The sequence below is a fragment of the Pantoea agglomerans genome (assembly GCF_020149765.1).
Classification (GTDB): domain Bacteria; phylum Pseudomonadota; class Gammaproteobacteria; order Enterobacterales; family Enterobacteriaceae; genus Pantoea; species Pantoea alvi.
In genome coordinates this window covers 2,838,626-3,299,998 of record NZ_CP083809.1, presented here as the reverse complement: position 1 = coordinate 3,299,998, position 461,373 = coordinate 2,838,626, and the positions used below count along the sequence as shown (strand labels likewise).

Annotated in this window: 414 protein-coding genes, 16 tRNA genes, 3 rRNA genes, 1 other RNA gene, 3 pseudogenes and 1 other annotated feature (2 of these 438 only partly in view); of the genes and pseudogenes, 265 read left to right on the top strand and 172 right to left on the bottom strand. The window is 59.6% G+C overall.

The window, feature by feature from the left end:
* The 6 genes and pseudogenes from hrpB to fhuB all read left to right on the top strand — a co-directional run.
* On the top strand, nt 1–2,204 hold the 3' portion of the coding sequence (gene hrpB, locus LB453_RS18520) for an ATP-dependent helicase HrpB (protein ID WP_103793984.1). Its footprint begins 280 nt before the window's first position; 2,204 of the gene's 2,484 nt are visible here — the last part of the coding sequence; the start codon falls outside the window, past its left edge; it ends in the stop codon at nt 2,202–2,204.
* A 97-nt stretch (nt 2,205–2,301) separates the two neighbouring features.
* Nucleotides 2,302–4,877 (top strand): annotated as a pseudogene (gene mrcB, locus LB453_RS18515) (bifunctional glycosyl transferase/transpeptidase).
* A gap of 193 nt (nt 4,878–5,070) precedes the next feature.
* Nucleotides 5,071–7,278 carry a ferrichrome porin FhuA gene (gene fhuA / locus LB453_RS18510; RefSeq protein ID WP_103793986.1) on the top strand — a complete coding sequence of 736 codons (2,208 nt, stop codon included), beginning with the start codon at nt 5,071–5,073 and terminating at the stop codon, nt 7,276–7,278.
* 35 nt (nt 7,279–7,313) lie between these two features.
* Nucleotides 7,314–8,111 carry a Fe3+-hydroxamate ABC transporter ATP-binding protein FhuC gene (fhuC, locus tag LB453_RS18505; RefSeq protein WP_199187275.1) on the top strand — a complete coding sequence of 266 codons (798 nt, stop codon included), beginning with the start codon at nt 7,314–7,316 and terminating at the stop codon, nt 8,109–8,111.
* Nucleotides 8,112–8,121: 10 nt separating this feature from the next.
* Nucleotides 8,122–8,997: a Fe(3+)-hydroxamate ABC transporter substrate-binding protein FhuD gene (fhuD, locus tag LB453_RS18500; RefSeq protein WP_103793987.1), complete on the top strand. Its 876-nt coding sequence runs from the start codon at nt 8,122–8,124 to the stop codon at nt 8,995–8,997.
* Nucleotides 8,997–10,976, top strand: a complete 1,980-nt coding sequence (gene fhuB / locus LB453_RS18495) for a Fe(3+)-hydroxamate ABC transporter permease FhuB (RefSeq protein ID WP_103793988.1) — start codon at nt 8,997–8,999, stop codon at nt 10,974–10,976. The genes fhuD and fhuB overlap by 1 nt, the downstream gene beginning before the upstream one ends.
* 246 nt (nt 10,977–11,222) lie before the next feature.
* Here the strand turns inward: fhuB and hemL are convergent, their stop codons facing one another.
* A complete protein-coding gene (hemL, locus tag LB453_RS18490; protein WP_103793989.1) occupies nt 11,223–12,503 on the bottom strand; it encodes a glutamate-1-semialdehyde 2,1-aminomutase in 1,281 nt (426 codons plus the stop codon).
* 211 nt (nt 12,504–12,714) lie between these two features.
* Between hemL and erpA the strand changes: the two genes are divergently transcribed.
* A complete protein-coding gene (erpA, locus tag LB453_RS18485; protein ID WP_033749565.1) occupies nt 12,715–13,062 on the top strand; it encodes an iron-sulfur cluster insertion protein ErpA in 348 nt (115 codons plus the stop codon).
* Nucleotides 13,063–13,094: 32 nt separating this feature from the next.
* Here the strand turns inward: erpA and LB453_RS18480 are convergent, their stop codons facing one another.
* From LB453_RS18480 to mtnN, 3 genes are all read right to left on the bottom strand, one after another.
* Entirely contained in the window at nt 13,095–13,346 is a 252-nt protein-coding gene (locus tag LB453_RS18480; protein ID WP_103793990.1) for a hypothetical protein, read from the bottom strand.
* A gap of 123 nt (nt 13,347–13,469) precedes the next feature.
* Nucleotides 13,470–14,264 (bottom strand): vitamin B12 ABC transporter substrate-binding protein BtuF, encoded by a 795-nt coding sequence (gene btuF / locus LB453_RS18475; RefSeq protein ID WP_103793991.1) that lies wholly within the window; start codon nt 14,262–14,264, stop codon nt 13,470–13,472.
* Complete coding sequence (mtnN, locus tag LB453_RS18470) at nt 14,257–14,955, bottom strand: 5'-methylthioadenosine/S-adenosylhomocysteine nucleosidase (protein WP_103793992.1); 699 nt, start codon at nt 14,953–14,955, stop codon at nt 14,257–14,259. The genes btuF and mtnN overlap by 8 nt, the downstream gene beginning before the upstream one ends.
* 99 nt (nt 14,956–15,054) lie before the next feature.
* Between mtnN and dgt the strand changes: the two genes are divergently transcribed.
* From dgt to LB453_RS18455, 3 genes are all read left to right on the top strand, one after another.
* Nucleotides 15,055–16,545 carry a dGTPase gene (gene dgt, locus LB453_RS18465; protein WP_103793993.1) on the top strand — a complete coding sequence of 497 codons (1,491 nt, stop codon included), beginning with the start codon at nt 15,055–15,057 and terminating at the stop codon, nt 16,543–16,545.
* Nucleotides 16,546–16,680: 135 nt separating this feature from the next.
* Nucleotides 16,681–18,102, top strand: coding sequence for a serine endoprotease DegP (degP, locus tag LB453_RS18460; RefSeq protein WP_103793994.1), 1,422 nt, complete (start codon nt 16,681–16,683; stop codon nt 18,100–18,102).
* Nucleotides 18,103–18,274: 172 nt separating this feature from the next.
* The gene (locus LB453_RS18455; RefSeq protein WP_103793995.1) at nt 18,275–19,432 is read left to right on the top strand and encodes a CdaR family transcriptional regulator; all 1,158 of its coding nucleotides are present in this window, start codon (nt 18,275–18,277) and stop codon (nt 19,430–19,432) included.
* Between the two features lie 137 nt (nt 19,433–19,569).
* Here the strand turns inward: LB453_RS18455 and LB453_RS18450 are convergent, their stop codons facing one another.
* The 4 genes from LB453_RS18450 to map all read right to left on the bottom strand — a co-directional run bounded on the left by LB453_RS18450 (nt 19,570) and on the right by map (nt 24,602).
* Nucleotides 19,570–19,962 (bottom strand): DUF3461 family protein, encoded by a 393-nt coding sequence (locus LB453_RS18450; RefSeq protein WP_103793996.1) that lies wholly within the window; start codon nt 19,960–19,962, stop codon nt 19,570–19,572.
* A gap of 224 nt (nt 19,963–20,186) precedes the next feature.
* Entirely contained in the window at nt 20,187–21,011 is an 825-nt protein-coding gene (gene dapD, locus LB453_RS18445) for a 2,3,4,5-tetrahydropyridine-2,6-dicarboxylate N-succinyltransferase (protein WP_103793997.1), read from the bottom strand.
* 74 nt (nt 21,012–21,085) lie between these two features.
* Complete coding sequence (gene glnD, locus LB453_RS18440; protein WP_103793998.1) at nt 21,086–23,740, bottom strand: bifunctional uridylyltransferase/uridylyl-removing protein GlnD; 2,655 nt, start codon at nt 23,738–23,740, stop codon at nt 21,086–21,088.
* A 67-nt stretch (nt 23,741–23,807) separates the two neighbouring features.
* Complete coding sequence (map, locus tag LB453_RS18435; protein WP_103793999.1) at nt 23,808–24,602, bottom strand: type I methionyl aminopeptidase; 795 nt, start codon at nt 24,600–24,602, stop codon at nt 23,808–23,810.
* A 316-nt stretch (nt 24,603–24,918) separates the two neighbouring features.
* Between map and rpsB the strand changes: the two genes are divergently transcribed.
* The 21 genes from rpsB (at nt 24,919) to LB453_RS18330 (ending at nt 48,954) form a co-directional block, all read left to right on the top strand.
* Nucleotides 24,919–25,644, top strand: coding sequence for a 30S ribosomal protein S2 (rpsB, locus tag LB453_RS18430; protein WP_048781339.1), 726 nt, complete (start codon nt 24,919–24,921; stop codon nt 25,642–25,644).
* 180 nt (nt 25,645–25,824) lie between these two features.
* On the top strand, nt 25,825–26,676 hold the full coding sequence (gene tsf / locus LB453_RS18425; protein WP_103794000.1) for a translation elongation factor Ts: 852 nt from the start codon (nt 25,825–25,827) through the stop codon (nt 26,674–26,676).
* Nucleotides 26,677–26,830: 154 nt separating this feature from the next.
* Nucleotides 26,831–27,556, top strand: coding sequence for a UMP kinase (gene pyrH / locus LB453_RS18420; RefSeq protein WP_033793563.1), 726 nt, complete (start codon nt 26,831–26,833; stop codon nt 27,554–27,556).
* Nucleotides 27,557–27,697: 141 nt separating this feature from the next.
* Nucleotides 27,698–28,255, top strand: coding sequence for a ribosome recycling factor (frr, locus tag LB453_RS18415; RefSeq protein ID WP_081138425.1), 558 nt, complete (start codon nt 27,698–27,700; stop codon nt 28,253–28,255).
* Between the two features lie 144 nt (nt 28,256–28,399).
* Nucleotides 28,400–29,602 carry a 1-deoxy-D-xylulose-5-phosphate reductoisomerase gene (gene ispC, locus LB453_RS18410; RefSeq protein WP_103794001.1) on the top strand — a complete coding sequence of 401 codons (1,203 nt, stop codon included), beginning with the start codon at nt 28,400–28,402 and terminating at the stop codon, nt 29,600–29,602.
* A gap of 168 nt (nt 29,603–29,770) precedes the next feature.
* A complete protein-coding gene (ispU, locus tag LB453_RS18405) occupies nt 29,771–30,523 on the top strand; it encodes a (2E,6E)-farnesyl-diphosphate-specific ditrans,polycis-undecaprenyl-diphosphate synthase (protein WP_033793566.1) in 753 nt (250 codons plus the stop codon).
* Between the two features lie 18 nt (nt 30,524–30,541).
* A complete protein-coding gene (gene cdsA / locus LB453_RS18400; protein WP_103794002.1) occupies nt 30,542–31,399 on the top strand; it encodes a phosphatidate cytidylyltransferase in 858 nt (285 codons plus the stop codon).
* Between the two features lie 12 nt (nt 31,400–31,411).
* Nucleotides 31,412–32,761, top strand: a complete 1,350-nt coding sequence (gene rseP, locus LB453_RS18395; RefSeq protein ID WP_224481545.1) for a sigma E protease regulator RseP — start codon at nt 31,412–31,414, stop codon at nt 32,759–32,761.
* Between the two features lie 51 nt (nt 32,762–32,812).
* A complete protein-coding gene (bamA, locus tag LB453_RS18390) occupies nt 32,813–35,224 on the top strand; it encodes an outer membrane protein assembly factor BamA (protein ID WP_103794004.1) in 2,412 nt (803 codons plus the stop codon).
* Nucleotides 35,225–35,337: 113 nt separating this feature from the next.
* Nucleotides 35,338–35,835, top strand: a complete 498-nt coding sequence (skp, locus tag LB453_RS18385) for a molecular chaperone Skp (RefSeq protein WP_103794005.1) — start codon at nt 35,338–35,340, stop codon at nt 35,833–35,835.
* A 3-nt stretch (nt 35,836–35,838) separates the two neighbouring features.
* Nucleotides 35,839–36,864: a UDP-3-O-(3-hydroxymyristoyl)glucosamine N-acyltransferase gene (lpxD, locus tag LB453_RS18380; protein WP_103794006.1), complete on the top strand. Its 1,026-nt coding sequence runs from the start codon at nt 35,839–35,841 to the stop codon at nt 36,862–36,864.
* A 151-nt stretch (nt 36,865–37,015) separates the two neighbouring features.
* On the top strand, nt 37,016–37,471 hold the full coding sequence (gene fabZ, locus LB453_RS18375) for a 3-hydroxyacyl-ACP dehydratase FabZ (RefSeq protein ID WP_013507953.1): 456 nt from the start codon (nt 37,016–37,018) through the stop codon (nt 37,469–37,471).
* 3 nt (nt 37,472–37,474) lie between these two features.
* Nucleotides 37,475–38,263, top strand: coding sequence for an acyl-ACP--UDP-N-acetylglucosamine O-acyltransferase (lpxA, locus tag LB453_RS18370; RefSeq protein WP_084885441.1), 789 nt, complete (start codon nt 37,475–37,477; stop codon nt 38,261–38,263).
* A 3-nt stretch (nt 38,264–38,266) separates the two neighbouring features.
* On the top strand, nt 38,267–39,415 hold the full coding sequence (lpxB, locus tag LB453_RS18365) for a lipid-A-disaccharide synthase (RefSeq protein ID WP_103794007.1): 1,149 nt from the start codon (nt 38,267–38,269) through the stop codon (nt 39,413–39,415).
* Nucleotides 39,408–40,034: a ribonuclease HII gene (gene rnhB, locus LB453_RS18360; RefSeq protein ID WP_103794008.1), complete on the top strand. Its 627-nt coding sequence runs from the start codon at nt 39,408–39,410 to the stop codon at nt 40,032–40,034. Before lpxB ends, rnhB begins: the two co-directional genes overlap by 8 nt.
* A 31-nt stretch (nt 40,035–40,065) precedes the next feature.
* Complete coding sequence (gene dnaE, locus LB453_RS18355; RefSeq protein ID WP_103794009.1) at nt 40,066–43,548, top strand: DNA polymerase III subunit alpha; 3,483 nt, start codon at nt 40,066–40,068, stop codon at nt 43,546–43,548.
* 12 nt (nt 43,549–43,560) lie between these two features.
* A complete protein-coding gene (gene accA, locus LB453_RS18350) occupies nt 43,561–44,517 on the top strand; it encodes an acetyl-CoA carboxylase carboxyl transferase subunit alpha (protein ID WP_033793575.1) in 957 nt (318 codons plus the stop codon).
* A gap of 145 nt (nt 44,518–44,662) precedes the next feature.
* Entirely contained in the window at nt 44,663–46,801 is a 2,139-nt protein-coding gene (locus LB453_RS18345; protein ID WP_103794010.1) for a lysine decarboxylase LdcC, read from the top strand.
* Nucleotides 46,802–46,889: 88 nt separating this feature from the next.
* The gene (locus LB453_RS18340) at nt 46,890–47,279 is read left to right on the top strand and encodes a VOC family protein (RefSeq protein ID WP_033749603.1); all 390 of its coding nucleotides are present in this window, start codon (nt 46,890–46,892) and stop codon (nt 47,277–47,279) included.
* A gap of 50 nt (nt 47,280–47,329) precedes the next feature.
* Nucleotides 47,330–48,649, top strand: a complete 1,320-nt coding sequence (tilS, locus tag LB453_RS18335; RefSeq protein ID WP_103794011.1) for a tRNA lysidine(34) synthetase TilS — start codon at nt 47,330–47,332, stop codon at nt 48,647–48,649.
* Nucleotides 48,646–48,954 (top strand): c-type cytochrome, encoded by a 309-nt coding sequence (locus LB453_RS18330; RefSeq protein WP_103794012.1) that lies wholly within the window; start codon nt 48,646–48,648, stop codon nt 48,952–48,954. The genes tilS and LB453_RS18330 overlap by 4 nt, the downstream gene beginning before the upstream one ends.
* Before the next feature lie 37 nt (nt 48,955–48,991).
* Here LB453_RS18330 and rof read toward each other — a convergent pair whose 3' ends face one another.
* Both rof and LB453_RS18320 read right to left on the bottom strand, forming a co-directional pair.
* Entirely contained in the window at nt 48,992–49,252 is a 261-nt protein-coding gene (gene rof, locus LB453_RS18325) for a Rho-binding antiterminator (protein ID WP_033749607.1), read from the bottom strand.
* A complete protein-coding gene (locus tag LB453_RS18320) occupies nt 49,239–49,439 on the bottom strand; it encodes a YaeP family protein (RefSeq protein ID WP_033749608.1) in 201 nt (66 codons plus the stop codon). Before LB453_RS18320 ends, rof begins: the two co-directional genes overlap by 14 nt.
* Before the next feature lie 208 nt (nt 49,440–49,647).
* Between LB453_RS18320 and arfB the strand changes: the two genes are divergently transcribed.
* Nucleotides 49,648–50,058, top strand: coding sequence for an alternative ribosome rescue aminoacyl-tRNA hydrolase ArfB (gene arfB / locus LB453_RS18315; RefSeq protein WP_103794013.1), 411 nt, complete (start codon nt 49,648–49,650; stop codon nt 50,056–50,058).
* A 31-nt stretch (nt 50,059–50,089) separates the two neighbouring features.
* Here arfB and proS read toward each other — a convergent pair whose 3' ends face one another.
* The 6 genes from proS to metN form a co-directional block, all read right to left on the bottom strand.
* Complete coding sequence (gene proS, locus LB453_RS18310; RefSeq protein ID WP_103794014.1) at nt 50,090–51,811, bottom strand: proline--tRNA ligase; 1,722 nt, start codon at nt 51,809–51,811, stop codon at nt 50,090–50,092.
* A gap of 69 nt (nt 51,812–51,880) precedes the next feature.
* Nucleotides 51,881–52,609, bottom strand: coding sequence for a tRNA (N6-threonylcarbamoyladenosine(37)-N6)-methyltransferase TrmO (tsaA, locus tag LB453_RS18305; RefSeq protein ID WP_103794015.1), 729 nt, complete (start codon nt 52,607–52,609; stop codon nt 51,881–51,883).
* Complete coding sequence (gene rcsF, locus LB453_RS18300) at nt 52,606–53,001, bottom strand: Rcs stress response system protein RcsF (protein WP_103794016.1); 396 nt, start codon at nt 52,999–53,001, stop codon at nt 52,606–52,608. Before rcsF ends, tsaA begins: the two co-directional genes overlap by 4 nt.
* Nucleotides 53,002–53,134: 133 nt before the next feature.
* On the bottom strand, nt 53,135–53,950 hold the full coding sequence (locus LB453_RS18295; protein WP_103794017.1) for a MetQ/NlpA family lipoprotein: 816 nt from the start codon (nt 53,948–53,950) through the stop codon (nt 53,135–53,137).
* A 37-nt stretch (nt 53,951–53,987) separates the two neighbouring features.
* Nucleotides 53,988–54,641, bottom strand: a complete 654-nt coding sequence (locus LB453_RS18290; protein ID WP_224481544.1) for a methionine ABC transporter permease MetI — start codon at nt 54,639–54,641, stop codon at nt 53,988–53,990.
* Nucleotides 54,634–55,665, bottom strand: a complete 1,032-nt coding sequence (metN, locus tag LB453_RS18285) for a methionine ABC transporter ATP-binding protein MetN (RefSeq protein WP_103794019.1) — start codon at nt 55,663–55,665, stop codon at nt 54,634–54,636. The genes LB453_RS18290 and metN overlap by 8 nt, the downstream gene beginning before the upstream one ends.
* 200 nt (nt 55,666–55,865) lie before the next feature.
* Between metN and gmhB the strand changes: the two genes are divergently transcribed.
* From gmhB to LB453_RS18245, 8 genes are all read left to right on the top strand, one after another.
* Entirely contained in the window at nt 55,866–56,426 is a 561-nt protein-coding gene (gene gmhB, locus LB453_RS18280) for a D-glycero-beta-D-manno-heptose 1,7-bisphosphate 7-phosphatase (RefSeq protein ID WP_103794020.1), read from the top strand.
* 401 nt (nt 56,427–56,827) lie between these two features.
* Nucleotides 56,828–58,369: ribosomal RNA gene (locus LB453_RS18275) — 16S ribosomal RNA — on the top strand.
* Nucleotides 58,370–58,441: 72 nt separating this feature from the next.
* A tRNA-Ile gene (locus tag LB453_RS18270) sits at nt 58,442–58,518 on the top strand.
* 148 nt (nt 58,519–58,666) lie between these two features.
* Nucleotides 58,667–58,742: transfer RNA gene (locus LB453_RS18265), tRNA-Ala, on the top strand.
* A 195-nt stretch (nt 58,743–58,937) separates the two neighbouring features.
* Nucleotides 58,938–61,843 (top strand): 23S ribosomal RNA (locus tag LB453_RS18260).
* A gap of 198 nt (nt 61,844–62,041) precedes the next feature.
* Nucleotides 62,042–62,157, top strand: a 5S ribosomal RNA gene (gene rrf, locus LB453_RS18255).
* Together the 16S, 23S and 5S rRNA genes with 3 tRNA genes alongside form the textbook arrangement of a ribosomal RNA operon.
* 74 nt (nt 62,158–62,231) lie before the next feature.
* Nucleotides 62,232–62,308, top strand: a tRNA-Asp gene (locus LB453_RS18250).
* 162 nt (nt 62,309–62,470) lie between these two features.
* Complete coding sequence (locus tag LB453_RS18245; RefSeq protein ID WP_103795279.1) at nt 62,471–63,262, top strand: endonuclease/exonuclease/phosphatase family protein; 792 nt, start codon at nt 62,471–62,473, stop codon at nt 63,260–63,262.
* A 244-nt stretch (nt 63,263–63,506) separates the two neighbouring features.
* On the opposite strand, the gene mltD is transcribed toward LB453_RS18245, so the two are convergent.
* Together mltD and gloB are read right to left on the bottom strand one after the other, a co-directional pair.
* Complete coding sequence (gene mltD / locus LB453_RS18240) at nt 63,507–64,886, bottom strand: murein transglycosylase D (RefSeq protein WP_103795262.1); 1,380 nt, start codon at nt 64,884–64,886, stop codon at nt 63,507–63,509.
* A 71-nt stretch (nt 64,887–64,957) separates the two neighbouring features.
* Nucleotides 64,958–65,713 carry a hydroxyacylglutathione hydrolase gene (gloB, locus tag LB453_RS18235; RefSeq protein ID WP_103795261.1) on the bottom strand — a complete coding sequence of 252 codons (756 nt, stop codon included), beginning with the start codon at nt 65,711–65,713 and terminating at the stop codon, nt 64,958–64,960.
* A 42-nt stretch (nt 65,714–65,755) separates the two neighbouring features.
* Here gloB and LB453_RS18230 point away from each other — a divergent pair, with 42 nt between their 5' ends.
* Entirely contained in the window at nt 65,756–66,493 is a 738-nt protein-coding gene (locus LB453_RS18230; protein ID WP_103795260.1) for a class I SAM-dependent methyltransferase, read from the top strand.
* Here LB453_RS18230 and rnhA read toward each other — a convergent pair.
* Complete coding sequence (gene rnhA, locus LB453_RS18225) at nt 66,475–66,942, bottom strand: ribonuclease HI (RefSeq protein WP_103795259.1); 468 nt, start codon at nt 66,940–66,942, stop codon at nt 66,475–66,477. The genes LB453_RS18230 and rnhA overlap by 19 nt on opposite strands.
* A 54-nt stretch (nt 66,943–66,996) precedes the next feature.
* On the opposite strand from rnhA, the gene dnaQ reads away from it, so the two are divergent.
* Nucleotides 66,997–67,728: a DNA polymerase III subunit epsilon gene (gene dnaQ / locus LB453_RS18220; RefSeq protein WP_103795258.1), complete on the top strand. Its 732-nt coding sequence runs from the start codon at nt 66,997–66,999 to the stop codon at nt 67,726–67,728.
* Nucleotides 67,729–67,862: 134 nt separating this feature from the next.
* Nucleotides 67,863–67,939: transfer RNA gene (locus LB453_RS18215), tRNA-Asp, on the top strand.
* A gap of 61 nt (nt 67,940–68,000) precedes the next feature.
* Here LB453_RS18215 and LB453_RS18210 read toward each other — a convergent pair.
* Nucleotides 68,001–69,497, bottom strand: coding sequence for an NCS1 family nucleobase:cation symporter-1 (locus tag LB453_RS18210; RefSeq protein WP_103795257.1), 1,497 nt, complete (start codon nt 69,495–69,497; stop codon nt 68,001–68,003).
* Between the two features lie 144 nt (nt 69,498–69,641).
* Here LB453_RS18210 and LB453_RS18205 point away from each other — a divergent pair, with 144 nt between their 5' ends.
* From LB453_RS18205 to LB453_RS18185, 5 genes are all read left to right on the top strand, one after another.
* Complete coding sequence (locus tag LB453_RS18205) at nt 69,642–70,364, top strand: GntR family transcriptional regulator (RefSeq protein ID WP_103795256.1); 723 nt, start codon at nt 69,642–69,644, stop codon at nt 70,362–70,364.
* The gene (gene hpxA, locus LB453_RS18200) at nt 70,361–71,092 is read left to right on the top strand and encodes an allantoin racemase (RefSeq protein WP_103795255.1); all 732 of its coding nucleotides are present in this window, start codon (nt 70,361–70,363) and stop codon (nt 71,090–71,092) included. The genes LB453_RS18205 and hpxA overlap by 4 nt, the downstream gene beginning before the upstream one ends.
* A 34-nt stretch (nt 71,093–71,126) precedes the next feature.
* Nucleotides 71,127–72,083, top strand: coding sequence for an allantoinase PuuE (gene puuE / locus LB453_RS18195; protein WP_103795254.1), 957 nt, complete (start codon nt 71,127–71,129; stop codon nt 72,081–72,083).
* 305 nt (nt 72,084–72,388) lie between these two features.
* Complete coding sequence (locus tag LB453_RS18190; protein WP_103795253.1) at nt 72,389–73,600, top strand: cupin domain-containing protein; 1,212 nt, start codon at nt 72,389–72,391, stop codon at nt 73,598–73,600.
* Nucleotides 73,601–73,738: 138 nt separating this feature from the next.
* The gene (locus LB453_RS18185; RefSeq protein ID WP_103795252.1) at nt 73,739–74,467 is read left to right on the top strand and encodes an HPP family protein; all 729 of its coding nucleotides are present in this window, start codon (nt 73,739–73,741) and stop codon (nt 74,465–74,467) included.
* 2 nt (nt 74,468–74,469) lie between these two features.
* Here the strand turns inward: LB453_RS18185 and hpxZ are convergent, their stop codons facing one another.
* Genes hpxZ through LB453_RS18165 form a run of 4 tightly spaced genes read right to left on the bottom strand, consistent with a single transcriptional unit; the run spans nt 74,470 to nt 78,030 of the window.
* The gene (gene hpxZ, locus LB453_RS18180) at nt 74,470–74,859 is read right to left on the bottom strand and encodes an oxalurate catabolism protein HpxZ (RefSeq protein WP_199187303.1); all 390 of its coding nucleotides are present in this window, start codon (nt 74,857–74,859) and stop codon (nt 74,470–74,472) included.
* Nucleotides 74,849–76,246 carry an AtzE family amidohydrolase gene (locus tag LB453_RS18175; protein ID WP_103795251.1) on the bottom strand — a complete coding sequence of 466 codons (1,398 nt, stop codon included), beginning with the start codon at nt 76,244–76,246 and terminating at the stop codon, nt 74,849–74,851. The genes hpxZ and LB453_RS18175 overlap by 11 nt, the downstream gene beginning before the upstream one ends.
* Nucleotides 76,243–76,428, bottom strand: coding sequence for an oxalurate catabolism protein HpxX (gene hpxX, locus LB453_RS18170; protein ID WP_103795250.1), 186 nt, complete (start codon nt 76,426–76,428; stop codon nt 76,243–76,245). Before hpxX ends, LB453_RS18175 begins: the two co-directional genes overlap by 4 nt.
* A gap of 15 nt (nt 76,429–76,443) precedes the next feature.
* Complete coding sequence (locus LB453_RS18165; protein ID WP_103795249.1) at nt 76,444–78,030, bottom strand: gamma-glutamyltransferase family protein; 1,587 nt, start codon at nt 78,028–78,030, stop codon at nt 76,444–76,446.
* A 135-nt stretch (nt 78,031–78,165) separates the two neighbouring features.
* Here LB453_RS18165 and hpxU point away from each other — a divergent pair, with 135 nt between their 5' ends.
* From hpxU to katG, 10 genes are all read left to right on the top strand, one after another.
* Nucleotides 78,166–79,005: a MurR/RpiR family transcriptional regulator HpxU gene (gene hpxU, locus LB453_RS18160; RefSeq protein WP_103795248.1), complete on the top strand. Its 840-nt coding sequence runs from the start codon at nt 78,166–78,168 to the stop codon at nt 79,003–79,005.
* Between the two features lie 181 nt (nt 79,006–79,186).
* Entirely contained in the window at nt 79,187–79,972 is a 786-nt protein-coding gene (locus LB453_RS18155; RefSeq protein ID WP_103795247.1) for a transporter substrate-binding domain-containing protein, read from the top strand.
* 9 nt (nt 79,973–79,981) lie between these two features.
* On the top strand, nt 79,982–80,647 hold the full coding sequence (locus tag LB453_RS18150) for an amino acid ABC transporter permease (RefSeq protein WP_103795246.1): 666 nt from the start codon (nt 79,982–79,984) through the stop codon (nt 80,645–80,647).
* On the top strand, nt 80,647–81,303 hold the full coding sequence (locus LB453_RS18145) for an amino acid ABC transporter permease (protein ID WP_199187307.1): 657 nt from the start codon (nt 80,647–80,649) through the stop codon (nt 81,301–81,303). Before LB453_RS18150 ends, LB453_RS18145 begins: the two co-directional genes overlap by 1 nt.
* Complete coding sequence (locus LB453_RS18140) at nt 81,284–82,015, top strand: amino acid ABC transporter ATP-binding protein (protein ID WP_103795244.1); 732 nt, start codon at nt 81,284–81,286, stop codon at nt 82,013–82,015. Before LB453_RS18145 ends, LB453_RS18140 begins: the two co-directional genes overlap by 20 nt.
* An 18-nt stretch (nt 82,016–82,033) precedes the next feature.
* Complete coding sequence (locus tag LB453_RS18135; protein ID WP_103795243.1) at nt 82,034–83,266, top strand: pyridoxal-phosphate-dependent aminotransferase family protein; 1,233 nt, start codon at nt 82,034–82,036, stop codon at nt 83,264–83,266.
* Nucleotides 83,263–84,522, top strand: coding sequence for an allantoate amidohydrolase (hpxK, locus tag LB453_RS18130; RefSeq protein WP_103795242.1), 1,260 nt, complete (start codon nt 83,263–83,265; stop codon nt 84,520–84,522). Before LB453_RS18135 ends, hpxK begins: the two co-directional genes overlap by 4 nt.
* Nucleotides 84,519–85,013, top strand: a complete 495-nt coding sequence (uraD, locus tag LB453_RS18125; RefSeq protein WP_103795241.1) for a 2-oxo-4-hydroxy-4-carboxy-5-ureidoimidazoline decarboxylase — start codon at nt 84,519–84,521, stop codon at nt 85,011–85,013. Before hpxK ends, uraD begins: the two co-directional genes overlap by 4 nt.
* The gene (uraH, locus tag LB453_RS18120; RefSeq protein ID WP_103795240.1) at nt 85,010–85,345 is read left to right on the top strand and encodes a hydroxyisourate hydrolase; all 336 of its coding nucleotides are present in this window, start codon (nt 85,010–85,012) and stop codon (nt 85,343–85,345) included. The genes uraD and uraH overlap by 4 nt, the downstream gene beginning before the upstream one ends.
* Before the next feature lie 103 nt (nt 85,346–85,448).
* Nucleotides 85,449–87,707 carry a catalase/peroxidase HPI gene (gene katG, locus LB453_RS18115; RefSeq protein ID WP_103795239.1) on the top strand — a complete coding sequence of 753 codons (2,259 nt, stop codon included), beginning with the start codon at nt 85,449–85,451 and terminating at the stop codon, nt 87,705–87,707.
* A 64-nt stretch (nt 87,708–87,771) separates the two neighbouring features.
* Here katG and LB453_RS18110 read toward each other — a convergent pair whose 3' ends face one another.
* Both LB453_RS18110 and LB453_RS18105 read right to left on the bottom strand, forming a co-directional pair.
* The gene (locus LB453_RS18110; RefSeq protein WP_103795238.1) at nt 87,772–88,545 is read right to left on the bottom strand and encodes an amidohydrolase; all 774 of its coding nucleotides are present in this window, start codon (nt 88,543–88,545) and stop codon (nt 87,772–87,774) included.
* Nucleotides 88,533–89,693 carry a pyridoxal phosphate-dependent aminotransferase gene (locus LB453_RS18105; RefSeq protein WP_103795237.1) on the bottom strand — a complete coding sequence of 387 codons (1,161 nt, stop codon included), beginning with the start codon at nt 89,691–89,693 and terminating at the stop codon, nt 88,533–88,535. Before LB453_RS18105 ends, LB453_RS18110 begins: the two co-directional genes overlap by 13 nt.
* A 132-nt stretch (nt 89,694–89,825) precedes the next feature.
* Here LB453_RS18105 and LB453_RS18100 point away from each other — a divergent pair, with 132 nt between their 5' ends.
* From LB453_RS18100 to LB453_RS18090, 3 genes are read left to right on the top strand one after another with little or no spacing between them, the layout of a single operon-like run.
* Nucleotides 89,826–90,440 (top strand): methylthioribulose 1-phosphate dehydratase, encoded by a 615-nt coding sequence (locus LB453_RS18100; protein ID WP_103795236.1) that lies wholly within the window; start codon nt 89,826–89,828, stop codon nt 90,438–90,440.
* Entirely contained in the window at nt 90,437–91,114 is a 678-nt protein-coding gene (gene mtnC / locus LB453_RS18095; protein ID WP_103795235.1) for an acireductone synthase, read from the top strand. The genes LB453_RS18100 and mtnC overlap by 4 nt, the downstream gene beginning before the upstream one ends.
* The gene (locus LB453_RS18090) at nt 91,111–91,653 is read left to right on the top strand and encodes a 1,2-dihydroxy-3-keto-5-methylthiopentene dioxygenase (RefSeq protein ID WP_103795234.1); all 543 of its coding nucleotides are present in this window, start codon (nt 91,111–91,113) and stop codon (nt 91,651–91,653) included. Before mtnC ends, LB453_RS18090 begins: the two co-directional genes overlap by 4 nt.
* A gap of 32 nt (nt 91,654–91,685) precedes the next feature.
* Here LB453_RS18090 and mtnA read toward each other — a convergent pair whose 3' ends face one another.
* Nucleotides 91,686–92,705, bottom strand: a complete 1,020-nt coding sequence (mtnA, locus tag LB453_RS18085; RefSeq protein ID WP_103795233.1) for an S-methyl-5-thioribose-1-phosphate isomerase — start codon at nt 92,703–92,705, stop codon at nt 91,686–91,688.
* A 130-nt stretch (nt 92,706–92,835) separates the two neighbouring features.
* Here mtnA and mtnK point away from each other — a divergent pair, with 130 nt between their 5' ends.
* Nucleotides 92,836–94,035 carry an S-methyl-5-thioribose kinase gene (mtnK, locus tag LB453_RS18080; RefSeq protein ID WP_103795232.1) on the top strand — a complete coding sequence of 400 codons (1,200 nt, stop codon included), beginning with the start codon at nt 92,836–92,838 and terminating at the stop codon, nt 94,033–94,035.
* A gap of 186 nt (nt 94,036–94,221) precedes the next feature.
* Here mtnK and fadE read toward each other — a convergent pair whose 3' ends face one another.
* Nucleotides 94,222–96,669, bottom strand: coding sequence for an acyl-CoA dehydrogenase FadE (fadE, locus tag LB453_RS18075; RefSeq protein WP_103795231.1), 2,448 nt, complete (start codon nt 96,667–96,669; stop codon nt 94,222–94,224).
* A 224-nt stretch (nt 96,670–96,893) separates the two neighbouring features.
* Here fadE and lpcA point away from each other — a divergent pair, with 224 nt between their 5' ends.
* Together lpcA and LB453_RS18065 are read left to right on the top strand one after the other, a co-directional pair.
* Nucleotides 96,894–97,472, top strand: a complete 579-nt coding sequence (lpcA, locus tag LB453_RS18070; RefSeq protein ID WP_081141209.1) for a D-sedoheptulose 7-phosphate isomerase — start codon at nt 96,894–96,896, stop codon at nt 97,470–97,472.
* 53 nt (nt 97,473–97,525) lie between these two features.
* Nucleotides 97,526–98,293, top strand: a complete 768-nt coding sequence (locus LB453_RS18065) for a class II glutamine amidotransferase (protein WP_103795230.1) — start codon at nt 97,526–97,528, stop codon at nt 98,291–98,293.
* On the opposite strand, the gene dpaA is transcribed toward LB453_RS18065, so the two are convergent.
* The gene (gene dpaA / locus LB453_RS18060) at nt 98,264–99,010 is read right to left on the bottom strand and encodes a peptidoglycan meso-diaminopimelic acid protein amidase (protein ID WP_103795229.1); all 747 of its coding nucleotides are present in this window, start codon (nt 99,008–99,010) and stop codon (nt 98,264–98,266) included. The two genes, LB453_RS18065 and dpaA, sit on opposite strands and share 30 nt — an antisense overlap.
* A 320-nt stretch (nt 99,011–99,330) precedes the next feature.
* Between dpaA and dinB the strand changes: the two genes are divergently transcribed.
* Nucleotides 99,331–100,362 (top strand): DNA polymerase IV, encoded by a 1,032-nt coding sequence (dinB, locus tag LB453_RS18055; RefSeq protein WP_103795228.1) that lies wholly within the window; start codon nt 99,331–99,333, stop codon nt 100,360–100,362.
* A gap of 145 nt (nt 100,363–100,507) precedes the next feature.
* Here the strand turns inward: dinB and LB453_RS18050 are convergent, their stop codons facing one another.
* From LB453_RS18050 to mutH, 4 genes are all read right to left on the bottom strand, one after another.
* On the bottom strand, nt 100,508–101,548 hold the full coding sequence (locus tag LB453_RS18050) for an NADP(H)-dependent aldo-keto reductase (protein ID WP_103795227.1): 1,041 nt from the start codon (nt 101,546–101,548) through the stop codon (nt 100,508–100,510).
* A gap of 140 nt (nt 101,549–101,688) precedes the next feature.
* Nucleotides 101,689–101,907 (bottom strand): YgdI/YgdR family lipoprotein, encoded by a 219-nt coding sequence (locus LB453_RS18045; protein WP_103795226.1) that lies wholly within the window; start codon nt 101,905–101,907, stop codon nt 101,689–101,691.
* A gap of 160 nt (nt 101,908–102,067) precedes the next feature.
* On the bottom strand, nt 102,068–102,778 hold the full coding sequence (locus LB453_RS18040; RefSeq protein ID WP_103795225.1) for a TerC family protein: 711 nt from the start codon (nt 102,776–102,778) through the stop codon (nt 102,068–102,070).
* Between the two features lie 60 nt (nt 102,779–102,838).
* Nucleotides 102,839–103,516 carry a DNA mismatch repair endonuclease MutH gene (gene mutH, locus LB453_RS18035; protein ID WP_224481542.1) on the bottom strand — a complete coding sequence of 226 codons (678 nt, stop codon included), beginning with the start codon at nt 103,514–103,516 and terminating at the stop codon, nt 102,839–102,841.
* Nucleotides 103,517–104,202: 686 nt separating this feature from the next.
* Between mutH and rppH the strand changes: the two genes are divergently transcribed.
* The 12 genes from rppH (at nt 104,203) to recD (ending at nt 122,500) form a co-directional block, all read left to right on the top strand.
* The gene (rppH, locus tag LB453_RS18030) at nt 104,203–104,733 is read left to right on the top strand and encodes an RNA pyrophosphohydrolase (RefSeq protein ID WP_033752842.1); all 531 of its coding nucleotides are present in this window, start codon (nt 104,203–104,205) and stop codon (nt 104,731–104,733) included.
* A gap of 11 nt (nt 104,734–104,744) precedes the next feature.
* A complete protein-coding gene (ptsP, locus tag LB453_RS18025; RefSeq protein WP_103795223.1) occupies nt 104,745–106,991 on the top strand; it encodes a phosphoenolpyruvate--protein phosphotransferase in 2,247 nt (748 codons plus the stop codon).
* A 119-nt stretch (nt 106,992–107,110) separates the two neighbouring features.
* Nucleotides 107,111–107,992, top strand: coding sequence for a prolipoprotein diacylglyceryl transferase (lgt, locus tag LB453_RS18020; protein WP_103795277.1), 882 nt, complete (start codon nt 107,111–107,113; stop codon nt 107,990–107,992).
* A complete protein-coding gene (gene thyA, locus LB453_RS18015; protein WP_103795222.1) occupies nt 107,989–108,783 on the top strand; it encodes a thymidylate synthase in 795 nt (264 codons plus the stop codon). Before lgt ends, thyA begins: the two co-directional genes overlap by 4 nt.
* 187 nt (nt 108,784–108,970) lie before the next feature.
* The gene (locus tag LB453_RS18010) at nt 108,971–109,441 is read left to right on the top strand and encodes a prepilin peptidase-dependent protein (protein WP_103795221.1); all 471 of its coding nucleotides are present in this window, start codon (nt 108,971–108,973) and stop codon (nt 109,439–109,441) included.
* Nucleotides 109,438–109,965 (top strand): prepilin peptidase-dependent protein, encoded by a 528-nt coding sequence (locus tag LB453_RS18005; RefSeq protein ID WP_199187306.1) that lies wholly within the window; start codon nt 109,438–109,440, stop codon nt 109,963–109,965. Before LB453_RS18010 ends, LB453_RS18005 begins: the two co-directional genes overlap by 4 nt.
* The gene (locus tag LB453_RS18000) at nt 109,962–110,357 is read left to right on the top strand and encodes a DUF2509 family protein (protein WP_103795219.1); all 396 of its coding nucleotides are present in this window, start codon (nt 109,962–109,964) and stop codon (nt 110,355–110,357) included. The genes LB453_RS18005 and LB453_RS18000 overlap by 4 nt, the downstream gene beginning before the upstream one ends.
* 16 nt (nt 110,358–110,373) lie before the next feature.
* Complete coding sequence (locus LB453_RS17995; RefSeq protein WP_224481782.1) at nt 110,374–110,643, top strand: prepilin-type N-terminal cleavage/methylation domain-containing protein; 270 nt, start codon at nt 110,374–110,376, stop codon at nt 110,641–110,643.
* A gap of 102 nt (nt 110,644–110,745) precedes the next feature.
* Nucleotides 110,746–114,123: an exodeoxyribonuclease V subunit gamma gene (recC, locus tag LB453_RS17990; protein ID WP_103795217.1), complete on the top strand. Its 3,378-nt coding sequence runs from the start codon at nt 110,746–110,748 to the stop codon at nt 114,121–114,123.
* Nucleotides 114,124–114,240: 117 nt separating this feature from the next.
* Nucleotides 114,241–117,132 (top strand): pitrilysin, encoded by a 2,892-nt coding sequence (gene ptrA / locus LB453_RS17985; RefSeq protein WP_103795216.1) that lies wholly within the window; start codon nt 114,241–114,243, stop codon nt 117,130–117,132.
* Nucleotides 117,129–120,665 carry an exodeoxyribonuclease V subunit beta gene (recB, locus tag LB453_RS17980; protein WP_103795215.1) on the top strand — a complete coding sequence of 1,179 codons (3,537 nt, stop codon included), beginning with the start codon at nt 117,129–117,131 and terminating at the stop codon, nt 120,663–120,665. The genes ptrA and recB overlap by 4 nt, the downstream gene beginning before the upstream one ends.
* Nucleotides 120,662–122,500, top strand: coding sequence for an exodeoxyribonuclease V subunit alpha (gene recD / locus LB453_RS17975; RefSeq protein WP_103795214.1), 1,839 nt, complete (start codon nt 120,662–120,664; stop codon nt 122,498–122,500). Before recB ends, recD begins: the two co-directional genes overlap by 4 nt.
* Before the next feature lie 99 nt (nt 122,501–122,599).
* Here recD and argA read toward each other — a convergent pair whose 3' ends face one another.
* Nucleotides 122,600–123,928, bottom strand: coding sequence for an amino-acid N-acetyltransferase (argA, locus tag LB453_RS17970; protein WP_103795213.1), 1,329 nt, complete (start codon nt 123,926–123,928; stop codon nt 122,600–122,602).
* Nucleotides 123,929–124,159: 231 nt separating this feature from the next.
* On the opposite strand from argA, the gene amiC reads away from it, so the two are divergent.
* A complete protein-coding gene (gene amiC / locus LB453_RS17965) occupies nt 124,160–125,398 on the top strand; it encodes an N-acetylmuramoyl-L-alanine amidase AmiC (RefSeq protein ID WP_103795212.1) in 1,239 nt (412 codons plus the stop codon).
* A gap of 81 nt (nt 125,399–125,479) precedes the next feature.
* On the opposite strand, the gene LB453_RS17960 is transcribed toward amiC, so the two are convergent.
* The 3 genes from LB453_RS17960 to LB453_RS17950 form a co-directional block, all read right to left on the bottom strand.
* A tRNA-Met gene (locus tag LB453_RS17960) sits at nt 125,480–125,556 on the bottom strand.
* 50 nt (nt 125,557–125,606) lie between these two features.
* Nucleotides 125,607–125,683 (bottom strand) — tRNA-Met (locus tag LB453_RS17955).
* 50 nt (nt 125,684–125,733) lie between these two features.
* Nucleotides 125,734–125,810: transfer RNA gene (locus tag LB453_RS17950), tRNA-Met, on the bottom strand.
* Between the two features lie 206 nt (nt 125,811–126,016).
* Here LB453_RS17950 and mltA point away from each other — a divergent pair.
* Both mltA and tcdA read left to right on the top strand, forming a co-directional pair.
* Complete coding sequence (gene mltA / locus LB453_RS17945; protein WP_374044249.1) at nt 126,017–127,168, top strand: murein transglycosylase A; 1,152 nt, start codon at nt 126,017–126,019, stop codon at nt 127,166–127,168.
* A 44-nt stretch (nt 127,169–127,212) separates the two neighbouring features.
* Nucleotides 127,213–128,016, top strand: a complete 804-nt coding sequence (gene tcdA / locus LB453_RS17940; protein ID WP_048786952.1) for a tRNA cyclic N6-threonylcarbamoyladenosine(37) synthase TcdA — start codon at nt 127,213–127,215, stop codon at nt 128,014–128,016.
* 3 nt (nt 128,017–128,019) lie between these two features.
* Here tcdA and csdE read toward each other — a convergent pair whose 3' ends face one another.
* Together csdE and csdA are read right to left on the bottom strand one after the other, a co-directional pair.
* Entirely contained in the window at nt 128,020–128,469 is a 450-nt protein-coding gene (gene csdE, locus LB453_RS17935; RefSeq protein WP_103795210.1) for a cysteine desulfurase sulfur acceptor subunit CsdE, read from the bottom strand.
* Entirely contained in the window at nt 128,466–129,680 is a 1,215-nt protein-coding gene (csdA, locus tag LB453_RS17930; RefSeq protein ID WP_224481781.1) for a cysteine desulfurase CsdA, read from the bottom strand. The genes csdE and csdA overlap by 4 nt, the downstream gene beginning before the upstream one ends.
* 196 nt (nt 129,681–129,876) lie before the next feature.
* Here csdA and LB453_RS17925 point away from each other — a divergent pair, with 196 nt between their 5' ends.
* From LB453_RS17925 to rlmM, 4 genes are all read left to right on the top strand, one after another.
* Nucleotides 129,877–130,098, top strand: coding sequence for a YgdI/YgdR family lipoprotein (locus tag LB453_RS17925; RefSeq protein WP_103795208.1), 222 nt, complete (start codon nt 129,877–129,879; stop codon nt 130,096–130,098).
* 352 nt (nt 130,099–130,450) lie between these two features.
* Nucleotides 130,451–131,368 (top strand): transcriptional regulator GcvA, encoded by a 918-nt coding sequence (locus LB453_RS17920; RefSeq protein WP_033752825.1) that lies wholly within the window; start codon nt 130,451–130,453, stop codon nt 131,366–131,368.
* A gap of 50 nt (nt 131,369–131,418) precedes the next feature.
* A complete protein-coding gene (locus tag LB453_RS17915) occupies nt 131,419–131,814 on the top strand; it encodes a DUF423 domain-containing protein (RefSeq protein ID WP_103795207.1) in 396 nt (131 codons plus the stop codon).
* Nucleotides 131,807–132,904 carry a 23S rRNA (cytidine(2498)-2'-O)-methyltransferase RlmM gene (gene rlmM, locus LB453_RS17910; RefSeq protein WP_103795206.1) on the top strand — a complete coding sequence of 366 codons (1,098 nt, stop codon included), beginning with the start codon at nt 131,807–131,809 and terminating at the stop codon, nt 132,902–132,904. Before LB453_RS17915 ends, rlmM begins: the two co-directional genes overlap by 8 nt.
* Before the next feature lie 3 nt (nt 132,905–132,907).
* Here the strand turns inward: rlmM and xni are convergent, their stop codons facing one another.
* From xni to queF, 3 genes are all read right to left on the bottom strand, one after another.
* Nucleotides 132,908–133,684 carry a flap endonuclease Xni gene (xni, locus tag LB453_RS17905; RefSeq protein ID WP_103795205.1) on the bottom strand — a complete coding sequence of 259 codons (777 nt, stop codon included), beginning with the start codon at nt 133,682–133,684 and terminating at the stop codon, nt 132,908–132,910.
* 40 nt (nt 133,685–133,724) lie between these two features.
* Entirely contained in the window at nt 133,725–135,086 is a 1,362-nt protein-coding gene (ppnN, locus tag LB453_RS17900; RefSeq protein ID WP_048786947.1) for a nucleotide 5'-monophosphate nucleosidase PpnN, read from the bottom strand.
* Nucleotides 135,087–135,256: 170 nt separating this feature from the next.
* The gene (gene queF / locus LB453_RS17895) at nt 135,257–136,102 is read right to left on the bottom strand and encodes an NADPH-dependent 7-cyano-7-deazaguanine reductase QueF (RefSeq protein ID WP_103795204.1); all 846 of its coding nucleotides are present in this window, start codon (nt 136,100–136,102) and stop codon (nt 135,257–135,259) included.
* 65 nt (nt 136,103–136,167) lie between these two features.
* On the opposite strand from queF, the gene syd reads away from it, so the two are divergent.
* From syd to LB453_RS17875, 4 genes are all read left to right on the top strand, one after another.
* Nucleotides 136,168–136,731: a SecY-interacting protein gene (gene syd / locus LB453_RS17890; RefSeq protein ID WP_103795203.1), complete on the top strand. Its 564-nt coding sequence runs from the start codon at nt 136,168–136,170 to the stop codon at nt 136,729–136,731.
* A 571-nt stretch (nt 136,732–137,302) separates the two neighbouring features.
* Nucleotides 137,303–137,626: a YqcC family protein gene (locus tag LB453_RS17885; RefSeq protein ID WP_103795202.1), complete on the top strand. Its 324-nt coding sequence runs from the start codon at nt 137,303–137,305 to the stop codon at nt 137,624–137,626.
* Entirely contained in the window at nt 137,626–138,402 is a 777-nt protein-coding gene (gene truC / locus LB453_RS17880; RefSeq protein WP_103795201.1) for a tRNA pseudouridine(65) synthase TruC, read from the top strand. Before LB453_RS17885 ends, truC begins: the two co-directional genes overlap by 1 nt.
* A gap of 11 nt (nt 138,403–138,413) precedes the next feature.
* Entirely contained in the window at nt 138,414–138,860 is a 447-nt protein-coding gene (locus LB453_RS17875) for a flavodoxin (RefSeq protein WP_103795200.1), read from the top strand.
* A 38-nt stretch (nt 138,861–138,898) separates the two neighbouring features.
* On the opposite strand, the gene garD is transcribed toward LB453_RS17875, so the two are convergent.
* A complete protein-coding gene (gene garD, locus LB453_RS17870; RefSeq protein ID WP_103795199.1) occupies nt 138,899–140,458 on the bottom strand; it encodes a galactarate dehydratase in 1,560 nt (519 codons plus the stop codon).
* A gap of 559 nt (nt 140,459–141,017) precedes the next feature.
* On the opposite strand from garD, the gene LB453_RS17865 reads away from it, so the two are divergent.
* From LB453_RS17865 to LB453_RS17840, 6 genes are all read left to right on the top strand, one after another.
* Nucleotides 141,018–142,364 (top strand): MFS transporter, encoded by a 1,347-nt coding sequence (locus tag LB453_RS17865; RefSeq protein WP_103795198.1) that lies wholly within the window; start codon nt 141,018–141,020, stop codon nt 142,362–142,364.
* A 9-nt stretch (nt 142,365–142,373) separates the two neighbouring features.
* Complete coding sequence (locus LB453_RS17860; RefSeq protein ID WP_103795197.1) at nt 142,374–143,720, top strand: enolase C-terminal domain-like protein; 1,347 nt, start codon at nt 142,374–142,376, stop codon at nt 143,718–143,720.
* 10 nt (nt 143,721–143,730) lie between these two features.
* Complete coding sequence (gene gudD / locus LB453_RS17855; protein ID WP_103795196.1) at nt 143,731–145,062, top strand: glucarate dehydratase; 1,332 nt, start codon at nt 143,731–143,733, stop codon at nt 145,060–145,062.
* 44 nt (nt 145,063–145,106) lie between these two features.
* Nucleotides 145,107–145,877, top strand: a complete 771-nt coding sequence (garL, locus tag LB453_RS17850) for a 2-dehydro-3-deoxyglucarate aldolase (protein ID WP_103795195.1) — start codon at nt 145,107–145,109, stop codon at nt 145,875–145,877.
* A 19-nt stretch (nt 145,878–145,896) separates the two neighbouring features.
* Nucleotides 145,897–146,781, top strand: coding sequence for a 2-hydroxy-3-oxopropionate reductase (gene garR / locus LB453_RS17845; protein ID WP_103795194.1), 885 nt, complete (start codon nt 145,897–145,899; stop codon nt 146,779–146,781).
* Between the two features lie 80 nt (nt 146,782–146,861).
* Nucleotides 146,862–148,004, top strand: coding sequence for a glycerate kinase (locus tag LB453_RS17840; RefSeq protein ID WP_103795193.1), 1,143 nt, complete (start codon nt 146,862–146,864; stop codon nt 148,002–148,004).
* 28 nt (nt 148,005–148,032) lie between these two features.
* Here LB453_RS17840 and LB453_RS17835 read toward each other — a convergent pair whose 3' ends face one another.
* From LB453_RS17835 to pepD, 4 genes are all read right to left on the bottom strand, one after another.
* Nucleotides 148,033–149,097: a sugar ABC transporter substrate-binding protein gene (locus LB453_RS17835; protein ID WP_103795192.1), complete on the bottom strand. Its 1,065-nt coding sequence runs from the start codon at nt 149,095–149,097 to the stop codon at nt 148,033–148,035.
* Nucleotides 149,098–149,120: 23 nt separating this feature from the next.
* Nucleotides 149,121–150,119 (bottom strand): ABC transporter permease, encoded by a 999-nt coding sequence (locus LB453_RS17830; RefSeq protein ID WP_103795191.1) that lies wholly within the window; start codon nt 150,117–150,119, stop codon nt 149,121–149,123.
* Nucleotides 150,116–151,621 carry a sugar ABC transporter ATP-binding protein gene (locus LB453_RS17825; protein ID WP_103795190.1) on the bottom strand — a complete coding sequence of 502 codons (1,506 nt, stop codon included), beginning with the start codon at nt 151,619–151,621 and terminating at the stop codon, nt 150,116–150,118. The genes LB453_RS17830 and LB453_RS17825 overlap by 4 nt, the downstream gene beginning before the upstream one ends.
* 258 nt (nt 151,622–151,879) lie before the next feature.
* Nucleotides 151,880–153,337 carry a beta-Ala-His dipeptidase gene (gene pepD / locus LB453_RS17820; RefSeq protein ID WP_103795189.1) on the bottom strand — a complete coding sequence of 486 codons (1,458 nt, stop codon included), beginning with the start codon at nt 153,335–153,337 and terminating at the stop codon, nt 151,880–151,882.
* A 253-nt stretch (nt 153,338–153,590) separates the two neighbouring features.
* Between pepD and gpt the strand changes: the two genes are divergently transcribed.
* From gpt to LB453_RS17795, 5 genes are all read left to right on the top strand, one after another.
* Nucleotides 153,591–154,052, top strand: coding sequence for a xanthine phosphoribosyltransferase (gpt, locus tag LB453_RS17815; protein ID WP_103795188.1), 462 nt, complete (start codon nt 153,591–153,593; stop codon nt 154,050–154,052).
* 123 nt (nt 154,053–154,175) lie between these two features.
* Entirely contained in the window at nt 154,176–155,423 is a 1,248-nt protein-coding gene (gene frsA, locus LB453_RS17810) for an esterase FrsA (protein ID WP_103795187.1), read from the top strand.
* A gap of 58 nt (nt 155,424–155,481) precedes the next feature.
* Nucleotides 155,482–155,880 carry a sigma factor-binding protein Crl gene (gene crl / locus LB453_RS17805; protein ID WP_103795186.1) on the top strand — a complete coding sequence of 133 codons (399 nt, stop codon included), beginning with the start codon at nt 155,482–155,484 and terminating at the stop codon, nt 155,878–155,880.
* Between the two features lie 446 nt (nt 155,881–156,326).
* Entirely contained in the window at nt 156,327–161,387 is a 5,061-nt protein-coding gene (locus LB453_RS17800; protein WP_224481541.1) for a beta strand repeat-containing protein, read from the top strand.
* Between the two features lie 15 nt (nt 161,388–161,402).
* Nucleotides 161,403–162,290 carry an autotransporter outer membrane beta-barrel domain-containing protein gene (locus tag LB453_RS17795; protein WP_224481780.1) on the top strand — a complete coding sequence of 296 codons (888 nt, stop codon included), beginning with the start codon at nt 161,403–161,405 and terminating at the stop codon, nt 162,288–162,290.
* A 272-nt stretch (nt 162,291–162,562) separates the two neighbouring features.
* Here the strand turns inward: LB453_RS17795 and ompC are convergent, their stop codons facing one another.
* Nucleotides 162,563–163,675 carry a porin OmpC gene (gene ompC, locus LB453_RS17790; RefSeq protein ID WP_103795184.1) on the bottom strand — a complete coding sequence of 371 codons (1,113 nt, stop codon included), beginning with the start codon at nt 163,673–163,675 and terminating at the stop codon, nt 162,563–162,565.
* Nucleotides 163,676–163,929: 254 nt separating this feature from the next.
* Between ompC and proB the strand changes: the two genes are divergently transcribed.
* The 25 genes and pseudogenes from proB (at nt 163,930) to LB453_RS17665 (ending at nt 195,400) form a co-directional block, all read left to right on the top strand.
* On the top strand, nt 163,930–165,033 hold the full coding sequence (gene proB, locus LB453_RS17785; RefSeq protein WP_103795183.1) for a glutamate 5-kinase: 1,104 nt from the start codon (nt 163,930–163,932) through the stop codon (nt 165,031–165,033).
* Between the two features lie 11 nt (nt 165,034–165,044).
* Complete coding sequence (proA, locus tag LB453_RS17780) at nt 165,045–166,298, top strand: glutamate-5-semialdehyde dehydrogenase (protein ID WP_103795182.1); 1,254 nt, start codon at nt 165,045–165,047, stop codon at nt 166,296–166,298.
* A 361-nt stretch (nt 166,299–166,659) separates the two neighbouring features.
* Nucleotides 166,660–167,391, top strand: a complete 732-nt coding sequence (locus LB453_RS17775) for an XRE family transcriptional regulator (RefSeq protein ID WP_103795181.1) — start codon at nt 166,660–166,662, stop codon at nt 167,389–167,391.
* Nucleotides 167,392–167,815: 424 nt separating this feature from the next.
* Nucleotides 167,816–168,094 (top strand): hypothetical protein, encoded by a 279-nt coding sequence (locus LB453_RS17770; protein WP_103795180.1) that lies wholly within the window; start codon nt 167,816–167,818, stop codon nt 168,092–168,094.
* 201 nt (nt 168,095–168,295) lie between these two features.
* On the top strand, nt 168,296–168,763 hold the full coding sequence (locus LB453_RS17765; RefSeq protein ID WP_103795179.1) for a glycoside hydrolase family protein: 468 nt from the start codon (nt 168,296–168,298) through the stop codon (nt 168,761–168,763).
* Complete coding sequence (locus LB453_RS17760) at nt 168,760–169,107, top strand: hypothetical protein (RefSeq protein ID WP_103795178.1); 348 nt, start codon at nt 168,760–168,762, stop codon at nt 169,105–169,107. The genes LB453_RS17765 and LB453_RS17760 overlap by 4 nt, the downstream gene beginning before the upstream one ends.
* Nucleotides 169,104–169,397 carry a hypothetical protein gene (locus LB453_RS17755; RefSeq protein ID WP_103795177.1) on the top strand — a complete coding sequence of 98 codons (294 nt, stop codon included), beginning with the start codon at nt 169,104–169,106 and terminating at the stop codon, nt 169,395–169,397. The genes LB453_RS17760 and LB453_RS17755 overlap by 4 nt, the downstream gene beginning before the upstream one ends.
* A 4-nt stretch (nt 169,398–169,401) precedes the next feature.
* On the top strand, nt 169,402–169,551 hold the full coding sequence (locus LB453_RS17750) for a hypothetical protein (RefSeq protein ID WP_158253389.1): 150 nt from the start codon (nt 169,402–169,404) through the stop codon (nt 169,549–169,551).
* A gap of 42 nt (nt 169,552–169,593) precedes the next feature.
* Nucleotides 169,594–171,342, top strand: a complete 1,749-nt coding sequence (locus LB453_RS17745) for an amylovoran biosynthesis protein AmsF (protein ID WP_103795176.1) — start codon at nt 169,594–169,596, stop codon at nt 171,340–171,342.
* A 187-nt stretch (nt 171,343–171,529) separates the two neighbouring features.
* A tRNA-Thr gene (locus LB453_RS17740) sits at nt 171,530–171,605 on the top strand.
* 1,099 nt (nt 171,606–172,704) lie between these two features.
* Nucleotides 172,705–174,429: a ShlB/FhaC/HecB family hemolysin secretion/activation protein gene (locus LB453_RS17735; protein WP_103795175.1), complete on the top strand. Its 1,725-nt coding sequence runs from the start codon at nt 172,705–172,707 to the stop codon at nt 174,427–174,429.
* 101 nt (nt 174,430–174,530) lie between these two features.
* Entirely contained in the window at nt 174,531–185,153 is a 10,623-nt protein-coding gene (locus LB453_RS17730) for a hemagglutinin repeat-containing protein (RefSeq protein ID WP_103795174.1), read from the top strand.
* Between the two features lie 8 nt (nt 185,154–185,161).
* Entirely contained in the window at nt 185,162–185,527 is a 366-nt protein-coding gene (gene cdiI, locus LB453_RS17725; protein ID WP_103795173.1) for a ribonuclease toxin immunity protein CdiI, read from the top strand.
* 23 nt (nt 185,528–185,550) lie between these two features.
* Nucleotides 185,551–186,576 (top strand): annotated as a pseudogene (locus LB453_RS17720) (VENN motif pre-toxin domain-containing protein); the annotation flags it as partial.
* Nucleotides 186,573–186,824 (top strand): hypothetical protein, encoded by a 252-nt coding sequence (locus LB453_RS17715; RefSeq protein ID WP_103795171.1) that lies wholly within the window; start codon nt 186,573–186,575, stop codon nt 186,822–186,824. The pseudogene LB453_RS17720 and the gene LB453_RS17715, both read left to right, overlap by 4 nt.
* A 134-nt stretch (nt 186,825–186,958) precedes the next feature.
* Nucleotides 186,959–187,444 (top strand): hypothetical protein, encoded by a 486-nt coding sequence (locus LB453_RS17710; protein ID WP_146053808.1) that lies wholly within the window; start codon nt 186,959–186,961, stop codon nt 187,442–187,444.
* A 90-nt stretch (nt 187,445–187,534) separates the two neighbouring features.
* Nucleotides 187,535–187,732 (top strand): hypothetical protein, encoded by a 198-nt coding sequence (locus LB453_RS17705; RefSeq protein ID WP_224481540.1) that lies wholly within the window; start codon nt 187,535–187,537, stop codon nt 187,730–187,732.
* Nucleotides 187,719–187,946 (top strand): hypothetical protein, encoded by a 228-nt coding sequence (locus LB453_RS17700; RefSeq protein ID WP_103795169.1) that lies wholly within the window; start codon nt 187,719–187,721, stop codon nt 187,944–187,946. Before LB453_RS17705 ends, LB453_RS17700 begins: the two co-directional genes overlap by 14 nt.
* 129 nt (nt 187,947–188,075) lie before the next feature.
* Nucleotides 188,076–188,585 carry an adhesin gene (locus tag LB453_RS17695; RefSeq protein ID WP_224481539.1) on the top strand — a complete coding sequence of 170 codons (510 nt, stop codon included), beginning with the start codon at nt 188,076–188,078 and terminating at the stop codon, nt 188,583–188,585.
* Nucleotides 188,586–188,952: 367 nt separating this feature from the next.
* Entirely contained in the window at nt 188,953–189,309 is a 357-nt protein-coding gene (locus tag LB453_RS17690) for a hypothetical protein (protein WP_224481538.1), read from the top strand.
* Nucleotides 189,310–189,847: 538 nt separating this feature from the next.
* Entirely contained in the window at nt 189,848–190,855 is a 1,008-nt protein-coding gene (locus tag LB453_RS17685) for an alpha/beta hydrolase (RefSeq protein ID WP_224481537.1), read from the top strand.
* Nucleotides 190,856–190,986: 131 nt separating this feature from the next.
* Nucleotides 190,987–191,376 carry an acyl-CoA thioesterase gene (locus tag LB453_RS17680; protein ID WP_103795166.1) on the top strand — a complete coding sequence of 130 codons (390 nt, stop codon included), beginning with the start codon at nt 190,987–190,989 and terminating at the stop codon, nt 191,374–191,376.
* A gap of 733 nt (nt 191,377–192,109) precedes the next feature.
* Complete coding sequence (locus LB453_RS17675; protein ID WP_224481536.1) at nt 192,110–193,102, top strand: glycosyltransferase family 2 protein; 993 nt, start codon at nt 192,110–192,112, stop codon at nt 193,100–193,102.
* Nucleotides 193,099–194,388, top strand: coding sequence for an oligosaccharide flippase family protein (locus LB453_RS17670; protein ID WP_103795163.1), 1,290 nt, complete (start codon nt 193,099–193,101; stop codon nt 194,386–194,388). Before LB453_RS17675 ends, LB453_RS17670 begins: the two co-directional genes overlap by 4 nt.
* Before the next feature lie 16 nt (nt 194,389–194,404).
* Entirely contained in the window at nt 194,405–195,400 is a 996-nt protein-coding gene (locus tag LB453_RS17665) for a glycosyltransferase family 2 protein (RefSeq protein WP_103795162.1), read from the top strand.
* 103 nt (nt 195,401–195,503) lie between these two features.
* Here the strand turns inward: LB453_RS17665 and LB453_RS17660 are convergent, their stop codons facing one another.
* Nucleotides 195,504–197,072, bottom strand: coding sequence for a methyl-accepting chemotaxis protein (locus tag LB453_RS17660; RefSeq protein WP_103795161.1), 1,569 nt, complete (start codon nt 197,070–197,072; stop codon nt 195,504–195,506).
* Between the two features lie 456 nt (nt 197,073–197,528).
* A complete protein-coding gene (locus tag LB453_RS17655) occupies nt 197,529–198,491 on the bottom strand; it encodes a chemotaxis protein (protein ID WP_103795160.1) in 963 nt (320 codons plus the stop codon).
* Nucleotides 198,492–198,668: 177 nt separating this feature from the next.
* Here LB453_RS17655 and LB453_RS17650 point away from each other — a divergent pair, with 177 nt between their 5' ends.
* Nucleotides 198,669–199,061, top strand: a complete 393-nt coding sequence (locus LB453_RS17650; protein ID WP_103795159.1) for a YgiW/YdeI family stress tolerance OB fold protein — start codon at nt 198,669–198,671, stop codon at nt 199,059–199,061.
* Nucleotides 199,062–199,132: 71 nt separating this feature from the next.
* Here the strand turns inward: LB453_RS17650 and dbpA are convergent, their stop codons facing one another.
* Complete coding sequence (gene dbpA, locus LB453_RS17645; protein WP_103795158.1) at nt 199,133–200,515, bottom strand: ATP-dependent RNA helicase DbpA; 1,383 nt, start codon at nt 200,513–200,515, stop codon at nt 199,133–199,135.
* A 406-nt stretch (nt 200,516–200,921) separates the two neighbouring features.
* Here dbpA and LB453_RS17640 point away from each other — a divergent pair, with 406 nt between their 5' ends.
* The 5 genes from LB453_RS17640 (at nt 200,922) to yniD (ending at nt 204,033) form a co-directional block, all read left to right on the top strand.
* The gene (locus LB453_RS17640; RefSeq protein ID WP_103795156.1) at nt 200,922–201,134 is read left to right on the top strand and encodes a hypothetical protein; all 213 of its coding nucleotides are present in this window, start codon (nt 200,922–200,924) and stop codon (nt 201,132–201,134) included.
* Nucleotides 201,135–201,370: 236 nt separating this feature from the next.
* Entirely contained in the window at nt 201,371–202,138 is a 768-nt protein-coding gene (lldR, locus tag LB453_RS17635; RefSeq protein WP_103795155.1) for a transcriptional regulator LldR, read from the top strand.
* A gap of 18 nt (nt 202,139–202,156) precedes the next feature.
* Entirely contained in the window at nt 202,157–203,344 is a 1,188-nt protein-coding gene (lldD, locus tag LB453_RS17630; protein WP_103795154.1) for an FMN-dependent L-lactate dehydrogenase LldD, read from the top strand.
* 44 nt (nt 203,345–203,388) lie between these two features.
* Entirely contained in the window at nt 203,389–203,817 is a 429-nt protein-coding gene (locus LB453_RS17625; RefSeq protein WP_033752779.1) for an OsmC family protein, read from the top strand.
* 108 nt (nt 203,818–203,925) lie between these two features.
* Nucleotides 203,926–204,033 (top strand): small membrane protein YniD, encoded by a 108-nt coding sequence (gene yniD, locus LB453_RS17620; protein ID WP_224481535.1) that lies wholly within the window; start codon nt 203,926–203,928, stop codon nt 204,031–204,033.
* Between the two features lie 116 nt (nt 204,034–204,149).
* Here the strand turns inward: yniD and LB453_RS17615 are convergent, their stop codons facing one another.
* From LB453_RS17615 to LB453_RS17605, 3 genes are all read right to left on the bottom strand, one after another.
* The gene (locus LB453_RS17615) at nt 204,150–204,389 is read right to left on the bottom strand and encodes a hypothetical protein (RefSeq protein WP_103795153.1); all 240 of its coding nucleotides are present in this window, start codon (nt 204,387–204,389) and stop codon (nt 204,150–204,152) included.
* Between the two features lie 109 nt (nt 204,390–204,498).
* Nucleotides 204,499–204,669: a hypothetical protein gene (locus LB453_RS17610; RefSeq protein WP_094078501.1), complete on the bottom strand. Its 171-nt coding sequence runs from the start codon at nt 204,667–204,669 to the stop codon at nt 204,499–204,501.
* A gap of 118 nt (nt 204,670–204,787) precedes the next feature.
* On the bottom strand, nt 204,788–205,435 hold the full coding sequence (locus tag LB453_RS17605; RefSeq protein ID WP_103795152.1) for a CPBP family intramembrane glutamic endopeptidase: 648 nt from the start codon (nt 205,433–205,435) through the stop codon (nt 204,788–204,790).
* Between the two features lie 217 nt (nt 205,436–205,652).
* Between LB453_RS17605 and LB453_RS17600 the strand changes: the two genes are divergently transcribed.
* Nucleotides 205,653–208,226, top strand: a complete 2,574-nt coding sequence (locus LB453_RS17600) for an EAL domain-containing protein (RefSeq protein WP_103795151.1) — start codon at nt 205,653–205,655, stop codon at nt 208,224–208,226.
* Nucleotides 208,227–208,481: 255 nt separating this feature from the next.
* On the top strand, nt 208,482–208,778 hold the full coding sequence (locus LB453_RS17595) for an I78 family peptidase inhibitor (RefSeq protein WP_103795150.1): 297 nt from the start codon (nt 208,482–208,484) through the stop codon (nt 208,776–208,778).
* Nucleotides 208,779–208,922: 144 nt separating this feature from the next.
* On the opposite strand, the gene LB453_RS17590 is transcribed toward LB453_RS17595, so the two are convergent.
* The gene (locus tag LB453_RS17590; protein ID WP_103795149.1) at nt 208,923–209,171 is read right to left on the bottom strand and encodes a biofilm development regulator YmgB/AriR family protein; all 249 of its coding nucleotides are present in this window, start codon (nt 209,169–209,171) and stop codon (nt 208,923–208,925) included.
* Between the two features lie 404 nt (nt 209,172–209,575).
* Here LB453_RS17590 and LB453_RS17585 point away from each other — a divergent pair, with 404 nt between their 5' ends.
* Nucleotides 209,576–210,847, top strand: a complete 1,272-nt coding sequence (locus LB453_RS17585; RefSeq protein ID WP_103795148.1) for a multidrug efflux MFS transporter — start codon at nt 209,576–209,578, stop codon at nt 210,845–210,847.
* On the opposite strand, the gene LB453_RS17580 is transcribed toward LB453_RS17585, so the two are convergent.
* Complete coding sequence (locus tag LB453_RS17580; protein ID WP_146053807.1) at nt 210,732–213,857, bottom strand: beta-galactosidase; 3,126 nt, start codon at nt 213,855–213,857, stop codon at nt 210,732–210,734. The two genes, LB453_RS17585 and LB453_RS17580, sit on opposite strands and share 116 nt — an antisense overlap.
* Nucleotides 213,858–214,120: 263 nt before the next feature.
* On the opposite strand from LB453_RS17580, the gene LB453_RS17575 reads away from it, so the two are divergent.
* The 4 genes from LB453_RS17575 (at nt 214,121) to LB453_RS17560 (ending at nt 216,924) form a co-directional block, all read left to right on the top strand.
* Nucleotides 214,121–214,279 (top strand): hypothetical protein, encoded by a 159-nt coding sequence (locus LB453_RS17575; protein WP_199187302.1) that lies wholly within the window; start codon nt 214,121–214,123, stop codon nt 214,277–214,279.
* A 208-nt stretch (nt 214,280–214,487) separates the two neighbouring features.
* Nucleotides 214,488–214,742, top strand: coding sequence for an anti-adapter protein IraP (gene iraP / locus LB453_RS17570; RefSeq protein ID WP_103795147.1), 255 nt, complete (start codon nt 214,488–214,490; stop codon nt 214,740–214,742).
* Between the two features lie 108 nt (nt 214,743–214,850).
* Nucleotides 214,851–215,159 carry a PsiF family protein gene (locus LB453_RS17565; RefSeq protein ID WP_103795146.1) on the top strand — a complete coding sequence of 103 codons (309 nt, stop codon included), beginning with the start codon at nt 214,851–214,853 and terminating at the stop codon, nt 215,157–215,159.
* A gap of 238 nt (nt 215,160–215,397) precedes the next feature.
* Nucleotides 215,398–216,924: an FAD-dependent oxidoreductase gene (locus LB453_RS17560; protein WP_103795145.1), complete on the top strand. Its 1,527-nt coding sequence runs from the start codon at nt 215,398–215,400 to the stop codon at nt 216,922–216,924.
* A gap of 35 nt (nt 216,925–216,959) precedes the next feature.
* On the opposite strand, the gene proC is transcribed toward LB453_RS17560, so the two are convergent.
* Entirely contained in the window at nt 216,960–217,772 is an 813-nt protein-coding gene (gene proC, locus LB453_RS17555; protein ID WP_103795144.1) for a pyrroline-5-carboxylate reductase, read from the bottom strand.
* Between the two features lie 87 nt (nt 217,773–217,859).
* Between proC and LB453_RS17550 the strand changes: the two genes are divergently transcribed.
* From LB453_RS17550 to LB453_RS17540, 3 genes are read left to right on the top strand one after another with little or no spacing between them, the layout of a single operon-like run.
* Nucleotides 217,860–218,369, top strand: a complete 510-nt coding sequence (locus tag LB453_RS17550) for a hypothetical protein (RefSeq protein ID WP_103795143.1) — start codon at nt 217,860–217,862, stop codon at nt 218,367–218,369.
* Between the two features lie 9 nt (nt 218,370–218,378).
* Nucleotides 218,379–218,822, top strand: a complete 444-nt coding sequence (locus LB453_RS17545; RefSeq protein WP_103795142.1) for a DUF421 domain-containing protein — start codon at nt 218,379–218,381, stop codon at nt 218,820–218,822.
* A 9-nt stretch (nt 218,823–218,831) separates the two neighbouring features.
* Complete coding sequence (locus LB453_RS17540) at nt 218,832–219,281, top strand: YaiI/YqxD family protein (RefSeq protein ID WP_103795141.1); 450 nt, start codon at nt 218,832–218,834, stop codon at nt 219,279–219,281.
* 2 nt (nt 219,282–219,283) lie between these two features.
* Here the strand turns inward: LB453_RS17540 and LB453_RS17535 are convergent, their stop codons facing one another.
* Entirely contained in the window at nt 219,284–219,982 is a 699-nt protein-coding gene (locus LB453_RS17535) for a DUF2076 domain-containing protein (protein WP_103795140.1), read from the bottom strand.
* A 280-nt stretch (nt 219,983–220,262) separates the two neighbouring features.
* On the opposite strand from LB453_RS17535, the gene aroL reads away from it, so the two are divergent.
* The 7 genes from aroL (at nt 220,263) to ppnP (ending at nt 225,874) form a co-directional block, all read left to right on the top strand.
* On the top strand, nt 220,263–220,787 hold the full coding sequence (gene aroL / locus LB453_RS17530) for a shikimate kinase AroL (protein ID WP_103795139.1): 525 nt from the start codon (nt 220,263–220,265) through the stop codon (nt 220,785–220,787).
* 123 nt (nt 220,788–220,910) lie between these two features.
* Nucleotides 220,911–221,102: a YaiA family protein gene (locus LB453_RS17525; protein WP_103795138.1), complete on the top strand. Its 192-nt coding sequence runs from the start codon at nt 220,911–220,913 to the stop codon at nt 221,100–221,102.
* A 269-nt stretch (nt 221,103–221,371) separates the two neighbouring features.
* On the top strand, nt 221,372–222,133 hold the full coding sequence (locus LB453_RS17520) for an IclR family transcriptional regulator (protein WP_224481534.1): 762 nt from the start codon (nt 221,372–221,374) through the stop codon (nt 222,131–222,133).
* 166 nt (nt 222,134–222,299) lie between these two features.
* On the top strand, nt 222,300–223,856 hold the full coding sequence (locus LB453_RS17515; RefSeq protein WP_103795136.1) for an OPT/YSL family transporter: 1,557 nt from the start codon (nt 222,300–222,302) through the stop codon (nt 223,854–223,856).
* 12 nt (nt 223,857–223,868) lie between these two features.
* The gene (locus tag LB453_RS17510) at nt 223,869–224,801 is read left to right on the top strand and encodes a DUF1177 domain-containing protein (RefSeq protein WP_103795135.1); all 933 of its coding nucleotides are present in this window, start codon (nt 223,869–223,871) and stop codon (nt 224,799–224,801) included.
* Nucleotides 224,801–225,478: an AroM family protein gene (locus tag LB453_RS17505; protein ID WP_103795134.1), complete on the top strand. Its 678-nt coding sequence runs from the start codon at nt 224,801–224,803 to the stop codon at nt 225,476–225,478. The genes LB453_RS17510 and LB453_RS17505 overlap by 1 nt, the downstream gene beginning before the upstream one ends.
* 105 nt (nt 225,479–225,583) lie before the next feature.
* Nucleotides 225,584–225,874, top strand: coding sequence for a pyrimidine/purine nucleoside phosphorylase (gene ppnP, locus LB453_RS17500; protein WP_033752757.1), 291 nt, complete (start codon nt 225,584–225,586; stop codon nt 225,872–225,874).
* Nucleotides 225,875–226,012: 138 nt separating this feature from the next.
* Here the strand turns inward: ppnP and rdgC are convergent, their stop codons facing one another.
* Nucleotides 226,013–226,924: a recombination-associated protein RdgC gene (gene rdgC, locus LB453_RS17495; RefSeq protein WP_033788768.1), complete on the bottom strand. Its 912-nt coding sequence runs from the start codon at nt 226,922–226,924 to the stop codon at nt 226,013–226,015.
* 146 nt (nt 226,925–227,070) lie between these two features.
* Here rdgC and mak point away from each other — a divergent pair, with 146 nt between their 5' ends.
* A complete protein-coding gene (mak, locus tag LB453_RS17490) occupies nt 227,071–227,982 on the top strand; it encodes a fructokinase (RefSeq protein ID WP_103795133.1) in 912 nt (303 codons plus the stop codon).
* Between the two features lie 3 nt (nt 227,983–227,985).
* On the opposite strand, the gene LB453_RS17485 is transcribed toward mak, so the two are convergent.
* From LB453_RS17485 to sbcD, 3 genes are read right to left on the bottom strand one after another with little or no spacing between them, the layout of a single operon-like run.
* Entirely contained in the window at nt 227,986–228,345 is a 360-nt protein-coding gene (locus LB453_RS17485; protein WP_103795132.1) for a cell envelope integrity protein TolA, read from the bottom strand.
* The gene (locus tag LB453_RS17480; protein ID WP_103795131.1) at nt 228,345–232,028 is read right to left on the bottom strand and encodes an AAA family ATPase; all 3,684 of its coding nucleotides are present in this window, start codon (nt 232,026–232,028) and stop codon (nt 228,345–228,347) included. Before LB453_RS17480 ends, LB453_RS17485 begins: the two co-directional genes overlap by 1 nt.
* The gene (gene sbcD / locus LB453_RS17475) at nt 232,025–233,224 is read right to left on the bottom strand and encodes an exonuclease subunit SbcD (protein ID WP_103795130.1); all 1,200 of its coding nucleotides are present in this window, start codon (nt 233,222–233,224) and stop codon (nt 232,025–232,027) included. The genes LB453_RS17480 and sbcD overlap by 4 nt, the downstream gene beginning before the upstream one ends.
* A 195-nt stretch (nt 233,225–233,419) precedes the next feature.
* On the opposite strand from sbcD, the gene phoB reads away from it, so the two are divergent.
* From phoB to proY, 6 genes are all read left to right on the top strand, one after another.
* Nucleotides 233,420–234,109 carry a phosphate response regulator transcription factor PhoB gene (phoB, locus tag LB453_RS17470; protein WP_103795129.1) on the top strand — a complete coding sequence of 230 codons (690 nt, stop codon included), beginning with the start codon at nt 233,420–233,422 and terminating at the stop codon, nt 234,107–234,109.
* A gap of 14 nt (nt 234,110–234,123) precedes the next feature.
* Nucleotides 234,124–235,437 (top strand): phosphate regulon sensor histidine kinase PhoR, encoded by a 1,314-nt coding sequence (gene phoR / locus LB453_RS17465; protein ID WP_103795128.1) that lies wholly within the window; start codon nt 234,124–234,126, stop codon nt 235,435–235,437.
* 18 nt (nt 235,438–235,455) lie between these two features.
* A complete protein-coding gene (locus LB453_RS17460; RefSeq protein ID WP_103795127.1) occupies nt 235,456–236,391 on the top strand; it encodes a PstS family phosphate ABC transporter substrate-binding protein in 936 nt (311 codons plus the stop codon).
* Between the two features lie 162 nt (nt 236,392–236,553).
* Nucleotides 236,554–237,657 (top strand): cobalamin-independent methionine synthase II family protein, encoded by a 1,104-nt coding sequence (locus LB453_RS17450; protein ID WP_103795126.1) that lies wholly within the window; start codon nt 236,554–236,556, stop codon nt 237,655–237,657.
* Between the two features lie 401 nt (nt 237,658–238,058).
* Entirely contained in the window at nt 238,059–239,378 is a 1,320-nt protein-coding gene (gene brnQ / locus LB453_RS17445; RefSeq protein ID WP_103795125.1) for a branched-chain amino acid transporter carrier protein BrnQ, read from the top strand.
* Between the two features lie 238 nt (nt 239,379–239,616).
* On the top strand, nt 239,617–240,966 hold the full coding sequence (gene proY / locus LB453_RS17440; RefSeq protein WP_103795124.1) for a proline-specific permease ProY: 1,350 nt from the start codon (nt 239,617–239,619) through the stop codon (nt 240,964–240,966).
* Nucleotides 240,967–241,125: 159 nt separating this feature from the next.
* On the opposite strand, the gene LB453_RS17435 is transcribed toward proY, so the two are convergent.
* From LB453_RS17435 to LB453_RS17425, 3 genes are all read right to left on the bottom strand, one after another.
* A complete protein-coding gene (locus LB453_RS17435) occupies nt 241,126–243,081 on the bottom strand; it encodes an acyltransferase family protein (RefSeq protein WP_103795123.1) in 1,956 nt (651 codons plus the stop codon).
* A 390-nt stretch (nt 243,082–243,471) separates the two neighbouring features.
* Nucleotides 243,472–244,287, bottom strand: coding sequence for an inositol monophosphatase family protein (locus tag LB453_RS17430; RefSeq protein WP_103795122.1), 816 nt, complete (start codon nt 244,285–244,287; stop codon nt 243,472–243,474).
* A gap of 130 nt (nt 244,288–244,417) precedes the next feature.
* Nucleotides 244,418–244,999 carry an ACP phosphodiesterase gene (locus LB453_RS17425; protein ID WP_103795121.1) on the bottom strand — a complete coding sequence of 194 codons (582 nt, stop codon included), beginning with the start codon at nt 244,997–244,999 and terminating at the stop codon, nt 244,418–244,420.
* 105 nt (nt 245,000–245,104) lie between these two features.
* Here LB453_RS17425 and queA point away from each other — a divergent pair, with 105 nt between their 5' ends.
* The 5 genes from queA to secF all read left to right on the top strand — a co-directional run bounded on the left by queA (nt 245,105) and on the right by secF (nt 250,586).
* A complete protein-coding gene (gene queA, locus LB453_RS17420) occupies nt 245,105–246,175 on the top strand; it encodes a tRNA preQ1(34) S-adenosylmethionine ribosyltransferase-isomerase QueA (protein WP_103795120.1) in 1,071 nt (356 codons plus the stop codon).
* 76 nt (nt 246,176–246,251) lie between these two features.
* Entirely contained in the window at nt 246,252–247,376 is a 1,125-nt protein-coding gene (tgt, locus tag LB453_RS17415) for a tRNA guanosine(34) transglycosylase Tgt (RefSeq protein WP_103795119.1), read from the top strand.
* A gap of 25 nt (nt 247,377–247,401) precedes the next feature.
* Nucleotides 247,402–247,734, top strand: a complete 333-nt coding sequence (gene yajC, locus LB453_RS17410; protein WP_031374695.1) for a preprotein translocase subunit YajC — start codon at nt 247,402–247,404, stop codon at nt 247,732–247,734.
* 25 nt (nt 247,735–247,759) lie between these two features.
* A complete protein-coding gene (secD, locus tag LB453_RS17405) occupies nt 247,760–249,607 on the top strand; it encodes a protein translocase subunit SecD (RefSeq protein WP_103795118.1) in 1,848 nt (615 codons plus the stop codon).
* A 10-nt stretch (nt 249,608–249,617) separates the two neighbouring features.
* The gene (secF, locus tag LB453_RS17400) at nt 249,618–250,586 is read left to right on the top strand and encodes a protein translocase subunit SecF (protein WP_103795117.1); all 969 of its coding nucleotides are present in this window, start codon (nt 249,618–249,620) and stop codon (nt 250,584–250,586) included.
* A gap of 61 nt (nt 250,587–250,647) precedes the next feature.
* Here the strand turns inward: secF and LB453_RS17395 are convergent, their stop codons facing one another.
* Both LB453_RS17395 and lysM read right to left on the bottom strand, forming a co-directional pair.
* Complete coding sequence (locus LB453_RS17395) at nt 250,648–251,211, bottom strand: DUF3251 domain-containing protein (protein ID WP_103795116.1); 564 nt, start codon at nt 251,209–251,211, stop codon at nt 250,648–250,650.
* A 16-nt stretch (nt 251,212–251,227) separates the two neighbouring features.
* Nucleotides 251,228–251,665 carry a peptidoglycan-binding protein LysM gene (gene lysM, locus LB453_RS17390; protein ID WP_103795115.1) on the bottom strand — a complete coding sequence of 146 codons (438 nt, stop codon included), beginning with the start codon at nt 251,663–251,665 and terminating at the stop codon, nt 251,228–251,230.
* Between the two features lie 178 nt (nt 251,666–251,843).
* Between lysM and nrdR the strand changes: the two genes are divergently transcribed.
* The 6 genes from nrdR to pgpA all read left to right on the top strand — a co-directional run bounded on the left by nrdR (nt 251,844) and on the right by pgpA (nt 255,907).
* The gene (gene nrdR / locus LB453_RS17385; RefSeq protein ID WP_033752736.1) at nt 251,844–252,293 is read left to right on the top strand and encodes a transcriptional regulator NrdR; all 450 of its coding nucleotides are present in this window, start codon (nt 251,844–251,846) and stop codon (nt 252,291–252,293) included.
* Nucleotides 252,294–252,295: 2 nt separating this feature from the next.
* On the top strand, nt 252,296–253,396 hold the full coding sequence (ribD, locus tag LB453_RS17380) for a bifunctional diaminohydroxyphosphoribosylaminopyrimidine deaminase/5-amino-6-(5-phosphoribosylamino)uracil reductase RibD (protein ID WP_103795114.1): 1,101 nt from the start codon (nt 252,296–252,298) through the stop codon (nt 253,394–253,396).
* Between the two features lie 89 nt (nt 253,397–253,485).
* Nucleotides 253,486–253,956: a 6,7-dimethyl-8-ribityllumazine synthase gene (gene ribE, locus LB453_RS17375; protein ID WP_103795113.1), complete on the top strand. Its 471-nt coding sequence runs from the start codon at nt 253,486–253,488 to the stop codon at nt 253,954–253,956.
* 19 nt (nt 253,957–253,975) lie between these two features.
* The gene (gene nusB, locus LB453_RS17370) at nt 253,976–254,395 is read left to right on the top strand and encodes a transcription antitermination factor NusB (protein WP_103795112.1); all 420 of its coding nucleotides are present in this window, start codon (nt 253,976–253,978) and stop codon (nt 254,393–254,395) included.
* Nucleotides 254,396–254,445: 50 nt separating this feature from the next.
* On the top strand, nt 254,446–255,423 hold the full coding sequence (gene thiL / locus LB453_RS17365) for a thiamine-phosphate kinase (protein ID WP_103795111.1): 978 nt from the start codon (nt 254,446–254,448) through the stop codon (nt 255,421–255,423).
* A gap of 25 nt (nt 255,424–255,448) precedes the next feature.
* Nucleotides 255,449–255,907 (top strand): phosphatidylglycerophosphatase A, encoded by a 459-nt coding sequence (gene pgpA, locus LB453_RS17360; protein ID WP_411970226.1) that lies wholly within the window; start codon nt 255,449–255,451, stop codon nt 255,905–255,907.
* Nucleotides 255,908–256,093: 186 nt separating this feature from the next.
* On the opposite strand, the gene LB453_RS17355 is transcribed toward pgpA, so the two are convergent.
* From LB453_RS17355 to xseB, 4 genes are all read right to left on the bottom strand, one after another.
* Entirely contained in the window at nt 256,094–257,068 is a 975-nt protein-coding gene (locus tag LB453_RS17355; protein ID WP_103795109.1) for an aldo/keto reductase, read from the bottom strand.
* A 61-nt stretch (nt 257,069–257,129) separates the two neighbouring features.
* Nucleotides 257,130–258,995, bottom strand: coding sequence for a 1-deoxy-D-xylulose-5-phosphate synthase (gene dxs / locus LB453_RS17350; RefSeq protein WP_103795108.1), 1,866 nt, complete (start codon nt 258,993–258,995; stop codon nt 257,130–257,132).
* Nucleotides 258,996–259,014: 19 nt separating this feature from the next.
* A complete protein-coding gene (gene ispA, locus LB453_RS17345; RefSeq protein WP_103795107.1) occupies nt 259,015–259,914 on the bottom strand; it encodes a (2E,6E)-farnesyl diphosphate synthase in 900 nt (299 codons plus the stop codon).
* Nucleotides 259,914–260,156 (bottom strand): exodeoxyribonuclease VII small subunit, encoded by a 243-nt coding sequence (gene xseB, locus LB453_RS17340; RefSeq protein WP_033752728.1) that lies wholly within the window; start codon nt 260,154–260,156, stop codon nt 259,914–259,916. The genes ispA and xseB overlap by 1 nt, the downstream gene beginning before the upstream one ends.
* Before the next feature lie 231 nt (nt 260,157–260,387).
* Here xseB and thiI point away from each other — a divergent pair, with 231 nt between their 5' ends.
* A complete protein-coding gene (gene thiI, locus LB453_RS17335; RefSeq protein WP_103795106.1) occupies nt 260,388–261,836 on the top strand; it encodes a tRNA uracil 4-sulfurtransferase ThiI in 1,449 nt (482 codons plus the stop codon).
* A gap of 32 nt (nt 261,837–261,868) precedes the next feature.
* Here the strand turns inward: thiI and yajL are convergent, their stop codons facing one another.
* Both yajL and panE read right to left on the bottom strand, forming a co-directional pair.
* Entirely contained in the window at nt 261,869–262,465 is a 597-nt protein-coding gene (gene yajL / locus LB453_RS17330; RefSeq protein ID WP_103795105.1) for a protein deglycase YajL, read from the bottom strand.
* Complete coding sequence (gene panE, locus LB453_RS17325) at nt 262,419–263,339, bottom strand: 2-dehydropantoate 2-reductase (protein ID WP_103795104.1); 921 nt, start codon at nt 263,337–263,339, stop codon at nt 262,419–262,421. Before panE ends, yajL begins: the two co-directional genes overlap by 47 nt.
* A gap of 138 nt (nt 263,340–263,477) precedes the next feature.
* Between panE and LB453_RS17320 the strand changes: the two genes are divergently transcribed.
* Nucleotides 263,478–263,969 carry a YajQ family cyclic di-GMP-binding protein gene (locus LB453_RS17320; RefSeq protein WP_103795103.1) on the top strand — a complete coding sequence of 164 codons (492 nt, stop codon included), beginning with the start codon at nt 263,478–263,480 and terminating at the stop codon, nt 263,967–263,969.
* Between the two features lie 156 nt (nt 263,970–264,125).
* On the top strand, nt 264,126–265,151 hold the full coding sequence (gene adhP / locus LB453_RS17315; protein WP_103795102.1) for an alcohol dehydrogenase AdhP: 1,026 nt from the start codon (nt 264,126–264,128) through the stop codon (nt 265,149–265,151).
* Nucleotides 265,152–265,222: 71 nt separating this feature from the next.
* Here adhP and LB453_RS17310 read toward each other — a convergent pair whose 3' ends face one another.
* The 8 genes from LB453_RS17310 to LB453_RS17275 all read right to left on the bottom strand — a co-directional run bounded on the left by LB453_RS17310 (nt 265,223) and on the right by LB453_RS17275 (nt 274,034).
* Nucleotides 265,223–266,587, bottom strand: coding sequence for an MFS transporter (locus tag LB453_RS17310; RefSeq protein WP_103795101.1), 1,365 nt, complete (start codon nt 266,585–266,587; stop codon nt 265,223–265,225).
* Nucleotides 266,588–266,718: 131 nt separating this feature from the next.
* Complete coding sequence (gene cyoE / locus LB453_RS17305) at nt 266,719–267,606, bottom strand: heme o synthase (protein WP_103795100.1); 888 nt, start codon at nt 267,604–267,606, stop codon at nt 266,719–266,721.
* An 11-nt stretch (nt 267,607–267,617) separates the two neighbouring features.
* Nucleotides 267,618–267,947 carry a cytochrome o ubiquinol oxidase subunit IV gene (locus LB453_RS17300; protein WP_103795099.1) on the bottom strand — a complete coding sequence of 110 codons (330 nt, stop codon included), beginning with the start codon at nt 267,945–267,947 and terminating at the stop codon, nt 267,618–267,620.
* On the bottom strand, nt 267,947–268,564 hold the full coding sequence (locus LB453_RS17295) for a cytochrome o ubiquinol oxidase subunit III (protein WP_033752718.1): 618 nt from the start codon (nt 268,562–268,564) through the stop codon (nt 267,947–267,949). Before LB453_RS17295 ends, LB453_RS17300 begins: the two co-directional genes overlap by 1 nt.
* A complete protein-coding gene (gene cyoB / locus LB453_RS17290; RefSeq protein WP_224481533.1) occupies nt 268,564–270,546 on the bottom strand; it encodes a cytochrome o ubiquinol oxidase subunit I in 1,983 nt (660 codons plus the stop codon). The genes LB453_RS17295 and cyoB overlap by 1 nt, the downstream gene beginning before the upstream one ends.
* A gap of 4 nt (nt 270,547–270,550) precedes the next feature.
* Nucleotides 270,551–271,477: a cytochrome o ubiquinol oxidase subunit II gene (cyoA, locus tag LB453_RS17285; protein ID WP_103795097.1), complete on the bottom strand. Its 927-nt coding sequence runs from the start codon at nt 271,475–271,477 to the stop codon at nt 270,551–270,553.
* Between the two features lie 457 nt (nt 271,478–271,934).
* Nucleotides 271,935–273,404, bottom strand: coding sequence for a muropeptide MFS transporter AmpG (ampG, locus tag LB453_RS17280; RefSeq protein ID WP_103795096.1), 1,470 nt, complete (start codon nt 273,402–273,404; stop codon nt 271,935–271,937).
* A gap of 51 nt (nt 273,405–273,455) precedes the next feature.
* Nucleotides 273,456–274,034, bottom strand: coding sequence for a lipoprotein (locus LB453_RS17275; protein ID WP_103795095.1), 579 nt, complete (start codon nt 274,032–274,034; stop codon nt 273,456–273,458).
* 279 nt (nt 274,035–274,313) lie between these two features.
* Between LB453_RS17275 and bolA the strand changes: the two genes are divergently transcribed.
* From bolA to LB453_RS17230, 9 genes are all read left to right on the top strand, one after another.
* A complete protein-coding gene (bolA, locus tag LB453_RS17270; RefSeq protein ID WP_033752711.1) occupies nt 274,314–274,628 on the top strand; it encodes a transcriptional regulator BolA in 315 nt (104 codons plus the stop codon).
* A 297-nt stretch (nt 274,629–274,925) separates the two neighbouring features.
* Nucleotides 274,926–276,230: a trigger factor gene (gene tig / locus LB453_RS17265; protein ID WP_103795094.1), complete on the top strand. Its 1,305-nt coding sequence runs from the start codon at nt 274,926–274,928 to the stop codon at nt 276,228–276,230.
* A 336-nt stretch (nt 276,231–276,566) separates the two neighbouring features.
* Complete coding sequence (gene clpP / locus LB453_RS17260) at nt 276,567–277,190, top strand: ATP-dependent Clp endopeptidase proteolytic subunit ClpP (RefSeq protein WP_033752709.1); 624 nt, start codon at nt 276,567–276,569, stop codon at nt 277,188–277,190.
* Nucleotides 277,191–277,317: 127 nt separating this feature from the next.
* Complete coding sequence (clpX, locus tag LB453_RS17255) at nt 277,318–278,589, top strand: ATP-dependent protease ATP-binding subunit ClpX (protein ID WP_033752707.1); 1,272 nt, start codon at nt 277,318–277,320, stop codon at nt 278,587–278,589.
* Between the two features lie 190 nt (nt 278,590–278,779).
* A complete protein-coding gene (lon, locus tag LB453_RS17250; protein ID WP_103795093.1) occupies nt 278,780–281,134 on the top strand; it encodes an endopeptidase La in 2,355 nt (784 codons plus the stop codon).
* A gap of 213 nt (nt 281,135–281,347) precedes the next feature.
* Entirely contained in the window at nt 281,348–281,623 is a 276-nt protein-coding gene (hupB, locus tag LB453_RS17245) for a nucleoid-associated protein HU-beta (protein ID WP_033752705.1), read from the top strand.
* Nucleotides 281,624–281,869: 246 nt separating this feature from the next.
* Complete coding sequence (gene ppiD, locus LB453_RS17240; protein ID WP_103795092.1) at nt 281,870–283,738, top strand: peptidylprolyl isomerase; 1,869 nt, start codon at nt 281,870–281,872, stop codon at nt 283,736–283,738.
* A 139-nt stretch (nt 283,739–283,877) separates the two neighbouring features.
* On the top strand, nt 283,878–284,201 hold the full coding sequence (locus LB453_RS17235; protein WP_103795091.1) for a ComEA family DNA-binding protein: 324 nt from the start codon (nt 283,878–283,880) through the stop codon (nt 284,199–284,201).
* 104 nt (nt 284,202–284,305) lie between these two features.
* Nucleotides 284,306–284,704 carry a YbgC/FadM family acyl-CoA thioesterase gene (locus tag LB453_RS17230; protein ID WP_158253388.1) on the top strand — a complete coding sequence of 133 codons (399 nt, stop codon included), beginning with the start codon at nt 284,306–284,308 and terminating at the stop codon, nt 284,702–284,704.
* 39 nt (nt 284,705–284,743) lie between these two features.
* On the opposite strand, the gene queC is transcribed toward LB453_RS17230, so the two are convergent.
* Together queC and LB453_RS17220 are read right to left on the bottom strand one after the other, a co-directional pair.
* Complete coding sequence (queC, locus tag LB453_RS17225) at nt 284,744–285,439, bottom strand: 7-cyano-7-deazaguanine synthase QueC (RefSeq protein ID WP_103795274.1); 696 nt, start codon at nt 285,437–285,439, stop codon at nt 284,744–284,746.
* Nucleotides 285,440–285,513: 74 nt separating this feature from the next.
* Nucleotides 285,514–287,196: an SgrR family transcriptional regulator gene (locus tag LB453_RS17220; RefSeq protein ID WP_103795089.1), complete on the bottom strand. Its 1,683-nt coding sequence runs from the start codon at nt 287,194–287,196 to the stop codon at nt 285,514–285,516.
* 92 nt (nt 287,197–287,288) lie between these two features.
* On the opposite strand from LB453_RS17220, the gene cof reads away from it, so the two are divergent.
* Complete coding sequence (gene cof, locus LB453_RS17215; RefSeq protein WP_103795088.1) at nt 287,289–288,110, top strand: HMP-PP phosphatase; 822 nt, start codon at nt 287,289–287,291, stop codon at nt 288,108–288,110.
* Nucleotides 288,111–288,144: 34 nt separating this feature from the next.
* Here cof and LB453_RS17210 read toward each other — a convergent pair whose 3' ends face one another.
* On the bottom strand, nt 288,145–289,176 hold the full coding sequence (locus LB453_RS17210) for a PLP-dependent cysteine synthase family protein (protein ID WP_224481532.1): 1,032 nt from the start codon (nt 289,174–289,176) through the stop codon (nt 288,145–288,147).
* A 115-nt stretch (nt 289,177–289,291) separates the two neighbouring features.
* Here LB453_RS17210 and LB453_RS17205 point away from each other — a divergent pair, with 115 nt between their 5' ends.
* The 5 genes from LB453_RS17205 to amtB all read left to right on the top strand — a co-directional run bounded on the left by LB453_RS17205 (nt 289,292) and on the right by amtB (nt 295,230).
* Nucleotides 289,292–289,753, top strand: a complete 462-nt coding sequence (locus LB453_RS17205; RefSeq protein ID WP_103795273.1) for an Lrp/AsnC family transcriptional regulator — start codon at nt 289,292–289,294, stop codon at nt 289,751–289,753.
* 23 nt (nt 289,754–289,776) lie between these two features.
* The gene (locus LB453_RS17200; RefSeq protein ID WP_103795086.1) at nt 289,777–291,552 is read left to right on the top strand and encodes a SmdA family multidrug ABC transporter permease/ATP-binding protein; all 1,776 of its coding nucleotides are present in this window, start codon (nt 289,777–289,779) and stop codon (nt 291,550–291,552) included.
* Nucleotides 291,539–293,314, top strand: a complete 1,776-nt coding sequence (locus LB453_RS17195) for a SmdB family multidrug efflux ABC transporter permease/ATP-binding protein (RefSeq protein WP_103795085.1) — start codon at nt 291,539–291,541, stop codon at nt 293,312–293,314. The genes LB453_RS17200 and LB453_RS17195 overlap by 14 nt, the downstream gene beginning before the upstream one ends.
* Nucleotides 293,315–293,571: 257 nt before the next feature.
* On the top strand, nt 293,572–293,910 hold the full coding sequence (gene glnK, locus LB453_RS17190) for a P-II family nitrogen regulator (protein ID WP_033752690.1): 339 nt from the start codon (nt 293,572–293,574) through the stop codon (nt 293,908–293,910).
* Between the two features lie 33 nt (nt 293,911–293,943).
* Nucleotides 293,944–295,230 (top strand): ammonium transporter AmtB, encoded by a 1,287-nt coding sequence (amtB, locus tag LB453_RS17185; protein ID WP_033788819.1) that lies wholly within the window; start codon nt 293,944–293,946, stop codon nt 295,228–295,230.
* Nucleotides 295,231–295,323: 93 nt separating this feature from the next.
* On the opposite strand, the gene tesB is transcribed toward amtB, so the two are convergent.
* A complete protein-coding gene (gene tesB, locus LB453_RS17180; RefSeq protein WP_033788820.1) occupies nt 295,324–296,187 on the bottom strand; it encodes an acyl-CoA thioesterase II in 864 nt (287 codons plus the stop codon).
* 199 nt (nt 296,188–296,386) lie between these two features.
* Here tesB and LB453_RS17175 point away from each other — a divergent pair, with 199 nt between their 5' ends.
* Nucleotides 296,387–296,944, top strand: a complete 558-nt coding sequence (locus tag LB453_RS17175; RefSeq protein ID WP_224481531.1) for a YbaY family lipoprotein — start codon at nt 296,387–296,389, stop codon at nt 296,942–296,944.
* Nucleotides 296,945–296,976: 32 nt separating this feature from the next.
* On the opposite strand, the gene LB453_RS17170 is transcribed toward LB453_RS17175, so the two are convergent.
* On the bottom strand, nt 296,977–297,288 hold the full coding sequence (locus tag LB453_RS17170) for an MGMT family protein (protein ID WP_103795083.1): 312 nt from the start codon (nt 297,286–297,288) through the stop codon (nt 296,977–296,979).
* Nucleotides 297,289–297,454: 166 nt separating this feature from the next.
* Here LB453_RS17170 and ffs point away from each other — a divergent pair.
* An RNA gene (gene ffs, locus LB453_RS17165) (signal recognition particle sRNA small type) lies at nt 297,455–297,551 on the top strand.
* A 126-nt stretch (nt 297,552–297,677) separates the two neighbouring features.
* On the opposite strand, the gene LB453_RS17160 is transcribed toward ffs, so the two are convergent.
* The 3 genes from LB453_RS17160 to LB453_RS17150 form a co-directional block, all read right to left on the bottom strand.
* Nucleotides 297,678–297,896 carry an HHA domain-containing protein gene (locus LB453_RS17160; protein ID WP_033752683.1) on the bottom strand — a complete coding sequence of 73 codons (219 nt, stop codon included), beginning with the start codon at nt 297,894–297,896 and terminating at the stop codon, nt 297,678–297,680.
* Nucleotides 297,897–297,919: 23 nt separating this feature from the next.
* On the bottom strand, nt 297,920–298,297 hold the full coding sequence (gene tomB / locus LB453_RS17155; protein ID WP_224481530.1) for an Hha toxicity modulator TomB: 378 nt from the start codon (nt 298,295–298,297) through the stop codon (nt 297,920–297,922).
* Between the two features lie 148 nt (nt 298,298–298,445).
* The gene (locus tag LB453_RS17150) at nt 298,446–298,799 is read right to left on the bottom strand and encodes a hypothetical protein (RefSeq protein WP_103795081.1); all 354 of its coding nucleotides are present in this window, start codon (nt 298,797–298,799) and stop codon (nt 298,446–298,448) included.
* 349 nt (nt 298,800–299,148) lie between these two features.
* Between LB453_RS17150 and LB453_RS17145 the strand changes: the two genes are divergently transcribed.
* The 3 genes from LB453_RS17145 to LB453_RS17135 are packed head-to-tail and all read left to right on the top strand — an operon-like array spanning nt 299,149 to nt 301,532.
* Nucleotides 299,149–299,805 carry a metal ABC transporter ATP-binding protein gene (locus tag LB453_RS17145; RefSeq protein WP_103795080.1) on the top strand — a complete coding sequence of 219 codons (657 nt, stop codon included), beginning with the start codon at nt 299,149–299,151 and terminating at the stop codon, nt 299,803–299,805.
* Nucleotides 299,802–300,641, top strand: coding sequence for a metal ABC transporter permease (locus tag LB453_RS17140; RefSeq protein WP_103795079.1), 840 nt, complete (start codon nt 299,802–299,804; stop codon nt 300,639–300,641). The genes LB453_RS17145 and LB453_RS17140 overlap by 4 nt, the downstream gene beginning before the upstream one ends.
* A 12-nt stretch (nt 300,642–300,653) precedes the next feature.
* Nucleotides 300,654–301,532: a metal ABC transporter substrate-binding protein gene (locus LB453_RS17135; RefSeq protein WP_103795078.1), complete on the top strand. Its 879-nt coding sequence runs from the start codon at nt 300,654–300,656 to the stop codon at nt 301,530–301,532.
* A gap of 41 nt (nt 301,533–301,573) precedes the next feature.
* Here the strand turns inward: LB453_RS17135 and ykgO are convergent, their stop codons facing one another.
* The 4 genes from ykgO to LB453_RS17115 form a co-directional block, all read right to left on the bottom strand.
* Nucleotides 301,574–301,714, bottom strand: a complete 141-nt coding sequence (ykgO, locus tag LB453_RS17130; protein WP_103795077.1) for a type B 50S ribosomal protein L36 — start codon at nt 301,712–301,714, stop codon at nt 301,574–301,576.
* Between the two features lie 11 nt (nt 301,715–301,725).
* Nucleotides 301,726–301,977 (bottom strand): type B 50S ribosomal protein L31, encoded by a 252-nt coding sequence (locus LB453_RS17125; protein WP_103795076.1) that lies wholly within the window; start codon nt 301,975–301,977, stop codon nt 301,726–301,728.
* A gap of 238 nt (nt 301,978–302,215) precedes the next feature.
* A complete protein-coding gene (locus LB453_RS17120) occupies nt 302,216–305,371 on the bottom strand; it encodes an efflux RND transporter permease subunit (RefSeq protein ID WP_224481529.1) in 3,156 nt (1,051 codons plus the stop codon).
* 16 nt (nt 305,372–305,387) lie between these two features.
* Entirely contained in the window at nt 305,388–306,590 is a 1,203-nt protein-coding gene (locus LB453_RS17115) for an efflux RND transporter periplasmic adaptor subunit (protein ID WP_103795074.1), read from the bottom strand.
* A 143-nt stretch (nt 306,591–306,733) separates the two neighbouring features.
* Between LB453_RS17115 and acrR the strand changes: the two genes are divergently transcribed.
* Nucleotides 306,734–307,378, top strand: coding sequence for a multidrug efflux transporter transcriptional repressor AcrR (gene acrR, locus LB453_RS17110; protein WP_224481528.1), 645 nt, complete (start codon nt 306,734–306,736; stop codon nt 307,376–307,378).
* Here acrR and rsmS read toward each other — a convergent pair.
* The 3 genes from rsmS to priC are packed head-to-tail and all read right to left on the bottom strand — an operon-like array spanning nt 307,369 to nt 308,336.
* The gene (gene rsmS / locus LB453_RS17105) at nt 307,369–307,524 is read right to left on the bottom strand and encodes a pleiotropic regulatory protein RsmS (protein WP_103795073.1); all 156 of its coding nucleotides are present in this window, start codon (nt 307,522–307,524) and stop codon (nt 307,369–307,371) included. The genes acrR and rsmS overlap by 10 nt on opposite strands.
* 9 nt (nt 307,525–307,533) lie before the next feature.
* A complete protein-coding gene (locus tag LB453_RS17100) occupies nt 307,534–307,779 on the bottom strand; it encodes a GlsB/YeaQ/YmgE family stress response membrane protein (RefSeq protein WP_103795072.1) in 246 nt (81 codons plus the stop codon).
* A 35-nt stretch (nt 307,780–307,814) separates the two neighbouring features.
* The gene (gene priC / locus LB453_RS17095) at nt 307,815–308,336 is read right to left on the bottom strand and encodes a primosomal replication protein PriC (RefSeq protein ID WP_103795071.1); all 522 of its coding nucleotides are present in this window, start codon (nt 308,334–308,336) and stop codon (nt 307,815–307,817) included.
* A gap of 56 nt (nt 308,337–308,392) precedes the next feature.
* On the opposite strand from priC, the gene LB453_RS17090 reads away from it, so the two are divergent.
* From LB453_RS17090 to htpG, 6 genes are all read left to right on the top strand, one after another.
* Nucleotides 308,393–308,782: a DUF454 family protein gene (locus LB453_RS17090; RefSeq protein ID WP_033752668.1), complete on the top strand. Its 390-nt coding sequence runs from the start codon at nt 308,393–308,395 to the stop codon at nt 308,780–308,782.
* A gap of 141 nt (nt 308,783–308,923) precedes the next feature.
* Nucleotides 308,924–309,475 carry an adenine phosphoribosyltransferase gene (apt, locus tag LB453_RS17085; protein ID WP_103795070.1) on the top strand — a complete coding sequence of 184 codons (552 nt, stop codon included), beginning with the start codon at nt 308,924–308,926 and terminating at the stop codon, nt 309,473–309,475.
* Nucleotides 309,476–309,614: 139 nt separating this feature from the next.
* A complete protein-coding gene (dnaX, locus tag LB453_RS17080; protein WP_103795069.1) occupies nt 309,615–311,621 on the top strand; it encodes a DNA polymerase III subunit gamma/tau in 2,007 nt (668 codons plus the stop codon).
* Nucleotides 310,969–311,030, top strand: a sequence feature (DnaX frameshifting element). It overlaps the preceding gene by 62 nt.
* 55 nt (nt 311,622–311,676) lie before the next feature.
* A complete protein-coding gene (locus LB453_RS17075) occupies nt 311,677–312,006 on the top strand; it encodes a YbaB/EbfC family nucleoid-associated protein (protein WP_103795068.1) in 330 nt (109 codons plus the stop codon).
* A complete protein-coding gene (gene recR / locus LB453_RS17070; RefSeq protein WP_103795067.1) occupies nt 312,006–312,611 on the top strand; it encodes a recombination mediator RecR in 606 nt (201 codons plus the stop codon). Before LB453_RS17075 ends, recR begins: the two co-directional genes overlap by 1 nt.
* Before the next feature lie 98 nt (nt 312,612–312,709).
* Entirely contained in the window at nt 312,710–314,584 is a 1,875-nt protein-coding gene (htpG, locus tag LB453_RS17065; RefSeq protein ID WP_103795066.1) for a molecular chaperone HtpG, read from the top strand.
* 259 nt (nt 314,585–314,843) lie between these two features.
* Here htpG and LB453_RS17060 read toward each other — a convergent pair whose 3' ends face one another.
* Complete coding sequence (locus tag LB453_RS17060; RefSeq protein ID WP_103795065.1) at nt 314,844–315,713, bottom strand: LysR substrate-binding domain-containing protein; 870 nt, start codon at nt 315,711–315,713, stop codon at nt 314,844–314,846.
* Between the two features lie 181 nt (nt 315,714–315,894).
* Here LB453_RS17060 and LB453_RS17055 point away from each other — a divergent pair, with 181 nt between their 5' ends.
* The 4 genes from LB453_RS17055 (at nt 315,895) to LB453_RS17040 (ending at nt 319,957) form a co-directional block, all read left to right on the top strand.
* A complete protein-coding gene (locus tag LB453_RS17055; RefSeq protein WP_103795064.1) occupies nt 315,895–316,740 on the top strand; it encodes a DUF6024 family protein in 846 nt (281 codons plus the stop codon).
* Between the two features lie 143 nt (nt 316,741–316,883).
* On the top strand, nt 316,884–317,528 hold the full coding sequence (adk, locus tag LB453_RS17050; protein ID WP_103795063.1) for an adenylate kinase: 645 nt from the start codon (nt 316,884–316,886) through the stop codon (nt 317,526–317,528).
* A 111-nt stretch (nt 317,529–317,639) separates the two neighbouring features.
* Nucleotides 317,640–318,599 (top strand): ferrochelatase, encoded by a 960-nt coding sequence (gene hemH, locus LB453_RS17045; protein ID WP_103795062.1) that lies wholly within the window; start codon nt 317,640–317,642, stop codon nt 318,597–318,599.
* Between the two features lie 56 nt (nt 318,600–318,655).
* The gene (locus tag LB453_RS17040) at nt 318,656–319,957 is read left to right on the top strand and encodes an inosine/guanosine kinase (RefSeq protein WP_103795272.1); all 1,302 of its coding nucleotides are present in this window, start codon (nt 318,656–318,658) and stop codon (nt 319,955–319,957) included.
* 72 nt (nt 319,958–320,029) lie between these two features.
* On the opposite strand, the gene ybaL is transcribed toward LB453_RS17040, so the two are convergent.
* Entirely contained in the window at nt 320,030–321,718 is a 1,689-nt protein-coding gene (gene ybaL, locus LB453_RS17035) for a YbaL family putative K(+) efflux transporter (RefSeq protein WP_103795061.1), read from the bottom strand.
* A gap of 449 nt (nt 321,719–322,167) precedes the next feature.
* Here ybaL and ushA point away from each other — a divergent pair, with 449 nt between their 5' ends.
* The gene (gene ushA, locus LB453_RS17030; protein ID WP_103795060.1) at nt 322,168–323,922 is read left to right on the top strand and encodes a bifunctional UDP-sugar hydrolase/5'-nucleotidase UshA; all 1,755 of its coding nucleotides are present in this window, start codon (nt 322,168–322,170) and stop codon (nt 323,920–323,922) included.
* A gap of 173 nt (nt 323,923–324,095) precedes the next feature.
* Here ushA and LB453_RS17025 read toward each other — a convergent pair whose 3' ends face one another.
* Nucleotides 324,096–324,530 (bottom strand): multidrug/biocide efflux PACE transporter, encoded by a 435-nt coding sequence (locus tag LB453_RS17025; RefSeq protein WP_103795059.1) that lies wholly within the window; start codon nt 324,528–324,530, stop codon nt 324,096–324,098.
* A gap of 88 nt (nt 324,531–324,618) precedes the next feature.
* On the opposite strand from LB453_RS17025, the gene LB453_RS17020 reads away from it, so the two are divergent.
* Complete coding sequence (locus LB453_RS17020; RefSeq protein ID WP_103795058.1) at nt 324,619–325,488, top strand: LysR family transcriptional regulator; 870 nt, start codon at nt 324,619–324,621, stop codon at nt 325,486–325,488.
* Here LB453_RS17020 and ybaK read toward each other — a convergent pair.
* The 3 genes from ybaK to copA form a co-directional block, all read right to left on the bottom strand.
* Complete coding sequence (gene ybaK / locus LB453_RS17015) at nt 325,485–325,964, bottom strand: Cys-tRNA(Pro)/Cys-tRNA(Cys) deacylase YbaK (RefSeq protein WP_048784540.1); 480 nt, start codon at nt 325,962–325,964, stop codon at nt 325,485–325,487. The two genes, LB453_RS17020 and ybaK, sit on opposite strands and share 4 nt — an antisense overlap.
* 174 nt (nt 325,965–326,138) lie before the next feature.
* Nucleotides 326,139–326,939, bottom strand: coding sequence for a TraB/GumN family protein (locus LB453_RS17010; protein ID WP_103795057.1), 801 nt, complete (start codon nt 326,937–326,939; stop codon nt 326,139–326,141).
* A gap of 68 nt (nt 326,940–327,007) precedes the next feature.
* Entirely contained in the window at nt 327,008–329,521 is a 2,514-nt protein-coding gene (gene copA / locus LB453_RS17005) for a copper-exporting P-type ATPase CopA (RefSeq protein WP_103795056.1), read from the bottom strand.
* A gap of 134 nt (nt 329,522–329,655) precedes the next feature.
* Between copA and cueR the strand changes: the two genes are divergently transcribed.
* Complete coding sequence (cueR, locus tag LB453_RS17000; RefSeq protein WP_103795055.1) at nt 329,656–330,066, top strand: Cu(I)-responsive transcriptional regulator; 411 nt, start codon at nt 329,656–329,658, stop codon at nt 330,064–330,066.
* Here the strand turns inward: cueR and LB453_RS16995 are convergent.
* The 5 genes from LB453_RS16995 to tesA all read right to left on the bottom strand — a co-directional run bounded on the left by LB453_RS16995 (nt 330,063) and on the right by tesA (nt 333,843).
* A complete protein-coding gene (locus tag LB453_RS16995) occupies nt 330,063–330,509 on the bottom strand; it encodes an NfeD family protein (RefSeq protein WP_103795054.1) in 447 nt (148 codons plus the stop codon). The two genes, cueR and LB453_RS16995, sit on opposite strands and share 4 nt — an antisense overlap.
* Nucleotides 330,509–331,423 (bottom strand): SPFH domain-containing protein, encoded by a 915-nt coding sequence (locus LB453_RS16990; RefSeq protein WP_103795053.1) that lies wholly within the window; start codon nt 331,421–331,423, stop codon nt 330,509–330,511. Before LB453_RS16990 ends, LB453_RS16995 begins: the two co-directional genes overlap by 1 nt.
* A gap of 61 nt (nt 331,424–331,484) precedes the next feature.
* On the bottom strand, nt 331,485–332,342 hold the full coding sequence (locus tag LB453_RS16985; protein WP_103795052.1) for a co-chaperone YbbN: 858 nt from the start codon (nt 332,340–332,342) through the stop codon (nt 331,485–331,487).
* A 68-nt stretch (nt 332,343–332,410) separates the two neighbouring features.
* Complete coding sequence (locus tag LB453_RS16980) at nt 332,411–333,184, bottom strand: SDR family oxidoreductase (protein WP_103795271.1); 774 nt, start codon at nt 333,182–333,184, stop codon at nt 332,411–332,413.
* Nucleotides 333,185–333,216: 32 nt separating this feature from the next.
* On the bottom strand, nt 333,217–333,843 hold the full coding sequence (tesA, locus tag LB453_RS16975; RefSeq protein WP_199187301.1) for a multifunctional acyl-CoA thioesterase I/protease I/lysophospholipase L1: 627 nt from the start codon (nt 333,841–333,843) through the stop codon (nt 333,217–333,219).
* Here tesA and ybbA point away from each other — a divergent pair.
* Entirely contained in the window at nt 333,811–334,497 is a 687-nt protein-coding gene (gene ybbA / locus LB453_RS16970) for a putative ABC transporter ATP-binding protein YbbA (protein ID WP_103795051.1), read from the top strand. The genes tesA and ybbA overlap by 33 nt on opposite strands.
* The gene (ybbP, locus tag LB453_RS16965; protein WP_103795050.1) at nt 334,494–336,911 is read left to right on the top strand and encodes a putative ABC transporter permease subunit YbbP; all 2,418 of its coding nucleotides are present in this window, start codon (nt 334,494–334,496) and stop codon (nt 336,909–336,911) included. Before ybbA ends, ybbP begins: the two co-directional genes overlap by 4 nt.
* A 45-nt stretch (nt 336,912–336,956) precedes the next feature.
* Here the strand turns inward: ybbP and purK are convergent, their stop codons facing one another.
* The 4 genes from purK to ppiB form a co-directional block, all read right to left on the bottom strand.
* Nucleotides 336,957–338,021, bottom strand: coding sequence for a 5-(carboxyamino)imidazole ribonucleotide synthase (gene purK, locus LB453_RS16960; RefSeq protein ID WP_103795049.1), 1,065 nt, complete (start codon nt 338,019–338,021; stop codon nt 336,957–336,959).
* Entirely contained in the window at nt 338,018–338,527 is a 510-nt protein-coding gene (purE, locus tag LB453_RS16955) for a 5-(carboxyamino)imidazole ribonucleotide mutase (protein WP_103795048.1), read from the bottom strand. Before purE ends, purK begins: the two co-directional genes overlap by 4 nt.
* Nucleotides 338,528–338,658: 131 nt before the next feature.
* Nucleotides 338,659–339,375: a UDP-2,3-diacylglucosamine diphosphatase gene (gene lpxH, locus LB453_RS16950; RefSeq protein ID WP_103795047.1), complete on the bottom strand. Its 717-nt coding sequence runs from the start codon at nt 339,373–339,375 to the stop codon at nt 338,659–338,661.
* Nucleotides 339,375–339,869 (bottom strand): peptidylprolyl isomerase B, encoded by a 495-nt coding sequence (gene ppiB / locus LB453_RS16945; protein ID WP_033752889.1) that lies wholly within the window; start codon nt 339,867–339,869, stop codon nt 339,375–339,377. Before ppiB ends, lpxH begins: the two co-directional genes overlap by 1 nt.
* Before the next feature lie 217 nt (nt 339,870–340,086).
* Here ppiB and cysS point away from each other — a divergent pair, with 217 nt between their 5' ends.
* Nucleotides 340,087–341,472, top strand: coding sequence for a cysteine--tRNA ligase (gene cysS, locus LB453_RS16940; protein ID WP_103795046.1), 1,386 nt, complete (start codon nt 340,087–340,089; stop codon nt 341,470–341,472).
* A gap of 172 nt (nt 341,473–341,644) precedes the next feature.
* Here cysS and ybcJ read toward each other — a convergent pair whose 3' ends face one another.
* Nucleotides 341,645–341,857: a ribosome-associated protein YbcJ gene (ybcJ, locus tag LB453_RS16935; RefSeq protein WP_048781499.1), complete on the bottom strand. Its 213-nt coding sequence runs from the start codon at nt 341,855–341,857 to the stop codon at nt 341,645–341,647.
* Nucleotides 341,857–342,723 carry a bifunctional methylenetetrahydrofolate dehydrogenase/methenyltetrahydrofolate cyclohydrolase FolD gene (gene folD / locus LB453_RS16930; protein ID WP_103795045.1) on the bottom strand — a complete coding sequence of 289 codons (867 nt, stop codon included), beginning with the start codon at nt 342,721–342,723 and terminating at the stop codon, nt 341,857–341,859. Before folD ends, ybcJ begins: the two co-directional genes overlap by 1 nt.
* Before the next feature lie 181 nt (nt 342,724–342,904).
* Between folD and LB453_RS16925 the strand changes: the two genes are divergently transcribed.
* The 9 genes from LB453_RS16925 to LB453_RS16885 all read left to right on the top strand — a co-directional run bounded on the left by LB453_RS16925 (nt 342,905) and on the right by LB453_RS16885 (nt 357,149).
* Nucleotides 342,905–342,981: transfer RNA gene (locus LB453_RS16925), tRNA-Arg, on the top strand.
* A 923-nt stretch (nt 342,982–343,904) separates the two neighbouring features.
* Nucleotides 343,905–345,821 (top strand): methyl-accepting chemotaxis protein, encoded by a 1,917-nt coding sequence (locus LB453_RS16920; protein ID WP_411970175.1) that lies wholly within the window; start codon nt 343,905–343,907, stop codon nt 345,819–345,821.
* Nucleotides 345,822–346,404: 583 nt separating this feature from the next.
* Complete coding sequence (locus LB453_RS16915; protein WP_224481527.1) at nt 346,405–350,262, top strand: inverse autotransporter beta domain-containing protein; 3,858 nt, start codon at nt 346,405–346,407, stop codon at nt 350,260–350,262.
* Between the two features lie 841 nt (nt 350,263–351,103).
* Nucleotides 351,104–351,484: a hypothetical protein gene (locus tag LB453_RS16910; protein WP_103795043.1), complete on the top strand. Its 381-nt coding sequence runs from the start codon at nt 351,104–351,106 to the stop codon at nt 351,482–351,484.
* 34 nt (nt 351,485–351,518) lie between these two features.
* The gene (locus LB453_RS16905) at nt 351,519–352,079 is read left to right on the top strand and encodes a hypothetical protein (RefSeq protein WP_103795268.1); all 561 of its coding nucleotides are present in this window, start codon (nt 351,519–351,521) and stop codon (nt 352,077–352,079) included.
* Nucleotides 352,080–352,262: 183 nt separating this feature from the next.
* The gene (locus tag LB453_RS16900) at nt 352,263–352,826 is read left to right on the top strand and encodes a fimbrial protein (protein WP_103795042.1); all 564 of its coding nucleotides are present in this window, start codon (nt 352,263–352,265) and stop codon (nt 352,824–352,826) included.
* 60 nt (nt 352,827–352,886) lie between these two features.
* Nucleotides 352,887–353,564, top strand: coding sequence for a molecular chaperone (locus LB453_RS16895; RefSeq protein ID WP_103795041.1), 678 nt, complete (start codon nt 352,887–352,889; stop codon nt 353,562–353,564).
* 171 nt (nt 353,565–353,735) lie between these two features.
* Entirely contained in the window at nt 353,736–356,099 is a 2,364-nt protein-coding gene (locus LB453_RS16890; RefSeq protein ID WP_103795040.1) for a fimbria/pilus outer membrane usher protein, read from the top strand.
* A gap of 75 nt (nt 356,100–356,174) precedes the next feature.
* The gene (locus LB453_RS16885) at nt 356,175–357,149 is read left to right on the top strand and encodes a fimbrial protein (protein ID WP_103795039.1); all 975 of its coding nucleotides are present in this window, start codon (nt 356,175–356,177) and stop codon (nt 357,147–357,149) included.
* Nucleotides 357,150–357,228: 79 nt separating this feature from the next.
* Here LB453_RS16885 and LB453_RS16880 read toward each other — a convergent pair whose 3' ends face one another.
* The 7 genes and pseudogenes from LB453_RS16880 to LB453_RS16850 form a co-directional block, all read right to left on the bottom strand.
* A complete protein-coding gene (locus tag LB453_RS16880; RefSeq protein ID WP_103795038.1) occupies nt 357,229–358,584 on the bottom strand; it encodes an MFS transporter in 1,356 nt (451 codons plus the stop codon).
* A gap of 34 nt (nt 358,585–358,618) precedes the next feature.
* The gene (locus tag LB453_RS16875; RefSeq protein WP_103795037.1) at nt 358,619–359,554 is read right to left on the bottom strand and encodes an SMP-30/gluconolactonase/LRE family protein; all 936 of its coding nucleotides are present in this window, start codon (nt 359,552–359,554) and stop codon (nt 358,619–358,621) included.
* The gene (locus tag LB453_RS16870) at nt 359,551–360,501 is read right to left on the bottom strand and encodes a hydroxyacid dehydrogenase (RefSeq protein ID WP_224481526.1); all 951 of its coding nucleotides are present in this window, start codon (nt 360,499–360,501) and stop codon (nt 359,551–359,553) included. Before LB453_RS16870 ends, LB453_RS16875 begins: the two co-directional genes overlap by 4 nt.
* Nucleotides 360,501–361,193 (bottom strand): RraA family protein, encoded by a 693-nt coding sequence (locus LB453_RS16865; RefSeq protein WP_103795035.1) that lies wholly within the window; start codon nt 361,191–361,193, stop codon nt 360,501–360,503. The genes LB453_RS16870 and LB453_RS16865 overlap by 1 nt, the downstream gene beginning before the upstream one ends.
* Before the next feature lie 418 nt (nt 361,194–361,611).
* Complete coding sequence (locus LB453_RS16860) at nt 361,612–361,848, bottom strand: DUF2171 domain-containing protein (protein WP_103795034.1); 237 nt, start codon at nt 361,846–361,848, stop codon at nt 361,612–361,614.
* Nucleotides 361,849–362,312: 464 nt separating this feature from the next.
* Nucleotides 362,313–363,821, bottom strand: a pseudogene (locus LB453_RS16855) (UbiD family decarboxylase).
* A gap of 38 nt (nt 363,822–363,859) precedes the next feature.
* Nucleotides 363,860–364,426, bottom strand: a complete 567-nt coding sequence (locus LB453_RS16850; protein ID WP_103795033.1) for a non-oxidative hydroxyarylic acid decarboxylases subunit B — start codon at nt 364,424–364,426, stop codon at nt 363,860–363,862.
* Between the two features lie 136 nt (nt 364,427–364,562).
* Here LB453_RS16850 and LB453_RS16845 point away from each other — a divergent pair, with 136 nt between their 5' ends.
* From LB453_RS16845 to mdcH, 9 genes are all read left to right on the top strand, one after another.
* A complete protein-coding gene (locus tag LB453_RS16845; protein ID WP_103795032.1) occupies nt 364,563–365,471 on the top strand; it encodes a LysR family transcriptional regulator in 909 nt (302 codons plus the stop codon).
* A 291-nt stretch (nt 365,472–365,762) separates the two neighbouring features.
* A complete protein-coding gene (mdcA, locus tag LB453_RS16840; protein ID WP_103795031.1) occupies nt 365,763–367,418 on the top strand; it encodes a malonate decarboxylase subunit alpha in 1,656 nt (551 codons plus the stop codon).
* Complete coding sequence (locus LB453_RS16835) at nt 367,418–368,281, top strand: triphosphoribosyl-dephospho-CoA synthase (RefSeq protein ID WP_103795030.1); 864 nt, start codon at nt 367,418–367,420, stop codon at nt 368,279–368,281. Before mdcA ends, LB453_RS16835 begins: the two co-directional genes overlap by 1 nt.
* Before the next feature lie 8 nt (nt 368,282–368,289).
* A complete protein-coding gene (gene mdcC, locus LB453_RS16830) occupies nt 368,290–368,589 on the top strand; it encodes a malonate decarboxylase acyl carrier protein (protein ID WP_103795029.1) in 300 nt (99 codons plus the stop codon).
* Entirely contained in the window at nt 368,582–369,415 is an 834-nt protein-coding gene (locus tag LB453_RS16825; protein WP_224481525.1) for a biotin-independent malonate decarboxylase subunit beta, read from the top strand. Before mdcC ends, LB453_RS16825 begins: the two co-directional genes overlap by 8 nt.
* The gene (gene mdcE / locus LB453_RS16820; RefSeq protein ID WP_103795027.1) at nt 369,415–370,215 is read left to right on the top strand and encodes a biotin-independent malonate decarboxylase subunit gamma; all 801 of its coding nucleotides are present in this window, start codon (nt 369,415–369,417) and stop codon (nt 370,213–370,215) included. Before LB453_RS16825 ends, mdcE begins: the two co-directional genes overlap by 1 nt.
* Before the next feature lie 143 nt (nt 370,216–370,358).
* Nucleotides 370,359–371,318, top strand: coding sequence for an AEC family transporter (locus LB453_RS16815; RefSeq protein WP_103795026.1), 960 nt, complete (start codon nt 370,359–370,361; stop codon nt 371,316–371,318).
* 1 nt (nt 371,319) lies between these two features.
* The gene (locus LB453_RS16810) at nt 371,320–371,940 is read left to right on the top strand and encodes a malonate decarboxylase holo-ACP synthase (protein WP_103795025.1); all 621 of its coding nucleotides are present in this window, start codon (nt 371,320–371,322) and stop codon (nt 371,938–371,940) included.
* The gene (gene mdcH, locus LB453_RS16805) at nt 371,937–372,839 is read left to right on the top strand and encodes a malonate decarboxylase subunit epsilon (RefSeq protein ID WP_103795024.1); all 903 of its coding nucleotides are present in this window, start codon (nt 371,937–371,939) and stop codon (nt 372,837–372,839) included. The genes LB453_RS16810 and mdcH overlap by 4 nt, the downstream gene beginning before the upstream one ends.
* On the opposite strand, the gene LB453_RS16800 is transcribed toward mdcH, so the two are convergent.
* Complete coding sequence (locus LB453_RS16800) at nt 372,820–373,755, bottom strand: LysR family transcriptional regulator (protein WP_103795023.1); 936 nt, start codon at nt 373,753–373,755, stop codon at nt 372,820–372,822. The genes mdcH and LB453_RS16800 overlap by 20 nt on opposite strands.
* Before the next feature lie 86 nt (nt 373,756–373,841).
* The gene (locus LB453_RS16795; protein WP_103795022.1) at nt 373,842–374,465 is read right to left on the bottom strand and encodes a pyridoxamine 5'-phosphate oxidase family protein; all 624 of its coding nucleotides are present in this window, start codon (nt 374,463–374,465) and stop codon (nt 373,842–373,844) included.
* A 299-nt stretch (nt 374,466–374,764) separates the two neighbouring features.
* Here LB453_RS16795 and LB453_RS16790 point away from each other — a divergent pair, with 299 nt between their 5' ends.
* Entirely contained in the window at nt 374,765–375,682 is a 918-nt protein-coding gene (locus tag LB453_RS16790; RefSeq protein ID WP_103795267.1) for a LysR family transcriptional regulator, read from the top strand.
* Here LB453_RS16790 and LB453_RS16785 read toward each other — a convergent pair.
* Together LB453_RS16785 and LB453_RS16780 are read right to left on the bottom strand one after the other, a co-directional pair.
* Nucleotides 375,669–376,445, bottom strand: coding sequence for an extracellular solute-binding protein (locus LB453_RS16785; protein ID WP_103795021.1), 777 nt, complete (start codon nt 376,443–376,445; stop codon nt 375,669–375,671). The two genes, LB453_RS16790 and LB453_RS16785, sit on opposite strands and share 14 nt — an antisense overlap.
* Nucleotides 376,446–376,455: 10 nt before the next feature.
* Nucleotides 376,456–377,766, bottom strand: a complete 1,311-nt coding sequence (locus LB453_RS16780) for an MFS transporter (RefSeq protein ID WP_103795020.1) — start codon at nt 377,764–377,766, stop codon at nt 376,456–376,458.
* Between the two features lie 423 nt (nt 377,767–378,189).
* Between LB453_RS16780 and LB453_RS16775 the strand changes: the two genes are divergently transcribed.
* Nucleotides 378,190–378,756, top strand: a complete 567-nt coding sequence (locus LB453_RS16775; RefSeq protein WP_103795019.1) for a UPF0149 family protein — start codon at nt 378,190–378,192, stop codon at nt 378,754–378,756.
* Nucleotides 378,757–378,871: 115 nt separating this feature from the next.
* On the opposite strand, the gene LB453_RS16770 is transcribed toward LB453_RS16775, so the two are convergent.
* Complete coding sequence (locus LB453_RS16770; RefSeq protein ID WP_103795018.1) at nt 378,872–380,005, bottom strand: AI-2E family transporter; 1,134 nt, start codon at nt 380,003–380,005, stop codon at nt 378,872–378,874.
* A 365-nt stretch (nt 380,006–380,370) separates the two neighbouring features.
* Between LB453_RS16770 and LB453_RS16765 the strand changes: the two genes are divergently transcribed.
* The 3 genes from LB453_RS16765 (at nt 380,371) to LB453_RS16755 (ending at nt 383,884) form a co-directional block, all read left to right on the top strand.
* Nucleotides 380,371–381,666 (top strand): HAAAP family serine/threonine permease, encoded by a 1,296-nt coding sequence (locus LB453_RS16765; RefSeq protein WP_103795017.1) that lies wholly within the window; start codon nt 380,371–380,373, stop codon nt 381,664–381,666.
* A gap of 108 nt (nt 381,667–381,774) precedes the next feature.
* A complete protein-coding gene (locus LB453_RS16760) occupies nt 381,775–382,869 on the top strand; it encodes an ABC transporter substrate-binding protein (RefSeq protein WP_103795016.1) in 1,095 nt (364 codons plus the stop codon).
* 313 nt (nt 382,870–383,182) lie between these two features.
* Entirely contained in the window at nt 383,183–383,884 is a 702-nt protein-coding gene (locus LB453_RS16755) for an EAL domain-containing protein (protein WP_158253387.1), read from the top strand.
* Nucleotides 383,885–384,131: 247 nt separating this feature from the next.
* On the opposite strand, the gene LB453_RS16750 is transcribed toward LB453_RS16755, so the two are convergent.
* Nucleotides 384,132–384,506: a hypothetical protein gene (locus tag LB453_RS16750; protein WP_146053806.1), complete on the bottom strand. Its 375-nt coding sequence runs from the start codon at nt 384,504–384,506 to the stop codon at nt 384,132–384,134.
* A 191-nt stretch (nt 384,507–384,697) separates the two neighbouring features.
* Here LB453_RS16750 and LB453_RS16745 point away from each other — a divergent pair, with 191 nt between their 5' ends.
* Both LB453_RS16745 and LB453_RS16740 read left to right on the top strand, forming a co-directional pair.
* The gene (locus LB453_RS16745; RefSeq protein ID WP_103795014.1) at nt 384,698–385,150 is read left to right on the top strand and encodes an RcnB family protein; all 453 of its coding nucleotides are present in this window, start codon (nt 384,698–384,700) and stop codon (nt 385,148–385,150) included.
* A 159-nt stretch (nt 385,151–385,309) separates the two neighbouring features.
* Entirely contained in the window at nt 385,310–386,134 is an 825-nt protein-coding gene (locus LB453_RS16740) for a Cof-type HAD-IIB family hydrolase (RefSeq protein WP_103795013.1), read from the top strand.
* Between the two features lie 34 nt (nt 386,135–386,168).
* On the opposite strand, the gene LB453_RS16735 is transcribed toward LB453_RS16740, so the two are convergent.
* Nucleotides 386,169–387,326 (bottom strand): iron-containing alcohol dehydrogenase, encoded by a 1,158-nt coding sequence (locus LB453_RS16735; protein WP_103795012.1) that lies wholly within the window; start codon nt 387,324–387,326, stop codon nt 386,169–386,171.
* 290 nt (nt 387,327–387,616) lie between these two features.
* Between LB453_RS16735 and gntT the strand changes: the two genes are divergently transcribed.
* Nucleotides 387,617–388,933, top strand: coding sequence for a gluconate transporter (gene gntT, locus LB453_RS16730; RefSeq protein WP_103795011.1), 1,317 nt, complete (start codon nt 387,617–387,619; stop codon nt 388,931–388,933).
* Nucleotides 388,934–388,965: 32 nt separating this feature from the next.
* Here the strand turns inward: gntT and LB453_RS16725 are convergent, their stop codons facing one another.
* The 3 genes from LB453_RS16725 to LB453_RS16715 form a co-directional block, all read right to left on the bottom strand.
* Nucleotides 388,966–390,048: a malate/lactate/ureidoglycolate dehydrogenase gene (locus LB453_RS16725; protein WP_103795266.1), complete on the bottom strand. Its 1,083-nt coding sequence runs from the start codon at nt 390,046–390,048 to the stop codon at nt 388,966–388,968.
* Between the two features lie 112 nt (nt 390,049–390,160).
* Nucleotides 390,161–390,406, bottom strand: a complete 246-nt coding sequence (locus LB453_RS16720) for a hypothetical protein (RefSeq protein WP_103795010.1) — start codon at nt 390,404–390,406, stop codon at nt 390,161–390,163.
* A 358-nt stretch (nt 390,407–390,764) separates the two neighbouring features.
* Nucleotides 390,765–390,977: an ECs_2282 family putative zinc-binding protein gene (locus LB453_RS16715; protein ID WP_103795009.1), complete on the bottom strand. Its 213-nt coding sequence runs from the start codon at nt 390,975–390,977 to the stop codon at nt 390,765–390,767.
* A gap of 361 nt (nt 390,978–391,338) precedes the next feature.
* On the opposite strand from LB453_RS16715, the gene pagP reads away from it, so the two are divergent.
* From pagP to LB453_RS16700, 3 genes are all read left to right on the top strand, one after another.
* On the top strand, nt 391,339–391,845 hold the full coding sequence (gene pagP, locus LB453_RS16710) for a lipid IV(A) palmitoyltransferase PagP (RefSeq protein WP_103795008.1): 507 nt from the start codon (nt 391,339–391,341) through the stop codon (nt 391,843–391,845).
* 151 nt (nt 391,846–391,996) lie between these two features.
* A complete protein-coding gene (gene cspE / locus LB453_RS16705) occupies nt 391,997–392,206 on the top strand; it encodes a transcription antiterminator/RNA stability regulator CspE (RefSeq protein WP_033751857.1) in 210 nt (69 codons plus the stop codon).
* A 353-nt stretch (nt 392,207–392,559) separates the two neighbouring features.
* Nucleotides 392,560–392,985: a GNAT family N-acetyltransferase gene (locus LB453_RS16700; protein ID WP_103795007.1), complete on the top strand. Its 426-nt coding sequence runs from the start codon at nt 392,560–392,562 to the stop codon at nt 392,983–392,985.
* Here LB453_RS16700 and LB453_RS16695 read toward each other — a convergent pair.
* Complete coding sequence (locus LB453_RS16695) at nt 392,969–394,324, bottom strand: aminotransferase class I/II-fold pyridoxal phosphate-dependent enzyme (protein ID WP_103795006.1); 1,356 nt, start codon at nt 394,322–394,324, stop codon at nt 392,969–392,971. The genes LB453_RS16700 and LB453_RS16695 overlap by 17 nt on opposite strands.
* A 131-nt stretch (nt 394,325–394,455) precedes the next feature.
* Between LB453_RS16695 and LB453_RS16690 the strand changes: the two genes are divergently transcribed.
* From LB453_RS16690 to tatE, 6 genes are all read left to right on the top strand, one after another.
* Nucleotides 394,456–395,421 carry a nitrate ABC transporter substrate-binding protein gene (locus LB453_RS16690; protein WP_103795005.1) on the top strand — a complete coding sequence of 322 codons (966 nt, stop codon included), beginning with the start codon at nt 394,456–394,458 and terminating at the stop codon, nt 395,419–395,421.
* Nucleotides 395,422–395,423: 2 nt separating this feature from the next.
* On the top strand, nt 395,424–396,218 hold the full coding sequence (locus tag LB453_RS16685) for a deaminated glutathione amidase (RefSeq protein ID WP_103795265.1): 795 nt from the start codon (nt 395,424–395,426) through the stop codon (nt 396,216–396,218).
* Nucleotides 396,219–396,238: 20 nt separating this feature from the next.
* On the top strand, nt 396,239–397,126 hold the full coding sequence (locus LB453_RS16680; protein ID WP_103795004.1) for an ABC transporter substrate-binding protein: 888 nt from the start codon (nt 396,239–396,241) through the stop codon (nt 397,124–397,126).
* On the top strand, nt 397,123–398,079 hold the full coding sequence (locus tag LB453_RS16675) for an amino acid ABC transporter permease (protein WP_103795003.1): 957 nt from the start codon (nt 397,123–397,125) through the stop codon (nt 398,077–398,079). The genes LB453_RS16680 and LB453_RS16675 overlap by 4 nt, the downstream gene beginning before the upstream one ends.
* Nucleotides 398,076–398,846, top strand: a complete 771-nt coding sequence (locus LB453_RS16670) for an amino acid ABC transporter ATP-binding protein (protein ID WP_103795002.1) — start codon at nt 398,076–398,078, stop codon at nt 398,844–398,846. Before LB453_RS16675 ends, LB453_RS16670 begins: the two co-directional genes overlap by 4 nt.
* Nucleotides 398,847–398,950: 104 nt before the next feature.
* Nucleotides 398,951–399,154 (top strand): twin-arginine translocase subunit TatE, encoded by a 204-nt coding sequence (gene tatE, locus LB453_RS16665; RefSeq protein WP_033751842.1) that lies wholly within the window; start codon nt 398,951–398,953, stop codon nt 399,152–399,154.
* A gap of 104 nt (nt 399,155–399,258) precedes the next feature.
* Here tatE and lipA read toward each other — a convergent pair whose 3' ends face one another.
* From lipA to leuS, 14 genes are all read right to left on the bottom strand, one after another.
* Complete coding sequence (lipA, locus tag LB453_RS16660) at nt 399,259–400,224, bottom strand: lipoyl synthase (RefSeq protein WP_103795001.1); 966 nt, start codon at nt 400,222–400,224, stop codon at nt 399,259–399,261.
* A complete protein-coding gene (locus LB453_RS16655; protein ID WP_224481524.1) occupies nt 400,217–400,387 on the bottom strand; it encodes a hypothetical protein in 171 nt (56 codons plus the stop codon). Before LB453_RS16655 ends, lipA begins: the two co-directional genes overlap by 8 nt.
* A 6-nt stretch (nt 400,388–400,393) precedes the next feature.
* Nucleotides 400,394–401,053 (bottom strand): lipoyl(octanoyl) transferase LipB, encoded by a 660-nt coding sequence (lipB, locus tag LB453_RS16650; RefSeq protein ID WP_103795000.1) that lies wholly within the window; start codon nt 401,051–401,053, stop codon nt 400,394–400,396.
* An 81-nt stretch (nt 401,054–401,134) separates the two neighbouring features.
* Nucleotides 401,135–401,398, bottom strand: coding sequence for a DUF493 family protein YbeD (gene ybeD, locus LB453_RS16645; protein ID WP_033751835.1), 264 nt, complete (start codon nt 401,396–401,398; stop codon nt 401,135–401,137).
* A 100-nt stretch (nt 401,399–401,498) separates the two neighbouring features.
* Nucleotides 401,499–402,710: a D-alanyl-D-alanine carboxypeptidase DacA gene (dacA, locus tag LB453_RS16640; RefSeq protein WP_103794999.1), complete on the bottom strand. Its 1,212-nt coding sequence runs from the start codon at nt 402,708–402,710 to the stop codon at nt 401,499–401,501.
* A gap of 128 nt (nt 402,711–402,838) precedes the next feature.
* Nucleotides 402,839–403,924 (bottom strand): endolytic peptidoglycan transglycosylase RlpA, encoded by a 1,086-nt coding sequence (gene rlpA / locus LB453_RS16635; protein WP_103794998.1) that lies wholly within the window; start codon nt 403,922–403,924, stop codon nt 402,839–402,841.
* Between the two features lie 10 nt (nt 403,925–403,934).
* Nucleotides 403,935–405,047 (bottom strand): peptidoglycan glycosyltransferase MrdB, encoded by a 1,113-nt coding sequence (mrdB, locus tag LB453_RS16630; protein ID WP_103795264.1) that lies wholly within the window; start codon nt 405,045–405,047, stop codon nt 403,935–403,937.
* Between the two features lie 8 nt (nt 405,048–405,055).
* The gene (mrdA, locus tag LB453_RS16625) at nt 405,056–406,960 is read right to left on the bottom strand and encodes a peptidoglycan DD-transpeptidase MrdA (RefSeq protein ID WP_224481523.1); all 1,905 of its coding nucleotides are present in this window, start codon (nt 406,958–406,960) and stop codon (nt 405,056–405,058) included.
* 34 nt (nt 406,961–406,994) lie between these two features.
* Complete coding sequence (rlmH, locus tag LB453_RS16620) at nt 406,995–407,465, bottom strand: 23S rRNA (pseudouridine(1915)-N(3))-methyltransferase RlmH (protein WP_081139401.1); 471 nt, start codon at nt 407,463–407,465, stop codon at nt 406,995–406,997.
* A gap of 3 nt (nt 407,466–407,468) precedes the next feature.
* Entirely contained in the window at nt 407,469–407,786 is a 318-nt protein-coding gene (rsfS, locus tag LB453_RS16615; protein WP_103794996.1) for a ribosome silencing factor, read from the bottom strand.
* A 119-nt stretch (nt 407,787–407,905) separates the two neighbouring features.
* Nucleotides 407,906–408,550 (bottom strand): nicotinate-nucleotide adenylyltransferase, encoded by a 645-nt coding sequence (nadD, locus tag LB453_RS16610; protein WP_103794995.1) that lies wholly within the window; start codon nt 408,548–408,550, stop codon nt 407,906–407,908.
* Nucleotides 408,543–409,574, bottom strand: a complete 1,032-nt coding sequence (holA, locus tag LB453_RS16605) for a DNA polymerase III subunit delta (RefSeq protein WP_103794994.1) — start codon at nt 409,572–409,574, stop codon at nt 408,543–408,545. The genes nadD and holA overlap by 8 nt, the downstream gene beginning before the upstream one ends.
* Entirely contained in the window at nt 409,571–410,164 is a 594-nt protein-coding gene (gene lptE, locus LB453_RS16600; RefSeq protein ID WP_103794993.1) for an LPS assembly lipoprotein LptE, read from the bottom strand. Before lptE ends, holA begins: the two co-directional genes overlap by 4 nt.
* A 14-nt stretch (nt 410,165–410,178) precedes the next feature.
* A complete protein-coding gene (gene leuS / locus LB453_RS16595; protein ID WP_103794992.1) occupies nt 410,179–412,761 on the bottom strand; it encodes a leucine--tRNA ligase in 2,583 nt (860 codons plus the stop codon).
* Between the two features lie 224 nt (nt 412,762–412,985).
* Here leuS and LB453_RS16590 point away from each other — a divergent pair, with 224 nt between their 5' ends.
* Nucleotides 412,986–413,474 carry a zinc ribbon-containing protein gene (locus tag LB453_RS16590; protein ID WP_103794991.1) on the top strand — a complete coding sequence of 163 codons (489 nt, stop codon included), beginning with the start codon at nt 412,986–412,988 and terminating at the stop codon, nt 413,472–413,474.
* Nucleotides 413,475–413,590: 116 nt separating this feature from the next.
* Here the strand turns inward: LB453_RS16590 and LB453_RS16585 are convergent, their stop codons facing one another.
* The 9 genes from LB453_RS16585 to miaB form a co-directional block, all read right to left on the bottom strand.
* Nucleotides 413,591–414,316, bottom strand: a complete 726-nt coding sequence (locus LB453_RS16585; protein WP_103794990.1) for an amino acid ABC transporter ATP-binding protein — start codon at nt 414,314–414,316, stop codon at nt 413,591–413,593.
* Complete coding sequence (gene gltK, locus LB453_RS16580; RefSeq protein ID WP_103794989.1) at nt 414,317–414,994, bottom strand: glutamate/aspartate ABC transporter permease GltK; 678 nt, start codon at nt 414,992–414,994, stop codon at nt 414,317–414,319.
* A complete protein-coding gene (locus LB453_RS16575; RefSeq protein ID WP_103794988.1) occupies nt 414,994–415,734 on the bottom strand; it encodes an amino acid ABC transporter permease in 741 nt (246 codons plus the stop codon). Before LB453_RS16575 ends, gltK begins: the two co-directional genes overlap by 1 nt.
* A gap of 155 nt (nt 415,735–415,889) precedes the next feature.
* Nucleotides 415,890–416,789: a glutamate/aspartate ABC transporter substrate-binding protein gene (locus LB453_RS16570; RefSeq protein WP_103794987.1), complete on the bottom strand. Its 900-nt coding sequence runs from the start codon at nt 416,787–416,789 to the stop codon at nt 415,890–415,892.
* A gap of 417 nt (nt 416,790–417,206) precedes the next feature.
* Entirely contained in the window at nt 417,207–418,730 is a 1,524-nt protein-coding gene (gene lnt / locus LB453_RS16565; RefSeq protein WP_103794986.1) for an apolipoprotein N-acyltransferase, read from the bottom strand.
* A 4-nt stretch (nt 418,731–418,734) separates the two neighbouring features.
* Entirely contained in the window at nt 418,735–419,616 is an 882-nt protein-coding gene (gene corC / locus LB453_RS16560; RefSeq protein ID WP_103794985.1) for a CNNM family magnesium/cobalt transport protein CorC, read from the bottom strand.
* Between the two features lie 81 nt (nt 419,617–419,697).
* Nucleotides 419,698–420,171 carry an rRNA maturation RNase YbeY gene (ybeY, locus tag LB453_RS16555; protein ID WP_103794984.1) on the bottom strand — a complete coding sequence of 158 codons (474 nt, stop codon included), beginning with the start codon at nt 420,169–420,171 and terminating at the stop codon, nt 419,698–419,700.
* Nucleotides 420,168–421,229 carry a PhoH family protein gene (locus LB453_RS16550; protein WP_103794983.1) on the bottom strand — a complete coding sequence of 354 codons (1,062 nt, stop codon included), beginning with the start codon at nt 421,227–421,229 and terminating at the stop codon, nt 420,168–420,170. Before LB453_RS16550 ends, ybeY begins: the two co-directional genes overlap by 4 nt.
* A 204-nt stretch (nt 421,230–421,433) precedes the next feature.
* The gene (miaB, locus tag LB453_RS16545; RefSeq protein ID WP_103794982.1) at nt 421,434–422,870 is read right to left on the bottom strand and encodes a tRNA (N6-isopentenyl adenosine(37)-C2)-methylthiotransferase MiaB; all 1,437 of its coding nucleotides are present in this window, start codon (nt 422,868–422,870) and stop codon (nt 421,434–421,436) included.
* 214 nt (nt 422,871–423,084) lie between these two features.
* On the opposite strand from miaB, the gene ubiF reads away from it, so the two are divergent.
* The gene (ubiF, locus tag LB453_RS16540) at nt 423,085–424,257 is read left to right on the top strand and encodes a 3-demethoxyubiquinol 3-hydroxylase (protein WP_103794981.1); all 1,173 of its coding nucleotides are present in this window, start codon (nt 423,085–423,087) and stop codon (nt 424,255–424,257) included.
* A 339-nt stretch (nt 424,258–424,596) separates the two neighbouring features.
* Here the strand turns inward: ubiF and LB453_RS16535 are convergent.
* The 12 genes from LB453_RS16535 to nagB form a co-directional block, all read right to left on the bottom strand.
* Nucleotides 424,597–424,671 (bottom strand) — tRNA-Gln (locus LB453_RS16535).
* Between the two features lie 26 nt (nt 424,672–424,697).
* Nucleotides 424,698–424,772: transfer RNA gene (locus LB453_RS16530), tRNA-Gln, on the bottom strand.
* 6 nt (nt 424,773–424,778) lie between these two features.
* Nucleotides 424,779–424,855: transfer RNA gene (locus LB453_RS16525), tRNA-Met, on the bottom strand.
* 26 nt (nt 424,856–424,881) lie between these two features.
* Nucleotides 424,882–424,956 (bottom strand) — tRNA-Gln (locus LB453_RS16520).
* Between the two features lie 34 nt (nt 424,957–424,990).
* Nucleotides 424,991–425,065: transfer RNA gene (locus LB453_RS16515), tRNA-Gln, on the bottom strand.
* A 21-nt stretch (nt 425,066–425,086) separates the two neighbouring features.
* Nucleotides 425,087–425,171, bottom strand: a tRNA-Leu gene (locus tag LB453_RS16510).
* 8 nt (nt 425,172–425,179) lie between these two features.
* Nucleotides 425,180–425,256, bottom strand: a tRNA-Met gene (locus LB453_RS16505).
* A 215-nt stretch (nt 425,257–425,471) separates the two neighbouring features.
* Entirely contained in the window at nt 425,472–427,145 is a 1,674-nt protein-coding gene (gene asnB / locus LB453_RS16500; protein ID WP_103794980.1) for an asparagine synthase B, read from the bottom strand.
* Nucleotides 427,146–427,438: 293 nt separating this feature from the next.
* Nucleotides 427,439–428,191 (bottom strand): HAD-IIA family hydrolase, encoded by a 753-nt coding sequence (locus tag LB453_RS16495; RefSeq protein ID WP_033751787.1) that lies wholly within the window; start codon nt 428,189–428,191, stop codon nt 427,439–427,441.
* 20 nt (nt 428,192–428,211) lie between these two features.
* On the bottom strand, nt 428,212–429,432 hold the full coding sequence (nagC, locus tag LB453_RS16490) for a DNA-binding transcriptional regulator NagC (RefSeq protein WP_103794979.1): 1,221 nt from the start codon (nt 429,430–429,432) through the stop codon (nt 428,212–428,214).
* 7 nt (nt 429,433–429,439) lie between these two features.
* Nucleotides 429,440–430,588 (bottom strand): N-acetylglucosamine-6-phosphate deacetylase, encoded by a 1,149-nt coding sequence (nagA, locus tag LB453_RS16485; protein ID WP_103794978.1) that lies wholly within the window; start codon nt 430,586–430,588, stop codon nt 429,440–429,442.
* Between the two features lie 56 nt (nt 430,589–430,644).
* Nucleotides 430,645–431,445 (bottom strand): glucosamine-6-phosphate deaminase, encoded by an 801-nt coding sequence (gene nagB / locus LB453_RS16480; protein ID WP_103794977.1) that lies wholly within the window; start codon nt 431,443–431,445, stop codon nt 430,645–430,647.
* 320 nt (nt 431,446–431,765) lie between these two features.
* Here nagB and nagE point away from each other — a divergent pair, with 320 nt between their 5' ends.
* The 3 genes from nagE (at nt 431,766) to LB453_RS16465 (ending at nt 436,258) form a co-directional block, all read left to right on the top strand.
* Nucleotides 431,766–433,796, top strand: coding sequence for an N-acetylglucosamine-specific PTS transporter subunit IIBC (gene nagE, locus LB453_RS16475; RefSeq protein ID WP_103794976.1), 2,031 nt, complete (start codon nt 431,766–431,768; stop codon nt 433,794–433,796).
* A 162-nt stretch (nt 433,797–433,958) separates the two neighbouring features.
* Nucleotides 433,959–435,626, top strand: a complete 1,668-nt coding sequence (gene glnS / locus LB453_RS16470) for a glutamine--tRNA ligase (RefSeq protein ID WP_103794975.1) — start codon at nt 433,959–433,961, stop codon at nt 435,624–435,626.
* A 236-nt stretch (nt 435,627–435,862) separates the two neighbouring features.
* The gene (locus LB453_RS16465; RefSeq protein ID WP_103794974.1) at nt 435,863–436,258 is read left to right on the top strand and encodes a hypothetical protein; all 396 of its coding nucleotides are present in this window, start codon (nt 435,863–435,865) and stop codon (nt 436,256–436,258) included.
* 58 nt (nt 436,259–436,316) lie between these two features.
* Here the strand turns inward: LB453_RS16465 and fur are convergent, their stop codons facing one another.
* From fur to ybfF, 4 genes are all read right to left on the bottom strand, one after another.
* Entirely contained in the window at nt 436,317–436,760 is a 444-nt protein-coding gene (fur, locus tag LB453_RS16460) for a ferric iron uptake transcriptional regulator (RefSeq protein ID WP_081136331.1), read from the bottom strand.
* Nucleotides 436,761–437,114: 354 nt separating this feature from the next.
* Nucleotides 437,115–437,645, bottom strand: coding sequence for a flavodoxin FldA (fldA, locus tag LB453_RS16455; protein WP_103794973.1), 531 nt, complete (start codon nt 437,643–437,645; stop codon nt 437,115–437,117).
* Between the two features lie 134 nt (nt 437,646–437,779).
* A complete protein-coding gene (gene ybfE, locus LB453_RS16450) occupies nt 437,780–438,055 on the bottom strand; it encodes a LexA regulated protein (RefSeq protein WP_103794972.1) in 276 nt (91 codons plus the stop codon).
* A gap of 156 nt (nt 438,056–438,211) precedes the next feature.
* Nucleotides 438,212–438,976: an esterase gene (gene ybfF, locus LB453_RS16445; protein ID WP_103794971.1), complete on the bottom strand. Its 765-nt coding sequence runs from the start codon at nt 438,974–438,976 to the stop codon at nt 438,212–438,214.
* Nucleotides 438,977–439,226: 250 nt separating this feature from the next.
* Between ybfF and seqA the strand changes: the two genes are divergently transcribed.
* Nucleotides 439,227–439,778, top strand: a complete 552-nt coding sequence (seqA, locus tag LB453_RS16440) for a replication initiation negative regulator SeqA (RefSeq protein WP_103794970.1) — start codon at nt 439,227–439,229, stop codon at nt 439,776–439,778.
* 25 nt (nt 439,779–439,803) lie between these two features.
* Nucleotides 439,804–441,444: a phosphoglucomutase (alpha-D-glucose-1,6-bisphosphate-dependent) gene (gene pgm, locus LB453_RS16435; protein ID WP_033751752.1), complete on the top strand. Its 1,641-nt coding sequence runs from the start codon at nt 439,804–439,806 to the stop codon at nt 441,442–441,444.
* Nucleotides 441,445–441,523: 79 nt separating this feature from the next.
* Here the strand turns inward: pgm and kdpE are convergent, their stop codons facing one another.
* Entirely contained in the window at nt 441,524–442,198 is a 675-nt protein-coding gene (gene kdpE / locus LB453_RS16430) for a two-component system response regulator KdpE (RefSeq protein WP_103795263.1), read from the bottom strand.
* 234 nt (nt 442,199–442,432) lie between these two features.
* Here kdpE and LB453_RS16425 point away from each other — a divergent pair, with 234 nt between their 5' ends.
* From LB453_RS16425 to nei, 11 genes are all read left to right on the top strand, one after another.
* On the top strand, nt 442,433–442,633 hold the full coding sequence (locus tag LB453_RS16425; RefSeq protein WP_103794969.1) for a YbfA family protein: 201 nt from the start codon (nt 442,433–442,435) through the stop codon (nt 442,631–442,633).
* Between the two features lie 161 nt (nt 442,634–442,794).
* Complete coding sequence (locus LB453_RS16420; RefSeq protein ID WP_103794968.1) at nt 442,795–443,751, top strand: YbgA family protein; 957 nt, start codon at nt 442,795–442,797, stop codon at nt 443,749–443,751.
* A 1-nt stretch (nt 443,752) separates the two neighbouring features.
* Nucleotides 443,753–445,180 carry a deoxyribodipyrimidine photo-lyase gene (gene phrB, locus LB453_RS16415; RefSeq protein ID WP_103794967.1) on the top strand — a complete coding sequence of 476 codons (1,428 nt, stop codon included), beginning with the start codon at nt 443,753–443,755 and terminating at the stop codon, nt 445,178–445,180.
* A 17-nt stretch (nt 445,181–445,197) separates the two neighbouring features.
* On the top strand, nt 445,198–445,941 hold the full coding sequence (locus tag LB453_RS16410) for a type 2 GTP cyclohydrolase I (protein WP_103794966.1): 744 nt from the start codon (nt 445,198–445,200) through the stop codon (nt 445,939–445,941).
* 134 nt (nt 445,942–446,075) lie between these two features.
* Complete coding sequence (pxpB, locus tag LB453_RS16405) at nt 446,076–446,732, top strand: 5-oxoprolinase subunit PxpB (RefSeq protein WP_103794965.1); 657 nt, start codon at nt 446,076–446,078, stop codon at nt 446,730–446,732.
* Nucleotides 446,726–447,658: a 5-oxoprolinase subunit PxpC gene (pxpC, locus tag LB453_RS16400; RefSeq protein ID WP_103794964.1), complete on the top strand. Its 933-nt coding sequence runs from the start codon at nt 446,726–446,728 to the stop codon at nt 447,656–447,658. Before pxpB ends, pxpC begins: the two co-directional genes overlap by 7 nt.
* Nucleotides 447,648–448,385, top strand: a complete 738-nt coding sequence (gene pxpA, locus LB453_RS16395; RefSeq protein ID WP_103794963.1) for a 5-oxoprolinase subunit PxpA — start codon at nt 447,648–447,650, stop codon at nt 448,383–448,385. The genes pxpC and pxpA overlap by 11 nt, the downstream gene beginning before the upstream one ends.
* A gap of 54 nt (nt 448,386–448,439) precedes the next feature.
* A complete protein-coding gene (locus tag LB453_RS16390) occupies nt 448,440–449,168 on the top strand; it encodes a DUF969 domain-containing protein (RefSeq protein WP_103794962.1) in 729 nt (242 codons plus the stop codon).
* Nucleotides 449,168–450,184: a DUF979 domain-containing protein gene (locus LB453_RS16385; RefSeq protein ID WP_103794961.1), complete on the top strand. Its 1,017-nt coding sequence runs from the start codon at nt 449,168–449,170 to the stop codon at nt 450,182–450,184. Before LB453_RS16390 ends, LB453_RS16385 begins: the two co-directional genes overlap by 1 nt.
* Before the next feature lie 7 nt (nt 450,185–450,191).
* A complete protein-coding gene (pcp, locus tag LB453_RS16380; RefSeq protein ID WP_103794960.1) occupies nt 450,192–450,839 on the top strand; it encodes a pyroglutamyl-peptidase I in 648 nt (215 codons plus the stop codon).
* A gap of 10 nt (nt 450,840–450,849) precedes the next feature.
* The gene (gene nei, locus LB453_RS16375) at nt 450,850–451,638 is read left to right on the top strand and encodes an endonuclease VIII (RefSeq protein WP_103794959.1); all 789 of its coding nucleotides are present in this window, start codon (nt 450,850–450,852) and stop codon (nt 451,636–451,638) included.
* A 109-nt stretch (nt 451,639–451,747) separates the two neighbouring features.
* Here the strand turns inward: nei and LB453_RS16370 are convergent, their stop codons facing one another.
* The gene (locus LB453_RS16370) at nt 451,748–453,031 is read right to left on the bottom strand and encodes a citrate synthase (protein WP_103794958.1); all 1,284 of its coding nucleotides are present in this window, start codon (nt 453,029–453,031) and stop codon (nt 451,748–451,750) included.
* Between the two features lie 633 nt (nt 453,032–453,664).
* Here LB453_RS16370 and sdhC point away from each other — a divergent pair.
* From sdhC to sucC, 7 genes are all read left to right on the top strand, one after another.
* A complete protein-coding gene (gene sdhC / locus LB453_RS16365; RefSeq protein WP_033751718.1) occupies nt 453,665–454,054 on the top strand; it encodes a succinate dehydrogenase cytochrome b556 subunit in 390 nt (129 codons plus the stop codon).
* A complete protein-coding gene (gene sdhD, locus LB453_RS16360) occupies nt 454,048–454,395 on the top strand; it encodes a succinate dehydrogenase membrane anchor subunit (protein ID WP_103794957.1) in 348 nt (115 codons plus the stop codon). The genes sdhC and sdhD overlap by 7 nt, the downstream gene beginning before the upstream one ends.
* Nucleotides 454,396–456,162: a succinate dehydrogenase flavoprotein subunit gene (gene sdhA / locus LB453_RS16355; protein WP_224481522.1), complete on the top strand. Its 1,767-nt coding sequence runs from the start codon at nt 454,396–454,398 to the stop codon at nt 456,160–456,162.
* 14 nt (nt 456,163–456,176) lie between these two features.
* Nucleotides 456,177–456,893 carry a succinate dehydrogenase iron-sulfur subunit gene (locus tag LB453_RS16350; protein WP_103794955.1) on the top strand — a complete coding sequence of 239 codons (717 nt, stop codon included), beginning with the start codon at nt 456,177–456,179 and terminating at the stop codon, nt 456,891–456,893.
* A 204-nt stretch (nt 456,894–457,097) separates the two neighbouring features.
* Nucleotides 457,098–459,905 carry a 2-oxoglutarate dehydrogenase E1 component gene (gene sucA / locus LB453_RS16345; RefSeq protein WP_103794954.1) on the top strand — a complete coding sequence of 936 codons (2,808 nt, stop codon included), beginning with the start codon at nt 457,098–457,100 and terminating at the stop codon, nt 459,903–459,905.
* A 16-nt stretch (nt 459,906–459,921) separates the two neighbouring features.
* The gene (gene odhB, locus LB453_RS16340; protein ID WP_103794953.1) at nt 459,922–461,142 is read left to right on the top strand and encodes a 2-oxoglutarate dehydrogenase complex dihydrolipoyllysine-residue succinyltransferase; all 1,221 of its coding nucleotides are present in this window, start codon (nt 459,922–459,924) and stop codon (nt 461,140–461,142) included.
* Between the two features lie 73 nt (nt 461,143–461,215).
* A protein-coding gene (gene sucC / locus LB453_RS16335) for an ADP-forming succinate--CoA ligase subunit beta (RefSeq protein WP_103794952.1) crosses the window boundary here: on the top strand, nt 461,216–461,373 show its 5' end (the start). It continues 1,009 nt past the right edge of the window; 158 of the gene's 1,167 nt are visible here — the first part of the coding sequence; its start codon is at nt 461,216–461,218; the stop codon falls past the right edge of the window.

The window sequence follows — 461,373 nt, the reverse complement described above, 5'->3', positions numbered from 1 at the left end:
GCTACCGTATGCGCGGCGAGAACTGCGTCGGGCCAGCTACCCGGCTGGAGGTGGTGACGGAGGGCATTTTGACGCGCATGCTGCAGCACGACCCCGAGCTGAGCGGCGTGTCGCTGGTGATCCTCGATGAATTCCACGAGCGCAGCCTGCAGGCCGATCTGGCGCTGGCGCTGCTGCTCGACGTCCAGCAAGGGCTGCGCGACGATCTGAAAATTCTGCTGATGTCGGCGACGCTGGACAACGCGCGCCTCTCGGCGCTGCTGCCCGACGCGCCGCTAATCGTCTCCGAAGGACGCAGCTATCCCGTGACGCGCCGCTTCGCCTCGCTTAGCACCACGCTGCGCTTTGAAGAGGCGGTGGCGCGCGAAACGGCGCAGCTGCTGCGCGAAGAGAGCGGCTCGCTGCTGCTGTTTCTGCCCGGCGTGGCGGAGATTGAGCGGGTGAAACGCGAGCTGGAGTCGCGCGTGGCGGAGGATGTCGATCTGACGCCGCTCTATGGCGCCCTGCCGCTGGCGACGCAGCGCCGCGCCATTCTGCCCGCGCCGCCCGGCCGCCGCAAAGTGGTGCTTGCCACCAATATCGCCGAAACCAGCCTGACCATTGAAGGCATTCGCCTGGTGGTGGACAGCGCGCTGGAGCGCGCCGCGCAGTTCGACGCGCGCAGCGGCGTCACCCGGCTGCTGACCCAGCGCATCAGCCAGGCGTCGATGACGCAGCGTGCCGGCCGCGCCGGTCGTCTGATGCCCGGCATCTGCCTGCATCTGATCCCCGAAGAGCAGGCGGCGCGCGCTGCCGCCCAGAGCGAGGCGGAAATCATGCACAGCGATCTCGCCGCGCTCTGGATCGAGCTGCTGCAGTGGGGCTGCCAGCAGCCGGAGCAGCTTACCTGGCTCGATGCGCCGCCAGAAAAACACCTGCGCGCGGCGCGCGAGCTGCTGACCCGACTCGGCGCGCTGGACGAAAGCGGCAAGCTGAGCGCGACGGGACGACGCATGGCGCAGCTCGGCGGCGATCCGCGCCTCAGCGCCGTGCTCTGCGCCGCCGGACAGGCGCCCGACGCCGCTGCCAGCGCCGCGCTGCTGGTGGCGATTCTGGAGGATCCGCCGCGCAGCGGCTCGCCCGATCTGCGCGACGCGCTGCATCGCCCGCAGCCGCAGTGGCTGCGGCGCGCAAAGCAGTGGCAGACGCGGCTCGGCGTCAGCGGTGGGCGCGTCGATGAAGATCGCTTTCCCGCGCTGCTGGCGGCGGGCTTCGGCGATCGGCTGGCGCGGCGGCGCGACAGCGGCGGCCGCTACCAGCTCGCCAACGGCCTGGGGGCGATGCTTGACGCACAGGAGGGGCTGAACCGCTACGAATGGCTGATCGCGCCCGCCCTGCTGCAGGGCAGCGCGACGCCGGACGCGCGTATGCTGCTGGCGCTGCCGGTCGATATCGACGCGCTGCGCCAGGCGCGGCCGGCGCTGGTAGAGGTGCGCGCCGAAGTCGAGTGGGACGAAGAGAAGGGCACGCTGCGCGCGCTGCGTCGCGAGCAGATTGGCGCGCTGGTGCTGAAGGCGCAGCCGATGGCGCGTCCGGAACCTGAGGTGCTGCACGCGGCGATGCTGCGCTGGGTGGCGCAAAAGGGGCTGGGGGTGCTGGGCTGGAGCGAGGCGGCGCAGCAGCTGCGCGTGCGGCTGCAGTGCGCGGCGCAGTGGCTGCCGGAAGAGAACTGGCCCGCCGTGGACGACGAATCGCTGCTGGCGACGCTCGACCGCTGGCTGCTGCCGGAGATGGGCGCGGTGCGCGATCTCAAATCGCTACAGGCGGTCAACCTTGTCAGTGCGCTATTACATTTGCTGACATGGTCGCAACGCCAGCGGCTGGATAGTGCGCTGCCAACTCATTACACTGTGCCAACCGGAAGCCGACTGCCTGTTTGCTACCATATCGATAAGCCGCCCGTGCTGGCGGTGCGCATTCAGGAGATGTTCGGCGAGGCGAGCAATCCCGCCGTGGCGGAAGGGCGCGTGCCGCTGGTGCTGGAGCTGTTGTCGCCCGCGCAGCGTCCGCTGCAGATCACCCGCGACCTGGCCGCCTTCTGGCGCGGCGCTTATCCGGAAGTGCAGAAAGAGATGAAAGGGCGCTATCCCCGCCATCCCTGGCCCGACGATCCGGCCAGCGCGCTGCCGACAAGACGCACGAAAAAATATTCCCCGCAAGGTTGAGCCGGCTGGATCGATTTCAGAGGGTTGCACCATACGGAAAAGGTAAAAGTCGCTAGAGTAGCGGCGCTGCTAACGTAATACCTGGAGAATGAAACCAATGTCTGGGAACGATCGCGAACCCATTGGGCGTAAAGGAAAACAACCCAGGCCGCCGCGTAACGCTACGCGCCGGGGTCGCCGCAGGGATGAAGAGGATTTTGATAATGATGATTTTGCCGATGAGGTTGAGGAGAAAACGCCTGTGCCGCGTAAAAGTAAAGGAAAGCGTCCGCCGCGCGGGAAGCGCCGCTGGTTAGGCTGGTTGATCAAGCTGTTCCTTGTGTTTGTGGTGATTATGGCCGCCTGGGGTATCTACCTCGACTCGGAGATCCGCGCACGCATCGACGGCAAAGTGTGGCAGCTGCCCGCGACCGTCTACGGCCGCATGGTCAGCCTCGAACCGGGCATGGCCTATAACAAGAAAGAGATGATTGCGCTGCTGGAAGGCACGCAGTATCGCGAGGTGTCGCGCATCACGCGTCCCGGCGAGTTCTCGGTGAAAGGCAACACCATCGATCTGCTGCGCCGTCCGTTCGATTTCCCGGACAGCAAAGAGGGCCAGGTGCATGCGCAGATGGTGTTTGACGGCGACGAACTGGGCGAGATTAAAAACCTCGACTCCGGCCGCGACTTCGGCTTTTTCCGTCTCGATCCGCGCCTGATCACCATGCTGCAGTCGCCCAACGGCGAGCAGCGCCTGTTCGTGCCGCGCGCCGGTTTCCCGGATCTGCTGGTCGACACGCTGATCGCTACCGAAGACCGCCATTTCTACGAGCATGACGGCATCAGCCCCTACTCGATCGGCCGCGCCTTCCTCGCCAATATCACGGCCGGGAAAGCGGTGCAGGGCGGCAGTACGCTGACGCAGCAGCTGGTAAAAAACCTGTTCCTGACCAACGAGCGCTCGCTGTGGCGTAAAGCGCGCGAAGCCTATATGGCGGTCATTATGGACGCGCGCTACAGCAAGGATCGCATCCTGGAGCTCTACCTGAACGAGGTCTATCTCGGCCAGGCGGGCAACGACCAGATCCGCGGCTTCCCGCTGGCGAGCCTCTACTACTTTGGCCGTCCGGTTGACGAGCTGAGCCTCGATCAGCAGGCGATGCTGGTGGGCATGGTGAAAGGCGCTTCGCTCTACAACCCGTGGCGCAATCCGAAGCTGGCGCTGGAGCGACGCAATCTGGTGCTGCGCCTGCTGCAGCAGCAGAAGGTGATCGACCAGGAGCTTTACGACATGCTCTCGGCGCGTCCGCTCGGCGTACAGCCGAAAGGCGGCGTGATCACGCCGCAGCCCGCCTTTATGCAGATGGTGCGTAACGAGCTGCAGGCGAAGCTGGGCGACAAGGTAAAAGATCTCTCCGGCGTGAAGATCTTCACCACGCTCGATCCGGTCTCGCAGGACGCGGCGGAAAAAGCGGTGCTCGACGGCATTCCGGCGCTGAAAAAACAGCGCGGCCTGAAAGATCTGGAAACCGCGATGGTGGTGGTTGACCGCTTCAGCGGCGAAGTGCGCGCCATGGTCGGCGGCGCCGATCCGCAGTTCGCGGGCTACAACCGCGCGCTGCAGGCGCGACGCTCAATCGGCTCGCTGGCGAAACCGGCGACCTATCTGACCGCGCTCAGCCAGCCGAACACCTATCGTCTCAACAGCTGGATCGCCGATGAGCCGATCGCGCTGAAACAGCCGAACGGCACCGTCTGGAAACCGATGAACGACGATCGTCGCTTCAGCGGCAAAGTGATGCTGGTGGATGCGCTGACCAACTCCATGAACGTGCCGACGGTCAACCTTGGCATGACGCTGGGGCTCGACGCGGTGGTGGATACCTGGACCAAACTGGGCGTGCCGAAAGATCAGCTCAACCCGGTGCCGTCGATGCTGCTCGGCGCGCTTAACCTGACGCCGATCGAAGTGGCGCAGGCGTTCCAGTCGATCGCCAGCGGCGGCAACCGCGCGCCGCTCTCAGCGGTGCGCTCGGTGATTGCGGAAGATGGCACCGTGCTTTATCAGAGCTACCCGCAGGCGCAGCGCGTCGAGCCGGCGCAGGCCGCCTATCTGACGCTCTACACCATGCAGCAGGTGGCCGATCACGGTACGGCACGCGCGCTGGGCGCACGCTATCCGAAAGCGCATCTGGCGGGCAAAACCGGCACCACCAACGACCTGATCGACAGCTGGTTCGCCGGCGTTGACGGCAAAGAGGTCGCTATTACCTGGGTGGGCCGCGACAATAACCAGCCCAGCAAGCTGTACGGTGCCAGCGGTGCGATGCAGATCTACCGCCGCTATCTGGATAACCAGGCACCGATGCCGCTGGTGCTGACGCCGCCGGAAGATGTCTCAATGATGAACGTCGATTCCGCCGGCAATTTCGTCTGCGGCAACGGCAGCAGCACCTGGCGCTCGCTGCCGGTGTGGGCGCTCGATCCCGACGCGCTCTGCCAGCAGCAACAGCAGCTGTTCCAGCGCAGCAACAGCAGCAGCTGCAGGAGCAGCAGAACCAGCAGCAGCTGCAGGAGCAGCAGAACCAGCAGCAAAATCAGCAGCAGATGCAGCAGCAACAGCAGCCGCAGCAGCAGAAAGAGAGCGACGGCGTTGCCGGCTGGATTAAAGATATGTTCGGCGGCAACTAACTCGGCGATTAAAAAGGGCGCTACGGCGCCCTTTTTTTGTGCCTGATCAATACTGCGCGAAGGGCCGCCAGACGGCGCTGCGCGCGGGATTATCCCTTGCAGAAAGTAAAGCGTTTCGCCTAGAATCCACTCGGCATAATAATCATTCTCGTTTTCATTCGCCTGCCCATACTTTTATTCAAGAGACACTACTATGAATGCGCGAACGACGTTTTCCTGTTATCTGCGCGGCCCATTTTTGCGCCGTCCTCTGGCTTTAAGCATTGCCGTTATTTTTGGCTCAGTAAGCGCCTCTGCGCTGGCTGAAGAGACGCTGGTAGTATCGGCAGACGCCGCGTCCGGCGCGGCGCAGGAGAGCGCGTGGGGCCCCGCGCCGACCATCGCCGCGAAAAAGAGCGCCACCGGCACCAAAACCGATACGCCGATCGAGAAAAACCCGCAGTCGGTTTCGGTGGTGACGCGTGAAGAGATGGAAACGCGGCAGATAACCACGGTAAAAGAGGCATTCAACTACACGCCAGGCGTGCTGACCGGCAACCGCGGCAGCTCGCAGGTGATCGACGCGCTGTCGATTCGCGGCTTCAGCGAAACCAATACCAACCAGTATCTTGACGGCCTGAAGCTGCAGGGCGACAACTACTCCGAATTCGCTATCGATCCTTACTTCCTTGAGCGCGCCGAGCTGCTGCGCGGCCCGGTTTCGGTGCTCTACGGCAAAAGCAATCCCGGCGGGGTAGTGGCGCTGGTAAGCAAGCGCCCGACCCAGGAAACCCTGCGCGAAGTGCAGTTTCAGATGGGCAGCGACAACCTCTTTTCCACCGGATTCGATTTTGGCGGCGCGCTGGATGACGACGGCGTCTACAGCTATCGTCTGACCGGCCTGGCGCGCAGCGCTGACGCGCAGCAGGATAAAAACAAAGAGAAGCGCTACACCATCGCGCCGTCGTTCAGCTGGCGTCCGGACGCAAATACCCGCTTCGACCTGCTGACCTATTTCCAGAACGAGCCGGAAACCGGCTACTACGGCTGGCTGCCGCGTCAGGGCACGGTGGTGCCGATTACGCGCGCGGACGGCAGCGAGTACAAGCTGCCGACCAGCTTTGACGAAGGCGAAGAGAGCAACAAAATCTCACGCAACACCAAAATGGTGGGCTACAGCTTCGAGCACAGCTTTAACGATACCTGGGCGGTGCGTCAGAACCTGCGCTACGCCGATCTGCGCACCGACTACCGCAGCATTTACGGCAACGGCTTCGACGCCGCCACGCAGTCGATTACGCGCGGTTCCGCAACGTCGCAGGAGAGGCTGAATCAGTTCGCCGTCGATACGCAGGCGCAGGCGAAATTCGCCACCGGCGAGGTGGATCATACGCTGCTGCTGGGAGTGGACTTCCAGCGCACCCGCAACGATATCGATGCGCAGTTTGGTACGGCCAGCAGCCTGAACGCTGTCGCTCCGCAGTATGGTGATGACAGTTTCACTCCTTTCGATCCCTACCAGCATCTCAATAAACAGCGCCAGACTGGACTCTATGCGCAGGATCAAATGGAATGGAACCGCTGGGTGCTGACACTGGGTGGTCGCTACGATTACGCCATGACATCGGTATATGATCGTTATAACGGCACGTTAAGTCGGCAGAACGATCAGGCCTTTACATGGCGCGGTGGACTGAACTACGTATTTGATAACGGCATTGCACCTTACTTCAGCTATAGCGAAGCCTTTATTCCTAACTCCGGTTCGACTTATGAAGGTCAGGCATTCGATCCTTCACGTGCTAAGCAGTATGAGGCGGGCGTGAAATATGTGCCGAAAGATCGTCCGATCACCCTGACCGCCGCGCTCTATCAGCTGACCAAAACCAAAAATCTGACCGCCGACCCAGATACGGTAAATCATCCATTCGCCAGCGTGCAGAGCGGCGAAATTCGCTCGCGCGGCGTGGAGCTGGAAGCCAAAGCGGCGGTGAACGCCAATATTAACCTGACGGCCGCCTACACCTACACCGACGCAGAATATACCCACGACACGCTGCTGAAAGGCCGCACGCCGGTGGAGGTGCCGAAGCATATGGCGTCGCTGTGGGCGGATTACACCTTCCACGAGACCGCGCTCTCTGGGGTCTCCGTCGGCGCAGGGGTGCGCTACGTTGGTGAAAGCAAAGGGCTTTACAGCACCGGCACGCAGAACAATCAGAACTTCGACGTCGCGGGTTACACCACGGTGGATGCGATGCTGAAATATGACCTTGGCCGATTCGGTTTGCCGGGCTCGTCGGTGGGCGTCAACGTGAAAAACCTGTTTGACCGTGACTATGTCGCCAGCTGTTACCGCGACTACGCCTGCTACTGGGGTGCAGAGCGTCAAATCGTTGGCACCGCCACTTTCCGTTTCTGATGCAACCGGGCGCCGCGGCGCCCGTTTAACCTGGGATGATCATGCAGCCTATGCACGACGCAGCCACTTTTACGCTGGATAATGTCAGCTTTCACGTGCCCGGCCGCACGCTGCTGCATCCACTCTCGCTGACCTTTCCCCCTGGCAAAGTGACCGCGCTTATTGGCCATAACGGCTCCGGAAAATCGACACTGCTCAAGATGCTGGGACGCCATCAGTACCCCAGCGAGGGGAAGGTGCTGCTTAATGCGACGCCGGTCGAGGCGTGGAGCAACAAAGCGTTCGCGCGCGAAGTTGCCTATCTGCCGCAGCAGCTGCCCGCCGCCGAAGGTATGACGGTGCGCGAGCTGGTGGCGATAGGCCGCTATCCGTGGCACGGCGCGCTGGGCCGCTTTGGTCAGGAGGATCGCGTGCGGGTTGAAGAGGCGATCGCGCAGGTCGGGCTGAAGCCGCTGGCTGGCCGCCTGGTGGACAGCCTCTCCGGCGGGGAGCGCCAGCGCGCCTGGCTGGCGATGCTGGTGGCGCAAAACAGCCGCTGCCTGCTGCTTGACGAGCCGACTTCGGCGCTGGATATCGCCCATCAGGTCGAGGTGCTGGCGCTGATCCAGCGCCTCAGCCGCGAGCGCGGACTGACGGTGATCGCCGTGCTGCACGATATCAATATGGCGGCGCGCTACTGCGACCATCTGGTGGCGCTGCGCGGCGGCAAGACCATTGCCGAAGGCGCGCCGGACGCCATTATGCAGGCCGAGGTGCTGGGGGCGATTTACGGTATTCCTATGGGCATCCTGCCGCATCCGCAGGGCGGCGCGCCGGTCAGCTTTGTCTACTGAGGGCCTGAGCATGGAGATCTCTCGTCGTCGCCTGCTGGCGGCGCTGGCGCTGACGCCGTGGCTACGCGCGCTGCCGCTGCACGCCGCCGCGCCATCGCCGCAGCGCATTATCGCCCTGGAGTGGCTGCCGACCGAGCTGCTGCTGGCGCTCGGCGTTGCGCCGCTGGCGGTCGCCGATACGCGCAACTACAACATCTGGGTCGGCGAGCCGCCGCTGCCGCCGCACACCGTGGATGTCGGGCTGCGCACCGAACCTAACCTGGAGCTGATGACCCAGCTGCAGCCCTCGCTGATCCTCTGTTCCAACGGCTACGGCCCGTCGCCGGAAAAACTTCAGCGCATCGCGCCGATTATGGGCTTCGACCTCAACCGCGGCGACGGCAAACCGCTCTCCGCGGCGCGCGATTCGCTGCGCATGCTGGCAAAGCGCATCGGCCGCGAAGCCGAAGCGGAAGCGCACCTGCAGATGCTGGATCGCGAGCTGGCCGCCGCGCGCCAGCGGCTTGCGCCCTGGGCCGCGCGTCCAGTGCTGCTGATGTCGCTGATGGATAGCCGACATGCGCTGGCGTTCGGCAAGAACAGCCTGTTTCTGGAAGTGATGGAGCGGCTGGGGTTAACCAACGCCTGGCAGGGAGAAACCAACTTCTGGGGCAGCGCGGTGATCGGCATTGAGCGGCTGGCGCATCTGCGCGACGTCGAGGCGATCTGCTTCGATCACGCTAACGACGCCGATATGGCGCAGCTCGCGCGCAGCCCGCTGTGGCAGGCGCTGCCCTTTGTTCGTGCCGGACGCTTTCAGCGCGTGCCGGCGGTGTGGTACTACGGCGCGACCCTGTCGGCGCTGCACTTTGTTCGCGTGCTGGAACGCGCGCTGGAGACGCGCTGATGCGCCATCGTTATTTTCCTGCCGCGCTGCTGAGCCTGCTGTTCCTGCTGGCGCTGCTGCTGAGCGTCATCAATCTGCGCGCGGCGCTGCCGTCGTCGCAGTGGACACAGGCGCTGCTGTCGCCGGATCGTAATAATATCGATCAGATGCTGTTTCACTACAGTCTGCTGCCGCGCCTCGGGCTGGCGCTGCTGGTTGGCGCCGGGCTCGGGCTGGCGGGCCTGCTGTTTCAACAGACGCTGCGCAATCCGCTGGCGGAGCCGACCACGCTGGGCGTCTCTTCCGGCGCGCAGCTCGGCATTACCGTCGCCACGCTGTGGCAGCTGCCGGGCGGCGCGGCCACCACGCAGCTGGCCGCGCTGATCGGCGCGCTGGCGGTTGGCGCGGTGGTGTTCGGCGTCGCCTGGGGCAAACGGCTGTCGCCGGTTACGCTGATCCTTTCCGGGCTGGTGCTGAGCCTCTACAGCGGGGCGGTGAACCAGATCTTCGCGATTTTCAATCACGACCAGCTGCAGACGATGTTCCTCTGGAGCACCGGCTCGCTCAACCAGATGGGCTGGGAGAACGTCAGCCTGCTGTGGCCGCGCCTGCTGCTCGCCTTCGCGCTGGCGCTGGCGCTGCTGCGTCCGCTGACGCTGATGGGACTGGACGACGGCGTGGCGAAAAACCTCGGTCTGGCGCTGGCGCTGGGCCGCGTCGGCACGCTGGCGCTGGCGATCCTGCTCAGCGCGCAGCTGGTGAGCGTGGCGGGCATTATCGGCTTTATCGGCCTGTTTGCGCCGCTGCTGGCGAAGCTGCTGGGGGCGCGTCGGCTGCTGAGCCGCATGCTGCTGGCGCCGCTGATCGGCGCGCTGCTGCTGTGGCTGGCGGATGCCTGCGTGCTGTGGCTTACCGCGCACTGGCGCGAAGTCTCAACCGGCACCCTGACGGCGCTGACGGGGGTGCCGCTGCTGCTCTGGCTGCTGCCGCGGCTGCGCACCGGCTCGACGCCGCCCGCGCTCGATATGGGCGATAAGGTGCCGGCTGAACGCCACGCGGTGTGGCGCTGGTCCCTCGCGGGGCTGGCGCTGCTCGGCGTGCTGGCCTGGATGGCGCTCGCCTTCGGCCGCGACGCGCACGGCTGGCTGTGGTCGAGCGGCGAACTGTTTCATCAGCTCTTGCCGTGGCGCGCGCCGCGGCTGGTGGCGGCGCTGGCGGTGGGGCTGATGCTTGGCGTGGCGGGCTGTTTGATCCAGCGCCTGACCGGTAATCCGATGGCCAGCCCGGAAGTGCTGGGCATCAGTTCCGGCGCGGCGTTCGGCGTGGTGGTGATGCTGTTTTTCGTGCCGGGCGACGCGCTGGCGTTTCTGCTGCCGGCGGGGGCGCTGGGCGCGGCGGGAACGCTGCTGATTATTATGCTGGTGGCGGGACGCGGCGGCTTTTCGCCGGAGCGTATGCTGCTGGCGGGCATGGCGCTTAACAGCGCGTTCGTTACGCTGCTGATGCTGCTGCTGGCAAGCGGCGATCCGCGTATGGGCGGCTTGCTGAGCTGGATTTCCGGCTCGACCTATAACATCAGCAGCAGGGCAGCGATGCAGAGCGCCGCGCTGGCGCTGGTTTTGACGGCGCTGGCGCCGCTCGCCAGCCGCTGGCTGACGCTGCTGCCGCTCGGATCCGCCACGGCGCGCTCGGCGGGCATGGCGCTTAACGCGTCGCGACTGGCGCTGATGCTGCTGGCGGCCGCGCTGACTGCCGCCGCGACGCTCACTATCGGGCCGCTGAGCTTTGTCGGTTTGATGGCGCCGCATATTGCGCGCATGCTCGGTTTCCGCCGCGCGCTGCCGCAGATGGCGATGGCGGGGCTGTTTGGGGCAGGGCTGATGCTGCTGGCCGACTGGTGCGGACGCATGCTGGCGTTTCCAGATCAGCTGCCGGCGGGGCTGATGGCAACCTTTATCGGCGCGCCCTATTTTATCTGGCTGTTACGGCGCTCGCGGTAAAAAAAAGACCGGCAAGTTGCCGGTCTGATGTTGTTGGCTGCGTGCTCACGCGCAAGACAGGTTCCGATCGCAACGTCGCGCAAGACCTCCCTGAACGCGCGTCCCGCACACGGGTGTCGTTGTCGGGCTAGCGCGCTGGGTTGTTCAAAACGCTCCCGGCGTTTTGTCTCTGGCGCGGAACGCCTGGCTCTTCAGCCCCTATCATCCGCTGTTTGACTGAGCCAGCCATCAGCGTCAATCCCACGCTTACAGCTTCGCAAAACAGCGGCGAGCGGCGTCGATGGTGCGCTCGATCTCCTCGTGGCCGTGCGCCAGCGACATAAAGCCCGCCTCAAAGGCGGAAGGCGCAAGGTAAACGCCCTCTTCCAGCATCAGGTGGAAGAAACGCTTGAAGCGCTCAACGTCGCATTGGGTTACGTCGGCGTAGCAGGTGACGCTGTCGGCGTCGGTAAAGAAAATACCGAACATGCCGCCAACGTGATTCACCACCAGCGGGATATTTTCCGCCTTCGCCGCCGCCAGCAGACCCTGCGCCAGCTGCGTCGTGCGCTCGGTCAGCGTCTGATGCGTGCCCGGCTGGGCAATCTGCGTCAAACAGGCGAAGCCGGCCGCCATCGCAATGGGGTTGCCGGAAAGGGTGCCCGCCTGATAAACCGGCCCGGTTGGTGCCAGCGCGTCCATCACTTCGCGGCGTCCGCCGAAGGCGCCTACCGGCATGCCGCCGCCGATAATCTTGCCGAGGCAGGTCAGATCTGGCCGCACGTTGTAATACTCCTGCGCGCCGCCCAGCGCCACGCGGAAGCCGGTCATCACCTCATCGATAATCAGCAGCGCGCCGAACTCATCACAGAGTGCGCGCAGGCCCGGCAGGAAGTCCGGCAGCGGAGGAATGCAGTTCATATTGCCCGCGACCGGCTCGACGATAATACAGGCGATTTCCTCCGGGTACTGCTCGAACGCAGCGCGCACGGAGTCGAGATCGTTATAGGTGCAGGTCAGGGTGTGGCGGGCGAAATCGGCCGGCACGCCAGGGGAGTTGGGCTGACCCAGCGTCAGCGCGCCGGAGCCCGCTTTTACCAGCAGGCAGTCAGCATGGCCGTGATAGCAGCCTTCGAACTTCACAATCTTGTCGCGGCCGGTAAAGCCGCGCGCCAGACGAATGGCGCTCATGGTCGCTTCGGTGCCGGAGTTCACCATACGCACCATATCCATGCTCGGCACCAGCTCACACACCAGCTGCGCCATCTTCACTTCCATCTCGGTAGGCGCGCCGAAGCTCAGGCCGTGCGTAGCCGCTTCGATCACCGCGTTGCGGATCGCGGCGTTGTTGTGGCCCAGCACCATCGGCCCCCATGAGCCGACATAGTCGATATAGGCTTTGCCGTCGGCATCATACAGGCAGGCGCCGTCGGCGCGCTCGATGAACAGCGGCGTGCCGCCTACGCCGTTAAACGCACGCACCGGCGAGTTAACGCCGCCGGGGATCAGGCGTTGCGCTTCGGCAAACAGGTTTTCGGACTTACTCATTTATTCGGCTCCAGCGGTTCATAAAAATTCTCGCGCCATTCTACGGGAAGATAACGGCCGGGCGAAAGGCCGGAAAGGGCGCGCTATACTTACCTTAGCTGAAGGCCGGCGGCACAGAGTGCGAAGGGCAAAACTTGATTGCGCTATCGCGCTGGCGGATAATAGCGCAATTGAGGTCGTTTTATGGCCTGGACCTTTACCGGAGTATAAGATGAGTGATGATGTTGCAGCACTGCCGTTACAGTTTACCGATGCGGCGGCCAGCAAGGTAAAGAACCTGATTGCCGACGAAGAGAACCCCGATCTGAAACTGCGCGTCTATATCACCGGCGGCGGTTGCAGCGGCTTTCAGTATGGCTTCACCTTTGACGATAAAATGAACGACGGCGACATGACCATTGAGAAGCAGGGCGTGGCGCTGGTGGTGGATCCGATGAGCCTGCAGTATCTGGTCGGCGGCTCGGTGGACTACACCGAAGGCCTGGAAGGGTCGCGTTTTATCGTTACTAACCCGAACGCTAAAACCACCTGCGGCTGCGGCTCCTCTTTCAGTATCTGATGCAAAAAGGCCGTCTTGCGACGGCCTTTTTATTACCATTCAACGGTTACCAGCTTCGCCGTTTCCTTACGAATTCCATCCTTCTTTAGCACGCTTTCCGTTACGCGCGGCTGCGCGTTGAGGCGGCGACCGCAATCGATCTGCGGCATTGCTCGCTGCGGCTGGCTGTTAACTTCACAGCGCGAATAGATAATCAACTGGACGCCTATCGTTCCCGTGGTTGACGCAGCCGCGAAGGGCGCGACGGTTGCGAGCGCGAAGGCCAGCAGCAAGGCTCTGGTCATACAGGATTCCTGGTGTGCAAAATGCGCGGTGCGCATAAAAGGACGCTGAGCTTACGTGGCGTCGGCGTCTCGTTAATTGATTAACGGCAAAGTTAGCGGGATCTTTAACCGATTTATGCTGATTTACTGTGCCGGATGCAGGGCGGCGCAGAGCTGCTTTGCCGCCAGCAGCATACGTGGGCCAGGACGGCTAATCCAGTCATCGTTAATGGCGATAACCGGCACGGCTAGCTGAGGCTGCCAGAATGTTGCCACGCTTTGCGCCTGCGCGGCGTAGCCGGCGACCACAATCGCCTGCGGATGACGCATCAGCACCTGCTCCCGGCTGACCTGCGGCCAGCTGACGCGGCTGTCGGCAAAAATATTCTTTCCGGCGCACAGCGTGATGATGTCGTTCTGCAGGGTATCGCGCGCGGCGGTAAACAGCGGCTGCTGGCCGAACTGCAGAAAAAGCGGCACGGCGGGCAGGGCGGCGTAGCGCGCGCGCAGGGCGTTTTCCTGCTGTTTCAGCTGCTGCGCGACATCCAGCGCCTGCTGCGGATGGGGGCTCCAGCGCTGTAGCGACGCGACGGCGTCCGCCATCTCTTTCAGCGAGCCGGGATCGAGCCACTCGACCTTAACGCCGAGCCGCTGCAGCTGATCGATCTGGCGCTGCGGATTGCCGCCGCGCCAGGCCAGCACCACATCCGGCTTTAGCGCCAGAATGCGCTCGACCTTAACGCCTTGCCAGTTGGCGACCTGCTCCAGCGCCTTCGCGGCGGGCGGATAGTCGGACCAGGCGCTGACCGCGACCGGCGTGATGCCCGCGGCGAACGCCATTTCGGTGAGATGTGGGGCGAGAGAGATAACGCGCGGGGCGGCGGCGAGCAGGCTGCTGCAAAACAGCAGCAGCCCGATCGGCCAGAGCGATTTAGCCACGCGCCAGACGCGCCAGCAGCTTCTCCACCATCAGCGACGACTGCTGCGCCGCAACGCTGAGAAACTCTTCAAAGCTCAGATGCGACGCTTTGTCGGCCACGTCGGAGATGGCGCGCACCACCACGAAAGGCACCTTAAACTGGTGGCAGACATGGCCGATTGCGGTCGCTTCCATCTCTACGGCGATCGCCTGCGGGAAGGTGGTGCGAATACGCGCCAGCGGCTCGGCGCCGTTGATAAAGGCGTCGCCGCTGACCACCAGGCCGCGCACCGCGTTCAGATTCAGCTCGCTGATGCAGGCTTCCGCAGCGGCGATCAGCTGCGCATCAGCGGTAAAGGCCGCCGGGCAGCCCGCCATCTGGCCCGGCTCGTAGCCAAAGGCGGTGACGTCGGCGTCGTGGTAGCGCACTTCGTCTGAGACCACGATATCGCCAACCGAGAGCGTCGGCGCCAGGCCGCCGGCCGATCCGGTATTGATCACCAGGTCCGGCTTGCACAGCTCAAGCAGCAGCGTAGTGCCGAGCGCCGCTGAGGTTTTACCGATACCCGATTTCAGCAAAGCGACCTCAACGCCATTCAGCGTGCCGGTGTAAATTTCGCATCCGGCCAGCGTCAGGGTCTGGCGGTTCTCGATTTTGTCACGCAGCAGGGTCACTTCCTGCTCCATCGCGCCAATAATGCCTGCTTTCATAAAAGAGTCTCGCTAATGTGGTGGAAGTGGTCGTAAAAAGTGAGGCATAGTCTAGCATGGCTGGCAGGGGATTGATTCACGAAGGTATAAGGGGAAATGATGGCGACGGTTAATTTCAGGAAGAAGATCAGTTTTACCCGCCCTTATAACACGCGCAAAGAGCCGGAAGGGGAATACTTTATTACCCGCCACTTTGAGAGCGATCGCGGCCGCATTATCAACTCGGCGGCAATTCGCCGACTGCAACAAAAAACCCAGGTCTTTCCACTGGAGCGTAACGCCGCGGTACGTTCGCGCCTGACCCATTCGCTGGAGGTGCAGCAGACGGGGCGCTATATCGCCAAAGAGATCCTGCAAACCCTGAAAAATCAGGGCGGTCTGGCGCAGTATGGGCTGGACGGGATGGAGGGCGCGTTCGAAAGTCTGGTGGAGATGGCCTGTTTGCTGCACGACGTCGGCAATCCGCCGTTCGGCCATTTCGGCGAGGCCGCCATCAACGACTGGTTTGAAGAGCACCTTCCGCTGGAGCTGGTGGATCCGCTGGTGGCCGGGGTTGAAGGCGAGCAGCAGCGCGCTGACTTTAGCCAGCTAAACGCCATGATCCGCCAGGATCTGTGCCACTTCGAAGGCAACGCGCAGGCGATCCGTATGGTGCATACCCTGCTGCAGCTCAATCTCAGCTATTCACAGGTCGCCTGCATCCTGAAATATACCGCCCCCGCCTGGTGGCAGGGTGAGAAGCCGGAACAGTTTAGCGCCCTGATGAAAAAGCCCGGCTTTTATCTCTCCGAGCGCGACTATATCGCCGAGCTGCGCGCCGCGACCCATATGGAAGAGCATCATCGCTTTCCGCTGACCTATATTATGGAGGCGGCGGATGATATCTCTTACTGCATCGCCGATCTTGATGACGCCGTTGAAAAAGATATATTTAACATTGATGCGCTTTATGACTATTTATGTAAAAACTGGGGGCCGATTAAAAATAATGACGCCTTTAGTCGAACGGTCGGCGATGCCTGGCGCGAAGCCTGTAACAAAAAGCGTCGCAGCAGAAGCGATCAGTTCTTTATGTCATTGCGGGTTAACGTTCAGAACGTGCTGGTCAGCCATGCGGTGAGACGTTTCGTCGATAATCTGCCGGCTATTTTCAACGGCGATTTTAATCATGCGCTATTAGAGGATGACGGCGAAGAGGGGCGGCTATTGCAGATGTTTAAAACGGTGGCGCGTCGCCACGTATTTAACCATGCCGAAGTCGAACAGCTGGAATTACAGGGTTATCGCGTTATTAAGGGATTGTTAGAAATATATCAACCTTTAATGACGCTGACGTATGAAGCCTTTACCACGCTGATTAATGACGATTTTTTGCGCCAGCACCCCATTGAAACGCGCCTGTTCCATAAACTTTCCGGCAAACACCGCAAAGCCTATCAGCAAAAAATGCGCACGCTAGTGGTTGAGCATAAATATCAGCGCCTGCTGTGGGAGCGTTATTATCGCTTTCGCCTGATTCAGGATTATATTAGCGGCATGACCGATCTCTATGCATGGGATGAGTATCGCCGACTAATGGCGGTGGAATAACTGGACTTTTGTAAAGGTCGTGCATAAATTTTTACCTTTCCCGCAAACTTTTGCTGGAACTTCGCGTTAAAAGATAAATCTCATAACTGACCACAGCAAGGGTCTGACGTTTATTACTGGATGAGACTAATACGAATGAAAAAAAACACCTTAACGTTGAGCGCGCTGGCGCTCAGTCTTGGCCTGGCGTTAAGCCCTGCCGCCGTTTTCGCCGCCGAATCGGCTTCTTCTACCAGTCAGCAGCTGCCGAGCCTGGCGCCGATGCTGGAAAAAGTGATGCCATCGGTAGTCAGTATTAGCGTTGAAGGCAGCACCACGGTTAAAACCCCGCGCCTGCCGCAGCAGTTCCAGCAGTTCTTCGGCGATAATTCGCCGTTCTGCCAGGATGGGTCACCTTTCCAGAGCTCGCCGATGTGTCAGCAGGGCGGCGCTGGCCCTGATACCCAGCAGGAAAAATTCCGCGCGCTTGGCTCCGGCGTGGTGATTAACGCCGAGAAAGGCTATGTGGTGACCAACAACCACGTGGTCGATAACGCCACCAAAATTCAGGTGCAGCTCAGCGACGGCCGTCGCTATGACGGTAAAGTGATTGGTAAAGATCCCCGTTCCGATATCGCGCTGGTGCAGCTGATCGACGCGAAAAACCTGACGGCGATTAAAATTGCCGACTCCGATAACCTGCGCGTCGGCGACTACACCGTCGCTATCGGCAACCCGTACGGTCTCGGCGAGACCGTCACGTCAGGCATCGTCTCCGCGCTGGGGCGCAGCGGGCTTAACGTGGAAAACTACGAAAACTTTATACAGACCGATGCGGCGATTAACCGCGGCAACTCCGGCGGCGCGCTGGTCAATCTCAACGGTGAGCTGATCGGTATTAACACCGCGATCCTCGCGCCGGACGGCGGCAATATCGGTATCGGCTTCGCTATTCCAAGCAATATGGTGAAAAACCTCACCGGGCAGATGGTGGAGTTCGGTCAGGTGAAACGTGGCGAGCTGGGCATCCTGGGCGCCGAGCTGAACTCCGAGCTGGCGAAAGCGATGAAGGTCGACGCGCAGCGCGGCGCCTTCGTCAGCCAGGTGCTGCCGAATTCCGCTGCGGCGAAAGCGGGCGTGAAAGCGGGCGACGTCGTGGTGTCGATGAACGGCAAGCCGCTGAGCAGTTTTGCCGCCCTGCGCGCCGAAGTAGGCTCGCTGCCGATTGGCACCAAACTGCAGCTTGGCCTGCTGCGCGACGGCAAGCCCCTGAGCGTCACCGTCGAGCTGCAGCAGAGCACGCAGGATAAAGTGCAGTCGGCCACCATCTACACCGGCATCGAGGGCGCCGATCTGAGCAACGACAGCGGCAGCGATAAAGGGGTGCGCGTCGATAACGTGAAGGCCAACAGCGCCGCAGCGCGTATTGGCCTGAAAAAAGGCGACATAATCCTTGGCGTCAACCAGCAGCGCGTCACCAACCTGGGCGAGCTGCGCAAAATTCTCGATACCAAACCTTCAGTGCTGGCGCTTAACGTCAAGCGCGGCGACACCAGCCTCTATCTGCTGATGCAGTAAAGCGGGTTATGCTGTCAGGCGGACTTCGGTCCGCCTTTTTTATGGGCGCGGTTCAGAGTGTGACCGGAGCCGCAAAATCTGCAAATCCCTGCCTGGCTCTGTGCATCTGCACAATGCCGACCTCTTCCGCCATGCGTATGCTGGACTATTCACTCCCTGTCAGGATTTAAGGATGGCAACCTATCATCTCGATGCGCGCCTGGCGCAGGATATCGTGGCGCGCACCATGAAGATTATTGACAGCAATGTCAACGTGATGGACGCGCGTGGCCGCATTATCGGCAGCGGCGATCGCGAGCGTATTGGCGAATTGCACGAAGGCGCGCTGCTGGTGCTGTCGCAGGGACGTATCGTGGACATTGATGAGGCGGTAGCGAAACATCTGCACGGCGTGCGGCCAGGTATTAACCTGCCGCTGCGCATTGACGGCGAGATCGTCGGGGTGATCGGCCTGACCGGCGATCCGGTGGCGCTGCGCCACTACGGCGAGCTGGTCTGCATGGCGGCAGAAATGATGCTGGAGCAGGCGAGGCTGCTCAATATGCTGGCGCAGGACAGTCGACTGCGCGAAGAGCTGGTGCTAAACCTTATCCGCAGCGAGAGTCTGACGCCGCAGCTGACAGAGTGGGCGCAGCGTCTCGGCATCGATCTCAATCAGCCGCGCGTGGTGGCGGTGGTGGAGGTCGACAGCGGACAGCTCGGCGTCGACAGCGCCATGTCGGAGCTTCAGCAGCTGCAAACGCTGCTGACGACCCCGGAGCGCGATAACCTGATCGCCATTGTTTCCCTGACGGAGATGGTGGTGCTGAAACCGGCGCTGAATGCGCACGGGCGCTACGATCAGGAGGATCAGCGCAGGCGCGTCGAGCAGCTGCTGCAGCGTATGAAAGAGAGCGGCCAGATGCGGATGCGCATCGCACTCGGCAATCACTTCACCGGGCCGGGCAGCATTGCGCGCTCGTATCGCACCGCGCGCACCACCATGATAGTCGGCAAGCAGCGTATGCCGGAGCAGCGCAGCTATTTCTATCAGGATTTAGTGCTGCCGGTGCTGCTCGACAGCCTGCGCGGCGGCTGGCAGGCCAATGAGCTGGCGCGTCCGCTGGCGCGGCTGAAAAGCATGGATAATAACGGTCTGCTGCGGCGCACGCTGGTGGCCTGGTTTACCCATAACGTGCAGCCCAGCGCCACGGCGCGCGCGCTCTTTATTCACCGTAATACGCTGGAGTATCGGCTGAACCGCATTTCCGAGCTGACCGGGCTGAATCTCAGCCAGTTTGACGATCGTCTGCTGCTTTATGTGGCGCTGCAGCTGGATGAGCAGAGCTAAGGCAACAAAAAGGCCAGCGTTAGCTGGCCTTCTGTTAAGGAGTCTGAGCGCTGGCGCAGATAGTATGGCCCGATCGCAAAGTCGCCTGAGGCATCCATGCGCGCTCGGCCCGCGACCTCCCTGTAATATCAGGCGCGTTAGCGGTTGTTGCGCGTCAGCTTTTCCAGATCGCTCTCGATCTCGCTGATTTTGTTAGTGACCACGCTCTCCAGATGACGCAGATCCGCCAGGATTTTGCGCTTGAGATCGACTTCCACCTGATCGCGCTGGCAAATCTGATCCAGCTCGTCGATCACATAGCGCAGGTTGGGGCTGATTTCCTGCACCTCTTTGTAGCCCTGATTGATATTGTCGGCGACGACGGTTTTGCGCTGGCGCGGATATTTAAACTTCACGCTTTTAGCGAAGAACTCGCCTTTGTCTTTGCGGAAGTAAATTTTCAGAATGTCGTTGTTCGCTTCCTGACGCAGGCTGTAGCGATCGATGTCATCGGGATTGTTAATGCCTAAACTTTTAAGATTGTCATACATAGCGATTTTTCCACCAAAAAGAGAGAAGCGCGCATCTGTGTTCACGGCACAAAAATAACTGTAGACAAAAAAACGGATTGAACACTGCGCGACGGGAGATAACTGGCGCGGATTATGACCTGGGTGAAAAGTAAACGCACCTGTTAATTCGTCGCGCGAATCAGGTTGTAAGAGAGGGAAGTGTAAAGAAAAGATGACGGGCCGCAGCGGCCCGTCAGAGAAGCTTAGTCGATAGTGCGCAGCAGTTCGTTGATGCCCACTTTGGCGCGCGTCTTCGCGTCAACCTTCTTCACGATAACTGCGCAGTAGAGGCTGTAGCTGCCGTCTTTAGAGGGCAGGTTGCCGGAAACCACTACGGAGCCCGCCGGTACGCGACCGTAATGTACTTCGCCGGTTTCGCGATCGTAGATTTTGGTGCTCTGGCCGATGTAGACGCCCATGGAAATCACCGCGCCTTCTTCCACGATAACCCCTTCGACGATCTCCGAGCGCGCGCCGATAAAGCAGTTATCTTCGATAATGGTCGGGTTCGCCTGCAGCGGCTCCAGCACGCCGCCGATGCCGACGCCGCCAGAGAGGTGAACGTTTTTGCCGATCTGCGCGCAGGAGCCAACGGTCGCCCAGGTATCGACCATGCTGCCTTCATCAACGTAAGCGCCGATATTGACGTAGGAGGGCATCAGCACGGTATTGCGTGCGATATAGGCGCCCTGACGAACCGCCGCTGGCGGCACGACGCGGAAGCCTGCTTCTTTAAAGCGTGCATCGTCCCAGCCGGCGAACTTCATCGGCACCTTGTCGTAAAAACGGGTTTCTGCGCCTTCCATTACCTGGTTTTCGTTAATGCGGAACGACAGCAGAACCGCCATCTTCAGCCACTGATGCGTTACCCACTGACCGTCGATCTTTTCTGCTACGCGCAGCGCGCCGCTGTCCAGCTGAGCGATCACCTGGTTGATAGCTTCACGGGTCACCGGATCGACGCTCGCTGGGGTAATCTCGGCGCGACGTTCGAAGGCCGTTTCAATAACGCTCTGTAACTGTTGCATAATTTTTTCCTGATCTGTCTGGTGCATGCCGGGCCACGTCCCGGCACAAGAGTAAATAAGTAAATCGATTGCGGTCACACTTTATCGTTTGGATTAAGGGCTTCTGTCAACCGTTGTTGCAACGCTTTGCGCATTTGCGCGTCAAGCGCGCGACGCTCGCTGTTGGCCAGAATAAATAAATCCTCGACGCGCTCGCCGATGGTGCTGATGCGCGCGCCGTGCAGCGAGACGCCCATATCGGCGAAGACTTCCCCCACGCGCGCCAGCAGGCCGGGCTGATCGAGCGCGATCAGCTCCAGATAGCTGCGGCGGTCGGTATGGGTCGGCAAAAAGTTAACCTCGGTATCGACGCTGAAGTGGCGCAGCTTGGCCGACGCACGGCGCGTGCGCGGCGGATTCCAGCTGGTCTGGGCGATCGCCTGCTCCAGCGCCTGGCGGATCATCAGGTGGCGATCGGGCGCCAGCGGACTGCCGTCCGGCTCCAGCACGATAAAGGTATCCATCGCCATGCCGTCGCGGCTGGTAAAAATCTGTGCGTCGTGGACGCTGAGGTTGCGGCGATCCAGCTCGCCCGCCACGGTGGCGAAGAGGTAAGGACGGTCGGGGCTCCAGATAAAAATCTCGGTGCCGCCGCGCGTCGCCTGCGGGCTGACCAGCACCAGCGGCTGGCGCAGGTCGTGCTCCATTAAATGACGCGCATGCCACGCGAGCTGGTTGGGCGTGTGGCGCAGGAAATAGTCGGCGCGGCAGCGGTTCCAGATATTGTGCAGCCGCTCTTCGTCGATATTGTCCATGCGCAGCAGCGCCAGCGCCTGCAGTCGGTGATGGCGCACGCGTTCGCGCAGGTCCGGGCTATTTTCCATGCCGCGCCGCAGCTGTTTCTCGGTGGCGAAAAAGAGCTCGCGCAGCAGGCTCTGCTTCCAGCTGTTCCACAACGTTTCATTGGTGGCGCAGATATCGGCCACGGTCAGGCAGACCAGATAGCGCAGCCGGTTCTCGTTCTGCATCACCTCGGCGAACTGCTGGATCACGGTGGGATCCTGAATGTCGCGGCGCTGGGCCGTTACCGACATCAGCAGATGATGGCGCACCAGCCAGGCGACCAGCTGCGTCTCGCGTGAGTTAAGGCCGTGCAGCTCGGCGAACTCCAGCGCGTCCTGCGCGCCGAGAATCGAGTGATCGCCGTTGCGGCCTTTGGCGATGTCGTGCAGCAGCGCCGCCATAAGCAGCAGCTCCTGCTGCGGCAGACGCGGCCAGAGTTCAACGCAGAGCGGATGCATCGGGCGCGTGGTCTCGCTGGCGAAGCTCTCCAGCTTTTGCAGCACGCGAATAGTGTGCTCATCGACGGTATAGGCGTGGAACAGGTCAAACTGCATCTGCCCGACGATCTGTCCCCACAGCGGCGTGTAGGCCCAGAGCACGCTGTGGCGGTGCATCGGCAGCAGCGCGCGCCTGACCGCGCCCGGATGGCGCAGTATCGCCATAAAGAGCTGGCGCGCTTCCGGGATCTGACACAGCGGCTGCTTGAGGTGACGTCGCGCGTAGCGCAGCTGGCGCAGCGTGGTGGAGTAGATGCCGCGAATATTTTCGTTGCGCACCATCACGTAGAACATGCGCAGGATCGCCTGCGGCTCGCGTTCGAACAGGGTTTCGTCGCGCAGATCGATCAGGTTGCCGCGCAGCTGAAAAGTGTCATCCAGCGGGCGCGGCTTCTCGGTGGTGGAGAGCGCCAGAATCGCTTCGTCAAACAGCTGCAGCAGCATCTGGTTCAGCTCGCCGATACGACGCGTTACGCGGAAGAAATCCTTCATCATGCGTTCGACCGGCTCGTTGCCTTCGCCCTGGTAGTTAAGGCGCTGCGCGACGTTGAGCTGCCGATCGAACAGCAGCCGGTTGTCGTAGCGCGTCAGAGTCAGATGCAGGGCGAAGCGGATGCGCCAGAGAAAGGCCTGGCATTCGTTAAGCTCGTTGCGCTCCGCTTCGGTCAGAAAGCCGAACCCCACCATTTCATCCAGCGTGGTGGCGCCAAAGTGGCGGCGCGCCACCCACTGCAGCGTATGGATATCGCGCAGGCCGCCCGGGCTGCTTTTAATATCGGGCTCAAGGTTGTAGCTGGTGCCGTGATAGCGCTGGTGGCGCGCCTGCTGCTCTTCGATCTTGGCGGCGTAGAAGGTCGCCGACGGCCAGAAACCTTCGCTAAAGATGTTCTTCTGCATCTCCAGAAACAGGGCGACATCGCCGGTCAGCATGCGCGATTCGATAAGGTTGGTGGCGACGGTCAGGTCAGCTAAGCCTTCCAGCAGACACTCTTCCAGCGTGCGCACGCTGTGGCCCACCTCCAGCTTAAGATCCCACAGCAGCGTCAGCAGTTCGCTGGTCTGCTGCGCGCTCGCGTCGTCGAGGGGATCGCGGCTGAGGATCAGAATATCGACGTCGGAGAGCGGATGCAGCTCGCCGCGGCCGTAGCCGCCGACCGCCACCAGCGCAATAGCGGGCAGGGCGTCGAAGCCGTAAAAGCGCCACAGGCGGCGCAGCAGGCGGTCAATAAACAGGGTACGCGCATCGATCAAGGTTTCAGCCGATTCGCCGGCGTCGAACGCCGTGGAGAGAAAGGCGTTAAAGGTTTCCAGCTTCTGCTTCAGGGCGTCGCGGGTCAGCACCGCATCATCCCAGTGCGCCGGGGAGTCTTTCAGGCCGTCAATGACCTCATCCGTCAGGATAGCGCTCATACCGCATCTCTCTTCTTGAGCCATAAAAAAGCCGGCGCAGGGCCGGCTTTTTATCAGTGGGGGACGATTACCCTTCGTTGACCAGCACCGCGTCGATGGTGTCGTCGCTACGCAGGGTCAGGATTTCGCAGCCGTTATCGGTCACCACAATAGTATGCTCGTACTGCGCGGACAAGCTGCGATCTTTGGTTTTTACCGTCCAGCCATCTTTCATGGTGCGGATGCGGTAGTCGCCGGCGTTGACCATCGGCTCGACGGTAAAGGTCATACCCGCCTGCAGCACCACGCCGCCGTCGTCTGCGTCATAGTGCAGCACCTGCGGCTCTTCATGGAAGCCTTTGCCGATGCCGTGGCCGCAGTATTCACGCACAACGGAGAAGTCGTGGGACTCAACATATTTCTGAATAGCGCGGCCTAGCTCGCGCAGACGAATGCCCGGCTTCACCAGACGCAGCGCCAGGTAGAGGCTCTCCTGCGTAATGTGGCACAGGCGCTCGCCCTGAATCGTCGGTTTACCCACGATAAACATTTTCGAGGTGTCGCCGTGGTACTCATCTTTAATAACGGTTACGTCAATGTTAATGATGTCGCCATCCTTCAGCAGACGGTCATCGCTGGGAATGCCGTGGCACACCACCTCGTTGACCGAGATGCAGACCGATTTCGGGAAGCCGTGATAGCCGAGACAGGCGGAGATGGCGTGCTGCTCGTTGGTGATGTAATCGTGGCAGATGCGGTCCAGCTCGCCGGTAGAGACGCCTGGTTTGACGTGCGGGGCGATCATCTCCAGCACCTCGGCGGCCAGCCGGCCCGCGACGCGCATTTTTTCGATTTCTTCAGGGGTTTTAATTGAAATTGCCATTAAATTAATCCGCAGTTGCCGAAAATTTCAGCAATAATGAACGATGTGCTGTCATGTTAGCAGCCGAAAACCAGGCCGCCAAACAGTTCGCGTCGCGCGGCCGCGCGCTGAACAAATTCTGGCTTCAGTAGCCTGGTTGTGGTATAAAGCGCGCCGACGATTCTCTGTCAGACCCTTATGGTCGGCGAGAAACGCGAAAAACTCACTTTGTGTACTAAAACACACATGTATCGACACATACGCCGGGGTGCTTCGAAAGAGGTCGGTCGTATGGGATACATGGAGGCCCAACCCCAAACTTAATCTAGAGGTAATCATGGCAACTGTTTCCATGCGCGACATGCTCAAGGCTGGTGTTCACTTCGGTCACCAGACCCGTTACTGGAACCCGAAAATGAAGCCGTTCATCTTCGGTGCGCGTAACAAAGTTCACATCATCAACCTTGAGCAGACTGTACCGATGTTCAACAACGCTCTGGCTGAGCTGAACAAAATCTCTGCCCGTAAAGGCAAGATCCTGTTCGTCGGTACCAAGCGCGCTGCCAGCGAAGCGATTAAAGAGTCTGCACTGAGCTGCGACCAGTTCTTTGTAAACCACCGCTGGCTGGGTGGTATGCTGACCAACTGGAAAACCGTTCGTCAGTCTATCAAACGTCTGAAAGATCTTGAGACTCAGTCTCAGGACGGCACCTTCGACAAACTGACCAAGAAAGAAGCGCTGATGCGCGGTCGCGAACTGGCCAAGCTGGAAAACAGCCTGGGCGGTATCAAAGACATGGGCGGTCTGCCGGACGCGCTGTTCGTTATCGACGCCGATCACGAGCACATCGCGATCAAAGAAGCGAACAACCTGGGTATCCCGGTATTCGCTATCGTTGATACCAACTCTGATCCAGACGGCGTTGACTTCGTTATCCCGGGTAACGACGATGCGATCCGTGCTGTTAGCCTGTACCTGACTGCCGTTGCCACTACCGTGCGCGAAGGCCGTTCACAGGATCTGGCTGAGCAGGCTGAAGAAGCGTCTTTAGAAAACGCTTAATAAGGTTCGCTCTGACACAGAGCCCTTAGACATCAGATGTAATCTGTTAAGGGGCCAGTCTTGGCCCCTTTATTTTATCTCCGTCTGTCACGCCTCCTTTCAGGCGGGCGGGACAGAGTAAATTTTCCGCAACAGGTGCCTTAGTGCGTAAGCACGGGGGTACGAACCGAGGATTCTGGAATGGCTGAAATTACCGCTGCACTGGTAAAAGAACTGCGCGAGCGTACTGGCGCGGGCATGATGGACTGCAAAAAAGCGCTGACCGAAGCGAATGGCGACATCGAGCTGGCGATTGAGAACATGCGTAAGTCCGGCGCGATCAAAGCGGCGAAAAAAGCAGGCAACGTGGCTGCTGACGGCGTGATCAAAACCAAAATCGACGGCAACTACGGCGTGATCCTGGAAGTTAACTGCCAGACCGACTTCGTTGCGAAAGACGCTGGTTTCCAGGCCTTCGCTGACAAAGTGCTGGACGCGGCGACTGCAGAACGCATCACCGACGTTGAAGCGCTGAAAGCGAAATTCGAAGAAGAGCGCGTAGCGCTGGTCGCGAAAATCGGCGAAAACATCAACATCCGTCGTATCGCAGTGCTGGAAGGCGAGCAGCTGGGTTCTTACCTGCACGGCGCACGCATCGGCGTGCTGATCTCCGCGAAAGGCGCTAACGAAGAGCTGATCAAGCAGATCGCTATGCACGTTGCAGCCAGCAAGCCGGAATTCGTTAAGCCGGAAGACGTCTCTGCCGACGTGGTTGAGAAAGAGTACCAGGTTCAGCTGGACATCGCGATGCAGTCTGGCAAGCCGAAAGAGATCGCAGAGAAGATGGTTGAAGGCCGCATGAAGAAATTCACCGGCGAAGTCTCTCTGACCGGTCAGGCTTTCGTTATCGATCCGAGCAAAACCGTTGGCCAGGCGCTGAAAGAGCAGGGCGCTGACGTCATCAACTTCATCCGCTTCGAAGTGGGCGAAGGCATTGAGAAAGTCGAAAGCGACTTCGCTGCTGAAGTAGCGGCAATGTCCAAACAGTCTTAATGCTGTGAAAGGAACCGCCAGAAGGCGGTTCTTTTTTGTCTGCTACGCTAAGCAGACACTTTTCAGTCTCATCCCAATAGTAATTTACGCGCGCTAAGCGGATGATCGATCAGATTTAATTTCTCCTTTTCAACTCTTCCAGGAAGAACCGACCATGGCGACCAACGCAAAACCTGTATATCAACGTATCCTGCTGAAACTGAGTGGCGAAGCACTGCAAGGTGCCGAAGGTTTTGGTATCGACGCGAGCGTGCTTGACCGCATGGCGCAAGAGGTGAAAGAGCTGGTCGAGCTGGGCATTCAGGTAGGCGTGGTAATTGGCGGCGGCAACCTGTTCCGCGGCGCGGGACTGGCGCAGGCGGGAATGAACCGCGTCGTCGGCGACCACATGGGCATGCTGGCGACCGTAATGAACGGCCTGGCGATGCGCGACGCGCTGCACCGTGCGTATGTCAACGCGCGCCTGATGTCTGCCATCCCGCTCAACGGCGTGTGCGACAACTACAGCTGGGCCGAAGCGATCAGCCTGCTGCGCAATAACCGCGTGGTGATTTTCTCCGCCGGCACCGGCAACCCCTTCTTTACCACCGACTCGGCGGCCTGCCTGCGCGGCATCGAGATCGAGGCGGACGTGGTGCTGAAAGCAACCAAAGTCGACGGCGTTTACTCCGCCGATCCGGTGAAAAACCCGGATGCAACGCTCTACGATCAGCTCTCCTACGCCGAAGTGCTGGAAAAAGAGCTGAAAGTGATGGATCTGGCCGCCTTTACGCTGGCGCGTGACCACCAGCTGCCGATCCGCGTATTTAATATGAATAAACCTGGCGCACTGCGTCGCGTCGTTATGGGTGAAAAAGAAGGCACCCTGATTACGCATTAATACCCGACGCAAGATAAAATAAGGTATATTCTGTCGGCGCGGTGAACCTCACCGCGCACCATTCAGGATTATCGCTCAACAGCGATACCGCTTCCGGCGCCGCCGGAATGGCCAGGTCAAACCGAATCCAAGGGTTTCAACGTGATTAACGACATCAAAAAAGATGCTGAAACGCGCATGGACAAATGCGTCGAAGCGTTTAAAAACACCATCAGCAAAGTGCGCACCGGTCGCGCTTCTCCTTCACTGCTCGACGGTATCGTGGTCGAATACTACGGTACGCCGACGCCGCTGCGTCAGCTCGCTTCCGTTACCGTAGAAGACTCACGCACGCTGAAAATCAACGTGTTCGACCGCTCCATGGGCCCGGCAGTGGAAAAAGCCATTATGGCTTCCGACCTCGGCCTGAACCCGAACTCAGCCGGTAGCGACATCCGCGTTCCGCTGCCTGCGCTGACCGAAGAGCGTCGTAAAGATCTTATCAAGATCGTGCGCGGCGAAGCTGAGCAGGGCCGCGTTTCCGTGCGTAACGTGCGCCGCGACGCCAACGACAAAATCAAAGCCTTGCTGAAAGATAAAGAGATCAGCGAAGACGATGAGCGTCGTACGCAGGACGAGATCCAGAAAATGACCGATGCGCGCATCAAGAATGTTGATGCAGCGCTGGCTGAAAAAGAGAAGGAGCTGATGGAGTTCTAATCCCATCGGTTGCTCTCTATACCCGATATCCTTGGGTATAAAACGCCGTTCAGGGCTGTATTCATTGCGAATGCGCTCTGGCGGCGTTTTACATTATGCTGCTGCGCAAGCGGCGTTATTCGACGTCTTCACAGGGATAGCTTAATGAAGCGATTAACTTTGCTGGGTTCTACCGGATCGATCGGCGCCAGCACGCTGGCGGTGGTTCGCGCCAATCCTGAACTCTATCAAATCACCGCGCTGGTCGCCGGACAAAACGTCGCGCTGATGGCGGAACAGTGCCAGGCATTTCAGCCGCGCTACGCCGCAATGGCGGATGAAGCGGCCGCGCAGGCGCTGCGTGAACGACTGAAAGCACTCAACGTCTCTACCGAAGTGCTCTCCGGCGTTCAGGCCGCGTGCGAGCTGGCGGCGCTTGACGAGGTCGACCAGGTGATGGCGGCGATCGTCGGTGCCTCGGGTTTGCTGCCAACGCTGGCGGCGATCCGCGCCGGAAAAAGCGTGTTGCTCGCCAATAAAGAGTCGCTTGTCACCTGCGGCCGTTTGTTTATGGAGGCTGTGCGTCATCATCAGGCGCAGCTGCTCCCCGTCGACAGCGAGCATAACGCCATTTTTCAGAGTTTACCCGCTTCCATCCAGCATCAGTTAGGATACGCTGACCTGCGAGAAAATGGCATTGAGTCCATTATCCTTACGGGATCGGGTGGTCCTTTTCGTGACACGCCGCTGGCTGACCTTGCGACCATGTCGCCGGCGCAGGCCTGCGCGCATCCGAACTGGTCGATGGGACGTAAAATCTCCGTCGACTCGGCCACCATGATGAATAAAGGTCTCGAATACATTGAAGCCCGCTGGTTATTTAACGCCAGCGCAGCGCAAATGGAGGTGATCCTGCATCCGCAGTCGATGATCCACTCCATGGTGCGCTACTGCGACGGCAGCGTGCTGGCTCAGCTCGGTTCACCGGATATGCGCACCCCCATTGCACACTGCATGGCCTGGCCCGCGCGTATTTCGGCAGGCGTTACGCCGCTGGACTTCACCCGCATGTCCGCGCTGACGTTCGCTGAACCCGACTTTGCCCGCTACCCTTGCCTGAAACTGGCGATAGATGCCTGCGAGGCAGGGCAGGCGGCGACCACCACGCTCAACGCGGCCAATGAGGTTGCGGTGGCGGCCTTTCTGGATAACCAGATCCGCTTTACCGACATCGCGGCGATCAACAGCGAAGCGCTGGCGGCTCAGGCGTTTGCGGAGCCAGATTCGGTTGAGGCCGTGCTGGATATCGATCGTGCCGCACGCGCCAGCGCCACAGCGATGCTGCCGCGTTTCGCGACCTCGCGTTAACGCGCGCCGCTATTTGTTCGCCTGTAGCGAAAATGGTATAGTCGCTCGCTCGCGTTTCCGGGTATGGCATCGCATCTGATGCGCCTCGCCCCTTTTGGGCGGGAGAAGACCGGGCGCAATGTATTCAGAAACCACAGCATTTCTGACAACAGGAATTAATTACGCGTTATGTCGTCCAATAATCACAACAAAACCGATGACCAACAGGGAACAGGCCCGCGTCACGTGGCTATCATTATGGATGGCAATGGTCGTTGGGCTAAAAATCAGGGAAAACTGCGTATTTCCGGCCATAAAGCGGGCGTTAAAGCGGTGCGCCGCTCCGTCAGCTTCGCCGTCAGCAATAATCTCGAAGCGTTGACGCTCTATGCCTTCAGCAGTGAAAACTGGAGCCGTCCGCCTCAGGAAGTCACGGCGCTGATGGAGCTGTTTGTCTGGGCGCTCGACAGTGAAGTAAAGAGCCTGCACAAGCACAACGTGCGTCTGCGCATCATCGGCGACGTGAGCCGTTTCAGTAACCGTATTCAGGAGCGTATTCGTCGCGCCGAGGAACTGACTCAGCAAAATAGTGGACTGACTCTCAATATTGCCGCGAACTATGGCGGACGTTGGGATATTATCCAGGGAGTGAAAAAACTCGCTGAGCAGGTTCAGGAAGGTTTGCTGCGTCCTGACCAGATCACCGAGGAAAACCTGTCTGCCCATCTGTGCATGCAGGGACTGGCTCCAGTGGATTTAGTGATAAGGACCGGGGGAGAGCATCGGATTAGCAACTTCCTGCTGTGGCAGATCGCCTATGCTGAGTTTTATTTTACCGATGTTCTCTGGCCTGATTTTGATGAACACGTTTTTGAAGGTGCACTGAATGCATTCTCTCTGCGGGAGCGTCGTTTTGGCGGCGCTGCACCAGGCGGCGCCTGAGCAAACAGGGGGTAACCTTTGCTGAAGTCTCGTCTGATTACCGCGCTTATTCTTATTCCGCTGGTGATTGCTGCGCTTTTCTGGTTACCGCCCGTTGGTTTTGCGATTACGATGATTATTATCTGCATGCTCGGCGCCTGGGAATGGGGCCAGCTTGCGGGCATGGCGTCGCGCCAACAGCGCATCTGGCTTTCCCTGCTGTGCGGGCTGCTGCTGGCGGGGATGCTCTTTACTCTTCCTCCCTATCAGCGTGACGTGCATCTGCCGCAGGTCGCCACGTCGCTCTGGGCGTCGCTGGCGTGGTGGATTGCGGCGCTGCTCCTGGTTCTCTCCTATCCCGCATCGGCCGCGCTGTGGCGTCAATCGCGTCCCCTGCGCCTGCTGTTCGGCATTCTCACGCTCATCCCCTTTTTCTGGGGCATGGTAGCGCTGCGTCAGTATCACTATGAGAGCGATCGCTTTGCGGGCGCCTGGTGGCTGCTGTTCGTGATGTTCCTGGTGTGGGGCGCCGATTCCGGTGCCTACATGTTCGGCAAGATGTTTGGCAAGCATAAGCTGGCACCCAAAGTCTCGCCCGGTAAAACCTGGGAAGGCTTTCTCGGCGGTCTGGTCTCCTCCGCGCTGCTCGCCTGGCTGTTCGCCAGCTTCGCGCCGCTGACCGTTTCCGCCGGCACGCTGATCGTCTGCGCCGTCGTGGCGACGCTCGCTTCGGTGCTGGGCGATCTAACGGAAAGTATGTTCAAACGTGAAGCGGGCATCAAAGACAGCGGCAGCCTGATCCCGGGTCACGGCGGTATACTCGATCGCATCGACAGCCTTACCGCTGCGGTGCCGGTTTTCGCCTGTTTGCTGCTGCTGGTGTTCCGCACTCTCTGAGGACAGGCGTAGATGTTGAGTATACTGTGGAGTTTTGTCGCCTTTATCATCGCCCTTGGCGTGCTGATCACCGTTCATGAGTTCGGCCATTTCTGGGTGGCGCGCCGCTGCGGCGTGCGCGTAGAGCGCTTCTCGATCGGTTTCGGCAAGGCGCTCTGGCAGCGTCGCGACCGTCAGGGCACCGAATATGTGATTGCACTGATCCCGCTCGGCGGCTATGTCAAAATGCTCGACGAGCGCGTGGAAAGCGTGCCCGCCGAGTTGCGTCATCAGGCTTTCAACAATAAAGTCATCTGGCAGCGCGCCTCGATTATCGCCGCCGGTCCCGTCGCTAATTTCATCTTCGCTATCTTCGCCTACTGGGTCGTGTTTATTCACGGCGTGCCCGGCGTGCGCCCGGTCGTTGGCGAAATAGTGAACGGTTCGGTGGCGGCGCAGGCGCAAATTGTCAGCGGAATGGAACTTAAAGCAGTCGACGGTATCGAAACGCCTGACTGGGATGCCGTGCGTATGGCGCTGATCGGCAAAATCGGTGACGCGCAGACGGTGCTGACCGTCTCACGCTTCGGCGAAGAGGCGACGCAGCAGAAAGCGGTTGACCTGCGCGACTGGCAGTTCGAGCCAGACAAAGAGGATCCGGTTGTGGCGCTGGGCATTCGTCCGCGCGGCCCGCAAATCGAAACCACGCTGGCGGAGGTGCAGGTAGACTCCCCAGCGAGCGTTGCCGGTTTGCAAGCGGGCGACAGGATCGTTAAAGTCGATGGTCAGCCGTTAACGCAATGGCAGACTTTTGTCATGCAGGTGCGGGATAATCCTGGCAAAGAGATGGTCCTGGACGTCAATCGCAACGGCGAAACGGTGCAGCTGCACCTGACGCCGGAAGCCAGGCCGGGCGCGAAGGCAGAAGGGTTCGCCGGGGTTATCCCGCGCGTTGTTCCGCTGCCGGAGGCCTATAAAACGGTAAGGCAGTATGGCGCGTTTGACGCTATCGGTGAGGCCAGCGCGAAAACCTGGCAACTGATGAAGCTGACGGTCTCCATGCTGGGCAAGTTAATTACCGGCGATGTGAAGCTGAACAACCTGAGCGGGCCGATTTCGATTGCGCAGGGTGCAGGATTGTCAGCGGAATATGGGATGATTTACTACCTGATGTTTCTGGCGTTGATTAGCGTCAACCTTGGGATCATCAATCTCTTCCCACTGCCGGTGTTAGATGGTGGGCATTTGCTCTTCCTGGCGATCGAAAAGATCAAAGGTGGACCGGTGTCCGAGCGAGTTCAGGACTTCAGTTATCGCATTGGCTCAATCCTGCTGGTGTTGTTAATGGGGCTTGCACTTTTCAATGATTTCTCACGTCTGTAATCGCTGGAACGCAGACAGACGCGGGATGTGTTAGGAAAACGCATAATAACGATGGCGATGAAAAAGTTGCTCATAGCGTCGCTGCTGTTTAGCAGCGCCACCGTTTACGGTGCAGACGATTTCGTGGTGAAGGATATTCATTTCGAAGGGCTGCAGCGAGTCGCCGTCGGCGCGGCTCTGCTGAGCATGCCGGTACGAGTGGGCGATACGGTTAATGACGAAGATGTCAAAAATACCATTCGTTCACTCTTCGCTACCGGCAACTTTGAGGATGTTCAGGTCCTGCGCGACGGAACTACGCTGATTGTTCAGGTTAAAGAACGTCCTACCATTGCCAGCATTACCTTTACCGGCAACAAAGCGGTGAAAGAGGAGCAGCTCAAGCAGAACCTTGAGGCCTCTGGCGTACGCGTAGGCGAAGCCCTGGACCGCACCACCATCTCCTCGATTGAGAAGGGACTGGAGGATTTCTACTACAGCGTCGGTAAATATACCGCCAACGTGAAGGCGGTGGTGACGCCGCTGCCGCGCAACCGCGTCGACCTGAAACTGGTCTTCACCGAGGGCGTCTCTGCCAAGATTCAGCAGATTAACATCGTCGGCAATAAGGCGTTTAGCTCTGACGAGCTGATCTCTCGCTTCCAGCTGCGCGACGAAGTGCCGTGGTGGAACGTGGTGGGCGATCGCAAATATCAGAAGCAAAAACTGGCGGGCGACCTTGAAACCCTGCGCAGCTTCTATCTCGATCGCGGCTATGCGCGCTTCAACATCGATTCCACGCAGGTCAGCCTGACGCCGGATAAAAAAGGCATCTATATCACCGTTAACATCACCGAGGGCGAGCAGTACAAAATCGCCGGCGTGATCGTCAACGGCAGTATGGCGGGCCACTCGGCAGAAATCGAACATCTGACACAAATTCCATCGGGCGAGCTCTATAACGGCACCAAAGTTACCCAGATGGAAGATGACATCAAGAAGCTGCTGGGCCGCTACGGCTACGCCTATCCGCGCGTGATGACGCAGCCGGAAATCAACGACGCCGACAAAACGGTGAAGCTGCATATCAGCGTGGACGCCGGCAACCGCTACTACGTGCGTAAAGTGCGCTTCGAAGGCAACGACACCTCGAAAGATGCGGTGCTGCGTCGCGAAATGCGTCAGATGGAAGGTGCATGGCTGGGCAGCGACCTGGTAGAGCAGGGTAAAGAGCGCCTGAACCGTACCGGCTACTTTGAAACCGTCGACGTGGATACCCAGCGCGTGCCGGGTGCGCCCGATCAGGTAGATGTGGTCTACAAAGTAAAAGAGCGCAATACCGGTACCTTTAACTTCGGCGTCGGCTACGGCACCGAAAGCGGCGTCAGCTTCCAGGTCGGCGTAACCCAGGATAACTGGCTCGGCACCGGCAACACGGTAAGCATCAGCGGTACCAAGAATGATTACCAGACCTATGCCGAGTTCTCGCTGACCGATCCGTACTTTACGGTAGATGGCGTGAGCCTGGGCGGCCGCGTCTTCTACAACGACTTTAAAGCGGACGATGCGGACCTGTCGGACTACACCAACAAGAGTTACGGCGTAGACGGCACCCTGGGCTTCCCGGTCAACGAAAACAACACGCTGCGCGTGGGTCTGGGCTATGTCCATAACGACCTCTCCAACATGCAGCCGCAGGTGGCGATGTGGCGCTATCTCGACTCGGTCGGCAAGCCGCAGGAGCTTAACGATAAAGGCGATTTCTCCGCGGATGACTTTACCTTTAACTACGGCTGGACATACAACACCCTCGATCGCGGCTTCTTCCCGACCGCGGGTAACCGTACCAACCTGAACGGTAAGGTCACGATTCCGGGCTCCGACAATAGCTTCTATAAAGCGACGCTGGATACCCAGCAGTACGTGCCGCTGAACCGCGATCGCACCTGGGTGCTGTTAGGCCGCGGCCGCGTCGGCTACGGCGATGGTCTGGGCGGCAAAGAGATGCCGTTCTATGAGAACTTCTATGCGGGCGGCTCCAGCACGGTGCGCGGCTTCCGCTCCAACACCATCGGTCCAAAAGCAGCCTACCTGAACGACCGCTCATCAACCTGTACGCTGAGCGATCCGAACGGCATCTGTAAGTCGGACGATGCGGTCGGGGGCAATGCGATGGCGGTGGCCAGCCTGGAGCTGATTACCCCGACGCCGTTCCTGAGCGAAAAATATGCTAACTCGGTACGAACTTCGCTGTTCGTGGATGCGGGTACCGTCTGGGACACCAAGTGGGAGAATACGGCTGAAACCCGTGCCGCTGGCATCCCGGACTATAGCGATCCAAACAATATCCGCGTTTCAAGCGGTATTGCGCTGCAGTGGATGTCCCCGCTGGGGCCGCTGGTCTTCTCCTATGCCCAGCCGGTCAAAAAAGTGGAAGGGGATAAATCAGAACAGTTCCAGTTTAACATTGGTAAAACCTGGTAAGGTTCTGAGCAAGGAAGCATAAGCTGAAGTCTTGCTACCGAACCGCGGTTTTTCAGGCGGTTCGGAGCAAACACTGTGTCGCTGACACAAACGTTGATGGTAAGGAGTTTATAGTGAAAAAGTTGTTGTGTGCCGCAGGACTGGGTCTTGCTTTAGCTGTATCCGCAGGCGCTCAGGCTGCTGACAAAATCGCAGTGGTAAACGTGTCCAGCATTTTCCAACAGTTACCGCAGCGTGCGACCGTTGCTAAACAGCTGGAAAACGAGTTTAAAGGCCGCGCAACCGAGCTGCAGAGCCAGGAACGCGACCTGCAGACCAAAATGCAGCGCCTGCAGCGCGACGGTTCAACCATGAAGGCCAGCGAGCGCAGCCGCATGGAGAAAGATGTCATGTCGCAGCGTGAAGCGTTCTCTTCAAAAGCGCAGGCTTTTGAGCAGGATAACCGTCGTCGTCAGATGGAAGAGCGCAACAAGCTGCTGAGCCGTATTCAGGACGCCGTGAAGAAAGTGGCGAGCGACGAAGGTTATGACGTGGTGATCGACGCCAACGCCGTAGCTTACGCAGCGAACGCGAAAGATATTACCGCTGACGTGCTGAAACAGGTTAAATAATCGATGTCATCAATTCGACTGGCTGATTTAGCCCAGCAGTTGGATGCAGAATTGCACGGAGATGGCGATATCGCCATCTCCGGCATTGCTTCTATGCAATCCGCCCAAACCGGCCAAATCACATTTCTTAGCAACAGCCGCTACCGCGAGCAGCTCGTCCAGTGTCAGGCATCGGCCGTGGTGCTGACGGAAGCGGATCTGGAGTGGTGTCACTCGGCCGCGCTGGTGGTGAAGAATCCCTATCTGACCTATGCGCGCATGGCTCAGCTGCTGGATACCACGCCGCAGCCTGCGCAGAATATCGCGCCCAGCGCGGTAATCGATCCCAGCGCGACGCTGGGGCAAAACGTCTCTGTCGGCGCCAACGCGGTGATCGAGTCGGACGTGGTGCTGGGTGACAACGTGGTGATTGGCGCGGGCTGCTTCGTCGGTAAAAAGACGCGCATCGGCAACAACAGCCGCCTCTGGGCCAACGTCACCGTCTACCATGAGATCGAAATCGGTCAGGATTGTCTGATTCAGTCCGGCACCGTGATCGGCGCGGACGGTTTCGGCTACGCCAACGATCGCGGCAACTGGGTGAAAATCCCGCAGCTTGGCGCTGTAATTATCGGCGATCGGGTAGAAATCGGCGCCTGTACCACTATCGATCGTGGCGCGCTGGATAACACTCTGATCGGCAATGGTGTTATCATAGACAACCAGTGTCAGATCGCACACAACGTGGTTATTGGCGACAATACCGCGGTTGCGGGTGGTGTGATCATGGCGGGTAGTTTGAAAATTGGACGTTACTGTATGATTGGCGGTGCCAGCGTCATTAACGGCCATATGGAAATCTGTGACAAGGTGACTGTGACCGGTATGGGCATGGTTATGCGTCCTATCACAGAGCCTGGGGTATACTCCTCGGGCATTCCGCTACAACCCAATAAAACCTGGCGCAAAACTGCAGCGCTGGTGATGAACATCGATGACATGAGCAAGCGCTTAAAAGCCATCGAGCGGAAGGTCGGCAAAGACGACTAAACGCCATCCCACATGCGACCGGCTTGCTAATAAAAACTGTTAAGCAGGCAAGCCAGGCGCCATTGAACCGATTTCGGCCTGCGGAGGATCATTTTGATCTGTGCAGGCCGTGTTATTGATGTCATCAGATTTTTAGGACAGGAAGAGTATTTTGACTACTGAAACTCATACTCTGAAAATTGAAGAAATTTTAGAGCTGCTGCCGCACCGCTACCCGTTTCTGCTGGTTGACCGCGTGCTGGAGTTTGAAGAGCACAAGTATCTGCGCGCGGTAAAGAACGTCTCTGTTAACGAACCGTTTTTCCAGGGGCATTTCCCTGGTAAACCGATTTTCCCCGGCGTTCTGATCCTCGAAGCGATGGCGCAGGCTACCGGTATCCTGGCGTTTAAAAGCGTGGGTAAACTGGAGCCGGGCGAGCTCTACTATTTCGCCGGCATCGACGAAGCCCGTTTCAAGCGTCCGGTTGTACCGGGCGATCAAATGATCATGGAAGTGACTTTCGAGAAAACCCGCCGCGGTTTGACGCGTTTTAAAGGCGTTGCTACCGTTGACGGCAAGATTGTCTGTGAAGCGACCATGATGTGTGCCCGTAGCCGGGAGGCATAATCTGTGATTGATCCAACCGCCACCATACATGCCAGTTCCGTCATCGAAGAAGGGGCCATTATCGGCCCTAACGTTCACATTGGCCCGTTCTGCTTTATCGGCGCGCATGTGGAGATCGGTGAAGGTACCGTCCTGAAGTCGCATGTGGTCATTAATGGCCACACGCGTATCGGGAAAGATAACCAGATCTATCAGTTCGCCTCTATCGGCGAAGTGAATCAGGATCTTAAATACGCCGGCGAGCCGACGCGCGTTGAAGTAGGCGACCGCAACCGCATCCGCGAAAGCGTAACCATTCATCGCGGCACCGCACAGGGCGGCGGCGTCACCACTATCGGCAGCGATAACCTGCTGATGGTGAACGCGCACATCGCACACGACTGCGTGATCGGCAACCGCTGCATCTTCGCCAACAACGCCACGCTGGGCGGCCACGTGACCGTGGACGACTTCGCGATTATCGGCGGCATGACGGCGGTGCATCAGTGGTGCACTATCGGCGCGCACGTAATGGTAGGCGGTTGTTCAGGCGTTGCACAGGATGTGCCGCCGTACGTTATCGCGCAGGGCAACCACGCGACGCCGTTCGGCATCAATATCGAAGGCCTGAAGCGCCGCGGTTTCAGCAAAGAGGCGCTGCACGCCATTCGCAACGCCTACAAAGTGCTCTACCGCAGTAACAAAACGCTGGAAGAAGCCAAGCCGGAAATTGAAGCGCTGGCGAAGCAGCATAGCGAAGTGCAGCCCTTCTACGACTTCTTCGCTCGTTCCACGCGTGGATTGATTCGTTAATTCATGTCAGAGCGTCCCCTTACGATAGCCCTGGTCGCCGGAGAAACCTCCGGCGATATTCTCGGCGCCGGTCTTATCCGCGCGCTTAAAGCGCGCCATCCCGACGCTCACTTCGTCGGCGTGGCGGGCCCGCGCATGCAGGCCGAAGGCTGCGAAACCTGGTATGAGATGGAAGAGCTGGCGGTGATGGGCATCGTAGAGGTGCTCGGCCGTCTGCCGCGCCTGATGAAAATCGGCCGCGACCTGACGCAGCGCTTTACCGAACTCAAGCCGGACGTCTTCGTCGGTATCGATGCGCCCGATTTCAATATCACGCTGGAAGGGCGGCTGAAGCGTAACGGCATTCGCACCATTCACTACGTCAGCCCATCGGTGTGGGCGTGGCGACAAAAGCGCGTGTTTAAGATTGGCCGTAATACCAATCTGGTGCTCGCGTTTTTACCCTTTGAAAAAGCGTTTTACGATCGCTTTAACGTGCCGTGCCGCTTTATCGGCCATACCATGGCGGATGCGATGCCGCTGCAGCCGGACAAGTCCGCCGCGCGCCGCGCGCTGGGCATCAGCGACGAGGCGCTCTGCCTTGCGCTGCTGCCCGGCAGCCGCCATGCGGAGGTGGAGATGCTCAGCGCCGATTTTCTGCGGGCGGCGCAGCTGCTGCGCGTACGCTATCCGGCGCTGGAAATCGTCGTGCCGCTGGTCAACGCGAAGCGTCGCGCGCAGTTCGAACAGATCAAAGCGGAGGTCGCGCCTGAAGTGCCGATGCATCTGCTGGACGGTCAGGGGCGCGAGGCGATGATTGCGAGCGACGCTGCAATCCTGGCATCCGGCACCGCCGCGCTGGAGTGTATGCTGGCAAAATGTCCGATGGTGGTTGGCTATCGTATGAAGCCCTCAACCTTCTGGCTGGCGAAGCGGCTGGTGAAGACGCCTTACGTCTCGCTGCCTAACCTGCTGGCGGGGCGCGAGCTGGTGAAAGAGCTGCTGCAGGAGGAGTGTGAACCGCACGCGCTGGCGGCGGCGCTCGAGCCGCTGCTGCATGCCGGTCCGCAACGCGACGCGCTGCTCGCGACCTTCAGCGAGCTGCATCAGCAGATTCGCTGGAACGCAGACGAACAGGCAGCGGACGCCGTACTGGAGATCGCCAATGGCTGATTTTATCTATCCCGATGCCCGCCTGATTGCGGGCGTTGACGAAGTGGGCCGCGGCCCGCTGGTCGGCGCGGTCGTCACGGCGGCGGTTATTCTCGATCCCACAAGGCCGATTCAGGGGCTGGCGGACTCGAAGAAACTGTCGGAAAAGCGCCGCCTCGCCCTGTTTGACGAGATTAAAGAAAAAGCGCTGGCGTGGAGTTTAGGCCGCGCCGAGCCGGAGGAGATCGACCGGCTCAATATTCTGCACGCCACCATGCTGGCGATGCAGCGCGCGGTCGCAGGCCTGGCCATCACGCCCGATTTCGTGCTGGTGGACGGCAACCGCACGCCCACGCTGCCGATGCCCTCGCAGGCGGTGGTAAAGGGCGACAGCCTGGTTGCGGAGATCAGCGCGGCGTCGATTATCGCCAAGGTCTCCCGCGACAGCGAAATGGCGGAGCTGGATCGGCTCTTTCCCCAGTATGGCTTCGCGCAGCACAAAGGCTATCCCACCGCGCTGCATATGGAAAAACTGACGCTGCACGGCGCCACGCCGCATCACCGCCGCAGCTTTGCGCCGGTGCGCAACGCCCTGATCGACGCTGAAGTCCTGGCCGCTGGCCAGCCAGCTACGCTTTAATAGCCTGATGCTGTTTTAACCGGAAACCGATATGGCTGAACCCCGTTTTATACATCTGCGTGTCCACAGTGACTACTCTATGGTCGATGGCCTGGCGAAAACCGGGCCGCTGGTCAAGAAGGCGGCTGCGCTCGGCATGCCGGCCATCGCTATCACGGACTTTATGAACCTGTGCGGGCTGGTGCGTTTCTACGGCAGCGCGCACGGCGCGGGGATCAAACCGATTATCGGCGCGGACTTCAAGGTCGCCAGCGAACTGATGGGCGACGAGCTGACCCAGCTGACGGTGCTGGCCGCCAACAATACCGGCTATCAGAACCTGACGCTGCTGATCTCGCGCGCTTACCAGCGCGGCTACGGCATCGCCGGCCCGGTTATCGATCGCGACTGGCTGCAGGAGCTGAGCGAAGGATTAATTCTGCTCTCCGGCGGACGCTGCGGCGACGTGGGCCGCAGCCTGCTGCGCGGCAACAGCGCGCTGGTGGCGCAGTGCCTCGACTTCTATCAGACTCACTTTCCCGATCGCTACTACCTCGAACTGATGCGCACCGGCCGCGCCGACGAAGAGAGCTATCTGCACGCTGCGGTTGAGCTTGCCATCGCCGAGGGCGTGCCGGTGGTCGCCACCAATGAGGTCTGCTTCCTTAACGAAGAAGATTTCGACGCCCATGAAATCCGCGTGGCGATCCATGACGGCTATACGCTGGACGATCCCAAACGCCCGCGCAACTACAGTCCTCAGCAATATATGCGCAGCGAAGAGGAGATGTGCGAGCTCTTCTCGGACATCCCGGAAGCGCTGGAAAACAGCGTAGAGATTGCTAAGCGCTGCAACGTTACGGTGCGCCTCGGCGAGTACTTCCTGCCGCAGTTCCCGACCGGCGATATGACCACCGAAGATTTCCTGGTGATGAAGTCGCGCGAAGGGCTGGAAGAACGCCTTGAGTTCCTCTTTCCCGACCCGGCGGTGCGCGCGGAGAAGCGGCCGGAATATGACGAGCGTCTGGAGATTGAGCTTAACGTTATCAACCAGATGGGCTTCCCCGGCTACTTCCTGATCGTAATGGAGTTTATCCAGTGGTCGAAAGATAACGGTATTCCGGTCGGGCCGGGACGCGGCTCCGGCGCCGGTTCGCTGGTCGCCTACGCCCTGAAGATCACCGATCTCGATCCGCTGGAGTTCGATCTGCTGTTCGAACGCTTCCTGAACCCGGAACGCGTCTCGATGCCGGACTTCGACGTCGACTTCTGTATGGAGAAGCGCGACCAGGTGATCGATCACGTCGCCGAAATGTACGGGCGCGAAGCGGTATCGCAGATCATCACCTTCGGCACCATGGCGGCGAAAGCGGTTATCCGCGACGTCGGCCGCGTGCTGGGGCATCCGTACGGCTTCGTTGACCGCATCTCCAAGCTGATCCCGCCCGATCCCGGCATGACGCTGGAGAAGGCCTTCGCCGTCGAGCCGCAGCTGCCGGAAATGTATGATGCGGACGAAGAGGTCAAAGCGCTGATTGACATGGCGCGCAAGCTGGAAGGCGTCACGCGTAACGCTGGCAAGCACGCCGGCGGCGTGGTTATCGCCCCGACGCAGATCACCGACTTTGCGCCGCTCTACTGCGACGAAAACGGCAACCATCCGGTGACGCAGTTCGACAAGAACGATGTGGAGTATGCCGGGCTGGTGAAGTTTGACTTCCTGGGTCTGCGCACGCTCACCATCATCGACTGGGCGCTGAAGATGATCAACCCGCGCCGTGAGAAGCAGGGGCTGCCGCCGATCGATATCGCCGCTATCCCGCTGGATGATAAAAAGAGCTTCGACATGCTGCAGCGCGCGGAAACCACGGCGGTGTTCCAGCTTGAATCGCGCGGCATGAAAGACCTGATTAAACGCCTGAAGCCGGACTGCTTTGAAGATATGATCGCGCTGGTGGCGCTGTTCCGCCCCGGTCCGCTGCAGTCGGGCATGGTAGATAACTTTATCGACCGTAAGCACGGGCGCGAGGCGATCTCCTACCCGGATATTCAGTGGCAGCATGAGAGCCTGAAGCCGGTGCTGGAACCCACCTACGGCATTATCCTCTATCAGGAACAGGTAATGCAGATTGCCCAGGTGCTCTCCGGCTATACGCTGGGCGGCGCGGATATGCTGCGCCGCGCAATGGGTAAAAAGAAACCGGAAGAGATGGCCAAGCAGCGCTCGGTGTTTAAAGAGGGCGCGGAACGCATGGGCATCGACGGCGAGCTGTCGATGAAGATCTTCGACCTGGTGGAAAAATTCGCCGGCTACGGCTTTAACAAATCGCACTCCGCCGCCTATGCGCTGGTTTCTTACCAGACGCTATGGCTGAAGGCGCACTATCCGGCCGAGTTTATGGCGGCGGTAATGACTGCCGATATGGATAACACCGAGAAGGTGGTCGGTCTGGTGGATGAGTGCTGGCGCATGGGCCTGAAGGTGCTGCCGCCCGATATCAACTCCGGCCTTTATCAGTTCCACGTTAACGACGACGGCGAGATCGTTTACGGCATCGGGGCGATCAAAGGCGTTGGTGAAGGCCCGATCGAAGCGATCATCGAGGCGCGCAACCAGGATGGCTATTTCCGCGAGCTGTTCGATCTCTGCGCGCGCACCGACACCAAAAAGATCAACCGCCGCGTGATGGAGAAGCTGATCATGTCCGGCGCCTTCGATCGTCTCGGCCCGCACCGCGCGGCGCTGATGAGTTCGCTTGGCGACGCGCTGAAGGCGGCGGATCAGCACGCGAAAGCAGAGGCGATCGGCCAGGCTGATATGTTCGGCGTGCTGGCGGAAGAGCCGGAGCAGGTTGAGAAATCCTACGCCAGCGTCACCCCCTGGCCGGAGCAGGTGCAGCTCGACGGCGAGCGGGAAACGCTCGGCCTCTATCTCACCGGCCATCCGATTAATCAGTATCTGAAAGAGATTGAACGCTATGTGGGCGGCATGCGCCTGAAGGACATGCATCCCACCGAGCGTGGTAAAATTACCGTTGCTGCCGGTCTGGTGGTGGCGGCGCGCGTGATGGTGACCAAGCGCGGCAACCGAATTGGTATCTGTACTCTGGACGACCGTTCCGGCCGTCTGGAGGTGATGTTATTTACCGATGCGTTAGATAAATACCAGCAGTTGCTGGAGAAAGACCGTATCCTGATCGTCAGCGGACAGGTCAGCTTTGATGACTTCAGCGGCGGCCTTAAAATGACCGCCCGGGAAGTCATGGACATTGACGAAGCGCGCGAAAAATACGCGCGCGGACTTGCTATCTCGCTGACGGACAGGCAAATTGATGACCAGCTATTAAACCGGCTCCGCCAGTCTCTCGAGCCCCATCGCTCGGGGACGATTCCGGTGAATCTCTACTATCAGAGAGCCGACGCGCGAGCGAAGCTACGCTTTGGTGCAGCGTGGCGTATTTCGCCCAGCGATCGCCTGCTCAACGAACTGCGTTCGTTGATAGGGTCGGAGCAGGTTGAACTGGAGTTTGACTAAAACAGGAACATTATGAGTCTTAATTACCTGGATTTTGAACAGCCGATCGCGGAACTTGAAGCGAAAATTGATTCGCTTACGTCGATTGGTCGTCAGGATGATAAACACATTAATCTGGATGAAGAGGTACAGCGCCTGCGCGAGAAAAGCGTTGAGCTGACCCGTAAAATCTTCGCCGATTTGGGCGCATGGCAGGTCGCGCAGCTGGCGCGCCATCCGCTGCGTCCTTACACGCTTGACTACGTTCGCAACGCTTTTGACGACTTTGACGAGCTGGCTGGCGATCGCGCCTATGCCGACGACAAAGCGATTGTCGGCGGTATCGCCCGTCTCGACGGCCGCCCGGTAATGATCATTGGTCATCAAAAAGGTCGCGAAACCAAAGAGAAAATCCGCCGCAACTTCGGTATGCCGGCGCCGGAAGGCTACCGCAAAGCGCTGCGTCTGATGGAGATGGCCGAGCGCTTTAAAATGCCGCTGATCACCTTTATCGACACGCCGGGTGCCTATCCGGGCGTGGGCGCGGAAGAGCGTGGACAGTCGGAAGCGATCGCGCGCAACCTGCGTGAAATGTCCGGTCTGAAAATTCCGGTTATCTGCACCGTGATCGGCGAAGGCGGCTCAGGCGGCGCGCTGGCGATCGGCGTGGGCGACAAAGTAAATATGCTGCAGTACAGCACCTACTCGGTGATTTCGCCGGAAGGCTGCGCCTCAATTCTGTGGAAAAGCGCGGATAAAGCCCCGCTGGCGGCAGAAGCGATGGGCATTACGGCCAACCGTCTGAAAGAGCTGAAGCTGATCGACTCGATCATCCCTGAACCGCTGGGCGGCGCGCACCGTCAGCCGGTGGATATGGCGCTGTCGCTGAAAAATCAGCTGCTGGCGGATCTGGCCGATCTCGACAGCCTGAGCACTGAAGAGCTGCTCGATCGTCGCTATCAGCGCCTGATGAGCTACGGCTACGCTTAAGCGTAGTCAGCGGTAAAAAGCGGACTCCGGTCCGCTTTTTTTATGCCTCTGATTTACCGACTGGCAACAGAGTAGAGCATTCCGACGTACCCAATCGCCATCCTTCGCTATGATTAGCCCTGCCACATTAAAAGGGAGGTGCGCATTGAATATTCTGGCGATTATGGGTTCACACGGCATGTTCTACAAAGACGAGCCGCTGCGCGAACTGAATACGGCGCTGACGCAGCAGGGCTTTCAGCTGATTTATCCCACTAATATCGACGACCTGCTGAAGCTGATAGAGCATAACCCGCGTATCTGCGGCGTGATCTTTGACTGGGATGCGCACAACAGTCCGGCGCTCTGCGCCGATATCAATCAGCTCAATGAATATCTGCCGCTCTATGCCTTTATCAACACCCATTCGCAGATGGATGTCAGCATCAACGAGATGCGTATGGCGCTGCACTTCTTTGAATACGCGCTGAGCGCCGCAGATGATATTGCGCTGCATATCCGCCAGTACACCGACGACTATATTGAGCAGATTACGCCGCCGCTGACCAGGGCGCTGTTTACCTACGTGAAAGAGGGCAAGTACACCTTCTGTACGCCTGGCCATATGGGCGGCACCGCTTTTCAAAAAAGCCCGGTCGGCAGCCTGTTTTACGACTTCTTCGGGGCCAATACGCTCAAGGCGGATATCTCTATCTCGGTGACCGAGCTTGGTTCGCTGCTCGATCATACCGGCCCGCACCTTGAAGCCGAGGAGTATGTCGCGCGCACCTTCGGCGCCGAGCAGAGCTATATGGTGACGAACGGCACCTCAACCTCCAACAAGATTGTCGGTATGTACGCCGCGCCAACCGGCAGCACGGTGCTGATCGACCGCAACTGCCACAAGTCGCTGACGCATCTGCTGATGATGAGCGACATTGTGCCAGTCTGGCTCAAGCCGACGCGCAACGCGCTGGGGATTCTCGGCGGCATTCCTAAACGTGAATTCACCCGCGCCAGCATCGAGCAGAAGGTTGCGGCGACGCCACGCGCCAGCTGGCCGGTGCATGCAGTGATTACCAACTCCACCTACGACGGCCTGCTCTATAACACCCAGTACATCAAGCAGACGCTGGAGGTGCCGTCGATCCATTTCGACTCCGCCTGGGTGCCCTATACCAACTTTCATCCCATCTACGCCGGCAAAAGCGGCATGAGCGGCGAGCGCACGCCCGGCAAAGTGATCTACGAGACGCAGTCGACCCATAAGCTGCTGGCGGCCTTTTCGCAGGCGTCGCTGATCCATATTAAAGGCGACTACGACGAGCACACCTTCAACGAAGCCTACATGATGCACACCACCACCTCGCCCAACTACGCGATTGTATCGTCGATTGAAACGGCGGCGGCGATGCTGCGCGGCAATCCCGGCAAGCGGCTGATCAATCGCTCGGTCGAGCGCGCGCTGCACTTTCGCCGCGAGATCCAGCGCCTGCGCGAGGAGTCCGACAGCTGGTTCTTCGATATCTGGCAGCCGGAGCATATCGACGAAGCCGAATGCTGGCCGATCCAGCCGGGCGAGGAGGCGTGGCACGGCTTTACCCAGGCGGACGCCGATCATATGTATCTCGATCCCATCAAGGTCACTATCCTGACGCCGGGGATGAGCGAGCTGGGCGAAATGGCGGATGAAGGGATCCCGGCGGCGCTGGTGGCGAAATTCCTCGACGAGCGCGGCATCGTGGTAGAGAAAACCGGGCCCTATAACCTGCTGTTTCTGTTCAGCATCGGCATCGACAAGACCCGGGCGATGAGCGTGCTGCGCGGCCTGACCGAGTTTAAGCGCGCCTACGATCTCAACCTGCGGGTGAAAAATATGCTGCCCGATCTCTATGCAGAAGATCCTGACTTCTACCGCAATATGCGCATCCAGACGCTGGCGCAGGGTATCCACCAGCTGATCCGTCAGCACGATCTGCCGCGCCTGATGCTCAAGGCGTTCGACGTGCTGCCGGAAATGAAGATGACGCCGCATCAGGCGTTCCAGCAGCAGGTGCAGGGCAGGGTAGAGACGGTAGATCTGAAACAGCTGGTCGGGCGCGTCTCCGCAAATATGATCCTGCCCTATCCGCCAGGCGTACCGCTGGTGATGCCGGGGGAGATGATCACCGAAGAGAGCCGCGCGGTGCTCGACTTCTTGCTGATGCTCTGCACTATCGGCCGCCACTATCCCGGCTTTGAGACCGATATTCACGGCGCGACGCTGACGGAAGAGGGCGATTATCGCGTTCGGGTGCTGAAATAGAGAAAAAAGGCAGCGGCTTCAGACAATTGCGCATTGCAAGCCGCCGCCGCACGTCTCAGGATAGGCAAAACAGTCAGGGAGTCTATTAATGTTGCAGTTATCTTCTGTTCACCATATCGCCATCATCGCCACAGATTATGCGCGCAGTAAGGCCTTTTACTGCGATGTGCTCGGCTTCAGCCTGATGGGCGAGGTTTACCGCGAGGCGCGCGATTCATGGAAAGGCGATCTGGCGCTGAACGGTCAGTACACCATCGAGCTGTTCTCTTTTCCTTCGCCGCCGGCGCGCGTCAGCCATCCTGAAGCGTGCGGCCTGCGTCATCTGGCCTTTACCGTTCCGGACGTTGGCGCGGCGGTCGCGACGCTGGCGGAAAAAGGCGTGGTGTGCGAACCCATCCGCATCGACGATTTAACCGGCAAGCAGTGCACCTTTTTTGCCGATCCGGATGGTTTGCCGCTGGAGCTCTATCAGGCGTAAAATAGCGCGCGCAGGGGCTGCATCCGGCAGCCCTGATTCTGGAACGCGTCATGCCTTTGTCTCATCTCGCCTCGCTGTTGCCTGACGATGCCGCGCTGGTGGTGGCGTTTAGCGGCGGTCTCGACTCCACCGTGCTGCTGCATCAGCTGGTTAGCTGGCAACAGACGCACCCGCAGGCGCGCCTGCGTGCGCTGCATGTCCATCATGGATTAAGTCCCAACGCCGACGGCTGGGCGGCGCACTGCCTGGCGCTCTGCGAAGCCTGGGCGCTGCGCTGCGAGGTGCTGCGCGTGCATATTGATGCGCGCGAGCAGGGCGTTGAGGGGGCGGCGCGCGCGGCGCGCTATCAGGCGCTGACGGCGGCGATGCAGCCAGAAGAGTGGCTGCTGACCGCGCAGCATCTCGACGATCAGTGTGAAACCCTGCTGCTGGCGCTGAAGCGCGGCAGTGGCCCTGCCGGGCTGGCGGCGATGCCGGTGCGGCATGAGCGCCACGGCCGCGTGCTGCTGCGTCCGCTGCTTACCCAGTCGCGGACGCAGCTTGAAGCCTATGCGCAGCAGCATCAGCTGCGCTGGATCGAAGATGAAAGTAACCAGGACGCGCGCTACGATCGCAATTTTCTGCGCCAGCGTCTGCTGCCTGAACTCCAGGCGCGCTGGCCGCACTTCGCCGCGGCGTGCGCGCGCAGCGCGGCGCTGTGCGGCGAGCAGGAGCAGCTGCTGGACGAACTGCTGGCGGAACAGCTGGCCAGTCTGATGCATCCTGACGGCAGCCTGCATTTTCCGCCGCTCTTGCAGATGAGCGAGACGCGCGCCAACGCGCTGCTGCGGCGCTGGATAGCCCGGAACGGCGCGCCGATGGTGTCGCGCGCCGCGCTGACGCGGCTGCGCCAGGAGGTGATGCTGAGCCGCGAAGATGCGCAGCCGCGCTTGCGCTTTGGCGAGGCGGAGGCGCGCCGCTATCGCGACCGGCTCTACTGGCTGCCGCGCTGCGCCTCGCTAAAAGCGCTGCAGCTGCCCTGGCCCGATCGCCGCACGCCGCTGCCGCTGCCGCAGGGGCTCGGTGTGCTCTGTGCGCGCAGCGCGCCGTCGGCGCTGCGCCAGCCCGACGCGGACGAGCAGATCAGCGTGCGTTTCCATGCGCAGGGCTATTTTCATCTGGCGGGCCGCGCGGGCGGTCGTGAAATCAAGAAGCTGTGGCAGGAGCTGGCGATCCCGCCGTGGCAGCGCGAACGAATTCCGCTGATCTATTACAATCAGACGCTTGTCTGCGCGCCCGGCCTGTTTGTCACCCGGGAAGGCGCCGCCGTTGACGACAGCGGCTGGCAGGCGATCTGGCAAAATAACGCGTGTGCTGGAGAGCAACTATGAAGAGAGTACTGGCCATCCTGCTGCTGGCGGCGGCGCTGCCGGCGCTGGCCGATGGCGACGTCAACGCGGGCGCGCAGAAGTCGGCCGCCTGCACCGCCTGCCATGGCGCGCAGGGAAAAAGCAGCGTGCCGCTCTATCCCAGTCTGGCGGGACAGAACGCCGCCTATCTTAATCATGCGCTGCAGGCCTATAAAAAAGGCGAGCGCAGCGGCGGGCAGGCGGAGGTCATGAAGGCGTTTGTGGCGGGATTAAGCGAGGGGGATATGGCGGATCTGTCGGCTTACTATGGATCGCTGAAACCTTAGGGAAGGGGGCGGGAATATCCCGCCCGAGGCGCTGTCGTTACTCTTCGCTGACGACAACGGTGCCCAGCTCAGGATGGCTGAAGCTGGCGATGTGATCGAGGCGCAGCTCGCGTGTTTCGCCTGAGAGATCGATAGAAAGGTATTCGACGTTTTTACGTGAAACCATATCCGTCGCTTTTGCCTTTAGCGCTTCCCCGTTTTTCAGGGTCAGCTCAAGGGTCCAGCGTTTCGTGCAGGCGAGTTCCAGGTTGTCGTAATCATCACAGTTGATGGGTCTATAGGCTTCATTCGTCAACATAGTCGCTCACCAGTAAGTTTGCAGCGGCGTAAGCTGCCTGTTCCCTGACAGAAGAGTTTAGCGCAGAATTTGCGGCAATATCATCGAGTGCCTTCAAAACGCATCCGATCGCATCGGGCACATATCCCAGTTCGCCGCTGCCGATCTCGGCATACTTCTGGCGAACCAATTCACAATATTTTTGCACGTTCACCTCCTCAGCAGAGCAAGAATACTCTGGTTGCCTGAGGAACTATATCACAGGCATTTCCAGGATTTCAGCCAGGGTAAAGCAGGATCATCGCGTTGAAAGCGGCTAAAGTGACAGAATCCGCTGGCTACGCGCCATAAACAGCAAGCACAAAAGGTTAAGCTGATGAACGGGTTAAACGAGGCAATGCTCTCTCAGGTGACAGATGATTAAAGTTTCACGTACGGTCGAGCTGCCCGATAGCGAAGTTGAGCTAAGCGCCATTCGTGCCCAGGGCGCGGGCGGGCAGCATGTGAATAAAACCAGCACCGCTATCCACCTGCGTTTCGATATCGCCGCGTCTTCGCTGCCGCCGTTTCACAAACAGCGCATGCTGGCGGCGAAGCACCATCTGATTACGCCGGAAGGCATGGTGATAATCAAAGCGCAGGAATATCGCAGCCAGGAGATGAACCGCGAAGCGGCGGTGCAGCGGCTGGTTAATTTGATTCAGGAGCTGACGCGCGTAGAGAAGATCCGTCGCGCTACGCGGCCGACGCGCGCGTCGAAAGAGCGGCGGCTGGAAGGGAAAGCGCGGCGCAGTTCGACCAAGTCGATGCGGGGAAAAGTACTGTAAAAAAACGCCCCCGAGGTCGGGGGCGGGAAGATTATGACTTGTTAAGCGCTTTCAGCAGGAAGTCGACGATTTCGCTCTGCTTAATCATCTCTTTCTCGCCGGCGCGACGCGCTTTGTACTCGATCTCTTCGTTATCGAGATTGCGGTCGCCGATAACGATAGTGTGCGGCACGCCAATCAGCTCCATATCGGCGAACATCACGCCCGGACGCTCTTTACGGTCGTCGAGGATCACCTCAACGCCTTTGGCGCGCAGGGTGTGGTAAAGCTCTTCCGCCAGCTCTTTCACGCGGAAAGATTTGTGCATATTCATCGGCAGAATCGCGACGTCGAACGGTGCCAGCGCCGCAGGCCAGATAATGCCGCGATCGTCGTGGTTCTGCTCAATTGCCGCCGCGACAACGCGCGTAATGCCGATACCATAGCAGCCCATGGTTAACACCTGATTGCGGCCATCTTCGCCCTGAACCGCCGCTTTCATCGCTTCCGAGTATTTGGTGCCGAGCTGGAAAATATGGCCCACTTCGATGCCGCGTTTGATCTGCAGCGTGCCTTTGCCGTCCGGGCTTGCATCGCCTTCCACCACGTTGCGGATATCGGCTACGATCGCCTGCGGCAGATCGCGTTCCCAGTTAATGCCGACATAGTGTTTACCGTCGACGTTGGCGCCGGCGCTGAAGTCGCTCATCTTGTCGACGCTGCGATCGGCAACGATCGGCATCGTCAGTCCTACCGGGCCGAGCGAGCCTGGACCTGCGCCCACTGCGGCGCGGATCTCTTCTTCGGTGGCGAACGTCAGCGGCGTGGCGACGATATCAAGCTTCTCTGCTTTGATCTCGTTCATCTCGTGATCGCCGCGCACCAGCAGCGCGACCAGCGTGTGGCCGCTCTCTTCGCTGGCTTTCACCATGAGGGTTTTCACGGTTTTCTCGATCGGCAGCTGGAACTGCTCCACCAGCTCGGCGATGGTTTTGGCGTTCGGCGTATCAATCTGCGCCAGCGCCTGGGTCGGCTGCGGACGATCGCCCGCCGGCGCCACCGCTTCGGCCATTTCGATATTGGCAGCGTAGTCCGATTCGGTTGAGAAGATCACATCATCTTCGCCGCTCTGCGCCAGCACCTGGAATTCGTGCGACGCGCTGCCGCCGATAGAGCCGGTGTCCGCCTGAACTGCGCGGAAGTCGAGGCCCATACGGCTAAAGATGTTGCTGTAGGCGCGGTACATCGCGTCGTAAGTTTCCTGCAGCGACTCCTGCGAGATATGGAAGGAGTAGGCGTCCTTCATAATGAACTCGCGCGAGCGCATTACGCCGAAGCGCGGACGTACTTCATCGCGGAATTTGGTCTGGATCTGATAGAGGTTCAGCGGCAGCTGCTTATAGGAGCTGAGCTCGTTACGGATCAGATCGGTGATGACTTCTTCATGCGTCGGACCAAGTACAAACGGGCGCTCGTGGCGGTCGGCCACGCGCAGCAGTTCCGGGCCGTACTGCTCCCAGCGACCGCTCTCCTGCCACAGGTCGGCAGGCTGAACCACCGGCATCGAGATCTCAATCGCGCCCGCGTTGTTCATCTCTTCGCGCACGATGTTTTCGACTTTTTTCAGCACGCGTAAACCGGTCGGCAGCCAGGTATAGAGACCTGAAGCCAGTTTGCGGATCATCCCGGCGCGCAGCATCAGCTGGTGGCTGATCACTTCCGCGTCGGAGGGCGTCTCCTTAAGGGTGGAGAGCAAGTATTGAGTAGTACGCATTGATTAAGGTTCCAGTTGAACGGAAAGTCACTGACAAAAGTTGTGGTGGCGGCTAGTGTACCAGCGAGATCACGGGCTCAAAAGCGCGTTTTCGCGCGGGTCGATGCCGGTCACTTCAGTGCCGGTTTGATCGACGCGCCAGCGCACATTAAAATCGAGCAGCCAGACGGCATATTCGCGCGACTGCGCTTCGCCTTTGCGGTAGGCGGGACGCGGGTCCTGCGCCAGCACCTCCTGGATAAAACGCGCCAGATGGGGATAGCGCTGCCGCTGCTGCGCCAGCTGATGTTCCGCCTGCGGCGAGAAACGCACCGGCATATCGGCCGCGGGCGCCTCCTGTGCGAAGCCGGCCCGCGCCTGCGGCAGCGCTTCGGCAAAGGGGAGGTAAGGCTTGATATCCACCACCGGCGTGCCGTCCACCAGATCCAGGCTGCCGAGCTGCAGGATCACCTGACTCTTCTCGCAGCGTATCGCCTTCAGCTCGACCAGCGACATGCCGATGGGGTTCGGGCGAAAGGTCGAGCGCGTTGCGAACACCCCCATGCGGGCATTGCCGCCGAGGCGCGGTGGGCGCACCGTAGGTCGCCAGCCGCCTGCCATGGTCTGATGAAACACGAACAGCACCCAGAGATGGCTGAAACTCTCCAGGCCGCGCACCGCCTCCGGCTGGTTATAGGGCGCCATCAGATGCAGCTCGCCGTGGCCGTCCTGTACCAGGCCAGGCTGGCGCGGAACGGCGAATTTCTCTTTCCACGGCGAGCGGATCACGCCGATCTGCTCGAAGGCGAAAGTGCTCATTGATTTACTTTCAGCGCCGAGCCCTGACAGATCGCCTGGCGATAGCACCCCGGCGTGCTGCTGACGATTTCACACTTATGCAGCAGAACGGCATTGGCTTTCAGGTAGGAGGCTTTAATCTGCAGACGCTTGCGCGCGGTGGCGAGGTTCGGCGGCGAATCCTGGCGGCTGCTCTGGCAGTCATCGCCAGCAACTTCGCCCAGATCGCGGAACGGTTTGCTGACCAGATCGGCGGCATCGGTATAAACTTTAACCGGCGCGGGGCGCGGCGCAGGTTTGCGCGCGGGCTCGCGGGATGGCTGCGAATGAGCGGGTGCGCTGCTTATCGGGTGATATTCGTGAACGCACCCGGTCAGCATCAATGCTAACAAGCAGAGCGGTAATAAACGCATGGCAACATCCTCAAGGTTGTAAAAAAGTGGCGTTATTGAAACAAGGACCAGGGGAAATAACAAGTCGCGCCGGATGCGGCGCAAAAGAAAGGGCGGCTAAGCGCCGCCCCGGTCAAAGGTGTCAGGAAAGGGATTACCAGCCTTTCACTGCGCCACCGTTAAAGATTTTGTCCGCGGCTTGCGCGACTTCGTCAGAGTGGTAGGCCTCTACGAATTTCTTCACGTTTTCAGCGTCTTTGTTATCTTCGCGGCTGACGATCAGGTTCACGTACGGCGAATCTTTATCTTCAACGAAGATGCCATCTTTAGCCGGCGTCAGGCCGATCTGGCTGGCGTAAGTGGTGTTGATCACCGCCAGCGCGATCTGCTGGTCATCCAGCGAGCGCGGCAGCTGCGGCGCTTCCAGCTCGACGATCTTCAGGTTTTTTGGGTTCTCGACGATATCCAGCGAGGTAGGCAGCAGGCCAACGCCATCCTTCAGCTTGATCAGGCCCACTTTCTGCAGCAGCAGCAGAGAGCGGCCGAGGTTGGTCGGATCGTTAGGGATAGCAACCTGAGCACCGTTCTGCAGCTCGTCCAGCGATTTGATTTTTTTCGAGTAGCCCGCGATCGGATAGACGAAAGAGTTGCCGACCGGCACCAGCTTGTAGCCGCGATCTTTGATCTGCTGATCCAGATAAGGTTTGTGCTGGAAGGCGTTGGCGTCGATATCGCCTTTGCTCAGCGCTTCGTTTGGCAGCACGTAGTCGTTAAAGGTCACCAGCTCGACGTCGAGGCCATACTTATCCTTCGCGACTTTCTGCGCCGCTTCGGCGACCTGCTGCTCTGCGCCAACAATCACGCCCACTTTAATATGGTTAGGATCTTTGGCTTTCTGATCGCATCCTGCCAGCGCAATCACGCCAATCAGTGCACCCACAGCGGCAATTTTTTTAAATGTAATAGTCATATCTCTTCCTTAATGGAGACGTAATGATATTGCTGACTTATTTATGGGACACGGCACGCACGATGCGGTCGCCACAAAACTGAATTAAATACACCAGAACGACCAGTAACACGAGAACCGTATTCATCACCGTCGCGTTGTAGCCGATATACCCGTACTGATAGCCGATCTGTCCCAGCCCGCCTGCGCCGACGGCGCCGCCCATGGCGGAGTAGCCCACCAGCGTAATCAGCGTGATGGTGGCAGCGTTCACCAGGCCAGGCAGCGCTTCCGGCAGCAGCACCTTGCGCACAATCTGCAGTGGCGTAGCACCCATGGCGCGCGACGCTTCGATCAGTCCGGTCGGCAGCTCAAGCAGCGCGTTCTCAACCATACGCGCGATAAAAGGCGCGGCGCCAACGGTCAGCGGGACGATAGCCGCCTGCAGGCCGATAGAGGTGCCGACAATGGCGCGGGTAAAGGGGATCATCCAGACCAGCAGAATAATAAAGGGAATAGAACGGAAAATATTCACCAGCGCGGAGATAGTGCGATAGAGCGCCCGGTTTTCCCGAATCTGTCCCGGACGGGTGACGTAGAGCAGCACGCCGACCGGCAGGCCCAGCACAAAGCCAAAGAAGCCGGAGACAAAGGTCATCATCAGCGTTTCCCAGACGCCGCGCGCCAGTAAAGCCATCATCGCCTCAGACATAACCCAGTACCTCTACTTTCACATGATTTTCCTGCAGCCACGCGATGGCGGCGTTGGCGTCGCTCTCGGCGCCGTCCATTTCGGCCAGCATAATGCCGAACTTCACGCCACCGGCGTAATCCATCTGCGCGCTGATAATGTTGTTATTGACGTTGAAGCGGCGCGCGGCTTCAGAGAGCAGCGGTGCATCAACGGATTTGCCGGTGAACTCAAGACGCAGCAGCGGCACGCGCTCGGCTGCGGGCTGCGGCACCATGCGCTGCTGATAATCTTCCGGGATATCGAGGTGCAGCGTCGACTGGATAAACTGCTGGGCCAGCGGCGTTTTGGGATGAGAGAAGACTTCGCTGACGCTGTCTTTTTCAATCAGCTCGCCATGGCTAATGACTGCCACCTGATCGCAGATGCGCTTCACCACGTCCATCTCATGCGTAATCAGCAGAATGGTCAGGCCGAGGCGACGGTTAATATCTTTCAGCAGCTCGAGGATAGAGCGGGTCGTGGCCGGATCGAGCGCGCTGGTGGCTTCGTCGCACAGCAGCACTTTGGGATTGCTGGCCAGGGCGCGGGCGATAGCGACACGCTGTTTCTGACCGCCGGAGAGGTTGGCGGGCCAGGCGTCCTGCTTATCCGCCAGGCCGACCAGCTCCAGCAGTTCCGTTACGCGCTTTTTAATCTCTTCGCGCGACAGGCTACCCAGCTCAAGCGGCAGCGCCACGTTGCCGAAGACGGTACGCGAATTCATTAAATTAAAGTGCTGGAAGATCATGCCGATTTGACGGCGCGCCTGCGTCAGCTGACGTTCGCTCAGGAGGGTTAAATCCTGGCCGTCCACCAGTACGCGACCTGAGGTTGGGCGTTCCAGTAAGTTAACGCAGCGGATAAGCGTGCTTTTACCAGCGCCGGAGGAGCCGATAACGCCATAAATTTGTCCCGCAGGCACGTGCAGAGTGACGTCAGAGAGCGCCTTAATCGTGCGTGAGCCCTGCTGGAACACTTTGGTAATATTTTCGAGTTTAATCATTAGGTTATTTATTATCGTCTTGCGTTGTCCGTGGTGTGGAACCTTTCGCGGCGATCTTCCGGGCGAAAGCTGAATGGATGGTAAGGCATCCAGACGTCTAAATCAATCAAAGTCATCTTATCTGCCATTCTCTCTTTTATTGCAATCATGCAATACTAGGCGGCAATTTTAGTAGCATCTTTAGTAGCAGGAGTTTCTCAGTGGCGAATAAAGTCCCGGCTGTATTTCTCGATCGTGATGGCACCTTGAACGTCGATCACGGCTATGTCCATGAAATCGACAACTTCCAGTTTATCGACGGCACTATCGAGGCGCTGCAGGAGCTGAAAAAGATGGGGTTTGCGCTGGTGGTCATTACCAATCAGTCTGGCATCGCCCGCGGCATGTTCAGCGAAGACCAGTTTATGCAGCTGACAGAATGGATGGACTGGTCGCTGGCGGACCGCGACGTCGATCTCGACGGCATCTATTTCTGTCCGCACCTGCCGGATGCCCCCGTTGAGGAATATCGTCAGGAGTGTGACTGCCGCAAGCCGCATCCTGGCATGCTGCTCTCCGCGCAGAAGCATCTGGATATCGATATGGCCGCTTCTTATATGGTGGGCGACAAAACGGAAGATGTGCTGGCGGGCAAAGCGGCGGGCGTGGGCACAACCGTGCTGGTACGCAGCGGTAAACCCGTTACGGCGGAAGGGGAGGCGGCTGCGGATTGGGTGCTTAACAGTCTCGCTGAGCTGCCTCAGGCGATTAAAAAGCGCTAAAAACGCGCGTTTTGCGCATTAATCAGACGAACGACACAAAACTTTAAAAAAGGGTATTGCGCTCTCTGAACGACTCCCTATAATGCGCCTCCATCGACACGGCACAACGGCTTACGGAATGCGGTGTTGAGGTGATGAAAATCACCGCCGGTTAAAGCGAAAATAAACGCTTGACTGGCACGGAGGAAAGCGTAATATACGCCACCTCGCAGCAGCAGGCTCCGCCGCTGACTGCACCGCTCTTTAACAATTTATCAGACAATCTGTGTGGGCACTCGAGAGCAGATATCAAAAGCCTTCGGGCTTAAAAAATATCAAGCCTCACGAGTGGACACATAATGACATTCATTATGACGTTTTACAGATGAGCACCGCTTAACTTGTTTAAGCAAATCAAACTTAAATTGAAGAGTTTGATCATGGCTCAGATTGAACGCTGGCGGCAGGCCTAACACATGCAAGTCGAACGGTAGCACAGAGGAGCTTGCTCCTCGGGTGACGAGTGGCGGACGGGTGAGTAATGTCTGGGAAACTGCCCGATGGAGGGGGATAACTACTGGAAACGGTAGCTAATACCGCATAACGTCGCAAGACCAAAGTGGGGGACCTTCGGGCCTCACACCATCGGATGTGCCCAGATGGGATTAGCTAGTAGGTGGGGTAACGGCTCACCTAGGCGACGATCCCTAGCTGGTCTGAGAGGATGACCAGCCACACTGGAACTGAGACACGGTCCAGACTCCTACGGGAGGCAGCAGTGGGGAATATTGCACAATGGGCGCAAGCCTGATGCAGCCATGCCGCGTGTATGAAGAAGGCCTTCGGGTTGTAAAGTACTTTCAGCGGGGAGGAAGGCGATGTGGTTAATAACCGCGTCGATTGACGTTACCCGCAGAAGAAGCACCGGCTAACTCCGTGCCAGCAGCCGCGGTAATACGGAGGGTGCAAGCGTTAATCGGAATTACTGGGCGTAAAGCGCACGCAGGCGGTCTGTCAAGTCGGATGTGAAATCCCCGGGCTTAACCTGGGAACTGCATTCGAAACTGGCAGGCTAGAGTCTTGTAGAGGGGGGTAGAATTCCAGGTGTAGCGGTGAAATGCGTAGAGATCTGGAGGAATACCGGTGGCGAAGGCGGCCCCCTGGACAAAGACTGACGCTCAGGTGCGAAAGCGTGGGGAGCAAACAGGATTAGATACCCTGGTAGTCCACGCCGTAAACGATGTCGACTTGGAGGCTGTTTCCTTGAGAAGTGGCTTCCGGAGCTAACGCGTTAAGTCGACCGCCTGGGGAGTACGGCCGCAAGGTTAAAACTCAAATGAATTGACGGGGGCCCGCACAAGCGGTGGAGCATGTGGTTTAATTCGATGCAACGCGAAGAACCTTACCTACTCTTGACATCCAGAGAACTTGGCAGAGATGCCTTGGTGCCTTCGGGAACTCTGAGACAGGTGCTGCATGGCTGTCGTCAGCTCGTGTTGTGAAATGTTGGGTTAAGTCCCGCAACGAGCGCAACCCTTATCCTTTGTTGCCAGCGATTCGGTCGGGAACTCAAAGGAGACTGCCGGTGATAAACCGGAGGAAGGTGGGGATGACGTCAAGTCATCATGGCCCTTACGAGTAGGGCTACACACGTGCTACAATGGCGCATACAAAGAGAAGCGACCTCGCGAGAGCAAGCGGACCTCATAAAGTGCGTCGTAGTCCGGATCGGAGTCTGCAACTCGACTCCGTGAAGTCGGAATCGCTAGTAATCGTGGATCAGAATGCCACGGTGAATACGTTCCCGGGCCTTGTACACACCGCCCGTCACACCATGGGAGTGGGTTGCAAAAGAAGTAGGTAGCTTAACCTTCGGGAGGGCGCTTACCACTTTGTGATTCATGACTGGGGTGAAGTCGTAACAAGGTAACCGTAGGGGAACCTGCGGTTGGATCACCTCCTTACCTGAAGATACTGCCTTTCGAAGTGCTCACACAGATTGTCTGATAGAAAGTAACGAGCAGAAAAACCTCTACAGGCTTGTAGCTCAGGTGGTTAGAGCGCACCCCTGATAAGGGTGAGGTCGGTGGTTCAAGTCCACTCAGGCCTACCAAATTTCTCCTCATGCTGCGTTATGGGCGCGGTCGTTTACCTGAGGTAAACTTCCCTTCCGCATGCCTTGCCTGAGAAGAAATTACATTCTTCACGCAAGAATGTTTACTCGGTTGAGTGGTAGTAGACGGTCTCTGCAGTAACTGTATGGGGCTATAGCTCAGCTGGGAGAGCGCCTGCCTTGCACGCAGGAGGTCAGCGGTTCGATCCCGCTTAGCTCCACCATACTGTTTTCTGAAATACTTCAGAGCGTACCGGTAACGGTGGGCTGCGAAGTATTATGCTCTTTAACAATCCGGAACAAGCTGAAAATTGAAACGACGCCCTGCGTTCATTCCCCGTAAACAGGAATGAAAGGCAGCGCGTTCGAGTCTCTCAATAATCACATCCGCGACGTCGCAAGACGCCTGTGGGTTGTGAGGTTAAGCGACTAAGCGTACACGGTGGATGCCCTGGCAGTCAGAGGCGATGAAGGACGTGCTAATCTGCGAAAAGCGCCGGCAAGGTGATATGAACCGCTACAGCCGGCGATGTCCGAATGGGGAAACCCAGTGTGTTTCGACACACTATCGCAACATGAATACATAGTGTTGCGAGGCGAACCGGGGGAACTGAAACATCTAAGTACCCCGAGGAAAAGAAATCAACCGAGATTCCCCCAGTAGCGGCGAGCGAACGGGGAGCAGCCCAGAGTCTGAATCAGCTTGTGTGCTAGTGGAAGCGTCTGGAAAGTCGCAGGGTACAGGGTGACACTCCCGTACACGAAAGCACACATGCTGTGAACTCGAAGAGTAGGGCGGGACACGTGGTATCCTGTCTGAATATGGGGGGACCATCCTCCAAGGCTAAATACTCCTGACTGACCGATAGTGAACCAGTACCGTGAGGGAAAGGCGAAAAGAACCCCGGCGAGGGGAGTGAAACAGAACCTGAAACCGTGTACGTACAAGCAGTGGGAGCCTCTTTAATGGGGTGACTGCGTACCTTTTGTATAATGGGTCAGCGACTTATATTCTGTAGCAAGGTTAACCGTATAGGGGAGCCGCAGGGAAACCGAGTCTTAACTGGGCGTTAAGTTGCAGGGTATAGACCCGAAACCCGGTGATCTAGCCATGGGCAGGTTGAAGGTTGGGTAACACTAACTGGAGGACCGAACCGACTAATGTTGAAAAATTAGCGGATGACCTGTGGCTGGGGGTGAAAGGCCAATCAAACCGGGAGATAGCTGGTTCTCCCCGAAAGCTATTTAGGTAGCGCCTCGTGAATTCATCTCCGGGGGTAGAGCACTGTTTCGGCTAGGGGGCCATCCCGGCTTACCAACCCGATGCAAACTGCGAATACCGGAGAATGTTATCACGGGAGACACACGGCGGGTGCTAACGTCCGTCGTGAAGAGGGAAACAACCCAGACCGCCAGCTAAGGTCCCAAAGTCATGGTTAAGTGGGAAACGATGTGGGAAGGCCCAGACAGCCAGGATGTTGGCTTAGAAGCAGCCATCATTTAAAGAAAGCGTAATAGCTCACTGGTCGAGTCGGCCTGCGCGGAAGATGTAACGGGGCTAAACCATGCACCGAAGCTGCGGCAGCGACACTATGTGTTGTTGGGTAGGGGAGCGTTCTGTAAGCCGTCGAAGGTGTGCTGTGAGGCATGCTGGAGGTATCAGAAGTGCGAATGCTGACATAAGTAACGATAAAGCGGGTGAAAAGCCCGCTCGCCGGAAGACCAAGGGTTCCTGTCCAACGTTAATCGGGGCAGGGTGAGTCGACCCCTAAGGCGAGGCTGAAAAGCGTAGTCGATGGGAAACAGGTTAATATTCCTGTACTTGGTGTTGCTGCGAAGGGGGGACGGAGAAGGCTATGTTGGCCGGGCGACGGTTGTCCCGGTTTAAGCGTGTAGGTGTGTGTTCCAGGCAAATCCGGTTCACTTTACACTGAGGCGTGACGACGAGGCACTACGGTGCTGAAGCAACAAATGCCCTGCTTCCAGGAAAAGCCTCTAAGCTCCAGGCAACACGAAATCGTACCCCAAACCGACACAGGTGGTCAGGTAGAGAATACCAAGGCGCTTGAGAGAACTCGGGTGAAGGAACTAGGCAAAATGGTGCCGTAACTTCGGGAGAAGGCACGCTGGCGCGTAGGTGAAGGGACTTGCTCCCGGAGCTGAGGCCAGTCGAAGATACCAGCTGGCTGCAACTGTTTATTAAAAACACAGCACTGTGCAAACACGAAAGTGGACGTATACGGTGTGACGCCTGCCCGGTGCCGGAAGGTTAATTGATGGGGTTATCCGTAAGGAGAAGCTCTTGATCGAAGCCCCGGTAAACGGCGGCCGTAACTATAACGGTCCTAAGGTAGCGAAATTCCTTGTCGGGTAAGTTCCGACCTGCACGAATGGCGTAATGATGGCCAGGCTGTCTCCACCCGAGACTCAGTGAAATTGAAATCGCTGTGAAGATGCAGTGTACCCGCGGCAAGACGGAAAGACCCCGTGAACCTTTACTACAGCTTGACACTGAACACTGGTCCTTGATGTGTAGGATAGGTGGGAGGCTTCGAAGCGTGGACGCCAGTCTGCGTGGAGCCGTCCTTGAAATACCACCCTTTAATGGCTGGTGTTCTAACGTAGGCCCGTGATCCGGGCTGCGGACAGTGTCTGGTGGGTAGTTTGACTGGGGCGGTCTCCTCCCAAAGCGTAACGGAGGAGCACGAAGGTTGGCTAATCCTGGTCGGACATCAGGAGGTTAGTGCAATGGCATAAGCCAGCTTGACTGCGAGAGTGACGGCTCGAGCAGGTGCGAAAGCAGGTCATAGTGATCCGGTGGTTCTGAATGGAAGGGCCATCGCTCAACGGATAAAAGGTACTCCGGGGATAACAGGCTGATACCGCCCAAGAGTTCATATCGACGGCGGTGTTTGGCACCTCGATGTCGGCTCATCACATCCTGGGGCTGAAGTAGGTCCCAAGGGTACGGCTGTTCGCCGTTTAAAGTGGTACGCGAGCTGGGTTTAGAACGTCGTGAGACAGTTCGGTCCCTATCTGCCGTGGGCGCTGGAAAACTGAGGGGGGTTGCTCCTAGTACGAGAGGACCGGAGTGAACGCACCGCTGGTGTTCGGGTTGTCATGCCAATGGCACTGCCCGGTAGCTAAGTGCGGAAGAGATAAGTGCTGAAAGCATCTAAGCACGAAACTTGCCCCGAGATGAGTTTTCCCTGACCCCTTGAGGGTCCTGAAGGGACGTTGAAGACGACGACGTTGATAGGCCGGGTGTGTAAGCGCAGCGATGCGTTGAGCTAACCGGTACTAATGACCCGTGAGGCTTAACCTTACAACGCCAGAGGCGTTTTGTGAGACGCGAGGTTTTCAGCTTGTACCGGATAAAGAATTAGCGGGAACGAAAGATTTTGCGCTGAAGCAAGGCGGCAAGCGCGGTAAAGGAAGGAGCATACAGGGGTATGTGACTGAGTTTACGAGCGCAGCCAACGCAGCAGCAGCGTAAAAGATTCGTTCCTGGCACAAGAATTTGCCTGGCGGCCTTAGCGCGGCGGTCCCACCTGACCCCATGCCGAACTCAGAAGTGAAACGCCGTAGCGCCGATGGTAGTGTGGGGCCTCCCCATGCGAGAGTAGGGAACTGCCAGGCATCCAAATTGGTATCCACCCGCGAGGGTGACACCGGTTATCAGCGAGACCCCGCTGGTAGCAGCAGTATTCGGTGGTGCGGTAGTTCAGTCGGTTAGAATACCGGCCTGTCACGCCGGGGGTCGCGGGTTCGAGTCCCGTCCGCACCGCCACCTAACAGAGAAGCCCTGACTGAGAAGTCAGGGCTTTTTCTTTTCCGAAAAAAAGATCACCGCACGCGATGATTCTGACAATTATCAACACCGATTGAATCCCCCGACTAAAATCCCTATAACAGACAGGTGCAACGGGTACGGAAGGAATTGGGCAATAACGTGCGAAAAAAAACTTATGCAATGCGCTATGTCGCGGGTCAGCCGGTCGAACAGATCTTTCCGCCGGGCGCTATGCTGCATCTTGGCCAGGCGCTGCCGCCAGGGGCGCCACTGTCGCCTGATGCCCATCTCAAAGTGCTGGTCTGGAATATCTTCAAGCAGCAGCGTGCCGACTGGATGTCCGTATTACAGGGATTCGGCAAAGACGCGCACCTGGTGCTGCTACAGGAGGCGCAAACCACGCCTGAGCTGGTGCAGTTTGCAACCAGCAACTACCTGGCCGCCGATCAGGTTCCCGCCTTTGTGCTGCCGCAGCACCCCTCTGGCGTGATGACGCTGGCTTCTGCCCATCCGGTCTACTGCTGCCCGCTGCGCGAGCGAGAGCCGCTGCTGAGGCTGGCTAAATCGGCGCTGGTCACCGCCTATCCGCTGCCGACCGGAGAAATGCTGATGGTCGTCAATGTTCATGCGGTCAATTTCAGCCTCGGCATCGATGTCTACAGCAAACAGCTGGGCCCCATAGGCGAGCAGATCCTCCATCACAAAGGGCCGGTTATCATGGCGGGCGATTTCAACGCCTGGAGCCGCCAGCGTATCCACGCGCTCTACCGGTTCGCGCGCGAAATGACGCTAAAAGAGGTGAAATTTACCGACGATCATCGACGTAAAGCCTTTGGCCGCCCGCTGGACTTCGTCTTCTATCGCGATATGAACGTCAGCCGCGCCTCAGTGCTGGTTACGCGCGCCTCGGACCATAATCCCCTGCTGGTAGAGTTTAACGCCGCACGCTGACCTCTCTGCTCGTTACGGCGTCCCGTAGCCTTCTCCGCCTCACTCGCGTGAGAAGGCGACCCCATCCGCCTCAATGCAATCCCTGTCTCTCTGACTTTCATTTCCGTCATCTATAGCCTGTCAGCATCAGGGAGACAAATGCGGGAAAAGGGCGTATCGCTCGACGCTTAAGAATGAGAACAGGGGGAGAGGGAAGGGGGCAGAAATGTAAAAAAGGCCAACAATTGTTGGCCTTTTCAACGCATCAGGTATCAGGCGACGCGTTATTATTTACGTAGAGCGTTAGCCTGTCACCAGGCTGGATATCTTTCGCGCTGCTCAGGACCGTATTCCATCGCATCACATCTTTGATATCGACGCCGTGGCGCCTTGCAATACTGGCAAGAGAATCACCTTTACGCACGCGATAGGTGATGCTGTTGCTATTATCAGCCAGGCTCGTGCCGCTCTCGCCGACGGTCAGCGTCTGACCGGTGCGAAGGCTGGCGCCCTGCAAATTATTCTGCTGCTTCAGCGACGCAACGCTGACGCCCAGTTTGCTGGCGATGCCGGAAAGCGTATCACCGCGACGCACTTTGTAGCTGCTGCCAGCCGCGCTGGCTTTTGCCAGCTGCGTTGGCTGTACCGCAGCGATATCGCCGGAAGCCAGCGAGCTACGCAGCTTCGCCACGTGGGACTTAGGCACTAAGATGTACTGCGGTCCGTTGGGCGCGGTAGCCCCTTTCTTATAGCCGGTATTGAAGCTCTTGAGCTTGCTGAGCGACATCCCCGCCATTTCGGCAGCCTGCGTCAACTGCATCTGCTGACCGACTTCAACGCGCGCCAGTGCGCGGCTTTCGTCAGGCGTCGGCAGTTTAATACCGTAGCGCTTGTTGTTCTTCAGCAGTTCGCTCAAGGCCAACATTTTCGGTACGTAAACCGTAGTCTCGCGCGGCAGCGACAGATTCCAGAAGTCGGTGGGCTTTCCGCGCGCCTTGTTCTGTTTAATCGCCTTTAATACGCGTCCTTCACCGCTGTTATAAGCAGCAACGGTCAGCAACCAGTCGCCGTCAAACATCTTGTTCAGACGCTGCATCATATCCAGCGCAACTTTGGTCGAGGCCACCACGTCGCGGCGCCCGTCGTACCACTGGTTTTGTTTCAAACCATAGTTTTTGCCCGTTGTTGCAACAATCTGCCAGATGCCGGCGGCATTGGCTGATGAGGTTGCATGAGGGTCAAAAGCGCTCTCCACTATGGGTAGCAGTACCAGTTCCATCGGCATCTTACGTTTATGTATCTGCTCGACTATCCAGTACATGTACGGCTCTGCCCGTAATGTTACATCGTGGAGATAGCTCTTATTTTTTAAGTACTTTTGTTTTTGTTCGCGGATCCGGCTGTTTTCCGGAATCCCCATCTTCAACTCGTCACTAATGAAACTCCAGAGATCGGTATCTTCTGCGAGGCCAGTTCCATCTTCCTGCCATCGCGGCGACAACATTCGATCACCGTACTTTCCATTTTCACCTTGACCAGCTGAAGACAGACTCTGTGCATGCTGTTCGGGGATATTGGCGTCATTCCGTGATGCCTGACATCCCACCAGCAAGACCGAGGCGAGTAATATCGCTTTAGCCTTCATGTGTGTGTCAATAGTTCGCTTAAAAGACGAGCAACTATACGTGACCCCTTGTCACAACACAACCCGAAAAATCAAAACTTGTCCTTCTTCTCACGTAAAAGGGCAAATGTGTCCCATATGTGGTCGGGTGTTAAATTTATGTTCAATGCTCTTTGTAAATCAGGATCTTGCGTACGCAAAAATAAATTTATTTGCCGTTCGTGCGCCAGTTTTGTGGGTAAAGTAATGCCGTTTTTGGCGCGTAAGTCCTTAATTTTCTGATATTCGGCCATAATTTGCGGGTCATGAGGCAGAATAGCCGCAGCAAACTTCAAATTGGATAAAGTGTACTCATGCGCGCAGCAGACCAGCGTGTCGCCGGGAAGCTGATCAAGTTTTTGAAAAGATTCGTACATTTGCTCTGCTGTGCCTTCAAAAAGACGCCCGCAGCCGCCGGAAAACATTGTGTCGCCACAGAAAAGATAAGGCGCACTGTAATATGAGATATGTCCTAAAGTATGACCAGGCGTATGGATTACGCTGAAGCGCATACCCAGCAGCGACACCGTATCCCCTTCGCTAACCACCCTGGTCGCGCCTTTATCTTCCGTCTCCTGTGGACCGAAAACCTCAATGCCGGGAAATTTTTCCAGCAGGGCTTGTACGCCGCCGACGTGATCGTGATGATGGTGGGTCAGCAAAATTCCCGCCGGTTTCCAGCCGTTCGCGTAGACTTTCTCCAGCACGGGTTGCGCCTCGCCGGGATCGACAATCAGGCAGTTGCCGGCCTCGTCGTTCAGCGTCCAGATGTAGTTATCCTGTAGCGCAGGAATACTGGTAAGATTCATAATCACCTCTCGCAGGCCGTTAGAAAAGGAAGATGGTAAAGCATGAAGCGCGCTAAAACACGCCAGATTCTGACCGCGCCGCACTCCTGGCGCGATATGCCATGGGGAGACTATTTCCGCGATGCGCTGACTCAGCAGCTTCAGCCCTACCTGGGAAAGCTTTATGGCTTTCATATGCTTAAGCTTGGCAACCTTAGTGCAGAAATCAACACCGAACACTGTGCTATTTCACATCAGGTCAACGTCGGCAGCGAAGGCGAGCTGCTGCAGGTGCTGGCGCATCCGACACAGCTGCCGTTTGAATCCAAGTCTATCGACGCCTGTCTGCTGGCGCATACCCTGGCGTGGAGCCAGGACCCACACCGGGTGCTGCGCGAAGTGGATCGCGTGCTGATTGACGACGGCTGGATGATTATCAGCGGCTTTAATCCCTTCTCGCTGCTGGGCATCACTAAAGCGCTGCCCGGCATTCAGCGCAAAGCGCCATGGAGCGGACGGATGTTTAGCCAGATGCGCCTGCTTGACTGGCTGAGCCTGCTGAATTACGAAGTGGTATTCCGCACCCGTTTTCAGGTGGTGCCCTGGCATCGGCAGGGCGGCAAGGTGATCAGCGCGCATCTGCCTGCGCTGGGCTGTCTGAATATCGTCGTGGCGCGCAAGCGCACTTTCCCGCTGACGCCGACCAAAGCGAAAAAGTCGCTCTCTCAGGGGCATCTGCGTCCGGCGGTAAACGCCACGCGGCAGTTCCGCGCGGCGAAAGATCAGGACTCGACCTTGTAGCCGATATCCTCTGACTGCGGATGGGACGCCGCGCTGCGCGCCAGCTCGTCGCAGCGTTCGTTTTCCGGATGGCCGGCATGGCCTTTAACCCATTCCCACTGGATCTCATGCCCGGCCAGCGCACTGTCGAGGCGCTTCCAGAGATCGACGTTTTTCACCGGCTTTTTATCCGCCGTTTTCCAGCCGCGCTTTTTCCAGTTATGGATCCAGCTGGTAATGCCCTGGCGCACATACTGGCTGTCGGTGCTCAGCACGACGTGACAAGGCTCTTTTAGCGCCTCCAGCGCCACGATGGCCGCCATCAGCTCCATGCGGTTATTGGTGGTGAGCCGATAGCCCGCACTGAACTGCTTTTCGTGCTGGCCGTAGCGCAAAATCGCGCCATAGCCGCCGGGACCGGGATTGCCTAAGCAGGATCCGTCGGTGAATATTTCTACCTGCTTGCGCATCTCTGGTAGACTCCCTTCTGAGAAAAACGCCAAGTCTGACATAAAACGAATCCTATGAGCACTGCAAATAACCGCCAGATCGTACTCGATACTGAAACCACCGGCATGAACATGATCGGTGTGCATTACGAAGGTCACCGCATCATTGAAATTGGTGCGGTAGAGGTGGTGAACCGTCGCCTGACCGGCAACAACTTCCATATCTATCTGCGGCCCGATCGGCTGGTGGACCCGGAAGCGTTCGGCGTGCACGGCATTGCGGATGAGTTTCTCGCCGATAAGCCAACCTTCGCCGACATTGCAGATGAATTCCTCGACTATATTCGCGGCGCCGAGCTGGTGATCCATAACGCCTCGTTTGATATCGGCTTTATGGACTACGAGTTTTCCATGCTGAACCGCGGCATTGGGAAAACCGAAACCTTCTGCCATGTCACCGACAGCCTGGCAATGGCGCGCAAGATGTTCCCGGGCAAGCGCAACAGCCTGGACGCACTCTGCTCGCGCTATGAGATCGACAACAGCAAGCGTACGCTGCACGGCGCATTGCTCGACTCCGAAATTCTGGCGGAAGTCTTCCTGGCGATGACCGGCGGCCAGACGTTGCTGGCGTTCTCCCAGGAAGGGGACGGTGCGCAGCAGAACGAAGGCGAAACCATCCAGCGTATCGTTCGACCCGCGTCGGCGCTGCGCGTGGTGGCGGCGTCGGACGAAGAGGTGATGGCGCATGAGTCGCGCCTCGATCTGGTGATGAAAAAGGGCGGAAGCTGCCTGTGGCGCGGTTAACCGACAGGGTTTCGCTGGTTAAATCAGCGGTAAGCGTAAAAAAACAGCAAACGCGCGGCGCGGCGATAAAAAGCGTTGACGGGGTCTCGGGCGGCCATTAATATGCGCCTCGTTCCCGACGGGGAACACAGCGCGGTGCGGTAGTTCAGTCGGTTAGAATACCGGCCTGTCACGCCGGGGGTCGCGGGTTCGAGTCCCGTCCGCACCGCCAACTCTTCAGAAAGGCCGATTCAGCAATGAATCGGCCTTTTGCTTTTCTGACGCCTCAGCTTTTACTCTTTCTGCATTGCAACGCCGCCGGCGAAAGGCTGCGCCGCGCCCGCTTCGCGCTCATGGCGCGCCAGATAGCGATAGCATCCAGCCCCCAGCGCCGCGCCGATAAACCAGCTGAAGTTGGCAACCTCATGCAGCGACGGCACAAAGCTGATAATCAGCCCAATGATCACCGACGGCAGCAGCGCGGCGATCGCTTTCGGGTTGAAGCCGCCGCGATACCAGTAGCGCCCCTGCGGCGTCGCATCGAACAGATCGTCAACTGAGACGCGGCTGCGTTTAATCAGATAGAAATCCGCCAGCAGAATGCCGAACAGCGGGCCGATAAAGGCGCCCAGAACGTCAAGGGTATAGTGGATCAGCTCCGGCGACTGAAACAGGTTCCACGGCGTCAGCAGCACCGAGCCGACCGCGGCAATCATGCCGCCGGTGCGGAAGCTGATTTTCTGCGGCGAGCAGTTAGAGAAATCAAACGCGGGCGAGACGAAGTTCGCCACGATATTAATGCCGATGGTGGCGGTGATCATGGTCAGCAGCCCAATCGCGACCGCCACATCATTGCCTACCATACTGACGGTCTCGATGGGATCGGTAATCATCTTGCCGAACAGCGACTGAGTACCGGAGACGATCACCACCGTGACCACCGAGAAGAGCAAAAAGTTAAAGGGCAGGCCCCAGCGGTTGCCGCGACGGATCTCCCCCATGCTTTTGCCGTAGCGCGAGAAGTCGCCGAAGTTGAGCAGCGGCCCGGAGAAGTAGGAGACTACCAGCGCGGTGGCGGTAATCATCTGCCAGCTCTGTTCGCCTGCACTTAATGATTTGCTCGCCAGGGTAAAAGAGATACCGTCGAAGCCGGTCTTGTATACAATCCAGCCCGCCAGCGCCACCATGACCACATAGACCGCGGGACCCGCCACGTCGATAAAGCGCTTAATGGCGCTCATGCCGTGCCAGAACACCATCGCCTGCAGCAGCCACATTACGCTGAAGCAGCACCAGCCGAGCAGCGACAGGCCCAGCCAGCTGGCGTGGGTCATCGACGCCAGCGTCGGAAAGAACTTCAGCAGCACCAGCATCAGCGCGTTGGCGGCCAGATAGGTCTGGATACCGTACCAGGCGAAGGCGATCAGCCCGCGAATGACCGCCGGAATATTGGCGCCGAAGACGCCAAACGCCTGACGGCTGATCACCGCATAGGGCACGCCCGCCATCTGGCTCGGCTTCGCCACCAGGTTAGCGCAGAGCTGCACGATGCAGATCCCCGCCAGCAGACAAATCAGCACCTGCCAGCTCGCCAGGCCAAGGGTGAAAAAGCTGGCCGCGACCACATAGCCGCCCATGCTGTGCACATCCGACATCCAGAACGAGAAGATGTTGTACCACGTCCAGTTCTGCTGGCGCGTCGGCGCCAGATCCTCATTGGTCAGGCGGGGACTGTAGCGCGCGCGGGCTTCAGCGGCCGACGCAGAAACACTTTTTTGAGGGTTTGGCATGAAACCTGCTCCTTTTTACCAGGGTTAACGGTCATAGCAACGTAAAAAGCTGTTGCAGGATCCAGGCCAGAATTGAAATCTTGTATACAAAAAAAAGTGTTCGCGTATACGATGTTGGCACACAGCGCGTAAAGGGAGTCCGATATGAGAAGTGAGACAGGTCAGACGCTGGCCGCCGATCTCGGGGATAAAGACGAACCTATCTATCAGGCGTTGATGAACGCCATCGTGGAGCATCAGCTGCCGCCCGGCAGCAAACTGCCGGAGGAGGCGCTGGCAGAGGTATTCGGCGTCAGCCGCACCGGCATTCGTAAAGTCTTGCAGCGCCTCGCCGCAGTGCAGATGGTCACGCTGTTGCCCAGGCGCGGTGCACAGGTGGCGACGCCCGGCGTTGACGAAGCGCGTGATATCTTCCGCACCCGGGCGCTGATCGAGTGCGCCAATCTGCCCGCCGTACTGGCGCATCTGCAGCCGCCCCACCTGGCGGGACTCACGCAGCGCATCGCCGAAGAGCAGCGAGCGCACGACGCGCGCGACGGCGCGGCGGCAATTCGCCTCTCCGCCGCCTTCCATATTGAACTGCAGGCGATTGCGGGCAATCAGGTCCTGACTGAACTGGTTACGCGCCTGACGCAGCGCTCCTCGCTGGTGATCGCCGCCTGGGGCGCGCCCTGGCAGCAGGGCTGCCGCTGCGACGACCATGACCGGCTGGTGGCCTGTCTGCGCGATGGCGATCTCGCCGCGCTGACCCAGGTGCTGCAGCACCACTTCGACCATATCGTCTCCAGCCTGCACTTTGAACGCAGCGGCGAAACGCTGCCCGATTTCTCGCGGTTATTTGCCCGTCATAAAGAGGTGACATTATGAGCCTGATTCAGGTGATCAACCCCAACACCAGCCAGGCGATGACGGAGACCATCGGCGCGGTGGCGCGCGCGGTGGCCGCGCCAGGCACCGAGATCCTCGCGGTGTCGCCCACGCAGGGCGTGCCGTCGATAGAAGGGCACTTTGATGAGGCGATCGCGGCGATTGGCGTGCTGGAGCAGGTAAAGCGTGGCAAAGCGCAGGGCGTCAGCGGCCACGTGATTGCCTGCTTTGGCGACCCTGGCCTGCTGGCGGCGCGCGAGCTGGCCAGCGGGCCGGTTATTGGCATCGCCGAAGCGGCGATGCACACCGCGACGCTGGTGGCGACGCGCTTTTCCATCGTCACCACGCTGCCGCGCACGCTGATCATCGCGCGCCATCTGCTGCAGCAGTACGGCTTTACCCACCACTGCGCCGCGCTGCACGCCATCGACCTGCCGGTGCTGGCGCTGGAGGATGGCTCAGGTGTGGCGCAGGAGAAGGTGCGCCAGCAGTGTCTGCAGGCGAAACGACAGGATGGCAGCGGCGCGATCGTGCTGGGCTGCGGCGGGATGGCGACGCTGGCGCGCGAGCTGACGCAGGAGCTGGGCATGCCGGTTATCGACGGCGTCAGTGCGGCGGTGAAAATGGTAGAGGCGCTGGTGGCGCTTGGCTTTGGCACCAGCAAACAGGGCGATCTCGACTGGCCGATTGCGAAACCTCTCTCAGGCGCGTTTCAGCATCTAAACTAACGGAACCTTGTCGTAATGAAACAGGAATTGATGAATGGATAGTGCAGAAAAGAAAGAGTACAGCTTCAACAAAAACTATCCGCGCGATCTGATCGGCTACGGTGCCACGCCGCCGCATGCCGCCTGGCCGAACAAGGCGCGCGTGGCGGTGCAGTTCGTGCTCAACTATGAAGAGGGCGCAGAGAACAACGTGCTGCACGGCGATGCCGGATCCGAGCAGTTCCTCTCCGATATCATCGGGGCGGCCAGCTATCCCGATCGCCATATGTCGATGGACTCGCTTTACGAATATGGTTCGCGTGCCGGCTTCTGGCGCATCCACCGCGAATTCCAGAAGCGCGGTTTGCCGCTGACGGTATTTGGCGTCGCGATGGCGCTGGCGCGTCATCCGGAGATCGTCGAGGCGATCAAACAGGCTGACTATGATGTGGTAAGCCACGGCTGGCGCTGGATCCACTATCAGTCGATGGACGCCAAAACCGAACGCCAGCATATGCAGCAGGCGGTCGACGTGCTCACCGATCTGTTCGGCAAAGCGCCCACCGGCTGGTACACCGGGCGCGACAGCCCCAATACGCGGCGGCTGGTGGTCGAGCAGGGCGGCTTCAGCTACGACAGCGACTACTACGGGGACGATCTGCCGTTCTGGACCCAGGTCACCTGTCAGGACGGTACCGTGAAGCCGCACCTGGTCATTCCCTACACCCTGGAGTGCAACGATATGCGCTTCGCCACGCCGCAGGGCTTCAACACCGCCGAACAGTTCTTTACCTACCTGCGCGACACCTTTGACGTTCTCTATGAAGAGGGGGAAACCCAGCCGAAGATGATGTCGGTCGGCATGCACTGTCGCCTGCTGGGTCGCCCCGGCAAATTCAAAGCGCTGCAGAACTTCCTCGACCATATCCAGCAGTATAACGACGTCTGGATCTGTACCCGTCAGCAGATCGCCGATCACTGGGCCGCCACGCACCCTGCGCCGCAGCCCTGAGGCTAACCGACGCGGCCGCACGGCCGCGTTTTGCTGTACCTCCTTGTTAAAAAGATGTAACGGATTATTTAGCAGGAATATTAATGCATCTCCGCAACCGTTAACGAATCGTGCGTGTGAAAAAGCCGATTCTGCTGCTATTTTTTAACCTCAGCTAAATGAAATAAACATATTTGCGCAGCAAAATTGATTAACAAGGCTAATTATATCTGCCGCCTGTTCAACTGTTACATCTTGCCTGCCGCCAGCATTCCCCTTTGCGCGTATAGCTATTCCAGGTCAATCACGGAAAAAGGAATGGTTTTATGAGCAAACTTTCCCGCAGAAACTTTATGGCGTTCGCGGCGGGCGGCACGGTGGCGCTGGCGGCAGGCCAGGTCCACGCCCATGACGTTATTACCGCCTGGCCCGCCGGTACGCCGCGCGATCCCGGCCCGCACGATCCGGCGCGTGAGGCGCAAAACCCCGATATCGTCGATCCGCCCGCCACCGACAGCGGCACGTTGCCTAACCTGCGCTTTTCTTTCAGCGACGCGCACGTGCGCAAAGGCAGCGGCGGCTGGACGCGACAGGTGACGCAGCGCGAGCTGGGCATCTCCACCACCATCGCCGGGGTCGATATGCGCCTGAATGCGGGCGGCATCCGCGAGCTGCACTGGCACAAAGAGGGTGAATGGGCCTATATGACCTTCGGCAACGCGCGCGTCACCGCCTTCGATACCGACGGCGGCTGGTTTGTGGACGATATCGGGGTGGGCGACCTCTGGTACTTTCCGCCGGGCATACCGCACTCAATTCAGGGGCTGGGGCCAGACGGCTGTGAGTTTCTGCTGGCTTTTGACGATGGCGGCTTCGATGAAGACAGCACCTTTCTTTTGTCCGACTGGTTCAGGCATATTCCGCCGGAAATTCTGGCGAAAAATTTCAGCGTGCCGGTCTCCTCCTTTGCAAAGCTGCCATCCCCGGACGATGAGTATATTTTTGCCGGCAAGGTGCCGGGCAGCCTGGGCGCGGACGCCATCAGGGGCGCGCCAAAAGCTAAGCGCGTATTCACCCATCATATGCTGGCGCAGACGCCGATTAACGCGCCGGGCGGCACGGTGCGCATCACCGACTCCTCGACTTTTCCGATCTCAAAAACCATCGCTGCCGCGCTGGTAGAGATAGCGCCGGGTGGCATGCGCGAACTGCACTGGCATCCCAACAACGATGAGTGGCAATACTATCTGGCAGGCGAGGGGCGTATGGGCGTATTCGCCTCATCGGGCCAGGCGAGAACCTTTGACTATCGAGCGGGCGACGTCGGCTATGTGCCCTTTGCCATGGGGCACTATATCGAGAATACCGGCAGCGGGCCGCTGCGGTTCCTGGAGCTGTTTAAAAGCGATTACTACGCCGATATCTCCCTTAATCAATGGCTCGCCAGTACGCCGCGCGAGCTGGTGGCGCAGCATCTGCAGCTCGACGACGCATTCCTCTCTGCGCTGTCGCTGAAAAAGAGTCCGGTTGTCAAATAGCCTCTGGGGCTGGCGTCGCGCCAGCCCTGGGCACTATTCCGAATCCTGGCCATGCTGCCCGGGCCGGGTTGTTAGCGCTAAATCGATCGGCGACAATCGCCGCTTCTGTAATTTTTCTGATGAATACACGTTGTGAAGATGAGTGAAACGCGTCAGGCAAAGGAGAGAGGCGCGCTGCGCACCTTTTTTGCCCGCTTCTGGCCGCATCCGCTGCCGGTGGCAAAAAAAGAGATAGTGATTGCCAGCGCGGGTGCCGGGCTGGGCCTGACGATCACCAGTCTTATCAGCCACTGGCTGCTGGGGCAGGTTAATTTGTGGTTTGTCGCGCCGATGGGCGCCTCTGCGGTGCTGCTGTTTGGCATACCCAACAGCCCGCTGGCGCAGCCCTGGTCGATTGTCGGCGGCAATATGGTGGCGGCGGCAATTGGCGTAACCGCGGCCATGACCATTCCTTATGCACCGCTGGCCTGCGGCGTCGCCGCCTGCCTGGCGATCGCCGTCATGTTTCAGCTGCGCTGCCTGCATCCACCCAGCGGCGCGGTGGCGCTGACCGCCATTCTGGGCGGCGGCAACGTCCATCAGCTGGGCTATCACTATATTCTGACGCCGATCCTGCTTAACTCTCTCTGCCTGGCGCTGCTGGCGATTATCTTCAACAACCTGGCGGGCCGTCGCTATCCGCATCCGCTGGCCGCTGCCGAAGCGAAGCCCGAGCCGGTGGCGCTGGATGTGCCGATTACCCGCGACGATCTGCACCAGGCGCTGGAAAGCGGCCAGCTGCTGGATATCGATGAAGATGATCTCCAGCAGCTGCTGCAGCGCGCCGAAGCGATTGCGGCGCAGCGTCAGGCGCAGCGCGCCCGCTAGCCTCAGCTTTCGCTCATCAGGCTCACCTGTGCGGCGACGATGCGCCAGCCTTGCGGCAGCCTGACCCAGCTCTGCTGCTGACGGCCAGTTTTCGTCGAGCCTTCGCGCGTGAACTCAGTGCTGCAAACGCCATAGTCTTCGCCGAAGGTGGTGATGACGGTGTTGCGCAGGGTGCGCGCCAGTCCGGCGGCGGGACGCTGGGCGCGAAAGGCGCGGATCTGCTCAATGCCGTAGAGGTTCTCGCCCGCGCCGAGGCGCACGGTGCGTTCATCGTGCCAGAAGAGCGCGTCGAGCGTTGCGATATCATTGCTCACCAGCGCCTGCTCGTAGCGGTAAAAAGCGGCGGTAAGCTCCGCCAGCACCTGCGGTAAATTAATCTCTTCAGTTTGCATCAGTTTTATCCATAGAGGCAGGCGCCAGGGTAATACCCAGTTGCTCAAGGGCGAAGGCGACGCGCAGCGCGGCGGCTTCGTTAAAGGGCGCGGCAATCAGCTGGAGCCCGATCGGCAGTCCACTCTTCGTCGCCAGCGGCACGCTGCACACCGGCAGACCCAGGAAGGAGATCGGCTGCGTCAGCATGCCCATACTGGCGCGCGACGGCAGATCGGTGCCGTTAACGCGAATGCTTTCCTGGCCGATACGCGGCGCGGTGCAGGGGGTAGCGGGCGCGATCAGCACGTCGAAGCGTTCAAACAGCGGCAATACCTGCTGCTGGAAATGGCGGCGGAAGCGCTGCGCCTGTACGTACCAGGCGGCGGGCAGCATCGCGCCCGCCAGCAGCCGCTCGCGCGAGGCGGGCTCGAAGCGCGCCGGCGAGGTGCGCAGCGCGGGCAGATAGTGATTGCCGCCTTCGCAGGCGGTCAGGATAAAGGCCGCCGATCGCGCCAGCTCCGCCTCCGGCAGCGTTACCTCATCATGGATATCCAGCGCCCGCGCGGCCCGGGCCAGCGCATCGCGCGCGTCGTCGTCGCACCAGGTAGAGAAAAAGCCGCCCAGCAGCGCGCAGCGCTGGCCCGTCACCTCCAGTCCAACCTGCGCCGGATCGGCGGGCCGGTTGGCCTGAAAGGCGTCCTGCGGATCGTGGCCCTGCAGCATGTCGTAGACCAGCGCCAGATCCTCGACGCGGCGCGCAAAGGGGCCGATATGATCGAGGCTGGCGACAAAGGGGTGGCTGCCGCTGCGCGACAGGCGGCCAAAGGTCGGCTTCAGGCCAAAGGTGCCGCACAGCGACGCGGGCACGCGGATCGAACCATTGGTATCGGTGCCGAGCGCAAAGTGCACCAGACCAGCGGCGACCGCCGCCGCGGAGCCGCCCGACGATCCGCCCGCCACGCGCGCCAGATCGTGCGGGTTGCGCGTCGCGCCGAAGTGGCTGTTCTCGGTGGTGAATCCATAGGCGTAGGCGTCCATATTCAGCATACCGGAGAGTAGCGCGCCGGCGCGGCTGAGGCGGCTGACCGCCCAGGCGTCCTGCGTCGCCGCCGGGCGATCCTGAAACAGGGCGGCGCCCGCCAGCGTGGTGTGACCCGCCACGTCGAACAGGTTCTTCACCGCATAGGGAATGCCCGCCAGCGGCGGCAGATCGTCGCCGCGGCGTCGCTGCGCGTCGATGGCGTCCGCCTCGCGCAGCATGCGGTCGGCGGTGATCTCGGTCCAGGCGTTAATCACCTGGTGCCGTTCAATTTCCTGCAGGGTTTGCTGCGCGACCTCGCGCGCGCCGATCTCGCCGCGCTGAATCGCCTGCTGCAGCGCCCGGAGAGAGAGTTCGCTCAGGTTCATGGATGAAACACTCCCGCCACTTCGAGCCGCTCATCGAGGGGAAACGCCATCAGCGGTGCCGCCAGCGCGGCGATGCGCTCAAGCTGAATAACCAGCTCGGCGCGACGCGAGTCGTCCAGCTCCAGCGCCAGCAGCTGCTCCATCTGCGCCAGATAGCGCGCCCAGTCTGTTGTCTGATCCATCTCTGTTTTCTCCTGTCAGAATCCGCTCGCGCTGCCGTTGCTGCGCGGATCGCATGCGCCTTCCAGCATGCCGTTGATATGGCGCACGATAGCGCCCGCGTGGCCTACCGCCTCGCTGAAGTCGGGCAGCAGCTCGACCTCGTGCCCCAGCTGCTGCAGCCTGGCGACGGTTTCCGGCGCAAAGCGGCCCTCCAGCTTGAGCGAGTCGGAGGACTGGCCCCAGGTGCGACCCAGCAGCCAGCGGGGGGCGCTCACCGCCTGCTGCAGCGGCATGCCCTGAATCACATGGCGGGTAAAAATCGCCGCCTGCGTTTGCGGCTGGCCGTCGCCGCCCATTGCGCCATAGACCAGCGTGCGGCCATCCTTCAGGCGCGCGGCGGCGGGATTAAGGGTGTGAAACGGCTGTTTGCCCGGTGCCAGCGCCAGCAGATGATCCGCGTCGAGGCTAAAAGCCGCGCCGCGATTCTGCCAGGTGATGCCGGTGCCGGGGATGACCACGCCGCTGCCGAACTCGTGATAGATGCTCTGAATAAAGGAGACGGCGAGGCCGCTGCTGTCCATCACCCCCATCCACACCGTGTCGCCGGGGCCGCGGCCAGCGCCCCAGGGCGCGGCCTGCGTCTCGCTAATCTGGCTCGCCAGCGTGGCGAAATGATCCTGGGTCAGCAGCGACTGCGCCTCGCAGGTCATATGGCGCGGATCGGTAAGATGGGCGTCGCGCAGCGCAAAGGCTTTTTTCGTCGCTTCGACAATGCGGTGCACCGTCTGCGCCTCGTCAGCCTGCGCCATCGCCAGCGCGTCGGTAATGCCGAGGATCGCCAGCGACACCAGCCCCTGAGTCGGCGGCGCGATATTCCACAGGTCGCCTTCGCTGTGCGCCACATGCAGCGGGGCGCAGCGACGCGCGCGCTGCTGCTGCAGATCCGCCAGCGTCACCGGCATGCCGAGCGCCGACATTTCGCGCGCCAGATGGTGCGCCAGCTCGCCGCGATAGAAGCTGTCCAGCCCCTGCTCGCTCAGCAGGCTGAGGGTCTGCGCCAGCGCCGGCTGGGTAAAGCGGCTGCCTTCACGCGGCGGCTCGCCGTCGGGCAGAAAGGTCGCGGCAAATCCCGGCTGATCTTCCAGCTCGTGCCGCTTGGCGGCGGTGGCGGCCGCCTGCGAGGCGGTAACCGGAATACCGTCGGCGGCGTAGCGGATAGCGTCGCGTAGCAGGCGCGGCAGCGGCAGCGGGGTGCCGCCCAGCTCGCCGGAGAGGGCCAGCGCCTCCTGCCAGCCGCTTACCGTTCCAGCCACCGTTAACGCGGCCGCTGGACCGCGATGGGGGATGGCGCTTGCGCCGCGATAGAAATCGGGATGCGCCAGCGCACCCGCCGCGCCGCTGGCGTCGATAGCCACGGGATCGCCACTGGGCGGCAGCACCAGCCAGAAGCCGTCGCCGCCGAGGCCGTTCATATGGGGATAGACCACGGCGATGGTCGCGGCGGCGGCGACCATCGCCTCGATGGCGTTGCCGCCGTCGCGCAGTACCGCCAGCGCGCTCTCGCTTGCGAGATGGTGCGGTGCCACCGCCATGCCCAGCGGGGCCATATTGCTCTGAATCATAATGAGATGTCTTATTGGGTAACAGAGCGGGGATCCAAGCAAGAGCCGTTCCAGTTTTTTGCCATCGCGCACGGCGGCGGTAACCTGGATCGAATTATGCTAGCTTCTGCTGAAACGAAAGTTACAGGACGACGCATGAAACAGCTTGATGAACGACTCAGAAGCCACTATCCGCAGCTCTCGCCGCAGGAGCAGCGCATTGCGGATTTCGTCTTTGACCATTTCGACGATCTAATCAGCTATAACAGCGCCGAACTGGCGAGGCTCAGCGGCGTCTCGAAGGCGACCGTCAGCCGCCTGTTTCGCCGGCTGGGCTATGACAAATATAAAGATATGCGCGACGAGCTGCGCATCCTGCGCCAGAGCGGCATGCCGCTTACCGATAACCGCGACGCGGTGCAGGGCAACACACTGCTGGCGCGCCACTACAAGCAGGAGATGGCAAACCTGACGCAGTGGGTCAACGCGCTTGACGCGCAGCAGTTCGGCGAGGCGGTGCAGCAGATGACCCAGGCGAAGCGCATTTTCGTTATCGGCATGCGCAACTCCTGGCCGCTGGCGCTGCACCTGCGCCAGCAGCTGCTGCAGGCGCGCGGGGACGTTATGGTCCTGCCGCAGCCGGGCCAGACGCTGGCGGAAGAGGTGGTCGATATCACCCCCGACGATATGGTGGTGGTGATGGCGTTTCGCCGTCGTCCGCGCCTGATCCGCCCGCTGATGCAGCAGCTGCAGCAGCGGCAGATCCCGCTGCTGGCGCTGTGCGAGCCGCAGGCGCAGTCGATGAGCGGCCTGGCGCGCTGGCAGCTCTGCGCGCCGCTCGACAGCGTATCGGCCTTCGACAGCTACGCCTCGGCGATGAGCCTGATTAATCTGCTGACCAATGCGCTGCTGCATGAAATGCTGACGCAAGGCCGCCAGCGCATTCACCAGATCGCCGATCTCTATCAGCAGCTGGAGGAGCTGGAGCACCGTTAAAGAGCACCTTTTTGGTGCTTTGCCTCATTTTGATCCCTGCACACCAGGCGGCGACACGCCGCCTTTCTTCCTTAAAATAGCCCTTTTTGCCGCTAAACCCACCGCCGCCGTGGTTGGCACATTAGTTGCAAATCACATTTACAAGAATCTTTTGTTTCAGGTCAACTTACCGGGGTGCATAATGAAAAAAGCGTTAATGGCGGTGGCGGCAGCGGCGTTACTTATGGTTCAGACCGGCAGTGCGCTGGCAGATCAGCTACAGGATATTGAGAAGCGAGGCGTGCTGCGCGTCGCGGTGCCGCAGGACTTCCCGCCGTTTGGATCGGTCGGCACCGATCTGCAGCCGCAGGGCTACGACATCGATACGGCGAAATACCTCGCGAAACAGATGAAACTTAAGTTGCAGCTGGTGCCGGTCACCAGCGCCAATCGCGTGCCCTATCTGCAAACCGATAAGGTCGATCTGGTGATCTCCAGTATGGGGAAAAACCCGGAGCGTGAAAAAGTGATCGACTTCAGCCGCGCCTATGCGCCGTTCTTCCTCGGCGTCTTCGGCCCGAAAGGCGAGACGCTGAAAGATGCGGCGGCGCTGAGCGGCAAGAGCATCGGCGTTACGCGCGGCGCAGTGGAAGATATGGTGCTAACCAGCCTTGCGCCGAAAGATGCGCAGGTAAAACGCTATGAAGATAACAACACCACGCTGTCAGCCTATCTCTCCGGGCAGGTGGAGTATGTGGCGACCGGCAACCTGGTCGTGGCGGCAATCGCCCGTCAGAACCCGCAAAAAGCGCCGGTCGCGCAATTTATGCTGAAAGATTCGCCCTGCTTTATCGGCCTGAAAAAAGAGGAGCCGGCGCTGAAGGCGAAGGTCGACGCGCTGATTGAGCAGGGCATCAAAGATGGCACGCTCAATAAACTGTCGGAAGAGTGGCTGAAAGCGCCGCTGCCCGCCAGCCTCGGCGCATAAGGTCGCGCTATGCTCGGGCAACTTAATTTCCCTGCGCTCTGGCCTTACTGGCCGGAGCTGCTCGCCGGGCTGTGGGTCACGATCCAGCTGACGGTGCTGGCCACCGTCGGCGGCGTTGGGCTGGGGATCCTCGGCGCGGCGCTGCGCAGCGGCAAAGCGAGCTGGGCCAGCCGCCTGTGGGGCCTCTACGTTGAGATCATCCGCAACACGCCGTTCGTGGTGCAGCTCTTTTTTATCGTATTCGGCCTGCCCAATCTGGGGCTGAAGCTGACGGCGGGCGAGGCGGCGCTGCTGGCGATGCTGATTAACCTCGGCGCTTACAGCACCGAAATTATCCGCGCCGGCATTCAGGTGACGCCGAAAGGGCAGTGGGAAGCGGGGCGCGTGCTGGGCCTCACCCGCGCGCAAACCTTTCTGCGCGTGGTGCTGCCGCCGTCGCTGCAGCGTATCTATCCGGCGCTGGTCAGCCAGTGCATTATCGTGATGCTCGGCTCCTCGGTGGTATCGCAGGTCTCCTATGAAGAGCTGACCTTCGCCGCCAACCTGATCCAGTCGCGCACCTTTTTAAGCTTCGAGGTCTACCTGGTGACCACGCTGATCTATCTGCTGTTATCGATCGCCATGCGTCAGGTGCTGCTGGCGCTGGGACGAAAATGCTTTGGAGCGCAGGCATGATGACGACCTTTACCGACTGGGACATTTTGCGCAACCTGCTTCTGGCGGCGCGCTGGACCCTGCTGCTGTCGCTGACCGCCTTTGTCGGCGGCACGCTGGTAACGCTGCCGCTGCTCTTGTTGCGCCTGCTGCAGCGTAAGTGGCTGACGCGGCTGATCCGCTGCTACACCGAGCTGTTCCAGGGCACGCCGCTGCTGATGCAGCTGTTTCTTGCCTTCTTCGGCGTCGGGCTGTTTGGCATCGACGTTGCGCCCTGGACGGCGGCCTCGCTCGCCCTGACGCTCTACACCAGCGCCTTTCTGCTCGATATCTGGTTCGGCAGCATTCGCGCGCTGCCGAAAGGGCAGTGGGAGGCGTCGCGCTGTCTCGGCCTCGGCTTCGGCCAGACGCTGTGCCGGGTGATCGCGCCGCAGGCGATCCGCATCGCTATCGCGCCAACGGTCGGCTTCGCGGTGCAGGTGATTAAGGGCACCGCGCTCGCCTCGATTATCGGCTTTATCGAACTGACCAAAGCCGGCACCATTTTGAACAACGTGACTTATCAGCCGTTTAAGGTGTTTGGCCTGGTCGCGCTGGGCTACTTCCTGATGTGTTATCCGCTGTCCCGCTACAGCCAGTACCTGGAGAAAAAATTCCATGCCGCTCATCACCATTAATCAGGTACAGAAGTACTACGGCGACAATCACGTGCTGAAAGGCGTCAATCTCGATATCGAGATGGGCGAAGTGATCTCCATTATCGGCCGCAGCGGTTCCGGTAAAAGTACGCTGCTGCGCTGCATGAATGGGCTGGAAGGCTATCAGGAGGGGAGCATTAAGCTGGGCGGCATGACCATTACCGACCGCGACAGCCAGGCGCGTGAGATCAGCCGCTCGGTCGGCATGGTGTTCCAGAACTTTAATCTCTTTCCACATATGACCGCGCTGGAAAACGTAATGCTGGCGCCGCGCCGCGTATTAAAGAAAAGCGAGGCGGAGTGCCGCGCGCTGGCGGCGCAGATGCTGGAGAAAGTCGGCCTCGGCGAGCGCCTCGACTACTATCCGTCCAGCCTCTCCGGCGGCCAGCAGCAGCGCGTCGCCATCGCCCGCGCGCTGGCGATGAACCCAAAAGTATTGCTGTGCGACGAGATTACCTCGGCGCTCGATCCCGAACTGGTGGGCGAGGTGCTGAAAGTGCTGGAGCAGCTCGCCGCCGAAGGCATGACGCTGATTCTGGTCACCCACGAGATGAACTTCGCCCGCGACGTCGGCGATCGCGTGGTCTTTATGCATCAGGGGCGCGTCTGGGAGCAGGGCAGCAGCAAAACCCTGTTCGCCGCGCCGCAGACGCCGGAGCTGAAGCAGTTCATCTCCTCGGTGCGACTCTAATTTAGTAAGGAAATCAACATGGAAAACCGCTACCCGCAAATCAATCCGCCGCAGCGCCTGCTGATGGGGCCTGGCCCAATCAACGCCGATCCGCGCGTGCTGCGCGCCATGTCGACCCAGCTGATCGGCCAGTACGATCCGGCGATGACCCACTATATGAATGAGGTGATGGAACTCTATCGCGGCGTCTTCCGCACCGAAAACCGCTGGACGATGCTGATCGATGGCACCTCGCGCGCCGGGATCGAGGCGATCCTGCTGTCGGCGATCCGTCCCGGCGATCGGGTGCTGGTGCCGGTATTCGGCCGTTTCGGCCATCTGCTGTGCGAGATCGCCCGCCGCTGCCGCGCCGAGGTACACACCATCGAGGTGCCCTGGGGTGAAGTGTTTACGCCGGATCGGGTCGAAGATGCGATTAAGCGCGTGAAGCCGCGCCTGCTGCTGACGGTGCAGGGGGACACCTCGACCACCATGCTGCAACCGCTGGCGGAGCTGGGGGCGATCTGCAAAAAATATGATGTGCTCTTCTACACCGACGCCACCGCGTCGCTCGGCGGCAACGCGCTGGAGACCGACGCCTGGGGCCTGGATGCGGTTTCAGCCGGCATGCAGAAATGCCTCGGCGGCCCGTCCGGCACGTCGCCGATCACCTTAAGCCCGCAGATGGAGGCGGCGATCCGCCGACGCAAGTGCGTTGAAGAGGGGATCCGCACCGCCGCCCATCAGGATGGTGAAGAGGAGATGATCTACTCCAACTATTTCGATCTCGGCATGATCATGGACTACTGGGGGCCGGAGCGCCTCAACCACCATACCGAGGCGACCACCGCGCTGTTTGGCGCGCGCGAGTGCGCACGGCTGATCCTGCAGGAAGGGCTGGACGAAGGCATCGCGCGCCACAAGCTGCACGGCGACGCGCTGCTGAAGGGCATTCAGGGCATGGGGCTGGAAACCTTCGGCGATCTGAAGCACAAGATGAACAACGTGCTCGGCGTGATTATTCCGCAGGGCGTCAACGGCGACCAGGTGCGGCAGCTGATGCTGAACGATTTCGGCATCGAGATTGGCACCTCGTTCGGTCCGCTGCACGGCAAAGTGTGGCGCATCGGCACCATGGGCTTCAACGCGCGCAAAGATTGCGTAATGACCACGCTGGCGGCGCTGGAGGCGGTGCTGACGCACGTTGGCTTCCGCGCCACCCAGGGCGCAGCGATGCAGGCCGCCTGGGATCACTACGGGAGCCGCGCATGATGATGAACGCCGCTGAGGCGCAGCTGGCTGCCGAACGCGTAATGGCGCGCTGCGACGCGCTGGCGGCGATCAGCGAATCGCCCGATCAGCTGACGCGCGTCTATCTCTCGCCGGAGCATCTGCGCGCCAACGCGCAGGTCGGCGAGTGGATGGCGCAGGCGGGCATGCGCGTCTGGCAGGATGAGGTCGGCAATATCTGCGGCCGCTACGAAGGGGCGAGCGACGGCGCCCCCGCGCTGCTGCTCGGCTCCCACCTCGACACGGTGCGCAACGCCGGCCGCTACGATGGCATGCTCGGCGTGCTGACCGCAATTGAGACCGTGCAGTGGCTGCACCAGCAGCGGCAGCGACTGCCGCTGGCGGTGGAGATTGTCGGCTTCGGCGATGAAGAGGGCACGCGCTTCGGCATAACCCTGCTCGGCAGCCGCGGCATCGCCGGCAGCTGGCCAGAGAGCTGGACCACCCATCCCGACGGCAACGGGATTACCGTCGCCCAGGCGATGGCGGATGTTGGGCTGGATGCCGGGGCGATCCCGCGCGCCGCCCGTGACCTTAACGCCATCGTCGCCTATCTTGAACTGCATATTGAACAGGGGCCCTGCCTGGAGCAGGAAGGGCTGGCGCTGGGCGTGGTCACCGCCATCAACGGCGCGCGCCGCCTGCGCTGCCGCTTTACCGGTGAGGCGGGGCATGCGGGCACGGTGCCGATGACCCACCGTAAAGATGCGCTGGCTGCAGCGGCGGAGTGGATGGTCTTTGTCGAGGCGACCACGCGCGAGCAGGATCCGCAGCTGGTGGCGACGGTCGGCACCCTGAACTGCGCCCCCGGCGCGGTCAACGTTATTCCCGGCGAGGTCACGCTGTCGCTCGACGTGCGCGGCCCGCAGGATCTGCCGCTGGAGCGGCTGCTGTCGAGCCTGCTGACCCAGGGCGAGGCGATTGCGCTGCGGCGCGGGCTGCGTTTTGACGCGGAAGAGTATTACCGCATCAGCGCCACCGCCTGCGACAGCCAGCTCCAGCAGGCGCTGAGCAGCGCCGTCGAGACGGTGCAGGGCCGCGCGCTGGCGCTGCCGAGCGGCGCGGGCCATGACGCTATCGCTATCGCCGAGCGCTGGCCGGTCGGCATGCTCTTTGTGCGCAACGAGCGCGGCATCAGCCACCATCCGGCGGAAGCGGTGATGACGAGCGACGTGGCGCTGGCGGTGCGCGCTTATCTGCACGCCGTGTGCCAGCTGGCGCAGCGGGGCGCGCCATGAATCTGACCACCTTTAACGCGCTGCCCGCGACGGCGGCGCAGGCCGCCATTGCCCACTGCGTAGCGATCCCGCGCTGGCAGCAGGCGCTGATCGCCGCGCGGGCTTTTACCTCTTTGGCAGCGCTGATGGCGGAGGCGGAGCGGCTGACTCAGGAGTGGACGAGCGACGATCTTGCCCTGGCGCTCGCCGCCCACCCGCGCATCGGCGAACGCGCAGGCGGCGCGGATAAAGAGGCGGCGCTGTCGCGGCAGGAGCAGGCCGCTATGGGCGACGCCGACGCGGCGCTGACGCTGGCGATGCAGGCGGGGAATCAGGCCTATGAGGCGCGGTTTGGCCGCGTGTTTCTGATCCGCGCCAAAGGGCGCAGCGGCGAGGAGATGCTGGCGCAGCTTCAGCGCCGGCTGGAAAATGACGACACCACTGAAGCGCGCGAAGCGCTGGAGCAGCTGCGGGAGATTACCCTGTTGCGTCTGAAGGAGAGCCTGACATGAGCACCATTACGACCCATATTCTCGACACGGCGCTGGGCAAACCGGCGGTCGGCGTCGCAATCTCTCTTGAGCAGAACAGCCCGGAGGGCTGGCTGCCGGTGGCCGAAGGCGCGACGGACAGCGACGGACGCATCGGCGATTTAACCCCGGCGCCCCTGACGCCGGGCCACTACCGGCTGACCGCCGAAATTGGCGACTACTTTGCGGCGGACGGGCGCGATGCGCTCTACGTCTCCGCGCAGATCGACTTTATTATCGCCGAGGCGGGCAGCCATTTTCACCTGCCTTTCCTGATCTCGCCCTGGTCGTGGTCTACCTATCGCGGTAGCTAAATTTGAAAGCTAACGGCTATCAAAACCGTTGGTCTTTCCAGATAGAGTTTGCTTAGCGGTGCCGCTATTGTAATCCGGTAACCAAGAGCCAACGGAGCCGATAATGAGCACGCCCGAAGATAACAATAACGCCGCAGGTAAATGCCCTTTTCCCCATGGCGCGTCGCAGGAAAAAAGTCAGAGCGAGAGCGGCGTTGACGCCGGCAAATGTCCGTTCCACCACGGCGCCTCTGAAGAGAAAAGCGTACTGGCGCGCGGTGCCGGCAGCGGTACCACCAACCGCGACTGGTGGCCTAACATGCTGCGCGTGGATCTGTTAAACCAGCACTCCAGCCGTTCCAACCCGCTCAGCGAAGATTTCAACTACCGCGAAGAGTTCAGCAAGCTCGACTATTCAGCGCTGAAAGCGGATATCCGCGCGCTGCTCACCGATTCGCAGTCCTGGTGGCCAGCCGACTGGGGCAGCTATATCGGCCTGTTTATCCGTATGGCCTGGCACAGCGCCGGTACCTACCGCACCGTTGACGGTCGCGGCGGCTCAGGTCGCGGCCAGCAGCGCTTTGCGCCGCTTAACTCCTGGCCAGATAACGTCAGCCTCGACAAAGCGCGCCGTCTGCTGTGGCCGGTGAAGCAAAAATATGGCCAGAAAATCTCCTGGGCCGATCTCTATATCCTGGCAGGTAACGTCTCGCTGGAGAACGCCGGCTTCCGTACCTTTGGCTTTGGTGCCGGACGTGAAGACGTGTGGGAGCCGGATATGGATGTGGACTGGGGTAACGAAACCGAATGGCTGGCGCACCGCCATCCGGAAAGCCTCGCCAACGCCCCGCTGGGCGCGACCGAAATGGGCCTGATCTACGTTAACCCGGAAGGGCCGGAAGCGAGCGGTAACCCCGCCTCGGCTGCGCCTGCTATTCGCGCCACCTTTGGCAATATGGGCATGAACGATGAAGAGATCGTGGCGCTGATCGCCGGTGGGCATACGCTGGGTAAAACCCACGGTGCCGGCGCGGCCAGCCACCTCGACGTTGACCCGGAAGCCTCGCCGATTGAAGCGCAGGGCTTCGGCTGGCAGAGCAGCTACGGCAGCGGCTCAGGCGCTGACGCCATTACCTCCGGGCTGGAAGTGGTCTGGACGCAAACGCCGACCCAGTGGAGCAACTACTTCTTCGAGAACCTGTTCAAATATGAGTGGGTGCAGACGAAGAGCCCGGCGGGCGCCATTCAGTTTGAAGCGAGCAATGCCGAAGCGATTATTCCCGATCCTTTCGATCCAGAGAAAAAACGCAAGCCGACCATGCTGGTGACCGACCTGACGCTGCGTTTCGATCCTGAGTTTGAAAAAATTTCGCGCCGCTTCCTTAACGATCCGCAGGCGTTTAACGAAGCCTTTGCGCGTGCGTGGTTCAAGCTGACCCACCGCGATATGGGGCCGAAAGCGCGCTACCTCGGGCCGGAAGTGCCGAAAGAAGATCTGCTGTGGCAGGATCCGCTGCCTGCGGCGATCCACCAGCCAGACGCCAGCGACATCAGCGAGCTGAAGGCGAAAATTGCCGCCTCTGGCCTGAGCGTCAGCCAACTGGTCTCCGTGGCCTGGGCGTCCGCATCGACCTTCCGCGGCGGTGACAAACGCGGCGGCGCCAACGGCGCGCGTCTGGCGCTCTCTCCGCAGAAAGAGTGGCCGGTCAACGCCAGCGTGATTCAGGATGTGCTGCCGGTATTGCAGGCGATCCAGAAGGCGTCCGGTAAGGCGTCGCTGGCGGATGTGATTGTGCTGGCGGGTAACGTCGGGGTGGAGATGGCCGCCGCCGCCGCGGGTGCCGCGGTGCAGGTTCCCTTTGTGCCGGGCCGCGTTGATGCGCGTCAGGATCAGACCGACGTGGAATCTTTTGCGCTGCTGCAGCCGCTGGCCGATGGATTCCGTAACTATCGTCGCGTGCAGGGCGGTTCATCGACCGAAACGCTGCTGCTGGATAAAGCGCAGCAGCTGACCCTGAGCGCACCGGAACTCACGGTGCTGCTGGGTGGTCTGCGCGTGCTGGGCACCAACTTCGACGGCAGCGACCGCGGCGTCTTTACCGATCGCCCCGGCGTGCTGAGCACCGACTTCTTCGTCAACCTGCTCGATATGCGCACCGCCTGGCGCGCGACCGACGAGAGCGAAGAGCTGTTTGAAGGGCGCGACCGTCAGAGCGGCGAAGTGAAGTACCACGCGACCCGCGCCGATCTGGTGTTTGGTTCTAACGCCATCCTGCGCGCGCTGGCGGAAGTTTACGCCAGCAGCGATGCGCAGCAGAAGTTCGTGACCGACTTCGTGGCCGTCTGGACGAAGGTAATGAACCTGGACCGCTTCGATATCTGATCGTACTAAGCGTAAAAATGAGAAAGCCGCAGCCTGACCGCTGCGGCTTTTTTTTGCAGGTGGGTTACGGCGTCAGCGTAAACCCATCGGCGTCGCGCCAGGCGGGAAAGCGCTCGCGATAAGCGGTCAGCGTCTCCAGCGACAGGGTGGCGTTGAGCCGCGCCTGGGCAAAGGGCTCGGCTTCGCTGAGGATCTCGCCCAGCGGCGAGATAATCCGGCTGTCGCCGCTGTAGTGATGCTGGTTGCCGTCGCTGCCGACGCGGTTGCAGCCCGCGACGTAGGCCTGGTTCTCAATGGCGCGCGCCAGCAGCAGCGCCTGCCAGTGCAGGGCGCGCGGTGCCGGCCAGTTTGCCACATAGAGCGCCAGGTCGTAGTCGTTGCGGTTGCGGGAGAAGACCGGGAAGCGCAGGTCGTAACAGATCTGCGGCAGAATGCGCCAGCCGCGCCACCTCAGCACTTCGCGCGTCTCGCCCGGCAGATAGTGGTGATGCTCGTCCGCCATGCGGAACAGGTGGCGCTTGTCATACTGGTGCAGCGTGCCGTCCGGCTCCACCAGCAGAAAGCGATTCACCGCGCCTTGCGGCGTCTGAATCGCCGCGCTGCCGCCCACCAGGGCGTTGCTCGCCTCGGCGTGTTTGTGCAGCCACTCCACCACCTGCGATTGTGGCAGCGAACGCTGCGCCGCCTCCATGGCGAAGCCGGTGGTGAACATCTCGGGCAGCAGAATCAGATCGCGGCCCGTCACGCCCTCAAGCACGGCGTCGAAATGGCGCAGGTTCGCTTCGCCATCCATCCAGTGCAGGGTTTCCTGCAGAACGGTGATCTTTAAATCTGACATAAGCGCTCCGCGGCGGCGTCAAGCGTCGCTTCCTGTTTGGCGAAGCAGAGGCGGATCAGCCTGTGGGGAAAGGGCCCGGCGCAGAACACCGAGAGCGGAATCGCCGCCACGCCCACCTCTCTGGTCAGCCACTGGCAGAAGCTGACGTCGTCAAGGTCGGAGATGGCGCTGTAGTCCGCCAGCAGAAAATAGGTGCCTTCACAGGGCAAGACTTTAAAACGGCTTTTCTCCAGCGCCTGCGCCAGACGGTCGCGGCGCGCGCGATAAAAGGCGGGTAGCTCGCGGTAGTGCTGCGGCTCGTGGCGCAGCATATCGGCGATCGCCAGCTGGGCGGGCGTATTAACCGCGAAGGTCAGATACTGATGCACCTTGCGGATCTCGGCGCTGATGGCGGCGGGCGCGACGCTGTAGCCCACCTTCCAGCCGGTCATATGAAAGGTCTTGCCAAACGAGGAGACGGCGACGGCGCGCTGGCGCAGCTGCGGGTGCGCCAGCACGCTGGCGTGGCCCGCCTCGTCAAAGCAGATATGCTCGTAGACTTCGTCGCTCAGCACGTAAATTTCCTGTCCGGCGATCGCCTGCCACAGCGCGTTAAAATCAGCGTTATGCCAGACGGTGGCGGAGGGATTGTGCGGCGTATTCAGGATCACCAGGCGGGTTTTGCTGGAGAGCAGGCTGGCGAAAGCTGGCCAGTCGACGCGAAAGCCCGGCGGCTGCAGCGCGATGCGTTTCAGCACGCCGCCCGACAGCTCAACGGCAGGGGCATAGCTGTCGTAGCTCGGGTCAAAGCAGATCACCTCGTCGCCCGGCCGCACCAGCGCGGTGATCGCCGCATAGAGCGCTTCGGTGGCGCCAGCGGTCACGGTGATATCGCTGTTAACGTCGGGGCGATAACCATACAGCTCGGCGGTTTTTTCGGCGATCGCCTCGCGCAGCGGCAGCGCGCCGGTCATCGGTGCATACTGGTTCGCGCCCTGGCTGACGTGATGCGCCAGGCGCGCCTGCAGATAGCGCGGTCCGTCGAAATCGGGAAAGCCCTGCGAAAGGTTGATGGCGTTATGCTGCTGCGCCAGCGCGCTCATCTGGGTGAAGATGGTGGTGCCGAGAGCGGGAAGTTTACTCTCCGGCGTCAGGTTGGGCTGCGTCATGGTTGATTGCCTTAAGCGCGAATGTCATTGCGGAGTAACCCTGTGTTGAAGCCACTATAAACAGGATGTTAGTATTTGGCAATCGAGACGCTTAGACGTCTAAAACCGACCTTACAGGATGCCTGAAACGCTATGTCTGCACTCTCTCCGCTCGACCAGCTGGTGGCAGCCTGCCACTGGATTGGCGCCAAAGGCTGGGCGCCCGCCACCGGCGGCAATATGTCCGTTCGCCAGGATGCCCGCTTCTGCCTGCTCAGCGAGTCGGGCAAAGATAAAGGCAGCCTGACGCAGGATGACTTTATTCAGGTGGAGATCGCCTCCAGCCGCGCGCCGTCCGGGCGCAGGCCTTCGGCGGAAACCGCCTTGCATACCCTGATCTACCGGCTCTTCCCCGAGGCGGGTGCGGTGCTGCATACCCATACGGTGAACGCAACGGTGCTGTCGCGCGTTGAGAAGGGGGATGCGCTGCGGCTGACCGGCTACGAGATGCAGAAATCGCTGGCGGGGCAGCGTAGCCACCTCGACAGCGTGGCAATCCCGCTGTTTGATAACGATCAGGATATCGACGCGCTGGCGCAGCGCATTGAGGCGTATGCCCATAGCAACCCGCTGCGCTACGGCTTTCTGCTGCGCGGTCACGGCCTGACCTGCTGGGGGCAGGACGTGGGCGAGGCGCGCCGTCATCTGGAAGGTCTGGAATTTTTATTTGAATGCGAACGCCAACGTCGCCTGCTGGAGGCCCAATGATCCGCGCCATCGTTACCGATATTGAAGGCACGACCAGCGATATTCGCTTCGTGCATGACGTGCTCTTCCCCTACGCGCGTGAACATCTCGCCGCCTTTATCCGCGCGCAGCATGCGGATCCTGACGTCAGCGCAGCCCTTGAGGCGGTGCGCGCCGAGGCGGGGCAGCCGCAGGCCGATCTCGACGCCGTAACGCAGATCCTGCTGGGCTTTATGGATGAGGATCGCAAATCTACCGGACTGAAAGCGCTGCAGGGGATGATCTGGCGCGACGGCTACGTAAACGGCAGCTTTACCGGCCATCTCTATCCCGACGTTGCGCCCGTGCTGCGCGCCTGGCGAGAGCAGGGAATTCAGCTTTACGTCTATTCCTCCGGCTCGGTTGCGGCGCAAAAACTGTTATTTGGCTACAGTGATGAAGGAGATATTACCGGCCTGTTTAGCGGCTATTTCGACACGCGCGTCGGCGCCAAGCGCGAGGCCGCCTCCTACCGCAATATCGCCGAACAAACCGGCCTGCCCGCTGAGCAGCTGCTGTTCCTCTCCGACATTCGTCAGGAGCTGGATGCGGCAGCGGAAGCCGGATGGAATACCGTGCAGTTAATTCGCGGCCCCGCAGACAGCGAAAGCCGCCATCATCAGGTGAACACCTTTTCGGGAGTTGTTTTAGCATGAGCGCATTGACCATTTTTACCGATACCGAAGCCACGCTGCCGGTGTGGCACAGCACTGACGCGGAGATGATCCGCGAGCGGCTGAATGCAAAAAATGTGCGCTTTGAGCGCTGGGCGGCGGATCGCGATTTAGGTGACAATCCAGAGCCGGCCAAAGTGATCGAGGCCTATCAGCACGCCATCGATCGGCTGGTGGCGGAGAAGGGCTATCAGAGCTGGGATGTGATCAGCATGCGCGCAGACCATCCGCAAAAAGAGGCGCTGCGCGAGAAGTTTCTCTCTGAACATACCCACGGCGAAGATGAGGTGCGTTTTTTTGTCGAGGGCGCGGGCCTTTTCTGCCTGCATCTCGACGGCCAGGTCTACCAGATCCTGTGTGAAAAAAACGATCTGATTTCGGTGCCGGCAGGCACGCCGCACTGGTTTGATATGGGATCCTCGCCCAACTTCACCGCCATCCGCATCTTCGATAATCAGGAGGGCTGGGTGGCGCACTTCACCGGCGACACCATCGCCGACGCCTATCCGCGCCTGCCGTAGTCACGCCAGACGGGCGCGCCAGGCGCGCCCTGTCAGGGCTGAAACGCGCCCGCCTTAACCGCCTCCGGCACGATGACGCCGGTATCCAGCACCCAGCCGCTAATCAGCGCCGCTGGGGTCACGTCGAACGCCGGGTTACAGACCGCTGCCGCTTCCGGTGCCCACTGCACGCTGCCAAAGCTGCCCGCTGCGCCGGTCACTTCGCTGGCGGCGCGCTGCTCGATAGGAATATCGCGGCCGCTGGCGCACTGGCGATCCAGCGTGGTGTGCGGCGCGGCGACATAGAACGGGATCTGATGGTAATGCGCCAGCACCGCCAGGCTGTAGGTGCCGATCTTGTTCGCCACGTCGCCGTTGGCCGCAATGCGGTCCGCGCCGACCCAGACGGCATCGACCTGGCCGCTCGCCATCAGGCTGGCCGCCATCGAGTCGGTGATCAGCTGAAAGGGGATCGCCAGCTCGCCCAGCTCCCAGGCGGTAAGGCGTCCGCCCTGCAGCAGCGGACGCGTCTCGCCCACCCAGACGTTCGCCACCTTGCCCTGCTGATGCGCGCGGGCGATAACGCCCAGCGCGGTGCCGACGCCCGCCGTCGCCAGTCCGCCGGTGTTGCAGTGCGTGAGCAGGCGACTCTCTGGCTTCACCAGCGCGCTGCCCGCCTCGGCGATGTTGTCGCACAGCTGGCGATCCTCCTCCACCAGACGCAGCGCTTCCTGACCCAGCGCGGCGGCGAAATCCACCTGCGCCAGCGCCACCTTCATCCGATCGAGATTGTTCATCAGGTTGACCGCCGTGGGGCGCGCGGCGCGCAGCACCTCCAGCGCCTGCGCCAGCGCGTCGCGGCTGGCGCCCGCCTCGGCCAGCAGCGCCAGCAGCAGCGAGGCGGAGAGGCCGATCAGCGGCGCGCCGCGCACGCGCAGGGCGTGAATATGCCCGACCAGCTGCGCGACATCGTGCGCCGGTAGCCAGTTTTTTTGCTGCGGCAGCGCCTGCTGGTCGAGGATCCAGAGCTGACTGTCACGAACCTGTAAGCTAGTGGTGTGGAGTGTTTGCATTGTCTGTGAAATCTCTGTTGCGTTGTTGTCACGTATTGTGCCAACATGCGGGACGGATGTATAGACGTCTGAACGGCTTATTATACTGCCCCGGCGGGTTTCGTTTCAGTTTTGCATGAGAGGAAAGGCAATGTCGCAATACCGTACCTTCACCGCGGCGGACGCCGTTGAGTATGCCCGGCAGTTTGGCGGCGTGGACGATCCCGCCTCGCTGGTCGAGGCGGAAGAGATTGGCGATGGCAACCTTAACCTGGTCTTCAAAATTTTCGACCGTCAGGGCAACAGTCGGGTGATCGTAAAGCAGGCGCTGCCTTACGTGCGCTGCGTGGGTGAATCCTGGCCGCTGACGCTGGACCGCGCGCGGCTGGAGGCGCAAACCCTGATTGAACACTACAAATATTGCCCGCAGCACACCGTCAGGGTAACGCACTATGATGAGACGCTGGCGGTGATGGTGATGGAGGATCTCTCCAGCCACCGCATCTGGCGCGGCGAGCTGGTGAAGGGGGCGTTCTATCCGCAGGCGGCGGCACAGCTGGGCGAATACCTGGCGCAGACGCTGTTCCATACCTCCGATTTTGTGCTGCATCCCCATCAGAAAAAAGCGCAAGTGGCGCGCTTTATCAACCCGGAAATGTGCGAGATCACCGAAGATCTCTTCTTTAACGATCCCTATATCGATCACGAGCGCAACAGCTACCCGCAGGCGCTGGAGCCGCTGGTGGCCAGCCTGCGCGGTGACGAGACGCTGCGCATCGCCGTGGCCGGACTGAAGCACCGCTTTTTCGCCCATGCCGAAGCGCTGCTGCACGGCGATATTCACAGCGGCTCGATTTTCGTCGCCGACAACAGCCTGAAGGCGATCGATGCGGAGTTCGGCTATTTCGGCCCAATGGGCTTCGACGTCGGCACGGCGCTGGGCAATCTGCTGATCAACTACTGCGGCCTGCCGGGGCTGCTGGCCCCGCGCGAGGCGGCGGAAGGGCGCGAGCTGCGTCTCAACGACGTGCGCGAGGTGTGGAATACCTTCTCTGCGCGCTTCCTGGCGCTGGCGCAAGCGAAGACCAGCGACGTGGCGCTCGCCTCTCCAGGCTATGCGCAGGCGTTTCTGCGCAAGGTGTGGGCCGATACCATCGGCTACTGCGGCACCGAGCTGATTCGCCGCACCGTCGGCATGTCGCACGTGGCGGATATGAAGCTGATTAAGGATGAGGCAATGCGCACCGAATGCATCCGCAGCTGCATTACGCTGGGACGCACGCTGATTCTGGCGGCGGATCATATTGAGGACGCCGAGGCGCTGATCGCGCGTATTCGGCAGGCGGGGTAAGGGCAGGCCGCGTCGGTTGACTCCGCGCGAACGCGGGTAACATGGCCCGATCGCAAAGTCGCTCAAGGCATCCCTGCAGGCTCGGCCCGCGACATCCTTGTCGCGGGACGCTTTGCTCTTCGGTCCATGTTACCCGCTAACGGACTGTTGTGCGCTTTGTCGAGTGACAACATCGACAGCTAAGGTTTACGCCGCCTCGCTCTCCCGCGCCGCCTTCACCGCCGGCTGTTTCACCGGAACCGCCAGCGCATCTGCGTCAAACTCATCGACGTTAATGGCGCGCAGACGGCTCGCTTCGGCGCGCGTCAGCACCTCTGCCTCGGCGGCGTTAATCCAGCCCGCTTTCAGCGCCCGCTGCGCCAGCGCATCCAGCCGGGTGAAAGAGAAGTGCTCTTTCTGCTGCTTGCACAGGCGATCGTGAATCGCTTCCGCCGCCATAACCTCCTGCAGCGCCTGCTCAAGCTGGCCTGCCGGATTATGCTCGCTCGGCGTCAGATACTGGCCGCGCCCCAGACGGGTCCGCGTGGCGGAAGGCAGCTGCAGCAGCTTCGCCAGCTTATGATCGAGGCGGTCGCTCGGCGCCGGGCAGTGCTTGCCGCCGGCGAAAATCATCATGCGCAGCGCGCCAGCCACCAGCGGGCTGGGGAAGTTGCGCAGCAGATCCTCAATCGCCTGCTCGGCCTGATGCAGCGCATCCTGCACGCCCCAGTGCAGCAGCGGCAGATCGGCCTCGTGGCGGCCCTCATCGTCATAGCGCTTCAGCGTGGCAGAAGCGAGATAGAGCTGGCTCAGCACATCACCCAGGCGCGCCGAAATCCGCTCGCGGCGCTTCAGGCTGCCGCCCAGCACCGCCATCGACACGTCCGCCAGCAGCGCCAGATTAGCGCTAAGGCGATTAAGATGCTGGTAGTAGCGGCGCGTGGCGTCGCGCGTCGGCGAGGCGCTGCCGCGTCCCGCCGTCAGGCCGAGCCACAGGCTGCGCACGGCGTTGCTGCCGACATAGCCGACGTGGCTAAACAGCGCGGCGTCAAAGGCGTTAAGATCCTGGCTGGCGGCGGCCGCCATCTCCTTCAGTACAAACGGATGGCAGCGGATGGCGCCCTGACCGAAAATAATCATACTGCGCGTCAGAATATTGGCGCCCTCTACCGTAATGGCGATAGGCGCGCCCTGATAGGCGCGGGCAAGGAAGTTATTGTTGCCGAGCATAATGCCTTTGCCGCCCGCGATATCCATGGCGTCCATAATGGCGCGCTGGCCGCGATGGGTGCAGTGATACTTCACAATCGCCGACAGCACCGCCGGTTTTTCGCCCTGCATAATGCCGGTGGTGATCAGCGTCGCCGCGGCGTCCATCACGTAGGCGTTACCGGCAATGCGCGCCAGCGGCTCTTCGATGCCTTCCATCTTGCCGATTGAGACTTTGAACTGGCGGCGGATATGCGCATAGGCGCCGGTGGCCAGCGCCACGCTTTTCAAACTGCCGGTGGAGTTAGAGGGCAGGGTAATGCCGCGACCCACCGACAGGCACTCAACCAGCATGCGCCAGCCCTGACCGGCCATCTGCGGCCCGCCAATAATAAAATCGATCGGCACGAAAATATCTTTGCCGCGCGTCGGGCCGTTCTGAAACGGCACGTTAAGCGGGAAGTGGCGCTTGCCGATTTCCACGCCCGGCGTGCTGGTGGGGATCAGGGCGCAGGTAATGCCCAGCGACTCGGTTTCGCCCAGCAGACGATCGGGATCGGAGAGCTTAAAGGCGAGGCCCAGCACGGTGGCCACCGGCGCCAGCGTAATGTAGCGCTTATTCCAGGTGAGACGCATGCCCAGCACCTGCTTGCCCTGCCATTCACCCATGCAGACCACGCCGGTATCGGGGATCGCCCCGGCGTCGGATCCCGCTTCCGGGCTGGTCAGCGCGAAGCAGGGGATCTCGTCGCCGCGCGCCAGACGCGGCAGATAGTGATCTTTTTGCGCGTCGGTGCCGTAATGCTGCAGCAGCTCCCCTGGGCCAAGCGAGTTAGGCACGCCGACGGTAATCGCCAGAATGCCGGACACGCCCGCCAGCTTTTGCAGCACGCGCGCCTGGGCATAGGCGGAGAATTCGAGGCCGCCATACTCTTTCTTGATGATCATGGCGAAGAAACGCTGCTCTTTCAGGTAGGCCCACAGCTCCGGCGGCAGATCCGCCATCTCATGGGTGATGGCGAAATCGTTCGCCATGCGGCACGCCTCCTCCACCGGGCCGTCGAGAAAGGCCTGTTCGGCGGGCGTCAGGCGTGGCTGCGGATAGTTATGCAGCTTTTGCCAGTCAGGCTTGCCCTGAAACAGGTCGCCTTCCCACCAGGTGGTGCCGGCGTCGATCGCCTCTTTTTCCGTGCGCGACATCGGCGGCATCACCTTCTGGAAGCGCTGCAGCATCGGTTTCGAAAAGAGCGAGCGGCGCAGGGAAGGGAGGTTAAACGGCAGCAGAAGGATCGCCAGCGGCAGCAGCAGCCAGGGCGTCCAGATATGCGCCGCGGACCAGGCGGCGGTCCACAACAGTAAAATTGCGCTGCTCGCCGCCAGAGAGACGCGGTGATAAAAGAGGGCGCTGATTAATACCAGCGTCGCGAGGATCGACACAACCATCATAATCACGGCTCCGTAAGTAGTAAGAGGTCTGACCTGTTCTCTGTAGAGGTGTATGACACTGGCGGTTAATTAGCAATTTGTTTACATCGCAATTACAACCTTACTCACAAAATCGTTAAATCCGCTGCGCTGGCGGCGCAGGCTTTCGCGCGGCGCGCGCTTTGCGCCAACCCGCCATTCCGTTAAACTTGCAAAGTCACTCTTTTACTAACAAGGACATCCCTATGTACCAGGACATCATTCGCTCCGAGCTGAATGAAGCAGCGGATACGCTTAATAACTTTCTTAGCGACGAGGCGAATATTCACGCCATCCAGCGCGCCGCGGTGCTGCTGGCCGACAGTTTTAAAGCGGGCGGAAAAGTGCTCTCCTGCGGCAACGGCGGCTCGCACTGCGACGCCATGCACTTCGCTGAGGAGCTGACCGGCCGCTACCGCGAAAACCGTCCGGGCTACCCGGCGATCGCCATCTCTGACGTCAGCCATCTCTCCTGCGTCAGCAACGATTTCGGCTACGATTACGTTTTCTCACGCTATATCGAAGCGGTAGGGCGTCCGGGCGATGTGCTGCTGGGGCTGTCGACCTCCGGCAACTCCGCCAATATCATCAAGGCGATCGAGGCGGCGCGGGCGCAGGGCATGAAGGTGATCGCCCTGACCGGCAAAGATGGCGGCAAGATGGCCGGTTCGGCGGATATCGAAATTCGCGTGCCGCACTTCGGCTACGCCGACCGCATTCAGGAGATCCATATCAAAGTTATCCATATCCTGATGCTGCTGATCGAAAAAGAGATGGTGAAGTAAGGGTTCAGCCGCCATCTTGCTGGCTGGCGGCTTTTCTGACTAAGGCGGTAGCTATGTGCGAATTGCTCGGGATGAGCGCCAACGTTCCAACCGATATCTGTTTCAGTTTTACTGGCCTGGTGCAGCGCGGCGGCGGAACCGGGCCGCATAAAGATGGCTGGGGCATTACCTTTTATGAAGATCGGGGCTGCCGCACCTTTAAAGATCCGCTGCCGAGCTATAACTCACCTGTGGCGCGGCTGGTGCAGGAGTATCCGATTAAGTCCCATTCGGTAGTGGCGCATATCCGCCAGGCGAATCGCGGGCCGGTCTCGCTGGAGAATACCCATCCTTTCACCCGCGAACTCTGGGGACGCAACTGGACCTATGCCCACAACGGTCAGCTAAAGGGCTATCGCCAGCTGGAAACCGGCCATTTTCGCCCGGTCGGCGAAACCGACAGCGAGAAGGCGTTCTGCTGGATCCTGCACAAGCTGGCGACGCGCTATCCGCGCACGCCTGCCAACTGGCCGGCGGTATTTCGCTATGTGGCGCAACTGGCGGGTGAACTGCGGCAGAAAGGGGTGTTCAATATGCTGCTGTCGGACGGGCGCTATCTGATGGCGTTCTGCTCGACCAATCTCTACTGGATCACGCGCCGCGCGCCCTTTGGCAAAGCGCAGCTGCTCGATCAGGATGTGGAGATCGATTTCCAGCAGCACACCACCGCCAACGACGTGGTGACGGTGATTGCGACGCAGCCGCTGACGACCAATGAAACCTGGCAGCGGATCGTGCCAGGCGAGTGGGCGTTATTCTGCCTTGGAGAGCGCCAGGAATGATTTAGAGGCGGCTTCGGGATTGACGATCGCCGGGCTGCCGCTGTTCATCACGTAGCTGCCGCTGGCAACGTTGACCGTTGGCGGCTGATGGTATTTCGCAAACCAGGCATAGCCCGGCTGCAGCTCGCGCCAGAAGCTGGCGTAGGTGGAGTAGCGATGGCGCTGCATATTGGCGTCGGTCATGCGGAACGGGAAGATGCTGATATTCACCTCTGACTGGCCGTTACGCAGCGCTGCGTTCACGTAGGTGAAGATCTCATCCATGTAGGCGTCGGTCATGGCGTAGCAGCCAATCGACTTGCAGTCGCCGTGGATCATCAGGTAGTTGCCGGTGTAGGCGTGTTCGCGATCGTACTGGTTAGGAAAACCGACGTTGATGGCGCGATAGAAACGGCTATCCGGCTTGAGCTGATTGAGCCTGACGCTGTAAAAACCTTCCGGACTTTTGAAATCCCCTTCGCGGCGCTTCGGGCCGAGGCCGCCGGAAAAGTTACAGATGCGGTAGGTATCAAGCAGGCGGAATTCGTTGCCGATTTTGCCGTAAAGCTCCAGGGTGCGCTCTTCCTTGAAAATCTGAATATAGACCGGCGTGCCGAGTAGCTGTTTCTTTAATTCTTTGCTCACCGGCGTCGACATCTGCTGCGTCGGCTCGGGAGTCATTGCCATGCTGAGGGCTGGCATCAAAATCATCGCAAACAGAAGTGCGATTTTGCCCATGCTGTGTATACCTTGAGTGAAGAGAACGATGACGCGAGAGGCGTCTGGGACTTGCATTATCGGAAAACTCCGCTACCGCAGCGCAACATTAGCATTGTCTGTTTTTTTATCAAGACGCCGCCCGGTAAATTCGCGTATTCCTCAAGATATGACGGCCAGAAATTTGTAAACTTTAGTGGCGAAGAGGGGTAAATCCGCTTTTCAGAGCCGCCTGACGCGGCGGACTGACGGCGGCGCTTTTGCATCTGTACATCTATACAGTATCATAAGGCGTGACGAAAAGCGGATGGCGGGCAAGCGTGAAAATCATACATGTCGATATGGACTGCTTCTATGCAGCGGTGGAGATGCGTGACAACCCGGCGCTGCGCGATATCCCTATTGCTATCGGCGGCAGCCGTGAACGGCGCGGCGTGATCAGCACCGCCAACTACCCGGCGCGCAAATTTGGCGTACGCAGCGCGATGCCCACCGCCATGGCGCTAAAGCTCTGCCCGCATCTGAAGCTGTTGCCGGGACGTTTTGACGCCTACAAAGAGGCGTCGCAGCAGATCCGCGAGATTTTCCTGCGCTATACCCCCTTAATCGAACCCTTATCGCTGGACGAAGCCTATCTGGACGTCACCGACAGCCCGCACTGCCACGGCTCCGCCACGCTGATCGCCCGCGAGATCCGCGCCACCATTCAGCGCGAGACGGGGCTGACCGCCTCGGCCGGCATCGCGCCGATTAAGTTTCTCGCCAAGATCGCCTCCGATCTCAATAAGCCTGACGGGCAGTACGTTATTACGCCGCAGGAGATGCCCGACTTTCTGCTGTCGCTGCCGCTGGCGAAGATCCCGGGCGTCGGCAAGGTGGCAACGAAAAAGCTTGAGGAGATGGGGCTGCATACCTGCGCCGACGTGCAGAAAGCCGACGTGGCGCAGCTGCTTAAGCGCTTCGGCAAGTTTGGCCGCGTGCTCTGGGAGCGCAGCCACGGCATCGACGAGCGCGGCGTGGTGGTAGAGCGCGAGCGCAAATCCGTCGGCGTCGAGCGCACGCTGGCGGAGGATATTCACAGCTGGGACGCCTGCCTGGAAATTATCGATTTTCTTTACGCGGAGCTGGAGCGCCGCCTGACGCAGGTGCGGCCCGACAGGCAGATCGCGCGGCAGGGGGTGAAGCTGAAGTTCAACGATTTTCAGCTGACGACGCAGGAGCATATCTGGCCGGAGCTGAACAAAGAGGATTTGATCGCGGTGGCGCGCAAAACCTGGGATGAGCGCCGCGCCGGACGCGGCGTGCGGCTGGTCGGGCTGCACGTAACGCTGCTCGATCCGCAGCTTGAGCGGCAGCTGCTGCTGGGGCTGTAGTCAGACAGGGAAAAACCAGTACGCACCTCATCCCTGAGGTGCGCCCGTATCGGGCCAACGCACGGCGTTTTTGTCCCTGGCGCGGGACGCTTTGCTCTGCGGGCAAGGCTATCCGCTTGCTAAGCCATTGTGCCTTCTGCGCATCTTAAGGTGCCGGATAGGTGTAGCGGCGGTGAATCGCCTCAATCCCTTCCAGAACCTCCGCGTCCAGCGTCAGGTTGAAGCTGTCGATATTGGTCTTCAGCTGCTCCATCGTGGTGGCGCCCAGCAGGGTGCTGGCGACGAACGGCTGCTGACGCACATAGGCCAGCGCCATCTGCGACGGATCCAGGCGATGCTTCTGCGCCAGCGCCACATATTCGGCAATCGCCAGCTGCGACTGCTCGCCGCTGTAGCGCGTAAAGCGGCTGAACAGCGTATTGCGCGCCCCGGCTGGTTTCGCGCCGTTCAGATATTTGCCGCTCAGGGTGCCGAAAGCGAGGCTGGAGTAAGCCAACAGCTCAACGCCTTCATGCTGGCTGATTTCCGCCAGGCCCACCTCAAAACTGCGGTTCAGCAGGCTATAGGGATTCTGAATGGTCACGATGCGCGGCAGCTCGTGCTTCTCCGCCAGCTGCAGATAGCGCATCACGCCCCAGGCCGTTTCGTTCGACACGCCGATATAGCGAATTTTACCGGCACGCACCTGCTCGGCCAGCGCTTCCAGCGTCTCCAGCAGCGTAACGGGAATGGTGTTCTCGCTGTACTGATAGCCCAGCTTGCCAAAGTAATTGGTCTGGCGCTGCGGCCAGTGCAGCTGGTAAAGGTCGAGGTAGTCGGTGTTGAGGCGCTTCAGGCTGGCGTCCAGCGCGTCGCGGATATTCTTGCGATCCAGCGCCTGATTCGGGCGAATCGACGCGTCCGCGCCGCGCGACGGGCCCGCCACTTTGCTGGCGAGGATCACCTTGTCACGGCTGCCGCGCTTCTTCAGCCAGCTGCCGATGTACTGTTCGGTCAACCCCTGGGTTTCCGGGCGCGGCGGCACCGGATACATTTCAGCGGTATCGATAAAATTAATGCCGCTGGCGATGGCGAAATCGAGCTGCTCGTGGGCGTCGGCTTCGCTATTCTGTTCACCAAAGGTCATGGTTCCCAACCCCAACTGACTCACTTCCAGCGTGCTATGGGGGATACGGTGATAGTGCATAGCCGTCTTCCTTATTTTTATGGAATGTAATGGTGTGTCCTGTGGGACTATAGCGCGTGAATCAGCGGGGAAGGAAGTGGGGAAAATCGGGGAAATCACCTGTCCGGACAAATTGCGGGACAGGTGAGCTGAAATGGCACTTAACGCTCAATAATGGTCGACACTTCGTCGCCATTGATCTGCACTTCATGGCCGGACTGATCGGTATATTTCACCAGACCGGTCTCTTTATCAATGGTCGGCTTGCCTTCCGTCATAATCATCTGGCCATTTTTTGTTGCCATTACATAATCTGAACTGCATCCGCTCAGTGTAACGGCGGCAAACATCAACACTGCTACGCCCGCCAACTCTTTCATCACGCTTATTCCTCTCACTCCCGTCAGCCAGTGGGCCGCGTCGCCTCGTCAGAGGCCAGCGGCATTAACTGCAAAAAGTGTAGTAATAAATCGTTTTGGCGCTTTGCGTTATCGCATGAATCTGAAAATAAAAGGGCGGCCCGTAGCCGCCCTTGACATTTTACGTCGCGCTTTTCTTAGTGCGCATCAGGTTCAGGCACTCAACGGCCATGGAGAAGAACATGGCGAAATAAATGTAACCTTTTGGTACATGAACCGCGAAACTCTCCAGAATCAGGGTAAAACCCACCAGAATTAAAAAGGAGAGGGCGAGCATTTTGATCGACGGATGGCGATCGACAAACTCGCCGATGGCGCGCGCGGCAAACATCATCATCAGCACGGCGATCACCACGGCCGCCATCATAATAAAGAGATGATCGGAAAGGCCAACGGCGGTAATCACCGAATCCAGGCTGAAGATAATATCCAGCAGCATGATCTGCACGATAGCGCCCAGGAAGGAGTGCACATTGGTTTTATGCTCCTCTTCGCCGCCTTCGATGGTTTCATGGATCTCCATACTCGACTTCCACAGCAGAAACAGACCGCCGCCGAGCAGGATCAGATCGCGCCAGGAGAAGGCGTGATCGAACAGGGTAAACAGCGGATGGGTCAGCCGCGCGACCCAGGCGATAGAGGCCAGCAGGGCGAGACGCATCAGCATCGCGCCCATCAGGCCGAGACGACGCGCGCTGGCCTGCTGATGCTTAGGCAGTTTCGCCACCACCAGAGAGAGGAAAATAATATTATCAATGCCAAGAACCACTTCGAGGATGGTCAGCGTGCCCAGCGCCAGCCAGGCGTTGGGATCGGTTATCCACTCAAACATGCGCACACTCAATCTTAAACGAAAATTAAACGGCGATTATACGCATCCGCATCAATGAACTTACAGTAAAAAATGACGCGCCAGCAGCGGGGCGGTGAAGCTCTTTTTCAGGTAGAAACCGCGCGGCAGCGTCATAATCGGCTCGCCGTGTTCGCCGATGCCCTCGGTCAGCGCCCGGCTGTTGGCGGCTTTCGGCCGGATCTGCAGCCAGGCACCGTGGCGCGCGGTGATGCGTTCGACCTGGCCCAGCACGATCATATCCATCAGCTCCTCCCAGTCGTGGCGCAGCCTGCGATCCTCCTCTTCGTTCGGACTCCACAGCAGCGGCGCGCCGACGCGGCGCTGTGCGAGCGGGATCGCGCGATCGCCCTCCACCGGGATCCAGAGCACGTGCGCCAGCTTGTGGCGCACATGGCTCGTCTCCCAGGTTACGCCGCTGTTTCCGGTGAGCGGCGCCACGCAGACAAAGGTGGTTTCCAGCGGTTTGCCCTGGGCGTCAATGGGGATGGTTTTGAGTTCAATACCGAGATGGGCGAAATCCTGCTCCGCCTTGCTGCCTGCGCTGGCGCCCAGATAGCGCTCCAGCAGCATGCCGACCCAGCCTTTATCGCGTTTCAGATCGGCCGGCATCGGCAAGGCGGCCTGCGAGGCCAGGGCTGCCAGCGTCTGGCCCGCCAGCGCATGGGCGCGAGCCAGGAGAACAGATTCATTTTCGGGCGGATCAGGGAGCTGGAACATAGCGAATACTCAACTGGTCAAAAAATAGACAATTTTTTTCCCGGCAACTTTTCCCACAGCGGCGTCAGGATAAAGAGCGTTGATAATAGCATGATTCGCCGCGCTTTTTTAATCGCCCCCGGTGCTGACTTTCCATTACGGCACAAGGTTATCCCGGACTGAGGGCATTAATGAACAGGATCTTCGCCTGAGTTATCCACAGATCGGTGGGATAACCCCACCTCATCCCCATTACTGGTTCCATTTACAGCCTTGACTTCGGCGGAAAAGCCGCTTTTTTATCCGCTGATGAGCAAGTTTACTGCATTGTCTGTGGATAAAAACGGCGTCGCTTGATCTTTAACCAGCTAAAACGCTTTCGCGTCGTTCACCGCAAAATCAGCTATTTTAATTCTGAATAAGAGTGATTTAAGTTCATGTTTTAAATGGTTAAAAGCAGGTTGTTCATTTGTGGGGTGGTTCAGGGCCATAAAAGTTTATTCAGCTAATTCCCGTGTTCTGCACAAAGCTATCCACAGAAAACGTGAATAAGATCGGCGCTTTGCCGCCTTAATTGTTTATAACTCGGGCCAATACTGTGAGTTATCCAGGTTGAGCACCGCGTTCTTCCCGTTAATCCAGTGGTTTACCGCCTGTAAGGAGTGTGAAACAATCAGGCTATTCAAATTTAGCTTTGAGGTAGTCCAGTGATCGATGATGATGGCTACCGCCCGAATGTTGGTATCGTAATCTGTAACAGGCAAGGACAAGTGTTGTGGGCCAGGCGCTTCGGACAGCACTCCTGGCAGTTTCCTCAGGGAGGCATCAATCCCGGTGAAACCGCCGAACAGGCGATGTATCGCGAACTGTTCGAAGAAGTGGGTTTACACCGTAAAGATGTTCGAATACTTGCATCTACCCGTAACTGGTTGCGCTACAAATTGCCAAAACGTTTGGTGCGTTGGGACACGAAGCCGGTGTGTATCGGCCAGAAACAAAAGTGGTTTCTTCTGCAGTTGATGAGCAGTGACGCGGATATCAATGTGCAACACAGCAGCACGCCGGAGTTCGACGGCTGGCGCTGGGTAAGCTTCTGGTATCCGGTGCGTCAGGTTGTCTCCTTTAAACGTGACGTCTACCGTCGCGTAATGAAGGAATTCGCTGGCGTGGTAATGTCGATGCAGGAGAGTGCGGGGCAGCAGCGCAGCGCGCCAGCCCATCGACGGAAAAGAGGATAGGCCACGCCCTTATGCTCACTCAGTTGCGCGAAATAGTAGAAAAGGTGGCGGGCGCGCCGCGGCTTAACGACGCGCTCGACATCCTGGTCAATGAGATTTGCCTGGCGATGGATACGGAGGTCTGCTCCGTTTATCTCGCGGATCACGATCACCATTGCTATTACCTTATGGCCACGCGCGGCCTGAAAAAGCCGCGCGGGCGCACCGTCACGCTGGCGTTCGATGAAGGGATCGTCGGCCTGGTGGGGCGTCTCGCCGAACCCATCAACCTTGCGGATGCGCAAAGCCACCCCAGCTTTAAATATATTCCTGCCGTGAAAGAAGAGCGCTATCGCTCATTTCTCGGCGTGCCGATCATCAGCCGTCGCCAGCTGCTGGGCGTGCTGGTGGTGCAGCAGCGCGAACACCGACAGTTCGACGAGAGCGAAGAGTCCTTCCTGGTAACGCTGGCGACGCAGATGGCGACGCTGCTGTCGCAGTCGCAGCTCGGCCAGCTCTTCGGCCAGTTCCGCCAGACGCGGGTGCGTGCCATCGCCGCCGCGCCGGGCGTCGCCGTTGCCCCAGGCTGGGTCGACGAAACGCAGCCGCTGCTGGATCAGGTTTCCGCCGCCTCGACGCTCGACGTGCAGCGCGAACGCGAGCGGCTGGTGCTGGCGATGAGCGAAGCCGCCAGCGAATTCCGCCGCTTCAGCAAACGTTTTGCCGCCGGCGTGCAGAAAGAGAGCGCGGCGATCTTCGATCTCTACTCCCACCTGCTAACCGACGCCCGCCTGAAAAAGGATCTGTTCGACGAGATCGAGCAGGGATCGGTGGCCGAATGGGCGGTAAAAAAGGTTATTGAGAAATTCGCCGCCCAGTTCGCCAGCCTGAGCGACAGCTATCTGCGCGAGCGCGCGGGCGATCTGCGCGTGCTGGGCCAGCGCCTGCTGTTTCATCTTGATGACTCGGTGGTCGGCACCAACGCCTGGCCGGAGCGCTTTGTGCTGGTGGCCGACGAGCTTACCGCCACCACGCTGGCGGAGCTGCCGCACGAGCGGCTGGCGGGCATCGTGGTGCGCGACGGCGCGGCTAACTCGCACGCCGCGATCCTGACGCGCGCCATGGGCATCCCCACGGTGATGGGCGCCGACATCCTGCCCGCGCAGCTAAATAAACGCCTGCTGATTGTCGACGGCTATCGCGGCGAGCTGCTGATCGATCCCGAGCCGGTGCTGGTGCAGGAGTATCAGCGCCTGATCAGCGAAGAGAACGCGCTGAGCAAAATGGCGGAAGGGGTGGTGGATCAGCCGGGCGAGCTGAAAAGCGGCGAGCGTATTCAGGTGATGCTTAACGCCGGCCTCAGCCCCGAACATGAACAGACGCTCGACAACTGGGTGGACGGTATCGGCCTCTACCGCACGGAAATTCCCTTTATGCTGCAGAACGGCTTCCCGTCCGAAGAGGAGCAGGTGGCGCAGTATCAGGGCATGCTGCAGCTGTTTCATAACAAGCCGGTCACCCTGCGCACGCTCGACGTCGGCGCCGACAAGCAGCTGCCCTATATGCCGATCAGCGAAGAGAATCCCTGCCTCGGCTGGCGCGGCATCCGCCTGACGCTCGATCAGCCGGAAATTTTCCTGGTGCAGGTGCGTGCGATGCTGCGCGCCAACGCCGCCTCCGGCAACCTCAGCATTCTGCTGCCGATGATCAGCCATATCGACGAGATCGACGACGCGGTGCGGCTGATCCAGCGCGCCGGGCGGGAAGTGGAGGAGATGCTGGGCTATGCGATCCCTAAACCGCGCATCGGCGTGATGATTGAAGTGCCGTCGATGCTGTTTATGATCCCGCAGCTGCAGTCGCGCGTCGATTTCGTTTCGGTCGGCACCAACGATCTCACCCAGTATCTGATGGCGGTGGATCGCAATAATACCCGCGTCGCCAACCTCTACGATCCGCTGCATCCCGCGATGCTGCGCGCGCTGCAGGCGATTGCCACCGAAGCCCGTCTGGCGAATCTTGAACTCTGCCTTTGTGGTGAAATGGCGGGCGATCCGATGTGCGTTGCGCTGCTGGTGGGGCTGGGCTATCACCATCTCAGCATGAACGGCAAGAACGTGCCGCGCGTAAAATATCTGCTGCGCCATCTGGATAAAGAAGAGACGCAAAAGCTGAGCGAGCAGGGGCTGAGCGCAGACACCGCGACGGAGGTTCGCCATCTGGTCGCCGCCTTTATGGAGCGGCGCGGCCTGGGCGGCCTGATCCGCGGCGGGCGCTAGGCGTTATCCTCGTTTACATTTACGCTGCTCTGTAAAAAATCAGGCTGTGCTATGATGCGCAGCCTTTAACATATCCGCCTGGTGCCCCTTTTTCAGGGCTGAAAATTGAATGGTGAATGATGAATAACGGCTATATCGCTTTTCCGCAGTTCGATCCGGTGATCTTCTCTGTCGGACCGGTTTCGCTGCACTGGTACGGACTGATGTACCTCGTCGGCTTTATTTTTGCCATGTGGCTGGCGGTGCGCCGCGCCAACAAACCCGGCAGCGGCTGGAAAAAAGAGGAAGTTGAAAACCTGCTCTACGCCGGTTTCCTTGGCGTCTTCCTTGGCGGCCGCATCGGCTACGTGCTCTTTTACAACCTGCCGCTGTTTCTGGAAAACCCGCTCTACCTGTTTAAAGTCTGGGATGGCGGCATGTCGTTCCACGGCGGCCTGATTGGCGTTATCGTGGTGATGCTGATCTTTGCGCGCCGCACCAAACGCACCTTTTTCCAGGTCTCCGACTTTATCGCGCCGCTGATCCCGTTCGGCCTGGGCGCAGGCCGTCTCGGCAACTTTATCAACGGCGAGCTGTGGGGCCGCGTCGCGCCTGACTTTAAATTCGCCATGCTCTTCCCCGGCTCGCGCAGCGAAGATGTGGCGCTGGCGGTAAATAATCCGCGCTATCAGGAACTGCTGAACACCTACGGCGTGCTGCCGCGTCATCCTTCGCAGCTCTATGAGCTGATGCTGGAAGGGGTGGTGCTGTTTATTATTCTGAACCTGTTTATTCGCAAACCGCGCCCGATGGGCAGCGTTTCCGGCCTGTTCCTTATCGGCTACGGCGCGTTTCGCATTATCGTTGAATTCTTCCGTCAGCCAGACGCGCAGCTCGGCCTGTTCGAGGGCGGCGTCAGTATGGGGCAGATCCTCTCCATACCGATGATTCTGGCCGGCATTATTATGATGATCTGGGCGTATCGTCGTCGCCCGCAGCAACAGACTCGAGAGGTAAAATGAAACAGTATCTGGACCTGATGCAATACGTGCTGGACCACGGCACGCCGAAATCTGACCGTACCGGCACCGGCACGCTGTCGATTTTCGGCCACCAGATGCGTTTCAACCTGCAGGACGGCTTTCCGCTGGTGACCACGAAAAAAGTTCATCTGCGCTCTATCATTCACGAGCTGCTGTGGTTCCTGAAAGGGGAGACCAATATCGGCTACCTGAAAGAGAACAACGTCACTATCTGGGACGAGTGGGCGGATGAAAACGGCGACCTCGGCCCGGTTTACGGCAAACAGTGGCGCAGCTGGGGCAATGCGCGCGGCGAAGAGATCGACCAGATTGCAAAGGTTATCGAACAGCTGAAGCGCGATCCCGACTCACGCCGCATTATCGTCTCGGCGTGGAACGTCGGTGAGCTGGACGAGATGGCGCTGGCGCCGTGCCACGCGTTCTTCCAGTTCTACGTGGCGGACGGTAAGCTCTCTTGCCAGCTCTATCAGCGCTCCTGCGATATTTTCCTCGGCCTGCCATTCAATATCGCCAGCTATGCGCTGCTGGTGCATATGGTGGCGCAGCAGTGCGATCTGCAGGTGGGCGATTTTGTCTGGACCGGCGGCGACACCCACCTCTACAGCAACCATCTGGAGCAGGCGCGCCTGCAGCTGACGCGCGAGCCGCGTGCGCTGCCGAAGCTGGTGATTAAGCGCAAGCCCGACTCGATCTTCGACTACCGCTTCGAGGACTTTGAGATCGAAGGCTACGATCCGCATCCGGCCATTAAGGCACCGGTCGCGGTGTAGCGACTCGCTCTGCGGTAATCAGGCCCCGGCGCAGCCCTGCTCGCCGGGGCTTTTTTTATCCTGATTTTGCGCCTCTCTTCGCATCTCTTTGTGGCCGCCTGCAACCCGATCATTTTGGCTGGAAAGCGGCGCGCATCTCCCCTCTGCACCGCTGGCGGCGGCGCGCGCGGCGCGGCAGAGTTGCGTCATGGAAAAAGAGAGAGACAGAGGTTTTACGCTGCCGGAGCTGCTGATCGTGCTGGTCATCATCGGCAGCCTCAGCCTCGGCGCGCTGCAGGGCTGGCAGCGCTGGCAGCAGCGACAGCAGCTGCGCGAGACGGCGCAACAGCTGCAGGGCTTTTTACAGCGGCTGCGCGCCCAGGCCAACTGGCAGAACCAGGATCGCGCGCTCTGGCTGATACCGGGCGAGCGCGGCTGTCTGGGCAGCGGCCCGAAACCCGACGGCGGCTGCGCGCGCGGCGGACAGCTGCGGTTTGTGGCGTCTTATTCCGGTATTAGCCTGACCGCGCTGCAGGGCGAGCCGGGCTTCTACGGCCGCCGCAATATGGCGAAGGCGGGCAGCCTGGCGTTCGGCAACGCCAGCGGCAGGCTGCGGCTGATTATCTCCGCCCGCGGCCGCATTCGGCTCTGCCAGCCGGAGGAGCAGGGGTGCGACTGAAGATAGCGGGATTCAGCCTGCTGGAGATGCTGGTGGCGATGGCCGTCAGCGCCGTGCTGATGCTGAGCGCGGGACGATTTTTACCGCTGCTCACTGGGGAAAGCCTGCGCCTGCAGCAGCGCGTTCAGCTGCAGGAGGATCTGCAGCAGCTGATGCAGACGCTGGAAAAAGCGGTGCGCCGCGCCGGCTACTGCAACGGCGAGTGCGGCGGGGCGGCGCTGAGCTTCTCCGCCAGCTGCCTGCTTCTGCGCTGGGACGACAACAGCAACGGCAAATGGGAAGGCGTGACCCACAGCGACAGCGATTACTACGGCTTCCGGCTGCGGCAAAAGCAGCTGGAAACCCAGCGCGGCGTGGATAGCTGCGATGGAACCGGCTGGGAGCGCCTGACCGATCCTTCGTTTCTCACCGTTGAGCAGTTCAGCGTCGAACGCGCGGGCGCGCTGATTAAACTGCGGCTGGCCGGGCGCGCCGGGCGCTGGCTGGAAAGGCTGGAGAGCTGGGTTGAAGGAGAGAATTTGTGAATCAGCAAGGCAACAGCGCGCTGGGCATGGTACTGACGATCCTGCTGGCAGGCAGCCTGACGCTGCACGCCAGCCGGGAACGGCTGGAGCAGGGGATGTCGCTGGTGGCGGATGAGCGGCAGCACTATCGCGATTTCTGGGCGGCGCAGTCGGCGCTGCAGTGGGGGCTGACGCTGAGCTGGCCGACGTTGCCGGGCTGCCAGCAGGCGCCGGAACAGGGCTGGCAAAGCTGTTTACAGAGGGCTGGGGATGAACGGGCGTTACTTAAAGGCCGCGCGGCGGCGAGCGAACAGGCGCTGTGGCGCTGGGTGGCGCTGGAAGGCGCGCGCATCAGAGCGCTGCCGCACGGCTGGATCGACTACTGCCCGCTGGCGGGGGCGCGCTGCCTGTAGGCAGCGCGGGTTTAGCCTGCCGGAAGCGCTGTTTGCGCTGCTGCTGCTGGCGACCAGCGTCAGCGCGCTGCTGCAGTATCATCGCGTCCTGGCGCAGGGCTTCAGCCAGCAGTGGCAGCAGCGCGCTGCGGCGCGCGTCGCCGCGCAGCGTCTGATGGGCCACGAGGTCGCGGGCTGGCGCACCTCACTGCAGCGCAGCGGCACGATCTCCACCTGCACCCTGGCGCGCGCCGAGGTGAGCGGGCCTTACGGGGCGCACGCCACGCTGACGCGTTTACGCTGCTGAGAGGCAAAAGCGCCCGCGCACTATGGGCAACCCAGGCGATACGCGGTAGAGTGACCAGTCTGCCGCTTTGCCGCGCCAGACAGTGTCACCACAGGAGTTTCCATGTTTCACGTTTATCACTCAAACCAGCTCGATGTTCTGAAGATTCTCGCGGCAGCGGTGATAGAACATGACCCCCTCAGCGATCCTTTCGCCGCTGAAACCGTGCTGGTGCAGAGTCCCGGTATGGCGCAGTGGCTGCAGATGGAGCTGGCGCACACCTTCGGCATCGCCGCCAATATCGACTTTCCGCTTCCCGCCTCCTTTATCTGGGATATGTTCGTGCGCGTGCTGCCGGATATTCCCGCCGAAAGCGCCTTTACCAAAGCCAGCATGAGCTGGAAGCTGATGCATCGCCTGCCGGCGCTGCTGACCGAGGAGGCGTTTGTTTCGCTGCGCCACTACCTGCACGACGACAGCGACAAGCGCAAGCTGTTCCAGCTCTGCTCTCGCGTCGCCGATCTCTTCGATCAGTATCTGGTTTACCGCGCCGACTGGCTGAATCGCTGGGAGCAGGGCGAGCTGGTAGAGGGGCTGGGCGACGCGCAGCTGTGGCAGTCGGCGCTGTGGCGCGATCTGGTGGCCTACACCGATGCGCTGGGACAGCCGAAATGGCACCGCGCTAATCTCTACGCGCGCTTTATTCAGACGCTGGAGCGGGCCGAGCAGGCGCCGCCCAGCCTGCCGAAGCGCGTCTTTATCTGCGGTATATCCGCCTTGCCGCCGGTCTATCTGCAGGCGCTGCAGGCGCTGGGCCGCCATATCGATATTCATCTGCTGTTCACCAATCCCTGCCGCGATTACTGGGGCGATATTCAGGATTACGCCTTCCTGGCGAAGCTGCAGAGCCGCCAGCGTCGCCGCCTCGACAGCGACGAGTCGCGCGATCTCTTCAGCGATCCGCTTGAGGCGCCCGCGCGCTTCAACGCCGAAGGCGAACAGCAGCTCAGCAACCCGCTGCTCGCCTCCTGGGGCAAGCTGGGCCGCGACAACCTGTTCCTGCTCAGCCAGATGGACGAGGCGGATGACGTCGACGCCTTTGTCGAGGTTGAGGAAGATAATCTGCTGCACGCTATGCAGCACGACCTGCTGAATCTGCAGGATAACGCGGTGCTGGGGCTGAGCGCGGAGGAGCTGGCCTGGAGCGGCAACAAGCGTCCGCTCGATCCTGACGATCGTTCTATCAGCGTGCAGATCTGCCACAGCGCCCAGCGCGAGGTGGAAGTGCTGCAGGATCATCTGCTGGCGATGATGGAGGCGGATCCTGGGCTCAAGCCGCGCGATATTATCGTGATGGTGGCCGATATCGACAGCTACGCCCCCTTTATTCAGGCGGTTTTCGCTAACGCGCCCGCCGATCGCTATCTGCCGTTCTCTATCTCCGATCGCCGCGCCAGCCAGGCGCATCCGGCGATCTTCGCCTTTCTGAGCCTGCTGGCGCTGCCGGACAGCCGCTTTGCCGCGGAAGATGTGCTGGCGCTGCTGGAGGTGCCGGCGCTGGCGAACCGTTTTTCGGTGGATGAGAGCGGCCTGCGCCTGCTGCGCCGCTGGGTGGATGAATCGGGCGTGCGCTGGGGGCTGGACGACGACAGCGCCGAAGCGCTGGCGCTGCCGGTCACCGGCCAGCACACCTGGCGCTTTGGCCTCGAGCGCATGCTGCTGGGCTATGCGATGGAGAGCCATCACGGCGACTGGCAGGGCATTCTGCCCTATGACGAATCGAGCGGACTGGTCGGCGAGCTGGCTGGCCATCTGGCGGAGCTGCTGATGCGGCTAAACCACTGGCGCGCCCGGCTCAGCGAGTCGCGGCCGCTGGAGGGCTGGCTGCCGCTCTGTCGGGAGATGATCAACGACTTCTTCCACGGCGACGCCGAAGCGGAAGCGGCGCTGCTGCTGGTAGAGGAGCAGTGGAAACAGCTAATCGAATATGGCCAGGCGGCGCGTTATGAAGCTGCGATTCCGGTGACGCTGCTGCGCGACGATCTGCGCGCGCGCCTCGATCAGCAGCGTATCAGCCAGCGCTTTCTCGCCGGCCAGATTAACTTTTGCACGCTGATGCCGATGCGTTCGATTCCCTTCCGCGTCGTCTGCCTGCTCGGCATGAACGACGGCGTCTATCCGCGTACGCTGCCGGCGCCGGGCTTCGATCTGATGCAGCAGCAGACGCGCAAAGGCGATCGCAGCCGACGCGACGACGACCGCTATCTGTTTCTTGAGGCGCTGCTGTCGGCGCAGGATCGGCTCTATATCAGCTATATCGGTCGCGCCATTCAGGATAATACGGAACGCTATCCCTCAGTGCTGGTCACAGAGCTGCTGGATTATATCGGCCAGAGCTTCTGCCTGCCCGGCGACGAGGCGAAAGAGCTGGACGAGAGCGCGCAGCGCGTGCAGCGGCATATTCAGCATCTACACAGCCGTATGCCCTTCGCTGCCGAAAATTTTCAGCCGCAGTCGCGCTGTCACAGCTTTGCGCGCGAGTGGCTGCCCGCCGCGCAGGGAAAAGGCGAGGCGCAGCCCGACTTTGTGCAGCCGCTGCCGCTGCCGGAGATGGAATCGGTCTCCTGCGAACAGTTCCTGCGCTTCTGGCGGCATCCGGTGCGCGCCTGGTTTCACCAGCGGCTCGGCGTCGCCTTCTGGCTGGAAGAGACGGAGCTGTCGGACAACGAGCCTTTCGCGCTCGATAGCCTGGAACGTTACCAGATCAACGCCGAGCTGCTGAACGCGCTGGTGGAGGGGGAGGACACGCAGCGTCTTTACGCCCTGCATCGCGCGGCGGGCAACCTGCCTTACGGGGCCTTCGGCGAGCTGTTCTGGCAGGCGCAGCAGGAAGAGATGCAGGAGGTCGCGGCGGCGGTGGTTGAGCAGCGCAGCGAAGGCGAAAGCTGGGAGGTGAGTCTGCCGCTCGACGGCGTCACGCTGACCGGCTGGCTGACGCAGGTTCAGCGTGACGGCCTGCTGCGCTGGCGTCCTGGCGTGCTGAACATGAACGATGGGCTGCTGCTCTGGCTGGAGCATCTTATCTACTGCGCGCTGGGCGGCGACGGCGAAAGCCGCATGATGGGCCGGGAAAAGAGCCGCTGGCGCTTTGCGGCGGTGGCGCAGTCAGAGGCGCAGGCGATGCTGACGCACTATATGCAGGGCTATAAGCAAGGCATGTCGCAGCCGCTGCTGCTGCTCAACAAGAGCGGCGGCGCCTGGCTGACGGCGAGTTACGATAAAAAAACGCGGCAGCTGCTGCTGGACGAGGCGACCCAGATCAAGGCGCGCAATCGCCTGCTGCAGGCCTGGACCGGTGGCTATCAGCTGGAGGGCGAGGGCGGCGATCCCTACCTGCAGCGGCTATGCCGCGTCTTGAACGAGGCGCAGCTTACGCAGATCACCGAGGCCGCGCAGCGCTGGTATCTGCCGGTGCTGCAGGCCCACCTGGATGATGAATAGCAAGCGGTGCGACGAGCGCTGACGCGTCGACGCCCGATAACAAGGTACGTCAGTTTGAACCATTTTCGGCTGCGCCTGCCTGACAGCGCAGTTTCAAGGGTAACAGAAGGGGTTTACATGCGTAGATACGCTCGCTGGATAGCGGCGCTGATGTTGAGCCTGACGGCCTGCGCCGCGCAGGCGCAGGCCGCGACGGGCTGGACGGCGGTCAATGAAACCATTCGCAAAAGCGACAACGATCCGCGCCAGTATCAGGCCGTCCGGCTCGACAACGGGCTGGTGGTGCTGCTGGTCTCCGACGCGCAGGCGCCGAAGTCGCTGGCGGCGCTTACCCTGCCCATCGGCTCGCTGGACGATCCCGATCGGCAGCTCGGGCTGGCGCACTTCCTCGAGCATATGGTGCTGATGGGATCGCAGCGCTATCCGCAGCCGGATAACCTGGCGGAGTTTCTGAAAAAGCACGGCGGCAGCCACAACGCCAGCACCGCTTCCTACCGCACCGCGTTCTACCTTGAGGTGGAAAACGACGCGCTGGAGCCGGCGGTGGACCGCATGGCGGATGCGCTGGCCGCGCCGCTGCTCGATCCGGTCAACGCCGATCGCGAACGCAACGCCGTAAATGCCGAGCTGACGATGGCGCGCTCGCGCGACGGCCTGCGTATGGCACAGGTCGGCGCAGAGACGCTTAATCCGGCGCACCCCGGCTCGCGCTTTTCCGGCGGCAACCTCGACACGCTGAAGGATAAGCCGGACAGCAAACTGCTCGACGCGCTGTCGGCGTTTTATCACACCCACTACTCCGCCAACCTGATGAAGGCGGTGCTCTACAGCAATAAACCGCTGCCGGAGATGGCGCAGATCGCCGCCAACACCTTTGGCCGCATCGCCAGCCACGACGCCACGGTGCCCGCTATCGACGTGCCCGTTGTGACCGAGGCGCAGCAGGGCATCGTGATCCACTACGTGCCGGCGCAGCCGCGCAAGCAGCTAAAAATTGAGTTTCGCATCGCCAATAACAGCGACCGCTTCCGCAGCAAGACCGATACGCTGATCGGCTATCTGATCGGCAACCGCAGCAAAAATACCCTGGCCGACTGGCTGCAGAAGCGCGGGCTGGCCGACGGCGTCAATGCCGGCGCCGACCCGATGAGCGAACGCAGCAGCGGCGTCTTCGCCATTACCGCCTCGCTCACCGATAAAGGTCTGGCGCAGCGCGATGAAGTGGTAGCGGCGATTTTTAGCTATATCGCCATGCTGCGCGAGCAGGGCATCGACAAGCGCTACTTTGACGAGGTCTCTCACGTCCTGGCGCTCGATTTTCGCTATCCCTCGCTGACGCGCGATATGGATTACATTGAATGGCTGGCGGACACCATGCTGCGCGTGCCGGTGGAGCATACGCTGGATGCGCCTTACCTGGCCGATGACTATGACGCCGCCGCCATCAACGCGCGCCTCGATGAGATGACGCCGCAGAAGGCGCGCATCTGGTATATCAGCCCGCAGGAGCCGCACAACAAAGAGGCCTACTTCGTTAATGCGCCCTATCAGGTCGATCGCATCAGCGAGCAGACCTTTGCAGAGTGGCGTCAGCGCGCCAGCCAGATCCACCTCTCGATGCCGACGCTGAACCCCTATATTCCTGACGACTTCACCCTGATCCCGCAGGATGGTAAAAGCTATGCCCATCCGGTCTCACTGCCCAACGACTTCGGCATGCCGATCTACTGGATGCCGAGCCGTTTTTACGCCAGCGAGCCGAAAGCCTCGGTGATGCTGGCGCTGCGCAACCCGCACGCCATCAGCGACGCGCGTCAGCAGGTGCTGTTTGGCCTGAACGACTATCTCTCCAGCCTGGCGCTGGATGAGCTTAACTCGCAGGCCTCGGTGGGCGGCATCAGCTTCTCCACCAGCGAAAATGACGGGCTGGTATTCAGCGCCAGCGGCTTTACCCAGCGGCTGCCAACGCTGCTGAAAAAGCTGGTAGAAGGCTACGCCGCCTTCCGGCCGACACCGCAGCAGCTGGAGCAGGCGAAATCCTGGTATCTGGATCAGCTGGACGCGGCGGATAAGGGCAAGGCGTTCGAGCTGGCGATCCAGCCGATGCAGATGCTGTCGCAGCTGCCCTATACGCAGCGTGAGACGCGCCGCGCGCTGGTCAAGGCAATCGCGCTTGATGAGGTAGTGGCGTATCGCGACAATCTGATCCATCATGCGACCCCTGAACTGCTGGCGGTAGGCAACCTCAGCGCCGACAGCGTGACCCAGCTGGGCCGCGAGCTGAAGCAGCAGATGCAGACGCAGGGCACGCAGCACTGGCGCAACAGCTACGTCTCTTTTGCTAAGCCGGTGAAAGCCAACCTGCAAAAAGCGGGCAGCAGCACCGATTCGGCGCTGGCGGCGCTCTATGTGCCGCTCGGCTACGGCGAATATCAGAGCATGGCGAGCAGTTCGATGCTGAGCCAGATCGTGCAGCCCTGGTTCTACAATCAGCTGCGCACCGAAGAGCAGCTGGGCTATGCGGTCTTCGCATTCCAGATGCCGATCGGCCGCCAGTGGGGCATCGGCTTCCTGCTGCAGAGCAACAGCAAGCAGCCCGCTTATCTGCTGCAGCGCTATCAGGCCTTCTACCCGCAGGCAGAAAAGCGGCTGCGCGCCATGCCGCAGAGCGACTTCGCGCAGTATCAGCAGGCGATGATTAATCAGCTGAATCAGCGGCCGCAGACCCTCGATGAAGAGGCGTCGCGCTATAGCCGCGACTTCGATCGCCAGAACTACGCCTTCGATACGCGGCAGAAGGTGATCGCGCAGCTCCAGCAGCTGACGCCGGGCGCGCTGGCGGACTTCTTCCATCGCGCCGTGCTGCAGAAAGAGGGCATGGCGATGACGTCACAAATTGCCGGCAACAGCGCGGAAAGCGTCGCCTTTGCGCGGCTGCCTGGCTGGAAAACCTGGAATGAGGTAGCGAAACTGCAGCAGTCGCTACCGGTTAAGAGTGAGACGCAATGAGTTACCCTGAATCGCTGAATCCCTTGACGCTGCCGCTGCGCGGCGAGCGTCTGATCGAGGCTTCGGCGGGCACCGGCAAAACCTTTACCATCGGCGTGCTCTATCTGCGCCTGCTGTTGGGGTTGGGCGGCGAAAACAGCTACAGCCGTCCGCTGTCGGTGGAAGAGATACTGGTGGTGACCTTTACCGAGGCCGCCACCGCTGAACTGCGCGGGCGCATCCGCGAAAATATTCACGAGCTGCGCCTGGCCTGCGTGCGCGGCGCCAGCAACAATCCGGTGCTGGCGCAGCTGCTGGAGCAGATTAACGATCTCGCGCAGGCCGCTTCGCTGCTGCTGGCGGCGGAGCGTCAGATGGATGAAGCGGCGATATTTACCATTCATGGCTTCTGCCAGCGCATGCTTAACCTGAACGCCTTTGAGTCCGGCATGCTGTTTGAGCAGGAGCTGATAGAGGATGAGGCGCCGCTGTTTAAGCAGGCGACGGCGGACTTCTGGCGACGCCACTGCTACCCGCTGACGCTGGAGGTGGCGCGTGCCATCGTCGCAGAGTGGAACGGCCCGGAAAGCCTGCTGCTGACGCTGCGGCCCTGGCTGCAGGGCGAGTCGCCGCGGCTGAAACGTCCGCCTGCCGATGACGAAACCCTGGCGACGCGCCACGCCGCCAACCTGGCGCGCATCAGCGAAATGAAGCGGCAGTGGCAGGCGGTAAGCGACGAAGTAGAAGGCATTATCAGCCAGTCCGGGGTGGATAAACGCAGCTACAGCAGTAAACATCTGCCGCTCTGGGTGGCAAAAATCACCCAGTGGGCCAGCAGCGAAACCACCGACTATCTCTTCCCGAAAGAGCTGGAGCGTTTCGCCCAGCGCGTGCTGGTGGAGAAGACCAAAAAAGGCGAGCCGCCGCAGCATCCGCTGTTCCAGGCGGTAGAGGCGTTTCTCGCCGAGCCGCTGTCGCTGCGCGATCTGGTGATCGCCCGCGCGCTGGTAGAGGTGCGCGACGCGGTGCGTAAAGAGAAGCGCCTGCGCGCGCTGCTTGGCTTCGACGATCTGCTGAGCCGCCTCGACGAGGCGCTGCAGCAGCCGGGCGGCGCGCTGCTGGCCGAGACCATACGCGCCCGTTATCCGGTGGCGCTGATTGACGAATTTCAGGATACCGATCCGCAGCAGTATCGCATTTTCCGCACGCTCTATCTTCATCAGCCCGAGCTGGCACTGCTGCTGATCGGCGACCCCAAACAGGCGATCTACGCCTTCCGCGGCGCCGATATCTTTACCTATCTGCGCGCCCGCAGCGAGGTCAGCGCGCACTACACGCTGGATACCAACTGGCGATCGTCGCCGGGCATGGTGCAGAGCGTTAATCGCCTTTTCGCCCGCATGGCGTCACCGTTTCTCTTCGAGGCGATCCCGTTTCAGCCGGTTCATCCCGCCGGGCCGAACCAGCCGCTGACGCTGCTGAAAGATGCGCAGCCGCAGGCGGCGCTGCGCTTCTGGCTGCAGCCGGGCGACGGCGTCGGCGTCAGCGACTATCAGCAGTTTATGGCGCAGCAGTGCGCCGCCGATATCAGCCGCTGGCTGGTCGCCGGGCAGCAGGGACGTGCGCTGCTGGGCAAGGGCGACGATCTGCGGCCGGTGCAGGCGTCCGATATTACCGTGCTGGTGCGCAGCCGTAACGAGGCGGGCCTGATCCGCGACGCGCTGAACGAGCTGTCGATTCCGTCGGTCTATCTCTCTAACCGCGACAGCGTCTACACCACGCCCGAGGCGCGCGAGCTGCTGTGGCTGCTGCAGGCGGTACAGGCACCGGAGCAGGAGCGTCTGCTGCGCAGCGCCCTGGCGACCTCGATCTTTGCCATCGACGCCGCCTCGCTGGACAGGCTGAGCCAGAACGAGCGCGAATGGGATGCGCTGGTCGAGCAGTTTGCCGGCTGGCAGCAGCTCTGGCACCAGCGCGGCGTATTGCCGATGCTGCGCGACGTGATGAACCAGCGGCAGCTGGCGGAAAATATGCTGGCGTCGGAGAACGGCGAACGCAGGCTTACCGACCTGATGCACCTGGGCGAGCTGCTGCAGGAGGCGTCGACCCACCTCGACAGCCCGCATGCGCTGGTGCGCTTTCTCGCCCAGCAGATCGCCCGGCCCAACAGCCAGTCGGCGGAGCAGCAGCTGCGGCTGGAGAGCGACCGCCATCTGGTGCAGATCGTCACTATCCACAAATCCAAAGGATTGCAGTATCCGCTGGTGTGGCTGCCTTTCGCCGCGGGCTTTCGCGAAGCGGCCAGCGCGCTCTATCACGATCGTGAGAGCTTTGCCACGCTGCTCGACGTGCAGGGCGACGAGCAGAGTCTGGCGCTGGCGGAGCAGGAGCGTCTGGCGGAAGATCTGCGCCTGCTCTACGTCGCCTTAACCCGCTCGGTGTTTCACTGCAGCGTCGGCATTGCGCCGCTGTTTAAAGGCGCGCGCAAAAAAGAGGGCGACAGCGATCTCCACAAAAGCGCGCTGGGCTATCTGGTGCAGCAGGGAGAGAGCGGCGACGCCGACCGCCTGCGCGCCTGCCTGGCGACGCTGGCGGATGCGGATACCGAAGTGCTGTGCGACGATCTGATCCCCGGCGAAAACTGGCGTGAACAGGCGCAGCCCGACGATGCGCTCAGCAGCCGTCAGGTAACGCGCGACCTGCGCGACGCCTGGCGCGTCACCAGCTATTCCGGGCTTCAGCAGCACAGCAGTTCGCCGCTGCTGGAGGCGATGCCGACGTTCGATATCGACGCAGCGGGCGAAGAGGGCGGGGAGGCAGAAAGCGCGCTGACGCCGCATCACTTCCCGCGCGGCGCGGCGCCGGGCACCTTTCTGCACGGCCTGTTTGAATCTATCGATTTTACCCGTCCGCCGGACAGGGCGCTGCTGGAAACGCAGCTGGAACAGAACGGCTATCCGCCTCACTGGCTGCCGGTGCTGGAGGCCTGGATCGCGCGCGTGCTGCATACGCCGCTTAACCGCGACGGCCTGACGCTGGGGGCGCTGAACAACCGGGACCGGCTGGTGGAGATGGCCTTTTATCTGCCGCTGGAGCGCATGCTGAACGCTCCGCAGCTCGATGCGCTGATGCGGCAGCACGATGCGCTGTCGGCGCGCGCCCCCCGGCTGGAGTTCCATCAGGTACAGGGTATGCTGAAAGGCTTTATCGATCTGGTGTTTCGCTGGAACGGTCAATATTATCTGCTGGATTACAAATCCAACTGGCTGGGGGAGAGCGAAGCGGCCTATACCCCGGAAGCGATGGCGCAGGCGATGGTGGATCATCGCTACGATTTGCAGTACCAGCTCTATACGCTGGCGCTGCACCGCTATCTGCAGCATCGCCTGCCCGACTACGACTATGAGCGCCACTTTGGCGGCGTGTTTTATCTGTTTTTGCGCGGCGTCGACGGCAGTTCGCCGCAAAATGGCATCTTTACCGCGCGGCCAACGGCCTCCTTCGTTGCCGGACTGGACGCGCTGTTTCGTCGCCCGAAAGAGGAAGAAGTATGACGGACATTGTGTCACTGCTCGATCAGGCGGTAGAGAAGCGTCTGCTGCGGTCGCTTGATCTTCAGTTTGCGCGGCTGCTGGCCGACGCCTCGCAGCCCGCCTGGCTGCTGGCGGCCGCCTGCGTCAGCGCCGAAGCGGGGGACGGTCACGTCTGCCTGCCGCTGGCGCAGCTGACCCCCGAGGCGCTTTTCGCCGGACGCCATCCCGAACTGGCTAAGGCGCTGTGGCGCGCAGCGGGCGCGCCACAGTGCTGGAAAACGGCGCTGGCGGGCTGGCCAGCGCTGAGCGACGGCGGCATCGCCACGCCGCTGGTGCTCAATCATGAGCGTCTCTATCTGCATCGCCTGTGGCAGAGCGAAGGCCGGGTGGCGCACTTTTTCACCCGGCAGGCAGAGATGGCGGAGATGGATATCGCCGCCGCGCAGAACGTGCTGAGCGCGCTGTTTGGCGATCGGCCCGATGACTGGCAAAAAATCGCCGCCGCCGTGGCGCTGACGCGTAAAACCGCCGTGATTTCCGGCGGTCCCGGCACTGGCAAAACCACTACCGTGGCAAAGCTGCTGGCGGCGATGATCCGCCTGAGCGGCAGCAACCTGCGTATTCAGCTGGCAGCGCCGACCGGCAAAGCGGCGGCGCGCCTGACCGAATCTCTCGGTCAGGCGCTGCAGGCGCTGTCGGTCAGCGACGAAGAGCGGGCGCGTTTTCCCAGTGAAGCGACAACGCTGCACCGTCTGCTGGGCGCCCAGCCCGATACGCAGCGGCTGCGCTATCACGCCGCCAACCGGCTTCACCTCGACGTGCTGGTGGTGGATGAGGCCTCTATGGTCGATCTTTCGATGATGGCAAAGCTGATTGCCGCACTGCCCGATCACGCGCGCGTGATTTTCCTCGGCGATCGCGATCAGCTGGCGTCGGTGGAAGCGGGGGCCGTGCTGGGCGACATCTGCCGCTGCGCGGAAACGGGCTACAGCCTGTCGCGCGCGCAGCAGCTGGCGGCGCTGACGCAGTGCGCGCTCGACGGCGCGGATGACGCGGGCGCGCCCGACGTGCGCGACAGCATCTGTCTGCTGCGTAAAAGTTACCGCTTTGATGCGACGTCGGGCATCGGGCAGCTGGCGCGGGCGGTCAATCTTGGCGACGCGCGCGCCGTTGAGTCGGTATTTAGCGCCGCCTTTGAAGATATCGATTTTCAGGCGCTGCAGAGCGGCGAAGCCTATCAGGCGATGCTTGACGCGGTGGCGGAGGGTTACCAGCCTTTCCTGAAGTTAGTGCAGTCGCGCGCGCCGGTAGAGGAGATTCTGCTGGCCTTTAGCCGCTACCAGCTGCTTTGCGCCCTGCGCGACGGGCCGTTTGGCGTGCAGGGGCTGAACCAGCGCATCGAGCAGCGTCTGGTGCAGCTGCAGCGTATCCGGCGTCCGGCGATCGGCAGCCGATGGTATGCGGGACGGCCGGTCATGGTGACGCGCAACGACAGCGCGCTGGGGCTGTTCAACGGCGATATCGGCATTACCCTGCGCGATGCAGAGAATCAGCTGAAGGTCTTTTTCCCGCTGCCGGACGGATCGGTGAAGGCGGTGCAGCCGAGTCGCCTGCCGCCGCACGACACCGCCTGGGCGATGACGGTGCATAAGTCGCAGGGATCGGAGTTTGAGCATACCGCGCTGGTCATGCCGGCCCAGTTCTCGCCGGTGCTGACGCGCGAGCTGGTCTATACCGCCATTACCCGCGCGCGCAAGCGGCTGACGCTCTACAGCGAACCGGCAGTGTTCCAGCGTGCGGTGCAGCTGCAAACCCAGCGCCGCAGCGGGCTGGTGGAAAGGCTAAGTCTGGTATAAAGGGCGCATCAGGAGCGAAGGCAGGACGCTTTGCTCCACGGCCCATGCCGCCCGCGCAATCAGCTACGGGGCCGTCCGAAAGAGGAGCCGGCTGGCCACTCAGGTCAGGTCGGCCATCAGCACCTTTGAGCGCCGCTGATAGTTATACATCTGCTTTTTACTCTCCGGCAGCGACTCAATATCCACCGGCGTAAAACCGCGCTCCTGAAACCAGTGAATGCTGCGCGTCGTGAGTACGAACAGCTTCTCCAGCCCCATCTGCCGTGCCTGAAGCGCAACGCGCTGCAGCAGCATCTCGCCGCGCGACGAGCTGCGATAGTCCGGATGCACCGCCACGCACGCCATTTCGCCGATTTTCTCATCCATAAAAGGGTAGAGCGCCGCGCAGGCGATGGTCAGGTTGTCGCGAATGATAATGGTGAACTTGTCGATCTCCATCTCCAGCTGCTCGCGCGAGCGACGCACCAGGATCCCCTGCTGCTCCAGCGGGCGGATAAGCTCAAGTATGCCGCCGATATCGTTAATGGTGGCGCGGCGGATCTGCTCGCTCGACTCCATTACGATCTGCGTGCCGATACCGTCGCGGGAGAAGAGCTCCTGCAACAGCGCGCCATCTTCCTGATAGCTAATCAGATGGCTGCGGCGCACGCCGCTGCGGCAGGCTTTCACCGCGCCACGCAGGAAGCGCACCGTGCCGGAAAGGTAGTCGCCGTCGCTCTCCATCTCGTCGATGCGCGCCTGCGCGTCGTTCGGGAACAGCTCGGAGATAATGGTGCCGTCGCGGCGCGGCACCCCCTGCTCGGAGCAGAAGCCGATCATCTTCTCCGCCTTCAGCTTAATGGCCAGCTGGGTGGCGACCTCTTCTGACGTCAGGTTAAAACTTTCGCCGGTAACGGAAACCGCCACCGGGCCGAGCAGTACGATCGCATCGTTATCCAGCTGACGATGGATCGCCTCTTCGTCGATGCGGCGAATGCGCCCGCTGTGGCAGTAATCGACGCCGTCATCCACGCCCAGCGGCTGCGCGATAATAAAGTTGCCGCTGACGACGTTGATATGCGCGCCCTGCAGCGGCGTATTGTTGATGCTCATTGAGAGTCGCGCCGTGATGTCGAGCTGCAGCCGTCCCGCCGCCTGCTTTACCAGCTCCAGCGACTGGGCGTCGGTGACGCGGGTGTACTTGTGGTAAACCGGCTCCAGCTGATGCGCCGCGAGGCTGGCGTCAATCTGCGGACGCGCGCCATAGACCACCACCAGGCGAATGCCGAGACTGTGCAGCAGGCCGATATCGTTAACGATGCTGGAGAAATTCTCATGCTCGATCGCTTCGCCGCCCAGCATGATGACAAAGGTCTTGCCACGGTGGGCATTGATATAGGGAACGGTGTGGCGAAAACCCTGAACCAGCTCAGTACTACGTTCCTTCACGGCAAACCTCAATGAATGATTATTCGTAATTTTTGTATTTTTATTCTTTTAGGGCGCTATTTGCAAGCGGTAAACCTGACGTAAATTTACGTTTTTTCGGGTGCGCTGGCAGCTAAGAGACTGCATTATTTAGCTTTTCCAGGATGACTTAGCCAAAAGGATGGGCTAAAGTTTTCAGCGCCGTTTATTAAAGTGGCGCTTTTTTAGACAGAACAGAGCAGCTGGAGCGGCATGTCAGAATCAAATCCCCTTATTTCCCGCAGAAGGCTCCTGCAGGGTACCGGCGCATTATTGCTACTGAGCGTCAGCCGCACAGGCCTGGCGGCAAAAAACCATATCGTCGCGGTTCGCATCTGGCCATCTTCGACCTATTCGCGCATGACGCTGGAGTCCAGCGTGCCGCTTCACTATAAGCAGTTTGCGCTCTCGCATCCGGATCGGCTGGTCATTGATATCGCAAATATGCATCTCAATCCGGTGCTGAAAGGCGTCGACAAGCTGGTGCGCGTAAGCGATCCCTTTATTAAAAATGCGCGGGTCGGGCAGTTTGACGCCAATACCGTGCGCATTGTGCTGGAGCTGAAGCGCAACGTCGCGCCAAAAACCTTTACGCTGGCGCCGGTGGCCGGGATCAAACACCGGCTGGTGGTGGATCTCTATCCGAGCCAGCATAGCGCAGAAGACGATCCGCTGCTGGCGCTGCTGAAGGATTACAACCAGGGCGATCTGGAACGCAACGAGCCGGCGTCCGCGCCGCTGCCCGGCAAGGCGGGACGCGACCGGCCGCTGATCGTGATGATCGATCCAGGGCACGGCGGCGAAGATCCCGGCGCGCACGGCAAATACAAAACGCGTGAAAAAGATATCGTGCTGAAGATGGGGCGACGGCTTAAGGCGCTGATCGATAAAGAGCCCAATATGAAAGCCTATATGACGCGCAACGAGGATGTGTTTATTCCGCTGCGGGTGAGGGTGGCGAAAGCGCGCAAGCAGCGCGCCGATCTCTTTGTCTCGATACACGCCGACGCCTTTACCAGCCGCAGCGCGCGCGGCTCCTCGGTATTCGCGCTCTCAACCAAAGGTGCGACCTCGGCGGCGGCCCGTTTCCTGGCGCAGACGCAGAACGAATCGGATCTTATCGGCGGCGTCAGCAAGAGCGGCGATCGCTATCTCGACCACACCATGTTCGATATGGTGCAGCGCCAGACCATTCACGATAGCCTGACGTTCGGCAAAGAGGTGCTGCATCGTATGGGGCGCATCAACCATCTGCACAAGCGTACCGTCGATCAGGCGGGCTTTGCGGTGCTGAAGGCGCCGGATATTCCGTCGATTCTGGTGGAAACCGCCTTTATCAGCAACGTGGCAGAGGAGCGCAAGCTGCGTACCAGCCGCTATCAGCAGCAGGTGGCTGAAGCGATTTTTCACGGCATAAAGGCTTACTTCGAGAAGGGCGGGGCGCGACGCTAACAGCAGAAGAGGGGATGGCCTGCGCCATCCCGTTTTCAGAAGGCACAAAAACAAAAAAGCACCCTTAAGGTGCTTAAATGTTGGTTGCGGGAGCCGGATTTGAACCGACGACCTTCGGGTTATGAGCCCGACGAGCTACCAGGCTGCTCCATCCCGCGTCCGTAGTGCGCTTTGCGTCTTTTTCACATTCTCTCTTCACAAGAAGAGTTGGTTGCGGGAGCCGGATTTGAACCGACGACCTTCGGGTTATGAGCCCGACGAGCTACCAGGCTGCTCCATCCCGCGTCCGTAGTGCGCATTGCGTCTTTTTCACATTGTCTCTTCATAAGAAGAGTTGGTTGCGGGAGCCGGATTTGAACCGACGACCTTCGGGTTATGAGCCCGACGAGCTACCAGGCTGCTCCATCCCGCGTCCGTGGATGCGCACTATACCTCCTGGAGCTGATGATGCAACCCCTTTTTCGCGCGAAGCGCCAAATTAGGGATTGTTTGCTGAATATTTTCTCCATATGGCTAATTATCGCACAGCTGCGCACTGGGAAGGGGAAGGCGGATTTCAATCTGCCAGACGCTTTGCTATCGTCGCGGGGCGAAAACTGATGAATAAAAGAGATGGCGATGAATAAAGGACACTGGGCGAAGTACGCACTTACTGGTGCAATGTTTGCGCTGCTGGCGGGTTGTAGCTCGAAACCGACCGACCGCGGGCAGCAATATAAAGACGGCAAGCTGGAACAGCCGCTGGCGCTGGTTAACCAGCCCAACGCCAAAGGCCGACCGGTCAACGGCAGAGATTTTGGCGAGCAGGTGCGGCAGATCCAGTCCGCCTCTTCCGCGCTGTATGGACGCCATACCGGCACCTACAGCGCGATTGAAAGCTGGCTGATGGCGGGCGCCGACACGCGCCAGCTGCGTCAGTTCGGCCTGAACGCCTTCCAGATGGAAGGAACCGATAACTACGGCAACGTGCAGTTTACCGGCTACTACACGCCGGTGGTGCAGGCGCGCTATACGCGTCAGGGCGAGTTCCAGTACCCCATCTACCGCATGCCGCCGCGCAAGCGCGGTGCGAAGCTGCCGAGCCGCGCTGCTATCTATAACGGCGCGCTGGACGAACGCTATGTGATCGGCTGGAGCAATTCGCTGATCGATAACTTTATTATGGACGTGCAGGGCAGCGGCTACGTTGACTACGGCGACGGCCGTCCAATGACCTTCTTTGGCTACGGCGGCAAAAACGGCTGGGCCTATCACAGCATCGGCAAAGAGCTGATCGATCGCGGCGAGGTGAAGCGCGAAGATATGTCGATGCAGGCGATTCGCGACTGGGCGGCATCGCACTCCGAGCAGGAGGTGCGCGCGCTGCTGGAAACCAACCCGTCGTTCGTCTTCTTTAAGCCGGAACCCTATACGCCAGTGCGCGGCGCCAGCGCGGTGCCGCTGGTGGCGAAGGCCTCTGTCGCGTCGGACCGCTCGCTGATCCCGGCGGGAACCGCGCTGCTGGCGGAAGTGCCGCAGCTGAACGAAAAAGGCAAGTTTAACGGTAAGTATGAGATGCGCCTGATGGTGGCGCTGGACGTCGGCGGTGCCATTAAGGGACAGCACTTTGATATCTATCAGGGTATTGGGCCCGACGCGGCGCACCTGGCGGGCTTCTATAACCACTATGGTCGCGTCTGGGTGCTGAAGGCCGCGCCGGGTGCCGGGCAGCCGCTGTTCAGCAACCCGCAAAACGGCGATAATGGCTCTCTGTTACTGGGTTCAAACTGATTCTCTGCGGGCCGCACGGCCCGCATGAAGCAACAAGGTTAATTATGAGTGTGGTTAACGACGCCTGGCGTCAGCGTTTTGGCGGCACGGCACGTCTTTATGGGCAGGATGCGCTGTCGCGTTTTGCCGCGGCGCACTTCTGCGTTATCGGCATCGGCGGCGTCGGCTCCTGGGCGGCGGAAGCGCTGGTGCGTACCGGCATCGGCAAAATTACCCTGATCGATATGGACGATGTCTGCATTACCAACACCAATCGGCAGATCCACGCGCTGAACGGCAACGTCGGCAAAGCGAAAACCGAGGTGATGGCGGAGCGGCTGCGCGCCATTAATCCCGACTGCGAGGTGATCTGCATCGACGACTTTATCACGCCGGACAACACCGCCGAGCTGATGGCGGCGGGCTACGACTATGTGATCGACGCCATCGACAGCGTGCGGCCAAAAGCGGCGCTGATCGCCTGGTGCCGCCGCAACAAGATCCCGCTGATCACCACCGGCGGCGCGGGCGGCCAGATCGATCCGACCCAGATCCAGGTGGCCGATCTGGCGAAGACGATTCAGGATCCGCTGGCGGCGAAGCTGCGCGAGCGGCTGAAGGCGCTCGGCGTGGTGAAAAACAGCAAAGGCAAGCTGGGCATCGACTGCGTCTTCTCTACCGAAGCGCTGATGTATCCGCAGCCGGACGGCAGCGTCTGCGCCGCGCGCAGCACCGCCGAAGGGCCGAAAAGAATGGATTGCGAAGCGGGATTTGGCGCGGCCACTATGGTGACCGCTACCTTCGGCTTTGTCGCCGTTTCTCATGCGCTGAAGAAGTATCTGGCGCGCGCGGCGCGTCAGGCAGCGTAACCTTCAGGGCTGCGCCGCGCGCGCGGCCTGATGAACCGCCTCCGCCAGCGCTTTCAGGCCGCTGCTGCGCGAGGCGCTGAGCTGAGCGCGCAGCCCAAGCTCGTCAAACAGCTGCAGCGGATCTTCCGCCAGCAGCGCCTGCGGCGTTTTGCCCTCCACGGCGGTCAGCAGCACCGCCAGCAAACCGCGCACGATGCGGCCTTCGCTGTCGCCGTAAAAATGCAGCGTGCCATCCTGGCGACGCTGGCTGCCGAGCCAGACGCGGTTTTCGCAGCCGCTTAGCTCGATATCAGCGGTTTTCAGCGCCTCCGGCAGGGCAGGCAGCTGGCGGCTGAGCTGGATAAGCTGGCGATAGCGATCCTCCCACTGCTGAAAATGGGCGAACTTCTCTTTCAGGCCGTCCAGGGTAATCAGATCGCCAAACGGGTGCGGGCCAGCCAGGGCGTGACTCATACTTCCTCCTCCGACAGCAGGTCGAGCGCGGTGTAGACGGCGCGCGTCAGCGCGTCCACATCCTGCAAATTATTATAGGGTGCAAAAGAGACGCGCAGCGTGCCGCTCACGCCCAGCGCTGCCATCAGCGGCTGCGCACAGTGCTGACCGGCGCGCAGCGCGATGCCCTGTTCCGCCAGCAGCGTGATGATATCGCTGTGGTGCACGCCTTTAAAATCGAACGCCAGCACGCTCGACCGGCTCGCGCGATAGCTGCGGAAACCGGGAAACTCGCTCAGCTGCTCTTCGGCCAGGCTGGCAAGCTGCTGGCTCCACATCTCCGCTTTCAGCCAGTCGTGCTGCTCACACCAGCTCAGCGCGGCGCTCAGTCCCACCACGCCCGCCACGTTTGGCGTGCCAGCCTCGAAGCGCCAGGGGACAGGCTGCGGCGTGAAGCCGTTAAAATCGACCTGCGTCAGCATTTTGCCGCCCCCCTGCCACGGCGACATCTCTTCCAGCAGTTCGGCTTTGCCATAGAGTGCGCCAATGCCGGTCGGGCCGTAGAGCTTATGGGCCGAAAAGGCGTAGAAATCGATATCCAGCGCCTGCACGTCGGTTGGGCAGTGCGCCACGCCCTGCGCGCCGTCGACCATAACTTTCGCGCCGACGCCCTGCGCCAGCGCGATCGCCTGCGCCAGATCCGGGCAGCCGCCGGTGACGTTGGACATCTGGCCGATGGCCAGCAGCCGGGTACGCGCGTTAAGCAGCGACGGCAGCAGCGCGATATCTGGCAGACGATCGGCGCCGATGGGCCACTTCACTACCTTTGCGCCACTCGCCTGCGCCACCATCAGCCAGGGCACCAGATTGGCGTGGTGCTCCGCCTCGCTCACCAGGATCTCGTCGCCAGCCTTTAGCCGCGGCAGCAGCCAGCCGTTGGCGACCAGGTTGATCGCTTCCGTGGTGCCGCGCGTCCAGACGATCTGGTGGCCGTTCTCCGCATTCAGCAGGCGCGCCACCTGATAGCGCGCCTGTTCATAACGCTCGGTGAGCTGACGCGCCGCGCCGTACTGGCTGCGATGCACGGTGCCGCCGCTCAGGCTGTAAAACTGTTGCGTGGTGTCAATGACCACCTGGGGCTTGAGCGTCGTGGCGGCGCTGTCGAGATAAACGCCGGCGTCACTCAGCGCGGGAAACTGCTGGCGGAAGGCGGTGGGATTGAATGCGGTCATGCTTTGTCTCGTCATACAAATAAACAGGGCCAGATCAAAAGCCTGGCGCTCTCCTGGCAAAGCTGTAAAAGCGCGTTATGCTGATTAATGCAAGGTTTAAACCAAAACCCGCACAATGAGCAACCTTCTTTAGTCAATTTGACCAGAGTTAGCCCATGCGGGTGGTTTGATGCAATCATCTACAAGGAGATAGAAAATGAAAAAACTTTCAGCAGTGCTGGCTGTCTGCGCTATGGCTTTTACTCTGGCCGCGTGTTCAAGCAATTACGTTATGCATACCAATGACGGTCGCACCATTGTTTCAGAAGGCAAGCCTTCCGTAGACAGCGATACCGGTATGATCAGCTATAAAGACGCTAACGGCAACAAGCAGCAGATTAACCGCGCTGACGTCAAAGAGATGGTTGAGATGCAGTAATCGCTTCGGCGTCGGCTGCAGGCAAAAAAAAAGCACCGCAATTTGCGGTGCTATTCAAAATCACTATGGACAGACAGGGTAAATCTACAGGAATTAAAAGCTTGATCTGCAAAGCGGCAGATCAAAATGCAAACACAACATCACGACCACAAGCCAAAAGCTTCCCGGAAATCTGCGAACTCACTCACAAATCCTGAAATCTTTTCGTTCCGGCTCAGGAAGTGCGGCAACTATAGGTATTTGCTGGAGCTTCCTCAACGGACAATTTATAATGCCTCGGATTACTAAAACTAATATGTGACCGCTTTTTATAAGCGCATGCGTATTGCCCCTGATCCGAGCACGGAAAACCATGTCGAAACGCCTTCCTCCTCTTAATGCACTCCGCGTGTTTGACGCCGCGGCGCGTCATCTCAGCTTTACCAAAGCCGCCGAAGAGCTGTTCGTCACCCAGGCAGCCGTCAGCCATCAGATAAAATCGCTGGAAGATTTTCTGGGGCTTAAGCTGTTTCGCCGGAGGAATCGTTCGCTGCTGCTGACGGAAGAGGGACAAAGCTACTATCTCGATATTAAAGAGATCTTCACCGCCCTAAACGACGCGACGCGCAAGCTTCAGGCGCGCAGCGCGAAGGGCGCGCTGACCGTCAGCCTGCTGCCGAGCTTTGCCATTCAGTGGCTGGTGCCGCGCCTCTCCAGCTTTAATATGGCTTATCCGGGCATCGACGTGCGTATCCAGGCGGTGGACCGCGATGAGGAGAAACTGGCTGACGACGTTGACGTGGCGATTTTCTACGGCCGCGGCAACTGGCCAGGACTGCGGGTGGAGAAACTCTATGCCGAATATCTGCTGCCGGTCTGCTCGCCCGCGCTGATGACCGGCGACAACCCGTTGAAAACGCCGATGGATCTGTCGCGCTTTACGCTGCTGCACGACGCCTCGCGGCGCGACTGGCAATCCTATATTCGGCAGCTGGGCCTGCAGCATATTAATGTGCAGCAGGGGCCGATTTTCAGCCACAGCGCCATGGTGTTGCAGGCGGCGATCCACGGCCAGGGCGTGGCGCTGGCCAATAACGTGATGGCGCAGAGCGAAATCGAAGCTGGTCGGCTGATCTGCCCGTTCAACGACGTGCTGGTAAGTAAAAACGCTTTTTATCTGGTTTGTCATGACAGCCAGGCAGAACTGGGTAAAATAGCCGCCTTTCGACAGTGGATCATCGCGAAAGCCGCCAGCGAACAAGAAAAATTTCGCTTTCGCTACGACCACTAACTAACTGATTTCTGTAGAGTGAAGTACAGATGCACCTTGAGGATAGTCAGATGTCCAGTCGTGCCATGTTTATCTTTGCCGCCATCAGCGGTTTTTTGCTGGTGGCCTTTGGCGCTTTTGGCGCCCATGTTTTAAGCCGCTCTCTGGGGCCAACCGAAATGGCCTGGATCCATACCGGGCTGGAGTATCAGGCGTACCATACGCTGGCGGTTATCGGTCTCGGCGCCGCCATGCTGCGCCGCGCCAACCTCTGGTTCTACTGGAGCAGCGCCTTTCTTGCCCTTGGCATCGTGCTGTTCAGCGGCAGCCTCTACTCTCTGGCGCTGTCGCATCTGAAGTTTTGGGTTTTTGTTACGCCGGTCGGCGGGCTCTGTTTCCTGGTCGGCTGGTTTCTGATGTTGATTGGCGCGCTGCGTCTTAAACGAAAGGCAGATCGCCATGAATAAAGTTTTACTCTATTGCCGTCCCGGTTTTGAAAAAGAGTGCGCCGCGGAAATCGCCGCCGCTGCCGCCGAGCGTGAAATCTACGGCTTCCCGCGGGTAAAAGAGAACAGCGGCTATGTGCTGTTCGAATGCTATCAGCACGAAGAGGCGGATCGCCTGGTGCGCGAGCTGCCTTTTGAGAGGCTGATCTTTGCCCGCCAGATGCTGGTGGTCGGCGAGCTGCTGAAAGATCTGCCGCCGGACGATCGCATCGCGCCGATTGTCGGCATGCTGACCGGCGTGGTGGAGAAGGGCGGCGAGCTGCGCGTCGAGGTGCCGGACACCAACGACGCAAAAGAGCTGACGAAGTTTTGCCGCAAGTTTACCGTACCGCTGCGCGCCAGCCTGCGCGAAGCGGGCATTCTGCTTAACTACGAAAGCCCGAAGCGTCCGGTGGTGCACGTCTTCTTTATTGCGCCCGGCGCCTGCTATGTCGGCTACTCTGTCGTTGACAACAACTCGCCGTTCTATATGGGCATTCCGCGCCTGAAGTTCCCGGCCGATGCGCCGAGCCGCTCGACGCTGAAGCTGGAAGAGGCGTTTCACGTCTTTATTCCTGCCGACGAGTGGGACGAGCGTCTGGCGGGCGGCATGCACGCGGTCGATCTCGGCGCCTGCCCCGGCGGCTGGACCTATCAGCTGGTGAAGCGCAGCATGTGGGTTGATGCGGTAGATAACGGCCCGATGGCGCCGAGCCTGATGGAGACCGGACAGGTCACGCACTGCCGCGAGGATGGCTTTAAGTTTCGCCCGACGCGCAACAACGACTGGCTGGTGTGCGACATGGTAGAGAAGCCGGTGCGCGTCGCCAGCCTGATGACCGAATGGCTGATCAACGGCTGGTGCCGCGAGGCGATCTTTAACCTCAAGCTGCCAATGAAAAAGCGCTATGAAGAGGTGACGCAGAATCTGGCGATGATCGACGAGGCGCTAAAGGCGCAGGGCATCAACGCGCAGATCCGCGCCCGCCAGCTCTACCACGACCGCGAAGAGGTGACGGTGCATATCCGCCGCATCTGGGGCGCCATTCCCGGCCGCCGCGACGAACGCTAAGCGTCAGGCCGGGCGCGGCGTCGCCTGGCCTTCATAGCGCAGCGTTTTCAGATTTCCCTGCAATACCAGATCCTGCTTCAGCATCGCCACCTGTCGGCTGAGAAGGGCCGACTCGCGGCCCGCGATCAGCTTCGCGCGCCATTTTTCCGGCACCTCATCAAGCCGCGCATAGAGCACCTCCAGGGTTTCAAAGGTCTGCAACAGCGTTTTCGCGCTCTTCGGGCCGATGCCCGCCACGCCGGGGATCTTGCTGCTGCTGATGCCGCACAGCCCCCAGTAATCGGGCAGCCGCTGCGGCGCGACGCCGAACTCATTTTCGATAAAGGGCAGATCCAGCCAGCGCTTTTGAAAGTAGTCGCGGATGCGGATCTGCGGCGCCAGCAGCTGGCAGTAGCCTTTATCGGTTGAGACGATGGTCGCCTGATGGCCCGCCTGCGCCATTTTTACCGCCAGCGTGGCGGCCAGGTCGTCCGCTTCATCCGCCTCGGCGATCCAGCAGCTGACGCCGACGCGGCGAAACGCCTCCTGCAGCGCGGGCAGTTCGGCATGCAGATCTTCCGGCATAGGCGGCCGGCCGCTTTTATAGTCCGGCAGCAGCTGATGACGCCAGCCCTGGTGACGCTGCTCGCTGTCGAATACCGCCACGGCGTGGGTCGGCTGCGTATGCCCCAGAAGCTGGCGCAGCGCCGCGACGCAACCCTCGACGCAGGGCGATCCCTGTACTGCGTGCAGACGACGGATCAGGTTGAGCGCGTCCACAATAAGAAGGTGAAATGACATAAGCTAAACGGCAGCCCCTCAGGGCTGCCTTCCTTGCGGTTTATTTAATGATTTCGTAGCAGGGGATATAGGCGGTGCCCGGCAGCTTCATGCGGTGCTGGGCGACAAAGCCCTGCAGCAGTTCATCCATGCGGCGCATAATGTCCGGCTCACCGTGCAGCTTATAGGGCCCTTTCTCACGAATTTCCCGTATGCCGATCTCTTTTACGTTCCCGGCGACGATACCGGAGAAGGCGCGACGCAGATCCGCCGCCAGCTGCTCCGCCGGCTGGCTGGTGTAGAGATTAAGGTTGGCCATATTTTCATGGGTCGGCAGAAACGGCTTCTGCAGATCGGGCGAGATACGGATCGACCAGTTAAAGCTGTAGGCGTCGCCCGTTTCGCGGCGATACTCTTTCACCTGCGGCATCGCTTTTTTCATCAGGCGCGCCACTTCGGCAGCGTCGTCGATAATGATCTTGTAGTGGCGGCGCGCCGCTTCGCCCAGCGTATTAACGATAAAGTCATCCAGTACGTGGAAGTAGTCGGCGCTCTCCTGCGGGCCGGTGAGGATCAGCGGCAGCACCTGCTCGTGGTTCTGCGGGTTCATCATAATGCCCAGCAGATAGAGCAGCTCTTCCGCGGTGCCCACGCCGCCCGGGAAAATAATGATGCCGTGCGCGATGCGCACAAAGGCTTCCAGACGTTTTTCGATATCCGGCATGATGATAAGTTCGTTCACCAGCGGATTCGGCGGCTCGGCGGCGATAATCGACGGCTCGGTCAGGCCGATAAAGCGGCTGTCGCGGTAGCGCTGCTGCGCATGGCCCACCGCCGCGCCTTTCATCGGCGCCTCCATTACGCCTGGCCCGCAGCCGGTGCAGATATTCAGCTCGCGCAGGCCCAGCTGAGTGCCGACGTTGCGGCAGTACTGATACTCCACCGCGTTGATGGAGTGGCCGCCCCAGCAGACGACGGTATTCGGATACTCCCCGATATGCAGCGCGCGCGCGTTGCGCAGGATAGAGAAAACCTGGTTGGTGATATGCGCCGAATCATCCGGCGGCGCCTCTTCCATGCCGGCGATCGCCAGCTGGCCGTTAACAAACAGAATGTCGCGCAGCACGGCGAACAGGTTGGCCTGCAGCGAGCGGATAATGCGTCCGTCAACAAACGCCTCTTCCGGCGGATTGATCAGTTCCAGCTTAACGCCGCGCTCGCGGCGCAGCACGTTGATGTCGAAATTTTCAAAGCGGGAAAGCAGCTCGTGACTGCTGTCGGTCTGGCTGCCTGAATTCAGGACGGCAAGGGAGCAGTTGCGGAACAGCTGGTAAAGGTCGCTGCTCGCCGTGCGCTTGAGCATGTCGACTTCCAGCTGAGAGAGCAGATCCATTGAGCCAAGAGGGCTGATATGCGTAATCAAATGAACTCCGTTACACCCGCCTGGGTGACTAATGACACCGCCGTTGCGGTGGCGAAAATCCCTTGGTCGGCGATCCTCCGATCGCCGCCTTCACCAGAGTGCCTTGTCGACCCTGAATGCTCAAGAGGAACGCAACCTTTGACGCGCAGCCTGCGAGAGGCCTCGCAAAGCTACTGACGCACCAGACGGGAATATCCCGGCGTAAAGGGCACGTTGCTGCGCCACGGATTAATATCCAGGCCGCCGCGGCGCGTGTAGCGCGCATAGACGGTGAGCTGCTGCGGCTGACAGAAGCGCAGCAGGTCGTTAAAGATGCGCTCCACGCACTGCTCGTGAAACTCATTGTGCTGGCGGAAAGAGATGAGGTAGCGCAGCAGCGCCTCGCGGTCGATGCACGGGCCTTTGTAGCGAATCATCACCGAGCCCCAGTCGGGCTGGTTGGTAATCAGGCAGTTGGACTTCAGCAGATGGCTGACCAGCGTCTCTTCCACTGTTTTGCTGCCCGCCGCACTGGCCAGGTAGTCGGCATTAAAGCTGTAGTCGCTTATCTCGATATCCTGCTCGTCAATGCAGTAGCCGCTAAACTGACCGATGGGCTGGCCCTCGACTTCGCTCAGGCGGAACAGCGCCACGCTGACCTCGCCTTGCGCGCAGGCGCTGAGATCGCGCTCCAGCGTCTGGCGCACGTCGCCCCAGTCGGCGAAGCGCGTCTGGTTGAAGCTGTTAAGGTAAAGCTTAAAGCTCTTCGACTCGATAAGATGTTCGCTGGTGGCGTTCAGCACCACTTCGCCCAGCGCCACCTGCGGCACGCCCTTGCTGTTAAGCCAGGAGAGTTCGTAAAGCGTCCAGATATCCGCGCCGCTAAAGGGCAGCGCATCGGGCGTCAGCCCCAGCGGCGTGCGGTTCAGGCTGCGCGGCACCGCCTGAAGCAGGCTGGGATCGTATTGATCGTGATAGGCTGTGGGTTTGCCCAGGGTCAGGTTGCTCAGCGCCCGATCCTTTTCATATAAAGACATAGCGGTTACCCGTGATACAAAACAAAGTAGATAAGTGTAACCCATCAGACGTGAGAAAAAGAGAGATGCAACAGACTGTCGATGCCCTGCGCGAATTTACCGCCCGCTACTGCGACGCCTGGCAACAGCGCACCGGCCACGCGCCCGCCAGCCAGGCGCTCTGTGGCGTGCCGTCGCCCTGTATTATCGCCACTCAGGCTGACGAGGTATGGTGGCAGCCGCAGCCCTTTACCCTGCCTGCCACGCTGGAAGCGGTAGAGCGCGCGCTGGATATCCGGCTGCAGGAGGATATTGCCGCCTTTTACACCGCGCAGTTTGCGGGCGATATGACGGCGCGCCTGGGGCAGCTCGAGTTGTCGCTGCTGCAGGTCTGGAGCGAAGAGGATTTCCTGCGGCTGCAGGAGAACCTGATAGGACATCTGATTATGAAGCGCCGTTTAAAGCAGACGCCGACGCTCTTTATCGCTGCCACTGAATCGGAGCAGGAGATCGTCTCGGTTTGCAATCTGACCGGGGAAGTTATTCTTGAACAGCCCGGTACTCAAAAGCGAGAAGTGCTGGCGGAAAACACTCAGACCTTTCTTAAGGGTTTACAGGTGGTTATGCCGGCATTTGCAGATAATCGCTAGTGGCATTGTGAGATATCTCTTACATATGATGTGAGAGATTGGCATTTTTCTCAAGGGCCATCCAGAAGTCCGCAATGTAAAAATATTGTGAATCATTGACTTAATGGCATTACTCCTAAATTTGGTCTATAAACAAATAAGGTAACGCTGTTAAGTATCTTGTTTATTCAGCCGCCTCTGACAGAATAGTCAGCAGTTGGCAGGAAGCCAGAGGATTGAAGATAGCGTCAGGATACGTCATGCCAGGAGGCGGGAACGTAACGGAGTTTACGTCACACGGAAGGCTTCAGGATGAAGCAGGACACTCAGGAAAGAGTCAGGGACACCTCCAGGAAGGAGAACGAGAGCCGCACATGATGCGCGGTGGGCCCGGAAGCCAAAGGAATTATCGGGATGATAAGCGCAGGATAGCGCGCAGGAAAAGTTGTCACGGATGAGCAGGGAGCATCAAAGTAGCGGGAAAGCTGCAAACGAACCGGGAGCACTGTTTTAACAGTGCTCCCTTTTTTTGCGCGCGCGTTCGGCGGTGGTATGCTTGCCGCCCCAATTTACCGCTCGCTGGAGGTGGCGTATGACCCTTTTACTGTTACAACGGCTGGAGCAGCTTGAAGCGCTGCTGCGCGATCACCATCACTGGCAGGAGACGCCCCCGTCCGCCAGCGCGCTCGCCAGCAGCCAGCCTTTCTGTCTCGACACGCTGGAGCCGCTTGAGTGGCTGCAGTGGGTTCTTATCCCGCGCATGCGGGCGCTTATTGCCGCGCAGCAGCCGCTGCCGCAAAATTTCGCTATCGCCCCCTATTTTGAAGTCGCGCTGACCGCTGCTACGCCGGGCCATGGGCCGATCCTGCATAGCCTGACGCAGCTCGATGCGCTGTTTATGGACGATCGCGCCTGATGCTGGAGATTATCTATCAGGATGAGTGGCTGGTGGCGGTCAACAAGCCCGCCGGCTGGCTGGTGCATCGCAGCTGGCTGGATCGCAAAGAAAAAGTGGTGGTCATGCAGACGGTGCGCGATCAGATAGGCCAGCACGTCTTTACCGCGCATCGCCTCGATCGCCCGACCTCGGGCGTGCTGCTGATGGGCCTCTCCAGCGAAGTGGGGCGCCTGCTGTCGCAGCAGTTTGAGCATCATCAGATGCAGAAAACCTATCACGCGGTAACGCGCGGCTGGCTGCAGGAGAGCGGCACGCTCGACTACCCGCTGGTAGAGGAGCTGGACAAGATCGCCGATAAATTCGCCACGGAAGCGCGTGCGCCGCAGCCGGCGGTGACCGACTATCAGGCGCTCGCCTGGGCGGAGATGCCGGTGGCTATCGGGCGCTATCCGAGCGCGCGCTACAGCCTGATGCAGCTCTCGCCGCGCACGGGCCGCAAGCACCAGCTGCGCCGCCATATGGCGCACCTGCGCCACCCGATTATCGGCGATACCACCCACGGCGATCTGCGGCAGAATCGCGGCGCGGCGCAGCATTTCGGTGCCGACCGCCTGATGCTGCACGCCAGCAGCCTGGCGCTGACGCACCCGGTGACCGGCGAACCGCTGGTGATCCGCGCCGGCCTGGACGGGATATGGCGCGGGCTGGCCGACGCGTTTGGCTGGCAGGCGGCGTTCGCCGCCGCAGGACTTGAGTTTGCCGACGCGGCAGGCGAGGATAGCAGCTCAGCTTAAGGAGCAGGCACATGGCGAAGATTGGCATTTTTGTAGGTACGGTATACGGTAACGCGCTGCTGGTGGCGGAAGAGGCGCAGCCGATTTTACAGGCGCAGGGGCACGACGTGGCGGTTTATGACGATCCGACCTTAGCGCAGTGGCAGGGCTACAGCAGCGATGTCGCGCTGGTGATCACCTCGACCACCGGGCAGGGCAATTTCCCGGACAATATCGCCGCGCTCTATCACGACGTGAAAGATAAGCTGGGCTATCAGCCGACGCTGCGTTACGGCGTGATCGCGCTGGGCGACAGCAGCTACGACCACTTTTGCGGCGCGGGCAAAACCTTTGACGCGCTGTTGCAGGAGCAGCACGCGCAGCGCGTCGGCGAGGTGCTGCTGGTGGACGCTACCGAAGATCCTGAGCCGGAGACGGTCACGTCGCCCTGGGTTGAAGCCTGGGGAAAACAGCTTTGAGTTAACCGCGCCCCGCCGCAGCGCAGCGCGCCTCGCTGTCAGGTCACCGGCGCCGGATTGAACACCGCCAGCTGGTTGCGAATGCCCCAGCGATCTGACCAGGTTTGCTGGCGGCCGCTGGCGATGTCCAGTATCAAGTGAAAGAGCCGCCAGCCGACCTGCTCAATGGTCTCTTCTCCCGTGGCGATAGTGCCGGCGTTAATATCCATTAAATCGTGCCAGCGATCGGCCAGCGCGTTGCGCGTCGCCATCTTGATCACCGGAATCGCCGCCAGTCCGTAAGGGGTGCCGCGTCCGGTGGTAAAGACCTGCAGCGTAATCCCCGACGCCATCTGCTGCGTGCCGCAGACGAAATCGCTGGCGGGAGTAGCGGCGTAGATCAGGCCGCGCCGCGTCGGCCGCTGGCCGGGCGACAGCACTTCGACAATCGCGCTGCGGCCCGATTTGGCGATCGATCCCAGCGCTTTTTCCACCACGTTCGCCAGCCCGCCTTTTTTATTGCCGGGCGAGGGGTTGGCGCTGCGGTCAGTCTGGCCCTGATCGAGATAGTCGTCATACCACGCCATCTCCTCCAGCAGCCGCCTGCCGACCTCTTCATTAATAACGCGCGGCGTCAGCAGATGGATAGCGTCGCGCACTTCTGTCACTTCGGAAAACATCACCGTCGCGCCGCAGCGCACCAGCAGATCGGAGGCGAAGCCCACGGCGGGATTGGCGGTGACGCCGGAAAAGGCGTCGCTGCCGCCGCACTGCGTGCCGACGATCAGCGCGGAGGCGGGACAGGTTTCACGCTGGCGGCGGTTGAGTCGCTCAAGGTGCCTTTTCGCCACGCTGAGGATCTCCTCCACCATCGCGCCGAAGCCGATATGGCGCTCATCCTGCAGGCGCACAATATCGCTTTCGTCGAGTGAAATCGCCTGCACGTCGGGGGTGCCGGTCAGCAGACGATCCGGCTGCAGCTTCTCGCAGCCGAGGCTCACTACCATGATTTCGCCGCCGAAGTTAGCGTTCAGCGCCAGGTTATGAATAGTGCGAATCGGCACCACCGCCGCCGGCGCGTTAATCGCCACGCCGCAGCCGTACAGGTGGTTTAGCGCCACGACGCCATCGACGTTCGGATAGTTCGGCAGCAGGTCGCGTTCGATAATCTGCACCACGTAGTCCACCACGCCCGCCACGCAGTGTACGCTGGTGGTAATGCCGAGCAGGTTGCGCGTGCCGACGCTGCCGTCCGCGTTGCGGTAGCCTTCAAAGGTGTAGCCCTCCAGCGGCGGCAGCTCGGGCGGCACGTTGGTCGCCAGCGGCAGGCTGGCGAGCGGCGGCGCTTCAGGCAGCATAACCAGCGACTCGTCGATCCAGCTCCCCTGGGCGATATCGCGCAGCGCATAGCCGATCGTTTCGCCATAGCGGAGGATGGCCGCCCCCTGCGGAATCGCGGCGAGGGCGACTTTATGCCCTTGCGGAACATGTTCCGTCAGCGTCAGCCCATCGGGAAAGGTGGTGCCTGCCGGCAGGCCCTGGCTATTGACCACGATAGCGACATTGTCATCTTCATGGACTTTGATACAGAGCGGCGGCTCATTCAGAATTCGGTTCATCGCTCACCTTCCAGTCATGCATACGCGAATAATGATTAATCCCGTGCCCGAGCAGGCTTTGTCAGCAGCCGGGCGCGCCGTACGTGGCGGCGCATTATCGTTCTTCATGACGCACATCAGATTTGCCAGCCTTAGTATATGAACCCCGGTTGTCGCCCGCATTGTGCAACTGACCGGCATTTGCGCGCATTTACGCTGCTTTTTGGTTCGCTTCTCCAAAAGCAAGTGAAGAGTCTCACAAAGGCGTCCGCCGCTGCTTAATAAATCGCCATTACTGGCTGAAAAAAGCGGGTTCCGTGAGGCGCGCCGCAGTCGGCTGTGCAACTGCCAGACAATGCGTGTCCCAGAGGCTTAATTGTCAGGCGTTCTTCCAGTGCCTCCGCCTGTTGTCATTCCTATACTGGCTTTCGTTATTCGACGTTAGGTTATTCGTCACGACGCACTATCGGTTTGCCCCTATAAAAAATCGCCGTGTTTAACCCGACTTCTCTCTGATACCCAACGCGATGTGTATGCAGTCAGAGCGAATGTAGCGAACGCTATATTTCAGGAGTGCATCATGAATAGTTACAGCCAGACGGCGGAAGCGGTGCAGAAGCGCACCAACGCCCGCTACTGGATCGTGGTGATGTTGTTTATCGTCACCTCGTTCAACTACGGCGACCGCGCCACCATTTCCATCGCCGGCTCCGCCATGTCGAAAGATATCGGCCTGGACTCGGTGGGACTCGGCTATATCTTCTCGGCGTTCTCCTGGGCCTATGTTATCGGCCAGATCCCGGGCGGCTGGCTGCTGGACCGCTTCGGCTCTAAACGCGTCTACTTCTGGAGCATCTTTACCTGGTCGCTCTTTACGCTGCTGCAGGGCTTTGTCGATATCTTCAGCGGCTTCGGCATTGTCGTTTCGCTGTTTCTGCTGCGCTTTATGGTCGGCCTGGCCGAGGCCCCTTCGTTTCCCGGCAACAGCCGCATCGTTGCCGCCTGGTTCCCGGCGCAGGAGCGCGGCACCGCGGTGGCGATTTTCAACTCCGCGCAATATTTCGCCACGGTTATTTTTGCGCCGATTATGGGCTGGCTGGTGGCCGAAGTGGGCTGGGCGCACGTGTTCTGGTTTATGGGCGGTCTCGGCATCATTCTCAGCTTTATCTGGCTGAAAGTGATCCACGATCCAAACGACCATCCCGGCGTGAACAAAGCCGAGCTGGAGTATATGGAGCAGGGCGGCGCGCTGATCAATATGGACGCGAAAAAGACGCAGCAGAAAGTGAGCTGGGATGAGAAGTGGTTCCAGATCAGACAGCTACTCTCCTCGCGCATGATGCTGGGTATCTATCTCGGCCAGTACTGCGTCAACGCGCTCACCTATTTCTTTATCACCTGGTTTCCGGTCTATCTGGTGCAGGCGCGCGGCATGTCGATTCTGAAAGCGGGGATGATCGCCTCGATTCCGGCGGTGTGCGGCTTCCTCGGCGGGGTGCTGGGCGGCGTTATTTCCGATTACCTGATGCGGAAAACCGGCTCGCTCAATATTGCGCGCAAAACGCCTATCGTGCTCGGCATGCTGCTCTCGATCAGCATGGTGATGTGTAACTACAGCGATACCGAATGGGTGGTGGTGTTCTTTATGGCGCTCGCCTTCTTCGGCAAAGGCATCGGCGCGCTGGGCTGGGCGGTAATGGCGGACACCGCGCCGAAAGAGATCAGCGGCCTGAGCGGCGGCCTGTTCAATATGTTCGGCAACTTATCCGGCATCGTTACGCCTATCGCTATCGGCTATATCATCGCCAGCAGCGGCTCGTTTGAAGGGGCGCTGATCTATGTCGGCATCCATGCGTTCGTCGCCGCGTTCAGCTTCCTGGTGATTGCAGGCGATATCAAACGTATCGAACTGAAACCGCGCGGATAAGGAGAAAGTATGTCTACGCAAAGCTCGCCGATCGTCACCCGCATGCAGGTGGTCCCGGTCGCCGGATATGACAGCATGCTGCTGAATATCGGCGGCGCGCATAACGCCTGCTTTACCCGCAATATCGTCGTGCTGACCGACAGCGCGGGGCATACCGGCGTCGGCGAAGCGCCCGGCGGTGACACCATCTACCAGACGCTGGTCGAGGCGATCCCGCAGGTCGAGGGGCAGCAGGTGGCGCGCATGAACCGGCTGGTGCAGCAGGTGCACAAAGGCAACCAGTCGGCCGACTTCGATACCTTCGGCAAGGGTGCCTGGACCTTTGAACTGCGCGTCAACGCGGTCGCCGCGCTGGAGGCGGCGCTGCTCGATCTGCTTGGCCAGTGCCTCGGCGTGCCGGTGGCGGAGCTGCTTGGCCCCGGCCAGCAGCGCGACGAGGTAACGGTGCTCGGCTATCTCTTCTATATCGGCGACCGCCGCAAAACCGATCTGCCCTACCTGAGCGGGGAGAGCGGCGACCACGACTGGTATCGCCTGCGTCATCAGGAGGCGCTGACGCCGCAAGCGGTAGTGCGCCTGGCCGAGGCGGCGCAGGACAAATATGGCTTTAAGGATTTCAAACTCAAAGGCGGCGTGCTGCCGGGCGAACAGGAGATGGAATCCGCAGCGGCGCTGAAACGGCGCTTTCCCGAGGCGCGCATTACCGTCGATCCCAACGGGGCCTGGCATCTGGACGAGGCGATCCGCCTCTGCAAAGGCATGGGGGAGGTGCTGACCTACGCCGAAGATCCGTGTGGCGCGGAGCAGGGCTATTCCGGCCGCGAGGTGATGGCGGAGTTCCGCCGCGCTACCGGGCTGCCGGTCGCCACCAATATGATCGCCACCAACTGGCGCGAGATGAACCATGCGGTGATGCTCAACGCGGTCGATATTCCGCTGGCCGATCCGCACTTCTGGACGCTGAGCGGCGCGGTGCGCGTGGCGCAGCTCTGCGACGAGTGGGGGCTTACCTGGGGCTGCCACTCCAATAACCACTTCGATATTTCGCTGGCGATGTTCACCCACGTCGGCGCCGCTGCGCCGGGCAATCCGACCGCGCTCGATACCCACTGGATCTGGCAGGAGGGCGACCAGCGCCTGACCAAAGAGCCGCTGCAGATCCGCAACGGTAAAATCGCCGTTCCCGACGCGCCGGGGCTGGGCGTCGAGCTGGACTGGGATCGGCTGCGCCAGGCCAACGACCTCTATAACTCGCTGCCGGCGGGCGCGCGTAACGACGCCACCGCCATGCAGTATTTGATTCCCGGTTGGACGTTCGACCGCAAGCGCCCGGCATTCGGCCGCGCCACAGTGTAAGGAGCAGGAGATGAGTTCGACACCAAAAGTCACAGCGATGCAGGTTATTCCGGTAGCCGGATATGACAGCATGTTGCTCAACCTGAGCGGCGCACACGCGCCTTTTTTCACCCGAAATATCGTCATTATTAAGGATAACGCGGGCCATACCGGCGTAGGCGAAATCCCCGGCGGCGAGCGGATCCGCCAGACGCTGGAAGAGGCGGCGGCGCTGGTGATCGGCAAAACGGTCGGCGAGTATAAAAACGTTCTTAGCCTGGTGCGCAGCACCTTCGCTGACCGCGACGCATCGGGACGCGGCAGCCAGACCTTTGACCTGCGCACCACGATCCACGTCGTCACCGGCATTGAGGCGGCGCTGCTCGACCTGCTGGGCCAGCATCTGCAGGTGAACGTCGCCACGCTGCTGGGTGACGGGCAGCAGCGCGACCGCGTCGAGATGCTCGGCTACCTGTTCTACATCGGCGACCGTAAGAAAACCGCGCTGCCCTATCAGAGCCAGGAGGATGAGCGCTGCGACTGGTATCGCCTGCGCCACGAAGAGGCGCTGACGCCAGAGGCCGTGGTGCGGCTGGCCGAGGCGGCATACGACAAGTACGGCTTTAACGACTTCAAGCTCAAGGGCGGCGTACTGCGCGGCGGCGAAGAGGCGGAAGCGGTGACGGCGCTGGCGAAGCGCTTCCCGGAGGCGCGCATTACGCTCGATCCCAACGGCGCCTGGTCGCTGAACGAGGCGATCCTGCTCGGCAAGCAGCTGAAAGGGGTGCTGGCCTATGCGGAAGATCCGTGCGGCGCCGAGCAGGGTTATTCGGGACGCGAAGTGATGGCGGAGTTCCGCCGCGCCACCGGGCTGCCGACCGCCACCAATATGATCGCCACCGACTGGCGGCAGATGGGCCATACGCTGTCGCTGCAGTCGGTGGATATTCCGCTGGCCGATCCGCACTTCTGGACCATGCAGGGCTCGGTGCGCGTGGCGCAGATGTGTCACGACTTCGGCCTGACCTGGGGCTCGCACTCCAACAACCACTTTGACGTCTCGCTGGCGATGTTCACCCACGTCGCGGCCGCCGCGCCGGGCGCCATCACCGCTATCGATACCCACTGGATCTGGCAGGAAGGCAACCAGCGCCTGACCAAAGAGCCGCTGCAGATCAAAGGCGGCATGGTGCAGGTGCCGCAGAAGCCAGGGCTGGGCGTCGAGCTGGATATGGATCAGGTGATGCAGGCCAACGCGCTCTATCAAAAACATGGGCTGGGCGCGCGCGACGATGCGCAGGCGATGCAGTTCCTTGTGCCGAACTGGACCTTCGACAATAAACGTCCCTGTCTGGTGCGCTAATTTTTGCGCTCCCGGCTGGGAGCGCCGTAACGGGAGAAGAGATGATGAGTAACAGAGCCTGGCCGAACACGTTTCGCCGTCGCCTGCTGGCAGGCGAAACCCTGATTGGCAGCTGGTGCGCGCTGGCCAACCCTATTACCACCGAAGTGCTCGGCCTGGCCGGTTTCGACTGGCTGGTGCTGGACGGCGAACATGCCCCCAACGATATCACCACCTTTGTGCCGCAGCTGATGGCGCTCAAGGGCAGCGTCAGCGCGCCGGTGGTGCGTCCGCCCTGCAACGAGCCGGTGATTATCAAGCGCCTGCTCGATATTGGTTTCTACAACTTTCTGATCCCGTTTGTGGAAACGGAAGAGGAGGCGCTGCGCGCCGTGGCCTCGACCCGCTATCCGCCCGCCGGCATTCGCGGCGTCTCGGTGTCGCACCGCAGCAATATGTACGGCACGCTGCCGGATTACAACGCCACGGTAAACGACAATATTACGCTGCTGGTGCAGATCGAAACCCAGCAGGCGGTCGACAACATCGACGCTATCGCCGCGGTTGACGGCGTTGACGGCATCTTTGTCGGGCCGGGGGATCTCTCCGCCGCGCTGGGCTATCTCGGCCAGCCTGCCCACCCGGAGGTGCTGAAGGTGATCAAGCATATCTTCGAGCGCGCCAGCGCGGCAGGCAAGCCGAGCGGCATCCTGGCACCGGTCGAGGCGGACGCGCGCCGCTATCTTGAATGGGGCGCCAGCTTTGTTGCCGTAGGCAGCGATTTAGGGGTTTTCCGCAACGCCACTCAGGCGCTGTGCGACAAATTTAAGCTGTAACTGACAGAGAGGAAAGGCAATGAAAATTGGATTTATCGGCCTCGGCATTATGGGCAAACCAATGAGTAAAAACCTGGTGAAAGCCGGTTACTCGCTGGTGGTGCGCGACCACAACGCCAGCAACGAGGCGGAATTGACCGCGCTGGGCGCGACCGTGGCGAGATCGCCAAAAGAGGTGGCGGAGCAGGTTGACGTGGTGATCACCATGGTGCCCAACTCACCGCAGGTGAAAGAGGTGTGCCTGGGCGAAAACGGCATTATCGACGGCGCGAAGCCGGGGCTGATTGTTATCGATATGAGCTCTATCGCGCCGCTCGCCAGCCGTGAGGTGCATGACGCGCTGGCGGAGAAGGGAATTAAGATGCTCGACGCGCCGGTGAGCGGCGGCGAGCCGAAAGCGATCGAAGGCACGCTCTCCGTGATGGTGGGCGGTGACAAAGAGACCTTCGACCGCTGCTACGACATTATGAAGGCGATGGCGGGATCGGTGGTACACACCGGCGATATCGGCGCGGGCAACGTCACCAAGCTGGCGAACCAGGTCATCGTAGCGCTCAATATCGCGGCGATGTCGGAAGCGCTGTCGCTGGCGACGAAAGCGGGCGTCAATCCTGAGCTGGTCTATCAGGCGATCCGCGGCGGCCTGGCGGGCAGCACCGTGCTCGACGCCAAAGCGCCGATGGTGCTGGATCGCAACTTCAAGCCGGGCTTCCGCATCGACCTGCATATCAAGGATCTGGCGAACGCGCTCGATACTTCGCACGGCATCGGCGCCCATCTTCCGCTCACCGCCGCAGTGATGGAGATGATGCAGGCGCTGCGCAACGACGGGCAGGGCAACGCCGACCACAGCGCGCTGGCCTGCTATTATGAAAAATTAGCCAAAGTTGAGATAACCCGTTAACGCGTTGCGGCGGTCGGCGCGGCCGCCGCAGCGCGCCATCAGGGATGATGAATCGTCTATCAACAGCGCCTGGATTGCCTATGAAAATCGTAATCGCACCGGATTCATACAAAGAGAGTTTATCCGCCTCAGGCGTGGCAACCGCGATTGAAGCGGGCTTCCGCGAGATTTTTCCTGACGCCACCTACGTAAAGATACCGGTTGCCGACGGCGGCGAAGGCACGGTTGAGGCGATGGTAGCGGCGACGGCGGGGAGTATCGTTAACCTGCGCGTGACCGGACCGCTCGGCGCGCCGGTTGACGCCTTCTACGGCCTTTCCGGCGACGCGCGCACCGCCTTTATCGAAATGGCGGCCGCCAGCGGGCTGGAGCTGGTGCCCGCCGCGCAGCGCGATCCCCTGACCACCACCTCGTACGGCACCGGCGAACTGATCAAGAGCGCGCTGGACAAGGGCGTCGGGCATATCATTATCGGCATCGGCGGCAGCGCCACCAACGACGGTGGCGCGGGCATGATGCAGGCGCTGGGCGCGCAGCTGCTGGATGCCCAGGGGAGCGAGATCGGCTTCGGCGGCGGCGCGCTGCCGGCGCTGGCGAAGATCGATATCAGCGGGCTGGACGCGCGCGTGCGGCAGTGCCGTTTCGAAGTGGCGTGCGACGTCACCAACCCGCTGACCGGCCACGACGGCGCATCGGCCATCTTCGGCCCGCAAAAAGGGGCGACGCCGCAGCTGGTCAGGCAGCTGGACAGCGCGCTGGCGCACTACGCGGCGATTATTCAGCGCGATCTCGATATCGACGTGCTGCATATTCCCGGCGGCGGCGCGGCGGGCGGCATGGGCGCGGCGCTGCATGCCTTCTGCCAGGCGGATCTGCGGCGCGGCATCGAGATTGTCACCGAGGCGCTGGGGCTGGCGGAGCAGGTCAGAGACGCCTCGCTGGTGATCACTGGCGAAGGACGCATCGACAGCCAGAGCATCAACGGCAAGGTGCCGATTGGCGTGGCGCAGGTGGCGAAACAGTTTAACAAGCCGGTGATTGGCATTGCCGGCAGCCTGACGGCGGACGTTGGCGTCGTGCATCAGCACGGTCTGGACGCGGTATTCAGCGTGCTTTACAGCATCTGTACGCTGGAGGAGGCGCTGGCAAACGCGGAAACCAATCTGCGGCTGGCGGCGAGAAATATCGCGGCGACGCTGAAGGTCGGCGGCGCACTACAGTAAAAAAGCGGCCTTCAGGCCGCTTTCTGTTTTACTTCTTATACTTCGCTTCCAGCGTGGCGAACCAGGGCGCGACGAAATCGTTGTTGCCGCCCCAGCCGGGCACAATCTTATTCAGCGACGCGACGTTGATCGCCCCCTGCTGGCTATTCAGCTGCTGCTGAGAGATCGACGCGCCTTTGAAATCGTAGGTGGCGGGCGTGGTTTCACCGGCGATCTTGTTCGCCACCAGACGCATATTTACCGCGCCGATGGTTTTCGGATCGACCGCCACGGTCTGCACCCACGGGCTGTTTTTCTCACGCATCAGCTGCAGATCCTGATTAGAGACGTCAATGCTGTAGAGTTTGATCTCGGTGCGGCCGTTCTCCTGCAGCGCCTTATAGGCGCCCTGACTGAAGGCGTCCCACGCGCCCCAGATCGCGTCGATCTTGCCTTTCGGATACTTCGCCAGGATCGCGCCGATCTTGTTGGCGGTATCGCCCTGCACGTCAGAAGAGACCGCGCCGATCGACTCCAGCTGATGAATGCCGGGGTTCTCCTTCAGCAGCTTCTCATAGACCACCTGACGGCGCTCCATCGCCGGAAAGCCAGCTACCCACAGCTTGACGATATTCGCCTTGCCGTTGAAGTCTTTGATCAGCTGGCCAAGCGACGACTGCGCCAGCGAGGCGTCATCCTGCGCGGTGACGGTCACGCCGGGGAGCGGCGTATCAACCGGCGTATCGAACACCGAGACTTTAATACCGGCGTCGGCGACGCGCTTCACCAGACCGCTGGCGTAGGGCGCTTTGCCGTGGGACAGAATAATGCCGTCATACTTCTGGCTAATCGCCTGATTAACGAAGTCCTGAAAGCGTGCGTCGTCGCCGTTGCTGAGGAAGGTGCTGACCTTAAAGCCCAGCTTGCGGCCCTCCTGAATGGCGCCGGCGACAAACTGCGTGGTGTTGTCGTCAGAGCCCAGGTTGCGGATCACCGCGATGCGCACCGGCCCCTGGTGATTCGCGATGGGGGCCGGCACCGGCACAAGGGTATCGGCGAAGGCGCTGGCGGAGAGCAGGCTGACGGTCAGCAGAGAGAGCGTTATTTTTTTCATTGTCATTTCCCGGTTAATCAGCGTTAGCGGCGCTGAACGTAGGTCATTGCCAGTGCCAGAGCCAGCACCAGTCCTTTAATAATATCCATGGCGTAGTAGGGGACAGAGAGCATCACCAGGCCATTTTGCAGCACGCCGAGCAGCACCGCGCCCACCAGCGTGCCGAGCGCGTTAGGCTTGCCGGCACCCGCCAGCGACAGGCCGATCCAGGCGGCCGCCACGGCGTCCATCAGGTAACCTCCGCCCGCATTCACCTGCGATGAGCCGATGCGCGACGCCAGCAGAATGCCGCCCAGGCCCGCCAGCAGCGAGGCGATGACATAGGCGAGCACGCGATAGCGGGTGGTGCGGATGCCGGAGAGGCGCGCCGCTTCAGGGTTGCCGCCCAGCGCGTACATGCGGCGGCCGTGGGTGGTCAGCGACAGCGCCAGCTGCGCCGCCGCCGTCACCACCAGCATAATAATGACGATCACCGGCACCTGGCCGAGCAGGCCAAAGCCCGCCGGGATCGTGCCTTCCGCCATATCGCCGCTCGGCATCACCATATTTTCCGTGATGGAACCGCCGAAGCTGTAGGTCATCGCCACGCCCTGGATAATAAACAGCGTGGCGAGGGTCGCCAGCATATCGGGAATGCGCAGAATGACGATCAGAAAGGCGTTGAACAGGCCGATCAGCGTACAGAGCGCCAGGGTCAGCGCAATCGCCTCAACGCTGTTCATGCCGTACCAGACGAACAGCGAGATCACCAGCGCGTTGGCCAGCGAGGCGGTGGAGCCAACCGAGAGATCGAAGCCGCCGACGGTCAGCGACACCGACACGCCCACGGCGATCACCGTCACGATGGCGATGGATCGCAGGATATTGATGATATTGTTCGGTTCCAGAAAACTCTCTGAGGCGAGGCCAAAGCCGGCAATCAGCAGGGCGACCGTGATTAGCATCCCCCACTTATAGAAGAAGTCGAACAGTCGATGGCGCAGCGGCGTCGCCGCGGTCAGGGTAATCTCTTTGCTGCTCACGCAGGGGTTCCTCCAGTGGAATAGAGCAAAAGCGTCTCTTCGGTGGCCGCGCGCCCGTCCAGCTCGGCCACGATGCGCCCGTCCCAGAGCACGCAAATTCTGTCGCACAGCCCGACCAGCTCGGCAAACTCGCCAGAGGCGTAGATCACACCTTTGCCCTCCTGCGCCAGATCGCTGATTAAACGGAACAGTTCGGTTTTCGCCTTGATGTCGACGCCTTTGGTTGGCTCATCAAAAATCAGCACGTCAGCGTGGTTGCGCAGCCACTTGCCGATGGCGACTTTTTGCTGGTTGCCGCCGGAGAGGCGGCGCAGCGGCTGCGCCGGGCCGGTGGTGCGCACGTTCAGGCGCTGAATAACCTCTTCCGCCCAGCGCCACGCCTGACGGTGGCCGAACAGGCTCCAGCGCGAAAAGCTGTTGTCGGCGCTGACGCTGAGGTTCATCGCCACCGGCTCGTCGATAAAAATGCCCTCTTTGCGCCGCTCTTCCGGCACCAGCGCCATGCGTCGGCTCACCGAATCGTGCGGCGAGCGCGGCCGCCACGGCCTGCCGTGCAGCTCGCCGCGCGTTACGCGGCTTTTGCTGGCGCCGAACAGCGCCTTGCACAGCTCGGTTTTACCCGCGCCCGCCAGCCCGGCGATGCCGAGGATCTCTCCCTGATGCAGCCGCAGCGAAATATCCTGCAGCAGCCGGTCGTCGTGCAGGCCCTCTACCGCCAGCAGCAGCGGCTGCGCGCTGGCGGGACGGCGCGGCGGATAGATATCGGTCAGCTGATGGCCGAGCATCTTCTCAACGATCTGCTCGCCGCTGAGCGCCGCCATCGGGCCGCTCTCGATCAGGCGACCGTCGCGCAGCACCGTCAGGCGATCGCAGATCGCCTTCAGCTCATGGATGCGGTGTGAGATAAACACCACGCCGATGCCGCTGTTTTGCAGGCGGCGCACCACGGCGAACAGCCGCTCGCTCTCATGCTGGTCGAGCGGGGCGGTCGGTTCATCCAGGATCAGAAAGCGGCAGTGGTGCGACAGCGCGCGCGCCAGCAAAATCTGCTGCTTCTCCGCCAGCGTGCAGCGCTCCACCAGCTGCCTGACGTCGATATTCGCCTCAAGCTGCGCCAGCAGGGCGCGCGCCTGGCGGCGGATAGCGCGCCAGCGAAAGCCGTGCCCCGGTTCGGCCAGCCGATCCAGCAGGATGTTTTCCGCCACGCTCAGCTGGGGCACCAGCGCCACATCCACTTCCTGCTGCACCAGATGAATGCCGAGCCGTTTCGCGTCGCGCGGGCTGCGTATCGAGACCGGCGCGCCGTCCAGCAGGATTTCGCCGCTGTAGTGGCTGTGCGCACCCGACAGCACCGCCATCAGCGTCGATTTGCCCGCGCCGTTAGCGCCGGTCAGCGCGTGAACCGAGTGGCCTTCCGTGACGAAATCTACCTGCGTCAGCGCGGCAAATCCGCCGAATGCGAGCGAGATATTGCGCATCTCAAGGCGGTTTAAGGCACTCATCAGCTGAAGCTCCCCTGTGACTGGCTGGCCGCAATTTTTTCCTGAAGTCTCAGGCGCGGCAACAGCCGAAAGCGCATAAGCTAGCACGAAATCTTATTAGCCATCCAGACATCTGGATAGTTTGGCGGCTAAAGCTGGCTCGCCAGATAACTCTGGTGTTTTACAGCGGGGAACTCAGTGAAAAGCGGTGTTTTATGCTGGCGCGGCGCGGGCATAAAAAAACCAGGCCGGAGCCTGGTTTATCGAACTATGCCGCGCTTACTTTTCTGGAATCGCATTCAGCAGGGTGGTGAGCAGTTTCCAGTAAAGGCCGACGCTCTCAATATGCACCTGCTCGTCCGGCGAGTGCGGACCGGTGATGGTCGGGCCAATGGAAACCATATCCATATTCGGATAAGGCTTCTTGAACAGGCCGCACTCGAGACCGGCGTGGATCACCTGGATGTTCGGCGTTTTGTCGAACAGCGCGATATAGGTCTGACGCGTCAGCGCCATAATCGGCGAGTTAGCGTCTGGCTGCCAGCCCGGATAGCCGCCTTTCGGTTTGGTCTGCGCGCCAGCCAGCTGGCCGAGAGAGGTCAGCATCTGCACCACATAGTCGCGGCCGGTGTCGATCAGCGAACGGATCAGGCAGTTAATCTCCGCCTTGTCGTGATCCATCGTCACCACGCCGACGTTCAGCGAAGTTTCCACCACGCCTTTCGCCACGTCGGAGTTGCGGATAACGCCGTTCGGCGTGCTGTTCAGCAGGTTCAGGAAGCGGTCGCGGCTCTCTGCGCTCAGCGCCTCGCCCTGGTGCGCCAGCGGCTCGGTGACCACGTTAATGTTCTTCTCTTTTACGCCGTGCTCGTTCTGCAGCGCCAGCAGGAAGTGCGCCGCCGCCGCTTTCAGCGCGTCGACGTTATGGCTCTCGACCGCCAGCGTGGCAAAGGCTTCGCGCGGGATGGCGTTACGCAGCGTACCGCCGTTGAAATCGATCAGGCGCAGATCGAGATCGGCGGCGTGCGCGGCGAGGAAGCGCGCCAGCAGCTTGTTGGCGTTGCCGAGACCCATATGGATATCCGCGCCGGAGTGGCCGCCGCGCAGCCCTTTCAGGGTCAGCTTCAGGGTGTCGAAGTTAGCCGGAACCGCTTCGCGCGTCAGCGGCAGGGTGGTAATAAAGTCGATGCCGCCGGCGCAGCCCATATAGATCTCGCCTTCCTCTTCCGAGTCGGTGTTGATCAGGATCTCAGCCTGAAGCCAGTTCGGCTGCAGACCGAAAGCGCCGTCCATGCCGGTCTCTTCGGTCATGGTGAGCAGCACTTCCAGCGGGCCGTGGGTCAGGCTGCTGTCGGCCAGCACCGCCAGCGCGGAGGCCATGCCGATGCCGTTGTCGGCGCCCAGCGTGGTGCCGCGCGCCTTGACCCATTCGCCGTCAATATAGGGCTGAATCGGATCTTTGGTGAAGTCATGGGCGGTGTCGTTGTTTTTCTGCGGCACCATATCGAGGTGCGCCTGCAGCGCTACCGGCGTGCGGTTTTCCATACCGGCGGTCGCCGGTTTGCGGATCAGAATATTGCCGACCGCATCGCGCTCAACCCAGAAACCTTGCTCTTTCGCCCAGCCAACAATATAGGTGGCCAGCGCCTCTTCATGAAAAGAGGGGTGCGGAATGGAGCAGATTTTGGCGAAGATATCCCACAGCGGTTGGGGAGAAAGCTGAGACAATTCAGACACGACAGGTCTCCTGTGTCAGTGCGCCGGCCAGGCCGGTGTGCGCGAGTTTCCAGTGAATGGTCGCCGTCAGCGAATCTGACGTGATGGGGCTGAGAATATCACTGTTAGCGTCGGGTGCGTACTCAGGCGCGCTAAAAAGCCGCAACCGGTGGTTCGGATGCTGGTTTTTAGCGCTGAGGATCCTTATAATCTCGCGCAACCTTTTCCCCGTTGCACATTTTTAAGCCGATTAAACTGGCTGGGATCGCTATTCATGAGTGAAAAATACGTCGTTACCTGGGACATGCTGCAGATTCATGCCCGCAATCTGGCTCAGCGCCTGCTTCCTGTTGAACAGTGGAAAGGCATTATCGCAGTCAGCCGCGGTGGCCTGGTGCCTGCTTCTCTGCTGGCACGCGAGCTTGGCATTCGCTATGTCGATACCGTCTGCATCTCCAGCTACGACCACGACCACCAGCGCGAAATGAAAGTCCTCAAGCGCGCGGAAGGCGATGGCGAAGGCTTTATCGTTATCGACGACCTGGTCGACACCGGCGGCACCGCGCAGGCGATCCGCGAAATGTATCCTAAAGCGCACTTCGTCACCATCTTCGCCAAGCCGGCAGGCCGCCCGCTGGTTGATGACTACGTGGTGGATATCCCGCAGAACACCTGGATTGAACAGCCGTGGGACATGGGCGTGGTCTATATTCCGCCTATCGTTAAAGGCGCCTGATCTTCTCCTGTTAACAACGCCCGGCTTGCCGGGCGTTGTGCTTTCTGCGCTCTTTTGCACCTCGCGCCCCTCCTGACGCTGCAGTACACTTAGCCACTGCCAGGGCCGTCAGGAGAAACGAGTATGTCGAGCAAAAATCTCAGCGAAGAGCTATTCAAGCCGCACTACAACTACCCCGAAACCTCCTCGCTGGTGCATCGCCAGCACCACGCCGAAGTAGAGGTCGAAGCGACGCTGGACGGCAGCAGCCAGCACGGCTGGTATCGTATGCTCAACAAGCTAATGTGGACATGGCGCGGCGTGCCGCCACAGGAGATCAGCGAGGTGCTGGCGCGTATCGCCATCAGCGACCAGCGCCATACCAACGACGCGCTGCTCGATACCGTTATCGGTTTTCGCAGCGGCAACTGGGCGTTTGAGTGGTCGAAGCAGGCGGGCCTCTGGCAGGCGCGCGCGCAGGAAGAGCGCGACGACAGCCTTGCCGGCGAGCACTGGCTGCGCGCCTCCCACCTCTTTAGCCTGGCCGCCTATCCCTATATTAAAGGCGACGAGCTGGCGGATCAGGCGCAGACGCTGGCGAACCGCGCCTATGAAGAGGCGACGCGCCGCCTGCCGGGCGAACTCAAGGCGCTTAGCTTTAATATTGAAGGGGGCAGCCCCATCACCGGCTTTCTGCATATGCCGCCCAACACCCCGGCGCCGTATCCCACCGTGCTGCTGTGCGGCGGCCTCGACTCGCTGCAAAGCGATCACTATCGCCTGTTTCATGACTACCTCGCGCCGCGCGGTATCGCCATGCTGACGCTGGATATGCCGTCGGTGGGCTTTTCCGTTAAGTGGCGGCTTAATCAGGACACCAGCTTTCTGCACCAGCAGGTGCTGCGCGATCTGGCGAACGTGCCCTGGATCGATCATCAGCGCGTGGCGGCGTTCGGCTATCGCTTTGGCGCCAACGTCGCGGTGCGGCTCGCCTATCTGGAAGCGCCGCGCCTGCGCGCCGTGGCGACGCTCGGCCCGATGGTGCACAGCTTGCTGACCAGCGCGCAGCAGCAGGACGCCATTCCAGATATGTATATGGATATGCTTGCCAGCCGCCTCGGCATGGCGTTTACCAGCGACAGCGCGCTGCGCACCGAACTGAATCGCTACTCGCTCAAGGTGCAGGGGCTGCTGGGCCGCCGCACCTCGACGCCGATGCTGGCGGGCTACTGGCCGAACGATCCTTTTGGCCCGGAAGAGGATGCGCGGCTGATCGCCAGCTCTTCCGCCGACGGCAAGCTGCTGCCGATCGGCGTCAGGCCGGTGCTGGCAAATTTCGAGCGCGCGCTGAATCAGGTTTGCGACTGGCTGGCAAAGCGGTTACAACAGTAGCTGGCAAATTCACAGCGGTTTGCTTTAATACTAACGGTCAAACTTATGGAGAATTAGCATGACGTTACCGAGTGGTCATCCCCGTAGTCGCCTGCTTAAGCGCTTCACCGAGCTGGGACCGTATATCCGCGAAGGGAAATGTGAAGAAACGCGGTTCTTTTTCGACTGCCTGGCCGCCTGCGTCAATGTCAAACCCGCGCCGGAAAGCCGTGAGTTCTGGGGCTGGTGGATGGAGCTGGACGCACAGCAAGACCATTTTACCTACGTTTATCATATTGGTCTGTTCGATAAAGACGGCGACTGGTCCGTTGCAAATATCAAGGGCAAAGAGAACACGCAGAAGGTGGAAGAGACGCTGCGTAACTTCCATACCCGCCTGAAAGCGATGCTGGAGGAGCTGAATCTGGGCCTGACGCCCGCCAGCGGCTTTAAAGAGCCGGTCGATCTTAGCGCCTGATACTCAACCCTGAACGGCAGGCATAGCCCGATTCGCTTTGGCTATGCCTGTTCTGCAATATTGCTGCCCTTGCGCTGCGTTTATATTATCTCTCTTCTCCCGCTTTAATTTAATTCTCTCTTTCAGACCAAAACAGCTGCGTTGCTTATTTGATTATGGATATTAACTAAACCCGCTTTATAAAGGCTGAGTAATCAACGCCGCCAGCTGAAATAACCGGGCCAGATAAATCAGAGTGCGGCACGGCATTATTCTTATTCTCATTTTATTGAGGCGAATCGCACTGACGCTTTGTAGACCTTTTCCTGACGAAATGGTGTGATACCAGCCAGCGCGACCGCCCCCGTCGCGGCTTTTCTCCGTTTGTTATCGGCAAAAAAAAGAATGCCAACCCGGACAGCTAAAAGTCCGGGTGGTCCTGTGCTGTCTCTCTGGAGGAAAACCCTTTGTTTAAATTAAATCCGCTGTTATTAAGCCTGGCGGCTGCGCCCGGGCTGCTTTTTCCCATTACCAGTAGTCAGGCCGCTACGTTAAAACCCTTTTCCCCGCTGGTAAATGATAATAAGGCAGGCGTCTTTTGCGTCTGTAATGGATCGACGCAAACCCTGAGCGGTATTCAACGCTTTCAGCCGGGCGAAGATGGCGGCCGTCCCATTACCGTGGGCGAACTCTTATCAGGCGGCAGAATTATTTCCGATGACAACGTCATCGGCGCGGATCGCCTGACGTTCGGCGCGCAAGATTATGTTATTAGCGTGCCCGATATCAACGGCGGTAATCATCCGCTTCAGGTATTTAATTCGGCCAGTATTAGCGCGCTCGCCCCGGTGACGCCCGCCAGCGAACTGCCCAATTACTACAACGTTAACGGACAGCAATATATTGATGCCCGCGTGGCGCAGGTGAGCAACGGCACCATTAACGTCGATATCGGCGTTGAGGGCGCGGCGACCACCGCCGCCACCAACGGCTGGAGCATGGCGGCGAAGCAGAGCCAGCTCTTCACCGCCAGCGGCAGCGGCGCGATGAACTGGCAGTCGGCCAACCGCATCGCCTTTACCGGATCCTATACCGAATACACCTACAATCTGGCCTGGTGGGTGGATAACGTCGCCCACTATAGCGGCCCCTTCAGCGTCACCACGCTGGACGGCAACAGCCGCGAGTTTAACGTCGCCAGCCTCAACGATCTGCGCCAGTACAACGACTGGCTGATTGAGCAGCTGCAGAGCGGCAACCTCAGCGCGGGCAGCTACAATGGCGAATTCAATAAGGCGCTGACGCTCTACGGCGCGCCCATCGCCTATGTGATCGACGCTGATGAGTACAACGACGAGGTGACGCTGCCGGTGGGTGAGCGCTCGGTGCTGAGCGCCGACGGCCCTGGCGCCAGCGTCTCGGTGCAGAAGGGGGCGACGCTGGAGGTGGTCGATGCGGACGGCGGCGCGGTACGCGCCACCAACGGCGCAAAGGCCACCATCGACGGCAAGCTGGCCGCCAGCGGATCGGCGGCCCATGAGAACAGCGCGCTGCGGCTGGCGGGCAGCACCGGCATCAATAACGGGGTGATTAACGGCGGGTTCTTTAACAACGCAGACGGCAGCGGCGTGGATGCGGCGACACTCGGCTACAGCGGCAACGCGGTGCTGGCGACCGACGGCAGCCGTTTCGTCAATAACGGCGTGCTTAATTACGCCACCACGCAACCGGGCAATGCGCTGCAGCTAAGTGACGCCCTGGGGATCAACAACGGCGCGATTAACCTCGGCGTAGCGGAGTCGAGCGGCAGCCACAGCAGCGCGGGCGTCTTGCTCGACACCAGCGGCGCCAGCTTTATTAACACCGCGAGCGGCGTGATCTACGTCGGCCGCGCGCCGCAGAACGCGAAAAGCGACGTCGTGGAGGAGGTGGCAATTAACCAGAGCGGCGGCGTCAGCGCCATTGCGCAGCAGTTTAACGCCACCGCGATCAACGACGGGCGCATTGTGCTCGGCAGCAAGGTGCAGAACGCTGCCGCCATGCGCGTCGAGAACGGCCCGGACGCGGTCGCGCTGAACAACGGCACCATCGATCTCAACGGCCGCGCGCAGTTTCGCCCGGCGGAAACCGTCGGCCTGCTGGCGATAGATTCCGGCAGCGGCGGGCTGGTGGGCAACAACGGCACCATCAACCTTAACGGCGACGGCGGCACCGGCATTAAAGTCATCGCCCACGACGGCCAGCGCGCCAGCGCCTTTTCCAGCGGGGCGATCAACGTCACCGGCCGCGCCGATACCCTGAACGGCAGCTTTAACACAGCGGTGTGGCTTAACGGACAGGGGAGCGGTAAGGCGTCCGCCACGCTGAGCGGCCCCATTGTGCTGCAGGGCAACGGCGCGGTCGGCATTCGCGCCGAGGGTGACGCCACGGTCGATTTAACCGAGGCAGCGGTGCCGCAGCTCGGCGGCAGCGGCGAGTATCAGATGGGCTTCCTCGCCATCGGGCCGAATGCCAGAATCAATCTGCCGCAGGCAGGCAACTACGCCACCGGATCTGACGACTGGTACGCCACGATTTTTCGCTATCAGGACGGCGCGGACTTTGACGGCGCGGGCCTGACCATCTCGCCGGGCGCGGCTTTCTCCACCGGCATCGAAGCGGTGGGCGAAGGCTCGGTGGTTAACACCCACGGCGCGACCTTCAACATCGGCAACACCTCCACCGGGCTGCGCATCGAGGGCGGCGCGCAGGGCACCATTGACGCGGCGACGCAGCTTAACCTCAACGTCGGCGGCGCGACGGCGGCGGTGGTCGACGGCAACTACTACAACCTGACGCGCTACATCACCAACAGCTTCGATCGGCCTTTCGCCTCGACGCTGGTTAACCATGCCAATATCAATGGCCAGAGCAATCAGCAGATCGGTTTAATCGCCCAGTACGGCGGCGCGCTGACCAATACTGGCGATATCAACCTGCGCGGCGAGCAGAGCTACGGCATTCAGGCGCTGGTCGGCGGTCAGGCCTCCAGCAGCGGTAATATCAGCGTCAGCGACGGCGCGGTCGCGCTGTTCGCAGCGGGCTACGCCTTTGCCGACCCGAAAAGCAGCACCATCACCAGCAGCGGCACGCTGAACGTGACGGCAGGCAGCGCGGACGGCTTTTTCCCCACTACCGGCTTATACGCCACGGGCGACGCGGCGCGCATCGAGCAAGACGGCGTTATCAACCTCTATGGCGGCAACGTGCTGGCGGGCGAAGCGCTCTACGGCGGCGCGCTGGTGCTCGGCCAGCAGAGCAGGGTGGTGTTTCACGATCCCAACCAGACCGCTTACCGGGTGGTGGAGGGCGGCGGCACTATCTACGCGTACGGCAGTAATCAGGATGTCTCTACCGACGGCTCAACGCTCTATCAGCTGGGCGACGGCGCGATCCTGTCGCTGCAGCGGCAAGGCGAGATCACCCTGAGCGGCGCCAACACCACCGGGGTGAAAATGTCCGGCAGCGCGACGCTCTATGAAAATGAAACCTACTTCGTTAACGGCAAGGGGGCGGTGGCGCTGCGCGCTTCCGGCGGCGCCTATGGCGATCTGGGCGACGTGTGGCTGAACGGCGACGAGACCATCGGCGCAATCAGCGAAAACGGCGACGGCGCGGTGTTCAGCAACCGCAACATCATCGGCAGCGGCAAAAACGTTACCGCGCTGCAGGCGTCCGGCGGCGCGACGGTGATGAACAACGGCACCATTATCCTCGACGGCGAGAACAGCACCGGTGCGCGGCTGCTGGACGGCGGCCGCCTGATCAATAACCTCTGGATCCATGTCGCGTCTGGCATTGGGGTTGACGCCAGCGAAGGAGCGGGCCTCTATCAGCCCTTCAACGGCACGGTGCAGGTAGACGGCGGCATTGCCGGCGCGCGCGTGGGAGAAAAGGCGACGCTCAACATTGAGGGCGACCAGCTGTTCCGCAGCGGTATCTGGGTCAAAGGGGGGGCGGACGCGGTATTGCTGGATCGCGGCGCGGCGGGATTGCAGGCGAGCGAAATTATCCTCAGCGCCGAAGGCGGCGGCAGCGCCATCAACAACCGCGCCGAAACCGCGAATATTGCGCTGGATAACGCCTACCTTATTCCCACTGACGGCGCGGGCATCCGCTCCGCCACGTCGTTCGACTACGGCGGCAAGGCGACGATTGACGTGCAGGGCAGCGGCGTCGGCTATCTGTTTCAGAACGAGGATGGCTCCGCCACCGCTAACGATCTGGTGGTGCCGCCAGGCTACGCCATTATCGTTAACGGCAGCGGGGACGGCATTCGCGCCAGTACCACCGGCCGCGTCTTCGCCGACGGCTTTATCGCCGTGGGCAGCGAAGCGGGCGGATCGGCGATTGTCACCCGCAGCGCCAGCGAGGTGATAAACCGCGGCACCATCGTCTCCTACAGTCGCGTCGCGCCGGTGATCGATCTGCGCGGCGGCCAGACGGTGTTTATCAACCAGGGCGATATCAGCGCGGAATACCCGGAGACGCCGATCGTGGCGGGTGGCGCGACCAATGACCAGCTCGCCTTTATCGGCGGCAGCGTAACCGGCGAGGTCAATACCGGCAACGGCAGCGATACGCTTGCCGTCACCGGCGGCACCCTGAACGGCAGCCTGACGATGGGCAGCGGTGAAAACAACCAGGCGCTGATTGAGAACGTCAGCCTGGCGAATACCCGCCATATCACCACCGCGGGCGGCGTCGGCAGCACGCTCAGCTTCAGCAACATCGAGGCTGGCGGCGGCTCCTTTAGCCGCGACGATCTCAGCAGAGGGGTCAACCTCGGCGCGGGCTGGAGCACGATCAACTTTATCCATACGCAGTGGACGCTCACCGATGACCTGAAGCTGGCGCACAGCACCATTAATATCGACCGCGACTCCACGCTGTTTGCCGGCAATGGCGTCAACCCGCTGCTGGCGGGCGCTACCGACGACTCACTGGTGGTAAACAACGCCGGCACGCTGGATCTGAGCAACGGCGGCGCGGCCAGCAATCTGCTGACCCTAGACGGCACGCTGGCGTCGCTTGGCGGCACGCTGAGGCTGGCGACGCGGCTTAACGGCGCAGGCGGCCAGAGCGACGCGCTGCGGGTAAACGGCGACGTCACCGGCACCACGCTGATTGACGATCGTATTCTCGCCGGCAGCGCCGCGACGCAGAGTGACGCCAACGGCGACGGGGCGATAGATGGCCGCGAAGGGGTTTCGCTGGCGCAGGTTTCCGGCAGCGCCAGCGCCGACAGCTTCGCGCTGCAGGGCGGCTATCTGGCCGCCGGGCCCTGGCAGTACGGGCTTTACGCTTTCGCGCCTGCGAACGGTGGGGCGGGCTGGGATTACCGGCTCGCTAACCGCTATGTGTGCGAAGATGGCTCGCTGTGCCAGCCGCAGGCGGGCAGCACCGCATCGCGCGCCGCCCGCCCGGCGCTCGCGCCGCAGGTGCCCGCGTATCTCTCGGCGCCGGTCGGCCTGGCCTACTACACCTAGGCGCTCACCGACGATCTGCACAAGCGTCTCGGCGAGCTGCGCGACGGTCAGCGCAGCGGAACGGGCGGCGAGCTGTTTCTGCGCTACCTCGGCTCTAACCTCAGCTGGCAGAGCAACCGCGGCCTGAGCGACTACGGCTTTGATGCCGATATCGACTACAGCGCGGTGCAGCTCGGCGGCAACCTGCTGCAGCTGGACGGCGCGAGCGACAGCCTGCGCGGCGGCATGGCCTATACGCGCGGTAATACGCGCATTCGTCCGCACGCGGCCGACGGCTACAGTTCAACCAGCTTCGACAGCGACAGCGTCTCGTTCTACGGCACCTGGCAGCGCGACAGCGGCTTCTATCTTGACGGCGCGCTGAGCTGGAGCTGGCACCGCGGCGACACCGATATCGCGCGGCAAAAAGAGGTGGCGAAGCTGAAGGCCGACGGCTGGAGCGCCTCGCTGGAGTCGGGCTATCCCTTTGTTTTCGCGAACGGGCTGCGTCTCGAGCCGCAGGCGCAGCTGACCTGGATGCGTCTGAAGTTCGATGACGCCACCGATAAGGATGGCGTTAAGGTGGCGTTTGACGACGACGACCAGACCATCGGCCGTCTCGGCGCGCGGCTGGATCGCACCTGGCAGGATGACGCGCAGCGCGAATACACGCCTTATCTGCGTGCCAACTATTCCCACGGCTGGGGCGGCGGCGCGAAGGTGAAGGTTGGCGCGGCGGGGAGCGATATCGGTCAGGATTTCACCAGCGGCAGGTTCGGGCAGATGTGGGACGTTGGCGTCGGCACCACCACGCGCTTTCGCAACGACCTCTCGCTCTACGCCGAGGCGGACTACCGCAAGGAGATCGACGGCAACGGCGCGAAGGGCTGGCGCTATAACGCCGGCGTGCGCTGGACGTTCTGAGTAGAAAGAAAAGGGGCCACCATGAGGAGGCCCCTTTTCGGCAGGTGCAAAAGCGGATGACATGGGCCGATCGCAAAGTCGCTCAAGGCATCCTTGCGCGCTCGGCCCGCGCCATCCCTGGCGCGGGACGCTTTGCTCTTCAGCCCATGCCATCCGCTTCTTAACCATGGAGCAGTATGAAGAAAGGGCCGCTGATGAGGCGGCCCTTGTTTATCAGACACATTGAGGGAGAAACACTGTCGCCGTCGCGCGTCGCGGCGGCGTCAGATTTTTTAGAACTGGTAGGTCATACCCAGCGCAACCACGTCGTCGTTGTTCAGGCTCAGACGGTTGTCGTCGTCCAGCTGGTTGATTTTGTAATCCACAAACGCTGACATGTTTTTGTTGAAGTAGTAGGTGGCGCCCACGTCGATATATTTCACCAGATCCGCATCGCCGATACCGTTTTCGATATCTTTGCCTTTGGTCTGGACGTAGCCCAGTGACGGACGCAGGCCGAAATCAAACTGATACTGCGCCACCAGCTCGATGTTCTGCGCTTTGTTCGCCGCGCCAGCCGCGCTCAGGCCCGTTGCGCGGTCAGTGCCGCTGAACGGCGTCATATTGCGCGTTTCGGTATAGATCGCCGCCAGGTAGACGCTGTTGGCGTCATACTTCACGCCAGCGCCCCAGGACTCCGCGCGGTCGCCCTGACCGTAAACGCGCGCCTGCTGCTGGTTGGTGCGGTCGGAAGAGGTGATCGCCGACATCAGGCTCACGCCGGTGTCGCCGAGGGTGTAGCCCAGCGAGGCGCCGTAGCCGTCGCCGTTCTGACGGTTGATATCGCTGCGCGCGTTGGCGCCGTTGGCATCGTTGCGGCCCTGGTACTGCAGCGCAAAGCGCAGGCCGTCAACCAGGCCAAAGAAGTTGTTGTTACGATAGGTGGCTACGCCGGTGGCGCGCTGCGTCATATAGTTATCTGAACGCGCGGTGCCGTCGCCGCCGAATTCCGGGAAGACGTCGGTCCAGGCTTCCACATCGTAAAGCACGCCGTAGTTGCGGCCGTAGTCGAAAGAGCCATACTGACCAAACTTCAGGCCGGCAAAGCCCAGACGGGTTTTATTGCCGCTGTTGGCGTCGGAGCCTTCGGAGTTATTGACGTTATACTGATATTCCCACTGGCCGTAACCGGTCATCAGGTCGTTGATCTGGGTCTGGCCTTTGAAGCCGATACGAACATAGGACTTATCCCCGTCCAGGCTGTCCGCGTCGCTCAGATAGTGCATCGCTTTTACTTTGCCGTAGAAGTCCAGCTTATTGCCGTCTTTGTTATACACTTCCGCCGCGTGAGCAACAGAGGTCAGCGCCAGAGCAGAGACGACCAGTGCCAGTATACTTTTCTTCATTTGCTATCAATCCCGATGAGTAAAATATGTTATGCGCCTGAAAAGGGCTTATAAAACAGGGGACGTTTTACCGCCTGGATATGAAGGTTTCATGACATTTTTTATGGTTTCTTGTGATATGCGAACTTTTGGTCTACCCGACTGTCTCGGGTTTTTCGTGCTTTTCCCCGGCTGAGAGTTGGCTTCGCATCTGACTCCTGATAAAAAGTTCCTTCGCAGAAATTTTTTCTTTTTTTACTGAAACGGCAGGAAATATGAGCGGCAGTCAGACCCTGGTGGTCAAATTAGGGACCAGCGTCCTTACCGGCGGTTCGCGCCGGTTGAATCGGGCGCATATGGTGGAGCTGGTTCGTCAGTGCGCGCAGCAGCACGCGGCCGGCCATCGCATCGTGATCGTTACCTCTGGCGCGATGGCCGCCGGACGCGAACACCTGGGCTACCCGGAATTGCCGCCTACCATCGCCTCAAAGCAGCTGCTGGCTGCGGTGGGGCAGAGCCGTTTAATCCAGCTGTGGGAGCAGCTCTTCTCCATCTACGGTATCCATATCGGCCAGATGCTGCTGACCCGCGCAGACATGGAGGATCGCGAGCGCTTCCTTAACGCCCGCGACACCCTGCGCGCGCTGCTGGATAACCATATCGTGCCGGTGATCAACGAAAACGACGCGGTGGCCACGGCGGAGATCAAAGTCGGCGACAACGATAACCTGTCGGCGCTGGCGGCGATGCTGGGCGGTGCCGACAAGCTGCTGCTGCTCACCGATCAGCAGGGGCTCTATACGGCCGACCCGCGCAGCAATCCGCAGGCGGAGCTGATCGCCGACGTGCATGAAATCGACGACGCGCTGCGCGCGCTGGCGGGCGACAGCGTCTCCGGCCTGGGCACCGGCGGCATGTCCACCAAGCTGCAGGCGGCGGACGTCGCCTGTCGCGCCGGTATCGACACCATTATCGCCGCAGGCAGCCGTCCCGGCGTCATCGCCGACGTTATCGCCGGCAATCCGGTCGGCACGCGCTTTCACGCTATGCAGACCCCGCTGGAGAACCGCAAGCGCTGGATCTTCGGCGCGCCCCCGGCCGGAGAGATCACCGTGGATGACGGTGCGCTGGCGGCGATGCTGGAACGTGGCAGCTCGCTGCTGCCGAAAGGCATCCGCGACGTGCGCGGCAACTTTTCGCGCGGCGAGGTGATCCGCATTCGCAGCCTTGAGGGCCGCGATATCGCGCACGGCGTTTCGCGCTACAACAGCGATGCGCTGCGCATCATCGCTGGCCATCACAGCCAGCAGATCGGGGAGATCCTCGGCTACGAATACGGTCCGGTGGCCGTGCATCGCGACGACATGATCGTCAGTTAAGGAGCGGTCAAATGCTTGAAGAAATGGGAAAAGCGGCGCGCGCCGCCGCATATAAGCTGGCCGATCTGTCGACCGCTGAAAAAAACCAGGTGCTGCTTGCCATCGCCGATCGTCTCGACGCGGAGCGCGAGGCGATTCTGGCGGCCAACGAGCAGGATCTCGCCGATGCGCGCGCTAACGGTATGAGCGCCGCGCTGCTCGATCGCCTGACGCTCAATCCGCAGCGGCTGAGCGCTATCGCCGACGACGTGCGCAAGGTATGCCAGCTCGCCGATCCGGTCGGCCAGCTGATCGACGGCGGCCAGCTCGACAGCGGGCTGCGCATCGAACGTCGCCGCGTTCCGCTCGGCGTGGTCGGGGTGATCTATGAAGCGCGCCCCAACGTTACGGTCGATGTCGCCAGCCTCTGCCTGAAAACCGGCAACGCGTCGATTCTGCGCGGCGGCAAAGAGACGTGGCGCACCAACGCCGCCACCGTTCGCGTGATCCAGAACGCGCTGCAGCAGCACGGCCTGCCGGCGGCGGCGGTGCAGGCGATTGAGAATCCCGATCGCGAACTGGTCAATCAGCTGCTGAAGCTCGATCGCTACGTCGATATGCTGATCCCGCGCGGCGGCGCGGGCCTGCACAAGCTGTGCCGCGAAAACTCGACCATTCCGGTGATCACCGGCGGCATCGGCGTCTGCCATATCTATCTCGATGACACTATGGAGATCGCGCCGGCGCTGGAGGTGATCGTCAACGCGAAAAAGCAGCGGCCCAGCGCCTGCAACTCGCTGGAAACCCTGCTGATCCACCGCGACGCCGCCGACCGTTTTCTGCCGGCGTTTGTGGCACGTATGGCGCAGGAGGGGATCCCGCTACACGCCGACGAAAACCTGCTGGCGCGGCTGCAGGACGGCCCGGCCAGCGTCACGCCGATTGCACCGGGCGACTACGATGATGAATGGCTGTCGCTCGATCTTAACGTGAAGCTGGTGGATGACATGGATGCGGCGATCGCGCATATCCGCACCCACGGCACCCAGCATTCTGACGCCATCCTGACGCGCAGCACGCAGAACGCCAGCCGCTTTGTGAAACAGGTCGACTCGTCGGCGGTGTACGTTAACGCCAGCACGCGTTTCACCGACGGCGGCCAGTTCGGTCTCGGCGCGGAAGTGGCGGTGAGTACCCAGAAGCTGCATGCGCGCGGCCCGATGGGGCTGGAGGCGCTAACGACCTATAAATGGGTCGCGTGGGGCGACGATACGCTGCGCCCCTGATTGCGACTTTATTTAACAAAAAGGGTGTCCAGAACGGGCGCCTTTTTTTTTGACCCCTGTTTTTCGATCCAGTTAATTTTGGAGTTTTTCGGTGCGACTTTCGACGTCTCCTGACGCGACTTTTTTTTCTGCAAAGCGGCTGTCTGTTTTTTACCCGTTTTTCTGCAGAACATTCCTGAAAGCCGCGCCGCAACAGGGCGCAGCGCGATTGAGACTGGTTGCCCAGAGTCTGAGGAGGATAATGATAATTAGCGCTGCTTTACAAAAGCAATTGGGTAGCAAACGGACGGTAATATAAAATGAACTGGTAGCAATAATGAAAATAACATCCAGTATCTCCTCTATGGCAGATTATTAACTAATGGTTAAAAAAGAGAGTACGAGACAAGCTTTTACTGCCAGGCTGATTGCCGCGTGCGAAAGTGCGGGAATTGTCGGACATGGACGTAATAAACAGGTTGCTAAAGCGTTACAGCAGCAGGGGTGCAAAATATCCACGCCGGGCGTATGGAAGTGGTTCAACGCGCAGTCCGTGCCGGATGATAATAATTTGCTGGCGCTAAGCCGACTGCTGGGCGTACGGGTTGAGTGGCTGCAGTACGGAATGGAAAAGCCCGCCGAGTCGCTTTCGCTCGATAGTCTGAAGGCGCAGCGCAATGTCTTTCGCATCGAAAGCCTTGATATCGGGCAAAAGTCAGCCTCTGGGCTGCACGCGCGCGATGAGTTCGTCGAGACTATCCACGCCATTGAATATGGCGTGGATGAGGCGCGCGTGCTTTTCAACGGCCGTCCGGCAGAGAACATTCGCCTGATCGCCATCAACAGCGATTCGATGGTAGAGACCTTTGCGCCGCGCGATCAGCTGTTCGTGGATATCAGCGTGAAGTTTTTCGACGGCGATGGCATCTATATCTTTACCCTTGATAACCAGCTTTATCTCAAGCGTCTGCAGCTGCAGCACAAAAAAATCGCTGTTATTTCAGATAATAAGCGTTATGAAACCTGGTATCTTAATCGGGAGGAGGTCGACAGTATGCAGGTAATGGCAAAGGTCATCCTGAGCCAGGCGCGGCACTATCAGCTACTGGGTTAACCTCTGGGCGAAATGTGTTCAGCTGCAACCTGCTGAAAAAAAATAATTCAGCAAAATTCAAAAATTTAACCGACAGTAAATAAAAAATTAACTGTTGGTGTTTGATAAAGCATAAGAACAGGTTAATAATTTGAGCGTGGACCAACGAAGCCCTTCTCTCACGGAGTGAGCCGCTCTTAAACAATCGAGGCGCTGCACAAGCGCGAATCAAACCATCCAAAGTCAGTGAACTTTGGGATGGGGTGGATGCGCACATGCAGCGTCGTCAGATGCCGCCTTTTTCTCCCTACTCGCGCTTAGCCTGGCTGTTATTACAGCCGGGGCATTGCGCTGTGAGCGGAAAACGCGGTATCCGGGACGGTTCGGCTTGCCGAAAACCCGCGCCTGCCACCCCATCGCCAAAGACTCATTCACAGGAGGAGTTATGGCGATAATACACTATGGCAAAAGCGTCTTTGTAGGTAATGCCCGCACCCGCAGGCATCGGCGGCGCCAGCCGCTCAGTCGACTCAAGCTCAGCATCGATCAGGCGCTGGGCTGCGAACCCGAAAATCCCCCGTTACGCCGCGCCGAACGCATCGTTCAGCGTCCGGTGACCTCGCGCGTTGAGCGGGCCATTGCCCCTGGGCCTGTTAACCGCGCCGAAAACGCCAGTTTCGATAACTGCTGTCTGCCGCATGTGCACCTCTACGCCGTGCGCTGAACCTGCTCTGTAACTGCCTTTACCGCTGTATCTCATCTTTTCTCCCGTTTTGTCTGGACGGGAATTCTCAACCCACTGTTTAGACCCGCTGCTGGTTTCACCTGCGGTTTTGCTGGTGTTATCTCTGGCACTGATCAGTGTGATTTAACTGTCGCTGTCGCATTGGGAACCTGTTCCCGTGCCCGCAAAAGAGGAATGGCTATGACCCAGATTATTGAGATTCTCAACTTTGAAGAGGGCTACGTTGAAGCGCCTTATCTCGACACGCAGGGATTCCCCACCGTGGCGGGCGGCATTCGCATCGGCCCAAAAGGTGCGTCGCTCAATAACTACGTGTTTCGCGTGCCGCGCCAGGTCGGTGACGTCTGGAAGAAGTGCATTATCGAAGGCAAAGCTCAGCAGATGCAGAGCCTGCCGCTGCTGCAGCAGGCGCTGGCGAAGTGCAACGACGCGCGCAGCGACGTGCTCTACAGCATGGCGTATCAGCTCGGCGTCGACGGACTCTCGCTGTTTAAAAACATGCTGACCGCCGTGGCGGCCGAGGATTACGACAGCGCGGCCAACGCCATGCTCAACAGCCTGTGGGCGCGTCAGACGCCGGGGCGCGCCCGCCGTCATGCCGAAGTGATGCGCAGCGGCACCTATGACGTCTACAGGGGGCTGCTATGAGATGGCTCTTTTTTATTATCGCCGTGCTGATGGTGGTGATCGTGCTGCTGATTATGCAGCGCTTTACCACGCTGGAGTTTGTGGCGCATGCGCGCCTGCTGTTTAAAACCTGGTCGGTCTGGCTGGCGTCGCTGGGTTCGATGCTCAGCGCCTGGGTGCAATCCTTTCCCTCTGCCTCGCTGGACGCCTGGAACGCCCTGCCGGAAGACGTCAAATCCATTCTTCCTCACAACTACCTCGGCCTGATTGGCGCCTTTATGGTGGCAATGGGCGTAATCGCGCAGTTTGTGCGGCAGAAGAATCTGGTGCGACAGAAGGAGCTGCTGGAGGCGAAAAAACCATGAGTTTATTTACTGCACTGCTCAGCGGCGGCTGGCACTGGCTCGCCGTCATCGGTGCGCTCATCGCCGCGCTGGGCGCCAGCTATTTCGGCGGCAAGAAGATCGGCAAGGTGCAGCAGCAGGCCGAGGCCGATACGAAGAGCGCGCAGAAAGAGGCGGCGCAAACCGCCGCCGTGGCGCAACAGCAGCAACAGCATCGCGAGGAGGCGACCCGTGTTACCACCGAGAACAACAATCTTGATGACGCTGCTGCTCGCGACAAGCTGCAGCAGTCGAAATACAACAAACCCTGAGCCCGTGGCCGTCACCGATTCGGCCTGCGTGCTGTTTTCCCCGATTTATACCCACGGCGACGATGCGCAACGCATGGACGTTCGCACCGTTCGCGCCATCAATACCCACAACGACATGTGGGATCAGCTTTGCGGCCATTCGGCCAAACCCTGATTTATCTGATGCTTTAGTACCTAAAATCCTGAGGAGGATGCCATGATTGAAGTGAACTCATTTGCCGAACTGCGTACCACCAAACCCGCAGCAGCAGGCCAGGTCGCCAGCCTGAACCGTTACTACGACAAGGATTCCACCTTCCGCGGCGGCGGCGATTTCGTCGGCTTTATCGGCACCACCACGCTGAAAGATGACGGCGGCACCATTGCGGTAGGTGACGGTTTCTACTGGAAGCGCACCATTAACGATCCCGCAGAGCTGAACGTGCTGCACTTCGGCGCGAAAGGGGACGGCTACGCCGACGACACCGAAGCCTTTATGCGCATGTACAACTGGACTAAAACCTGGAACGCCAACTGCGTTGCGCTGCCCGTGCGTTTCCCTGGCGGTAAGTTCCTGATCAAGCCGATCGACCTCAGCGCCACCGACGCGACCTTCTTTGGTCTGCTCGGCGACGATTCGCCGCTGGGCTCGCTGCCGCGCACCACCATTATCTCCGACAAGAGCGATGCGCCGGTGTTCAAGGTAAAAGCGCGCCGCACGGTGATTACCGGTATGGCGTGGAACGGTCAGGCCAGCGCCGATACCGTCGCCAATACCGGCACCATCACCGCCGATCTGGTGAGCAACAAGCAGCCGTTCTTCGAGAACACCTGTATCGAAGGGGAGACGGTGAATATTCACTGCTTCCGCGCGCAGAACACCGGCGGCACGGTGTTCAAGCTGCTGGATACGCTCGACAGTAAGTTCGACCAGATCTATACCCTCTACACCTATTCGCGCGTGTTCGATGTAGGCTGGTCAAACTCACCGCGCGGCGTCTGGGACCACTCGACGGCGATCGAGCTGAGCAACGCCAACTTCCAGACCGGCTACGGCGACGCCACGCTCTATATGCCGCGCGTTACCCAGGGGATTATGCGCAACGTCTGGATTGAGCATACGCGCAACCCGGGGGATCTCTCCGACGGCGGCTGGACCATCGATACGCTGAACATTGAGGATTGCGGCAACCCGTTCAATCTGAACAATGCGCGCGTGGTGATGCGTCAGATCGGCCTGCAGTCGGGCGCGAGAATCTCTCAGGACGCCGCCAGCGGCCGCTGGCTCTCTACCTTTGAGTATGGTTATCGCCGTGATGAAAACCACGGCACCTTTATGACCGGCTCGCTGCGGGTAGGCTACTTCAGCGGTTATAAGGTGACCAACAATACCAGCACCGATAACTGGTATCGCCTCGGTCAGTTCTTCTTCCCCAACGCCAACCAGCAGTGGGTGATCGAGATGATCGGCAAAGGCGACGCCACCTCGCCATCTACCACCGCCGCCTCGCCGGTGAATATGGTGGGAACCGGTAAAACCTGGATTAACCTGCAGCGGCTGGAAACCGTCTGGGCCGATGCCCACCATATGGGGCAGCCGGCCGTGCTGGATATCCGCTACAGCCGTGTGGGTACCACCTACGCGGTGGTCTGGGTAAAGCTGGCCGCGAACAGTGGGGACACCATGTTCAACCTGAAATGTACCGGCCCGACGCGCTTCGATACCGGTTCATGTTCTCTGTTCCAGTCTGATATGTCGGTAGTAACGGATACCACCAAAATGGGGACGCTGAAGCCGGCAGCGCGCTTTGGCCTGCACAATGGAGTGGCGGGTATCGGCGCCAACGAGAAAGGCGTAGTCACGCTCGCGACGACCGCGGGTACGCCGACAAATAAAACCACGCCTTCGGGCTTTGTGCTGATCAATATCAATGGTACCGACCGCAAGGTTCCTTATTACGATTGATGAGCGGCACGTTTTGGCGAGGCTACGGCCTCGCCTTTTTTTGTTTCTGGCGTCTGAAACGTGCGGGAAGGAGAGGAGCGTGCTCTTTTCCTTGCCAGATGACGAGAAAAGCAGCATCCGCGCGCTGCGGCTCTTGACGGAAGTGACGCTTTTTTCTAACTTAATGCCCCGTAGTTCTCGCCTCTATGCCGGTGTAGCTCAGTTGGTAGAGCAGCGCATTCGTAATGCGAAGGTCGCAGGTTCGACTCCTGTTTCCGGCACCAGTTTACACTCTCCCCAGCGCTTCCCGAATCAAAAAACCTCATATCCTGTAGTTTCTGACCCCCTCGCTTCTCCTCTGTTAGCAACCCGGTTTAGCCGCAATCCATGATCAATCCTTCCTAACCCAACCATCTGCCTCCCTGAAAGCCTGCAGCGTTAAGCCGTGCTTTGCCTGTCAGACAGAGGCTGGCGATCGGAGCACGCGAGAGCAGATCTGGCACAGGCTGCGCCTGCGTCGTGCCGGGCATCGGGTAGCGAACATTCTTTTGCCCAGCAGGGATGATGGCTTATTGAGCGACCCGATGCGGGTGCGATGGATAAAGGTTATATCCGGCTAAGATTATTTTGAATCGAGGTGGCTAAATAATAAGGCAGCGTTGTATTTTTCCGTGGAGGTTATTTCAAGAAGATATGCGGCATCCGGTGGGGTTTATAGCTGCAGGAAAGTCATATTTGTAATTGCAGTGATGGGAGTGCAGGTGCTGCTTTATATTTTGCATAAATAAAATGCTGCGATAGAAGGGTGGATGCCAACCTCATCCCTGCCAGCAGAGAGCCTGAAATAAAATATCTTATTAATATTATTTAAGAGTTATGGGGGTGTTTTTTTGCATGCCATCAGGGAGCGAATCCACTTTTTTGCTGGTAATGTGAATGGGGTTGTTTCTGGCTGCGATTGCTGTCATTTTTTGATTAACCCTATGTAAATGAATGCTTTTATTCTATGCGGCCTGGCTGGGTATATGCCTCTGGAATAGTTTGTGTGATTATTATTTGCCTGGTTTTTATTTTAGTTACTCTAATTTTCGCCGTTATTTAAAAGTCAGGCTTAGGGTGTATATTCACCTGTTATATTACTCTTTAATAGATGATTTACCTGGTGTGACGCCGCTGCTTTGCATTGTGAAATGGGTTTCTAATGCTTTCAGGTGTATTGTTCTATTTTTACGCTGAGCCTTATATTGCCTTATTGATGTTTGCAGAGATGAAAAATTATAATAATCGCCACTCACTCACTTATTGGTTTTTTAATCAGGCAGTGTATCGACCTTATTGCGCGCCCTGTTAATCAGTCGTGCTCTACACCAGGGAAAGTTAATAATGATAAAGTGCCAGGGAGCGCTATTGCGCAGGGCGTTAACTCTTTTATTTACGGGAGGGCTGTGTATTTCAGTCGGGGCTGATGCTGCACCGGCGCAGGCAAATTCCCCGCAGCGGGCAGCTTCAGCTATTGATGCTCTGGAGCAGCAGCGTCAGCAGGAGCGCGAGCGCGCCCTGCTTGAGCAGAACAGGCCGCAGGCCGATACGCGGCTTACCCGTCCTGAAGTTATGCTGCCGGATTATCCGGTCGATGAGTCCCCTTGCTTTACCATCAACCGGTTCACCCTGGCTGGCGAGTCGGCCGATCGCTTTCAGTGGGCGCTTGAGGCGGCAGCAGATGCCAGAGGCCGCTGCCTGGGGGAGCAGGGCATTGTGCTTGCCATCAATAAAGTGCAGAACGCCATACTGGCCAAAGGCTACGTTACAACCCGCGTGATGGCGCAGGAGCAGGACCTGACCAAAGGTGTGTTGACGCTGACGCTGCAGCCTGGCCGTATTGGAGAGATCCGCTTTGAGGAACCGGTCTCCTGGCGCGGCCGGCTGTGGAACGCCATTCCGTCCTCACGCGGCGATATTCTTAACCTGCGTGATATCGAGCAGGGGCTGGAGAACTTCAGAAGAGTACCCAGCGCCAGTGTCGACATCAAAATCGTACCCGGCGCCAGGGAAGCCACCAGTGACCTGCAGGTCAACTGGCACGAGGGGCGGCCGGTGCGGCTCAGTCTTGGTCTGGACGACAGCGGATCCAGAAGTACCGGACGCTATCTGGGCTCGGCCACGCTCGCTATCGATGCCCCTTTTGCGCAGAATGATCTCTTCTACGCCAACATCGGCAAGGATCTGTTTCAGCACGGGCCGTCTGGCAACCGTTCGCATACGCTGAACTATTTCTTTCCGGTGGGATACTGGGCCTTCTCGGCCAACTACAGCGACTACACCTATCATCAGAACATCCCCAGCGCCAACGAGACGCTGCGCTACAGCGGCAAGAGCGACAATATTCAGCTGACTCTCTCCCGGCTGCTCTACCGCGACCAGTCGCACAAGACCACGCTCAACCTGCGCGGTTATCGCCGGCACTCCACCAATCACGTAAATGACATTGAGCTGACCCAGCAAAAGCGGCGAACCGCCGGCTGGGAAATTGGGCTGAACCAGCGCAGTTACCTTGGCCGCTCTACGCTGGATGCGTCGCTGGCCTGGCGACGTGGCACCGGCGCGCTGGGGGCGCTGCGTGCGCCGGAAGAAGCCAGTCACGACGGCTCGGCGCGCAGCGGAATACTGCTGGGTGATGCCGCCATCACGATTCCCTTTGCCCTGGGCGGGCAGCCCTGGCGGATCTATAGCAGCGTGCGCAGCCAGTGGAGCCCGAATGCGCTGACGCCGCAGGAGCGAATGGCTATTGCCGGGCGTTACACCGTGCGCGGCTTCGACGGCGAACAGATGCTGTCAGGCGAAAGAGGTCTGCTGTGGCGCAATGAAATCGCGTGGAACCTGTTTTCTCGCGGGCACGAACTCTACCTGGCCGCCGACTATGGCCGGGTGGACGGCCCGGGCACCCGCTATCTGGTGGGGCATCAGCTGGCAGGCAGCGCACTCGGCGTGCGCGGCGCGCTGTGGGGCCGATTCAGCTATGACCTGTTTGCCGGTGTACCGCTATACAAGCCTGAGGGGTTCCACACCTCCGGTGCGACCGCGGGCTTTAGCGTCAGCCTGGAAATCTGACCCTGGGCACTGCTTTGTGGCGACCTCGCGTTGCCGGGTAACGTAATAATGATGGCCCGATGCAGCATGGTGTTGAGACCGGGCCGGGAATGGACTCTGCTATGAATAAACATTGCTATCGACTTATCTTCAGCCGCACCCACGGGGAACTGCGGGTGGTCTCTGAACTGGCCCGCAGCTACTGCAGCGAACCGGGGCAGCGCATCGGCTCAGGGATCTCAGGTGGAGGCCGTCTGTGGGTCACCGTGCGTCGGTCAGTGTGGCTACTTGCGCTGTTGATGTTCGCCGATCCCGTCATGGCAAGCGGAATTGTCGCGGACGGTGCTGCCAGTCGGGCGCAGCGGCCAGAGGTTATCACTACCCAGAACGGCCTGCCGCAGGTCAACATCACCGCCCCCAACCAGGCTGGCGTCTCGCACAACCAGTATCAGCAGTTCGATGTTGACGCCAGAGGCGCCATCCTCAACAACTCGGCGGTGATGACCTCGACCCAGATGGCCGGGATGATCCAGGGGAATCCCAACCTCAATCCCAATACCGCACCGGCACGCGTCATTCTCAACGAGGTTAACAGCAACAACCCCAGCCAGCTGCGCGGATTTATGGAGGTGGCCGGCGGCAAGGCGCAGGTGATTGTGGCTAACCCTGCCGGGATTGTCTGCAACGGCTGCGGCACCATCAACGCCGGGCGCATGACGCTGACCACAGGCCGTCCGCAGTTGAACGCCGACGGCAGCGTGGCGGGGTATCAGGTCGAGCGCGGCGTGGTGCGCATCGAAGGCGGCGGGCTTAACGGTGATGCCCGTCATGATACCCAGTACGTCGACATTCTGGCGCGCGCGGTGGAGATCAACGCCGGCGTCTGGGCGAAAGAAGGCGTGTCGGTGGTGGCTGGCCGTAACCGCGTAAGTGCGGACGGCAAAAGCGCGACGGCGCTTTCCGACGACAACAGTGCCAGGCCTGAGTTTGCCATCGATATGGGCCAGCTGGGCGGGATGTACAGCGGCAGTATCCGTATGATCGGCACCGAGGCGGGCGTCGGCGTGCGTAACCTGAGCGGACAGGTTCGGGCAGGCAAAACCCTGACCGTCAGCAGCGAAGGCAGGCTCAGCTGGCGGGCTGATGTGCCAGATGCCGCCACGCAGTCGGGCGGCGATATTCAGCTGACAGCAAAAGGCGATATTGAGACGCACGGTAAAGTGTACAGCGGCGGTCAGCTGACCCTGCAGGGCGCAGGAAGGTTAACGCAGTCCGGGACGCTGGCGGCGGCCGGGAATATGCAGCTGAACGTTGCACGCGGTATCCAGAGCAGCGGCCACCTGCTGGCGGGCAGTAATGCCGACAGCGCCCTGGTCCATAATGCCAGCCTGCAGCTTGATAGCCAGGGGGATATCCGCGCCAGTGGCAGCCTGCTCGCTAAAAAGAACCTCAGCGCGACCGGACGCCAGGTGGATATCAGCGGCGCGCAGGTTGCAGCCGAACAGACCGCCCTGAAGGCGCGGGAAGGCGGCGTTAGCTTGCGCCGCTCCTCCGTTGACAGCGGTGAGCTGGTCGTAAGTGCCGCTGGCGATGTGGATGCGCAGCAGGCGAAAATCAAGGCGGGGCGCTGGCAGGTTGACGCCAGCACGCTGCTTAACCAGCAAGCGGTCTGGTCCCAGACTGAGGCGAGCGAGAGTCGCTTTACTCTTACCCACCATCTGGATAACAGCGCCGGCACTATTGAGGCCCACAGCCTGGCACTTATGGCCGGTCAGCTGACCAACCAGCGTGGCCGCCTGGTCGCGCTCGACAGCACCGCGCAACGCTGGCGGGTCGGCGGCGTGCTCGACAATGCCAGCGGCACGCTGGGCAGCAATGGCGACCTGCATCTGGATGCCGACCGCCTCGATAATCAGAGCGGCACGATAAAAACCCAGGCGGCACTCCGGCTTCACGCCGACGGCGCAGTGAATAATGCCGGGGGCAACCTGCTGGCCGGGAACGGCCTGACGCTGGAGACGGGAGGCGAGCTGAACAACGCGTCCGGTACCCTGAGCGGTGGAGATGTGCGTCTGGTGGCGCAGCGGCTGGATAACACGCAGGGCAGAGTGACTGGCGAGAGGCGGCTTGACCTGCAAGCCCGTCAGGGGCTGGATAACAGGCAGGGGCTGCTGGGTGCCGGTCAGGCGCTGACGGTGAGCAGCGAGGGCGAGCTGAACAACCATCAGGGGACGGTGCAGGGCAATGGGCAAGCCACTGTGTCAGCGCGAGAGATCCGCAACGAGGCTGGCAAGTTGCTGGGCGGACAGCGGCTGGCGCTGACCAGTAAAGGCGCGCTGAACAACCACGAAGGGGAAATCAGCGGCGAGTCGCTTACGCTGACCACCGGGCAGCTTGATAACACCCAGGGCAAGGTGGTGGCGAGGGAGGATGTGAGCCTGACGGCAGAGCGCGGGCTGGTTAACGCCGCTGGCTGGCTTGAAGCCGGCAACCTGCTCTCTGTTAAAGCTAATGAGCGCTGGGACAACCGGGGCGGCACCGCTCAGGGCGGCCACCAGGTCACCGCCAGCGCAGCGTCGCTGGATAACAGCGGCGGTCGGTTACAGTCCGGCGGTAACCTGACCCTTGATGCCGCAGGCAATATCCTCAATGGCACCGGCAAGCTGACCGCGCAACAGACCCTTGCCATTAAGGGCGGCGCAGCCAGCCTGTTCGACAATGACGGCGGGTCACTGCAGAGCGGCGGTGACTTATCCCTCCAGGGTGGCCAGTTGACCAACCGCGACGCCGGTATGATCTTCGCTGGGCAGGCGCTCTCCCTGAACCTGACCGGCGGCTGGAACAACCAGGGTGGCACCTTTACCGGCAGTGGGCACACCCAGGTGCGCGCTGCAGATCTGGTAAATGCCCAGGGCGCTATCAACGCGCTGGAGAGCCTGGATATGCAGTTTACCGGCCAGCTGGATAACGGCCAGGGGCGGATTTTTAGTCAGTCGTCTCAGCTGCTGCAGGCGCAGGATATCGTCAATGCGCAGGGCTGGATGGGCAGTCAGGGCGGCTGGCAGGCTATCAGCGGCGGTTTTGATAATACCGAAGGCAGCGTACAGAGCCTGCAGGCCGCACGCCTTGCGGCTGACTGGCTGGGCAACGCCAAAGGCGTACTGCAGTCGGCCCAGGATCTGGTGCTGCGCGTTGTGCGGGAGATCGACAACCGGGCCGGCAAGGTCTCGACGCAGGGGCAGCTTGCTGTCGCGGGCGCCAGAGATGGCGAACAGGCCGGTGCCATCAATAACGCTGGCGGTCAGTGGCTGGCTGGCGAGGGGCTGAGTATCGTCGCCCGCGCACTCGACAATACGCAGGGCGGGCTGCTCTTCAGCCAGAAACAACAGCGTCTTACGCTGAGCGGCGCGCTGAACAACCGCGATGGGAGAGCGCAAAGTGGTGAGGCCCTTCAGCTTGATGCACAAACCCTGAATAACGCCGGCGGGACGATAGAGGGCCAGCAACAGGTGACGCTGCGCATTGCTGGCTTGCTTGAGAATAGCGGCGGTGCCGTGCGCAGCAATGGCGACCAGCTGGTGTCGGCGGCCGGTATCGAAAATGCGCGCGGCCTGTTCAGCAGCCGCGGCGGCATCAGAGTAACCTCAGCGCAGCTGCACAACGACGGCGGGACGCTTATCAGTCAGGGGGCGGGCGTCTACCGTATCGACCAGCTTAACAATCAGCACGGCAAGGTACACAGCGGCGACGCGCTCGCGCTTGAGGGCGTGCAGATAAACAACCAGGGCGGGCAATTAGTGTCAACCCAGGGGCTGACACTGAAGACCGGAGTGCTCGATAACAGTGGTCAGGGCACGATAAGCAGTCAGGCGGCAATCAGCCTGCTGGCCGAGCGCCTGAACAACCGCGATGGCGGGCTAATACTGGGCACCACGCGATCCGACATCACCGCCCGTGATATCGACAATACCGCAGGCCGCCTGCAGAGCAGCAGCCAGATGACCTTCTCGGGGGTAACGCAGCTGGACAACCGCCAGGGGCGCATTCTGGCCAACGGCAATCTCGACATCAATGCCGACCGGTCACCGACCGACTCGCCGCTGGCGCTGCTTAACCAGGGCGGGCGCGTGGAGAGCGGCGGCGCACTGACAGCGAATACCCGCACCCTGGATAACCAGAACGGCACCCTGCTGGGGCTGCAGGCGCTGACGCTCTCCGCGCAGCAGGACTATACCCGCCAGGCCGGCGAAACCCTCAGCAGTAACGGCACGGTGACCTTCTCCCTGAGCGGTGCTTTTACCAGCCTGGCGGACTGGCTGCTGCCAGGTAATCTGGTGCTCAACGCGGCCAGCATAGCCAATCCCGCCACCCTGGTGGGCAAAATGCTGCAGCTGACGACCGGAGCCTTGCAAAACAGCGGGCGCATTGAAGCGGACAGCATGACGCTGAACGTCGATACCCTGGACAACGCCGCGGCGCTGATGGGGGACGCGATCGCCGTGCGCGGTCGCGCTATCGACAACCACGGCGCGTCTGCGGTGATAGCGGCGACCCAGAGCCTGACATTGCAGGTCAGTGAGCGCCTGACTAACCAGCAGGGCGCTCTGCTCTACAGCGGCGATCGTTTGCACCTGCACAGCGATGACCTGATTGAAAACCGCGCGAGCTTTATTGAGGCGGACGGCGACACCAGGATTGAAGCCCATCGGCTGAATAACCTGCGCGAAGGGCTGGTGATTGAGCGCGAGGCGGAGAAGAGCGACTACAAGTGGCACCGCTATAACTATTACTGGCGCTCCTTTGGTCCAACGGTCATCTCCGATAAAAGCACCCTGGCACCGACCACCCAACAGCTGACTTTCCAGGATGACGCGGCGGCGCAAACCAACCCATACGGTACGCTGCTGGCTATTGATGCGGCGAGTAAGCGTGCGCAGGTGCGGGTGAAGAACAACGTCGGCAAGCTGACTGACCTGTGGGTCAACTATCTGGCACTCCAGCCCAACGCCGACGGCAGCTACGCGATGACCTTCTATGAAACTCGCGGAGTCAGACAGAGATATGTGCCCACCCCCTATCACAATACCGTCTGGCGTGAGGACAATCGCACTCGCACTGAACAGTGGGATCCCGAACAGCACATCGACCTCGACAGCGCGCCGTTCGTTACCGACTACAGCAACCTGCGTGAGCGTAGCGTTACCGGCACGGTGACGCGCGACAAACTGGTAAGCGAGGGTATCGGGGCGCGTATTCTGGCAGGCGGCAATATGGTGTTGCGCATAACCGGTCAGCTGCTTAACGACGCCAGCGCGATCGCCGCCCACGGCAATCTCACCCAGGAGGGCGGGGGTGCGGTGGACAACCGAGGCTACTCGATTAACGAGCGGCGCCAGGAGGTCATTGTCGATCACTATGACAAGTCCAGGCGCCACTGGTATCCGCAGTTCAGCCGGGATGAGACCACGGCTCTGGCCAGCGTTGACGGCGTTATCACCGGCAACGGTAATGTCACCATCAACGGGGCCAGCATTACCAGTACCACGGTCAGTCAGGCACAAATCAGCCAGCTTGAGGCGGCATTAAACGCCGTTGACGCCGAGCGCGCCGAACTTAAGCGCAACCCGCTGGCCTTCACGGTAGAAGGGGAGGGAGTTGCTGGCGGTGATACGCAGCTTGCGCCGGGTGAGGCAGTGACTTACCCGGGGGCCACGCCGTCTTCACCGCTGGGTCGCCCGCTGCTGCCGTCAGAGCTGGCGCTAACGCAGCTACAGCATCTGGACAGCGTGGCGACCTCCATCCCCAACAACGCCCTGTTCAGCCAGCATACGGCGAGCGGCAGCCCGTTCCTGGTGGTAACCGACGAGCGTTTTACCCGGCGCGACAACTTTATCAGCAGCGACTACATGCTTGAGCGTGTAGGGTATAACCCCGCGCAGGCGCACAAGCGCCTGGGCGACGGCTTTTACGAGCAGCGCCTGGTACGCGAGCAGGTGCTGAAACTCACCGGCAGACCCTCACTCAAGGGCTGGGATGCGATGGCGCAGTACCAGCAACTGATGAATAACGGCGCTGAAGTCGCCCAGAACTTCCATCTGGTGCCGGGCGTGGCCCTGACGCCAGAGCAGATTGCGGCGCTGCAGCAGGATATTGTCTGGCTGGTGAGCGAGACGGTGCAAACGGCCGACGGCCCGCAGTCGGTGTGGGTGCCGAAGGTCTATCTGGCGCAGAGCACGCTGCGTCTGACTGGCGATGGCGCGATGATTAGCGGTGGTAATCTGCAGCTCTCGGCAGACAGTATCACCAATGCCGGCAGCCTGTTTGCCGACAAGGCGCTCACCGTGGATGCCGGGCAGTTCCTGCATCAGGGCGGCGACATTCAGGCTGGCAGCATTGACGTGCGGGCCGACAGCCTGACAATAAGCACCAACCTGCAGGATGCATTGCGCCAGGCAACGATGCGGGCCGACGACATCCGTCTCAGTGGTAGCGATATCACGCTCTCAGGCGCGAAACTCGACGCCACACACACCCTCAGCCTGAGTGCGCGTAACGATCTGACCATCACTGCGGCGAAAAGCAGCCGCACGGCCGACCTTGAGGTCATCTCCGGCGCGATGGGGAACCGTAACAGCAGCGGCATGGAAGAGGCTGGCTCCCGGATGGCGCACATTAGCGGCGAATGGCAGCAGGCGCTGAGCAGCGAGCTTAACGCTGGCGGCAACCTTATGCTTAATGCCGGGCATAACGTGACGCTCGCAGGTAGTCAGGCCAGTGCCGGTGGCAATCTGCAGGTGCAGGCCGGAAACGATATTACTATCAGGGCTGAGACCACCACCAACACCACCCACCTCGACGCCAACAGCCGTACCTCGTCGGTCAGCAACGATCGTCAGGAAGATCGTCTGACGCTCACTACCCTGAGCGGTGCGCAGGGCGTTACGCTGGTGGCGGGCAACCAGCTGCAGGCCGAAGGCGCGCAGGTTGACAGTAAAAACGGCGGCATTGGCATCAGTGCGCAGGACGTGACCATCAAAGACGCCCGTGCTCACACGCTCGCTCTGGACAGCGAAAACAAACGCGAGGGCAGAACCAAAAGCAGTCGCTATGAGGAAAGCGAACGTGAAACCAGCACCGGCAGCACCTTCAGCGCCCGGCAGGGGATAACGGTTATCGGCCGTGAGGGCGATATCACCGTCACCGGCAGCGCTCTGCACAGTGACCAGGGCGGCATCCTCCTCCAGGCGAAAAATGATGTGACTCTCAATACCGCCACCGAACGCGAGTCGCTCTACAGTGAGGAACGCTCTCAGAAAAAAGGGTTCCTGAACAAGAGCAGCAGCCACACCGTGACCGACGACCGAACCACGCGCGAGAAAGGCACGCTGCTGAGTGGCAACAGCGTCAGCGTCAGCGCGGGCAATGACCTGACGGTCACCGGTTCGGCGATTGTCGCCGACCGGGACGTAAACCTGCAGGCCGGCCATAACGTCGATATCGGTGCGGCCACTGAGACCGAGACGCACTACCTGCTGGAAGAGAAGAAAAAGAGCGGTCTGCTGGGCAGCGGCGGCATCGGTTTCACGATTGGCAAACAGTCGAGCAAACACGAAGTCGATGAGCAAGCCACCACCCAAAGCCAGAGCGTCAGCACCATCGGCAGCAGTCAGGGCAGCGTTAACATCACGGCGGGCAACCAGCTGCATATTGGCGGTGCCGACCTGGTGGCGGGCAAGGATCTGGCTCTTACCGGCGACAGCGTGACTATCGACCCGGGCTATGACCAGCGTACCCGCAAGGAAACGTTTGAGCAGAAACAAAGCGGCCTGACCATAGCGCTGTCGGGCACCGCGGGCGGCGCGCTCAACACCGCCGTCAGCTCGGCGCAACAGGCAAGAAAAGAAGGCGACGGGCGCCTGAACGCGCTGCAAAACACCAAAGCGGCGCTCTCCGGCGTGCAGGCCGCACAGGCGTGGGAGCGGGATAATGCGCTGACCGCCTCGGCGGAGGCGAAAAACGCCGCTGCCGGTTTACAGCCGGGAGACAAAGGTGCGGCGCAGGGTGCCACCAACACCATCGGCATCAGCGCCTCCTGGGGCAGCCAGTCGTCGAAGAGTGAAACCCGTACCGACAGCCGCCAGTCGCAGGGCAGCACGCTGACCGCCGGGCAAAACCTGTCGATAACGGCGACCGGCAAGAACCAGGGTGCGCAAAGCGGCGATATCGCCATTACCGGCAGCCAGCTGAAAGCGGGCAAGGAGCTATCGCTTGATGCGGCGCGCGACATTACTCTGCAGTCGGCGCAGAACAGCGAAAGCAGCGTCAGCAAAAACAGCAGCCAGGGCGGTAACATCGGCGTGGGCATTGGCGCAGGCGCGGGGGGCTATGGCATCAGCGTTTCGGCTGGGATCAATGCCGGTAAAGGGCATGAGAACGGCCAGAGCCTGACGCATACCGAAACCACCCTGGATGCCGGAAGCCACCTCAGGGTGACCAGCGGCCGCGATACCACGCTTAAAGGCGCGCAGGCCAGCGGAGAGAAAATCACCGTCGACGTCGGCCGTGACCTGCTGCTTGAAAGCCAGCAGGACAGCGACCGCTACGACGCCAGCCAGCAAAACGTTAGCGCGGGCGGCAGCTTCACCTTCGGCACGATGACCGGTTCCGCCTGGGTGAGCGCCAGCCAGGACAAACTGCACAGCAACTTCGATTCGGTGAAAGAGCAGACCGGGCTGTTTGCGGGCAAAGGCGGGTTTGACGTCCACGTAAGGGAACATACCCAGCTTGACGGCGCGGTTATCGCCTCCACGGCAACGGCAGACAAAAACCGTCTCGATACCGGCACGCTGGGCTGGACGGATATCCACAACCAGGCGGATTACCAGACCAGCCACAGCGGCGGCTCGTTTAGCACCGGCGGGCCGGTGGGCGGGAACCTGCTGACTAATATGGCCGGAGGGATGCTGTCCGGGGGAGGCAGCAGCGGGCACGCTGAGGGCACAACAAAAGCCGGCGTCAGCGAGGGGACGCTGCTTATCCGCGACAAAGACAAGCAGCAGCAGGATGTGGCGCAGCTTAACCGGGATACCGACCATGCCAGCGACGGCAGCATCAGCCCGATATTCGACAAGGAGAAAGAGCAGAACCGGCTGAAGCAGGCGCAGCTTATCGGGGATATTGGCGGCCAGGCGATGGACGTTATCCGCACTCAGGGCGACATCGCCGGGCTGAAGGCGCAGACCGACCCGGAGGCGCTGTCGCAGGCCCGGCAGCAGCTGGAAAGGGAAGCGAACGGCAGACCGGTCAGCGATGCGGCGGTGATGCAGCAGGCGTATGACAACGCGATGCGGCAGTACGGCACCGGCAGCGACCTGCAGAAGGCGGCGCAGGCAGTGACGGGCGCGCTGACGGCGCTGGCGGGCAATAACCTGGCCGGGGCGCTGGCGAGCGGCACCTCGCCGTACCTGGCGACGGAAATCAAGAAGCGGGTAGGCGAAGAGAACATCGCTGCGAACGCGATGGCGCATGCGGTGCTGGGCGCGGTGACGGCGCAGCTGAACAACCAGTCAGGACTGGCAGGCGGGCTGGGCGCCGGCGGCGGGGAGCTGGCGGCGCGGGTCATCACCGGGCAACTGTTCCCGGGCAGGACGGCGGAGCAGCTGAACGAAAGCGAGAAGCAGCAGGTGAGCGCGCTGAGCCAGCTGGCGGCGGGGCTTGCAGGCGGGCTGGCGACGGGGGATACTGCGGGAGCGTTGGCCGCGGCGCAGGCGGGGAAAAATGCGGTTGAGAATAACTGGCTGAGCGTCAGTGAGAAGACTGAGCTTGAGTTAGCGAAGCAGACGCTTAAAAACAGTAAAGATCCGGCAGAGCGTGAAAAGGCGCAGCAGGATGTGGCCCGTCTGGTAGAGAAAGACATCAGCAGTGATAAGAAAGTTATTAATGCCTGTAGCAATGGCGGTGCCGGAAGTGCGGCCTGTGCCACGGCAAGGCTTGAAGTGATAGCGGCGAAGAGCGAGTACGAAAATCTCGGTAACTACAACTCGAAAGCCAGCCAGCAGTATGCGGATGCGTACGGCAACATCGTAAACCTGCTGAACATCACCAGCGTTGATGCACAGAATCAACAGCAGGTGAAGGATGCGATGGTGAACTACGCGATGGTGCAGCTTGGTGTGGATAAGGCGACGGCTGAAAACTATGTCGAAACCTATGACGGGATGAAGGCGGTTGCGGCTTCGATGACACCAGTGTTGGGTGCGGCGGCTGTCAGTAAACTCAGTAGCCTGGCTGAAAAAGTTGTTGTTTATCCATCGGGCATAAATTTCAGCATTAATCAGCCAAAGCACCTAGCAACAGTTGATGGATTTACGCAGAAAAGCGGTGTCTCAGGCGGTCATAATGCGAATGCGTTTTATGACGCGGCGAAAGAGTACAATATACAAATTGTCAGTGAAACACCTACCAGTGTTCCCGGCATTACTCATGTTGTATATAAAATTCCTTCTTATGACAGGGCTGGTAATGTGACTGGGTACAAAGCAGCAGAATTGCCGAAAACAATTTATGATCCTGCTATTTTCACAGACCAAAAGATTTTAGATTTAGGACAGCAAGCTGCCGCGAAAGGATATAAGGATGCGATGGCAAGTTCTAATGGGCAAGCAACTGCAACTGTTGATGGTGTCAGTTTCAGAATATATGTAGATAAAACTACTGGAACTGTGCGGAACTTTCATCCTAATTGAGGTGGCAGATGAGAAAAGAGTTATTTGCTCAACAAGACATTGAAAAAGGTTGTAATTTAATCATTGCATCCTATTTTGATCGTATGTATGAAGATGGTCATTTTTTAAAGATGGTTGGGTATTTGGTGAGCAAGGATAGTTTTTTCGTCGATGGTGCATATTGTAATTTTCCAGATATGAATAGCTGTGATGAGAGCGAACACTTTGAAGGAGTTGAATTTGCTTCAGGCTATCCGTATTCAGAAGCAGACGTAGTCATTATCAGTGAAGAAACCTGCTATCAGTATGTTCGTCTGGCGTGTGAAAGGTATGTAAAACTTCATCCTGAAGATACCGAAAAAGTAAACAGTTTACTGGCTAGACTACCAGTCTAGAGAACTGAACTCCCGGACGGCGCGCTGGGGCCGGCGGCGGCGAACTGGCCGCCCGCTACATTGCCGGCTACCTGTTTCCGGGCAAAACGGCGGACCAGCTGAGCGAAAGCGAGAAGCAGCAGGTGAGCGCGCTGAGCCAGCTGGCGGCGGGGCTTGCAGGCGGGCTGGCGACGGGGGATACTGCGGGAGCGGTGGCCGCAGCGCAGGCGGGGAAAAATGCGGTGGAGAATAACCTCCTTGGTGTGACATCTTCAGACAAGCTCGACAAAGTCGTTGAGAAAATTAAGAACGGTGATAAGTCATTAGCTACAGCCAATGAGCTTATTAAGCTGGAAAATGCCGACAAACGCAGTGATGCACTGGTTTCTAAATTTACTAAAGACCCTTCACAGATGAGCACTACTGAGCGAGCTGAACTGGCCGGGTATTTTCGTATGTATGCTTCTGAAATGGAAAATGCCTACGGGCCAGCGGTAGCACAACAACTGGTTACCGGGCTGCTCTCGGGCCAGGATTACATGAAACGTAACCCTGACTCTGAAGCCATGTATAAAGCTCAGAGCATCATGAATACTTGGGGCTACCATAAATCGAATGCCAGCATAAGTGATGCGCCGCTGATGTTTGGTGGCAATGTGCTAGGTACTACCATAAAAGAAGGTATGGCGCTTAATGCTGCAATCGGTGTAGGCGTGAATACGGCCGTACAACTTAGTGGGAATGATCCTTTCAGCTATGTTGATGCAATTCTCGCCGGTGTGACAGCTGCCGCGACTACAGGTAAAAGTTGGCAGGCATCAGCAGCGATCAATATGGGAGGTGCTGCGATTGGCAGTGCGATTAAAGGGGAAGATCCAACTAACTCTGTGATAAGTACTGGCCTTGGTAGTGCGGCTGGTAGTTTAGGGGGAAAAGTTGTTGATTCATTGTCTCCGGTAACTGATCAAGTGACAAAGGATGTTATTGGTGCAGTTACAGGTTCTACTGCTTCTGAACTTACAGGAAAAGCTGTAAAAGATGAGTTAGACAAGCGGGAGAAGAAGCAATGAATCTCTTCAGCAAGGTTGGTATCCTTTGGCTTCTTTTCCTGGTTGTGTACTGTACTGCCTTAATTTCTGTTGTTCTTTTCATATGCCAACTAGGAGTGTCAACAATTTTCTACTTCAAGGATGGGGCATTCCTTTTTTCATGGGAAGAGGCATTATATATCGCATTGAAAAAAGGGAGCATTGCAGGAGTAGTATTAGGTGCTGGAGTATGGTTGAAAAATAAATTGCATGAGAGTTACAGGAAATAATAGTCGTTGAGAATAACTGGCTGAGCTCAAAAGAAGCCCATCAGCTTGATCAGGAAATGCAGGACTGTAAAGCGTCAGGCGGGGACTGTAATCAGGTTATTTAAAAGTACATCGACATCAGTAACAAAAACAGCATGGAGCTTCAGGAAGCCTGTACCGGTGGCGGCGTTAGCTGTGTAACCTGGGAAGAACTGATTCAGGGAGCAACAAACGTGGCAAATGATGCAAATTCTTCACAGTTCAGGGTAGATGAGAAACTGAAAGATCCAACAGCTGCTGCGTTAGTAAATTATCTGAATGGCGTCGATTTGAAATTCCTAAAAGAAAATATCACTCAGGGAGACCGAATATTATCGGTAGTAAGCGACCCAACATCATGGCCGGTATTAGTTATGGGAGGAAAAGCCATATTGACTAGTAACTCTGGAACCAAGGAGCAATTAATAGCTGCAGGAGTATCAAGTGCTGCTAACACAGTCATCCAGTATGGAACAAGTAAAACTGGGGAGATAAAATTATCCGATGTTATCGGCGCAGGAGTTATCGGTCTTATTACTGCCGGTAAAGGTTACAACCCAACAGTAGCCTGGAATGCAGTAGGTGGTTATTATCAGGCATAACTCAAGGATGATGATCCGTTCTTGGGGGCATTGCTCAGCAAGGCTGGGGCATCAGTTGGTTATGCTGCTGGTAATATCATCAAGATACCAATGGATAAAAAGTTAAACCCTATATCAAAACAGTATGAATGGGTGCCAACAGGTGTTTGGACTATAACAAAACCAGTTCCTCAAAGTAATTTGCCTTCTCTTTCGGGAAATGTGGCTGACTCTGCTGCCTTTGGTTGGTTCTCTGATGTATTACAAGGTTCTCTAAAAAGTAAGGAGAATAATAATGTTGATAAGTAAGAGGTCACTATTTGTACTTTTATATCTATGCATCGCTTTCTTTTTGTTGATTGTTTTTGTTAGCGTATTTTTTCAGTTTGTTGGATATTGGGTTGGCGGTGGAGAACAGATGCTGGAATATTTTAAAGGGAGTTTTTATAAGGTATTGAAAACAGGATTGGTCGGTATTGGTGTGGGATTTGTGTACTGGTTTTTCTACTACCGAAAAATTTAAACGCTAATTTGGGAATAAGGACAAAAGAACAGTTTGCTCAACGCATTGTGAAGGTTGTAAAAAATCCAACTTCTGTCAAAGAGCTAAGCGGCGGAAGGTCAGTTTATTGGGATCAATCGACAAACACCGATGTTATACGAAACCTCAAACCTGGTGATGGTGGTACTGCATTCAGACCAGTTAACGGGAGAGCCTAATTTGGTAGCTTTAGATAAATATGGAACTATTCAGTATGTGGTAAATGATGAAGTAAATTATACCGATGCGCTTATGGCCAGTTGGGTTAGTGCGGCTACATCGAATACCGGACTGTTAGGTACAGTCGGCTGGAATGCTGCGGGAGGCGCAACCTCAAACTATATTAAAGGTGATGATCCGTTGAAAGGTGGCGCAATAAGCGGAGCTGCGTCTGGTCTGGGATATGGAGCCGGTAAATTTTTTCAGGGGCAACTTGATAAAGTGCTTAATCCGAACTGGAAAAACTGGGAATGGGTTGATGTAGGTATGGGGATATCTAAGCCTCACCCAGTTAATCCAGTGCCAGGTATGGCAGGTAATGCATCAGGTAGTGCAACTACGGAGATCCTCAATGATCAGCTTGGTAAAGCAGCCGTAAATAGTAATGCAGGGAAACAATAATGATAAAAAAATCGCGATTCATTATTTTTTTCTACTTATTTTCTGCCTGTAACATAGCAATGATAGTAATGTTCCTGTTTTTATATATTCTAATAAGAGTCTATCTTCTGCTGATATATCAAATTCCATTTGAATTGGTTTGGGCAGATGCATGGAAATATACTAAAGCCGCGTCTCTGACTGGATCGTTGATGGCTTTAGGTAGCTGGTGGATCTATTATCAGCATTACGGGCAAAGCAGAAATAGATAGCAAAATAAATTCCGTCCTTTACCGGCGAGATTATACTTTACACCCGTCAGCTACTTGTAACTGGCCAGCCGGATTATTAGCTGTTCCGGCCAGACGCTGCTGCATCAGATGGTAAATTGGTATCACCACAACCTGCTCTTGGGGCGCAGACCGACCCGGAGGCGCTGTCACAGGCCCGGCAGCAGCTGGAAAGGGAAGCGAACGGCAGACCGGTCAGCGATGCGGCGGTGATGCAGCAGGCGTATGACAACGCCATGCGGCAGTACGGCACCGGCAGCGACCTGCAGAAGGCGGCGCAGGCAGTGACGGGGGCGCTGGCGAGCGGCACCTCGCCGTACCTGGCGACGGAAATCAAGAAGCGGATAGGCGAAGAGAACATCGCTGCGAACGCGATGGCGCACGCGGTGCTGGGCGCGATGACGGCACAGCTGAACAACCAGTCAGGACTGGCAGGCAGGGAAAAATGCGGTTGAGAATAATGCGCCATGCGCTACAGCTGGCTCATTCCTCGTTCCTGACCAGGTAAAACGCCAGACGCCACGACCGAGGACAAAGCAAAACTGGCGCACGATACAGCGAAGGGTTATTCAATCATCTCTGCCCAACAGGCCGAGAGACTCGCATTAGCTGTGCTGCGAACAATAGTGTCCTCTTCTTATCCCACACGTCTCCCACAGGCAGCGACTGAACATCCCTCCATACGCCGCAAAACCGCGATTAACCTCTCTTGCCAGTTCCCGAATCACGATCGCTTCTATGCCTTTCATCGCCTGGATGGTTTGCCAGCGACCGGGTGCAAGCAGGGCAGGTTTTGACAGCCTGTGCGCTAAGTCATTTTTAAAATCATTATTTATCAATGCATTAAAGTAAATTGCGTGCAAGCTCTCACTTTTATGTTTGCTATTAAATAGCGCACTATATATATTCACCTCATCCCGAATGCGCCGCAGCAAAGGCGATGCATTTAAATAGTGTGCGATTTAATAGTGAATAAATTAAAGGAGTAATCTCATGACCATTAAGCATACCGTTTTAGCGCTGGCGCTGGCCGCCGCGTCCGCCAACAGCTTTGCCGACGCGCCTCAGCCTGAGCGTCACGTAGAGAATTTTCTGCATGCGCTGAACAGCAGCGGCGGCAAACCTATTGAACAGCTCTCGCCGCAGGCGGCACGCGAAGTGCTGATCGGTGCGCAAAAAGGGGCAACGCTGCCTGACGCCGAGGTAACGGAAAAGACGATTGAGGTAAACGGCCAGCCTTTAAAGCTGAATATCGTGAAGCCTAAAGGGGCGCAGGGCACGCTGCCGGTATTTATGTTCTTTCACGGCGGCGGCTGGGTATTAGGGGATTTCCAGACCCATGAACGCCTGGTGCGTGACCTGGTGGTTGAGTCGGGCGCCGCCGCGGTGTTCGTTAACTACACGCCGTCGCCGGAGGCGCACTATCCCGTCGCCATCAACCAGGCTTACGCCGCCACCCGCTGGGTCGCCGAGCACGGCGCCGAAATTGGCGTAGATGGCAAGCGGCTGGCGCTGGCAGGCAACAGCGTCGGCGGCAATATGGTAGCGGCCGTGGCGCTGCAGGCGAAGCAGCAGCATACCCCGGCGATTCGCTACGATCTGATGCTGTGGCCGGTGACCGACGCGCGCTTCGATACCGGCTCCTATCAGCAGTTCCAGAAGGGCTATTTCCTGACGCGTAATATGATGAAATGGTTCTGGGATAACTACACCACCAGGGCGAGCGACCGTAACAATATTCTGGCGTCGCCGCTGCGCGCCACCCGCGAACAGCTGCAGGGGCTGCCGCCAACCTTAATCCAGACCGCCGAGCTTGACGTGCTGCGCGACGAAGGCGAGGCCTTTGGCCGCAAGCTGGACGCCGCGGGCGTCGACGTCACGGTAACGCGCTACAACGGGCTGATCCACGACTACGGCTTGCTGAACGGGCTGAGCGAGGTACCGGCGGTGCGTACCGCGCTGCGCCAGGCGGCAGACGGGCTGAAAACGCACCTGAAGTGATGCTGCGCCAGGCGAAACGCCTGGCTTTTTCCCCTTTGCGGCAGCACAAAAAAAGCAAGGCATCCGCACCAGGCCAGGTTAGATTAGCAAAATCAGGCTGTTAATCTGCTCACTACCGCGAGATACGGAACATGTTTGCAAAGCACTATGAAGTTGATGAAAAGCATATCGATTTCCAGGGCATCGTCGATGGCCTCTACTATCCCTTCTATATGGAATGGACACGCCATGCCTATATGCGCGAAGCGCTGGGCATCGACATAGAAGAGGAGTTTAAGCAGGGACGCCTCTATATGGTGCTGGAATATTCGCTGCGCTTCCGCAAAAGCCTGCAAAAGGGCGATCGTCTGGAGGTGACCTGCGCGCTGGAGAAGAATGAAAAGCGCAATCGGGTCAACTTCGTTCAGCAGATTAAGGTCGATGGCGTTATCTGTGCAGAAGCGACCTTTGTTGCCACCTGTCTCAGCAACGGCAGGCCGAGCATGCCGGATGCGGTGATGAACGCCCTTAATTCGCTTTAATAATCAGCACGAAGGGCTGCTGCCAGCCCTTCATAACCCGGCACCGACGCGATGCCTGGTTTCCCTCTGTCCTGACGCCTCGCTCAATTCCTAATCCGCCCCACAAGATTTACGCGACCTGCGTCACATTAAGCGCCTTAATTTTTTGCGCCTTTTCCTCTGATTTTTTCATATCAGCTTTGTTTAAGCTGGCGCTACAGGCTAAATAGATCCTGTTATCATTCTTAAGAGCGCATAACTGACCGCTGATAAACAGGGCGCGCCTTGAGAAAAGAAAACAATCAAGCCACGCTGGCACGAACGCATATCTAATTTTGCGATGCCATGAAAGCACAGCCTTTTTTGTTTTCACCCTCCAGGATAATTCCTAATGAATAAAAATTTCTCCAGGTCAGGCTGGCGGCGCTGTTATTCTCTTTATCGTTGCCTGTTAATGCTTCCTGCTTAAGGCTGCGAAAAATCTTGCAGATAACCCTAATGTCCGCTTATCCATTAATTCTGATAGATAAGCAGAGCGGTCATGCGGAAATTCCGGTTTAGCGCACCACCCATTGACGGAATAAAAGCGGCACGTAATATCTCATCATTCAATCCTGATTTTTTCTTTAGTCGTATCTGATCTATCCGGGAAAAAAACAAAAATGTCGACGTGAGCCCGGCACTAAGGCGTTATTGCGGTTATTTCTGCGCGCTTTTAACGCGCACGTAAAATATTTTATCCAGAGGATCTATGGTGACGCTTAACAACCCGTTAATTAGCGTAATTGTGCCGGTATATAATGCCGAAAACTCGATTATTCGCTGCGTTGAAAGCGTGCTGGCGCAGCAGGCGCCGCGCATCGAGCTGATTCTGGTGGATGACGGATCGACCGACAGTTCGCCGCTCATCCTGGAGAGCTGGGCCGACCATCCCCAGGTGCGCATTATCACCCAGCGCAACGCTGGCGTTTCCTCGGCGCGCAACGCCGGTATTGCGGCCTCGCGCGGTACCTATTTGCGCTTTGTCGATGCGGACGATTTCTTGCCCGCCGACGCGTTAAGCCTCTGCCTGGCGCTGATGAATAGCGAGGTCGGCCTGATTGTCGGCGAGTCACAGCACTTTACGCCGCAGGGGCAGCCGATCGCACGCGCCTTTCCGACCGAGGCGCAGCGCGTGCTCAGCGCCAGCGATGCGGTTAACGATCTGCTCTATTTTCATCCGCGCCACGGCATTTGCGACAAGCTGTTTAACGGCGAGCTTATTCGCGCCGCTCAGCTGCGCTTTAATGAACAGATCGCGAACTTCGAGGATCTGCTGTTTGTTATGCAGTATCTCAGCCTGCTCGGCACCCGGCGGGTAATCTGCATCAACAGCGTGATTTATCACTACGTCGAGTCAGAGAACTCGGCGACGCGCTCGTCGGTGCGCGAAAAACATTTCTCCTTCGCCCGTTCATTTAGCGAAATGCAGCGGCTCTTGTCGCGCAGCAACGATAAGTTTTTCTATTTTCTGCTGCTGAAGGTCTCTTCTGCCTATTTATATAAGGCCATCGCCTCCGGCGAATTTAATTCTGCCTTTATTAACGAGCATATTCGACGCTATCGAGAGGCTTTTAAAGCCTATCTCTCTTCAGGCGTTATCGTTAACGGCTGGAGCCTCTACTTCACGCTCTTTTTCTGCTCGCCGCGGCTGGTGTCGCAATTGCGCAAGCTGGCGCAAAGCGCGGGGCGGGGAGAGCAGCTATGAAAGACAAACTGAAGAACTCGATGTGGATGATCGCTGAGAAGATTATCGCGGTCTTCGGCCTGATTTTTGTCACCTCGTTTGTAGCGAAATATGTCGGGCCGACCACCTTCGGCATTATTTCTATTTCGCTGCTGGTGTTTCAGTTTTTGCAGACGGTGGCCTACATGGGCAGCGACGTTATCCTGCTGAAGCGGCTGTCGCAAAATAAAGCCTCCGGCATCAGGCTGATGATCTCCGCCTCGGTGCTGATTTTCACGCTCTACCTGGCGCTGGCGTCTGCCGGTATGGTGATTATGCGCGAGGAGATGAGCTCGCAGGCGCAGATCTTTATTATCGCCGCGGCCATCGGCTGCCTCTTTTCCGCCATCGACCTGGTCAACGTTTTCAACGAGGCGATGCTGAATGCGAAGCTGAACGTCATCGCCAATGCCATCGGGTTAACCATCAGCCTGACGATTCGCTTTGTTATTTCATACTGGGGAGCGGATCCCGCCTGGCTGGCGCTGCCGATCGTGCTGGCAACCTTGATTCCCTTCGTGATCAAGCTGGCGCTGTTCCGCCGCTACGAAGGAGGGCTGCGCACGCCGAACCGCAAACAGCTTAAAGCCTATTCGCGCTATATGCTGGCCTCCGGCGGCACGCTTATCTTCTCGGTGATCGCCGTGGCGCTCTATACGCGGCTCAATCAGTTCAGCGTCAGCTATTTTCTCGGCGTAAAAGAGGCGGGCGTCTTTTCCGTGGCCCTGACCCTCTCCGGCGCCTGGGTCTTTTTGCCCAATGCGCTGCTGGCGTCCTTTTATCCGGCCTTTTTCTCGGAGCGCGATCCCAAACGCGCCATCGTAAAAATTCAGCAGCTGCACCTGCTGGTGGTCGGCGTCTCGGCGCTGGTGATCGCCGCGGTCGCGCTGCTGGCGCCACCCTTTATTCACTACTTTTACGGCCCGGCGTACCAGGACGCGGTCGCGCCAACGGTCTGGCTCTGCCTGGGCGCGATGTTCGGCCTGCTGAGCAGCGTTATGGATCGCTTTATTATCAAGTACAACGGTTACGCCTATCTGGTGAAAAAAACCTTTTTCGTGCTGCTGATCTGCCTGGTTTCCTCCGCCGTGCTGGTGCCGCTCTATGGTCTGACCGGTGCGGCCTTTAGCGTTATTTTGACCGAGCTGCTCTCTTTTACGCTGCTGAATTACTTTTTTGCCGCTCAACCGATGTTCACTATTCATCGCTCTTTTTTCAGCCCTAAAAAAATATGGTTTTTATTAAACGACGCCAAAACCCTCAGATAGTTAAGAGGAATTAAACATGATTCCAACACCAAAGTTCAGCATTATTATTCCCGCGTGGAATGCGCAAAAAACATTGAGAAGAACCCTGATCAGTGTATTGCAGCAAACCTGCGATGATTACGAGGTGATAGTGGTTAATGACGGCAGCACCGACGGCACCGCCGCGTTGCTGGAGGAGTTTAGCTATCAGCCCACGATTCGCGTAATCAACCAGCCGAATGGCGGCGTCAGCGCGGCGCGCAATCGCGCGTTAAAGCAGGCGCAAGGGGATTTTATTATTTTCCTCGACGCCGATGACTGGGTAGAGGATTCATTTCTTGCCAGTTTTCAGCAGTCGCTGGATAACAGTCGCGGCAGGCCGGTAGATTTAATTGTCGGCAACCTGGTGGACGACCGCATCGGCACCCTCCGCAAATATGGTTATTTCGCGGCGCAGGAGATGCCTTATCTGCTGGGCGAGCTGGAGATGAGCGATAATATCGGCTATCTGCATAATAAGTGTTACAGCCGGCGCGTCATTGAGGTGAACAATCTCTATTTCCTGGAGGGGATCTCCATGAGTGAAGATCTGCTGTTCAACCTCAACTATTTCTACAACGTCAGCAACTGTCTGGTGATCGACAGCGCCGCCTATCATTACGAAAACGTTATGGATTCGCTGTCAAAGAAGCGCGTGCAGTACAACGAGCTAAAAGAGCGCAAACAGTTTCTGACCGGGCTGTATGACACCATTATGCAAAAGTATATGCATCGCGATCTCGACTACTTTCTTAAAGGGGTGTCGAAGCGGGTGCTGGCGCTCGATATGCAGATCGTAACCTCGATGTACCACGACGCCTTTACGCATAATGAAATTTCGCGGGAAATTAACGAGATAAAACGCGGAAAATATTCGAAAGGGATTTTTATCCTGCTGAACCGCAACGAAAAGCTGAAGTATATTATTATGAATTTAAATAGCTTTGCGGCTTACTACTGTCTTTACGCCCTCTATAAGGCGCGTGCTTTTTAATGGATGTCTTTCATCCGCTACACACGACCGGGTTACATGCCTCTGTGGTTTACTCGCGTTAATCACATCGGGCGGCCCTCGGGGTCGCCCAATGCTGAACGGCTTACTGCGCCGGGCGCAGCGCGCCGGTTTTAAATACGCTCATCGCCTGCGCCATACGCTCGGCCTGATCCTGCAGCGCCTGCGATGCGGCGGAGGCTTCCTGCACCAGCGCGGCGTTCTGCTGCGTTACCGCTTCCATCTGGGTAATCGCCATATTGATCTCACTGATGCCGGTGCTCTGCTCGCTGCTGGCAATAGTGATTTCGCTCATAATGCCCGCCACGCTCTTCACGCTGTTCACCACTTCACCGATGGTGGATCCGGCATGGGAAACCAGCCTGCTGCCTTCCTCAACTTTGGCCACGGAATCTTCAATCAGCAGTTTGATCTCTTTCGCCGCCGATGCCGAGCGCTGCGCCAGATTACGCACCTCGCTCGCCACCACGGCGAATCCGCGTCCCTGTTCGCCGGCGCGCGCCGCTTCGACGGCAGCGTTGAGCGACAGAATATTGGTCTGGAAGGCGATAGAGTCGATCACGCTGATGATATCGACGATTTTCTTCGACGACAGCGCAATGGCCTCCATTTTCTCAATCACCTGTTCCATCACCACGCCGCCTTCGCGCGCCACCGCCGAGGTGCTTGCCACCAGCTGATTGGCTTCGCGCGCGTTGTCGGCGTTGTGCTTCACGGTAGAGGTCATCTGCTCCATCGCCGAGGCGGTCTCTTCCAGCGAGCTTGCCTGCTGTTCGGTGCGGGTTGAGAGGTCCAGGTTGCCGCTGGAGATCTGATTCGACGCCACGGCGATGGTATCGGAGCCGGTGCGCACTTCGGTCACAATGCTCAGCAGGTTATCGTTCATCTGCTGCAGCGCGCGCATCAGCACGCCGGTTTCGTCGCGGCTGTCGATGGTGATTTTAGAGCTGAGGTCGCCTGCGGCAACGCGTTCGGCCACGCCGAGCGCCTCCTTCAGCGGACGCACAATCGAGCGGGTCAGGTAAATGCCCAGCAGTATCGAGGCGAGGATCGCCAGTACGGCGCAGACCAGCGTAATCATAATCGCCGTGCTGGCGGCGCTAATAATGCTCTGGCCTTCGCCGCGCAGCTGTGAATCCTGCGAATTAGCAAATTTCTCGGCGCCCTCAAGGAAAGCGTTCTGGGCTGGCGTCATGGTTTTCAGCGCGTAAACGCCTGCGCCTTCAAAATCACCCGCTTTGATCAGCGCAATCAGCGCGTTTTTTGCCACTTCAAACTGCTGGCCCGCCTCAATCAGCCCCTTGATTTTCTTTTTGCCGATGGGGGTAACCTGAATAGCGGCGATGCGGTTCATCGCGGTATTGGTGCGCTGGGTCGCTTCATCCAGCTGGCCATAGCGTTTGATGTTTCTGTCGGGATGGGCGGTATCAATCACCAGGCCGCGCAGATATTTAATCTGGTCGTTGACGCCGTCGCGCACGTCGAAGGCGAGGCGGACTTTGACATAGCGGTCATCGATGATGGCGGAAATGCCGCTGTTAATGCTCTGGATTTTGCTAACGGTGGTGACGCCGATGATGACCATCAGCACCACAACAATACCGAAGGCGATGCCAAGCCGGGCGCCGACCTTCATATTTTTCAATCTCAACATCTCTGTTCTCCCGCGATTACCTAAGTGTTTTGCTGAATGGTTAAGTTTTTTAACGCTTTTGTGTGATCCCTCTTTACTGCCCCCAGGCCGCCCGCAAAGGGCTAAAAATGAGAGCCGGTGCACAAGTTATCGGATGCTTCTGTTTTGACTTTAATTTTTTGCGGGTTATTTCTGCACAAAAAGCAGGGTTAATTGAGGCGGTGAAGGACAATCATTAGTGGCACAAACGGCAGCCCGGCGGGTGAGTGCGATAATATTAGTCACGCTAAGCAATTACATTAAGGCGGTGAGCCTGTGGGGAGAGCAGGGCGGGCTTAGCCGAGATCGATGGCACGCCGCGAGGCGATCGGCATGGGCTGAGAGAGGGATAAAAGGATTGAGGGAACGCGGTAAAAGAGAGGATAAAGCGGGGGCGGAAAAGGCACGCGCAACGGGGCGTCGCGCGTGCCGGGTGCATCAGGGGGCTTTTTCCAGCACGCTGTGGATCACAGCGGAGAGTTCGTTGATTTCGAATTTGGCGACGTAGCCGTCGGCGCCCACTTTGCGCACGTGATCTTCGTTGGCGCTGCCGGAGAGCGAGGAGTGAATCACCACCGGAATGTCCTTCAGCGACGCCTCACGCTTGATATTGCGCGTCAGGGTAAAGCCGTCCATCTCCGGCATCTCAAGATCGGTCAGCACCAGTGCGATCTTGTCGTGGATCGATTCGCCCGCCGCCTGCGCCGCTTCGTTCATCTCTTTAATCTTCAGCCAGGCTTCCAGGCCGGTGTTGTGCATCAGCGCGGGAATGCCCATGCTCTTCAGGCCCTGCTCCAGCAGCTGACGCGCCACTTTCGAATCTTCCGCAACGATAGCCACCGCGCCAGGCTTGATCTTAAAGCTGCGCACCGTTTCCGGCGTCGGCTCGTTGCCGCGCACCGAAGGGATCACGTCATAGAGGATCTGCTCGACGTCGAGCACCATCGCCAGGCTGTTGCTGCCCTTTTCATCGTCGAGGCAGGCGATGCTGGTGATATTGCGGCCGCCGATGCCTTTCTCAGCGGTATGCACCTGGCTCCAGTCGAGGCGCACGATGTTATCCACCGACTCCACGGCAAAAGCCTGGGTATTACGCGCATACTCGGTAACCAGCAGCAGATTCAACCCGGTTTCCGGCGTGCAGCCCGCCACCGCCGGCAGGTCGATCACCGGAATAAACTGGCCGCGAATATTGGTCATGCCCAGCAGCGGCGAACGCATGCCGGCCGCGCGGGTAATCGGCTGCATCGGCACAATTTCCCGCAGCTTGAAGACGTTAATGCCGAACAGCTCCGATTTCCCCCTGGCCTGATCGGTGCCCAGACGGAACAGCAGCAGTTCAAAGCGGTTCGATAACGCCAGATTCGCTCTTTCATCTATCTCTTTTTGAAAATTATCCATCGTTGCTCTGCCTTGCTGCCGCCTGATGCGCGGCGAAAGTGAATGATAAAAGCGTTATCGGCACGACTGGCTAAAAAGTGAGAGGCGAGTGCGCAAATTTGATCGCGCGCGCAGTTAGCGATTCTTGTGCCAGGCTTAGAGGGTCACAACGGAAAAATTTCATTAAAGGAGCGCACCATGAAAAAAGTCATGACGTTTACGCTGTTGGCCGTATTGAGTCTGCCAGCGCTGGCTGAGAAGGGCGGTTTTGAAGCGGGCGCAACGCCGCCGCCGCAGAAAAAGCAGGATGCAGGCTATAAAGGTTCAGAGGATACCGGCCAGACCCATATCAACCAGATCCGCGATTTTCGTCAGGACGGTTACGTCACGCTTGAAGGCTATATTCTGAAGAAGCTGCAGGGCGATAACTACCAGTTCCGCGACAGCACCGGCACCATCACCATTATCGCGCCGGAAAAAACCTTCGACGGCAAAACCTTTAAGGCGGACGAGCAGGTGCGCGTCAGCGGCCACGTAAAAGGTAAAGGCGAGAATACGGTGCTGCACGTCACCCAGATTGACCTGCCGTAACCCGGCCGGCGTTTCGGCACATTTATTTCCGGCGCGGGGCAGTTAACCCCCGCGCCATTCCAGCGTTACTCTTAATCCTGCAGCAGAATCGCCCGCACGCTCTTACCCTTCATTTTTCCCTGCTTCAGCCTGACCAGCGCCGCTTTGGCTTCGCTCGCCGCTACGGCGACATAAGCATGGGTCGGGGTAATATCGATTTTGCCGATCTGGTCGGCGCGGAAGCCCGCGTCGCCGGTCAGCGCGCCGAGAATATCCCCAGGCCGAATCTTCGCCTTGCGCCCGCCGTCGATGCAGAGCGTCATCATGGCGGCCGGCAGCGGCTGGCGCGCGCCTTTTTTCAGCGCGCTGGCCGGCAGCCAGCTGAGCGGCTGCTGCAGAAAATCTTCCAGCGCGTGGGCGCGCGCCATCTCATCCGCCGCGACAAAGCTCACCGCGCTGCCCTGTTCGCCGGCGCGTCCGGTGCGGCCGATGCGGTGTACATGCACTTCGGGATCCCACGCCAGCTGATAGTTCACCACCATCGCCAGCGCTTTAATATCCAGGCCGCGCGCCGCCACGTCGGTCGCTACCAGCACGCGCCCGCTACCGTTGGCGAAGCGGATCAGCACGCGTTCGCGATCGCGCTGCTCCAGATCGCCATGCAGCGCCAGCGCGCTGATAGCCTGCTGGTTAAGCGCGGCGGCGATATCGTCGCACTCGCGTTTGGTGTTGCAGAAGACCACGCACGAGGCTGGCTGACGCTGCGCCAGCAGCGCCTGCAGCAGCGGCAGCTTTTCGCCTGGGCTTGCTTCGATAAACGCCTGCTCAATAGCGGGCAGCTCGCTTACCTCTTCGGTGGCAACGTGCAGCGCGTCGCGCTGAAAGCGTGCGCTAAGCGAGGCGATACTCTCTGGCCAGGTGGCGGAGAAGAGCAGCGTCTGGCGGCTGGCGGGCGTGAGCGCGGCCACCGCCTCCATATCGTCGCGGAATCCCATCTCCAGCATGCGATCCGCCTCGTCGAGCACCAGCGTGTCGAGCCGATCGAGCTTCAGCGTCTCGCGCTTCAGGTGATCGAGAATACGGCCCGGCGTGCCGACCACGATATGCGGGGCGTGTACCAGCGAGTCGCGCTGCGCGCTCATGGGCTGGCCGCCGCACAGGGTAAGGATCTTGATATTGCGGGTAAAGCGCGCCAGCTGACGCAGCACGTTGCTGACCTGGTCCGCCAGCTCGCGCGTCGGGCAGAGCACCAGCGCCTGGGTAACGTAGCGGCTGCTGTCGATATGATGCAGCAGGCCGATGCCGAACGCCGCCGTTTTGCCGCTGCCGGTTTTCGCCTGCGCCCGCACGTCGCGCCGCGCCAGGATAGCGGGCAGCGTAGCGGCCTGAACAGGCGTCATCTCGGTATAGCCCATATCGGCCAGGTTGGCGATCTGACTGGCGGGAAGAGCGGTAAGGGTAGTAAATGCGGTCACGGGCGGCCTCGGCGGCAAAAGGTGGTCGAAAAATAGCGCGGCAAGTCTGGCAGAATGTGCGACGCGCGGCAACCAGCGAAAAGGGTTACCTGCATGATTGCTTCGCCATGCAGGCGCTTAGGAATAACCCGAAGATCGGTGAGAATGGATGTTATCTTCTAATGTTTACCCGCCGCGCGCGAGCTTTTGTGCATATCGTGTGGCTTTTTAAGACCAGCTGAAGCTTTATAACTGCCCGATCGGGCAACTTAATTTCTTTTTGTATCAGATGATTCCCTTTTTTTTCCTCCAGCAAAAGAATTAATCATTAAATAAACTCCCCGATCGAGCCGATAAAATAATCACTGCAATTGCTTTATATTTAGCGCGCCAGCTTCTATTACAACGACAGTTTGAGGGTTCTCCATTGAGTAATATTGCCCAGGGATCACATGAAGAAGTGCTGAAAATCGTTGGTCGCGCAGTGCTTACGCTGCATGTCCACGGTGAAAGCTTATCTGCTGACAAGGTTGTCTCAATGATCGGCTGCTATGCCGAAAGCGCGGAACAGCATCAGCAGCAGCTGTTTGCGCTGGCGATGGAAATGATGACGGCTCAGAAATGGGCAAAAAGCGCCTGACGCCATCGTCCCAGTAGAACCAAGCCTCCAGCCGGAGGCTTTTTTATGCCTCTCTTTTCTCTCCGCCCGCCTTTTTGGTCCTACCAATTCCAGCCTGCTTTTTAGCGCAAGTCACAGAAGCGGAAAATTCGCGCCCGTGAGGTTGTCTCAGGTTAACAAAAGATTAACCATTTAAGTCTATATTGACGCACCGCGCGCTTTTGGTCCGACCAAAAGCGCCGCTTCGGGATGACGCCATGAGTGAATCGACATCGCCAGCCGCTGAGCACCTTGTGGTGCGGCTGCGGCGCTATATAGAGCAGCAAAAACTGGAGCCGGGCATGAGGCTGCCCGCCGAGCGCCAGCTCGCCGCTGAGCTGGGCGTGTCGCGCTCTTCGCTGCGCGAAGCGCTACAGCAGCTGGTCAGCAGCGGCTTGCTGATCAGCCGTCGCGGCGGCGGCACCTGGCTGCGCCAGCAGCTGGCCCCCTGGGCAGAGCAGCGCATCGTCGCCCCGGTACGCGCGCTGCTGCAGGACGATCCCGACTACCGCTACGACATTCTCGAAGCGCGCCACGCGATCGAGGCGAGCACCGCCTGGTACGCGGCGCAGCGCGCAACCGAGGCGGATAAGGAGCGGCTGCGGCTCGCCTTCGACGCCACCCTAAAGCTGAAAGAGAGCGACGATCCCGATCTCGCCGCGCAGGCCGACGTGCGCTTTCATCTCGCTATCGCCGAAGCGTCGCACAACCTGGTGCTGCTGCAGACCATGCGCGGCTTCTTTGCGCTGCTGCAGTCCTCGGTGCTGCAAAGCCGCCAGCGTATGTACAGCCAGCCGGCGATTTTCGCCCGTCTCACCGAACAGCATCAGTGCCTGCTCGACGCCATCCTCGCCGGCGAGGCGGAGGCGGCGCGCCGGGCGGCGATGGATCACCTCGGCTTTGTCCACGCCACCCTGAAAAACCTGCATGAAGACGAAGCGCGCCAGGCGCGCATTACGCGTCTGCCAGGCAATGACTCTTTTTAACCGCAAGGAAAACGACCTGTGATTATCTCCGCCGCTTCCGATTATCGCGCCGCCGCGCAGCGTATTTTACCGCCGTTTCTTTTCCACTATATCGACGGCGGCGCCTACAGCGAGCGCACCCTGCGGCGCAACGTCGAGGATCTCTCCGACGTGGCGCTGCGCCAGCGCGTGCTGAAGAATATGTCCGAGCTAAGCCTGGAAACCCGCCTGTTCAACGAAACGTTATCGATGCCGGTGGCGCTGGCGCCGGTTGGGCTATGCGGAATGTATGCGCGTCGCGGCGAGGTGCAGGCGGCGCGTGCCGCGGCGCTCAAAGGGATCCCTTTTACCCTGTCGACAGTGTCGGTCTGTCCGATTGAAGAGGTGGCGCCCGCCATCAACCGCCCGATGTGGTTCCAGCTCTACGTGCTGCGCGACCGCGGCTTTATGCGCAACGCGCTGGAGCGCGCCAAAGCCGCAGGCTGCTCGACGCTGGTGTTTACCGTCGATATGCCAACGCCCGGCGCGCGCTATCGCGATGCGCACTCCGGCATGAGCGGGCAGCACGCCGCGCTGCGTCGCTACTGGCAGGCGGCGACCCACCCGCAGTGGGCATGGGATGTCGGCCTGCACGGCCGCCCGCACGATCTCGGTAATATTTCCACCTACCTCGGCAAGCCGACCGGGCTGGAAGATTATATTGGCTGGCTGGCGAACAACTTCGATCCCTCGATCTCCTGGCGCGATCTGGAGTGGATCCGCGAATTCTGGGACGGCCCGATGGTGATCAAAGGCATTCTCGATCCTGAGGATGCGCGCGACGCGGTGCGTTTCGGCGCGGACGGCATCGTGGTGTCGAACCACGGCGGCCGCCAGCTGGACGGCGTGCTCTCCTCGGCGCGCGCGCTGCCCGCCATCGCCGATGCGGTGAAAGGCGACATTACTCTTCTCGCCGACAGCGGCATTCGCAACGGGCTGGACGTGGTGCGCATGATCGCGCTGGGCGCCGACAGCGTGCTGCTGGGGCGCGCCTGGCTCTACGCGCTGGCGACCCACGGCCAGCGCGGCGTGGAAAACCTGCTTGGGCTGGTGGAAAAAGAGATGCGCGTGGCGATGACCCTGACCGGCGCGAAATCGATCGCCGAAATCACGCGCGACGCGCTGGTGGATGCCGGCGCGTCGCTCGCTTATGCCAGCGAAGCGCCGCGTCCGCGTGCTGTTAGCTGAGCCTTGTCTATACTTACTCACTCTTCATCAACAGGAGGATTGAAATGACTATTCACAAGAAAGGATCGGCGCACTGGGAAGGCGATATCAAAGGGAAAGGCACCATCAGCACCGAAAGCGGCGTGCTGAGCCAGACGCCTTACGGTTTTAACACCCGCTTTGAAGGCGAGAAGGGCACCAACCCGGAAGAGCTGATCGGCGCGGCGCACGCCGCCTGCTTCTCGATGGCGCTGTCGCTGATGCTGGGTAATGCTGGCCACAAGCCGCAGAGCATCGACACCACCGCTGACGTCTCGCTGGACAAAAAAGGCGAAGGCTTCGCCATCACCAAAGTGGCGCTGAACAGCACCATCAGCCTGCCGGGCATCGACAGCGCGGCGTTTGACGAAATCATTCAGAAGGCGAAGGCGGGCTGTCCGGTTTCGCAGGTGCTCAACGCTGAGATCACCCTCGACTACACCCTGAATAATTGATTCAGCAGGCCGCCAGCGATTAAGCTGTGCTGGCTGATATCGGTTCCGATGAACCGCAATGGATGCGCCCTGGGGCGCATCTTTTCTTTCTGCGGAAGGAGGGGGAGCGTGGCGAAATATCTGCCGGCTAAAAGACACTGGAAAATGGTGCTGGTGCTGATCTGTATTTGCGGCGCGTTAATGCTGATCCGCTGGGCGGCGATGATATGGGCCTGAAAGCGTGGATTTGCCGCCACAAGCTGGGCGTATTAGTGATGATTGTGCTGGCGCTGGAGCTGATTCACTTTCTGCTGACCTCATCCTGGCTGCCCTGGGTCTCCTCCTGAGCGGCGCTACACATATTCACGCTCCTCCTGCTCGCGCCGTTTAGCGCGCACGTCGCTGCGGGCGATACGATACGCCTTGCCGGGATCGCCGGCGACGAACTCGAAGGTCGGCGAATAGTAAAACGGCAGCCAGCCGCCGTAGCCGCTTTCCCACTCCCAGCGTACCGGGCAGGGCCAGATAATGCCGTCATACAAAATGTAATAAACCCAGCGTCCAGTCGGACGACGGGGGCGTGGTGTTTTCATGGGATTCACAACGATAATAGGTTAAAACAGCTTATATTTTGAACGCTGTTGCCGCTGGCTGCAACGTTTAAACCGCCTCTTTTTTCTCCACATCCTTTAGCGGCCTTAATTAGCGATGCACTTCGCCGCACAGCAGGACCACGCCGGGCCGCACTTTATGAATGCGATCCGCCATGGTTTCACAGGCCGCTTTCGTCGGGTAAATACGCTCCGATACCGGCAGGGCATCGCAGGCGTCATGGCCGCAGGCGCTCACTAACAACACAAATCCAATCAACATGGCTCGACTCCTTTACACGGTCTCGTTGGTACGGACTGTGATGCTAAGATTCCTTTTTTACGATCCAGTATAGACAAACGTGTCGGCAAGGCATTATCAGCCAGAGCGGTATGGCGTATCAGGAGAAAAACCAGGCGGGCAGCAGGGCGATAAGGTTGTTAAGGGTGTGCAGGAAAATCGGCAGGGCCAGGCTGTTGCTGCGCAGGCGCGCATAGCAGAGCAGCAGGGAAAAGAGCGTCAGCGCCACCAGGGTTTCCCAGTGAACATATTGCGTATGCATCGCCGCAAACAGCAGCGAGGTCAGCAGCATACAGGCGAAGCGGCTGCGCGGCGCCCACAGAAGAAATCCCTGCAGCAGAAAGCCGCGGAACAGCACCTCTTCAAACACCGGCGCCAGCAGCACGGCGGTAAGCAGCAGGATCAGCATCGAATTGCGTCCCTGGTGCGCCTGCTCCACCAGCCAGCCTTCAGGCTGCAAAAACTGCGTCTGCGCCGCCATCAGCACAAAGAGTACGAGGATAAAAAAGAGCGTTTGACGAACGCGCAGCTCTCCCAGCGGCAGATCGCTGCGGCGCTGGCAATAGAAGCGGTAGAGCGGGTAGATCACGGCGAATTCAAACAGGCAGAGCACCGGCACCAGAAGCCCGTCGTTACGCAGCACGCCGTAGTTGGGAAACAGCGTAATCAGCATCGTCACGAGGTAATAGACCACAAAGCTGCCGACGTAGAACAGCGTCAACGTCACTCTGTCGGGATTGGTGTTCATAGGCGACCCAGCCATCGAAGGAAAGCGCATAGTAGCAACGCGCCCGATCCCTGTCGAGGGAGGCGCGCGTACAAACTTAGCGCAGTAAATTACCGCCCCAGGCTAAATCCGCGACGGCGCGCGCCGATAACCGCTTAATCCTGTTCGGCTCCCCTGCGTCAGCCGTCGACCCGCTGTCGCCCGAACGCATTTAACCGTTTTGCTGTGAGCGCCCCTGATGACATTTGTTCCACCGGAATCGCCGTCGCGCCGCTTTGCGCCGGCGGCTGAAGAGCGCACGCGCCGCAGCCTGCGCATCTTTTCGCTGCTGCTTGCCGTCGTGCTGCTGCTGGTCGTGCTGATGGTGCTTGTCATCGCCCAGCGGCAGAACCGCGACGCGACGGATCAGGATCGACAGCGGCTGCTCCAGGCGTGGGAAGCCCGGCAGGAGACGATGCTGACCGACGTGCGCGACTACGCCTTCTGGGGTGAGGCGTGGCGCAACCTGCACCTGACGCTCAACACGCGCTGGGCCTGGGATGAGGAGAATCTTGGCCCGGATCTCTATAACGAGTATCACTACGAAGGCGTTTTTGTCGTGGATAGCGCGGGCCGCACGCGCTACGCGGTGATCAATGGAAAACTCACCGATCTGCCGCTGGAGGCCTGGCTCGGCGCGCAGAGCGCCTCGCTGCTGCGCGACGCGCGCAGGCTGCAGCACGCGGCGCTGGCGCAAAACGCCGTTATTGCGCGCCAGCCCGCTCTTGTGGTGGCGGCGCCCATCTCGATGGGCAAGGCGGCGCGCCTCGCTGAGCCGCCCGGCGCGCCGTCGGTGCTGGTGTTTGTTAACCTGTTTACCCCCGCGAAGTTAGAGGCGCTGGGCAAGATGCTCGACGTCTGGGCACTGCGCGGCGCGGCGCAGGCTGACGCGCCTCAGCCCGCGAGCCTGACGCTCGGGGCGGCAGGGGGCGAAGCGGTGACGCTGCGCTGGCAGCCGAAAATGCCGGGCACGGGCCTGCTGATGCTGCTGCTGCCGATACTGGCGGCGGTGGCGCTGGTCACCGGCTGGATTACACGCCGCGTCAGCCGCCACGCGCTGCATCACGCCCTTCTCTCCGATCGCCGCTTCGCCATGCTGACCCTTAGCCAGCAGGAGCTGGCCAACAGCGAAGCGCGCTTTCGCGATCTGGCGGAAGCCGCCTCGGACTGGATCTGGGAAACCGATGAGCAGGGGCGGCTGATCTATCTCTCTTCACGCTTTCATCGCCTGACCGGCCACGCCATCGCCGACTGGATGGGAGAGCATATCGACCGTCTGCTGACCCATCCGAGTCATTCGCTGGTGGCCTGGCTGATGCGCCAGGAGAGCAACGGCTCCTCCGCGCCGCTGCGCTGCCAGTTTATGAGCGCGCAGGGCGAACGGCGCATTGGTCATCTGGTGGCGAAAACCATCTGGCAAGAGGGGCGCCGCGCCGGCTTTCGCGGCACGGTGTCCGATATTACCCAGAGTATGGAGGCGGAGGCGCGCATCCAGTTCCTGTCGCGCCATGACGCGCTGACGGGACTCGCCAACCGCATTCAGCTGCAGGAGTATTTAACGCGCCATCTGGAGCCGCCTCAGCCGCTGGCGATCCTCAGCCTCGATCTCGATCAGTTCAGACCGCTGAACGATAACTGGGGGCACGCGGCGGGCGAGCAGGTGCTGAATCAGCTGGCGCAGCGGCTGCAGCGCGGCGTCGGCGCCCACGAGCTGGCGGCGCGGCTGGGAGACGACGAATTTGTGCTGGTGCTGCAGGAGAGCGACGCCGGCGAAATAGCGCGCCGCTGCGCCCGGCTGCTGCAGGAGGTGCAGCTGCCGATCTACACGGGCCAGCAGGCACACTACCTTACCGCCAGCGTCGGTATCGCCTGCGCGCCGCAGGACGCCAGCCATCCTGAGGCGCTGCTGCGCATGGCGGATATCGCCCTTAACGAGGCGCGCGCGGCGGGGCGCAACCGCTGGGTCTGGTACGCCAGCAATATGGCCAGCCAGCGCGAGCATAAGCGCGAGATGGTGCAGCGCCTCGAGCAGGCGCTGCGCAACGATGAGTTCTGCCTGCATTACCAGCCGCGCTATCAGCTGCAAAGCGGCAGGCTGGCGGGCGCGGAGGCGCTGATCCGCTGGCAGCCTTCGGACGGCGAGACGATCGCGCCCGATCGCTTTATTCCGCTGGCGGAGGAGAACGGCCTGATTGTCGCCATTAGCGACTGGGTGCTGGCGCGCGCCTGCCGCGACGCCAGCGGCTGGGGGGCGGATCGCTACGTATCGGTCAATATCTCGCCGGTAGAGTTTCGCACTCATGATTTAGTGCAGCGCGTTGCGCACGCGCTGGAGAGCAGCGGACTGCCCGCGAAGCGGCTGGAGCTGGAGATCACGGAAAACGTTACCTTCGACCATCCGCAGCAGGCGCTGGAGGTGATGCAGGCGCTGCGCGCGCTCGGCGTCAGGCTGACGGTCGACGATTTCGGCACCGGCTATGCGGCGCTCGGCTATCTGAAGACCTTTCCATTTAACGGTCTGAAGATCGATCGCTCCTGGATAAAGGATTTCCCGGAGTCGCAGCAGGCGGCGTCGGTCGTGGCGGGTATTATCGCGCTGGCGCATGCGTTTGCGCTGACGATTACGGCGGAAGGGATTGAGACAGAAGCGCAGCTCGACCAGCTAAAGCGGCTCTCCTGCGAAGAAGGGCAGGGCTACTTTCTGGGACGCCCCGTGCCGCTGGCGGTCTTTACTGCGCTTCTGGAGACAACATCTCAACAGGTTCGGGCTTAACGCACTTTAACCGCTACAGCGGTCATCAGAACGGCAAAGCCCACAAAAATTGCCAGTTCCATAGGATCCTCCGAGGAAAATTCCTAATAATTTTAGCCGGCCGCTGAGGGAGATTTGTTCAGTAAGTGCGATTTATCTGAAAAATTCGGCGCGATCGGCCGCCTGCTGGCGATCTTTTTAGCCGCAAAGGGTTAAGGCGAGGGCGCGCCTTTGCTACTCTCTGGGGCGAGTTCACCACGTCCATGAGGAGAAAACGTGAAATATTATGGAAAAGCGCTGCTGGCGCTGGGAATGTTCGCCTTAGCCGGCTGCCAGTCGGCGACTAAAACCGAAAGCGCTGCGGCAGGCGCGGATGCGGCAAGCGACACCTGTGGTGCTTCGCAGTATCAGAGCTACGTCGGCAAACCGCTCAGCGCGGCCAGCAGTGTGCGTCTGGAGACGCCGGTACGCGCCATCCGCTGGAACAGCGCGGTGACAATGGACTTTAATCTGCACCGCCTCAACTTCCTGGCGGACAAAGATGATGTTATCACCCAGGTTTACTGCGGCTGAGCCGTCATAAAAAAAGCGTCGCACTGTCACGCGCTGGTCATCAATCAGGCTGAGTATAGAGAGCGGATAACAGAGATTTCCACGTCACTCTCAATATGCAATGCTCGTCTTGTTTATTCCCGCTTCGGCGGGAATTTTTTTAGCCTATTCCGATGAACCGGTCTCCATTAGCTGCGCCAGCAGTTGACGATAATTTTCCAGGCGGCGCGCGTCGCCTTCCACCTCCAGCCGCTCAATAACGCGCGCGATCACCGCTTTATTGGTAGCGGGCTCGCCAGCCTCCATTAGCTCGCGCAGGATCACCGCCAGCAGATCGGACTCCTGCGGCGCGTTCCACGCCGGGCTGTTGAAATAGTCCACAATCGCACGGCTGGCACTGTTTTGAGTTCTCATATCCACCTCCGCTAAGGCGACGGCGCGTCTGTCACGACCTGCGCAGCGCAGCGTGAAAGTCAACGTAAAGGGTAACTGTGGACCTCGCCGCGACAGGATGTGGCGGAGGCGTTAGCGCAGCCGGAACGGGGCGCCGACGCCAGAGAAACTGGCGTTTTTTTAAACATACAACCGACACCGGAACTTGTCAGTAACAGCCTGACATATTTTTTCATCTCTGCTGACACGCCAGCGGGAATACCCTCACGATTCACTGCAAAAAAGCGCTAACGCCCTCTGCGGGAGGGTGAAAAGGGCCTCAGACAGCGAAAAACGGTTTTTTTCATTTCGTGCCATGATTTGCCGCTCAGCAATAAGGAGCCGTTGTTAAACTCTCTTCTCCCTCTGATAGCGCCAGTTTGCTCATGCCACGCACAATAGAATCCTGGAAAATCAATCTTATCTCCGTCTGGTTCGGCTGTTTTTTCACCGGCCTGGCCATCAGCCAGATCATTCCTTTTTTGCCGCTCTATATCGAACAGCTTGGGATCACCGACGGCGATGCGCTTAGCCTCTGGTCGGGACTCACCTTTAGCATCACCTTTGTGATCTCGGCCGCCGTCGCGCCGCTGTGGGGCAGCCTCGCCGATCGCAAAGGACGCAAGCTGATGCTGCTGCGCGCCGCCTCAGGCATGGGGATAGTGATCCTGCTGCAGGCCTTTGTCACCCAGGCCTGGCAGCTGCTGCTGCTGCGCGCCCTGATGGGGCTGACCTCGGGTTATATCCCCAACGCCATGGCGCTGGTGGCGGCGCAGGTGCCGCGCGACCGCAGCGGCTGGGCGCTGAGCTGCGTCTCCACCGGCCAGATCGGCGGGGTGATCCTTGGGCCGATGCTCGGTGGGCTGCTGGCGGACTGGGTCGGCCTGCGCATGGTCTTTATCGTTACCGCCGCGCTGCTGCTGGTGAGCTTCCTGGTGACGCTGTTGCTGATTAAAGAGACCGGCTATAAGCCGGTCAGTAAAAAGGAGAAGCTGAGCGGGCGCGAGGTGTTCGCCTCGCTTGATAACCCCAGGCTGATGCTCTGCCTGTTTGTCACCACGATGGTGATCCAGATGTGCAACGGCTCGGTTAACCCGATTCTGACGCTGTTCGTGCGCGAGCTGGCGCCGACGGCGGACAATATCGCCTTTCTCAGCGGGGTTATCGCCGCGCTGCCCGGCATCTCGGCGCTGATTGCCGCGCCGCGCCTCGGCAGGCTGGGCGACCGCATCGGCACCCAGCGTATTCTGCTGGCGACCATGGTGGCGTCGCTGCTGCTGCTGATCGCCATGTCTTTCGTCACCAGCGCCACCCAGCTCGGCGTGCTGCGCTTTCTGCTCGGCTTTGCCGACGGCGCGATGATGCCTGCGGTGCAGACGCTGCTGGTGCGCCACTCGCGTGACAACATTACCGGCCGTATCTTCGGCTACAACCAGTCGTTTATGTATCTCGGCAACGTCGCCGGTCCGCTGCTCGGCGCCGCGGTGTCGGCGCTGAGCGGCTACCGCTGGGTTTTCTTCGCCACCGCGCTGGTGGTGCTGATTAACGTGCTGCTGCTGAAGCGCTTTTACCGCCGTCCGCGCACCCTGCTGGAGCCGAAGGGGAGAAGCGCAGCGCATAGCGCCAGCGACGCTGAGTCAACAGAAACTCGGCGCTAACGCTCGGGCTCCAGGAGTCGTCGCCGCCCACGCCCATATGCGCGGCGTCCAGATGCAGCCAGCATCCGGGCTCCGCGCGCAGCAGATGGCGATGCGACGCGTCGCGCAGCTGCTCAAGGCTGTAGCGGCTCAGCGAGAAGCTGAACGCGCCGCTGACGCGCCAGCCTTCCGCCTCGAGCCAGCGCGTGCCGCCGCGCAGGCCGTTTTCGCTCGGGAAGACGTAGGGGGTGTGCAGCGCGTCGAGCGGCAGCTGCCAGCGCGAAAACTGCGCCGCCAGCTGGCGGTCCGGGTAGTTTTCATGGGGGCCAAGCCCCAGCCAGGCAACCTGCTGCGGCGCGTCGGCGAGCTGGCAGCGCAGGCCGATGCGCGCCGGGGCGGGCGCGTCGGCGGCCTGTTCCACCTCTACCTCCAGATACATTTCGCCCTGCGCGTCGAACCGGTAGCGCTTATGGCTAAGAAAGGCCAGCCTGCCCTGGGCATACCAGCCGTGCAGCACGCTGATCTGCACCGCGTTCGACAGCGTCTCCGTCTCGATGCGCGCTACGCGGTGGGTCATGGCGTCATAGCCGGCCGCTTTCCAGCGCTCCGACCAGGCGTTGGGATCGACGCGCTCCGCTTCGCTGGTGCCGATATCGTTGTCGAGCGGCGCGCGGATAAAGCAGTCCTGTAGCGGCGACAGCAGCATCGGCCGATCGTCAACAAACCACTGCGTCAGCTCGCCGCTCTGGCGGCTAAAGTGCCAGCGCTGGCCGCGGTGCGTCACCGCGATAACCGCCTGTTGCGCGTTAAGCCTCGGCGGCTCGCCCTGCGGCGGCAGCGGCGGAAGTGCCAGCGCGGCGGGCAGCGGCCACTGGTGCCAGGCGACGCGCCAGTCGGCGTCTGACCAGGGGGTTGCGGCGCGCTGATGAACGGCGACGTTGAGCCAGCACTCCCCGGTGAGCTTCTCCAGCGGCGGAATGCTGAAGCGCTGCGTTCCCTGCGGCGCGATATCGAGCGCGGCTTCGCCCTGCGCCACTACTTCTCCCTGCTGCTCGACGCGCCAGCGCAGCACCTCGTTATCGCTGTGGCGGAACAGGTAGTCGCTGCTGACGCTAAAGCGCCAGGGATCGTCGGCGTCTGGCGTAAAGTGGAAGAACTGCTGCGCGCGCTGCGCTTCAAACAGCGCCGGGTGCGGCGTGCGGTCGGCGAACACCAGCCCGTTCATACAGAACTGGCGGTCGTTGGGCTTGTCGCCAAAGTCACCGCCGTAGGCCTGCCAGGGCTGTCCGTTTTCATCGTAGCGCGTCAGGCTCTGATCGACCCAGTCCCAGACGAAGCCGCCCTGCAGGCGCGGAAACTGACGAAACGCCTGCCAGTACTTCGCAAAGCCGCCGAGGCTGTTGCCCATGGCGTGCGCATATTCACACAGGATCAGCGGCCGGTTTTCCCCCGGCAGGCCGATCCACTTTTTTAGCGACCATTTCGGCACGGCGGGGAAGGGCTGGTCTTCATCGACGCGCGCATACATCGGGCAGAGAATATCGGTTGCCGCGCTGTTGGCGCCGCCGCCTTCATACTGTATGGGCCGCGTCGCATCAGCGCTTTTTACCCAGCGATAGAGGGCGTCGTGCGTGCTGCCGTGACCTGACTCATTGCCCAGCGACCAGATAATAATGCTGCAGTGGTTGCGATCGCGCTGCACCATGCGCGTGACGCGTTCGCTGAAGGCGGCGAACCAGCGCGGATCGTCCGCCAGGCGGCTCATGGGCTGCATGCCGTGGGTTTCAATATTTGCTTCGTCGACCACGTACAGGCCGTAGCGGTCGCACAGCCGGTACCAGAGCGGATGGTTAGGGTAGTGGGAACAGCGCACCGCATTGAAGTTATGCTGCTTCATCAGCTCAATGTCGCGCCGCATCGTCGCCTCATCCACCACCTGGCCGCTCTCTGGATGGTGCTCGTGACGGTTTACGCCGCGTATTAGCAGCGGCTGGCCGTTCAGGCAGAGCAGGCCGTTTTCGATGGCGACACGGCGGAAACCGACATCGTACGCCTCGACCTCAATCGTTTCGCCCTGCGCGTCGAGCAGCGCCAGCGTGGCGCGGTAGAGCGTCGGCGTTTCAGCGCTCCACAGCGCGGGCGCGTCAACGTGCAGGCGTAGCTCGGCGCGATCCGCATAGTTGCCGCGCTCGTCGATAATTGCGCTGCCGAGCGGCTGCTCGACGACGCCCGCCTGCGCGCCCTCGCGCCACAGGGTCAGTCGCAAACGCAGCGCCTTGTCCTGAGCGGTCACGCGCACGCGCGCCACCAGATCCGCGCTGCGGTATTCGGGACTGAGCTGCGTCTCCAGCTGGACGTCCGCCAGATGGGGCGTCGGCTTATGCAGCAGCGAGACGTCGCGGAAAATGCCGCTCATGCGCCACATATCCTGATCTTCCAGCCAGGTGCCGTCGCTCCAGCGCAGCACCATGACCGCCAGCCGGTTAGCGCCCGGCACCAGCGCCGCGCTAAGGTCAAATTCGGCGGGCAGACGACTGTCCTGGGAGTAGCCGATAAAGCGGCCGTTGCACCAGAGATAGAAGGCGGAGCTGACGCCGTCGAAGATGATGCGGGTCTGCCCCTCCGCAGGCCAGCCGTGGTCAAGAGTAAATGTGAGCGAATAACAACCTGTTGGATTCTCCTGCGGCACGCAGGGCGGCGTTGCGGCGATGGGATACTGAACGTTGGTGTAAACAGGCGCGTCGTAGCCGTGCAGCTGCCAGTTAGAGGGCACCGGCAGAACGGCGGCGTCGGGCAGATCTTCCTGCAGCCAGCGCTCTGGTACCGCCTCAGGGCAGCTGAAGTAGCTGAAGTTCCAGCTGCCGTTCAGGCTGCGCTGCGCGAGAGAGGGACGGTCGTCGCGCGCTGCCGCTTCGCTGCGCCAGCTGGCGAAGGGGGGATGTGCGTCAAGGCGATTCAGGCTGGTAACGACCGGATTTTCCCAGTCGCGGCGGGCAAGAAGTTGGCTCAGTGAGATCGGCGGCGTTGGCATAGGGGGATCCTTAATTTGTATTGCGCTCACAATGCAATGTTTTCCGCTGGCTGTAAAGAGCGGCAGCGAGGCGACAGCCGCGCTTTTTTAGCGGACGCTGCGCCGCAGCGGGCTGGAATGCGGGTTTTGTGTCGCCTTAGTGCCAGTAAATCGTTAAGCCTGGTATGCAAGGATTAATAGCGCCCTGAGTCAGAGAATTCTCTCTTGTCGGCCCGTTTTGACGCTCATACACTCAGCCCGATTTCATCCACCCAGAGGTTGTTATGGTACGCATTATTAAAGTTGCCGCGGTTGTGGCGCTGATCGCCGCGCTGAGCGGCTGTATTTTTCCGCCTCCGGGCGGCGGCTGGGGAGGCCCTGGCGGCGGCGGTGGTGGTGGCGGCTGGGGCGGTCCCGGTCACGGTTTCGCTGGCCCGCATTAATCCCGCATAATCTCTATTATATTCCGGGCTGAAACGATTTACGTCTCGCTTAATTAACGGTAAAACGTTTCTCCCGCTTCTTAAAATAGGTTTAGCCCCTGTTTTAATAAAAGTGGTGATAAAGCGCTGAGCAAAATCGGCCAAAAGCGCTGTTTTTTTATTTTGCTGAGTGATACCGTCTGCTTTTATTTAGCCACGGGACAAGGGCATGAAGAACCTTATCGCTGAATTACTGGTAAAACTGGCGGCAAAAGAAGAAGAGTCTAAAGAACTGGTGGCTCAGGTTGAGGCGCTGGAAATTATCGTAACGGCGATGCTGCGCAAGCTGGATCCCGAACAACAGCACGCTATCGCCGCAGGTATTGATAATGCGATGCACAATGCTAACGCTGACGCCAGTAATGAAGACGCGCTTCTGTTACGCAACTACCTGGATAAATTACTTAACCATCCGCGCGTCTGATTGTAAATAGTCCGGCAGTGCGATCGCTGCTGCAAATTTGCGCAAAAATCCACCGCTCTGTTTATCTCGTGCCAGAATTAACGGACTATTCATAGAGGGAGTCATACCATGAAAGTGCATTTAGCGGCAGTCGTGATGGCGGGTCTGCTGGTCAGCGGCGTCAGCGTAGCGCAGGCCGCTGAAAAAACGGCGCAGCAGCAAAAAATGACGCAGTGCAACCAGCACGCCAGCACGCAAAATCTCAAGGGTGACGCGCGTAAATCTTTTATGAGCGAATGCCTGAAGAAAGAGAGCAAGATTTCCGGCATGACGCCGCAGCAGGTGAAAATGAAAACCTGTAATAATGAAGCGGGCGATAAAAAGCTCAGCGGTGACGCCCGTAAAACCTTTATGAGTTCCTGCCTGAAAAAAGCCTGATACCTTATTTATAACGGCCGCACTGCGGCCGTACGCATTCTTTTGCCTCTCCCGCTCCGCTTTTTTATCCGTTTACACTTGCTAAAACTTTAATCCGGCAGCTTAACAACGGGTTAAACGCTTTTTCTCTTTTCCGACTCTGCCTTTCGCTTTCTTTTGCCACACTTACTTTTTGCAGGGGAATAGCGGCGCCCGCACGGGACGCCCTGGTGAATAACGACAAAGAAGGAGCCGAGTCATGAATTATCAGCCTGTCATCGCCTTAAAAGATCTGCCCGACCGCCAGCCGACCAAAACAAAAATAGCCGATACCGATATTCTGCTGGTGCGCGATGGAGAACAGGTGCGCGCCTTTCAGGCCACCTGCCCACATGCGGGTGCGCCGCTGGAGCAGGGCGCTATCTGCGGCGATAAACTGGTTTGTCCCTGGCATAAAGCGGTGTTTGCGCTGGAGGATGGCCATATGTGCGAACCGCTGGCGCTGGCGGATCTCAAACAGTTTCCGCTGCGCGTCGAGAACGGCATCGTGCAGGTCAACCCTAAACCGATGTCATCTGCGACGCCCATCGGCAGCGGCGGCGAGGCGCCGGTGTATGCGGTGCTTGGCGGCGGCGCAGCTGGCAGCGCCGCCATCTGGACGCTGCGGCGCGAAGGGTTTAAAGGAAAGGTGGTGCTGGTGGAGCGCGAGCCGGAAGCGCCGTACGACCGCACTGCGCTGACCAAATTCGTTCCCTCCGGCAAGATGGATATCAAGGATGTGCCGCGCATCCTGAAAGAGGACATTTTGCAGCATGTCGATCGCCTGCAGGGGGAGGTGACGCGTCTCGACACCCGTGAACAGCGAATCCACTTCGCCGACGGCACGTCGCTCTTTTACGATAAGCTGCTGATCGCATCCGGCGGCGCGCCCCAGCGTCCCGAACTGCCCGGCAGCGAGCTGGCGGGCGTACACCTGCTGCGTTCGCTGGCGCAGGCTGACGCGCTGCTGCAGGAGGTCGATCAGAGCCAGCAGCTGGTGATTATCGGCAACAGTTTTATCGGCATGGAGATGGCGTCGGCGCTGCGCAATCGCGACGTTGAGGTAAGCGTGGTGGCGCGGCATCCGCTGCCTTTTGCGCGTCAGTTCGGCGAGCAGATCGGCCGCTATTTCCGCGATCTGCACGGCAGCAACGGCGTACACTTTGTCGACGGCGAGCCAGCGGCGCTGGAGGGGGAACATCAGGTTACCGCGCTGCGCCTGCAGGATGGCCGCCGCATCAAAGCGGACGTGGTGCTGCTGGCGACCGGTATTCAGCCAGCCACCGGCTTTATTCACGATCTGCCGCTGCGCGAGGATGGCAGCCTGCTGGCCGACAGCCAGCTGCGCGTGACGCCAGACGTCTGGGTGGCAGGGGATAGTGCCAGCTATCTGACGCCGCAGGGGCCGCTGCGCGTCGAGCACTATCGCGTCGCCCATCAGCAGGGGCGCATCGCCGCCTTTAATATGCTGGACAGGCGCATGATGTACGATCGGGTGCCCTTTTTCTGGACCACGCACTTCGGCACGCGCTACGAGTATCTCGGCCATGCCGACAGGTGGGATGAGTATCGCCTGATCGGCTCGCTGGAGAAGAAAACCTTTATCGCCCTCTACGGCCAGCAGGGCAAGCTCGCGGCGGCGTTCTCCTGCGGCATGTATACGCTGACCGCAGCGCTGGTGCTGGAGATGCAGCAGCCGATGACCATGGAACAGGCGCTGGCGACGGTGGCGAGCTACCAGCAGTAGCGAAGGCGGGCGGAGCGGACGCTCCGCCCCGCATATTACTTTTTGCTCAGCGCTTCAGACTTCGCCATGCACTGCTGCATCGCCTCCATAACGGCGGCGCGGAAACCTTTCTCTTCCAGCACCTTCACCGCTTCGATAGTGGTGCCGCCGGGCGAGCAGACCATATCTTTCAGCTCGGCGGGGTGTTTACCGCTCTCCAGCACCATCTGGGCAGAGCCTTTTACCGCCTGGGCGGCGAACTGATAGGCCTGGGCGCGCGGCATGCCGCCGAGCACGGCGGCGTCCGCCATCGCTTCGATAAACATAAAGACGTAGGCGGGCGCGGAGCCGCTGACGCCGACCACCGAGTGAATCAGATATTCGCTCACCACGGCCGCCTTGCCAAAGCTCTCAAACATCGTCACGACTTCGTCGATCTCCGGCTGCTCAACCAGCACGTTCGGCGTAACCGAGGTCATGCCTTCGTTGACCAGCGCGGGCGTGTTCGGCATCACGCGGACAATTTTGCGGTCATGGCCCAGCACCGTCGCCAGCGAGTCCAGCGTTACGCCCGCGGCGATAGAGATCACCAGCGCCTCTTTCTTCAGCTGGCTGGCCAGATCTTTGAGCACTTTCAGGATAACGTTGGGTTTGACCGCGCCGAACAGAATATCTACCTCGCGCGCCAGCGCCTCGGCGCTTTCGGCGGCCTGAATGCCGTACTCGCGCGCCAGCGCCTCGTTGGTTTCCGCCTTGCGGTCAAATACCCAGATGTTCGAGGGCGCGATCTGACCGCTTTTCACCAGCCCGCCGATAATGGCTTTGGCCATATTGCCGCCGCCGATAAACCCAATTTTCTTCTCCAGCATCGCCGTATCCTTAAGAAAGTTCGAAAATCTTAACGCGTTAGCTTACTTCAGCCAGGATTAATAACAAGTCAGCAAGGAGAACACTGCATGGGCGACAATGAAAATCAAAGCCGGCACTACCCGGTCAAAGAGAATATGCCGTGGCAACGCCTCGAGTGGCGCATTCAGCATGTGGGCTTCGTGCTGCTGCTGCTGATTGTGATCGCCGGGGCAGCCGGTCTCTTTTCCAAAGGATGGCTGAGCAATCAACGCGTTGTCAGCGCGGACAGGCGGCTGAGCGTCGACTATGAGCGTTTCGGGCGACGCGAAAGCAACATGGATATGACGCTGCGCCTGAAGCAGCTGCGCGGCGACGCTTACCAGATCAGGCTGCGCGGTCCGCAGCTCGACAGTATACAGCTACAGACCCTGCAGCCGCAGCCGGATGAGGCCTGGAGCACCGGCGACAGCCTGGTGCTGCGCTGGCACCGGCGCGCGGATCAGCAGGAGGCCACCCTCTGGATCGGCACGCAGCCGCAAGACTTCGGCCGCTATCGCCTGTCCGTCACGCTGGACGAGGCCTCGACCGCGCGGTTTAGTCAGTTTATTTATCCCTAGGAGATTGGCATGGAAACGGTGTTACGCGCAGCCAGCATGTATCTGCTGTTGATGGTGGTATTTAAAATCGCCGGACGGCGCACGCTGATGGAGATGACCTCTTTCGATCTGATTTTGCTGCTGATTATCAGCGAGGCGACCCAGCAGGCGCTGCTCGGCGATGACTTTTCCGTTACCGGCGCCGGGTTGACCATCGTGACGCTGATCGTGATTGATATTGTATTCGGCGTGATGAAAACGCGCTTTCCCCGTATGGAGCGGCTGATTGATGGCTCTTCGCTGATTCTGGTGGAAGAGGGCAGGCTGCTGCACCAGCGGGCGAAGCGGGCAGGGATAGACGAAGAGGATATTCTGCAGAGCGCGCGCAGCTCGCAGGGACTGGAGCGGCTTGACCAAATAAAGTTTGCCATTCTGGAGAAGACCGGCAAGATCTCCATCATTCCCAAAGAGTAAGGAAAGAATATGGTTATCTGGGTTGATGCTGACGCCTGCCCCAACGTCATCAAAGAAGTGCTCTACCGCGCGGCGGATCGCACCAAAACGCAGGTGACCTTTGTCGCCAACCAGTCGCTGCGCGTGCCGCCCTCACCCTGGCTGAAAACGCTGCGCGTGCCTGCCGGGTTTGACGTTGCGGATAACGAGATCGTGAAGCGCGTGGAGAAGGGGGATCTGGTGATTACCGCCGATATTCCGCTGGCGGCGGAGGTGCTGGAGAAAGGGGGCGAGGCGCTTAATCCGCGCGGCGAACGCTATTCGCCCGCCACTATCCGCGAAAAGCTCACCCTGCGCGACTTTATGGATACCATGCGCGCCAGCGGCGTGCAAACCGGCGGCCCCGCGGCGATGAGTCCGCGAGACCGCCAGCAGTTCGCTAACGCGCTCGACAGCTGGCTGACGCAGCGTCAGCGCTGAAATCAGACGAAGCTGTCGTCGTCGTCGTTAAAGCCGTCGAAGCTGTCATTACCGAGATCGTTGAAGTCATTATTGTCCGCGTAGTTGTTATCCCAGCCGTTGTTCTGGTCAAGGAAACCGCTGCCGCCGCTGTTAAAGGTATCGAGGTTCTCATCGACCTGCGGCAGCGGCGGTTCGTTAATGATATTCACAATCTCTTCCGGCTGAGAGTGGTGGAACAGGCTGGTCAGCATATCCGCCATCACCACGCCGCCTGCGACGCCGACCGCGGTTTGCAGCGCGCCGCCGAGGAAGCCGGTGCCGCGCGCCGGTGCGGCAGGGGCATTGTTATACTGCGGCTGCTGCGGCGCGTTGTTCCACGCCTGCTGCTGGGGCTGCTGCACAGGCGCAGGTGGTTGCTGACGCGAGCCGCCGCCAAACAGGCTTGACAGAAAACCGCCGCTGCTCTGCTGCTGAGGCTGCTGCTGCTGCTGCTGCTGCGCCAGACGGTTCTCCAGCTCGGTGATGCGATCGTTGAGTTTCTTCATCGCGGCTTCCTGAATCAGGATCGCCTGCGCCATATAGTAAGGCGCGCCGGGCTGCTGCTGCAGATGCTCTTTAATCAGCTGTTCCGCCGCCGCGTCACGCGGTCCGGTCTGGCTCTCGGCCTGTTTCAGACGGCTGAACAGACCCTCAATCAATTGGTGTTCCTGGCTATACATGATGGCTCTCCTGTTGAGATTAAATAAGTATATGGGGGCGGGGCGCGGCAAAGTAAAATCTGCCAGGTAAGCAAATGTTGCCGCCGCCGGGCTTAGGGCGCTTTGCACGAAATGCGCATGGTTAACCCCTTAATATTTAATTAAATATAGGCTGAAACCCGAAAAGGATGCGCATTTCTTGCTTCGCGGGTGGAGGCTATGGCGGTTTCCAGTTATTATGCGTCGCATTATTAAGCGATATGCCGCGATATACGGCCTGTAACGGCGGAGGAACTGCCCGATGTCTCTACCCATTTATCTGATCGGCGCGCGCGGCTGCGGCAAAACCACCGTAGGCGAGGCGCTATCGCACGCGCTGGGCTACGCCTTTCGCGATACCGATCACCATCTGCAGCTCAGCACGCAGCGCAGCGTCGCGCAGATTGTGGCGGATGAGGGCTGGGAAGGCTTTCGCGCGCGGGAAACCGAGTCGCTGAAAGCGGTCACCGCGCCGGCAACGGTCATCGCCACCGGCGGCGGCATGGTGCTGGCGGAGCACAACCGTCGCTTTATGCGCGAGCACGGGCGCGTAATCTGGCTTAGCGCGCCGTCGCATATTCTGGCGCAGCGGCTGGAGAGCCAGCCGGAAGCGGCGCAGCGCCCTACGCTGACCGGCCGTCCCATCGCCGAAGAGATGGGCGATATCCTGCGCGAGCGCGCGCATCTTTACCGCGACGCCGCCCACCATGAAGTCAACGCCATGCAGACGCCGGATCGCGTTATCGACGATATTCTTCAGTCGCTGTCGCTGGCGCGCGCCAGCTAGCCTCCACATTTTTTCTTCAGATTCTTCCCGCTTTCCCGTCTGGGTTGCGTAGCCTGGCTATACTGATCCTCAGACGGGAATCGTCTCGTCGTGTGGAATACGCTTAGCCAGGAGGGATTGAATATGCCGACCAGACCGCCTTATCCACGCGAAGCTCGCGTCGTCACCGTTGAGAAGGGGCCGCCGGGCAGCACCGTAACCTCATGGGAATTGCGTGCCGATCATCCATCGCCTAATACGTTAATTAGCGAGCACACGTCAGAAGCGGAAGCGCATGACGCCAAAGTTCGCTATGAGGATGTGGAAAAAGAGTAGCGCAATCTCTCTGGCAGGGACGCCAGCCTCAATAGCGTTTTTCTGGTAATGCTATTTGCTGTTATTCGCTGCCTGCGCGCGGTGAAGCTAATATCCATTCTGCACTTTCTCCCTGCGACCCTATAAAATCATTTCTCTTTGCCCCTCGCCCGGTTATTTCACTGCGCCTGATCTTCGCTGACAAAAATTGACGCTTGACCCCTGTTGCCCCGCGTTTTAGTTTAAAACATCGATACAGGAACTCGGTTCCATATAGTGAAACTGACGCCATGACCACACTCGAAAACGCCGCCGCGGTGCTTAAGCTGTTTCAGCAAAAAGGGGTAACGCAGGGAAATCCCGGGCTGACGTTTACCGATGTCGTGGAGGCGCTGCGCCTGCCGAAAAGCACCGTGTCGCGCCTGCTGGCCACCATGGAAAGTCAGGGCATGCTGGAGCGTGACGCAGAGAGCCGCTGTTTTCATATTGGCCGCGTGCTGCTGTCGGTCGCCGGACACTATCTCTCCGCGCCGCTGGTGGACAGCGCCGCGCCGGCAATGGCGCGACTGGCGGATAAAACCGGCAGCATCGGCTATATCTCGCGCCTCGACGGACGCGATCTGGTGGTGATGCGCATGTTTCACGGGCGCCACTTTACCCAGCTGGTGACGCCGCCGGGAAGCCGCATGAGCGCCGCCGCCACCTCCACCGGCCGCGTACTGCTGGCGCAGCTCAGCGAAGAAGAGGTATGCGAGCGCTACCGCGACGCCTGGCAGCCGCTGCCGCCCAATTCGCCGCAAACGCTCGAGGTGCTCTGCGCGCAGCTGGCGGCGATCTGCAGCCAGGGCTGGTCGCTGGCGCGCAACGAAACGCTGCCCGGCATCAGTTCGCTCTCCGTCGCGCTGCATAATAAATATCACGGCGATACGGTAGCGCTTTGCCTCTCATTTTTATCGCAGGAGAGTTCGCCAGGCTATCCGCCCGCGCTGCTCGATGAATTACGCATAACGGCCAGCGACCTGGCCGAGAAATATGGCGCAACGCCACTCTGAATTTACTTTTTTATCGGCGCAATACTTTCGCCACACCGGGAAAACGCCAGGCCTTCGGGCCTGTTTATTCATGCTCACGGACGAAATAAAAAAACGACGTAAGCGAGTCTGATTCAGGCTCGCGAAGCGTCATTTCATTTCTACCGGCATTCCTGACGGGGACAATATGGAGAAGGTTAATCCAGTAAAACAGGCTGGCGTGGCGATAGTATTAATCGCCCTGTCGGTGGCGGGCGCAATTATTGGCGTGCAGCTTATTACCACTATCGGCGTGACGCCGAATACCTCTATTATCGGCGCCTTATTTGCCATGCTGCTGGCGCGTATTCCACTGCAGGCGTTTCGCCGCTATCGCTCGATTGAAATTCAAAACCTCGCCCAGACCGCTATTTCTTCCGCAACCTTCGGCGCCGCAAACAGCTTATTAATGCCGATCGCCGTGCCCTGGGCGCTGGGCGAGCCGCAGCTGGTGCTGCCGATGTTCTGCGGCGTCAGCGCGGCGATGCTGCTGGACGCTTATCTGCTCTACCGCCTGTTCGATACCCGCGTTTTTCCCGCCGGCAACGCCTGGCCGCCGGGCGTGGCCGCCGCCGAGGCGATCAAGGCAGGCGACAGGGGCGGGCGCCAGGCCTGGCTGCTGGCGGCGGGCATCGCCGGCGGTATCCTCGGCTCAATGCTCACCATCCCGATGTCCGCGTTCGGCACCGCCTTTATCGGCAATATCTGGGCGCTGGGCATGCTGGGCGTCGGCTTTCTGCTGCGCGCCTACGCGCAACCGGTTGCTGATATCGATATCAACGCGCTCTACCTACCGCACGGCGTGATGGTCGGCGCCGGGCTGGTGGCGCTGATTCAGGTGGTCATGGTAATCCGCAGCCGCCGCCACGATGAGCAGAAGGTGAGCCGCGGCGGCAATGAGGTGAGGCGCGCCCTCGGCCTCGGCGGCGCGGGCTACCTGATTATTTCGGCGCTGCTGGCGCTGGCGGGCGGACTGTGGAGCGAAATGAGCCTGCCGATGCTGCTGCTGTTTGTGATTTACGCCGCGTTCGCCGCCTTTGTGCATGAGCTGATCGTCGGCATCGCTGCGATGCACTCCGGCTGGTTCCCGGCGTTCGCGGTGGCGCTGATCACGCTGATCGTCGGCATTCTGCTCGGCTTTCCGCCGCTGGCGCTCTGCCTGCTGTGCGGCTTTACCGCAGCGACCGGGCCCGCCTTCGCCGACATGGGCTACGATCTTAAAGCAGGCTTTATTCTGCGCGGCAACGGCGCGGATCTGCAGCAGGAGCTGTGGGGGCGCCGCATTCAGCTGATCGCCGCGATGATTGCGTTTCTGGTCTCTGTTCCCGTTGTCTGGTACGCCCACAACCTGTTTTTTGCGGAAAACCTGCTGCCGCCGGTGGCGCGCGTCTACGCCAAAACCATCCAGGCGGGCGCGGAGCCGGGCATCGCCGGTAGCCTGCTGATGTGGGCGATTCCCGGGGCCATTATTCAGCTGATCGGCGGGCCGAAACGCCAGCTCGGCGTGCTGCTCGCCACCGGCCTGCTGATCAATAACGCGATGGCCGGCTGGGCGGTAGTCGTGGGTATCGCGCTGCGCATCATCATTATTCGCGTATGGGGCGAACGCGGTCGCTCGCCGATGGAGGTGCTGGCGGCGGGCTTTATCGCCGGCGACGCGCTCTATAGCTTCTTTCACTCGCTGTTTGCCAGCGGCAAAAAATAATTAAGGGATGTCATGAGTCTGCACCAGACGTTACAGGTATTTGAGTTATTCGACAGCGCATTTATCGATGGCCAGCAGGTGGCGGATCTCTTCGCCGGCTTTCCCGGCGTCAGCGCCAGCGTTAAGCGCGTCAGCGGGCCAAAAGGGCGCACCGATTTTGTTCGCATCGATATTCCCGGCGCGCAGGGCAAAGCGAGCGGCGGCAGCGCGCCGACGCTGGGCATTATCGGCCGCCTGGGCGGCATCGGCGCGCGCCCGACCCGCATCGGCATGGTTTCCGACGCCGATGGCGCCGTGGCGGCGGTGAGCAGTGCGCTGAAGCTGGCCGTAATGCAGACCAAAGGCGACGTGCTGGCGGGCGACGTTATCGTTACCACGCATATCTGTCCCGATGCGCCGACGCGCCCGCACGAGCCGGTCGACTTTATGGATTCGCCTGTTGACGACGTCACCATGAACAATAATGAGGTGGTGCAGGAGGTGGACGCTATCCTGTCGATCGATACCACAAAGGGCAACCGCATTATTAACCACAAGGGATTTGCGCTGTCGCCTACGGTAAAAGAGGGCTATATCCTGCGCGTATCGGACGATCTGCTGCGCATTATGGAGATGACCACCGGCCGTCCGGCGGTAACCTTTCCCATTACCACGCAGGATATTACCCCTTACGGCAACGGCATTTATCACCTGAACAGCATTCTGCAACCTTCCACGGCGACCGACGTGCCGGTGGTGGGCGTGGCGATCACGGCGGAGTCGGTGGTGCCGGGCTGCGGAACCGGCGCCAGCCATGAAGTGGATATTGCGGCGGCGGCGAAGTTTGCGGTAGAAGTGGCAAAAGAGTTTGGCCGCGAGACCTGCCATTTCTACGATGCCGACGAGTACGCCCGCCTGCTGGCGCTTTACGGCAGCCTGAGTCACCTGCGTAAACGAGACGAATAATGACGAAATCCCTGGTTACCCTGACCATTGGTCAGTCGCCGCGCAGCGATATTATGCCGCTGCTGGCGGCCTGTTTACCGGCTGAGCAGACCGATCATGTCGGCCTGCTGGACGGGCTGAGCGAGGCGGAGATCGCCGCGCGCTTCGCCCCTGACGCGCAGGATGGCGTGCTGGTGTCGCGCCTGCGCAACGGCACGCAGGTGCGGCTGGCTACGGCGAAGGTCGAGCAGGGATTGCAGGCGAAAATCGCCGCGCTGGAAGCTGAGGGCTACGACACTATTCTGCTGCTCTGCACCGGCGAGTTCGGCGCGCTGACCGCCAAAAGCGCGCTGCTGCTGGAGCCTGACCGCATTATTCCGCCGCTGGTCTCCGCCATTGTGCAGGACCATCAGGTCGGCATCGTGGTGCCGGTTGAGGAGCAGATGCAGCAGCAGGCGAACAAGTGGCGCAATCTGCAGCGCCGGCCCTGCTTCGCCGTTGCCAGCCCCTATATTCCCGATAACGAGAAGCTGACCGACGCGGCGCTCTCGCTGCAGGAGCAGGGCGCGGACGTAGTGGTGCTCGACTGCATCGGCTATAACCAGACCCATCGCGACTTTTTGCAGAAGCTGCTGGGCATTCCGGTGCTGCTCTCCAACGTGCTGGTGGCGAAACTGGCCGCTGAACTTATCGTCTGATAACGGCGCGATCACAAAGCGGGAGGCGAAGCTGCAATTCGCGTGACAGATCAGCGAGTTCCGCTCTACACTGCCAGATACCTTAATGTGCTGTGAGGAAGTAACATGCTCAATGTAAGTGAGTATTTTGACGGAAAAGTAAAATCTATCGGCTTCGACAGTGCCAGCACCGGTCGTGCCAGCGTGGGCGTGATGGCGGAAGGCGAATACACCTTCGGCACGGCGCAGCCGGAAGAGATGACGGTGGTGAGCGGATCGCTGAAGGTGCTGCTGCCGGGCGAAACCGAATGGCAATGGTTTGAGGCGGGTTCAGTGTTTAACGTGCCGGGCCACAGCGAGTTTCATCTGCAGGTGGGTGAGCCGAGTTCCTATCTCTGCCGCTATCTGAAAGAGTAATAAAACGGGCCATGGCAGTGTGCCAGTGCGGATGACATGGCCCGCTCGGCCCGCGACCTCCCTGTCGCGGGACGCTTTGCACTTCGGGCCATGTCATTCGCTTTCAGATAGTGTTAACCGGCCTGATGGGCCGATTTCTTAACGCTTCGCTTCCCCGCCCAGCGCCTCAACCAGATTACTGGTCAGCGCGGCGAGTTCGCTGGTCATCAGGATAAAGTCAGCGTCGAAACGCTGGGCGAAATCCTCGCGGTCGATATCGTCATTCTGCTCGCGCAGGGTATCGCTGAACTTCAGGCGCTTCACCGAACCGTCGTCCGCCAGCACAAACTGGATACGCTCCTGCCAGTCGAGCGCCAGTTTAGTCACCAGCTTGCCCGCTTCGATATGGTTGGCAATCTCGTCGCATACCAGATCCTGCTTTTTACAGCGGATCACGCCGCCATCTTCGAGGATCGCCTTCAGCTCCGCTTCGTCCATCAGGGCGAAACCGGCGGGCAGATCGCCGGAGCGCACCCATTCGGTCAGCGTCAGCTCAATCGGGCTTTCCAGCGTCAGCGGCACCACCGGCAGTGAGCCAAGGCTCTTACGCAGCAGCGCCAGCGTATCTTCCGCCTTTTTCGCGCTGGCGCAGTCGACCATGATCAGGTTGTTTACGGTGTCGATCCAGATAAAGGTCTGGCTGAGACGGCTGAACGCGCGCGGCAGCAGGCTGTGCAGCACCTCATCTTTCAGCGAATCTTTTTCCGTCTTCTTCAGCTTGCGGCTCTGTTCCGCTTCCAGCTTGCTGATCTTCGCTTCCAGCGCCTGCTTCACCACCGGCGACGGCAGGATCTTCTCCTCTTTGCGGGCGCAAATCACGATCTGACCGTTGTTCACATGGGTCAGCGCATCGCTGCGGTTGCCCATCGGCGACACCCAGCCGGTTTTGCTCATATCCTGGCTGCCGCAGGGGGAGAAGGTGTAAGCCTCAAGTTGTTTTTCCATGTCGTCTGCAGAGAGCGGAATGTCCCGATTCAGACGATAAACCATCATATTTTTAAACCACAACATCACAATTCCTTACCGGGTCGCGCGATCGGGCGCACAAGTCGAGAGGTCAGCGCGCATGATAGCGAAACATCGAAACGGTTTCATTGCCTTTCCCCGGCGCCGCTCCTAATGTATCTCTCACCCTGACGAATAATGAGGAATAACGCGTGCGTATAGGTATTGATTTGGGCGGCACCAAGGTTGAAGTGATCGCCCTGTCTGATGAGGGAAATGAGCTGTTTCGCCACCGCGTGGATACGCCGCGCGACGATTACGCCGCCACGGTGCAGGCGATCGCGGGTCTGGTGCATCTCGCCGAGGCGAAAACCGGCCAGACCGGCAGCGTCGGCGTCGGCATTCCCGGCACGATCTCGCCTTACGCCCACCGCGTGAAAAACGCCAACTCCACCTGGCTTAACGGCCAGCCGCTGGATCGCGATCTGGCGCTGGCGCTGCAGCGCGAAGTGCGCATCGCCAACGACGCCAACTGCCTGGCGGTCTCCGAGGCGGTAGACGGCGCGGGCGCAGGCCAGCCGCTGGTGTTTGCGGTGATTATTGGCACCGGATCGGGGGCGGGGATAGCGATCAACGGCGAGGCGCGCATCGGCGGCAACGGCAACGCCGGCGAGTGGGGTCATAATCCGCTGCCGTGGATGGATGAGGATGAGCTGCGCTATCGGGAGGAGGTGCCGTGCTACTGCGGGCAGAAGGGCTGTATCGAAACCTTTGTCTCCGGCACCGGCTTCGCCATCGACTACCGGCGGCTGAGCGGCCAGGCGTTAAAGGGCGCCGAGATCGTTAAGCTGATCGCGCAGCAGGATCCGATCGCCGAGCAGGCGATGCGCCGCTACGAAACCCGGCTGGCGAAGTCGCTGGCGCAGGTGGTGAACCTGCTGGATCCCGATGCGATCGTGCTCGGCGGCGGCATGAGCAACAACGATCGTCTCTATCAGACGGTGCCGACGCTGATGAAGCAGTGGGTATTTGGCGGGGAGTGTGAAACGCCGGTGCTGAAGGCAAAACACGGCGATTCGAGCGGAGTGCGCGGCGCGGCCTGGCTCTGGCCGCTGATAAAGTAAGGGTTACTGCGTTGAGCCGAAGGCGAACTGCCAGTCTTCCGGCACGCCCACCGGCGGCAGCGGCAGGTTGCGCGCGCTGCTGACCTGCTGCCAGGCGCGCAGGCAGAGCGCTTCGTCTCCCTCGGTGCGCAGCACGCTGTAGCCGCCGTCGGCGCGACGGTGCGCCGACACCAGGCAGGTCTGGCCCGGATAGCGCGACGCGACGCTGCTGTTAAAGCTGCTGACCAGCTGATGCTGAACGTCGCGCAGATAGTTGCACTGCGCCGCCGAATACGTGCGGCCGCAGCTGAGATCGCTTTGCGGTGTGCTGCTGCATCCCGCCAGCAGCGCGCTGGCGAGCAGCAGCGCCATGCCTGTTTTCATTACGCCTCCTGAGCGCGGGGCAGTTCCAGTTTGCTGTAGCCCAGCCCGTTAATTTTGCGCACCCGGATCTGAACCGGAATGCGCTCTTTCATCGCCTCGACGTGGCTGATTACGCCAATGGTTTTGCCGCTGGCGTTGAGCGCGTCCAGCGCATCCAGCGCGGTGTCGAGCGTTTCGGCGTCCAGCGTACCGAACCCCTCGTCGAGAAACAAAGACTCTATGCGGGTTTTCACGCTGACTAAATCTGAAAGTGCCAGCGCCAGCGCCAGGCTGACGAGAAAACTTTCGCCGCCCGACAGGGTGCGGGTGTCGCGCGCGGCGTCCGCCTGCCAGGTATCGATCACGTCCAGCTCCAGCGCGTCGCTGGCGCGGCGCTGCAGCAGATAGCGCCCGTGCAGCCGATCGAGCTGGCGGTTGGCGAGCGCCACCAGGTGATCCAGCGTCAGCCCCTGCGCGAAGCGGCGGAACTTGTCGCCGCTGGCGGAGCCGATAAGATCGTTTAGCTGGCTCCACTGCGCCAGCGCCGCTTCATCCTCTTCGATCTGCATCATCAGGCTTTGCTGCTGTTCGCGCAGGCGCGCATCGCTCTGAAGCTGCTGCTGCGCTTCGCCCTGCTGGCGCGCGTTGTCGCGCAGCGCCAGACGCAGCTGCTCAAGCTGCGCTTCCAGCGCGGCGGCGCTTTCCGCCGCCCCCTCGGGTCGGCTCTGCTGATGAGCCTCGCGCCGCTGCGCCAGCTGCTGCGCCTGCGCCTGCAGCGTCTGACGCTGCTGCTCAAGCTGCTGTAGCCGGGCGCGCAGCCTGTGCGCCTCCTCTTCGTCAAGCAGCGCGACGCGCAGGCTGGCTTCATCGTCGAAGGCGGCGGCGGCCAGCGCGGCGCTGAACAGCTGCTGCGCCTCGCGCAGCGCCTGGCTGGCTTTTTCCTGCTGCGCGTCCAGCTCTGCGGCGCGTCCGGCCAGCTGGCTGAGGTGGCTCTGGGTGGTCTGCATTCCCTCCAGCGCGGCGGCGAGGGCCGCCTCCTGCTGCTGGATCTGCGCCTGCATCTGCCGCCGCGCTGCGGCAACGTCGCCATCGCCGAACAGCGCCTGCCGCGTTGCGCGCAGCTGCGCCAGCGTCGCCTCGCTCTGCGCGCGCTGCTGGCGCAGTGCGTCAAGCCGCTGCCGTTCGCTCTCTACGCGCTGCTGCAGGCTGCTGCACTGCACCTCGGCGCGCGCCAGCTGCGGCTGCAGCCGGGCAAGCTGCTGTTCGCTCTCATTCCAGCGCTGCCAGCGCTGCTGCTGCTGTTGCAGCCAGCCGTCGCGCGCCGCCGCGTCGGGCAGGGCGAGGCCGGCGTCCGCCAGCTCCTGATGCAGCGCATCGCGGCGCTGCTGCCAGTCGCGCTCCTCCTGTTCCAGACGCTGCGCCAGCGTTGCCGCGCTCTCCTGCAGGTTAGTAAGCGTTTGCTGGGCCAGCTGAAGCTGCTGCTGATGCTGCTGCAGCGCCTGCTGATGCCGCAGGTGCTCATCTTTCGCCTGCTGACGCTGACGCGCGGCCGCCTCCTGCTGACGAAGCTGCTGCTGCAGCGCCTGCTCTGCGCCGTTTTGCTGCTGCTGCCAGGCGGCCAGCGCGGCGCTGTCGCCCGCATCAAATGTGAGCGCTAGCTCACTCTGTAATACCTGCCACTGCTGGGCTAGCTCTTCCAGCCGTCGGGTTTCCGCCGCCAGCTCCTCCTGCAGCCGCTGCCGTTCGGCCTGCGCCTGCTTAACGGCCTCGCCTTTTTTAATGCCCTGTTCGCGCAGCGCCTCGACCTGCTGCTCCTGTTCGGCCAGCCGTCGCTGGTTCGCGCTCAGCTCCAGCGCGGCGTAGCGCTCCACCGCCGGATGCTGGCATGAGCCGCACAGCGGGCAGGGCTGCTCAGGCTCCAGGCGCGCGCGCCAGGCGGCCAGATCGGCGATATGCTGCTCCAGCTCGCAGATTTTTTTGATATCGGCAAGGGCGGCCTTTTCGCGCGCGAAGGTGGCGCGTAGCCTTTGCAACGTCTCATCATCCTGCTGCAGCGTCTTGTCCAGCGCGGCGAGGCGCTGCTGACGCGCGGCGATGTGCTGCTGCAGCGGCGCCCACTGCGAGGCCAGCACCGCCAGCTGCTGGCGCTGCGGGCGGCTCGCCTCGATCTGCGCCAGGCTGGCCTGCAGCGCCTGCGGTGGATGGCGCTGCTCCAGATCGGCCAGCGCCTGTTGCGCCCTCTGCAGGGCGCTCGCCGCCTGCTGTTCCGCCAGGCTCAGCGGGGCCGCCTGCTGCTCCAGCCGGGCGATCTCCGCCTGCCGCTGCGCCAGCGTCTGCTGCTGCTGACGCTGCTGCGCGCCGAGCGCCGCCAGCGCCATTTCCCGCTGCGTCAGCTGGGTGAAACGCTCCTGCCACAGCGCCAGCGAAGGGCCCCACTGCGGCAGCGCGCCCTGATCCGCGCGCCACTGCTGCTGTTCCGCCAGCGCGGCCTGCAGGCTGTCGCGCTGCCCCGTTTCCTGCTGCAGCGCGCGCTCGCTCTGCGCCAGCGTCTGCTGCTGCTGATCGCTCTCCCGCTGCTGCTGCTGCGCCTGCGCCAGCAGGGCGGCAATCTGCTGGTCGAGCGGGATAACCTGTTCCGTCAGCAGCGTCTCCTGCGTCTGCTGCTCGCGCAGCGCGGCGTCGCGCGCCGCCTGAGCCGTCTCGCGGCGATGCCGATCGCGCTGCGTCTGCTCTTCGGCCGCCTGGCGCTGCGCTGCCAGCTGCTGCTGCGCCTGCTGCAGGCGCTGCTGCTCCTGCAGCAGGCTGTCGCGCTGAACTAATTTATCGCGCAGTTTTTCCGCCGGCTCGCTGCGCGCCAGCCGCTGGCGATCCGTTTCCGCCTCGCGCCACGCCTGTTCCGCCTGCGCCAGCGCCGCCTGCGCGGCCTGAATATCGCTGTCCAACTGCTGCGCCTGCGTCAGCCACTGATGCTGCTGGTGCAGTCTGCTGTTTTGCTGAGTAAGCGCCTGCTCCGCTTCGGTCAGCGCGGCCAGCTGCTGCTGCAGCGCGGCGCGCGCCTCGGGGTCGAGCAGCGCCAGCGTACCGGCGCGGCTGCGCAGATTCTCCAGCGCCTGCCGCGCCGTCTTGTGTTGCTCGTAGATGGCGACAGAGATCTGGCCGTAGATCTCGGTGCCGGTCAGCTCCTCCAGCAGTTCGGCGCGCTCGCCGGGCTTCGCGTTAAGGAACGCGGCGAACTGTCCCTGCGACAGCATCATCGATCGGGTAAAGCGCTCGAAGTCGAGGCCCGACAGTGACTCGATCAGTTTTAATTTGTCGTTAACCTTGTCCGCGAAGATTTTGTCGTCGACGCAGCGCGCCAGCTCAACGCGCGGCGCCTGCAGCTTGCCGTCGGCCGCGCCGCGCGCGCGGTTCTGGCTCCAGAAGGCGCGCCAGGCTTCGCCTTTGATCTCAAACTCCACTTCGGCGAGGCATTCGGCGGTGTCACGGGTCATCAGCCCGTTTTGCGTCTGCGACAGTACGCCGAGGCGCGGCGTCTGGTGATAGAGCGCCAGGCAGATGGCGTCGAGCAGCGTGGTTTTGCCTGCGCCGGTTGCGCCGGTAATGGCGAACAGGCCGTTACTGGCGAAGGGCTCGGTGCGAAAGTCGATAAACCATTCGCCTTTCAGCGCGTTCAGGTTTTTAAAGCGCAGCGTGAGAATTTTCATTCGCTCTCCTCCAGCGAGGCGAGGGTTGAGCGGAACAGGGCGCTGAGGCGCGCATGCTGAGGCGCATCGATATCCTCCGCCAGCGCGATGCGGCGGGCGAAGACCTCTTCCACTTTCAGTTCGCTCAGGGTTTCGTTTTTCAGCTGCGCCAGGCTGTGCTGGCGCTGTTCGCGACTGCGGCGCAGCAGCAGCACTTCAACCGGCAGCCCGGCGGTCAGCGCTTCGACCCGACGCTGCAGATCGCTGAGAAATTCCTGGGTGGTAACCTCAATATCGAGCCATACCGGCTTTTCACCCTGATGGTCGGCGAAGGGAGCCAGCTGCGCCTCGATCTCTGCCAGCGAGCCTTTTAGCATCTTCATCGGCTGAAACTGCGGAACAGGCAGCGGCGTTACGGCGCGCAGGCCGCGGGTGTCCAGCTCCAGCAGGAAGACGCTTTTCTCGCTGCCGAGCTCGTCGAAGCTGAGCGGAATCGGCGAACCGCTGTAGCGGATATGGTCGCTGTTGGCGACGCGCTGAGCGCGATGGATATGGCCCAGCGCCACGTAGTCGACGTCGGGAAAAGCCGACGCGGGAAAGGCGTCGAGCGTGCCGATATAGATATCGCGCACCGAATCGCTTTTGCTGACGCCGACGGTGGTAAGGTGGCCGGTGGCGATCACCGGCAGCGCCAGCGGATGCGCGCGCGCCGCGTCAACGCTGCGCTGGTAGTGGGCGGCAATCGCCTCCAGCAGGCTCTGCTGCTTCTCACGCCCCGACTGGCCCGCCCGGCTGCGCAGAATATCGCGCGGCCGCAGGTAGGGAATGGCGCAGAGCAGCGCGCCCGGTTCGCCGGCGCGGTCGCGCAGCAGCAGCAGGTTATGATCCGCCTGCGGCGTGGTGATCACCTGAGTATTCAGGCAGGCGAGCAGGGCGCGCGACTCGTTAAGCGTGGCGACCGAGTCGTGGTTGCCCGCCAGCACCACCAGCTGGCAGCCGGTCGGCTGCAGCGCCACCACGAAACGGTTAAAGAGTTCGCGCGCGTAGCTCGGCGGCGTGCCGCTGTCGAAAAGATCGCCCGCGACGATCAGCGCATCGACCTGATGCTCCTCAATACGCGCCAGCAGCCAGTCGAGAAAGGCCTGGTGCTCGGCCGCCCGGCTCTTGTTATAAAAAAACTGACCGAGGTGCCAGTCCGCGGTATGAATGATGCGCATAAAACTCCCTGCCGTAACGATTTGCCGGACGATTATACCGGCTATGGCGCAAAAGCGAAAAAAGCCGCGCCGGCTGTCATAAAGCAGTGTTAACGCGCTGATTAAGCGGCTATGTTTTTCATAAAAGTGTCATAAATCTGACGCATAATGGCGCCGCATATAACGGTGACAGCAGTCACATCAGCAGGAGTTACAATGGCTAAGCGCATTTTGGTTGTGGAAGATGAAGCCCCTATCCGTGAAATGTTGTGCTTCGTGCTGGAGCAGAACGACTACCAGCCTATCGAGGCGGAGGATTATGACAGCGCGATAGGGAAACTGATTGAGCCCTGGCCAGATCTTATTCTGCTGGACTGGATGTTGCCGGGCGGCAGCGGTATTCAGTTTATCAAGCACCTCAAGCGCGAAGCCCTGACGCGCGATATTCCGGTGATGATGCTGACGGCGCGCGGCGAAGAGGAAGATCGCGTACGCGGTCTGGAGGTGGGCGCCGATGACTACATCACCAAGCCTTTCTCGCCGAAAGAGCTGATGGCGCGCATCAAAGCGGTGATGCGCCGCATTTCGCCGATGGCGGTGGAGGAGGTCATCGAGATGCAGGGGCTGAGCCTCGACCCCTCGTCGCACCGCGTGATGTCGGCCTCGACGCCGCTGGAGATGGGCCCGACCGAATATAAGCTGCTGCACTTCTTTATGACCCACCCCGAGCGCGTTTACAGCCGCGAGCAGCTGCTGAACCACGTCTGGGGCACCAATGTCTATGTGGAAGATCGCACCGTCGACGTGCATATTCGCCGCTTACGTAAGGCGCTGGAGGTGTCCGGCCACGATCGCATGGTTCAAACCGTTCGCGGAACGGGGTATCGTTTCTCCGCCCGCTACTAAACGGAGCCTTTACCGTGCTGGAACGACTCTCCTGGAAGAGACTGCTTTCCGAGCTGGCGCTGGCCTGCCTGCCGGCGCTGATTATCGGTTTAATTTTCGGCTATCTGCCCTGGCTGCTGCTGGCCAGCGTGCTGGGGGTGCTGCTGTGGCATTTCTATAATCTGATGCGGCTGTCGCACTGGCTGTGGGTGGATCGCACCATGACGCCGCCCACCGGACGGGCGAGCTGGGAGCCGCTGTTTTACGGGCTCTATCAGATGCAGCTGCGCAACCGGCGGCGGCGGCGCGAGCTGGGTAACCTGATCAAGCGCTTTCGCAGCGGCGCAGAGACGCTGCCCGACGCGGTGGTGCTCACCACGGAAGAGGGGGCGATTTTCTGGTGTAATGGCCTGGCGCAGCAGCATCTTGGCCTGCGCTGGCCGGAAGATAACGGCCAGAACATCCTCAACCTGCTGCGCTACCCTGAATTCTCCCGCTATATTCGCCAGCGCGATTTCAACAAGCCGCTCACCCTGATCCTCAATAACCAGCACCATATGGAGTTTCGCATCATGCCCTACAGCGAAGGGCAGTGGCTGATGGTGGCGCGCGACGTGACGCAGATGCACCAGCTGGAGGGGGCGCGCCGCAACTTCTTCGCCAACGTCAGTCACGAGCTGCGCACGCCGCTGACGGTGTTGCAGGGCTATCTGGAGATGATGAACGACTCGGTGATGAACGAGCGCTCGCGCGGCAAGGCGCTGCAGACTATGCAGGAGCAGACGCGCCGCATGGACAGCCTGGTGCGCCAGCTGCTGACGCTGTCGCGCATTGAGGCCGCGCCGGCTCTCGACATGAAAGAGACGGTGGATGTGCCGATGATGCTGCATCTGCTGCAGCGCGAAGCGGAGACGCTGAGCAGCGGCCGCCATGAGATCCATTTCCATACCGATCCCCATCTCAAGGTGCTCGGCGATGACGATCAGCTGCGCAGCGCCCTCTCTAACCTGGTCTATAACGCGGTAAACCATACGCCAGAGGGCACGCGCATCGATATCAGCTGGCTGCGCAGCCGCCAGGGCGCACAGTTCAGGGTATGCGACAACGGGCCGGGCATTCCGGCGGAGCATCTGCCGCGCCTGACGGAGCGCTTCTACCGCGTAGATAAGGCGCGCTCGCGCGCCACCGGCGGCAGCGGGCTGGGGCTGGCGATCGTCAAGCACGCCCTCAGCCACCATAATGCGCGGCTGGAGATCACCAGCATTCCCAATAAAGAGACCTGCTTCACCTTTACGCTGCCGTCGAGGTTGATCGTCAGCGCGGGATTGCAGGAGAATGCCGTCCATTAACCGTTAATGGAACCTCTCATGCGCGCCTTGCTGCTGTTGCTCTCACTCTTCTCGCCCGCGCTGACGCTGGCGGCGGCGCCTCAGCCTGCCATGCTCACCGGCAACCTCAGCAGCGTCGGCTCTGACACTCTGGGGACGCTGATGATGCTGTGGAGCGAAGATTTCAGCGCGCAGGCCCCTGGCGTCAATCTGCAGGTGCAGGCCTCTGGCTCTTCCACCGCGCCAACCGCGCTGGCGGCGGGCGCCGCGCAGCTCGGGCCGATGAGCCGCCCTATGCAGGCGGAGGAGCGACAAACCTTTCAGGCGCGCTACGGCTACGCGCCGCTCGCCGTGCCGGTGGCGCTCGACGCGCTGGTGGTGGTGGTGAATCAGCGCAACCCGCTGACGCAGATCGACGCGCGCCAGCTCGACGCTATTTTTTCCGTGACGCGCCTGTGCGGCGGGCCGCAGGTGCCGACTCGCTGGGGCGATATGGGCGTGCGCCAGCCCGACTGGGCACGGCGGCCGATTCAGCGCTACGGGCGCAACTCCGCCTCGGGCACCTGGGGCTTCTTCAAGCAGCAGGCGCTGTGCAACGGCGATTTTCGCGCCGACGTGGCTGAGTTTCCCGGCTCGGCCGCCGTGGTGCAGGCGGTCGCCGCCAATCCGCGCAGCATCGGCTACGCCAGCTTCGGCTTTCATCTCAGCGGCGTGAAGATGCTCGCCGTGGCCGACGGCCAGCGCGCGGCGGTAGCGCCGGACGCTGACTCTATCCGCAGCGGCCGCTATCCCTGGGCGCGCCCGCTCTATATCTACGTAAATAAGCCCCCAGGCAAGCCGCTGCCGCCGCTGGTTGACGCCTTTCTGCACCAGGTATTGTCGCCGCAGGGACAGCGTCGCGTCAGCGAAGCAGGCTATCTGCCGCTGTCGACGGCGCAGCGAGAGCAGGCGCTGGCTGCCATAGAAGCGAAGTAAACGCTAACGTGAATTTTTTTCAACTCTACTGAAATTTCTTCTGTTGCAGAAGCGTCGCGCGCGTGCCACTCTGTCCGCAGACGTTTAGCCATCCAGATGGCTACATATAACAGAGTGAAATTATTCCCTGTCGTGATTAACGACAGCGATCAGGAGTAGAAAATGACCGCACAGACCGCCCCGTTCCGCGCCGATACCGTCGGCAGCTTCCTGCGTCCCGCCGCCATTAAAAATGCGCGCGAGCAGTATGCCGCCGGGCAGATTGATAAAACCCAGCTGACCCGTATCGAAGACGAAGCGATCCGCGACGTCGTCAGCAAGCAGATCGCTAATGGCCTGCAGGTCGTGACCGACGGCGAGTTCCGCCGCGCCTGGTGGCACTTCGACTTTTTCGGCGGCCTGGAGGGCGTTGAGCTGTTCGAAGCCGAGCAGGGCATTCAGTTCAACGGGGTGCAGACCAAAGCGCACGGCGTGCGCGTGGTGGGCAAACTGGGCTTCCGCGATCACCCGATGCTGGAACATTTTCGCTTCCTGCAGAGCATCGCGGGCGATGCGGTGCCGAAGATGACCATTCCCAGCCCGAGCGTGCTGCACTTCCGCGGCGGCCGTAAAGTGATCGACGAAAACGTCTATCCCGACCTGGCGGACTACTTCGACGATCTGGCCGAAACCTATAAAACGGCAATCAAAGCCTTTTACGATGCGGGCTGCCGCTATCTGCAGCTGGACGACACCGTCTGGGCCTACCTCTGTTCAGAAGATCAGAAGCGTCAAATCCGCGAGCGCGGCGATGATCCCGAGCAGCTGGCGCGCACCTATGCCCGCGTGCTGAACAAGGCGCTGGAGGGCAAGCCGGCCGATCTTACCGTGGGCCTGCACGTCTGCCGCGGCAACTTCCGCTCTACCTGGATCTCTGAAGGCGGCTATGAGCCGGTGGCGGAGATCCTGTTCGGCGGCGTCAATATCGACGCTTTCTTCCTGGAGTATGATAACGAGCGCTCTGGCGGCTTCGAGCCTCTGCGCTTTATTAAGCCTGGGCATCAAAAAGTGGTGCTGGGCCTGGTGACCACCAAAAACGGCGAGCTGGAAGATCCGGCGCAGGTGAAGGCGCGCCTGCAGGAAGCGGCGAAGTTCGTCAGCCTGGACCAGATCTGCCTTAGCCCGCAGTGCGGCTTCGCCTCTACCGAAGAGGGCAACAGCCTGAGCGAAGAGCAGCAGTGGGCGAAGATTCGCCTGGTGGTCGATATCGCCAGCCAGGTGTGGTAATGCTGTAAACTTGTGCAAACAGGCGCGTAAAACGCGCCTTTTGTGCACCATGACGCGCACTTACGCTGAAATTTCTCACGCGATGGAGAAAAAATAAGCACATCATCTGATGCCCTGCGGAGATATATCCGAGATATTCACTGCTTTCTGCCTGTTTTCCGCCATAACCTTCTGGTTTTCCGATCCCGTATTGCCTTTCTCCGCTATAAACGTTCTACTTACGGCCGTTGTCGTATCATCCCACTTGTGAACAGAACAAAAGCAGCGTAATTCACCTGCGCGACACGATTAAGGCAAGCACAATGCGCTGGCATCGTGCGCTAAGTCGTTGTCAACGCGCGGTCTGGGGACAACATAAACCCAACTTCCACCGCAACACTCGTTACAGGCAATACAGTTGTATGACACATCGTTTAACCTCGAAGGATATCCTCGCGCTGGGCTTTATGACGTTCGCCCTGTTTGTTGGCGCGGGTAACATTATTTTCCCGCCGATGGTCGGTATTCAGTCTGGCGAACACGTCTGGACGGCCGCTATTGGCTTCCTGCTGACCGCCGTGGGTTTGCCGGTGATGACCGTTATCGCGCTGGCGCGCGTCGGCGGTGGCGTTGACGCGCTTAGCACCCCGATCGGCAAGGGCGCTGGCCTGCTGCTGGCGACCGTCTGCTATCTGGCGGTCGGCCCGCTGTTCGCCACGCCGCGCACCGCGACCGTGTCGTTCGAAATGGGCATCGCGCCGCTCACCGGTGACGGTGCGCTGCCGCTGTTTATCTACAGCTTTATCTATTTCGTGCTGGTGATTGGCGTGTCGCTCTATCCCGGCAAGCTGCTGGATACCGTGGGCCACTTCCTTGCGCCGCTGAAAATCGTCGCGCTGACGGTGCTTGGCATCGCGGCGCTGATCTGGCCGGCGGGCACTGTCGCGCCTGCTACCGTAGATTATCAGCGTGCCGCCTTCTCCAGCGGCTTCGTCAACGGCTATCTCACGATGGATACCCTGGGCGCGCTGGTGTTCGGTATCGTTATCGTTAACGCGGCGCGCTCGCGCGGCGTTGAGAGCGCCAGCCTGCTGACGCGCTATACCGTGATGGCTGGCCTGATCGCCGGCGTCGGCCTGACGCTGGTCTATCTCAGCCTGTTCAAGCTCGGCAACGGCAGCGGCGCGCTGGTGGAGCAGAGCGCGAACGGCGCGGCGATCCTGCATGCCTACGTGCAGCAGACCTTCGGCGGGATGGGCAGCTTCTTCCTGGCGGCGCTGATTTTCGTTGCCTGCATGGTAACGGCGGTCGGCCTGACCTGCGCCTGTGCGGAATTTTTTGCGCAATACCTGCCGTTGTCGTATAAAGCACTGGTCTTTATTCTGGGTCTGTTCTCAATGGTGGTGTCGAACCTCGGCCTGAGCCATCTGATTCAGATTTCGATTCCGGTGCTGACGGCGATCTATCCGCCGTGCATCGTGCTGATCGTGCTGAGTTTCACCCTGAACTGGTGGAACAAAAGCAGCCGTCTGATTGCGCCGACCATGCTGGTCAGCCTGATTTTCGGCATTATCGACGGGGTGAAAACCACCAGTTTTAAAGATATGCTGCCGGCGTTTAGCCAGCAGCTGCCGCTGGCGGACCAGGGTCTCGCCTGGCTGCCGCCCGCGCTGGTGATGCTGCTGATCGCGGCGGTGGTGGATCGCGTCAAAGGACGCGAGCAGGTTACGGCGCACTCGTAACCGCCACCGCTGTTTGCTCTGACCACGGGCTTGCCCGCGGTCAGTTAAGTGACAGAGTGCTGATGCGGGAGAAATGGCCCGATCGCAAAGACGCAACATGGCATCCATGCCAGCTCGTCCCACTCCATTCATGGCGTGGGACGCTTTGCTCTCCGGTCCATCTCACCCGCCTGCAGGCTTTGGCTGCAATGTAACCACGGGCTTGCCCGTGGTTTTTCTTTTACAGGTACAGGTTGTTATGCAAGAAACCAATAAGCTCAAACGCGGACTGAGCACGCGCCATATCCGTTTTATGGCGCTGGGATCGGCGATTGGCACCGGACTGTTTTACGGGTCGGCGGATGCCATCAAAATGGCGGGGCCGAGCGTGCTGCTCGCCTATATTATCGGCGGCGCGGTCGCCTATATCATTATGCGCGCGCTCGGCGAGATGTCGGTGAATAACCCCCAGGCCAGCTCGTTCTCGCGCTATGCGCAGGACTATCTCGGGCCGCTGGCGGGCTATATCACCGGCTGGACCTACTGTTTTGAAATCCTGATCGTCGCCATTGCCGACGTGACCGCCTTCGGCATCTATATGGGCGTCTGGTTTCCAGAGGTGCCGCACTGGATTTGGGTGCTGAGCGTGGTGCTGATTATCGGCGCCGTTAACCTGATGAGCGTCAAGGTGTTCGGCGAAGTTGAGTTCTGGTTCTCTTTCTTTAAGGTCGCCACCATTGTGGTGATGATCGTCGCCGGTTTCGCCATGATTTTCTGGGGCATCGGCAACGGCGGCCAGCCGACCGGCATCCATAACCTGTGGAGCAACGGCGGCTTCTTCGCGCACGGCATCGTCGGCATGCTGCTCTCGCTGCAGATGGTGATGTTCGCCTACGGCGGCATCGAGATTATCGGCATTACCGCCGGCGAAGCCAAAGATCCGGCGCAGTCGATCCCGCGCGCCATTAACTCGGTGCCGATGCGCATCCTGGTGTTTTACGTCGGCACGCTGTTTGTGATTATGTCGATCTATCCGTGGAACCAGGTCGGCACCAACGGCTCGCCTTTCGTCCTGACCTTCCAGCATCTCGGCATCGCGGCGGCGGCCTCTATCCTTAACTTCGTGGTGCTGACGGCCTCGCTGTCGGCGATCAACAGCGACGTGTTCGGGGTAGGGCGTATGCTGCACGGCATGGCGCAGCAGGGCCACGCGCCGAAGATGTTTATGAAGGTGTCCGAGCGCGGCATTCCCTGGGTGACGGTAGTGGTGATGATGGCGGCGATGCTGATTGCGGTCTATCTCAACTATCTGATGCCGGAGAAGGTCTTCCTGGTTATCGCCTCGCTGGCGACCTTCGCCACCGTCTGGGTATGGATTATGATCCTGCTGTCGCAGATCGCTTTCCGTCGCAGGATCGGCAAAGAGGCGGCGAGCAAGCTGCAGTTCGCCGTGCCGGGCGGCATCTGGACCTCGCTGGCTGGCGTGCTGTTCCTCGGCTTTATCATTGCGCTGATCGGCTACTTCCCGGATACGCGTATTTCGCTCTATGTGGGACTGGTGTGGATCGTGCTGCTGTTGGCGGGCTATAAGCTGGTGCGTAAGTCTTGATTTGAACAGCGCTGCAGGGGAGTCGCTGCTCTCTGACGCGTCGGCAGGCATCGCCGGCGCGCAACGGCACAAAAGGCGGCCTCCCTGCCAGCCCGATAACGCACCTTATCCCTGAGCTGCGCCCCTCGACCGGTCAATGTTTTGCATTGTGTAAAAACGCTACCAGCGGCTGCCCAGCGCGATCTCCACTCCCTGCGGGCTCAGATGGCTGTCATCATAGTAGAGCGGCAGCCCCTGCCAGGTCACCAGACAGCCGCTGCGATTGCATAAATTCTCCTGTAACGACACCACGCGCACGTCGCGCTGCTCATAGCCGCGCAGCAGTCGGGTGACGTCTGCTTCCGGCAGTGAGTAGAGCCGGGTGCGGGCGTTCTGCGTCGGCAGGGGTTTCCAGTCGCTCAGCCACTGGCTCAGCTCGCGGCGCAGCGGCATATTGCGGTTGTTGCTGTAGCGCAGGGGGTCCAGCGACAGCGAGGGCGCGTCCTCGATCAGCACTACCTTTTTGCCTGCCTGGCGCAGCTGGGCTATAACCCCGTCCATGCCCTGTTTCAGCGCGCTGAGGTTATCTCTGTCGGGATGGTGGATATCGCGATAGCCTGCGCCGGGCAGGGTTTCGATCCCCGCCGTCCAGGCGGCGGCGATCACCACCTCGTCAATGCGCGGACTGACCAGCGCTTTCATCACCGCAGCGTTGAACGCCGCGCACTGGCTGGCGTGCGCTGGCTGCTGGTAGAGCGCGCGCGTGACGCCCGCCGCCAGCAGCGGGCAGGTGACTTTCGTCAGCTGGTAGAGCGGTTTATCCTGCGCCTCGGCGTAGCGCGCGACGGCGCTGCGCATCGCCGCCGCATGGCTGTCACCGACCAGCGCGATGCCGGGACGCGAGCTTTTGGGCTGACAGTGCTGGCTGGGGGAAGGGAGGCCTGCACCGTTATCGACCAGGCAGGTATCGGCCTGGGCGTCGATTTTGTAGGCCTCGCTGCTGATCACTTTATCGTTAACGCGCCAGGGCAGGCCGCCGCTGCTCCACAGGCCGACCATCGCGGCGGCACCGGCGACTGAGATCAGGCACCAGGCGGGGATAACCGCGCGCGGCTTTCTGGCCGGGCGGCGGAACGGCAGCTCCACATAGCGCCACGACAGCCAGGCGACGCCGAGCGCTAGCGCGCTGATGCTCAGCCCCTGATTAACGCTGACCGGGCGGTCGCTGCAGATGCGCGCCAGCGCCAGCAGCGGCCAGTGCCACAGATACCAGGACCAGGAGAGTTTGCCGATAAAGCGCATCGGCGCGTTTTCCAGCACCAGGCGGCTGAGTGCGCCGCGCGCCAGTATTAGCAGGCAGGCCGCCAGCACCGGCAGCAGCGCCTTGTCGCCGGGAAAGCCTTCGCTGTTATTCAGCCGAAGCGCGCAGAAGGCGATTAGCGCCAGTCCCGCCAGCGTAAAGAGGTTGGCCCAGATGCCGCCAGTCGGCCGCGGTCTCCACAGCGCCAGCAGCACGCCCGCCCCCAGCTCCCAGCCGCGCGTCGGCAGCAGGTAGAAGGCCTGCGAGCTGTTTTGTGGCGTCAGCCAGATACAGCCCGCCAGCGACAGCAGGCTCAGCAGCGCCACCACCGTGATTAACAGGGCGCGCCATCTGGCGACCAGCAGCATGACAATCGGCAGCAGGATATAGAACTGCTCTTCAATGCCGAGTGACCAGGTGATCAGCAGCGGATTTAAATCTGCCGGGGCGCTGAAATAATCTGCGCCTTTAAGCAGAACGATATTGGGCACCGAAAGAAAAACGCCGAAGCTGTATTTTGCCAGCTGGCTATATTCCAGCGGCGAGAGCAGAAAATAGCCGATAAACAGCAGGCCGAACAGCATGGTCAGCAGCGCAGGCGCGATGCGGCGAATGCGGCGCACTGCGAAGTGAAATAGCGAGAACTGACCAGAAACGAAGTCGCGGTAGAGGCTGCCACCGATAAGGAAGCCTGAAATAACAAAGAAGATGTCGACCCCGACATAGCCGCCGGGCAGGGCGCTGACGCCCGCGTGGAACAAGACAACCATCAGGATCGCCACGGCGCGCAGGCCATCAATATCCGCGCGATAATGGTGTGACAGAGGCGTTTTCATTATCGGATCCCCCGAGTATCGACAAAGGTATTTAACACCGCTGATGTCGTTGGCGCCGCTCATAAAGAAATCGGCGAATCCAGTCGCCGAATTAATCAAAAGACAAAATTAAAAAAATAATGATAAAGGGATGATTGACGCCTCTATTTTAAAACAAAAAAAGGCGAAGAAAGCGTGCCGCCGCGAATATAGAAAAGTTCGCAGTGGCGCTGAAAAAATAGTGCAGCGGCGGTTAAGGATAAAATAGCAACAGTTCAGGCGGGCTTAAGGCAGCGAAAGAAGGCAAGGCGCCGCGTTGAGCAAAAGCGTTCCCGGCGTTGCTGGTATGGCGCGGGACGCTTTGCTTTGCGCGTGGGCTGGTGTGCGGTCTCTGTAACAGGGGGGCTGGCGTCAGGCTTCTTTAATGGCGTCGGGGCCGAGCAGCGCGTTGATTTGCGCGTAGATAGCCGGGTTGGCCAGCAGCACCGGATTGCCATTTTTCAGGCCGTCGTTGGCGAGATAGTCATTGGTGACGCCGCCCGCTTCGCGCATCAGCACGATGCCCGGCAGGCTGTCCCAGGGGTTCATATGCGCTTCGTAATAGCCGATCAGACGGCCTGCCGCCGCCCAGGCGGTGGTCAGCGCGCCGGAGCCGATGCGGACAAACATGCCGCCCTCGGCAAGCAGGCCCTGAATAAACGCCGCGGTCTGCTGCGCCGGCGCGCGGCTGGAGTTGCTTAATCCCAGCACGCCTTCGCTGAGATGGCGCGCCCCGTGCGCCTGCAGGCGCGTGTCGTTGACCCAGGCACCGCGCCCCGCGCGGGCATGAAACAGCTCCTGATGATTGGGATCGCAAACCACGCCGATCAGCGCGTCGCCGTCGCACAGCACGGCCAGCGAGACGCACCAGTTATGCAGGCCGTTAAGGAAGCAGGCGGTGCCGTCAATGGGATCCACCACCCACACCCAGCGCGCGCCGTCGACGTTGCCGCCGCTCTCTTCGCCCAGCACCGCATCTTCCGGGAAGCGTTCGGCGATCAGGGTTTTAATCAGCTCTTCAACGTTGCGGTCCGCCTCGCTGACCACATCCTGTAAATCACGCTTGTGTTCCACCACCAGCTGCTGGCGCTGCTGGTACCAGGCGTAGGCGCGGCTGGCCGCGGCGCGGGCGATTTCACAGGCATAGTGGTAACGCGCGTCTGTTTCGGTTTGCGAAGCGGATGACATCCTTTCCCTCTTATGATTGGTCACGCGGCTGAATCGATCATTCGCCGGAAATAGCGCGCAGGGCGCACGCTATTGTTAAGCAGGGTTTCATTAAGCCGCAAATGCGAAGTGCTGGCAAGTCGGGAAAAGATTAGAGCGTTTTGCTGCGCGCCAGCGCCATCAGGCGCGGATAGAAGCGGAAAAAGAGCGTCTCCAGCTGGGCGTAGTGGTCGGTGAAATCCTGGTAGGAGTCGCGCAGCGCGGCGAGACGCGGCCGCCGCTGGGCCATGCCGCTGAGGACGCGCGCCATGCGCGCCGGATCGGCGTAGTGCTCGAACCAGCGTTCGCGCCACATCACCGCGTTCAGCGCCTGAAAGCTCTCTGGCGTGCCCGCCATCTGCGGCACCACGCGCTGTTCGGCAAAGCGCGAAAAGGCCGCCAGCGGCATATCGGGGTGGATGGTTGCCCAGTGGCGGGCGAGAAAGTGGTCCCACACCACGTCAAGGGTAATGGGCGCGACGCGGCGCGTTTCCGGACGAAACAGCGGGCGCGCTTCCTGAACTTCAGGCAGCGCGTCGGTCATCGCGTCGAGCCGGCGGTGCATCAGAATGCCGTCAGCGACCGGCGTCGGCCACTGTTCGTGCGGGTTTCCGCGGACGAAATCCGCCAGCAGGTTGCCGAGCAGCGAGCTTTCGGCGAGGTGAGCGAGGTGAAGATGGGCGAGAAAGTTCATGCCGCATTATAGCCAGAAGTGCGAACGCGCAGCCAGTTGTTCAGAATTGGCCGCTTTTCCGCTAAACTGTGCCGCCTGTTTTTATCCCTGAGTAAGAAGTTAGCCATGCGTGTCGCCGATTTTACTTTTGAGTTGCCTGAATCTCTTATCGCCCACTATCCGCAGGCGCAGCGCAGCGGTTGTCGCCTGCTGTCGCTGGACGGTCTGAGCGGGCAGCTGACGCACGGGGTCTTTACCGACGTGCTGGAGAAGCTGAATCCCGGCGATCTGCTGGTGTTCAACAATACGCGGGTGATCCCGGCGCGCGTTTTTGGCCGTAAGGCGAGCGGCGGAAAAATCGAAATGCTGGTGGAGCGCATGCTGGACGACAAGCGCGTGCTGGCGCACGTGCGCGCCTCTAAAGCGCCGAAGCCAGGCACCCAGCTGCTGCTGGGCGACGACGAGAGCGTGAAGGCAACGATGGTGGCGCGACATGACGCCCTGTTCGAAATCGCCTTTGAAGACGAGCGCGCGGTGCTGGATATCCTTAACAGTGTCGGCCATATGCCGCTGCCGCCCTATATCGATCGCCCCGACGAAGAGGCGGATCGCGAGCTTTATCAGACCGTCTACAGCGCGCGTCCCGGCGCCGTGGCGGCACCGACCGCAGGTCTTCATTTTGACGAGCCGCTGCTGGCGGCGCTGCGCGACAAGGGCGTTGAGATGGCGTTCGTCACGCTGCACGTCGGCGCGGGCACCTTTCAGCCGGTGCGCGTCGACAGCATTGAAGAGCATGTGATGCACTCCGAATATGCCGAAGTGCCGCAGGAGGTGGTCGACGCGGTGCTGGCGTGCAAAGCGCGCGGCAATAAAGTGGTCGCCGTCGGCACGACCTCGGTACGCTCGCTGGAGAGCGCGGCGCAGGCAAGTCAGCAAGCGTTGATTGCCCCCTTCTTCGACGACACCCAGATCTTTATCTATCCCGGCTATGAGTATCAGGTGATCGACGCGCTGATCACCAATTTCCATCTGCCGGAATCGACCCTGATTATGCTGGTATCGGCCTTCGCCGGCTATCAGCACACCATGGCGGCCTATAAGGCCGCGGTGGCGGAACAGTATCGCTTCTTCAGCTATGGCGACGCGATGTTCATTACCAAAAATCCGCAGGCGCCGCACGAAAAAGTCGGTGCCTGATGACGTCCGGTTTGCGGCGACGCCGTGAACTGCTTGTTTAACCATCGCATCAGACTGTTTCTCTGATGGAGGCTTTGTGAAGTTTGAACTCGACACTACCGACGGGCGCGCGCGCCGTGGCCGTCTGATTTTCGATCGCGGCGTGGTGGAAACCCCGGCGTTTATGCCGGTGGGCACCTACGGCACGGTTAAGGGTATGACGCCGGAAGAGGTACAGGATACCGGCGCGCAGATTATCCTCGGCAATACCTTTCATCTCTGGCTGCGTCCTGGCCAGGAGATTATGAAGCTGCACGGCGATCTGCATGACTTTATGCAGTGGAAAGGGCCGATTCTCACCGATTCCGGCGGCTTTCAGGTGTTCAGCCTCGGCGATATTCGCAAGATCACCGAAGCGGGCGTGCACTTCCGTAACCCGATCAACGGCGATCCGATCTTCCTCGATCCCGAAAAATCGATGGAGATCCAGTACGATCTGGGATCGGACATCGTGATGATCTTTGACGAATGCACGCCTTACCCGGCGGACTGGGACTACGCGAAGCGTTCGATGGAGATGTCGCTGCGCTGGGCGCGACGCAGCCGCGACCGCTTTGACAGCCTGGGCAACAAGAACGCGCTGTTCGGCATTATTCAGGGCTCTGTTTACGAAGATTTACGTGATGTCTCCGTCAAAGGTCTGGTAGAGATTGGCTTTGATGGGTACGCTGTGGGCGGCCTGGCGGTGGGTGAGCCGAAAGAGGACATGCATCGCATCCTGGAGCACGTTTGTCCGCAGATCCCGCAGGATAAACCTCGTTACCTGATGGGCGTCGGCAAGCCGGAAGATCTGGTGGAAGGCGTACGTCGCGGCATTGATATGTTCGACTGCGTGATGCCGACGCGCAACGCGCGCAACGGTCATCTGTTCGTCACCGACGGCGTGGTGAAAATTCGTAATGCGAAGCATAAAGACGACACCTCGCCGCTGGATGCGGAGTGTGATTGCTACACCTGTCGCAATTACAGCCGCGCCTACTTGCATCATCTTGATCGCTGTAACGAAATACTCGGCGCGCGCCTGAATACCATTCATAACCTGCGCTACTACCAGCGCCTGATGGCGGGTTTACGCCAGGCTATCGAAGAGGGTAAATTGGAGCGCTTTGTTAGCGAGTTCTACCAACGGACGGGCAAAGCGGTTCCACCGTTAAACGTCTGATAATTCTATCAATGAGGGAAATTAAATGAGCTTTTTCATTTCTGACGCCGTGGCTGCCGCAGGTGCACCGTCGCAGGGAAGTCCGTATTCTCTGGTGATCATGCTGGTGGTGTTTGGTCTGATTTTTTACTTCATGATCCTGCGTCCGCAGCAGAAGCGTGCGAAAGAGCACAAAAAGCTGATGGATTCCATCTCCAAAGGCGACGAAGTGCTGACCAGCGGTGGCCTGGTAGGCCGCGTAACCAAAGTTTCCGACACGGGCTATGTTTCTATCGCCCTGAACGAAACCAACGAAGTGGTTATCAAACGTGATTTCGTGGCTGCCGTCCTGCCGAAAGGTACGATGAAGGCGCTCTAATATTTACTTCCCTAAGGGAACTGCCGTGTTAAATCGTTATCCTTTGTGGAAGTACGTGATGCTGGTCGTCGTCATTCTCGTCGGCCTGCTCTATGCGCTTCCCAACCTGTATGGTGAGGATCCGGCCGTTCAGATCACTGGCGCGCGCGGCGGCGCCGCCAGTGAGCAAACGTTGGATCAGATTCAGAACCTGTTAAAACAAGAGAATATCCAGAGCAAATCCCTCGCGCTGGAAAACGGCGCCATTCTGGCGCGCTTCGCCAACACGGATGTGCAGCTGCGCGCCCGTGAAGCGATTATGAACAAGCTGGGCGAAGATTACGTCGTCGCGCTTAACCTTGCGCCGGCAACGCCGCGCTGGCTGAGCATGCTGGCGGCTGAGCCGATGAAGCTCGGTCTCGATCTGCGCGGCGGCGTTCACTTCCTGATGGAAGTGGATATGGACACCGCACTGGGCAAGCTGCAGGAGCAGAATGCCGACAGCCTGCGCAGCGACCTGCGCGAAAAGAATATCCCCTATACCAACGTCAATAAAATCGCCAACTACGGCGTGGAAATCCGTTTCCGCGACGGCAACAGCCGCGATGCGGCGATTAACTGGCTGAGCGCGCGCCATCGCGACATGGTGATCTCCTCCAGCGGCAGCGACGCGCTGCGCGCGGTGATGAGTGACGCACGCCTCAGCGAAGCGCGCGAATACGCCGTACAGCAGAACATCACTATCCTGCGTAACCGCGTTAACCAGCTCGGCGTCGCCGAACCGCTGGTGCAGCGCCAGGGCACTGACCGCATCGTCGTTGAACTGCCGGGCATTCAGGATACTGCGCGCGCCAAAGAGATCCTCGGCGCCACCGCAACGCTGGAGTTCCGTCTGGTGAACACCACCGCCGATCCGACCGCCGCCGCCAACGGCCGCGTACCGGGCGACTCGGAGGTGAAGAAGACGCGTGAAGGCCAGCCGGTCGTGCTCTACAAGCGGGTGATCCTGACCGGTGACCATATCACCGACTCAACCTCCAGCATGGATGAGTACAACCAGCCGCAGGTTAATATCTCCCTGGACGGCGCGGGCGGTAACATCATGTCTAACTTCACCAAGGACAACATCGGCAAGCCGATGGCGACCCTGTTTGTGGAGTACAAAGACAGCGGTAAGAAAGACGCCAACGGTCGCGCGGTGCTGGTGAAGCAGGAAGAGGTGATTAACGTCGCCAATATCCAGTCTCGCCTCGGCAACAGCTTCCGCATTACCGGCATCAACAACCCGAACGAAGCGCGTCAGCTTTCGCTGCTGCTGCGTGCGGGCGCGCTGATTGCGCCGATTCAGATCGTGGAAGAGCGCACCATCGGCCCGACCATGGGCGCGCAGAATATCACGCAGGGGCTTGAAGCCTGCCTGTGGGGTCTGATCGCCTCGATTCTGTTTATGGTGGTGTTCTATAAGAAGTTCGGCCTGATCGCCACCAGCGCGCTGCTGTGCAACCTGGTGCTGATTGTCGGCATTATGTCGCTGCTGCCGGGCGCCACGCTCACCATGCCGGGTATCGCCGGTATCGTGCTGACGCTGGCGGTGGCGGTGGATGCGAACGTACTGATCAACGAGCGTATTAAGGAAGAGCTGAGAAACGGGCGTTCCGTGCAGCAGGCGATTCATGAGGGCTACAAAGGCGCCTTCTCCAGTATCGTCGACGCTAACGTAACGACGCTGATCAAGGTCATCATCCTGTATGCCGTTGGTACGGGTTCAATTAAAGGCTTTGCGATTACCACCGCTATTGGTATCGCCACCTCGATGTTTACCGCGATCGTTGGAACGCGCGCCATCGTGAACCTGGTGTACGGCGGCAAGCGCATCAACAAGCTGTCTATCTGAGGAGTGCGTTGTGGCACAGGAATACAATATTGAACAGCTGAACCACGGGCGTAAAGTCGTCGACTTTATGCGCTGGGACACGCTGGCGTTTATTATCTCCGGCCTGCTGATCGTGGCATCTATTGCCATGGTCTCCGTGCGCGGTTTCAACTGGGGTCTCGATTTTACCGGCGGTACGGTGATCGAGATCGCTCTGGAGAAACCCGCCGAGCTGGATACGCTGCGTGACGGGCTGGAAAAAGCGGGTTATGCCGATCCTATCGTGCAGAACTTCGGCAGCAGCCGCGACGTCATGGTGCGCATGGCGCCTATGGACGGACCGGCTGGCCAGGAGCTGGGCAACAAGATCATTACCATTATCAATCAGACTGCCCGGCAGAACGCGACGGTGAAGCGCATTGAGTTCGTTGGCCCGAGCGTGGGCAACGATCTGGCGCAGGCAGGCGCGCTGGCGCTGCTGGCGGCGCTGATTGCGATTTTGATCTATATCGGCTTCCGCTTTGAGTGGCGTCTGGCGCTCGGCACCGTGCTGGCGCTGGCGCACGACGTGATCATCACCTGCGGCATTCTGTCGCTGGCGCATATCGAGATCGATCTCACCATCGTCGCCTCGCTGATGTCGGTGATCGGCTACTCGCTCAACGATAAAATCGTGGTCTCCGACCGTATTCGCGAGAACTTCCGCAAGATCCGCCGCGGCTCTTCTTACGATATCACCAACGTGTCGCTGACCCAGACGCTGAGCCGTACCCTGATCACCTCGCTGACCACGCTGGCGATGATCCTGATCCTGTTCATCTTTGGTGGCGCGCTGCTGAAAGGCTTCTCGCTCACCATGCTGATCGGCGTCTCTATCGGTACTATCTCGTCAATTTATGTCTCTTCGGCGCTGGCGCTGAAGCTGGGCATGAAGCGCGAACATATGCTGGTGCAGAAGGTCGAGAAAGAGGGCGCGGATCAGCCTTCTATCATGCCGTAACGCACAAGCGTAATAAAAAACGGGCTGCCATCTGGCAGCCCGTTTTGTCTGGACGCGCGACTTACTGCGCGGCAGGGGCGGCAGGCGGCTCGCCCACCACGTCATGCACGCGCACGAAACCGAGCTGGCCCGGCGCAAAGCCGCTCAGACGCAGCGGCACGGTTGCCGAAGCGCGCGGCAGCAGCGTCGCCGGCACCGCGATCTCCTGGCTCAGGCTGGTGGCCTCAAGCGGTTTGCCCGTCGCCGGATCCCGTTCGCCCCAAACCACCTGCGCACGCAGCGCCGGAACGGGCTGGCTGCCGGTTGCGCTGATGGTCAGGTTAGCGCGCGCGCCGTTGGCTTCCGCCGCCACGCGCGTCAGCGAGAGGCGCAGCTTGCCGAGCTGGGTTTGCAGTTCGACCGGCGTATTAGCCTGCGGCACCAGCCAGGCACCCTGCGTGGAGTTGCTGTTAAGCTGCCCCTGGATTTCGATGGCGCTCGCCTGAGTAGTCAGGTGGCGCATCTGCTTATTCAGCTGGCTCACTTCCTGATGCAGCTGATTCACTTTCGGGCTGGCAGGCGGCGAGCTACAGCCGCTTAACAACGCCATCGCACACGCCAGCGGCGCCCAAACCGTCCTGATCATAAACTCTTCCTTGTGCTTATTTAGGAATACGTAATACCTGGCCCGGATAGATTTTGTCAGGGTGGGTCAGCATCGGCTTGTTGGCTTCGAAAATCTTGTTGTACTCGTTAGGGTTGCCGTAAACCGCTTTCGAAATCGCGCTCAGCGTGTCGCCTTTTTTCACGGTATAGAATTCCGCTTCCGGCGCGCTGTCGGCTGTTTTAACCTGATCGTCCACTTTGGTAATGCCCGCGACGTTACCGGCCGCCACTAAGATTTTCTCTTTCAGCTCCTGGGAAATGCCGTCGCCGCTCACCGTTACGGTATCGCCGTTGACCGCCACGTTCACTTTGTCGCTGTCAGGTAAGCCCAGCTTGTTGATGTGCTCTTTCAGCTTCTCGCTGGCATCATCATGGCCGGATACCGCGTCCCACAGTTTTTCGCCTGCCTCTTTCACAAAGTTAAACAAACCCATATATATCCTCCAGATGGTTATGGTGTAGGCCGTCTTTCTGACGACATCAGTAAGCATAGACACTTTCTCGCTACGTCTCCTGCCGATTGGCAAAAGAGGAAAGGCACGCTTATACATTTTGTTGACTTGTCATTCGCGCTACACTGTGTAGCCCATTTATTTAGCGTCAGGAAAGGTCATGCACTGCCCATTTTGCTCTGCTGTGGACACTAAAGTCATTGATTCGCGTCTGGTTAGTGAAGGCTCGTCCGTGCGGCGGCGGCGGCAGTGTCTGATGTGCCACGAGCGCTTCACCACCTTCGAAGTGGCGGAGCTGGTGATGCCGCGGGTAGTGAAAAGCAATGACGTACGCGAACCCTTTAACGAAGACAAGCTCAGCAGCGGCATGATGAAGGCGCTGGAGAAGCGCCCGGTAAGCGCCGATGCGGTTGAGAGCGCGGTAAACCATATCAAAACCCAGCTGCGCGCTACCGGCGAGCGCGAGATCCCCAGCAAGCTGATCGGCAATCTGGTGATGGACGAGCTGAAGAAGCTCGACAAGGTCGCCTATATTCGCTTCGCCTCGGTCTACCGCAGCTTTGAAGATATTCGCGATTTCGGCGCCGAGATCGCCAGGTTACAGGATTGACCATGAACGAACGCTATATGGCGCGCGCGCTGGAGCTGGCGCGACGCGGACGCTTTACGACGACGCCTAACCCCAACGTCGGCTGCGTTATCGTACGCGACGGCGAGATTGTCGGTGAAGGCTGGCATCAGCGCGCCGGCGAGCCGCACGCTGAGGTGTACGCGCTGCGCATGGCGGGCGACAGGGCGCGCGGCGCCACCGCCTACGTCACGCTGGAGCCGTGCAGCCACCACGGCCGCACGCCACCTTGCTGCGACGCCCTGATTGCCGCTGGCGTCAGTCGCGTGGCGGCGGCGATGCAGGATCCCAATCCACAGGTCGCCGGGCGCGGCCTCTATCGCCTGCAGCAGGCGGGCATTGAGGTGAGCCACGGGCTGATGATGGCGGAAGCGGAGGCGCTCAACCGCGGCTTTCTGAAGCGCATGCGCACCGGTTTTCCCTTCGTTCAGCTCAAGCTCGGCGCGTCGCTGGATGGCCGCACCGCCATGGCCAGCGGCGAAAGCCAGTGGATAACCTCAGCGGCCGCGCGTCGTGACGTGCAGCGCCTGCGGGCGCAAAGCTCGGCGATTCTCAGCAGCAGCGCCACCGTGCTGGCGGACGATCCGTCGCTGACGGTGCGCTGGCCGGAACTCGATAGCGAGTCGCGGTCGCTGCTGAACGAAGCTGAGCTGCGCCAGCCGCTGCGCGTGATTGTCGACAGCCGCAACCGGGTCACGCCGCAGCACAAACTTATTGCCCAGCCGGGCGAGACCTGGCTGATGCGCGCCGCGCCGGACCAACAGGCCTGGCCGGAGAGCGTCACGCAGATCGCCGTGCCGACGCGCGGCGAGCAGCTCGACCTGGTGGCGCTGATGATGCTGCTGGGCAAACGGCAGGTAAACAGTCTGTGGGTCGAGGCGGGGGCGTCGCTGGCTGGCGCGCTGCTGCAGACCGGCGTCGTGGATGAGCTGATTGTCTATATGGCGCCAACGCTGCTCGGCGACGCCGCGCGCGGCCTCTGCCAGCTGCCTGGCCTGGCGCAGCTGGCCGATGCGCCAGCCTTTTCATTTAGCGACGTGCGCCAGGTTGGCCCCGATCTGCGCCTGACGCTGACGCCGCGCTGACCGCGGCGGAAAAGCAAGAGCACGCCGCCAAAGAGTGTGATAGAATCCGCCCCCCTGCGGGGCCATAACAAAACCCTGAAAGGATAAGTATGAAAGTTATCGAAGCTGCTGTTGCCACGCCTGAGGCCAATGTTGCCATCGTTATTGCGCGTTTTAACAACTTCATCAACGACAGCCTGCTGGACGGCGCGATCGATGCCCTGAAGCGTATCGGTCAGGTGAAAGATGAAAACATCACCGTCGTCTGGGTACCAGGCGCGTACGAACTGCCGCTGGCAGCCCGCGCGCTGGCGAACAGCGGTAAGCACGACGCCATTGTGGCGCTGGGCACCGTGATTCGCGGCGGCACCGCCCACTTTGAATATGTTGCCGGCGAAGCCAGCTCCGGTATCGCTAACGTCGCGATGACCAGCGAAATCCCGGTAACGTTCGGCGTACTGACCACGGAAAATATCGAGCAGGCTATTGAGCGTGCCGGTACCAAAGCGGGTAACAAAGGCGCCGAAGCGGCCCTGACCGCACTCGAAATGATTAACGTATTGAAAGCCATCAAAGCCTGATTTTTGTAAGGGGAATTTTGTGAAACCTGCTGCTCGTCGCCGCGCCCGCGAGTGCGCTGTCCAGGCGCTCTACTCCTGGCAGTTGTCTAACAACGACATTGCCGATGTGGAATACCAGTTTCTGGCGGAACAGGACGTCAAAGACGTCGACATTACCTATTTCCGCGAACTGCTGTCCGGTGTGGCGACCAACAGCGCGTATCTGGATGGGCTGATGAAACCTTACCTGTCGCGCCAGCTTGAAGAGCTGGGCCAGGTAGAAAAAGCAATCCTGCGTATTTCGCTGTATGAACTGAGCAAGCGCGCTGATGTGCCCTATAAAGTGGCGATCAACGAAGGTATTGAGCTGGCGAAAGTATTTGGCGCTGAAGACAGCCATAAGTTCGTCAACGGCGTGCTGGATAAAGCCGCCCCACAAATCAGACCCAATCGCAAATAAAGAAAAGGCCAGCTTGCTGGCCTTTTTTCATCAGTAAGCGGAACGCAACCATGTCCTGTGGCGAATTCGAACTCATCGCACGCTATTTCAATCGCAGAACCCGCAGCCGCCGCGACGTCGAGACCGGCATCGGCGACGACTGCGCGCTGATGAGCGTGCCGGAGAAACAGACGCTGGCGATCAGCACCGATACGCTGGTGGCGGGCGTCCACTTTTTACGCGATATCCATCCTGCCGATCTCGGCTATAAGGCGCTGGCGGTTAACCTGAGCGATCTGGCGGCCATGGGCGCCGATCCGGCGTGGCTGACGCTGGCGCTGACGCTGCCGGAGGTCGACGAAGAGTGGCTGAAAGCCTTTAGCGAAAGCCTGTTCGAGCTGCTGGAGTATTACGATATGCAGCTGGTAGGCGGCGACACCACGCGCGGTCCGCTGAGCATGACGCTCGGCATCCACGGCCTGGTGCCGCAGGGCCGCGCGCTGAAGCGCGCCGGCGCGAAGCCGGGCGACTGGCTCTACGTGACCGGTACGCTGGGCGACAGCGCTGCGGGCCTGTCGCTGCTGCAGCATCACCATCGCATCCAGGATCCGGCGGTGCACGAGGCGCTGATTAAGCGCCACCTGCGGCCGATGCCGCGCATCCTGCAGGGGCAGGCGCTGCGCTCGCTGGCGTCGGCGGCGATCGACATTTCCGACGGCCTGATTTCCGATCTCGGCCATATCCTTAAAGCGAGCGGCTGCGGCGCGCGGCTCAATCTGGAGGCGCTGCCGCTGTCATCGGCGCTGCGCGACCATTTTGCCCCTGAGCAGGTGCTGCGCTGGGCGCTGAGCGGCGGCGAAGATTACGAGCTCTGCTTTACCGTGCCGGAGATGAACCGCGGCGCGCTCGACGTCGCGCTGGGCCACCTTGGCGTGCCCTTTACCTGCATCGGGCAGCTGATGCCTGAAGCCGAGGGACTGACGCTGCTGGAGCACGGCAAGCCGGTTACTTTCAACCATAAAGGATTTGACCATTTTGACGCGAAATAAGGATGTGGCGAAGAGCCGCCTGCGCATGAGCAACCCCTGGCATCTGCTCGCCACTGGTTTCGGCAGCGGGTTGAGTCCTTACGTGCCGGGCACCATGGGGTCGCTGGCGGCGATCCCGTTCTGGTGGCTGATGGCGCGGCTGCCGCAGGATCTCTATTCGCTGATTGTGCTGCTGGGCATTAGCCTTGGCGTCTATATCTGTCACCGCACCGCCAAAGATATGGGGGTGCACGATCACGGCAGCATCGTCTGGGATGAGTTTATCGGCATGTGGATTACGCTGATGGCGATTCCGGCGAATAGCTGGCAGTGGGTGCTGGCCGGTTTCGTGGTGTTCCGCATATTCGATATGTGGAAGCCCTGGCCGATCCGCTGGTTCGATCGCAACGTGCACGGCGGCATGGGGATTATGGTGGACGATATTATCGCCGGGGTTATTTCGGCGGCGCTGCTCTATGCGGCGGGGGTGTGGCTGGGCGCCTGAGTCGTTGACCCGCTGTGCCCACGCAGGTGGCATGGGCCGATCGCAACGTCGCTCCAGACATCCATGCTCGCCCGGCCCGCGCAGATACGCACCTCTTCCATGAGGTGCGCCCGTAAACGGGCCAACGCTTTGCTCTGCTGCCCATGCCCCCGCTTTTGGCGATATGGTGCGGCCTGAAACAAACCCCTATTCAAAGCCTACCACTGGATGAGGCTGATAAACCGTCTCCAGCTCGGCAATCTCCTCGGCGCCTAGATCGACCTCAACCGCCTTCACCAGATCCGCCAGCTGTTCAGCGCGCGATGCGCCGATAATCGGCGCGGTAACGGCGGGCTTATGCAGCAGCCAGGCGAGGGCCACCTGCGCGCGGCTTACCCCTTTCTGTGCGGCAATCGCCTCAACGCGCTGCGCAATCGCCGCATCGTTCTCTTCCGTCGCGCTATAGAGGGTTTTACCATACTCGTCCGAGGCGGTACGCGCGGTGGCTTCGCCCCAGGGACGCGTCAGCCTGCCGCGCGCCAGCGGGCTCCAGGGCAGCACGGCGATATTCTCCGCCTGACAGAGCGGGTGCATCTCGCGCTCCTCTTCGCGCTGGATCAGGTTGTACTGATCCTGCATGCTGACGAACGGCGCCCAGCCGTGCTGGCGCTGGGTATAGACCGCCTTAGCAAACTGCCAGGCGTGCATTGAGGAGGCGCCGATATAGCGCGCTTTGCCCGCTTTCACCACGTCGTTCAGCGCTTCCAGCGTCTCTTCCAGCGGCGTCTCATAATCCCAGCGATGGATCTGCAGCAGATCGACATACTCCATATCCAGGCGCTTCAGGCTGTCGTCAATCGACTGCATAATATTTTTGCGCGACAGGCCCTGCGACAGATTGCTGAGCGGGAAGTAGACCTTGGTGGCGACCACGATCTCCTCGCGCCGCGCGAACGCCTTTAGCGCGCGGCCGACGATCTCTTCGCTGCTGCCGTCGGAATAGCTGTTCGCCGTATCGAAAAAGTTAATGCCCGCATCCAGCGCCTGCTGGATCAGCGGTCGGCTGCTCGCTTCCGGCAGCGTCCAGGCGTGACGACCGCGATCCGGCTCGCCAAAGGTCATACAGCCGAGACAGAGACGGGAAACCTGAAGGTCGGTCTGGCCTAACTGGGTGGTTTTCATGAAAGCTCCTGCTATGCATTAAACAATCCGTAAGCATAGCAGGAGCGAAGGGCAGGGGACTTTACTCTACGAGCCAGTCGCGGATCTGCTGCTGAATGCCTTGCGCATCCAGCTGGTAGTCACGGCGCACCTCATCCTGCGTGCCCTGCGGAATAAATTCATCCGGCAGACCGAGGTTGAGCACCGGCACGCGCAGGCGTTTCGCCATTACCGTCTCGTTGACGCCACTGCCTGCGCCGCCTTTGATGGCGCCTTCTTCCAGCGTCACCAGCGACTCGTGGCTCTGCGCCAGCTCGGCGATTAGCGCCTCATCCAGCGGCTTAACGAAGCGCATATCCACCAGGGTGGCGTTCAGCGCTTCCGCCGCTTCCGCCGCCGCAGGCAGCAGCGTGCCGAAGTTAAGGATCGCCAGCTTCTCGCCCTGGCGTTTCACCACGCCTTTGCCCAGCGGCAGACTCTGCAGCGGCGTCAGCTCGACGCCGACCGCATTGCCGCGCGGATAGCGCACCGCGCTCGGCCCGTCCTGATAGTGATAGCCGGTATAGAGCATCTGACGACATTCGTTCTCGTCGCTCGGCGTCATAATCACCATCTCCGGCACGCAGCGCAGAAACGCGAGGTCGAACGCGCCCTGGTGGGTCTGGCCGTCAGCGCCGACGATGCCGCCGCGATCGATGGCGAACAGCACCGGCAGCTTCTGGATCGCGACGTCGTGGATCACCTGATCGTAAGCGCGCTGCAGAAAGGTCGAATAGATCGCCACGATCGGCTTATAGCCGCCGATCGCCATGCCCGCAGCGAAGGTCACCGCGTGCTGCTCGGCGATGGCCACGTCGAAATATTGTGACGGATAGCGACGGGAGAACTCCACCATGCCGGAGCCTTCACGCATCGCAGGGGTGATCGCCATCAGCCTGGGATCGTCCTGCGCCATTTCGCACAGCCAGCTGCCGAAAATTTTGGAGTAGCTCGGCAGGCCTTCGGCGCTCTTGGGCAGCGCGCCGCTGGCGGGATCGAACTTCGGCACCGCGTGCCAGGCGATGGGATCCTGCTCCGCCGGCGCATAGCCTTTGCCCTTTTTGGTCATAATATGCAGGAACTGCGGCCCTTTCAGGCTGCGCATATTTTTCAGCGTCGCCACCAGCGTCAGCACGTCGTGACCGTCTACCGGGCCGATATAGTTAAAGCCCAACTCTTCAAACAGCGTGCCCGGCACCACCATGCCTTTCAGGTGCTCTTCGGTGCGCTTCACCAGCTCTTTAATCGGCGGCAGCCCGCCCAGCACGCGCTTGCCGCCTTCGCGCAGGCGCGAGTAGGTCTTGCCGGAAAGGATCTGCGCCAGACGGTTATTCAGCGCGCCAACGTTCTCTGAGATCGACATCTCGTTGTCGTTAAGGATCACCAGCATATCGGGTTTGATATCGCCGGCGTGGTTCATCGCCTCAAACGCCATGCCGGCGGTGATGGCACCGTCGCCGATAATGCAGGCGGTGCGGCGGCCGAGGCCTTCGCGCTCTGCCGCCGCCGCCATGCCGAGTCCGGCGCTGATAGAGGTCGAAGAGTGGCCGACGCTCAGCACGTCATATTCACTCTCGCCGCGCCACGGAAAAGGGTGCAGGCCGTTTTTCTGGCGAATGGTGCCGATGCGGTCGCGGCGACCGGTCAGAATCTTATGGGGATAGGCCTGATGGCCGACGTCCCACACCAGATGATCGAACGGCGTGTTATAGACGTAATGCAGCGCGACGGTCAGCTCGACCACGCCCAGACCCGAGGCGAAATGGCCGCTGGAGCGGCTTACGCTGTCCAGCAGATATTGACGCAGCTCGTCGCACAGCGCCGGAAGCGACTCTTTCGGGAGAGAACGCAGCTCCTCTACGGTGCTTGCCTGCGCCAGTGTCGGGTATTTTGCAATATCAAAACTCATCAGAGACTCATTATGGAAGTTATTTGTCGCGTTCAATTATGAAGCTTGCCAGCGCCTGCAATGCTGTGGTGTCTAACGATTGCGCCGCAAGAATATCCAGCGCGCTCAGCGCCTGCTGGTGAAGCTCCCTGGCTTTCGCTCGGGCGTTATCAAGCCCCAGCAGCGACGGATAGGTGCTTTTATCGAGATCCTGATCGGCACCCTGTTTTTTGCCGGTAACCGCGCTGTCGCCGACGACGTCAAGAATATCGTCCTGTACCTGAAACGCGAGGCCGATGGCGTCGGCGTAGGTATCCAGCGCCGGCAGCGCAGCGCGCCCGCGCTCGCCCGCCGCTAACGCGCCGAGGCGCACGGCGGCGCGGATAAGCGCGCCGGTTTTATGGCGGTGAATCTGCTCCAGCTGTTCCAGCCCGACGCGCTGGCCTTCCGCCGCTAAGTCGAGCGCCTGGCCGCCGCACATGCCCGCCACGCCGCTGGCGCGCGCCAGTTCGGCGATCATCGCAATGCGGCTGGCGTCGCTGACGCCCGGCATCGGCTCGTCGGCCAGAATAGAGAACGCCAGCGTCTGCAGCGCGTCGCCGGCAAGTATCGCGGTATCTTCGCCATACTTGATATGACAGGTCGGCTGGCCGCGACGCAACGCGTCATCATCCATCGCTGGCAGGTCATCATGGATCAGGGAGTAGGCGTGAATGCATTCCACGGCAGCGGCGGGCGCGTCAAGGCTCGTCGGATCCGCGTTGAACATCTCGCCGGTAGCGTAGACCAGAAAGGGACGCAGGCGTTTACCGCCCAATAATGCCCCATAACGCATGGCGTTAACCAGAGGAGAACTCTGAAAGGGAAGCGGCGCGAGTAAGCGAGACAGCGCGGCGTTAGCCCGTTCCGGATAAAGGCTCAGCAGGTGAATAAAATCCATTACTCTTTTTCCGGCGTGAAGGGGCTGAGATCGGCGTCTTTATCGTCGCTGAGCAGAATGCGTACGCGCTGCTCGGCCTGTTGTAATGTTTGCTGACCGTTGCGCGCCAGCTGTACGCCGCGCTCAAACTCATTCAGCGCCTCTTCCAGCGGCAGTTCGCCGCTCTCCAGCCGGCTGACGATCTGCTCCAGCTGCTGTAAGGAGGTTTCAAAACTAGCGGGCTGTTCGGCTTTTTTCGGCATATTCAGTGTCGACTCACGTGTAAGACTTTCTCTCGTAATCGGTCATGGTAGCGGAGAGCGTTTGATTAGCAAAATAATCAATGTGACTGCGGTTGCAGAAGCAGTCATCTGACAAAGGTGATATACTCCCGCGCCTCGGATGCGGTTGCGCTCTTTTGCCCGCAATTTTTGTGATTTTACCAGCTAAGTGCCGCTCTCTCGCACTTATTTGCCCAACGAATTCGTGTCGCCATGAAGTTTATCATCAAGTTATTTCCTGAAATCACCATCAAAAGTCAGTCGGTGCGGTTGCGCTTTATTAAAATTCTCACCAGCAATATCCGCAACGTGCTGAAGACCGTCGGCGAGGATATCGCCGTGGTGCGCCACTGGGATCACATCGTAGTCCGGTCGAAAGACGAAGGGCTGCGCAGCGTGATTGTGGAAGAGCTCACCCGTATTCCCGGTATTCACCATGTGCTCTCGGTCGAAGAGCGCAGCTATACCGACGTGCACGATATTTTCGAGCAGACGCTGGCGCAGTATGGCGACAGCCTGCAGAACAAAAGCTTCTGCGTGCGCGTTAAGCGCCGCGGTAAACATGAGTTTAGCTCGCAGGACGTAGAGCGCTACGTCGGCGGCGGTCTGAATCAGCATATCGCCAGCGCGAAAGTGCAGCTGAACAAGCCGGACGTTACCGTGCATCTCGAAATCGACGACGATCGCCTGCTGTTGATCACCGGCCGCTATGAAGGGCTGGGCGGCTTCCCGATCGGCACCCAGGAAGATGTGCTGTCGCTGATCTCCGGCGGCTTCGACTCCGGCGTCTCCAGCTATATGCTGCTGCGCCGCGGCTGTCGCGTGCACTACTGCTTCTTTAATCTCGGCGGCGCGGCGCACGAAATCGGCGTGCGTCAGGTGGCGCACTATATCTGGAACCGCTTTGGCCGCTCGCATCGCGTGCGCTTTGTGGCGATCAACTTCGAGCCGGTCGTCGGCGAGATTCTGGAAAAAGTGGATGACGGCCAGATGGGCGTGGTACTGAAGCGCATGATGGTGCGCGCCGCGTCGATGGTGGCAGAGCGTTACGGCGTGCAGGCGCTGGTGACCGGCGAAGCGCTGGGCCAGGTCTCCAGCCAGACCCTGACCAACCTGCGCCTGATCGACAACGCCTCCGATACGCTGATCCTGCGTCCGCTGATCTCGCACGATAAAGAGCACATCATTAAGGTGGCGCGCGAAATTGGCACTGAAGATTTCGCCAGCACCATGCCGGAATATTGCGGCGTGATCTCAAAGAGCCCGACGGTGAAAGCGGTCAAGGCGAAGATTGAGGCGGAAGAGCAGAATTTTGACTTCGCGATTCTGCAGCGCGTGGTGGAAGAGGCGAGCAACGTCGATATCCGCGATATCGCCGAGCAGGCTGAAGAGGAGGTGGTGGAAGTGGAAACCGTTGACTCGTTCGGCAGCGACGACGTGGTGCTGGATATCCGCGCCATCGACGAGCAGGAAGATAAGCCGCTGGCGCTGCAGGGCACCGAGGTGAAATCGCTGCCGTTCTATAAGCTCAGCAGCCAGTTCGGCGATCTCGACCAGAGCAAAACCTGGCTGCTCTACTGCGATCGCGGCGTGATGAGCAAGCTACAGGCGCTCTATCTGCACGAGCAGGGCTTTAAAAACGTGAAGGTCTATCGTCCGTAATAAAACGGGCTGCGCACCCTGCGCAGCCTTTTTTACTCGCTGTAATCGTAGATGCCCGCCGCCAGCACCAGCTGGGAGGCCACTTCTGCCGCTTTCTCTTTTCCTGCCAGCAGATCGATCAGCTTAAGCGCAAAATCCATTGCCGTGCCCGGCCCCTGGCTGGTGAGCAGGTTGACGCGCGGATCCCACACCACGCGCCTTTCCATCCACTTCTCCGCTGGGATGGTCTCTTTTAAGCCGGGGAAGCCGGTCATGTTGCCCACCGGAAAGAGATCGTGCGGCACCAGCACCGTGCCCGCCGCTGCGCAGATCGCCGCGACGATACGGCCGGAGAGATGAAACTGGCGCACGGTTTCCACCAGCAGCGGGCTGTCGCGGAAGGTCTCCGCGCCTTTCAGGCCGCCCGGCAGCACGATCGCCGCATAGTCCTCATCGGCCACCTCTACCAGCGGCGCATCCGCCAGCAGGCGCACGCCGCGCGAGCAGACGATTTCACGCGCGCCGTCGCTCTCTACGCTGGCGGTAACGACTTTCAGGCCGCCGCGCACCAGCAAATCAATAGTGGTGACCGCCTCGGTCTCTTCACTGCCATGTGCCAGGCAAACCAGAACCGGCCTGTTCTCGGTCATAATGGGACTCCTTGCGTTTTACTAGCTCATAAAGGCGGGTATTTTCCGGCACGGCGATGCCCTGCGCGCGCGCGCGTCGCAGCAGGAAGCCGGAGATATAGTCGATTTCAGTCAGGCGCTGCGCGCGTACGTCCTGCAGCATCGAGGAGGTATTGGCCGCGGTGGTTTCAATCACGTTGTAGACAATATCCCGCAGGCTGTCGGCGGTAATATGCTGGCCCTCGCGCTCCATCACCCAGCTCAGCTCCTGGCAGAGCTGGTCGATTTGCTGCGGCCAGGCGCGCAGCGCGCCGTTCTGGCAGTCGTGCTCTACGGTGAGCGGATTGATGATGCAGTTGACCGCCAGCTTGCGCCAGCAGGCGGCGGCGATATTGTCATGCCAGGCGACGTCCGGCAGCGCTGCGTGCAGGATATCGGCGAGATCGCTGAAGGCCGCACTTTTGCGGTTTGCCGGGCCGATATGGGTAATGCCGCTGGCGACATGCTTGATCACCGTGCCGTCGCGCATCGCCGCGTGCGTGGTAATGCCGCGCAGCAGCGGCTGGCTCAGGCCTTTTAGCTCTTCCAGCGTGCCCATGCCGTTGTGCAGCAGCAGCACCGGGCAATCGTCTGACAGCACGCTCTGCAGGTTGCGCACCGCGGGCGAAACCTGCGGCGCCTTAAGCGTCACCAGCAGCAGCTGGCTGTCGGCGAGGAAGAGCGGGTCGTTGGCGATAAAGGTGTTGTTGCTCACCTGGCCCTGGTAATCAATTACGTTGACGGAACAGTAGGGCTGCGGCACGCGCAGCCATCCCTGCACCTCATGGCCCTGGCGCGCCAGAGCGGCGAGCCAGATCTGACCAATAGCACCGCAACCCAACACGGTAATTTTCATACTGCCTCCCGTATCCGGGGTTGTCGTTTGTTCTGTTATACACAGCGATAATAAGTATAGCGTTGTGCGCAGCCTGATTTTGTTTAGTGCGGCAAGACGCGTATTATGCATGTCACTTTAGCGTCAGGAGAAGAAGAGATGCCATCTTTCGATATCGTTTCAGAAATCGACATGCAGGAAGTCCGCAACGCGGTCGAAAATGCCAACCGTGAATTAACGACCCGCTTCGATTTTCGCAACGTGAGCGCCAGTTTTGAGCTCAACGAAAAGAGTGAAACCATCAAAGTAACCAGCGAGTCCGATTTTCAGGTGAAACAGCTGGTGGATATGCTGCGTGAGAAGATGCTCAAGCGCGGCATTGAGGGCGCCGCGCTCGATATCCCAGAGGAGATCGAGCACAGCGGTAAGAGCTGGAGCGTCGATGCCAAAATGAAAAAAGGGATTGAGACTGAGGTCGCGAAAAAAATCGTTAAGCTGATCAAAGACAGCAAGCTGAAAGTGCAGACGCAGATTCAGGGCGATTCACTGCGCGTTACCGGCAAGTCGCGCGACGATTTGCAGGGGGCGATGGCGCTGGTGCGCGGCGGCAATCTTGGCCAGCCGTTCCAGTTCAAGAATTTCCGCGATTAATCCTCTTCAGGCGTGCGGCAGGTGATCTGCCGCACGCTTTGCTTACTCCCCCTGGCGTTCCGCCTGTTTCTCCCTCTCCCGCTGCGTTAAATCGGTAGGCTTTCCGCCAAAGGTGTGCAAATCTCTTGATGGAACCCTAAACAGGAGAAAGAAGTCATGAAAATGATGAAAGCTGCCGTGGTTAAGGCGTTTGGTGCACCGCTGGTTATTGAGCAGGTGCCGGTACCAGAAGTTGGCGCAGGACAGGTGCTGGTCAAAATTGCCGCGACCGGCGTTTGCCATACCGATCTTCATGCGGCAGAGGGCGACTGGCCCGTTAAACCCGTGCCGCCTTTTATTCCCGGTCATGAAGGGGTTGGCGAGGTTGTGGCCGTCGGGCCGAACGTTACTCATCTTAAGCTGGGCGATCGCGTTGGCGTGCCCTGGCTCTATTCGGCGTGCGGCCACTGCGAGCACTGTCTCGATAGCTGGGAGACGCTCTGTCATGAGCAGCAGAATGCGGGCTACTCGGTTAACGGCAGCTTTGCGGAGTATTGTCTGGCCGATGCCAACTACGTCGGCATTCTGCCCGATAACCTTGAGTATGCCGACGTGGCGCCGATCCTCTGCGCCGGGGTGACGGTCTATAAAGGGCTGAAAATGACGGAAGCCAGACCTGGAAACTGGGTGGTGATTTCCGGTATCGGGGGGCTGGGTCACCTGGCGGTGCAGTATGCGGTGGCGATGGGGCTTAACGTGGCTGCGGTAGACGTGGACGATGAGAAGCTGGCTTTTGCGCAGCGTCTCGGTGCCAGCGTGGTGGTGAACGCACGTAAAGACGATCCGGCGAAGGTGTTCCACGCGCAGTTTGGCGGCGCACATGCCGCGCTGGTCACCGCCGTGTCGCCAGCGGCCTTTGAACAGGCGATTGGCACGCTGCGGCGCGGCGGAACCATGGTGCTTAACGGGCTGCCGCCGGGCAAGTTCGATCTCTCTATCTTTGATATGGTACTGGACGGTATCACGGTGCGTGGCTCTATCGTGGGGACCCGAAAAGATTTGCAGGAGGCGCTCGATTTTGCCGGACGGCATAAGGTGAAAGCGACCATTGCCGTCGAGCCGCTGAGTAATATCAACTCCATCTTTGAACGTATGCACGCCGGAAAAATTGAGGGGCGGATCGTGGTGGATATGTCACTTTAACGCTGGCGTGAAAAGCAAAGAACCGGCGCGAAGCCGGTTCTTTTGTTTCAGCGCAAAGAAGCCTCTGCGCGCTAGCTGCTTGCCAGCAGCGCCTCCAGCTCAGGGCGGCTGGTGACTTTACTGTCGATCTTGATATAGGCGCTTTTCTCTTCCGGCACGATCAGCACCGCCGATACGCCCGGCTGGGCTTTCAGGCGCTGTTCCAGGTTCGGCTGCGCCAGCGCCTTATCGCTCAGCACGATACGCAGGCTGCTGACGTAGGGCGGCTCCTGCATGGTCATGGCGACAAACAGCCAGAGCGCCGCCACGATGGCGCCCACCAGAAACACGGTCTGCGCATCGAAATGGCCAAATACCCAGCCGCCGAGGCTGCCGCCAATCGCCACGCCGATAAACTGGCTGGTGGAATAGAGCCCCATCGCCGTGCCTTTATAGCCGGCCGGCGACTCTTTGCTCACCAGCGACGGCAGAATCGCCTCCATCAGGTTAAAGGCGAGGAAAAAGAGCTGCACGCCGATTACCAGCGTCCAGAAGTGGTCTTCCGCGCCCCACAGCACGATCTCTGCAATAACGATTAAGCCGACGCAGGCGACGAATACCCGCTTCATGCGGCGCTTTACCTCGGCGTAGATAATAAAGGGCACCACGCCGACAAAGGCGATCAGCATCGTCACCAGATAGATTTTCCAGTGTTCGGCGGCGGGCAGACCCGCCTGCTCGAACTGGCCGGGCAGGGCGACGAAGCTGGACATCAGCAAAATATGCAGACAGAGAATGCCGACGTTAAGTTTGATCAGTCGCGAATTGCCGAGCACCTTGCGGAAGCTGCCTTTTACCATGCCCGATTCGCGGTTCAGCACATGGCCGGGCGCGCTGGGCACCACCAGCAGCGTAATCACGATACCCAGCGAGGCGAGAATAGCGATCATCCAGAACAGCGCGTGCAGGCCGAGGGCGTGGGTAACGATCGGGCCGACCACCATCGCAATGGCGAAGGTGACGCCGAAGCTGATGCCGATAAAGGCCATTGCCTTGGTGCGATTCTGTTCGCGGGTTAAGTCGGAGAGCAGCGCCATCACGGCGGCGGCGATAGCGCCGGAGCCCTGCAAGGCGCGGCCGAGAATAATGCCCCAGATAGAGGTGGTGGTCGCGGCGATAAGGCTGCCGAGTACGAACAGCAGCAGGCCGCCGACAATCAGCGGCTTACGGCCGATGCGGTCAGAGAGCAGGCCGAAAGGAATTTGAAAGATCGCTTGCGCCAGGCCATAGATGCCGATCGCCAGACCGATAAGCGTTTCACTTGCGCCCTGGAGAGCCATGCCGTAGGTGGTTAATACCGGCAGGACCATAAACATGCCCAGCATACGCAGGGAAAATACCGTGCCCAAACCCCATGTGGCGCGCAGCTCCACCGGCGTCATTTTATTATCGTTCATTCCAACCTCTGTAAGTTTGCCGTATCTATTTTAGGGAGCAGGGCAGGGCGGGTAAAATAATAGTGTTTAAGAAGTGGTAACAAAAAGAAAGGGCGCGAAATCGCGCCCTTAGCAGATCTTAGCGTGCGGCTTTACCACACGTAGGTCAGCAGGTCTTTTGACGCCGGGGCCATAAAGTCCACCGACATCATCACGCTCAGCGCGGTGATAGCCACGATAGAGAAGACGAACAGCTTACGCGCCCAGACACGATCGTTCGAGGTCTTGTAGCCTGATAACGCCATTCCCAGCCACCATACGCTTACGGCCGCCGCGACCACCAGATATTTATAGCCCGCGTAGCCGCCCAGCGTCAGCATCAGCGTAGCGATCATAAACGCCAGAATGTAGAGCGTAATATGATTCTTCGCCACGGAGATGCCTTTTACCACCGGCAGAACCGGGATGTTCGCCGCCTGGTAATCTTTAAAGCGGAAGATGGCAATCGCATAGGAGTGCGGCATCTGCCACAGGCTAAAGATCGCCAGCAGGATCAGCGCGCCCGCGTCAAACTCACCGGTGACGGCGCAGTAGCCAATCACCGGGGGTGCGGCGCCAGACAGGCTGCCAATCAGCGTCCCGTAAACCGAGTGACGCTTCATGTAGAGGCTGTAAATACCGACGTAAACCACAAAGCCCATGACCGCCAGCCACATGGCCAGCGGATTGGCACCAAAGTAAAGCAACGCAAAGCCAGCAATACCCAGCGCGGTAGCATAAATCAGGCTTACTTTCGCAGAGATGAGGCCTTTAACCAGCACTCGATTCCGGGTTCTCTCCATCTTGACGTCGATATCGCGGTCGATCACGTTGTTGAAAACACAACCTGAGGCGACAACCAGCGATACGCCGATCAGCGAGGTGAGAAACAGGGCGTAATCAATGCTGCCTTTTGAAGCCAGCAGAAATCCGCCGATCACAGAAATTAAATTCCCGAAAATAATTCCTGGTTTTGTTACTTGCAGGTATTGCTTAATCATTACGCGACTCTTTAGTGAACCATCATGTTGTAGTTGAGGTTCCACATAATCCACAGCGAGCCAACCACGACGATCAGAATAATGACCGCCGAGAAGACGATGGCTACCATGTTCCAGCCGCCTTCAGACTTAGTGTCCAGATGCAGGAAGTAGATCAGGTGAACAACGACCTGGATAACTGCGCAGGCAACCACGACGCCCAGGGTCATACCTTGAGATGACTCGCCGCTCATCACCATCCAGAACGGAATACCGGTCAGGATGACAGAGAGGATGAAGCCGATCATGTAGGACTTCACGCTGCTGTGCGGAACAACATTTCCGTTAGCTGAATGACTCATTACATGACTCCCATCAGATAGACAATGGTAAATACGCAGATCCACACCACATCCAGGAAGTGCCAGAACAGGCTCAGGCAGAGGATACGAGTATGGTTAGTCGACGTCAGCCCACGTTTGGCAATCTGGAACATCAGCACCAGCATCCAGATCAGGCCGCAGGTAACGTGCAGACCGTGGGTGCCTACCAGGGTAAAGAAGCCTGACAGGAAGCCGCTGCGATTCGGGCCGAAGCCTTCTTCGATCAGATGATGGAACTCATAGATCTCCATGCAGATAAAGCCAAGACCGAACAGGAAAGTCAGCGCCAGCCAGCTAAGGACCGAGCTTTTCTTGTCGTGGTTCATGGCGATAACCGCCATACCGTAGGTGATGGAGCTCAGCAGCAGCAGCGCTGTTTCGCCCAGAACGAACGGCAGTTCGAAGATGTCTTTGCCTGCCGGGCCACCGGCAGTGCTGTTGACCATAACCGCATAGGTCGCAAACAGGGTTGCGAAGATAATGCAGTCACTCATCAGGTAGATCCAGAAGCCAAAGACCTTATTGGCTCCTGCATCGTGATGCCCATGCTCCGCATGGGCGTCGTGGTGGTGTTTTGTCAGAGTTTCAGTCGACATTATTTCAGACCCGCTTTGCTAATATCGTCAAAGTGCTGCTTTTCGATCTTCTCAATCTCGGCAACCGGAACGTAGTAGTCCACGTCTTCGTCGAAGCTCTTCACAATCCAGGTCACGATCATGCCCAGGAAGCTCAGGCCAGCCAGCCACCAGATATGCCAGATGGCGGCAAAACCGAATACCGTTGCGAAGGCTGCGATCACGATAGCCGCGCCGCTGTTCTTCGGCATATGAATCTCTTCATATTTCGCCGGCTGCTTGTACGCTTCGCCTTTCTCTTTCATTTCCCAGAACGCGTCGCGCTCGTGGATATGCGGGATAGTGGCAAAGTTGTAGAACGGCGGCGGTGAAGAGGTTGCCCACTCCAGCGTACGACCGCCCCACGGGTCACCGGTCAGATCGCGGTTCTGATGACGGTCACGCACAGAGACGTAGAACATGATGACCTGGCTGATGATACCGCACGCGATCAGCGCTGCACCCACTGCGGCAACAACCAGCAGAGAGTGGAACTGCGGATCGATATCCTGGCTCAGACGACGGGTCATCCCCATGAAGCCCAGCACGTAGAGCGGCATAAAGGCAACGAAGAAGCCGATGATCCAGAACCAGAAGGCGCGTTTGCCCCAGGTTTCGTTCAGGGTAAAGCCGAAGGCTTTCGGGAACCAGTAGGTCACGCCAGCCATACAACCGAATACCACGCCGCCGATGATGACGTTATGGAAGTGCGCAATCAGGAACAGGCTGTTGTGCAGCACGAAGTCTGCGCCCGGCACCGCCAGCAGAACGCCGGTCATACCACCGACAGAGAAGGTGACCAGGAAGCCTACGGTCCACAGCATGGCAGAGTGCATCACGATGCGACCCTGATACATGGTGAACAGCCAGTTAAAGATTTTCACACCGGTCGGGATGGCGATAATCATCGTCATAATACCGAAGAAGGCGTTAACGTTCGCGCCCGCACCCATGGTGAAGAAGTGGTGCAGCCAGACGATGAACGACAGTACGGTGATGGCGATAGTTGCCCAAACCAGTGAGGTGTAGCCAAACAGACGCTTTTTCGAGAAGGTCGCAGTGACTTCAGAGAAGACGCCAAATACCGGCAGAACCAGGATGTACACTTCCGGATGACCCCAGACCCAGATCAGGTTGACGTACATCATCATGTTACCGCCCATATCATTGGTAAAGAAATGGAAGCCAAGGTAACGATCAAGCGTCAACAGCGCCAGGGTCACGGTCAGAACCGGGAACGCAGCGATAATCAGGACGTTGGTGCAAAGAGAAGCCCAGGTAAATACCGGCATTTTGAACAGGTCCATGCCCGGCGCACGCATCTTCAGAATGGTCACGAAGAAGTTGATACCGGTCAGCGTGGTCCCGATACCGGAAAGCTGGAGACTCCAGATCCAGTAGTCGACCCCGACGCCAGGACTGTACTCCGCGCCTGAAAGCGGCGGATAGGCCAGCCAGCCGGTCTGTGCAAACTCGCCCACGCCCAGCGACAGGTTAACCAGGATCACACCGACCGCGGTAAACCAGAAGCTCAGGTTGTTCAGGAACGGGAATGCAACGTCGCGCGCGCCGATTTGCAGCGGAACCGCGATGTTCATCAGACCTACCACGAAAGGCATCGCCACGAAGAAGATCATAATCACGCCGTGCGCGGTAAAGATCTGGTCGTAGTGGTGCGGTGGAAGTATGCCAGCTTCCCCGGCGGAAGCCATTACCTGCTGGGTACGCATCATGATGGCATCGGCGAAGCCGCGCAGCAGCATGACGAACGCCATGATGATATACATGATACCCAGTTTTTTATGGTCGACGGAGGTGAGCCATTCCGACCACAGGTACTGCCATTTACCAAAGTAGGTTAGGGCAGCGATGATTGCCAGACCACCAATGATGATCCCGGCAACCGTAACCATGATAATCGGCTCATGGTACGGCACTGCATCCAGTGTTAATTTTCCGAACATCGTATTATTCCTCGGCTCCCGCGGAAGCGGTATGACTCATGTCCATGCCTTCGTGCTGAGACATGTCCATTTTCCCGTGGCTGGTCATGAACTTAGCAATAACTTGCTTGAACAGTTCAGGATTCGCTGAAGAGAAATATTCCACCGGATGATTTTCGCTTGGTACGGCAACTTTCTCGAAATCTTCCATAGTGGTCAGCGTGTTAGGCGCCGCTTTAACTTTGGCGACCCACTGCTGGAACTCCGCATCGTCCTTGGTTGCAATGGCTTTGAACTTCATACCAGAGAAACCTCGACCACTGAAGTTCGAGGAAATACCGTCGAACGTCCCCGGCTCATTGGCGATCAGGTGCAGTTTGGTCTGCATGCCCGCCATGGCGTAGATCTGGCTGCCGAGCGTTGGAATAAAGAAGGAGTTCATAACGGAGTTAGAGGTAATTTTGAAGCTCACCGGCGTGTTAGCCGGGAAAGCGATCTGGTTAACGGTGGCAATACCCTGTTCCGGGTAGATGAACAACCATTTCCAGTCCAGCGCCACCACTTGGATCTCAACCGGTTTAACGTCGGAGGCCAGCGGTTTGCTCGGCTCCAGCGCGTGGGTTGATTTCCAGGTCAGCACGCCGAGGAAGAGAATGATCAGGATCGGAATGGTCCAGACCACGGCTTCGACTTTGTTAGAGTGCGACCAGTTAGGGCTGTACTTCGCTTCAGTGTTGGATGCACGATATTTCCATGCAAACATCACCGCCATCAAGATTGCGGGAATAACGACGATCAACATCAAGCCAAAGGCTGTCAGAATCAACGAACGTTGCTCAAGTGCAATCTGTCCCTTGGGATTTAACAACGCATTATCGCAGCCACTCATTAACAAAGTGCCTGCAATTAATGACAAAATCCCCAAACTTTTATTGTATTTCCTGAGTCTCATTTAACGACCTCAATGACAAAGGGCTTATTGTCGTTTAAGTGTGCGCGCATTTTACGGGAAGGTTTATGCAGTGTAAACCAGCATAAGGATGTGTCAGCAGCGTGTTGACACCTTTTGCTAAGGGTGTCACAGATGTTGCCTGGGGTGATAAATTATTAACTGCGACAAGCAGTTGGCACTAATATAACAAAAACCAATGAAAGTATCCTTAAAGAAATCAGGGAAAGAATAACCCTTACTTTTGATACTCAATTCTTTAACAAATCTGCATCATTTGTGTGATGAAATTTATACAATATAATTGCGCACCGGTTTTTAATATGTTCGCTAAATGCCAAAACTGGATCTTAATATTTCCAGGAAAATAACACTGGATGACAAATTTTAACTTTTGCCGCCCCTGAAGGCGGCTGGTTTAATTGCTTTGCGAAATAATACCTGAAGTTAATGAACAGGGCTACGCTGCCGCACTTTTTCGCTGCGCCCTGTAGTCAAGCGCCACGCCGCCGCAGACTGCCAGTGCCAGCAGCGCCATGCCGGTTTCAAACAGCGCGCCCGGCACGCTCTGCAGCAGCCCCAGCGCCTGGCACGCCAGCGCCGTCAGCCAGAGGGCGATAAAAAGGCATCCGAGGCAGAACAGGCGCGTCGTCCAGCGATAGCCGGCGGCAAAGCAGGTGCGGGGTAGAAAGCGTTCACGGGTTTGCGCCTCGTTCAGGGTGTCGCGGCAGAGCAGCAGCAGCAGCAGACCCGGCAGCGCTGCCAGCACGGTGAAAGCATAGAAAGTGGGCCAGCCCCAGAGCTCGACCAGCCAGCCAGCCGCCGGGCCGACGTAGACGCGGCCTACCGCCGACAGCGCCGACAGCAGAGCGAACTGGGTGGCAGAGAATGACTTGTTGCACAGCGTCATCAGCAGCGCAACGAAAGCCGCCGTGCCCATACCGCCGCACAGATTCTCCACAAAGACCGCGCTGGCCATGCTCCACAAGTGCTGTGGCGTCATCGCCAGCAGCCAGTAGGCGAAGTTTGAGAGCGCCTGCAGCACGCCGAAAATCAGCAGGGCGCGGAACAGGCTCAGGCGCTGCATCAGCACGCCGCCGTAGAGCGCGCCGATAATGGTCGCCAGCAGGCCGAGCGTTTTATTGACCAGCCCGACGTCGCCGGCGTTAAAGCCGACGCCGCGGATCAGGAAGGTCGTGGTCAGCGAGGCGGCGAAAGCGTCGCCCAGCTTATAAAGAACGATAAGCGTAATAAGCAGCCAGGCGTTGTTGCGCTGGAAAAAATCTTTTAGCGGCAGCGATACCGCCTCGCGCAGCGAGTGCGGCGTGGAGGCGCGCGTGTCGGGCTCGCTCGCCATCAGGGTAGCGATAAGCGCGGGCAGCATCAGCAGCGCCATCAGCCAGTAGGTTGCCTGCCAGCCGAGATAGCGATCCGCCAGCCAGAGTGCGAGCCCGCCTGAAACCAGCATCGCCAGCCGGTAGCCCAGCACGGTGATTGCGGCGCCGCTGCCGCGCTCTTCCGGCGGCAGCACGTCGGTTTTCCACGCGTCGAAAACAATATCCTGCGAAGCGGAGCAGAAGGCGACCAGCACCGCCAGCGCGGCGAGCAGCGTCAGGTCACGTCCGGGCTGCATAAAGCCCATAGCGACGATGCCGGCGATCAGCGCCAGCTGCGTCAGCAGCAGCCAGCCGCGGCGGCGACCGAGAAACGGCGGCGTAAAGCGGTCCATAACCGGCGACCAGAGAAACTTAAAGACGTACGCCTGGCCCACCAGCGAAAAGAAGCCGATGGTTTTGAGATCGACATTTTCTACCGTCATCCACGCCTGCAGCGTGCCGGCGGTCAGCGCCAGCGGCAGGCCTGAAGCAAAGCCGAGCAGCAGTAAGACGGCGGCGTTTCGTTGGGTGAAGATGCGAAGATAGTGATTCATGCTGACCCTGAAGCGATGCCCGGCGGTGCGCCGGGCATACAGTACGGCGGATTAGTGCGCGTTCTGCTTGATGAAGTTGTTGATGCTGGTGTCCTGTGCCATATCGGAGATCACATCGCCCAGCGTCGAGTTCACCGCTTTGGTGATCTTGTCGTTGGTCGCGCTAAATGCGCCTTCGACGCTGTAGGTCTGGCGATAGTTTTTCACCTGCTTATTGCCATTTTTCGCGGTGGCGATAATCGAAATATCCGCTTTGGTCGTGATGCTGTAGCGCACGTTGCCCTGGGTAACGTCTGCATAGAGGTTGTTTACCACGATCTGCAGATCAACAGCGCCTTCCGGGCCGATCATATAGCCGCGTGCGGTCATCTGTTTCTCCAGCACTTCCTGCAGCAGGAAGCGCAGGTCGCGCGACGGGGTCAGGGTCACCAGCTGGCCGTCGCGATTGACTTTCGCCAGCGCCTGGTCGCTGCGCTGATCGGCGCCGTTGATGCTGACGGTCACGCCCATCAGGCTCGGATCCTGCTGGGGCAGCTCGATTTTCGGCTGAATGGTCAACGTATTGCTGTTAGTGGCGCAGCCGGCCAAAATGAACGCGGCCAGCAGGGGAAATAACAGTTTTTTCAACATGCTTATTCTCATTAATGGTGTGGGTTGGTTTGCAAAAACTGCGGCCATCATAGCATTGCGCGGCGGTGAAAAAAGCCCTCGCGAGGGGGAAATTCGCGCTAACCGCCTTTTTTATACCCTAAGAAAAACCGGGGCATTGACCGCCTTTCTCGCTGCGCTATCATGCTGGTCGGTTTAGAGGGCGGTGGAAATATTTTCACACATTTGTGCGGGTACGCCTGAAAAGCTACTAATATTTAACCAGATGGGGCACAGCGCTCGCCATTGAGGAAAGAGACGATGATTCGCGAACAGATTGAAGAGAAGCTGCGCCTGGCTTTTGAGCCGGCTCATCTGGAAGTGCATGACGAAAGCTATCGTCACAATGTTCCGGCGGGTTCAGAAAGCCATTTCAAGGTGGTTATCGTCAGCGACGTCTTTGCTGGCCAGCGCTTTCTGGCGCGTCACCGGGCGATTTATGGCGAGCTGGCCGCTGAACTGGCTGGCAGCGTACACGCGCTGGCGCTGCATACCTACACCCTGAAAGAGTGGGAAGGGCTGCAGGATACCGTACTCGCCTCACCAAACTGCCGCGGCGCCGGCACCCTTGCCTGATCTCTCCACATTTAAAAAACGGCCTGCGGGCCGTTTTTTTTTATTATTTAGCGATAAACGCGATCTCCGGCGCAAAAAAGCAGCAAACCCGTTAAAAAGTGGTGAGTTTACAGCCTCGACTCACCAGGGCGATGCCGCTATAATGCTGCGTCTATTTTTCCGGAATGTCTTCGGGACGCTTCTGGTGACAGGGATCAGGTTCTCTTAATGGAAGCCGTCCCGGTTGTTGGATACGGCGCATTGCATAATGTGTGGTGTCTGAAGTTGACCGAGCACGCGATTTTTTGAGGTAACAAGATGACAGTTTCAGTAGAAACCACGCAGGGTCTGGGCCGTCGCATTACGATTACTGTCCCCGCTGACAGCATCGAAAGCGCAGTGAAGAAAGAACTGGTGGAAGTGGCGAAAAAAGTCCGTATCGATGGTTTCCGTAAAGGCAAAGTGCCGGCCAATATCATTGCACAGCGCTACGGCGCTTCCGTTCGCCAGGACGTACTGGGCGAGCTGATGACGCGCAACTTCGTTGACGCCATCATCAAAGAAAAAATCAACCCGGCTGGCGCGCCAAACTACGTGCCGGGCGAGTATAAAGAAGGCGAAGATTTTACCTACGCCGTTGAATTCGAAGTCTACCCGGAAGTTGAACTGCAGGGTCTGGACAGCATCGAAGTTGAAAAACCGCTGGTAGAAGTGACCGACGCTGACGTCGACGCCATGCTGGACACCCTGCGCAAGCAGCAGGCCAACTGGAAAGAGAGCGATGCGGCAGCGACTGCTGAAGATCGCGCGACCATCGACTTCACCGGCTCTGTAGACGGCGAAGAGTTCGAAGGCGGCAAAGCCTCTGACTTCGTGCTGGCGATGGGCCAGGGCCGTATGATCCCGGGCTTCGAAGAGGGCATCGTGGGTCATAAAGCGGGCGAAACGTTCACCATCGACGTGAAATTCCCGGAAGACTACCACGCGGAAAACCTGAAAGGGAAAGACGCGAAGTTCGAGATCGTGCTGAAGAAAGTTGAAACGCGCGAGCTGCCGGAGCTGACCGAAGATTTCATCAAGCGTTTCGGCGTGGAAGATGGTTCAATCGAAGGTCTGCGCGCTGAAGTGCGTAAAAACATGGACCGCGAGCTGAAAGGCGCTATCCGCAACCGCGTGAAAACCCAGGCGATCGACGGTCTGGTGAAAGCCAACGACATCGACGTGCCAGCTGCCCTGATCGACAGCGAAATCGACGTGCTGCGTCGCCAGGCTGCACAGCGCTTCGGCGGCAACGAGAAGCAAGCGCTGGAACTGCCGCGCGAGCTGTTCGAAGAGCAGGCGAAACGCCGTGTGGTTGTTGGTCTGCTGCTGGGCGAAGTGATTCGCACCCATGAGCTGAAGGCTGACGAAGCGCGCGTTAACGCACTGATCGAAGAGATGGCCTCTGCTTACGAAGATCCGCAGGAAGTAATCGAGTTCTACAGCAAGAACAACGAGCTGATGAACAACATGCGCAACGTTGCGCTGGAAGAGCAGGCGGTCGAAGCCGTTCTGGAAAAAGCGAAAGTGACTGAGAAAGCGACCAGCTTCCAGGAACTGATGAATCAGACCACCGCTGCCTGATCGCTGATTTAACCAGAAGTGCTAAGCCCGCGGCTGCAAAGTCGCGGGCTTTTTTGTTTTTCCGGCACCATCGCCTCTTATCCGCCGCTATTCGCTTAATAAATCGGCAAATTATTCACGTTGCGCTTTTTCCCGGTTAGCGAATAGAGAAAAGGTTGTTATGCTTGAAACAGCAGGGCAGTATCCCCAGATTGAGGGAGTATGCAGAAGAGAGTTAGACTGGCTGATTAACCGTCCTTGAAGGTGTCGGAAACGGAGCGGAGCAGCGCTAAGCGTGCTCGCTTCAGAAACAATCGGTACAGAATGTAGCCAATGAACTATATCCAGGAGACGGTAATGTCATACAGTGGCGATCGTGAATTTACTGCGCCGCGCAATGCGCTGGTGCCCATGGTGGTTGAACAGACTTCGCGCGGCGAGCGTTCCTACGACATCTATTCTCGCCTGCTGAAAGAGCGCGTCATCTTCCTGACCGGTCAGGTTGAAGATCACATGGCCAATCTGATCGTGGCGCAGATGCTGTTTCTGGAAGCGGAAAACCCTGAGAAAGATATCTATCTCTATATTAACTCCCCGGGCGGCGTCATCACCGCGGGCATGTCGATTTACGACACCATGAAATTTATCAAGCCTGACGTCAGCACTATCTGTATGGGCCAGGCCTGTTCTATGGGCGCGTTCCTGCTGACCGCCGGCACTAAAGGCAAGCGCTTCTGCCTGCCGAACTCGCGCGTGATGATCCACCAGCCGCTGGGCGGCTATCAGGGCCAGGCGACCGACATTGAGATTCATGCGAAAGAGATTCTGAAAGTGAAACAGCGCATGAATGAGCTGATGGCGGAGCATACCGGCAAGTCGCTGGAAGAAATTGAGCGCGATACCGAGCGTGACCGTTTCCTCTCGGCGAGTGAAGCGGTAGAGTATGGTTTAGTCGACTCCGTCCTGACACATCGCGAATAAGACTCATCTGCCCGTCTCCTTACGCTATAGTTAGTGGGAAACGGGTTTGAGTTGAATGAATATTGGCCGTGTTCGCACGGCCTGCGCCGTACGCCTGTATGGCCTGAGAACAAGAAGAGGTTAACTGATGACAGATAAGCGCAAAGACGGTTCAGGTAAGTTGCTGTACTGCTCTTTTTGCGGCAAAAGCCAGCATGAAGTGCGTAAGCTGATTGCCGGGCCGTCAGTGTATATCTGCGACGAATGTGTCGATCTGTGCAATGACATCATTCGCGAAGAGATTAAAGAAGTTGCCCCGCATCGCGAACGTAGCGCGCTGCCTACGCCGCACGAAATCCGCCATCACCTCGATGATTATGTTATCGGCCAGGAAAAGGCGAAAAAAGTGCTGGCGGTTGCGGTGTACAACCACTACAAACGCCTGCGCAACGGCGATACCAGCAACGGCATTGAGCTGGGTAAAAGTAACATCCTGCTGATCGGGCCGACCGGTAGCGGTAAAACCCTGCTGGCAGAGACGCTGGCGCGCCTGCTGGATGTGCCTTTCACCATGGCTGACGCCACCACGCTGACCGAAGCGGGCTACGTGGGCGAAGATGTGGAAAACATCATCCAGAAGCTGCTGCAGAAGTGCGACTACGACGTGCAGAAAGCGCAGCGCGGCATCGTCTACATCGATGAGATCGATAAAATCTCGCGTAAGTCGGATAACCCGTCGATTACCCGCGACGTCTCCGGCGAAGGCGTGCAGCAGGCGCTGCTGAAGCTGATTGAAGGCACCGTGGCGGCAGTTCCACCGCAGGGCGGCCGCAAGCATCCGCAGCAGGAGTTTTTGCAGGTAGATACCTCAAAAATTCTGTTTATCTGCGGCGGCGCGTTCGCGGGCCTGGATAAAGTCATCTCCCAGCGCGTGGAAACCGGCTCCGGCATCGGCTTCGGCGCCACGGTGAAAGGCAAATCGGAAAAAGCGAGCGAAGGCGAGCTGCTCTCTCAGGTTGAGCCTGAAGATCTGATCAAATTTGGCCTGATCCCGGAATTCATTGGTCGTCTGCCGGTCGTTGCGACGCTCAACGAGCTGAGTGAAGAGGCGCTGATCCAGATCCTGCGCGAGCCGAAAAACGCTCTGACCAAACAGTACCAGGCGTTGTTCAACCTGGAAGGCGTTGAGCTGGAGTTCCGTGACGAAGCCCTGACCGCCATCGCCAAAAAAGCGATGTCGCGTAAAACCGGTGCGCGTGGTCTGCGTTCTATCGTTGAAGGCGCGCTGCTGGAAACCATGTATGACCTGCCTTCTATGGAAGACGTGGAAAAAGTGGTAATCGACGAGTCGGTTATCGAAGGCCAGTCAGAGCCGATGCTGATCTACGGCAAGCATGAAGCCCAGGCATCTGGCGAATAATTCGCCACCGCAAGGGCGTTGATATTATTAAAAAAGGGGAAAATTCTTTCCCCTTTTGTTTTTCTCACTCTCATGACGTTGAATGTCGGACGATCATCCCCATATACTCATAATCCTGTGGGTTTAACTGCACATTCCCTGCATTATGCGGTGCCCATCACCTGGCGGACACTAACTAAGAGAGAGCTCTATGAATCCTGAGCGTTCTGAACGCATTGAAATCCCCGTGTTGCCTCTGCGCGACGTGGTGGTTTATCCGCACATGGTAATTCCGTTGTTTGTTGGTCGGGAAAAATCGATTCGTTGCCTTGAAGCGGCGATGGATCATGACAAGAAGATCATGCTGGTTGCCCAGAAAGAGGCTTCAACGGATGAACCTGGCATTAACGATCTCTTCTCTGTAGGGACCGTAGCCTCTGTGCTGCAGATGCTAAAACTGCCTGACGGCACCGTAAAAGTTTTAGTCGAAGGCCTGCAGCGCGCACATATCACCACCCTCGCGGATAATGGCGACCATTTTACCGCGCAGGCGGAGTACCTGATCTCGCCGGAAATCGAAGAGCGCGAGCAGGAAGTGCTGGTACGTACGGCGATCAATCAGTTTGAAGGCTATATCAAGCTGAACAAAAAGATCCCGCCGGAAGTGCTCACCTCGCTGAACAATATCGACGATGCGGCGCGTCTTGCCGACACCGTTGCGGCGCATATGCCGCTGAAATTAGCCGATAAACAGTCAGTGCTGGAGATGTCAGACGTGAACGAGCGTCTGGAATATCTTATGGCAATGATGGAATCGGAAATCGATCTGCTGCAGGTTGAGAAGCGCATTCGCAACCGCGTGAAAAAGCAGATGGAGAAGAGCCAGCGCGAGTATTACCTGAATGAGCAGATGAAGGCCATTCAGAAAGAGCTGGGCGAAATGGACGACGTGCCGGATGAGTACGAAGCCCTGAAGCGCAAAATCGACGCGGCGAAAATGCCGACCGAAGCGCGTGAAAAAGCCGAAGCCGAGCTGCAAAAGTTAAAAATGATGTCGCCGATGTCCGCCGAAGCAACGGTGGTGCGCGGCTATATCGACTGGATGGTTCAGGTGCCGTGGAACGCGCGCAGCAAGGTCAAGAAAGACCTGCGCAAAGCCCAGGAGACGCTGGACACTGACCACTACGGCCTGGAGCGCGTCAAAGACCGTATCCTGGAATATCTCGCCGTACAGAGTCGCGTCAGCAAAATCAAAGGCCCAATCCTCTGTCTGGTGGGACCGCCGGGCGTGGGTAAAACCTCGCTGGGTCAGTCTATCGCCAAAGCGACCGGCCGTAAGTATGTGCGTATGGCGCTGGGCGGCGTGCGTGATGAAGCGGAAATCCGTGGTCACCGTCGTACCTACATCGGTTCTATGCCTGGTAAACTGATCCAGAAAATGGCGAAGGTCGGGGTGAAAAACCCGCTGTTCCTGCTGGACGAGATCGACAAAATGTCATCCGACATGCGTGGCGATCCCGCTTCCGCGCTGCTGGAAGTGCTCGATCCCGAGCAGAACATCGCCTTTAACGATCACTACCTCGAAGTGGATTACGATCTCTCCGACGTGATGTTCGTTGCCACCTCTAACTCCATGAACATTCCGGCACCGCTGCTGGACCGTATGGAAGTGATTCGCCTCTCTGGTTACACCGAGGATGAGAAGCTCAATATCGCCAGACAGCATCTGCTGCCGAAGCAGATTGAGCGTAACGCCCTGAAGCAGAGCGAAATCGTGGTTGAAGACAGCGCCATCGTCGGCATCATTCGCTACTACACCCGCGAAGCGGGCGTGCGTAGCCTGGAGCGCGAACTGTCGAAGCTGTGCCGTAAGGCGGTGAAAGCGCTGCTGCTGAATAAAGAGCAGAAGCACATCACCATCAACGGCGATAACCTCAAGGATTACCTGGGGGTACAGCGCTTCGACTATGGCCGTGCCGAAAGCGAAAACCGCGTCGGCCAGGTCACCGGTCTTGCGTGGACCGAAGTCGGCGGCGATCTGCTGACCATCGAAACCGCCTGCGTACCGGGCAAGGGCAAGCTGACCTACACGGGCTCGCTGGGCGAAGTGATGCAGGAGTCGATCCAGGCGGCGCTGACGGTAGTGCGCGCGCGCGCCGAGAAGCTGGGTATCAACGGCGATTTCTACGAGAAGCGCGACATCCACGTTCACGTACCGGAAGGTGCGACACCGAAGGATGGCCCGAGCGCCGGTATCGCGATGTGTACCGCGCTGGTCTCCTGCCTGACCGGCAACCCGGTGCGCTCCGACGTGGCGATGACCGGTGAGATCACGCTGCGTGGTCAGGTACTGCCGATCGGCGGCCTGAAAGAGAAGCTGCTGGCGGCCCATCGCGGTGGTATTAAAGTGGTGCTGATCCCGGACGATAATAAACGCGATCTGGAAGAGATTCCGGCTAACGTTATCGCCGATCTGGAGATCCATCCGGTGAAACGCATTGAAGAAGTATTAGGCCTTGCGCTGGAAAACGCCCCTTACGGCATGCAGGTTGCTACCGCAAAATAGTGATTAGTGACATAAAGCATTAAAAAGCGAAGCTGGCAGGCCAATGAGCGCTTGCCAGCTTTTTTTAGTGCCGTTAATTTAGGGGGCTGCGGATTCAGCGATTAAGATGAATTCCGTTGTTTCGGCTCAACAGGCTTGATATAACGTGCTGCGCATTCGTATCCGCCGGGACGCGCGGATATGAAGTGAATAATAAAAGAGGGGATGAAGAGAGTGAATAAGTCACAGTTGATCGACAAAATTGCTGCAGACGCTGACATTTCTAAAGCAGCAGCGGGACGTGTTTTGGACGCATTCACCAGTTCTGTTTCCGACGCGCTGAAAGGCGGCGACGAAGTGGCTCTGGTGGGCTTTGGCACTTTCTCCGTACGCGAGCGTGCCGCACGTACCGGCCGCAACCCGCAGACTGGCAAAGAGATCACTATTGCCGCAGGTAAAGTGCCGGGCTTCCGCGCCGGTAAAGCGCTGAAAGACGCTGTCAACGCCTGACAACGCACCCGTCCGCGGCGGCATTTTCTTCCGTGGACTAGAGGACGGTTCAAGCGTTCTCATGTAACATACGGGCACATCAAATTTGATGTGCCTTTTTTATTCGGATCCGGGGATAAATCGCGCTAAGACTTGTCTCAACAGGGGTGAAGCTGCCAGGCTAAACGGCAGTTGCGTAACGACCTTTATCCGACAGGCGTTGCGCCCGAGATTGATATCCACACTACAGCGGAGCGTTGTCATACCATGATGGACAATTTACGCGCGGCGTCGAATCATGTCGTGCTCAAGGTTATTTTGGGGTTGATTATTCTCTCCTTCGTGCTGACCGGCGTTGGCAACTACCTTATCGGCGGCGGCAGCGATTACGCCGCTAAAGTCAACGGACAGGAGATCAGCCGCGCGCAGCTCGATCAGGCGTTCAACAACGAGCGCAGCCGCCAGCAGCAGATGCTGGGCGACCAGTTCTCTCAGCTGGCCGGCAACGACGGCTTTATGCAGCAGATGCGTCAGCAGGCGCTGTCTCAGCTGGTAGACCAGGCGCTGCTCGATCAGTACATCAACGAGCTGCACATTGTTATCAGCGACGATCAGGTTAAGCAGGCGATTTTCGCGCAGCAGGCGTTCCAGACCAACGGCAAATTCGACAACGCTAAATATAACGGTTTGCTGAGCAGCATGGGCTTTACCGCCGATCGCTACGCGGAAGCACTGCGTAAGCAGCTGGCGACCCAGCAGCTGATCAACGCCGTTGCCAATACCGACTTTATGCTGAAAGGCGAAACCAGCAAGCTGGTGGATCTGGTGTCGCAGAAGCGCGACATTCGTCAGGCGACCATCGACGTGAATGCACTGGCGACGAAACAAACCGCTACCGACGACGAAATCGCGCAGTACTATCAGCAGCATAAAAACAGCTTTATGGCGCCGGAGCAGTTCCGCGTCAGCTATATCAAAATGGATGCCGCCAGCATGCAGGCTAACGTCAGCGATGCGGATATTCAGAATTGGTACGACCAGCATAAAGCGGACTACACCCAGCCGCAGCGCAACCGCTACAGCATTATCCAGACCAAAACCGAAGCGGACGCCAGCGCTATCCTGGCGCAGCTGAAGGGTGGGGCGGACTTCGCCGCGCTGGCGAAAAGCAAATCGATCGATCCTATCTCCGCGCGTAAGGGCGGCGATATGGGCTGGCTCGAGCCGGGCACCACGCCGGACGAGCTGAAAAACGCCGGACTGACGCAGAAAGGCCAGCTTTCGGGCGTGATTAAATCGTCAGTCGGTTTCCTGGTGGTGCGCCTCGACGATATCCAGCCGGAGCAGATTAAACCGCTGGCCGAGGTGCGCGACGCGGTGGCTGATAAAGCGAAGCAGGAGAAAGCCGTTGACGCCTTCTACCAGCAGCAGCAGAAAGTAAGCGAAGCAGCGAGCAACGACAATGAGTCGCTGGCCGGTGCCGCGCAGGCTTCCGGCCTGAAAGTGGTTGAGACTGGCTGGTTCAGCCGCGACAGCGTGCCGCAGGAGCTGAACTTCGACGCAGTGAAAAACGCGGTGTTCAACGGCGGTCTGACCGGCCAGAACGGCGCGCCGGGCAACAACTCTGACGTCATCACCGTAGACGGCGACCGCGCATTCGTGCTGCGCATCAGCGAGCATAAGCCTGAGGCGGTCAAACCGCTGGATGAGGTAAAAGCGCAGATCGCCGACACGCTGAAGCATGATAAAGCGGAACAGCAGGCGAAGGCGCAGGCGGATAAGCTGCTGGCCGATCTTAAAGCTGGTAAGCAGGAGGCGCTGAGCGCGGCCGGCCTGACGCTGAGCGCCAGCAAAACCGTCGACCGCAACAGCCAGGATCCGGTGGCGCAGACTGCCTTCAATCTGCCGCAGCCCGTTGACGGTAAAACGTCGTGGGGCGTAAGCGAAGATATGCAGGGCAATGTGGTGCTGGTGGCGCTGGACAAGGTCAGCAGCGGTACGCTGCCGCAGGAGCAGGTAGACGAAATGATTAAAGGCGTGACGCAGAACAACGCGCAGCTGGCGTTTGAAGCGCTGCTCGCTAACCTGCGCAAAGACGCCAAAATCAAATATGGCGCTGCAGCACAAATGCAGTAACGCTCGCAAAAAATTGTTTTGCAGTGAAAAAAGAAAAGGCCGCTTGCGCGGCCTTTTCCATTCATGGATTTTGCCTTTTGAGGCCTTCGCTCTTCTCTGTCACGCTCTCCTGGCTGTTAAACATAAGGAGAAACAGAGCATGTCTAAATCACTATTGTCAGCACTTTGCTTTACCCTCGCGCTTGGCGGCGCACTCGGCTACTCCAGCCTTTCGGCGGCGGAAGAGGCGGAGGTGACGCCAGCCCTTCAGACGCCGCAGACGCAACACGAGAAGATCAGCATCAATGACGCCAGCGCCGAGCAGCTCTCGGCGGCGATGAACGGCGTCGGGCTGAAAAAGGCGCAGGCGATCGTCAGCTACCGCGAGCAGTACGGCCCCTTTACCGCTGTCGAACAGTTGAAGGAGGTGCCGGGCATCGGCAATTCGCTTATCGAGCGTAACGCTGAGCGGCTGAAACTGTGAGCTGAGACGCAACCCTGACGCTTTTGCCGCGCGGCAAAAAGGCTTTTGCTACGCTAAAGAGGTCATACCAGTTAGGTCCTCTTTTACGACAGGAGATGTCAGGCATGCAGACCACCATTAAAGTTCGCGGCTACCACCTCGATGTGTATCAGCACGTCAATAACGCGCGCTATCTGGAATTTCTCGAAGAGGCGCGCTGGCAGTGGCTTGAAGAGGCGGACGCGTTTAACTGGTTGCAGCAGCAGCAGCTGGCGTTCGTGGTGGTGAATATCAATATCAACTACCGTCGTCCGGCCGTGCTGGGCGACGTTCTGGTGATCCACAGCGAAATCACGCAGCTTAACGGAAAAAGCGGCGTGATTACCCAGCGGGTAACGCTTGAGGGAAGCGAAACCCTGGTGGCGGATGCCGCGCTGACCTTTGTCTGCATCGATCTGCGTACGCAGAAAGCGGTCGCGCTGGAGAGCGAGCTGCGCGCGCGGCTGGAAGCCTTCTCTGGCTGAGCGGGCGGCGCGGCACTACCGGGCTGTGCCGCGCCGGCCTCAGGCCAGGCCGCTTTTGCGCTTCATCGCCGCCATCACGGCGTCGCGATCGGCAAGATAGTCGTTCAGGCCGCGCGCGCGCAGATGGCAGGCGGCGCATTCGCCGCAGCCGTCACCCTTGACGCCGTTATAGCAGGTCAGCGTCTCTTCGCGCACCAGCGTCAGGCTCTGCCAGTAGTCGGCCAGCGCCCAGGTCTCTGCTTTGTTGAGCCACATCAGCGGGGTTTCGAAACGCACCTCGCGCGCCATGCCGAGGCTGACCGCATGGTTGAGCGCCTTGACGAACTCGTCGCGGCAGTCGGGATAGCCGGAAAAATCGGTTTCGCACACCCCGGTAATCACCGCCTCCGCTTCGACCTGCCAGGCGTAAACCGACGCCAGCGTCAGAAACAGAATATTGCGTCCCGGCACAAAGGTGCTCGGCAGGCCGCTGGCGGCGGGATCGTAAGAGGGGACCGGAATATTGTCGCGGGTCAGGCTGCTCACCGCCAGCTCGTTCAGCAGGGTAACGTCGAGCACCTTATGGGCGCGCGCGCCCAGCTTCAGCGCCAGCGCGCGCGCAACGTCGATCTCTTCGCGATGGCGCTGACCGTAGTCGAAGGTAACGCAGTGTACTTCGTCATACTGCTGTAACGCCTGAATCAGGCAGGTGGTGGAGTCCTGGCCACCGCTAAATACCACAACGGCTCGTTTCATCATATTGTCCTGGTCGAAAATTTTGCGCCTATGGTAATCACTCTGCGGGCCGCTGAACAGCCTGAAGCGCGGCTTCACGCCGTCAGCGGCGGTGGAACCCAGGCGCGGCTGAAGTCAAACCAGCCCAGGGTATTGAGCTGAATGCCCTCTACGCCTGGCGGCGCGAAGATTTGATAGCGATAGTTAAACAGCGGCAGCAGCAGGCCGTCGCACATCAGGCCGTGGTAGAGCTGATGCAGTGCGGTGCGGCGTGCCTCGGGCTCAGCCAGCTGCTGTATCGCCGACAGCTGCTGGCGCAGACGATGGCTGGTTTCCGTCGGCCACAGCTGGTCGATCTCCAGCCAGCTCGCCAGGGTAAAGAGCGGCGCGTCGCCAATCAGCCGGTCGCCCATTACCAGATCGGCCTGCGCCAGATCCTCAATACGTTGCCAGCTTTTTACGTCGTGAAAGATCAGGGTAAGCTCGCAGCCCTCCGCCAGCAGCAGCTGACGCAGCGCCTGCGCCATTTCATGCAGCTCAACCGGAAGCTGGTAGTGTAGCGTCAGGCGCGGCGGCAGATCCGCCGCCTCATCCTCAATCGCTGGCACCGGCCAGCCCGGCAGCAGCTCTTTGCCTGGCGTAATCAGGCCCTCTTCCAGCGGCAGCTGCGCCACAATGCCGCTTTGCTGCAGCAGGCGGATCAGGCGACGCGCCTGCGCCGGGCTAAAGCCAGCGCGCGGCCGGCAGGCGAGGTAGCAAAAGCCGAGGCTGATGCTGCGGCTGACCGGACGCAGCGATGCCAGATCCGCCGCATCGCCGATGGCGATATGCACCGGATGGCGGCAGCTGGTGCCAAGCGCGCGATCGAACAGCGTCGGCGTAATCCAGTACTCAACCGCCTGCATTAGCGGCAGCTGCAGGTGCCAGCGCCCATGGCTCTCGATACGTACCAGCTCGGGGGTAAAGTGCGCCAGCTTCCACGGGCCGCTGCCGAGGTGTGGCTGCTGCGGATGCGGTAACAAACAGAGCTGATGCGCCAGTCGCCAGGGCAGCCAGTAGTCGCTACGGCTGAGCTGAAAACGCAGCGCCAGCGGATGCGGCGCCTCTACGCTTTCAACCTCCGCCAGCAGGCGTCGCGCGCGGGCGTCCTGCAAAATGCGCTGAAACTGCTCGACCAGCTGCGCGGCCTGCAGCGGCTCGTCGTTATGCCAGAAAAGCTGCGGGCGCAGCCAGAACAGCCAGACGCGGCCCTCGTCGTCGTGCTGCCAGTGATGCGCCAGATCGCCGACCGGCTCGTCTGCTTCAAAACGCGTCAGTCCAGAAAAGAGCTGGCGCGCCAGATGCTGCTCGGCACGACCAACAATCTGCAGCGGCGCGACGGAGTCGAGCGGACGATAGTAGGGGATGCGCAGCACCGGCGCGTCGTTTTGCCACTGTCCCCCCATCAGCGGACGCAGCACATTCACCAGCCGCTCCGGCGCCATATCCAGCACCTGCAGCGCTTCGGCGGCGTTGCCCGCCTGCAGCTGCGTCTGCAACAGCTGTTGCCGCAGCTGCTCGGGGGTGCGGAGAAAGGTCAGCAATCCCAGCTTGCCGCGTCCCGGCTCGCCCTGCCAGCGCAGCCAGCCCGCCTGCTGCCACTGCGACAGCAGAGTGCGCAGGTGGCGGTCGCTGCAAAAGCAGCGGCTGGCCATCTCGGTGACGCAGGTCTGCTGGGGCGCGCCCTGGCTGTGCTGCCACAGGCGCTGGAACTGGTTAAGGCGATTAAGCTGGCGCACAGGAAACCCGGAACAGTTTTCTAAAAGTATTCACTATTAGTTCCGGGATTACCAGGCGATAGTGAACCCAGGTTAATCAACGGGAGAGAGCAATGGCGCGACTTGCCGCATTCGATATGGACGGCACCCTGCTGCTGCCCAGCCACCAGCTGGGTCAGCAGACGTTAAGCAGCCTGCTGGCGCTGCATCAGCGCGACGTGCTGCTGGCCTTCGCCACCGGCCGTCATCTGCTGGAGATGCAGATCCTGCGGCAGCGCATCACGCTGCCCGCCTGGCTGATCACCGGTAACGGCACGCGCGTGCACGATCTGGACGGCAATCTGCTGTTCGCCAGCGACCTCTCCCCCTCGGTGGCGGAAGAGGTGCTGCACAGCCGCTGGGAGAGCACCGCGACGGTACACGTCTTCAATGACGACGGCTGGTTTACCGACGTGCCGGTGCCGCAGATGCTGCAGGCGCACGCGCTGAGCGGCTTTAGCTATCAGCTGCGCGACCTGAAAAGCTTTCCCGCGCATGAGGTCACCAAGATCTGCTTTGTCGACGGCCATGACGCGCTGTGCCAGCTAAAAACGCAGCTGGACGCGGCGCTTGGCGACCGCGCCCATCTCTGTTTCTCGGCGCTGGACTGTCTGGAGGTGCTGCCGCTGAACTGCAACAAAGGCAGCGCGCTCGCCATGCTCTGTCAGCATCTTTCGCTGCCGCTGGCGGAGTGCATGGCCTTCGGCGATGCGATGAACGATCGCGAAATGCTGTCGCTGGTAGGGAAGGGGTTTGTAATGGGCAACGCCATGAGCCAGCTCAAGTCCGCGCTGCCCCATTTGCCGGTTATCGGCCATTGCGAGACACAGGCGGTGTCTCACTATTTAAATCACTGGATGGCGACGCCGCACCTCGCGTATTCCCCCGAATGCTGAGGATTACAGTGAAGCGGACAGGGAGTCCGCAATTTTATTCCAGCTCGCGCTGCCAGCCGCTGATGTCGCCAATCTGCCGCGCCACCCACTTCTCATCGTAGTAGCTGTCGGGATAGCGTTCGCCGCTGTCGCACATCAGCGTCACCAGCGCGCCCCTTTCACCTTTTGCGCGCATCCGCTTCGCCACCTGCATCATGCCCCAGAAATTGGTGCCGGTTGAGGCGCCAGGCTTACGACCGATAATCCGCGCCAGCTTCAGCATCGCCGCCAGCGTGGCACCGTCCGGCACCTTCATCACTTCATCAATCACGTCGGGCATAAAAGAGGGCTCGACGCGCGGCCGGCCGATGCCTTCAATCTGGCTGCCGCGCGGGCTGCGCAGCGTCGCGTCGCGGCTGTGCCAGTAATCGTAAAACACCGAATGCTCTGGATCGACCACCAGCAGCTGCGTAGCGAAGCCCTGATAGCGAATATAGCGGCCCAGCGTCGCCGAGGTGCCGCCGGTGCCGGCCCCCATAATAAGGGTGTGCGGCACGGGGCAGGGCTCGAGCGCCATCTGACGGAAAATACTCTCGGCGATGTTATTATTGCCGCGCCAGTCGGTGGCGCGCTCGGCATAGGTAAACTGATCCATAAAATGGCCGTCCAGCTCGCGCGCCAGCTGCGTTGAGGCGCTATAAAGCTCGCAGGGATCGGTGACGAAATGGCACTGGCCGCCATAGAACGCGATCTGCTCAATTTTGCGCTTCGCGGTGCTTGCCGGCATCACGGCGATAAAGGGCAGGCCGAGCAGCTGTGCGAAGTAGGCCTCCGAGACCGCGGTGCTGCCGGAAGAGGCTTCGATCACCGGCCTGTTCTCTTTGATCCAGCCGTTCGCCAGCCCGTAAAGAAACAGCGAGCGCGCCAGCCGATGCTTCAGGCTGCCGCTGGGATGGGTGCTCTCATCTTTCAGATAAAATTCGATGCCGGGATAATCCGCCAGGCGAAAACGAATCAGGTGGGTTTCGGCGGAGCGCTGAAAGTCCGCGTTGATCTCATTAATGGCGTGGCGAGTCCAGTTACTCATGATGCTATTCCGGCTGAAAAGTTGTGCTGATTGTAAGGCACGGGCAGGAAAAAGAGTTGGCTTTATTCCAGCTATAATGGCGCGTCTGGAGAAAAATATTCTCTCGGAGAGGCAAATGTTAGATAAAACTGACCGTCATCTACTCGATTTACTGCAGCGGGACTGCACGCTGTCGCTGCAGGCGCTGGCGGACGCCGTTAACCTCACCACCACGCCCTGCTGGAAGCGACTGAAAAAGCTGGAGGATGACGGTATTATCCGCGCTCGCGTCGCGCTGCTGGATGCGGAAAAGCTCGGCCTGTCGCTCACCGCCTTTATGTTCGTAAAAACGCAGCAGCACAGTCGCGAATGGTATCAGCGCTTCGTTACGGCGGTGCAGGAGATGCCCGAGGTACTGGCGTTCTACCGTACGGCGGGCGAGTTCGACTATCTGCTGCGCATTCAGGTTGCGGATATGAAGCGTTACGATGACTTTTATAAGCGTCTGGTCAACAGCGTGCCGGGCCTGATCGACGTCACCTCCAGCTTCGCCATGGAGGAGATTAAATACACCACGGCGTTACCCGTTGCCCCCTGAGGCAAAAGAAAGAGAAGAGCGTAGTGCGATTATTCAGCCAGTTAAGTTGGTATTTTATCCGCGAGTGGCGACGCTATCTGGGCGCGATCACTCTCTTAATCATTATCGCTATCCTGCAGCTGCTGCCGCCGCATCTGGTGGGGGTGATTGTCGATGGCGTCACGCACCATACCATGAGCGGCCGCACCATTATGATGTGGATTGGCGTGATGCTGGCTACCGCGCTGGCGACCTATCTGCTGCGCTACGTCTGGCGCGTGCTGCTGTTCGGTGCCTCTTATCAGCTGGCCGTTGAACTGCGCGAAGATTTCTATCGGCAGCTGAGCCGCCAGCATCCCGCTTTTTACCTGCGTCATCGCACCGGGGATCTTATTGCGCGCGCCACCAACGACGTGGATCGCGTGGTGTTCGCCGCCGGCGAAGGGGTGCTGACGCTGGTGGATTCGCTGGTGATGGGCTGCGTGGTGCTGCTGGTGATGAGCCTGCAGATCAGCTGGCAGCTGACGCTGCTGTCGCTGGTGCCGATGCCGATCATGGCGCTGTTTATCCACCGCTACGGCAACCAGCTGCATGACCGCTTTAAGCTGGCGCAGGCGGCGTTCTCCAGCCTGAATGACCAGACGCAGGAGAGCCTTACCAGCATCCGCATGATCAAGGCGTTCGGCCTGGAGTCACATCAGTCGGAGCAGTTTTCCGCCATTGCGCGCGATACCGGCGCGAAAAACCTGCGCGTGGCGCGCGTCGACGCCCGTTTTGACCCCACTATCTACATCGCCATCGGCTTCTCAAACCTGCTGGCGATCGGTGGCGGCAGCTGGATGGTCTGGCATAACCAACTGACGCTTGGCCAGCTTACCAGCTTTGTGATGTACCTCGGGCTGATGATCTGGCCAATGCTGGCGCTGGCGTGGATGTTTAATATCGTCGAGCGCGGCAGCGCCGCCTGGAGCCGCATTGGCGCGCTGCTGGCGGAAGCGCCCGCGGTTGAGGATGGCGATCGGGAACCCCCTGCGGAAGCGGGCGTGCTGCGGGCGGCAATCCGTGAGTTTCGCTACCCCGCCAGCGCGGCGCCGGTGCTGAGCAACCTCAGCTTTGTGCTGAAACCCGGGCAGATGCTTGGCCTTTGCGGCCCGACCGGCAGCGGAAAAAGCACGCTGCTTAGCCTGCTGCAGCGCCATTTCGACCTTGAGCAGGGAGATATTCGCTACCACGATATCCCGCTGACGCAGCTGCGTATCGACAGCTGGCGCAGTCGGCTGGCGGTGGTCAGCCAGACGCCGTTTCTTTTCTCCGACAGCGTGGCGAGCAATATTGCGCTGGGCAAGCCCGACGCCAGCCAGCAAGAGATTGAGCGCGCGGCGAAGCTGGCCTGCGTGCATGAAGATATTCTGCGGCTGCCGCGGGGTTACGAAACCGAAGTCGGCGAGCGCGGCGTGATGCTTTCCGGCGGCCAGAAGCAGCGACTCTCTATTGCGCGCGCCCTGCTGCTCGATGCAGAGATCCTGATTCTCGATGATGCCCTGTCAGCGGTCGACGGCCGCACCGAGCACGATATTCTGCACAACCTGCGTTTGTGGGGCAAAGGGCGCACGCTGATCATCAGCGCGCATCGCCTCTCGGCGCTGTCGGAGGCGAACGAAATTCTGGTGCTGCAGCAGGGCGCGGTCGCTCAGCGCGGCGATCACGACGCGCTGGCGGCGCAGCCGGGCTGGTATCGCGATATGTATCGCTATCAGCAGCTTGAGGCGGCGCTGGATGAAGACGAATCGGCAAAAGGAGCGCGCGATGGCGACCTCTAAACGCTTATGGCCGACGCTGAAGCGGCTGCTCGCCTACGGCAAGCCGTGGCGCAAATCGCTGAGCCTGGCGGTCAGCCTGCTCTGGATCGCCGCCGCGGCCGAGGTGACCGGTCCGGTGCTGGTCAGCTACTTTATCGATAACCTGGTGGCGAAGCATCAGATGCCCTGGGGCATTGTCGCCGGGCTGGTAACGGGCTTTATTCTCCTTCAGCTGCTGGCGGCGGGGCTGCACTATTTCCAGGCGCTGCTGTTTAACCGCGCGGCGATTGGCGTGGTGCAGCAGCTGCGCAGCGACGTTATGGACGCGGCGCTGCGTCAGCCGCTCAGCGCCTTCGACACGCAGCCGGTCGGACAGATTATCTCGCGCGTCACTAACGACACCGAAGTCATCAGGGATCTCTACGTGACGGTGGTGGCGACGGTGCTGCGCAGCGCGGCGCTGATCGGCGCGATGATGGTGGCTATGTTCAGCCTCGACTGGCGCATGGCGCTGGTGGCGATGGCGATCTTCCCGCTGGTGCTGGCAGTGATGCTGATTTACCAGCGCTACAGCACGCCCATCGCGCGCCGGGTGCGCAGCTATCTGGCGGATATCAACAACGGCTTTAACGAAGTGATCAACGGCATGAGCGTGATCCAGCAGTTTCGGCAGCAGGCGCGCTTCGGCGAGCGTATGAGCCAGGCCAGCCGTTCGCACTATCTGGCGCGCATGCAGACGCTACGGCTCGACGGTTTTCTGCTGCGTCCGCTGCTCAGCCTCTTTTCGGCGATGATCCTCTGCGGGCTGCTGATGCTGTTCAGCTTCACCTCGCCGGGCGTTTTTGAAGTCGGCGTGCTCTATGCGTTTATCACCTATCTTGGCCGCCTCAATGAACCGCTGATCGAACTCACGACGCAGCAGTCGATGCTGCAGCAGGCGGTGGTGTCGGGGGAACGTATTTTCGAGCTGATGGATGCGACGCAGCAGCGCTACGGCAGCGACGATAGCCCGCTGGCGTCGGGACGCATCTCGCTGCGTCAGCTGAGCTTCGCCTATCGCGCCGATCGCGACGTGCTGAGCGATATCAACCTGGAGGTGCCAGCGCGCAGTTTTGTGGCGCTGGTCGGCCACACCGGCAGCGGCAAAAGCACGCTGGCCAGTTTGCTGATGGGCTACTACCCGGCGACGCGCGGCGAAATATGGCTGGACGATCGTCCCATCGGCCAGCTCAGTCATCAGACGCTGCGCCGCGGTATCGCCATGGTGCAGCAGGATCCGGTGGTGCTGGCGGACAGCCTGCTGGCTAACGTACGCCTTGGCCGCGATATCAGCGAAGAGGCGGTCTGGCAGGCGCTGGAGCAGGTGCAGCTCGCCTCGCTGGCGCGCGCGCTGCCCGAGGGCATTCATACGCGACTGGGGGAGCAGGGCAATAACCTGTCGGTCGGGCAGAAGCAGCTGCTGGCGCTGGCGCGCGTGCTGGTGGAGATGCCGCAGATTCTGATCCTCGACGAGGCGACCGCCAATATTGACTCCGGCACCGAGCAGGCGATTCAGCAGACGCTGCGCAGGCTGCGCCAGCACACCACGCTGGTCGTTATCGCCCATCGTCTGTCGACCATTACCGAGGCTGATACCATTCTGGTGCTGCATCGCGGTCAGGTTGTGGAGCAGGGCGATCACGCCGCGCTGCTGGCGCGGCAGGGGCGCTACTGGCAGATGTATCAGCTGCAGCAGGCGGGCGATGAACTCGCGTCGGGCAAAACCGTCGCCGCCGTAGAGTAATTTGCACCTTTTTTGCGCGCATTTATCAGAATGTTCCCTATCGCTGCACTTCTTTGAGGCCATCAGCACCAAAGAAGTGCAGCTGCGTGACTATCCCGTTTCGCTTTTCTTTTCCCGCCTGCTTCTTACGCCATGCTAAGCCGTGGCGGGCTGCATTTATGCCGCGTCGCCTGCGCTTTTTCATTCCTGGCACAGCCTTTGCTTCTGTCTCTGCGTGTCTGAGGCGACTCACTTGTCTACTACCCGGAGGGGATGCAATGAAGCTGGTTACCGTGGTCATCAAACCGTTCAAACTGGAGGATGTGCGCGAAGCTCTCTCCTCTATCGGCATTCAGGGGCTGACCGTCTCTGAAGTCAAAGGGTTCGGCCGCCAGAAAGGCCATGCAGAGCTCTATCGCGGCGCCGAATACAGCGTGAACTTTCTGCCCAAGGTCAAGATCGACGTCGCTATCGCCGACGACCAGCTCGACGAAGTGGTGGATGTGATCAGCAAAGCGGCCTACACCGGCAAGATCGGTGACGGCAAAATTTTTGTCGCCGAGCTGCAGCGCGTCATCCGTATTCGTACCGGTGAAACCGACGAAGCAGCGCTCTAATTTCGGCTACGTAATCTGATGGGATGGAAAAAAATGAATAAAGCACTCACCTTGTTGGGCCTCATCAGCCTGTCGCTGTTACCGTCGCTGGCGATGGCTGCGCCGGCCGTAGCGGATAAGGCCGACAACGCCTTTATGATGATTTGCACCGCGCTGGTGCTGTTTATGACGATTCCAGGGATCGCGCTGTTTTACGGCGGCTTAATCCGCGGCAAAAACGTGCTCTCTATGCTGACGCAGGTGGCGGTGACCTTTGCGCTGGTCTGCGTGCTGTGGATTGTGTATGGCTATTCGCTGGCCTTCAGCGAAGGCAACGCCTTCTTCGGCAGCTTCCAGTGGGCAATGCTGAAAAATATCGAGCTGAAAGCGGTGATGGGCAGCTTCTATCAATATATCCACGTTGCGTTCCAGGCGTCGTTCGCCTGTATCACCGTGGGGCTGATTGTCGGCGCCATCGCTGAACGTATTCGCTTCTCCGCCGTGCTGATTTTTGTTGGCGTGTGGGTGACGCTGGCCTACCTGCCGATTGCACACATGGTCTGGGCAGGCGGCTTCCTCGCGCAGGATGGCGCGCTGGACTTCGCCGGCGGTACCGTTGTGCATATCAACGCCGCGATCGCGGGCCTGGTGGGTGCCTATCTGGTGGGCAAACGCGCCGGCTTCGGCAAAGAGGCGTTTAAGCCGCACAACCTGCCGATGGTTTTCACCGGCACGGCAATCCTCTATGTCGGCTGGTTTGGCTTTAACGCCGGTTCAGCCTCAGCCGCCAACGAAATCGCTGCGCTGGCCTTCCTGAACACCGTGGTCGCTACCGCAGGCGCCGTGCTCTCCTGGACCTTCGGCGAGTGGGCGGTGCGCGGCAAACCGTCGCTGCTGGGTGCCTGTTCGGGCTTTATCGCCGGTCTGGTGGCCATTACCCCAGCCTGCGGCTATGTAGGCGTCGGCGGCGCGCTGATTATCGGCCTGGTGGGCGGTCTGGCAGGACTGTGGGGCGTAACCTCCCTGAAGAGAATGCTGCGCGTGGATGACCCGTGCGACGTCTTCGGCGTGCACGGCGTGTGCGGCATCGTTGGCTGTATCCTGACCGGCGTGTTTGCCTCCTCTTCGCTGGGCGGCGTCGGCTATGCGGAAGGCGTCACCATGGGCCATCAGGTGTGGGTGCAGCTGTTCAGCGTCGGCGTGACTATCGTCTGGTCAGCAGTGGTCGCCTTTATCGGCTTTAAGCTGGCGGATATGATTGTGGGTCTGCGCGTGCCGGAAGAGCAGGAGCGCGAAGGTCTGGACGTCAACAGCCACGGCGAGAACGCTTACAACCAGTAAGCCGTCGGGCAGAGAGAAGCAGTGCGCTAAAAATAAAAAGCAAAAAGGGGCGACTATTCGCCCCTTATTTTTTGCCTCTTTGCCGCTGGCAGCTTATTCGCTGCGCTGACGCATCACCCCTTCCTGCACGGTTGAGGCGACCAGCACGCCCTGCTGGTTATAGAACTCGCCGCGCACAAAACCGCGCGCCCCTGAGGCGGAGGTGCTTACCACGCTGTAGAGCAGCCAGTCGCTGAAGTTAAAGGGGCGGTGAAACCACATCGAATGGTCGATGGTGGCGACCTGCATATCCGCCTCAAGAAAACCTTTGCCGTGGGGCTGTAGCGCCACCGGCAGGAAGTTGAGGTCGGAGGCGTAGCCAAGCAGATACTGGTGAATGCGCAGATCGGCGGGCAGCCCGCCGTTGGCGCGGATCCACACCTGGCGCACCGGCTCGTCGACGCGGCCTTTCAGCGGATTGTGAATCTGAACCGGACGTATCTCCAGCGGCCGCTCAGCGATAAATTTCTCGCGCACCTTTTCCGGCAGCAGATGCGCCATCTTTTGCGCCAAATCCTGCTCCGATGCCAGCGTTTCCGGGCCAGGCACCTCGGGCATGGCGTTCTGATGCTCAAAGCCGCTCTCAGGCGCCTGGAAAGAGGCGGTCATATAGAAAATAGGCTGTCCGTTTTGCACCGCGCTGACGCGGCGCGCGCTAAAGCTTTTGCCGTCGCGCAGGGTTTCCACATCGTAAATAATGCCTTTCTTGCTGTCGCCCGGCCGCAAAAAGTAGCTGTGGAAAGAGTGGATAATACGCTCTTCCGGCACGGTCTGTTTCGCCGCGTAGAGCGCCTGGCCGACCACCTGGCCGCCAAATACCTGACGCAGTCCTAAATCTTCGCTCTGGCCGCGAAAGAGACCCTCTTCCAGCTTTTCCAGATTTAATAAATTAAGCAGATTCTGCAGCGCCTGGCTCATAGTGCAATCCTCACAAAGTTAACCCGCTCAGTGTGAAAGATCCGACCAGTTTCCGTCAATCAAAGAGTGCAGCAGAGGCCGCGCGGAGCAGAGAGGAAATATCTGGATTTTATGCCAGGATTAACCACATAAGGCGAATGAAACCCCAGGCGAAGAATTCGCAGCCGATAATCATAGTGATCAGATGGAGACGACATCAATGAAACTCTGGCAAGTGGTAAGTGGTATTACCTTGATTGCAGCCGCTGCAGGCTGCGCCGATCACAGCAAACCGGTGCCGGTGCCGACGCTGGGGGCCAGCGCGGCAGGGCAACAGGCGGCCATTGCGCAGCCTAACGTGAGCGGTTCGGTCTATATCCGTCAGCGGATAGCACTGCCGCCTGACGCGGTGCTGACGGTTACGCTCTCCGACGCGACGATGGCGAACGCGCCGTCGAAAGTGCTGTCGCAGTGCGCTGTACATACGCAGGGTAAGCAGGCGCCGTTCCAGTTCGTGCTGCCGTTTAATCCGGCCGATATCCAGCCCAACGCGCGTATTCTGCTGAGCGCGGCGATCACTATCGACGGCAAGCTGGCGTTTATTACCGATACGGTGAAGCCGGTTATCAACCAGGGCGGCACCAAAGCGGAACTGCTGCTGGTGCCGGTGCCGCAAACTGCGCTGCCTACCCAGCCCGGCGCGGTCACCACGGTGCCGTCAACCTCGCCAACGCAGGTTACGCCATCTTCTTCCGTTCCTGCGCCAACCAGCCTGTAACCTGAGAGAAGCGGGGCGCTCTCGCCCCGCTGTCAGGGCTGCCAGCGATAAGCGTCCAGCGCGATGCGGCCATCGTCGCTGATTTCAACGCCTTCCGCCGCCAGCGCGTCGCGCTGTCTGAGCAGATCGTCACCCTGCAGGGAGATTGCGCCGTGGCGGTTAATGACGCGATGCCAGGGGAGCTGGCTGCCGGGCGGCAGCCGACGCAGAACGCCGCCCACCTGACGCGCCGCGCGCGGCGACCCCGCCAGGCGGGCGATATCGCCGTAGGTGGCGACTTTACCTGGGGGAATAGCGGCAACAATATGCCATATGCGCTGCTGAAAATTCTCCTGGGGATCCATACTGGCCTTCCATAGAAGCAAAAACGCTACTGTAGCACAGCGAGGTGGCCGTCTGGTGAGACGCATTGTTCAAGAAAACAACGGTCATCCGGGCGGCGCTTGCAATTGGCGGGGGCTTCCCTGATAATGCCCCCGCCTTCGAAAGAGGGCTTGTCAATGGAGGCTCTGTTGGTCCTCCCGCAATGCTAACTTGTGAACTCGGTCAGGTCCGGAAGGAAGCAGCCGCAGCAGGCGACGCGTGTGCCGGGATGTGGCTGGCAGGGCCTCCACCACTTTCTCCCCTCGAAAAATCCCCAGACGTCTCCCATAACCGCCACTCCATGGCGCGTTAAAGATTTATTTAGAATAAAGCGGGTGGGTTGCAGCAAACGGGAAGGAAAAACAGTGTGTTAACGCACAAACTTCCATACTGAACCAGGGACTTTGTCGTAAAGCTTATTCATCGTCAGTTCAGCAAGACGATGGTCGGCGGCAGAGTAGAATACCGCCAGTTCATCATCAGATAACTCATACTTATTCTTTTCAATTACGCGCTCAAGCGTATCGATCGATCGGCAGCGTCTCAGCCGCATCAAATAATCAGTTTTCGTCAGATTTTTATCGTTCATAAATAAACCGGTCTCATGTTTACCTAAATGGAGTGGCTGGGTTGCTGAAGAAAAGCGCACTCTTCGCTAAACAGATTAAATAAGCGTCGAGCGGAACGCTGCCACTGATTCAGATCCTGCGCGTTGATACCATAATTAGTGAATAGCATAAAGGTATCGTCAAGATAGTCGTCGATCTGCGTTATCAAATCTTCATCTTCAGCATGCTTTATTTTGTAATTCATCGTGAAAGAAGCAATGTGCTCAATCAAATCATTAAGCTGTAAATTGTTCTCAGAAGTCGGGTCGTTAAGCCAGCCGTGATGGCTGTCGGTCAGCGTCGCCATACTTTCGTCAAACAGGTTCTCACACAGGAATTTAAGCTGGGCAATATCATGCCGTTTCGGTGAGTACTCGTCCATCTTTTTCCCCTCCATAGCTTGCACGGATACCGCTGCGCGGCGAGTTAAGGTTAAGCGGCCAGGAAGTGATTACGAATTGCGGTCAAAGCTTGGGATACATTAAATATAAAACACAATCATTAGATTTGCTCACCTCAATTACCAAATATTACAATTCGTCGGCGGGGGAGGGTTGCTGGTTGGCTATCAGCTCAAACTCAAGCCTGCCGGGCAGAACCTGAAACAGAACCTGCTCTTCACGGGTAAAAACTTCATTTAAATCCAGACAAGGACTAAATATATGCCCGTCAAATTGATAAAGCATTTTAAAACGATTACTGGCTAACTTTTCAACAGACTTTATTTTAAAACTCTCTGGAACTAACTGTGCATGTGGTGAATACCAGTGCAAATCACCTGCCAGAGGTTGTGCTATTTTGGGAATATTCCGTTGGATAAACGCCGTTAATTCTGGGACGGTCGGGTTTTCCGGGTTGATATTGCTTTCAAGCTGCAGAGACATTTCATTTACCGCTTCAGTAGATTGTTAAACCGATCATTAGACTTGTGCAACCACTTTGCAACGCCTCTTTTAACGACAAAATCTATTGTTGTTATTCATAAAGGCTTTTTCCTCAGTGAATCAGATAAATGGCATGCCGATTTGCTGAGCGAAAACGCGCTGCTGATACCTTTTGAAACATATTACCTGCACGTCCCAATCTCAATATGCGGTAGATTGTTGTTATGTTATAACATAATGAGTTAATCATGAGTCAAAGTGGAATGCTGCTTTCGCTGGGCGGAAGAGTCGCGGTTGCCTTGTTCATTATCGCTCTGCTGGCGCTGGCGATAGCGTGGGGAGTCGCATCATGATGCGTTTTAACCGGCTGCAGGCGGGCTATCAAAACAGAGCGGTGACGCCGGTTATTGATGCCGAATTAGCCTCCGGAAGCATGACGGCGCTGATCGGCGCCAACGGCAGCGGTAAATCGACGCTGCTGAAAACCATTGCCGGACTGATAAAACCGGTGGCCGGAAGGTGCGATCTGCAGCTTCCTCAGAAGGCTATCGGCTGGATGCCGCAGCGCAGCGAACTGGAGACGCGCTTTCCGTTAACCGTATTTGAGCTAGTGTCGATAGGCTGCTGGCCGCGCTGCGGCTGGTTCGGCGGCATCAGCCGCAGCATGCGGCAGGAGATCGACCAGGCGCTGGATGCGGTTCAGATGCGCGATTTCGCCAGCGCGCAGCCCGCCACGCTGTCGGGAGGCCAGCTGCAGCGCGTGCTTTTCGCCCGCCTGCTGCTGCAGCGTAGCCCGCTGTGGCTGCTGGATGAACCTTTTAACGGTATCGACAGCAAAACGGTGACGCTGCTGATGTCGATCCTGCAACAGCAGCAGCAGGCAGGTACCACGCTGCTGGTGGTGCTGCACGACCGACCGCTGGTGGCGCGCTATTTCAGCGAGGTGCTGTCGCTGGACGAGGCGGTCAGCGAAGTGCCGGTCGCGCCGCGGAGCCTGGCCTCATGACGCTGATTCAGCCTTTTATTGAATTTGGCTTTATGCGGCGCGCCCTTGTCGCCTGCGTGGCGCTGGCGGTCAGCGCTACGCCGCTCGGCGTCTTTTTATCGCTGCGCCGCATGAGCCTGATTGGCGATGCGCTGTCGCACGCGGTCTTGCCCGGGGCGGCCATCGGCTACCTGATTTCGGGCCTGTCGCTGGTGGCGATGGGCATCGGCGGGCTTATCGCCGGGCTGGCGGTGGCGCTGCTCTCAGGGGCGGTAAGCCGCTACACGCCGTTAAAAGAGGATGCCAGCTTTGCCGGCTTCTATCTGGGCTCGCTGGCGCTGGGCGTCACGCTGGTATCGCTGCGCGGATCAAGCGTCGATCTGCTGCACGTGCTGTTCGGTTCGCTGCTGGCGGTAGATAACCCGGCGCTGCTGCTGGTCGGCGCCATCGCCGCCTTTACTCTGCTGATGCTGGCAATTATCTATCGTCCGCTGGTAATTGACGCTTTCGATCCCGATTTTCTGCGCGCGCAGGGCAAATGGAGCGCACCGCTGGTGCATGGGCTGTTTCTGATGCTGGTGGTGCTCAACCTGGTAGCGGGCTTTCAGGTGCTCGGCACCCTGATGTCGGTCGGGCTGATGATGCTGCCTGCCGCCAGCGCCCGTTTCTGGAGCCGACATCTGGCATGGATGCTGGCCACTGCGATGGCGCTGGCGATCGCCGCCGCCGCGATCGGGCTGATGCTCTCCTGGCGCTTCTCGCTGCCGGCGGGGCCGGCGGTGGTGCTGAGCGCCGCGCTGCTCTTTTTTCTTTCCATTCTGGCAGGACCATGCGGCGGCATTTTGCGCCGCCATTAAACAGGGGTATTTATGAAGACGTTATCATTGAGCATGGCGATCGGCGCGCTGCTGATCAGCCCGTTATCCATGGCGAAAACCGTGAACGTTGTCGCCAGCTTTACCGTACTGGCGGATATCGTAAAGCAGGTGGGGGGCGAGCACGTTAACGTGAAGTCGCTGGTCGGGCCGAATGGCGATCCCCATACCTTCGAGCCGACGCCGCAGGACAGCCAGGCGCTGGCTGGTGCGGATCTGGTATTCGTAAGCGGCCTGGGGCTTGAGGGCTGGATGGATCGGCTGGTGAGCGCTTCGGGCTACAAAGGCGACGCGGTGGTCGCCTCGCGCGGAGTGGCGACGCGCAGTATGGAAGAGGATGGCAAGAGCGTTACCGATCCCCACGCGTGGAATAGCATGCGCAACGGGGTTATCTACGCCACCAATGTGATGAACGCGCTGATCAAGGCCGATCCGCAAGACGCCGAGGCTATTCGCCGCAGCGGTGAACATTATATCGAACAGCTGCAGACGCTGGATGGCTGGGCAAAAACCGCCTTTGCGGCGATACCGGTGGCGAAGCGCAAGGTGCTCACCAGTCACGATGCGTTCGGCTATTTCGGGCAGCGCTACGGCGTGACCTTCCTGGCACCGGTCGGCTTCTCTACCGAATCGGAGGCGAGCGCCAGCGAGGTCGGCGGGCTGATCAGGCAGCTCAAGGCCGAGCATATTCACAGCTACTTTATTGAAAACCAGACCGATCCGCGCCTGGTGAAACAGATCGCCAGCGCAACCGGCGCCCAGCCCGGCGGCGAGCTTTATCCAGAGGCGCTGTCGCAGCCTTCTGGCCCGGCGCCCACCTATGTCGCGGCGTTCCGCCACAATGTCGACGCCATGATCCGCAGCATGAAATAAAAAAGGCCGGGGAATTCCCCGGCCAGTTATCACGACACCTTCTAACGTTTTTTCTTTCTTCCCTGTACCGCCTTAAAGCGCGGATTCGATTTGCAAATGACAAAAACGCGACCGTGACGGCGCACGACTTTGCAATCCTTATGACGTTTTCTGGCCGACGCCAGCGAATTTAATACCTGCATCTTCAGCGACCTTATTTTTTAAGAAAGCGACCAAAGCGCTGGTTGAAGCGCGCGGCGCTGCCCTCTTTAGCAAACTCTTTCTGCTTGCCGGTGTAATAGGGGTGAGAAGCGGACGAGACGTCCAGCGTCATATAGGGCAGGGTCTCGCCTTCAAACTCGATAGTGCGCTCCGTTTTAATGGTGGAGCCGATTTTGAAATATTTATCGACGGTCGTGTCGTGGAACACCACCGGACGGTAATCAGGATGGATATTCGGTTTCATAACGCCTCGCAAATGTTATGTTATAAAGTAACATTATTATGGCGCGCGGCGACGCGAAATGCAACCCATGCTGGCCAGGGCGATCGGAGCTTTTGCCCACTCTTTTGGTGGAAACCCAGGCTGGCTGGTGAAGAAGGGGGAGGCGGCTTGAGTTTTTTTGTCACTGGGGAAGCTGTCCGTGCTGGCGCAACACCCATAAAAAAGGCCGCTTGCGCGGCCTTTTATCATTCAGCAAAGATTAATGCTGATGGTTCTGTTCGGTCGGATGACCTTTTTCCAGCTCCGATTTGTTCTTGCCGAAGCGGCGGCGCACCACCACGAAGAACACCGGAACGAAGAATATCGCCAGCGCGGTCGCCGTGACCATCCCGCCCATTACGCCGGTACCGACGGCGTTCTGCGCGCCGGAACCTGCGCCGGTGCTGATCGCCAGCGGCAACACGCCGAGAATAAAGGCCAGCGAGGTCATCAGAATCGGACGCAGACGCATACGACAGGCTTCCAGCGTCGCTTCCACCAGGCCTTTGCCCTCTTTCTCCATCAAATCCTTGGCGAATTCGACGATCAGAATGGCGTTCTTGGCCGACAGCCCGACGGTGGTCAACAGACCTACCACGAAGTAAACGTCGTTACTCAGTCCGCGCAGCGTGGTAAAGATCAGCGCGCCGATAACCCCGAGCGGCACCACCAGCATAACTGAGAACGGAATCGACCAGCTCTCATAGAGCGCTGCCAGACAGAGGAAGACCACAATCAGCGAGATGGCGTAGAGCGCAGGCGCCTGGTTGCCGGAGAGGCGTTCCTGATAGGACATGCCTGTCCAGTCATAGCCGATGCCCGCAGGCAGTTTCGACGCCAGCTCTTCCATCAGGTTCATCGCGTCGCCGGAGCTTTTGCCTGGCGCAGCCTGGCCCAGAATCTCCATTGACGGCAGGCCGTTATAGCGCTCCAGACGCGGCGAGCCGTACTGCCACTTCGCCGATGAGAAGGCGGAGAAGGGCACCATATTGCCGCTGCTGTTGCGCACATACCATTTGCTGATGTCGTCCGGCAGCATACGGTCTTTCGCTTCGCCCATTACGTAGACCTTCTTCACGCGACCGCGATCGATAAAGTCATTGACGTAAGAGCCGCCCCAGGCTGCGCCGAGCGTGGTGTTGATATCGGAGATCGATACTCCCAGCGCCTGCGCTTTTTCCTGATCGATAGTCAGTTTGTACTGCGGCGTATCTTCCAGGCCGTTGGGACGCACGCCCACCAGCGTATCGGAGTGCTGCGCCACCATGCCCAGCAGCTGGTTACGCGCTTCGGTCAGTTTTTCATGACCAAGGTTGTTCTGGTCGATCAGCTCAAAGTCGAAGCCGGTCGCGTTCCCCAGCTCGATAATCGCCGGCAGGTTGAACGGGAACACTGACGCATCTTTGATCTGGCCCAGCGCGACCATAGCGCGACCGGCGATAGCCGGCACCTTCAGATCGCTGTTGCTGCGTTCATCCCAGGGTTTCAGGCTGACGAAGGCGATACCGGTGTTCTGACCACGGCCGGAGAAGCCGAAGCCGTTAACGGTAAACACCGACTTGACGCTGTCCTTCTCTTTATTAAGGAAGTAATCAGTAATCTGATCCATGACCTTCTGCGTACGCTCTTGCGTCGCGCCCGCAGGCAGCTGCGCCTGAGCGAGCAGCAGGCCCTGATCCTCTTCCGGCAGGAACGAGGAGGGGAGGCGCAGGAACAGATAGGCCATACCCACCACGATTACCAGATAGATCACCAGATAGCGGCCGGTGCTGCGCACGATATGGCCAACGCTGTCGACGTAGTGGTTGGTGCTCTTGTCAAACAGGCGGTTAAACCAGCCGAAGAAACCGGTGGTTTTGCCGTGATCGCCTTTTTTGATCGGCTTCAGCATCGTGGCGCAGAGCGCCGGCGTCAGGATTAACGCCACCAGCACCGACAGCGCCATCGCAGAAACGATGGTGATGGAGAACTGGCGATAGATAACCCCGGTGGAGCCGCCGAAGAAGGCCATCGGGATAAAGACCGCCGAGAGCACCAGCGCAATACCGACCAGCGCGCCCTGAATCTGCTCCATCGAACGCTTCGTCGCCTCTTTAGGCGGCAGCCCCTCTTCGGCCATCACGCGCTCAACGTTCTCAACTACCACGATGGCGTCATCCACCAGCAGGCCGATGGCGAGCACCATACCGAACATCGTCAGCGTGTTTATCGAGTAGCCGAAGGCGCTGATGATGGCAAACGTACCGAGCAGCACAACCGGTACCGCGATGGTTGGGATCAGGGTGGCGCGGAAGTTCTGCAGGAAGAGATACATGACCAGGAACACCAGCACGATCGCTTCAAACAGGGTTTTGACCACTTCAAAGATAGAGATCTTAACGAACGGCGTGGTGTCATAGGGATAAACCACTTTCAGGCCGGCCGGGAAGGTCGACTGCAGTTTGCCCAGCTCCGCCTTCACCGCGTTGGCGGTATCGAGCGCGTTCGCGCCGGTCGCCAGCTTGATACCGATACCGGAAGCCGGTTTACCGTTATAGCGCGCGATAACCTCGTAGTTCTCGCCGCCCAGCTCGATTTTCGCCACGTCGCGCAGGCGAACCTGCGAACCGTCGGTGTTCACCTTCAGCAGAATTTTGCCGAACTCATCGGTCGAGGTCAGACGCGTCTGCGCAATGATTGAAGCGTTGAGCTGCTGGTTCGGCGCGGCAGGTGCCCCACCCAGCTGACCCGCTGCGACCTGGGCGTTCTGGGTGTTAATGGCGCTGATGACGTCGACCGGCGTCAGCTGATAGTTATTCAGCTTTGCCGGATCCATCCAGATACGCATCGCATACTGCGCACCGAAGATCTGGGTATCGCCGACGCCCGCGGTACGGCTGATGGGGTCTTTAAAGGTTGACGCAACGAAATCGGAGATATCGTTCTGGGTCATTGAACCGTCATCGCTGACGAAACCCGCCACCATCAGGAAGCTGCTGGAGGATTTCTGCACCTGAATACCCTGCTGCTGCACTTCCTGCGGCAGCAGCGGCATCGCCAGCTGCAGTTTGTTCTGCACCTGGACCTGCGCGATATCGGGATCGGTGCCGGATTCAAAGCTCAGGGTCAGCTGCAGGTTACCGGAAGAGTCACTGTTTGATGAGAAGTACATCAGCCCATCAATACCGTTCATATTCTGTTCGATAACCTGCGTTACGGAGTCCTGCAGCGTTTTCGCATCGGCGCCCGGATAGGCGGCACGAATCTGCACGGCCGGCGGAGCAACGTTGGGATATTGCTCGATCGGCAGCTTAAGAATCGATAGCGCACCCGCCAGCATCACGATGATGGCGATTACCCACGCAAAGATGGGGCGATCGATAAAGAACTTAGCCATGTATCAACGGCTCCTGTTAAGACGAAGTTTTTTCAGACTGGGTCTGAGATTGCGCACCGGCGTCAGATTTCTGCTCGGCAGCGACTTCCTGCGGCGTCACCTGAGCGCCTGGCTTCGCGCGCTGCGTGCCGACGCTGATTACGCGTTCACCCTCTTTCAGACCAGAGGTCACCAGCCATTTGTCGCCGATCGCCTGCGAGGCGTTGACGCTGCGTACTTCAACCTTGTTGTCCGCGCCAACCACCATCACGGTCGCCTGACCGGTCGGCGTGCGGGCCACGGCCTGCTGCGGAACCAGCAGCGCATTCGGGTTGGTGCCTTCTTCCAGACGCGCGCGGACGAACATGCCCGGCAGCAAACGGTGATCCGGGTTCGGCACGATAGCGCGCAGGGTGATCGAGCCGGTGGTTTCGTCAACCGTGACGTCGGAGAACTCCAGCGTGCCTTTCTGCGGCGATTCGCTGCCGTCCTGCATCAGCAGGGTAACGGTTGCTTTGCCATCGACCTGCTTCAGCTGGCCAGACTCCAGCTCAGCGCGCAGGCGCATAAACTCGTCGCTGGACTGGGTAACGTCAACATACATTGGGTCGAGCTGCTGCACAGTGGCCAGCGCGGTGGTCTGCGCACTCTGCACCAGCGCCCCTTCGGTCACGGACGATTTGCCGATACGACCGCTGATAGGCGAGGTCACTTTGGTATAGGCCAGATTGATGCGGGCGGTTTCGACGTTTGCTTTTGCTACCTGCACGGCAGCCGCGTTCTGCGCGGCGGTGGCGACGGCGTTATCGTAATCCTGCTGGCTGATATATTTGGTGCCGAGCAGCGGCTTGTAACGGTTAACCGTCAGCTGCGCGATGCGGGCGTTGGCTTCTGCCTGCGCCAGATCGCCTTTCGCGCTGTCGTAGCTTGCCTGGTAGGTAGCAGGATCGATCTGATAAAGCGATTCGCCCGCTTTAATATCGCTGCCTTCCACAAAATTACGCTTCAGAATGATACCGGAAACCTGAGGACGCACTTCAGCCACGCGGTAGGCGGAGGTGCGGCCCGGCAGCTCCGTGGTGATCTTCAGGGGTTCGCTTTTAAGGGTGACAACCCCCACTTCCGGCGGGTGCTGCTGGGCGGCTTGCTGGGATTTATTATCATCACATCCTGTTAACACAAAGCTGCCTGAAAGCATCAGGACGGCCGCCAGAGGCGATAATCCTCTGTTTTTATTCATAAATAAACCTCTAGTGTCCGATATCAATTGATCAATGGATCACAAACCGATAAACCCATTGCTGCGCTAAAACCCGGGGTCATGCTATGGTACATACATTCACAAATGTATGTAAACTTGCCAGTTCGTAAAAAAAACTCCCTATGGCACGAAAAACCAAAGCCCAAGCACTTGAAACGCGTCATCAAATTCTTGATGCCGCCCTTGCGTTATTTTCCTGCCAGGGCGTCTCCACCACCTCGCTTGCGGATATCGCAGCAGCGGCCGGCGTAACGCGGGGCGCAATTTACTGGCACTTTAAAAATAAAGCCGATGTGTTACATGAAATCTGGCTGCGCACCGACGCTGGGCTTGATGATGTGGAACTTGAGTATCAGTCAAAATACCCTGGCGATCCACTCTCTGTATTGCGCGCAATGCTGATCTATATCTTTGAAGCAACAGCAAAGGATCCGCAGCGACGCGCGCTGATGGAGATTATTTTCCATAAGTGCGAATTCGTCGGCGAAATGGCGGCGCTGAAAATCATGCAGCAAAGCCTGCTTTCAGAGTGCTATGACAAAATAGAAGATGTTTTGAAAGAGTGCATTGAGGCAGGGCAATTACCCGTGAGACTGAACACCCGCCAGGCGGCGCTGCTGATGCGGGGCTACGTCAACGGCATGATGGAGAGCTGGCTGTTTGCGCCGGAGAGCTTTGACCTGGCGGCGAGCGCGCCGCAAATTGTCGAAGCCTGTATCGATATGCTACGTCTGAGCCCGACGTTAAGCGCGTCGCATCAGCCCTGACGTTCTGCGTCGCGCTTTTTCTCAAAGTCGCGCTGCACGATCGCCAGCGCCGCCAGCACGGTTTCGGCAGGCAAGCGGTTCTCTTCCAGAAGCTGAATTAAGTCTACCGCCAGTTTTATCTCGTCGGGCGCGGTTTCCAGTGACATTTTCGTTCCTTATATACGCAGTTTCGCTGCGACCAGCAGCATGAGTAGCGCGCCGCCCAGCGCAATGCCGAGCGCAGCGGGATGGAGCGTCGCCAGCGATCCGAGATTGTAATAGCTGGCGATATAGCCGCCGACCAGCGCGCCGATCACCGCCAGCACCAGGGTGGCGGCAAGGCCGCCGGGCCGACCGGGAAAAAAGCGCCGCTTCAGCCAGCCAGCGACCGCTCCAGTAATAATCCAGGCGATGATTCCCATTTCAGGCTCCTGATCAGATGGCCTAAGTATAGGCGTCAGTGGGCATCGTCGCGCAGAGAAAGCGCCCAGTTCACCGCGTGAATCGCCTGGCGGCAGCGCGCCATGCGGCCTTCCAGCACCTCAAGATCCTGCTTTAACTGCTGCTGCGCCGCCAGGCTCTCCGCCAGCGCGAGCCGCTGTTCGCGCTGGTCAATCATCGCCTGCAGCCGCCGCTCATACTCGCGGTATTCCGCCAGCTTCTGCTGACGCGGCGGCGTCGCGGGCCGTTCGCGGCGCGGGCGCAGCTGCTGCGTATTCGCTTCGCGCTGCAGGGCGGCAATCTGATTCACCAGCTTCTCCGCCAGCCAGACGCGCTCTGACTCGTTTGCCGAATCGCACAGCAGCTGCAGATTACGCTCTATCTCCTGCAGGTAGTCGGCCAGCCGCGTGCCGCTGGTGGTAAATAGCTGTTTGTCGAAGCGCGGGGTGCGGCAGCGTCCGTCGGGATGCTGGGCGATCTGCGTCTTGAGCGCCGTCAGGCAGGCGGCCAGGCGCTGTTGAGTGGTGGCGGACGCCATTATCTTTTCCTTATCTGTGCTAACGTAGCGCGCATGCAAAAGATCCAGGCAAGGCTATGCAACGTATTTTACTTCTGACTCTCGGCTGGCTGGCCATCATACTCGGCGCGCTGGGCATTGTATTACCATTATTGCCGACCACGCCATTTGTGCTGCTGGCGGCCTGGTGCTTCGCCCGATCGTCGCCGCGCTTTCATCACTGGCTGCTGTGGCGTTCGCCGTTCGGGCGCTATCTGCGCCACTGGCAGCGCCATCGCGCGATGCCGCCGGGCGCGAAAGGTCGCGCTATGGCGCTGACGCTGGTGACTTTTTGCGTTTCGATCTGGCTGGTGAAAATTCTGTGGGTACGCCTGTTCCTTGGCGTAATGCTCTGCTTTTTGCTGCTGATGATGTGGCGTATTCCTGTGGTGGCCGAATCGCCCGACGATCGCGCGCCGCCGCGATAAGGTTGCATTTAGCCGGCCATTTGCTTAGATTTGGGCATCTTCGTGCGTGGCTTCCCTTTTTTTACTCTCTGCGTCTGATTCATTTTGGAATCTGACGCTATGGAAGCTGCGCGATATAAAGTTTTTACCAGGCGTAACATTATGACCGCAACTGCGCAGCAGCTTGAATTCATTAAAGAGAGCATTAAAAGCATTCAGGATTACCCGAAACCCGGGATCCTCTTCCGCGACGTCACCAGCCTGCTGGAAGATCCGCAAGCCTACGCCGCGACCATCGCGCTGCTCGTCGAGCGCTATCGCGATCGGGGCATTACTAAAGTGGTCGGCACCGAAGCGCGCGGTTTCCTGTTCGGCGCGCCGGTCGCGCTGGGATTAGGCGTCGGCTTCGTGCCGGTGCGCAAGCCGGGCAAACTGCCGCGCGCTACCTTCAGCGAATCCTACGAGCTGGAATATGGCACCGATGCGCTCGAGCTGCATAAAGACGCGATTAAGCCTGGCGACGTCGTGCTGGTGGTGGACGATCTGCTGGCGACCGGCGGCACGATTGAAGCGACGGTCAAGCTGATCCGCCGCGCAGGCGGCGAAGTGAAAGACGCCGCGTTTGTCATTAACCTCTTCGATCTGACCGGCGAATCTCGCCTGAAAGCGCTGGGCGTCAACTGCTACAGCCTGGTCAACTTCCCCGGTCACTAAGTGATGATGGCCTCGCCGCGCGCGAGGCCAGCAAGTGATAGGCATTGCCCGCCGTCGCTGTTAAACTACTGCAACGATATACAGGGGTTGCAGCGCGTCTGCGCTCATCTTTCCAACCACATCCAGTGATCGAATCCACATGAGCTATCAGGTACTTGCGCGAAAATGGCGTCCCCAGGCATTTGCTGACGTTGTCGGTCAGGAACATGTCCTGACCGCGCTGGCGAATGGACTGTCACTGGGACGTCTCCATCATGCCTATCTCTTTTCCGGCACGCGCGGCGTGGGCAAAACCACCATCGCGCGCCTGCTGGCGAAGGGACTCAACTGCGAAACCGGCATCACCGCCACGCCGTGCGGCAAATGCGACAACTGTCGCGAGATCGAACAGGGCCGCTTTGTCGATCTGATCGAAATCGACGCCGCGTCGCGCACCAAGGTGGAGGATACGCGCGATCTGCTGGACAACGTGCAGTATGCGCCCGCGCGCGGCCGCTTTAAGGTCTACCTGATCGATGAAGTGCATATGCTGTCGCGCCACAGCTTTAACGCGCTGCTGAAAACGCTCGAAGAGCCGCCGTCGCACGTTAAATTCCTGCTTGCCACCACCGATCCGCAAAAGCTGCCGGTAACTATCCTCTCCCGCTGTCTGCAGTTTCATCTTAAGGCGCTCGACGTTGAGCTGATCCGCAAACAGCTCGACTATGTGCTGCAGCAGGAGCAGATCGAAAACGAACCGCGCGCGCTGCAGCTGCTGGCGCGCGCCGCCGACGGCAGCATGCGCGACGCGCTCAGCCTCGCCGATCAGGCGATCGCCATGGGGCAGGGCGTGGTCAGCAGCCTTGTTGTCAGCCAGATGCTCGGCACCCTGGACGACGAGCAGCCGCTGGGGCTGATCGAGGCGCTGGTGGACGGCAGCGGCGAACAGGTGATGACCCTGCTTAACCAGGCCGCGTCGCGCGGCGTGGAGTGGGAGGCGCTGCTGGTGGAGATGCTGCGTCTGCTGCACCACATTGCGATGGTGCAGCTGCTGCCCGGCTCGCTTAGCGACGAAGAAGAGAGCCACGCGCCGCGTCTGCGCGAACTGGCGCGCGTTGTGCCGCCCGCCGACGTTCAGCTTTACTATCAAACGTTGCTGATGGGGCGCAAGGATCTGCCGCTGGCGCCCGATCGCCGCATGGGCGTTGAAATGACGCTGCTGCGCGCGCTGGCGTTTCATCCGCAGACGGCGATCGCCGAACCGGCGGCGCGTCCAGCTATGACGCCGCAGGCGGAGCCGAGCGCCGTTGCGCCGCAGCCGCATAGTGCCGCCGCGCAGCCGCGTGTTGCCCCCACGCAGCCGCATGTCGCCGCCGCGCAGCCGCAGATGGCACCGCCCGCGCCGCCGCCGGAACGGGTTGCCGCGCCGGTCGAAGCGCCACCGGCCGCCGCGCCGGACGGCTCATTCTCCGATACCACCAGCCAGCTCCTGCAGGCGCGCACTCAGCTGCTGCGCCAGGGGGCCAGCAAACCAAAAAAGAGTGAGCCGGCAGCGTCCCTGACGCGGCCGGCTACCTCCGCGCTGGAGCGCCTGGCCTCAGTTACCGAACGCGCGCAGGCAGCGCGTCCGCGCGAGGCGGCGCCGACGAAAAAAGAGGCGTACCGCTGGAAAGCGCAGTCGCCGGTCGAGGCGGCGCCCGAGCCGGTGGCGACGCCAAAAGCCTTGCGTTCGGCGCTTGAGCATGAGAAAACCCCTGAGCTGGCGGCGCGCCTGATGGAAGAAGCGCAGCAGCGCGATCCCTGGGCGGCGGAAATCGCCGCGCTGCCCCTGCCGAAGCTGGTGCAGCAGCTGGCGCTCAATGCCTGGAAAGAGACGACGGAGCAGGGCGTTTGCCTGCATCTGCGCGCCGCGCAGCGTCATCTGAACTCCGCGTCGGCGCAGCAGGTGCTTGCCGCCGCGCTGAGCAACGCCGCCGGTCAGCCGGTTGAATTGACTATCATTGAAGATGATAATCCTGCGGTATTGACGCCACTTGAGTGGCGGCAGGCCATTTACGAAGAGAAGCTGGCGCAGGCGCGCCAGTCTATCATTAGCGATACGCACATCCAGACGCTGCGCCGTTTCTTCGACGCCGATCTGGATGAAGAGAGTATCCGACCCGTTTGACCACGCTGCCGCTGTCTCATGGATAGCGATGCGGCCTTAGCTGAGAGAGAAAACTATGTTTGGTAAAGGCGGACTGGGCAACCTGATGAAGCAGGCCCAGCAGATGCAAGACAAAATGGCCAAAGTTCAGGAAGAGATCGCCGCGCTGGAAGTGACCGGCGAATCGGGCGCGGGCCTGGTGAAAGTCACCATTAACGGCGCGCACAACTGCCGCCGCGTGGAGATCGACCCCAGCCTGCTGGAAGATGACAAAGAGATGCTGGAAGATCTGGTTGCCGCCGCATTCAATGACGCCGCTCGTCGTATCGACGAAACGCAGAAAGAGAAAATGGCCTCTGTTTCCGCGGGCATGCAGCTGCCGCCCGGCTTCAAGATGCCGTTCTGATGCAAACCAGTCCACTGCTTGAAGCTCTGATGGAGGCGCTGCGCTGCCTGCCCGGCGTTGGGCCGAAGTCGGCGCAGCGCATGGCGTTTCAGCTGCTGCAGCGCGATCGCAGCGGTGGCATGCGGCTGGCGCAGGCGCTGACGCGCGCCATGTCCGAAATCGGCCACTGCGCCGACTGCCGCACCTTCACCGAGCAGGAAATTTGCACCATCTGCGCCAATCCGCGGCGTCAGCAGAATGGGCTTATCTGCGTGGTGGAGAGCCCGGCGGATATTCACGCCATCGAGCAGACCGGTCAGTTTGCCGGCCGCTATTTCGTCCTGATGGGGCATCTCTCTCCGCTGGACGGCATCGGCCCGCAGGATATCGGGCTGGATCGGCTTGAGCAGCGGCTGGAGAGCGAAACCATCAAAGAGGTCATCCTCGCCACCAACCCCACGGTTGAAGGCGAAGCGACCGCCAACTACATCGCCGAGCTGTGCGGCCAGTATGGCGTCGAAGCCAGCCGCATCGCTCACGGCGTGCCGGTTGGCGGCGAGCTGGAGATGGTGGATGGCACCACGCTCTCCCACTCGCTGGCCGGGCGCCACAAGATTACTTTCTGAACGCTTGCCGACGTCGTTAACGACGTCGGCTTGAAATTTTCTGCACCATCCCCACATCAACCTCAACGTTCGTTCAACCTGATTCCGTTGAGGTAACAATGACCATGAAAGGACAAGAGACGCGTGGCTTTCAGTCAGAGGTAAAACAGCTTCTGCACCTGATGATCCATTCCCTCTATTCAAACAAAGAGATTTTCCTGCGCGAGCTAATTTCCAACGCCTCGGACGCCGCTGACAAGCTGCGCTTCCGCGCGCTGTCGGACGCCAGCCTCTATGAAGGCGACGGCGAGCTGCGCGTGCGTCTCTCTGTGGATAAGGACAAACGCACCCTGACGCTGTCGGACAACGGTATCGGCATGCGTCGCGACGAGGTGATTGAGAACCTGGGCACCATCGCCAAATCCGGCACCAAATCTTTCCTCGAATCGCTGGGCTCAGACCAGGCGAAAGACAGCCAGCTGATCGGCCAGTTCGGCGTCGGCTTCTACTCGGCGTTTATCGTGGCGGACAAAGTATCGGTGCGCACCCGCGCGGCCGGTGCCGCAGCAGACGAGGGGGTGTTCTGGGAGTCGGCCGGGGAAGGTGAGTACACTATCGCCGATATCACCAAAGCCGATCGCGGCACCGAGATCACCCTGCATCTGCGCGAAGGCGAGGATGAATTCCTCGACGCCTGGCGCGTGCGCAGCATCATCGGCAAATATTCCGATCACATTGCGCTGCCGGTAGAGATTGAAACCAAAGACGCTGAAAACGACACCACCACCTGGGAGAAGATCAACAAAGCCCAGGCGCTGTGGACGCGCAATAAAGCGGATATCAGCGACGAAGAGTACAACGAGTTCTATAAGCATATCGCCCACGACTTCAGCGATCCGGCCACCTGGAGCCATAACCGCGTAGAAGGGAAGCAGGAGTACACCAGCCTGCTCTATATCCCGTCGCGCGCGCCGTTTGATATGTGGAACCGCGACCACAAGCACGGGCTGAAGCTCTATGTGCAGCGCGTCTTCATCATGGATGACGCCGAACAGTTTATGCCGAACTACCTGCGCTTCGTGCGTGGCCTGATTGACTCCAGCGATCTGCCGCTGAACGTCTCGCGCGAGATCCTCCAGGACAGCCGCGTTACCCAGACCCTGCGCGGCGCGCTGACCAAACGTACCTTGCAGATGCTGGAGAAGCTGGCGAAGGATGACGCCGAAAAATACCAGACCTTCTGGAAAGAGTTTGGCCTGGTGCTGAAAGAGGGACCGGCGGAAGACAGCGCTAACCAGGAAGCGATCGCTAAACTGCTGCGCTTCGCCTCCACCCATAACGACAGCGCCGAGCAGACAGTATCGCTGGACGCGTACGTCAGCCGCATGGTGGAAGGTCAGGAGAAGATCTACTACATCACCGCCGACAGCTACGCCGCTGCGAAGAGCAGCCCGCATCTGGAGCTGTTCCGCAAAAAAGGTATTGAGGTGCTGCTGCTCTCCGATCGTATCGACGAGTGGATGATGAGCTACCTGACCGAGTTCGACGGCAAGCCTTTCCAGTCGGTGAGCAAGGCGGATGAGTCGCTGAGCAAGCTGGCAGACGAAGAGAGCGAAGAGCAGAAAGAGGCGGAGAAGGCGCTGGAGCCGTTCGTGGATCGCGTGAAAACGCTGCTGGGCGACCGCGTGAAAGAGGTGCGTCTGACGCATCGTCTGACCGATACGCCAGCTATCGTCACCACCGACGCTAACGAAATGAGCACCCAGATGGCGAAGCTGTTCGCCGCGGCGGGCCAGGCGGTGCCGGAAGTGAAGTATATCTTCGAGATCAATCCCGACCATCAGCTGGTGAAACGCGTAGCGGATACCCAGGACGATGCACGCTTCGGCGAATGGGTAGAGCTGCTGCTGGATCAGGCGCTGCTGGCCGAGCGCGGCACGCTGGACGATCCTAACCAGTTTATCCGTCGAATGAATCAGCTGCTGACGGCGTAAGCTCGCAGCGACAGAGATAAAGGCCGGTGCTTAAGCACCGGCTTTTTTTTACAGCGGTGCTGTCGCGGGTGGCATGGCCCGATCGCAAAGACGCAAAAAGCGGCATCCATGCCAGCTCGGCCTGCGCCTGCCCTAGCGCAGGACGCTTTGCTCCTCGGGCCATGCCACCCGCGCCTTGAGTTGGGTGCCCGCCTTTAAGTTACACCTGGCCGTGCGCTTTTTGGGCCCCTGCGCTAATGGTTCAGGTTCTAAACAGACCTTACTGCTGCGCCGCCTCGCGCAGCCAGTCGCGAAACAGTGTAATCTCCCCGTCGTGGCGCCGCGACGCCTTCGTCATCATCCAGGTGGCGCGATCGACGCGCACAAAGCCGAGCGGGGCGATCAGCGTTCCGTCTTCAAGCTCGTGGCGCACCAGCAGCCGCGGCGCCACAATCACGCCCAGCCCGTTTTTCGCCGCCTGAATGCCGAGCGTCAGGTTGTCGAAATGCTTTCCCGACCAGAAATTACCCTGTACCTCAGCGTTTTTCGCCCACTCCGCCCAGGCGTGCAGGCGCGTATCGACGTGCAGCAGGGGAAGGGCGGCGAGATCCTGCGCGCTGCGAAAACGCGAGGCGAACAGCGGCGCGCAGAGCGGCCCGGTATAGTCGTCGCCGATCAGCGTCGCGTCGATATCCCCTTCGGGCGGCTGTTCGTAGCTAAGGATCAGCACGTCAATATGCTCGCTGCGCAGCTGGCTTAGCGCCATCTGCCCCTGAAAGTGGATCTCAATATCGGGATAGCGCTGATAAAAGGTGCTGATACGCGGGATCAGCCACTGCGACAAAAAGCTGGGGGCGCATGAGACGGTCAGGTGGTGACGCATACCGGTACGAATACTGGCGCAGGTGGTGGAAAGCTCGCTAAACGCTTTCTGGCAGCTCAGCAGCAGCCGCTCGCCGTGTGAGGTTAACTTTACGCGTCCGTTGGTGCGCACGAAAAGCGGCTTACCCATCCAGCTCTCCAGCTGGCGAATCTGATGGCTGACGGCGCTGTGAGTGACGTGCAGATGCTCGGCCGCCACGCTAAAGCTGCAGTGCAGCGCCGCCTGGTGAAAATGGTGCAGCGCCCTTAGCGGAGGTAGCCGGGTCATACTCATCCCCTGTGTAAAAACCTAACAGGGATTGTCAGTTTATATCATTTTAAAGTCCAGCCGCATTCCGTTAACCTGGCCCGCTGATTATAGCGGGTTGACTGCCAGGCAAAGCTATGCGTGGTCTGGTCTTGCCGCCACGCCCGCCATCACCCGACAAAGAGAAGAGAACCACGACGCGATGGCATTTCACTCATGGGCCGACCGACCTTTCGAGGCGCGAGACCGCTTACGCACCCTGTTATCACGGCATTACCGGCTAGAGCAGTTTGATTTGTTCTTTGCTCCTTCGCTGCATGTGGCGCGCATTCTGCTTTCCCAGCTGTTCCTGCGCCAGGAGCAGATGCGCAATCAGACGCGCTACGCCACGCACTATCCGGTGACGGAGCTGCACGTCTTGCCTGCCGTGCCGCTGATGGCCGGAAATATCAATTTCATCGCGCACGTGGAGCTGCCCCATGGTCGCGTGCGGTCGCTGCTCACCTGCCAGCAGCAGGGCGTGGTCGACGTCAGCGAGAGCTTCGCCAGCGTGCTGCATGAAGAGGTGATCGCTCAGGCTGGCCTCTTCGTTGCGCGCCTCGACCATCATGCCGATCTGCCGGGCGGTCTGGTGCTGGTGGCGCTGCGCACCGCCGACTTCAGCACGCTGGTGCGCAGCGAGCTGCGCCTGTTCGAGCAGGGCCTGCCGCTAAACGCGCCGGTGCTGGCCGCGCTGGGTCGCGTGCGGGAGCCGGACTGGCGTCCTTATAATCACGCCCGCGTCGAGGCGATCGCGCTTAACGCGCCGGTGCTGCTCGCCTCCAGCCATACGCCTGGCATGCCGTTCGCCAGCTTTTCGCTGCCGCAGACGCTGCTGGCTACGCTGAGCCCCGCCAGCGATCTGGAGATAGGGCTGCAGCAGGGCTATCTGCTGGTGCGTGCCAGCCAGCGCGGCGGCGCGCGCAGGCAAACCAACCTGACGCCGCAGATCCTCAGTCGGGTTCAGGCGTTGTTCAGCCCCGGCGGCAAATCTGAAAAAAGAGAGTAGTCGCACCTGCCGGCCGCCGTTTATGGAGAAACGGGCTGCTGCCGCCGGCAAGGAAGCCGCGCCTTTCTTGTGGTGAGCGGGTCATAATGGTATGGTCTTCGCCTTCTAGATTGATCAATGCGATTCGCAAGGGGATTTACGCAATGCGTATTATTCTGCTCGGTGCTCCGGGCGCAGGTAAGGGCACTCAGGCTCAGTTCATCATGGAGAAATATGGCATTCCGCAAATCTCCACGGGCGATATGTTGCGTGCGGCGGTTAAAGCCGGCACCGAGCTCGGCAACCAGGCGAAAGCCATCATGGACGCCGGTAAACTGGTCACTGACGAGCTGGTTATCGCGCTGGTAAAAGAGCGTATCGCGCAGGAAGACTGCAAAAACGGTTTTCTGCTGGACGGTTTTCCTCGCACCATCCCACAGGCGGATGCGATGAAACAGGCCAACATCAAAATTGACTGCGTGCTGGAGTTCGCGGTGCCGGACGAGCTGATCGTCGATCGCATCGTCGGCCGCCGCGTTCATGCGCCGTCAGGCCGCGTTTATCACGTTAAGTACAATCCGCCGAAGGTGGAAGGTCAGGACGACGTCACCGGCGAAGCGCTGACCACGCGTAAAGACGATCAGGAAGAGACCGTGCGCAAGCGCCTGGTAGAATACCATCAGCTGACCGCGCCGCTGATCGCCTACTACAGCAAAGAAGCGGAAGCGGGCAACACCGCTTACCACAAAATCGACGGCACCCAGCCGGTCGCCGACGTCAGCAAGCAGCTGGCGAGCATTCTCGGCTAACGCCGTTGGGGCCGGCAGTGCCAGCCCCTTTTGCAGTAATTGCTTTTCCCTCTCCCGCTTTCCGCTACAATTTCTCCTGTTTTCACGCATCTCCGCTATCAAGGAATAACAATGAGGCAAGACAAGCCCGGCGTGTTACTGGTTAATCTCGGTACGCCAGACGCCCCCACAACTGCCGCTGTAAAGCGCTATCTGAAACAGTTTCTTAGCGATCCTCGCGTGGTCGATACGCCGCGCTGGCTCTGGTGGCCGATTCTTAATGGCGTTATTCTGCCGTTTCGCTCGCCCCGCGTCTCAAAGCTCTACGCCTCCGTCTGGATGGAGGGTGGCTCGCCGCTGATGGTTTATAGCAAGCAGCAGCGCGAAGCGCTGGCGGCGCGCGTCGATATGCCGGTCGAGTTGGGCATGAGCTACGGCAACCCCAGCCTGCAGAGCGCGGTGGACAGCCTGATGACGCAGGGCGTAACGCGCCTGATCGTGCTGCCGCTCTACCCGCAGTTCTCCTGCTCTACCGTCGCGGCGGTCTGGGATGGTTTATACAGCGCCTTTAAAACCGCGCGCACCCTGCCGGATATCAACTTTATTCGCGACTATGCCGAACATCCCGCCTATATCGCCGCGCTGAAAGCCTCGGTTGAGCGCGCCTTTGCGGCGCATGGCCAGCCGGATCTGCTGGTGCTCTCCTATCACGGCATTCCACAGCGCTTCGCCAGAGAGGGGGACGATTATCCGCTGCGCTGCGGCGATACCACGGCACTGCTGCAGCAGGCGCTGGGCCTGCGCGACGATCAAATCATGATGACCTTCCAGTCGCGCTTTGGCCGCGAACCCTGGCTGCAGCCCTACACGGATGAAACCATGCAGGGGCTGGCGAAAAAGGGCATTAAGCATGTGCAGGTGATGAGCCCTGGCTTTGCCTCTGACTGCCTGGAGACGCTGGAGGAGATCAACGAGCAGAACCGTGAGTTCTTCCTGCACGGCGGCGGCGAAAAGTTCGAATATATCCCGGCGCTGAACGCGGATGACGCCCATATTGAGATGATGGTGCAGCTGGTCAACGCGCGTCGTTAAAGCCGCGGCGGAGAATGTGCTATCATCCTCCGCCTGTTTTTCTGACGGCGCTCATCATGAAATTTCCCGGCAAACGTAAATCCAAACACTATTTTCCCGTTAGCGCTCGCGATCCCTTGCTGCACGCCGCCTCGCAGGAGGTGGAAGAGGGCAGCTGGGTCGTGGGAATCGATCAGACGCTGGTGGATATCGAAGCCAAAGTCGATGACGCCTTTCTGGTTCGCTACGGTCTGAGCGCCGGGCACTCCTTAGTGATCGACGACGACGTTGCTGAGGCGCTCTATCACGAGCTGCTGCGCGATAACCTGATTAGCCATCAGTTCGCCGGCGGCACTATCGGCAATACGCTGCACAACTACTCGGTGCTGGCCGATGACCGTTCGGTGCTGCTCGGCGTGATGTGCAGCAATATTCAGATCGGTGGTTACGCCTACCGCTATCTCTGCAACACCTCGAGCCGGGTCGATCTTAACTATCTACAGGGCGTCGACGGCGCTATTGGCCGCTGCTTTACCCTGATCGGCGAGCAGGGCGAGCGCACCTTCGCCATTAGTCCTGGGCAGATGAACCAGCTGCACGCCGAAAGCATTCCCGAAGCGGTTATCGCCGGCGCGTCGGCGCTGGTACTCACCTCCTACCTGGTGCGCTGCGCCGAAGGTGAGCCGATGCCGCAGGCCACGCTGCAGGCGATTGAGTACGCGAAACGCCACAACGTGCCGGTAGTGCTGACGCTGGGCACAAAGTATGTGATCGGCGACAACCCGCAGTACTGGCGCGACTTTCTGCGCGATCACGTTACTATCGTGGCGATGAATGAAGAGGAAGCGCTGGCGCTGACCGGCGAGTCCGATCCGCTGCGCGCGGCCGATATGGCGCTGGAGTGGGTCGATCTGGTGCTCTGCACCGCTGGCCCGACCGGGCTCTATATGGCGGGCTACACCGAGGAGGCGTTTAAGCGCAAAACCAATCATCCGCTGCTGCCAGGCGCCATTGCGGAGTTCAACCAGTATGAGTTCAGCCGCGCCATGCGCCGGCAGGCGTGCGAGCAGCCGCTGCGCATCTTCTCGCATATCGCGCCCTATATGGGCGGGCCGGAGAAGATCATGAACACCAACGGCGCAGGCGACGGCGCGCTGGCAGCGCTGCTGCACGACATCACGGCGAATAATTACCATCGCCAGAACGTGCCGAACTCCAGCAAGCACGCGCGCGAATACCTGACCTATTCATCGCTGGCGCAGGTGTGCAAATATGCCAACCGCGTCAGCTATCAGGTGCTTAACCAGCATTCGCCGCGCCTGACGCGCGGACTGCCGGAGCGTGAGGACAGCCTGGAAGAGTCCTACTGGGATCGCTAAGCCACAGGGGAGAAAGGGCGGACGCGAGCCGGATGCCCCTTTCTCTTGCGCGGGGGTAAAACGCCGCGCAGCTTAAATCGGGCACTCGCGCACGATAGGGCGCTCGGCAATCTCCGCCTCCAGCATATGCAGCATGCTGCTGGCGATCTCGCGCTCGCCCATCACAACGCGCGTTGCGCCGCGCGTCATAATGTATTCCACCTCATCGTCATAGTGCGCGCGCGCAATAATCTCGATGTCGTTAAACTTCTCGCGCGCGGTGGTGACGATTTCGCCTGATTCGAAGCCGTTGGGAATGGTCAGCAGCAGCCAGCGCGCGCAGTCGAGCCGCGCCAGCTCCATGGTTTCGGCGCGCACCGCATTGCCCAGCACCGCCCGAATGCCCTGTTCACGCAGCGCCTCAACGCGCGCGCGAGAGTTCTCCACCACCACGAAAGGCACGTCCGCCTCCAGCAGCTTCTGGCTCAGCAGGCTGCCAACCCGGCCATAGCCGACGACCACCGCGTGATGGCAGATATCCACCGGGCTCTGCTTCTCTTCCTCGATCGTCTCTTCCTGCGACTGCTCCTGACGGCTTTCGCTCTTCGCCAGGAAACGCTCCAGCAGGCTGAACAGGATAGGGTTGAGCATAATAGAGAGGATCGCTGCCGCCAGTACCAGGTTACGCCCTTCGCTGGTGAGCAGATTAAGGGAGATGCCGAGGCCGGCCAGAATAAAGGCGAACTCGCCGATCTGCGCCAGGCTGACGGAGATGGTCAGTGCGGTACGGCGCGAATGGCCCAGCAGCGTCACCAGCAGCCAGGCGGCGACAGATTTACCCAGCACCACAATCACCAGCGCCCCCAGCACCGCCAGCGGCTGCTCCACCAGGATCATCGGATCGAACAGCATGCCGACCGACACAAAAAAGAGCACCGCGAAGGCGTCGCGCAGCGGCAGGGTGTCGTGAGCGGCGCGGTGGCTCAGCTCAGATTCATTCAGCACCATGCCGGCGAAGAAGGCCCCGAGCGCGAAAGAGACGTCGAAAAACTCCACTGCGCCAAAGGCGATGCCGAGCGCCAGCGCCAGCACCGACAGGGTAAAGAGCTCGCGCGAGCCGGTGGCGGCGCTTTTCGCCAGGATCCAGGGCACCACGCGACGCCCGACCACCATCATCAGCACCATAAAGGCGGCGACCTTGCCGATAGTCAGCAGCAGATCCCACGCCAGCAGCTGCGGGCTGGCGTTGCCCTGTTCCAGCATACCGGCAATGGCGGGCAGCAGCACCAGCGTCAGCACCATCACCAGATCCTCCACAATCAGCCAGCCAATGGCGATTTGGCCGCGCTGGCTGTCAATCAGCTGACGCTCTTCCAGCGCGCGCAGCAGCACCACGGTGCTGGCGGTAGAGAGACAGAGGCCAAACACCAGGCCCGTCATCAGCGACCAGCCCAGCCAGGCGGAGAGGCCCATTCCCAGCAGCGTGGCGACGGCGATCTGCGCCACGGCACCGGGAATGGCGATACTCTTTACCGCCATCAAATCCTTTAGGGAGAAGTGAAGTCCGACGCCGAACATCAGCAGGATAACGCCCAGCTCTGCCAGCTCGGGCGCAAGATTGGTATCGGCGACAAAGCCCGGCGTAAAAGGCCCGGCCAGCACGCCCGCCAGCAAATAGCCAACCAGCGGCGAAATACGCAGCCGGTGTGCGAGCATGCCAAGGAGAAACGCCAGGACCAGTCCCCCGACGATGGTAGTGATCAACGGTGTGGTGTGATGCATGCCTGTCTCCTTGTGTGCAAATGTATCTGCCTGTAACAATTAAGTTTAAGGCAATTAACCATTTTTCGCTGTGCTATTTGCGGGATAATAAGAAAAAAGTTTAAAAATAAGAGGAAAGCAGAGTCGAACGGCTGTTTTTCTCTGTTTTCGCTAATCCGGGCCGCAGTAAAGCAAGTTTGCGAGGCACGTTATAACAATATCTGGCTGGAAAAAGGCGCGCTGATGACCACTATCACGCTGGAATGCGCGAAGAATGACGGTAAGCGACCTGAGCGGCAACTTTGCGCCAGATTTAACGCTTCGCTTCTTTTTTGGGAATCAGTGTTAAAACCAGTTAGTGCCAGCGGTAGCCCTGTTTCATCTTGAGTTAAACAGTGGAATATGCGACACAGTGGGTCAGCATGCTGATACCACCCGGAACGGGACTGCGTAAAATAAGGAGACAGGCTTTGCTGTTATCACGATGGGCTGCCACCGGCCTTGCGCTGCTGGCGCTGACCCCCCTGCTTTCTCAGGCCGCCGAGCCTGATCGCACTTACCGCTTTAGCATTCTCCATACCAACGACGAGCACGGCCATTTCTGGTACAGCGCGCAGGGCGAATATGGCCTCGCGGCGCAGAAAACCTTAATGGATACCTTGCGCTACGACGTACAGGCTAAAGGCGGCGGCGCGCTGATCCTCTCAGCAGGCGACGTCAATACCGGCGTGCCGGAGTCGGACGCGCTACAGGCAGAGCCCGATATTCGCGGCATGAACCTGATCGGCTATGACGCCATGGCGCTCGGCAATCATGAGTTCGACCATCCGCTCGAGGTGCTGCGCAAGCAGGAGGGCTGGGCGCGCTTTCCTTTTCTTGCCGCCAACCTCTACCAGAAAAGCACCGGTCAGCGACTCTTCAAACCCTGGGCGATTTTCAATCGTATGGGGCTGAAGATCGCCGTGCTGGGCCTGGCGACGCCCGATACCGTTAAGCTGGCGAATCCGGCGCATCTGCGCGATATGGAGTTTCGCGATCCAGTCAGCGAAACGGAAAAGGCGGTAGCGGAGCTGCGCGCCGGCGAAAAGCCTGACGTTATCGTGGTGCTGAGCCATCTCGGCTATGACGATAACGGCGAGCACGGCAGCAGCGCTCCCGGCGACGTAACGCTGGCGCGCAGCCTGCCGCCCGGCACCGTCGCGATGATCGTCGGCGGCCATTCGCACTATGCGCTTTGCATGGCAAAAGAGAACGAGCGGGTCAAAAGCTATCAGCCTGGGGCAGCCTGCCAGCCGGACAAGCAGAACGGCGTCTGGATTATGCAGGCCGGGCAGTGGGGTGAATATGTGGGGCGCGGCGATTTTACCTGGCGCAACGGCGAGGTGGCGCTGGAGTCCTACGCGCTGGTGCCGGTCAACCTGAAGCATAAGATCAAAAATGCCGATGGCAGCGAGACCTGGCTGACCTATCAGCAGGAGATCCCAAAAAACACCGCCATGATGAAGCTGCTGATGCCCTATCAGAAGCGAGCCGAGTCGCGTCTGAACGTCGCTGTCGGCAGTGCAACGGGGCAGTTTGACGGTGAGCGCGAGCAGGTGCGGTTTACCCAGACCAGTCTCGGGCAGCTGATCCTGCGCGCGCAGATGGCGAAAACGCAGGCGGACTTCGCGGTGATGAGCGGCGGCGGCATTCGCGCCTCGCTGCCGACGGGCAAACTGAGCTGGCGCGATCTGCTGCAGGTGCAGCCGTTCGGCAATCAGGTGGTGTCGGTGACGCTAACCGGCGCCGAGGTGAAAAAATATCTTGATGTCGTTGCGAACATGAAGCCGGACACCGGCGGCTTCGCGCAGTTCGCGCATGTCAGCCTGGTGGCGGACGGCAGCACGGTGAGCGACGTGCGCATTAACGGGCAGCCGCTGCAGGAGAACAAGACCTACCGTATGGCGACCAACAGCTTTAACGCCGCGGGCGGCGACGGCTATCCGCGCATTGATACCCATACGGGCTATCAGAATACGGGAACTATCGATGCTGAGGTGCTGCGCGACTATGTCAAAGCCCATTCGCCGCTAAACGCAGCTGACTATGCGCCGACGGACGCGATCCACAGGCTAACGGAAGCGGAGAAAAAGGCGCGCGAAAAGCCGCACAAGCGCAGCTACCCGCAGATGATTCTGGCGTGGCTCTGGCCATGGGGACGGGAGACGGCGCATAACGCGCCGTAAATCCCAACGGGATGATGGCGCAGGTAGTATGGCCCGATCGCAACGTCCACGGCATCTATGCTCGTTCGGCCCGGCGCAGATACGCACCTCTGCATGAGGTGCGCCCGCTGCCGGGCCAACGCGCTGCGTTGTGCAAAAGCACCCGCTGCTGGATATCCTGACCGTCTGAGAGATCAGGCCTCGCAGGCGTTACGTTTGAACCAGCGCGGACGCAGTCTGTCCCACACCCAGTTATAGGCCATGGTGTAGGGCAGGAAAAACAGGAAAAAAGCCACTTCCAGCAGCAACGCCTGCCATAGCGAAATGCCGAGCATCCACGCGGCAATCGGCAAACCGATCAAAATAAAGCCGCCTTCGAACAGCAGCGCGTGCAGGGTGCGGATCAGCACGCCGCGATGAACCCGGCCTGGGGGGCAGATACGATCGAACAGGGCGTTGTAAATCATATTCCACAGCATCGCGACGGTTGAGAGTATCAGCGCCAGCGCGCCCATCTCAAACAGCGGCTTATCCATCGCCCAGGCAGCCAGCGGCGACACGGTGAGGATCGCCAGGGTTTCAAACCCCAGCGCATGTAAAAAGCGTTCTTTTAACGAACGGGTACGCATGATCAACCTCCAACAGTAAGGCGCGCATTCTGGCACTTCATGGTGATAAGATAAAATGATGACCTATCGATAAAACCGATGGATAAAAATGCGTTACTCACCTGAATCCTTAGAGGCCTTTGTGCAGACCGTCAGCAGCGGCTCCTTTTCCGCAGCGGCGCGTGCGCTGGGTAAAAGCCAGTCAACCATCAGCATGGCGGTCGCCGGGCTGGAGGACGATCTCGGCTTTAAGCTGTTCGATCGCAGCGGGCGTCAGCCGATCCTGACCGATCAGGGGAGGGGCGCGCTGGCGCAGGTGCAGCAGATTCTGGCCGCCAGCGAGCGGCTGGACGCGCTGGCTATCCGGCTGGCGCAGGGCGTCGAACCGCGCCTCAGCTTCGCCGTATCAGATTTCTGGCAAACCCAACACCATGAGCAGCTGCTGAAACAGTTCGACGCGCGCTTTCCCGAGATCGAGCTGGAGTGCATGATCGCCGAGGATGAGGATGTGCTGGATCTGCTACAGGCGGGACGGATACATCTGGGCGTGGTGCGCGCCCAGCCTGCGCTGCCGCCCGATATCGCCGTTGCGCGGCTGCAGGTCAATGCGGAAATGGCGATCTATATCCACCGCGATCATCCGCTGGCGCAGCAATCCGGCGTTTCGGAAAGCGCGCTGGAGCAGGTGCGTCAGCTGCGGCTTAACACCTGGGTCGAGCCACACGCGATTGCGCCGCCGGGGCGCATCTGGTCGGCACCGACCTATCTACTGCTGCTGGAGATGGCGGAGCAGGGATTTGGCTGGAGCATTCTGCCGCGCTGGCTGGTGACGCAGTTTGGTCATGGGCTACTGCAGGAGCTTGCGCTGCCGGGCTGGCCGCAGCTGATTGCTGTGGAGGCGATCTGGTCGCGCCGCAATCCCCCTGGCCCGGCGGGGCGCTGGATGATTGACCAGCTCTGCGCCCAGCCGCGCAGCTAGTCGCGCCGGGCGATATCCGCCAGCGGCGCGTCGAGCAGGCGCGCCAGATCCTGCGCCGCCAGCTCCAGATCCAGGCCGCGCTTGCCGCCGGAGACGAAAATCGTGGCGAAGTCGGCGGCGGAGCGGTCGATAACCGTTGGCAGCCGCTTTTTCTGCCCCAGCGGGCTGATACCGCCCACCAGATAGCCGGTCACGCGCTGCGCCAGCTGCGGATCGGCCATATCCGCTTTTTTTGCGCCTAACGCTTTTGCCACCTTTTTCAAATCAAGCTGGCTGGCGACCGGCGTGACCGCCACCGCCAGATGTTTCGCGTCGCCGTTAAGCGCCACCAGCAGCGTTTTGTACACCTGCCGCGCGTCCAGGTTAAGTTTACGCACCGCTTCGTCGCCAAAACTGGTTTCCTGGCTGTCATGCTCGTAGGGATGAAGGGTAAAAGCAACTTTCTGTTTTTCCAGTAATTTTACGGCAGGCGTCATAAACTTATCCTTATAGGAAAAATCTCATTCCTAAATTAAATAAATTAATAGTGGCGAAAGTTTGTGCTTTGCGTGAAAATGGTTTCCGCGCCGGCCGAAAGGCTGAGCGATAACCAAAATCATAAACAAATTCCTCTTTGACGGGCCGATAGCAATACCGGCCTGCTTTTTTTTCTAGCGCCGTAACAGCTCAGGCAGATTCTCGTCGCCATAGAGGTGCAGCGCGCCTACCGCCACCACATAATGCCCGGACGGCAGCGCCCGTAACCGCTCACACCACTGCGCGTTGCGCCGGGAGATCAGCGCGTCGTTAAGCGCACTGCTGAACGTCGAGGGCAGAGTGATTTGCGGCTCACGCGGCGGCGTATCCAGCCACCAGCTCACCATCATCTGCAGCAGCCGCGCATTGGTGTGCCAGTGTGTCAGCGTATCCTTCAGCAGCGCCATCCCGTCATCCGGCAGAGACTTCAGCAGCGCGATTTGCGTCTCTGCGCCTTCCAGCTCAATAACCGGCTTGTTCAGCGCTTTCGCCGCCTGCAGCAGCTGAAGGTCGATGCCGTAGTCGGGACGCAGACCCAACCGCTGCGCCTGCTGTGCCTGCAGCATCAGCGCGATTTGCCAGGCGGGCAGGGCGTCAAACATCGTCGGCGACAGGTGCAGCTCGCCGCACAGCGCCGCCAGCCGCGCCTGGTCGTCGGGTGCCAGCCGCGTCTCCAGCGGGTCGCGCGGGTCGGTATCGTCGAACGGCGAGCCGCCCTGAGTGATATCCGCCTCGACAATCAAGGCGTCCGCCTTGTGCAGCTGCCGCAGAAGACGCGCGGGCAAGGGCTGCATATCGCGCGTGCCCATATGAATGCTGCCGACCAGGTGCAGCAGGCGATCGTCCAGCCGGATATCCTGAGCGGGCCAGCGATAGCTGGCGGGAAAGAGTCGGCTTGCCAGCCCCTGCACACTGCGCCAAATGCTGCCTTTCATTCCCGGTCCTTACTGAGTCAAAACGCCATGCTAGCGATTCCCGTCGCTGAAAAACAGAGCATTAGCGGCTATTGTCGCTTCGCTGGGCGAAAGCGCAGCAGCCGGTTGGCGTTGCCGACAACGGTAATCGACGAGAGCGCCATCGCCGCGCCCGCCACCACCGGACTGAGCAGCGCGCCGGTCAGCGGATAGAGCACGCCCGCCGCCAGCGGGATGCCAAGGCTGTTATAGATAAAGGCCCCGAGCAAATTCTGACGAATATTGCGCAGCGTCGCGCTGGAGAGCGCCAGCGCATCGGCGACGCTGTTCAGATCGGCGCGCATCAGCGTAATGGGTGCCGTTTCCAGCGCCACGTCGCTGCCGCCGCCCATGGCGATACCGACATCCGCCTGTGCCAGCGCCGGAGCGTCATTGATGCCGTCGCCGACCATGGCGACGCGGCGTCCCTGCTGCTGCAGCGCGGCGATAGTCTGCGCCTTCGCTTCCGGCAGCACCCCGGCAATGACCTCGTCGATGCCCGCCTCCTGCGCAATAGCGCGCGCGGTCTCTTCCCGGTCGCCGGTAAGCATCATCAGGCGGTAGCCAGCCTGGCGCAGCCGCGCCAGCGCCGCTTTACTCTCCGGACGCAGCTGGTCGCGCAGGGCAATCAGGCCGACAAGCTCGCCGTCTTGCGCCAGCAGCACCGGCGTTGCGCCCTGACGTGACAGCCGCTCGATATCGGGCTGCGCCTGCTGCAGCGCGACGCCGTTATCCTGCATCAGCGCCGCATTACCCAGCAGCAGCGGCTTGCCGTTGAGTATGCCGCTCACGCCCTGGCCGCGTATTGTACGAAATTGCGCAATTTCACCGGCGCGGGTCGCGCCCGCTGCCGCGGTAATCGCCTGCGCCAGCGGATGGCTGGCGTTTTGCTCCAGCGCGGCGGCGGCCTGCACCACCGCTTCGCGCGACCAGCCGTGCCACGTCAGCACCGCGTCGAGCCGCGGCGTGCCCGCCGTCAGCGTACCGGTTTTATCAAACACCAGCGTATCGATGCGGCTGGCGCGCTGCAGCGCCTCGGCGTCGCGCACCAGTACGCCCAGCTCGGCGGCGCGCCCGACGCCGGCGATAATCGACATCGGCGTCGCAAGCCCCAGCGCACAGGGGCAGGCGATAATCAGCACCGTAGTGGCGATCACCAGCGTGTAGGCGATTTGCGGCTGCGGGCCGAAGAGATACCAGATGGCGGCGCTGATCAGGGCGATAGCCACCACAACGGGCACAAAAACCGCTGAGATGCGGTCGGCGAGGCGGCCCACGTCTGGCTTGCTGCTTTGCGCCTGACGCACCAGATGAATAATGCGCGATAGCGCGGTGTGCTGGCCGGTGGCGCGCGCCACGAAGCGCACCGCGCCGTCCTGCACCAGCGTGCCGGCGTAGATCCTGTCGCCGGCGCGCTTGCCCTGCGGCACCGCCTCGCCGGTCAGCATCGCCTCGTCCAGCCAGGCTTCGCCGTCGCTGATCTCACCATCTACCGGCACGCGATCGCCGGTGGTGAGACGCAGCGTCATGCCCGGCTGCACCGCGCCGATCGGCACCAGCGTGTCGCCCTGTTCGCTGACGAGGCGCGCCTGCGCGGGCGTCAAATCGAGCAGACGCTCAAGGGCTTTAGAGGATCGCTGGCGCGCACGCTGCTCCAGCGCGTGACCAAGATTAATCAGGCCGATAATCATGACGCTGGCTTCAAAATAGAGATGGCGCGCCTGCGCGGGGAAAAAGTCAGGCCAGAGCGCGACGCTGATGGAGTAGAGCCATGCGGCGGCGGTACCGAGCGCCACCAGCGTGTCCATGGTGGCGCTGCCGTTGCGCAGACTGCGCCAGGCGCTGCGGTAGAAGTGGCCGCCTGCGACCACCATCACCAGCAGGGTGACGACGCCGATAGCAAGCCACAGGCTGCGGTTGGCGTCGGTAAGCATCATATTGTCGCCGAGCATGCCCCAGATCATCAGGGGCGCGCCAAACGCCAGCGCCAGCGCCGCCTGCCAGCTAAAGCGGCGCATCGCCTTGCGCGCGCTGCTCTGCTGTTTATCACGCCGCTCCTGTTCATCCTGCACCGGCTGAGCGTGGTAGCCCGCCGCCTCGACCGCCTCGACCAGCTGCTGCGCGGCGGCGTCGCCCATGACCAGCGCGCTGCGCTCGCCAAGGTTGACGCGCGCCTGCGTCACGCCAGGCACTTTTTCCAGCGCCTTCTCCACCCGGCTGACGCAGCTGGCGCAGCTCATGCCTTCAATAAGCAGGAACTGCGCGCTTTCATGCTCCTGTGCCGGTTGGGTGTCCGCCACCGTTGTCAGCGCCTCCGGCGGCGGCTCTGAAGCTGTCAACGGCTCAGGCTTTGGGTGGCTGTCGCCGCTGAGGGTGGCGTGATAGCCCGCTTCTTCTACGGTGGCGATCAGCGCGGCGGCATCGGCGCTGCCGGTTACCTGCGCTTCCTGCTGCGTGACGCTGGCCTGTTCGACATCGTCGCGCTGTTCGAGCGCCTCTTTAACGCGTTTGACGCAGTGGCCGCAGGAAAGACCTTCCAGCGCCAGTGAGATAGTGTGAGACATAGCGTTCTCCTGTTGTGTTGCCGTTAACCATGCGAGCTTTTTATCACTCGTGATACAGGCTAAACCTTCCATCAAGGGGAAGGTCAAACTATTTTTACAGCGTGGCCGCAATCGATTTATAAGAGGAGAGCAGGGTGAATATCAGCGATGTCGCGAAAAAAACCGGGTTGACCAGCAAGGCGATCCGTTTCTACGAAGAGAAGGGCGTGGTAACGCCGCCGTTGCGCAGCGATAACGGCTACCGTCGCTACAGCGCGCATCATCTCGATGAGCTTAACCTGCTGCGTCAGGCGCGTCAGGTGGGCTTTACGCTCGACGAATGCCGCGAGCTGGTGACGCTGTTTAACGATCCGGCGCGTCATAGCGCTGACGTTAAGGCGCGCACCCTGCAGAAAGCGGCGGAGATCGCCGCCCATATCGAGGCGTTACAGGCGATGCGCCTGCGGCTGCTGGCGCTGGCCGACGCCTGCCCCGGCGACGACAGCGCCGAGTGTCCGATTATCAATAACCTGGCGGGCTGCTGCGGCCATAGCCAGCCCGACTAACGCGGCGTAATGTGCAGCGTAATGCCCTCGATGCCCGTCACGACAACCTGCGTGCCTGCGGGCAGATCCCGTTCGGCCTGCACGCGCCAGCTGCTGTCGCCCAGCCGCACGTGGCCGATGCCGTTGACCAGCGGCGCCTCCAGCGTCAGATGGGTGCCGATCAGCTGATTGCCGCGCTGGTTAAGGGAGTTGGGCTGCTGATGGCGCTCGCGCTGGCGCATCCAGCGATACCAGAGATAGACGCAAACCAGGGTCAGCACGGCAAACAGCGTGCCCTGCGCCGTCCAGCTAAAGGGTGTGAGCCACTCTATTATGCCCACCAGCACCGCCGCGATGCCGCTCCACAGTAGATAGCCGCTGGTGCCGAGCATCTCCGCCGCCAGCAAGAGGCCACCCAGGGTTAGCCAGAACCAGTGCGGATGGGCGACGATCTCCATTAACATCAGCGTTTCGACTCTGAGGATGCGCCCTTAAGCAGCTCGCTGATGCCCGCCACCGAGCCGAGCAGGCTGCTGGCGTCGAGCGGCATCATCACGACTTTGCTGTTGCTGGCTTCGCCAATTTTCTGCAGCGCGTCGGTATATTTCTGCGCGACAAAGTAGTTTACCGCCTGGATGTCGCCCGCCGCGATCGCTTCAGAGACCATTTTAGTGGCGGCCGCTTCCGCTTCTGCCTGGCGTTCGCGCGCCTCCGCCTGGAGGAACGCTGAGGTTCGTTCCCCTTCGGCCTTCAGGATGCGCGACTGCTTGTCGCCCTCGGCGCGCAGAATCGCCGCCTGGCGCACGCCTTCCGCCGCAAGGATATCGGCGCGCTTGGTGCGCTCCGCCTTCATCTGCGCATTCATGGCGGCGATCAGCTCCTGCGGCGGACGCACGTCGCGGATCTCGATACGGGTGATTTTCACGCCCCAGGGATTGGTCGCCTCATCGACGATATGCAGCAGACGAGTGTTGATGTTATCGCGCTGCGACAGCATCTCATCCAGCTCCATGCCGCCGAGCACGGTACGGATGTTGGTCATGGTGAGATTGATGATCGCCAGTTCGAGATTGCTGACCTCATAGGCCGCGCGCGCCGGATCCACCGCCTGAATAAAGCAGACGGCGTCAATGGTGACGTTGGCGTTGTCTTTGGAGATGACCTCCTGCGAGGGGATATCCAGCACGCGCTCCATCATATTGATCTTATGACCAATACGATCCATAAAGGGCACGACCAGACTCAGGCCGGGCTGCAGCGTGCGGGTGTAGCGTCCGAAGCGCTCCACGGTCCACTGATAGCCCTGCGGGACGATTTTTACCCCTGCCCATACCGTTACCAGCGCCAGCACGATCAGCGCAGGAATGACTGTTAACATATAACCTCCCAATTGTTAATTTACGGGCCGAGTCGCTTCGGCCCGGTGTCGCGACGCCGACTCAGTAGAGCAGCGAGTAGAGCTGGCGACGGTAGCGGGCCGCCAGCGCATCGCCGGTGCCGAGCGCCGCAAGGATCTCCTGCAGCATTTTGCGCACCTGGCCGTCAGCCGCGTTCATATCGCGCTTAAGGAAGCCGAGCAGCAGCTCCAGCGCCTCTTCGTTGCGCCCAACCTGATGCAGCTGTAACGAGAGCTTAGCAGCCAGCTCCGCATTGGTGGGATCGCTCTCCAGCTGCGCCTGCAGCTGCTGGATTTCCGGGGTATCCGCCGCCTGCTTCAGCAGATCGATCTGCGCCATCAGGCTCTGATAACGGGTATCCTGATCCTGCAGCGGCACCTTCGCCAGTACCTCTTCTGCTTCGTCGCTGCGGTTCAGGCCGATCAACGCTTCCGCCAGCAAAAAGCCGATTTCGCTCGCCTGACGGCTGAGCTGCCAGGCCTCTTTGAGCAGCGGCAGCGCCTCCAGCGGTTTGCCCTCGTCCATCAGCGCCAGCGCCTGCTGCGCCTTGAGCTCCTCTTCACGCGGCAGCACTTTTTCCAGCAGCGCGCGCACCGCCTCTTCCGGCTGCGGTCCCTGGAAGCCGTCGACCGGCTGGCCGTTCTGGAACAGATAGACCGTCGGGATCGAGCGCAGGCCAAACTGCGACGCCACCATTTGCTCTTTGTCGCAGTCGAGCTTCGCCAGAATAAACTGGCCGGCATACTCCTGCGCCAGACGTTCCAGCAGCGGCGTCAGCTGCTGGCAATGTTGGCTGCGATCCGACCAGAAATAGAACAGCACCGGTATCTGCATGGACTGTTCCAGCGTCTGATGCAGGTTGGATTCGTTAACGTCGATAATCGAAGCTTGTGGTGACATGACTAAGTCTCTTGGCAGAAAGTGTTTAAAGAATATGGGGCCGGACAGCCCCGCTTCAAGATGAATTCTCAGCGTCTGCTTAAAATGCGATCCAGCATCCAGCCCGGCAGCACTCTTTTCAGGATGCTCATTGCGTGTGCGACCAGCGTCACCGGATAGCGCAGGCGCGGGCGCTGGCTCTCTAGTGCGTGGCGCAGGCTGGGGAGAATCGCCTCCGGCGGCAGGGTGAAGCGCGCGGCGATGCCGGGATTGCGCACCGGCCGCTCCGGCTCGCCCTGGGTTACGTTGTCGGTAAAGCGGGTATGAATCGGGCCCGGCTCGATCAGGCTGACGCGCACGCCGCTGCGACGCACCTCAAGGCGCAGCGCGTCGCTCCAGGCCTCCAGCGCATATTTGCTGGCGGCATAGGCGCCGCGCCCCGGAGTGGAGATCAGCCCCAGCACGGAGCTGGTGTTGACGATGCGCGCGTCGCCGCTCGCCTCCAGCGCGGGCAGCAGCCGCATCGTCAGCTGATGAGCGCCGAAAAAGTTGGTGGAGAACTGCTGCTCCAGCTGCTGGCGCGACAGCGTACGCAGCGGGCCGTAGAGGCCGAAGCCGCCATTGTTGAACAGCGCAAACAGACGATGGTCCGTTAGCGCCAGTATCTCATCGGCGGCGCGATCGACGCTCGCCGCGTCGTCAAGATCGAGCGTGACGGCGACAAAGCCCTGCGCGCGCATCCGCTCGACATCCTCCGGCTTGCGGCAGGCGGCGATAACGCGGTAGCCGCGCGCCAGCAGATCCTGCGCCGCTACCAGGCCAATACCGCTGGAACAGCCGGTAATTACAACGGTTTTTTGCATATCTTTACCCATAAAAAGCGCGTCGCTGCAGGTTACTCATGCTTAACTAAAGGGGCCAGTTCTTTCGCCATCAGCTCGGCGATAAAGGGCTGCGCTTCGGGGTTCGGGTGGATGCCGTCCTGCTGCATCCATTCAGGTTTCAGGTAGACCTGCTCCATAAAAAAGGGCACCAGAGGAATGTTGTACTGCTGTGCCAGTCTGGGATAGATCCCGCTGAACGCTTCCGTATAACGCCGCCCGTAATTAGCGGGCAGACGCACCTGCATCAAGAGCGGCCTGGCGTTCGCCGCCTTTACGTCGTCGATGATTTTACGCAGATCCTGCTCGATAGCCTGCGGTGGAAAGCCGCGCAGGCCGTCGTTACCGCCCAGTTCGATTAACACCCACTGCGGCTGATGCTGTTTTAATAGCGCCGGTAGGCGCGCCAGGCCCTGCGCGGCGGTATCCCCGCTGATGCTGGCGTTGACCACTCTGGGCTGCTGCTGCCAGCTGCTGTTCAGCAGGCTCGGCCAGGCTGCGCTGGCTGACATGCGATAGCCGGCGCTCAGGCTATCGCCTAAAACTAACAGGGTGTTCGCAGCGGCCAGATGCGATACCAGCAGAAGAACGAAAAACAGGAAAGGATAATGCCAGCGGAAAACATTCTTGAAGTTCATCATCTTACAAAGTCCGTCGGTCAGGGGGAACACCAGTTGTCCATCCTTACCGGAGTTGACTTCATTGTCAAACGGGCCGAAACCATCGCGCTAACGGGTGAATCTGGCTCCGGCAAGTCGACGCTGCTGGGGATTCTGGCGGGGCTCGACGACGGCAGCAGCGGCGAGGTGACGCTGCTGGGCCAGCCTCTGCATCGGCTGGACGAAGAGCAGCGCGCCGCGCTGCGGGCGACGCAGGTCGGCTTTGTCTTTCAGTCTTTTATGCTGGTGCCGACGCTAAACGCGCTGGAGAACGTGCAGCTGCCTGCGCTGCTGCGCGGCGAGAGCGATCGCCGCAGCCGCGAGCAGGCGCGCGAATTATTAACCCAGCTGGGGCTGGGGGAGCGTCTGATGCATCTGCCCGCCCAGCTTTCCGGCGGTGAACAGCAGCGCGTGGCGCTGGCGCGCGCCTTTAACGGCCAGCCCGGTTTGCTGTTTGCCGATGAGCCAACCGGCAACCTGGACCGCAAAACCGGCGACCGCATCGCCGATCTGCTTTTCTCCCTCAACCGCGACTACGCCACCACGCTGATTCTGGTCACCCATGACGAACAGCTGGCGGCGCGCTGCGACCGCTGCCTGCGGCTGCGCGACGGCAAAGTATGGGAGGAGCGATGATCTGGCGCTGGTTCTGGCGCGAATGGCGCTCGCCCTCGCTGCTGATCGTCTGGGTGGCGCTGACGCTGTCGGTGGCCTGCGTACTGGCGCTCGGCGCTATCGGCGATCGTATGGAAAAAGGGCTTAGCCAGCAGAGCCGCGATTTTATGGCGGGCGACCGCACGCTGCGCAGCAGCGCCGCGGTGCCGGAGGCCTGGCTGGCCAAAGCGCGGGAGGAGGGGTTAAGCGTTAGCGGTCAGCTCAGCTTTATGACCATGACTTTCGCAGGCGACACGCCACAGCTGGCGGCAGTGAAGGCGGTGGACAACCGCTATCCGATGTTCGGCGAGCTGCAGACCGATCCCCCTGGCCTGAAACCGGCGCCCGGCACGGCGCTGGCCGCGCCGCGGCTGATGGCGCTGCTTAACCTCAAGGTTGGCGACAGGCTGGAGGTGGGCGACGCCAGCCTGCGCATCGCGGGCGAGGTGATCCAGGAGCCGGACGGCGGCTTTAATCCCTTTCAGATGGCGCCGCGCCTGCTCATCAACCTCGACGACGCCCAGAAGACCGGCGCGATCCAGCCGGGCAGCCGGCTGACATGGCGCTATAAGTTCGCCGGCGAGCCGCAGCCGCTGGCGCGCTACGACCGCTGGATCCAGCCGCAGCTGAAGGCGGATCAGCGCTGGATCAGCGTAGAGAATTCTGAAGACGCGCTGGGGCGATCGATGCAGCGCGCCCAGCAGTTTCTGCTGCTCTCCGCCTTGCTGACCCTGATGCTGGCGATCGCCGCCGTTGCGGTGGCGATGAGTCACTACTGCCGCAGCCGCTACGATCTGGTGGCGGTGCTGAAAACGCTGGGCGCGACGCGGCGGGCGCTGCGGCGGCTTATTATCGGCCAGTGGCTGGCGGTGCTGCTGCTGGCGGCGGTGTGCGGCGGGGCGCTCGGGCTGGGCGTTGAGGCGCTGCTGATGCAGATGCTGAAGCCGGTGCTGCCCGCGACCCTGCCGCCCGCCAGCGGCTGGCCCTGGCTCTGGGCGCTCGGCTCGCTGTTCGTGATTTCGCTGCTGGTGGGGCTGCGCCCCTATCGGCTGCTGCTGGCGACCCAGCCGCTGCGCGTGCTGCGCCGTGACGCGGTGGCCGATATCTGGCCGCTGAAGCGCTATATCCCGGCGATGGGCGTGGTGGTGATTGCGCTGCTGGCGCTGCTGGTCGGCGGCAGCAAGATGCTGTGGGCGCTGCTGGCGGGCGTGGCGGCACTGGCAGGCGTGCTGGCGCTGCTGGGGTGGGGCACGCTGTTGCTGCTGCGGCGCCTGGTCGTACGCCGCCTGGCGCTGCGGCTGGCGATCAACCGCCTGCTGCGTCAGCCCGGCGTGACGCTGAGCCAGCTGGCGGCCTTTTCGCTCTCCTTTATGCTGCTGGCGCTGCTGCTGGTGATGCGCGGCGATCTGCTCGACCGCTGGCAGCAGCAGCTGCCGCCGGACAGCCCGAACTATTTCCTGCTCAATATGACCCAGGATCAGGTACCGCAGGTGCGCGCTTTCCTCGCCTCGCATCAGGTGAAGCCGGAGACCTTCTATCCCGTGGCGCGGGCACGTCTCACCGACCTGAATGGTAAAGCGGCCGATCCGACGCTGGATAACGCCCTGAACCGCGAGCTGAACCTGACGTGGATGAGCGAACAACCCGATCACAATCCGCTGACGGCGGGCCGCTGGCCGCCGCAGCCGGGCGAGGTGTCGATGGAGACGGAGCTGGCCGCTCGCCTGGGCGTGAAGCTGGGCGATACGCTGACCTTTAGCGGCGATACCCAGACCTTTAGCGCGAAGATTACCAGCCTGCGCAAGGTTGACTGGGAGAGCCTGCGGCCTAACTTTTTCTTTATTTTCCCCCCCGGCGCGCTGGATGCGCAGCCGCAAACCTGGCTTACCAGCTTCAGGCTGGATAGCGATCCGGCGCTGCTGGCGCAGCTGAACCGCGCCTTTCCGACCCTGAGCCTGCTCGATATCGGCAGCATTATGCGGCAGATCGGCCAGGTGCTGGCGCAGGTGAGCCAGGCGCTGGAGATTATGGTGGTGCTGGTAACCCTCTGCGGCGTACTGCTGCTGCTGGCGCAGATTCAGGTCGGGATGCGTCAGCGGCGTCAGGAGCTGGTGGTCTGCCGCACGCTGGGCGCCAGCAAGAAACTGCTGCGCGCGACGCTGTGGTGGGAGTTCGCGCTGCTCGGCGTGGTCTCTGGCGTGGCGGCGGCGCTGGGCGCGGAAGCGGCGCTCTGGGCGCTGCAGCGTAAGATTTTCGACTTCCCGTGGCAGCCCGACTGGACGCTGTGGCTGGCGCTGCCGCTGGGCGGCGCGCTGCTGCTCTCGCTGTGCGGTGGCTGGCTCGGCGTGCGGCTGCTGCGCGGCAAGGGGCTGTTCCGGCGCATGGAGTCAGCATAAAAAAAAGCGGGCCAGGCCCGCTTTGTTCGCTGGCGTGCCGGCGGATCAGAACTTCTCTACGGCCCAGGCGATGCCGCTGGCGTACTCCGGCGGCAGCATTGGCACCAGCGCCTCCAGCGCTGCGGTCAGCCGCGCGCTGTTGCTGTCGGTCAGGTTGAGGTGTCCGACCTTGCGGCCCGGCCGCACCTCTTTGTCATACCAGTGCAGATGCACCAGCGGCTGCTGCAGCCAGCTGCTGTTCAGCGCGGTACCGATCAGGTTCACCATCACCGACGGCGCGAACACCACCGGCTGCGGCAGCGCCAGGCCCAGCACCGCGCGCAGGTGCAGCTCAAACTGGCTGATTGAGGCGCCGTTCTGCGTCCAGTGCCCGCTGTTGTGTACGCGCGGCGCCAGCTCGTTGATCAGCAGGCCTTGCGGCGTAACGAAACACTCCATCGCCATCACGCCGACATAGTTCAGCGCCTGCATAATGGCGCCGAGCATCGCTTCCGCCTGTGCCTGCTGCGCCGGGTCCGCCTGCGGGAAGGCGACGCTGGTGCGCAGAATGCCATCCTGATGCAGGTTATGGGTCAGCGGGTAGAAGACGGTGCTACCATCCTGACCGCGCGCGCCCACCAGCGACACCTCACCGGAAAAGTTAATGCCCTGTTCGACGATGCATTCGCCGTAGCACTCATCCGGCAGCGCATCGGTCTCACCCGCGCGCAGTCGCCACTGACCGCGGCCGTCATAGCCGCCGGTGCGGCGCTTAACGATCGCCAGCTCCCCCAGCGAGGCGAACACCTGCGGCCACTCGCTCTTGTCAGCCAGTAATTGCCAGGGGGCGGTAGCGAGATTCAGCTGGTCGAGCAGCTGCTTTTGCGTCAGGCGATCCGCCAGGCGCGGGAAAATATCGCGATTTACAAACGCCGGATGCACCGCCAGCTCGCGGGTCAGCGCGGTTTCTGGCCAGCGTTCGATTTCGGCGGTGATGACGCTCTGCGCAATCGGCAGCGCGTCGGGTTCGGCGTCAAGGCCGACCGGATAGACGGCGATGCCCAGCGGTTCGCCCGCCTGGCGCAGCATACGGCCCAGCTGGCCGTTGCCCAGTACGCAAACCGGCTTCATGCTTCCTCCCGCGGGTCCGGGTTATTCAGCACCTCGTCGGTCTGCGCCTGTCGCCACTCGCCGAGGCGCGCGGCCAGCGCCGCATCGTGGATTGCCAGGATCTGCGCCGCCAGCAGGCCCGCATTGGCCGCACCCGCTTTGCCGATGGCCAGGGTGCCGACCGGAATGCCGCGCGGCATCTGTACGATAGAGTAGAGGCTGTCGACGCCGCTCAGCGCTGCGCTCTGCACCGGCACGCCCAGCACCGGCACCAGGGTTTTCGCCGCCAGCATGCCCGGCAGATGCGCCGCGCCGCCCGCGCCCGCGATAATCACCTGATAGCCGTTATCGGCGGCTGTTTCGGCGAAGCTGAACAGTTTGTCCGGGGTGCGGTGTGCGGAGACCACTTCAACGTGGAAGGGCACGTCCAGGCTGGTAAGGATTTCCGCAGCGAACTGCATGGTGGACCAGTCACTTCTGGAGCCCATTACAATAGCAATGCGGGCCGGGGCGGCGTTGGATGACATGCGGTCAACTCCTGTGAATAAACAAACGAACCTGGCCGGTCGGGCAGGTAAAGAAGGGCACAGAGAATAACATGAGAAAGGCGTAAGGAAAACGGTTGCGTCGCGGCCGTTCCAGCATGTTTAGCCGCGTTTTAGAAGTCGAATTCGATAAGGCTGATGCCGCTGGCGTCGAGCTGGATCATTGAGCCGCGCTCGTGCCACGCTCCTAATACCGCGCGCTCGGCAGGCGCTCCCTGCAGCGTAAAGCGGTGAATGGCCGGACGATGGGTGTGACCGTGGATCATCAGCCGGGTCTGCTGGCGCAGCATCGCCGCCTCAACGGCGTCGGCGTTGACGTCCATAATGGTAAGCGACTTATGCTGGTTCGCCTGTTTGCTGCCGTCGCGCATGCGCGCGGCGATACGCTGGCGGATAAACAGCGGCAGGGCGAGAAAAAGGCGCTGCAGCCAGCGCTGATGCACCTTAGCGCGAAAGCGCTGATAGCCCGCGTCGTCGGTGCAGAGGGTATCGCCGTGCAGGATCAGCACGCGGTGACCGTAGCGCTCCAGCACCTGCTCTTCCGGCAGCAGCGTCATGCCGCTGGCGCGGCCGTAGGCCTTGCCGAGCAGGAAGTCGCGGTTGCCATGAATAAAGTAGACCGGTACCGGCAGCGCGCGCAGCGCAGCGGCAACCTGCTGGTGCAGCGGATTGGGATCGTCATCGCCGATCCAGGCTTCAAACAGATCGCCGAGGATATAGAGCGCGTCGCAGCGCGGCGCTTCACGCGCCAGAAAACGCAGAAAACCGGCGGTGATCGCCGGTTCTTCCTGGCACAGATGCAAATCTGCGATAAACAGGGTGCGCGACATTACTCGCTGACGGTTACTTTCTGGATGACGACGTCATCTTTCGGTACGTCCTGATGCATGCCGCTGCGGCCGGTAGAAACCGCTTTGATTTTGTCGACCACGTCCATACCTTCTACAACTTCTGCGAACACGCAATAACCCCAGCCCTGCAGGCTTTCGTCGCGGAAGTTCAGGAAGTCGTTGTCGGCAACGTTGATGAAGAACTGCGCGGTAGCGGAATGCGGAGCAGAGGTACGCGCCATCGCCAGGGTGCCGCGGGTGTTTTTCAGGCCGTTATTCGCTTCGTTGCGAATTTCAGCTTTGGTCTCTTTCTGCTTCATGCCTGGCTCAAAACCGCCGCCCTGGATCATAAAGCCGTTGATAACACGGTGGAAAATAGTGTTGTCATAGAAACCTTCACGGCAGTATTCGAGGAAGTTTTGCACGGTAGCAGGCGCTTTATCGTCGAAGGTTTTAATTACGATGTCGCCGTGGTTGGTCTGGAAAGTAACCATCATTCTCGTCCTGTAAAGGTTGTCGTCAGCTCTCTGGCCGCCGCAAAGTGCGCTGGCCATTTTTGTCGACGCCCCTTATATCATAAATTCTGATGACGCGTCAGCACGCCCGCGGCGCTCTCGGCACGCTGCCGTCGCGCAAGCGCGAAAAATACGGCACAATAACTGAATAACCTGATAAAAGTGTTTACCGCACTCGTCTAAACGGAACTGTTCAATGCTAAAGATTTATAACACCCTGAGTCGACAGAAAGAGGAATTCAAACCTATCCATGCCGGTGAAATCGGTATGTACGTGTGCGGTATCACGGTGTACGACCTCTGTCATATCGGACATGGACGCACCTTCGTGGCGTTTGACGTGGTGTCGCGCTACCTGCGCTACTGCGGCTATCGTCTGAACTACGTGCGCAACATCACCGATATCGACGACAAAATCATTCGACGCGCCAACGAGAACGGCGAAAGTATCGAAACCCTCACCAACCGCATGATTGGCGAGATGCACAAAGATTTCGCCGCGCTCGGCATTCTGCCGCCGGATCAGGAGCCGCGCGCCACGCGCCATATCGCTGAGATTATTGAGCTGGTGGAGCGTTTAATTGAACGCGGCCACGCCTACGTTGCCGACAACGGCGACGTAATGTTCGATGTGCCGAGCGATGCCGATTACGGCGCGCTGTCACGTCAGGATCTGGAGCAGCTACAGGCTGGCGCGCGCGTGGAAGTGGCCGAAGCGAAGCGCAACCCAATGGACTTCGTGCTGTGGAAGATGTCGAAAGCGGACGAGCCCGCCTGGCCTTCGCCGTGGGGCAACGGCCGTCCGGGCTGGCATATCGAGTGCTCGGCGATGAACTGCAAGCAGCTCGGCGAACACTTCGACATTCACGGCGGTGGCTCCGATCTGATGTTCCCGCATCATGAGAACGAGATCGCTCAGTCAACCTGCGCCCACGACGGCCCCTACGTTAACTACTGGATGCACTCCGGCATGGTAATGGTCGATCGCGAGAAGATGTCGAAATCCCTCGGCAACTTCTTCACCGTGCGCGACGTGCTGGAGCACTATGACGCCGAAACGGTGCGCTACTTCCTGATGTCGGGCCACTACCGCAGCCAGCTTAACTACGGCGAAGAGAACCTTAACCAGGCGCGCGCCGCGCTGGAGCGCCTCTACACCGCGCTGCGCCACACCGACCCTAACGCCGAGCCGGCGGGCGGCGAAGCGTTTGACGCGCGCTTCCGCGCGGCGATGGATGACGACTTCAACACCCCGGAAGCCTATTCGGTGCTGTTCGATATGGCGCGCGAGGTCAACCGCCTGAAAGGGGAGAACGGCGACGCGGCGAACGCGCTGGCGGCGAAGCTGCGCGAGATTGCCAACGTGCTGGGCATTCTGCAGCAGGATCCCGAGCAGTTCCTGCAGAGCGGCGCGCAGAGCAACGCCGACGAAGTGGCGGAGATTGAGCGCTGGGTGCAGGCGCGCGCCGACGCGCGCAGAGAGAAAAACTGGGTGCAGGCCGATATTGCGCGCGACAAGCTCAACGAGCTGGGCGTGATTGTGGAAGACGGGCCGCAGGGCTCGACCTGGCGTCGTAAGTAACCGCAAAAAGGGCGCTCAGGCGCCCTTTTTTATGCCAGGCGGATAGCCTGAGCCTGCGGCAACCAGAGGGTGCGGCGGCGCTGGTGGAAGAGGGCGGTGTTCAGAGCGTAGCAGAGGCGAGAGGCGTAGCGGGGGCTGGCGCCTGCGGCCAGCTCACCCGCCTGCAGGCTGTTTATGCGGTAACGGTGATGCGCTGTCCGGCGAACGCGACGGTCTGTCCGGCAACAATTTTGCAGCGCTTGCGGGTTTCTACCGCGCCGTCAACGGTCACTTCGCCGTCGGCGATGACGATCTTCGCCTGTGCGCCACTCTCTACCCAGCCTTCCAGCTTCAGCAGATCGCACAGGTCGACGTGTGGGTGTTTACCCAGGCTAAAAGTCGCCATTATGCTTCCTCTCTGTCGTGATAAGTTTCGCACGCGTGCAGCGTGTTTTCGATCAGCGTGGCGACGGTCATCGGCCCTACGCCGCCCGGCACCGGTGTGATATATGAGGCGCGCTCCGAGGCGGTGTCGAAATCGACGTCGCCCACCACTTTGCCGCTCTCCAGTCGGTTGATGCCGACATCGATCACCACCGCGCCCGGCTTAATCCAGTCGCCGGGAATAAAGCCCGGCTTGCCAACGGCGACCACCAGCAGATCGGCATGCTCGACGTGATGACGCAGATCTTTGGTGAAGCGGTGGGTGACGGTGGTGGTGCAGCCCGCCAGCAGCAGCTCCATGCTCATCGGACGACCCACGATATTGGAGGCGCCAACCACCACGGCATTCAGGCCGTAGGTATCGATATTGTAGCGCTCCAGCAGCGTCACGATGCCGCGCGGCGTACAGGGACGCAGCGTCGGCGCGCGCTGGCAGAGACGGCCGACGTTGTAGGGGTGGAAGCCGTCAACGTCTTTATCAGGCGTAATGCGTTCCAGCACTTTGACGTTGTCGATGCCGGCCGGCAGCGGCAGCTGCACCAGAATGCCGTCAATCTCCCGATCGTCATTCAGAGCGTCAATCAGCTGCAGCAGTTCAGCTTCGCTGGTGGTCGCGGGCAGATCGTAAGAGCGCGACACAAAGCCGACCTCTTCACAGGCGCGGCGTTTGCTGCCGACATAGATTTGCGATGCGGGGTTTTCGCCTACCAGAACGACCGCGAGACCGGGCGCGCGTTTACCGGCTGCCATACGCTGCTTTACTTTTTCCGCAACCTCAAGGCGCACCTGCTGCGCAATCGTTTTACCGTCAATAATTTTTGCTGCCATCAGAGAGGAAATCCACTGTGTTGTGTTGATTCGGGGAAAGGCGCCTATTCTGTCAGAAGCGCGGCGCGCTGTCAGGTTCTGAATCGCCGCCCGTTGTCTGATTCTTCGGCATATGCATTGCGACAGCGGCCAAAATCGTTGACTCGTTGAGGTCTCGCCGTATAATCCTCGCCATCCCCGTGCGCCCTTAGCTCAGCTGGATAGAGCACCGGCCTTCTAAGCCGTAGGTCACAGGTTCGAATCCTGTAGGGCGTGCCATTTTCTCTTCTTAATATCCTTATCTCATTGCGTCAAAAGCGATAAAACAGGTTTAAATCTGCTGCCATTTTGCCGACTTATTATCGGTCAGTGACAGGCGCCGTAGCATAGTAGCCAGAGTTTATTATCGGCTGTTGAACCGGGCGAGTCGCATTTTGTATAAAAACGATCGCATCCCCGCTATTCCCTCTGGCAGGTGCGGGGGTGGGCTTGCTGCGCCTGTAACAAAGAACCCCCCATTTAAGGGGGGTAAAGGTATTTTACTTTTTAATAATTACCCTGGTGAGGCAATTACAGTTAACGTCATTTTTACTGTTTACTTTAGGGCTGGCGAAGAGGTTTTTTGCATCTGGCTTATGCTGCAACGCATCTTTCGATGCGCATGCCCTTACTTTTGCAAAGGCAGTTCGATATTTATCATACTTTGCAAAAAATAAATCCTTGTTCGCGGACAGAAGCGATCTCAACTTTTCCCACGAAGCGAGCCGCATAAATGCAGAGCAGGATTAAAATCATTTATTGCCGTCACTCTTTAGCGTAGGGGAAGACCAAATGGCGTCAGCTTATTCCCGGCGTTTTCTTAAAAAATCTAATCTTTTCAATGCATTGAAAGGGGTTTGGCATTAGTTGATGGCTTAGCCTGTTAATGATGACTTCCAGGGGTGCCATAAACCTTCAGGTTGACTGCCAGGGGCAGCATTTATTTTCCTTTTGATATTTACTGTTTCTCGGTGAATAGTTAGAACTCTTAATATCGTGCCTCTAATTCTTTTCTGGAAAAAAATTGATTCTCGTCAATTTTATTTGAGACAGATACGCTGCGCATGAAAACAGATATAAATTTTATGGATTTTGTTCCGATATAGCAGATATCCAGCAGGCTTTTCGCCACTGAGAAAACTGTTAAACAGGGGGCAGCATCAATGAAATTTATGAATATTCTCAAAAATCTAAAGATAGGCGGCAAGCTAACGCTCGGCTTCACGTTAGTTATTCTTGCGTCTGTTATTATTGCGGTGCTTGCGTTTCGCTGTTTTTTCAGCATTCAGGAAAACTCAGCCAAGCGTGACATTATCGTTGATATGGCCAATACGCTCAGTGACGCCAGACTCAATCGCACGCTGTTTCAATATACAAGGGATAAAAAGTACTTTGAGCTTAACGGGATGGCGATGAATAAGCTGACCGTAGCGAAGGATAACCTGGAGGAACACGCATGGTCTGCTGAAGGGGAGGCGAAAGTCGTTCGGCTCGAGCAAACGCTGAAAGCGTACCAGGATAAACGGGAGAGCTTTCTTGCCGCGACCAACAGCACCGACGGCGCATTAGCGGACATAACAGCGATAGCTTTTCCTCTATTTGCCGGGCAGCTCAGTGCGCGCGTGCCTGTTGCAACATCTGAAACAGCGACAACGCTTTTTTCCTTGATATCGAAACTTGACTCTCTCTCTTTGAAATTAAGCGACTATCTGAGAAAGCCAGATGAACCCTTGCTGAATACCCTCATCAGGCAGCTCGATGAAATTCAGCCGCTTATGGTGACAGCGGGCGCCTCTGATGACACTCAACTCAGTGGATTATTAACCGCTATGCTGCAGAAAAGCGCAGCCATGCCTGCTCTGTTGCAAAAATATTCACAGCAAGCCCTTGCAGAAAAAGTGGCCTCAGATGAGATGACCGGGGCCGCAGTGATTCTGAATAAAACGATGACAGATTTGGCGCTTTATCAGTCACAAATGGCTGGCAGATATATTCAGACGGCGCTCTGGCAGATTGGATTTACCACTATCGCCTGCATTGTGCTCAGCCTTCTGATTGCCTGGCAGATGACGCGCAGCATTACCCGTCCCCTTAAAGAAACCCTCTCTTCCGCGCAGCGTATTGCGGAAGGCGATTTGACGTCGGAAATCGCCAGCACGCGCGCTGACGAGCTGGGTCAGCTGATGACAGCCGTCAACACCATGAACCTGAGCCTTCGAACCATCATTTCGCGCGTTCGTGACGGGGTAAATGGGGTGGCGCGTGCCTCCTCGGAAATTGCCGCAGGCAATATCGATTTGTCATCCCGAACCGAGCAGCAATCGGCAGCCGTCGTTGAAACCGCTGCAAGTATGGAAGAGCTGACCTCAACGGTAAAACAGAACGCCGAAAACGCGCATCATGCCAGCCAGCTGGCAACTGAGGCTTCGCATAATGCGGGGCGGGGCGGGGAAATCATCAGGGACGTCATTGCCACTATGGGCGGCATCAGCCAGAGCTCCGGGAAAATCGGCGAGATAATTACCGTGATAAACGGCATCGCCTTCCAGACAAATATTCTGGCACTAAACGCGGCGGTTGAAGCGGCCCGTGCGGGTGAGCAGGGGCGTGGGTTCGCAGTGGTTGCCGGCGAGGTGAGGAATCTGGCACAGCGGAGTTCTCTGGCTGCAAAAGAGATTGAAACGTTAATCCGGGAGTCGCTGGATCGGGTAAACGGCGGAACTGAACTGGTTAATCGCGCCGGGGATACGATGCAGGATATCGTCCGATCTGTTTCTCAGGTCAGGGATATCATGGGCGAAATCGCCGCTGCGTCGGATGAGCAGAATCGGGGCATTACCCAGATTGCTCAGGCGATGACGGAAATGGATACCACCACACAGCAGAACGCGGCGCTGGTTGAAGAGTCTTCAGCGGCGGCCAGCAGTCTTGAAGAGCAGGCGCTTGGGCTGGAAAAAACCGTCTCCGTCTTCCGTCTGCCCCCCTCCACATCCGCCGGGCATAGCGTGCCAGATAGCAGAGCCAGCCTTAAAAGGCCGGTAATCGCTTCATCTGCTGAGAACAACTGGGTCACTTTTTAATTTAACAAAGCCCCTCGGGAAGAGGGGCGCAGAACGGCAATTCCGCCTGGTTCACTCCCCATCGGGCGCCAGGCGGATCGACATATAGCCGGAAACGCGGCTTACGGATTAAGGGGAGCAGAAGATTTATTCAGCCCTGTCGCTTTTCAGACAGCGATCCCTCGTGCTGACCACCCGGTTGATATCCTGCCTCTGGAAACAGACGCTCGGGCAAAAAGAAACAGGCGCCAGCTACCCTTATCAGCGTTCCGACGAAAAAAGAAAATTATTTATCAATAGATGTCCTTTGCCCACCAGACATATCATTTCAGTTTGAAAATCCACTCATTTTAAAATAATCCTGGATATACACCCCCTGAGCCGGATATATAGCCAAAGCTTCAGGTGTGCCCGATGTTATCTGCTTGCCAGGTATAAGATTTTTCAGGATCTATTTTCTGATTTTTAAAGGTTACCTGAACGACTGGAATAAGAGAAGGTATAATGCTCGCTTATTTTTTGTCATTCGATTTATTTAAAATAATCCTAATGGCTTTCCGGCATTCCGCTTTTTCAGCCGGAGAACGCCATTTGAATCAATGGAGTGATTATCTGCATGGTGGCCTGCTATCCACGTCGTCCTGAGTGTAAACGCGGATTTTATTTTGCCTTATTTATTCAGCCGGGACTGGCTGTCGCAAGCGTCAGTGACGCCCGCCACGACGCGCTTACGGTCAGAGAGAATGTTTATCGGGCGTTCCAGACGCAGCAGCAGCGCAGCGAAGAAGCGGCCCTGCAGACCCGAGCGGGCGCGGGCGCGAAACTGGCGCAGGCGCTCGGTCAGGATGCGTCAGCCGACCGTCTCGGCGCCGTCGGGGGCACCCTGGCTTCCGGGCTGTTTAGCTCTGCCGTTCAGCAAGGTCTGGCTCCCTTCGGCACCGCTCGTGCCAGGCTCAATTTAAGCAGCGCACATTTCGACGGAAGCGAATTCGATTTTTTACTTCCCGTTAGCGATACCCGCAGCCACCTGTTTTTTTCTCAGACGGGAATAAGGCGCATCGATGGCAGAACCATGACCAATATCGGTTTCGGTTATCGCTACTGGCCCTCAGAGCAGACCATGCTCGGCAGCAATCTTTTTTATGACTACGACATTAGCCGTAAACATAAGCGACTGGGCACCGGTCTGGAATATGGTCGCGATTTTTTTCGCCTCTCTGCCAACGGCTATTTTCGCCTGAGCGACTGGAAACGCTCGCGCGACTTTAGTGATTATCACGAACGCGCGGCGAACGGCTTTGATGTACGCACCGAGGCGTGGCTGCCCTCGTTACCTCAGCTGGGCGGCAAGCTCTCCTGGGCACGCTATTATGGCGATCGGGTCGGCGTATTCGGGCCGGACGATCTGCAAAAAAATCCAGAGCTGTTTACCCTGGGCGTCAGCTATACGCCCGTGCCGCTGGTGGGCATCTCAATGCAAAAAACGCTTAATGCCCGCGGCGGGCGCGACGAATTCTCTGTCGGCCTTAACCTCTCCTGGCAGTTCGGCACGCCGCTTAAAACCCAGCTCGATCCCGACCGCGTTCGCTTTAACCGAACGCTGGCGGGATCGCGTTACGATCTGGTGGATCGAAACAACGTTATCGTCCTTGAGTATAAAAAGGATCGGCTCTTTTCTATTACGGCCAGTCAGAGCGTATCGGGCATCGAAAGCAGCAAGCTGATGCTCAATCTCAATATCACTTCACGCTATACCGTGACCGGCATTGGCTGGCAGGGGGATGACTTTTTTGCCGCTGGCGGCAGCGTTTACTATGCAAACGGCGGCTATCAGCTCTCTCTGCCCGAATGGCGTCCTGCTGGAGCCAATCGCTATCAGCTGGTCGGGCGGGCGCTAGATGAAAAGGGCAATCAGTCAGACCCCTTCCGCGTTGAGGTGGAGGTGCTGCCGCTGAATGTCAAAATCTCGCTGGCCGGGGATCTCAAAGGGGAAGAGGGGCAGAGGCTGGCGACGGGGTTGAATGCGCGCAGCCTGGGAGGCGCGGTCAGTAAAGTAGAGTGGAAGGCGCCTGCGTTTCTCGCTGCCGGTGGCAAGTTTATTCAGACGCAGCGGGCAACAGAGGAGAGCCTGAGCCTGAACTATTACGTCGTCCTGCCGCCTTACCGCGCTGACGGTGAAAACAGTTACCCGGTGGAAGTCACGGTCACCGACAGCGAGGGCAATGTCTCTAACACCGCTTCGGCAAAAATCGTGGTTGAACCTCGCTCTATCGTCCTGACGCTGCCGCAAACGCTGTCAGGCACCGAGGGTACCCGTGTCGCGCTACCGCTCAAGATCGCGGCGAAAACAGCGATCACCCGGCTGGAGTGGGAGGCACCGGAGTTTATCGCCAGCGGGGGGAAAGTTGAGGTGGAAAAAGAGAGGGTGTGGCTGACGCTACCGGCGTGGTCGGATGGCACCGCCAACCAGTATACCCTTTCGCTGACCGCGGCGGACGACCAGAACCGCCGTTCGCTGCCGGTCACCACCCGCATTTCAGTGGCCTCGGCAAGCATCAGTCTGGTGCTTGACGACAAGCTGTCAGGAAAGTCGGGCGATCAGCTTGTGGTGGCACCGCAGGTCAGCGCTCAGGGCGGCATCGATCGTATCGAATGGCAGGGCGAAGCCTTTTTCAACGCGGGAGGCAGCATTAGCCAGGATGGCGCAAATGGCTATCGCTTCACCCTGCCGCTGTGGAAAAAAGCGGGCGATAATCGCTATACCCTGACCGCGGTAGCCTGGGATAAACAGGGACGTTCATCCCGACCCGTCAGCGTCACGCTGGAAGTGCAGCCGGTGAATATTACCGTAACCGCGCCGGACACCCTGACGGGCACTGAACAACAGAGGGTGGATGCCGCTGTCAGCGTCGTTACGGAGGGGACAGCGGCCGGTGAAGTTCAGTTCAGCGCTGAGGAGTTTATCGCTGCCGGGGGGAAAATTGCCGGAACCATGCCGAATTTCCATTTCACCCTGCCGGAATGGCGGGCGGGCGCGAGTAACCACTACGCCATTGTCGTTACGGCTAAAGATGCCCTCGGGAACAGCAGCGAACCTGTGACCATGGACGTTTCCGTCAGCCAGGCTCCCTTCACCCTGACGGCTGATACCGCGCTAACCGGTACCGAGCGCGCAACCCTGGTGGTCTCGCCGGACGTGCAGAGCCTGTACGGCGTGGCTCGCTATGAGACTGACGCCTCAGCGTTTCAGGCGGCAGGCGGCGCGATTGAGGAGAAAGAGGGGGTCTTTCATCTGACGCTGCCGGGCTTTGAGGTCGGCGGTGAAAACCGCTACCCCGTCACCCTTCGCGCGGTGGATAAGAAAGGCAACCTTTCAGCGCCGCTGGCGCTCAATGTCGTCGTCACTACCCGTCTGCTGGATGCCAGCGGACAATGCTCGGTGGTGGGAGGCGGTAGCGGTTACGCCGCGCGCGTTGATAAAGCGAGCGTTAACTACAAGGAAGCTCGGGATTATGCCACGCTGAAGAAGCTGGTCGACGCGGGCACCGACTATATCTATATCCCCGGCGATGTCGAAATCGAGCTTCCGGTGAAGCAAAATGCGCTGTTTATTAAAACCGGCACCACCATCTTCAGCGATCGTGGCCTGAACGGCAGCGACGGGGCGCGCCTCAGTATTCCCTATCTCGGTGAGCAGAAAAATGCTTTCCCGATTATCGCGATGGACAGCCGCTCGCGCATATCGGGTATTCGCTATGAAGGGCCCTATAAAGGAACCGATACCGACAGCTCTACTATCGGCATACAGACCGTTCCGGGCAGCCATGATATTGAAGTGGACAATATGGAGCTGTGGGGCTGGCCATGGGCGGCGGTTAGCGTAAAAACCGCCACCAACGTGCGCGTTCACCACAGCTATATTCACAACAATATCAAATCTGAACTCGGCTATGGCGTGGTGACCCAGAATGGCAACGCAACGGCGGAGATCGCCTGTAACGTCTTTAACAGCAACCGACATTCCATTGCCGGCAACGGACGATCGGGCGAGGGCTATGCGGCGCACCATAATCTGGTGCTTAACGGCGGCAAAGAGGGCGCTTATCATCAGTTTGATATGCACCGCTATGGAGACATTGCCGGCGAGTTTATGGAGGTGACGCATAACTGGTTCGACTACGGCGAGCAGGGCACCAGTAATCGCTCCTCAATCGGCGTACGAGGACAGCCTGAGCGTGGGCCGATTATCGTGACGGATAACTGGTTCACGCACCCGTGGAAAAATGACTCGCAGTATGCTGTCGCAGGCCAGTATGGCAGCTGGGTGCCGACCGTGGAATCGATACTTGCCACCAACAGCTTTAGCGTGAAATTTGACTATCTGAATAAAGGAAATAACCAGTGCGTTATTGACTGGCTCAATAATAGTCAGGGGGTTAACTGTTCAGGCGTGGGTTACTGAGCGATCGGCGCCGCATAGATTATGCGGCGCCTGTGCTTTCTGCGGCTGGCCTTTCCTGTCTCCTTCTTATCCTCTGCTGGTTAACCGATCGCTTCCTTTATTTCCTTTCCGCCAGCCTTTTCCTTACTCTATTATTAATTTACCTGCGTGACTAAATATCAGCATTGTCTTAAACGATCGGGTCGACCGAGCTGCAAACAGGATTTTGCCATACGCCTGATTTGCCCCTTGCTGATAAGAAAATTACACAGTTTGATGCAGGTTAATTAAAGCAATCAGGCAAGTTTCTGCATAATTTGATCTGGATTACTGTTTTTTTAATGGTTTGATTTTACTGGCTTTTAATGGGGATCTGGCCTTTGCGCAGCAGGAAGAAGAGGTCATTTGTAAAATTAAATCTATTTGTGTATTCGGGTTATTAGCGGGGATTAAAGTATTGTCCTGACTATTCCTAAATTACATCCGTTAAGATAGTATTTACGCGCCATTTAGAATCTTCCTAACCACATGATTAAGCTGGTTAATTTCTTTATTGTGGTTTTTATGGCTAAAATATTAAAATTTTTAGATAAATTATCTAGGGTTGCTTTTGTGTTAAAAATAGCCATCAAGGTGTAACATTCTGCTTTCATTTAGTATTTAAAACTACCTCAATTTTAAAAACAGTTTGTTGTGTTGTTTTTATGTTGGTTTTTAGTTTTTATTTTTTATAAAACAGTCTCATTGTCACGCTTTCTTCATTGAAATAATATTTTTAACGTATCCGGTGGCCGGTCAATTGTCACTGACATACGTCAAAGGTGTCATAGATATGGGATAGTTACCCCCCTAAGGAGTTATTATGCCTTCTGTCTCTGACAAGGTTCTTTATGGATTCAATATATTCCAGAGCCTGGAGTACAGGCTTTCTACCAGAACGCTGATCAATATTAAAAATGGTCGAATAAAAAGATTTGGAGCAACAAAGGCCAGGCTGTTTGAGTATTTACTTGCCGGAATGGATACCGAAGTCGTATACGATAATGACATTATTGTGCATGTCTTTGAAGATTATGGTCTGCGCTGTTCAAAATCCTATTTACTGTCGATGATAAAGAAAATCCAGTTTGCTTTTAATAGCGTCGGATTTGAAAGATACCCTTTTTCAAGGCTGGATGGGAAAGCGTATAAAATAGATAGAGACGCGCTGGAACGCGTATATGTTGTCAAAACCTCGCCTTAGCTAAGTGTTATCTGTTTTACAAAAGGAATAGATGTTGACGACATTACTGGTATTTACTCGCAACTTTGCTATTCGGCAGGCGATAATGTCTCTCTCCTCTCAAGAGAGAAAGATATATTTCTTCGATAATCGGCTTGAGTTTGTAGTCTGTGCTTCGATTTTTGAAAAGCCCTGCGTGCTTATTGATACCTTACACGAGTGTGGTGAGGATGTGCGCTGGATTTATGCCTGCCTGAGCGCGCGTAAGGGAATAAAAAATATTTATTTTATTGCGCCTGAGGAGATAGCTGAAAACAATTACCTGAAGCTTTTTGGCCTGGTAACAACAATTAACGAGCTCAAAAAATTGTGCGATCAGGCGGTCAGGACTCCCCTGGGCTACCGGCCTTGCAGATTAAAAGATGCATTGCGCTACCGGCTCTCTTTAATGTTGTCGCCTGAGCATATGGCATTTCTCGATGCGGTTTATGATCCTGTAACTTGTCGCTATGTTTGTGAGGATAAAAGCGATATTAACAAAATGGTTTATTTAAGAAATAGGCTTTCTCTTAGTAATAGCCTTGAGATGAAGCAGTTAATTTCCCTTCTGGTGTAGAAAATTGCCGGAAGATAATTTTTATATTTTTCAGAGCGCAGCGTGCAGCGCTATTTAGTAAAAAAGCCAGGGTTTTTTATTTTATCTTTTAAGGATGTTCTCAATAATTTTAATTTCTGGAAGGGTGTTTTTCCTGCGTCGAAATGGTCTCGACGCAGTTTATTGTACACTGAGGATAAACCGATGCAAAAGAAACTAACCTGTGCAATTCGCAATGTGCTGGCGGCGGCTGTCGTGACGGGCAGCTCATTCGCCGCGCATGCGGCCGACGGAACCATTAACTTCACCGGAGAGGTTGTAGATTCGGCCTGTACTGTTGATACCAGCACTGCCAGCCAGACCGTTAATCTGGGCAAAGTGCTTAAAAGCGCCTTCACCGGCGTAGGCCAGGTTGCCGCGGCGACGCGCTTTAACATTGTGCTGAACAACTGTCCCTCATCGTTGCCCACTGTTACGGTCAAATTTGACGGGACCGCGAACGCGAACGATTCCGACATTCTGGCGCTAAACAGCGATCAGACGGCGCAGGGCGTCGGTGTTGCGCTCTATGAGGAAGATGGTGTAACGCCCATCCCGCTGGCTACGCAGTCAAAAAGCATCACGCTGGATACCACTTCTACAGGGTCGCCTGCTGTCGCCGCAAACAGCAACACCCTGACGTTCGTTGCGAAGTATAAAGCCACGCAGCAGACGATCGTTGCCGGTACCGCCAACGCCACGTCAGATTTCACCATCAGCTATCAGTAATACCCCGGGCGTGCCTTGCGCACGCCCGTTTAACGCCCGACGGCACTTGGGAGCGAATCAATGAGCTTTTGCATCCGCGCAATTTTTTTACTTGCCGCGTGTTTTTTCACGACCATTGCGCAGGCCAGCGTAACCGTTGGCGGCACACGTTTAGTTTATAACGCCGCTGATAAAGAGGCGGATATTTCAGTTACCAACAGTAAAGATTCCATACCCTACCTTATTCAGTCATGGGTAGAGCTGAATGAACACGCCGCTGAAAAAGCCCCTTTTATTGTTACGCCGCCGTTATTTCGCCTCGACGGCGGACATGAGAACACGCTGCGCGTTATTTATACCGGTGAAAAAACGCTGCCCGACGATCGTGAATCTGTTTTCTGGCTAAACGTTAAATCTATTCCCGGTATGGAAAAGTCAGATGAGAACCGGTTGCTGATTGCGGTTAAAACCCGAATTAAGCTTTTTTACCGTCCTGCTGCCTTAAAAAATGATCAAGCGAACGAGGCCTGGCGCAGCCTGGTATTTAAACAAAATGGAAACCAGATCGTTATTACTAATCCGACGCCCTATTTTATTTCGCTCTACTCCCTGACGGTGGGGGGAAAGACGATTAAGCAGCCGCCGATGGTTTCACCCTTTGCCTCAGCGACCGTCGCAGGCAGCGGGCAGGATGTGGTCTGGAAAGCCATTAATGACTTTGGCGGCATTACAAAAGAGGCGCGCCAGACGCTGCCGTAATTCCTGAACAGAATCAGCTACTCACCCAAGCAGGAAAGCAAAGTGAAGACTGTTTTTGGCACCCGATATTTATTTTCCTCAGCCACGCGGCCGTATAGGGTTGTTCGTTTGTCAGCAATCGCGTTGTTTATTTCCGCTGTCACGCCAGCCAGGGCTGGTGAACTCTATTTTATGGCGGATGCGCTTGAAAAAACGAGCGCCGCGGCAAAAAGTATTGATTTAAGCCGTTTTGAACGGGGAGAGCAATTGCCTGGAACCTATCGGGTTCAAATATGGCTTAACCATGAATATGTTCGTACTGACAATATCTCTTTCGTCGCCATTAACGGGCTGGGCCTGGCGCCTGAGCTGAACAGAGCGATATTAGCGCAGCTGGGCGTGCGCGTAAGCGCCTTTTCTAAACTAGCTGAGCTTCCCGACAGCACTATTATTACCAACCCGGGTGATTTTATTCCAGATGCGAAGGCCAGCCTGGATTTTGACAGGCAGCGGCTGGATATCTCTATTCCGCAGTCTGCGCTGGAAAACCACGCGCGGGGCCAGGTCGATCCTGCGCGCTGGGATCAGGGCATTTCCGCGCTGTTGTTAAATTACAGTTTCAATGGGTCGCGCAACTGGACAAAACAGGGCGGCACCGACGATCAGTTCTACCTGAACCTGCAAAGCGGGGTCAATCTGGGCCCCTGGCGTCTGCGTAACTACAGCACCGCGATCAAAAGCGGCGGAAAGCATAACGTCTCCTCGGTCAGTACCGTGCTGAGCCGCGATATTCAGTTTTTAAAAGGTCAGTTCCAGGTTGGAGAGAGCAGCACACCCGGCGAGATCTTTGACAGCTTTCTGTTTCGCGGTATGCAGCTCTATTCTGACGACACCATGCTGCCGGAGAGTATGCGCGGTTTTGCACCGATTATTCGGGGTATTGCCCGCACCAATGCTATGGTCACCGTGAAGCAGAATGGCTATACGGTCTATCAAACCTACGTTGCGCCGGGCAGCTTTGCGATCCGCGATCTCTATCCCACCTCGTCAAGTGGTGACCTTGAGGTGACCGTGAAGGAGGCGGACGGCAGCGAGCAGCGTTTCGTTCAGCCCTTTTCAGCGGTGCCCGTGATGCTGCGCGAAGGGCGCCTTAAATATGCCCTGAGCGGCGGCGAATACCGCACCAGTAAAAAGGGGGCGCAAACGCCCACATTTGGCATGGGAACGCTGGCCTATGGCGTTTCCAGCCGCCTGACGCTTTACGCAGGCGCCCTTGGCGCAGAGAACTACCTTTCTGGCGTCGTCGGGGCTGGCGTCAGCTTTGGCGAACTGGGCTCGATCTCGGCGGATGCGACGCTGGCGGAGAGTAAGCTGCAGGACGGGAAAACCACCCGGCAACAGGGGCAATCCTACCGACTACAGTACTCAAAAACGGTGACCACCACCGACACCACCGTTACGCTGGCCAGCTACCGTTACTCAACGCAGGGGTTCTATACCTTTCAGGAGGTTAACGACTACTCCTCGCAGCGTTACAACAAACGTAGCCGTCTCCAGCTTAATTTGAGTCAGTCGCTGTCGAGCTGGGGCAGTTTTTATATCAGTGCCTACCAGCAGGACTACTGGCGACGCACGGGATATGAGCGCAGCATCAGCACCGGTATCAATACCAGCATTAGCGATATCAGCTATTCGCTGGGCTACACCTACAGCGAAACGCCGGGCTATGAAAAAAAAGATCAGATACTCGCGTTCAGTATGCAGGTGCCGCTTAGCAAATGGCTGCCGCAAAGCTGGGTCAGCTACAGCGTAAACGCGCAAAAAAATGGCCCGGAAACGCATCAGGTGGGGCTGAGCGGAACGGCGCTGGCGGATAACAACCTGAGCTACTCCCTTCAGCAGGGCTATGCCTCATCGGGCGGCGAAGCGCGAAGCTCGGTGAGCGGTACCTACAAAGGGGGTTATGGCACCCTGAGCGCTGGCTATAACGCTGGCCGCGATAACCGCCAGTTTAATTTTGGCTTACAGGGGGGCGTTATCGCCCATAAGCATGGGGTGACTTTCTCACAGCCACTGGGCGACACCGTGGCGCTGGTCGAAGCGCCGGGCGCGTCCGGCCTGAAGGTTCGCAACAATCCGGGGGTAAAAACCGACTGGCGCGGATACGCGGTCGTGCCCTACGTCAGTGCCTATCAGGAAAACGCCGTCGGGATTGATACCCGCTCGCTGGGTACTGAAACCGATATTGCAGAATCGGTAGTCACCGTGGTGCCGACTCGCGGTGCCGTGGTGCGCGCTTCATACAAGGTCGCCACCGGCTATCGCGCGCTGGTGAAACTGCTTTTCAAGCATAAACCTGTGCCCTTTGGCGCGATGGTCAGGGTGAAAAATAGCGACCTGATGAGCATCGTGGGCAACGAGGGCGAGGTTTTTCTTAGCGGACTGAATAGCAGCGATGCCATTTCCGTCAGCTGGGGGCAAACATCCTGTCAGGCCAAAATCACCTTTTCGCCCCGTCCCGATGTGATTCAACACGCAACGGCAACCTGCCGTTAGATAACACAACGGCAACCCGCTGCAATGTGCGCAGAGCCTCGCCTTCTCTACTTTTGCATAATTAAGGAATCAGGTATGAACAGGTTTTTTGTCATTCTGGCCCTGGCTGCGACCAGTCTCCTGTCGACCCAGGCTTATGCCTTATGTAGCGCATCCGATGTGACGGTTAATTTCGATAACAATATTCTTATTCAGCGTGACGAGCCGGTGGGAGCGGTGCTTGGCACGGTGACAATTAGTCATCCTGTCAAATGCGATGCGAAAGGCCAGACGACGGCGGAGGGATCCTGGCTCATTCAGCTGGCACCCTCCAATAGTGATAATGGCCCCTCGGTGCTGGAGGGCGTCCGCAACACCAACGTGGAGGGGATCGGCCTGAGGTGGAAAAACTACTCCAGCACCACCGGCACAACCAGTACGGTAACCAACGGCAGCCTTAATCTGGATACGTGGAACCGAGGGATTTCTCAAACAGGTGCCACTTTCAATGACACGTTTGAGTTGGTTAAAACGGCGATGACGCCGAAAACCGATATTGTTGGCCCGCTCACCATTGCTATGCAGTACAGCACGCCGGTGAGCGCCAGTGTTAAGCGGGCTTCACTGTTTAAATATAATATCTCGGCGGTGAATACCCGCACCGTCGCCTGTGAGGTGCTGGATACCCATTTAAATATTGATATGGGATATACATTTGCCACCAAATTCAGCGGGGTGGGGAGCACGCAAAATCCGGTTGATTTTAATCTTTCGCTTAACTGCGACGCCCAGACCTCCGTTAACGTAACGCTGGATAACGTCTCCCCCCTCGCCGACGCGGTCAATGGCGTGCTGGGATTAAGCAGTGAATCGACGGCAAAAGGGGTAGGTATCCAGTTACTCTATAACAATGCGCCCGTGCAATTCGGCACCGCTATTCATTACGGCACGGTGGCAACGCAGGGGGAAAACGTTAAAATTCCGTTTCGTGCCGCCTACTATCAAACCGAAACAGCGCTTCAGCCAGGCACGGTCAACGCGACGGCCTCCTTTACTATGACCTACCAGTAACAGGCACCGGCTTCCGTGCCGGCGCACGCTGCACGCCTCAGGGCTGTCAGTACAACCGGGTTGCACTGACAGGGCAGGGTCAGATATGACGATAGGGATCTTTCACCAGCGCGACAGCCAGCGAGCCCAGCAGCAGCACAGCAGAGACCGCCAGCAGCGGCCACATAAACCCGTCAGTCATCTGTTTGATATAGCCGATCAGCGAAGGCCCAAAGAAACCGCCCAGGTTACCAACGGAGACGATCATCGCCAGCCCGCCTGCGGCCGCGCTGCCGGTCAGAAAGCCGGAAGGCAGCGCCCAGAACGAGGCCTGAAAAGAGAGGATGCCGCTGACGGTAAAGCAGAGGGCGATCATTTTCAGCACCGGCTCATCCACCAGCGCACTGGTGGCCAGGGCAACCGCAGCGATAAATAGCGCCCCGCTAATCCAGACGATGCGGTTTTTTGCCCGGTTGGCGCGCTGCGCCCACAGCAGCATCGCTACCGCGCCGCACAGATAGGGCACGGCGGTCAGAAAGCCCGTCTGCGTATGGCTGACGCCGAGTTGTTTAATGATCTGAGGCATCCACAGGCCAACCCCAATGGAGCCGACAATGCCGCAAAAGTTGATAAAGGCCAGCAGGTAGAGCAGGGGATTTTTCAACGCATCCTTCAGGCTCGAGCCGTGGGAGGCGGCGATCTTTTGCTGTTCCGACTCCAGGCGTCGGGTCAGCACGCTTTTTTCCGCATCGCTGAGCCATTTCGCTTTCGCTGGCTTATCGCTCAGGAAGAACAGACAGACAGTGCCTAAAACCACCGCCGGCGCGCCCTCAATCAGCAGCAGCCACTGCCAGTTGCGAATATGCTCGTGATGGGTGATTTGCATCAGCGCACCTGAAACCGGCGCGCCAATGATATTGGCGACAGGTATCCCCACCAGAAAGGCCGCCGTGATTCTGGCGCGCCAGCTGCCGGGGAACCAGTAGGTGAAAAACAGATAGATGCCTGGGGTAAAGCCCGCTTCCGCCACGCCCAGCAGGAAACGCGCAGCGGCAAAGCTCGTCGGGCCGGTTACAAAGGCGGTGAGCATGGAGATCAGCCCCCATGAGATCATAATGCGCGCAATCCAGACGCGCGCGCCCACCTTTTGCATAATCAGGTTGCTGGGAATTTCAAACAGGAAGTAGCCAATAAAGAACATTCCGGCGCCAAAACCGAACTGTTCGGCGGTGATCCCTAAATCACTGTTCATCCCCAGCGCGGCAAAGCTCACGTTGGTTCTGTCCAGGTAGCTGACGACATAGCAAATAAAAATAAACGGCAGCATGCGTCTGAAGGCTTTTCTTGCCGCCGTTTCGCTGAGGGTAAAATCGTGCTCGTTGAGGGGACTCTGCACGCCGGGCGCGCCCGGCAATGAAGTCCTGTTATTCTCTTCAGTTGAGGTAAGCAGGGCCATAGCGATCTCCTGTGCGCGTGGCGCGCACACCTTTTTATCTGGCAGGAACGAGGGACGGGACGGGAACAGGCTTGCCGGGCGTGGCCATTGAGCAGGTCAGTATCGAGCCTGAAACGGATTCGGTGATGTACAACTGGCGTAAATCATCACCGCCGTAGCAGAGATTAGTGGTCGACCGGCCCAGCGGGCTGGTGAGGATCTCTACCGGCTCAGCCAGCTCATTTAAATGCCAGACGCGTCCCAGCCCTGGATTGGCAATCAGCAGCTCGCCATCGGCATTGATCGCCAGCCCGTCAGGCCCGCTGGGGCCCCAGGAGGTAAAGAACAGACCCACTTTACTGACGGAACCGTCTGGCTGTAGCGGACAGCGCCAGATGGCGTTGCCGCGCGTCATCGCCACATAGAGGACTTTTTCATCTGGCGATAACACCAGCCCGTTCGGGCTGGGGCAGTTATCGAGCAGCAAATCCAGCTTTCCCTGCGGCGACAGGCGGTAGACGCGGCCGGTGGGATCGTGCAGTCCGGTCTGCCCCTGGTCGGTGAAATAGAGATTCCCCTGGCTGTCTGGCGTCAGATCGTTGACGCCGCGAAAGCTTTCGCTGTTGCGTCGGGCCAGCCAGGGCGTCACGCTGCGATCGTTCAGCGACAGCTTCATTAAACCGTGGCGGTAATCGGTGATAAGCAGCGTATCCGCCGAAATCAGTTTCATGCCGTTCGGCTCACCGTCGTACTGTACGATCAGCTCCCAGTTGCCCTGCATATCCACTTTAAAAATGCGGCCGTAAGGGATGTCGGTCAGGTAAAGGCATCCTGATGGATGCCATACCGGTCCCTCCAGAAACGAGTCGACCGGCTGGCCGCCCCGGTTGGCCTGCGCCCAGGCATTGCCGGGGTCTGGCTGGCGGAACGCATCAGGCAGACGCGTAAACAGTGTCGTGGTGCGTATCTCTGGCGGGGACAGGAACATCATGGCAGCGCACCTTCGCTTTTCAGCGGCTCTGCCAGCACTTTCAGGACGTTACTGGCCGCAGCCGTGCCCATTTTGACGAACGAGTTATCGCTTACGCCGCCAATGTGCGGTGACAGGATAACGTTCCCGACCGCCTGCCAGATATGGGGAGCCGTTAAGGGTTCAACGGTAAAGCTGTCGAGCGCTGCCCAGCTCAGGGTGCCATCGTTAAGCGCGCGCAGCAGATCCTCATCGTTAATCAGGCCGCCGCGGGCGGTGTTGACCAGTATCGCCCCTTTTTTGCACAGGGCCAGGGTGTCGCGGTTGATCATATGGCGCGTGTCGTCGGTCAGCGGGCAGTGCAGGGAGATCACATCCGCGCTTTGCAGCAGCGTCTCCAGCGAGACGGACTGGCAGCCGTCGGGAAAGGTTTTGGCGAAGGGGTCGTAAGCCAACACCTTCATGCCGAACGCATTGCCGATACGGGCCACCCGTGCGCCGATGGCGCCCAGCCCAACCAGACCCAGCGTTCTGCCTTCCAGCTCTACCGACTTGTGGGTGGACTTATCCCAGTGTCCCTCGCGCATACGGCGATCCAGCGGCAGCACCGATTTTGCGCAGGCCAAAATCATGGTCCAGGCGTGTTCGGCCACCGCCGCGGCATTTGCCCCCGGCGCTGACTGAACGCTGATGTGCCGTTCCGCCGCCGCTTTCTGATCGATCACGTCGATGCCGCTGCCGTGCTTGGAGATCACCCGCAGATTCGGGGCCGCATCCATAATGCGCGCCGTGATCTTGCCGTAGCGCACGATAAAGGCAACGGGATCGTGCTGCTTACACAGCTGGCATAAGTCATCTTCGTTCGGCTGCCTGCCCGCAAAGACCAGCTCAAAGTTGGTCAGCAGCGCCAGCGCCTCTGGCGCAATATCGCTGCCGGTGATCAGAATAACCGGTTTAGAGTGAGCCATTACAGCGCCTCCCCGTCAGCCAGCATACCGGCATTACGCAGCGCTTTTTCCAGCCAGGGCGCGCGAATATCGCCATCACGAATGCCTGCAATACGTTTATTCTCGGCATCCAGCTTTTTCTGCGCCAGGTCAAGCAGGGCAGGGACGGCCTCGCGCGGTAACACCACCACACCGTCGGCATCGCCAATAATCAGGTCACCCGGCTCTATCGACGCACCGGCAACCGAAGTCGGATAATTAACGCGGCCGGCAATAGACTTTGTCGGGCCGCAGGGGTTCAGACCCGCCGAGAAAACCGGAAAGCCATTTTCGCGCAGCGCATCCGCATCGCGCACCGCACCATCGATGATGATGCCGGCAATACCGGAGGCGTGGGCCTGGGTCGACATAATTTCGCCAATCAGCGCGCAGCTGATATCGCCTTTGCCATCCACCACAATCACATCGCCAGGCTGAGCGATAGCCAGCGCCGCGTGGATCGCCAGGTTGTCACCGGGGCGAACTTCAACGGTGATGGCGGGGCCTGCCACTTTCATTGTGGCGGCAAGCGGCTTAACGCGACCGTGCAGCGTGCCGCGACGGCCCGCGACATCCGCCAGGATAGCGGCCTGAAATTCCGCGGCCTGTTTAACCAGCTCTGGCGAAACGCGAGTGATATCGCGTTTGATAAAGGTGTTGTCTGCGTTTGGCATAGAGGATCCTCGCTTTGTTTTACTGTGTACAACCAGGTTGTACAATATAAAACTACTATAGCGATGTTAATTTGTGCCCCGCTACTGTTAAGATTTTATTTGTGATGTAAATAAGATGTGAATCACAATTTGCTCAGTTAATGTCCGATAGCCGCCAGAAGGGGAGTTCGCAATGGCGTCTGGCTCTATGCAGAGCATCAGCTGCTCTCTGTCATCCCGCCGACTCTGAAGCCGGACAGTAAGACAAGTCGCGCCTTTGCGCCCCACTGTTCAGACTGCGGCACAGCGGACGTCCCGCGCAGGCTGATTGCGTAGACAGCAACAGATGCGTTAACGGCGGATAAAAAAGAGGGGCTGGAAACGGTGGGGTTGAGATGCGGGAAAACAGACGCCGCGGCGCAGGCCGCGGCGCGGAAAATCAGGCAGACTGCCATTCACTTTCCACATCGGTTTTCGATTTAGAGAGGATAACCTTGTTGTCATCGACCTCTTTCACCCAGCTTAACGGGATGATGTGGTGTTTGCCGCCAGCTTCAGGATCGCTTTTGGCCAGCTTAATTTTATCTTCGCCCTCAAAATGGTCGACGATACCGACATGTTCGCCGTTAACGTCTACAACCTGAGCGTGATCTAAGATTTCTGATTTGCTTACCATATTGCCTCCATCCTGGTTAAGGTTTTTGAAATGCCTTGCGCGTTCTGTTGCAAGACGCTTTAAGCCTGGTCACTAAACCCCGCTTCGGTCAAGTCAGTAACAAAATGAAATATCTTTCATAGCCATTACGGTAGAGGAATACGCTGGATTACAGCGCCATCAGGCGCTTTAAAAACTACGCCGGGCGCGCCAGCCCGCGCCGCGTTCTGCTATGGATGGCAACAAATAGCTGGCGCTGATTTCAGGCGAAAAAGGGGGAAAAGAGGGCGGCCGTCTACGCTCTCGGGTGCTTGTTAAACGCACGGCACAGAAGCAGAGCCGGTGAAGAGAGAGGAAAGTCAGCTTAAGTGATGCCGGGTTAATCAGACGCCGCTGCCGGACAGCCACTGCAGGCCTGTTCGGCAGCGCATAACAGAGCCGGGGTCGTTGCCTGACGGGTCACGCTCGGCAACGACCGCGGGGCGTTATTTCAGACCATCCATAAAGCCCGGCACAAAGCGATCGACATCCACTTCCATAAACTGCGAACGCTGGAAGTTAGCCTTCAGATCGTAAGGCACGGTGCAGTCATAAATGGTTTTGCAGGTGATACCGTGCCCCCGGATTGAGGGGCTGAACGCCGGATCCTGCGACGGGTCAAGCGGATGGCAGCGCACGCCGGGAATAAACACCGTATCCACATCGGCCTGGTAGCGGGTGGTCATTGCCCAAATCACATCGCTTAAATCGAAAATATCGACGTCGTCATCCACCAGGAAAACGTGCTTAAGCTCGGAGAAGGCGGAGAAAGCCAGCAGAGCGGCCTGACGCTGACGCCCCTCATCCTGCGCGCTGCGTTTGTTGATCTGCAGCACCGCCATATATTTGCCGGTGCCCGGCGACGGGCAGTGGACGTTTTTCACCAGGCCCGGCAGCGCGCGCTCCACCATATCGAGAATGCTCGCCTCGGTCGGAATACCGGCCAGGTTGGTATGCTCGTCGCTTGGGCCGATGCAGGTTTGCAGAATCGGGTTTTTACGATGGGTAACGGCTTTCACCTTGATAACCGGCACGGCCGCCTGCGCTTCGCCGGTATAGCCGGGGAACTCCGGCATCGCTTTGCCGCTGTGGGTGTGCTGATCTTCCTGCACGCGATAGTTGGGGATCAGCTCGCCTTCGATCACGATCTCCGCGTTGGCGATGGCGCGCGCGTCAACCGCAACGCCCTGAACCAGCTCGACGGCGCGTCCCCGCAGCCCGCCAGCGATAGCCAGCTCATCAAAGCCCAGCGGCGTTGTCGGCGGCTCAAAACAGGCCCCAATCTCAATCGCCGGATCGACGCCGATGCTGATGGTGATCGGCAGCGCTTTGCCCGCCTGCTCCGCTTTGATACGGAACTGATCGAGGTGACGCCCCGGCACAAAATACATTGAGATTTCATCTTTGCCCTGGACGCAGAGGCGGTGAATAGTTACATCATGCTCACCCGTTTCTGGATCCGCCGCGTAGCACATGCCCAGCGTGAAGTAGGGGCCAGCGTCTTCAGGGGTATTGGTCGGCGCGGGCAGCAGGGTACGAATATCAAATCCCTCGTCCGTGGCCAGATGCACCACCTCCTGACAGGCGGCTTGTTCGTTAGCAATCACTACCGGCGCAATGGCGTGATGCACCTATTCGCGCAGCAGTTGCGCCAGGTTCTCTTTCGGTACCCCCAGCAGACGCGCCACGCGCTGACGTGAAGCGAGCAGGCCGATCAGAACGCGGAAATCGTCATAGCCTTTTACTTTGTTAAATACCATCGCAGGGCCGGTGCGGGTGGGGCGCATCACCGTGCCACCAGCGCCGATATAGCGATAGACGCCAGAAAGTTCGGCGGCGGGATCGACCGGCTCGCTGGTTTCGATATATTCACCGTCATACTGCTTTAAGATGTCGATAGCGGCACGGAGGTCGAAACTTTTGCCGTCCGTCGCCTGAAGCGATTTATCTGTCATCGTTCTCTCCTTAAGAAAAGTAAAGCGCAGCCAAAGGGTTAGCGGGTAAGGCCCTGCCAGCGGGTTGACTGCGGGGTATCCAGTCCGAACTGGTCGAGTACACGACCGGCAATATGGTTCTCAACATCCGCCAGCGTTTTGGGATGGTTATACCAGGCGGGAACCGGGGGAATAATGCTGACGCCCATGCGCGACAGCGCGAGCATGTTTTCCAGGTGAATGGTGTTGAGCGGCGTTTCACGCGCCACCAGCACCAGCTTGCGCTGCTCTTTCAGCACGACATCGGCTGCACGGCCAATCAACCCTTCGGCATAGCCGCTGCGGATCCCGGCGAGGGTTTTCATGCTACAGGGAATAATGATCATGCCGTCGGTGACAAAAGAGCCAGAGGAGAGGGTTGCGGCCTGATCGCCCGAGCTGTGACAGACATCTGCCAGCGCTTTAACCTCGTTAAGGTGCAAACCGGTTTCATGCTCAATTGTCGTTTTGCCCCAGCGGGAGACGATAAGATGCGTCTCAACATGGGGGATTTCAGCCAGTTTGCGCAGCAGCGTGACGGCGAGCGGCGCGCCCGTTGCGCCGGTGATACCGACAATAATTCTCATGAAACCTCCTGACTCTGTGAAAGCTTGCTTGCCCGGCGGGGCAGGATGCCTGACAGAGAAGAGGATAATGGCGAGACTGATAACGATCTAATTGGTATTATCGGCTTATTAATAAGCATTCGTTATCAGGTAGATTATGGACTATGCCAAGCTGCGATCTTTTATTACCCTGGCGCGCACGCTCCACTTTGCCCGCGCGGCGGCCGAGGTCAGCCTGACACAGCCTGCGCTGAGCCAGCATATTCAGTCGCTGGAGCAGAACTGGGGGGTGAAACTCTTTGAGCGTAACAAGCGTCAGGTCAGCCTGACCCAGCAGGGGCAGCTGCTGCTTGATGAAGCCGAGCGCACGGTGCAGCGGCTGGAAAATTTACGCGCGACCGTCAAAGAGGTGGCTGCCGGCAGCCGGGGCGTGCTGCGACTCGGCTATGTGGGCACCGCGGTGCTGGAGCCGCTGCTGGTCAGCGCGCTGCGTAGCTTTCGCAGCCAGTTTCCCCAGACGCGGCTGGAGCCAGCGGAATATAACGTCAATCAGCAGATTGCTCTGTTACAGAGCGGAGAGCTGGATGTCGGCATCCTGCGCGGGCCGATTCCCGATTTTCGCTGTATCGCCCGCTGTGAAATTCACCAGTCGGCGCTAAGCGTGGTGGTGCCAGATAATCATCCACGCGCAGGCGACGGGGCGATCGCCCTGCAGGATCTGGCGAACGAGACGCTGATCCTGCAGCAGGATCCCGAGGGGATCGGGCTGGGCGGCACCATGCTGCGTCTCTTTACCGAGGCGGATCTGGTGCCGGTGAAAATTGTGCGGGCGCGGGATGTCAATACCGCCATTAACCTGGCGGCGATGGGCATCGGGATCACCTGTATTCCCTCCTCACAGCGCAACTTTCTGCGCCAGGACGTGGCCGCTCTGGATATTACCGGTACCGATATTACGACGTCGCTCTATCTTTGCTGGAAAGCGGGAAGACAAACTTACGATATGCAACACTTTATTAAAAATACCCGCTCTTTATTTATGGGGCTCTCTGACGAGATAAAATAACCTGCATAATCCACGCATTATCCTGGCCGGGAAACTTTCCCGGCGGATAATAGCCAGCGCGCGGACGGTAATATTATTTTCATACTGAAGAAATATTCTCTTCTGACCTTTTCCTGTTCAGGATGAGGTCTACACTCAATTCTCATGCTTCGTTTATCTCAACCTGCACATCCTTAATCATTACTCTAAGACTAACGATTGCCCGCTTGCCTTAATTGAACCACTTGCACAGAAAGCGCAGACTTACCTCAGCATAAACGAAAGAATGCTTATCTGAATCAGGAGGTTATAATGCACACTGGTCAAGCGCCGGTTCGGGAATGGAACACACGCCGCAGTGAAAAAGCGCGTCGTCTGGCCTCCTTTCCTGTAGACGGTAAAGTGATCCCGACTGAAAGAGCGGTTGAAGCACTGGAGCGTTTAATAGCGCCAGGCGACCGCGTTGTCCTGGAAGGAAATAACCAGAAGCAGGCAGACTTTTTATCGCGTACGCTGGCAAATGTTGATCCAGCAAAAATACATGACCTGCATATGATTATGCCCAGCGTGGGCCGCAGTGAACACCTCGATATTTTTGAAAAGGGCATCGCCCGTAAACTCGATTTCTCCTTTTCCGGCCCACAGAGCTTACGTATTTCTCAGCTTTTGCAGGATGGCCAGCTGGAAATTGGGGCCATTCACACCTATATCGAACTCTACTCCCGACTCTATGTCGACCTTAGCCCCAACGTGGCGCTGATTGCCGGCTATAAAGCTGACCGTAAAGGCAATCTCTACACCGGCCCCAGCACCGAAGATACCCCGGCGCTGGTAGAGGCCGCCGCCTTCCGCGACGGTATCGTTATCGCACAGGTTAACGAACTGGTGGATGACGAGAGCGACCTGCCGCGCGTCGATATTCCCGCCTCCTGGGTCGATTATATCGTGGTGGCTGACAAGCCATTCTTTATCGAACCGCTCTTTACCCGCGATCCGCGCCTGATCAAACAGGAGCATATCCTGATGGCGATGATGGCGATTAAAGGCATCTACGCCGAACATCAGGTGCAGTCGCTTAACCACGGTATCGGCTTTAACACCGCGGCGATTGAGCTGCTGCTGCCCACCTACGGCGAACAGCTCGGGCTGAAGGGCAAAATCTGTAAACACTGGACGCTGAATCCCCATCCGACGCTAATCCCGGCCATTGAGAGCGGCTGGGTAGAGAGCGTGCACTGCTTCGGCGGCGAGCTGGGGATGGAAGAGTATATCCGCGCCCGTCCCGATATCTTCTTTACCGGTTCTGATGGCTCAATGCGCTCGAACCGCGCCTTCTGCCAGTTAGCGGGTCAGTACGCGGTCGATATGTTTATCGGCGCCACGCTACAGGTGGATGGACTGGCAAACTCCTCAACCGTTACGCGCGGACGCCTCTCCGGCTTCGGCGGCGCGCCTAATATGGGCCACGATCCGCACGGCCGCCGCCATGCAACCCCTGCCTGGCTCAATATGATCACCGAGCCAGACCCGATGCAGCGCGGTAAAAAACTGGTGGTGCAGATGGTGGAAACTTTCCAGGCGGGCGCGAAGCCGACCTTCGTTGAGCAGCTTGACGCCGTTGAGGTGGCCAAATCGTCCGGTATGCCGCTGGCGCCGGTGATGATTTACGGCGACGACGTGACCCACGTGCTGACCGAAGAGGGCATCGCCTATCTCTACCGCGCCGACAGCCTTGAAGAGCGCCGCGCTATGGTGGCGGCGGTAGCGGGCATCACCGATATCGGTCTGGGCGTTGACGCTGCGCGCGTGGCCGCGCTGCGTAAAAGCGGCAAGGTCGTCTATCCGGAAGATATGGGCATCCGCCGCTCAGAGGCGACGCGCTCACTGCTTGCCGCAGGCAGCGTCGCGGACCTGGTTGAATGGTCAGGCGGGCTCTACAACCCACCGGCAAAATTCCGGAGCTGGTAATGAAACTCCTGTCACAGACTCAAGTCGAGGCGCAGGTCAGCCAGCTGGCCGCCATCGCGCGCGACTGTTTGATCGATGAGGCGCGACTCAGTCCGAAGCCGGGTCTGGTGGACAGCCGCGGCAACGGCGCGCATCACGATTTAACGCTGGCGCTGATGGAGCGCTCGGCCCGCAGCCTGCAGCCGACCTTTCTGCAGCTGGCGCGTCAGTGCTGGCAGCGTCCGGCGGATATCGCCCTGCGCGAAGCGGTTGGCCGCCTCGGGCGGGAAGGGGAGCGGCAGATGATGGCGGCCACCGGCGGGGTCAACACCCATCGGGGCGCGATCTGGGCGCTGGGCCTGCTGGTCAGCGCCGCGGCGATGAACGGCGGCAGCGCCGACCCGGCGCACCTTGCCCGTACTGCAGCGTCGCTCGCCAGCCTGCCTGACCGCGCCGCGCCGAAGCTGTTCAGCAAAGGGCTAAAGGCGACGCATCGCTATCGCGTGCCCGGGGCGCGGGAAGAGGCGCAGCAGGGCTTTCCTCACGTCGTGAGGCTGGCGCTGCCGCAGCTGCTGCGCAGCCGCGCGGCGGGTGCGAGCGAAAGCGAAGCCCGGCTGGACGCGCTGATGGCGATCATGACCTCGCTGAGCGACACCTGCGTGCTCTCCCGCGCCGGCCTTGAAGGCCTGCAGACGATGCAGGCGGGCGCCCGCGCGGTGCTGCTGGCCGGAGGCTGCATGACGACGCAGGGCCAGCAGGCGCTGGCGCGCCTCGACGCCGGAATGCTGGCGCTGAACGCCTCGCCGGGCGGTGCCGCCGATCTGCTGGCCGCCACGCTGTTCATTGACAGGGTAGCCGTTACTGCCCATCACTCTTTTCTTTAGAGGACGTTATGGAACACATCACATTATCTTTCCCTGCTAACCGCACCTTCAGCGGCAGAGCGCTTGCAGGGGTCGTTGGCTCCGGTGATATGGAAGTGCTGTTCACCGCCGCCGAAGGGCAAACGCTGAGTATTGATATCACCACCTCTCTCGACAACAGCGACGCTCGCTGGAAGGCGCTGTTTGACCGCCTCAGCCTGATCAACGGCCTGCCTGCCGGGCAGCTGGTGATCCACGATTTCGGCGCGACGCCGGGCGTTGCGCGCATCCGTATCGAACAGGTTTTTGAAGAGGTGAGCCATGCGTAACGATCCCAGCTTTATCGAACTGCTCGCCCGCGAGCGCGCCCATGCGCTGCTGGATGAAGGCAGCTACCGCGAACTGCTCGATCCCTTTGAGGGGATCATGTCCCCCTGGCTGGCGCCGCAGGGCGTCGTGCCGCAGTCCGACGACGGCATGGTGGTGGCGCGCGGCACCATTAACGGCCAGTCCGCCGTGGTGATCGCCATCGAAGGCACCTTCCAGGGCGGCAGTATGGGCGAAGTGTCCGGCGCGAAAATGGCGGCGGCGCTGGAGCTGGCGGCGGAAGACAACCGCAACGGCATTCCGACCCAGGCGGTGCTCTGTCTGGAGACCGGCGGCGTGCGCCTGCAGGAGGCGAATCTGGGGCTGGCGGCGATTGCTGATATCCACGCCGCGATTGTCGATCTGCGCCGCTATACGCCGGTTATCGGCATTATCGCCGGCACCGTTGGCTGCTTCGGCGGCATGTCGATTGCTGCCGCGCTCTGCAGCTACCTGATTGTGACGCGCGAGGCGCGGCTGGGGCTGAACGGCCCGCAGGTTATCGAGCAGGAAGCGGGCATTGACGAGTATGACTCGCGCGACCGCCCCTTTATCTGGAGCATGACCGGCGGTGAAATCCGCTATGCGAGCGGCCTGGTCGATGCGCTGGTCGATGACGGCGTCAACGCCGTGAAAAGCGCGATGAACAGCTTTATCGAGAAGGGCGTGCCGACGCAGCATCGCAGCGACAACTATGCCGACTTTCTGCCGCGTCTGACCGGTTTCGATACGCGTCAGCAGGCGGATACGGCGCAGATTAAACAGCTTTTTGCCCGGGAGGATAAATAATGACCCAGACTATCAGCCGCGGTGCGACCTGGCTGGAAAAACTGGCACCTAATGCGCAGCGCCTCAGCGGCCTGTGCGACTCGGTTCAGGTAGCCGATGGCGAACTCAACGGCGAGCCGGTCCGTCTGATCGCTGTCGTACCCGATGCAAACAACCACTATCCCCGCGCCGCCAAAGGCGAAGTGGGCCTGCTGGAGGGCTGGACGCTGGCGAAGGTGGTGAATGAAACCATCGACGCGGATCAAAACAGCAGCGTGAAGCGCCCGATTATCGCGGTGATTGACGTGCCGAGCCAGGCCTATGGCCGACGCGAAGAGGCGTTCGGCATTCATCAGGCGCTGGCGGGTGCCGCCGGTGCCTATGCCAAAGCGCGCCTCGCCGGCCATCCGGTGATCGGTCTGATCGTTGGCAAGGCGATGTCGGGGGCGTTTCTGGCGCACGGCTACCAGGCGAACCGCCTGATCGCCATTAACGATCGGGGCGTACTGGTCCATGCGATGGGGAAAGAGTCCGCAGCGCGTATTACGCTGCGTACGGTTGACGCGCTGGAGAAACTGGCGGCGACCATACCGCCGATGGCCTATGACGTCAGCAACTTTGCCACGCTGGGCCTGCTGGCCGATCTGCTGACGGTGGGCAATCCTGACGCCCCGTCCGACGCCGATCTGGCGCAGGTAGAGATTGCGCTGCAAAAGGCGATTGCCGATGCGCGTCAGGATCCCTCCCTGAAAACCCGGCTCGGCGCGGAAAACCGCCGCAGCTCATCCTTGGTGCGCGAGCGAATGCGCGCAGCCTGGTAATAGCCGTAACTAAATAAATAAAAAAAAAGACCTGCCGGAAACGGTCCGTTCGGGGTGCGTCATTGCACCCCGGCGCAGGGGCCGCTTTTAGAAATTATAAACATCGCGTGACTGAAATCTTATTTCTTAAATACAGGTGATTTATGATTTACACAATTGTTCATGCCCTTGCGCCAATATTTGTCATCATGCTGCTCGGCTTCTGGGCCGGTAAAGCGGGAATGGTCGACAATAAAAATGTCTCGCTGCTAAATATCTTCGTTATGGACTTTGCGCTGCCTGCCGCGCTGTTCAGCGCCACGGTACAGACCTCCTGGCCGGGAATAGTGGCGCAGTGGCCGCTGATTGTGGTTATTACCGGCGCCATGTGGATTACCTATGCGTTTATCTATTTTATGGCGACCAAAGTCTTTAAAAAATCGCCCCAGGATGCTGCCGTGCTGACCCTGACCGTAGCGCTGCCAAACTATGCCGCGCTGGGCCTGCCGATCCTTGGCAGCGTACTGGGTGAAAACGCCACCACCTCGCTCTCTGTGGCGATATCCATCGCCTGCGGTTCCGTTCTGCTGACGCCGCTTTGCCTGCTGATTCTGGAGCGCGAAAAGGCGCGCACCGCGGGCGAGAACCAGGGATCAACGCTTGCCATGCTGCCGGTGCTGATGTGGCGTTCGGTGAAAAAACCGATCGTGCTTGGCCCGCTGGTGGGTGTGGTGCTATCGGCCATCGGTATTACCATGCCGGATCTGGTGCTGTCGGCGATTAAACCGCTGGGACTGGCGGCCACGGCGGCTGCGCTGTTCCTGACCGGTGTGATCCTCTCGGCGCGTAAGCTGAAACTCAACGCGGTGGTTGGCGTCGGCACCGTCGTCAAACTGCTGGTTCAGCCCTTTATCGCCTGGGGAGTTGTGCTCGCGCTCGGCCTGAGCGGCCCGGTTGCCATTACCGCCATCCTGATGATCGCGCTCTCTGCCGGTTTCTTCGGCGTGGTTTTCGGCAACCGCTTTGGCGTGCAGTCGCCCGATGCGGAGGCGGTGCTGCTGCTCAGCTCGATCCTGTGTATTCTTTCCCTGCCGCTGTTTATTACTCTGACTTCAGGTATTTGATATGACGCTGACGCCACGCCCTCACGATCTCCTCTGGCTTCGCGCCGATAGCGCACTGCTGTCGGTAAACGAGGGGTGGGTCAGCGAGCAGTGGCACGCCGGATTGCCGGTGGTGGTGCGGCGCGATGTCGTTAGGGCGGATCGCATTCCGGTCGGCGTGCGCGGCGCGCGGCGGGAGCAGCGGGCCGCCGCCTGGGTGCAGGCGGCGGATATCCTGCGCGTCACCACGCCGGAAAGGGTCGCCGAGCGCGCCTGCCTGCTGGCGTCGCCGTTTGTGGCTTTTCCCCCGGTGCAGGCGGCGCTCGCGCTCAGCGAGCTGAGCTGGCCCTGGCGCTGGGGCATTACCGGCAGCGTCGGCTACGCGCTGGCGACGGCTATTCCGGTGCTGCATTCCGGCAGCGATCTCGACTTAACCATCCGCGCGCCGCAGCCGCTGGCGCGCGACCTTTTACAGCAGTGGCAGGCGCAGACGGAGAGGCTGCCGTGCCGCGTCGATACCCAGGTTGAAACGCCGTCAGGCGCCTTCGCGCTCAGCGAGTGGCTGCGCGACGGGCGCGCGCTGGTAAAAACCGCCGCTGGCCCGCTGCTGACCACCTCACCCTGGAGCAGGGAGACTTTATGAAAATACTCTTTACCTTTCCCGGCCAGGGCACGCAGCGTCCCGGCATGCTGGGCAATCTGCCCGATGGCGACGCGCTGCTGAGCAGCGTGCGCGCGGTGCTGGGGGAGGAGACCGACGCGCTCGACAGCGCCGAGTCGCTGCGCCACACCCGCGCGGTGCAGCTCTGCTTGCTGATCGTCGGCGTCGCCTGGGCGCGCGAGCTGATCAGAAACGGCGTGAAGCCGGATATTGTCAGCGGCTTGTCGATCGGTGCCTATCCCGCCGCCGTGGTGGCAGGGGCGCTCGATTTCGCCGACGCGCTGCGGCTGGTGGCGCTGCGCGGCGATCTGATGGAGCGCGCTTATCCCCACGGCTACGGCCTGACCGCTATCGTCGGCCTGACGCTAACCCGGCTGGAAAAGCTGATGGTGGGCAGCAATACCTATATCGCCAATATCAATGCGGAGACCCAGACGGTGATCGCCGGACGCGACGAGGATATGGCGGCGGTGGCGCAAAAGGCGCTCGACGCAGGCGCCAGCAAGGCGACGCGGCTGGCGGTCAGCGTGCCGTCCCACTGCGCGCTGCTGGATAAGCCCGCCGCCGAGCTGGCCAGCGCCTTCGCCTCGGTCTCGCTGTCGCGGCCCGCGTGCGCCTACCTGAGCGGCTCCAGCGGGCGCGTGATCTGGGAGCCGGCCAGAATCGCCGACGATCTGGCGTACAATATGGCGCGCACCGTGCAGTGGAACGACGCGGTTATCGCCGCCAATCAGCGCGACGCCAGGCTGGCGATTGAGATGCCGCCGGGCAATGTGCTGACCGGGCTGACGCTTCAGGCGGGCTGGCAGGGCGAGGCGATCTGCATGGCGCGCAACAGCGTTGAGGTTGCGCGTCACCTGGCTACGCGGCTGAGCCGCTAAGGCTGCGCGCGTACATGCGGCCTTCCGCGGCCAGCGCCAGCAGATCCTGATCGCGCTCGCGATGGTGTGAGTAGACGATGGAAACCAGCTGGTGCATCTGGTAAGGCTCTGCCAGCCTGACCAGCTGCACGCTGCTCTCATAGGCCTTTCTCATGCGGCCGGGGATCAGCGAGAAGCCCATGCCCGCCTGCACCAGGCTTATCAGCGAGAAGATATCATTCACTTTGGTGACGATGCGCGGTTCGAATCCCGCCACCTGAAACGCTTCCTGAAATCCGGCGTAGGTGGCGAAGCCTTCCGCCAGCGAGACGAAATCGCGATCGGCGTAGTCGCGCAGATCCGCCTCCTGCGTGGTATCGAGCTTTTCACCCGCCGGCGCGGCGAGAAAAATATCATCGTGAAACAGCGGGATCACATCGAAATTCGCGCCGCTGAGCTGGCCGCTGTCGGTGGCGATGAGAATCGCATCGAGCGCGTCATCCTCAAGCATATTCAGCAGCATCTGGTTGGAGCCCATGGTGAGATCGAGCTCAAGCGCGGGCCGCCGCAGCTTCATGCCCATAATCAGGCGGGGAATGGTCTCCAGCGTAAGCGAGTAGAGCGTGCCGATGCGCAGGCGGCCACAGCCGACGCCCGCTACCTGCCTTGCCTCTTCGATGCCTTTGCTCATCAGCGCGGTGACATCCTGACAATACTCCAGCAGCGTCCAGGCGGCGGGCAGCGGCACCAGATTGCGTCCCTTATGGATAAACAGCGGGCAGTTGATTCCCTCTTCCAGCGTGTGCAGCGCACGATGCACGCTGACGCTGCTCAGATCGAGCGCCTCCGCCGTGCGCGCAATATTGCCTTTGCTCATAAACATCATAAACACGCTGAGCTTGCGGAAGGTAATCTCCTGATTGATATCGTTGCGCATTGTTATCCTCGCGGGTCTCCTTAACCGAAGCGTAAATGGTAATCCTGACGCCACAGAAGATGCAAAGCCCGGCGCGCCGCCCAGGCTCAGTAAAGGGTGCTCTTTAAGCGATCGGGCAGCGCCTGGTCATAGGCGTCGCCGTCAATTTCCGCCTGGGAAAGCTGATGCAGAATCGTGCCCGGAGTGGGCAGCCGGTCACGCGCGATCTGAGCGGCGGGGTCCCAGAGTTTTGCGCGAATAATCGCCCGGCTGCACTGAAAAAAGACGCGCTCCACCGCGATGCGCAGCACCGTTTTCGGCAGCTGGCGCTTGACGGCGAAGCGGCTGAGGAGCGCGGGATCGGTGCAGATCTCCGCCGTGCCGTTCACCCGCAGGGTTTCGCCAATGCCGGGGATCAGAAAAAGCAGCGCCACGCGGTTATCGTGCAGAATATTGCGCAGGCTATCGATGCGGTTGTTGCCGCGTCGGTCAGGCAGCAGTAGCGTCTTCGCATCTTCGATGGTGATAAAGCCAGCCGGATCGCCCCGTGGCGAGACGTCAAGCCCGCCCGGCCCCGAGGTCGCCAGCGCCACAAAAGGCGAGGCCTCGATAAAAGGGCGGTAGGCGGGATGGAGATGGTCGGTCTCCTTGGTTAGCGAAGGTCTGGCGACCGCGCCATAGATCGCTTCCAGTTCCGCTTCGCTGGTAATGCCTCTTTTTTCATCCGTCATCACGTCACCGCCTCAGTATGCAGAAATGTGCCTGCCTCCTTTATACCCCAGGGCGGGCGGCGACGCACCGGCTGTTGCGGCTACGCCAGCAATCGTCCGGTTGGGGTCTCGTTCTGCACCAGCCAGCGCGAGACCTGACCGGCCGCCGGCGTTTTTTGGCGGGCCTGGTCGCCTGCGGTGAGGATTAACGTGGCGGAATAGCGGCGACGCTGCAGCAAAGATCCCCGCAACGGCGGCATATCCCTGTAGAATAAGGCGCTTACCGCCGTCAATCTGGAACCTACTGCGATATGAAGCCGATGACGTTAAACGTCGACCTTAACGATCTCTACGCTTTTCAGGCTCTGGTGACCTTCAGGAGCTTTAAAGCCGCCGCGGAGGCGATTCATCTCTCTCAACCGGCACTGAGCCGCCGCATCGATAAGTTAGAGACGTCGCTTGGCGTCAGGCTATTCGAAAGAACCACGCGGCGGGTGAGCCTGACCATGGCGGGCCGAAGTTTCGCGCCTCGCGCGCAGCAGGTGCTGAAGGATCTCGAGAGCGCCATTGCCGACGTCGGGGATCTCAATCCGCACCGAACCGGCCTGGTGACCGTCGCCTGCGTGCCATCGGCCGCCTACTATTTTATGCCCAAAGTTATCGCGCAGTTTCAGCTGCACTATCCGCGCGTGCGTATCAGGCTGATCGATTCCAGCGCGGGCGACGTCTACGACGCGGTAATCTCAGGCCAGGCCGATTTCGGCCTGAGCTTTACCGGCGCGCCGCAGCCGGATGTCAGATTTTTGCCGCTGGTGGATGAGGCCTATGTCGCCGTCTGCCCGCGCAACCATCCGCTCGCCGACAGGAAGAGCCTGAGCTGGCGGGAGTTTTATCGCTGGCCCTATGTCTGGCTGGATAAATCCTCGGGCAACCGCAACCTGCTCGATCAGGCGCTGAGCGGCATCGAGCCGGAAAAGCCGAGCGTCTGCGAAACTCGTCACGTCACGACGCTGTTGGGCATGGTAGAGGCCGGGCTGGGGATCGCCGCTGTGCCGGGAATGGCGATGCCGAAAACAGCACATCCGTTTTTAGCCACCATTCCCCTGAATGAGCCAACCGTGCGCCGCACGGTTGGCATTGTGAAGCGCACCGGACAAGAGCTGCCGCATCTTGCCGGTGAGCTGGAGGCGATGATTATTGCGATAAACGCGGCTGAGGGGCAGGCTAACGGCCGCTAACGGAATCCAGGCCGGTTGCCTGAATCTGCTGCTGCACCTCTGGCGAAGAAAGATAGGCCAGCAGCGCTTTCGCCTCTTCCGGCTGGGTAGAGCGGCTGGAGACCGCGCCGGCAAAGCGGGTCACATACTGCATCTCCTCCGGGAGCTTGCCGATAAAGGTTACGCCGGCCACCGGCAGCAGTTCGCTGACCTGCTGGAAACCGATCTGGTAACGGCCGCTGGCGACGCTTTGCGCCACCGGGGTTTTCTCAATCATCTTCGCTTTCGGCTTCAGCTGCTCAGCGATGCCCAGTTTATTAAACAGCGTCGACTCAACATATTTTCCGCTGGCGCTGTCAGAATAGGCGACAGAGTGCGCTTTCAGCAGCGTCGCCCTGAGCGCGTTTACCGTGCTAATGTCGGGCACGGCGTCGCCTTTTTTCACTACCGCGCCGATTTTTGAATCGGCAAGCTCGGTGCGCGAGCCGGGCAGCAGGCGCCCCTCTTTGTCGAGCTTGTCCAGCGCGTAGCCGACCATAATAATGACGTCCGCTTTTTCGCCGGCGGCTAACCGGTTAGGGATCGCCTCCGGCGACTGGCCCATCGACGGGCCGGGCACCGTTCTGATGGTATAACCTTTATCGGCGGCGAAGGCGGGGTTTAGCTTCTCCCATGCGGCCTTGAAGCCGCCTGAGATCATCACCGTGATCTCTTTTGCCGATGCATCCCAGCTCATCACGCAGAGCGGCGCGATCAGCAGCAGGCGGGGTAACACTCTTTTCATCTGTTTTTCCTTAACCAAAGGTTTTTTTAGCGGCGTGATGATGGACCGCCTCTTGCTTATAGAGAAACAGGGTCGCCAGCAGCGCGCAGACGGCGGCAAAGCTCATCCATAAACCGGGCGCGGCTTTATCGCCGGTCACTTCAATCAGCGCGGTGGAGATGGCGGGCGTAAAGCCGCCAAACAGCGCGGTGGCAAGGCTGTAGGCGAGCGAGAAGCCCGCAACGCGTACGGAGACCGGCATGATTTCCGTTAACGCCGGGATCATGGCGCCGTTATAGAGCCCGTAAATAAACGAGAGCCACAGCAGCACGCCCAGCATCGAGTAGAAGCTCGGATCGGCCGCCAGATACTTAAGGGCAGGGTAGGAGGTGGCGATGGCGATCAGCGCCATGGTGACCAGCACCGGCTTACGCCCGTAGCGATCGGAGATCGCCCCGCCAATCGGCAGCCAGATAAAGTTGGATACCGCCACCAGCAGCGTGACCAGCAGGCTGTCCGAGGCGCTGAGCATCAACACTTTTTTGCCGAAGGTCGGCGCATAGACGGTGATCAGATAGAAGGCGGTGGTGGTCATCGCCACCATCAGCATGCCCGCTATCACGGTTTTCCAGTTGCCGAGCAGCGTCCTGAACACCTGGCGCATCTCAGGATGCTGACGGCGCGCGCTGAACTCCGCCGTCTCTTCCAGATTGCGGCGCAGGAAGAAGATAAAGGGCACGATCAGGCAGCCGAACAGGAAAGGAATGCGCCATCCCCATTCGCGAATCGCGCTCTCATCCATCAGGGCGTTAAGGGCGAAACCCATCGCCGCCGCCACCATAATGGCCACCTGCTGGCTACCGGATTGCCAGCTGGTATAGAAGCCTTTTTTGCCGGGCGTGGCGATTTCAGAGAGATAAACCGAGACGCCGCCCAGCTCCGCGCCGGCGGAGAAGCCCTGCAGCAACCGGCCCACCAGCACAATCAGCGGCGCCCAGTAGCCGATCGCCGCATAGGAAGGGATCAGCACGATGAGGAAGGTGCCGGTCGCCATAATCGAGAGGGTAAAGATCAGCCCTTTGCGTCTGCCCACCTTATCGATATAGGCGCCCAGCACCACCGCCCCGATGGGACGCATCAGGAAGCCTGCGCCGAAAACGGCGAAGGTCATCATCAGCGAGGCAAACTCGCTGCTCGCCGGAAAAAAGGTGTGCGCGATATAGGTGGCGTAAAAGCCGAACAGAAAAAAGTCGAACTGCTCGAGAAAGTTTCCCGAGGTGACGCGAAAGATCGCGCCAGCCCGGGCGCGAACCGTGTTGATTGGTGCAGAGGTGGTTTCCATTAAATGCTCCAGTGTTTACGTAATGTTAATGAATCATTACTTTGTTGTGACTAAAGACTGGAACAGGAAAGGAGAGTTAATAAGTGCATTTTATGTATCGATTGATGCGTGCTGCACATTAATATACTTGCTGAAGCGGGCGAGGCACGGCAGCCACTGGCGATAGCGCGTATAAAGCGGCCGCGAGGCGCCTCTGACGGCCCGATTTTCCTTTATCAAATTCGTGACCCGCTTCATACCAGGCGTAGAGAGGGCGTCGGCCCGCAGCCGGACTCTCTGGTTGGCTTCGCGCCTGCTCTCAGGCACACTAGCCGCAGTAAAACGGATTCCCTGCTGAGACGCCGTTCTCTCACCCAACTTTTCACAGGGCTGCCTGCCAGCGCGCGCCGCCCCCACCTTCGACACACCACAAGAGGAATTACCATGGCTACAGGCCCACTGAACGCAGACGAAATCGAGTGGATGGAAGATGTGTTGATGGAGCACGACAGCGAAGACGGCCTGATTGATATCAGCGAGCTGGACGGTCTTTTCACCGCCGCGCTCTCCAGCCCGTCGCCGCTGGCGCTGGATGCAATGAAGCCGGTTATCTGGGGCGAAAGCGCGCCGGCGTGGGACGATCCGGCGGATGAGCAGCGCTTTAATACGCTGGCGGCGCGGATGATGAATGATATCGCCGAGCGCCTCAGCCTCTACCCGGAGCAGTTTGAGCCGCTGTTTGGCTACCGGGAAATGGACGGCCGTGAACTGCTGGTGGTGGAGGAGTGGTGCTTCGGCTATATGACCGGCGTCGCGCTGGCGGCGTGGCCCGCGCTGCCGGCGGAACTACAGCCGTCGCTGCAGGCCATTGCGCTGCATGGCGATATCAACGAAGTTGAGAAACTCGACGGAATGGATGAGATCGCCTATCTGCAGAGCACCGACGCGATTCAGCCTGCGGCGCTGCGTCTCTATAACCACTGGCGTGGCAAAACCGACGCGATTCACTAAAAGCAGGGCCGCGTAGGCGGCCCTCAGTGTACTGCCAGCGCGGGAGAGATAACCCGACTGCGCTTCGCCCTCTCTGCCGCGCGCAGAGAGGATGCAGCTTAAAAAAAACGTTCGACTACCCGCGGTCATTGACGATAGCCGCCTCGTCAGAATGCTTTTTCCCTTCCTCGATAAACTCTTCGTCAATCTCTTCGACGTTATCGCGGTTATCTTTGCCCGACAGCAGGTTCCAGCAGGCGATAAACAGCGCGGCGATTAGCGGACCAATCACAAAGCCGTTAATGCCGTAGATCTCCATGCCGCCTAAGGTGGCGATCAGAATCAGGTAATCAGGCATTTTGGTATCTTTGCCCACCAGCAGCGGGCGCAGGATATTGTCCACCAGCCCGACGATCACCACAAAGAAACCGACCAGGAACAGCCCTTTCCACAGCGCGCCGGTGGCGAAAAAGAAGATCGCGGCGGGCACCCAGATAATCGCCGAACCCACGGCGGGGATCAGCGACAGGAAGGCCATCAGTGCGCCCCACAGCAGGCTGCCGTCGATATCGACAAACCAGAAGGCCAGGCCGCCCAGAATCCCCTGCACAATACCCACCACCACCGTGCCCTTAACCGTGGCGCGCGAAACGGCGGCGAACTTCATAAACAGGTGATGCTTCACGTAGGTCGAAAGCGGCAGCGCCTCCAGAATGAGATGCACCAGATAGGAGCCATCCTTCAGCAGGAAGAAGAGCAGATAAAGCATTACGCCGAAGCCGACGGTAAAGGTAAAGGTGCCTTTGCCGATCAGGAAAACGCTGCCCGCCATATACTGCCCGCCCTTCAGGGCGAAGGTCGACAGCTTCTGCTGGATCTGCGTCGCGTTATTCATCTCATGCTCAGAGAGGAAGCTGCGCAGCCAGCGCGGCAGGTGGTGGAGCAGATCGGCGAATACTGCCGGGAACTGCGCCGAATTGGTCTGCAGCTTAAGGTAGAGGGTGTTGATCTCTACCACCAGCGAAGAGGCGATAATCGCCAGCGGCGTAAACACAATCAGGCAGATGATCAGCAGCGTAACCAGCGACGCCACGCCGTTGCGATCGCCCATTTTGTGGCGCAGCCAGGTTTTCAGCGGAGCGAAGATCACCGCCAGGATAGCGGCCCAGAGAATCGGGGAAAAGTAGGGCGCCAGTACATCAAAAAACGCAACGGTCACTATCGCCAGGATGACGATGAAGAAACCGATATTTAGTCCTTTAACACGCATGCATAAACCTCAGGGTTAAGTGTTGCGGGTGAACTATAGAACGCACGGCCGCCATTTGTAACGCCAATCTGTGGTTTCGTTTAAAAATTTAAGCCAGGTGCGTCGGCGGCCTGCAACCACGCGGCTGGCCGCTGCAATCGCCGATATCCGGCCGAAATATGCACGATTAGCGCATCGCGGTTGAAGCCTGTCGTTAAGGTGTGTAAAAATCCTGCGCAATCGTTTACTCCCGCTGCGGAGAAGCGATTTTTTTGCCGCGATCTCTCGCGCTGCCGCCCCGCGGCAGCGCAGGGCGGCGCGGCCATGCGGCCGTCGATGCCTACTCACCCTCGACGGCGTTGACGTCATGAAGACAGGACAGGCAGATGAAAACCACGCAAACCGGCGCGCTGACCGCAGCCGCAGAGGCGCCCGCTGAACGCGGCTGGCGCAAAACCGACACCACCTGGATGCTGGGGCTTTACGGCACCGCTATCGGCGCAGGCGTTCTCTTTTTGCCGATCAATGCGGGCGTTGGCGGTCTCCTGCCGCTGATCATTATGGCGATCCTCGCCTTTCCTCTGACCTTTTACGCTCACCGCGCGCTGACCCGCTTTGTGCTCTCCGGTAAAAACGCGGGAGAGGATATTACGGACGTGGTGGAAGAGCACTTCGGCGCCAGCGCGGGCAAAATCATTACGCTGCTCTACTTTTTCGCCATCTTTCCCATTTTGCTGATGTACAGCGTGGCGATCACCAATACGGTAGAGAGCTTTATCGAACACCAGCTGGGGCTGGTTTCGCCGCCGCGCGTGCTGCTGTCGCTGATACTGATTATCGGCCTGATGACGGTGGTGCGCTTCGGCGAACAGATGATCGTCAGGGCGATGAGCATTCTGGTCTTTCCCTTTGTCGCGGTGCTGATGCTGCTGGCGGTCTATCTGATCCCGCACTGGCACGGCGCGGCGCTGCAGACCCTGTCGCTGCATAACAGCGACGGCGGCAAAGGGATCGCCATGACGCTGTGGCTGGCGATTCCGGTGATGGTCTTCTCCTTTAACCACTCGCCAATCATCTCTTCGTTCGCGGTGGCCAAGCGCGCAGAGTACGGCGAGGGCGCTGAGCGCAAGTGCTCGCGAATTCTCGCCTGTTCCCATCTGCTGATGGTGGCGACGGTGATGTTTTTCGTCTTTAGCTGTGTGCTTAGCCTGTCGCCGCAGGATCTCGCTGCAGCGAAGGCGCAGAACATCTCCATACTCTCCTATCTCGCCAACCACTTTAACGTTCCGGTCATCGCCTGGCTCGGCCCGCTGATCGCCATCGTTGCCATTACCAAATCTTTCCTCGGCCACTATCTCGGCGCGCGTGAAGGCTTTAACGGGCTGGTAAACAAAATGCTGCACAGCCGCGGCAAAAGCCTGGCGCCTGCGAAGCTGAACCGGGCCACCGCGCTGTTTATGCTGCTCAGCACCTGGCTGGTGGCGAGCTGGAACCCGAGTATTCTCGATATGATCGAAACCCTCGGCGGACCGGTGATCGCGATCATCCTGTTCCTGATGCCGATGTACGCCATCCGCCACGTTCCCGCGATGCGCAAATACAGCGGCCATCTCAGCAATCTGTTTGTGGTGCTGGTCGGCCTGGTGGCGATCTCCGCTATCTTCTACTCTCTGCTCAGCTAAAAAGCCGTGGCCCGCTAAGCGCGGGCCGTTTAGCCGCGGTATAGCTTTTACGCTCCGCAACATGCTAACTTTATTGAGAATAATTATTAGTTACTAAGGAAGTGAGCGATGAAAAAGGGCGTTCTGCTGGCAGGGCTGCTGACATCGGCGGCGTGCGGCGCCACCACCTATCCGCTGCAGATCACCGATCTCGACGGCAACGCCATTCGGCTCGACCATGAGCCGCAGCATCTGATCCTGCAGGATGGCCGCGACGTGCTGGCGCTGGCGCTGCTTGACCGCGACAACCCCTTTAAGCGCGTGGTGGCGTGGAATAACCTGCCGAAAAAGCAGGATACCCAGACCTGGGATCTGCTGAAGCAGCGCTGGCCGCAGGCGAGCAGCATCGTCGATATGGGCTTTAACGATCAGGGACAGGTTAACCTCGAAAGCGTGCTGGCGCAGAAGCCGGACCTGATGATCGCCCAGCTGCGGGCGAAATCGGCGCTGCAGCAGTCGGGCGTGCTGGATACGCTGAAAGGGCTTAATATTCCGGTGCTGTTTATCGACTATGAGCTGCACCCGAAAGAGAACACCGCGCGCAGCGTGGCGCTGCTCGGCAAGGTGCTCAACCGCGAGCAAGAGGCGGCGGACTATACCGCCTTTTATCAGCAGCGCTTACAGCAGCTCGATGCGGCTATCGCCCGGGTGCCGCAGAAGCCGACGGTGTTTATCGAGCCGATTGCCGGCAACAGCGACAACTGCTGTTTCACCCACGGCCATAACGGCTGGGGCGGGCTGGTGGAGGCGGTCGGCGGTAAGAATATCGGCTCCGCGCTGCTGCCGGGCAACGCTGGCTTCGTCTCGCTGGAGAAGATTATCGCCATGAAGCCGGATGTCTATATTATGACCGGCTCGAAGCGCCCTAATCAGAGCGTGCTGCCGTTTGGCTATAACACCACGCCGCAGCAGATCTCAGCCACCTTTAGTGGTTTGCTGAACCGCAGCGGGTTGAAGCAAATTGCGCCCGTCGAGAACGGCCGCGTCTATGGGGTTTATCACCACTTCTATAATCACCCCTACAACATTATCGGCATGGAGATTCTGGCGAAAGATCTCTATCCGCAGCCGTTTGCGCAGCTCGATCCCACCGCGGATTACCACTACATCGTGACCCACTTTACCCGTCTGCCGGATGCGCCCATCACCCTCAGCGCACCCTGAGCCACCGGCCGCGCGTTGACAAAACGCGCGGTTAATTTACCTTTCTGCCACGCCATCTTCCGCTACTCTTAAGCAAAGCGCTATTTACTTTTGTTTCCGCTATTGTCAGGCGGCGCTACGTCACCCGTCGAAAAAGATTGCCAAAATAAAAAAACATGGTGAAATGCGCGCGTTTATTTCGCGCGGACGTAATAAACCGTGCAACAGGGAGTGCAAAAAACAGACTATTCATTGGGCAGCGCCTGGCATGCAGTCGGCCTTCGCGGGCTTTATGCGTGCAATCGCTGCCGTTTGGGCTTTGCCCGAGGTTTTTATGACTCCACACACCCTGGCCTCTACGCTGAGTAAAAAATTTATCCTTGAGCCGGTTATGTCGCAGAGCGGCGTTGCGATAGGCTTTGAACTGCTGACGCGCTATACCTCGCTGGCGGGCAAATCGCGCAATCCCTTTATGGTGATTGAGAATATGCCGCAGAGTGAGAAGCGCGACCTGCTCTATGCGCAGCTCAGCGAGCTGTCGCCGATCGTGGCGCTGCTTGAGGAGCACCACCTGTTTGTCAGCGTCAATATCGATCGCGATATGGTGACCATGCTGGAGGCGGATGCGCGGCTGGGCTGGCTCTTCAGCACCGCAAGCGTGATCCGGCTGGAGGTCTCCGAGGCGATCGATTTTCAGCAGGATCGCGACGCGCGCGACGCGCTGCAGCGGCTTAAGGCGCGCGGCATACGTTTCTTCCTTGACGACCTCGGCACCGGCTTCGCTAATCTGGAAGCGCTCTATACCGGTTTATTTGACGCGGTAAAAATCGACAAGCGCTTTTTCTGGGAACAGAAAGATAAATCGATTTTTCCGATATTGATGGCCAATATTCAGCGCTATTGTCCGCAGATAATTGTAGAAGGCGTCGAAAATAAAGACGATCTGGCGGCGCTGGAGCATATCCCGCTTTACGGCTTGCAGGGCTACTATTTTAGCGCCCTGGAGATAGAGGATTTGCCACAATATTTAGGCTGAGGCTATTTTACTGGCAGACAGGCGCGCTTTTTGTGTGGTGCTGACTGGCCGACAGATATATCGATCTTTTTGCGCGCTGCTGATTAATACGCAAAGCGTAAATAAAGTGAAAATAAAGTTGTCATTTTATAATTGCGCGCCACGGTTCACAACGCCTGAGCCGCAGCGGCGTGCGACCCTGGGACAGGGCGGTGCGCCAGCCTTTTCAGGCAGTAATATTTAGCAGGCAAATTAATAGTCAAAATAATTAATAGTGCAATCTGGTCAGACCCCATACCTGTTTAACCCGCCCTGAAAAGGCGCGGTGGGGATATTTAGCGAAGCCGCTTGTTCGAAGCGTAAAATAAGCGGGGCAGGCGTTATATAAATCAGGAAATATCTTAATTCGGCTGGCTGGCGCTGACAAAATAATAGCGATGATGTTATTCTCATTCTTCAACACTCGTGATGTGGTGTTGTTACTTCTAGTTTTTCCTTGATTTGGCAAGGATTCGCCGGTATTCGGTAATAAGGAATTTCGATTCCCCCGATCGCTTTCGATCGGGTTTTTCATTTTTGCCCCCGGTTCAATTTTCTCGCCGCGCAGGCCGCGCTGTTGCAGGCGAAAAGCCGTTCTCTTCACCGCGCCGTCCGCTGTGCGGACGCAGGTCCAGCCGTCTCCACAATTTCTGCCGAGTGTTAAGGAAGCGCTAAAGGGCGTAATAGTGTGTAAGTTACCGATTTTTAAGACTTTTGGAGATGAAGTCTCGAGCCGATATCGCCGATAGTAAGGCTTAACAGCGCGACTCTCGCTGTTGCCACTGGAGGTAGACAATGAAAAAAACAACATTACGCGTTATCGCGACTTTTATTGCATGCAGCTCACTGATTTCCACGGTTTCCTGGGCTGATGGCCCGGGCGACCACCACGGCCAGCCCTGGCAGCAGCATGACGGCGACCGTCACGACGATCGCGATCGTGGCCCGCACGGTCACGGCCCGGACCGCGGCCCGGACCGCGATCGCTTCGCCGGCAATCCGCACCGCGACCGCCATGACGATCGCGACCGGGATCATTTCGCCTGGAACGGACACGATTTCCGCCGTGGCCATCCGATGCCGCACGAGTATCGCGGCCCCCACTATCGGGTTGACGACTGGCGCGAGCGCCGCCTGCCAGAGCCGCCGCGCGGCGAGTACTGGTCCTACATTGACGGCAACTACGTACTGATTGCCGCCGCAACGGGCATTATCACCTCGCTGATCCTCGGCAACGCCTTTAACTAAGCTTCTCTCCCGGGCGGCCCCGGCCGCCCGTTCTCTTTGCTCTCCGCCTCGCTCTGCTGTAAACCCGCCTCCGCGCACGCGCCGGCACCTCTTTTTTTACGCTCGCCAGGCTATGCTTTGCTTCCATACTGTTTCCTTTCGCCTGATTAAGGAGTCGCGATGACAGCGGTAAAAATGGTGGCGGTCGATATGGACGGCACCTTTCTCGATAACCAGAAGCAGTACGATCGTCCGCGCTTTATGCGCTGCTATGAAGAGATGAAAGCGCGCGGCATTAAGTTTGTCGTCGCCAGCGGCAATCAGTACTACCAGCTGAAATCTTTCTTTCCCGCTGTCGCCAGCGAAATCGCCTTTGTGGCGGAGAACGGCGCCTGGGTGCTGGATGGCGAAGAAGAGCTGTTCTGCGGCGCCTTTTCCCGTCCGGATGTGCGAGCGGTACTCGAGACGCTGCAAAAAGGCAGCTATCCGGGGCTGCGCTATATCCTGTGCGGACGGGAAAGCGCCTACTACTTTAACGGCGTGGAAGAGCAGTGGCTGGTGAAAATGCGCCACTACTGCCATCGGCTAAAGGGAATTGATTCGCTGGAGGAGACCGGCGACGATCGGCTGTTTAAGTTTGCGCTGAATCTCTCCGACGAGAGCGTTGAGCCGCTGATGGCGGATATTCAGCGGCTGCACGCGGGAGCGGTGGCGGCGACCTCAAGCGGCCACGGCTCGGTGGACCTTATCGTTCCGGGTCATCACAAGGCTAACGGACTCAATATTCTGGCGCAGCGCTGGGGCATCGGGCATCAGCAGGTGCTGGCGTTCGGCGACGGCGGTAACGATCTGGAGATGCTGAAACAGTCCGGCTTTAGCTTCGCCATGGCCAACGCGCCGCAGCGGGTTAAAGAGGCGGCGCGCTACGCCGCCCCTGCCAATAACGAGGCGGGCGTGCTGCAGGTGATTGAGCAGATGCTGGCGGGCGCGCCGCCGTTCGCCTGAATCTGGCGCTGACGGGCAGCGGCGTTGCTGTCCGTTATCCCTGCGCTGGCGTTACGTGCCAGGCCTGCGTCAGCATCCTGCGCATCGCCTGCTGGCTGTAGTTCACCCGCGCGTTTTTGCTGTTGGCGCGCGCCAGAATCCACTCAGCCTCTTCGCCACTCAGCGTCTCCGCCTCCTGCCAGAAGGGCGTAATGGCCTGCTGCTGCAGCCAGTTTTTCAGAAAGCGCGCCGGCTGTGCCTCCGGCACGGCGAACAGCTGCTGCTGCAAATCCTGCATCAGCCGCTGCTGCTGGTCATCCTCGCTTTCCGCCAGCAGATCGAGAAACGGAAAGAGCAGCCGACCGCACACTTCGCCGTGGTGCCAGGGCTTGATGGCACCCAGCTCGCCAGCGATGCCGTGGATCACGCCCAGACCGGCGCTGCTGAGGCAAACGCCTCCCAGCCAGGAGGCGAGCATCATCGCTTCGCGCGCTGCGTCGCCCTCTGCATCGTCGCGGTTCAGCGCGGGCCAGGCCTGAACAAACTGGCGCAGCCCGGTTAGCGCCAGCTGACGGGTAAACAGGTTGCCCTTGCTGGAGAGGTAGGCCTCGAACAGATGGGTAAAGGCGTCAATGCCGCAGGTTGCCAGCACCTTATCGGGCGCGCCTTTCAGCAAATCCGCATCCAGAATCGCCACCTGCGGCACAAACACCGGATGGCGCAGCGAAGCCTTGACCTTGATCTCATGCTGATCGGTCACGACGGCGTTTTGCGTCGCCTCGCTGCCGGTGCCAGCGGTGGTCGGCACGGCGATCAGCGGCAGCGTCACCGCCTGCACCGGCGTATCGCCGACCTTTTCCAGATAGCGCGCGGTAGGGAGCGGATGCTGCATCATGGCGCTGAACGCTTTGGCGCCGTCAAGCACGCTGCCGCCGCCTATTGCCACCACCCGATCCACATGACCGCGCCAGCGTGTGACCCAGGCGTCAATCTCAGCCGGCGACGCTTCATGCGTCACGATTTCATAACCAATAATGAGATCGTTTAATTCGCTTTTCAGACGCGCATAGATCGGGCCGTTAAGAAAGGAGCGGCCGCAGAACAGCAGCGTTGGCTGAGGATCGGCGCGCAGCAGCGGCACCAGCTTATTGATGCTTCCGCGCCCAGAGAGGGTTCGTTGATTGCTGTACAGCTCGATCAGGTTCTCACTCACCGCAACATCCTTATGTCATCAGGGAAAGAGAGAGTGTAACCAAAAGCCGAACGGCGGCAGCGGCAAACTTTCTGATAACGCTGCGATGAAAAGTTGATCACCTTCGCAAAACAGAAATTCAGCCTGCGCAGGGAGGTGCTTTCATCAGGATGTTACCCTTAACATGTTACTGGTAACAGGTTGTGTCCGACTGTGAGTTCGTTTTTCCGATGCCGTACCCAATGTCCGTTTCGGACCCAGGATAACAATATGCTGCTGGCGCTGGCCGGTCAGAAAGGTGGAGAAAATCTATGCCCTTACTTATTGTGGCGATCGGCGTGGCGTTACTGCTGCTGCTGATGATTCGCTTCAAACTCAATGGATTCATCGCGCTGATTCTGGTGGCGCTGGTGGTCGGCATGATGCAGGGCATGCCGGTCAATAAAGTGATTCTTTCTATCAAAAATGGCGTCGGCGGCACGCTCGGCAGCCTGGCGCTGATCATGGGCTTCGGCGCCATGCTCGGCAAACTGCTGGCCGACTGCGGCGGCGCGCAGCGTATCGCCACCACGCTGATTGAGAAATTCGGCAAGCAGTATATTCAGTGGGCGCTGGTGCTGACCGGTTTTACCGTTGGCTTCGCGCTTTTTTATGAAGTCGGCTTTGTGCTGATGCTGCCGCTGGTGTTCAGCATCGCCGCCTCGGCGCGCGTGCCGCTGCTCTACGTCGGCGTGCCGATGGCGGCCGCGCTGTCGGTGACGCACGGCTTTTTGCCGCCACATCCTGGCCCGACGGCGATCGCCACGCTGTTTAACGCCGATATGGGCAAAACCCTGCTGTGGGGCACGCTGCTCGGCATCCCGACGGTGATCCTCGCCGGCCCGGTTTACGCCCGTTTCCTGAAAAGCATCGATAAACCGATTCCGGAAGGGCTCTACAACCCGAAAACCTTTAGCGAAGAAGAGATGCCGGGCTTTGGCGTCAGCGTCTGGACCGCGCTGGTGCCGGTGGTGCTGATGGCGCTGCGCGCGCTGGCGGAAATGGTGCTGCCGAAAGGGCATGCGCTGCTGCCCTACGCGGAGTTCTTCGGCGACCCGGTGATGGCGACGCTGATTGCGGTGCTGATCGCTATCTTCACCTTCGGCCTCAATCGCGGGCGCAGTATGGATGAGGTAATGGGCACCATTACCGACTCAATTAAAATCATCGCCATGATGCTGCTGATTATCGGCGGCGGCGGGGCGTTCAAGCAGGTGCTGGTGGACAGCGGCGTCGATAAATATATCGCCGCCATGATGCAGGAGAGCAACGTTTCGCCAATCTTTATGGCCTGGTCAATTGCCGCCGTGCTGCGTATTGCGCTTGGCTCCGCGACCGTCGCGGCGATTACCGCCGGCGGCATCGTCGCGCCGCTGATCGCCAGCAGCGGTGCCAGCCCGGAGCTGATGGTGATTGCGGTCGGCTCAGGCAGCGTTATCTTCTCTCACGTTAACGATCCTGGCTTCTGGCTGTTCAAGGAGTATTTCAACCTGACGATTGGCGAGACCATTCGCTCCTGGTCAGCGCTGGAAACCATTATTTCGGTGTGCGGTCTGGTGGGCTGTATGCTGCTGTCGATGGTGATTTAAGCGTTACCGCCGGGCGCTGCCCGGCGGCGTTGCTAGCTGGCCAGCGCGCGAAACGCGGCCAGCTCCTCGTCAGGCATGCCCGCCTGCGTCGCCGCCTGGCAGATTTGCTGCCAGCTGTTAGCGTCCAGCGGGATCCCCTCACGCTCGCGCCGCGCGCGATTCGCCTCTTCCCATTCACCCGGTACCTGAATCGGCTCGCTGCCGCTCTGCGGCGAGCGCTTCACCCACGCCAGAAAGGCCTCCGCTTCCTGCTGCATCGCCGGCGCGTTGAACGCGTCCGGATTAAGGATAATGGTGGTCATGCAGTTGTAGATCGCATCATGGCTGGCGAGCACCGTTTCATCATGGGTGGTGCGCCCGCCGGAGAGTGCGCCGCCAAGGATTTCGCACAGGGTCGCCAGCGCATAGCCCTTATGCAGGCCAAACGGCAGCAGCGAGCCCCAGGGCGCCTCGTGCATAACGGAAGGGTGTTCGGTGGGCTTGCCCTGATGGTCGATCAGATAGCCGGGCGGCACGTCGACGCCTTTATTCCAGGCGACGCGCGTTTTACCAAAGGCGATGCCGCTGGTGGCGAAATCGAGCAAAAGGGGGCTGGCGTCACGGCGCGGAAAAATGGCGCAGAAGGGGTTAGTGCCGAAGCGGCGGTCGCTGCCGCCGAACGGCGCTACCATCGGGTCGCCCATAACGTTGACGAAATGAAAAGAGACCAGGCCTGCCGCCGCGCACTGTTCCGCCCAGTGGCCGATGCGACCAATATGGTGCGAGTGGTGCAGGCCGACCGCGGCGATCCCCAGCTGTTTAGCGCGCGCGATACCCTGCTGCATCGCCTCAAAGGCGGCGACCTGGCCGAACCCGCCATGGGCGTGAAAGGTCAGCACCGCGCCGGCGTCCTTCTCCAGCACCGGGTGCTGATTAAGCTGCAGATGGCCCTGGCTGAACGAGCGCATATAGCTGGGGATCATGCCAACGCCGTGGGAGTCGTGTCCGGCCAGATTTGCCGCCACCAGATGATCCGCCACCAGGCGCGCCTCGTCGGCTTCGCTGCCCGCGTGCAGCCATATCGCCTGTACGAACGCGTGTAGCCGCGCGGCATCGATACGATAGAGTTCACTCACCTTGCTCTTCTCCTTTTTATGGGTACAGCGCATCCTGCGACCAAAAAAAAGCAACGGCAAGTGATGGTTTCAGCCGGGGCGAAGGGCCACGAGGCGTGGCCCAGAGCAGGGGTTAATGCGGCTGTTCAAAGCCGGCTTTGACCATTTGCTCGCGCAGCGCGCGCGTAATCTCGCGATTACCGCCGGTAACGGGGTAAATCACGTTGTTAACCACATCATCAAGGTAATGCTCATCAAACTCTTGCATGGTGAGCTGCGTGCCGCCTTCATCGTTAATAGCGAAAGACCCTTTGATGTGATCGCCGGCATTTTTCGCCTTAAGGCTGTAGCGACCCATACTGGTATTTATCGTGCTCATAGCGTCTCCTTGTTACTCGTCTTACGGTAGTCGTCGCAGAGGCCTGCCTTTGCCGCAAAAAGTTTAGCGGGTCGCAAAGAAGCAAACGAAGCGTAAGCAGGTTAAAAAAACAGCTGCTGCGACCGGCGTCGCAGAAATAGTTCGGGTTTATCTGGAAAGCCAGACGCCAGCCCAGCAAGGAGCCGCCCCAGCAAAAACGCAACGACAGGCTATACTCTTCTGTGAAAAGGTTTTTTTACTGGCAAAGGAACATGGATATGAAAATAATTTTGTGGATTATCGCCATCATTTTCATTGTTGGGTTACTGACGCTGACCGGCGTATTTAAGTTAATTTTCTGAATTAACGCGGGCACCGCTCAGGTGCCCTTGCTTCTCGCTTTCTTTGACGTCTGCGCCACCAGACAGCGCGCAATAGGATCGACAAGCGTATTCGGCAACAGATCCTGCACGGTCAGGCCCTTGTTGCAGCTGGCGCAGCGCGCGCCGTGAAGCGCCGGATCTGCTGAAGGATCGTGGGTAAAAGTAAACTTCGCACTGCCGCAGGTGGTGCAGCGAATTTTCATTACCATACTAATGCTCTCCATGCCTGAAACAAACAGGCGCCATTCTAACAAATTCCTCCGCTTTATTTATCAAAACTTCTAAACAATTAATGTGAGTTACCTTGTAGCCGCGGCAGTTGATTTTTTAACTATTACATAGGGATACTATACCTGTGAGTTATCTTCCGGAGCGCGACCCGTTAGCGGCCGACCCGGTACAGGAAGCTGCGCAGGCAGCGTTGCTCCAGCTGCCAGAAACGCGGTGCCCGGCCTGTTTTGCCGCGGTTTGATTTCACCTGGGTATAATCGCGCTTCTGATGCAGAATTTTATTCACCCGGGCGCAGGCGGCACGCTGGCCGACGCGCCGTCGAGTTACAGGAAAAAGTTGTGAGCTTCCCCCTTACGCAATCTGTCGAGAACGGCTGGCACAGCTTCAGCAATAACGTGCAGCAGACCTGGGCGCAGCCGCAAAACAGCGATTTTTATCTGCCCGCCATCACCTGGCATAACCGCTGGACCTACGACGACGAACATATCAGTCGCTATAACGAGCGCCCCTGGGGGGCAGGGGGCGGCATTTCGCGCTATGACGAAAAGGGCAACTGGCACGGTCTCTACCTGATGACTTTTAAAGACTCCTTTAACAAGTGGGAGCCGTTCGCTGGCTACGGCTGGGAGGCGACCTGGCATCCCGTTGACGGTAGCGATTTTCATCTCGGCGCGGGCTATACCGCCGGCGTGACGACGCGCGATAACTGGCGCTATATTCCCGTTCCGGCGCTGCTGCCGCTGGCGTCGACAGGATTGGGTCCGCTGAATTTTCAGATGACTTATGTTCCAGGCACTTACAATAACGGTAACGTCTATTTTGCCTGGCTGCGGCTGCAGTTTTAGCTTTTCAGGCGCGGCGGTAAAGGGGATCGAAGTGAAAAAAAGGCGATATTTATCACTTTTTCATCAATTCTCACTGGACAAATGTCACTGCAATTGCTGTACTAGACGCCGACACAGTTTAGTGTCCATTTTTCATGTAAAGGTAATATAGATGTCCAAGATTAAAGGTAACGTTAAGTGGTTTAATGAATCCAAAGGATTCGGTTTCATTACTCCTGAAGATGGCAGCAAAGACGTGTTCGTTCACTTCTCTGCTATCCAGAGCAACGGCTTCAAAACTCTGGCTGAAGGTCAGCGCGTAGAGTTTGAAATCACCGAAGGCGCCAAAGGCCCATCTGCTGCTAACGTTATCAGCCTGTAAGTTAACAGTCAGAATTTCAAAAACCCGCCGCATGGCGGGTTTTTTTATGGCTGAAAGAAGGCGCAGAACCCACCGGCTACGCTGCTCAGCGCGAGCATTAGCGTCACGGCCTCCTCCAGACTACGCGGCATCACGCTTCTCATTATCCTCTTCTCCTCCGGCTGTCAGCGCCAGCTTCGCAGGCGAAGATTAACCTGACCTTACCCTCCGGTAACAAAGGGGTGACGCTGCTGGATTTGCGGCGTCAGTCACATAAAATCCGCGTAACATTATTATAACAACCCTTGCCTGCAGCTTTTTTCCTGCCGACGCTATATAAAAGAGCGGCACCATTATCTTCTTCAGGAGGCAGGATGAATATACGTCAGGCACAGGCGAAAGACAGCTTTGCGCTCAGCGCGCTGCTGGCCGAATTAGGCTACGGCGGCACCGAGAGTTTTATCGATAAACGCCTTGCCCAGCTCAGCAGCGATCCCGACGAGATGCTGCTGGTCGCCGAGCATGGCACGCAGGTGCTGGGATTCCTGTCGATGCACTTTATTCCCCAGCTGGCGCTGGCGGGTGACTTTGCGCGCATCAGCTACTTTTGCATCGCCGAAGGAGAGCGCAGCAAGGGCGTTGGCCAGCAGCTGTTGCAGCATGCTGAAGCGATGGCGGCGCAGCGCGGCTGTGACCGTATGGAAGTGCACTGCCACGCGTCGCGGCTGAAGGCGAATCAGTTTTACCTGCGCGAAGGCTATGAAGAGTCGCCGCGCTACCATATCAAAGGTCTGAACTAAGCCGCGCCTCGCGTCCGGCGGCGATGGCCAGCGCGCTGGCCAGCATCTCCAGCTGCGTCGCCTGCAAACAGGCGATGCTGACGCGGATAAACTGCGTCGGCCCCAGCCGGCAGCGTTCGCCGGGCAGCACGGCGATGCCGCGCGCCGCCAGGGTGATCATCGCATATTGCTCGGACGCCACCGGTATGCAGATGCTGAGTCCGTCGCGCATCGGCAGCTTCAGCCCGTGCGCCGCCAGCGCCGTCAGCATGCGCTCGCGCCGCTGGCGGTAGGTCGCGCGCGCGGCGGCGATCCTCTCCTGGGTCGTGGCATCCTGCAGCAGCCAGGCGACGCTGTCCTGCAAAATCCGGCTGGTCCAGCTGACGCCAAAGTTGCGCCAGGCCTGAATGCGCCTCACCATTTCCGCAGTGGCGGACAGAACGGCCAGCCGCAGATCGGGGCCGTAGGCTTTGGAAAACGAGCGCACGTGGAGGGTGCGGTCAGGAAAAATCGTGCCGAGGCTCCAGGCGGGGGTGGCGGAGAGATCGCCCAGACCGTCATCTTCAACGATCAGGGTCGTGCTTTGCGCCAGCGTCTGCGCCAGTGCGGCCTGACGCGCCTGGCTGACGCTGTTGCCGGTCGCGGAATGGGTGCGCGGCTGGTAGATCACCATCGCTGGCGACTTCTGCAGCAGCGCGGCGAGCATCTCCGGCAGCGGCCCCTCATCGTCGCAGGCTAACGGCAGGATCTCCGCGCCGACGTTATCGAGCATATCGAGCAGTCGCGTTGCGGTGGGATCTTCAATCACCACGCGATCGCCCGGCGCTATCAGCGTCTGCACCACCAGATTCATCGCGTCGAAGCCGCCATCCGTCGCCAGAAAGGCTTCGGCCGCGTAGGGCCAGCGCGGCGTGATGGCCGACAGCAGCAGCGGTGAAATCGCCTCGCGGTGATAGCTGTTGAGGTGCGGTGACTGCAGCGCGGCCAGCAGGGCAGGCTGCAGGTCAGGCAGCAGCGCGGGATCGGGCGAGGCCATCGCCAGATCGGCGCGGATGTTATCGCCGTAGTTGCCGATTTTCTCAAAGCGAATCGGGCGCGGCATCACGGTGTTGCCTGATACCCAGACGCCGCTGCGCCCTTTGCCCGCCAGCACCTTATGCTTTTTAAGCTGCCCCCAGGCTGCTGACACCGTCGCCGGACTGACCCCCAGCTTCTCCGCCAGCTCGCGCACCGCGGGCATCTGCATACCCACCGCAATTTTGCCCTCGCGGATCAGCGTTGAGGCCGCCAGCGCGATGCCCTTTACTGAGGCGTCGCTTATCTGCTCGCTCAGCCAGTCGATATCCACCGTTTGCGTCATAAGAAAATAATTTGTTCAGTAACGAATTAATGATTGTTCAGATAAGTATTCCCGAACTAGTATCAAATTCAAGCACTATTTGATGAATAAATCATCGGCGCGGCAGGGCGCAACCTGTCAACGGGGCATACATGAGCAAATTAATCGTCAGACTGGCCGTGCGCGACTGGGACTACTTTACGCCGCTGGCGCTGGGGGACCTTCAGCCAGAGGGATTTGAGCTGGTTATCAATCGCGTCGGCACGCTGGTGGATAACCTGGCTGACAGCCCTGACTATGAGGGGGGCGAAGTCTCCTTTAGCCGCTATGCCCAGGGGCGCGCCCGCGGCGAATCCGGCCTGCTGGGCATACCGCACTTTCTGATGCGCGGCTTTCGTCAGCGCTGCATTATCACCACCGCCGACAGTCCGCTCACCGCGCCGGCGCAGCTTAAAGGCAAGCGTATCGGCGTCACCGGCTGGCAGGACTCGGGCAACACCTGGACGCGCACCGTACTGCGCGAGGCGGGTGTAGAGATCGACGATGCCTACTGGTTCGCCGGTCGCCTGACCGCGGCACATCCCGTGGTCGATCGCCTGGCGGGCTTTGGCCGTCCGGGGCGCATTGAGGCCGCGCCAGGCGAGCGCCCGCTGCTCGACCTGCTGCGGGCAGGGGAGCTGGACGCGGTGTTTACCCCCTTTATGCCGGAAGGCTTTTTCCTGCCGGGATCGGGGCTGCGTCAGCTTCAGCCCGATTTCCAGCAGGCGGAGCGCGACTATTTCCACCGCGTCGGCTACGTGCCGGGCATCCACATACTGGCGCTCAAGCCGGCACTGGCCGAGGCGCATCCCTGGCTGCCGCAGGCGCTCAGCGAGATTATCGACCGCTCATGGCGGCTGTGGATGCAGAAGCGGGAGAAGTACGCCGACACCACGCCCTGGCTGCTGGATGATTTGCGACGCACCGCGCAGGAATTGCCCGCCAGCTGGAATCAGAACGGATTTGCGGTTAACAAGAAGATGATTGCCGACTTTGCCGATGAGCTTTATCAGCAGGGACTGACAAAAACGCGCCTGACGCCGGAAGCGATCTTCCCGGCGGCCAGCAAGGGGGAGTGATGATGAAAGTAGCGATGGGGCAGTTCGCGGTCAGCCGCGAATGGCAGGAAAACGCGGCAATTTGCCTCGATCTGATGACGCGCGCCGACGCGGGCGGCGCCGATCTGCTGGTGCTGCCGGAAGGGGTGCTGGCGCGCGATATCGCCGATCCCGATCTGGTGCTGAAGGCGGCCCAGCCGCTGGACGGCCCTTTTCTGACGCAGCTGCTGGCGAAAAGCCAGGGCAGCGCCTTAACCACCATGATGAGCGTGCATGTGCCAACGGAGGGCGACAAGGCGCTGAACGTGCTGGTTGCCCTGCGCAACGGTGAGATTATCGCTGCCTATGAAAAACTGCACCTCTACGACGCCTTTGCCATGCAGGAGTCGCAGCGCGTCAATCCCGGCGCCGTTATCCCGCCGCTGGTTGAGGTCGCCGGCATAAAAGTGGGGCTGATGACCTGCTACGACGTACGCTTTCCCGAACTGGCGCGGCGTCTGGCGCTGGACGGTGCCGAGGTGCTGGTGCTGCCCGCCGCCTGGGTGAAAGGACCGCTAAAAGAGATGCACTGGGAGCTGCTGACCACGGCACGCGCGCTGGAGAACACCTGCTATATGGTGGCAGTGGGCGAGTGCGGCCCGCGCAATATCGGCAACAGCCTGGTGATCGATCCGCTTGGCGTTGCCATCGCCAAAGCGCCTGAGTCGACCGCGCTGGTCTTTGCGGATATCGACCCGCAGCGCATCGTCTACGCGCGCAGCGTGCTGCCGGTGCTGGAGAATCGTCGCTTCGCCCGTCCGGAACTCAAAACAGAATAAAATGCCAGGGAGAAACCACCGTGAAAAAGAGTGCAACCGCCATTTTGCTGGCGCTGGGGCTGAACGCCTCGCTGGCCCACGCCGCCGACGCCATACCGACGCAGCAGGTCGACCAGGCGCTGCATGACCGCCTGCCCGAGGCCATTAAACAGGCGGGCAAGATGATCTCCGTTAATAACGGCTCCTTTCCCCCTTATGAAATTGTCAGCGGGCCGCACGCCATGGACGGTGCCTCCGCCGACCTCAGCACCGCGCTGAGCCAGCTGCTGGGCGTGAAAATCGAGCACGCCACGGTCAGCGGCCTGTCGGGGGTGCTCTCCGGCATTAACTCGGGGCGCTACCAGCTGGCGATCGGCCCGATAGGCGACTACCCGGATCGCCAGCAGAAAGTGGACTTTATCGATTTCGTGCAGGAGTTTGTGGTGTTCGGGGTGCAGAAGGGCAATCCGCAGCAGATCAACGGGCTGGAGGATACCTGTGGCAAACGCATCGCGGTCATGGCGGCGGGCTCGGCAGAGCAGGTGATCCGCAAGCAGTCTGAGGCGTGCGTGGCGGCGGGCAAACCGGCCGTGGTGGTGCAATCCTTTACCGATCAGCCCTCCTCTATTCTTGCGGTACGCTCGAAGCGCTCTGACGCCTTCTTCTCTTCGCAGGCGCCCCTGACCTACTTTATCGAGCAGGCGAGCGGCCAGCTTGAGCTGGCGGGCAAGGGACAGAAAAACGGCTTTGGCGATATTTTCCAGGGTACGGTGGTGCCGAAAGGATCGCCGCTCGGCCAGGTGGTGCTGGACGGCTATAAAGCGCTTTACCAGAACGGCACCTACGCTGCCATCATGAAAAAGTGGAAGCTGGATGGCAATATGATTAGCGCGCCGGGTCTTAACCTGGCGAAAGGGGCGGCAAAATGAGTTTGAACGCCCATAATACACGAGCCAGGGATAAGGCCGACGTGCAGCAGCGCGACGTGGCCTTCGCCCGCAGCGCACCCGCCTGGGGACGCTGGGTCTCCTGGATTGTGGCGCTGATCGTCGCCTCCAACTTTCTCTGGCTGGTGGCGACCAACCCTAACTTTGAGTGGAAAGTGGTGCTGCAGTGGTTTACCGAGGCGTCGGTGCTGAAAGGGCTGGAGGTCACGCTCGGCCTGACCCTTGTCTCAATGATCCTCGGCACCGGGCTGGGCCTGCTGCTGGCGGTATGGCGTCTGTCGGAGAACCGGCTGCTGAGCGGCCTCGCCAGCCTCTATATCTGGTTTTTTCGCGGCACGCCGCTGCTGGTGCAGCTGATATTCTGGTACAACCTTTCGACCCTGTTTCCTGTTCTCTCGCTGACGCTGCCCTGGACATCCGTGACCTGGGCCAGCTGGAACACCAACGATCTGATCACCCCGCTGACGGCGGCCATCGCCGGGCTGGCGCTGAATGAGGCGGCCTATATGGCGGAGATTATCCGCGCCGGGCTGCTGTCGGTGGATAACGGCCAGGTTGAAACCACCCAGGCCTTTGGCATGAGCCGCAGCCGCGCGCTGCGACGCATCATTATTCCGCAGGCGATGCGCGCCATTATTCCGCCCAGCGGCAACCAGCTTATCAGCATGATCAAGGCGACCTCGCTGGTGAGCGTTATCGCCATGGGCGATCTGCTCTATTCGGTGCAGGCGATCTACAACCGCACCTTTGAAATTATCCCGATGCTGATGGTGGCGGTGATCTGGTATCTGCTGATTACCTCGATCCTTAACGTCGGCCAGTCGGCAATAGAGCGCTACTACGCGCGCGGCACGCGCCGCACGGTAGAGGCGGCGAAACCGCGTCCAGCCAGGCCGCTCTCCGGCGCGCGCCTGCTGCAGAAGGAGGATATATGAGTGCTGTCGCGCCGTTGGTCAGCGCGCGTAACGTTCATAAAAGTTACGGCCATAACCCGGTATTAAAAGGGATCGATCTCGACGTATTTCCAGGTGAGGTGGTGGTGATCCTGGGGCCCTCCGGCTCGGGGAAATCGACCTTTCTGCGCTGCATCAATCATCTGGAAGATATGAACGGCGGCTCGATCATGGTGGGAGATGAGCAGATTGGCTATGAGCTGAAAAAGGGTGTTCTGCATCGCCTCTCGCCGCGTAAGATCGCCCTTCAGCGCCAGAAGATCGGTATGGTGTTTCAGCAGTTTAATCTTTATCCCCATCTGACGGTGCTGCAGAACATTATCGAGGCGCCGATCGGCGTGCATAAGTTTCCGCGTCACGAGGCGATCGCCTATGCGCGTTCGCTGCTGGCCACGGTGGGGCTCAGCGACAAAGCAGACGCCTGGCCACGGCATCTTTCTGGCGGGCAGCAGCAGCGCGTGGCGATCGCTCGCGCGCTGGCGATTAAGCCGACGCTGATGCTGTTCGACGAGCCAACCTCGGCGCTTGACCCGGAGCTGGTGGGCGAGGTGCTGGCCACCATGCGCACCCTGGCGGATCAGGGGCTGACCATGATTGTGGTGACCCATGAAATTGGTTTTGCGCGCGAAGCGGCCGACAGGGTGGTGTTTATGGATGGCGGCGTGGTGGTAGAGCAGGGGCCACCCGAGCAGGTTATCGCGCAGCCGCAGCATCCGCGTACCCAGGCGTTTTTAAGCCGCTTTATTTAACGCGGCGTCACCGATCTTACTCTGTTACAGAATCTAGTTGAGGTTGGCGGCGATCTGCGCGTAAATAGCAGCGTTCGTTTTCGCTTAGGTTGAAAAGGTAAAGTATGGAAGGTATCAGTATTGCCAAACTGCTGATCATCGGTGCGCTTATCGTACTGCTTTTTGGCACCAACAAGTTACGTTCACTGGGTGGCGATCTGGGCTCCGCAATCAAAGGCTTCAAAAAAGCCATGAAAGACGAAGAACCCACCGCGACCAAAACAACGGCTGAAGATGTTCCGGCGGAACGCGTCACCCATAAAGAGTGATTCGTGACCGTCAGAGAATAGATGTAACTATTTATTTCTCACGGACATAAAAAAACCAGACCCTTTGCGTCTGGTTTTTTATTGCCTGAGACAGGGCGCCGGGTCTATTTCACTTCCAGACCTTTCGCCTGCATATCCGCATGGTAGGAAGATCGTACAAAGGGACCGCATGCGGCATGGGTAAAGCCCATCGCCAGCGCTTCCTCTTTCATCTCGTCAAACTCGGCCGGGCTGACGTAGCGCTGAACCGGCAGGTGGTGACGGCTCGGCTGCAGATACTGGCCCAGCGTCAGCATAGTAACGCCGTGACGGCGCAGGTCGCGCATCACTTCGATAATCTCCGCATTGGTTTCGCCCAGGCCCACCATCAGACCTGATTTCGTCGGTATTGAGGGATGCGCTTCTTTAAAGCGCTCCAGCAGCTTCAGCGACCAGTCGTAGTTCGCGCCCGGACGCACCTGGCGATAGACGCGCGGCACGTTCTCCAGGTTGTGGTTAAAGACGTCGGGCGGCGTAGCGGTGAGGATCTCCAGCGCGCGATCCATACGGCCGCGGAAATCGGGCACCAGCGTTTCGATTTTGATGTTCGGGCTCTTTTCGCGAATCGCGCTGATGCAGTCGGCGAAGTGCTGCGCGCCGCCGTCTCGCAGGTCGTCACGGTCTACCGAGGTGATAACCACATAGCGCAGCGCCATATCGGCGATTGTCTGCGCCAGCTTCAGCGGCTCGCCGGCGTCCGGCGCGTTAGGGCGGCCGTGCGCCACGTCGCAGAACGGGCAGCGGCGGGTGCAGATGGCGCCGAGGATCATAAAGGTCGCGGTGCCGTGGTTAAAGCATTCGGCCAGGTTAGGGCAGGAGGCCTCTTCGCACACCGAGTGCAGGCCGTTTTTGCGCATCGCCGCCTTGATGCCCTGGATTCGGCTGGAATCCGCAGGCAGCTTGATTTTCATCCATTCGGGCTTGCGTAACAGCTCCTGACGTTCCGTCACCACGGTTTTTACCGGGATCAGCGCCATTTTATCTGCGTCGCGATATTTGACGCCGCGTTCCATCTGAATTGGTTTACTCATAAGTCTGCAGGTTCCGGTCGGATTGCGTGATGAGAGCTTTCGCCGTCAGGCCAGCGATAAAGCTTTCAACTTTATTTGATAAAATTTCAAAAATTATATCAGTTCCGCCTGGCAGAAGCAGCCGTCCGGCGGCGGTAAAAGTTACAATTTTGTAAATTCGCATGCGCGGTTAAGGCAGCGGCGCGGTTTCAGCCGCCAGCCACTCAACCTGGGTAAAGCCCAGCTGGTGCGCAAAGGCCGCCACCAGCAGCGGCTGCACGTCCGCCAGGCTGACGCCAGGCTGAAAGGCGCTGAGCTGCGTCATGCGCATCCCGGCGTAGCCGCAGGGATTGATGCGCAGGAAGGGCGTTAAATCCATCGCCACGTTAAGCGCCAGGCCGTGAAACGAGCAGCCTTTGCGGATGCGCAGGCCGAGCGAGCAGATCTTCTCGTCGCCTACATAGACGCCCGGCGCATCGGGACGGGCGCGCGCCTCGACGCCGAAGTGCGCCAGCGTGCTGATAACCGTCTCTTCCAGCGCGGTCACCAGCTGGCGCACGCCGATCTTGCGGCGCTTAACGTCAATCAGCACGTACATGACCTGCTGGCCTGGGCCGTGATAGGTCACCTGGCCGCCGCGATCGCTCTGGACCACCGGAATATCGCCCGGCATCAGCAGATGCTCAGCTTTGCCGGCCTGGCCCTGGGTAAAAACGGCGTGATGCTCTACCAGCCAGACTTCGTCGCGGCTGTCGCCGTTACGGCGATCGGTGAGCTGATGCATGGCATCGGAGACGGGTTGCCAGTCGCGCTGGCCGAGCTGGCGGATAAGAAGCGTATCTGCTGACAAAACGGCGGTCCGGTTAAGGAGGAAAGGCTGAGTATAACGTCGGCAAAGGGCAAGACCAAGACCCTTCGCCGACGGCGGCACTTACAGCACCATGCGCACGATATCGATATTGCCCAGCTCTTCATACAGGGTTTCCACCTGTTCGATATGCGTGGCGTTAATGGTGATCGACACCGAGTGGTAGTTGCCTTTGCTGCTTGGCTTAACGTCGGGCGAGTAGTCGCCGGGCGCATGGCGCTGCACCACTTCAACCACTTGATCAACCAGCTCCGGCTGCGCCAGACCCATCACTTTATAGGTAAAAGGGGTAGGGAATTCGAGCAGTTCATTCAGTTTGGTTTTCATATTGACTCCGGTGCATAAAAAACAGGCTCCCGCCGAAGCGGGAGCATTATCATAGCGTAGTTATGGCGACGACGTGGCGACTTTTCAACCGCCAGGCCGCTTAGCCGAACCAGTGGTGAAACATCAGCTTGATGTAATCGATGATGCGGCTGAAGAATCCGCCTTCCTGCACTTCGTTCAGCACCACCAGCGGACGCTGTTCCACGGTTTTGCCGTCGAGCTGGAAGTTGATGCTGCCCACGACCTGATTTTTCTGCAGCGGGGCGTGCAGTTCGCTGTTGTTCAGCACATAGCTGGCTTTCAAATCTTTCATGCGGCCGCGCGGAATGGTCAGGTAGGCGTCTTTCTCTACGCCCAGCTGGACGCGATCGCTGTTGCCGAACCAGACCGGCTCAGAAGCGAACTCTTTGCCCGCCTTGAGTGGTGCCACGGTTTCAAAGAAGCGGAAGCCCCAGATCAGCAGCTTTTTGCTCTCGACTTCGCGTCCTTTGAAGGTACGACCGCCCAGCACCGCCGAGATCAGACGCATCTGGCCTTCGGTGGCGGAAGAGACGATATTGTAGCCAGCCGATTCAGTGTGGCCGGTTTTGATGCCGTCGACGTTGAGGCTGGTATCCCACAGCAGACCGTTACGGTTGGTCTGGCGAATATTGTTAAAGGTGAACTCTTTCTCTTTATAAACCGAATATTCTTCCGGCACGTCGCGGATCAGCGCCTGGCCAATCAGCGCCATATCGCGCGCCGAGCTGTACTGGCCGTCCGCATCCAGTCCGTGTACCGTCTGGAAGTGGGTATTCTGCAGGCCCAGCGCCTTCACGTAGTTATTCATCAGGCCGACAAAGGCGTCCTGGCTGCCAGCGACATAGTCCGCCATCGCCACGCAGGCGTCGTTGCCCGATTGCAGCACGATGCCGCGCGTCAGCTGAGAGACCGGCACGCGATCGCCAGGCTTAAGGAACATCAGCGACGAGCCTTTGAACACCGGGTTGCCGGTTGCCCAGGCATCTTTGCCCACGGTAACCACATCTTCCTGATGGATCTTGCCCGCTTTGACCGCCTGACCAATAACATAGCTGGTCATCATTTTGGTCAGGCTGGCAGGATCGCGACGGGCGTCGGCGTTTTTCTCGGCCAGTACTTTGCCCGAGTTGTAGTCGATCAGTACATAGGCTTCGGCATCGATATCCGGCACGCCCGGGATCATCGTTTTGAGGTTGACGTCATCAGCAAATGCTACGTGGCTGAGTGAGAAAGCGACCAGTGATCCCACTGTCAGGCGTTTCAGAAAACGAGAGGGTTTCAGCGTGTTCATGTTATGGACTACAACATCCGTGAGTTAAGGTTAAAAAAAGTGGCTTATCATAGCAAATGCCTGTTTTACAGGCATCTGGCTTTGTCATTCTGTTGTTAGCAGAGATGTCCGGCGCGGCGAGCCGGGGTTCAACGACGCGCGCTGGTGATAAATGACGCCTGGCCGTTGGCATTCAGGCGCTGCTGCAGCGCAGCGGCGTCGGCGCGGTTTTTAAAACCGCCAAGCTGAATGCGATAGACGTTATTGCCGGCATTCTCCACCGAGCCGGGCACGCCATATTTCTGGCCCAGACTCTGCGCCATCTGCTGCGCGCGCGCAGCATCATTGATGGCGCCTACCTGCACCACAAAAGCGCCGGTGGGCGTCGGCTGGGCGGCTGGCGCCGCCGCTGCGGGTTCGGCGGCAGGAACAGGTGCGGCGACAGGCTGCGGCGCAGGCTCGCTGCCCTCCAGCACGCCGCTGGCCAGCGGCTGAGGTGCGCCGAGGAAACCACTGCTGCTGACCGGTGCGCCCATTTCGCCGTTGCTCTGCAGGCTGCTGTTGTCGACGGCGCGAATGTCCTGCGCCGGTACCGGCGCGGCGGCAGGCTCGCTGCTGCCGTTCATCACGCCGTTGCCGCCGAGATCGGGCCGCGCGGGCAGGGCGTAGCTCTGCTTCGCCACCACGGTGCCGATGGTGCCGGGACCAGAGAGGGTGCCGTCCGGTGCGACCTTGATATAGTCCACCCGTACGCGGGTGTTGTTAGAGATATTGAGGCGATCGCCCGCCGCACGCGACAGGTCGATAATGCGTCCCGGCGTATAGGGGCCGCGATCGTTGACGCGCACCACGATCTGGCGACCGTTAGCGAGGTTGGTGACGCGCACGTAGCTGGGCAGCGGCAGCGTAGGGTGCGCCGCGCTCAGCGCATCGGGATCGTAGCTTTCGCCGGTGGCGGTGCGTTTGCCCTGCGCTTCGTCGCCGTACCAGGCTGCTAATCCCACTTCACTGAAGTTCGACGGATCTTTGACGATACGGTAAGACTTGCCGTTCGCGCTGTAATCCTGGCTGGTGCCAGGATTAGTGGGCTCATATTTCGGCTCGACGCCCGGTATTTCCACCACCGGGCCGTTATAAGCCGGTTGCGGCGGCGCGGTGTTTTGCGGTTCCTCGGTGGTGGTACAGGCGGTCAAAACCAGTAGTGCCAGAGCAACAGCAGGCCATTCCTTACGCATGTGCAGCCTCTTAAACGCTTTTAGATAACATTTTTCTGTGAGTATGGATCGACATCACGATGCCGAATCCCGCCATAAGCACGATGAGCGCCGAGCCGCCATAGCTGACCAGCGGCAGAGGGACGCCAACCACCGGTAAGATACCACTTACCATGCCAATATTAACGAAAACATAAACGAACAAAATCAGCATTAATCCGCCCGCCATGACGCGGCCAAAGGTGGTCTGGGCGCGCGCGGCGATCACCAGACCGCGCAGGATCAGCAGCAGATAGAGCACCAGCAGGATCAGCACGCCCACCAGGCCCAGCTCTTCGGCGAGCACGGCGAAAATAAAGTCGGTATGGCGCTCCGGCAAAAACTCCAGCTGCGACTGGGTGCCGTGCAGCCAGCCTTTGCCGCGCAGGCCGCCGGAGCCGATGGCGATTTTTGACTGAATAATGTGGTAGCCCGCGCCAAGGGGATCGCTTTCCGGGTCGAGCAGCATCATGACGCGATCGCGCTGATAGTCGTGCATCAGGAAGAACCAGAGTACCGGAATAAAGGCCGCGACCAGCACCACCGCCACGCCGATCAGCTTCCAGCTCATGCCAGAGAGAAACAGCACGAACAGCCCCGAGGCGGCAATCAGGATTGCGGTGCCGAGGTCAGGCTGCGCCGCCACCAGCAGCGTCGGCATAAAGATCAGGATCAGCGCAATGCCGGTATTCTTCAGGGTCGGCGGACAGACGTCGCGGTTGATAAAGCGCGCCACCATCAGCGGCACGGCGATTTTGGCGATCTCCGAGGGCTGAAAGCGCACCACGCCGAGGTCGAGCCAGCGCTGCGCCCCTTTACTGATATGGCCGAAAGCGTCCACCGCGATCAGCAATATCACGCAAACAATATAGAGATAGGGCGCCCAGCCCTCATAGACGCGCGGCGGCACCTGCGCCAGCACCAGCATCATCACCAGGCCCATCGCAATCTGGCCGATTTTTCGCTCCATCATGCCCGGATCCTGTCCGCTGGCGCTCCAGATCACAATGGCGCTATAGGTGAGCAGCGCCAGAATCACCAGCATAAACAGCGGATCGATGTGGATACGCATCCAGATCGATCTTTTCTGCGGGCTATCGTTCATCGACATCGTTATTCACCTTCATAGCCGGGCGGGGTAGGGACCGCGTCCGGCAGAGCCGTATTGTTATCGCCCAGCATAATGTGGTCGAGAATCTGTCTCATCACCGTGCCGACCGCCGGGCCTGCGCCGCCGTTCTCCAGGATCATGGTGACGGCGACGCGCGGTTTGTCATAGGGAGCAAACGCGGTCATCAGCTTATGGTCGCGCAGCCGCTCGGCAATTTTATGCGCGTTATAGGTTTCGTTCTCTTTCAGGCCGAAGACCTGCGCGGTACCCGATTTAGCGGCGATCTTATAGGGCGCGTCGGCAAAGCTTTTATGCGCCGTGCCGTTTGCGCGGTTCGCCACGCCATACATGCCGTCTTTGGCGATCTCCCAGTAGCCAGAGTGAATGTCGCCGATCGGCTCGCCCGGCGGCTGACGCCAGGGCACCATGGTGCGTCCCTCGCGGGTGGCGCGCAGCAGGTGCGGCACTTTTACCACGCCGTCGTTAATCAGGATCATCAGCGCCTTGTTCATCTGCAGCGGCGTCGCGGTCCAGTAGCCCTGGCCGATGCCCACCGGAATGGTATCGCCCTGATACCACGGCTTTTTAAAGCGCTTCATCTTCCAGTCGCGCGTCGGCATATTACCGGCGCTCTCCTGCGGCAGATCGATGCCGGTGCGGTGGCCGTAGCCGAATTTGTTCATCCACTCAGAGAGGCGATCGATGCCCATGTCATACGCCACCTGATAGAAGAAGGTATCCGCCGACTCCTCCAGCGATTTGGTAACGTTGAGGCGGCCGTGGCCCCATTTTTTCCAGTCGCGGTAGCGCTTTTCCGAGCCGGGCAGCTGCCACCAGCCGGGATCGAACAGGCTGGTGTTGCGGTTGATAACCCCGGCGCTGAGCGCAGAGACCGCCACGTAGGGCTTCACCGTCGAGGCGGGGGGATAAGAGGCCTGAATGGCACGGTTATAGAGCGGGCGATTCTCGTCGTTGAGCAGGCCGCGATAATCTTTACTCGAAATGCCGTCGACAAAAAGATTGGGATCGTAACTGGGTGTGGAGACCATCGCCAGGATTTCGCCGGTGCGCGGATCGCTCACCACCACCGCCGCGCGACTGCCGGCCAGCAGGGTTTCGATATATTGCTGAAGCTTGAGATCGATAGTCAGCCAGATATCGCGTCCCGCCTGTGGCGACTGCTCGTGCAGCTGGCGGATTACGCGGCCGCGGTTATTGACCTCGACCTCTTCATAGCCGGTAATGCCGTGCAGCACATCTTCGTAATAGCTTTCAATGCCCAGCTTGCCGATATCGTGCGTTGCGGCGTAGTTTGGCCACTTGCCCTCTTTATCGAGGCGCGCCACGTCGCGGTCGTTGATTTTAGAGACGTAGCCGACCACGTGCGTCAGCGTCGGGCCGTACGGGTAGTAGCGACGCTGATAGCCTTTTACCTCAACGCCGGGAAAGCGGTACTGGTTAACGGCGAAGCGCGCCACCTGCACATCGTTGAGGCCGACCTTGACCGGGATAGAGGTAAAGCGACGTGAGCGCTTGCGCTCTTTATCGAAGGCGTCGAGATCCTCGTCGGTGATATCGAGCACCGGACGCAGATCTTCCAGCGTTTGCTTGAGGTTGTCGACTTTTTCCGGCACCAGCTCCGCCTGATAGATGGTGCGGTTGAGGGCCAGCGCGGTGCCGTTGCGGTCGTAGATAATGCCGCGGCTCGGCGCCACCGGCACCAGCTTGATGCGGTTTTCGTTAGAGCGGGTACTGTAATCTTCAAAGCGCAGGATTTGCAGGTGGTAAAGATTGACCACCAGCACGCTGGAGAGCACCAGAATTCCGAAGAACGCAATAAGCGCCCGACGGACAAAGAGTTTCTGTTCGGCACTGTAATCGCGAAAGGCGTTGCTTTGTAATTTCATCCGCTACTTAAAATGTCGGGGTTAGCCTTACCGGTTATTCACGATGATAAGGATGATTGGCGGTGATGCTCCAGGCGCGATAGAGGCTTTCAGCGACCAGCACGCGCACCAGCGGATGAGGCAGCGTCAACGCGGAAAGCGACCAGCTCTGCTCGGCGGCGGCTTTGCAGGCGGGCGATAATCCTTCCGGACCGCCAATCAACAGGCTGACGTCGCGGCCGTCCTGTTTCCAGCGCTCCAGCTGCTGAGCAAGCTGAGGCGTTTCCCACGGCTGGCCGGGAATATCAAGCGTGACGATGCGGTTGCCCTTGCCGGTTGCGGCCAGCATCGCTTCGCCCTCTTTTTCCAGGATACGCTTGATATCGGCGTTTTTGCCGCGTTTTCCGGCAGGGACTTCTACCAGCTCCAGCGGCATATCTTTGGGAAAACGACGCAGATACTCAGTAAAACCGGTTTGCACCCAGTCGGGCATCTTCGTGCCTACGGCTACAAGCTGCAGTTTCACGCGTCAGCTCCAGAGTTTTTCCAGCTCATAAAGCTGGCGGCTCTCTTCCTGCATGACGTGTACGATGACGTCGCCCAGATCGACCACTACCCAGTCAGCGGTGTTTTTGCCATCTACGCCAAGCGGGATCAATCCGGCGGCGCGCGACTCCTGCACCACGTGATCGGCGATAGACGAGACGTGACGCGTCGAGGTGCCGGTACAGATGATCATGCAGTCGGTGATGCTGGATTTACCCTGAACGTTGAGCGCGACGATATCCTGACCTTTAAGATCATCAATCTTATCAATAACGAACTCTTGGAGTGCTTTACCTTGCAAAAGGTTCCCCTTTAATACGGATTGTAGCGGGCCGGCTGCTGGCCCCGATAAGGCAGCCAAAAAATTAAGCCGCGCAGTATAGCACGCCTTTGCCTGTGTGATATACGTCCGACCGGCGCTTATTTCAGATAGAGGCCTGCGCGGTCGATATAGTCGATAACGGCCGGCGGCAGCAGCCGATCGCAGGAGAGCCCCTGGCGGCGGCGCTGACGAATTTCCGTGGCGGAGATATCCACCAGCGGCGTATCGGCCAGCCAGATAAAGCCCGCAGGCTGCTGATGCAGCTGCGAGGTCTCGCTCGCCAGATGGCTGTCCAGCCAGCGCTGCATCTCCGGCGTCGCCATCTGGGCCGGATAGCCCGGGCGCTTGCACACCAGCAGATGACAAAGCGACAGCAAATCCTGCCAGCGGTGCCAGCCTGAAAGGTTGAGCAGCGAATCCTGGCCAATAATAAATCCCAGCGGCTGCGCCGGCCCGCGTTCAGCGCGCAGCGCCTCCAGCGTCGCCACCGTCCACGACGGCGTTTCGCGCAGCAGTTCGCGGGTATCGATATCGAACAGCGGCCGGTCGCGAATGGCGCAGCGCAGCATATCGACGCGCTGCGTCGCGCTCGCTTCCGGCTGCGGGCGATGCGGCGGCACGTTGTTGGGCAGCAGCAGCACGCGCGCCAGGCCGGTTTGCTGCGCCAGCGCCTCTACCGGCCGCAAATGGCCGAAGTGGATAGGGTCGAAGGTGCCGCCGAACAGGGCGTGGAGTTCAGACACTGGCGAAGCTCGCAGGAAAATGGCGATGACAGAGCAGCAGCGAGAGCGTCTCCAGCTGCGGCCAGATACGCTGCCCGTAGTCCTGCTTCAGGGTTAATTCAATCTGCGTCAGCAGGTGAATCGCGCGCTGCAGGCGCGCGCCGTCCAGGCGCTGCAGCGCCTCGGTAAACAGCGCGCGGCGGTTCTGCCAGATGCGCTGCTGATCCATTAACGTGCGCAGCGGCTGCTGCGCCTGATGGCGCTGCAGGTGCAGCAGCGTCATTAAATCGCGCTGCAGCGTGCGCAGCAGGATAACCGGCTCGCTCTCTTCTTTTTCCAGCTGATGCAGAATATGCAGCGCGCGCTTGCTTTTGCCCGCCAGCAGGGCGTCCACCCAGTGAAACGGCGTAAAGTGCGCCGCATCGCTGACCGCCTCTTCGACGCGCGGCAGCGTCAGCTTGCCGTCGGGCCAGAGCAGCGACAGACGCTCCAGCGCCTGCGCCAGCGCCAGCAGGTTGCCCTCGTAGCAGTAGCAGAGCAGCTGGATCGCCGCGTCGTCTACCGAGAGCTTCATGCTTTTAGCGCGCGTCGCCACCCAGCGCGGCAGCTGCGCCTGCTCCGGCGTCTGGCACGGCACCAGTACGCCATGGGCAGAGAGCGCCTTAAACCAGGCGCTGTTCTCCTGGGCTTTGGTCAGCTTCGCCAGGCGGCAAATAAGTAAAATATCGCCGTGCAGCAGGCCCGCCAGCTTATTCAGCTGTTCGGCCATCGCGGCGTTGGGGCCATTTTCCGGGAAGAGCAGCGTCATTGTCTGACGCTGTGCAAACAGGCTGAGCGCCTGACAGCTGGCAAAGAGGCTTTCCCAGTCGGTCTGGGCGTCGAGCGTAAAACTCAGATGTTCTTCGAACCCCTGCGCAACGGCGGCGGCGCGTATCGCGTCGGCGCTCTCCTGCAGCAGCAGCGGCTCGTTTCCGGCTAACAAATAGCAGGCGCGCAGCCCCTCACGGAGCTGCGCGCCTAATTGCTCAGGATAGATCCTGATCATTGCGTACGGGTAGCGGAAGAGGAGGAGGCTGGCGCGGGCACCGCAGGTTCGCTGGCCGACGCCGGCAGCGTCTCTTTCTGGTTCATCTGCGCGGCGTGCACGGTCAGCAGTTTACGCACCAGCTGCTCGGCGGCGCGCTGGCGCATCTCCTGCACGATCATCTCCTGCTCGGCATCTTTCGCCAGCGCCGCGTTCGGGTTATCGAAGAATGAACGATAAACCGTGGTGCTGATCGGATAGATGCCTTTGCCCGGCAGCAGAACCTGCGCCGTCACGTTCATCATCAGCGAGTACTCCGCCGTTGTACCGCTGATAAACACCGAGGCGGTATCGCGGCCCTGCGTTTCACCACCAAGGCGCAGCGTAGGGATATCGGTACGGTTCTGTTTGGTATCCTCAACGATAGTGACGTTGTTGATACGCAGCTGCTGACGCACCGTGCGCGCCAGCGGACCGTACGGATCGCCGCTGTTCAAGATCAGCGTTTTCAGCTCGCTCGGCACCTGCGTGGTGCCGCGCGGGTGAAAACCACAGCCGGCGGTAACCATCACCGCCAGCAGGACAAACAGCCTGATAATCAGATGTCGCACAGTTCCTCCTGAACTTAACCTACGACCAGGTTAAGCAGTTTGCCGGGTACATAAATCACTTTACGGATGGTGACGCCGTCAAGGTACTTCGCCACCAGATGTTCCTGGGCGGCGCGAGCCTGAACCTGCTCCTGCGTTGCATCGGCGGCCACGGTAATTTTACCACGGACTTTACCATTTACCTGCACAACCACCAGCAGCGAATCTTCCACCATCGCCGCCTCGTCCGCTACCGGCCAGCTGGCGTCGTCCACGCTGCCTTCGCCGCCCAGCGCCTGCCACAGCACATAGCTGGCGTGCGGGGTGAACGGATAGAGCATGCGAACTACGGCCAGCAGCGCTTCCTGCATCAGCGCGCGATCCTGCTCGCTTTCCTGCGGCGCACGCGCCAGCTTGTTCATCAGCTCCATAATCGCCGCGATAGCGGTGTTAAAGGTCTGACGACGACCGATATCGTCGGAAACTTTGGCGATGGTTTTATGCAGATCGCGACGCAGCGCTTTCTGATCGTCGTTGAGGCTGCTGATATCCAGCGCCGTCGTCGCCCCTTTCGCGGTATGCTCGTAAGCCAGTTTCCAGACGCGCTTCAGGAAGCGGTTCGCCCCTTCTACGCCTGACTCCTGCCACTCCAGCGTCATCTCCGCCGGTGAGGCGAACATCATAAACAGGCGAACCGTGTCCGCACCGTAACGCTCAACCATCAGCTGCGGGTCGATGCCGTTGTTTTTCGACTTCGACATTTTGCTCATGCCGGCGTAAATCACGTCGCGGCCCTGGCTGTCGGTCGCTTTCACAATGCGGCCTTTCTCGTCGCGCTCGACGGTGACGTCGATGGGAGAGACCCAGTTGCGCTCGCCGTTCGCGCCGAGGTAGTAGAAGGCGTCCGCCAGCACCATGCCCTGACAGAGCAGACGCTTAGCGGGTTCATTTGAAGTAACCAGGCCCGCATCGCGCAGCAGCTTGTGATAGAAGCGGAAGTACATCAGGTGCATGATGGCGTGTTCGATACCGCCCACATACTGATCGACCGGCAGCCAGTAGTTGGCCGCCGCCGGATCCAGCATGCCTTCATCGTAGTTGGCGCAGGTGTAACGCGCGTAGTACCACGAGGACTCCATAAAGGTGTCGAAGGTGTCGGTTTCACGCAGCGCCGGCTGGCCGTTTACCGTGGTTTTCGCCCACTCCGGGTCCGCTTTAATCGGGCTGGTAATACCGTCCATCACCACATCTTCCGGCAGGATCACCGGCAGCTGATCTTCTGGCGTTGGCATCACGGTGCCGTCTTCCAGCGTCACCATCGGAATCGGTGCGCCCCAGTAGCGCTGACGGGATACGCCCCAGTCGCGCAGGCGGTAGTTGACCTTGCGCACGCCGACGCCTTTCGCAGCCAGCAGGTCAGCGATAGCGTTGAAGCCCGCTTCATGGCTCAGACCGTCGAACTCGCCGGAGTTGAACAGGGTGCCTTTCTCCGTCATGGCGGCGGCGCTGACGTCCGGCTCGCTGCCGTCCTGGTTCAGCACAACCGGCCTGATCGGCAGATCGTATTTGGTGGCAAACTCCCAGTCGCGCTGGTCATGCGCCGGAACCGCCATAACGGCGCCGGTGCCGTACTCCATCAGAACAAAGTTAGCTACCCAGACCGGCACGTTGTCGCCGGTCAGCGGATGGATGGCAAACAGGCCGGTGGCCATGCCTTTTTTCTCCATCGTCGCCATCTCTGCCTCGGCGACTTTGGTATTGCGGCATTCGGCGATAAAGTCAGCCAGCACCGGGTTGCCCATTGAGGCCTGCAGCGCCAGCGGATGACCCGCGGCGACCGCGACGTAGGTGGCGCCGAAGAAGGTGTCCGGACGGGTGGTGTAGACGGTGACTTTCTCTTCGCTGTCGGCGACGTCGAAAGTGATTTCCACCCCTTCGGAACGGCCGATCCAGTTACGCTGCATGGTTTTGACCTGCTCCGGCCAGTCTTCCAGCGTATCGAGGTCGTTAAGCAGCTCATCGGCATAGTCGGTGATTTTAACGAACCACTGCGGGATCTCTTTGCGCTCGACTTTGGTGTCGCAGCGCCAGCAGCAGCCATCAATAACCTGTTCGTTCGCCAGCACCGTCTGATCGTTCGGGCACCAGTTCACCGCCGAGGTTTTTTTATAAACCAGGCCTTTTTCATAGAGCTTCGTGAAGAACCACTGCTCCCAGCGGTAGTATTCCGGCTTGCAGGTCGCCAGCTCGCGGCTCCAGTCATAGCCAAAACCCAGCAGTTTGAGCTGGTTCTTCATATATTCGATATTGTCGTAGGTCCAGGGGGCGGGCGCGGTGTTGTTTTTTACCGCCGCGCCTTCCGCCGGCAGGCCGAACGCATCCCAGCCGATGGGCTGCAGCACGTTTTTGCCGAGCATACGCTGGTAACGGGCGATCACGTCGCCGATGGTGTAGTTACGCACGTGGCCCATATGTAGGCGGCCAGAAGGATAGGGCAGCATGGAGAGGCAGTAATATTTCTCTTTGCTCTCATCTTCGGTCACTTTGAACGTTTGGTTTTCGTCCCAGTGTTGCTGGACGCGGGATTCTATCTCTTCCGGGCGGTATTGCTCTTGCATGGCAGCCTGTGGTCCTTAATGAATAACGCTTAGCTTACTTTAAGATCCGCATAGCATACCCATATGGCTGCCGGTCAACAACACTTCACCGCCCTGTTGCGGCGATTTCTCGCAGAAGGGCGTATCCCGCTCGCATATTCCGATTCGCTTTGCCAGACAGCGCGGCAAACGGCGCAAAGCGGCTAAACTTAAAGTTGGCATACCCGCGCAGAAAGGAGAATAAAATGAACAAAGTAGCGCAGATTTACCGTGAATCCCTGGCCGCGCTGACCGAGCGCCTGCGCCAGGGCGATCGGGATATTGACGCACTGGTGACGTCGCGACGTCAGCAGCTGATGGCCAGCGACGCCGCGACGCCCGACGAAATCGATCGGGCGCTGGCGGCGGTTCGACGAGATTTACAAGAGTTTGCACGCAGCTATCAGGAGATCCATCAGCCAGAGAAGGTGAACGATTCGCTCTTTATGCGCATCATGCGCGAGAGCCTGTGGAAAGAGCTGGCGGATATTACCGACAAGAGCCAGCTGGAGTGGCGCGAGGTGTTCCAGGATCTGCATCATCACGGGGTTTATCAGAGCGGCGAGGTGGTGGGGCTGGGCAATCTGGTGTGCGAGAAGTGTCACTTTACGCGCGCGATTTATACGCCTGAGATCTTAACGCGCTGCCCGGAGTGCGGACACGATCAGTTTCAGCGTCAGCCCTTTGAGCCGTAAGAAGGGCGAGTGTGCTGCGGATGAACGCGTCCGAAGAGTAAAACGGCCCGCGACAAGCGTGTCGCAGGCCGGCTGGCAGCGAGAGGGTTCTGGCGCGCAAGCGCCAGGCCTACCCGCTAGTGCAGAATTTTCGCCAGAAAATCTTTCGCGCGATCGGACTGCGGATTATTAAAGAAGTCATCTTTACGCGTATCTTCAATAATCTTGCCTTCATCCATAAAAATGACGCGGTTCGCTACTTTACGGGCGAAGCCCATTTCGTGCGTGACCACCATCATCGTCATGCCTTCCTGCGCCAGCTCCACCATCACGTCGAGCACTTCATTGATCATTTCCGGATCGAGCGCCGAGGTCGGCTCGTCGAACAGCATGGCGATAGGATCCATGCAGAGCGCGCGCGCAATCGCTACGCGCTGCTGCTGGCCGCCCGACAGCTGGCCGGGAAACTTCTGCGCATGGGCGGAAAGCCCGACGCGATTCAGCAGTTTTAATCCCTTTTCCCGCGCGGCGGCCTTGTCGCGCTTCAGCACTTTTACCTGCGCCAGCACCAGGTTATCGATAATGCTGAGATGGGGAAACAGCTCGAAGTGCTGGAACACCATGCCGACCTTGCTGCGCAGCTGCGCCAGGTTCGTTTTCTTGTTGTTCACTTCGATGCCGTTCACCAGAATATTGCCCTGCTGAATTGGCTCCAGGCCGTTCACGGTTTTGATCAGGGTCGATTTGCCCGAGCCCGATGGGCCGCATACCACGACCACTTCCCCTTTCTGGACTTCGGTCGTGCAGTCGGTCAGCACCTGAAAGTGACCATACCACTTAGAAACGTTTTTCAGGTTAATCATTTAAACCGTCCTTTTTCTTTTTAGATAGCTGACCAACAGCGAAGCGCTCAGGCTGATCGCGAAATAGACCAGACCGGCGAAGAGAACCATTTCCACCTGGGTGCCGTCACGCTCGCCGATTGTCGACGCGGTGCGGAAAAAGTCGGCCAGGCTCAGCACGTAAACCAGCGAGGTATCCTGAAACAGCACGATGCCCTGCGTCAGCAGCAGCGGCACCATGGCGCGAAACGCCTGCGGCAGAATGATCAGCTGCATCGACTGCCAGTGCGTCATGCCGAGCGCCAGCGCGGCGTTAGACTGGCCGCGCGAAATGCTCTGAATACCGGCGCGAATAATCTCGGAGTAGTAGGCCGCCTCAAACAGCGAAAAGGCGATCATCGCCGAAATAAGGCGGATATCGGTTTTGGGCGACAGCCCTAGCACCTGCTGCAGAAAGCTCGGCACCACCAGATAAAACCACAGCAGCACCATCACCAGCGGGACAGAGCGGAACAGGTTTACGTAGAGCCGGGCGAACCAGCTGATCGGCTTAAAGGTCGACAGCCGCATTACCGCCAGCAGCGTGCCCCAGAGAATGCCGAATACCACGGCGGTTACGGTGATCTTCAGCGTAATCACCATGCCGTTAAGCAGGTAGGGCAGGCTGGGAGGAATCGAACTCCAGTCAAACTCGTACATTATTTTCCTCCCAGATTACCCGGCAGGCGCACCTTGCGCTCCACCAGACTCATAATCAGCATAATCACCAGGTTGATGGCGATATAGGCCAGCGTAATCGCCGTAAACGACTCATAGGCGTGCGCCGAGTAGTCGAGCAGCTTGCCCGCCTGCGCCGCCATATCCACCAGCCCGATGGTGGAGGCGATAGCGGAGTTTTTCACCAGGTTAAGCATTTCCGAGGTCATCGGCGGCACAATCACGCGGTAGGCGTTGGGCAGCAGCACGTAGCGGTAGGTCTGCGGCAGCGTCAGGCCCATTGCCAGCCCGGCGTTCTTTTGCCCGCGCGGCAGCGAGTTAATCGCGGCGCGCACCTGCTCGCAGACGCGAGCGGCGGTAAACAGGCCGAGACAGATCACCGACGCGGTGAAAAACTGGATATTGGGATCCAGCTCCGCTTTGAACCACATGCCGAGCTTCTCGCCAACCAGCTCCGGTGCCACCAGATACCAAAAGAAGAACTGCACGATCAGCGGGATGTTGCGGAACAGCTCGACATAGCAGGTGCCGATCGCCGAAAGCAGGCGGTTAGGCACGGTGCGCAGAATGCCGAATAAAGATCCTACAAGAAAGGCGATAATCCAGGCGCAGCAGGAGACCGCAATGGTCACCTGAAAACCGGACCACAGCCAGCCAAGGTAGGTCGTGTTGCCGAACGGGGCCTGTTCGAGAAAGATGCCCCAGTTCCAGTCGATACCCATAACGAGCTCCGGTAAAAAAGGGTAGCTAAGCTACCCTGAAGATTGATGAACGGCGTCTGTATGGCCTGCTTCAGGGGAACGACCTGAGCAGCTTGTCTGTCCGCGCCGGGTTTTCAGCAATCGAGAGGGCAGCGAGGCCGCCCTTGTTGTCGTTGTTAGTTAAGTGCTTTGTCGTTTGGCGTTTTAAACAGCGCCTGCATATCCGTTGAGAGATCGAAGTTGAGGTTCAGGTTCTTCGGCGGAATCGGCTGCTTGAACCAGGTATCGAACCACTTCGCGGCTTCGCCCGACGTTTGCGCTTTAGCGATGGTATCGTCGACCAGGGTTTTGAACTGCGCATCTTCTTTACGCAGCATACAGCCATAGGCCTCTTTCGACTGCGGCGTGCCGACGATCTCCCAGTTGTCCGGCTTCTTCGCCTTGGCGCGTTCGCCAGCCAGCAGCGCGTCATCCATCATAAAGGCGACGGCGCGGCCGGTTTCCAGCGTGCGGAACGAGTCGCCATGATCTTTTGCGCTGATGATACGCATATCCATTTTCTGCTCGTCGTTCAGCTTATGCAGCAGCACTTCCGAGGTGGTGCCGGAGGTAACGACCACGGTTTTGCCTTTCAGGTCAGCGAAATCTTTGATGTCGCCGCCTTTTTTCACCAGCAGACGCGTGCCGATAACAAAAATGGTGTCGGAGAACGCAGCCTGTTTCTGGCGCTCGAGGTTATTGGTGGTGGAGCCGCACTCGAAGTCATAGGTGCCGTTCTGCAGCAGCGGAATACGGTTCTGTGAGGTAATCGGGATCATTTTGACCTGCAGATCCGGCTTGTTCAGCTTCGCTTTAATCGCCTCAACGATGGCGCTGGAGTAAGCCTGCGAATAGCCCACGACTTTTTGCTGGTTGTCGTAATAAGAAAAAGGAACAGATGACTCGCGATGTCCTACAACGATAACGCCATTATCGCTGATTTTTTTCAGGGTGCCGCTGAGGTCTTCCGCCTGGGCTGCGCCCGCTGCCGCTACGCCTGCCAGCAAAAGCGATAATGCCACTTTGCGAATCTGCATGGTCCAACTCCTTCGAGATATGTCGCGCAGAATATAAACTGCGCAGATGTGTGATGTTGTGTGTATTTCCTGCTGCTTTTTTTGTTATCTCATCGCGTCGGCGCGCTAAGAATATTTACTAACATAGCGGATTGTTAACGTTATGAAACGAAAAAGTTTCTTAATTTGCGAGGTGTTCCGCACCAAATTGAGGCGTATTTACCGGGTTGCGCGCTAAAGGTGCGCTCCTGTGCCTTTTAACGGTGCAGTCCAGCCTGCATTAACGCGTCACTCCGCCCGGTTTACAGGAAACCGTGTTACTGATAGCAAGCATCGTGCCAGATCAATGGCGCAGCAGAAAATCGTGGAAGAAGGGGAGAAGGCGAGCGGAATATGGGGAGAAGGCGGCGAGCAGCGCGCTCGCCGCCGTAGGGCAGATCAGGCTTTGCGACGCCACAGCGCCAGCAGCGCGGCGCAGAGCGTCAGCAGCCAGACCGGCCAGAGACCGGCATGGGCGTATGGCGTTTCGCCGGTGGTCGGCGTCACCTTATCCAGCAGCACGCCGCGGGTAAACTGCGGCAGGATCTTCTCAACTTCGCCCTGCGCATTTACCACGGCGGTTACGCCGTTATTGGTGCCGCGCAGCAGCGGTCGGCCCAGCTCCAGCGCGCGCATGCGCGCCATCTGGAAATGCTGCCACGGGCCGATAGAGTGGCCGAACCAGGCATCGTTGGAGACGGTAAGCAGAAAATCGGTGTCGGGATGGAAATTGGCGCGCACCTGCTCCCCCAGCACAATCTCATAGCAGATGGCGCTGGTGAGGTGGTAGCCCGCCGCCCGCAGCTGCGGCTGCAGATAGTCGCCGCGGCTAAAGGATGACATCGGCAGATCGAAGAAGGGCGCCAGCGGCCGCAGCAGGTTTTCCAGCGGCACGAACTCACCGAAAGGCACCAGATGATTTTTCTGATAGCGGTTTGTGCTCTGGTAGCTGTAGGGCGTCGCGCCGCCCAGTACGATCACCGAGTTGTAGTCGTGATAGCGGTTCTGCTCCAGTCGGGAATCGACGATGCCGGTAATCAGCGCACTGCCGCGCTGGCGCAGCTCGTCGTCGAGTGCGCGCAGGAAAGGCTGCTGATTGCTCTCCAGGTCGGTGATTGCCGACTCTGGCCAGATAATCAGCGGTGCGCGGCCCATCAGCGGCTGGCTCAGGCCGTTATAGGCGCGCAGCGTGCTGAGCAGCTGCTGCGGATCCCACTTCATTGACTGCGGAATGTTGCCCTGCACCAGCGCGACGTCGACGCTGCGCGCCGGCTGCGGCTGGGTCCAGTGGATATAACGCAGCGGCCAGGGCAGCGCCAGCAGCAGCAGCGCGGCGATAGCGCTTTTCACGCTGCGCTGGTGAAGCGCGTAGGCCAGCAGACCCGCGACTATCATCAAAATAAAGGTGAGGGTTTCCACCCCCGCCAGCGGTGCCAGGCCTTTCAGCGGGCCGTCAATCTGGCTGTAGCCGAACTGCAGCCAGGGGAAGCCGGTCAGCACCCAGCCGCGCAGAAACTCGCTCAGCTGCCACAGCGCCGGGGCCGCCAGCGCCAGACGCCACAGCGTGGCGCGCGGCCAGATGCGGTTCAGCACGCCGGCAAACAGCGCGGGGTAGAGCGATAAATAGGCGGCCAGCAAAATCACCAGGAAGACGTTGACCGGGCCGGGCATGCCGCCGAAGGTGGCGATACTGACGTAGACCCAGTTTATGCCGCTGCCGAACAGGCCAAAGCCCCAGGCGAAGCCGATGGCGGTGGCCTGGCCGCTGCGTCGATCCAGCGTCAGCAGCTGCAGGCCGCACAGCGACAGCAGCGCGGCGGGCCAAAAATCATAGGGCGAGAAGGCGAGGGTGCCAAGGGCACCCGTTAACAATGCCAGCAACAAACGTACCCGCTGGCGCGGGTAAAGCAGGGCCAGAGACATAGAGTTATTCGTCATCCAGTTGGGGTAACGGCGAATTTTCCGGAATTTTTACATGTACCTGGATGATACGACGGCTGTCGGACATGGCGACCTTGAAATGATAACCGTCGATGTCAATGCTCTCTCCCCGGGCGGGAAGATGGCCGAATCCCTGCATCACCAGTCCGCCAATGGTGTCCACTTCTTCGTCGCTGAACTGCGTGCCGAACACCTCGTTGAAATCTTCAATCGGGGTCAGGGCGCGCACCGTATAGGTCTGGCGGTTTAGCTGGCGGATATCACGATCTTCTTCATCGTCATATTCATCTTCGATTTCGCCGACGATCAGCTCAAGGATATCCTCGATAGTGACCAGGCCGGACACGCCGCCAAACTCATCGATAACGATCGCCATATGATAGCGCTGAGAACGGAACTCTTTCAGCATGCGGTCGACGCGCTTGCTTTCCGGCACCACAACCGCCGGGCGCAGCACTTTTTCCATGCTGAACGGCTCAGATTCGCTGCTCATAAACGGCAGCAGATCTTTCGCCATCAAAATGCCTTCGACATGGTCTTTATCTTCGCTGATTACCGGGAAACGTGAATGCGCGGATTCGATAATCACGTCCAGGCACTCATCCAGCGACTGGTTGCGCTTCAGGGTAATCATTTGCGAACGCGGGATCATAATGTCGCGCACGCGCTGCTCTGCAATATCCAGCACCCCTTCGAGCATGTCGCGGGTATCTTCGTCAATCAGCTCTTTTTGCTCGGAGTCGCGGATCAGCTCCAGTAGTTCATCACGGTTTTGCGGTTCGCCGTGAAACAGTTGGTTGATAAGCAGGGAAAAAAATCCCTTTTTACTACTGGGTGCGTCGCTGTTTTGAGAATGGTCGTCGCTCATGGCGTTTTTTTAGAGATCTCTCTGGTGAGGGTGGTCGCTGTCGGCGTCCTCGCCGACAGCGGGATAAACTGAGCCAGCGGCTCAGGCGTCTTCTTTTTCCGAAATGTACGGATCGGGATAACCAAGAGCAAGCATTATCTCTGTCTCGATCCCTTCCATCTCTTCGGCTTCGTCATCGTCGATATGGTCGTAGCCCAGCAGATGCAGCGTGCCGTGTACCACCATATGGGCCCAGTGCGCTTCAAGGCTTTTCCCTTGCTCTTCCGCCTCTTGCTCCACCACCTGACGACAAATAATCAGGTCGCCCAGCAGCGGCAGCTCAATGCCCGGCGGCGCCTCGAAGGGAAAAGAGAGCACGTTGGTCGGCTTGTCTTTACCGCGATAAGTCAGATTTAGCTCATGGCTCTCCGCCTCGTCCACCAGGCGAATGGTGACTTCGCTTTCCGGCTGAAAAGGGGTAACCGCCGCTTCCAGCCAGCGCTGGAACGCGGCCTCGTCAGGCAGGCCGCCGGTCTGTTCGCAGGCGAGCTGCAGATCAAGAATTACCTGACTCATTTACTCTCCTGCGCCTCGCTCTGCGCCGCCAGCGCTTCGCGCTTGCGCTCTTCCGCCAGCTTGTCGCGGCGCTTCTGATCCGCCTCTTCCCAGGCCTCATAGGCGGTTACGATACGCGCCACCACCGGGTGACGCACCACGTCTTCGCTCTGGAAGAAGTTAAAGCTCAGCTCTTCAACCTCGGAGAGCACTTCAATGGCGTGGCGCAGGCCCGATTTGGTGCTGCGCGGCAGGTCAATCTGCGTGACGTCGCCGGTGATCACCGCTTTGGAATTAAAGCCGATACGCGTCAGGAACATCTTCATCTGCTCGATGGTCGTGTTCTGGCTCTCATCCAGGATAATAAAGGCGTCGTTCAGCGTACGGCCGCGCATATAGGCGAGCGGGGCGACCTCAATCACGTTGCGCTCCATCAGCTTTTCGACGCGCTCGAAGCCGAGCATTTCGAACAGGGCGTCATAGAGCGGACGCAGGTAGGGATCGACTTTCTGGCTCAGATCGCCGGGCAGGAAGCCAAGCTTTTCGCCCGCTTCCACAGCCGGGCGCGTCAGCAGAATACGGCGAATCTCCTGACGCTCCAGCGCATCCACCGCCGCGGCGACCGCGAGGTAGGTTTTACCCGTACCGGCCGGGCCGATGCCGAAGGTGATGTCGTGGTCAAGGATATTGGCAATATACTGCGCCTGATTCGGCGTGCGCGGCTTGATAACGCCGCGTTTCGTCTGAATATGCACGGCTTTGCCGAAGTCCGGCACGCTGTCGGCGGTCTGCTCCAGCACGCGGCTCTCTTTAATCGCCAGATGGATCTGCTCGGGATCGATATCCGGGATGACGCCGCGCACCGGCGCGGTATCGACGTAAAGCGTGCGCAGAATATCTTCGGCGGCGTTAACGCAGAGTGCGCGGCCAACCAGCTTAAAGCTGTTGTCGCGACGGTTGATCTCAATGCCCAGACGACGCTCAAGCTGTTTGACGTTGTCGTCGAACGGACCGCACAGGCTCATCAGTCGGCGGTTATCTGCCGGTTCAAGGGCGATTTCACGAGTTTCGATATTCAAACGAATCCTTTGGGTCACTCAGGGCCAGTTAGAATGGGTGCTGATGCCGGATCGATTAACCTCGGCACTTTAAGAAATTATTTATGGCATGTCGCCGGGGCGCAAGCGTAGCTAATGATATTTGGGCAGCGCGTCCAGAAACCAAGGGCGTGCAGAAGAAAAGAGCGGCGGCGCGAGAAGCGTCGCCGCTGAGTGAAAAGCGTATCAAGGCTGGAAGGTGCCGACGCCGATTTCGTTCTCTTTGCGCGTGCGCGCGATAACCGATGCCGGGCTTTCTACGATGCGCAGGCCCATCTCATCTTCGGTGCGCACCACTTTGCCGCGCAGGGAGTTAGTATAGACGTCGACAATCTCGACATCGACAAACTTGCCGATCATCTCCGGTGAACCTTCAAAGTTCACCACGCGGTTGGTTTCCGTACGGCCCGACAGCTCCATCACGTTTTTACGCGAGGTGCCTTCCACCAGAATGCGCTGCACCGTGCCGAGCATACGGCGACTCCATGCCATCGCCTGCTGGTTGATGCGATCCTGCAGGATATAGAGGCGCTGCTTTTTCTCCTCTTCCGAGACGTCGTCCGGCAGATCTGCCGCCGGCGTGCCGGGACGCGCAGAGTAGATAAAGCTGAAGCTCATGTCGAAGTTAACGTCGGCAATCAGCTTCATGGTCTGTTCGAAGTCCTGCTGGGTTTCACCCGGGAAGCCGATGATAAAGTCAGAGCTGATCTGAATATCCGGACGCGCGGCGCGCAGCTTGCGGATAATCGCTTTGTACTCCAGCGCGGTATGGGCGCGCTTCATCAGCGTCAGGATGCGGTCTGCGCCGCTCTGAACCGGCAGGTGCAGGAAGCTCACCAGCTCCGGCGTATCGCGGTAGACCTCGATAATATCGTCGGTGAACTCTATCGGGTGGCTGGTGGTGAAGCGAATGCGGTCGATGCCGTCAATGGCGGCCACCAGGCGCAGCAGCTCCGCGAAGGTGCAGATTTCGCCGTCGAAGGTTGCGCCGCGATAGGCGTTGACGTTCTGGCCCAGCAGGTTAACTTCACGCACGCCCTGCGCCGCCAGCTGCGCGATCTCCAGCAGGATATCGTCGCAGGGACGGCTGACCTCTTCGCCGCGCGTATAGGGCACGACGCAGAAGGTGCAGTATTTGTTACAGCCTTCCATGATGGAGACGAAGGCGGTGGGACCTTCCGCGCGCGGTTCCGGCAGACGGTCAAATTTTTCGATTTCCGGGAAGCTGATATCGACGATCGGGCTTTTGCTGCCGCGTACGCTGTTGATCATTTCCGGCAGGCGATGCAGGGTTTGCGGACCGAACACGATATCCACATAGCTGGCGCGCTGGCGAATATGATCCCCCTCCTGCGACGCCACGCAGCCGCCGACACCGATAATCAAATCAGGGTTGCGCTCTTTTAAGGTTTTCCAGCGGCCCAGCTGATGGAAAACTTTCTCCTGCGCCTTCTCACGAATAGAGCAGGTGTTGAGCAGCAGCACGTCCGCCTCGTCAGCTTCCTCGGTCAGCGTGTAGCCGTGGGTGCTGTTCAGCAGGTCAGCCATCTTGGATGAATCGTACTCATTCATCTGACAGCCCCAGGTTTTGATATGCAGTTTTTTCATTGTCGAACTAGCCATTGATTCAGTGCAGTGAGGTGCAGGGCGCGTATTGTAATGCTTTGACGCTGTTGTGACCAGCGCATAGCCGCCATACTTCGCATATCCACGGCGCAAGCGCCAGTCCGTCGCGCCCCTGGCCGGCCATTTCTGCCGCCGGGACGTTTTTCCGGTACACTTTGCGCCAGTTATCCCGCTTTTTTTGCGGCGGGTAGAGATCAGAAGGAGATGAGCAATGCAGGATAACCGCTTTGATGTGGTGGTGGTGGGCGGCGGCATGGTCGGCGCTGCGCTGGCGTGCGGTCTGGCGCTTCAGCAGTTTCGCGTCGCGGTGGTGGAGCGCGCGGAGCCTGCGCCTTTTGACCCCGACAGCGATCCCGACGTGCGTATCTCCGCCATCGGCAGCGCCTCGGCGGGGCTGCTGAAACAGCTGGAGGTCTGGCCGCGCGTGCAGGCGATGCGCTTTGCGCCCTATCGCAAGCTGGAAACCTGGGAGTGGCAGACGGCTCACGTCAGCTTCGACGCCGCGTCGCTCGGCCTGCCGGAGCTGGGCTTTATGGTCGAGAATAGCGTGCTGCAGCGCGCACTGTGGGAAAGAATGGTGCAGCTCGATATCACGCTGCGCGCGCCTGCAACGCTCGCGGGTCTGCAGCAGGAGAACGGCGGCTGGCGACTCGATCTCAGCGACGGCGAGGCGCTGCATACCCGGCTGGTGGTTGGTGCCGACGGAGCAAACTCACAGGTGCGACAGATGGCGGGCATCGGCATCGACGGCTGGAGCTACGCACAATCCTGTCTGCTGATCGGTGTCACCTGCGAGCATCCGGCGGGCGACGCGACCTGGCAGCAGTTTACCCCGCAGGGACCGCACGCTTTTCTGCCGCTGTATGACAATCGCGCCTCGCTGGTGTGGTATGACGCGCCGGCGCGTATCCGTCAGCTGCAGGGGATGCCGCTGCCGCAGCTGGAGAAGGAGATTGCCGCCGCTTTCCCGGCGCGGCTGGGGCGTTTTAAAGCGCAGACGGCGGCGAGCTTCCCGCTGGTGCGACGTCATGCGCAGCGCTATGTGCTGCCCGGACTGGCGTTGATCGGCGATGCGGCGCATACCATTAATCCGCTGGCGGGGCAGGGCGTCAACCTGGGCTATCGCGACGTGGACGCGCTGGTGGATGTGCTGGTGGAGGCGCGCGCCAACGCGCAGGAGTGGGCGTCTGAAAATGTGCTGCGTCGTTATCAGTCGCAGCGTCGCCGCGATAACCTGCTGATGCAGAGCGGGATGGATCTGTTCTATTTCGCCTTCAGCAACCGGCTGCCGCCGCTGAAGTTCGCCCGCAATCTGGGGCTGATGGCGGCCGAGCGTTCGGGCGCGCTGAAGCGCAAGGTGCTGCGGTATGCGCTGGGGCTTTAGCCGCAGGCTGCTTCCATGAGCGAAAGCGGGAGCGGCTGTTGCCTTCGTGCGCGGCCACGGAGAGGCTCCCCGATCGCAACGTCGCTGTTCGTTATTCATGACCGCCCGGCCCGCGCGGTTACGCACCTCATCCCTGGGGTGCGTCCGTAAACGGGCCAGCGCGCTGCGTTGTTCAAAACGTTCCCGGCGTTTTTTCCCGTCGCGGGACGCCTGGCTCGTCGGGAAGCTCCACCGCGGCCAGATTTAACCGCTGCGTTGCTGTTTGAAAACGCTCAGGGTGAAAAAATCAGCAGACGACAAAAACAACAAAGCCCGCAAAAGCGGGCCTTGTTGTCAATTTGGCTGGGGTGCAGGGATTCGAACCCCGGAATGCCGGAATCAGAATCCGGTGCCTTACCGCTTGGCGACACCCCAATAGTGTCTTGTCAAATTGTCTTGTATGGCTGGGGTACGAGGATTCGAACCTCGGAATGCCGGAATCAGAATCCGGTGCCTTACCGCTTGGCGATACCCCAATAATTTGGTGGCTACGACGGGATTTGAACCTGTGACCCCATCATTATGAGTGATGTGCTCTAACCAGCTGAGCTACGTAGCCAAATGTACTGCTTACTGCACCCGATGTGGCTGGGATACCTGGATTCGAACCAGGGAATGCCGGTATCAAAAACCGGTGCCTTACCGCTTGGCGATATCCCATTCGTCGACTCGTATCCACGAGAGCGTATCGGATTGGCTGGGGTACCTGGATTCGAACCAGGGAATGCCGGTATCAAAAACCGGTGCCTTACCGCTTGGCGATACCCCATCCGGCTGCCGAAGACTGAAATGGTGCGGGAGGCGAGACTTGAACTCGCACACCTTGCGGCGCCAGAACCTAAATCTGGTGCGTCTACCAATTTCGCCACTCCCGCAAAAAAGATGGTGGCTACGACGGGATTTGAACCTGTGACCCCATCATTATGAGTGATGTGCTCTAACCAGCTGAGCTACGTAGCCATCTTTTTTCGCGTTACCTTCATCGGCGTTGCGGGGCGCATTATGCGTATTGAGCTGTGGAGCGTCAACACATTTTTTGCCGATTTTCGTCTCCTGACGCCTGTTTGTCTGGCTTGTAACCAGGCTGATGAATTATTCGGCAAATTTTGATCGTAACCACATCAAAGCTAAAAAAAGGGGCCCCGCAAGGCCCATTTGGTTATGGCTTATTTTACTTACTTATAAGCATAAGCGGACTGGTGCACACCCACCGCGCGACCTGAAGGATCGTCCATCGACTTAAAGGCTTCATCCCACTCAATCGCTTTCGCAGAGGAGCAGGCGACCGACGGACCGCCCGGCACACACTCCGCCGCGCTTGGCAGCGGGAACAGCTCTTCAAAGATTTCGCGATAGAGGTAGGCCTCTTTCGACGCTGGCGTGTTGTACGGGAAGCGGAAGTGCGCGGTCGCCAGCTGCTGATCGCTTACCTGCTTCGCCGCTACCTCTTTCAGCGTGTCGATCCAGCTGTAGCCGACGCCGTCAGAGAACTGCTCTTTCTGACGCCATGCGACGCTTTCCGGCAGATAGGAAGAGAAACATTCGCGCAGAATGTGTTTTTCCATTTTGCCGTTGCTGCCGCACATCTTGTCCTGCGGGTTAATGCGCATCGCTACGTCGAGGAATTTCTTGTCGAGGAAAGGCACGCGTGCCTCCACGCCCCAGGCGGACATCGCTTTGTTGGCGCGCGCGCAGTCATACATATGCAGCGCCAGCAGTTTACGCACGTTCTCTTCATGAAACTCTTTGGCGTTCGGCGCCTTGTGGAAGTAGAGGTAGCCGCCGAATACTTCATCTGCGCCTTCGCCCGACAGCACCATTTTGATGCCCATCGCCTTGATTTTACGCGACATCAGGTACATCGGCGTTGAGGCGCGAATGGTGGTGACGTCGTAGGTTTCAATGTGATAGATCACATCGCGAATCGCATCCAGCCCTTCCTGCACGGTAAAGTGGATCTCGTGATGCACCGTGCCCAGGTGCTCCGCCACCGCTTTCGCCGCTTTCAGATCCGGCGAGCCTTCCAGGCCGACCGCGAAAGAGTGCAGCTGCGGCCACCAGGCGTCGCTTTTGTCCTGATCTTCGACGCGTTTCGCGGCGAAGCGTTTGGTTACCGCTGAAATAATAGAGGAGTCCAGACCGCCGGAGAGCAGCACGCCGTACGGCACGTCTGACATCAGGTGGCTTTTCACCGACTCTTCCAGCGCATGCTTCAGGCCCGCCGCATCGGTGACGTTGTGTTCTACCGCGGCGTACTCCATCCAGTCGCGCTGCCAGTAGCGACGAATTTCGCCGTCGGTGCTGGAGAGATAGCTTCCCGGCGGGAACTCTTTAATTGAGCGGCACACCGGCACCAGCGCTTTCATTTCCGACGCGACAAACAGGTTGCCGTGTTCGTCGTTGCCCATATAGAGCGGAATAATGCCGATATGGTCGCGGCCAATCAGATACTGCTGCTTCACGCTGTCCCACAGAATAAAGGCAAACATCCCTTCGAGGTCATCGAGAAAATCAACGCCTTTCTCCTGATAGAGCGCGAGGATAACTTCACAGTCGGAGCCGGTCTGGAACTGATAGCGGTCGCTCAGCTCGGCGCGCAGCGCCTGGTGGTTATAAATTTCGCCGTTAACCGCCAGAACATGGGTGTGGTCGGCGTTATACAGCGGCTGTGCGCCGTTGTTGACGTCGACAATCGACAGGCGCTCATGCGCGAGAATCGCCTTATCATCTGCGTATACGCCAGACCAGTCCGGCCCGCGGTGACGCATCAGGCGAGAACTCTCCAGCGCTTTTTTACGCAGTTCAATCGGATCGCTTTTCAGATCCAGCACACCAAAAATAGAACACATATTCTGACTCCTGAGCTCGCCTGTCGGCGATGTTATCGTTGCCTGTCCGGCAGCCAGCGGCTGCGTGATGTATAAGAAAATGCGCTATTTCATGCAATCAATGCAAGCATATTCGCCTTTTACTGATAAAAAGATTGTTGCCAGGTCAATTTATTTGAAGATTATTCAATTTAAATGCCATTTCTTTGATGGATCGGCAATGAATGGCTAAATGTGGCGAAAAAAGCGTCAGGCAGGCGACGGGAGCGCAGGGGGAAGCGGCCGCCTGGCGTCAGGCGGCGCGAAGCGAGCGATTAAAACAGGTCGATATCGGCGACAGAAGGGTAGATCCAGTCGGGACGGAAAGGCATCGCGTCGATATCGCTTAGCGTCGAGACGCCGGAGAGCACCAGAATGGTTTCCAGTCCCGCCTGAAAACCGGCCAGGATATCGGTACGCAGGTTATCGCCAACGATAACCGTTTCTTCTGAGTGGGCCTGCATCTTATTCAGCGCGGCGCGCATGATGTAGGGGCTGGGCTTGCCGACGTAAAACGGGCGGCGGCCGGAGATTTTTTCAATACCGGCGCAGAGCGCACCGCAGGCGGGCACGAAGCCGCGCGCGTGGGTATCGGGGTTAGTGGCAATAAAGCGCGCGCCGCTGGCGACGAAGAAGGCGGCTTTATGCATCATCTCCCAGTTAAAGGAGCGCGTCTCGCCGACAATCACAAAATCGGGATTGACGTCGGTGATGGTAAAGCCCGCTTTATAGAGTTCATGGATCAGCGCGCCCTCACCAATGACGTAGGCCTTTTTGCCCTCCTGGCGACGCAGGAAATCGGCGGTGGCCATCGCGGAGGTATAGAACACCGAGTCAGGCACTTCGACGCCGGCGTTGGCGAAGCGGTTCGCCAGATCCTGCGCGGTCTGCGAAGGATAGTTGGTCAGCACCACCAGCGGCATCTCTTTTTGCAGAATGCGCTGGAGAAATTCCTGCGCGCCGGGTACGGCGGTGTTGTCATGCATTAACACGCCGTCAATATCGCAAATTACGCTTTTTATCGTCATAGTTTCAGTCCGGGTCGCGTTTACTCTTCCAGTAAATGTTGCAGCAGAATGCCGTTGAGCATAGCGCGTTTTGCCAGCGCAAAGGCGCCTATTGCGGAGCGATGATCGAGTTCGGAACGCACCACCGGCAGATTTTTGCGGAAGGCGTTGAGCGCCTGCGTGTTGATACAGCCCTCAATGGCCGGGAACAGCACTTTCTCAGCGTCGGTGATCTCCCCCGCCAGCACTACTTTCTGCGGGTTGAACAGGTTGATGGCAATGGCGATCGCTTTGCCCAGGTAGCGGCCGACATACTCAACGACTTCGCACGCCAGCGCATCGCCCTGGTTGGCGGCTTTGCAAATCTGTGCCATCTGGCAGGCCTCCTGCGTCAGCACGCTGGGGTAGCCCTGGCTGAGCAGATGGCGTACGCGGTTTTCAATCGCGCCGTTAGCGGCGATGGTCTCCAGGCAGCCGAAGTTGCCGCAGTGGCAGCGCTCGCCGAGCGGATCGACCTGAATATGGCCGATTTCCCCTACGTTGCCGTTGCTGCCAAGGAAAATATGGCCGTTGGCGATAATGCCGGCCCCGGTGCCGCGATGGAGCCGCACCAGAATCGAGTCGGCGCAGTCGCGGCTTGCACCAAAGTAGTGCTCCGCCAGCGCCAGACTGCGGATATCGTGACCGACAAAGCTGGTGACCTTAAAGCGATTTTGCAGTCCGGCCACCAGCGGCCAGTGGCTGACGGCAATATGCGGCATATAGCGAATCACGCCGTTTATCGGGTCAACCAGGCCGGGCAGGATCACCGAAATAGCGATTAGCTCGCGGATTTTACGCTGGTGCGCCTCAATAAAGCTGTCGATAGCGGCGAACAGCGCATGCTCCAGCGTCTCCTGGGTGCGTTCCGGCAGGGCGTAATCTTCCTGCGCCAGTGACTTGCCGCTGAGATCGAACAGCGTCAGGGTGGCGTCGTAGCGGCCGAGCCGCACGCCGATAGCATGGAAATTGCGCGTTTCAGTCACGATGGAGATCGCGCGGCGACCGCCGGTGGAGGCCTGTTGATCCACCTCTTTGATCAGTCCGCGCTCAATCAGCTGGCGGGTAATTTTGGTGACGCTGGCGGGCGCAAGCTGACTAAGTTCGGCAATCTGAATGCGCGAAATAGGGCCTTGCTGGTCGATTAGCCGGTAAACGGCCGCGCTGTTGAGTTGCTTGACAAGATCGACATTTCCTATTTGTGTCTGGCCGCCAGTGGTCATTCAGTGCTTACTCGCTCAGGACGTCGTCTCCGTTGACAAACGTCTTAGTGATGTTGAAATCACGCGTAAAAACAGTGAGGTTGGCGACTTTTCCCGCTTCGACCGTGCCCAGCTGTTTTTCCACGCCCATTGCCTGCGCCGGGTAGAGCGTTGCCATGCGCAGCGCTTCATCCAGCGCGATGCCGACATGTTCGACGGCGTTGCGTACCGATTCAATCATAGTAATCGCAGAGCCGCTCAGGGTGCCGTTCTCGTCCACGCACAGGCCATTGCGATAGTATATTGTTTTGCCAGCGAAAATGAATTTATCAATTTCAGCGCCTGCGGGCGCGGTGGCGTCGGTGACCAGCACCAGCTTGTTGCCTTTAATACGCTTCGCGTTGCGTACGTTAGCGTAATGGACGTGCAACCCGTCTGCAATAATGCCGCAATAAACATCCGGGGAATCGAACAGCGCGCCGATCAGGCCCGGCTCGCGTCCGGCAAAGGCGGGCATCGCGTTATAGAGGTGGGTGGCAAAGGTCACACCCGCGCGGAAGCCCGCTTTGGCCTCCTCATAGGTGGCGCTGGAGTGGCCGGCGGAGACGATAATGCCCGCCTGCGTCAGCTGACGGATCACCGCGTCGCCGGCGTTTTCCGGCGCCAGCGTCACCTTGGTAATGACGTCGGCGTTATCGCACAGGTAGCGCACCAGCGCCGGATCGGGCAGGCGGATCAGATCGGGATTATGGGTGCCTTTTTTGGCTTTATTCAGCCAGGGGCCTTCCAGATGCAGGCCGAGCGCCTGATGCTGATGTTTGTTTTTATAGGCGCGCATGGTGTCGATGGCGCGCTTCATCAGCTCGTCGCTGCTGGTGATCAGGGTAGGCAGAAAGCTGGTGCAGCCCGACTTTTCGTTGGCACGCTGCATGATTTCCAGCGTCTCAACGCTCAGGGCGTCGATGTCGTCGTTGAACTGCACGCCGCCGCAGCCGTTCAGCTGCAAATCGATAAAGCCGGGAGCGATCAGCGCGCCTGCGACGTCGCGCAGGGCGATATCGGCTGGCAGCGCGTCGCGCGGACAGACGCGTTCGATCAGCCCATCGGCGATAACCACCGCGTGGTTATCCAGAATTTCATGACCGGTATAAATTCGGCCGTTTACTAATGCGTACATCGTGGTTCTCCCGGCTGAGCCCGCCAGAGCTTCGCGGCGGGCATTACTACATCGTCTTACACGCCTTTCATATTTTCCGCTTCCATCTCGCGGAAATATTTAACGGTTTTCACTTTCAGTTCCATGGTGGCGGGTTCGTCGCATACCACCACCGATTTTGCATGCAGCTGCAGGCAGCTGATGGTCCACATATGGTTGACGTTGCCTTCCACGGCGGCCTGCAGCGCCTGCGCTTTGACATGGCCGGTCACCAGAATCATCACCTCTTCCGCATCCAGCAGCGTGCCGACGCCGACGGTCAGGGCATATTTCGGCACCTGATCCACATCGCCGTTGAAGAAGCGCGAGTTCGCCAGGCGGGTGTCGTGCGTCAGCGTTTTAATGCGGGTGCGCGAGGCGAGCGAAGAAGCGGGTTCGTTAAAGGCGATATGGCCATCGTTACCGACGCCGCCCATAAACAGATGAATTTTGCCCAGCGCGCGGATCTTCTCTTCATACTGGCGACATTCTGCGTCAATATCTGGCGCATTGCCATTCAGAAGATTGATATTTTCTGGTTGAATATCAACGTGATCGAAAAAGTTGCGGTACATAAAGCTGTGATAGCTTTCCGGGTGCTCTTTCGGCAGGCCGACATATTCATCCATATTGAAGGTTACCACATGCCTGAAGCTGACCTGGCCCGCTTTGTGCATCTCGATAAGATGCTTGTAAGCTTCCAGCGGCGTGCCGCCCGTCGGCAGTCCCAGCACAAAGGGACGGTCTGCGGTGGGGTTAAAGGCATTGATACGATTAACGATATGACGGGCTGCCCATTTACCGACCTGCGTAGGGGTAGCCAAAGGAATAAGTCGCATGTTTCACCTCATTCTGAGAAAAGAAAAGGGGACGACGCAGTTAGCCTGGTGGTAAAGCCGTAAACCGTATTCAGCGCGCGATCGCTGCGTCTTGATATTTTTCATCATAAAATAAGTTGGGGTGGTTCGCCAGACGTCTCGGCAGTTAATGGTGCCTTTTGGTGATAATTATCACAGAAGAGACGCGTATAATTTGCGAGGCGAATTAATTTGTCATTACACTGCGCACCGTGAAGTGTAGTGTCATTCAACCCCTGCGGCTGACAATAAAAAGCAAGCGGCGCAGGGCGACAAGTCAGTCTCATAGGGGGAAAGGACAAATGTTAGGTTACTTACAAAAAGTCGGCCGCGCGCTGATGGTACCGGTAGCGGTCCTGCCAGCCGCCGCAATACTCATGGGGGTCGGCTACTGGCTTGACCCGGACGCATGGGGCGCAAGCAACGCTCTCGCCGCGCTGCTGATAAAGTCGGGCTCGGCGATTATTGATAATATGTCGGTGCTGTTCGCAATTGGCGTGGCGTATGGCCTCTCAAAAGATAAAGATGGCGCGGCGGCGCTGACCGGGTTTGTCGGTTTTCTGGTGGTGACCACGCTCTGTTCACCAGCGGCAGTGGCGATGATCCAGAAGATCCCGGCCGATCAGGTGCCCGCGGCCTTTGGCAAAATTCAAAACCAGTTTGTCGGCATTATGGTGGGTATCCTGTCGGCGGAGGTCTATAACCGCTTCAGCCATGTGGAACTGCCGAAGGCGCTCTCTTTCTTTAGCGGCCGTCGCCTGGTGCCTATTCTGGTCTCTTTTCTGATGATCCTGGTGGCCTTTATTCTGATGTACATCTGGCCGGTGATCTTCAACGGCCTGGTGAACTTTGGTGAACATATTCAGAAGCTGGGCTCGGTCGGTGCAGGTATCTACGCCTTCTTTAACCGTCTGCTGATCCCGGTTGGTCTGCACCACGCGCTGAACTCGGTATTCTGGTTCGACGTCGCGGGCATCAACGATATTCCGAAATTCCTCGGTGGCGCACAGTCGATCGCTAACGGCACCGGCATTGTCGGCATCACCGGGCGCTATCAGGCGGGCTTCTTCCCGATCATGATGTTCGGTCTGCCTGGCGCGGCGCTGGCGATCTATCACTGCGCGCGTCCCGAAAACCGCGTCAAAGTCGGCAGTATTATGCTGGCCGCGGCCTTTGCCGCCTTCTTCACCGGCATTACCGAGCCGCTGGAGTTCTCCTTTATGTTCGTCGCGCCGGTGCTCTACGTTATCCACGCCGTGCTGACCGGTATCTCGGTGTTTATCGCCGCCAGCATGCAGTGGATCGCCGGCTTCGGCTTTAGCGCCGGTCTGGTGGATATGGTGCTGTCGAGCCGCAACCCGCTGGCGACCCACTGGTGGATGCTGATCCCGCAGGGCATCGTCTTCTTTGTGCTCTACTATGTGGTATTCCGCTTTACCATTAAGAAATTTAACCTGATGACGCCGGGCCGCGAGCTGGCGGTGGCGGGCGACGAAACGGACGGCTACGACGTGAACGTTGACCACTCCGGCAACGGCGAAAGCGCGACTGAATCGCTGGCGCGTCGCTATATCGGCGCGGTGGGCGGCTCAGACAACCTGACCGGCATCGACGCCTGTATCACGCGTCTGCGTTTGAACGTTAAAGACTCGTCGCAGGTCAACGAGTCGGTGGCCAAAAATCTGGGCGCGTCAGGCGTTATTCGCCTGAACAAGCAGAGCGTGCAGGTGATTGTCGGCACCCAGGCGGAAAGCATCGCGTCCGCAATGAAAAAAGTCCTGACGAAAGGGCCGGTCGCCTCTGCGGGCGGCGCTTCGAGCGCGCCAGCGGCACCCGCGGCAAAACCGCAGGGGGTGTTGAACCGCGAGACCAAAACCATTGTGACGCTGATGGCGCCGGTCAGCGGTGAAGTCGTCGCGCTGGAGGCGGTGCCTGACGAAGCCTTCGCCAGCCAGGCGGTAGGCGAAGGGCTGGCGATCAGGCCGACCGGAAAAACCGTGGTGGCACCCGCTGCCGGCACCGTAGTGAAAATCTTCGACACCAATCATGCCTTCTGCCTGGAAACCAGCAGCGGCGTTGAAATTGTGGTGCATATGGGTCTCGACACCGTGGCGCTGGGTGGTAAAGGCTTTACCCGGCTGGTGGAAGAGGGCGCGACGGTTGCGGCGGGTCAGCCGGTACTGGAGATGGATCTCGATTTCCTCAACGCCAGTGCCCGTTCGATGATCAGCCCCGTGGTGATCAGCAACAGCGAAGATTTCGCCGGGCTGACGCTGCTGGCGACCGGGCAGGTGGTGGCTGGTGAAACCCCGCTTTACGAGGTTAAAAGCTAAGCCCTTAACCGCATCGCTGTAAAAAAAAGCAGGCAGGAAGCGATTCCTGCCTTTTTCGTTTTATCGCCTTAACAAACCGGTTGTTTCCCTTCGACGCTTTGTGGATCATACTCCGTTACTTCGTGGTACAAACCATCCGCTATACGTATTGAGGATTGAGAGATGAGTGAGGCTGAAGCCCGCCCAACTAACTTTATTCGTCAGATCATTGACGAAGATTTGGCGAGCGGTAAGCACAACAGCGTGCATACCCGTTTTCCGCCTGAGCCTAATGGCTATCTGCATATCGGCCATGCTAAATCGATCTGCCTGAACTTCGGCATCGCTCAGGACTATCAGGGGCAGTGCAACCTGCGTTTCGACGATACCAACCCGGTTAAAGAGGATATGGAGTTCGTCGAATCCATCAAGCGCGACGTACAGTGGCTGGGCTTTGAGTGGAGTGGTGACGTTCGTTATTCCTCAGATTACTTCGATCAGCTTTATCACTACGCGGTTGAACTGATCACCAAAGGTCTGGCCTATGTCGACGAGCTGACGCCGGAAGAGATCCGTGAATACCGCGGCACCCTGACCGCGCCGGGCAAAAACAGCCCCTATCGCGATCGCAGCGTGGAAGAAAACCTGGCGCTGTTTGAAAAAATGCGCAACGGCGAATTCGCCGAGGGCAAAGCCTGCCTGCGCGCCAAAATCGATATGGCCTCCAGCTTTATCGTAATGCGCGATCCGGTGCTCTACCGCATTAAGTTCGCCGAACATCACCAGACCGGCAAAAAGTGGTGCATCTATCCGATGTACGACTTTACCCACTGCATCTCCGATGCGCTGGAAAATATCACCCATTCGCTCTGTACGCTGGAGTTCCAGGACAACCGTCGCCTCTATGACTGGGTGCTGGATAACATCTCTATTCCGGTGCATCCGCGCCAGTATGAGTTCTCCCGCCTTAACCTTGAATATGCGGTGATGTCGAAGCGTAAGCTGACGCAGCTGGTGAGCGAAAAGGTGGTAGAGGGCTGGGACGATCCGCGCATGCTGACCGTATCGGGTCTGCGCCGTCGCGGCTACACCGCCGCCTCGATCCGCGAGTTCTGCCGCCGTATCGGCGTCACCAAACAGGACAACGTGGTTGAGATGGCGTCGCTGGAGTCCTGCATTCGTGACGATCTGAACGAAAACGCACCGCGCGCCATGGCGGTGCTCGATCCGCTGAAAGTGGTCATTGAAAACCTGCCGGCGGGCCATAACGAAGTCATCACTATGCCAAATCATCCCAACAAGCCGGAGATGGGCACGCGTGAAGTGCCGTTTGGCCGTGAGGTGTGGATCGATCGCGCCGACTTCCGCGAAGAAGCCAACAAGCAGTACAAGCGACTGGTGCTGGGCAAAGAGGTGCGTCTGCGCAACGCTTACGTGATCCGCGCCGAGCGCGTCGCGAAAGATGAAGAGGGGAATATCACCTGCATCTACTGCACCTGCGACGTTGATACCCTGAGCAAAGATCCGGCAGATGGCCGCAAGGTGAAGGGCGTCATTCACTGGGTTTCAGCGGACCATGCGCTGCCAGCAGAGTTCCGCCTCTACGATCGCCTGTTTAGCGTGCCGAATCCGGGCGCGGAAGAGGATTTCCTGACCACCATCAATCCGAAGTCGCTGGAGATCCGTCAGGGATTTGTTGAGCCTGGCCTGCAGAACGCCAGCCCGGAAGCGCCTTATCAGTTTGAGCGTGAAGGCTACTTTTGCGCCGACAGCCACTATTCGCGTCCAAACCAGCTGGTGTTTAACCGCACCGTTGGCCTGCGCGATACCTGGGCAAAAATCGGCGATTAAGGTTTTGCATTAACGGCGTGATAAAATCATTACAGGGCGAGCAATCGCCCTTTTTTATACCTGCAATCGGCGCAAGGGCGTTTTATTGTTCTGTAACAAACGATTAAAGCTTGTCGGACCACTCTGGCAATTATCTGAGTTAACGAAAATTAATCAATTTACAGATGTGAATTTCTTTTTTTCAGGTAGGCTATTCGCTCTTTAAAGAGGCTATGCGGGCATAAAAAGGAAAAAAGATGACAGCTCTTGGTCAGGAAGCAAAACACAGCGTGGTGGTTTTACATCAGTTAATCGAACGTATATTCAACCAGCCATCCGGCGAGGATGATACCTTCCATCTGCTGCTTTCGCACTTCCATCCCGATTTCCGCATGGTCACGACGCAGGGCAGGCTGCTCGATTTAAATCAGACCGAAGATCTGTTCCGTCAGCTGCAGGGGCGCCGTGAAGGTATGCGCATTGCCACCAGCGAGCACGCGGTGATCTCGCAGCGTAAAGATGAAGTCACTATTCAGTACCGCGAGCTACAGATGATGAACGGCAGCGATCAGGCGCGCATCTCACTGGCGATCCTCGACTGCACCACCTCCATTCCCCGCTGGCGCTACCTGCACGAAACGCTGGTCGCCTGACGGCCATAAAAAAAGCCGGTACGCATACCGGCTTTTAAAATCACTGCATAGCACATCTTTACTGATCGTGGAGCGTGTCGTCTTCGCGGCAATCGCCCAGCGCGCAGTGTCCGTAGAGATAGAGACTGTGGTTCGTCAGCTTGATGCCGTGGCGGGTGGCGATATCCCGCTGGCGCGCTTCGATTGATTCGTCGCTGAATTCGATGACTTTGCCGCAGTCCAGACAGATCAGGTGATCGTGATGATGCTGCTGGGTCAGTTCGAAAACCGATTTCCCGCCTTCGAAGTTGTGACGCGTCACGATGCCCGCATCGTCAAACTGGTTCAGTACGCGATAAACGGTAGCCAGACCAATCTCTTCGCCCATATCAATCAGGCGTTTATAAAGATCTTCCGCGCTGACGTGATGGCACTGAGGTTCCTGAAGCACTTCCAGAATTTTAAGTCTGGGCAGCGTGACTTTCAGGCCAGCCTTCTTTAATGCGGTGTTGTTGTCAGTCATGCGGATATTGTCCTGTTACTTTGCTGGTTACTTGAGGCGCCTTGCCTTGAATGTCGTTCGTTATCTATTCTCATTTGCGTCTCATTATAGAGGTGAAGTTTTAAAATGAAAACCGAGGTAAACGCCTGAAATCAACACGGGCTGTAAGAAGATGCGTAACGGCGCCGGGCGGAGAAATGCAGGAGGTTCGTTATCATTTCGTTAACTTCCTGACCTCGCGGGAGAAATAAGCAGATAACCGATGTGGGTATTGTACAGAATCGAAGATAAAAGTTAAAAAGCTGTAGCTATTATTTCTATAGGAAAAACCATTAACTCAATGTGAGCCAGCGCCCACATTGAGTATGTGGGTAATCAGGCTTCGATGATCGCCTGCAGCTGCAGCTCATCGTAAATCTGCTTCACCCATGCTTCGACGCGCTGGCTGGTCAGTTCCGGCTGACGATCTTCATCGATAGCCAGGCCAAGGAAGTGCTTGTCGTCTGCCAGGCCTTTAGACGCTTCAAAGTGGTAGCCTTCGGTTGGCCAGTGGCCGACGATCACCGCGCCGTTCGGCTCGATAATGTCGCGAATGGTGCCCATCGCGTCGCAGAAATATTCTGCGTAGTCTTCCTGGTCGCCGCAGCCAAACAGCGCCACCAGCTTGCCGTTGAAATCGATCTCTTCCAGCGTCGGGAAAAAGTCGTCCCAGTCACACTGCGCTTCGCCGTAGTACCAGGTCGGAATGCCCAGCAGCAGGATATCGAACGCCTCGAGATCTTCTTTCGTGCTCTTGGCAATGTCGTGTACTTCCGCAACCTCTTTGCCCAGTTGTTTCTGGATCATTTTTGCAATGTTTTCGGTGTTGCCGGTATCGCTGCCAAAGAAGATGCCTACGATTGCCATGGGGTAAATAACCTCTTAAATCCTGATAATGAGTGCATGCGCGGAGCGCACAATTAAGCGAATGATAGCAGAGCGGGCAAAAGGGCGGAACTCGAAAAGCCGCTCCATTTGCTTCTGCGTGCGCTTTGCGCGCGTCAGCCCAGTTTGAGTTGCGCCAGCAGCATCTGTTCAATCAGTTCGCTGCGGCTGATGTTGCGCTGCTCAGCCAGGGTGTTTAGCGCGTCCACGGCTTCGCTGGTCATTTTGAGTTCGACACGACGCAGCCCGCGCACTTTGTCACGTTTCAGTTGATTGCGCTTATTGATGCGCAGCTGTTCATCACGCGAAAGCGGACTGGTTTTCGGTCGGCCGGGCCGACGCTCGTTTGCAAACAGATCCAGCGTGGTGCGATCAGTGTTTTCTTTTGCCATGGGTTAGTAAAACTAGGGGCGCGAACAGGCGCGCTTATAACGAGAAATGGGCCATTGCCGCCGCAAAAAACGCACAGCGGCAAAATTTAGCGCGCCATCATACTCCAGCGGAAGTGATGACGCCAATGCTAAACCGCGAACGGCAAGCTTTTGCTTTTAAAGCGCAAAAAAGCGACGAACGCTGCGCAATACGGCATCAGGTTTCTCAGCGTGTACCCAGTGGCCGGCACCGCTGATCACGTGCGCATGGGCGGCGGGAAACTGACGCAGCAGCGCGTCGCGATGCTGATTGTCGAGATAGGGCGAGTCGCCGCCGCGAATAAAGAGCGCGGGATGAGGCCAGGCGGGCACCGCTTCCCAGCCAGTGAGTGTAGCGTAGTTTTCCCATAGCGCCGGAACGTTAAAGCGCCATTCGCCCTCCTGGAACGACTTGAGAATAAACTGGATAACGCCTTCCTCTTTAATATGGCTGCGCATCACCTGCGCAGCCTCACTGCGCTGGCGGACGCCTGCGTCGCTGACGGCGCGGATAGCGGCAAAAATCTCGTCGTGGCGACGCGTCTGATAATCCACCGGCGCGATGTCGATCATCACCAGACGCGCCAGGCGCTGCGGCGCCAGCGCGCTCATCGCCATGGCGATTTTGCCGCCCATTGAGTGGCCAATAACGGCGACGCGATCGATGCCGTGCGCGTCCAGGGTATCGAACATATCCTGCGCCATGGCGCGATAGCTCATCTCGTCGGCGCGCGGCGAGAGACCGTGGTTGCGCACATCAACCTGTATCAGCGGACCCGCGTCTTTCAGGCCGCGCGCCAGCACGCCAAGGTTATCCAGGCTGCCGAACAGGCCGTGAATAAGCAGGATGGGCAAGGAATCAGCGATTGATTGGTCAGTTTGCAGACGAGCATTTAAAATCATGGCAAAGTTCTTAAGATGGGGACCTTGGGTTAGGTTATCATGCTTTCACCTTTCCAGGCGCGACGACACAGCAGGCTTTAGGGCATATTCCGACTTTTGCCGTCTGAGCGTGCGAATGCTATCAGCCCGCCTGGATTTAACTTTATAATCCTTATGTTAGAACCCGCCCGTCTCGCCAGCAACTCTGCGTTGCAGCGGCGTTTTTCAGGCTGGCGTGGTTCTGTCACGAGTCGAAACCGTACGGAAAAAGATGAAAACGATCGAAGTTGACGAAGACCTCTACCGCTATATCGCCAGCCACACGCAACATATCGGCGAGAGCGCCTCTGACATTTTGCGGCGGATGCTTAAATTTAACGCCGGTCAAAGCGCACCTGCGGCGGCGGCGCCGTTAGCCGCCGGCGACGCGACGCAAAAAGCGATCCAGCCCGTGCGTGCGGAAAACCGCCCGCAGGATCGCGTGCGCGCCGTGCGTGAACTGCTGCTGTCGGATGAATATGCCGAACAGAAGAAAGCGGTTAATCGCTTTATGATGGTTCTCTCAACGCTCTATCGTCTTGATCCCTCGGCCTTTGCTGAAGCCACTGCGTCGCTGCAGGGCCGTACGCGCGTCTATTTTGCGGGCGACGAGCAAACGCTGTTGCAGAATGGCACCCATACTAAGCCGAAGCATGTGCCCGGCACGCCGTACTGGGTGATCACCAATACCAATACCGGCCGTAAATGCAGCATGGTGGAACACATCATGGTCTCAATGCAGTTCCCGCAGGAGCTGGCTGAGAAAGTTTGCGGCACCATTTAAACTGAAGCGTCAGGGAGAAGCGCCAATGGCCAGTCACCCCCGTGCCGGGCAACCCGCCCAGCAGAGCGATTTGATTAACGTTGCACAGTTAACATCACAGTATTATGTCCTGCAGCCCGACGTGGCGAACCCGGACCATGCGGTGAAATTTGGCACCTCAGGGCATCGCGGTAGCGCAGGACGTCAGAGCTTTAACGAGCACCATATTCTGGCGATCGCGCAGGCCATCGCAGAAGAGCGCAAGAAAAACGGCATCACCGGACCCTGCTACGTCGGTAAAGATACGCACGCGCTCTCCGAGCCGGCGATTCTGTCGGTGCTGGAAGTGCTGGCCGCAAACGGCGTAGACGTCATTGTGCAGCAGGACAACGGCTATACGCCGACGCCCGCTATCTCCAACGCTATCCTTGAGCACAACAAGCAGGGCGGCGCACAGGCGGACGGTATCGTCATTACGCCGTCGCACAACCCGCCGGAAGATGGCGGCATCAAGTACAACCCGCCGAACGGCGGCCCGGCCGATACCAACGTCACTAAAGTGGTCGAGGATCGCGCCAACCAGCTGATCAAAGCGGGCCTGCAGGAAGTCAAACGCCTGCCGCTGGATCAGGCGTGGGCGAGCGGCCGCATCGTTGAGAAAGATCTGATCCAGCCTTACGTTGAAGGGCTGGCGCAGGTTATCGACTTCGCCGCTATCCAGAAAGCGGGCCTGAAGCTGGGCGTCGATCCGCTCGGCGGCTCCGGGATGGAGTACTGGAAGCGCATCGCTGAGCACTACCAGCTCGATCTGACCATCGTGAACGACGCCATCGACCAGACTTTCCGCTTTATGCATCTGGATAAAGATGGCGTGGTGCGCATGGACTGCTCCTCTGAGTGCGCCATGGCGGGCCTGCTCGCCTATAAAGACAAGTTCGATCTGGCGTTCGGCAACGACCCGGACTATGACCGTCACGGCATCGTCACGCCGGCGGGCCTGATGAACCCGAACCACTATCTGGCTGTTGCGATCAACTACCTGTTCCAGCATCGTCCGCAGTGGGGCAAAGAGGTCGCCGTTGGCAAAACGCTGGTCTCCAGCGCGATGATTGACCGCGTGGTTAACGACATTGGCCGCAAGCTGGTGGAAGTGCCGGTGGGCTTTAAGTGGTTCGTTGACGGCCTGTTCGACGGCAGCTTCGGCTTCGGCGGCGAAGAGAGCGCGGGCGCCTCTTTCCTGCGCTTCGACGGCTCTGCCTGGTCGACCGATAAAGACGGCATCATTCTTTGCCTGCTGGCGGCGGAAATCACCGCGGTCACCGGCAAGAACCCGCAGCAGCACTACGACGAGCTGGCTGCACGCTTCGGCGCGCCGAGCTACAACCGTCTGCAGGCGCCTGCCACCTCTGCACAGAAAGCGGCGCTCTCTAAGCTGTCGCCGGAGATGGTCAGCGCCGATACCCTGGCGGGCGATCCGATCACCGCGCGTCTGACGGCGGCGCCGGGCAACGGTGCCTCTATCGGCGGCCTGAAGGTTATGACGGAAAACGGCTGGTTCGCTGCCCGTCCGTCAGGTACCGAAGACGCCTACAAGATCTACTGCGAAAGCTTCCTGGGCGCGGAACATCGCGCGCAGATTGAGAAAGAAGCGGTAGAGATCGTCAGCGAAGTGCTGAAAAACGCCTGATAAAATTGAGCCGACCGACAGACCAGAAGGTTTTCAGGCGGCTCAATACTCCGCATCAAGCGCCCGTCGGGCGCTTTTTTTATGGCACAAAGCGGTAGCCGATGCCGGTTTCAGTCAGCAGGTGTTTCGGCTGTGCCGGATCCGCCTCCAGCTTCTGACGCAGATGCGCCATATAGATGCGCAGGTAGTGACTGTGCTCAACCGCATTCGGCCCCCACACCTGGCTTAACAGCTGGCGCTGCGTCAGCACTTTGCCGATATTGTTCAGCAGAACGGCCAGCAGACGAAACTCAATAGGCGTCAGGTGAACCTCTTTATCGGCGCGTACCACGCGGCGCGCGGCCAGATCGACGCTGACGTCGGCGAAACGAATCACCGGCTCCGGCTGCTGGCCGGGATGGCGGCGCAGCGCCACGCGCACGCGCGCCAGCAGCTCGCCGATGCCGAAAGGCTTGGTAAGATAGTCGTCCGCGCCGACGTCGAGCGCGTCGATCTTATCCTGCTCGTCAACGCGCGCCGACAGGATAATCACCGGGACGGCGCTCCACTGGCGCAGCTCGCGGATAAAATCGCGTCCGTCGCCGTCGGGCAGGCCCAGGTCGAGGATCACCAGGTCAGGTTTGCGCGTTGCCGCCTCAATCAGCCCACGCTGCAGCGTATCGGCGTCAAATACCTTCAGCGCTTCCCCTTCCAGTGCCAGGCGCACAAAGCGCCGGATCTCTTTTTCATCTTCAACGATTAATACGGTGGCCACGCAGCGGTGCTCCATGCCTGAAAACCTGGCGCTACTGTAGCAGCAAAATATCCGGCTGCGAATTGATCATAACGTGATCAAGGCTTTAACCATTTTGTAACTTACTTTCATTATCATCTGAAGATGAGTCTTAAAAAGGGAAAAATAGTGGTCGGATGAGTAGCAAAATTACACAGGGAAGCGTAATATCTGAGCAAGATCACATTTCAGTCACAGCTTTAAAGGAGGCCAACGATGTATCAAAAATATCCCTTTTCTAAAATCCTGTTGCGTCGTGCGCTGGTTATCCTGCTGGGCGTTGTGGCGCTGCCGGTGATGCTGTTTCGCCAGGATCGCGCGCGTTTTTACAGCTATCTTCATCGCATGTGGTGCAAAACCAGCGCCAAGCCGGTCTGGCTGGCGCAAAGCGAAGCTGCAGGCGGCGTCTTCTGGTAAGCCGTCCGCATAGCGAAACAGAGCCCGATTTAACCGTCGGGCTTTGTTGTTTCTGAAGCCTCGTCACAGAGAAAAGCCTCTCCAGCGCTGGCTGGAGGCTGTTATTCACGCAATTTTCAGCTACACTTAAACCTCTACAAGATTTCGGAGGTTGTACAAGTATGAGCGTAAAAATTCCGCTGGGTATCAGTGCCTGTTTGCTGGGGGAACAAGTCCGTTTCGACGGCGGTCATAAACGTCTGGCCTTTGCCGTCAACGATCTCGCGCCCTTTGTACGCTTTGAACCGATCTGCCCCGAAATGGCGATAGGCCTGCCGACGCCGCGTCCGGCGCTGCGGCTGGTAAAACAGCGCGATGAAGAAATTCATCTCTGCTTCAGCAAAGAGGGCGGCGAAGAGATGACCCAGCAGATGAACGACTGGTCTGCCGAACGGGTTAAATCGCTGCATCATCTGTGCGGCTACATCCTGTGCGCTAAATCGCCCAGCTGCGGTATGGAGCGCGTGCGCGTCTATGAACCCGACACCAACAACAACCGTAAAGCGGGCATGGGGCTGTTCGCCGAAAAGCTCAAGGCGGAACTGCCCTGGCTGCCGGTGGAAGAGGATGGTCGCCTGCACGATCCGGTGCTGCGCGAGAACTTTGTAGGACGCATCTGCGCGCTGCACGAATTTAACCAGATGTGGCAGCGCGGCTTAACGCGCGCGCAGCTGATCGCGTTCCACAGCCGCTATAAGCTGCTGATGCTGGCGCACTCGCAGGAGAAATATCGCGAGCTTGGGCCGTTCGTCGCCTCGATGAGCCAGTGGGATTCACTGGAGGCGTTCGCATTTGAATATCGCAACCGCATGATGGCGCTGCTGTCGCAGCCGGCGTCGCGTCGTAACCACACCAACGTGCTGATGCACGCGCAGGGCTATTTCCGCCGTCAGCTCAGCTCGCCGCAGCGCCAGGAGCTGGCGGAGCTGATCGATCGCTACCGCTGCGGCGTACAGCCGCTGCTGGCGCCCATTACCATGCTGAAGCACTATATGACGCAATATCCGCACCCCTGGCTGACGCAGCAGCGCTACTTCGATCCCTACCCGGAGGCGCTGCGCCTGCGCTACGGCCAGTAATATGCGCACGCATCTGGTCTGGCTGCGTAACGATCTGCGCGTAAACGATAATCTGGCGCTGAGCGCCGCCTGTCGCGACCCCGAGGCAAAGGTGATCGCGCTGTTTATCGCCACCCCGCAGCAGTGGCGTCAGCACGATATGGCGCCGAAACAGGCGGCTTTTATCTACGACAGCTTGCTTGAACTGCAGCAGGCGCTGGCCGATCGTGGCATTGCGCTCTACACCCAGACGTGCGACGACTTCGCTGCTTCGCTGGAATTGCTGAGCGCCTTCTGCGAAAAGCATCGCGTCGACGCGCTGTTTTATAACTATCAGTATGAGCTGAACGAACGCAGGCGCGACGCCGAGGCGGAAAAGCGCCTCGATCAAGCGGGCGTGGTTTGTCAGGGATTTGACGACAGCGTGCTGCTGGCGCCAGGGAGCGTGCAGACCGGCGACGGCAAGATGTACAAAGTCTACACCCCGTTCAGCAAGGCTTTTGTGCGGCGGCTGCAGCAGCAGCTGCCGGAGTGTGTCGCCGCGCCGAAACCGCGCCACGGCGGCGCCATTAAGGCGGGGGCCGCGCCAGCGCGCTTCGACTATCCCCTGCAAGAGTACGACCGCGAGCGCTTTCCCCCAGGGGAGCGCGCGGCGCTGGAGCGGCTGCGCCATTTCGCCCGTCAGCCGATCGTCGACTATTGCACCACGCGCGACGCGCCCGCGGTAGACGGCACCAGCCGACTCTCGGTTTATCTCACCACCGGCGTGCTGTCGCCGCGTCAGTGCCTGCATCGCGTGCTGCATGAGCATCCGCGCGCGCTGGAGCAGAGCCAACTCTTTACCTGGCTCAACGAGCTGATCTGGCGCGAGTTTTACCGTCACCTGATGGTAGCGTTTCCGGCGCTCTGTCGGCATCAGCCCTTTGTTGACTGGACGCGCCACGTAGACTGGCAGCGCAACGACGCGCACTTTGCCGCCTGGCAGGCGGGCAAAACCGGCTACCCAATTGTGGATGCGGCGATGCGGCAGATGAACGCGCTGGGCTGGATGCATAACCGCCTGCGCATGATCACCGCCAGCTTTCTGGTAAAAGATCTGCTCATCGACTGGCGCGAAGGCGAGCGCTACTTTATGCAAAACCTGATCGACGGCGATCTGGCGGCGAACAACGGTGGCTGGCAGTGGGCGGCGTCGACCGGCACCGATCCGGTTCCCTATTTCCGCATCTTTAACCCGACCACCCAGGGCGAGCGCTTCGACAGCCAGGGCGCATTTATCCGTCAGTGGCTGCCGGAGCTGAAAGAGGTACCGGACAGCGATATCCATCAGCCGCAGCGCTGGGCAGAGAAAAATCACAAGAGACTCGATTATCCGGCGCCAATCGTGGAACATAAGCAGGCACGTAAAAAGACATTAGACGCCTTTGTGCGCGCGAAAAACGCAGCCTGAGGCGGCATGGAGCCGTTATGAACCATTACGAACTTGAAAATATCGTCAACCAGCAGCTGAACAGCGGCGCCTTCAGCGACTATGCGCCGAACGGCCTGCAGGTTGAGGGACGAACCGAAGTGAAAACCGTGATCACCGGCGTAACCGCCTGCCAGGCGCTGGTGGATGAAGCCGTGGCGCGCAACGCCGACGCGATACTGGTGCATCACGGCTACTTCTGGAAAAGCGAGCCGGCGGTCATTAAAGGCATGAAGCGCAATCGCCTGCGCGCGCTGCTGGCGAACGACATCAATCTTTACGGCTGGCACCTGCCGCTTGACGCCCATGCGACGCTGGGCAACAACGCCCAGCTGGCGAAGCTGCTGGATATCGAAGTCAAAGGCGAGATCCAGCCGCTGGTCTTCTGGGGCGAGCTGGCAACGCCGCTGAGCGGCGAGGCGCTGGCGCGCCGCATCGAAGAAAAACTGGGGCGTGCGCCGCTGCACTGCGGCGACAACGCCCCGGCGCAGATCCGTCGCATCGCCTGGTGCAGCGGCGGCGGCCAGGGCTTTATCGACAGCGCGGCCAGCTTCGGCGTTGACGCCTATATCACCGGCGAAGTCTCCGAGCAGACGATTCACAGCGCTCGCGAGCAGGGGCTTCACTTCTTCGCCGCCGGCCACCACGCCACCGAGCGCGGCGGTATTAAAGCGCTGGGCGAGTGGCTGGCCAGCGAGCATGGTCTGGACGTCACCTTTATCGATATCGCCAATCCCGCCTGATTATTCTCCTCCGACGCGCCCGCTTTCGGGCGCAAATCTGTTGACACTGTTCTGACACTTTCGCATAACTATTCGCTTTATTCTGATAATCGTCAGCCGTCGCGCCTCGCGCAGCGGAAAAGTGGAGGTGGAATTTGCAACGAGCACGATGTTATCTGCTTGGCGAACAGGCGGTGGTGCTGGAGCTTGAGCCGCCGGTATCGCTGCAAAGCCAGCAGCGCATTTGGGGATTAACGCAGCATCTGCAGCAGCATGAGCAGGTGGTGGATGTGATTCCAGGCATGAACAACATCACGCTGCTGCTGCGCGACCCGCAGCAGAGCGCGCCGGACGCCATTGAACGTCTGCAGCGCTGGTGGGAAGAGAGCGAGGTGCTGGAGGCGACGTCGCGGCTGGTGGAGATCCCGGTAATATACGGCGGCGACGGCGGGCCGGATCTACAGCTGGTGGCCGACTGCGCTGGCCTGACGCCGCAGCAGGTGGTGGAGCTGCACAGCAGCATCGACTACGTGGTCTATTTTATCGGCTTTCAGCCGGGATTCCCCTATCTGGGCGGCCTTGACAGCCGTCTTCACACGCCGCGCCGCGCCGAACCGCGCCTGAGCGTACCGGCCGGTTCCGTGGGCATCGGCGGCAGCCAGACCGGCATCTATCCGCTCGCCACGCCCGGCGGCTGGCAGCTGCTGGGGCGGACGCCCGTCGCGCTGTTTGATCCGCAACAGCAGCCGCCGACGCTGCTGCGTCCCGGCGACAGCGTGCGCTTTGTGCCGCAAAAGGAGGGCATATGTTAAGGATCCTGCGCGCCGGACTGGCGACAACCCTTCAGGACAGCGGCCGCGCCGGCTGGCGTCAGTCCGGCATCAGCGTCGGTGGGGTGCTCGACCTGCCGGCGATGCGCACCGCCAATCTGCTGGTCGGCAACGCGCCGGACAGCGCGGTGCTGGAAATCGTGCTGGGCCAGTTCAAGGCCGAATTTATGCGCGACGGCTGGTTCGCCTTAACCGGCGCCGCCTGCAATGCCGAGCTGGACGACAAACCGGTCTGGACCGGCTGGCGGCTGCCGGTGAAGAAAGGGCAGGTGCTGACGCTCTCCATGCCGCTGCACGGCATGCGCAGCTATCTGGCGATCCACGGCGGCTTCGACGTCGCGCCGGTGCTCGGCTCGCTCAGCACCGATCTGAAAGCTGGCTTCGGCGGCTGGGAAGGGCGCAAGCTGGAAGATGGCGACCGTTTGCCGCTCGGCAAGCCGACGCGGGTCTTTACGCGCAAGGCGGGCGTGCGTCAGCTGCTGTGGAGCAACCGCATTCGCGCGCTGCCGGGCCCGGAATATCATGAGTTCAGCCGCGAGGCGCAGCAGGCCTTCTGGCGCACGCCCTGGACGCTAAGCCCGCAGAGCAACCGCATGGGCTATCGCCTGCAGGGGCCGGAGCTGAAACGCGAAACCACCCGCGAGCTGCTGTCGCACGGGCTGGTGCCCGGCGTGGTGCAGGTGCCGCCGAACGGGCAGCCGATCGTACTGATGGCCGATGCGCAGACCACCGGCGGTTATCCGCGTATCGCCTGCGTGATCGACGCCGATCTCTATCAGCTGGCGCAGATCCGTCTGGGCGAGCCGATTCACTTTCTTCAGTGTTCGCTGCCGGTGGCCATGCAGGCCCGCATGCATCAGCGGCGCGCGCTGGATCATATGGCATGGGGACTTGCTGATGAAGATTGATCTGAACGCCGATCTCGGGGAAGGCGGCGACAGCGATCGCGCGCTGCTGCAGCTGGTCAGCTCCGCCAATATCGCCTGCGGTTTTCACGCTGGCGACGCGCAGACCATGCTGCAGTCGGTGCGCTGGGCAAAAGAGTTCGGCGTGGCAATTGGCGCGCATCCCAGCTTCCCGGATCGCGAAAACTTCGGGCGCACCGCGATGCAGCTGCCGCCGGAAACGGTTTATGCGCAGATGATCTATCAGATCGGCGCGCTGAAGAGTCTGGCGGAGAGCGAAGGCGAACGGCTGGTACACGTTAAGCCGCACGGCATGCTCTATAACCAGGCCGCCGCCGACGCGACGCTGGCGGACGCCATCGCGCGCGCGGTAAAGGCGATCGACGCGGATCTGATTCTGGTCGGTCTGGCGGGCAGCGAGTCGATACGCGCCGCGGCGCACCACGGGCTGCGCACGCGCGAAGAGGTGTTCGCCGATCGCGGCTACCTCAGCAGCGGGGCGCTGGTGCCGCGCAGCCAGCCGGGCGCGATGATTGAAGACGAAGCGCGCGCTATCCAGCAGACGCTGACCATGGTTAAAGAGAGAAGGGTCGAGAGCGTCAGCGGCGAGTGGGTCGCTGTAAACGCGCAGACCGTCTGTCTGCACGGCGACGGCGCGCACGCCTTGCTGTTTGCGCAGCGTCTGCGCGATCTCTTCGCCGCCGAGCAGATTGCCGTCACCAGCGCGTAATTTTTCCTTCTTTGCCCGGCCTCGCAGCCGGGCTTTTTCAACATAAGGGTAAACATGGATAACGTGATCAACCTCTGGCCGCTTCTGGGCATTGCGGCAATCGTCATCGGCTTTTTGCTGCGCTTCAATCCGGTGCTGGTGGTGATTGTCGCTGGCTTCGTCACCGGCTTCGCCGCGCTGATGCCGCTGGGCGATATTCTGGAAAAACTGGGCGCGGGCTTTCTCAATACGCGCAACCTGCCGCTGATCCTGCTGTTGCCGCTGGCGGTTATCGGCCTGCTGGAGCGGCACGGCCTGAAAGAGCGCGCGCAGGCCTGGATCGCGCAGATCAAAACCGCTACCGCCGGACGTCTGCTGATCGTCTATCTCTTTGTGCGTGAGGTGACGGCGGCGCTTGGCCTGACCAGCCTTGGCGGTCATCCGCAGATGGTGCGTCCGCTGCTGGCCCCGATGGCGGAAGGGGCGACCGAGAACCGCTACGGCGAGGTACCGCTGGAGGTGCGGCATCGTCTGCGCGCCATGTCGGCGGCGACGGATAACGTCGGGCTCTTCTTCGGCGAGGATATTTTCGTCGCCTTTGGCGCGATTATCTTTATGCACAACTTTATGCTGGAGTCGGCCAATATTCAGACCGAGCCGCTGCATATCGCCGTCTGGGGCATTCCCACCGCCGTGGCCGCCTTTCTTATCCATTCGGCGCGTATGGTGCGGCTTGACCGCCAGCTGGCGCGCGAGCTGCAGGCGCTGAACGGCGCCGCGCTGAAAGCGAAAGGGGGCCGCTAATGTTCCAGCAACAATATCTGATGTGGCTGGCGGGCGTGATTCTGCTGGTGGTCGCCGTGCTCTCCTGGCGCGACAGCCATAACCCGCGCCGCTTCACCACCGGCCTGTTCTGGGCGCTCTACGGCCTGATATTTCTGGTCGGCGACTGGACAACGCAGCTGGTAAGCGCGCTGAGCGGCACGTCGGAACTGGGCGTGCGCTATCTGCATATTGGCGTCGGCGTGCTGGTCGTGGCGATGGCGCTGATCGCCGGCTGCGGCGGCGTCCGCCTTGGCCGCTACCATCAGCGCAGCGACGAGGAGAAGCAGGTCAGCGCCCGCCGCCTCGGCAACCGGCTCTTCCTGCCCGCGCTGGCGATCCCGGTGGTAACGGTCATTGGCGTGCTGGCCTTTAACCATATCCCCGGCCTGCAGGAAGCGGTATTTGGCGCAGGGAATCATGCGACGCTGGTCACGCTGTTCTCCATGATGATCGGCTGTCTGCTGGGCTGGCTGATTGCGCTGAAAATGACGCACGAGAAGCCGGTGCAGTCGATGCAGGAGACGCGCCGTCTGCTGGATGCCATCGGCTGGGCCTTTATTCTGCCGCAAATTCTCGCCACCCTCGGCCTGCTGTTCACCAGCGCCGGCGTTGGCAGCGCCATTTCCCATCTGACGGCGAACTATCTGGCCGTCGACAACCGCTTTGTCGCCGTCACGGTCTACGCCGTCGGCATGGCGCTGCTGACCATGGTAATGGGCAACGCCTTCGCCGCGTTCCCGATTATTACCGCCGGCGTCGGCATTCCGATTCTGGTGCTGCAGCACCATGGCGATCCCGCCGTAATGGCGGCGATTGGCATGTTCTCGGGCTACTGCGGCACGCTGATGACGCCAATGGCGGCCAACTTCAATATCGTGCCGGCCGCGCTGCTGGAGCTGCCGGATCGCAACGCGGTGATCAAGGCCCAGGTGCCAACCGGTGTGCTACTGTTAATCGTTAACGTATTTCTGCTCTATTTCCTGATGTTCCGGTGAGGTCAGTATGAAGACGGTATTAGTGACGGCGTTCGAACCATTTGGCGGCGAGAGCATTAATCCCTCGTGGGAAGCGGTACGGGCGCTTGAGGGCAAGGAGACTGGCGGCGCGCGCATCGTGGCGCGTCAGCTGCCGGTGGTCTTCAGCGACGTGCTGGGCGTGCTCTACGCCGCTATGGATGAGGTCGAGCCCGATTTGATTCTGTCGGTCGGCCAGGCGGGCGGGCGCAGCGACATCACCGTCGAGCGCATCGGCATTAACGTCGACGATGCGCGCATCGCCGATAACGCAGGGCAGCAGCCGGTGGATGAGCCGATCGTGGCGGACGGCCCGGCAGGCTATTTCTCCACGCTGCCGATTAAGGCGATTGTCGCGGCGGTGCGCGCGGCTGGCATTCCTGCCTCGGTGTCGCAGACTGCCGGTACCTTTACCTGCAACCGGGTGATGTACGGCCTGCTGCACCGGCTGCATAGCCAGGGCAACCGCGTGCGCGGCGGCTTTGTGCATATTCCCTATTTGCCGGAGCAGGCGGCGCAGCACCCTGGCGCGCCGAGCATGGCGCGCGACCATGTTATGCAGGCGCTGGAGATTGCGATCCGCGTCTCGCTGGAGACGGAAACTGATCTGAAAGTTGCCGGCGGCGCAACGCACTGAGAGGACGAAAATGCCAGAAGGACCGGAGATCCGCCGCGCGGCGGATCAGCTTGAGGAAGCCATTGTCGGCAAACCGTTGACGGAGGTCTGGTTTGCCTTTCCTGAACTCAAAACCTATGAGCCCACGCTGGTGGGCGAGCAGGTCAACGCCATTGAGACGCGCGGCAAAGCGCTGCTGACACACTTTTCCAACGGCCTGACGCTCTACAGCCATAACCAGCTCTACGGCGTCTGGCGCGTGGTAGAGAGCGGCACGGTGCCGGAAACCAAACGCCAGCTGCGTGTGCGGCTGGCGGTCGCCGATCGCGCTATTCTGCTTTACAGCGCCTCCGATATCGAACTGCTGAATGCCGAGTCGCTGGCGGCGCATCCCTTTTTAAATCGCGTGGGTCCCGACGTACTCGATGCGCAGCTTGAGGTTGCGACGGTGCGCGAGCGGCTGCTCTCGCCGCGCTTTCGCCGCCGTCAGTTTAGCGGGCTGCTGCTCGATCAGGCGTTTCTGGCGGGGCTGGGCAACTATTTGCGCGTGGAGATCCTCTGGCAGGCGGGCCTGCTGGCGCATCATCGCGCACAAGATTTAACGGATGAGCAGCTTGACCGGCTCAGCGAGGCGCTGCTGGCGATCCCGCGTCACTCTTACCGCATGCGCGGCACCATGAAGAAGTACCATCACGGCGCGGCGTTTCGCTTTGAGGTGTTTCATCGGCAGGGCAAGAAGTGCCGGCGCTGCGGCGAGATTATTCAGAAGGGGACGCTATCGTCGCGGCCCTTTTACTGGTGTCCGGGCTGCCAGCACTAAGATAAAAGCGCGCACAATTTAGCCTTACAGACGGATTAGAAGCCTGAGGAGCGGGTAGCCAGACCCGCTCTCCAGGCTTCTGTGCGGCCTGAAACAGAGGCCGCTGCGGTTATTTCTTCAGCGCAGAGGTAAATTCGCGCTCGGTATAGCCGGTATAGAGCTGACGCGGACGGGCAATCTTCATCCCTTCGTCGTGCATCTCTTTCCAGTGCGCGATCCAGCCGACGGTACGCGCCATGGCGAAGATCACGGTAAACATCGAGGACGGAATGCCCATCGCTTTCAGAATAATGCCGGAGTAGAAATCGACGTTCGGATAAAGTTTGCGCTCAATAAAGTAGGGATCGTTCAGCGCAATATGCTCCAGCTCCATCGCCACTTCCAGCAGGTCATCTTTCATGCCCAGCTCGTTCAGCACTTCGTGGCAGGTCTCACGCATCACGGTGGCGCGCGGATCGTAGTTTTTGTAGACGCGGTGACCGAAGCCCATCAGGCGGAAAGAGTCGTTTTTATCTTTCGCGCGACGCACAAATTCCGGAATATGCTCAACGGTGCTGATCTCTTCCAGCATACGCAGGGTCGCTTCGTTCGCGCCGCCGTGCGCCGGTCCCCACAGCGAGGCGATACCCGCAGCGATACAGGCGAACGGGTTGGCACCGGAGGAGCCAGCGGTACGCACGGTAGAGGTTGAGGCGTTCTGCTCATGGTCGGCGTGCAGGATCAGAATACGGTCCATCGCGCGCTCCAGCACAGGGTTCACCTTGTACTCTTCGCAAGGCGTCGCAAACATCATATGCAGGAAGTTGCCAGCGTAGGAGAGGTCGTTGCGCGGATAAACGAAAGGCTGGCCGATAGAATATTTGTAACACATCGCCGCCATGGTCGGCATTTTCGACAGCAGGCGGAACGCGGCGATTTCACGGTGACGCTCATTATTCACATCCAGCGAGTCGTGATAGAAGGCAGCCAGCGCGCCGGTCACGCCGCACATGACCGCCATCGGATGCGAGTCGCGACGGAAGCCGTGGAACAGACGGGTAATCTGCTCATGGATCATGGTGTGGCGGGTTACCGTCTCGCGGAACTCTTCAAACTGCTTCTGGGTCGGCGCTTCGCCGTTCAGCAGGATATAGCACACTTCGAGATAGTTAGAGTGGGTCGCCAGCTGATCGATAGGGAAGCCGCGATGCAGCAGAATGCCTTCATCGCCGTCGATAAAGGTGATTTTGGATTCGCAGGACGCTGTAGAGGTGAAACCCGGGTCAAAGGTGAAAAGGCCGCTGGAGCCTAAGGCGCGGACATCAACCACATCCTGCCCAAGGGTGCCTTTCAGCACGTCCAGCTCAAGAGCCGTTTCATCTTGTAGGGTTAGCGTCACTTTTTTATCTGTCATTTTCGTCTCCATAGCGCCTTATGTAAGTATGGATCTTAGACACCTGAAAAGCGGTCATGTTGCGGTCGCCATTAACTTCACAATAACACTCTGCGGTAACAACACGGGTGCAGGGTACAGAGTGAGAGGCGTGTCCCGGCAGGGAACGAGGCAGTCATGAAATTCTGCATATCGCGGTTGTTAAAGATCCGGTCTGGACATAACTTTCTGGTAATCAACAACCTGTTGTTTTAGGGTGTTCATGATCAGAATGTTACATAACTTGTGCTTAGGGGAAAGTGTATCCCCATAACTTTTATGCATCACTGGGGTTTGATGCCCTAGTTTGTAACTGAATTGTTGAACTTTTGTCAAATCAGATAATTAAATTTGTATTAAATGTGAAATTCGTGAGTCGGATCACTGTTTCACGCAAATGTACCCAAAGAGATTGTAGGGTAATTGTAATAAGAATGTGATCGTCCTATACTGCCGCCAGGTCTCCGGAAACCCCCTGACACCAGGAGCCACCCAGCGTTTCTACCGCGTCAATTAACACTGGATGTTGCTGATTTGGTGACGGTTAAAGTCTGAACACACCTGTGATTCGACTCCGCCTCAGGGACCGGAGGAAGCAAAATAAAAAAGAGCTGTGTGGGCAAAACCGTGAAAAAACAAAGACCTGTCAACTTGGATCTCTCGACGATCCGGTTTCCCGTTACTGCAATATCGTCCATTCTCCATCGCGTTTCCGGCGTCATAACCTTTGTGGCTCTCGGTATCCTGCTCTGGTTGCTGGGCACCTCTCTCTCTTCCCCGGAAGGTTTCCAGCACGCTGCCGCCATTATGGATAGCTTCTTCGTGAAGTTTATTCTGTGGGGCATTCTTACCGCGCTGGCGTTCCATACGGTGGGCGGGATTCGTCATATGTTGATGGACTTTGGTTACCTTGCTGAGACGCTGGCTATCGGCCGCCAATCTGCCTGGGTCACCTTCGGTATTACTGTCGTGCTTTCAATCCTGGCAGGAGTTCTCGTATGGTAAGCAATGCATCCGCGTTGGGCCGCAGCGGCATTCAGGACTGGCTGCTGCTGCGCGCTTCGGCAATCCTCATAACGCTCTACATCCTCTACATCGTGGGCTTTATCGCCCTGACCGACACGTTGACCTATGATGTCTGGCGCGGCTTCTTCGCCTCGTCATTCACCAAAGTGTTCACCCTGCTGACGCTGTTCTCCATTCTGATCCACGGCTGGATTGGTATGTGGCAAGTGCTGACCGACTACGTAAAAGGTCTCGCTGTTCGTCTGATTCTGCAGCTGGTGATTGTGGTCGCGCTGTTGTCGTATGCAATTTATGGAACTGTTGTGGTGTGGGGTGTGTAAATGAATTTGCCAGTCAGAGAATTTGATGCCGTGGTGATCGGCGCAGGCGGCGCGGGAATGCGCGCCGCACTGCAAATCTCCCAGTCGGGCCAGAGCTGCGCCCTGCTGTCGAAAGTCTTTCCAACCCGTTCCCACACCGTGTCTGCGCAGGGCGGTATTACCGTTGCGCTCGGTAACACCCATGAAGATAACTGGGAATGGCACATGTACGATACCGTCAAAGGTTCCGACTATATCGGCGACCAGGACGCGATCGAATATATGTGTAAAACCGGCCCGGAGGCGATTCTGGAGCTGGAGCATATGGGTCTGCCATTCTCCCGTCTGGAAGATGGCCGCGTCTATCAGCGTCCGTTCGGCGGCCAGTCGAAAAACTTCGGCGGCGAGCAGGCGGCACGCACCGCGGCGGCGGCGGACCGTACCGGCCACGCGCTGCTGCACACCCTCTATCAGCAGAACCTGAAGAACAAAACCACCATCTTCTCCGAATGGTATGCGCTCGACCTGGTAAAAAATCAGGATGGCGCCATCGTCGGCTGTACGGCGATCTGCATTGAAACCGGCGAAACCGTCTACTTCAAAGCCAAAGCGACCATTCTGGCGACCGGCGGCGCAGGCCGTATCTATCAGTCCACCACCAACGCGCATATCAATACCGGCGACGGCGTCGGCATGGCGCTGCGCGCAGGCGTGCCGGTGCAGGATATGGAGATGTGGCAGTTCCACCCGACCGGCATCGCCGGCGCGGGCGTGCTGGTGACCGAAGGGTGCCGCGGCGAAGGCGGTTATCTGCTGAATAAACATGGCGAGCGCTTTATGGAGCGTTACGCGCCGAACGCCAAAGATCTGGCGGGCCGTGACGTGGTCGCGCGCTCCATGATGATTGAAATCCGCGAAGGCCGCGGCTGCGATGGCCCCTGGGGCCCGCATATCAAGCTGAAGCTTGATCACCTGGGTGCCGAAGTGCTGGAGTCGCGTCTGCCGGGCATCCTGGAGCTGTCGCGCACATTCGCGCACGCCGATCCGATCAAAGAGCCGATTCCGGTTATTCCAACCTGTCACTATATGATGGGCGGCATTCCGACCAAAGTGACCGGTCAGGCGCTGCGCGTCAACGCGCAGGGCGAAGATGAAGTGCTCCCTGGCCTGTTTGCCGTCGGCGAAATCGCCTGCGTATCGGTGCACGGCGCCAACCGTCTCGGCGGCAACTCGCTGCTGGACCTGGTGGTGTTCGGCCGCGCGGCCGGCGTCCATCTGATGGAGTGCATCGAACAACAGGGCCCGCTGCGCGACGCCACCCAGGACGAAATCGACGCCGCGATGGCGCGTTTCAACCGCTGGGAAAGCAACACCACCGGTGAAGATCCGGTAGAAATCCGTAAGGCGCTGCAGCGCTGCATGCAGAACAACTTCTCAGTATTCCGCGAAGGCGATGCGATGAAGCAGGGTCTGGAAGAGCTGAAACAGATTCGCGAGCGTCTGAAATCAGCCCGTCTGGATGACCGTTCACCGGACTTCAATACCCAGCGTATTGAGTGCCTGGAGCTGGATAACCTGATGGAAACGGCTTACGCCACGGCGGTTGCGGCTAACTTCCGCACCGAAAGCCGCGGCGCGCACAGTCGATTCGACTTCCCGGATCGCGATGATGAAAACTGGTTGTGCCACAGTCTCTACGTCCCCGAAACCGAGAGCATGACGCGCCGCGAGGTGAACATGCAGCCGAAACTGCGCGCGGCCTTCCCGCCGAAAGTGCGTACCTACTAATAGCGGAGACGATCATGAAACTCGAGTTTTCAATTTATCGCTACAATCCTGAGGTTGACGCCGCGCCGCGCATGCAGGATTACACGCTGGAATCGGAAGACGGCCGCGACATGATGCTGCTGGACGCGCTTATCCGGCTGAAAGAGAAAGATCCGACGCTGGCGTTTCGTCGCTCCTGCCGCGAAGGCGTGTGCGGCTCCGACGGCCTGAATATGAACGGCAAAAATGGCCTGGCCTGTATCACGCCGATCTCCGCGCTGGGCAACGGCACGAAGAAAATCGTTATCCGTCCGCTGCCGGGCCTGCCGGTGGTCCGCGACCTGGTCGTAGATATGGGGCAATTCTACGCGCAGTATGAGAAGATTAAGCCTTACCTGTTGAATAACGGAGAGAATCCGCCGGCGCGCGAACATCTGCAGTCGCCGGGCGAGCGCGAGCATCTGGATGGTCTGTATGAGTGTATCCTCTGCGCCTGCTGCTCCACCTCCTGTCCGTCGTTCTGGTGGAATCCAGACAAGTTTGTTGGCCCGGCGGGCCTGCTGGCCGCGTACCGCTTCCTGATTGACAGCCGCGACACTGAAACCGAAGCGCGCCTGGACAATCTGAACGACGCTTTCAGCGTTTTCCGCTGTCACAGCATTATGAACTGTGTGAGCGTCTGTCCGAAAGGGCTGAACCCAACGCGCGCCATCGGCCATATCAAGTCGATGCTGCTGCAGCGGGGGGCGTAACACCTTAATTCGTCCGGGAACCTCAGGTTCCCGGCGTTTTACGGAAGCCTTGCTAAGCGCGGCGGAGCCACGCTTAGCAAGGTTCCCTTACGGGCAGGGCGCGTGTGAGCGCACAGGCTCGTATCGCTGAACTCACTACGGCAAACCGCGAAAGCGGCAACAAATGAAACCTCAAAAAAGCATAGTAATGCTTAAGGGATCACAATGCAGAACAGCGCGATGAAGCCCTGGCTGGACTCCTCCTGGCTGGCCGGCGCGAACCAGTCTTACATAGAGCAACTCTATGAGGATTTCCTGACCGATCCGGACTCTGTCGATGCAGTGTGGCGCACGATGTTCCAACAGCTGCCGGGCACCGGCGTGAAGCCTGAACAGTTTCACTCCACCACGCGCGAATACTTTCGTCGCCTGGCGAAAGATGCATCTCGTTACACCTCCACCGTCTCCGATCCGGCCGCCAATTCAAAGCAGGTTAAAGTCCTGCAGCTGATTAACGCCTTCCGTTTTCGCGGCCATCAGCATGCGAATCTCGACCCGCTTGGCCTGTGGAAGCAGGATCGTGTCGCTGACCTCGACCCCGCCTTTCACGATCTGACCGAGGACGATTTTCAGGAAAGCTTTAACGTAGGCTCTTTCGCCATCGGCAAAGAGACCATGAAGCTGGCCGACCTCTTCGACGCGCTGCAGCAGACCTATTGCGGCTCTATCGGCGCAGAGTACATGCACATCAACAACACCGAAGAAAAGCGCTGGATCCAGCAGCGTCTCGAATCGGCGGCGGGCCGTGCAGCCTTTAGCAGCGAAGAGAAAAAAGGTTTCCTGAAAGAGCTGACCGCGGCAGAAGGGCTGGAAAAATACCTCGGCGCGAAATTCCCCGGCGCGAAACGCTTCTCGCTGGAGGGCGGCGATGCGCTGATCCCGATGCTGCGCGAGATGATCCGCCACGCGGGTAAAAGCGGCACGCGCGAAGTGGTGCTGGGTATGGCGCACCGCGGTCGTCTTAACGTGCTGATCAACGTGCTGGGCAAAAAGCCGCAGGATCTCTTCGACGAGTTCTCCGGCAAGCATAAGGATCACCTCGGCACCGGCGACGTGAAATACCATATGGGCTTCTCGTCCGACGTCGAGACCGAAGGCGGCCTGGTGCATCTGGCGCTGGCGTTCAACCCGTCGCATCTGGAGATCGTTAGCCCGGTAGTGATGGGCTCGGTGCGCGCGCGTCTCGATCGTCTCGATTCGCCGGGCAGCAACCAGGTTCTGCCGATCACTATCCACGGCGACGCCGCGGTTATCGGTCAGGGCGTGGTGCAGGAAACCCTGAACATGTCTCAGGCGCGCGGCTATGAAGTCGGCGGCACCGTCCGTATCGTGATCAACAACCAGGTGGGCTTCACCACCTCTAACCCGCGCGACGCACGCTCGACGCCGTATTGTACCGATATCGGTAAAATGGTGCTGGCGCCGATCTTCCACGTCAACGCGGACGACCCGGAAGCGGTGGCGTTTGTTACCCGCCTGGCGCTCGACTATCGCAACACCTTTAAGCGCGACGTCTTTATCGACCTGGTGTGCTACCGCCGTCACGGCCATAACGAAGCCGACGAGCCGAGCGCGACCCAGCCGCTGATGTACCAGAAAATCAAAAAGCATCCGACGCCGCGTAAGCTCTATGCCGATCGCCTGGCGGCGGAAGGCTCCGCCAGCCCGGAAGATGCGACCGAGATGGTCAATCTCTACCGCGACGCGCTGGATGCGGGTGAATGCGTGGTGGCCGAATGGCGCCCGATGAGCCTGCACTCCTTTACCTGGTCGCCTTATCTCAACCATGAGTGGGATGAGAGCTACCCGGCCACCGTCGAACCCAAACGTCTGCAGGAGCTGGCGCGTCGTATCAGCCAGATCCCGGAAGCGGTTGAGGTGCAGGCGCGCGTGGCGAAGATCTACAACGACCGTAAAGAGATGGCGGAAGGCAACAAACCTTTCGACTGGGGCGGCGCCGAGAACCTGGCCTACGCCACGCTGGTGGATGAGGGCATTCCGGTGCGTCTCTCTGGCGAAGACTCCGGTCGCGGCACCTTCTTCCATCGCCATGCGGTGATCCACAATCAGTCCAACGGCTCAACCTATACGCCGCTGCACCATATCCATAATGGCCAGGGGCAGTTCAAGGTGTGGGACTCCGTGCTGTCGGAAGAGGCGGTGCTGGCGTTCGAATATGGCTATGCCACTGCAGAGCCGCGTACCCTGACCATCTGGGAAGCGCAGTTCGGCGACTTTGCCAACGGCGCACAGGTGGTAATTGACCAGTTCATCAGCTCTGGCGAGCAGAAGTGGGGCCGGATGTGTGGCCTGGTGATGCTGCTGCCGCACGGCTATGAAGGCCAGGGTCCAGAGCACTCTTCCGCGCGTCTGGAACGCTATCTGCAGCTCTGCGCCGAGCAGAATATGCAGGTGTGCGTGCCTTCAACGCCAGCGCAGGTTTACCACATGCTGCGTCGTCAGGCGCTGCGCGGTATGCGCCGTCCGCTGATCGTGATGTCGCCGAAATCGCTGCTGCGTCATCCGCTGGCGATCTCTTCGCTGGATGAACTGGCCAACGGCAGCTTCCAGCCCGCCATCGGCGAAATCGACGCGCTCGATCCGCAGCAGGTGAAACGCGTGGTGCTCTGTTCCGGTAAGGTTTACTACGACCTGCTTGAGCAGCGCCGCAAAAATGAGCAGACCGATGTCGCCATTGTGCGTATCGAGCAGCTCTATCCGTTCCCGCATAAAGCGGTGCAGGAAGCGTTAAAAGATTATGCCCATGTGCAGGATTTCGTCTGGTGTCAGGAAGAGCCGCTGAATCAGGGCGCATGGTATTGCAGCCAGCATCACTTCCGCGAAGTGGTTCCGTTTGGTGCTTCACTGCGCTATGCGGGCCGTCCGGCCTCCGCTTCGCCGGCCGTGGGCTATATGTCCGTACATCAACAACAGCAGCAAGACCTGGTTAATGACGCGCTGAACCTTGGTTAATTTAAAAGGAAAGATAATGAGTAGCGTAGATATTCTCGTTCCCGACCTGCCTGAATCCGTTGCCGATGCCACCGTGGCAACCTGGCACAAAAAACCAGGCGATGCGGTAAGCCGCGACGAAGTGCTGGTAGAGATCGAAACAGACAAAGTGGTACTGGAAGTGCCAGCCCAGGCTGACGGCGTGCTGGAAGCCGTGCTGGAAGATGAGGGCGCAACGGTGACCTCACGCCAGATTCTCGGCCGCCTGAAAGAGGGCAACAGCGCAGGCAAAGAGACCAGCGCGAAAGCTGAGGCCAACGAGTCCACGCCGGCGCAGCGCCAGACCGCGTCGCTGGAAGAAGAGAGCAACGATGCGCTGAGCCCGGCGATTCGTCGTCTGATTGCCGAACACGATCTCGACGCGTCGCAGATTAAAGGCAGCGGCGTTGGCGGTCGTATCACCCGCGAAGATGTGGAAAAACACCTGGCGAACAAACCTGCCGCGGCGAAAGCTGCCCCGGCCGCCGCTGAAGCTGCACCGCAGCCAGCGGTCGCCAACCGCAGCGAAAAACGCGTGCCGATGACCCGTCTGCGCAAGCGCGTAGCCGAGCGTCTGCTGGAAGCGAAAAACAGCACGGCGATGCTGACCACCTTCAACGAAGTGAACATGAAGCCGATCATGGATCTGCGTAAGCAGTACGGCGAATCCTTCGAGAAGCGTCACGGCGTGCGCCTGGGCTTTATGTCCTTCTATCTCAAGGCGGTGGTTGAAGCGCTGAAGCGTTTCCCGGAAGTGAACGCCTCTATCGACGGCGAAGATGTGGTTTACCACAACTACTTCGACGTCAGCATCGCGGTCTCTACGCCGCGCGGCCTGGTGACGCCGGTGCTGAAAGATGTTGATGCGCTGAGCATGGCAGACATCGAGAAGAAAATTAAAGAGCTGGCGATCAAAGGCCGTGACGGCAAGCTGACGGTCGAGGAGCTGACCGGCGGTAACTTCACCATCACCAACGGCGGGGTGTTCGGCTCGCTGATGTCGACCCCGATCATCAACCCACCGCAGAGTGCCATCCTGGGTATGCACGCCATTAAAGATCGTCCGATGGCGGTGAATGGTCAGGTTGTGGTACTGCCGATGATGTATCTGGCGCTCTCCTACGATCACCGTCTGATCGACGGCCGTGAATCGGTCGGCTATCTGGTGGCGGTGAAAGAGCTGCTGGAAGATCCGGCACGTCTGCTGCTGGACGTCTGATTTTTGCCGGGCGCGCCAGAATCCGGCGCGCCCAACCTTATTAATCTTTTCAGACCTGAATGGATAGAACATCATGAACTTACACGAATACCAGGCGAAACAGCTGTTTGCACGGTATGGTATGCCGGCACCCACTGGCTACGCCTGTACTACGCCACGCGAAGCAGAAGAAGCGGCCTCTAAAATTGGTGCAGGCCCGTGGGTAGTAAAATGTCAGGTTCATGCCGGTGG

Coding starts and splice junctions, on each gene's coding strand:
- fhuA (WP_103793986.1), top strand. CDS start 5,071: ATGAATGCGCGAACGACGTTTTCCTGTTATCTGCGCGGCCCATTTTTG.
- degP (WP_103793994.1), top strand. CDS start 16,681: ATGAAAAAAAACACCTTAACGTTGAGCGCGCTGGCGCTCAGTCTTGGC.
- LB453_RS16885 (WP_103795039.1), top strand. CDS start 356,175: ATGAACAGGTTTTTTGTCATTCTGGCCCTGGCTGCGACCAGTCTCCTG.
- LB453_RS17205 (WP_103795273.1), top strand. CDS start 289,292: ATGTTAGATAAAACTGACCGTCATCTACTCGATTTACTGCAGCGGGAC.
- nagC (WP_103794979.1), bottom strand. CDS start 429,432: ATGACCACTGGCGGCCAGACACAAATAGGAAATGTCGATCTTGTCAAG.
- adk (WP_103795063.1), top strand. CDS start 316,884: ATGCGTATTATTCTGCTCGGTGCTCCGGGCGCAGGTAAGGGCACTCAG.
- LB453_RS16845 (WP_103795032.1), top strand. CDS start 364,563: ATGGACTATGCCAAGCTGCGATCTTTTATTACCCTGGCGCGCACGCTC.
- LB453_RS16715 (WP_103795009.1), bottom strand. CDS start 390,977: ATGGTAATGAAAATTCGCTGCACCACCTGCGGCAGTGCGAAGTTTACT.
- LB453_RS17660 (WP_103795161.1), bottom strand. CDS start 197,072: ATGTTGAGATTGAAAAATATGAAGGTCGGCGCCCGGCTTGGCATCGCC.
- LB453_RS17865 (WP_103795198.1), top strand. CDS start 141,018: ATGAATAGTTACAGCCAGACGGCGGAAGCGGTGCAGAAGCGCACCAAC.
- LB453_RS16655 (WP_224481524.1), bottom strand. CDS start 400,387: ATGCGAATTTACAAAATTGTAACTTTTACCGCCGCCGGACGGCTGCTT.
- LB453_RS16410 (WP_103794966.1), top strand. CDS start 445,198: ATGAACCATTACGAACTTGAAAATATCGTCAACCAGCAGCTGAACAGC.
- LB453_RS17565 (WP_103795146.1), top strand. CDS start 214,851: ATGAAAGTGCATTTAGCGGCAGTCGTGATGGCGGGTCTGCTGGTCAGC.
- LB453_RS16920 (WP_411970175.1), top strand. CDS start 343,905: ATGAAATTTATGAATATTCTCAAAAATCTAAAGATAGGCGGCAAGCTA.
- LB453_RS16795 (WP_103795022.1), bottom strand. CDS start 374,465: ATGACGGATGAAAAAAGAGGCATTACCAGCGAAGCGGAACTGGAAGCG.
- lipA (WP_103795001.1), bottom strand. CDS start 400,224: ATGAGTAAACCAATTCAGATGGAACGCGGCGTCAAATATCGCGACGCA.
- rnhA (WP_103795259.1), bottom strand. CDS start 66,942: ATGCGCAAGCAGGTAGAAATATTCACCGACGGATCCTGCTTAGGCAAT.
- LB453_RS17625 (WP_033752779.1), top strand. CDS start 203,389: ATGACTATTCACAAGAAAGGATCGGCGCACTGGGAAGGCGATATCAAA.
- LB453_RS16675 (WP_103795003.1), top strand. CDS start 397,123: ATGAGTTTGAACGCCCATAATACACGAGCCAGGGATAAGGCCGACGTG.
- LB453_RS18090 (WP_103795234.1), top strand. CDS start 91,111: ATGAGCGCATTGACCATTTTTACCGATACCGAAGCCACGCTGCCGGTG.
- thiI (WP_103795106.1), top strand. CDS start 260,388: ATGAAGTTTATCATCAAGTTATTTCCTGAAATCACCATCAAAAGTCAG.
- LB453_RS17160 (WP_033752683.1), bottom strand. CDS start 297,896: ATGAACGATAAAAATCTGACGAAAACTGATTATTTGATGCGGCTGAGA.
- LB453_RS17765 (WP_103795179.1), top strand. CDS start 168,296: ATGACCCAGATTATTGAGATTCTCAACTTTGAAGAGGGCTACGTTGAA.
- mtnN (WP_103793992.1), bottom strand. CDS start 14,955: ATGAAAGCAGGCATTATTGGCGCGATGGAGCAGGAAGTGACCCTGCTG.
- cspE (WP_033751857.1), top strand. CDS start 391,997: ATGTCCAAGATTAAAGGTAACGTTAAGTGGTTTAATGAATCCAAAGGA.
- htpG (WP_103795066.1), top strand. CDS start 312,710: ATGACCATGAAAGGACAAGAGACGCGTGGCTTTCAGTCAGAGGTAAAA.
- LB453_RS16790 (WP_103795267.1), top strand. CDS start 374,765: ATGACGTTAAACGTCGACCTTAACGATCTCTACGCTTTTCAGGCTCTG.
- csdE (WP_103795210.1), bottom strand. CDS start 128,469: ATGAGTCACGCCCTGGCTGGCCCGCACCCGTTTGGCGATCTGATTACC.
- ppiB (WP_033752889.1), bottom strand. CDS start 339,869: ATGGTTACTTTCCAGACCAACCACGGCGACATCGTAATTAAAACCTTC.
- lysM (WP_103795115.1), bottom strand. CDS start 251,665: ATGGGTTTGTTTAACTTTGTGAAAGAGGCAGGCGAAAAACTGTGGGAC.
- hpxU (WP_103795248.1), top strand. CDS start 78,166: ATGAAACAGCTTGATGAACGACTCAGAAGCCACTATCCGCAGCTCTCG.
- ribE (WP_103795113.1), top strand. CDS start 253,486: ATGAAAGTTATCGAAGCTGCTGTTGCCACGCCTGAGGCCAATGTTGCC.
- adhP (WP_103795102.1), top strand. CDS start 264,126: ATGAAAATGATGAAAGCTGCCGTGGTTAAGGCGTTTGGTGCACCGCTG.
- LB453_RS17170 (WP_103795083.1), bottom strand. CDS start 297,288: ATGGATCCCCAGGAGAATTTTCAGCAGCGCATATGGCATATTGTTGCC.
- LB453_RS18165 (WP_103795249.1), bottom strand. CDS start 78,030: ATGATTCAGAGCAATATGGCCCCGCTGGGCATGGCGGTGGCACCGCAC.
- nagE (WP_103794976.1), top strand. CDS start 431,766: ATGTTAGGTTACTTACAAAAAGTCGGCCGCGCGCTGATGGTACCGGTA.
- glnK (WP_033752690.1), top strand. CDS start 293,572: ATGAAGCTGGTTACCGTGGTCATCAAACCGTTCAAACTGGAGGATGTG.
- LB453_RS18140 (WP_103795244.1), top strand. CDS start 81,284: ATGCCGCTCATCACCATTAATCAGGTACAGAAGTACTACGGCGACAAT.
- fhuD (WP_103793987.1), top strand. CDS start 8,122: ATGGAGATCTCTCGTCGTCGCCTGCTGGCGGCGCTGGCGCTGACGCCG.
- LB453_RS16425 (WP_103794969.1), top strand. CDS start 442,433: ATGTATCAAAAATATCCCTTTTCTAAAATCCTGTTGCGTCGTGCGCTG.
- LB453_RS17730 (WP_103795174.1), top strand. CDS start 174,531: ATGAATAAACATTGCTATCGACTTATCTTCAGCCGCACCCACGGGGAA.
- LB453_RS17505 (WP_103795134.1), top strand. CDS start 224,801: ATGACGAAATCCCTGGTTACCCTGACCATTGGTCAGTCGCCGCGCAGC.
- LB453_RS18230 (WP_103795260.1), top strand. CDS start 65,756: ATGAAGCGCGCTAAAACACGCCAGATTCTGACCGCGCCGCACTCCTGG.
- LB453_RS18050 (WP_103795227.1), bottom strand. CDS start 101,548: ATGCACTATCACCGTATCCCCCATAGCACGCTGGAAGTGAGTCAGTTG.
- LB453_RS17025 (WP_103795059.1), bottom strand. CDS start 324,530: ATGCGTACCCGTTCGTTAAAAGAACGCTTTTTACATGCGCTGGGGTTT.
- panE (WP_103795104.1), bottom strand. CDS start 263,339: ATGAAAATTACCGTGTTGGGTTGCGGTGCTATTGGTCAGATCTGGCTC.
- LB453_RS17535 (WP_103795140.1), bottom strand. CDS start 219,982: ATGTATAGCCAGGAACACCAATTGATTGAGGGTCTGTTCAGCCGTCTG.
- LB453_RS17075 (WP_103795068.1), top strand. CDS start 311,677: ATGTTTGGTAAAGGCGGACTGGGCAACCTGATGAAGCAGGCCCAGCAG.
- LB453_RS17485 (WP_103795132.1), bottom strand. CDS start 228,345: ATGAAAACAGGCATGGCGCTGCTGCTCGCCAGCGCGCTGCTGGCGGGA.
- dpaA (WP_103795229.1), bottom strand. CDS start 99,010: ATGGGCAAAATCGCACTTCTGTTTGCGATGATTTTGATGCCAGCCCTC.
- ybaL (WP_103795061.1), bottom strand. CDS start 321,718: ATGCATCACACCACACCGTTGATCACTACCATCGTCGGGGGACTGGTC.
- LB453_RS17310 (WP_103795101.1), bottom strand. CDS start 266,587: ATGAACGATAATAAAATGACGCCGGTGGAGCTGCGCGCCACATGGGGT.
- LB453_RS17695 (WP_224481539.1), top strand. CDS start 188,076: ATGTTATACGAAACCTCAAACCTGGTGATGGTGGTACTGCATTCAGAC.
- thyA (WP_103795222.1), top strand. CDS start 107,989: ATGAAACAGTATCTGGACCTGATGCAATACGTGCTGGACCACGGCACG.
- LB453_RS17760 (WP_103795178.1), top strand. CDS start 168,760: ATGAGATGGCTCTTTTTTATTATCGCCGTGCTGATGGTGGTGATCGTG.
- lpcA (WP_081141209.1), top strand. CDS start 96,894: ATGTACCAGGACATCATTCGCTCCGAGCTGAATGAAGCAGCGGATACG.
- LB453_RS17145 (WP_103795080.1), top strand. CDS start 299,149: ATGATGCGTTTTAACCGGCTGCAGGCGGGCTATCAAAACAGAGCGGTG.
- LB453_RS16815 (WP_103795026.1), top strand. CDS start 370,359: ATGATTTACACAATTGTTCATGCCCTTGCGCCAATATTTGTCATCATG.
- gltK (WP_103794989.1), bottom strand. CDS start 414,994: ATGTACGAGTTTGACTGGAGTTCGATTCCTCCCAGCCTGCCCTACCTG.
- yajC (WP_031374695.1), top strand. CDS start 247,402: ATGAGCTTTTTCATTTCTGACGCCGTGGCTGCCGCAGGTGCACCGTCG.
- LB453_RS16760 (WP_103795016.1), top strand. CDS start 381,775: ATGAAAAAGGGCGTTCTGCTGGCAGGGCTGCTGACATCGGCGGCGTGC.
- LB453_RS17355 (WP_103795109.1), bottom strand. CDS start 257,068: ATGAAAACCACCCAGTTAGGCCAGACCGACCTTCAGGTTTCCCGTCTC.
- LB453_RS17545 (WP_103795142.1), top strand. CDS start 218,379: ATGGAAACGGTGTTACGCGCAGCCAGCATGTATCTGCTGTTGATGGTG.
- LB453_RS17925 (WP_103795208.1), top strand. CDS start 129,877: ATGAAAAAACTTTCAGCAGTGCTGGCTGTCTGCGCTATGGCTTTTACT.
- LB453_RS17605 (WP_103795152.1), bottom strand. CDS start 205,435: ATGAACACCAATCCCGACAGAGTGACGTTGACGCTGTTCTACGTCGGC.
- map (WP_103793999.1), bottom strand. CDS start 24,602: ATGGCAATTTCAATTAAAACCCCTGAAGAAATCGAAAAAATGCGCGTC.
- mrdA (WP_224481523.1), bottom strand. CDS start 406,960: ATGAAATTACAAAGCAACGCCTTTCGCGATTACAGTGCCGAACAGAAA.
- LB453_RS16785 (WP_103795021.1), bottom strand. CDS start 376,445: ATGAAAAGAGTGTTACCCCGCCTGCTGCTGATCGCGCCGCTCTGCGTG.
- mltA (WP_374044249.1), top strand. CDS start 126,017: ATGAATAAAGGACACTGGGCGAAGTACGCACTTACTGGTGCAATGTTT.
- LB453_RS17590 (WP_103795149.1), bottom strand. CDS start 209,171: ATGAGAACTCAAAACAGTGCCAGCCGTGCGATTGTGGACTATTTCAAC.
- mdcE (WP_103795027.1), top strand. CDS start 369,415: ATGACCCAGACTATCAGCCGCGGTGCGACCTGGCTGGAAAAACTGGCA.
- LB453_RS16720 (WP_103795010.1), bottom strand. CDS start 390,406: ATGAGCACGATAAATACCAGTATGGGTCGCTACAGCCTTAAGGCGAAA.
- mutH (WP_224481542.1), bottom strand. CDS start 103,516: ATGTTCCAGCTCCCTGATCCGCCCGAAAATGAATCTGTTCTCCTGGCT.
- LB453_RS16755 (WP_158253387.1), top strand. CDS start 383,183: ATGACTCCACACACCCTGGCCTCTACGCTGAGTAAAAAATTTATCCTT.
- LB453_RS16385 (WP_103794961.1), top strand. CDS start 449,168: ATGTTCCAGCAACAATATCTGATGTGGCTGGCGGGCGTGATTCTGCTG.
- syd (WP_103795203.1), top strand. CDS start 136,168: ATGCAACAGACTGTCGATGCCCTGCGCGAATTTACCGCCCGCTACTGC.
- LB453_RS17300 (WP_103795099.1), bottom strand. CDS start 267,947: ATGAGTCATTCAGCTAACGGAAATGTTGTTCCGCACAGCAGCGTGAAG.
- ybcJ (WP_048781499.1), bottom strand. CDS start 341,857: ATGGCGACTTTTAGCCTGGGTAAACACCCACACGTCGACCTGTGCGAT.
- LB453_RS16575 (WP_103794988.1), bottom strand. CDS start 415,734: ATGGGTATCGACTGGAACTGGGGCATCTTTCTCGAACAGGCCCCGTTC.
- LB453_RS17885 (WP_103795202.1), top strand. CDS start 137,303: ATGACCCTTTTACTGTTACAACGGCTGGAGCAGCTTGAAGCGCTGCTG.
- LB453_RS17580 (WP_146053807.1), bottom strand. CDS start 213,857: ATGCCAACGCCGCCGATCTCACTGAGCCAACTTCTTGCCCGCCGCGAC.
- LB453_RS17090 (WP_033752668.1), top strand. CDS start 308,393: ATGCAACGTATTTTACTTCTGACTCTCGGCTGGCTGGCCATCATACTC.
- lgt (WP_103795277.1), top strand. CDS start 107,111: ATGAATAACGGCTATATCGCTTTTCCGCAGTTCGATCCGGTGATCTTC.
- LB453_RS17235 (WP_103795091.1), top strand. CDS start 283,878: ATGTCTAAATCACTATTGTCAGCACTTTGCTTTACCCTCGCGCTTGGC.
- uraH (WP_103795240.1), top strand. CDS start 85,010: ATGAGCACCATTACGACCCATATTCTCGACACGGCGCTGGGCAAACCG.
- bamA (WP_103794004.1), top strand. CDS start 32,813: ATGGCGATGAAAAAGTTGCTCATAGCGTCGCTGCTGTTTAGCAGCGCC.
- LB453_RS16775 (WP_103795019.1), top strand. CDS start 378,190: ATGGCTACAGGCCCACTGAACGCAGACGAAATCGAGTGGATGGAAGAT.
- queC (WP_103795274.1), bottom strand. CDS start 285,439: ATGAAACGAGCCGTTGTGGTATTTAGCGGTGGCCAGGACTCCACCACC.
- nagB (WP_103794977.1), bottom strand. CDS start 431,445: ATGCGACTTATTCCTTTGGCTACCCCTACGCAGGTCGGTAAATGGGCA.
- tsaA (WP_103794015.1), bottom strand. CDS start 52,609: ATGAGCACTTTCGCCTTCGAGCAGATCGGCGTGATCCGCTCGCCGTGG.
- LB453_RS17230 (WP_158253388.1), top strand. CDS start 284,306: ATGCAGACCACCATTAAAGTTCGCGGCTACCACCTCGATGTGTATCAG.
- tcdA (WP_048786952.1), top strand. CDS start 127,213: ATGAGTGTGGTTAACGACGCCTGGCGTCAGCGTTTTGGCGGCACGGCA.
- LB453_RS17560 (WP_103795145.1), top strand. CDS start 215,398: ATGAATTATCAGCCTGTCATCGCCTTAAAAGATCTGCCCGACCGCCAG.
- ispU (WP_033793566.1), top strand. CDS start 29,771: ATGTCGTCCAATAATCACAACAAAACCGATGACCAACAGGGAACAGGC.
- dacA (WP_103794999.1), bottom strand. CDS start 402,710: ATGAACACGCTGAAACCCTCTCGTTTTCTGAAACGCCTGACAGTGGGA.
- pyrH (WP_033793563.1), top strand. CDS start 26,831: ATGGCGACCAACGCAAAACCTGTATATCAACGTATCCTGCTGAAACTG.
- LB453_RS17430 (WP_103795122.1), bottom strand. CDS start 244,287: ATGTCATCCGCTTCGCAAACCGAAACAGACGCGCGTTACCACTATGCC.
- LB453_RS17775 (WP_103795181.1), top strand. CDS start 166,660: ATGGTTAAAAAAGAGAGTACGAGACAAGCTTTTACTGCCAGGCTGATT.
- mrdB (WP_103795264.1), bottom strand. CDS start 405,047: ATGAACGATAGCCCGCAGAAAAGATCGATCTGGATGCGTATCCACATC.
- LB453_RS18135 (WP_103795243.1), top strand. CDS start 82,034: ATGGAAAACCGCTACCCGCAAATCAATCCGCCGCAGCGCCTGCTGATG.
- cyoB (WP_224481533.1), bottom strand. CDS start 270,546: ATGTTCGGAAAATTAACACTGGATGCAGTGCCGTACCATGAGCCGATT.
- nagA (WP_103794978.1), bottom strand. CDS start 430,588: ATGTACGCATTAGTAAACGGCCGAATTTATACCGGTCATGAAATTCTG.
- ykgO (WP_103795077.1), bottom strand. CDS start 301,714: ATGCAGGTATTAAATTCGCTGGCGTCGGCCAGAAAACGTCATAAGGAT.
- cdiI (WP_103795173.1), top strand. CDS start 185,162: ATGAGAAAAGAGTTATTTGCTCAACAAGACATTGAAAAAGGTTGTAAT.
- rpsB (WP_048781339.1), top strand. CDS start 24,919: ATGGCAACTGTTTCCATGCGCGACATGCTCAAGGCTGGTGTTCACTTC.
- proB (WP_103795183.1), top strand. CDS start 163,930: ATGAGCGGCAGTCAGACCCTGGTGGTCAAATTAGGGACCAGCGTCCTT.
- LB453_RS17320 (WP_103795103.1), top strand. CDS start 263,478: ATGCCATCTTTCGATATCGTTTCAGAAATCGACATGCAGGAAGTCCGC.
- LB453_RS18150 (WP_103795246.1), top strand. CDS start 79,982: ATGCTCGGGCAACTTAATTTCCCTGCGCTCTGGCCTTACTGGCCGGAG.
- yajL (WP_103795105.1), bottom strand. CDS start 262,465: ATGACCGAGAACAGGCCGGTTCTGGTTTGCCTGGCACATGGCAGTGAA.
- cof (WP_103795088.1), top strand. CDS start 287,289: ATGGCGCGACTTGCCGCATTCGATATGGACGGCACCCTGCTGCTGCCC.
- dapD (WP_103793997.1), bottom strand. CDS start 21,011: ATGCAACAGTTACAGAGCGTTATTGAAACGGCCTTCGAACGTCGCGCC.
- rseP (WP_224481545.1), top strand. CDS start 31,412: ATGTTGAGTATACTGTGGAGTTTTGTCGCCTTTATCATCGCCCTTGGC.
- LB453_RS18155 (WP_103795247.1), top strand. CDS start 79,187: ATGAAAAAAGCGTTAATGGCGGTGGCGGCAGCGGCGTTACTTATGGTT.
- LB453_RS16695 (WP_103795006.1), bottom strand. CDS start 394,324: ATGACGCAAACGGTGGATATCGACTGGCTGAGCGAGCAGATAAGCGAC.
- LB453_RS17010 (WP_103795057.1), bottom strand. CDS start 326,939: ATGAAAGGCAGCATTTGGCGCAGTGTGCAGGGGCTGGCAAGCCGACTC.
- puuE (WP_103795254.1), top strand. CDS start 71,127: ATGGATAGTGCAGAAAAGAAAGAGTACAGCTTCAACAAAAACTATCCG.
- LB453_RS17135 (WP_103795078.1), top strand. CDS start 300,654: ATGAAGACGTTATCATTGAGCATGGCGATCGGCGCGCTGCTGATCAGC.
- ptrA (WP_103795216.1), top strand. CDS start 114,241: ATGCGTAGATACGCTCGCTGGATAGCGGCGCTGATGTTGAGCCTGACG.
- ybbA (WP_103795051.1), top strand. CDS start 333,811: ATGCCAGCGGAAAACATTCTTGAAGTTCATCATCTTACAAAGTCCGTC.
- rnhB (WP_103794008.1), top strand. CDS start 39,408: ATGGCTGATTTTATCTATCCCGATGCCCGCCTGATTGCGGGCGTTGAC.
- nrdR (WP_033752736.1), top strand. CDS start 251,844: ATGCACTGCCCATTTTGCTCTGCTGTGGACACTAAAGTCATTGATTCG.
- acrR (WP_224481528.1), top strand. CDS start 306,734: ATGGCACGAAAAACCAAAGCCCAAGCACTTGAAACGCGTCATCAAATT.
- mtnA (WP_103795233.1), bottom strand. CDS start 92,705: ATGCAAACACTCCACACCACTAGCTTACAGGTTCGTGACAGTCAGCTC.
- LB453_RS17825 (WP_103795190.1), bottom strand. CDS start 151,621: ATGAGTGCCTTAAACCGCCTTGAGATGCGCAATATCTCGCTCGCATTC.
- LB453_RS17525 (WP_103795138.1), top strand. CDS start 220,911: ATGCCGACCAGACCGCCTTATCCACGCGAAGCTCGCGTCGTCACCGTT.
- queF (WP_103795204.1), bottom strand. CDS start 136,102: ATGTCTTTATATGAAAAGGATCGGGCGCTGAGCAACCTGACCCTGGGC.
- LB453_RS16890 (WP_103795040.1), top strand. CDS start 353,736: ATGGCGGATGCGCTTGAAAAAACGAGCGCCGCGGCAAAAAGTATTGAT.
- rlmM (WP_103795206.1), top strand. CDS start 131,807: ATGAATAAAGTTTTACTCTATTGCCGTCCCGGTTTTGAAAAAGAGTGC.
- LB453_RS16870 (WP_224481526.1), bottom strand. CDS start 360,501: ATGGCTCACTCTAAACCGGTTATTCTGATCACCGGCAGCGATATTGCG.
- bolA (WP_033752711.1), top strand. CDS start 274,314: ATGATTCGCGAACAGATTGAAGAGAAGCTGCGCCTGGCTTTTGAGCCG.
- LB453_RS18100 (WP_103795236.1), top strand. CDS start 89,826: ATGTCTGCACTCTCTCCGCTCGACCAGCTGGTGGCAGCCTGCCACTGG.
- ybfF (WP_103794971.1), bottom strand. CDS start 438,976: ATGATTTTAAATGCTCGTCTGCAAACTGACCAATCAATCGCTGATTCC.
- amtB (WP_033788819.1), top strand. CDS start 293,944: ATGAATAAAGCACTCACCTTGTTGGGCCTCATCAGCCTGTCGCTGTTA.
- LB453_RS16895 (WP_103795041.1), top strand. CDS start 352,887: ATGAGCTTTTGCATCCGCGCAATTTTTTTACTTGCCGCGTGTTTTTTC.
- hpxK (WP_103795242.1), top strand. CDS start 83,263: ATGATGATGAACGCCGCTGAGGCGCAGCTGGCTGCCGAACGCGTAATG.
- LB453_RS16985 (WP_103795052.1), bottom strand. CDS start 332,342: ATGTCACCACAAGCTTCGATTATCGACGTTAACGAATCCAACCTGCAT.
- gudD (WP_103795196.1), top strand. CDS start 143,731: ATGAGTTCGACACCAAAAGTCACAGCGATGCAGGTTATTCCGGTAGCC.
- LB453_RS16800 (WP_103795023.1), bottom strand. CDS start 373,755: ATGCGCAACGATATCAATCAGGAGATTACCTTCCGCAAGCTCAGCGTG.
- erpA (WP_033749565.1), top strand. CDS start 12,715: ATGAGTGATGATGTTGCAGCACTGCCGTTACAGTTTACCGATGCGGCG.
- LB453_RS17550 (WP_103795143.1), top strand. CDS start 217,860: ATGGGCGACAATGAAAATCAAAGCCGGCACTACCCGGTCAAAGAGAAT.
- LB453_RS17575 (WP_199187302.1), top strand. CDS start 214,121: ATGGTACGCATTATTAAAGTTGCCGCGGTTGTGGCGCTGATCGCCGCG.
- LB453_RS16745 (WP_103795014.1), top strand. CDS start 384,698: ATGAAAAAAACAACATTACGCGTTATCGCGACTTTTATTGCATGCAGC.
- LB453_RS17480 (WP_103795131.1), bottom strand. CDS start 232,028: ATGAAAATTCTCACGCTGCGCTTTAAAAACCTGAACGCGCTGAAAGGC.
- lpxD (WP_103794006.1), top strand. CDS start 35,839: ATGTCATCAATTCGACTGGCTGATTTAGCCCAGCAGTTGGATGCAGAA.
- hemL (WP_103793989.1), bottom strand. CDS start 12,503: ATGAGTAAGTCCGAAAACCTGTTTGCCGAAGCGCAACGCCTGATCCCC.
- proA (WP_103795182.1), top strand. CDS start 165,045: ATGCTTGAAGAAATGGGAAAAGCGGCGCGCGCCGCCGCATATAAGCTG.
- LB453_RS17650 (WP_103795159.1), top strand. CDS start 198,669: ATGAAAAAAGTCATGACGTTTACGCTGTTGGCCGTATTGAGTCTGCCA.
- leuS (WP_103794992.1), bottom strand. CDS start 412,761: ATGCAAGAGCAATACCGCCCGGAAGAGATAGAATCCCGCGTCCAGCAA.
- LB453_RS18110 (WP_103795238.1), bottom strand. CDS start 88,545: ATGTCAGATTTAAAGATCACCGTTCTGCAGGAAACCCTGCACTGGATG.
- LB453_RS16910 (WP_103795043.1), top strand. CDS start 351,104: ATGCCTTCTGTCTCTGACAAGGTTCTTTATGGATTCAATATATTCCAG.
- purK (WP_103795049.1), bottom strand. CDS start 338,021: ATGAAGCCGGTTTGCGTACTGGGCAACGGCCAGCTGGGCCGTATGCTG.
- asnB (WP_103794980.1), bottom strand. CDS start 427,145: ATGTGTTCTATTTTTGGTGTGCTGGATCTGAAAAGCGATCCGATTGAA.
- LB453_RS17060 (WP_103795065.1), bottom strand. CDS start 315,713: ATGACCCGGCTACCTCCGCTAAGGGCGCTGCACCATTTTCACCAGGCG.
- cyoA (WP_103795097.1), bottom strand. CDS start 271,477: ATGAGACTCAGGAAATACAATAAAAGTTTGGGGATTTTGTCATTAATT.
- dnaX (WP_103795069.1), top strand. CDS start 309,615: ATGAGCTATCAGGTACTTGCGCGAAAATGGCGTCCCCAGGCATTTGCT.
- LB453_RS16980 (WP_103795271.1), bottom strand. CDS start 333,184: ATGCAAAAAACCGTTGTAATTACCGGCTGTTCCAGCGGTATTGGCCTG.
- LB453_RS17705 (WP_224481540.1), top strand. CDS start 187,535: ATGGATAAAAAGTTAAACCCTATATCAAAACAGTATGAATGGGTGCCA.
- ubiF (WP_103794981.1), top strand. CDS start 423,085: ATGCAGGATAACCGCTTTGATGTGGTGGTGGTGGGCGGCGGCATGGTC.
- LB453_RS17655 (WP_103795160.1), bottom strand. CDS start 198,491: ATGGATAATTTTCAAAAAGAGATAGATGAAAGAGCGAATCTGGCGTTA.
- queA (WP_103795120.1), top strand. CDS start 245,105: ATGCGTGTCGCCGATTTTACTTTTGAGTTGCCTGAATCTCTTATCGCC.
- LB453_RS18190 (WP_103795253.1), top strand. CDS start 72,389: ATGAGCAAACTTTCCCGCAGAAACTTTATGGCGTTCGCGGCGGGCGGC.
- LB453_RS17735 (WP_103795175.1), top strand. CDS start 172,705: ATGATAAAGTGCCAGGGAGCGCTATTGCGCAGGGCGTTAACTCTTTTA.
- lldR (WP_103795155.1), top strand. CDS start 201,371: ATGAGTGAATCGACATCGCCAGCCGCTGAGCACCTTGTGGTGCGGCTG.
- copA (WP_103795056.1), bottom strand. CDS start 329,521: ATGTCTCACACTATCTCACTGGCGCTGGAAGGTCTTTCCTGCGGCCAC.
- rof (WP_033749607.1), bottom strand. CDS start 49,252: ATGTTGACGAATGAAGCCTATAGACCCATCAACTGTGATGATTACGAC.
- proY (WP_103795124.1), top strand. CDS start 239,617: ATGCAAGAAACCAATAAGCTCAAACGCGGACTGAGCACGCGCCATATC.
- sucA (WP_103794954.1), top strand. CDS start 457,098: ATGCAGAACAGCGCGATGAAGCCCTGGCTGGACTCCTCCTGGCTGGCC.
- LB453_RS16770 (WP_103795018.1), bottom strand. CDS start 380,005: ATGCGTGTTAAAGGACTAAATATCGGTTTCTTCATCGTCATCCTGGCG.
- mltD (WP_103795262.1), bottom strand. CDS start 64,886: ATGAAGGCTAAAGCGATATTACTCGCCTCGGTCTTGCTGGTGGGATGT.
- LB453_RS17585 (WP_103795148.1), top strand. CDS start 209,576: ATGCCACGCACAATAGAATCCTGGAAAATCAATCTTATCTCCGTCTGG.
- rlpA (WP_103794998.1), bottom strand. CDS start 403,924: ATGCGTAAGGAATGGCCTGCTGTTGCTCTGGCACTACTGGTTTTGACC.
- glnS (WP_103794975.1), top strand. CDS start 433,959: ATGAGTGAGGCTGAAGCCCGCCCAACTAACTTTATTCGTCAGATCATT.
- ybfE (WP_103794972.1), bottom strand. CDS start 438,055: ATGGCAAAAGAAAACACTGATCGCACCACGCTGGATCTGTTTGCAAAC.
- LB453_RS17515 (WP_103795136.1), top strand. CDS start 222,300: ATGGAGAAGGTTAATCCAGTAAAACAGGCTGGCGTGGCGATAGTATTA.
- tsf (WP_103794000.1), top strand. CDS start 25,825: ATGGCTGAAATTACCGCTGCACTGGTAAAAGAACTGCGCGAGCGTACT.
- ybeY (WP_103794984.1), bottom strand. CDS start 420,171: ATGAGTCAGGTAATTCTTGATCTGCAGCTCGCCTGCGAACAGACCGGC.
- LB453_RS17150 (WP_103795081.1), bottom strand. CDS start 298,799: ATGTCTCTGCAGCTTGAAAGCAATATCAACCCGGAAAACCCGACCGTC.
- fhuC (WP_199187275.1), top strand. CDS start 7,314: ATGATCATGCAGCCTATGCACGACGCAGCCACTTTTACGCTGGATAAT.
- fldA (WP_103794973.1), bottom strand. CDS start 437,645: ATGGCAATCGTAGGCATCTTCTTTGGCAGCGATACCGGCAACACCGAA.
- cysS (WP_103795046.1), top strand. CDS start 340,087: ATGCTAAAGATTTATAACACCCTGAGTCGACAGAAAGAGGAATTCAAA.
- pxpA (WP_103794963.1), top strand. CDS start 447,648: ATGAAGATTGATCTGAACGCCGATCTCGGGGAAGGCGGCGACAGCGAT.
- LB453_RS16570 (WP_103794987.1), bottom strand. CDS start 416,789: ATGCAGATTCGCAAAGTGGCATTATCGCTTTTGCTGGCAGGCGTAGCG.
- LB453_RS16350 (WP_103794955.1), top strand. CDS start 456,177: ATGAAACTCGAGTTTTCAATTTATCGCTACAATCCTGAGGTTGACGCC.
- iraP (WP_103795147.1), top strand. CDS start 214,488: ATGAAGAACCTTATCGCTGAATTACTGGTAAAACTGGCGGCAAAAGAA.
- mdcH (WP_103795024.1), top strand. CDS start 371,937: ATGAAAATACTCTTTACCTTTCCCGGCCAGGGCACGCAGCGTCCCGGC.
- gloB (WP_103795261.1), bottom strand. CDS start 65,713: ATGAATCTTACCAGTATTCCTGCGCTACAGGATAACTACATCTGGACG.
- mtnC (WP_103795235.1), top strand. CDS start 90,437: ATGATCCGCGCCATCGTTACCGATATTGAAGGCACGACCAGCGATATT.
- LB453_RS17140 (WP_103795079.1), top strand. CDS start 299,802: ATGACGCTGATTCAGCCTTTTATTGAATTTGGCTTTATGCGGCGCGCC.
- LB453_RS18175 (WP_103795251.1), bottom strand. CDS start 76,246: ATGAACCTGAGCGAACTCTCTCTCCGGGCGCTGCAGCAGGCGATTCAG.
- LB453_RS16995 (WP_103795054.1), bottom strand. CDS start 330,509: ATGTTAATGGAGATCGTCGCCCATCCGCACTGGTTCTGGCTAACCCTG.
- katG (WP_103795239.1), top strand. CDS start 85,449: ATGAGCACGCCCGAAGATAACAATAACGCCGCAGGTAAATGCCCTTTT.
- ompC (WP_103795184.1), bottom strand. CDS start 163,675: ATGAAGAAAAGTATACTGGCACTGGTCGTCTCTGCTCTGGCGCTGACC.
- ispC (WP_103794001.1), top strand. CDS start 28,400: ATGAAGCGATTAACTTTGCTGGGTTCTACCGGATCGATCGGCGCCAGC.
- fur (WP_081136331.1), bottom strand. CDS start 436,760: ATGACTGACAACAACACCGCATTAAAGAAGGCTGGCCTGAAAGTCACG.
- dinB (WP_103795228.1), top strand. CDS start 99,331: ATGGACTGCTTCTATGCAGCGGTGGAGATGCGTGACAACCCGGCGCTG.
- csdA (WP_224481781.1), bottom strand. CDS start 129,680: ATGACCGCATTCAATCCCACCGCCTTCCGCCAGCAGTTTCCCGCGCTG.
- LB453_RS18450 (WP_103793996.1), bottom strand. CDS start 19,962: ATGTATGACAATCTTAAAAGTTTAGGCATTAACAATCCCGATGACATC.
- pcp (WP_103794960.1), top strand. CDS start 450,192: ATGAAGACGGTATTAGTGACGGCGTTCGAACCATTTGGCGGCGAGAGC.
- frsA (WP_103795187.1), top strand. CDS start 154,176: ATGTCGAGCAAAAATCTCAGCGAAGAGCTATTCAAGCCGCACTACAAC.
- LB453_RS17770 (WP_103795180.1), top strand. CDS start 167,816: ATGGCGATAATACACTATGGCAAAAGCGTCTTTGTAGGTAATGCCCGC.
- rdgC (WP_033788768.1), bottom strand. CDS start 226,924: ATGTTGTGGTTTAAAAATATGATGGTTTATCGTCTGAATCGGGACATT.
- ybeD (WP_033751835.1), bottom strand. CDS start 401,398: ATGAAAACCAAACTGAATGAACTGCTCGAATTCCCTACCCCTTTTACC.
- LB453_RS16690 (WP_103795005.1), top strand. CDS start 394,456: ATGAGCAAATTAATCGTCAGACTGGCCGTGCGCGACTGGGACTACTTT.
- arfB (WP_103794013.1), top strand. CDS start 49,648: ATGATTAAAGTTTCACGTACGGTCGAGCTGCCCGATAGCGAAGTTGAG.
- LB453_RS17540 (WP_103795141.1), top strand. CDS start 218,832: ATGGTTATCTGGGTTGATGCTGACGCCTGCCCCAACGTCATCAAAGAA.
- cyoE (WP_103795100.1), bottom strand. CDS start 267,606: ATGATTAAGCAATACCTGCAAGTAACAAAACCAGGAATTATTTTCGGG.
- amiC (WP_103795212.1), top strand. CDS start 124,160: ATGTCAGAATCAAATCCCCTTATTTCCCGCAGAAGGCTCCTGCAGGGT.
- pgm (WP_033751752.1), top strand. CDS start 439,804: ATGGCCAGTCACCCCCGTGCCGGGCAACCCGCCCAGCAGAGCGATTTG.
- LB453_RS17875 (WP_103795200.1), top strand. CDS start 138,414: ATGGCGAAGATTGGCATTTTTGTAGGTACGGTATACGGTAACGCGCTG.
- LB453_RS17510 (WP_103795135.1), top strand. CDS start 223,869: ATGAGTCTGCACCAGACGTTACAGGTATTTGAGTTATTCGACAGCGCA.
- purE (WP_103795048.1), bottom strand. CDS start 338,527: ATGTCATCCAACGCCGCCCCGGCCCGCATTGCTATTGTAATGGGCTCC.
- clpP (WP_033752709.1), top strand. CDS start 276,567: ATGTCATACAGTGGCGATCGTGAATTTACTGCGCCGCGCAATGCGCTG.
- aroL (WP_103795139.1), top strand. CDS start 220,263: ATGTCTCTACCCATTTATCTGATCGGCGCGCGCGGCTGCGGCAAAACC.
- LB453_RS17175 (WP_224481531.1), top strand. CDS start 296,387: ATGAAACTCTGGCAAGTGGTAAGTGGTATTACCTTGATTGCAGCCGCT.
- mdcC (WP_103795029.1), top strand. CDS start 368,290: ATGGAACACATCACATTATCTTTCCCTGCTAACCGCACCTTCAGCGGC.
- fadE (WP_103795231.1), bottom strand. CDS start 96,669: ATGATGGTTGTGTCGATCCTCGCGACGCTGGTATTAATCAGCGCCCTC.
- LB453_RS18145 (WP_199187307.1), top strand. CDS start 80,647: ATGACGACCTTTACCGACTGGGACATTTTGCGCAACCTGCTTCTGGCG.
- tesB (WP_033788820.1), bottom strand. CDS start 296,187: ATGAGCCAGGCGCTGCAGAATCTGCTTAATTTATTAAATCTGGAAAAG.
- LB453_RS17460 (WP_103795127.1), top strand. CDS start 235,456: ATGCGCGCCTTGCTGCTGTTGCTCTCACTCTTCTCGCCCGCGCTGACG.
- LB453_RS18045 (WP_103795226.1), bottom strand. CDS start 101,907: ATGAAAGAGTTGGCGGGCGTAGCAGTGTTGATGTTTGCCGCCGTTACA.
- phrB (WP_103794967.1), top strand. CDS start 443,753: ATGCGCACGCATCTGGTCTGGCTGCGTAACGATCTGCGCGTAAACGAT.
- fhuB (WP_103793988.1), top strand. CDS start 8,997: ATGCGCCATCGTTATTTTCCTGCCGCGCTGCTGAGCCTGCTGTTCCTG.
- xni (WP_103795205.1), bottom strand. CDS start 133,684: ATGTCATTTCACCTTCTTATTGTGGACGCGCTCAACCTGATCCGTCGT.
- LB453_RS16740 (WP_103795013.1), top strand. CDS start 385,310: ATGACAGCGGTAAAAATGGTGGCGGTCGATATGGACGGCACCTTTCTC.
- LB453_RS17100 (WP_103795072.1), bottom strand. CDS start 307,779: ATGGGAATCATCGCCTGGATTATTACTGGAGCGGTCGCTGGCTGGCTG.
- LB453_RS18480 (WP_103793990.1), bottom strand. CDS start 13,346: ATGACCAGAGCCTTGCTGCTGGCCTTCGCGCTCGCAACCGTCGCGCCC.
- LB453_RS17435 (WP_103795123.1), bottom strand. CDS start 243,081: ATGAAAACGCCTCTGTCACACCATTATCGCGCGGATATTGATGGCCTG.
- mdcA (WP_103795031.1), top strand. CDS start 365,763: ATGCACACTGGTCAAGCGCCGGTTCGGGAATGGAACACACGCCGCAGT.
- LB453_RS16670 (WP_103795002.1), top strand. CDS start 398,076: ATGAGTGCTGTCGCGCCGTTGGTCAGCGCGCGTAACGTTCATAAAAGT.
- LB453_RS16825 (WP_224481525.1), top strand. CDS start 368,582: ATGCGTAACGATCCCAGCTTTATCGAACTGCTCGCCCGCGAGCGCGCC.
- LB453_RS16420 (WP_103794968.1), top strand. CDS start 442,795: ATGAGCGTAAAAATTCCGCTGGGTATCAGTGCCTGTTTGCTGGGGGAA.
- tilS (WP_103794011.1), top strand. CDS start 47,330: ATGCCTTTGTCTCATCTCGCCTCGCTGTTGCCTGACGATGCCGCGCTG.
- LB453_RS18010 (WP_103795221.1), top strand. CDS start 108,971: ATGGAAAAAGAGAGAGACAGAGGTTTTACGCTGCCGGAGCTGCTGATC.
- LB453_RS17745 (WP_103795176.1), top strand. CDS start 169,594: ATGATTGAAGTGAACTCATTTGCCGAACTGCGTACCACCAAACCCGCA.
- garR (WP_103795194.1), top strand. CDS start 145,897: ATGAAAATTGGATTTATCGGCCTCGGCATTATGGGCAAACCAATGAGT.
- recB (WP_103795215.1), top strand. CDS start 117,129: ATGAGTTACCCTGAATCGCTGAATCCCTTGACGCTGCCGCTGCGCGGC.
- LB453_RS16465 (WP_103794974.1), top strand. CDS start 435,863: ATGACAGCTCTTGGTCAGGAAGCAAAACACAGCGTGGTGGTTTTACAT.
- LB453_RS16780 (WP_103795020.1), bottom strand. CDS start 377,766: ATGGAAACCACCTCTGCACCAATCAACACGGTTCGCGCCCGGGCTGGC.
- LB453_RS17195 (WP_103795085.1), top strand. CDS start 291,539: ATGGCGACCTCTAAACGCTTATGGCCGACGCTGAAGCGGCTGCTCGCC.
- LB453_RS17680 (WP_103795166.1), top strand. CDS start 190,987: ATGTTTGCAAAGCACTATGAAGTTGATGAAAAGCATATCGATTTCCAG.
- LB453_RS16495 (WP_033751787.1), bottom strand. CDS start 428,191: ATGACGATAAAAAGCGTAATTTGCGATATTGACGGCGTGTTAATGCAT.
- LB453_RS17840 (WP_103795193.1), top strand. CDS start 146,862: ATGAAAATCGTAATCGCACCGGATTCATACAAAGAGAGTTTATCCGCC.
- LB453_RS17610 (WP_094078501.1), bottom strand. CDS start 204,669: ATGTTGATTGGATTTGTGTTGTTAGTGAGCGCCTGCGGCCATGACGCC.
- pgpA (WP_411970226.1), top strand. CDS start 255,449: ATGAGCAACCCCTGGCATCTGCTCGCCACTGGTTTCGGCAGCGGGTTG.
- garD (WP_103795199.1), bottom strand. CDS start 140,458: ATGAACCGAATTCTGAATGAGCCGCCGCTCTGTATCAAAGTCCATGAA.
- tesA (WP_199187301.1), bottom strand. CDS start 333,843: ATGATGAACTTCAAGAATGTTTTCCGCTGGCATTATCCTTTCCTGTTT.
- LB453_RS16700 (WP_103795007.1), top strand. CDS start 392,560: ATGAATATACGTCAGGCACAGGCGAAAGACAGCTTTGCGCTCAGCGCG.
- LB453_RS18040 (WP_103795225.1), bottom strand. CDS start 102,778: ATGTTTGAGTGGATAACCGATCCCAACGCCTGGCTGGCGCTGGGCACG.
- hemH (WP_103795062.1), top strand. CDS start 317,640: ATGAGGCAAGACAAGCCCGGCGTGTTACTGGTTAATCTCGGTACGCCA.
- LB453_RS17275 (WP_103795095.1), bottom strand. CDS start 274,034: ATGTTGAAAAAACTGTTATTTCCCCTGCTGGCCGCGTTCATTTTGGCC.
- gpt (WP_103795188.1), top strand. CDS start 153,591: ATGAGTGAAAAATACGTCGTTACCTGGGACATGCTGCAGATTCATGCC.
- LB453_RS16765 (WP_103795017.1), top strand. CDS start 380,371: ATGAAAACCACGCAAACCGGCGCGCTGACCGCAGCCGCAGAGGCGCCC.
- dxs (WP_103795108.1), bottom strand. CDS start 258,995: ATGAGTTTTGATATTGCAAAATACCCGACACTGGCGCAGGCAAGCACC.
- LB453_RS17600 (WP_103795151.1), top strand. CDS start 205,653: ATGACATTTGTTCCACCGGAATCGCCGTCGCGCCGCTTTGCGCCGGCG.
- hpxX (WP_103795250.1), bottom strand. CDS start 76,428: ATGGATCAGACAACAGACTGGGCGCGCTATCTGGCGCAGATGGAGCAG.
- corC (WP_103794985.1), bottom strand. CDS start 419,616: ATGAGCGACGACCATTCTCAAAACAGCGACGCACCCAGTAGTAAAAAG.
- proC (WP_103795144.1), bottom strand. CDS start 217,772: ATGCTGGAGAAGAAAATTGGGTTTATCGGCGGCGGCAATATGGCCAAA.
- LB453_RS17755 (WP_103795177.1), top strand. CDS start 169,104: ATGAGTTTATTTACTGCACTGCTCAGCGGCGGCTGGCACTGGCTCGCC.
- thiL (WP_103795111.1), top strand. CDS start 254,446: ATGTCCTGTGGCGAATTCGAACTCATCGCACGCTATTTCAATCGCAGA.
- LB453_RS17700 (WP_103795169.1), top strand. CDS start 187,719: ATGTTGATAAGTAAGAGGTCACTATTTGTACTTTTATATCTATGCATC.
- gntT (WP_103795011.1), top strand. CDS start 387,617: ATGCCCTTACTTATTGTGGCGATCGGCGTGGCGTTACTGCTGCTGCTG.
- LB453_RS17040 (WP_103795272.1), top strand. CDS start 318,656: ATGAAATTTCCCGGCAAACGTAAATCCAAACACTATTTTCCCGTTAGC.
- hpxA (WP_103795255.1), top strand. CDS start 70,361: ATGAGCCTGATTCAGGTGATCAACCCCAACACCAGCCAGGCGATGACG.
- LB453_RS16390 (WP_103794962.1), top strand. CDS start 448,440: ATGGATAACGTGATCAACCTCTGGCCGCTTCTGGGCATTGCGGCAATC.
- LB453_RS16810 (WP_103795025.1), top strand. CDS start 371,320: ATGACGCTGACGCCACGCCCTCACGATCTCCTCTGGCTTCGCGCCGAT.
- tatE (WP_033751842.1), top strand. CDS start 398,951: ATGGAAGGTATCAGTATTGCCAAACTGCTGATCATCGGTGCGCTTATC.
- seqA (WP_103794970.1), top strand. CDS start 439,227: ATGAAAACGATCGAAGTTGACGAAGACCTCTACCGCTATATCGCCAGC.
- LB453_RS18340 (WP_033749603.1), top strand. CDS start 46,890: ATGTTGCAGTTATCTTCTGTTCACCATATCGCCATCATCGCCACAGAT.
- metN (WP_103794019.1), bottom strand. CDS start 55,665: ATGATTAAACTCGAAAATATTACCAAAGTGTTCCAGCAGGGCTCACGC.
- LB453_RS17835 (WP_103795192.1), bottom strand. CDS start 149,097: ATGAAAAAAATAACGCTCTCTCTGCTGACCGTCAGCCTGCTCTCCGCC.
- dnaQ (WP_103795258.1), top strand. CDS start 66,997: ATGAGCACTGCAAATAACCGCCAGATCGTACTCGATACTGAAACCACC.
- ribD (WP_103795114.1), top strand. CDS start 252,296: ATGAACGAACGCTATATGGCGCGCGCGCTGGAGCTGGCGCGACGCGGA.
- ppnP (WP_033752757.1), top strand. CDS start 225,584: ATGCTCAATGTAAGTGAGTATTTTGACGGAAAAGTAAAATCTATCGGC.
- LB453_RS17915 (WP_103795207.1), top strand. CDS start 131,419: ATGTCCAGTCGTGCCATGTTTATCTTTGCCGCCATCAGCGGTTTTTTG.
- LB453_RS16990 (WP_103795053.1), bottom strand. CDS start 331,423: ATGTTAACAGTCATTCCTGCGCTGATCGTGCTGGCGCTGGTAACGGTA.
- LB453_RS16880 (WP_103795038.1), bottom strand. CDS start 358,584: ATGGCCCTGCTTACCTCAACTGAAGAGAATAACAGGACTTCATTGCCG.
- phoB (WP_103795129.1), top strand. CDS start 233,420: ATGGCTAAGCGCATTTTGGTTGTGGAAGATGAAGCCCCTATCCGTGAA.
- LB453_RS16875 (WP_103795037.1), bottom strand. CDS start 359,554: ATGATGTTCCTGTCCCCGCCAGAGATACGCACCACGACACTGTTTACG.
- LB453_RS16850 (WP_103795033.1), bottom strand. CDS start 364,426: ATGAGAATTATTGTCGGTATCACCGGCGCAACGGGCGCGCCGCTCGCC.
- LB453_RS17210 (WP_224481532.1), bottom strand. CDS start 289,176: ATGAGTAACTGGACTCGCCACGCCATTAATGAGATCAACGCGGACTTT.
- sdhD (WP_103794957.1), top strand. CDS start 454,048: ATGGTAAGCAATGCATCCGCGTTGGGCCGCAGCGGCATTCAGGACTGG.
- brnQ (WP_103795125.1), top strand. CDS start 238,059: ATGACACATCGTTTAACCTCGAAGGATATCCTCGCGCTGGGCTTTATG.
- rcsF (WP_103794016.1), bottom strand. CDS start 53,001: ATGCGTTTATTACCGCTCTGCTTGTTAGCATTGATGCTGACCGGGTGC.
- LB453_RS18455 (WP_103793995.1), top strand. CDS start 18,275: ATGGCAACCTATCATCTCGATGCGCGCCTGGCGCAGGATATCGTGGCG.
- LB453_RS17115 (WP_103795074.1), bottom strand. CDS start 306,590: ATGAATAAAAACAGAGGATTATCGCCTCTGGCGGCCGTCCTGATGCTT.
- LB453_RS17670 (WP_103795163.1), top strand. CDS start 193,099: ATGAAAGACAAACTGAAGAACTCGATGTGGATGATCGCTGAGAAGATT.
- LB453_RS17125 (WP_103795076.1), bottom strand. CDS start 301,977: ATGAAACCGAATATCCATCCTGATTACCGTCCGGTGGTGTTCCACGAC.
- miaB (WP_103794982.1), bottom strand. CDS start 422,870: ATGGCTAGTTCGACAATGAAAAAACTGCATATCAAAACCTGGGGCTGT.
- LB453_RS17860 (WP_103795197.1), top strand. CDS start 142,374: ATGTCTACGCAAAGCTCGCCGATCGTCACCCGCATGCAGGTGGTCCCG.
- LB453_RS18290 (WP_224481544.1), bottom strand. CDS start 54,641: ATGTCTGAGGCGATGATGGCTTTACTGGCGCGCGGCGTCTGGGAAACG.
- LB453_RS16835 (WP_103795030.1), top strand. CDS start 367,418: ATGAAACTCCTGTCACAGACTCAAGTCGAGGCGCAGGTCAGCCAGCTG.
- truC (WP_103795201.1), top strand. CDS start 137,626: ATGCTGGAGATTATCTATCAGGATGAGTGGCTGGTGGCGGTCAACAAG.
- recD (WP_103795214.1), top strand. CDS start 120,662: ATGACGGACATTGTGTCACTGCTCGATCAGGCGGTAGAGAAGCGTCTG.
- LB453_RS18330 (WP_103794012.1), top strand. CDS start 48,646: ATGAAGAGAGTACTGGCCATCCTGCTGCTGGCGGCGGCGCTGCCGGCG.
- lon (WP_103795093.1), top strand. CDS start 278,780: ATGAATCCTGAGCGTTCTGAACGCATTGAAATCCCCGTGTTGCCTCTG.
- ptsP (WP_103795223.1), top strand. CDS start 104,745: ATGCTCACTCAGTTGCGCGAAATAGTAGAAAAGGTGGCGGGCGCGCCG.
- LB453_RS16685 (WP_103795265.1), top strand. CDS start 395,424: ATGAAAGTAGCGATGGGGCAGTTCGCGGTCAGCCGCGAATGGCAGGAA.
- LB453_RS17295 (WP_033752718.1), bottom strand. CDS start 268,564: ATGTCGACTGAAACTCTGACAAAACACCACCACGACGCCCATGCGGAG.
- LB453_RS17395 (WP_103795116.1), bottom strand. CDS start 251,211: ATGATCAGGACGGTTTGGGCGCCGCTGGCGTGTGCGATGGCGTTGTTA.
- hpxZ (WP_199187303.1), bottom strand. CDS start 74,859: ATGCAAACTGAAGAGATTAATTTACCGCAGGTGCTGGCGGAGCTTACC.
- LB453_RS17120 (WP_224481529.1), bottom strand. CDS start 305,371: ATGGCTAAGTTCTTTATCGATCGCCCCATCTTTGCGTGGGTAATCGCC.
- tig (WP_103795094.1), top strand. CDS start 274,926: ATGACAGTTTCAGTAGAAACCACGCAGGGTCTGGGCCGTCGCATTACG.
- LB453_RS17665 (WP_103795162.1), top strand. CDS start 194,405: ATGATTCCAACACCAAAGTTCAGCATTATTATTCCCGCGTGGAATGCG.
- accA (WP_033793575.1), top strand. CDS start 43,561: ATGAGTCTTAATTACCTGGATTTTGAACAGCCGATCGCGGAACTTGAA.
- sdhA (WP_224481522.1), top strand. CDS start 454,396: ATGAATTTGCCAGTCAGAGAATTTGATGCCGTGGTGATCGGCGCAGGC.
- priC (WP_103795071.1), bottom strand. CDS start 308,336: ATGGCGTCCGCCACCACTCAACAGCGCCTGGCCGCCTGCCTGACGGCG.
- LB453_RS18185 (WP_103795252.1), top strand. CDS start 73,739: ATGAGTGAAACGCGTCAGGCAAAGGAGAGAGGCGCGCTGCGCACCTTT.
- LB453_RS17425 (WP_103795121.1), bottom strand. CDS start 244,999: ATGAACTTTCTCGCCCATCTTCACCTCGCTCACCTCGCCGAAAGCTCG.
- xseB (WP_033752728.1), bottom strand. CDS start 260,156: ATGCCGAAAAAAGCCGAACAGCCCGCTAGTTTTGAAACCTCCTTACAG.
- lnt (WP_103794986.1), bottom strand. CDS start 418,730: ATGTCTCTGGCCCTGCTTTACCCGCGCCAGCGGGTACGTTTGTTGCTG.
- glnD (WP_103793998.1), bottom strand. CDS start 23,740: ATGAGCGCTATCCTGACGGATGAGGTCATTGACGGCCTGAAAGACTCC.
- ppiD (WP_103795092.1), top strand. CDS start 281,870: ATGATGGACAATTTACGCGCGGCGTCGAATCATGTCGTGCTCAAGGTT.
- LB453_RS16585 (WP_103794990.1), bottom strand. CDS start 414,316: ATGATTAACCTGAAAAACGTTTCTAAGTGGTATGGTCACTTTCAGGTG.
- ispA (WP_103795107.1), bottom strand. CDS start 259,914: ATGGATTTTATTCACCTGCTGAGCCTTTATCCGGAACGGGCTAACGCC.
- mtnK (WP_103795232.1), top strand. CDS start 92,836: ATGTCGCAATACCGTACCTTCACCGCGGCGGACGCCGTTGAGTATGCC.
- ybaK (WP_048784540.1), bottom strand. CDS start 325,964: ATGACGCCTGCCGTAAAATTACTGGAAAAACAGAAAGTTGCTTTTACC.
- dgt (WP_103793993.1), top strand. CDS start 15,055: ATGGCGACGGTTAATTTCAGGAAGAAGATCAGTTTTACCCGCCCTTAT.
- LB453_RS18295 (WP_103794017.1), bottom strand. CDS start 53,950: ATGACTATTACATTTAAAAAAATTGCCGCTGTGGGTGCACTGATTGGC.
- LB453_RS17920 (WP_033752825.1), top strand. CDS start 130,451: ATGTCGAAACGCCTTCCTCCTCTTAATGCACTCCGCGTGTTTGACGCC.
- dnaE (WP_103794009.1), top strand. CDS start 40,066: ATGGCTGAACCCCGTTTTATACATCTGCGTGTCCACAGTGACTACTCT.
- ybbP (WP_103795050.1), top strand. CDS start 334,494: ATGATCTGGCGCTGGTTCTGGCGCGAATGGCGCTCGCCCTCGCTGCTG.
- clpX (WP_033752707.1), top strand. CDS start 277,318: ATGACAGATAAGCGCAAAGACGGTTCAGGTAAGTTGCTGTACTGCTCT.
- LB453_RS17685 (WP_224481537.1), top strand. CDS start 189,848: ATGACCATTAAGCATACCGTTTTAGCGCTGGCGCTGGCCGCCGCGTCC.
- proS (WP_103794014.1), bottom strand. CDS start 51,811: ATGCGTACTACTCAATACTTGCTCTCCACCCTTAAGGAGACGCCCTCC.
- LB453_RS16900 (WP_103795042.1), top strand. CDS start 352,263: ATGCAAAAGAAACTAACCTGTGCAATTCGCAATGTGCTGGCGGCGGCT.
- LB453_RS17020 (WP_103795058.1), top strand. CDS start 324,619: ATGCGTTACTCACCTGAATCCTTAGAGGCCTTTGTGCAGACCGTCAGC.
- recR (WP_103795067.1), top strand. CDS start 312,006: ATGCAAACCAGTCCACTGCTTGAAGCTCTGATGGAGGCGCTGCGCTGC.
- garL (WP_103795195.1), top strand. CDS start 145,107: ATGAGTAACAGAGCCTGGCCGAACACGTTTCGCCGTCGCCTGCTGGCA.
- rsmS (WP_103795073.1), bottom strand. CDS start 307,524: ATGTCACTGGAAACCGCGCCCGACGAGATAAAACTGGCGGTAGACTTA.
- sbcD (WP_103795130.1), bottom strand. CDS start 233,224: ATGCGCATCATTCATACCGCGGACTGGCACCTCGGTCAGTTTTTTTAT.
- holA (WP_103794994.1), bottom strand. CDS start 409,574: ATGATCAGGATCTATCCTGAGCAATTAGGCGCGCAGCTCCGTGAGGGG.
- recC (WP_103795217.1), top strand. CDS start 110,746: ATGTTTCACGTTTATCACTCAAACCAGCTCGATGTTCTGAAGATTCTC.
- LB453_RS18210 (WP_103795257.1), bottom strand. CDS start 69,497: ATGCCAAACCCTCAAAAAAGTGTTTCTGCGTCGGCCGCTGAAGCCCGC.
- ampG (WP_103795096.1), bottom strand. CDS start 273,404: ATGAATCACTATCTTCGCATCTTCACCCAACGAAACGCCGCCGTCTTA.
- LB453_RS17615 (WP_103795153.1), bottom strand. CDS start 204,389: ATGAAAACACCACGCCCCCGTCGTCCGACTGGACGCTGGGTTTATTAC.
- LB453_RS16370 (WP_103794958.1), bottom strand. CDS start 453,031: ATGACAGATAAAAAAGTGACGCTAACCCTACAAGATGAAACGGCTCTT.
- uraD (WP_103795241.1), top strand. CDS start 84,519: ATGAATCTGACCACCTTTAACGCGCTGCCCGCGACGGCGGCGCAGGCC.
- LB453_RS16860 (WP_103795034.1), bottom strand. CDS start 361,848: ATGGTAAGCAAATCAGAAATCTTAGATCACGCTCAGGTTGTAGACGTT.
- odhB (WP_103794953.1), top strand. CDS start 459,922: ATGAGTAGCGTAGATATTCTCGTTCCCGACCTGCCTGAATCCGTTGCC.
- crl (WP_103795186.1), top strand. CDS start 155,482: ATGACGTTACCGAGTGGTCATCCCCGTAGTCGCCTGCTTAAGCGCTTC.
- lpxH (WP_103795047.1), bottom strand. CDS start 339,375: ATGTCGCGCACCCTGTTTATCGCAGATTTGCATCTGTGCCAGGAAGAA.
- lpxB (WP_103794007.1), top strand. CDS start 38,267: ATGTCAGAGCGTCCCCTTACGATAGCCCTGGTCGCCGGAGAAACCTCC.
- folD (WP_103795045.1), bottom strand. CDS start 342,723: ATGGCAGCAAAAATTATTGACGGTAAAACGATTGCGCAGCAGGTGCGC.
- LB453_RS18205 (WP_103795256.1), top strand. CDS start 69,642: ATGAGAAGTGAGACAGGTCAGACGCTGGCCGCCGATCTCGGGGATAAA.
- pxpC (WP_103794964.1), top strand. CDS start 446,726: ATGTTAAGGATCCTGCGCGCCGGACTGGCGACAACCCTTCAGGACAGC.
- LB453_RS17715 (WP_103795171.1), top strand. CDS start 186,573: ATGAATCTCTTCAGCAAGGTTGGTATCCTTTGGCTTCTTTTCCTGGTT.
- LB453_RS16590 (WP_103794991.1), top strand. CDS start 412,986: ATGAACAAAGTAGCGCAGATTTACCGTGAATCCCTGGCCGCGCTGACC.
- LB453_RS16865 (WP_103795035.1), bottom strand. CDS start 361,193: ATGCCAAACGCAGACAACACCTTTATCAAACGCGATATCACTCGCGTT.
- LB453_RS17520 (WP_224481534.1), top strand. CDS start 221,372: ATGACCACACTCGAAAACGCCGCCGCGGTGCTTAAGCTGTTTCAGCAA.
- LB453_RS17450 (WP_103795126.1), top strand. CDS start 236,554: ATGACCGCACAGACCGCCCCGTTCCGCGCCGATACCGTCGGCAGCTTC.
- nei (WP_103794959.1), top strand. CDS start 450,850: ATGCCAGAAGGACCGGAGATCCGCCGCGCGGCGGATCAGCTTGAGGAA.
- apt (WP_103795070.1), top strand. CDS start 308,924: ATGACCGCAACTGCGCAGCAGCTTGAATTCATTAAAGAGAGCATTAAA.
- LB453_RS18065 (WP_103795230.1), top strand. CDS start 97,526: ATGTGCGAATTGCTCGGGATGAGCGCCAACGTTCCAACCGATATCTGT.
- LB453_RS17710 (WP_146053808.1), top strand. CDS start 186,959: ATGGAGCTTCAGGAAGCCTGTACCGGTGGCGGCGTTAGCTGTGTAACC.
- LB453_RS18105 (WP_103795237.1), bottom strand. CDS start 89,693: ATGACGCAGCCCAACCTGACGCCGGAGAGTAAACTTCCCGCTCTCGGC.
- LB453_RS17055 (WP_103795064.1), top strand. CDS start 315,895: ATGGCATTTCACTCATGGGCCGACCGACCTTTCGAGGCGCGAGACCGC.
- tomB (WP_224481530.1), bottom strand. CDS start 298,297: ATGGACGAGTACTCACCGAAACGGCATGATATTGCCCAGCTTAAATTC.